The following is a 461373-nucleotide window of genomic DNA, read 5'->3' on the forward strand; positions in this document are numbered from 1 at the left end:
ACTGGCAAAAAAGTCCGATTCAATCACATGGGAAATAGATAATAATTGCTCTTCATCCAAATTCCATGCACCTTTCTCTTCAATGAGCAAGCCCATATTATCATCCTGCAATACAAGTATCGTGTGGAGGGGTAATAAATGTTTAAACGCCTCTTTTAATAGAAGCTGGTCTAAACTCTCCTTCATAGAGAATTGAATGATCCGGAATTCGCCGTCTATATTTGAAGGCATTGGTCCATTATTATATAAATAGGTGAACCATTCCATTGAGTTGGGAGAATCATTGATCGATCCGGATGGATTTATTATCTCTTTGAACAAGCAGTGCAATAACTCCGTTTCCTCTTGAGTGATCTCACTTCTAACAATGCCTATGTATTCATCTTCTGCTTCATTTGTAAACCAAATCTTTGTAGCTTCAAGATTGGTTGGATAATGGTTTTGGATTATGGCAGTAGGAAATTTTTTACGTAAATATGTAAACATGTCATCCCTCTTTGTTCATTATTATAGTGAAAAAGGTTATAATGTCTATTGTACTTAAATAGTTGGATTAATCAAAGTGTGCACGATTGCAATAAATCGCTAATTTTAATACTATTGAAGAATGAATAAATCATTATGGGGTGTCCTAAAATGGAATATACTAAAGAAGTTACCAATCGAATGAAACGCCTTGAAGGTCAAGTGCGCGGCGTGTTGAAAATGATGGAAGAAGAAAAACACTGTAAGGATGTTGTGACTCAATTATCTGCCGTACGTACTGCCGTTGATCGTACATTAGGTCTCATCGTTGCGAAAAACCTGGAAGCCTGCATTCGTGAATCGGAAGAAGAGGGCATCAATGCAGAAGATGCTATTCAAGAAGCCGTCAATATGCTTGTCAGAAGTCGATAAATACTAAAAGCTGCCGAAGGATAATGCTCCTTTTTGGCAGCTTTTTTGTTTTATTTGTCCAGCTCCAGCGCCTAGCCCCTCGAGGTCATAAGTCAGTCTTGCTAAAAAGGCCAAAAGCGCCTTTCCAGCAAGCCTGCCTTATGCTTGTCGGGGCTGAACGAGGCGCTTCCGCTTTTCTATTTGTCCAGCTCCGGTGGCTAGAGGCTCGAGGTCATAAGCCAAGAATGCCAAAAAGGCAAAGAGCAGCGCCTTTCCGGCATTCTTTTCTTATGCTTGTCGCCTCTGGGCAAGCCCCCTCCGCTTTTCTATTGTCCAGCTCCGGTGGCTAGAGGCTCGAGGTCATAAGCCAAGAATGCCAAAAAGGCAAAGGGCGCCTTTCTGGCATTCTCGTCTTATGCTTGTCGCCTCTGGGCAAGCCCCCTCCGCTTTTCTATTGTCCGGCTCCGGTGGCTAGAGGCTCGAGGTCATAAGCCGAGAATGCCAAAAAGGCAAAGGGCGCCTTTCTGGCATTCTCGTCTTATGCTTGTCGCCTCTGGGCAAGCCCCCTCCGCTTTTCTATTTCGGTGGTTCTTCATGATCCGTGATTTCGATTGCTTCTTCGATGTTGGTTGTGTTTTCCCTCATGTGGACGGACCCCCCGGACATGCCTTCGTTGATAAAACGGTCCACATCGAGAAATACTTTTTCTTTTCCTTCATAATTGGTATCTGGAAGGAATTGATCATCTTTTTTCATGCTCATCAGCCTCCTTACTTTAGTTTTGGAAAGGAAGCTGAAGTTATACATGAAGGCTCATTAATTCTCTATTTCAGGTGAATTATGTACGTTCCATCAATCATAAACGTGGAACAGCATCAGCTCATGAAGCTGCTTCTTAAGGGTGTCTTCCTTATCGGGCGGTGGAGTTGCTCCAGTCCATTCAATTTTACCGTCTTTATGGTAATTCCCTTGAAATTTTGTCCCGCTGAAGTAAAAGGAAAACGTCCAGCCGGGAAGCTGTTTATTTTCGAACATGCTTTTATATTGAAAATGTTGAATCATTTTTCATCACCTCCACTATTATTGTAAACGTTTTAATACATGCTGTGTAGGTGTGGGTGTTAAATGTATCATAAATGGAATTCTCCTCTAATAGAATTTACTGAAGAGATAGAGGAGGGGCGAAGAATGAATTCGTTTATTCGTGATTTGCAAAAGGCGATCAGTGATGAATGGACAGCCTATTATTTCTATAAAGAATTAAAAGGGCGGACGAATAATCCATTATATGTAGAGTTTATCGAACATGCCAAGAAGGATGAAAAGGTGCATTATGAAATGTTCCAATACCTCCATTATTTATTAACGGGAGAATATTACGAGCATAAGAAAGAGAAGGTGGGGTTTACCACTTTTAAAGAAGGAGTCCTGCTTGCACTGAAGGATGAGCTTGAGGCTGCAGAATTCTACAGGGACATGCTGCTGGAGATTCCGAATCAACAAGCCTATAAGCCCCTATTTATTGCCATGACTGATGAAATGGAACATGCTACAAGATTTTCTACGATTTATAATTCATTACGGTAAGAATGACAAAGGTTGAACCACCTGGATTCAACCTTCACTATTTTTAGCACTGAGTGTGAGGAATGTGCGGACAAGCTGTTTTCGCCGTTTGTTTTCAATTTCTTCTTCATCAAAGCTCATGGGCTTTGAATTGATTTCAAATAATACAAATCCCCCTTGTTCCCGTGGAGCTAAGTCGATGGAGAACTCTCCAACATAGCCAAAGGATTTAGCAAGCTCTTCCCCACATGTTTGAACGATCCTTGAGATTTCCTTTTTCGTATGAACGTCTGCGACTTCTTTAAGAGAAATGATCTTCCCACCGGTAGGTACATGAGTGGTGACTTCCTGTCGTTGTGACATACGGACACCAATGCCTATTAAACGAAAATCCTCCCCCGTGTGAAGGACTAATATTCGGAAGTCATAGCGATGATCATGCAATGTTTTACAGTCAACGGCTTCCTGTATGATCCACTGGTTACTATTAAACCATTCGCTGTATGATTGAAACAGGCGGGATACGTTTAAGAACCTCTCCATTTTTTTTATGCTTTTGCAGAGAATACGTCCATTGTCATCGATTTCGATGAGTCTGATTCCTTTTCCTTGCGAAGCGAGAGAGTGTTTCACATATATTTTTTTATGTGACGTAAGAAAGTTGGTAAAGGACTCTTCATTTGTGACAAGCTCAGTTTGCGGCAGGTACGGATCGAGTTCACGACTTTTGGACAGAAGCTCGTATATTTTCCATTTGTTAAAGAAATGAGGGTTGAAGAAAGGAATTTTATGTTCCTTAATAAAATGGAGAAGCTTCTGATAGGCCTGATTTTGCTCAGCATGCCTCGAGGGAACGCGATTATAAATGACGTTTGGTACAGGAAATAGGCATTTCACCCATTTGTTTAATGGCTGATTGTACATGATCCCGGAAATGGAATCACCGAAAACATCTTGAGGAGAGAAGACAAAACAGACTCCACCTGCCTGTTCAACGTCCAGCTGAATCGATCTAAACAATTCAAAATTCCCCTTGTATTTATTCTTTTCCTCCTTACTTGCTACGATTCCGATCAGGGGAATCGCCGGAATGTTCTTCTGATGAGGCGAGATGGTGAATTGATAGCAATCTTTTGAATTCTGAGAAGAAAGAAGAAAGGAATTCTTCGCAAATTTATAGGTCTTTATGGATTCTTCCACATGAAAAAAGGTTTTCTTCTCCCGATTATAAAGGATGTTCATGGAAGCATTTCCTCAGGGTGATTCAAGCTTTGCTGAGTGAGAAAGATCCCGAATGATAAGGCAAGTTTTCTTGTTAATAAATCAAAGCTCTTCAAATGGGGATGGGAAAAAATAGACCTTCCCGGCTTAGAGTTTGCTTCGAACATCCAAATTCGATGATTTTCGTCCACTCCGAAGTCAAAACCGATTTCTCCTATAAATCCTTCCAGATTTCGTTCGATGGCATGTGATAGTGTTAAAGCTGCGTCCTTTAGTGCACCTTCAATAACTTCTCGGACTGCTTCATCCGGAAACAGCTCCGATAAAATTTTCACTTCTCCACCGTTATTTGCATGGGTGGTCACACTTCCTGATCCTGCCACTTTTCCGGCCATTGCACTTACTTGCCATTCTCCGTCCCCACCTTTATTCGTATGAACCCGGAAGTCGATCGGCCGGTTATTTTCCTGCAACAGAGAAATTCCCTGCTGAACGATAAAAGTGTCAAGATTTCGATTCTTAAAGACCGTATTGACAAGTTGCTCCAAGGACTTAAATTTCAGTAAGCGATTTTTACGATCTTCATCTCTGAACCGGCAATAATATTCATCGGATGAGCGATTATACGTAATCTTGTGGATGCCATTGCCGAGACTGCCGTTTTTCGGTTTAAGATAAATATGATGATAGGTGGCAAGCATTCTTTCCATTTCATCAAATGATTGAAATGAATGTGTTTCCGGAAGCAGGTGCTGGACTGAAGAATCGTTTTCCAGTCGTTCAAACAAATCAAGTTTATTAAAGAAACCTGGATTGTACCAGGGAATACCGTATTCCCTCTGTAGCCTTTCTTTGATGCTCTGGTACGTTTTATGCTTTTCACTGCGGCGGTTCGGTAGCCTGTCATAGATAACATTTGGAAAAGGAATCTCCTCGATTTCCCAACCTTCTCCAAAGTGAAAATATCCCTTTACGAGTCCGTTCTCCCAATTAATATGACGCTCTCCAAACACGAAGGGAATGACTCCAAGGGATGATTGAACAGATAAGAGCTTTTTGAAGAAATAAGAGCGCTCACCAATCGGGCTTAAGCTAAAACTTGTGAATCCTGAGGTGAATATGCCAATGAGCACTCCTGCATATAAACAATCCTCTTTACAAAAGAGAGAAAGGGACTTTACTTTCGAAGGAAGATGTAACTTCCCGGCTAAACCAGAGCTAATGCCAATCACGTTACGTCCATTCGGATGACGCTTACATTCCGCGGATTGCCTTGCAGTTCCAAGGATTACTGTATGAGGGAATTTTTTTTCCTCCAGCTTGAAACCAGAGGGGAGGTATAGAAGACATTCTTCATCTTGGAATTGTTCTATTTTATACGTTTTAAGCATTAGAAATCACCTCGTCTTAAGGATGTTAGTGATTGTGATGCCAAGAACTCACAATAATCTAATGGAGCTTTGTATAAGGATGGCAGTTTCTCAGGTCCAAGTGCATCTACTACTTTATGTCCCGGCTTAGAATTCATATCGAGAATCCACAGTGATTGATCCTCACCAATAATAATATCAACCCCGATTTCAAACAGAGCTGAAAAATGTTCTTCAAGTAGTAAAGGCATTTCTTCCATAATGTCAGTGAGTTCTTCTTCAATATTGTCCCAAGAAGAATCGTGAAGAGTCATCCAATCACTATATGATTTATATGAAGCTCCTCGACTGATATTGGTCAGAATTGCCAGCTGTTCCCCTACACGGATCGCCCGCTGAAATTCTCTCCATTCTCCATTAGCGTTTTTATTCAAAAGAATGCGCAGATCAAAAGGTGCATTCTCATTCGTCAGATTGAGAATCCGCTTTTGGCAAATGAACGTATGCTGCAGAAGGATTCGGTTAACCCACTTGATAAAGATCTCTTTCCTTTGGAAGGATTGTTCCCTGATCCCTTCCTTTTTCGTTGTTCGAACGACTATGCCCCCCTGGCTTTCAACAAGATGATAAATGGCAAATCCATGAGCCCCATCCACTGGTTTGATCATTATATCTTTATGTTCAGTAAGTAGATTTAATAAATGTTTTCCGTCGGTCACAAGATACGTTTCGGGAATGTAAGGGGAGATTGGGGTCTTTTTAAGTTTTTCGTAAAGATGCCATTTGTTTGGTAACCCATAACCGAGAAATCGAATGTGTCTCTGGTTCTTTAACCACTGAACAACGGCCTTTGCCTGCTGGGATTGTATATCCTTTAGATAATAGGTACGGTCGTAGATATATTCCGGAATTTCAAAGGCTTCATTTTCCCATGATTGTGTTTCTTTATTGAAATAAAATCCATCCACCGTTTCGTTTAAAGGAGAGATTCCTTTGGGGGAGAACAGATAAAGATCAATCGGATAAGAAAGGGATTGTTTCGCTATTCCAAGAAAGTAGCTGTTTGTTATTTGCGGTGTAAGGGTCATAATGCCCAATGATTGGTTCATCGTTTTAATCCTCCTTGTTCATCCATTTTGTGAAACTATATTCATAGAATGCTTTAACCGAAGGACGAATCCGGTCGTTTTCCAAGTATGTTCGTTTAGAGGGTTTGGAATTGACTTCAATCAGCCAGGGCTTCCCGCTTTCATCGATGCCGACATCAATGCCAAGCTCGGCGAAATGCCCTTCAACCGTGTCAGAAAGGAGTCGGGCAGAAGACGTACATAACACCTTCATATCATTTAGAATCCCAACACTTCTCTGGGGGGGAAAAAGAGATTGAAGGATTGGAAGAGGTTTTGCGATTCGTCCTCCCTGATCGACATTCGCCACGAATTGATCATGAGAAGCAATCCGGGCGACAGAAGAAACGATTTCCCAGTGTCCCTTTCCATTCAAGTGACAAAGAAACCGAAAATCTAATGGCTGATCTTCCACTGTAAGAAATGGAATGGTTTCCTGAACCAAATAAGAAGAAGGGTTGCACCAGGATCGAATTTGCCTATAGAGTGCAGAGTAGGTTGAGAAAGAAAGTGGACTCTGTGATGTGAATGAATTTTGGTGCATGAAAAAATCATTCTCTCTTTTTTGGATACGCATGATGTAGCGTCCCCTGCTACCGTTTACCCCCTTAACGAAAACATCCTTATATAAGGAAAGCATTTCCTCCAATGAATCGAATCCCTCCACGGTTTTGGGCAGGTGATGGGCGAGTGACGGTCCATCTTTCAGCGCATTGTAAACCTCGTCTTTAGATAGAAACCCAGAATTGAAAACGAGAATGTCCCGTTCTTCAGATTGAGTGAGGGCTTTTTCAAAGGAAGGAGTCTTTTCTACCTTTCTTGAATGACATCGATTGTAAATGATGTTAGGAGCAGGAAGTGTTTTAAGCTCCCAGTCTTGATCAAGAAATACAACCCCTTCAGAGAGGTCTCCAACAAAAGAAGAGAGCGGAATAAGATAAAAGAATCCACCTTTTCGTTGAAACCAGCTCTGACACTCTGTAAAATATTCTTTTAAAGAGTGTGAATGTAATGTATTCAAAGAAAATTGGTTGATTAGTAGGGCCACAACCGGTCCCAGATGGATGATGCTATGCCTTGAATCGATGGATATCCATATGTTTTCCAGATTCGGTATGGAAGAGAATAATGAATCGCTTGTTTCTAACATAATCTGTAAAGAATCGGATGGATATTCCCTGCATGTGACGTCTAGAGAAGAGTTTCCACATTTCAGTATCATGTTCCGTTCAAAAGGATATCGATTCATCATCTGTTTCGGTATATACAAGTGATGATGATCATGATGATGTATATGCGAACTAAATGAACATTTTATCTTCATCAGGCATTCCCCGTTTGCATAACCCGTAAGAATGATTCTATAATGATTTATTGGGCTAATGTTGATATAGCATTCTATGTAAAGCAAGGCAAAATGTTCAAACAAGACAGGTAGAAAAGGAAGGTGCAATCATGCTGGATGCTTTCATCCTAATACTGTTCATGGTGTTGATTGGAGCCCTCATTGGAGGAGTCACCAATTCATTAGCCATAAAAATGTTATTCAGACCTTATAGGGCTTACTATATCGGGAAATTTAAAGTACCATTCACACCAGGGTTGATCCCAAAACGCCGTGGAGAATTGGCGGAACAACTTGGGAAAATGGTGGTCGATCATTTAATCACGCCTGAAAGTCTTCAGAAAAAAGTGATGAATGAAGATTTTCAAAGGGATGTAACCCACTGGCTAGGGGAAGAATTACAACCTGTCTTCACTTCGGACAAAACGGTGAATGAGTGGCTGGATATCCTGCAAATCCCTGTATCCTCCGATCGTCTTAATGAATGGCTTGATGAGTGGGTAGCTGAAAAGATGAAAGATACGAAAGCAGCATACACCTCTAAAAGGCTGGAAGAGGCTCTACCTGAAAAGTGGCAGGAAAAAGTTGAAGAGAGTATTCCGAAGCTTGTTGACTTTATCGCAAACCGTGCGGAAACTTATTTCACAAGCCCAGAAGGAAAAATGAAAGTGAAGATCATGATCGACGATTTCCTGAAAGAAAGAGGCATGCTCGGAAACATGCTCGGAATGTTCCTCGGCAACACGTCTGTTGCGGATAAAGTACAGCCTGAAATCGTAAAGTTCATCAAGCATGAAGGAACCCAGGAAATCCTTTTCAATCTGCTGACAAAAGAATGGTCCAAACTGAAACAAATGAAGCTTGATGAATTCATCGATCGATTACCTGAAGAAGACTTGATTAAAACCGTCCAGGCATCCCTGGTCAAACTAGTCAACATCGAAGGACACCTATCCAAGCCGCTAAGAAACTTTCTCGAGACTCATAAGGATTCCATCTTCAATAACCAGCTGCCAAAATGGGTGGATAGAGGGACGGACCTCTTATCGAAGAAGATTCCAAACCTGATGGAGAAGATGCACTTGCAGCATATTGTGCAGGAACAGGTTGAATCTTTTTCAGTTGGAAGATTGGAAGAATTGGTTCTCGGCATTTCCCGTCGTGAATTCAAGATGATTACTTACTTAGGGGCATTACTTGGAGGAGTGATTGGAATCGTTCAAGGGGTCATAGCCCTCTTTATCTCTTAATTCAGCAGGGCCAAAGGGTCCTTCCTAGAATTTCACTCTAAAGTTTGTTATAGTGGTGTAGGAAACATAGAGTGAAATTATAGGAGGTACGTATTTTGGCTATTAACTTATACGATCAAGCGAACGAATTGGAAAGTGCTTTACGTCAAAGCGATGAATTTCTACAACTGAAGAAGATGTATGACGAAGTAAACAATGACGAATCTGCTAACAAGATGTTTGAAAACTTCAGAAACATTCAAATGAATCTTCAACAAAAACAAATGAGCGGTGAAGAAATCTCTCAAGAAGAAGTAGAGCAAGCTCAAAAAACAGCTCAACTTGTTCAACAACACGAAGTAATTGCAAAGCTTATGGAAGCTGAGCAACGCATGAGCATGGTCATCAATGACTTGAACAAGGTCATCATGAAGCCGCTTGAAGAACTTTACGGTTCAATGCAGAAATAATATGGGAACAACAAGGACTGACTTCCAGTACGGGGTTAGTCCTTTTTTTGTGGATATAGCAGTGGAACAGAAAGATACACTCCAACAAGAACTTTCATCTAGTTGATGAGTTCTACCAGCAACTCGCTATAATTTGCGAATTGCTCCCACCCCCTTGTCATATTTGTCTCTCCTCCTTCATAAAAGTAAAGAAAGGGAGTAGACAACATATAGGGGGGACACCGATGATGATCTATAGAATGCTAGCGTTAAATATTGATGGAACGATTGTAAATGATAACGGAAAAATTGCGAGGGAAACAAAGGATGCAATTGAGTACGTTCAAGATAAAGGTGTAACGGTCACATTGGTAACTAGCAGGAGCTTTGCTTCAGCTAAGAAAGTAGCCAAGGCCCTTAAACTCAAAACCCCGCTCGTCACACATAGTGGGTCCTACATCGCTGGTGAGCTTGAAAAACCGATGTATGTAAAAAAGATTGCCGAGGACATTACGTATGAAATTGCTCAATTCCTTGAAGGTTTCTCAAGTCAAGTAGCTCTATCCCATGAAAAGAGGTCAATCATTGGCAAAGCCAATTCCCAGGCAAGGGAGATGGCAAAAGTCTCTTGGCAAAGAGAGTCGAAATTACTTTATAGTAAGCAGTTTGTGGATCGTGTGAGTGATCATCTTTTGGAGAATCCAATGTCGGTTCCGAAGATATCGGTTGTCATGGAGCATCGTGAAGATGTGTGGGACGTCGTCGCTTCTCTAAAAGGCATGTATGAAGAAGTGGACGCCATTCCGACATCCGACTATAAACTTGATATCGTGCCAAGGGGCGTATCTAAGCTTCGAGGGTTAATGTATTTATCTGAACGCCTTGGAGTGAAAAAGGATCAAATCGTGATGGTTGGATCGGGGCCGGATGACATCGACTCCTTGGAATGCTGTGGTCTTGGAGTAGCTATGGGAGACGCGCCTAGACAGGTGAGAGATGCAGCGAACTGGATTACACGGAGCCAAAGCGAAAAAGGCATCCCATACTTTGTAACAGAGCTATTCCGTAAGCAGCACCCAATTCCATTCCTGAAAAAAATGAACATCATTAAATCATAAACCAATACACCCCGCTTTTCTATTGGAAAGCGGGGTGTTGTATTTATTTCAAAGGGACTCCCTGCCATTGACCATTCCCACCCCATTCTGTACACTTATAAAAGCTTATTAGATTTGGTGAAAGGTGATTAGAACGTGAATGTTTTGATAAAAGGAATCGAGGATGAGCGTTTTGAGCGCCCCCTGCGATTGATTGCTAATTTATTTTTTGAAGAATCCGTGATTCACTTTGGCTCTTGTGATGACATGGATCTTCAAGTCAAAATAGAACTTACAATAGAAGAAAAGATAGAAGCAAAAGCTGTGTTGATAAAACCGACTTCTGATGAATTATACACTGCGACCTATGAACGAGGCTGGACTTCATATGAAAATGAAAAAGAACGCTTCAAACAGCTGAAAACTGCAGTATCTCATGTATATCTGAATGTTCTTCAAGATCTTACAGGAATCAGGCAAAAGTGGGGGATCTTAACAGGGATCCGTCCTACCAAGCTTTTACATAAGCAGACACAGCTTGGGATACCCCAAGAGGCGATTCATGCGAAATTGAAAGAGGAATACCTTATTACCGATGAAAAGATTCAGCTGATGCAAAACATCGTGGACCGGCAGCTTTCGGTTGTTCCGGATCTCTATGATCTCCAGCATGAAGTGAGCATCTATATCGGAATCCCGTTTTGTCCTACCAAATGTGCGTATTGTACTTTTCCTGCATACGCGATTCTCGGTAAACAAGGTCGGGTAGATTCCTTCCTGGCCGGGCTTCACTATGAAATCCAGGAAATGGGACGCTGGCTCAAAGAGAATAACGTCAAGATTACGACGATTTACTATGGCGGAGGGACACCTACTTCCATCACGGCAGAAGAAATGGATGCCCTATATGAAGAAATGTATCGATCATTCCCAGATGTGGACGCGGTAAGGGAAGTGACGGTAGAAGCAGGAAGACCGGATACGATTTCCCCAGATAAACTGGAGGTACTAAAGAAATGGAATATCGATCGCATTTCCATCAACCCTCAGTCGTATACACAAGAAACATTAAAAGCAATCGGCCGTCATCACACCGTGGAAGAAACCATCGATAAATTTCATTTATCCCGGAACATGGGAATGAACAACATCAACATGGATCTCATTATCGGACTTCCAGGTGAAGAGCTTCCAGAGCTTCAGCATTCATTGGATGAGACCGAGAAGCTTATGCCGGAATCGTTGACCGTCCACACACTGTCCTTCAAGCGGGCGTCTGAAATGACGAAGAATAAAGACAAGTATAAAGTGGCAGACCGGGTGGAAATCGGGAAGATGATGGACCTTGCCGAAGAGTGGACAAAGGCACACGGCTATGATCCCTATTACTTATATCGTCAGAAGAACATTCTGGGTAACCTCGAGAATGTCGGCTATGCTCTCCCGGGGCAGGATAGCCTCTATAACATCATGATCATGGAAGAGGTCCAAACCATCATTGGCATCGGCTGTGGCGCTGCGAGTAAATTCATCGATCCGAAGACCGGAAAGATCACGCACTTTGCCAATCCGAAAGAACCAAACGCCTACAACCTGGGATTCAAAGAATATACCGATAAGAAGATCAAGATCCTCAATGGTTTATTTTCATAAGCCTCTTTTTGCGAAGTTTGTTGATCTATAACATAAGATCTGCCTGGGCTCTGTCAAATTAGTAAGTGCTGGATGGTGAGGGGAACTGCTCCGCTTGCAGCTAGCGTTCGGCCGAGCCTCCTCAGCTTAGCCGAACGGGGTCTCGGCACGCCCGTACTTCCGCAGGAGTCTACACAGTTCCCCTCACCATCTATAAAAAAATTTCGAGACAGAGCTTAAAAGTAACAAAACTATCTAAAGAATACGGACTATCGCTTCTTTACAAGAAGTTATTTACCGTGGGAGCATTGTTGATTCACTTGAAAGATTGTTCAATGATCCATCAATTTAGGTGAAATCTTCTTTTATTCCTTTGTAGATTCTTTGTTTTGTGGAGGAACTCTCAACATACCTAGAATAGGAGCATTTTTTGTTTTTCTATCTATACTTGTAAGCAGTATTAATGTAGTAGCACAGAGTGGATTGTAGCGGAAGGCAAGAGCCTGGAGCGAAAAGGAACGGTCTATGTTTTCACACTTGCACTCATTCATAAAAGGCTGTACTGTCTGTGTGTAAATAGCAACAATGTTTACGAAAAGAGCTTTTTATAAAAACAAGCTGTTCAGAGAACTTCTGGACGGCTTTTTCTTTATTTCTAAGGACGTGTTGATATATGTGCAATTATCGGAATTTTTCAACAATACTTAAAGGATTACTTCTGAAAAGGTCGAATTAGTAAGGTAGACATAGAAATCAGACAATACTTTTGAAAACGTTACCAAAATTGAGGGGAGAGATCGAATATGATGCAAACACCTCTGCTTCTGACACAAATGATAGAAAGAGCCGAAAAGTATTTTCCTAACAAAGAGATTGTTTCACGCACTGAGTCCGGAATAAGCCGATTCACGTATAAACAGTGGGGAGAAAGAACACGAAGACTTGCAAGCAGCCTATCAAAACTCGGGATTGAAGAAGGGGATAAGGTCGGGACCCTTGCCTGGAACCATCATCGACATCTTGAATCCTATTTTGCAATTCCTTGTAGCGGGGCTGTCCTACATACGATCAATATTCGCTTATCACCCCAGCACATCGTATATATCATCAATCATGCCAAGGACCGGGTATTGCTCATCGATTCAGACATCGTACCGCTCATCGAAAAGATCAAAGACCAGATACCGACGGTCAAAGCCTTCATTGTAATGACTGATGGTGACTTGCCGGAAACCACTTTGGAACCGGTTTATCATTATGAGAGATTGCTGGAGGAAGGCGATCCTTCTTTCCAATTCCGGACAGACATTGATGAGAATGCTCCTGCCGGGATGTGTTACACCTCAGCCACAACCGGAAATCCTAAAGGGGTCATTTATTCTCATCGCGGAATCGTCCTGCATGCCATGGCGCTGGGGCTTGCTGATACCACTGGTGTCTGTGAAAGAGACGTTGCACTGCCGGTCGTACCGATGTTCCATGTAAACGCATGGGGACTTCCGTTTGCCTCTGTATGGTTCGGGACGAAGCAGGTTCTGCCTGGACCATATTTCACTCCAGGATTGCTGGCTCAGTTAATGCAGGATGAGAAGGTAACAATCTCTGCAGGGGTCCCGACCATTTGGCTTGGTTTGCTCAATGAATTAGAGAAAAATGAATATGATCTCTCCAGCCTTCGTTCCGTTCTATGCGGGGGTTCTGCAGCACCTAAAGGAATGATCAGGACCTTTGAAGAGAAATTCGGTATTCCGTTCATGCATGCATATGGAATGACGGAAACAAGTCCGCTTGCCGTGATAGCTGCATCGAAAAGCTATCATGATGATCTTTCCACTGAAGAAAAGCTTGATTTGAAAGCAAAGCAAGGGTTACTCGTCCCTGGATTAGACATGAAAATCGTCGGGAAAGACGGAGAAGTGGCTTGGGATGGAAAGGAAATGGGAGAGCTTGCCCTGAGAGGTCCATGGATTGCTTCTGAATACTATGAAGATGAAAGAACAGAGGAAGCATTCCGTGATGGCTGGCTGTATACAGGTGATGTCGTCACCATCGATGAAGAGGGCTACATTAAAATCGTGGACCGCACAAAGGACTTGATCAAATCAGGTGGAGAATGGATTTCTTCTGTAGACATTGAAAATGCTCTCATGGCACATGAACATATATTCGAAGCAGCGGTAGTTGCGGTTCCCCATGAAGAATGGCAGGAACGCCCGATCGCTTGTGTGGTGTTAAAAGACTCAGGAAAAGGAAATGTGTCCAAAGAAGAAATCATGGACTTTCTGAAACCACAGTTTGCCAAATGGTGGCTGCCGGATGAAATCCTGTTCCTTGATGAGATACCCAAAACGTCTGTAGGGAAATTTTTAAAGAGAGCCTTGAGGGATCAAGTGCAGGATAGAATGAAACAAATATAACTCGTAAGAGAGGTCGTTCCGAAGTCGACCTCTCCTTTGAATTATTGTACTATTCAAAATAATAATTCCTATAAATAGGATATTACGCTATGCTAGAAGAAAGGGGAGGGATTTTTTTGACAGTGTCAAATCAATACGAAACAGTAAAATTACAAAAAGAAGGTAAGGTGGCAAGGCTACAGCTGAACCGTCCTCAATCACTGAATGCGTTGGATGCAGGGCTTATGGGAGAGCTCCTGGCTGCGTTAAAAGAAGTGAAAAATGACCCATCTATTTCTTTATTGGTCCTGACAGGAGAAGGAAAGGGGTTTTCTTCCGGAGGAGATATTAAGTCGATGCTTTCCTTAAGCGGAGAGGAACAGTTCTCAGGTATTATGGATACCATCAGTGAACTGGTGATGACTCTGTATACCATGCCTAAGATTGTTCTAACAGGCATACATGGGGCTGCTGCAGGTCTTGGTTTCAGTCTGGCGCTTTGCTCGGACTATATTTTGTGTGAAGAAGACAGCAAGCTTGCCATGAACTTTATCGGCATCGCACTGATTCCGGATGGTGGAAGTCATTTTCTTCTGCAGGAGCGCCTGGGTACACATAAAGCTAAACGATTGATTTGGAACGGTAAAGTATTGGAAGGGCAAGAGGCCCTTATGAAGGGACTTGTAGACGAAGCGATTCCATCCGGGAAATTGGAAGAAGGCATAGAGCGCTATACAAAACAAGTATTAAGTGCACCGACGAAAGCGATGATGAAAACGAAAGAAGTATATGTCACATTAAACAAAGACAGACTACAACGTGCGCTTGAACTGGAAAAAGAAGGGCAATGGCTCATGCGTCAAACCTCGGATCACCAGGAAGGCATCCGTGCATTTGTGGAGAAAAGACGACCTGAATTTAAGGGAGAATAATAGTTAAAGAGAACTAACCTGAAGGGTTGGTTCTTTTTTTCGTTATACATTCATCCTTTTAATTAAAAAATGCATTACAAGCCACTGGAAGTGACCCGCAATGCAGGATGTATACCTTACACATGAAACAACAATAGTTTCCCAAGAGGAGAAGTACAGCGATGCGTATGCTCGGAATACCCCTTTTCTTCTAACATGGATTCACCCATTTTCTTTGCGTCGCTGTCTGATGAAGCTTCGAATGATTCATCCAGAATCTTTTTTCCGTCTTTTTCAAAAACCGTTAATTTGTAAACTTTCATTGTGATATACCCCTTTGTATAGTATTCATGTACTCTTTTATTTTTTCATATTATCATTTTTTAGGAAAGTCCCAATAGTTTGATAAATAAAAAAGCTGGGAAATGAAACCTTTTTTGTATAAAATCGTAGAGTACTAGAGAGAAAAAAGATGCTTGTTTAAAAGTATAGGAGGGGAATGCTGAAATGAGTTTGAGTATACAACAGGTAACCAAAAGGTTTGGACAATTTACAGCAGTTGATCAGCTGTCACTGGATATCCCACCGGGGGAAATGTTTGGATTCCTTGGCGCGAATGGGGCAGGGAAGACGACGACATTTCGAATGGTGTTAGGGTTATTAGATGCGTCGGAAGGGCAGATTACGTGGAAAGGGAAGAGGATCGATTATTCCACAAGTCCGGAAATTGGATATCTGCCTGAAGAAAGAGGATTATATCCGAAAATGAAGGTGAACGATCAGATTGTCTATCTGGCGCGTCTTCGTGGTATGGAGAAAAAGACCATCCTGAAAGAACTGGATTACTGGCTGGAACGATTCAATGTTCCTCAGAACGTGAACAAGAAAGTAGAAGAACTTTCAAAAGGAAATCAGCAAAAAATTCAGTTTATCGCATCGGTTATCCATAAGCCGAGTTTACTGATTCTCGACGAACCGTTCAGCGGCCTGGATCCGGTAAATGTTGAACTGTTAAAGGATGCGGTCCGGGAAATCAAGAATAATGGAACCACAATCGTCTTCTCCAGTCACCGTATGGAGCATGTGGAGGAGCTCTGTGAAAGCCTATGCATCATGCATAAAGGGCGTCCCGTAGTGCATGGCGGCTTGAAGGAAATCAAGCGTTCCTTCGGGAAGAAGAATGTGGTCATCCACTCAGATTTTGATCTTCTATATCTAAAGGATATGAAAGGCGTGACGAAGCTGAAAGAAACAACGGAAGGGGTTCTTCTTCAGGTCGAGTCTGAGGCTGATGCCCAAAATGTATTTCATGACGTTGTTCAAAAGGGATTCCTTCGTAAGTTCGAATTAGAAGAACCTTCCCTGAACGATATTTTCATAGAAAAGGTGGGAACTTCTTATGAATAATTTCTTCTTGATCCTTAGTCAGTCCTATTTTTCAAAGCTTAAGGCAAAATCTTTTATCATTTCCACCGTCATCATTGCCGCTGCCCTTGTATTACTGGCCAATTTTGACAGTATCATTTCGAACTTCAGTGATGATGACACGAGTAAAATAGCGGTTCAGGACGAAACGGGCAACCTGTATGATCCGCTAGTGCAGCAGCTGAAGATTATGAATAGCGAGATCGAGCTGGAACCTGCCACCCAATCGATGGAAGAAATCGAAAAGAATATAGAATCTGAAGAATTAAAAGGATTACTCATTTTGAGTGAAAGCGATGAAGGTCTTCCGCAAGCACTGTATAAATCCAATTCATTATCAGATTCCAATGTGAGCGGGGAATTACAAGTCGCCCTGCAAAATGTGAAGTCTTCACTGGCTGCAAGTAAATTAGAGCTTTCAGGTGATGAACTGGCACTGTTAAGCGGTCCTGTTGCTTTTGAAAAGGAAGCCCTTATTGAAGGAGCCAAGTCTGAGGAAGAATTGAGTCAGGCTAGGGGTATAGTATATGTTCTATTATTCTTTATTTATTTCTCCGTCATTGCTTACGCCAACATGACGGCCATGGAAGTCGCCACAGAAAAAAGCTCGAGGGTAATGGAAATCCTAATATCCAGTGTGTCTCCGGTTAAACAAATGTTTGCCAAGATCATTGGAATCGGCCTTGCAGGATTAACACAGTTAGCCGTAATCCTGGCAGTGGGCTATTTTACAATGATTCAAAAGAAGGATGAACTGGTAGGGGATTTCTTTGAAGGATTCGGATTTGAATCTTTATCAGTAGGTGTCATTATCTATGCGGTAATCTTCTTTTTATTAGGGTATTTCCTGTATGCCACCCTGGCTGCATTACTGGGATCTCTTGTCAGTAGAATTGAAGATGTACAGCAGATGATCATGCCGATGACCTTCCTGATCATGATTGGATTCTTCATCTCCATGTTCGGTCTTGGAAATCCGGAATCCAGTTTTGTCACGATCACTTCGTATATCCCGTTCTTTACACCGATGGTTATGTTCCTTCGTGTAGGGATGCTGAATCTTCCAGTGTATGAACCCGTCATAGGAATTGTGGTCCTCCTTGTGACGATTATTATTCTTGGAGTATTTGGGGCAAGGGTGTATCGCGGAGGAGTGCTCCTATACGGAAAATCTAATTCATATAAAGATATTAAAAAAGCAATCGATATCACATCGAAAAAATAATAGGTAAGAGAAGGCTGTCTCCGTCGTCAGGGGCAGCCTTTCTCTATGAATCGCGTGAAATGTTGAATATATACTGAAATTATCGCCGGTTTTAGGATATAATGAAAGAATATAAGAACGTATATTCGTAGTGCAGGGAGGGAACTTCATGGGGAAGATTCGGTTTTTTCATGTAGCAGATCTACATCTTGATAGTCCTTTTATCGGACTAAAACATTTACCGAAAGAAGTGTTCGAACGAATACATAATAGTACCTTTGCCTCTTTTGAAAAAGTGGTAAGGGAAGCGATTCATAGACAAATTGACTTCATGATCATCAGCGGGGATCTGTTTGACGAAGAAGATCGCAGCATTCGTGCGCAGGCGAAATTATTGAAGCAATTCAAGCTGTTACATTCAAACAACATTCCTGTATACGTTGTTCACGGGAATCATGATCATCTTGGAAGCTTTCGATTAGAGCTCGATATGCCGGATAACATACATATTTTCAACACAGAAACAGAAGCGAAACAGCTTACTGTGAAGAATGGTACAACTGTGGATATAGTCGGATTCAGCTATGGTACAAGACATATCCAGGATAGAAGGATTGCTGATTATCCCAAACGTTCCGTTGACCGCTATACGATAGGGATCCTCCATGGAAGCGAAGGAAGTGTACATTCTTCACATGAAACGTACGCTCCTTTCGCAGTAAGGGAACTATTGGAGAAGAATTATCACTACTGGGCTTTGGGGCATATCCATGAGCGGCAGATTCTGTACGAAGAGCCCTACATCGTGTATCCAGGTAATATCCAGGGAAGACATCGAAAAGAAACAGGTGAAAAAGGATGCTATGAAGTGGTGCTTGATCATCACCATACAGAATTAACATTTATCCCGACTCACGACTTGATGTGGAAGACATGCACCGTATCCCTTCAGGGTGTTCAGCGCTTTGGGGAAATCTTTCAGCGTATCCAGCAGGCGCTGGAATCTCTTGAAAAAGGGGATGTGTTAATTGAGGTGATCTTGACGGATGATGAATCACTCCCTCAAGACATGGCTGGCAAAATAGAAAATGGTGATCTACTGGAAGCATTGCAGTCAGAATACGAGAGTCACCGGGGGTTGAAGTGGATTCATTCAATACGATGGAATCATATACAAGCAAGTCGTGGAATGGAACAGGATCCATTCAAACAGGAAGTAATGGAGACTCTGGAAAACATGGGTGAAGAAGAATGGAAGGATGCCCTGGCAGAACTGTTTGAGCACCCTTCTATTTACCGCTTTCTGGATCCCTTAAAGGAAGAAGAGAAGAAATCTTTAATAGAAGAAACAGAGCATTTGTTACAAAATAAAGGCTGATCGTGGAGGTGAATGGGGTGAAACTGCTCGAACTTCATATTTATGGATACGGAAAAATAGAAAACAAGCACTATACGATGGGTGACCTTCAATTATTCTATGGGGAAAACGAAGCTGGTAAATCAACGATTATGTCGTTCATACATAGCATTTTGTTCGGGTTTCCGACGAAGCAGCAATCCCTTCTCAGGTATGAACCGAAATCTACTACAGAGTATGGCGGGAGAATCCTTTGCAGCATGGAAGGACAAGGACTCCTCACTATCGAGCGGGTTAAAGGGAAGGCCACGGGGGACGTGACCGTTCAATTCGAGGACGGAAGAACAGAAGGAGAAGAAACCCTTCAACAACTGCTCGGAAATATGGACAGGACAACTTACCAAAACATATTCTCATTCAACCTCGAAGGCCTGCAAAACATTCAGCGCCTCAAAAAAGATGAACTGAACCGCTACCTATTCTCTGCAGGCTCTACAGGGACGGACCTCCTGTTACAGATGGAACAGAATTGGCAGAAAGAAAGGGAACAGCTGTTTAAGAAATCGGGAAGAAAGCCGATGATCAACGCAGTGCTGACACAATTAAAGCACCTTGAAAAACAAGTAAAGGAAGGAAAAGAAAAAAATGATCAATACCGTCCTCTCATAGCAAAGCAAAAATCGTTAGAAACCCGGATTTCATCCTTAGAGACCGAAAAGGCATCTCTTGCTGAAAAGAAAGAGAACCTGATTTCAGTTAATGAAAACTGGGATACACTCACTAGCTTCAAAAGAGTGGAGGAGAGGCTTAGCCAATTGGAAACAATTGAGTTTCCTGCAAAAGGATTAGAGCGTTTAAACGAACTTAAAACGGAAGAAAGACAAGTGTCGGCATATCTTGAAACCTTGGTGACGAAACAAGAAAATCTGCATGATAAATTAGAATCAGAAGTGATTGATCCTTCCCTGGTTGAAGACCTTCCTTTTATAGAAAAGATATTGTCTCAACAGTCTTTTTATATGAAATGGAAAGAAGAAAGCAGTGAACGGAGCAGAGAACTAAAAGCGGTGCGTAGTAAGATCAACGATACGATCCGTGAATTGGGATTAACAATAGAGATGGAGGACATCCCGGCCCTGGATACTAGCTTAATGATGTCTGACCGTATTCAAACCGCATTGGATCAGCAATCAAAGCTCCTTCATGAACGGGAAAGCTTCCAGAAGCATCACGAACAGGAAGAAGAAGAACTTCACAACATCGAAAGGAAGTGTGATAGCTTAGAAGATCGGCTGATGGAAGAAGATGAGTATCAAGAATTGCAAAGATCGGTGAAAATTGAATCTTCCCGGCAAGCTTCACGGGACCAGGCACATTGGATGAACCTGCAAGTGAAAGAGGCAGAACTACGTTTCAGCAGAAAAAAGTCCTCCTTCTCCCGGCAGCTCCTCTTAATAGGTGCAGCACTCCTTCTTTTATTGGGAATTGGGTCATGGGCAATAGTGATTGGTAATGGACTTTTTGTCGGAATCAGCTTGCTTCTTCTCATTGTAGTGGGTGCATCGGGAGTGCAGGCGAGGGGGAATCTGCGAGAAGAAACCAGCATCCTTCAACAAACTAAAGCAAGGGCAAAAGAGTTACAGCCGGAAGGTCAAATGGAGTTTCACTCTCTGGATAGGGCTGAGCAAAGCCTAAAGCAACAAGTGGAGTTGAGGAACGAGTGGAAGCAGCGGATTCTTTCATTAGAAGAGCAACAGGTAAAACTTCAGAAGCTCCATGAAAAGCAGAAGGAAGTAGAGAAAGAAATTGTTTCAGAAGAACAAAGATTATCCGGTCTGAAATCAGAGCTCTGTCTACCTTCTGATTTTCACTGGAAGTGGCTCCGTGATGCGTTTGTCAAAATGAAAGAGATCGTTTCGAATTATGAGTCTTATATCCACCTTAAAGAAGAACAAGACTATGTCGTCCAAAAATTGAATGAGTACAGGGATCATTGTCAGGAATGGTTCCACCGCCATTCTCTCACGTTTACTACAGTGGAAGAGGCTGTAATTAAACTGAAGGGAATCATGCAGGACATTGAAAAGAAGACCCTCACATTAAATAGCATCCAGTCAGAGCTCGAGCCTCTTTCTTTTGAGATAGAGAAGCTAAGAATTGAAGGTGGAAAGGTCCGTGAAGAGGTTGAAACCCTTCTTCAATCTGCAGGGTGCATGGAAGAAACAGAATTTCGTGAAAAGGCACTTCACGCCGAAGAGAGAATCGACCTATCGGTACAATATAATGGAATGAAAACGAGGCTGACCGAACGAACACTCAATACGTTTCTTCGGTTTGTTACTCAGGAAGATAGTAGAAAAGAATTAAAAAGGGTATCGAATCGAATCGAAGAGCTTTCAACTGAGCTCTCTGCTCATCAAAAAGAGCTCGCTTCCATTTCGTATGAAATAAAAGTGCTGGAGGAAGGAAAGAGCTACTCCACAATCCTTCAGGAGTTTCAAAGCAAAAGGGCTGAGCTTCAAGAACTTGCGTATGACTGGTCCAAATTTACCTTAGCACAAGCGGCCTTAAGGAAAACAATGGATCTTTACCAGAAATCTAAGATGCCTAAAGTGATGGAGCTTGCAGAAGAGAATTTTAGAGAACTGACTGAAGGGCACTATCTAAGGATTTTCTTACGAGATGATGAGATGATCAGGGTAGAGCGGAAGGACGGTGCGGTTTTCCATGCGGTAGAACTCAGTCAAGGAACGAAAGAACAGTTATACATCTCAATTCGCTTTGCCCTCATTCAATCTTTCCGGGACAAGTACCCATTGCCAGTACTGATCGACGATGGAGTAGTCAACTTTGACCTGGACAGAACGAACGCATTTCTAAAGCTGTTGAGGAAAATGTCTGTGAACCACCAGACTCTGTTCTTTACCTGTCATCCTCATATAAGAGATGAGTTTACCGAGGATAAAATAATCGTATTAAAGCGAATGGAAAAGGAATCCATTCATAATGCATGATTTTTTACAGAATTTAATTGGCAATAATTTCTCAGATTCGTTACAATACTACAAGGAGTTTGTTTGCACGAGCACGGGAATGAAATGAGAGTCAGAAAGAAGGAACACATAGTATGGCAAAAACAATAGGGTCCAAACGAAATCGGGGACCACTGGCACTACTAAGCTTTAACTTATTTATCGTCATGGTTGGAATCGGGCTGGTCATCCCCATTCTTCCTTTTTATGTAGAAAAATTCAACGCCAATGCTCAAACACTTGGAGCGTTGGTGGCAGTATTTGCTTTTATGCAGTTTTTATTTGCTCCTATTTGGGGAAGGTTATCCGATCGGATAGGGAGGAAGCCATTAATCACCATCGGTTTGGTTGGCTTTGCCATAGCTGAATTCATTTTCGCCTTCGCTGTAGGATTATGGATGCTATTTCTGTCCAGGATCTTAGCAGGCGTTTTCGGCTCAGCATTAATGCCTACTGCAATGGCATATGTATCGGATGTAACGGATGAGGACAATCGGGGTCAAGGGATGGGGATACTTGGTGCTGCCATGGGTCTTGGAATCGTCATCGGGCCTGGAATCGGAGGATGGCTGGCAGAAATCAACCTCTCCTATCCATTTATCTTTGCCGGGATCGCCGCCTCTATTGCAGCTATCGTCTCGGTCATCATATTACCGGAATCCTATCCAAAGGAAAAAAGAACCTTTGACCCAAATGAAAAACGTGAAAACCGCTTCGTGGTCATGAAGAATGCGGTGATGAGTCCTGTCGGGTTTCTGTTGGTACTCGTATTCATCATGAGCTTCGGATTGGCGAATTTCCAATCGATTTTCAGCTACTATGCGCTAGAACGATATGGATATGGTCCACAGGAAGTCGGGATCATCATTTTGATCATTGGTATCATCGGTACCGTTGTTCAAGGAGTGGGAGTGGGAAGGGCGACGAAGATCTTCGGTGAGGAAAAAGTAGTAACCGGCTCTTTGCTCCTCAGTGCACTGGGATTTGTCATCATGACATTTGCCACCGACTTTGTAGGGGTCTTGATCACAACCGCCGTTTTCTTTGTCGGAAACTCGATGCTCCGTCCATCGTTGAATTCCCTCATTTCAAAACTGGCAGGAGAACGTCAAGGGACGGTCATGGGGCTGAATAACTCGTTTCTCAGTCTTGGTAACGTCGCTGGACCATTGCTTGCCGGGACACTGTTTGAGTGGAATATACATATCCCCTACTTCTTCGGAGCATTCATTATGCTCGTAGGACTGGTAGCGACGAAAGTTTGGATTAGCAAGAAACAAAAAAGAGCATTGGTGAATTAGGCTTCAGAACCGTCTCCGGGTGGGGGCGGTTTTTTTGTTGTGAGAAGAGAGAGGGACGGACCTCTGGAATTTGATTATTGTTTGACCCCTATCTCTCTCCAACCCTTTCCACACCTGTACTCTATCGAAATATGGTATACTGAAACTACTAATATAGTTGGACGGAGGAGAAGAGATGTCTGGGATTACACAATTTAACGTCGGAGAAACAATCGAATTACCCCTTTTAATTAAACAAATGACCAAAGGTACGACAAATACAGGGAAGCCTTTTTTAACCCTGATACTGCAAGATAAGAGTGGAAATATGGAAGCTAAGCTTTGGGATGCTTCTGAGCAGGATGAGAAGGCATATCAACCTGAAACAATCGTGCAGGTTGTTGGAGACATACATAGTTATCGTGGAAAGAGTCAGCTCAAGATCAAGCAGATTCGCCCGGCTTCCCCGGCAGATGGTTATGCCATTTCGGACTTCCTGGAAACGGCACCGGTGAGCATTGATGAAATGACGAGTAAGATCACTCAGTATATTTTTGAAATGAGAAATCCAAATATTCAACGCATCACAAGACACTTGATTAAAAAATATCAGAAGCCATTCCTGGAATATCCGGCTGCTACCAAGAACCATCATGAATTCGTGTCTGGCCTTGCGTATCATGTTGTATCGATGCTTGACCTCTCGAAAGCCATTGCAGGACTGTACCCATCCTTGGATTCAGATCTATTGTACGCTGGAGTCATTCTTCATGATTTAGGCAAAGTCATTGAGCTTTCAGGTCCAACATCAACTACGTATACGATTGAAGGGAATCTGATCGGTCATATTTCGATTATGGTGAACGAGATTGGAAAAGCTGCAGATGAGCTTGGAATTGAAGGGGAAGAAGTGATGATCCTTCAACATCTCGTATTGAGTCATCACGGAAAAGCGGAATGGGGAAGTCCTAAACCGCCGCTTATTCGTGAAGCTGAAATCCTGCATTATATTGATAATGTGGATGCTAAGATGAATATGCTGGATCGTGCATTGGAACGGGTGAAACCGGGGGAGTATACAGAAAGAGTATTTGCCCTTGATAATCGTTCATTCTATAAACCGACTTTTCATAAATAGATAACCTCTTAGACCCCGGATAATGAAACGGGGTCTTTTTAGTAGAATAAAAGGGTAAATCTAGTTATGTTTTATCTCTTCCCTACATATAGTGTGAATAAAGAGGACAAACCTATAAGGAGATGAAGCAAATGACACTACCTATTTGGATGTACTTGGTTGTAGCAGGGATTTTCGGGAGTGCCTTTATGACGATTAAATCAGCTAAGGAAGAAAAGAATATGGAAGATGAGTGGATAGAGAAGGAGGGAGAAGTCTACATTCATCGAATGGAAGAGGAGAAGGAGCGGAGACGTCAACTAACGTCTTGATCATAGAGAATAAAAAGGACTGACGGAATGGATCCGTCAGTCCTTTTTGTTCTACTCTTCGGCAGGTGCCGGAGCTTCTTCTCCTTCAGGTACAGCAGGAGCTTCTCCGCCTTCAGGTGCAGCCGCAGGGTTCAGCACTTGATCAAATGCCTTTTTAAGATCTTTATCTTTAATATTTAAGTCAGCTTTTTCAATTTCAGCTTTCATCGCTTCCTGGATTTTTTGAGGATCCACTTTTGAAAGCTTCAGTTCTTTTTCGATTTCCTTTTTCATCTCGTCAAAGGATTTCTTTTCTTTTTTATCTGTCACTTCAATGATGTGATAGCCATATTCTGTTTTGATAGGCTCACTCACTTTGCCTTTTTCTAATGTGTCCAGAGCTTTAGAGAATTCCGGTACGAAGTTTTGACGACCAGCATTGTCTACCCAGCCTAAGCTTCCGCCATTTTCAGCAGAACCAGGATCTTTTGAATATTCTTTTGCAAGTTCTTCAAACTTTCCACCATCAGCTAATTTTTGTTTCACTTCTTTAGCTGTTTTTTCATCATCTACAAGAATGTGACGAACTTGAATGTCAGGCTTCCATGTCTCGTAGTATTCCTTTACTTCTTCTTCAGTGACTTTCACGTCGGAGATCGCAGCTTTTTCTTGAAGTAATTGAAGCTTTAAGTATTCTTTAAACGATTTTTCATCAAGATTATATTGTTGTAAGAACATCTCGAATTGAGGTCCCAATTGGTCTTTGGCTTCATTCAGCTTTTCGTCAACTTCCTCTTTCGACACGTCATACTTTTCTTCAAGTACTTTCGTGTAAACCAATTCTTGAAGGGCTTGTTCCATTTGTGGAGTGAATTTTTGCTTCATTGATTTGTAAAGTTCATCTTTTGTTACGTCTCCAGCTTTTGTTGTTGCAACAACGTCACTGTTTCCCTCAGCACCGTCTCCGCTGCATCCTGCAAGTCCAACGACTCCCGCAGCCAATGATACTGAAATGATCCATTTTTTCATGGTGACCAACTCCTACAATATTTGATGGCTTGTCAAATTTCTACAAAACATACTATAACACACTTTTTCCATGAAAAAAAATATTTTCCATATTAATCTTCAGAAAAATGGGCATTTTACACACCCATTTCCTAGGTACTTTCATATGATAAGAGCGAAGAGAGAAAAGGAGGTAATAAATATGAGCTGTGGATACAATTCCGGATTCGCGTTAATCGTAGTGCTGTTCATCTTATTAATCATCGTTGGTGCCGCATATATTTGCTAAAAAAAACTAAATTTATGACATTAGCCTAAAACAAATGGCAGCTAACTTGAATAAGATAAATTAGCGCTTCAAAGGAGGTGGAAAGTTATGGGTAATGCATACGGCGGAGGTTTCGCGTTAATCGTAGTACTGTTCATCCTGTTAATCATTGTGGGTGCAGCATGGCTATAATTTTAGCCTCAGGGTTTAAAGTTATCGGATAAAGACTGTAGAGGGGGCAATACCTTAAGAAAGGCGGCCCCTTTTGCTTTATTCATATTTAAGTGGCTTTTTCATACATGAAAGGAGGAAGCGCAGATGTCAGGTGCTTACGGCGGAGGATTTGCGTTAATCGTTGTTCTATTCATTTTGTTAATCATCATTGGTGCAGCATACGTTTGCTAATTTGAATATATGAAAAAAGCAGATCCGGATTTTTCCGGGTCTGCTTTTTGTTTGTCGCCACTGAGCGAGCCGCCTCCGCTTTTCTGATTGTCCAGCTCCAGGGCTTAGAGGCTCGAGGTCATAAGTCAAATCTGCGAAAAAGGCAAAAAAACGCCGTTCCGGAGATTCGTCTTATGCTTGTCGCCTCTAGGCAAAGCCCTTCCGCTTTTCTGATTGTCCAGCTCCAGCGGCTAGCCCCTCGAGGTCATAACTGGGAAATCCTCAAAGGCAAAGAGCGCCTTCAGGGATTTCCCAGTTATGCTTGTCGGGGCTGACCAAGCCGCCTCCGCTTTTCTACTTGTCCAGCTCCAGCGGCTAGAGGCTCGAGGTCATAAGTTAAACCTACCAAAAAGGCAAAGAGCACCTTTCCGGTAGGTTTAACTTATGCTTGTCGCCTCTGAACGAGCCGCCTCCGCTTTTCTTTTATGTAAATAATATCTCTATATAAGAAGAGACCAGTAATATGGTGATTAGGATATTGATGGTTCTAAACACCTTTGGTTGGCGTTCTTCAGGTATTTCTTTTTGTAAACATAATGCGTTTGTCATTTTATTTATATAGAATAAGATGAAAACAGCAAACACTAAAAACATGGAGATCATCCAAACCCCTCCCCGTTATCTCCTTTAAGCTATACATTACCAAATAATTTCTCTAATTGGTAGCGAGAGTATTGCATTAATCATGCAAATAAGACTTTTTGCATTCTTTTCTACATATCATCCAAGTGCAAGCAGGAATTTTCAATCAGTAAATGAAGAATCTTCGTGATAACACCTGAAAAAAGCAGAAGGATGATTTCTTCCATCGAGTGTATGTTTCAATGGCCATCCATCATCCTTACTGATAAATCAATATTTCGTATCCATCATCATTCTCTTCGATTAATGCATTCTTTGGTGAGTCCATCAGTTGCTTTGCATATATAAAGTCAATGGCGCAGATTCCTGAATGAAATGCAAGCAGCATTGTAAAGTAATGAGAGTAATGCGGGAAGTGGATGCATCCGTATAGCAAAATCCCGTTCAATACAAAGAATGGTGCCACCAAGGCAAGCATGTAACGGTATTTTGAGATTGGTTGATCCACTCGCAAAGAAACGATCGGTAAAAGAAATAGTTTCCGATTACATTTACACTTCATTTTTTTCACAAAAGGAAGTATCGGTACAATGTGAAAAAATTTATGCAACGGATAGATACTCAACATTCCTATGAAGAAAACAAGGAAATGGTTATCATAGAACGCACTTGGAAATAGTAAGTTAATTGGTACGTATATTAATGAGAATACCATCATCATGATGATGGATGAAAGTAAAAAGACTCGATAAAATCCGAATTGTTTTTCCAGATTGATTGTTTTCCAGCAATGCATAAAAAAATCGCCTCCATTAGACGAATAAATCATAGTTAAGTGCCTAACATACTTTATTACGATTGTCGGAAAAAATCAATACATTTCAGGCTGATTTTTTCATATTTTTTAGAAGAACTTTTTGGGAAAGGTATGTTATAGTTTTGTACAATGAGAGTATGAGAATTTTTTTCAATAATTGAAGGGTGATTATGATGAATGATGTAGTGAAACGTATAGAGAAACTCGAGTATTATCAGCGGTTAATGGCGGAGATGATTCCCGAAAATGGTTATCCATTTCATCGGCTGATCATTCGTAAGGGGTTGTCGGAGAGGGAAGTGAAGGAGTTCTTTAGCACTTGTGATAGGTTGAGCATGAAACTTCAAAAGCAAAAAGCGGAAGGATTCGTGTACAATACTCCGCTTTTCAAAGAATTTGAAGAACAGCTTCATTCAAAGCTGAAGGTTCATGAAGTGGTTGATAGCTGTTTAGCTCAAGACATTTATCCAGCTTTGATGAAACAGTTAAAGAAGAGCTTGTAGATCAAGCCAGTTCTTCTTCATCTTGAAATAATTCTCCCAGTTTTCCATTATCATCAGAAAAATCATTCTCAATGTTATGAAACGATTTTTCAAATATCTCCATAAAATCATTTCCATATATATTTCGCACGACGGTCATCATTTCAATCATTTCAGGGAACTTTCCATATAATTCCCGTAATGGGGAAACTCCCTGGAAGATTGAGTGACTCTCAGGCTTATAGTTCTTCATAAGCTCAAGAAGTATATTTTCCCCTTTAGCCGTCAATTGAATATAGGTGTTCCGTTTATCGTTCTCCCGTTTAGAAAACTGTAGTAATTCCCGTTCTTCTAATTTCTTGGAGAAGTTAAATGCAGTCGAAACGTGCATAACACCAAACTTGGCTACGTCTGAAATGGAAGCACCCTTTAAATGATACGCAATCCAGAGAATATGATGTTCGTTGATATTTAAGTCGTATGGCTTGATCCATTGCTGCCAGTCCTTTTCTATGGCCTTCCACAGAGCTTTACTAAGCTGAGCCATCCTTTGACTGAAGAGCATAGCCTCTTTCAAAGTAAATTCTCTTTCCTTCATCTCATTCACCCACTTTGCTAGAAAATCTTTTTAAAACTAAGTAGTACCAAAATGACTTACTAAAACAACTATCACAAAAAAGAAAGCGCTTATATTTTATTATGCCAATAAAGTAATAATTAATAAAGGTTAAATTGACAAAATTTTTCGAAGTATATAATTTTTGATTGGGACGTACTGTGAAAATCAGAGGTTGATGGGTGGATGGATACTGTAATGACGGGATTTGTGGATGAAATCATTATATTGAAAGAAAAGAATGGGGATAATAATTTTTTTTGAAAACATGTTTCTCCAGTATCGATATAATCCCTATTCAAACAAAAAAACCCACAGCCTTCCACCACCATTAGTGAAAAAGAACTGCGGGGATCTGGTTATTGATTAGGTGTATTTGCTGAGTTAATCGATTTTTCCAAGTCTTCAATGGTTCTTTGGATGGATTGGATTTCTTCCTGAAGTCGACGGTTATTTGGCTCTGTTGAAGCCTGCCATTGTTTGAATGAAGCTTGAAGATCTTTAGAAAGCTGCATGACCGTTTCTTTTCCTTCCTGAGACAGGGTTCCGATGGATTCTTTCAATTCTCCAATATTCACCTTCATCTCGTCGATTACTCCAGTCCAGTCATCTTTCTTGTCTTTGATTTGTGCCCGGATTTCTTTCCCTGATGAAGGAGACGTGAGAAGGGATGCTACTCCTCCGACCACTCCACCGATTAAAAGCCCGTATGCAAGAGATTTTTTGTTCACTATGATCACCTCGTTCTTCTATTTCTATAATACTCTATTTCTACAATCAACATGTATTCTCCTTTTCCCTTTTAAAACAGATTAAAACAAGTCAATTCATAACTTTCATATTTGCAGCATAAAAATAAAGGTAAGAGGTGGAGTAAAGGAGGGGTTCTAATCGATGGACGGGGTAATCTTTGGTTTCTTTGCTCTCTGTGCAGTATTATTTCTAAGTATGGTGTATAATTTCATTTCCATTCAAAGGCCTGGTATGTATCCTCCTAAGAATATATTAAAAAAGCGTGCTGCCATAATGGGGTCCGGTGGGGTGATCACCTTCTTGATTGGAGTACTCTTATGGGTTGCAGTCAAGTAATATATAGAAAAAGCCCTCCGTTCATGTTGCGATAGCACAATGAATGGAGGGCTTTACTATGATTAAATTAGGATAGCTGTTCTGATGTGACAGCTTCTCGAATGGTTGAACGTTTTAATATCCCGTTAATGATTGGATAAACCACAAACATTGCCCCGGCGTTAACTAGTGTAGCTGGAAGTACGACTGCCGCAAATAGAGCAAAGAAAGCTCCAGGCAGACCGACAATAACATAAGCCGAAAGTAAGAATATACTTCCTGATACGAGCGTACCAACTGCTGTTAGAACAGAAGCTCCTACAAGTGAACGAGCGATTTTTTTAGTAGCCAGGAAAAGTCCGTAAAAAACGAATGCCGTGATCGGTTTATCAATCAGGTTAGGTAAAAATCCTCCAGGGAACTGTGTTGTCAGACCTGAAATGACTCCAGTTAATAAACCTAAAAGTAATACGTTTTTCTTGGCTGGAAATAATATAATGCCAAGAAACATCATCGTCAGCATCATGTCCGGCTTCATTCCTAAGAAAATTCCCGGGATCACTGTGTGCAGGACGGCTCCGATCCCTACTAATAATGACAGGGATACAAGTGTTTTTGTATTCATTTCTCATCTCTCCTCAACTAAACTATACTATTTGCTTCTCCTAATGTGCACTGTTGCCATTAGCGAAAAGATAGGTACATTATAACATACAGAGTATTGTTGTCAAAGATTAATTATTCTGAAAAAAGCCTGATCCCCTTTAACTTCTGGGATCAGGCTCGATTATTATGAAAGATGCTGTGCAATGGATTCAGCTATTCCTTTCAGGTCTTCTTGAGTGTAATCATCATTATGTGTCTTCCATACGGCTCCGAAGCCATCTCCATGGCCATAGCGGGGAATGAAGTGCATGTGAAAATGGAATACAGATTGTCCTGCTTCTTCACCTGCATTGCTTAACAGGTTCATTCCAACAGGGTTAAACTCGGCCTTGATACTGTCAGCAATCTTAGGTGCAACAGAGAAGAGGTGGCTTGCCAGATCAGGAGTCAGCTCATAGATGTTTTCTTTATGTACTTTGGGAATAAGTAATGTATGGCCTTTCGTCACTTGGCTAATATCAAGGAAAGCAAGGACATGCTCATCCTCGTACACTTTCATTGCAGGGATTTCACCGTCGATAATCTTGCAAAAAATACAGTCACTCAATGTTTACTCCACCTTTTTTGTAATGGCATTTTTATGTATTTTATCATGAAAGAGAAAATAAATGAAGAAGAGACAGGAACGATTTTCCTGCCTCTCTTCTTGAAGGGGTAATACTATAAAGATTTATATGTCAGGCTTCATTCTCTTTGATAAACACCTCATTCGCTAGTAGCTTCTGTAGTGATACATTCTTAAGTTAGAATGAAAATTGTTCAATGCGACCATCCCCTTATCTTTTCGCTATTTAAGCAATTCAGACAATAGAAACTGTTAGCCGTCTTGGACAAACACCTCATTTGCTATAAGGATGATATGTGTAAACCATTAGAAACATGAATGACTTTGTGCAATGTGACCATCCCCTTATCTCCTAAGCTTAATAAGCTAATAAAGTAAGTTGATTCAGTCAAAGTGTGCTTTAACAAACACCTCATTTATCAATTTTTTGAACAAATGAATATGGTGAGTGTGTCATTCACTATAGAAGACGACAATCCTTACAGTCGCAAACAATAGTGAAATTGGTTAGCTGGTCTTTAACAACCATCCCCTTTTTCTTATTGCTGGCCCCTTCAAATATTATGATGTGCAAATCGAGTATTGTTATGAATGTTAAAATGTGGAATGAGAAATTGGATTAACAATGCCTTTACCATGAAATTTTGATAAAATAGAGAAAACCATGTAGAAGAGAAAGGACGTTGCTGCTCGTGTCATTACTAGAAATCAAACACCTGGTTGGCGGATATACCCGAAAACCGGTATTAAAGGATATATCATTTTCCATACATTCAAATGAAATTGTCGGATTAATCGGCCTGAACGGAGCAGGGAAAAGTACGACTATCAAGCATATAATCGGTCTAATGGAAGCAAAGCAAGGAGAAGTGTCCATTAATGGTCATACCTTGAAGAGTGATGCCGATCAGTATCGAAAGCAGTTTTCATACATACCGGAAACACCGATTCTTTATGATGAGCTTACCCTTGAAGAGCATTTAAAGCTGACGGCCATGGCTTACGGCTTATCAGAGTCTGAGTATAAAGGAAGAATTGATAAACTGTTGAAGGCCTTTCGTATGGAGAAGAAGATGAGCTGGTTTCCTGCACACTTTTCAAAAGGGATGAAACAAAAGGTGATGATCATGTGCGCTTTTCTGATTCAGCCCAGTCTCTATATCATTGACGAGCCTTTTGTTGGATTAGATCCACTCGGGATTCAGTCACTGCTTGACTGGATGCAGGAGATGAAGCAAAACGGTGCCGGAATACTGATGTCGACGCATATTTTAGCAACTGCAGAAAGATATTGTGACTCTTTCATCATCCTTCATGAAGGGAAAATTCGTGCAAAAGGAACGCTTCAGGAGCTGCGGAAGGAATTTTCCATGGCGGGTGCAACATTAGATGATATTTATATCCAGCTGACAAAGGAAGAATCCCATGATGAATAAGGTGGAAAGTATTTGGAAGAAACGAATTGTAGAGTATAATCAGGAGCTTCAAAAGTATTTGAAATACATGTTTAACGATCATTTACTATTCGTCCTGATTTTTGCACTGGGAGGAGCAGCGTATACATATAATCAGTGGGTAAAAACCCTGGATCCAGCTTTCCCTGCACCACTCATCATGGCGGTGATCCTGGGCTTATTATTGGCATGGAGTCCCGTCTATACGTTCTTAAGAGAAGCGGACGCCGTGTTTCTTTTACCGTTAGAGGGGCGTTTATCGAGCTATTTCACCAAATGCATCTGGATGAGTTTCATGTTTCAATCATACATTCAACTGCTCGTACTGGCTGCACTCATGCCAATGTATGTAGCCGTATCCGGTAGCAGCTTTGGAAGCTTCTTTCCGTTACTTGGCTTTGTATTAGCATTAAAGATATGGAATCTATATGTACGCTGGTTCATGCTGCGCTTTCAGGAAAAGGAAGCTCATTGGACCGACAGCTTTTTGCGGTTTTTATTAAGCGGTTCTCTCCTATTCTTAGTGCTATCGGGCGCTGAATTCTGGATGGTCATCGTTGTTGCCTTCATCATGCTCGGGTATGCGTTGTACTTTTTTCAATCAACAAAAGGTAAAAATCTTAAGTGGGATCTGTTAATCAATCTGGAGCAGCAGCGGATGCTGATCTTTTATCGAATCGCCAATATGTTCACGGATGTGCCTAAGCTGAAAGGGAAGGTGCACCGGAGGAAATGGCTTGATGGACTTGTGCGAACGCCTTTCTCTCAAGCATCGACCTATCGATATTTGTATCTTCGGTCTTTGGTGAGAACAAGTGAATATTCGGGTCTTTACATTCGGTTAACCTTGATCGGAATGCTGCTAATTTATTCGAATTCTTCTTTTATCTTCAGTATTTTGACGGCATTAGTGTTTCTTTACTTAACAGCTTTTCAGCTGATCCCTTTGTTTAAACGGTTTGATTATAAAATCTGGGTTCTCATTTATCCTGTATCAAGGGAATTAAAGAAGTCTTCTTTTCAAAAAATCATAAATCAGGCAATGGTGATCCAGGCGGTTGTGTTTTCACTGCCTCTATTTTTAAAGGGTGCATGGATAGAAGGGTTGATTACGCTACTGGTCGGATTGGCATTTTCACTTCTATTCAGTCAGTTCTACTTAGTGCAGCGATTGAAGAAGATGGATGAAACATTATTTTAGTGAAACGATCCGGCAGGAAGAAACGTATAGATTGAGTAAATAGAAAAAAAGGATGGTGGTTCAGTGTGAACCATGAAAGAGAAGAGCTTGATTCCTGGAAACGTAAATTCAGTAGAAAATCTTCCATCTTCCAAAGGGTTTCTAAACAAGCTCAAACAAAAGTGAACCAATGGATCCCTGAGAAAGCACATAAAGTGGTAACGGAAAGCATCAAGAAGATGGTGGAAGTAACGTTAAAGGGAAGCGAGTGGGTACCCCTTCAGCACGGCTCTGTGAAGTCTTCACTGAAGGAAAGAGAAGCGCTGATGAAGGAACGTATGGAATTTTACCGGAAAGCGGCTACGATTGAAGGAGCAGGAACTGGTGCAGGTGGAATCTTTCTCGGTTTGGCAGATTTTCCGTTGCTTTTATCAATTAAAATGAAATTTCTAAGCGAATGCTCTGCCATTCACGGCTATGATACAAAACAATATGAGGAACGCCTGTTTCTGCTTTATGTCTTTCAGCTTGCATTCTCCAGTGATTCTCATAAAAAACATGTCCTCGACATCATCGAAAACTGGGATGTGGAAAAAGAAAAATTGAAGGGATTGGACTGGCGAACTTTCCAGCAGGAGTATCGGGATTACATTGATTTCGTGAAATTGTTTCAACTCATTCCCGGGGTAGGGGCTGTGGTGGGAGCCTATGCAAACTATCAACTTCTTGATCAATTGGGTGAAGTGGCAAAATATGCTTATCGGATTCGGTACTTTCATGATTTAGAATAGTAGGAGTGAGGAGAGGTCGACGTTATGGTCGATCTTTTTTTTGAGGGATATTGGCAGGGAAACGGAATACAAACGCATCTTTTTATTTCCTCTGAATATTCAGGTATAGTTAGAAAGTACGTAATCATTATTATAGTGAGGTGTGAAATAGATGAACAAACGCAAGAAAGGATTGAAAGTGTTAGGACTTATTCTATTCTCATTCTTCTTCTTTTTAGCAGGGGTGTTTCACTTTATTGAAGCTCAAGGATTCGCCAAAATGATCCCTGAATTCATACCTCTAAGGGAAGAAATCGTGTATATTACGGGAATGATCGAGTTTATATTGGCAGTACTTCTGCTCATTCCAAAGACTCGTGAAAAAGCAGGGATTATCACTGCGATTTATTTAGTTCTCATCTTCCCCGCAAATATTTATGCGGCCATTAAAGAAATTCCTGCTCCAGGGAAAGAGGAAGCGAATGTAGTACTGCTTTGGGTGAGGTTATTGTTTCAACCGCTTTTGATCTGGTGGGTATTGGTGGTAAGTAAGATTGAAAAAAATCATCGCTTTTATTAAGAGTAAAGGATCAGGCCTTATGGGACCTGATCCTTTATTATGAGTTATTTTGTCACCGTCTCTGAGACAGAATGTCTTTCTTGGTATTGAATGGTAGCAGACGCCAGTGATTTAGCGGCTATCAGGAGAGCCTTTTCGTTAATATCAAACTTGGGATGATGGTGGGGAAAGGCAACTTCAACATTTTCCGGTTTGGCTCCCGTAAAAAAGAAGGTACCCTTTATATGTTCTAAGTAATGAGAGAAATCTTCCCCGCCCATTTGTATTTCAATTTCCTCCACACTATGAACTTCATCAATTGTATCAACACTTTGAATCAACAAATCCGTTTCCCCTGCGTGATTCACGACAGCAGGATATCCGCGTTCATAAACATATTCATACTCACAACGGGCTGAAAGACATGCACCTTTCAGAATCTGTTCGATTTCTTCTTCAATAAAATCTCTCACCTCAGGATTGAATGTACGGACTGTCCCAATGAGTTTAGCGGAATCGGCAATCACATTAAATGCGTTATCTGCCATAAACGAACCAATTGTTACGACGGCAGGATGAATAGGATTCACTCTTCTGCTGACAATTTGCTGAAGTTCGGAAACGACCTGAGCCCCGATCACGATGGAATCCTTCGTTTTATGAGGTTGTGCCCCGTGACCGCCGGACCCCTTGATGACGATTTCAAATCTATCAGCAGCAGCCATGATTGGACCTGTCCGATATAGAATTTTTCCGAGAGGTTCACTTGACCATAAATGAGTTCCGAAAATAACATCCACTCCATCCAGGCAGCCCGCTTCAATCATGGGTTTCGCTCCACCTGGTGCATATTCTTCAGCATGCTGATGAATAAGAACCACTGTACCTGAAAGCTTACCACGCATTTCATGCAGGGTTTTACCCAATACTAACAGTGTTGCTGTATGACCGTCATGGCCACATGCATGCATAACGCCTGGAACGGTGGACCGATATTCCACATCCTTTTCATCCTGGATGGGGAGGGCGTCAAAGTCTGCACGAAGTGCCACTGTTTTTCCCGGCAGGGCTCCCTCGATTCTTGCTACTACCCCATTGCCACCCACTTGTTCCAGGATCGGAACCCCGATTTTCTTGTAGTAATCAGCAATGTATGCAGCTGTATTTTTCTCTTGGAAGGAAAGTTCGGGATGTTGATGGAGAAATCTTCTAATCTCAACCATTTCTATCCAACGTTCTTCTAGTTTCTGATATAATTCATTCAGCAAGTGCACAACCTCCTAATATTTGATGAATATTACGAATATTATAACACTAAATATTGAGAGGGAAGTGGGTAATTAGAGTGAAATTCAAGGAGGATCAAGATGAAGAAGTTTCAATACATAACGGCCATCATTTCATTTGTACTGTTTATGACAATCGCACATTTTATTTTTTATGAGATGGAGATTTTAGGTGATGAGTACCTCTTGTCCAACATGAGCAACCTTCACTTAATAGAATTGTTTTCCGTAATAGGTACTGAATTAGTGATTGGGATCGCATCCATCGCCCTTATTTTATACCTTTGGTGGGTCAAGAAGGACTTTGTTGGAATCATCACCGTTGTTGTCCTGGTAGCCGGGAGTAACGTTCTGAATAAAACAATCAAAGGTTTGATGGAAAGAGATAGACCTCCATTTTCACATGGCGAGGAAGGGTTCAGCTTTCCTAGCGGCCATGCCATGGTGGGACTTGTCTTCTTACTCGTCATTGCATACTTCATAAGCAGAGAGATCACTTCTACTGGAATGAAAGTGAGCCTCTATATCCTGGCAATCCTCCTTTCCCTGCTGACAGGTCTCAGCAGAATAGTGGAACAGGCTCACTATCCATCAGACGTCGCAGCCGGATACCTACTTGGATACTCCTTTTTCATACTGTGCATCTTTCTCTATGAGAAGCGGCCAAAACAAGAAAAATAGAGGGACGGACCTTGTTTCAAGGTCCGTCCCTCACTATGTTCAAATCAAAAACATCGCCACGATTGTTGTAGCTATTAATCCGATGACGACAGGAAGCATGTTACGCCGTGCGAGTTCGAATGGATCGACTCCACAGATGGCAGCAGCCGGGATGAGGGCCCATGGGACGAGTGTTCCACCGCCGACCCAGATGGCTGCGACTTGCCCGAGGGCGGTCAGGGTTGCAACACCTGACCCAATGCTATCTGCGAATAGATTGGCTACGGAACCTGCTAGGGAGATACCGGAAAAGCCGGATCCATCAAGACCCGTGATCGCTCCAACGGTTGTTAGGGTGATCGCCCCCACTGCTGTAGACAGGGGAACGACGGCAGCCAGTGATGCCCCGAGGTCGTTGACGATTCCTTGAGAGGCTGAAGGAAGGAAGTCGCCGATAATCGTTTGAAACCCTGAATCTCCCAAGTAAAAGAAAGCGGCGATCGGAATCACGGGACCAAACACTTTAAATCCAAACTGAAAGCCATCAATCATGAAGCTCGTCGTTTTCTCCAATCCCTTTCCTTTATAGGCAGCCAATGAAATCAAGAGAAGAATGATGATGGATGTTCCACCGATCAGTGCCGTTGCATCTCCCCCTTGTAGATCAAATAGGACCATAGCGGTAATATCAAGGGCAAATAAAATAGGGATAAGGATGGCAATTGTTCGTTTCCATCGTGTAGATAACAGATTAGTTGACTCCTCCGGATCCTTATCAATAGATGCAATGGCGCTTGAATCCACTTTTAGGATTCCATTTTTCATATCTCGTTTAAGAAATAGAAAAGCGGTGACAGTTGTGACGACGCCCATCACAATAATAAGGGGGATACTTGCAGAAATAACATCTGAGACAGGTATTCCTGCTGCGTCGGCCGTTAACTTCGGAGCTGCCTGAATGACAAAGTCACCTGAAAGGGCGATACCGTGACCGAATAGGTTCATGGCCATGGCGATTCCAAGAGCGGGTAATCCGACTCTAAGGGCGACTGGTACTAACACGGCACCCAGGAGGGCTACTGCAGGCGAAGGCCAGAAAAACCAAGATATAAACATCATCACAAGACCGATTGTCCAGTATGCAAGGGCCGGTGTCCGGATGAACTTTGTAAACGGGCGGATCATGACATCGTTAATACCGGTAGTAGTCAGTCCTTTACTCATTGCTACGATAATGGAAATCACGAGAATGGTAGATAACAATTCCGTAATGGCAAAGATAAAGCTATTAAATATACTACTAATCGATCCGCTTAACGATCCTGTTGCCACCAGGGCAATACTGAAGATTCCCAGGATACATACAATCGTGGTGTCTTTCCGGAAAATCATGAATAGGATGATGAATCCTATGAAAGCTAAATAAATCCAATGAAGAGCCGTTAAATCAATCCCCATTAGAAAAAACCTCCTCTAAATCGTTCCTCAAACTTTAGGCATATGCCCTGATCTGTACTATAGATTATGAAAAAAGTGATAAGGTGTGATTTAGGTTAGAAACATTTTTTCCGTCTCGAGACCGAGGCAGAATCATGCCGATGCTCCTCTATACACGAGTGAAAACAATCTATAATGAATGTAGTAACAGGAATTTATTCATTTATAGCGAAACTAATAGTAGATGTGAAGGTGGTGCTGGTATGAGGTATAGGGGAAGAAAACAATGGTTTTTCTCGTTCCTGTTGATGGCGATAGGATTGTTGTTATTACTATTGAATATTGGTGTCATTTCCTTGGAAATAACGCAGATATTTGTCAATATCATTCCAATTTTGTTTGTGCTCCTTGGCGTGAAGTGGACGGTAGACAGTTTTTTGAAGGGAAGCTTTGGGAAGTTACTGTTTGGACTGTTCAGTATGGTTTTAGGGGGACTCATTATACTGGATGGGTATGATGTAGTGGATTTTGACTATGGAAGCTGGTGGAAACTATGGCCTCTCTTTATAATTGCTATTGCCATTAATAGAGTGGGAAGAAATAAACCCATCAAGATTAGCATAAGCAATGAATCACCAAATAAAGAGGAAGCATCGCAAATAGGATTTGAAAATCAGCCGTTTGGGGAGAAAATCCTTCAAAAAAAGAATAAAATGAACAAAGGTTTCATTGTCGGGGATATACGTTTTTCCGAGCCTAACTGGCCACTGGAATCAATGAATCTTTACAATGCCATTGGAGATTACTATTTTGACTTCAGTAAAGCCTTTATACCAGAAGGGGAAACGCCAATTGATATCAGTGGCTGGATAGGTGATGTAAAGATGATCATTCCAGAAAACCTACCAGTGGAGATCACCTTGAAAGTACAGGTAGGAGATATTAAATTATTTGACCAGAAGTCCGCGGATCTTCGTTCAGAGCTATATTACCGTTCACCTGAATACGAGCTTGCAAGCAAAAAAATCAAACTGAATGTTAATGTGAAAATAGGATCGATTCGAATCAGCCGAGTGTGATCGGAGACGATTTATCCGATAAAAGGAGGTTAGAACATGGAAAAGTCTTCAAACATTCGCAATTGGATCTTTAAAAGCTTTTTCATGATGTCCACCATGGCTGTCTTGCTTTTCTTTATATCCATGCAAGTCTATCTGTACTTATCTAATAGTCCAGGCATCACTCTTAAAGTATCACTCTATTTAACCATTTGGCTGGCAAGCATTCTTCTATTATTAAGCATTTATTTCGGATTTCGTACTGGATATACATTTAAAAGAAGAATTGATGATATTTCCACCTTTGTAACGTTGCTAAGAAGTGGGAAGTTTTCAGCAAGGGTGGACCGATACGAACACGACGAGCTTGGAATCTTATCGGATGAGTTGAATCAGCTTGCTGTGTTCATTCAAGAACAGGTGAAATCATTGCAGAGATTAGCTGATGAAAAATCCGAGCTTGCCGATCAAGCTCACCAGGCAGCTGTAATGGAAGAGCGGCAAAGACTTGCGCGGGATCTTCATGATTCAGTCAGTCAGCAATTATTCGCGTTGAATATGCTTTCTTCTGCCGCCCAAAAAAGCATGGACACAGATCCTGAAAAGGTCGGGACGATTGTAACACAAGTGGCTGAAATTGCTGGGAAAGCGCAAGGTGAGATGAGGGCTCTCCTTCTTCATTTACGACCAATCGATTTAAAAGGTGAAGGTCTTTGTGAAGCGTTAACCATATTAATTAGAGAATTAAAGGAAAAAACTCAGATTGAAATCGAAGCAAGCCTCGATGGGATTGAGAATCTTTCAAAGGGGACTGAAACCCATATGTTCAGGATTATTCAGGAGAGCCTTTCCAATATCCTGCGTCACTCAGAAGCAACGAAAGTGAAGATTGTGACGGAGAAAAAGGATGGTTATGTCTCACTGTACATAAGTGACAATGGAAGAGGTTTTAACCTGAGAGAAAACAAGATGACATCGTACGGACTTCAGACGATGAGAGAGCGTGCCGAGGAAATCGGGGGATTGTTTCAAATTCGTTCAAAAGAGAAAGAAGGAACGTATATTGACCTGCGGATTCCAGTCTAAACCAAAGGGGGAAATCAGGTGGATAAGGTAAAGGTGATGATTGTAGATGATCACGAAATGGTTAGATTAGGAATAAAAACCTATTTGCTTACAGAGGATCGGATCGAATTCCTAGGGGAAGCGAAAAGCGGTAATGAAGCGGCTCAGCTTGCGAAGCTGTATATGCCCGATGTGATTCTGATGGATTTATTAATGGAGAATGGGAATGGTATCGAAGCCACAAAGAAGATCTTAACCTTCCATCCACAATGTAAAATCATTATACTTACAAGCTACTATGATGATGAAAAAGTGTTTCCTGCCATTGAAGCAGGAGCTCATAGTTATTTGTTGAAAACGGCAAGTGCCGAAGAAGTGACATCGGCTATTTATAAAGCGATGAAGGGGGAGTCCGTCATTGCCTCAAAAGTAGCGGATAAAATGATGAACCGCTTCCGCCCTCAGGAAGTATTGCCTCATGAAGAGCTGACGTCGAGAGAAATGGATGTATTGAAATGCCTGGGAGAAGGGATGACGAATCAGGAAATTTCTGAAGAACTTTTCATAGGGATAAAAACTGTTAAGACTCATGTAAGCAATATCCTGAGTAAGCTCGGAGTGGCCGATCGTACCCAGGCAGCGATATATGCGAATCGGAATGGGATATTATACAGTAATAATACGAAAAAATAGGCAGACTTTCACTAAAAATAACGCAAAGGGGCTTAGTCAAAGGGAATGGTATCACTCCCCTTGACTAAGCCCCTTTTGCGGGAACAGAAAAGTTACTTAGAAAGTAACAGGTTTGCTAAATTTGAATCGTGAAGATAGTATGGTTTCTGTTGAAGAGATGGTGGCGAATTCATGATGAAGATTAGCCAGCGACAGACCGTGAACAATTTCAGCAGAAAATAAAGAACCATCATACGAATACGTTTCGAAGCATGCTGTGGCATCAAAAGGAACAGTCACATCATAACCTAAGTTCTGTGCCATGCGAACCGTAGTGGATACACAGTGATTCGTCGTAAATCCCATCACTACAAGGTATTTGAACTTTTCCCTCTTTAAATATAAATCCAGGTCCGTATCGATAAAGGCGCTGTTGACATGCTTAATGATTTGCTTTTCGTTTCGTAAAGGGCGGAATTCGTCTATAAAATCGAAACCTGAGCAGCTTGAATGCAGTTGTGATTCCATATCATTGGAAGAATGCTGTACATGAACGACCGGACATGACTTCTCTCTCCAGGCGCGAAGAAGCTGAAAGGCGTTTTCTTCCATACCAGGATTATTTCGCTTTCCCCATGAAGGATGACTAAATGCCTTTTGAAAGTCAATCAGAAGCAAACACGTTTGACTCATTGGTACTCAACTCCTTTCATATAAGGTGTGTTGTAAATAAATGCAAAGTAAATATCTATGCCAATACGATAAAGTATACTGTTAATAATTTGTAATTATGTATGTACACTTTAAGTGTAATTGTTAAGTTTGGGGGACCGGCGAGTAGTTGTCATTCAGGAAAATAAAAAGCTGCCTCGGATCGGGCAGCTTATGTATTACTCTTGACCTGTTACATGATATTCACTTACATAGGAAGCGCGGGGGAAAATATCCTTCTTATTATCAATTCCTTCTTCCGTCCCGCGCTTTTCATGTGCTTTTTTGTATTGCTCTGACTCCTGCCAGGCAATGAAGTTTCTCTCGTCTTCCCATTGTGTCATAATCACATATGTATCCGATTCTAATGGACGAAGAACACGTATGGCCGTAAAGCCCGGAACTTCTTCGATCAGTCCTGCCCGATTTTTAAAGCGGTACTCAAATAGCGGACGGCCTTCATCTGTAACCGGAATATTATTGAACACTACATACCCTTCATTTACAAGCTCACCAGATTGATCGACGATTTCATATTTGCGTGGGGATTCAAAGACACTTTCTCCAGTTGTCTCATGAAGCAGCATGGCATCTTTCCCTTGCAATAAGATCATTTTTTCATCTGTATGCCGATTCATTAATTTTTGCAGAAATTCATGCGTTCCCGTTGTTATATACACCTTCATCCAAATCACCTCAATTAATTTGTTATCTCTATTATACTCTTCCCTAATCCTTTGCTCATGTAACATGGTTTCTGGATATTTTTTCATCCCCTTTGAAAATCGGCAAATTTATGACATTTTCCCTTGATAACTATACAATTCTCATTAAAACGTCTATAGTTTAAAAGGGTTACAATTCGTACGGTCATATTAATTCGAAAAGGATCTGTCTAGGGCTCTGTCAATCAATGTGCGCTGGATGGTGAGGGGAACTGCTCCGCTTGCAGCTAGCGTTCGGCCGAGCCTCCTCAGCGTAGCCGAACGGGGTCTCGGCATGCCCAAAATCCGCCGGAGTCTACGCAGTTCCCCTTACCATCAATATGAGACTTTTCGTGACAGAGCTGAAAGGTGACAAAAACGAGCTAATAGAAACTAGAATTTCTTGTTCTTAAATGGAAATGGACCACGGCTCTCTTAATAAGAGATTGCATTCTAAAAGTTAGTATTTTTATTTTTATAAAAAACCTCATACTGAGAAAGTTGATTGGAGCGGAAGGTGCTCGACTCCTGCGGGGAAAGCGGGACAGGTGAGACCCCGCAGGCGAAGCCGAGGATGCTCACCGCCCGCCCCGCGGAAAGCGAGCATCTGTAGCGGAAATCAACTACTACTATCTTCTTTAAAATCACCAAACTTTACGAAAGAACCGATTGAAAATAGTACAATTTTAGAATCTACTCAAATTAGTATACAATGGAATAATGGAGTTACATAGAAAGGTGGACGAACAAAGGTATGAAACAAATGAATGATACATTTTTACGAGCAGCAAAGGGAGAGAAGACGGACTATACTCCGGTTTGGTATATGAGACAAGCTGGGCGTTCACAACCTGAATACCGCAAAATCAAAGAGAAGTATTCTCTGTTTGAAATTACACACCAACCTGAGCTTTGCGCATATGTGACAAGGCTGCCGGTGGAACAATATGATGTCGATGCAGCGATCCTATATAAAGACATTATGTCACCACTTCCTTCTATAGGAGTGGATGTAGAAATCAAATCAGGAATCGGCCCCGTGATCGATAACCCGATTCGTACGACAGCGGATGTTGAAAAGCTTGGAGAAATCGATCCCGAAAATGATGTTCCTTACGTATTAGATACCATTAAATTATTGACTGTTGAGCAATTGTCCGTGCCGTTGATCGGTTTTGCAGGTGCACCTTTTACAATGGCAAGCTACATGATTGAAGGCGGCCCATCGAAAAACTATAATAAAACAAAAGCGTTCATGTATGCAGAGCCACAAGCCTGGTTTGCTTTAATGGATAAACTGGCAGTTATGACAGTGACGTATGCGAAAGCTCAAATCAAAGCAGGTGCGTCTGCTTTTCAAATTTTCGACTCATGGGTCGGGGCATTGAATATACAAGATTATCGTACATTTATTAAGCCGGTCATGGAGAAGATCTTTACAGAATTGAAGGAAGAGAACGTACCATTGATCATGTTTGGTGTTGGTGCAAGTCACTTGGCGAATGAATGGCATGACCTTCCTCTTGATGTAGTCGGATTAGATTGGCGCCTGCCGATTAATGAAGCAAGAGCAAGAGGCATTTCCAAAACGGTAATGGGAAATCTGGATCCTGCGATTCTGTTAGCTCCTTGGGAAGTGATCGAAGAAAGAGCCAAAGAGATCCTTGATCAGGGAATGGAGCTTCCTTCCCACATCTTTAACTTAGGACACGGGGTATTCCCGCAAGTTAATCCGGACACATTAAAGCGTCTGGCAGCTTTCGTACATGATTACAGTGCCAGGTAGAGCACATTCATACGTGTGCAACCATGGATTCATATGAAGAAACATGGCACAATAATGGAATGTATGATACTGATAATGAGGTGAAATGGTATGACAAAGAAGAAAATGGGTCTATTGGTGATGGCCTATGGAACTCCATATAAAGAAGAAGATTTGGAACGCTACTATACTCACATCCGACATGGAAGAGCTCCCTCTGCTGAACTGCTGGAAGACCTCCGAGGGCGCTATGAAGCCATTGGTGGGATTTCTCCACTGGCAAAAATCACCCTGGATCAAGCGAAGAGTCTTGAAGAACATTTAAACAGCATTCAGGATGACATGGAGTTTAAAATGTATCTTGGTCTGAAGCATATCGAACCTTTCGTGGAAGATGCTGTTGAACAGATGCATAAAGACGGCATTCAAGAAGCCGTTTCGATTGTACTTGCCCCTCATTTTTCGACGTTCAGTGTTAAATCCTACAATGGACGCGCGAAGGAAACAGCAGAAAAGCTGGGCGGGCCTCACATTACATCCGTTGAAAGCTGGTATGATGAGCCTAAATTCATTCAGTATTGGATTGACAGAGTGAAGGAAACCTATGCAAGCATGTCGGAAGAAGAGCGTAGCAATGCTGTCCTGATCGTATCTGCTCACAGCCTGCCCGAACGCATCCTGCAATCAGGCGATCCATATCCAATGCAATTAGAGGAAACAGCTAAGATGATTGCAGATGGCGCAGGGGTGAAGGAATATGCAGTAGGCTGGCAAAGTGAAGGAAACACTCCTGATCCATGGTTAGGTCCTGACGTTCAGGATTTAACCCGTGACCTTTATAAAGAAAATGGATACAAGACATTCGTCTATACGCCTGTAGGCTTCGTATCCGATCATCTTGAAGTTCTATATGACAACGATTATGAATGTAAAGTTGTAACAGATGATATTGGAGCTTCGTACTATCGTCCGGAAATGCCGAATGCCAAACCTGAATTCATCGATGCAATGGCAGATGTCGTGTTAAAACACCTTAAATAATTTCTCGTTTTTGGCTGAAACAAAGGAAGGACTGAAGCATATGAGTTCACTCTCACCGCTTTAGTCCTTCTCTATTGTTCAATAAGATATATTGTTAAAGAAGGCGATGAACGTGTTGGGACAACAAAATAAAAGAGTCGTGATCATAGGTGGAGGGATCACCGGATTAACGACTGCGTACTACCTGCAACAGGAAATAAAAGATAAATACCTTCCCATCGAGGTGAAGCTTGTGGAAGCAACCCATCGACTCGGCGGAAAAGTGCATACCTTGAAAAGGGACGGGTATGTGATCGAAAAGGGACCGGATTCATGTTTAGCCAGCAAACCTGAAGTTTCCCGCTTAGCGGAACGGCTGGGCATCGAGGACACACTCATTCGGAACCGTAAAGGCACCTCCTATGTGATAGCGGGCGGTGATCTGTACCCTATACCCGGGGGATCCCTCGTAGGTATTCCAACCCAAATCGCTCCCTTCATTACGACCAGTCTGTTCTCGTTGACTGGTAAAATGAGGGCTGCCGCTGATTTCGTTCTTCCCCGATCACAGGAAATGGAAGACCAGTCATTGGGTAAATTCTTTCGACGAAGAATGGGGGATGAAGTTGTTGACCATTTAATTGAACCTCTCTTAACAGGCATCTTTGCCGGGGATATCGATCAATTAAGCCTAATGTCAACCTTCCCGCAACTGTATGAATTAGAACAAAAACATCGTAGTTTAATAGCAGGCATTAAAAAGAGAGGCCAATCTGTAAACTCGAATGAAAAAGGGAACTTCCTGACATTTACAGGAGGACTTCAATCTCTGATCGATGCCATGGAATCAGGATTGAACCCGTATACTGTATACAAGAGCATGAAAGTAACCAGCATAGAAAAAGAAGACAGCAATGTTTACACGATTACCTTCGCAAACGGAGAGCAGTTGGAAGCCGACAGCGTAATCGTCACCACACCTCATCATGTAGTACAATCCATGTTTCCCACGTATCCTTTTTTAACCTTTTTAAAAGAAATGCCGGCTACATCCGTGGCAACCGTAGCAATGGGGTTCGCACAAGATGCCATCAAAAAAGACATCGCCGGCACGGAATTCCTTGTATCAAGAAACAGTGACTATTCCTTGACGGCGGGAACCTGGACCCATAAAAAATGGCCACACACTGCCCCGGAAGGAAAGGCACTATTGCGATGTTACCTGGGTAAATCCGGTGACGAAACCATCGTCGATTTATCTGATGATGAAATTGAGCAGATTGTCCTTGAAGATCTGAGCAAGATCATGGATATAGAGGGTGAACCTGAGTTTACAATCGTGTCCCGTTATAAGAACTCCATGCCTCAATATACAGTAGGCCACAGGGAACGGATCCAGGGTATGTATGAACAAGCTGAAGCAAGTCTGCCTGGATTATTTATCGCCGGGAGTTCTTATGAAGGAGTAAGTATTCCTGACTGTATCGTACAGGGGGAAAAGGCTGTATCGAAAGTAATGGAGTATCTGGAATAGGATACGTGAGACCGCCAGGGTTGGCGGTCTTTTTGATTCTAAAAAGATTGGGGAACTAATAGTGGATTTTTCTTCAAGCTGAACCACCGTAAAGACACCTCCTGCAGACAACAGGAGGTGCATCACTCACTTCACAACCCGATACCTGGAATGCTGCAGCATCCAATTCTGAGGAAATGCAGATCCCAAAACCCAGTAACTTAAACCTCGCAGTCTATACTCATCCACCGTTTTCTGTTTGGCGAGCATGCTTCGTGCGTCTTCAAACCAGACTTCATGCTTTTGGCCGGTTTCATCCCAATAGGTGAAATAAGGGGATTGATAAACGTCGTTGTATTGAATCCTTACACCATATTTGCTTGCGAGATCAAGAGCTCCTTGAGGGGAGACCGTTTTGGCGAAGGTTCCGTCGACCCATGGAACTTTCCAGTCCCGTCCGTAGAGGGGTGCGCCCATCATGATTTTGTTTCTCGGGATGACGGTAACGGCGTAATCAAGTACTTTCTTCACTTCATTGATCGGGGCAATCGCCCAGGGTTTGCCGCCTGCCCATCCCCATTCGTATGTCATGAGTACTACAAAGTCGACAATTTCTCCGTGTGCTTTATAGTCATGGGCTTCATATAAAAGTCCTTTTTGATCACCTTTAATTTTAGGTGCAAGGGCCGTCGACACAGAGTATCCTTTAGGTTTTAGTGCTGCAACGGTTCTTCTTAAGAAAGTATTATAATTTTCCCGGTCCTCGGGGAAAACATATTCGAAATCAAAATTTAAACCTTTATAGCCCTTCGACTCCATTTTCTTTAAGATGGATGAGATTAAGGTGTTTTGCAGAGTTTCACTTCTTAGAATGGTGGCGACAAGATCAGAGTCGAATTTTCCACCTGTAAAATTTGTGAGAACCAGTAAAGGGTCGACGTTTTGGCTGTATGAGGCTGAAATAAGAGCACGATCATTTAACTCAGTGACCGAACCGTCTTTTGTAATGGAATACGTAAAGGGAGTCAGGTAGGTGAAATAGCTGCCCAAACCGTTCACTTCTGCTACTCCTTCACTGTCTGTCCGGGTAATATAGGCATTTACTTCCGTCGTGAGTTTCGTGTTTGGAATCCTGATTTGCTGGTTTGGATAAATGAGAGAGGGATTCGCAATAGAATTGGCATTTAATACTTCCTGCAATGGGACTTTATAGTTATAGGACATGGTATAGAGAGATTCACCTGACTTTACTCTATGAATAAAGGAAGGCATAACGATCAATTGACCGACGAATAGCATGGCAGGATCGGAAATCTGATTGTAATCGATCAATTCTTTTAAACTTATATTGTACTTTTGGCTAATGCTATACAAAGTGTCCCCTGATTGCACGATGTATTCTTTTAAAGGTTCCGGAATGAGAAGACTTTGTCCAATCACGAGAATATTTGGGTTTTTTAATTGATTTCCGTAAGAAATTTGATTGACTTCGACGCCATATCTCTGTGCGATCGACCAGAGAGAATCCCCGCTTTTGACAACATAAATATTCATAAGACACCTCCTAACAAACCTTATCTTTATAGCCTATTCAGAAGGGCTTATTCTATATGAAAGATGAATGGTATACTAAAAGAAAAAATCACTTGTGTATTGGCAAGTGATGTGATAAATTTAATAATGTTAACAAAGTGACTAAATTACAAATTTGGTCAAATGGTCAAATTGAGGGGTGTGTTCATGGCGATCGATCGAAAGAAACAGGTTCTGGAGGCTGCGACAAATTCGTTTTCATTGTTTGGGTATAAAGCCACGACGATGGATCAAGTGGCAAAATTAGCGAATGTGGGAAAAGGAACGATTTATACGTTTTTTAAAAATAAGGAAGAATTGTTTGATGAAATTGTATCATCGTTAATCATTGAAATGAAACGGGAAGCGGAAGAAGTGATTGATCCGCAGGAAACCTTCTCAGAAAATGTTCATCGTGCATTGTTCCGCATGCTTGAATTCAGGAAAGAGCATAAGCTGACCATCAAGCTTTATCAAGAAGCCAGGGAAATGGGAACTCCTGCTGTATCAGAAGTCATTGATCGCATGGAGGAAGTGGTCATCGAATTCTTGAGTCAACGAATTGAAAAAGCGATTGCCTCAGAAGCGATTAAGCCATGTAATCCTGAAATGACCGCCTTTGTTATGTTGAAGATGTACGTTTCACTTATTTTCGATTGGGAACGGGCACATGGTCCACTTGATAAAGATGAAATTGCCAATCTCTTTGAACTATATTTAATTCAAGGGTTATCGAAACGATAGTCCTTCATTTTTGGCAAAGAATGACTAAATGAATAAAATAGTCATTTATTTTTCGCACTGAAATGACTATTTGAACTAATCGGTCAATAATTCAAAATCAAAAAATAATTGGAGGAAAAACATGAAGAATTCATTTGTAGGTTCAGAATTCAAAGCGATTTTCAAAAATAAGAAACTTCTCATCCCGATTCTCGCCGTTCTTTTCATCCCTGTTTTGTACAGTGGTATGTTCTTATGGGCATTTTGGGATCCATATGAACAGTTGTCAGACTTACCTGTGGCTGTTGTAAACAGCGACAACGGAGCAGAGTTTGACGGGAAGGAATTGCATATTGGTGATGACCTAGTAGATAAATTGAAGGAAAGCGATCAATTCGACTTTCATTTTATCGATAAAGAAGAAGGCTACAAAAATTTAGAAAAGCAGGATTATTACATGCTCGTTGAGATCCCGGAGGATTTCTCTGAAAACGGAACTACATTATTAGAAGATAATCCTAAAAAACTTTCTCTGAAATATGTACCGAACGAAAGCTTTAACTTCCTGTCCGCTCAAATCGGTGATACAGCGATGAAAGAAATCAAAGCAAGCCTTTCGAAGTCAGTTTCTGAAACATACGCTGAGACCATGTTTGATAAAATTAAAGAAATGGGAGATGGCTACCAGACAGCCAGTGACAAAGCTGGCGAAATCAATAATGGGGCTATCGATTTATCTCAAGGTGCCAATAAGTTAAAGGATAATTTAGCCGTTTTAGCCGAAAAGAATGTTGAGATGAATGACGGTGTGGCGAAAACTCGTGCAGGTGCCGCTGAACTTGCCGAGGGTTCTAAAGAATTATCCGACGGTGTCGGCGTCATGAATGATAAATCACAACAATTGTATGAAGGAACAAAGGATGTCCAATCAGGGATTGATGCACTTGCAGCTGGAATCGATAAAAGTAAGGCTGGTTTAGAGCAGGTGGATGCAGGTCTAAATAGCGCAGTGGACAATACAGCTAAACTGCACGCCGGATCACAAAACCTGGCAGAAAAAATCGGTGCTCTCCAGGGTGGAGTGGATAGTGCCAAAGCAGGAGCACAAGCCATTGGAGCAGGGGCGACAAAGCTTGAAGAACAACTGGCACCATTTATGGGAAGCCTTCCAGAAGAAAAACAGAATGAGTTACAGGCTGCAATCGATCAGATTAAGCAGGGGGCAACCGGTCTTCAAACAGGTACCGGGGCACTGAGTACGGGTGCATCCGAGCTTCAAAAAGGAGCGAATTCTCTTGCTAGAGGAATAGGGGAATTAAATAAAGGTCAAATGAAACTACAAGGTGGAATCGACCAGCTTGTATCCGGCTCAGCCCAGCTTGATCAAGGATCCAATCAGCTTCAAGCAGGTCAGGGTGAAATTGTAAAAAACTTTGGCATATTAAATGATAAGCTTGGTGAAGTATACCAAGGAACAGTAAGTGTTGCTTCAGGAGCAAATGAATTAAGTACAGGTCTTAACAGAGTATACAATGGTTCCACTCAATTAACAGACGGGTCTAAGAAACTTGCAGATGGGTCAACAGAATTAGCAGAAGGCTCAACGAAACTGTCAGATGGAACGACGGAATATGAAACGAAATTAAAAGACGCGGCCAAAGAAGCCAATAGCGTCAAAGCAAATGGTGATACGTACGATATGATGGCTGCCCCGGTAGATGTGAAAAATGAGAAAATCAATCATGTTCCAAACTATGGAACTGGTTTTGCTCCTTATTTCTTATCTCTCGGATTATTTGTCGGAGCACTATTAATTTCAATTGTGTATCCATTGAAAGAACCAGCAAATCGTCCATCAAGTGGGATGAGCTGGTTCATGGGTAAATTCACTGTTCTTACAGCAGTAGGGATCATTCAATCATTGATTGCAGCAGGCATTTTGCTGTTGGGGTTAGGTCTTGAAGTGGAAAGTGTACCATTATTCTTACTTTCTACGATCATTACGAGTCTTACATTCCTTGCCCTCATCCAAATGCTTGTAACGATTTTAGGTGATCCAGGACGCTTTGTAGCGATTATCATATTAATCCTTCAATTAACTACAAGTGCAGGGACATTCCCATTAGAATTAATCCCGACTGCTCTGCAGCCGATCAGTGCATTGTTACCAATGACATACTCAGTGGCAGCATTTAAAGCAGTCATTTCAAGCGGGGACTTTGCCTTCATGTGGCAGAACCTCTTCATCCTGCTGGGATACTTCGTTGTGTTTGTCGCAATGACGTCTGTATTCTTTGTAGGGCTGTTCAAGAAACAATATACAAAAACTGTAGAAGCTTAAGGGAAAAAAAGGGAGATGTCACACACATTTCCCTTTTTTTCTTCATAAAATGGACAAACCATCCGTAAGCATGAGAGTGTATACTAATTGTTGAGAAGTACATAATGGTGAGACACTTAAAAAAGAAGAATGTTTAAAGGAGAGTTTTGGATGAAGAAGGTAAGCTTGTTTGTTTTGGTAGGCTTTCTCGCATTGTTTATCGCAGCATGTGGTAATTCAAATGAAGATAACGGAGCAAAAGAAGATGAGAAATTGGAAGCGATTGAAGCAAAGTTAGACGTGCCTGAAAAAGGAGAAAAAGGTGAAACCGTTTCTCTTTCGACTAAAGTCACTCAAGGTGATGAGAACGTCGAGGACGCTGATGAAGTGAAATACGAGATTTGGAAAAATGGTCATAAAGAAGAAAGTGAAATGATCGAAGCTAAGCATGATAAAGGCGGAGTATACAAAGCTGAAAAGACGTTTGAAGAAGACGGCATGTATACTGTGCAAGTCCATGTAACAGCCCGTGATATGCACACCATGCCAAAAGCTGAAATTCCGATTGGCGAAGTAGAGGCAGAGGAACATGGAGAGGAAAGCGAAGACGGTCACCACGGTCATCACGAAAGTTCTGTTTCCATTCATCTTATGAAGCCTGATGTGATTAAAATGAATGAAGAAGCAGAAATGAACGTTCATGTGGAAAATGAAGAAGCGGCACTGGAAAAAGCAGAAGTGCGTCTGGAAATTTATAAAGAAGGTCAAGAGAAACATGAGTGGGTCGACCTAACAGAAGATGAAGCAGGTAAGTATAATGGTTCGTATGCTTTCCCGGAAGAGGGTACATACAATGTACAGGTTCACGTGACCAAAGGTGAGGAAATTCACGAACACACAATGCAAACAGTGAAAGTACAATAAACATAAAAAGGATGCTCTTCACTTTGAAGAGCATCCTTTTTATTACCCCTTATTCTTCATTATCAATACTCGTAATCAGTCGTACATTTCTCGCAATAAATGCCGTAGCATTCATGCTGTTCCTCAATTGTATCTCCACATTGTGCACAAGACTTAGGCGGCAAATTTCGAAAGAACTCCACAATATTTTTTACCATGTTAATCACCCTCCGTAAATTTTTTCACCCATCAATTGTTTGTGTTATATAACTGATGTGTTAATTTATTTTATTGTATTATAACAGTATGTATTTCGTCAACGATTAATTCAAAAATAGGCGAAAAAAATGAAAAAATAGGCACAATGAAGTATAGTAGGGGTACATACTAAAGTGAAAGGCGATGTTCAAAAATGAAGCTAACCGTTATTGGACAATGGGGCGGCTATCCGAAAGCAGGAGAAGCGAGCACCGGGTATTTACTTGAGCATAATGGCTTCAAACTGCTTATTGACTGTGGCAGTGGTGTACTGTCCCATCTGCAACATCACGTAGAGGCTACCGATTTAGATGCGGTCCTTCTGTCCCACTATCATCCAGATCATGTAGCAGATATAGGTGTACTACAACACGCTTTATTGATTCAATACTTCCTGGGGAAAAATAAAGGTACATTACCTGTGTATGCCCATAAAGAAGATCAACGGGGGTACGATACGATTACATATAAAGATTTAATGAAAGCCCATGAATATAAGGAAGATACATCATTATCGATTGGCCCTTTCACGGTAACATTTGTGAAGAACAGACACCCTGCGCCGTGCTATGGAATGAGAATCGAAGCAGACGGCAAATCGTTGTTCTACACAGCAGACTCGGCTTTCAAAGAGTCATTTGTTTCATTTGGGAAAGACGCAGATGTACTGCTCTGTGAATGCAATTTCTATGGAGGGATGGATGCCTCGAACGCTGGTCACATGACGAGTCTCGACGCCGGAAATCTTGCTCAAAAAACCAATGCAAGAAAGCTCATACTGACGCATTTACCGCATTTCGGTGAACTGGAGTCCTTGGTAACAGAAGCGAAAACCATGTATAACGGCGAGGTACTGTTAGCGAAAAAAGATATGAAAGTAGATATTTAGGGGGAAAAAGGATGTTATTTATCGATAATAAAGGGATCACGGATCCGAGGGTCAATCTTGCTATTGAAGAATATGCACTGAAGAACTTAGATATTAATGAAAGCTATTTATTATTTTATATAAATGAACCTTCCATCATTATCGGGAAGAACCAAAATACGATCGAAGAGATTAATACAGACTATGTGGAGAAGCAAGGTCTTCATGTCGTTCGCCGCCTTTCTGGTGGGGGAGCGGTCTATCACGACTTAGGAAACCTGAACTTCAGCTTTATCACGAAGGATGACGGAGAGAGCTTCCACAACTTCAAAAAATTCACTGAGCCTGTTGTAACAGCCCTTCATAAGCTGGGGGTGAAGGCGGAACTTAGCGGACGTAACGATATTATCGCAGAAGGCAGAAAGATTTCCGGAAACGCCCAGTTCTCCACTAAGGGTCGGATGTTCAGCCACGGAACGCTGCTGTTCGATTCCGAAATGGAAAACGTCGTATCAGCTCTACGGGTGAAAAAGGACAAGATTGAATCAAAAGGGATCAAGTCGATCCGAAGCCGTGTGGCCAATATTTCTGAATTTCTGTCAGAAAAAATGACCATCGAACAATTCCGTTCAACCCTTCTGGATTATATTTTCGACGGAAGCGACGTAGAAGAATATGTCCTGACGGAAGAAGACTGGAAGAACATCCAAGAGCTTTCAAAAGAACGCTATCAGAACTGGGATTGGAACTACGGTAAATCACCGAAATTCAATCTCCAACATTCTCACCGCTTCCCGGTCGGATCCATTGACGTCCGTCTGGAAGTGAACAAAGGGAAAATCGATAACTGTAAAATTTTTGGTGATTTCTTCGGAGTCGGGAATGTAGAAGACATTGAAGAAAAACTAACAGGCACACGCTATGAACGAAAAGACATTGCCGGAGCTTTAGAGGGCGTTGATATTCAACACTATTTCGGGAATGTGACGAAGGATGAATTTGTGGATTTGGTGTATTAACGATTAATAACTCTCCTTTAATGAGGAGGGTTATTTTTTTGTTTGAAAAATACCGCAAAAAATATCAGATTTTTTAAAAAATTTCGTAAATATTTCACATTATGAAATTATCATAAGTTTTATCTTTTATAAAGCTATAGTATGGAGTCAGATTAAGAAATGAGGAGGTGGCATGTAAAATGGATATTCGTGATTTAAGAAATTGTTTTGGTAAGTTTGCCACGGGAGTAACTGTTGTTACGTGGAGAGGTGATAACAATCAGAATCATGGCATTACGGTAAATTCGTTTACGTCTGTTTCTTTGGATCCTCCATTAGTATTGGTATCTATTGATAAAAAAGCCAAAGCCTACGAAAGAATGAAAGAAAAGCCTTTTGTTATTAATATATTGGCGGCTGGTCAGGAAGCTGTGGCCTGGCAATTTGCCGGAAAAGAACAACAAGGATTGCAAATCGAATGGGAAGATACCGAATGTGGTCCACTTATTAAAGGTTCATTAGCTACAATTGAATGCAGCCCCTGGAAGGAATATGAAGGCGGAGACCATGTTCTATTTGTTGGTGAAGTTCAAAATTACCATTACGAAGAAGGTAATAGTTTAGTCTTTTTCCAAGGTAAGTTCTTAGAAACAAATTCAATCGACAACTACGTAAAAAAATAGTAGTAAAGGGGGATGTTAAAATGACAATTCGTACTGGTGCCCAGTATATAGAAGGTTTGAAATCTCGACAACCAGAAGTTTGGCTAGGAGGAAAGAAAGTAGAGGACGTTTATGAGGAAGAAGTATTCCGCCGGCCAATCCATGAAATTGCAAATCTCTACGATATTCAAAATGATCCAAAATACAAAGAGGAAATCACCTACATATGTGAAGAAGCAGGTGAGCGATATTCCCACGCATTTAAAGTCCCTAAATCATATGAAGATTTAAAAGCGAGAAGCAAGCTTTTTGAAGTTTGGGCTAAAGCAACCTTTGGGCTTATGGGAAGAACACCGGATTTTCTTAATGTAACGATTACTGCAATGGCCAGCAATAAGTGGTTTCTGGAACAATACAATCCGGAATGGGCAAAGAATATGGTGAACTACTACGAATATATTCGGGCCAACGACTTATTCTTGACTCATGCCATCATTAATCCTCAAAATGACCGCAGCAAAACCTCTCATGAACAGGAAAAGGAGTTTACACATCTAGGGGTTGTTGAAGAAAGACCTGATGGTTTTATCGTAAGAGGAGCCAAGATGTTGGCTACACTTGCTCCAATAACAGATGAAGTGATCATTTATTCCTTCCCAGGGTTTCAGCCGGGCGATGAAAAGCATGCCATCGCATTTGCTTTGCCTATAGACACACCTGGTCTGCGAATTGTTTGTAGGGAGCCGATGCAAGATGGAAGACGATCTGTATTAGACCATCCACTCGCTTCCAGATATGAAGAAATGGATGCATTACTTGTCTTTAATGATGTATTTGTTCCAAGTGACCGTATTTTTATCAATCAGAATATTGAAGCTGCCAATCTATTATATCCGAAGACTGGAATTGGCCAGCAGCCTGCTCATCAATCAGGGGTAAGAGGATTGGTAAAACTGCAATTTGCTTCTGAAGTAGCAGCAAGAGTGGCAGATTCCATTGGTGTGGACGGATATTTAAACGTTCAAACACAATTAGGGGAGCTTATGCAGTCTGTTGAAGCAGTACGCGCACTATTAAGAGTGGCAGAATACGAATTTGAAACGACGTCAAGCGGAGAAGTGAGACCTGCCGGTACACCTCTTGAGACCATTCGTGGGATGTTGCCTAAGCTCTATCCACGCGCCATTGAGGTGATGCAAACTGTCGGTGCTGGTGGATTGTTGATGTCACCTACATTTGCTGATTTTGAACAGCCTGAACTTCGGGAGGATGTTCAGAAATATTATGTAGGACGTGAAGGGGTAACGTCAGAAGAACGGGTTCAACTATTTAAACTTGCATGGGATCTATGTGGTGAAGCATTTGGACAGAGGCTACTGCAATATGAGCGTTATTATTCAGGTGATCCTCTAAGAAGACTGGGTCGTTTCTATGCAGGGTTTAAACGGAATCACTCTTTTGAAATGGTTGATGAGGCATTAAAAGGCTCAAAAGACCTTCAAGGACAACCGACCTCGTAAATGTAAGCGCTTTATTTTAATTTGTTGCAAGCAGGTAATTCAACAAGATTTGTCAAAGTTCTTAAATTGGTGCTAACGGCCAATAGTAGGATGAGGGGGATAATAAGTGATTTCTTCTGTGAAAAAGATTTCCAAAATTCTGAATTGATTTACCAATGACGAACCGGCATTAGGCAATAATGAAATTGCCGAAAGACTAAGAATGAATCCAAGTACTGTCCATCATTTAGTGCGGACCCTTTGTGAAGAGGGAATGCTTATTCAAGATAGCCGGAAAAAATACCGATTAGGCTGGAAGCTATTAGAATGGAGCAATCACGTTATGTATCAACAGGATATTTATAGTGAGGCGACTCCATTTTGTGAAAGTCTCATACGAAAGTTTCACGGTACGGTCCATATTGGTATGTTCGATTCAGGAGAAGTTCGATTCGTGTTAAAAGTGAAATCAAAAACATCACTTCCAGTACCCACTTATGTCGGGGCAACGAAACCGGCTTATTGTACGAGTACGGGAAAAATTTTGTTGGCTTATAACCCTTCGCTGATTAAACCTACGATTGCCAAGGGACTTTTACAGCGTGCACCTAATACAATTACCTGTATTTCAAAATTAAAAGAAGAATTAAAGCAAATAAAAGCCCAGGGGTTTGCGATTAGCAATAATGAGAATGAACTGGGGCTATATGGTATAGCGGCGCCTATTCGATCATATACGGGCCAAACGATCGCTGCGCTTAATATGGTTGGACCAATCACATATATGAATGGCAGCAATCGTAATGAAATGATTAGAAATGTGGTAAATACAGCTGAAAAAATTTCAAAAGATATCGGTTATATAAGCAGTGTATTGTGACACCTACAATCATTCAGGAGGTTATGAAATGACTACTCAATCAAAATCATTCTTAAAAACAAGAGTTCTGGATTTATTGAAAACAATTGAAGAAAACAAAGATTTATTGAAACCGCCAGTGAACAATAAAGTGCTTTGGGAAGACTCTGAATTTATTGCCATGTTACTTGGAGGTCCCAATAAACGTCGTGATTTCCATGTAGATCCATCTGATGAATTCTTCTATCAAATTAAAGGCAATGCATATGTAGAGTGCATTAATGATGAAGGAAAACGTGAAGTGGTAACTGTAGGGGAAGGCGAAATATTTATGCTGCCGGCAAATGTACCCCACTCTCCTCATAGAGTTGCAGATTCCTATGGAATTGTTTTAGAAAGAAAAAGGGACCAGGGAGAACTTGAAAGCTTTGTATGGTTCTGTGATAAATGTGACCATGAAATGCACCGGGCCACTGTTCAACTGACAAATATTGAAACACAGGTGAAAGAAGCGATAGAACATTTTAATTCAAGTGAAGATCTGCGCATATGTGAAAAGTGTGGGTATAAAATGCCGCCTGAAGCTGAGGAATGGAAATGAGAGTAGATTTTCATACCCATATCATTCCGAAAGACCTCCCGGATTTTGCTGAAAAATATGGAGGGAAGTGGCCGGTCCTCCATCAAACTTGTGCGTGTGGAGCAAATATTTTAGTAGAAGGTAAGATATTTAGAGAAGTGACAGATCAAGTATGGAGTCCTGAAAAGAGAATACAGGATATGGATAGAGAAGGTGTAGACATTCAGGTGCTTTCTCCCATTCCCGTCACGTTCTCTTACTGGGCAAATAAGGATGCTGCACTTGAAATGGCACGGATTCAAAATGACTTTATTTCAAAAACCGTTCATGAGCATCCCTCCCGTTTTGTAGGTTTAGGGACTGTTCCCATGCAGGATGCAGCAACTGCAGTAGCTGAAATTGATCGTTGCATAAATGAATTAAATTTATACGGAATTGAGATAGGTACAAATGTAAATGGCGAAAATTTAGATGCACCTGAATTCCTCGAGTTTTTCGAGATGGCCGAGAGATGGAATGTGCCTTTATTCATTCATCCGTGGGAGACGATGGCTAAGGATCGAACACCGCGACATAACTTTATGTATACCATCGGAATGCCGAGTGAGACAGCTCTTGCCGCTGCCAGTCTTGTTTGGAGCGGTGTGATAGAGAAATTTCCTAATTTAAAAATTTGTTTTGCCCATGGTGGAGGGTCGTTCCCGTACATTTTACCAAGACTGGATCAAGGGTGGAAGGTATGGCCGCAATTACGATTAACAACGCATCCACCAAGTCATTATGTGAAGAATTTCTATTTTGACTCCTTAAACTATGATTCTTTAAATGTGAACTATCTAATTGATCGATTTGGTCATGAGAAAGTAATGATGGGGTCAGATTATCCATTTTTATTAAGAGAGATTCCACCAGGGAGAGTAATAGATGGAATGAATGAATTAACAGACGTTCAAAGACGAATGATGTTAGGTGAAAATGCGTTGAGATTCTTAAATATAAAGGAGTTAAAATCTGACTATGGAACAAAAACTAATGACACCAGAGGAGAAACTTCAAAGTCTCGGACTTAAGCTTTCTCCTGTACGCCCTGTTGTAGGGAATTATGTTAGTAGAGTTCGTGTTGGCAACCTGATTTTCACTTCTGGTCAAGGAGTCGATGAGTATCATGGAAAGATTGGCACTGACTTTGATGTACAGGAAGGTTATCTGGCTGCCCGTCAATCCATGATGAATCTATTAAACGTGTTGAAGGATGAACTTGGAGAACTTTCTAGAGTGAAGAGAATCGTGAAAATATTAGGATTTGTCAATTGTACAGAGAAATTTACGGATCAGCCAAAAGTAATGAATGGTGCGTCTGATTTATTAGTAGAGGTTTTTGGTGAAAAAGGTAAGCACGCCAGGTCAGCTGTGGGGATGGCACAATTGCCTGGAGGAACAGCCATTGAAATTGAAATGATTGTAGAAATTGAAGACCCATTAACATAAATGAAATGAAAAAAGGTGACAAGCATGTCACCTTTTTTCAAAAATAATAACGTGTGAATAGTAGCAGGGGGGACTTTCAATGCATTTAAAAGAAAAATCCAATCAGAAAGTTAGACCAATAGATTGCAGACATTTCATTAATGGTGAATATAGAGATTCATTTGATATGAAAACATTCGAAAATATGAATCCAGCTACAGAGGAGATAATTGGAAGGGTATCGGAAGGCGGGAAGAAGGAAGTAGATGAAGCTGTAAAAGCAGCGAAAACCGCTTTAAAGGGACCTTGGAAAACCTTCACTTCAAGCCAACGTTCTGTCGTTTTAAGACGTATTGGCGACCTGATTCTTGAACGTAAAGAAGAATTGGCTGCACTTGAATCCATGGATACCGGGAAACCTTATCAAATGGCACTTGAAATCGATATTCCAAGAGCTGCCTATAACTTCCATTTCTTTGCAGACTACCTGACCTCTATGGGAACAGAGGCATATCAGCAAGATCAACAAGCCCTTCATTACTCCATTCGCCGGCCGGTTGGCGTAGTGGGCATGATCAATCCTTGGAATCTGCCATTATTACTTCTTACATGGAAGATGGCACCTTGCCTTGCAGCTGGAAATACAGCAGTTATGAAGCCTGCTGAGCAGACTCCCATGACAGCTACGGTACTGGCAGAAATATGTAAAGAAGCAGGAGTACCAGACGGGGTAGTGAATCTTGTTCATGGTTTTGGACCTGGCTCAGCAGGGGCTGCCATTACCGAACATCCTGACGTTGATGCGGTTACGTTCACGGGGGAAACCAAGACAGGAACCGCGATCATGAAAGCCGCTGCCCCATCTTTAAAGAAACTATCATATGAACTTGGTGGGAAAAATCCTAACATCATTTTTGCAGATTCCGACCTGGATGAAGTGATTGATACGACACTTAAATCAAGTTTTATGAATCAAGGGGAAGTATGTCTGTGTGGTTCCAGAATTTATGTTGAAAGTTCGGTATATGAATCCTTTTTAGAGAAGTTCGTTGCCAGAACAAAAGAGCTCACTGTAGGTGATCCATTCCGGGATGAAACCAAAGTTGGCGCAGTAATAAGTAAAGAACACTATGATCGAGTGTTGGGCTACATACAATCGGCGAGAGATGAAGGCGGAACCATCCTTGCAGGGGGAAGTCGACTCCAGGAAGAAGACAAAGGGTATTTTATCATGCCGACGATCATTGTTGGTCTTGATAAAGATGCAACATGTGTTCGTGAAGAAATATTTGGACCTGTTGTGACGGTAATTCCTTTTGAAACGGAAGAAGAAGTCATTGAACAAGCAAACGATACTCATTATGGATTAGGGACGACGATTTGGACAAATGATTTACGAAGAGCCCATCGGGTAGCTCACCAAATAGAAGCAGGAATCATTTGGGTGAACACCTGGTATTTGCGAGATCTGCGCACTCCATTTGGAGGTATGAAACAAAGCGGTATAGGCAGAGAGGGAGGCATGCATAGTTTCGAATTTTATAGTGAGCTTTCCAATATCACGATTAAATTATAGGAAGGGTGGGCTGTTCATGTTAGAGAAAACGATGAGTGAAGAGATCAAGAGCTTTTCAAATCAACTTATAGAAGCTGAGAGAAATAGAGTGGGGAGTAAACCTTTAACAGAATTAAAACCGTCCATCACCATTCATGAAGCCTATCACATCCAACTGAAAACGATCGCCAGGAAAGTCGAAACGGGCGCAACCATAGTGGGCAAAAAAATTGGTCTCACATCCATCGCCATGCAGGAACTACTTGGTGTCGACGAACCGGATTATGGACACCTCCTTGATGAAATGGCGATTGAGAACAATGGAACAGTGTTGAAGCCTCAAGTTCTTCAACCCAGAGTGGAGGGGGAAATCGCCTTTGTCCTTAAAGAAGAATTACGAGGTCCTAACGTAACTGCAGAAGATGTATTGAAGGCTACGGATTATGTATTACCTGCATTAGAAATTGTTGATAGCAGAATTACAGATTGGAAGATTAAATTACAAGATACGATTGCCGATAATGCTTCAACAGGATTATTTGTATTAGGAGATCGACCTGTTTCAATAGAGGACGTCAATTTAAAAGAAGTAGGGATGAACTTCTATCGTAATGGTGAACTGATGAATACTGGGAAGGGTTCAGCAGCACTGGGAGATCCGGCATATTGTGTAGCGTGGCTTGCCAATAAACTTCATGAGTTTAATTTGACTCTGGAACCTGGGGAGTTGATCTTATCAGGAGCTTTATCAGCAGCTGTATACGCAAACCCCGGTGATGAGTTCTCTGCCGTATTTGATGGTCTGGGAAAGGTTTCATGTACTTTTGAAAGGTAAGGAGGAAAAGAAATGAAAACGAAAGTTGCCATAATCGGGTCTGGGAATATAGGTACAGATTTAATGAAGAAATTGCTGCGATCAGATGTATTGGAATTAACGGCAATGATTGGTATTGACTCTAATTCAGAAGGGTTAAGAATGGCAAAGGAACATGGTCTTTCAACATTTTCAAATGGGTTGGATGGGTTCTTGGAAAAATATGAATTAGCAGATGTATTATTTGATGCAACATCTGCGAAAGCCCATCATCATCATGCTGAAATATTAAAAAAACTCGGTAAGAAAGTGATTGATCTTACACCTGCTGCCATCGGTCCCTTTGTTGTTCCACCTGTAAATTTACACGAGCATTTACATGAACAAAATGTAAATATGATCACTTGTGGAGGGCAAGCGACCATTCCCATCGTGCACAGTATAAATTCAGTAGCTGAAGTGGAGTATGCAGAAATTGTAGCCACAATTTCCAGTAGAAGTGCCGGTCCGGGCACAAGAGCTAATATTGATGAATTTACAGTAACAACAGCCAAAGGTCTTGAAGTGATTGGAGGAGCTGAAAATGGAAAAGCGATTATCATTCTTAATCCAGCTGAACCTCCAATCTTAATGAGGGACACGGTTTATTGTTTGTTAAAAGGAAATGTGATTCAAAAAGAGATTACTCAATCAATCAAAAACATGGTAAAGAGGGTGAGTGAATATGTTCCTGGATACCGCCTTCGAACAGATCCTATTTTTGAAGACAATAAAGTGACGGTTTTCCTTGAAGTTGAGGGCTCAGGTGACTACTTACCGAGTTATGCCGGAAACCTGGATATCATGACTTCGTCTGCAGTGAAAGTAGGGGAAGAACTAGCTAAATATGTAATGACTCAGCAGGCATAATACTTTACCTAGAGTAAATGCGAAAGGAGAATGAGTGTGCCAAATCGGGATATTACTGTGACAGAGGTAGCTTTAAGAGACGGTAGTCATGCTATCGGTCACAGCTATACAGTGGATCAAGTAATAAATGTAGCAAAAGCCTTAGATGAAGCGAATATTCCTTATATTGAAGTCTCCCATGGAGATGGATTAGGGGGTTCCTCCCTACAATACGGGCTTTCAAAAACAAATGAATTTGATTTGATTTCAGCTGCTGTTTCGGTATGCAGACAAGCAAAGATAGGGGTTCTGCTCTTACCGGGAATAGGAACGGTTAATGAATTGAAAAAGGCAGAGCAAGCAGGTGCAAGGCTCGCTCGTATTGCTACCCATGTGACAGAAGCTGATGTGTCAAAGCAACATATCCAAACGGCAAAGGAATTGGGTATGGAAACGGTAGGTTTCTTGATGATGGCTCACATGGCACCCATGGAAAAATTGATACAGCAGGCGAAATTAATGGAAAGCTATGGAGCGGATACCATTTATATTGTAGATTCTGCAGGGGCCATGCTTCCTCATGAAGTAAGGGAAAGAGTGAAAGCATTAAAGCAAAGCGTCCATTCAAATATAGGATTTCATGCCCATAATAATCTCTCTCTGGCGATGGCCAATACACTTGCAGCAATAGAAGAAGGAGCAACCTGGGTCGATGGGAGTGTCCGGTGTTTAGGTGCAGGTGCTGGAAATACCCAAACAGAAGTCTTGATCTCGATACTGGATCGCATGAACATTGAGACTGGAATTGATCATTATAAAATGATGGATTTGGCAGAGGATATTGTAGCTCCCATATTAGAAAATCCACAAGAAATTACAAAAGGGAGTTTAATTCTCGGTTATGCAGGTGTCTATTCGAGTTTCTTACTTCATGCCCAAAAAGCGGCCAGGAAATTCAATGTAGATCCAAGAGATATCTTAGTGGAATTAGGTAGAAGGGGTGTCGTAGGAGGACAAGAAGATATGATTGTCGACGTCGCCAGCGAATTATCAAAGAAAGCTACTGTAAGGTAGAAAGGAGCCAAAAATGGAGACTAAAACGCAGAACTTAAAAGAATTAGCGAAAAACATTGATTTTCATCAGATAAAAGGAATTGAGATGGATAAGATAACACTGGCTTATCCCAACTTAACGGTCGAAGAATCCTATGAAATTCAGAAATTATGGGAACAATGTGCCCTTCAAAGGGGAGATCATAAAATTGGATGGAAAATGGGTTTAACGAGTGTCGCTAAACAACAATCGGTTGGTGTGAATGAACCAATTTATGGGAGACTAACTCAATCAATGGAGGTCAATCAAAATTCTCTCTCTCTTCAAGGGTTGATTCATCCGAGAGTCGAGCCGGAAATTGCATTTGTAATGAAGAAAGATTTAAAGGGAAGCCGCTTATCACCTCGGGATGTTTGGAGTGCTACAGAATTTATCATGCCTGCAGTTGAGGTTATTGATAGCCGATATAAGAATTTCTCTTTCACGTTAGTGGATGTAGTGGCAGATAATGCCTCTTCATCTCGCTTTATGCTGAGTGATCAAGCATATTCCCCTTTCAACTATTCACTTAAAAATCTGGAAGTTTCCATGTTTAGAAATGGAGAGAAAGTTCAATCTGGTCTTGGTTCTGCTGTTTTAGGGCACCCTGTCAAATCCATTATTGAATTAGCCAAAATGTTGGATCGAGATGGCCTGGGAATTGAAGCAGGCATGGTTATTTTAACGGGAGGATTGACCGAAGCGATCAATATTTATGACGGTGACTCTTTGAAGGTTGATTTTGGTCCCCTTGGATACATTGATTTTAATGTGTGTAATGGGAAGGATGAATAAGGGTGCCGATTGCTCATCTTCATATTCTCGAAGGCAGGAGTCCCGAAGTGAAAGAAGAGCTTGTAAAATCTCTGACTCTTTCAATTTGTGAATGTTTAGAAACAAAGCCTGAACAAGTAAGAATTTTAATAAATGAAGTTCCAAAGGGGAATTGGGCAGTTGGTGGGACGTTGAAAGAATAGGAAGTATTTGTGGACATTATTTATTGGAGGTGCTAATGGTGCAAACACTTCATGGTCAGTCATTAACATTGCCTCAGTCGATTATAACAATTGGGGCATTTGACGGTGTACACAAGGGACATCAATCTGTGATTACTCATGTCGTACATGAAAGCAGAAAAAGAGGTATACCAAGCGTAGTGTATACTTTTGATCCACCTCCTCGTGCTTATTTCAAAGGTGCTAAAATACTTACCACATTGGATGAGAAGTTGGAACGTATTGAGTCTCTGGGTGTAGATTATGCCGTGATAGCCAGTTTCAATAAAGAGTACCTAAAACAATCCTCTTCCCAATTTATAAACACTCTAATGAGTTTCCACCCGGAAGAAATATTTGTTGGGAACGATTTTAGATTTGGTAATGGCAGAGAAGGCAATGTGGAAACTCTCAGGCATTTTTTTAAAGTAAACACATTGAATCCTGTTTGTTGCGAGCAAGGAACAGTAATTTCCTCAACTAGAATCAGAAAGCTTATCGAGCAAGGGAAAAATTTCGAAGCTAGTAATCTGTTAGGATTACACTTGCAACTATAGAGAGTGCATTCATTGGATTTTCAATAATTGAAAACGCTTTAATAATGAATGAGGGGGAAATGAAAGTGAAAAGTTTGAAAAAATGGGGATTAAATTTGTTGAGTCTTCTTCTTGTATTAGGTGTATTGAGTGCTTGCGGTTCTGGAGAATCAGAAAAAAGCAGTGGATCTGAAGATAATAAGGGCAAAACTTATAACTTTAAATTAGCTCATATTACTCCACCGAGTCACATGTGGCATAAGGGGGCAGAAAAATTTAAAGAAGAGCTCGAAAAGAGATCAGAAGGGCGTATGAAAGTAGAAATTTATCCATCGAGTCAGTTAGGAACGGAAGCAGATATGGTAGAACAAATCGCTGCCGGCTCAGTTGATTTTGGTCTGATAACAGCTGCATATATGAGCTCAAGGGAACCTTCATTTGCTGCGTGGTTCACTCCTTATGCGTTTGAAGATTTAAATGCGGCAAATGAAGCAAGAGATTCAGAGGTAGCAAAAAATATTCTCAATACGATAGATAAGCAAGGTTTAGTTGGTCTGGACTATTTATTCGCCGGCCAACGAGTGATGTTGTTTAAAGATAAAGAAGTGAAGAACCCATCAGATATGGAGGGGCTAAAACTGCGTGTTACACCTAGTCCGCCAATGCAGGATTTCTATCAATTCTCTGGTGCTTCTACTGAGGGACTTCCATTACCGGAAGTATATTCTGCCGTTCAAACAGGCGTGATTGATGGAATGGACATGGACTTGGATGCAGCTATCACCAATAAATATCATGAAGTAGTTAAATATGGAGCGGTGACTAATCACATGGTTTGGCCAGCAGTGGCGATGATGAATAAAGGAACATTTGAAGGACTGTCTGAAGAAGACCAACAACTTGTCCGTGAATCCATGGCGGCAGCCGCAGATTTCGCAGCAACTACAAGAGCTGGACAAGAAGAAGAATTTAAACAAACCTTAAAAGACGAAGGTATGAAAATCTACGAACTAGATTCTGATGTATTTAAAGAACAGATGTAGCAGTTTGATGAGAAATATGGTCCGACAGATCCACTTATTCAAGAGTTTATTGATACCTTCCGTAAATAATAGATTAGCAATAGGGGGTCAAAATCATGAAAGCGATAAGTAACGGCATTTCTTCTATAGAAAAGATACTGTCAATGATCCTGATGTTTTCGATGGCCGTTATCGTAACGTTAGCAGTCGGTTTTCGTTATATCCTTAATTCCCCATTATCATGGGCAGGAGAAGTGTCTATATTTCTCCTGATCTGGATTAGTTTTATAGGAGGGAGCTTGGGGCTGAAGTATAAGTCCCAGGCCTCCGTCACAATCGTATTAGAATATGTCTCTTCAAAAGTTAAAAGGATCATACTTATTTTAGGGCATATGATTATGCTCGTTTTTCTCGTTCTCTTAATCTATTACAGTATTAGTTGGATTTTGTCACCTAGTGTGGCATATCAAAAATCCACAGCCATGTTAATACCAATGTGGATTCCTTATTCAGCAGTACCATTGGGTCTTTCATTTGCAGGGATCCATGTATTATCTAACCTATTTGATTTGGTAAAGGAGGGGAAGTAATTGACAATATTAGTGGTCTTTTGTTTCTTTATACTCCTCTTTATGTCAGTACCTATCTCCCTTGTACTGGGAATCACAACCGTTCTCTATTTTCTAGTAGTAGGAAACGTAACACTGTTGTCCTCTACACCCATGAGACTATACTCGGGTTTAGATAATTTTGGTTTATTGGCCATTCCTTTATTTATGCTGGCTGGAGAGTTAATGAATGGTGGCGGTATCACCACAAGGTTAGTAAAGTTTGCAAGAGTCTTAATCGGTCATGTTAGAGGTGGACTCGCGTATGTGACGATTATTGCTAACATGTTTTTAGCTTCCATACTGGGTTCAGCTAATGCTCAGGCTGCCATGATGAGTAAAGTCATGGTTCCTGAAATGGAAAAAGAAGGATACGATAGAGAGTTTTCGTCAGCATTAACATTAGCCTCTTCCATAGTAGCTCCAATCATACCGCCCAGCATGATCTTTATCATCTATGGAACTCTATCTGGTACTTCCATTGGCGGTTTGTTCATGGCCGGAATCATTCCGGGTATCATGTATGGAATAGGTTTTATCAGCTTAATCGCCTTCCTTGGATATAAATATAATTTTAAGAAGTCGACCAGAGCTTCTGCGAAAGAAATTATGACGAGTTCATTAAGTGTTCTCCCGGCATTACTTGTTCCATTCATTATTATATTTGGAATATTAAGTGGAGCATTTACAGCTACGGAATCTGCTGCCATCGCCTCGCTGGTAGCCTTTATTGTAGGAATGCTTTTCTATAGGGAATTAAAGTGGAGAAAAATCCCCGGTATTTTAGTGAATACAGTGACCGCAACAGCAACGGTTACTTTTTTAATTGCAATGGCCAATATCTTTGGCTGGATGATAGCATTTGAACAAATCCCACAAGCGATCGTAACTCAAATGACATCCTTATCAGATAACCCATTTATTTTTCTGTTACTGGTGAATATACTACTGCTATTACTGGGTGCGGTACTGGATGGAATAGCGGCCTTAATCATATTAGTACCTGTTTTTATGCCTCTGATCACGGCATTTGAAATCGATCCGATTCATTTTGGTGTCATCATTTGTATTAATCTCACCATAGGTCTTCTCACACCTCCTGTAGGAACAGGGTTATTCATTGTATCCTCGATCGCAGATGTGAAATTTGAAAGACTGGTAAAGGCTACCATGCCATTTCTCATGATGGGGATATTCATCTTATTTATCATTACCTATTGGGAAGGGGCTGTGATGTGGATTCCAAATAAGCTTGGACTATGAATACCATGATTAGAATAGTATAAGAGGGCAGTTTTCTAATAAATAGAGCTGCTCTCTTTTTTAAGTTTATAGGAAAATTCCCTCATTAAAATATAATTCCAAATATTTATGTGAAAATATGAATATTTATTCTATGATTATACTATTACATAATTTGGAGGTACATCAATGAAGCAAAAGATTATTGCAGGAATTGCCAGTTTTACACTACTAACTACTACGCCGAACGTTTTAGCAGAATCTCCTCAAACGACGATTCAAAGCACTCAACTCGATGAGAAAGAGAAAAGTTTATTTAATAGTGAGCACTATGACTTTGTGAAGTACTCTGAAATTCAAGGTAAGCTTGAGAAAATCGCACAGGAAAGCAACCGTGTGACGGTCGAGAAGAGTGATGTAAAGTCAGCGGCCGGTCATGATATGTATGTGGTGACTGTATCGGATGCGAAAGCAAAAGGGAAGTATGGTCATTATAAAGGTCTGCGTAAGAAAATGATCAAGTCGCCAGAGAAAGCACAGGACTTTATTGATAAGCATCCTGATCTTAAGATTCCTGTCATGATCAATGCATCCATTCACGGAACAGAATTTGTCGGAACAGACGCAGCTCTGCAATTAATCGAACGCTTTGCGACAGAGGATGATGAGCAGACAAAAGGAATTCTCGAGGATCATATCCTGATCTTCAATGTGATAGCAAATCCGGATGGGCGTATTGATGCTACACGTTTCAATGGAAATGGAATCGACCTCAACCGTGATTTCATCACTCAATCCCAGCCTGAAACAGAGCATATGGTTGACCTGATCACAGAATGGAACCCAATGGTTTTCCTTGATCTGCATGGTTATGTGAAAGGCTACGGAGGACCGACGAAACCAGGTCTTATTGAGCCCTGTACGCCGCCTCATAATCCAAACTATGAATATGATCTGTATTCTAAATGGGCATTGAATCAAGCGGAAGCAATGGAATCAAATATTGTATCAAATAAAGGAAACTATGATAATACTCATACTGAATCGTCAAAAGTAGATTATCAGAATATGGAAGGGACTTATATACCCCAACGTGATGATGCGGCCGGATGGGATGATTATCCGCCGATCTTCACACCAATGTATGCTATGTACCACGGGGCATACGGATACACTCTTGAAGCGCCGACCAACGATTGGGATGGGGTTCAATGGACATATGATGCCGTGATGGGTGCGCTTGGTTATGCGAGCGAAAACAAAGTGGATATGGTGAAAGATCAGATCGAAGTCTTTAAACGCGGTGTACAGTTCGACCACCCGTTCCATAAGGAAGGCCATTTCCCATCTGCCTATATTCTGCCAAATGATGAGCAGGATCAAACGGCTACTGTGAAAGCCGTTCGGCATCTTCAAGATAATGATATTGTCGTAGAAGAAGCTCAGAAGGATTTCACGTTTGATGGTGTGACGTATCCGAAAGGAACGTATATCGTCCCGATGGATCAAGCAAAAGCGGGCCTTGCGAACACGATGCTTTGGGACGGGGAAGACATTACAGAGGACACACCAAGTATGTACGATATCTCTGCCTGGAATCTGCCTGAACTATGGGGTTTCGATGCAGTGGAAGTAAGCAGTGACACAGAACTGAATGTAAAATCGAAACAGGTAAGGGCACTGAATGAAAGTGGAGAAATTATCGGGGACGGAGCTTATGCGATCCCGAATACCTCCGCGAGATCGATTGCGATTGCCAATCAATTATTAAATAGCGGACACACTCTTCATCGAGGAGAAGATGGAACATTGTATGCAGGTGCCGATGCCAGAGCTGAACTGACCGACCTGGTGAAAGATTCTGCCGTCACGATTTCTACCCAATCTGTTCCTGTTGGGGCGAAAGAAATTACGTCCCGGCATGTGACCCTCTTAAAAGATGGAGGAATGAATAAAGCTCAATCCCATTCTGGCACGAAGCTGGCACTTGACCGTCTTGGCTTCACAGTGGAAGAAAAGACCCCCGGACAGGTAGCAGAAGAGGGTCTGGATTCTACAGATGTGTTTATTTATAACGGCAGATTGAATCTCATTTCCTATCAAAATAGTGTGGCCAATTCGGAATTTGGATTGAAGGATGCAGCACAATATGAAGCATTTAAAACGAATGTGGAAGGTTTTGTAGCAGATGGCGGTCAATATCTTGCCATCGGTGCCGGTGCATCCCAGGCTACGACAAAACTTGGGTTAAGTGATGTGAAAGTGGAAACAGGCGGCTCCAACAGTAATGGAATCGTCCAATTATCTCACACGGATCCTACTTACACAGCTGGTTACGAGACAGAAGACCTTGGGTTTGTTTATCAACCGACATGGTACACAAACACAGGAAGTGCAGACATTCTATCAAGCTATCAGAATAGCAGTGACTTCTTCCTGGCCGGACATTGGAAAGGCAGTGAAGAGGCACAAGGAAAGCCAGTGATCGTGAAGGATGAGAATGTACTATTAATCGGACTCGAACCAACTTTCCGGGATCATACGGATTATCTGTTCAGACTCGTTTCCAATGCGATTTTTGCACAATAAGAAAATGGAAGAGCCGTCCAAATTGGGCGGCTTTTTTTCTACAAGATACTTGTATTAATACTATTCTTTATATAGAATATATTTTGAATACTTTTAATAGTTTGATGAATGACCATTCATTCAGTTTATCTGAAAAGGGGAGGGATACAATTGAATATCGCAACACGGTTAGACCAAATCGCTCAAGAGAAAGCAGATAAAACAGCTTATCATTTCTTAAATACCTCCAGTACATACGGGGAATTAAATGCAGCTGTATCGAAATTTGCAAGCGGCTTAGAGCAATTGGGTCTGAAAAAAGGGGATCACATCGCGCTTGTATTAGGGAATTCACCACATTTCGTCATTGGATTATATGGTGCACTACGAATGGGGTTAAAGGTGATACCGATCAATCCGATCTACACACCGGATGAAATTGGCTACATTCTGAAAAATGGTGACGTGAAGACAATAGTCACACTTGATTTGCTTGTACCATTAATCGAAAAGATGCAGCATCTTTTATCTGATGTGGAGCATTTCATCCTTTGTGAATCAGGGGATGAACGAGCGAAGGATATCGATTTAGAGAAAATTTCACTTGCATACCCTAAAATGAAATCGTTTACAAGTGTTCTTGGAAAAGGTGATCCTGGGTTTAAGGGAGAGGAAGTGGATGAAAATGAAGTAGCCATCATCCTTTACACTTCAGGAACGACTGGGAAACCAAAAGGCGCCATGCTGACGCACATAAATATTTATTCCAATGCAACAGATGTCGGCAGCTATTTACGGATGAATGAAGACGACACCGTCATTACAGCTCTGCCTATGTTTCACGTCTTCTGTTTGACAGTGGTCTTGAATGCGCCTTTGATGACAGGAGCGACCCTTTTAATCGTTCCGCGATTCAGTCCTAAAGCCATTTTCGATCTATCGAGAACCTATGAGCCAACCGTATTTGCCGGCGTACCAACCATGTACAACTTCCTGTTCCAGTATCCTGAAGGAAACCCAGAAGATTTATCATCTCTCCGTCTCTGTATTTCAGGTGGTGCTTCCTTACCGGTAGCACTCTTGAAAAACTTTGAAAAGAAATTCAACGTCATGATTTCTGAAGGCTACGGCTTATCGGAAGCTTCGCCTGTAACATGCTTCAACCCGCTGGATCGACCAAGAAAGCCGGGTTCAATCGGAACATCGATCATGAATCTGGAGAACAAAGTCGTCGATGAATTGGGAGTAGAAGTTCCAGTCGGACAAGTCGGCGAACTGATTGTCAAAGGCCCGAATGTCATGAAGGGCTATTACAATATGGAAGAAGAAACAGCGGCAACGATCCGTGACGGCTGGTTATACACTGGCGATCTCGCCCGGATGGATGAAGAAGGCTACTTTTATATTGTCGATCGTAAAAAAGAGCTGATTATTGTGGGAGGATACAACGTCTATCCGCGTGAAGTAGAGGAAGTGCTATACAATCACCCTGGAATTGTAGAAGCAGCGGTCATCGGTGTCCCACATCCCGAACTGGGTGAAGCCGTCAGCAGCTATGTTGTGAAAAGTGAACCATCCTTAACGGAACAGGACGTACTCGAGTATTGTAAAGAGCATCTTGCCAAGTACAAGCTGCCAGCATCGATCGAGTTCATTGATGAGCTGCCGAAGAATACTACAGGGAAAATTTTAAGAAGAGCACTGAAAGAACAGGTGCTTCAATCATAAAAAAAGAAGATGTTCAGTAGATCACTGAGCATCTTTTTATGTTTACTTCATCGCTTTACTTGCCTGCAACAGCTTTGATTCACCTTTCTCCCACGTTTCAACCTGCTCGATTGCCTGCTCAGGTGTGAACCCCTGGCCAACCAGTACACCTGACAAGATGAATTCCTGGAAGAGATGGGTAAGGTTAATACCTTCTTCCACTTCAGACAGGGCGCGGGTTACAAGTGGTTGAATATATTCAACCCATTGATCGGGAAGGCTTTTCGTATCACGGTAATATTGATGAAGCCAGTCAATTTCATTTGGATGATGATTCGCATAAGCGTGTTGTGGAACATAAGGGTTTTGATTGTAAGGATAATACAAGATAAACACAGCTCCTTCATGGGTAGATGTCACGTTTAGTCTATGCACCTAATCGGGATATGTTCAGCCCAATCAAAAAATGAAAGGGTTTTCTCGGTTTGTGTCGAATCATACATAAGGAGGAAACACTTTAAAAAGGGGAGAACAAACATGGAATCGATTTTACTACAACAAAAAGGCAACGTCGCCACCGTCACCATCAACCGACCGGAGGCAATGAATGCCTTTAACTACGATACACTGAACGAACTTCAGCAGGTAGTCGAAGCACTCCGCATCAACCCGGACGTCAGAGTCGTCATATTCACAGGAAGCGGAGAAAAAGCCTTCTCGGTTGGAGCCGATCTCAAAGAACGCAAAACTCTAACCGAACAGCAAGTCATCCGCAACGTTTACAAAATCGGCGAAGTCTTCCAATCCGTCGCCACCCTCCCTCAACCAACTATCGCCGCCATGAACGGCTACGCATTCGGCGGAGGAATGGAGCTGGCACTGGCATGCGATTTCAGAATCGCTGTATCAGAGACCACAATGGGACTGACCGAAACAAGCCTTGCCATCATCCCGGGGGCAGGTGGAACTCAGCGCCTTCCAAGATTAGTAGGAGAATCCAAAGCACTGGAGCTTATTCTGACAGCTAAACGATTGACTTCAGAAGAAGCGTTGGATATCGGACTCGTTACAAGGGTAGTAGAAAAAGAGAATTTCTTGGGTGAAGTCCATGCATTTGTGGAACCTATGCTGTCTAATGGTCCTATTGCCCTTCAGCAAGCTAAGTTCGCCGTGAAGAATGGTATGAATGTAGACCTTCAGACCGGATTACAGATTGAGAGAAAAGCATATGAGATTACAATTCCTACGGAAGATCGTGTGGAGGCACTGTTGGCGTTTAGTCAAAAGCGGAAGCCGGATTTTAATGGTAAATAAGTGGGCTAGTCCATAATCGGGGGCAGTTACAAAATTCCAAAGACCAAATTTCTCAAGTATATCATAGAGAAATTTGGTCTTTTTATGTTACAAGTTCTTAGATAAATGATTACACCCCAAGCCTTACATTAAGATAGTCCCTAAGCCGTTAGAGAGAATATTTATTTAATGGTAATTTTATGTAAATAGTATGTGGGATCCAAAGACGGGTTTGTAAGGGGGAGTTCAGGTTTTGAGAGAAGTACTGGTAGCATTATGCTTGTTTTGCCACATCATTTTTTCTTTTCAATTCCATGCAAGGTCAGAGAGTAATAATCAAGTGGAACTTTTAGACAAGTTTATGATTGAATCGATGGAGGAATATGGGATTCCCGGAGCTTCTTTAGTGATTATTAAAGATGGAAAGCTTATGTTTCAACAAAGTTGGGGGGAACAAAGGAAAGGGACTCCTGTCACGAAGGATACGGTGTTTACGATAGGTTCTATCAGCAAGCCTTTAACTAGCCTTGCAATCATGAGGTTGGTGGATGATAAGAAGGTTGAACTTGATCAGGAGATTGACTGGTATTTGCCTGCCTTTCATTACAATAAAAATGGATATGATAAGAACATCACCGTTAGGAACCTATTAACACATTCGAGTGGAATCAGTTCTTATGATGGGTTGAAAATTGCAGATCGTAATCTGCGAGGACAAAATGCAATAGATGTTGCGGTTCAAAAGCTGAATAATGTTCATTTGAATAATGAGCCGGGGGAAGTGCATCAATACAGCGCTGCGAATTATTTACTTTTAGGAAAAATCATAGAGAACGTCACAAACCAATCATTTTCGGAATTTATGGAAGATGAGATATACAGTGAGATTGGGATGGATCGGACCGTATCGAATTTCGAAGGAGCTAAAGTATTGGGTTATCAGCCCGGTTATCAATCATGGTTTGGAATGCCCATGAAAAGTAAAGGATTTTTTGATGATGGTGGGGCCCCATATGGTTACATGGCCTCTACAACGGATGATATGTCAAAGTTTATTGAATTTATGCTGGACGGTGGTGAGATCTTATCTAATGATTCATTCGATACTTATACTTCACCCCATCATCACAGAAAGGAAGATATGTATTATGGACTGGGCTGGAGAATCTCCACTGAGGTTGATAATTCTTATTATTTTCACGGCGGTGAAACACCTGATTCCCGGGCTGAATTATTCATAAACCCCGAACAAGACTATGGATTTATCCTTCTCACAAACAAAAACAACTTCTCTGAAGTCCTTTCAACAGTTTGGATGAGGGAAGGAATCAAGATGATTGTGGAAGAGGGGAAGTCCCCGGAAGTGCAGCAGTTGAATCATCACAAGCAATGGAGCACTTTAATAGTAACTCTTTTTCTTCTACTATTATCAACCTGGAACTTAAATCGACTAATAAAGAAAACCCATATTAAGTCGAAGGTATGGATATTCATTGGAGTGCTATCTATACTGTTATCAATTATTATGATTCCACTTATAATCTATCTGTTCAACTCACCTTGGAATACAATCAGTCTATATGCACCTGTTACCGCTATTTTCATCAAGGTTTTAGTTGGCATACTGGCAACATATGGAGTTCTTTTGTTATTGGTAGTTTATTTCAAAAAAAGTTAAGATGGCATTTATGATATATTCTTTGCAATTAAACAAGATAATGTTATTTCATTTGATGAAGAATTGCTTCAAATTCTCAGGTGCTCGAATGATAATACAAGAAAGCAGAACATAGTAGCAACTAAAAAACGATAAAACAAACAAATGAAAATCTTCATATATACCAGGAGGTTCCAACTCGGAGCCTCTTTTTCATAGGTCCTTTTTAAAAACCAAAAATCATGTAAAATAAAATAAAGAATCATATTAAAAAACACTGGAGTGACTCCTGTGAAAAAGAAACAGCTTAAACTAAGTACCATCATCATTCTCTTTGTGTGTATTGTTGTCCTGGTATCACTTGTGATAACCGACTTGCTTATTTCCAGGACGATCAATGACAACATTGAGTCTAATATTGAAGAAAAGGCGAAAATCGTTTCCCGGACCGTCGCTCATTCCACGATTGTAAAGAGCGGTTTAGAAGGAGAAAGTGTAGATCGAATTCAAGAATACACCCAAGATATCCAGAAGTCAGCAGAGGTTCTGTTTGTAGTGGTCATGGATATGGAAGGGATACGTAAATCTCACCCTGATCCCGATCGCATCGGCAAGCATTTTGTCGGCGGGGACGAGAAAGATGTACTCCAAGGGAAGGAAACATTGTCTATTTCAGAAGGGACTTTGGGCAAATCCGTCAGGGCATTTTCTCCTGTATTTAACAATGAAAATCAACAGATAGGGGCTGTCGCAGTAGGGATTTCCCTGGGTAGCGTGGAGGAAGCATTGGACCGGAGTCACCGGAATATTTTAGTGGGATCCATGATCGGGATTATTGTTGGAATCATTGGGGCGATTGTTATAGCCAGATACATAAAGAAAATTTTATTCGGGTTGGAGCCGATTACGATTGCGAAAATCTTGGAAGAGCGGAATACGATGCTCCAATCGGTACATGAGGGGGTGGTGGCAGTCAATAAAGATACGACCGTCTCATTAGTGAATAAATCTGCCCTGAAAATATTTAATAAAGCGGGACTAAGCTCGGATCCGATTGGAATGCCCATCAAAGAATACATGCCACACACCAGGTTGGAAAGAGTCATCGCAACGGGGAAACCTGAGCTTGACGAGGAGCAAACGATCAATGGAGTATCGATCCTGGTAAACCGTGTTCCGTTAATCGTCAATGATGAAGTAGTCGGAGCAATCTCTACCTTCCGTGATAAAACGGAAGTGAATCAATTAGCAGAGCAGTTAACGGGTGTCAAATCGTATGCGGAAGCGCTCCGGGCCCAGTCGCATGAATTTATGAATAAGATGCATGTGATTCTCGGATTGGTGAAGATGAAGGATTACAATCATTTAAATCGCTACGTGAAAGAGCTTGTTTCCTTACGGGTCGATGAAGTGAGCACGGTGACGTCGAAAGTGAAGGATCCTGCATTGGCTGGTTTTATCATGGGGAAACTGAGCTATGCGAGGGAACAGAACGTTGCATTGACCATTGAATGTCACGACTTTGTCCCGGAACCCAAAGATCCTACTGTTACACATGAACTGATTACCGTGATCGGAAACCTATTGGATAATAGTATTGAAGCAACGACAAATAGTGATGAAAAAGAAGTGCTGATGGAGTTATTCTATCAGGACGAGCAACTTGAAATGGTCGTGACAGATACAGGAGAAGGAATGGTGGATGGAATGGTAGAGGATATCTTCACCAAAGGATACTCTTCTAAAGGGGATGGAAGAGGATACGGTCTCTTCTTAGTGAAAGAAAGTCTCCGTAATCTGAATGGCAACCTGCACGTTGAATCAAAGGTAGGATCTGGAACGACAATGATTGTTCAAGTTTCATATAAGGAGGGGAAAAAAGGTGATTAATGTATTGATCGTGGAAGATGATCCGATGGTGGCCAGGTTTAATCAAAGGTATCTGGAAGAGATAAAAGGGTTTCATATAATCGGTATTTCGAATTCAATTGAAGATGCCATGGTGAAAGTAAATGAGTATAAGATTGACCTGGTATTATTGGATGTTTATATGCCTGGGAAACGAAACGGGATGGACTTGTTAGAGCAAATACGGAAGGAACAGCGGGAGACAGATGTCATACTTATCACAGCGGCATCAGAAGTCGATAATATCCAGAGTGCCCTTCGCATGGGGGTAGTGGACTATTTGATCAAGCCTTTTGAATTTAAACGGTTTAAAAAAGCATTGACGACTTATCGGGAGAGTAATCGTATGCTTCAGAAGCAATCTACCATCGATCAGAGCGAACTGGATTTACTTTTACTTAGGGAAGTACAAGCCGGGGAGAAGTCACCCCTCCCTAAAGGATTGACGAGCAGTACATTATTGTCTATCTACGATGAGATTATGAGTTTTGAAGAACAGTCGTTTTCAACAGATGATATTGCAGACGTAACGTCGATTTCACGGGTGTCGATCAGAAAGTACCTCAGGTTTCTGAAAGATATCGGCGTGGTGGATGAGACCCTGATCTATGGTATTGGAAGGCCGGTCTATCAATATACATGGAACAAATTGAATAGCACACGAATTCAAACCTATTTGTAAGCAGCCCATCCGGCTGCTTTTTTTAATTTCAAAAGTCAAACAATAGTTTTATAACCTATGAAAAGATAAAGCGTTTTCATATGATGGGTATACATTGTAAGCGATTACGTTAGGAGCGATTGGATGACTCGAAAAAATTTAAAGGAAGAAGCATTATCCATACATGAATCCCATGCAGGGAAAATTGAAGTGGTGAGTAAGATTGATATTTCATCTGAAGAAGATCTTAGTCTTGTTTATACACCGGGTGTCGCCGATGTATGTAAGACGATAGCCGAGGATCCCCGACAAGCCAATACGCTGACATCGAAAGGAAACATGGTGGCCATCGTCACAGATGGTACAGCTGTATTGGGTCTTGGTGATATCGGTCCCGAAGCCGCGATCCCGGTCATGGAAGGGAAAAGTATGTTGTTTAAGAAGTTCGCCGGTATAGATGCCTTCCCCCTTAGTCTGGATACGAAGGATGTAGATGAAATCGTCACGATCATTAAGGCCTTGTCTCCTTCTTTTGGAGGGATTAATCTGGAGGACATTTCAGCACCGCGCTGCTTTGAAATTGAAAAACGGTTAAAGAAAGAGTTGGATATTCCGGTTTTCCATGATGACCAGCATGGTACGGCCATTGTCGTCCTGGGCGCATTAGTCAATGCGCTGAAGGTCGTAAACAAATCATATAAGAAAGTAAAAATTGTCATCAATGGGGCGGGGGCAGCTGGAATCGCGATTGCGGAACTCCTTTTATTTGCTGGTTATGAAGATATTACTCTCGTAAGTTTAGAAGGAGTCCTGTGCAAGGGGGAGAAATGGATGAATGCTACCCAAGAGGATATTACTTTACGCACAAACCTTTTAGGGGTGCGGGGTGAATTATCTGATGCGATAAAAGGGGCCGATGTATTTATCGGTGTATCGGGACCCGGAGCCCTCAAGAAAGAGTATATTAAAATGATGAATGAGCAGCCGATTGTGTTTGCCATGGCCAACCCCATACCTGAAATTTATCCGGAGGAAGCATTGGAAGCAGGTGCATCGATAGTAGGGACTGGGAGGTCGGATTATCCGAACCAGGTCAATAATCTTCTCGCTTTCCCCGGGATATTCAGGGGAGCTCTGGATGCGAAAGCAAAGGACATCACAATGCAAATGAAAGTAGCTGCTTCCTATGCCATAGCCGATGTGGTCAGTTCTTCTGAATTAAACCCTCAATATATTATTCCGAATGCGCTTGATCCCCGTGTGGAAGAAAAAGTCGGGGAGTCCGTGCGGAAGATTGCATGTAAAAAAAGCAAAGCAAACAGTTCAGTTTCATAATTATTAATACGACAAAGGGGATGAACAAGTTGGGACAAGCAGCATCAACACTTTCATATAAGAATGAGAAAACAAAAGAGAATGTGACGCTTACGAAAGATCGATCGCTTCAGATTTTCAACATGCCGATCCTTTGGTTCCTGGTCTTTACGGGCATCACGCTTGCAAGCTTGTATACGGAGAACCTTCCAGGGGGCATGATCGGAAGTCTCCTCGTCATGATGGTCCTCGGTGAATTATTCGGATGGATAGGAGATCGTACGCCAATCGTGAAGACGTTCCTCGGCGGAGGTGCTATCATTGCGATCTTTGGATCTGCTTTTATGGTTTATGCAGGTTTACTTCCGGAAGCCACCGTCACGTCCATGACTGACTTCATGAAATCAGGCGGATTTTTGAATTTCTATATTGCTGCATTAATCACTGGAAGTATCTTAGGAATGAATTCAAAGGTATTGGTTAAAGTGGGACTTCGCTATTTCCTACCGATCTTCGGGGCGGTAGCCGGAGCCGTGATAGTAGCGGGAATCTTTGGATCTCTTGTCGGATTTACCCTTCAAGAAGCCATCCTCGTCATTACCATGCCGATCATGGGTGGTGGAATGGGAGCGGGAGCCGTTCCCATGAGCCAAATCTATTCTGAGATGATGGGGAATGATCCGAGCTATTATATTTCAATGCTCGTGCCGGCACTGGCATTAGGGAATGTATTTGCCATCATTTTAGCATCGATTCTCGATATTATCGGAAAGAAAGTACCTTCCCTCAGTGGAAACGGTCAGCTTATGAAAGGTTTTACCTACGAAAAAACAAAGCAGAAGTATAATATTGAAAAGATGGGGGTAGGCTTACTCGCTGCCCTGACATTCTTCACGGTTGGAACATTGCTGGGATCTGTCCTTCCCCTTCATCCATACGCCATCATGATCATTCTTGTGGCCGCAGCGAAGATTTCAAACATGATCCCTCAAAACGTCGTAGAGGGAGCCAGTCAGTGGTATCAATTTGTAGCAAGCAATTGGACGTTCGCTTTATTATTCGGGATCGGTGTCGCGTACACCGACTTAGATACCGTTCTTGCAGCGTTGACGCTTCAATATATCTTGACCGTATTCGGAGTCGTTTTAGGAGCGATCCTCGGTGCGGCGATCCTTGGGAAAGTCGTTGGATTTTACCCGATTGAAGCAGCGATCACAGCGGGATTATGCATGGCGAATATGGGAGGAACAGGGGATGTTGCCGTGTTGTCAGCATCGAAACGAATGGAGCTTATGCCTTTCGCTCAAATCTCTTCCCGATTAGGCGGCGCATTGATCCTGTTGTTGGCCGGATTAATTATCCCGCTGTTGTAAATATGGTACACTTAGGCTTGACTCTTGTAGTCAAGCCTATCTTTCATTTTAATAGATTGTGGTGACGTAAATGGACGTAATATTAATTGTACTGCCTGCATTACTCGTCTTTGCCGTTGGATATATCGGCCAAAAGAAACTTGGTTTCGAGATCAATTCGATTTCGAAGATGGCCATTTACTTAATGTATCCATTTCTTGCATTCAAGACCTTTTACGAGAATGAATTGAATATGGATTATCTTTATATTTTTCTCTTTTGTATCGCGCTTTGTGTGATTTTGATTGTATCTATTAAAATAGTGGCTAAGTTTAGAAACTATTCAAAACCGAAAGTGTCGGCCATGATATTATCCGGGGTATTCATGAATAGCGGCAACTATGGAGTACCGATCATCCTATTTGCTTTCGGTGAGCTCGGTTTTCGCTATGCGGTCATTATGATGGTGATACAGTCATTTCTTATGAATACAATCGGCCTCTATTATGCTGTCAGTGGCAGTGATAAAAAGAGGGAAACGAGGGAAATTTGGATGAAGATCGTCAAGATGCCGATTCTGCATGGTGCTTTTCTTGGATTGGGCTTTCAATTGTTGCATCTTGATGTGCCGGTATTTATGAGTCAGACCATTGATCTGATTTCCCAGGCAACGATTCCTACGATTATGGTGGTGTTAGGGATGCAATTAGCCACATTGGGAGGGAAGAAGGTGGAAAGAGGCGCCCTTTCCTTTATTGTGATCATGAGAATGGTAGCTTCACCCATCATAGCTCTGGTCGTCGTTTCTTTCCTGCCTATTTCTACCATGTTGGGATCGATTCTCATTATTTTGGCAAGCATGCCGACTGCTGCTAATACTACGATGTTTTCATTGCAGTTCAATACAGAACCTGATTTAGTGTCGACAAGTACACTTGTCACTACACTTATGAGCATTGTGACGATTCCTATCATGTTAGCTCTTGTATCCTTATAGAAGCGTAGCTGCTTGAGATTCTCAAGTAGCTTTTTTAAATAGAAGAAAGTAAGTGGAAGTCTATCTTTTTGACAACAGCCTTCGAATCTATTACTATTGTAAAATAAATTCCAACCAATTCAATAAGATTAAGGAGGATTATGCATGGCGGGCTATGTTCAACCGATTAATGAACAAAAGGGTCCAGAGAAAGCGAGTACCGAATTGAACCCCCCACAGACTTCTTTAGTGGCAGGCGGTTTAATCGTTACAGTGATTCTTGGGCTATATTTACTCTTTACACAAGAAATTGCCCAAACCGTGTTATTGGTTCTGGGGCTGTTGTTAGGATATACATTATTTCATGCAAGATTCGGCTTCACCTCTGCCTTCCGCAGAGTGATGTCTGTAGGGAACGGGCAGGCATTGCGGGCACATATGGTGATGCTTGCCGTTGCCGTAACGTTATTTGCTCCGATTCTAGCGACAGGGTTTACATTCTTTGGCGGAGAAGCGGCAGGCTATGTATCACCAGTTGGGGTAAGTTTACTGGTAGGTGCCTTCCTGTTTGGAATTGGGATGCAGCTTGGAGGAGGTTGTGCTTCAGGTACGCTATACGCAATCGGCGGCGGCCGCTCCGTTATGTTTATCACATTGCTATTCTTTATTGTCGGTGCCACAGTAGGAGCCTATCATCTTCCATTTTGGACAGAGGAAATGCCGTCCTTTAAACCTATTTCATTAGCAACTTCTACCGGATTAGGTTATTTTGGGGCGTGGGTCATTTCGATCTTATTCTTTGGCTTCATTGCGTGGATTACACTGCGGGTCGAGAAGAAGAAAAAACCGCCCCGCATGGCGACACTTCCAACATCAAAGGGATGGAAACGAATCTTCCGTGGATCTTGGCCCCTTATCGCAGCAGCGATTGTATTGGCTGTGTTAAATGCCCTCACTCTCATGACACGGGGGAATCCTTGGGGAATCACTTCTGCCTTTGCTCTATGGGGATCAAAGGTTGCCGGAATGTTCGGGGTCGACGTGGCGAGCTGGGGCTACTGGACAGGAGCCAATTCTGAAGCTCTTCAAGCATCGATCTTTGCTGATTCCACAACGGTATTAAACTTTGGCGTCATCCTTGGAGCATTCCTTGCATCTGCTGCAGGTGGCCTGTTCCGTTTTAATAAAATCACTGGGAAAAATGCCATGGCGTCCGTCATTGGTGGACTGCTGATGGGGTACGGTGCCCGTTTGGCATTCGGATGTAACATTGGTGCTTACTTCGGAGGGATTGCTTCCTTCAGTCTTCACGGTTATATTTGGGGAATTCTTGCCCTTGGAGGTACGTTCCTGGCACTTTATCTTCGTCCGATGTTCGGATTGTCTGTGCCGAAACCAAAGGATACATTTTGCTAGATGGATAGTTTGAAAAATCCTGCATGTAGTTACACATGCAGGATTTTTTTGGGATTATTCACCGCCATAATAAATAACCATCTGGCACACAGTTGTTTCTCCTGAATCATTTACATATTCATGCCCGGAGTCTGCGGCAAAACGAATCGAACTTCCTTCTGTCAGCAGGTAGGTTTCTTCGCCAATCTTAAGAGAAAGTTTCCCTGACAGTACCGTGATGTATTCCTCCACACCCTTCGTATGTCCTTCATTTCGATACGAGCAGCCCGGTTTCATTTCAACCCGGTAGCTTTCCCATTTTTTTAGGGGATCGAAAGGAAAGATGGGATAAACGATGTAGTTTCCGTTATCTTCAAGAACAGGCTGAACGTCTTGATAATGAATGATGGATATTTGATTGCTTGGCTTCTCAATCAGTGAAGAGAAGGATACCTTCAAGCCATTGGCGATCTTCCATAGAATCGCGACCGTCGGATTCGAATCACCACGTTCAATCTGACCGATCATCGCCTTGCTTACACCGGTGCGCTCTGCCATCTGCTCAAGGCTGAAGCCGCGCTCCCTGCGAATCTTTCGTATATTATCTCCAATTTGAATCGGGAAATTTTCCATGTTAAAAACTCCTCTTGTATACTATAACGTCTATATGTATAATATAATAAATTAACGAAAAATTAAAATAGTAAATTACTTCTATTATAAAGGATGTGAGAGGATGGAGGCACTGCTTTCTACGAAAAAAGTGAGTGATTTTCGCCTGGGGTTGCAGGGAGGACTCAGCATTGCCATTGGATACATGCCTGTTGCATTAACCTTTGGGTTATTGGCACGGACAACCGGCCTCACGGTCACGGAAACGGTACTGATGAGCATGCTCGTGTTTGCAGGGGCTGCCCAATACATATCACTGAGTCTGATTGCGGTTGGTACAGGTATTATTGAGATCATTCTTACAACGTTCATCGTAAACATCCGTCACTTCCTGATGTCGGCTTCTTTAAGTGAAAAGCTCGAGGAGGACCGTTTGTTTAAGAAGCTTTTTTATGCGTTTGGGATTACGGATGAAACCTTCACGGTAATCAGCGTCAAAGATGACAAGGTAAGAACGGGTTTTGCCGTCGGGGTGATGCTCATTTCATACGGGAGCTGGGTCGTGAACTCTGGTGTAGGCTATTTCATCGGGGAAATCCTTCCCGAATTTTTACAAGCGAGCATGACAATCGCTCTATATGCCATGTTTGTGGGACTTCTCGTTCCTTCTATGAAAAAAAGTGTGAAGGTAACGTTTTTAGCCGTAGTAGCCGGTGCGTTGAATAGCATCCTGCTTTTCACGACAAACCTTTCAAACGGCTGGTCGATTGTACTTGCTACCCTCGTTTCAGCCGTGATTGTGGAATTGGTGGTCATGATGAAGGGGGGAACGAGATCGAATGAATAGCGCGATTGTTTTGATGATCATCGGTATGGCGGTTGTCACGTATATTCCCAGAATGCTTCCTTTCCTCGTATTCAAAGGGAAAGAATTGCCTCCTTTCCTTCAAGGTGTATTAAAGAATGTTCCCTTCGCCGTATTGGGCGCTTTAATTTTCCCAAGCATTTTGTTGATTCAAGAGGGAAACCTTATGTTTGGAGTAGTAGGAACGGCAGCTGCATTTCTCATTGCCTTTCTGGGTGCCAACGTCATCCTTGTGGTGATTGGTGCGATTTCTGTTCTGTCTTTGTATTCGGTATTCTTGATGTAAGCCGCGACTCGGGTCGTGGCTTTTTTTGTTGGCTGGAAAGGAGCGGAGTGATGCTGAGGTATGTTGAATGTTGAAGAATGGCAGATAAATCTTTATAATGGCAGATAAAATTTTATTTTGGCAGATATAATGAAAATACGGCAGATAATTTTATTATATGGCACGTATATCCCCAGAGTGGCATATAAACGATTTTTCACATCAAGCCCGGCACTTTCACTGGCGTGTGTTTAGGTTCTAAATCTTTGGACAGGGTATTACATATAGTAATGAAGACGAGAAGGGAGGAAAAATGTTGGCTAAAAAATGGGCACTTCGTTCGATACTGGCTTATTTGCTATTAGGCTTATTTCTATATGTGTATTTATTCTTCTTGGCGGATTCTACTTTGCCTGACATGTACAAAGGAAGCAGTGCTGATCCGGCAACCTTTATGAATGGTAAAGAAATCATGCTGAGTGAGGATTTCTCGAAAATCAAGAATCTCCTGTTTTTCTTATCCACTCCTTACGAATGGTTGTTTTATTTCCTGATCCTGATACTCGGGGTCTCGCGTGTGTTTGAGAAGTGGGCGAGGGGAACGGTGAAAAATGGTTTCCTCCAAACGGCCATTTATTTGTTCTGGTTATCGATCGCTTCGTTCCTGGCGATTTTTCCACTGCAGTACATTTCGCATAGTATTTCGAAGAGCTATAATATTTCCACCCAGACGTTCTCCATGTGGATGAAGGATGAGATCACGGATTTCTGGGTGAATTACCTCCTCATGTTCATCATTGTATCGGTGTTATATGGATTGATGAAACGATTCAGGCAGCGCTGGTGGTTAGCGGCCTGGGCATTGTCGGTACCCTTTACGATTTTCATGATGTTCGTGCAGCCGGTTTTGATCGACCCGCTATATAACGACTTCTATCCACTGAAGGATAAAGCGTTAGAGGAACAAATCCTGACTCTTGCGGACAAGGCAAACATTCCAACGGACCACGTATTCGAAGTCGACATGTCGGAGAAAACGAACTCACTCAATGCTTATGTAACCGGAGTCGGATCCAATTCCCGAATCGTTCTCTGGGATACGACACTTGAAAAATTAACGGACAGGGAAATCCTGTTTGTGATGGCCCATGAAATGGCTCACTATGTGGAGAAGCACATCTATATCGGCATTGCCATATACCTGTTCCTATCCTTCTTTGGGTTATTCCTGACGGCCAAGCTGATGAGAGGCATCGTCGCCAATCATAAGGAGGACATGAAAGTATCGAGCGTGTCGAACTTGAGCTCATTACCTCTGTTCTTAATGATCACCTCCATGCTTCTGTTCACTGTCAGTCCCCTTAGCAACTGGATCTCCCGCTACCAGGAAACGAGGGCTGACCGATATGCAATAGAAATGACGGGCGACAAAGAAGCCGCCATCTCATCTTTCCAAAAGTTATCGAAGGTGGGATTATCTCAGGTCAATCCGCCTTTACTTGTGAAGGTTTTCCGTTACGGTCATCCGACGATGCTTGAGCGATTGACGATGCTTGAGGAGTATGAAAAGGAGAAAGATACAGAGTAAAGGAATGAAACTGACGAGATAAGTATTGGTACACCTTATACAGATTGAGAGTAAGTGAATGACAGGAAGGACGACTTGTGAAGGGAAGCGAGTCGTTTTTTTTGTCTATTTTTTACTTTTATTTTCTTTATTCCAAATTTTAGTGTGCAACCCTTATGGATGTGGTAAAATAAGGAATTAAATAATTGTAATTTTCTGTTTATTAAAACAGGCAGGGGGATGGGGAAAATCAAAAATCATAAAGTTTGGTTATTGTTTATTCGTTTTTTATTTACCGTTTTAGCGTTAATCGGCCTACCTTTTTTGAGTTATCTTGAAACTGGTCGCCCGATGATGGAGTGGTCTTTGATTATTGGGATATTAGTTACCCTGATCATTATCTATGTGAATGGAGACGGCTATTTTTACAAAAAGGGGCAGCATTTGATCAAAGAAAATAAGAAAAGGTTTTATCATTCGATCTCTTTTTGGACAGCTTTCGTTTATACCGTCGTGGCATTATACCTTACGATTAAAATTTATGGGAATTTACTACATTAGATTTTCCTAGAATTGATTACAACATGCGATTAATAAACCGCCATACTGAAAAAAGCCCGGTCTCTTAAGAGACTAGGCTTTTTCTCTTTTATTAATAATCAGGTTCTTCGCTTTCTCTGTCATATAGGCGAAAATCACATCTTTATGATGCAGTCCTGAGTTGGTTAGTTGAGTTTCCAGCCATTCTGTCGTTTTTCCAAGAAGCTTCAGGTTCCGCGTTTGGATTTTACCATCCACAATCACTGAAATCGGCAATCCTTCGTCATCGATTTTAAGGTCGAGATGCTGGACGGTAACAGGGGTGTTTTCCACCTTTGGAATGACGCTCACTTCACCGATTGGTTCGAGCATGGCGTAGTCCACATCTGAAATTTTCGGGTAACCTTGAGAGCGTAGAATGGAGGTTAATTGGATCAGGGAGATCTTGGATTTCTCCAGATTATCCTCTAATATCTCCCCATTTTTAATCAGTAAGGTAGGCTCTCCCAAGAAGAAGCGATTCCCCCATTGACTTAGGGTCAGGAATGAGAACAGTACATGAAGCCCTACTAAAATGACGAGAGCAGCGATGGTTGGCCAGAATTCCGTGGAGATCAGTGGTTCAGAGGCAATGGTGCCAACGATAATAATTGCCACTAGATCATAGGGAGTCATTTGTACAATTGTGGATTTTCCCATCAGTCGCATAGCGGCAATGGTAATTAAGTAGAGGACAAGTACTTTTATTAGCAGGATCATCATATTCGCTCCAAAGTGTATAGGTTAGCTTTAGGATTTACTATTTAAATTGAAGTCATGCATGAAATGGAGGGACCAATGGCCCGTCCATTAAAAAAGGAATAGCTGACTCATGTATAGAGTCAGCTATTATTTATCATCCGTAACTTAGGTTCAGTTCGTTTAATTCTTTTGATAATTTCATGAACAGAGGTTTATTTTTTTTATCCAGGGCGGCGTCAATGTCTGTTAGGAGTTTTGTCTTGCGCGTCATCAGAATGCTTTCATGCAGCACCATGTCGATATAGATCTCCATCACACTTCTCTCAGCGGCTTTCTTACGGGTCATGGCAGAAGCTTTCATCATTTCGGTATAGGACTTTTTGTTTTCCATATACGGTCACCCCTGAATTCTTTTTATTAGTATATGGGGTAAGTAGTAAAAATTCAACCAAAAAATTAAATATTCTGATAATTTTTTACCCTTAACGGAGTGGCGTGTGATTAATTTCAGAATTTTTAAAAATATGCGAGACAACCCTCGAAATTTATGGTATTATTTTGGTGAAAAATGTAAATGGAGGCGATGAAATGAGAGAAAAATCTCGAATTATAGAAGAATATGAAGTGAATCCCCATACGATGATCCTGCAGCCAATTGAGTACGGTGCCAGGACATTTACCAAAATCATAGAGGTAGATGACGTACTAATCTCCCCATTTAAACCGTTCGATATTTTAAAGAAGAGCTGTGAATTCTTTGGTTCCTCTTATGAAGGAAGAAAAGAAGGCACCAAAAGACTTACGGGTATCATCTACAAAGCTCCTATCATGGTGAATCCTCAGATGTCCATTTATCTATTTCCAACCTCTTCTCCTGTCAAGCAAGAATGCGCCTGGATTTCCCATTCACATGTTCGCGGGTATGAACGATCGACAAATGGAACAACACGGGTCTTTCTTCAAAACAATGAGTCCTGCATGGTTCCCATTTCTTACAGTTCCTTTGAAAATCAAATGCTTCGTACTTCGGACTTGCGTATCGCCTATACACAGCGTGTCGCAGAAATGGAAAGTAAATATAATACGAAGGTTCAAACCGAAATGAGTAATATCAAAACGTTTTACCTTAATCGAAATATCAAAACAAACGATGCGTGAGATGAATCACGCTTCTTTTGTTGTATCTGTTTTCGATTCAAGGAATCGACGATACAAATAATGTCTCATTAAATCCTCCACACGGTTTCGAAGGCGCGGATTAAAGTAATTATGGTGCTCCTCATAACCCTTATACAGAAACATATACATCGTAAAGGCATCATCTGATTGAATTCGCTCAACCTTCATCTTATTGGTCCTCATGTACTTTTTGACATGAGCAAGTTCTCCTTGGATGACCTTCATCGTTTCCTCAATCATTTCTAAATACGGTCGTTTTAATTTAAACGGGCTGCTGTCTACGATTTGCAGATCACGATTCAAAATCGTCAACACCATCGGTAAATATATGGCCTGTTCTAATATGTTCCTGTCATTCTCCGGGATCCTTGTCATATGAAAAGACTCCTTTTCACTTTAATGTAGAACAAATGTTCGTATTTTCATTTTACGTGGAATTCGATTTACTTTCAATAGCGAAAGTTGTAGAATTTGAATTTGTTTCTATTATGAAGGGCAGATCGGATTTTTATCCATAAAGGAAAAAGTATTTCTGCCGTCGAAATAATAAAGACAATAGAAGAAAGGAAGGTGCCGGAACATGAATAAAGGAATCGAAATCCAGGATCTCTATGAGTTAAGGGCTGTATCAGATCCAAGATTGTCCCCAAGTGGAGATGAAGCCGTTTATGTCAAAACCTACATGTGTGAAGAAAAGAATGAGTATTTCTCAACCTTACATAGCATCCGTCTGCAAGATAAGACCACTCGCCAATGGACTTTCGGAGAACAAAAGATTTCAACCCCCAGGTGGTCACCAGATGGTAGGAAAATCGCCTTTGTCTCGAATCGCTCCGGTGTGAATCAACTCTACCTCTTCCACCGGGATGGAGGGGAAGCAGAACAGCTGACAGATTATCAAAAAGGCGTTTCAAATCCAGTCTGGTCTCCATGCGGTGAGAAAATTTCAGTCTCGCTCCGACTTGAAAAAGGGGAGACGTTTGAAACCAAGGAAGGCGAAGAAGAGAAATTAAAGCCATACGTTGCGACTGGCATGAAATATAAAAGTGATGACCGGGGATTCGATGACAACTGCTACTCGCAAATAGCAGTGGTGGACGTGGCGTCGAAAAAAATAAGAAGAGTCACGGATGATGTCCATGATTACACTCTTCACTCCTGGTCGCCAGATGGACAGCACATTGCATTTTCTGTAGACAGAACAGAAGACAAGGATTTCTCATTCCAGTCTGATTTGTATATTTTCAACCTTGAAATGAATGAATACAAAAAGGTTAATAAAGAAACGGGTTACTACGGAGGTGCCGCCTGGTCTCCTGACGGAAAGCATCTTGCCTATATGGGGCATGGACGTGAATATGAGAATGCGACACATAATAAGGTGTGGCTGCATCACATTGAAACTGGACATTCCATTTGCCTGACAGAAGGCATGGACCTGCCAATAGGAGACTATCTTAATAGCGACAGCATCCAAGGTTCATCACAAACGGGGATACTATGGTCAAATGATTATGAAAGCTTCTACTTCCTGGCATCTGATGCAGGGAACACAGTCCTTTACTACGCACACATTGATGGGGCGATATACCCTGCACTGCTGCAGGAAGAACAGCATATATACGGTTTTGACTTCGATTCAACTCGACAGGTGATGCTGATTGCCATGAGCAAACCGACCGAACCCGGTGAATTATATACTCTTCATGTTCCTAGTGGTGAGCTGACGGAAATAACTAGTCTGAACGGGGAGCTGCTGGGGAATCGTGAATTGTCTTCTCCACAATCGTTTATGTACACTGGTGCAAAAGACTGGCCTGTACAAGGCTGGATCATGAAGCCAGTCGGTTATGAGGAAGGAAAGAAGTATCCACTCATCGTCGAAATACACGGTGGCCCCCACACCATGTATGGGAACACGTTCTTTCACGAATTCCAAGTGTTGGCAAGCAAAGGATATGCTGTTTTATATGTGAATCCAAGAGGAAGCCATGGCTACGGGCAAGAATTCGTGGATGCCGTAAGAGGTGATTACGGCGGCGGGGATTACGAGGATATCATGTCAGCAGTCGAGTATGCCCTGGAGGAATTTCCGTTTATTGATGAAACCCGCTTAGGTGTGACCGGTGGAAGCTACGGAGGATTCATGACCAACTGGATCATCGGCCATAGCGACAAGTTTAAAGCGGCGGCCACCCAGCGCTCCATCAGCAATTGGATCAGTTTTTACGGAGTGAGTGATATCGGCTACTACTTCTCAGAATGGCAAATTCAAAGCGATCTTGGCGACATTGAAACCCTTTGGAAGCGTTCACCCCTTGCGTATGTGAAGAGTATGAACACACCCCTATTAATACTTCACAGCGAAAAGGACTACCGTTGTCCGATTGAGCAGGCGGAACAACTATTTATCGCCTTGAAACGTGAGAAGAAAGATGTGAGATTTGTGCGTTTCCCGGAATCCAATCACAATCTGTCCAGGACTGGAAAACCCTCTTTGAGGGAAGCGAGATTACAAGAGATTGTGGATTGGTTTGGGGAGCATTTATAGAGGTGCGAGCTGTCATTCCTGGATGGGGATGGCAGCTTTTTGTTAGAGCGCACTAGTCAATTTCAAAACAAAGTCTATTACACAACCCACCGCAAAAAATACCCATCCTAGCACGTTTACATCCCCACCCAATAGGCAAGGTTATAATAATAAAACCAACAATAGACAACAATGTGGAAATCCTGATACGGTGTGATATGATGAAAATAGTAAGTAACGATATAATGAAATGAGTTTATTTGTTCATGGTCGTTTAAGGGGAAACATATAATATGGATATAAATAAGATTAAAGACTGGTTTACGCTTGAGAATATGATGGACCTGATTCAGCAGTATCGCTCATTTGGACCGATTCCAGGGATCCTGCTTCCGCTGTTGGAAGCATTTCTTCCATTCCTGCCCCTGGTCGTGTTTGTGACGGCCAATGCGAATGCCTTCGGGCTATGGTGGGGATTCCTGTTTTCATGGATTGGCGCTACGCTTGGTGCACTTATTGTGTTTCTGCTGGTAAGAAGATATGGGGAAACACGATTCTTTCGCTTCCTAAGAAAGAACCGCCAAGTAAAGCGATTGACGAAGTGGGTAGACAAGCATGGGTTTGGCCCGTTGTTCATCCTTTTATGCTTCCCATTTACACCGTCTGCCTTGGTGAATGTGGTGGCGGGATTGTCGTCGATCAGCATCGCTCAGTATATGCTCGCGGTGGTTACGGGGAAAATGGTGATGATTTTCACCATAAGCTTTATCGGATATGATATTATATCATTAGTAAGGCAACCAATACGTACTGTAATCGTTGCAGCCATTATTTTTGTCCTATGGTTTGTAGGGAAACGAATTGAGATACATTTGAATAAGAAAATGGAAGTAGACCAACGAATTGAACGGAAAAAGCAGGAGGAATCAAATTGAGAGAAGAGGTAAAAAGAGAAGGACTCGAATGGATTAAAGCCTTGGGGATTGGATTGATCATCTTTATTATCATTCGAACCTTTCTCTTCTCCAACTATGTAGTCGAAGGTGAATCGATGATGCCGACACTACAGGATGGGAATAAACTTGTTGTGAATAAAATCGGTTATCATATTGGAGACTTGGATCGCTTTGATGTTGTTGTCTTTCATGCGAATGAGAACGAAGATTATGTGAAACGAATCATTGGACTGCCCGGTGATAAGGTCGTTTATAAAGATGATAAATTATATGTTAACGGAGAGTACTATCCTGAACCTTATTTAGAAAAATTCAAGCAGGAGTACATCGGCAACAAGCTGACTGGAGACTTTACCCTTGAAGAAATCACGGATGAGCAAACGGTTCCCGAAGGAAAAGTATTCGTTCTTGGAGACAATCGTCGGGGAAGCATGGATAGTCGCTACTTCGGGTTTATAGACAGGGAACAGATTGTGGGAAAAGTGGATCTTCGTTACTGGCCTATCAACGAATGGGATATACAATTCAGGAATTAAAGATATGGAAATGCTGTTCAATACATGAACAGCATTCTTTTTTTTGCGAAAGATTCTTCGAGCTTCCGGACTGTTGAAAGGATGCTACTTCGAAAAGTGATGCTTTAAGCTCTTTGAATAAGGAAAGGATCAAATCCATTTTGGGGATCTGATCCTTTCTATGTTGATGGGTATTTAAATTGCAGAATTCGATAAAATACGGGATGTGCCTGTCACTTTGATCCCCCTCATAAACGCTTCAACAAACTCCTCATCCCACTGTGTCCCTTTGCCTTCTTCCAAAATGGAGAGGGCTTTTTCGAGAGGCATTCCTTTTCGATAAGGGCGATCAGAGGTCATAGCGTCAAAGGCATCAGCGACAGCGATCAATCGTCCGAACACGGGAATATCGTCTCCTTTTAATTGATCGGGATATCCCCGGCCGTCCACCCGCTCATGGTGGTGCTTGATGCCGGGTAAGATGGGCAGGAGTTCTTCTGTTAACTGAACCCCTTTTACAATTTCTTCGCCAATCACAGGGTGGAGTTTGATTTGATCAAACTCTTCAATTGTTAATTTCCCTTCTTTTAAAAGCACATTGTCCCGGATTCCTATCTTTCCAATGTCGTGAAGCAGGGCCGATTTGTTGAGTAAGTCGATGTCTTTAGAGGACCAGTTGCATTGTTTGGCAGTTAAAACAGAAAACTCCGCAACACGTTTAGAATGGCCGGCCGTATATGGGTCCCGTGCATCCAATGTACCTGCAACTACTGCGAAAAATTGATCAAGTAGCTGCTGGTTTTTCTGATCTCTCAGATTGATGGCCCCTACCATGTGGTTAAAGCCGGAAAATAAATGGGAAAATTCATCCGTGTATGTATTCACTACGGGTGAAACATGCCCCTCCTCGACTTTTTCAAAACGGGCTACCAGCTCTTTCACAGGTGCTTCGATGCTTTTGAAAATAAGGAGGGCTCCATAGAAAGCTAGAATCGTAATGATGAAAATCAGAGTCCCTGCCCATTTCCAGTAGTCTACTAAAAGCGTGGGGTCTGCAATTGATAAGCGAATCTGTGAAGCTAATGAAAAAAGCAGGATCGGAAACAGGGCAAGAAACAGGGAAGCTGCCAAGATTTTTCTTTTTAAACTGATAAATAGGGTGGACTGATTCGTTGGATCGACTCCGTATGTTTCAACTGTTTTCCGAATAAGGTCCACCTGCAGTGAATGACAAGCTCTAAAGGTTAAGAAAAATTCAATCAATGCATGAAGAATCGCCACTAAAAAGGCGCCGCACCAGGCATAAAAAATATAGGTGTACGGAATGGACAACCACCCTGCATTGATGCTGACAACCGTCAACAAAGTCGACGGAAGAGCCAGCCCCAGAAAGTGAGGGAGCATGATTCGTCTAACCGTTAAAAGTGGGAACCTTTCCGCTTGTTGATAGGCAGTTGAGAGAAGGTCCAGACTGAGTGTTGATACCTTCTTTTTATAGACGATCTTCATCGGACGAATATGCTTCTGATACACCAAAAATTCGCAGCTGAACATCGTGACGATTGAAAGGGAGATGATGCCTCCCATTGTGAGCAGTGCCTTTTCATTGAGGGCAAGGGTTTGAAAAATGAATACAGACCCGACACCAAAGACGGCTATGAAGCTTCCTAGAAGATAATTCTTAATGATTGTACGTTGAAATCGCTGATATACATTCAAGGATGAATCCTCCAATTCCCCTAACATTTAGTAGATTCATTATATAGGAAATTTGGAGTGGGGAACATGATGATTTATTACTTTCTTAGGAAAATCTAGTGGAGGGGCTGCCCGCACCAATTACGGAAAGAACGTCTCCCCCCCAACAGCAATCACAAACTCTATGATAATAGACTCATTTTCACGCTTTTACACAAAATTTACCCTATTTTGACAATATGTAATGTACGCTAAATGTATAGTCATATTTAGAGGAGGCGAAGCAATTTGAAGGTTGTAAACAAAAAGTTCATCAGCATTTTTTCAATTTTAATTATTTTTATGATTGCGTGTGGTCAAGTATCTCCAAGTCAAATGAGTGCAGCGGGAAATGGGACGTGGAGTTCGCCGTTCACTGTTGATCAGGCTTTATCCCATCAAGATGGTTCCACTCAGTCAGTGGAAGGGTATGTGGTCGGGCAGCCAACCTCTACGTCATCCGTTGTCACGAGTAACTTTCCAAACGATTACGCACTTGCCCTGGCGGATTCCCCGTCTGAATCCAATACGGATGAGATGGTTTATGTTCAAATTCCATCTTCCTACCGTTCAAACTTCGGATTGCAAAGTAACCCGGGTCTAATGGGTGGAAAAATCAAAGTGACGGGCAGTTTAACGGCCTATTTCTCTCATCCGGGAGTGAAGTCTACATCAGCATTTGAATCATTGGAAGATGGCGGGACTGATCCGACTGATCCTCCAACCGACCCAACCGATCCACCATCCTATGAAGAATATTACAACTCGGCTGAAGGGAAAACGGGCTCTCCTTTAAAAACAGCACTACATAACATCATTGATGATCATCAAACTCTTTCCTACGGCGATGTATGGGGAGCACTTCGAAATACAGACGAAGATCCGAACAACCCGGGTAACGTAATCCTCCTATACTCAGGCCGTTCCCAATCCAAAACGACAAACGGCGGTGGAGTCAACGACTGGAACAGGGAACACGTCTGGGCGAAATCCCACGGGGACTTTGGAACATCTCAAGGACCAGGGACGGACCTTCATCACTTGAGACCTACAGATGTAACCGTCAATTCTACAAGAAGTAATCTTGACTTTGATAATGGCGGGACTCAGCATGGTGAAGCACCAGGCAACTATTATGATGGGGATTCCTGGGAGCCCCGGGATGAAGTGAAAGGGGACGTCGCCCGTATGATTTTCTACATGGCGGTCCGCTATGAAGGGGACGGCGGGGAACTGGATTTAGAGATCAATAACAACGTGAACAATGGAAGTGCCCCTTATCACGGGAAAATGTCCGTTCTCCTTCAATGGAATGAACAGGATCCTGTGGATGAAAGGGAAATCAGACGCAACGATATCATCTTTGAACAATATCAAGGAAACCGAAATCCATTCATCGACCACCCTGAGTGGGCGGAAATGATCTGGTAAGTTGGATTGAGCCTGGAAGTTTCCGGGTTCTTTTTTTATTGAAAAATGAAGATGGATGGCGGGGAGGGGGGAGGGCACTCACGAAACTTTTTCAAGGACAATAAAGGAATCGGAGAGGGACGCCTCGAAATACATACGTCGAGGTGAAAATGACATGAAACGGTTATTGACGGGTACAAGAATTTATCTTTCCGGTTTTCAGGAGGAAGATGTTACGGCCATAAGGGAATGGAGTCAAAATGAAGAAATTCAGAGATTACTGGATGCTCTTCCCCATAAGCCGAAAGCAGAGGAAGATATTAAAAAATGGATGGGGGATCCAGGAGACAACGCCTATCGTTTTGCTATTCGTTTAAAGGACGATGGCAGGATCATTGGCTTTGTTGAATTGGACGGGATCCTATGGACGCACCGTGTCGGATGGGTCTCCATCTCAATAGGGGACGAACAGTCCTGGGGTAATGGATATGGCAAGGAAGCCATGAAATGTTTGTTGGCGTACGCTTTTCATGAGTTGAATTTATACCGAGTCCAATTAACGGTATTTTCATATAATGAGAGGGCCATGCGCTTATATGAGTCACTCGGATTCAAGAAAGAAGGAAGCTACCGTCAATTTTTACAAAGGGACGGAGATCGATACGACATGATCTTATACGGACTATTAGCGGAAGAATGGAAAGGTAATGTGAAAGAAGGATGATGGTGTCCTTCTTTTTTTTGACGTAGAAGGCATTTATTCCCTCATCCTCCACCTCCTCCGCTCCACATACAACAATCCTCCCATCCAGCCATGAAACAAAAAGCATCCCAGTAACAGAAACAACGATTGTACGTAGGTAAGCTGCATGATGACTAAGGGTGCTATGCTGGTTCCACCTAATAAAATAAAGGAGTACAGGCTGAGTGCCTGGCTTCGGTCATCTCCACTCATATCTCCGATTAAGGTAATGACGGTCGGAATCAACAATGAGATGGCGGAGATAAACAGGACTGAAGAAAGAACGATGAGGAAGGGTTCACTCAAGTGTACATAAATAAAAGCAATCAATACACTCGTAATGGAAATGGTTACTCCAATAAAAAGAGTTTTATAGGCTCCGATTGCTTCAAGAAGGCGACCGGTAAAGAGTGATAAGCTGACACCGATCAATCCGACTGCCCTTAGTAGAAAAAGCAGATTGGAATCACCCGTTAAGTACCGGGTCAAGCTGTCATAATAAGCAACAAAAGAGGCGAGGAGTGTGAAAACGATGCCGTAGCAATAAAGGAGTTCCTTTCTCAAAAGGAGTTTATAGATCGTGTTGACCTGGTGTTTGAAGGAAACGGCTCGGATGGATGTAGCGGGCAGAGTTTGTTTTCCCATTAAAAATAAAGAGGCGTACACCACTGCGAAAAAGAAGAATACTATCGTCCAGTTGCTATAGCGGGTGATTCCTTCACTGAGCAATTGGCCGAGGATGCCTGCGAACAGAAAACCGGAATTGATAAAAGCGAGAAGCAGCGTTCTCTTTCTTCCAGAAAACAAATCATACGTATAAGCAAAGGCGACAGGGGCAAAACTCCCCAAACAAAACCCTTGAATTCCCCGGGTGAAGAATAAACTCCAGAAATCACCTGCAATCCCCACCAAGCCTGTTGAAACAGCAGAGGCGAGCATTCCCCAAACGAGAATCTCTTTTTTTCCAACACGATCTGCGCTATTGGCAAAGGTTAGAAGACCACATGCGTAGAAAAAGATAAATGAGCTTCCAGCAATAACGACTTCACTTTGTGCTATGGAGAGGGAGGAAGCGATATTCCCGTAAATGGGAATGAACGTGTAAATATTACAAGCTACCATAATTGCCATCACAACAAGAACAGAAGCGATTCTGATAAAATATTGATTCATGAGCCATCACCTGCCTCTTTTACTGTATGCAGGTGTTCCAAATATTTTCAATAAAGATTGAGACGGGAAAGATTTGTTCGTGTGTACTATAATGAACCTATACAAAAATTCAACCTGCCTCATGGTTACAATAGATTAGTATAAGAAAGGGAGTGAGAAGATGGCTGTACGTTTTATTCTCGGGCGCTCTGGTACGGGGAAGACCCATCGCATATTAGATGAGATGAAGCAGAGCTTATTGAAAGAGCCGAATGGGGATCCCATCATCTATATCGTACCGGATCAGATGTCATTTATATCGGAATACGATCTTGTCAACACACCCGGATTAAATGGGATGATTCGTGGACAAGTGTTCAGTTTCACCCGGCTCGCGTGGAAGATTCTCCAGGAAACCGGCGGAATGAGCCGCTACCATCTATCCGATGTCGGCTTAAATATGATGATCAGGAAGATTATCGACGAAAATAAAGATCGCCTCCATATTTTCTCGAAGGCCGCGGATAAGCCTGGTTTCATTCATCATGTAGAATCCATGTTGACGGAATTCAAGCGTTATTGTATTTCGCCTAAGGATCTCGGGCAACTTGGAGGGGAAGATGAGCGGGATTCTAAGGTGTTGAAGGATAAGCTTCATGACCTTGAACTGATTTATGAGAAATTCGAGGAAAAGCTCCTAGGTAAATACATTGATTCAGAAGACTACTTTCAGCTGTTGGCTGATAATGTGAAAAACTCTGAGCTTCTTAGAGATGCAGAGATTTACATAGACGGCTTTCATAGCTTCACGCCCCAGGAATATCAGATAATCGATCAACTCATCCAGCATAGTAAGACAGTGACGGTCGCACTGACAACCGATCCGGAGCAGCAAATGGGCGCGATGAACGAGTTGAGCCTATATCGGATGACGAATGAAACATTCCATACTCTTCAGGATATAAGCTGTGCTGCGGGGAAGTCCATAGAAGAAGAGGTGTTAGTGAAGCGGATTCGCTATCACAATGACACGATGCTGCACCTCGAACGTCATTTTGAGGAACGGCCAACTGTTCCATGCGAAGAAGCAAAAGGATCCATTGAGTTTCTGGAAGCCTCTAATCGCCGTGCAGAGGTCGAAGGGATAGCAAGGGAAATCAGGAAGCTTGCCCGGGAAAAGGGATATCGCTACAAGGATATAGCGGTGCTGGTTCGAAACAGCCAGGACTACCGTGATAAGGTGGAAACGATTTTTCAAGATTATAGTATTCCATTTTTCCTTGATCAGAAGCGGACAATGTTAAATCACCCATTAATTGAGTTGATCCGCTCGACTCTGGAAATCATGAACACGAACTGGAGATATGAGCCTGTATTCCGGGCGGTGAAAACAGACCTGTTGTTTCCTTATCAAAAAAATCCAACCGATTTGCGGGAAAAAATGGACCGTTTGGAGAACTATGTGTTGGCATACGGGATCAAAGGAGATCGCTGGACGAAGAAAGATCGCTGGAAATATCGTCGCTTCCGTGGTCTTGAGCATGTGGACGCACCACAAACCGACCGTGAAAAGGAACTCGAGCATGAGATCAATGAGCTTCGTTTATTTATTTCTGCTCCTATCATCCGTCTCGGAAAACGATTGAAAAAGCAATCCACTGGACGGGAATTCTGTGAAACTCTCTATCTGTATCTGGAAGAGTTGGACATTCCGGCTAAGCTTGAACGTATGCGTATTGAAGCAGAAGAAAAAGGCGACTTGATTGCGGCAAGAGAGCATGATCAAGCGTGGTCAGCTGTAATGGACTTGCTTGATCAATATGTAGAAATGCTTGGTGATGAGGAAACGACGATGAAGAAATTCTCGTCGATCCTCGATGCAGGTATGGAAACGATGCAGTTCTCGTTAGTTCCCCCTGCCATTGATCAGGTCATTATTGCAGATCTTGAGAAATCAAGGCTCGGTGACATTAAAGCAGCCTTTATCATCGGAGTGAATGATGGGGTTCTTCCAGCGAAAATGAATGAAGACGGAGTCCTGTCAGATGAAGACCGCGAATCGTTGATCAATAGGGGCTTCAAGATAGCACCCAGTAACAGGACGAAGCTGTTGGACGAGGAGTTTGTAGCGTATAAAGCCTTTACGACCCCGAGTGAACGTTTATTTATAAGCTATCCGATTGCCAATGAAGAAGGAAAAGCGTTATTGCCATCCTCTTTCATCAAAAAGCTGAATGAAATGTTCCCGGATGCAAATACGAAGCTTCTTATTAATGAACCATCCGAGCTTTCTGAAGAAGAGCAGCTGCACTATGTTTGCCATCCCAATGTGACGATTTCTCATTTAACGTCGCAATTACAGTTAAAGAAGCGTGAATATCCAATCTATGATTTCTGGTGGGATGTGTATAACTTCTATGCAACGTCAAACGATTGGAAATGGCACTCACAGCATATTTTATCCAGTCTCTTCTACCAGAATCACGCGAAGCAGCTTTCTGAGGATACGAGCAGGGATCTGTATGGTGACCATATTTTAGCGAGTGTATCCCGAATGGAGCTGTTCCATAGTTGTCCGTTTTCTCATTTTGCCAGTCATGGGTTGAAGCTTAGAGAGCGGGATTTCTTTAAACTGGAGGCACCTGATATCGGGGAGATGTTCCATTCCGCTCTTAAATGGATATCAGAAGAAGTGGAGCGTCATGGTCTGACCTGGGCATCCTTATCAAAAGCCCAATGTCTCAAGCTTGCTAAAGAAGCTGTATTGATGCTGGCACCGAAGCTTCAGCACCAGATTCTGTTAAGCTCAAACCGCCATTATTATATCGCTCAGAAGCTTGAGCAAATCATAAGCCGTGCGAGCCTGATTCTAAGTGAGCATGCGAAGGCGAGTGGATTTATTCCTGTAGGGGTGGAGCTTGGGTTTGGACCTCATGCGACCCTGCCGCCGTTCCAGTTCCAGCTGAGAAATGGGACGAAAATGGAGCTTCAAGGAAGGATCGACCGGGTAGACAAAGCAGAGGATGCAAGTGGAGTTTACCTAAGGATCGTTGATTACAAATCGAGTGCGAGAGATTTGGATATGACGGAAGTGTACTATGGATTAGCGCTTCAAATGCTGACGTATTTAGATATTGTGTTAATGAACTCTAAACAATTTGTCGGGAAGGAAGCAAAGCCTGCAGGCGTGCTCTATTTCCACGTTCATAACCCTATGATCAATAGTAAGAAAATCTTGACGATGGATCAGATTGAAAAGGAAATCTTCAAGAGTTTTAAGATGAAGGGACTCGTTCTGGGAGACTCTGACATCGTTCGGTTAATGGATCAAACGCTAGATACGGGGAACTCAGATATCATCTCTGCCGGGATCAAGAAGGATGGATCATTATCCTCCCGTTCAAAAGCAGCTTCAACGGAAGACTTTCACTATATGCGTCAGCATGTGAGAAAGCTATATGAAGCGTCAGGGAACCGGATTGTGTCAGGTGAGACCGATATTACTCCTTACAAGCTGAAGGACCGTACACCATGTCAGTTCTGTTCGTTCCGTTCCGTTTGTCAATTCGACCAATCACTTGAAGAAAACGAGTACAGAGTGCTTCCAACGGCAAAACCAGAAGATCTATTAAGGAAAGTGAGAGAGGAGGTTGAGTCCAATGAGTAAAGGTACGATACCGGCAAAGCCTGATCATGTTACATGGACGGATGATCAGTGGAAGGCGATTTGGGCAAAAGGTCAGGACATACTCGTAGCAGCTGCTGCAGGATCAGGGAAGACTGCAGTTCTTGTAGAGAGGATCATTCAGAAAATCCTCTCTGAAGAAGACAGAATGGATGTAGATGAACTATTGGTAGTAACCTTTACGAATGCATCTGCCGCAGAGATGAGGCATCGGATCGGGCAGGCATTGGAAAAGGCGATTGATGAGGATCCTCATTCCCATCATTTAAGAAAGCAGCTGAGCTTACTGAACCGAGCTTCCATTTCGACTCTTCACTCTTTTTGCCTTGAAGTGATTCGTAAATATTATTATCTAATCGACATTGACCCGGGTTTTCGGATTGCCGATGAAACAGAAGGGGATCTGCTGCGTGATGAAGTGCTTGATGAGCTGTTTGAAGAGGAATACGGAAAAAAACATAATCATGATTTCTTTACACTGGTAGATACATTTACCAATGATAGAAGTGACGGGGCTCTTCAGGATATGATCCGTAAACTGTATGACTTTTCACGTTCCCATCCGAACCCGGACGATTGGCTGAGAGGGTTGGAAGAGATGTATGACATCCAAGAAGGTGTAGAGATCGATCACCTTCCTTTCATTCAGCCGCTCCTTACCGATATTCGCTTACAGCTTCATGGGGCGAAAAGCTTGTTTCAGCGTGCATTGGATCTGTCTCGGGTTCCTGGAGGTCCGGGCCCAAGAGCTGAAAACTTTCTAAGTGATATAGAGATTGTCGAGAGCCTTGAAGAAAGCCTGCACATATCATGGAATGCTTTGTATGAAACGATTCAAACCTTACCTTTTATAAAGTTAAAAGCTTGTCGAGGGGATGACTATAACAAGGATATCGTTGATGAAGCGAAAAAGCTTCGGGATCAAGGGAAGAAAACGTTAGAAAAACTGCAGGAAGATTTTTTCTCTAGAAGACCGGAATCATTCATTGAGGATATGAAGAAGATGAGAGCAGTGATTCACACCCTGGCAGAAGTGGTGGTGGAATTCGGCAAGCGTTTCAGACAAGTGAAAGAAGAAAAGGGACTCGTTGACTTTGCGGATTTAGAGCATTTTTGTCTCGATATTTTAAGATCTCCTGCTTCAGATGCTTTACTTCCTTCAGAAGCTGCAAAGCAATATAAAAAGAAATTCAAAGAAGTACTGGTCGATGAATATCAGGATACGAATATGGTTCAGGAATCGATTCTTCTTCTCATTACTGAAGAACGTGAAGAAGTAGGGAACCGTTTTATGGTAGGAGATGTAAAGCAATCCATCTATCGCTTCCGATTGGCAGAACCGAATTTGTTTTTAGGAAAGTATACCCGCTTTCTTCCTGTAAGCGGAGAAGCAGGATGGAAGATCGATCTATCTCAAAACTTCAGAAGCCGGAAAGAGGTATTGGAGGGAACCAACTTTTTATTCAAGCAAATAATGGGGTCCTCGGTTGGTGAGATGGAATATAACCGTGAAGCGGAGCTTGTGAAGGGGGCTCCTTACCCGGAGGAGAAAGAGTACCCGATCGAAGTAGCGATCATCAATCAGGAATCAGAGGAAGCTAGTTGGGATGAAGAGGAGTTGTCCATTTTTGATGAGGGTGATATTGAGAAATCCGTACTTGAAGCCCGCTACATGGCGAGTAAAGTGAAGGCCATGATTGAAGAGCGTACACCGATCTATGATGCCAAAACGAAGACCGAGCGCCCGATTCAGTACAAGGATATTGTGATATTGCTTCGTTCCATGCCTTGGGCGGCAGAAATTATGGAAGAATTCAAACGGCAAGGAATTCCGATTTATGCAAATCTGTCTACTGGTTATTTTGAAGCAACCGAGATCGCGATTATGCTTTCACTGCTGAAAGTGATTGACAATCCGTATCAGGATATCCCCCTGGCATCGGTTCTTCGTTCACCGGTTGTGGGGCTGGACGAGCAGGGTCTTGCAAGCATTAGGATTCATTCGAGAGCGGGAACGTATTACGAAGCCTTGAAGAAATTTGCAAGTGAAAAACCAAGTAACGCACGGGAAGAAGAAACGTTTGAAAAGGTTAAAGTGTTTCTTTATCACCTTCAAAACTGGCGAACGAAGGCTAGACAAGGATCGGTTACGGAGCTGATTTGGCAATTGTACCGGGACACCCGATTCTATGATTATGTCGGAGGAATGGCCGGGGGGAAACAGCGTCAGGCAAACCTTCGGGCACTATACGACCGTGCCCGCCAATACGAATCAACGTCCTTCAGAGGATTATTCCGCTTCCTTCGTTTCATTGATCGGATGAGGGAAAGAGGTGATGACCTCGGGGTAGCGAGAGCTCTCAGTGAACAGGAGGATGTGGTCCGCTTAATGACGATTCACTCCAGTAAAGGCCTTGAGTTCCCGGTTGTATTTGTCGCTGGTACGTCGAAGCAATTCAATCTCATGGATTTGAACGCGTCCTATCTATTAGATAAAGATCTGGGTTTTGCTACAAAGTATACAGACCCAGGGAAGCGAATCAGTTATCCATCCCTTCCCCAGCTGGCATTTAAGAGGAAGAAGCGCATGGAGTCCATCTCAGAGGAAATGCGGGTGCTCTATGTGGCGTTAACCCGTGCAAAAGAGAAACTATTCTTAGTGGGAACCGTGAAAAGCTTAGAGAAGTCCCTTAAGAAATGGCGGGGTGCTTTAGGTCAGACAGAATGGTTGTTATCTGACTATGACCGGGCAGGGGCCAGTTCTTATCTTGATTGGATAGGTCCGTCCCTCATGAGACACCCCAGTTGTGGAGAGCTTAGTGAAGATGCGGACTTAGGAGGAAGTGGGATCGATGAAGAGATTCTAAAGCATCCGTCTTGCTTTCATATCACGACGATTCATAAGACTGAGCTGGGTGCAGAAGAAGATGAGTCATTGAGTGAAGAAGACAATTGGAAAGAACAAGTGAAGACCGGTGGAGAAGTGGATATAGAGTCCATTCATAAAGAAGAGGTATTGCACCGATTGTCGTGGAAGTATCCACATCTGAGTGCCACAAACCTTCGCTCTAAGCAATCGGTTTCTGAGCTGAAGCGAATGGTGGAAATAAGGGATGAAGCCTCCAGTATCGATATTTTGCGGCGCCATCAGAAGCCTGTGTACAATCGTCCGCAATTCATGCAGTCTAAAGAGCTGTCTCCTGCTGAAAGAGGAACAGCCATGCACACAGTCATGCAGCATATTTCTCTTGGGGATGGTGTACCTTCAGAAGAAGATGTAAAAGAGTTGCTATCGACGTTAGTTCATAAAGAAATCCTGACGGAAGAACAGGAAAGAGCAATCTCGTTAGACAACATCGTTGGATTCTTCCAAAGCGACCTTGGGAAACGTTTGGTTCAGGCAGCGAATATCCAACGGGAAATCCCATTCAGCATGAGTGTCCCTCTGAGTGAAATATCGGAATCAGGAGAGGGTTCCCCGGAAGAAACAATTCTCGTTCAAGGGGTCATTGACTGTGTATTCCGGGATGAATCGGGAATTGTGATGTTGGATTACAAAACGGATGGCATCCATGATCGATATAAGGATGGTTTTAGAGAAGCAAGACCGATACTGGAAGAGCGTTATAGAGTGCAAATTGAATTATATACCCGTGCATTGGAATCGATTTGGAAAGAAACGGTGTCAGAAAAGTATCTTTACTTTTTTGATGGAGGGCATGTGTTGGAACTATAAAGAAGAACCACTTTGAAGCACTTGTCTTCAAAGTGGTTTTTTAAAGTGATAAAAATAGGGAATATCTATACTAAGTACATACAGGAAGGGCATGAGATGAGTAAAAAAACGATTGGTACATGTGAATTATGCTCTCGTCAGAATGTAGAAACCAAGATCCATCATCTGACACCTAAAGAGGTGGGGGGAACCTTCCTTCCCACAGCACAACTTTGTATACCGTGTCATGAACAAATTCACTCCCTCTATACAAATGATGAATTGGGAGTAAGATTGAACACCATCGAAAACTTGAGGGGGGATGAAAAGATTCATAAGTTCATTAAGTGGATCCGAAAGCAGCCCTCCACTAAATTGGTGAAGACAAAGAAGAGTATAGAACGTCGAAAGAAACGATAATGAATCAAAAAAACAAAAAGCCGCATAAGGGCTTTTTGTTTTTTAATTATTTCCAGTGATTGGTTGATCCACGACATTGCAATCAAATGTGGTACTTACGCTGAAGACATTATAACTTAACTGAAATGGTCCAGTATTAAAGCCGCCGGCACCACCGAAAGTCTTGGAAGCTGACTTAGGTGAAATAATGGCCGTATCTCCAAACTGAACATTTCCTCCACCAACGTTAAGAATAGCGACAGGACCTACTAAAGCGGGCATAATCAACATCCTCTTTTTATTTGTCTATAATGTTAGCCTATGTGAACTTATGGGGAAGGTTCTTCGTTCATCCGTGTACAGAAAAAAACACCACGAATCAATTTGGTTCATCGATCGTTTCAAATGTTTGGGGAGTGTCATCTTCCTTATTTTCCAATTGCCGGATATTTTTCACCCTTGCTTCCATATACACATTGCAGGTATTCCCTACATGAATAATGGAAGAGGAGGAGGTCGCTCGAATATACATGTTGTCGACCTTGATGGGGCAAAGATTGAGGCGGCTTACCCGAATGTCGGGATTGATAGCAGGAAGGTCGATCGGATTTTGGAAAACGTCTGAATCGAAGCTTCCCTCACTCGTCAGAAAGAATTCTTTTTCACGTTGCACCGCATAAGCCATTGAGCGAGCGCAAATATTTTGAGAATCACCAATTTGATAAACCGAACTAAAGGCCAGAGTGATACCATCAAGCTTGTTTACGAAGGAATATCGTTTCATCAATAAATCATCCTTTAGGGGTAAGAGGGACAAATGGACCGATGATCAGGGACTCAGGGGGGGTGTCGAATGCAGAGGCCAATTGAATGATATCTGCATCTCCAACAAGCACGAGGGAAGAACTCGCCACCCCTGCAATTTCAATATTTCCAACCGATAGTTCACGATTGATGACCTGGAGGTTCATTGTTCTTCATTCCTTCCATATTATTTGGGATTTGTGACATAAAGGAGAAAAGGGCCGTTTCAATATCCTTTTTGATTTTGCTGATGATTTTCCGTTCCCATTCACCTTCTTGTTGTTTTGAGTCAATATAGGGGATGTTCTGTAAATAGAAATCGATTCTTTGTGGCATCTGGTTTAAGAGATCCTGCTGAATCATCTCGTAATAAGATGGATCCAGAGACCGCTGAAATTGCATTTCATTATCCTGAATAAGACTTGGTAATTCTGAATCGATATACGCCTTGATTTCTGCAGTGATTCTTTCTTTATAGGGCTTGATGTCCTTTATTGATTTGACATCGACATTTTGGTCGACGGCCAGATCCTCTATCGTTTCTTTTAAGTTATTTGGGTTCAATCCAATATTCAGGGTGCCATCAAGAGATTCCACTTTAAGCTGATCAAATTTGTATTCGATTCTTTCAACATTGATTTTAGGTGCATCCCTTAGAGTTATTACTTCTTGTGACAGCTCATTTACTTTATTTTCCAACGCGACAATTTTCGTGTTCAACATCTCGATATACTGATAGAGTTGTTGGGGGGTCATATAGTAATTGTTCATACTGCCACCTCTTTCTTTTGTCGCGATTTAGTTTACCTTGGCGATTGCAGTGGAACGAGGGGAGTTATAGAAGGAGGCGGTTTCCCATTTCCGTTTTTTTCCGCCTCTGGAGCAGGCTCCGTGTAGCCCCCTGTATTATATAAGAAGTCATTTGTTGTGATTTGACCGCATGTTCCGATCTGAAAGATGGAGGAATTGGACATTCCCCCGATTTTAATAAATTGAATCTGTATGGATTGTTGAACATAATAATTCGTCATTCGGCATCACACTCATAGGTTAAAGTTTATTCCTTGGTCCATTCCATCATCGTCCACGGTATAGGTCAAGGAGCTTTCATTGTAGACTGAAATCCCCTTTCCAGTTATGAACGAACCTGCCCCTGCGAAAGTCTTGGCTGTGGAAATCGGACTAATGTTAAATACATCTCCTATATGGAAGACGGCACTTGAACCGACGCTAACGACTTGAGCAATTCCTACGATTGCGGGCATATCAACTCACACCTTTAAGACAAAATTAATTATTGTTATTCTATGTGAGAGAAATGAATAGGTGATAATCGCCTAATTTCATATTTAGAGTTAAAATGAAACAGAGAATACTTTATCGGAGGAACTGTACATGAACACGTTATCGCCAACTGAGCATTCAGAACGTATTGTAAGTCTTGATGTGATCCGGGGTTTTTCATTGCTCGGGATCTTTATCATCAACATGATTTCCTTTCATTCCCCATTTCTGTATCTTGATCCGTATTCCTGGTGGAAAACACCTGAAGATGTCGCCTTGTATCCATGGATCGATGTATTGGTCCAAGCAAGCTTCTATCCTCTATTTGCCATGATGTTTGGATATGGTTTGGGCATTCAGCAGCAAAGAGCCACTGCTAAAGGAACGTCTTTCTATCTATTTGGAGTCAGAAGGCTTCTTATCTTATTAGTGATTGGCTCCATTCATGCTTTCCTTATTTGGTCGGGAGATATCTTAATTAACTATGCCGCATTCGGGCTGCTGCTGCTCGTATTTATGAGGCTGTCTGGAAAGGGATTATTGTGGTTAGGGGGATTATTATTTCTGCTGCCTCAATTATTTTTCAGTATACTGCTGGTATTAATGACATTCGCAGATCCGACTGGCGTAACGCAGTTCACTGATATCCAGTCGCTGCAAAATTCTGTTGCGGCTTATGCATCCGGAAGTTTCAGCAGTATTATGGAGCAGCGTTTTCAGGACTGGTATGCGGTGAATTCACCAGGCAACCTCATATTCTTATTACTTTCTATCTTACCAATGATGATGATTGGGGCAGGGGCTAGTAAACTGCAACTCTTGGAAAAGGTAAGAGATTATAAGAAGACATGGATTATAATAGGAAGCTGTACTTTGGCGATTGGGATTTTCATTAAAACAATGCCATTATTCATCCAGTCCAATTTTGCATATGCATACATTCAAGACTTTTTGGGAGGTCCGTTCTTATCAGTATCTTATGCAATAATCCTTTCATTATTATTGTTGAATGAAAAAATCATGAAAGGGAGCAAGCCTTTAGCCTCAGTAGGGAAAATGTCCTTGACGAACTACCTTCTGCAATCGATCGTCGGCACACTGATATTCTATTCGTATGGATTTGGACTCTATGGAGAAGTGACGTTAACGACGGGGACTATGCTGGCAGTTGGGATTTATGTCATTCAAGTCATCCTATCAGAGATTTGGTTATCCAAGTTTAAATACGGTCCTGTTGAGAAGCTGTGGCGTGTATTAAGCTATGGAAGAAGCACTGTGGTGAAAAAAGGAGAGTTATAGTTTATCAATCAAACGAAGGGGATGTGTAAGGGATGAAATTTGTTAGCTATCAGGTTGGAGATAGACAGACGTATGGTGTCGAACGAGATGCCAGAATTATAGAGTTAGCAGGTTTGCACGGCTTGCCTCAGGATTTACTTGGTGGGATAGAACAGGGGGAAGGCTTTTTTCAAAAGGTGAAAAATGTTCTTCAGGACGATTCGGTTGAACCCCCCACTTATTCGCATGATGAGATAAAGTGGCTTTCACCTCTTCCAAAAGTGAAGAGGAATATTATGTGTGTGGGTAAAAATTATCGTGATCATGCCATCGAAATGGGCAGCGAACAGGATATCCCGAAAGACATCATGATCTTCACTAAAGCCACCAATACCGTAATCGGTCATGGTGAAACGGTGCTGCACCATGGTGAAGTGACCGAGGAGCTTGATTATGAAGGAGAGCTTGCTGTCGTGATTGGCAAGAGAGGGAAAGGGGTTTCCCCGGAAGACGCCTTGGATTACGTATTTGGATACACGATACTCAATGATATAACTGCCAGGGATCTGCAGAAGAAGCATGGCCAATTTTTTATCGGTAAGAGCCTTGATACAACATGTCCGATCGGTCCGTATCTTGTCACGAAGGATGATATAGCCGACCCGCAGAATCTGGAAATCAAGACGAGGGTAAATGGTGAAACCCGTCAGTCTTCGAACACAAGTGAAATGATATTCAACATTCCCACCATCATTTCTACATTATCAAAGGGTATGACTCTTGAGCCTGGTGATATCATTGCTACCGGGACCCCTGCTGGAGTTGGAAAAGGCTTCAAGCCCCCGCTTTTCCTGAAGAAGGGTGACAGAGTGGAAATCGAAATTGAATCTCTCGGAATTTTGACAAATCAGTTACAGGCCTAGTTAAAATTTCTGTTGGAGTTAAGACTATGGTAATATTATGAACGTAAACTATCTACATGTAGGAGGTTCATTATGTTTGATAATACACATGCCCATATTACAACTTGGGTGATTGCGATTATTCTTTTCTTTGTAGCGGTTGGCTTACATAATGCAGGAAAGAAAAAAGGCATGAAAGTTGTACATATGATCTTAAGGTTATTCTACCTGCTCATCATTTTAACGGGTGCCCTATTATTCTGGAAGCATCAAGGGATTAATCCTGCCCTATATGGCATTAAAGGATTGGTTGGGATCTGGGTCATCGGGATGTTCGAGATGGTCTTGGTTCGCATGAATAAAGGCAAGAGTACGAAGGTGTTCTGGATTCAATTGCTCATCGCTTTAATCATTGTTCTTTATTTGGGATTACGTTTGCCTCTGGGCTTGAATTTCCTTGGATAGAGAGTAATAGAAAAAAAAGCAAATGTATGTCGGATACCGACAGGCATTTGCTTTTTTCTATTTAGGTTCATGAATGGATTAAATATTAAAACTTTCAATCACAATTCGTCTCCCCGTACTTAATGTGAATTCAAAGCGGTCCCGCTTCTTTTTGTAATAGGTGAAGTGGTGCTGGACAGCACATACTTCTACACCGTTATCGAAGGTGATGAAGTTAACTCCTTCTTTAATCTTTTGATTTCCAAGGAAAACCAGGTGGTTATGGCAAAAGATACTATCATAAATAGAATAACCCAGATTGTTTAAGGCCGTTGTAAACTGATGAAAAGCATCATCAGAAATCTCTCCCATTAAATTCTCCAACGAATACAATATATTCTTCTTTATTTGAATTCGATCGCCATTCTCGATTCTTAATCGTTCATACGGTGTGACAATGATTCCATCTTCCAACAAAATACCTGCAAGCCAGTCGCCATCTCTATATACTTTCAATTCATGATTGAGGTAAAATTCGAGCTCAGACTCTTCCTCGGCATCAATTTCGAAAAAGTACCATGTATCATCTTCGAAAAGAGCAGTGCCTTCGGAATAGGACCTTTTTTGGGATCTTAAAATGTTTGATCGAAATGTGTTGCTCAAGTGAATATCCCTCCTTAACTACATTTCTTGTCATAATTATCATATTTCATTCATGTGAAAATTGATTGAGACAATTAACCATTTCCTGCCCGGAGCATAGAATAATTTATGTGTCCGTGAGCCCAGTTTGTTTGATTAGAAAGTGAGGATGATCACCATGTGCGGAATTACAGGTTGGATTCATTATAAACGAGATTTGTCTGATCAAAAAGAAGTAGTGGAAAAAATGGCAGAAACCCTTTCTAAAAGAGGGCCAGATGAAACGAATGTATGGATTGATCACCATGTTGCGTTTGGTCATAAACGATTGATAGTAGTAGATCCTGCAGGAGGAAGGCAGCCTATGAGCATTCAGCATAACGGGCGCCTTTTCACCATCTGCTACAATGGAGAACTTTACAATACAGAAGATTTGAGAAAAGTACTTATTTCAAAGGGTTATACCTTCAGAGGACATTCTGATACGGAGGTCCTGTTAACGTCTTATATAGAGTGGCGTGAAGATTGTGTCCATCACCTAAATGGGATTTTTGCCTTTGCTGTATGGGACAGTGAAAAGGAGCATGTATTTATAGGCAGGGACCGAATGGGCGTAAAGCCTTTATTTTATTTTGAAAAGGAAGAAGGAATCCTCTTCGGTTCCGAACTCAAAGCGTTACTGGCCCACCCTGATGTTTTACCCCAGGTGGATCATCAGGGATTGGCGGAAGTATTGGGACTGGGACCATCCCGTACGCCTGGTAATGGAGTGTTTAAAGGAGTGAAAGAGCTCCGTCCTGCTCATGCTTTGATATTCTCCAAAGATGGCTTGAAAATATGGAGATACTGGAATGTGAAGAGCGAGGAGCATACAGACTCTTTTAGTGAAACAGTGTCAAAGGTGCGCTTCCTTTTGACTGATGCCATCGAGAGGCAGCTAGTTTCCGATGTGCCGCTTTGTACGTTCTTATCAGGCGGACTCGATTCCAGTGCGATTACAGCGGTGGCTGCGAACAGCTATAAAAAAGAAGGAAAAGGGAAACTCCACACCTATTCCATTGATTATGAAGAAAACGAACAATACTTTAAAGCGAATGATTTTCAGCCTAATTCCGATGCGCCATGGATAGAAGAGATGACTTCGGAATTCGATACTGAGCACCATCGCTGTGTCATCAGCCAGCAGCAATTGAAGGACTATTTGACAGAAGCAGTTCATGTAAGAGACTTACCGGGAATGGCGGACGTTGATTCATCCCTACTATGGTTCTGTCGCGAAATTAAACAGGACTTCACGGTGGGGTTATCGGGAGAATGTGCGGATGAAATATTCGGGGGTTACCCTTGGTTTCACCGACCTGAAGATTTCGATCGCAGAGGATTTCCTTGGATGCGATCCACGGCTGAGCGTCAAGGCCTTCTGAAAGAAGAATGGAGTAAGAAATTAAACCTGGAAGAATATGTGCTGGAGCAATATGATCGCACAGTGGCAGAAACCCCATTATTAGAAGGGGAAAGTGAAGTTGAATCGAAAAGAAGGCAATTATTCTATCTGAATTTACTTTGGTTCATGACGACATTGTTAGATCGTAAAGATCGGATGAGTATGGGTGCAAGCTTGGAGGTCCGTGTGCCATTTGCTGATCATAGACTCGTAGAATACGTCTGGAATATTCCATGGGAGATGAAAATGCACGATGGAAGAGAAAAAGGCATTCTTCGAAAGGCTCTTGAAGGAGTATTGCCTGACGAAGTCCTTTATCGTAAAAAAAGTCCGTATCCCAAGACCCACCACCCCGAGTACACGAAGCTTGTCAGTGAATGGTTGAAAGAAATACTCGAAGACAAATCAAGTGTTCTTTATGAATTATTCGATGAAGAAAAATTGAAAGAAATCGTTTCAACAGGCGGATCGGCCTTTCAGGTACCGTGGTACGGCCAACTCATGACCGGCCCCCAGTTACTTGCCCACCTGGCCCAGATTCATGTTTGGTTTAAGGATTATAATGTAGAGATTGTGGAATAGTAGGCGTACGAAAAAGGTGAGCTCCTTATATGAAAGGAGCTCACCTTTTTGTTGTGATCTTCCGTCGGTAATCTATCCTGGTAATTACGAAGAATTAAGAGACAGGTACAAACATAGATTTAAAGTAATAATGAAGAGAAAGGGAGGCATAGTAAAAGGAAAGGAACCTTTTGCATGCCTCTTTTCTATTGGTAAAAGGTCCAAATCCTAACATGAGAGTTGAAAAACTGTAAGCCTATTTTGGGTGTTCATTTTATGGGAGACAAGCCCCTTATTAATGATGAAAAAATTAAATCTAAAAAAATAGTGTTTAAACTTTGTTTCTACTGGGAAAGAGTTGTATAATCATATGTATAACTATTGTATAATGATTGTACAAATAAAAATACATTGGAGGCTATAACAATGGCCAAGAAAATGATCGTCATAGGCGCTGGTCCAGGTGGCTTAGCAGCGGCAATGCTGCTGGCCGGCAAGGGATATGATGTGGAAGTATATGAGAAGCAAACATTTGTTGGCGGACGGAACGGTGCTGTCACCATGGACGGGTATACGTTCGATATTGGCCCCACGTTCTTGAGTATGCCGGAAATTGCTGAGGAATTATTCGAGGCGGCAGGAAGGAATCTTCATGACTATGTGGATTTACAAGAGCTCTCCATGATGTACGAACTTATATTTAAAGATAAAAGGGTCCAGATGTTCAAAGACCCGGAGTTGCTTTCTGAAGAAATCGAGCGTCATTATCCAGGGAATGCAGAAGGATATACTCGTTTTATGAATGATACACGTAAAAAAATGGAACGGTTAAAACCAATTCTTCAAAGTCCGATGGATCGATATTATCAATATATCAGCTGGAAGGTTTTGAGAGCCCTTCCCCAATTATCATTGGGAAAATCACTTTATAGTGTGTTAAGTGATTATTTCACCAATCATGAATTGCGGTTAGCCTTTACCTTTCAATCGAAATATTTAGGAATGTCACCATGGGAGTGTCCGGGAGCATTCTCGATTCTGTCCTTCATGGAGCATGAATATGGCATATTTCACCCGATCGGCGGGGTAAATCAGCTATCGAAAGCCATGGCCAAAGTAGTGACGGAGCATGGTGGTTCCATCCATTTGGGTCGCGGGGTCAAAAAATTGTGGATTGAGGATCGAAATGTGGTGAAGGGAATCATTACAGAAGATGGAGAACAGGTTTCCGCAGATGAAGTCATCATTAATGGAGATTTCGCTCATGTGATGAGTAACCTTGTGGAAGATGGGGTTCTCAAGAAATACAGTAAAGAAAAACTGAAGAAGAAGAAGTATTCCTGCTCGACCTTCATGATCTATCTTGGAATCGATAAACAATTTGATCTTCCTCATCACAGCATCCTGTTTGCAGAGGACTATAAGAAAAATGTGGAGGAAATAACGGAGTCGTTTACACTTCCCGAAGATCCCTCCATTTATATTCAGAATGCTTCTGTGACAGATAAAACGCTTGCTCCTCCAGGACATTCCACTTTATATATCCTTGCTCCCGTTCCGAATAATGTAAGCGGGATCGATTGGACAGAGAATGAACAAATGTTCCGTAATCTCGTTCTGGATGCAGTTGAAAGCAAAACGAACTTAAAGAACATTCGGGAACATATCCAGGTTGAAAAAATCATCTCGCCTCATCATTGGGAGGAAGACTTCAATATTTATCAAGGTGCGACCTTTAATCTCGGTCACCAATTAACTCAAATGATGGCACTCAGACCTCATAATAAATTTGAAGAGCTTGAAAACTGCTGGCTGGTCGGGGGAGGAACCCATCCGGGAAGCGGGTTGCCTACAATATTAGAATCAGCACGGATTACAACGAATATGCTGCTGAACGAAGATCCGTCCTATTCCTTTACTAAAGACCAAACAATGGGGGAAGCATTATGAAAACGGCGGTTGTTGGATCTGGTATAGGAGGGTTGATATCGGGACTGTTACTTACAAAAGATGGTCATGAAGTTACCGTTTATGAAAAGGAGTCAACCATTGGTGGGCGGCTTGCCTTTGTTCAAGAAGGTGAATACAAAATTGATAAAGGACCGACCATCGTGCTCCTGCCTGAAATGCTGCTTTCCATTCTCTCAGAAGCAGGAATAAATACAGACGAAATTGAATTCGTCCGTTGTGATCCTTTGTATAATGTTCATTTTGCAGACGGTCAAACGTATAAAAAATATGCTGATATGGATAAGCAATACGAAGAAATCAAGCAGCAGTTTCCTGGGGATGAAGATGGGTTTCTGAAATTCATGGAAGATATGGATGAACGATTTAAGATCGGTAAGCCTCAATTTCTTGAATCCTCATTTTTAAAAACAAAAGACTATCTGAACCGGGAAACGATTGCCTCACTGATTAAGTTAAAAGCATATCGAAATGTGATGGGGAATTTAAGGCATTATTTTAAACATGAAAAACTCCAAACCGCTTACGGGCTTCAGACCTTATATATTGGCGGGAATCCCTATACGACTCCGGCGATTTATAGTTTAGTATCTTATAGCGAGCATAAACATGGGATCTACTATATAAAAGGTGGTTATGCCAGTCTTTTGGATCATGTGCAGCTGGCATGTGAACGAAATGGTGTAAACATCAAGACATCTTCACCTGTCACAGAAATCGAGACTACTGGGGATAAAGCGACTCACATCGTCCTCGGAAATCGTAGAGAAGAAATAGATGCAGTGATCATCAATGGTGATTTTCCTACGGCAACAAAACTAGTAAAGAAGAATGAGTCTAAACCTTACAAGCCTTCATCTGGTTGCGTGCTAATGTATATGGGCGTGGATGGAAAGTTTGAAGAAAAGGAAATGCACCAATTTTATTTAAATGAATATTTCTCTGACAATATGGAGGATATTTTCAAAAATAAGAGAATTCCTAAGGAACCTTCATTTTACGTATTTAATCCGTCTAAGGTTGATTCATCCTTGGCACCTGAAGGGAACAGTGTCCTATACGTCCTAATCCCTGTTCCGGTTTCCGAGAAATTGGACTGGGAGGAAGCTTCAGAATTTCTTTCCACTTACGTATTGGATACAATGGAGAAAAGGGGCTTCGAAGAGTTAAGAAAACGAATTAAGTGGATGAAAGTCAGGACACCAGAAGAGGCAAAACAAGAAGGGTTATATTCAGGGGGAAGCTTCGGTATTGCACCCAGTTTAGGTCAATCAGGCCCGTTTAGGCCACAGGTACAACCGTTTGCAGAAAAGAATATCTTTGCTGTGGGAGCATCCATCCATCCTGGTGGGGGAGTACCCATCGTCATGCAGGGGGCAAAACTCGTAGCTGAAACCTTCAAAGAACATTATAAAACGGAGTTGGAAAGGAAGGATGTGACCTTACATGAACAAGATCTTGGAAGCATACGATCATTGTGAGAATATCATTAAACTTCACTCAAAGACATTTTACAGAGCATTCTCCCTGTTACCAAAGGACCAAAAGAAAGCTGTATGGGCAGTATACGCATTCTGTCGCAGAGTGGATGATATCGTAGACGAGGGGACGAAACCTTCTGAGCAATTACTGCAATTCGAAATGGAATTCGAATCGTTTTTAACAGGTTCTTTTAATGAAGAAGAACTTATATGGGTAGCCTTGGACGATGTATTTAATCATTTCAATATGGACATCGGAGCTTTTCGGGATATGATTAAAGGGCAACGAATGGATTTGAACGGGAGAATTTATGTGACGATGGATGATGTACTGGACTATTCTTATCACGTTGCGAGCACTGTAGGGTTAATGCTTCTTCCTATTCTTGCTCCCGGGAAAGAACATCAATTAAGGGAAGATGGTATCTACTTAGGTTATGCCATGCAGCTTACCAATATATTAAGAGATATCGGCGAAGACCTGGAAAGAGGGAGGCTATATATCCCGCAGGATTTATTAGTTAAATATGAATATACCGTAGCAGAATTCATGGATCATAGAAATAATGCTGCATTCCAGTCCATATGGGAAGAAATGGCCAGGATTGCAGAACACTATTATGAGAAAGCTTTCCGTACAATGAATCTTTATCCTTTGTATTCAAGGACTCCGGTAAAGGGTGCGGCATTATTATATCAAGCCATCCTGGGTGAGGTAAGAAGTAATCACTATAATGTTTTTTCCAAGAAACATTTCGTATCAAATGATATAAAAGAAAGAATCATTTCAACCATTTCGTAAATAAGCCCGTATGGAAGCTTTAGTTGAAAGCTTTCCATATGAGCTTATTTTTGTTGAAGGCAGAAAAAAGAGCCGCTCTTGGCAGCTCCCAATCTGATTATATTGTGTTTCGCTGATTCATGGTTTCACTCACTTCACCTGTACCAATCGAATTTAATCGATCAACTAAATCAGATCCAAAAGGAGAAGAGGAAGAAACATTTGATTCTAATACAGTATCCTTTAATTCATAAGCATTCGACCCATGCTCTGTAAAGTCCAGTCCTGAAAGTTCTTCTTCACGTGAAACGCGAATACTTGCCACTCTCGTTACGATGAACAGGAACCCTCCGACAGTGACGGAGGTCCAGGCAATAACGGCTAACACGCCCAGGGCTTGGGTGGCTACTAAAGAAACGCCCCCGCCATAGAACAAACCGTTCGAAACATCAAACAATCCAACAGCTACCGTACCCCAGACCCCGCAAATTCCATGTACTGCAATGGCACCCACAGGATCATCGACTTTAAGTTTAGAGTCAATTACGGTTACGGCTTCGACAAGGATCACTCCTGCAATAAGTCCGATAATGAGTGAGCCCGCGAGAGATACATTGGCACAGCCGGCGGTTATACCGACAAGTCCGCCCAAAGCTCCGTTTAACGTCAGGGAAGGATCGATTCGTTTAAATCTTACTAGTGTATAGAAAGCTGATGATAGAATGGCAGCAGATGCTGAGAATAAAGTTGTTGTAATGACGTGAGGTACAAGCGTGGGATCAGCGGCCAAGCTGCTGCCTCCATTGAATCCAAACCAGCCGAACCAAAGGATGAATACCCCAAGGGCACCGATCGGGATATTATGACCAGGAATGACATTCACTTTACCTTTATTGTATTTGCCGATACGTGCTCCAAGGAAGAGTACCGTAATGAAGGCTCCGACAGCACCTGTTAAATGAACGACAGTAGATCCGGCGAAATCAACGAATCCAAGCTCAGAAAGCCATCCGCCTCCCCAAATCCAATGTCCGACAATCGGATAAATGATTCCAGTCATTGCAATGGTTAACATAATATAACTTTTAAGCTTCATTCGTTCAGCTACAGCACCTGAAATGATCGTTGCACAAGTGGCGGCGAACACGGATTGGAATAGGAAGAAGCCGATATCTTCACGCCCTGAAAGGAAAAAGCTATCGGTACCGATGATGCCACCTGACGTTCCTCCAAACATAAAACCAAACCCAACAATGAAAAACAGAACAGAAGCGATGGCAACAGTTAAGAAGTTTTTCATCAGGATATTAAGAGAGTTCTTGGCCCGGGTAAATCCGGTCTCGACCATGGCGAATCCAGCGTGCATGAAAAACACAAGGACTGCAGCGATCATGACCCATAGGGAGTCAACGGATGCCTGAACAGATTCTGCGGTAGGGGCAGCAGCGAAAGCAGTAGTGCTCACAAACAGTGACAGAAGCAACAGAACAGAAATTTTTTTAATCAATGGTATCCCTCCAAAATTGGTTTGGTAAAGCGGCTTAGTGATTGAGTTAAGAATGAAGTGATCTATAAAACGGCTTTTTTTCCTCGTTCACCAGTGCGGATGCGAATGACATCTTCGACCGGATAGATGAAAATCTTTCCGTCTCCTACGGTATCGGTACTGCAGTGCTCAACAATGAGGTCAATGATGTCTTCAACCTGACCATCGTCGACGATCATTTCCACTTTTACACGGGGGACTAACTGCAGTTCGAATTTATTCCCTCTGAAAATCCCTTGCTTTCCTTTCTGTTTTCCACAGCCAGCTGCTTCTGATACGGTTAGCCCGCTGAATCCACGAAGGCATAACGCTTCTCGCAGTGACAAGAATGCTTCTGCACGAATAATCGCTTCTCCTTTTTTCATTGTTTTTTCCTCCTTTTGTTTTTTGTTCTTTCAATCTTGGATAAATCGATTCTATGATGTTAGGTTTTATGACATGAATAAGTTATATTATTTATCATATTCAGAAAATAACAAAAGTTCAAGTATTAATTTATCATGTAAGCGTTTTTATGTAAAAAAACTTAACATGCGAAGGTGGAGGCGTTTTCATTTGGAGTGAAAAAGAGTCAGCTCAATTGGTGAGCTGACTCTTTTTAAAAGGAGGGATGGTTGCTGCGATCATATTGACTTGCATCGAGGTTCAGAACCATCTAAAAGAAGGTCCGTCCCTCTAAATTGTACTTTTATTACTTTGAACAAATCGTTTGTGGATCCATATTTTGGATTGCCAGCGCTTGAGCATGATGACACCACGGAGCCATTCGTCGGCAATGAAGGAGATCCAGATCCCGATAAGTCCGAGCCCGAACCAGATTCCGAGTATATAGGAGAGCGTAACGCTTACTCCCCACATGGATAAGATCCCCATATAAACTGGGAAGCGCACATCGCCTGTTGCCCTTAGTGCGTTTATGACGACAAGGTTAAAGCTTCTGCCCGGTTCTAAAATGATGGTCAAGTAGATTAATGTTTTTCCAAGAGAAATGATTTCTTCGTTATTTGTAAATATTCGCAGCAAAGGCTCCGCTGCTATAGAAAAAATTCCGGCCATAATAAGAGAGATGAAGATAGCAATCTTTAAACTTTTCAAACACCGTTCATAGGCACTGTCAAATTGTTTCGCTCCTATCATATGACCAATGATAATTTGAGTTCCCTGACTGATCGCTACACTGAATAAAAAGATAAACATCATCAGGTTTTGTGCATACACCTTGGTGGTCAATGCGTTTGTTCCGATACTTGCAATGAAATACGTAATGACCATTTGTGAACCATTATATGACAAATGTTCTCCTGCAGAGGGAATTCCGATGCGCAATAAATTTTTCACATGAGAAATAGGTAAATGAAATAACCTCTTAATTGGAAGGGCATTGGGAATTCGTTTGCTAATCACGATGATGCTCACGATAAATCCGATAAGCCTCGAAGCAATCGTGGAAATCGCTACCCCTTCCACCCCTAAAACAGGAACGCCAAATGGGCCAAAGATAAATAAATAGTTTCCGATCACATTGATGATATTCATTCCGATCGTAATGTACATGGCGTCTTTCGTGTAGCCGTAGCTCCTCATGATGGAACCGGCTGTCATGATCAATGCCTGGATGAAGGCGAATCCTCCAACGATCTTTAAATAAGAAGATGCTTCATTCATCAGCGATCGGGGAAGATCCATTGAAAGCAGGATCGGTTCACTGAAAAACACAAGGGCGAGACTCAGGAAGAGTCCGAACCCTAAGTTAACGGCAATGGAAACGATGGATACTTCTCCGGCCAATCGGTCCTCCCGGGCTCCCAGATGCTGAGCAACAAGAATCGCAGTACCTGTTGCGACAAATCCAAACATGACAATTATGAGAGAGAGAATTTGGTTGGAAACCCCGACGGCTGCGACAGAGTCATCTGAGTACTGACTGAGCATTAATGTATCGGCATTTCCCATCAGCATATGAAGAAAGATTTCAATGAAAATCGGCCAAGTCAAGGCGAAGAGGGTCATGTTTTTTTGATTCTTGCTCATAGATTTTCTCCTTTAGCTGGCCAGGGAAAGGCACCTGGTCATTCTGATCGATTTAAATAGATAAGGGGACTAACCGTTAAGGTGTAGTCCCACTTTTCACGAACTAATCTTTATTAAAATTTCAGGATGGCAAATCCATACCCTTCAAGTGCCACTTCAATGGAATCTGCTTCAGCGGCAAAATCTTCACCACTCCACAGATTCGTGATTTTCTTTCCTTTTAATTCAAAAGGAAGGGAGTAGGTGGTCGATTCTTCACTACAGTTCAAGAGGACAAAAATGGTTTCTTCTCCATCTGATTTAGTGAAGGAAAGGCATTGTTCATGAAGGTCTCCTGGTAAGAATGTCAAATTACCTTCATTGCTTAACAGTGGATACTCCTTGCGAAGGGAGATATGCTTCTGAATATGACTGAACAGTTCTTCGTTATGTCGTTCTTTTTCCCAAGGGAAGCACTTACGGCACCCTGGGTCCTGTTCACCAGTCAGGCCGATTTCATCTCCATAGTAAATACAAGGTGTGCCTGTGAAAGTGAGCATGAACGTGTAAATTTGTTTAGCGCGTCGGATATCTTCGCCGCACTCTGTTAATACACGCGGTGTATCGTGACTTCCGACAAGGTTGAAATTCACTTCATTTACGTTCTTAGGATACATATGAACAACAGAGGTCATATTTTCTGCAAATTGTGATGCGGATATCGTTTGCTTGGCAAATAGATTCAATAGATTTGTCGTGAAAGGGTAGTTCATAACCGCATCGAATTGATCTCCCCGTAACCAGGGCATTGAATCGTGCCAAATTTCTCCTAAAATATATAGATCCGGCTTTATATTCTTCACTTCTTTGCGGAATTCACGCCAGAAGTGATGATCGACCTCATTTGCAACATCCAGACGCCATCCATCGATATCAAATTCCTCTATCCAGTATCGGCCAACCTCTAATAGATAATTGCGGACATCTTCATTTTCAGTATTTAATTTCGGCATGGAAGGTTCGAATGCAAAAGTGTCATAATTAGGCGGCTTACTTTCTATATCCAAAGGAAATTCGTTTACATGGAACCATTCTTTATAAGGGGAGTCCTCACCGTTCTTAAGTACATCTTGAAACTGGTCAAAATAGAAGCCGCTATGATTAAAGACAGCATCCAGCATGACTTTCATTTCATTATCATGACAGACCTTGATTAATTCCTTCAATGTTTCTTTCGTCCCAAACTGAGGGTCGATCTCGAAATAATCAATCGTGTCGTATTTATGATTGGAATGCGCTTTAAAGATGGGGGTAAAATAGATCCCGGAGATCCCAAGCTCTTTTAGATAAGGAACGTTCTGGATCACACCTTCTAAATCCCCTCCGAAGAAATTGATTGGAGTGGGGTCTGTACTATTCCAAGCCAGTGTTCCTTCAGGATCATTCTCCGTATTTCCATTTGCAAATCGCTCCGGGAAGATTTGATACCATACTGTATCCTTCACCCAAGCCGGTGCCTGAAATACATCGATAGTATTCAAGAACGGGAAGCAGAAGTAATCCCCGATATCAGTTGAAGGAGTGTCATTAAATCCTTTTTCTCCATAAAAGACTTCTTCCGTTCCGTCATGGAGAAGAAAACCGTAACGAAGGCGTCTGAAAGGAGGGGAGATGGGAGCAAACCAATAATCGAACAGGCGATCGGTTCCGGTTAATACCATCTCCTCACGATCGTATATCCATTTTCCTTCTTCCCATTGATAAGGATCTCCGTGCAGGAGTGTGACGTTTTCTACATCATTCTTCTTCGTTCGAATCCTTATGTGTAACTCGTTTTCAGTGCAAGCGTATGCATAGTTATCTTTTGGTCTATGATAAATGGCTTCCAGTAGCATCGTAGGTCCTCCTCATTTTCATTTCATTTAAAGAGTATTCTAAAGCAACAATGTTGTCAATAAGGGGACTTCAATCTAGTGAAGCGTTTTCTTTTCTCTCTGGCAAACATAAAAAATTTTCAAAAAAGTATTGTCAAAGTAGATTTACTTTGTATAATAAGAGATAGGTTGTGCAATCGTTTTCACAAAGAGTGTAAGCGATATCTTTAGAGATTAAGTCATAGTATGTGCAAACGTTTGTTCAGTCTAACCGAAAGCTCATTTTTTACCATACTTAGGAGGGGTCGAGATGAAAAAAGCGCTATCATTATTGATGGTAATCATGCTTGTACTAGGGGCGTTGGCTGCTTGTGGTCCTAATCGTGAAGAAGGATCAGGAAACAAAGACAGCGGAGAGAAAAAAGCTGACGATGCAAACAAACCTGAAAAACTGGTTGTCTGGGAAGATCAAGAGAAAACTGGATGGCTGGATGAAGTAGGTGCTAAGTTCGAAGAAGAAACTGGCATCAAAGTTGAAGTGAAAGAAGTCGAAATGGCTACTAAGATGAAAGAACAATTACGTTTAGACGGTCCTGCTGGAACTGGTCCAGACGTTTTAACATTACCACATGACCAAATCGGTGAGCTTGCTCTTGCTGGTCATATCGCTGCTTTAGAAGTTGAAGGGGACATTGAAGAGCGTTTCACTGAGTCTTCCATGACAGCGGAGAGCTATGATGGAAAACTATATGGTCTTCCAAAGTCCTCTGAAACGCCGGTATTCGTATATAACAAAGCGTTAATGGAAGAAGCTCCAAAAACAATGGATGAAGTGTACACATTCTCTAAAGACTTCACAAAAGATGGAAACTACGGTTTCTTAGCTCTTTGGGATAACTTCTACTTCGCTCATGCACCGATCGGTGGATTCGGCGGATATGTATTTGCTGAAAATGATGGCGCATTAGATGCGAAAGATCTTGGTTTAAACAATGAAGGCGCTGTAGAAGGTACGGAATATATTCAAAAATGGTACACAGAAGGTTTATTCCCTAAAGGTATCGTTGGTGAAAATGGTGGATCTGCAATGGACGGTCTGTTTGGTGAAGGGAAAGTTGCTTCTGTCATGAATGGACCATGGTCTTTCCAAGGATACAAAGATGCTGGAATCGATATTGGTGTATCTGCTATGCCTAAACTTCCAAACGGAGAGCCAATGAAAACATTCATGGGTGTTAAAGGATGGCACGTATCAGGCTACTCTGAAAATAAAGAGTGGGCTCAAAAATTCATCGAATTCATCACTCAAGATGAATATGCGAAATTACGTTTTGAACAAACTCAAGAAGTTCCAACAAACCAAGGGTTGATCGACGATCCTGCAATAGCAGAAAACCCAGGAGCTAAAGCGGTTGCTGAGCAATCTCAATATGCGGTTCCAATGCCAAACATTCCTGAAATGGGAGAAGTTTGGGGACCAATGGCTGACTCACTCCAAACCGTCGTGACAGGCAAGCAAGATCCTAAAGCGGCTCTTGATGCAGCTGTAAAGCAAATTCAAGAAAACATTGATGCCAATCACTCAAACTAATGAATAAACATAGCGGTACCTTCTCTTCTTGAGAGGTACTGCTATCCTTTTAAAGACCAATTCAAGGGCTTTTTAAGGAAATAATGAATTCTTTTCTTAAAAAGCTCTTGAAGCTTATCAAAATTGTGAACGTAGAAAGGGGAATATAGGATGGAGCAACAATCCTATCAAGCAAAACATAGAAAAACAGCACTGGCCCTTTCCCTAATCCCTGGATTAGGTCAGATGTATCATAGACAGTTTCTAAAGGGCGGATTCTTCCTGATCATGACTGCCGCTTTTATCCTTGTCTTTAGAGATTTGATCGGTTACGGATTATGGGGGATTACAACGCTTGGGACAGACATCTCATACGGAGATCATTCCATTTTCTTAATGGTATACGGAATCCTGGCAATCATCGTATCAATCTTCGGAATCGGATTCTACTTGTTTAATCTTCGGGACGCATATAAAAACGGAGAAAAGAGAGACAGAGGAGAGAAGCTAAGTACGATTCGGGAACAATACCGAAATTTAATAGACAATGGCTTTCCTTATCTCATAATGTCTCCTGGATTCTTATTACTCGTATTCGTAGTCATCTTCCCGATCATATTTGTTATCTTACTGGCGTTTACAAACTATGATTTGTATCACTCACCGCCGGCTAAATTAGTCGACTGGATAGGGATTCAAAACTTTGTTGATATTTTCAAGATTGATATATGGAGAGAAACATTCATTACCGTATTAGCCTGGACACTTGTTTGGACATTCGGTGCCACAACGCTTCAAGTTGCCCTGGGTGTATTCCTTGCCATCCTGGTCAATCAAAAAGATTTAAAAGGAAAAGCAATCATCCGTACCGTGTTCATCTTACCTTGGGCAATCCCGGCTTTTGTTTCCATCCTGGTTTTCGCAGGTATGTTCAATGAATCTTTCGGAACGATTAACCGGGATATCCTAGGATTCTTCGGCATTGAAGGTTTACCATGGATGACGGAGCCGATGTATACACGAATTGCCCTGATTGGTATTCAAGCCTGGTTAGGCTTCCCATTCATCTTTGCCATGACGACAGGGGTACTTCAATCGATTCCTGACGAGCTTTATGAAGCAGCAACGGTGGACGGGGCATCAGCTTTCCAGAAATTCAAGAACATTACGTTGCCACTCGTTCTTTTTGCGACGGCACCAATCATCATTACGCAATACACATTTAACTTTAATAACTTTAACGTTATTTACTTGTTCAATGGCGGAGGACCTGCCCTGACAGGACAAAATGCAGGTGGAACTGACATTCTGATTTCATGGATCTACAGTCTGACTATGACATCCGCACAGTATTCGAAAGCAGCTGCCATCACATTATTATTATCCATTATCGTCATTACAGTAGCGATCTGGCAGTTCAAGAGAACGAAATCATTCCAAGAAGAGGATATGATGTAATATGAATATGAAGAGACAGAAACTCATACGTTTAACACTTTCATACGCAGCCATCGGAATCATGTTTGCCATCATTCTTTACCCGGTTGCATGGATCATCGGATCTTCATTTAACCCAGGTCAAAGTTTATCCGGTTCATCCATCATCCCAAAGAATGCAACATTGGCACATTATAAAGAACTATTCGATCTGGAACAAAGTAATTATATGCTTTGGTACTGGAACTCGTTAAAAGTAAGTTTATCTACCATGGCACTTACGGTATTACTGGTCAGTTTAACGGCTTACTCTTTCTCGCGTTACCGTTTCGCAGGTCGCAAAAATGGATTGATGACATTCCTGATACTGCAAATGATTCCTAACTTTGCTGCCTTAATCGCGATTTTCGTTTTGGCTTTGTTAACAGATTTATTGGATACTCATATTGGATTGATCCTTGTATACGTTGGTGGACAAATCCCAATGAATACATGGTTAATGAAAGGGTATCTGGATACGATTCCTAAAGAGCTTGATGAATCAGCCAAAATGGATGGAGCTGGACATTTGCGTATTTTCTTCCAGATCGTCATGCCCCTTGCGAAACCGATCATTGCGGTTGTAGCACTGTTTTCGTTCATTGCACCATTCGCAGACTTTATCATTGCCAGTATCCTACTGCGTTCAGAAAAAATGTACACATTGCCGGTTGCCCTTTATGATATGGTAGCGAAACAATTCGGAGCAGAATTTACAACATTCGCTGCAGGTTCTGTCCTGATTGCAGTACCAATAGCCCTATTATTCCTGTTCTTCCAGAAATACTTCGTTTCAGGATTGACGGCAGGGGGTACAAAAGGATAATCTTATAGGCGTTACTAACAGTTTTAGGAGGAGCGGAGATGAAAAGAAGAGTATTATCTCTCATTTTAGTCCCGTTTCTTCTTTTTTACGCCCTTCCGGTAGGTGCAGTTGAAAAAGAAGAACGAAAATGGCAGGATGAGACCATTTATTTTCTAATGGTCGATCGCTTTAATAACGGGGATACGAGCAATGATAAGAATGTGGATGCCAAAGACCCTAAAGCCTATCAAGGCGGGGACTTTCAAGGTGTGATTGATAAGCTGGATTATATTAAGGATATGGGATTTACCGCCATCTGGCTGACCCCGGTCTTTGATAACCAGCCACTTGGCTATCACGGGTATTGGATTACAGATTTCTATAAGACAGAAGAACATTTCGGATCAATCGATACGTTTAAAAAACTTGTAGATGAGGCACACAAACGTGATATGAAAGTGATGCTGGACTTCGTTGTAAACCATGTCGGACCCGAGCACCCTTGGGTGAATGATCCTGAAAAATCGGACTGGTTTCATGAAAATCAGCCGATGAACTTCGATAATGAAGAAAGTCTACAAAATGCGTGGTTATATGATCTTCCCGATTTAAATACAGAAAATCCCGAAGTGAAAAACTACTTATTTGACGCCGCGAAATGGTGGATTGAAGAAACAGATGTTGACGGATACCGACTGGATACTGTTCGTCACGTACCACAAGAATTCTGGAGTGAATTTAGCGAAGAAGTTAAGTCAGTCAAAGAAGACTTCTATCTACTTGGTGAGGTGTTCGATCGCGACCCCCAGAAGATAGCGAAGTATAATGATGTAGGAATTGATGGTTTTGTTAACTTTCCTCAAGCAGAAGAGATGCGTTCTGTATTCCAAAAACCGGATACATCGATGGATCGCCTATTTAGCTTCTGGAAATACAACGAAACGTACTATGACGATCCTTACTTAATGGGGACTTTTATCGATAACCATGATATGGAGCGTTTTACGAGACTGCTTGTTCAAGAGAAGCTCTTCCCGGGTACCAGGTGGAAGCTCGCTCTAACGTATATGTATACGACTCCAGGGATACCGATCGTTTATTATGGTTCTGAAATAGCCGTAGATGGTGGGAATGACCCGGATAATCGACGTTTTATGAACTTTAGGGCTGATGAAGAATTGATTGATTACATCACTCAATTAGGGAAGCTTCGTCAAGATTACCCCGCCCTTACTAGAGGGACGATAGAACCCATCTATGAAAAAGACGGTATGGGAATATTTAAGCGTACGTACGGGGATCAAACGCTCGTGATCGCCATAAATAACACAAGTGAATCTCAAAAGGTTCAATTGAGTGAAGATGAATTAGCAGAAAATAGTGAGCTGAAAGGATTATTAACCGCAGACCTGGTACGTATTGATAAAGATGGAAATTATACGATCATAGTCGATCGTGAAGAATCAGAGGTTTATTCCCTTAAACAGAAGAGCGGATTGAATTATCCTTACCTACTGGCACTCGGCACTGTGTATGTCCTCTTCTTACTCTTTATTTATCTTGTATGGAAGCGTGGAAGGAAGAAAAAACAGTCATGATTTGATGCGGGGCTCAGTCTATGAGCCCTGCAATTCCTGATTTTTAAGAATAATGAAATGGAAGCGTTTTAATGATTGTGAAATAGAATAAAGCAGCCCTCTACACCTAAGAGGGTACGATTTTAAAGAGGGGGTGGAATGAATGGCGGTCACCATCAAGGATGTTGCAAAGCTTGCAAACGTAGCTCCATCTACGGTCTCACGTGTTATTGCAAACAATCCAAGAATCAGCGAGAAAACAAAGCAAAAAGTTAGAGAAGCGATGGAACAATTAGGATATCATCCTAACTTCATAGCAAGGAGCTTGGCAAATCAATCTACTCAAGTGTTGGGGCTTGTATTACCAGGTTCAGCTAGTACTTTCTCACAAAACCCTTTCTTTCCGACAGTTTTAAGAGGACTAAGTGAAGGTGCTCAGGAGAAACAATATGCCCTTCAAATGTCTACAGGTCAATCTGAAGAAGAAATCTATGAAGGCGTCGTCCAAATGGTGCAAGGGGGAAGAGTGGACGGTATCATCCTTCTTTACTCAAAAGTGGAAGATAAAGTGATGAACTACTTAAAAGATCGTGGTTTTCCATTTGTCGTCGTAGGGAAGCCTTATAAATATTGTGAAGAGATCACTCATGTGGATAATGACAACTACCGGGCTACGAAGGAAGTAACCGATTATCTCCTGGAGCTTGGTCATGAATGCATCGGCTTTATAGGTGGAGACCTCAACCTCGTGGTAACCGTTGAGCGTTTATTAGGTTATGAAAAGGCTTTGCGTAATGCCGGTATAGATATGAAGGATGAATACATCATTCATGAAGAATTTCTTCGTGAAGGAGGTCGTGAAGCCATTAATGAACTGATGCAATTAGACGCTCCTCCAACGGCTCTGGTAGTGGCCGATGATTTAATGGCATTAGGGGTACTGAACACACTGGATGAAATGGGCATCCGTGTTCCTGAAGACATATCCATTGTGAGCTTCAACAATGTATTGCTGGCTGAAATGTCCCGTCCTCCGCTCACGTCTGTGGATATCAACATATTCAATCTGGGAAATGAGGCAGCCAAAAGCCTGATCCAAAAGATTGAGAACCCGAAAGAACCGATCAAGAGAATCATCGTGCCTCATCAGCTCGTTACAAGATGCTCTTGCAGTGAACGAAAAGAGACATCATAATAAAAAGCGACTGAAACATTGGAAACTCCACTTATTGGAGAATCAAATGCTTCAGTCGCTTTCGTTTTATCCGTTAATAACCGTTCCGCCATTAATATGAATCATCTGTCCTGATACGTAGCTTGAATCTTCGCTTGCCAGGTATACGTAAGCAGGTCCTAATTCATATGGTTGACCAGCACGTCCAAGTGGAGTATTCGCTCCAAACTGAGATACCTTTTGAGAGCTGAAAGTGGAAGGAATCAACGGGGTCCATATCGGGCCAGGTGCCACGCCGTTAACCCTGATTCCATCGGATGCAATGTTTTCTGCAAGGGATCGGGTGAAACTGACAATGGCCCCTTTAGTAGAAGAGTAATCAATCAATTCCTTATTACCTTTATAAGCTGTAATAGAAGCCGTATTGATAATGGAAGCTCCTTTTTTAAGATGAGGCAAAGCTGCTCTTGTTAAGTAGAACATAGAGAATACATTCGTTTTGAATGTACGCTCCAACTGCTCGTCACTTATGTCCGCAAGCCCTGCCTGAGGATGCTGTTCGGCAGCGTTATTCACCAGGATATCAAGCTTGCCGAATTCAGAAATCGTTTTGTTCACGATGTCTTTACAAAACGTCGAGCTTCCAATATCACCTGACAGCAGGATGCATCGTACACCTTCAGCTTCTACTAATTCCTTCGTTTTATTCGCATCTTCATGTTCTTCTAAATAAGATATCGCGACATGGGCGCCTTCCCTGGCATAATACCATGCGACCGATCGTCCAATCCCGCTGTCCCCTCCGGTAATGAGTGCGACCTTCCCGTCCAGCTTTCCACTACCCTTATAATTTTGATCCGTATGAATCGGTTGGGGGTTCATCTCATCCACTGTGCCGGGCTGATGATCCTGGTGCTGAGGGGGGAACGTTTGCTTCTGATTTTGTTGTTGTGACAATGAAAACACTCCTTTGATGATTTAGGTTATCTTAGGATAGTGTTTACCCGAAAAAAATAATTATTAACGTGTTTGTTTTGGGAGATTTAGCAAGATTATCTTTTCGATTTGTCGTGTGATGCAGCAATTATTTCAATTTGGGACGAAGGCATTTGATGTTTAATAGAGCTTTGATTGAAGGAAATCCAGCCGTTTTTGAGGAGAATCCGGCGAAAATCAGTGAAAAATCAGCCGTTTACACAAAAAAAACCAGCCGACTAACATATTTATCCAATATCGAAGTGCATACTCATACAAAATACAGGCTCCTTTAAGAGAAGCCTGCCTGCATATATTTCTAATCCATTAATCCGGCACCTTTATATCCAATCATATTCAACAAACCTTTTGGAGAAGAGAAGGGAGGTGCATAGCATGTTTCAAGTTCCTGGAGATCGATAATGGTCAGGCCGCCGTAAATGGCTGTTGCAAGAACGTCGATTTGCTTATCGACTCCTTCTCCGCCCACAACATTTCCTCCAAAGATCTTTCCAGTTTCGGGACAAAAATGGACTCTCACATACACATCATGAGCACCGGGATAGTAGCCGGCATGTGACTTTCCTTCGTGCACGGAGGTTCTATACGAATAGCCCTTTTCATTTAATTCCTTCTCACCTAATCCGGTGGATGCAATGGAAAGGTCAAAAACCTTCGCAATTGCAGTACCAAGCATCCCCTTAAAAGGTACTGGGCTTCCTGATAGGTGTCTTGCAATAATGTAAGCTTGTCGATGTGCAGGCCATGCAAGGGGAACCTGTTTTGGGGTCCCGTCAATAAGGTCGATGGACTCTACCACATCTCCGACTGCATAAATGGAGGGGTCGTCTGTTTGCATAAACTTATTACTGACGACACCACCAGACTCTCCTATTGATAAATCGGCTTCCTTAGCAAGAAGATTATTGGGCTTTACACCTACCGAAAGAAGAATAAAGTCTGACTGAAACGTTTCTCCGCTCTCCAGTTTCAGGGTATTTTCTGACAGTACCTCTTTCAGTCCATCATTCGTGTACAACTTAACACCTTGCTCTGTTATATGCTCTTGCAGTTTGAGGGCAGTCTCCTCATCGATTACACTGATCACATGTTCCGATCTTTCAACGAGGTTGACTTTCATCCCTAAATGAGTGAAGTTCTCGGACATTTCGACTCCTATGTACCCCCCGCCGATAATGGTACAGACTTTTGGCTTTGAGGTTTCAACGAATTGCTTGATCCTGTCCATATCTTCAACGGTTCTGAGATGGAAAGCCGGAATTATATCAAGACCCGGGATGTCAGGGATAAAGGGGGAAGCCCCTGTTGCGAGCACGAGGTAATCATATGTTTCTTCGTAATCCTGGTTTTTGTCATGATCCCTTACAAGTAAAGAATTTTTAACACGATCAATTTTTAGCGCCTCATGATGCATGCGGACATCGATGTTTTTTTTCGTATGTAATTTTTCAGGTGTGGCTGCAAAAAGACTTTCACGGTCTTTAATGACTTCACCCAGGTAATAAGGCATTCCGCATGCCCCGTATGAAAGATAGGATGTCTTTTCAAGAAGAATAATCTCTATTTCACTATCCAGTTTTCTAATTTGTGATGCAGTGGTGGCACCGCCGCCGACTGCCCCAATAATGATGACTTTTTTCTTCATGTTTTTCCTCCTAATTGAAAGAAGTCTAATGGATATATTGTACCCATTAGACTTCTTTGAAAAACTGGATTATCGGAAGTTTACGTACTGTACATCGATTGAAAGATCCGCCTCACGGATCGCAGCGATGATTTTTTGAAGATCATCCTTGCTTTTTCCAGTGACCCGTACTTGATCATCCTGCACCTGACTCTTCACTTTTACACCGGAGTTTTTGATGATGGTATTGATTTTTTTTGCATTTTCTTTATCGATTCCCTGAACGAGCTTCGCACGCTGACGAACGGTTCCGCCGGATGCCCCTTCAAGCTTGCTGTAGTCAAGGTTCTTAACAGGAACATTACGCTTGATGAGTTTGCTTAGAAGAACATCCTTTAACTGATTCATTTTAAATTCATCATCAGATACGAGAACGATTTCCTCTCCATCTAATTTAATGTCACTCTTACTTCCTTTAAAGTCGTAACGTGTTTGAACTTCCTTCAACGCAATTTGAATCGCATTACTCACTTCAGACATATCCACTTTCGAAACAATATCAAATGAACTCTCTTTTGCCATATGTAACCCCTCCATGTTTTTCTTTCTCTTCATTATAGACAACCTTTGATGGTGCATACAACTTCTATGAATGCATCGGGGGGATTTTTAGAAAAAATAAAAAGCACCAGCTCTATAAAGAACTGGCACTTTTTCGTATCCAAGAGCCGGAAACTGCCCAAGGCAATCCTTACAAATGATCCGTCTTCTTAGAAAACTGATTCTTCCCTGCTTTACGATTTACTTCTTTAATCTTATTTTTTTCCTGGCGCAGGGCATTGTTGTCTCTGGCCTTTTTTTCGTTATCAGATGTATGTGGCATAGTGATTCTCCCTTCGAGTATATTCTTCTCTCATAGTATGAGGAAGAAGAGGGGAGTTTATGAATGATCGTTTAAGAAAAATATGGCTAAGGTGCCTGTGCCTGTATGAGAACCTATGGCACATCCAATAATACTGATATATACATCTTTCGGTGAGAACTTTTCTTGAATGAGCTTCTTCATTTCAAGAGCAAGTTCTTCGTCGTCTCCGTGGCTGATGGCGATCACTTGATTGGAGAGGTCTTCACCCCGTTCTTCCATCAAGTCGAGAATTCGTTTGAGAAGCTTCTTTTTCCCACGCAATTTTTCAATCGGGACAAGCTTTCCATCTTCTACATGCAGGAGAGGCTTGATGTTTAGCAATCCTCCAAGAAAAGCTGATGCTTTTGATACTCTTCCGCCTTTTGCCAGGTATTCAAGGTCTTCTACAGTGAATAGGTGTTCCATATGCTCTGAGTGGAAACGGGAGGCTTCGATAATTTCTTCTTTACTCCCACCATTCTGAAGCAGTTCAGCAGCCTTCATTACAACTAATCCGTAGCCAAGTGAAGCGCACTTTGAATCGATAATGGTCAAATCAAGAGCGGGGTGCTCCCCTTTCACCTGATCGCGAATCATCACAGCCGTTTGGTAAGTTCCTGACAATTGTGAGGAAAAGGCAATGTAGATACCGGATTGATTCGATTCTGCAAGCTCTGTGAACTTCTTCATGAAAAAGTCCGGTGATACTTGAGACGTTTTTGGCATATGTCCTTCCCTTATTTTGTTGAATACGGTTTTCGGCTCGATGGTTACCAGGTCCTCGTAATCCCGACCATCAATATGTACTTTCAGTGGCAGCAGTTCTATGTTGTGTTCGTTGAAATATGCAGCAGGAAGATCGCTTGCACTATCAGCAAATAATTTTACTGTCATCCTAATCATCCTTTGGTTATTCTATATAGCTTTAGTCTAGCTATATTTCATTCAAATAACAATCCATAGAGTATGATTTTAAGGTAAAAAGTATCATTATCTTCTTAAAGGATGAATATCGAGATGAGTTTAGTTAAGATGTATTGTGGAACATAGAAAATAACAACTAGATGTGGGAGGTCTGTCAATGTCGAGAGATCATGTTCAGTTAGAAGCGAAGAAGTTTTTCGTAGTGTTAATAGGGGCAGTACTGGGTGCCATTGCGATGAATTTTTTCCTGATACCGGCAAATGTTTATGCAAGTGGTTTTACAGGATTGGCTCAGTTATTGTCCAGTGTGTTAAAAGAATTTGCACCATTCAACATATCTACAGGTATTTTATTATTTATTTTAAATATTCCTGTGACCATACTCGGGTGGCTTAAAGTTGGCCGTTCCTTTACTGTGTATAGCTTCATTTCTGTATTTCTGACGTCCTTATTCCTGGAAGTGATCCCTGTGATTAAATTATCACCTGATATTCTTCTAAACGCCGTCTTTGGCGGGGTCATTGCCGCGGTGGGAGTTGGAATCACGTTAAAATGGGGTGCATCTACGGGTGGGATGGACATTATCGCCATGATTCTTTCCAGAATGAAAGATAAGCCTGTCGGGTCCTATTTCTTCCTGATGAATGCGGTCATCATTACTTCTGCAGGATTTCTTTACGGGTGGGAAAAAGCATTGTATACGTTAGTAACGTTGTATGCTTCAACACGTGTCATTGATTCCATCCATACACGCCATGAAAAACTCACAGCAATGATTGTGACAAAGAAATCCAGTGAATTAAGAGAAGCCATACATTCAAAGCTTGTCAGGGGTATCACCACTCTGCCTGCAAAAGGAGCTTTTTCCGGTGAAGATAAGGAAATGCTGATCATTGTCATTTCGCGCTATGAACTTTACGAGCTTGAACATACCATTAAAGATGTAGATCCCAACGCATTTACCAATATCGTGCAAACGACTGGGATATTCGGATTTTTTAGAAAAGATTAGATTCTTAATATTAACAAATACTAGAGGTGAACTTGAATAGAAAGGGGTATCACCTTGAAGGCATTTGTTTATATACTTATTAGTTCTTTCATGCTCATTAGTGTACCTTCTCCAATGAAAGCAGAGAAGGCACCTCTGATCTTTTCTGTACAATCTTATCCGGGGGAAGAAGGATCTCAGATCAGGCTCGTTATTTATAATAATAGTGAAGGGGATAAAAAGATCACTTTCCCTACTAGTCAGATGTTTGACTTTACAATTAAAAACAAAGAGGGCAAAGTAGTCTATCGGTACAGTCAGGGGAAATCGTTTCTTCAGGCGTTTCAAACCCTTACGTTGAAAAAGGGTGAAACGAAGATTTGGAAAGAAACATGGGATTATAAGCATGAAGGAAAGCGTGTCGCAAAAGGGCAATATACGATTGAAGCACTGCTGATGGGAGAGGACATGAGTGGATTTGATCATCCTTTGCGGGCTGAGGATTCATTCACGGTTCCGGATGAAAACCCGTCCTTTAGAGGTGTAAAGGTACTTGAGGTGAAAGGGCGTGTTTCCATCAATGGACAAGCCCGGGTATCAGATGGCAGTTTTTATTATTCTGTGGAGGACGGACATAGAGTGCTTCTAAAAGAAACATTATTCAAGGTTAATAAAGAAGCACCAAACTGGACTGATTTTTCTATCATTCTCCCTGAGCTATCAGGCAGTGCTGAGAAGGTCTTTATAAGTCTTTATGAAAGGGATAAAGGGGATGGGAAGATTCTTCACAGATATGTCATCTCCATTCCATGAAAAAACGAGGGTTGTCCATTTTGGACAACCCTCGTTTTTTCATTATGACAGGCGGTTTAACTCATCTTGAAGAGCATGAAGCTGCTTTTGTTCTTCGACATTTGAGTTAGCGTAAGCAGATGACAACGCGTTTTTCGCTTTATCAATGGACAATTGAGCGTTTTCTCCCGTACTGCATGCTTGTTGGGCAGAATGAACCGCGTTACGGGCCTGTTGGAATAATGGATTACTCATTACTCCATTCCCCCTAGCCCTTCGCCATGTGAAGCAAGCTTTTTAGCTTCTGCCTCAGCATACGTCAGATGGTACGGAATACGTTCATCATGTTTTGTTACAGCGATTTTACCTTGTTGTACAAATCGTTTCGATTTATTTCTACCCATCACTACCACCCCTTTTGCAAGTTGGAACGCATGATGCGCTCCTTTTTAGTATGGCTAAAGCGGTGGTGGATTACAGTAAGAAGATATATCCACAGCTTCCAAAAACGTTTATGGATTAAAGATTAAAACGTTTTTGCAGGTAGCGTCCGATCCCGTCGTCTTCATTCGAAAATGTCACTTCATTGGCAATATCTTTAAGGGGATCAATGGCATTCCCCATGGCAACTCCAGTGCCTGCATATTCAAGCATTTCAAGATCGTTATCTTCATCTCCGAATGCAATGATCCGTTCCTGCGGAATATTTAAAGATGAAGCAACTCGTTCAATTCCGACAGCTTTATTCAATCCTGACTTAACGATTTCGATGATGTGCCACGGTGCAGCCCAGCGGCGGTGGTCAATCAATTCTGCATGAACATCATCCAGGTGTGCACGAATTTCCGGAACATCTTCTTCTTCAGCGTGAATGAGCATGGAGGTAGGATGATCAGAAAGTACATTTCGGATGTCTCCAGTTGAGATCGCTGGATTACCCATCATGAATACATCTATGATCTTTTCATCATGATAGTGCAGATACACATCATCCATCACTTCGGCAACAATGTTGCGGTATTTAAAATCGTCACATGCATCGATGATTTGTTTCGCCACCTTTAAATCCATTGGCTCGTGATACAATCCCCATGAATCGTCATTAGGATGATGCACGAATGCACCGTTGAAATTCACTATCGGAGTAGATAGCTTTAATTGTTGATAATACAATTCACTTGCACGATAAGGCCTGCCTGTGGCAATCATCACCTCGTGTCCTTTCATGCGTGCTTTTTTTATAATATCGTGAGTTTTTGATGAGATTTTCTTCTCATCCGTTAATAGTGTTCCGTCTAAATCCAGAACAATCAAATGTTTTTCTTGTGCGTTCATGAATACAAATCCCCAATCTTATTGGTATTAAGGCAATTGTAGCGCCAGACATTGAATTTTGTCTACCGCAGCTTCATATCATTTAAAAAATGTTTACAAACGCTTACGAATTAAATATTATACATACTACCAAATCTAGGATATCATAGTAAAGTGAAATGCATTCAGGAGGGAGAGACCACACATGATATTAGTTGACAAATCAACCATTCAAAACATTCCATTTCTTCACCTTGTAAAAGAAGAGTATATAGATAAGCAAGTCCCGGTATGCTTTTTTATCCACGGGTTTACAAGTGCCAAGGAGCATAATTTACATTACGCCTATTATCTTGCTGAAAAAGGATTTAGAGTGATTCTTCCCGATTGTTTAGAGCATGGAGAACGGTCGACAGGCAAATCAGAACATCAATTAGGACAAGTATTCTGGAAAATCGTCTTAAATACGATTCATGAATTATCAATTATGAAAAGTCATTTTGAAGAAAAAGGATTGCTCGCCCGTAATGGTGTCGGAGTTGCAGGTACCTCAATGGGTGGTATCGTCACACTTGGAGCGTTGACTCAATATGATTGGATCTCTTCTGCCGTCTCGCTTATGGGGAATCCTACATATGTGAAGTTTGCTCAAGCCCAGTTGTCCCAAGTTGAATCATTAGGATATGAACTTCCATTCAGCGAAGAAGAAATAGAAAACATGTTAAGTGAACTGGCTCATTATGACTTAAGTCTTCAGCCTGAAAAACTCAGCGGCAGACCATTGATGTTCTGGCACGGAAAAAGGGACAAAGTCGTTCCATTCAACCTGACACACGAATTCTACCAAAGCATCCTGCCATACTATGAATCCCAGGAAGATAACCTGTTATTTATAGAAGATGATAAAGCCGATCATAAAGTAACGAGAGAAGGCGTGTTAAAGCTTGTTGAGTGGTTCGAGAAGCATTTATCAGCCTAACCTTTTGTCTTACGCCTGTTTATTTGTTAAGATGAGTACTGAATATAGATATGAAACAAGCACATATTGTAAAGGAGTGTTAACATGGATCAGGATCTTAAAGATAATTTGATGGGTGCACTGGAACAAGTGGTTGACCCTGAATTAGGAATAGACATTGTCAATTTAGGTCTGGTATATGATGTAGATCTGGATGAAGAAGGTAAAGCAACGGTTACTATGACACTTACCTCAATGGGATGCCCGCTGGCTGGTACCATCGTCGATCAAGTGAAAACAGCCCTAAGTGACATCCCTGAAGTCAAGGAAACAGAAGTAGACATCGTCTGGAATCCGCCATGGAGCAAAGACAACATGTCCCGCTATGCTAAAATTGCATTGGGGATTAGGTAACACGAAAAGCGGAGGCGGCTTGGTCAGACCCGACAAGCATAAGGCGAGCCTGCCGGAAAGGCGTTTTTTGCCTTTTTGGCAGGCTTGACTTATGACCTCGAGGGTCTAGCCGCCGGAGCTGGACAAGAAGAAAAGCGGAGGCGGCTGGTTTGGCCCGACATGCACAATAGGAAAACCCCATAAGGCGTTCTTTGCCTTATGGGATTTTTTTGTGAGAGTGGGGATTTCCGTTCGTATAGGAAAGTAGAAATTCGAAGGCGAAATTTGTCGTTTTTTGGAGAACGGTCGATATATTGAAAATACGGTTGATAAAATGAAATATCGGTTGATAAATTTGAATAACGGCCGATAAAATCAAATAAAAGTCGATAAATCCTAATGACGGTCGATAAAATAAACCCAAACTCCAAACCACCGACCCACAAAACCCCTCAAAACAAAAAAAGCCGAAAACACAGTATCCAATACTGCATTCCCAGCTTTTTCATCAATCAATCCTACATATCGAAACCGGACAGTTCTCACAATCGATTTCATCTTTGAGAAAATTCAAATCAAGTATCGTGATATATCCTTTTTCCCATACCAGGACATTTTCTTTCTTCAATTCACTCAGTAACCGATTCACGACTTCCCTGGAGGAACCACAGAAATTGGCCAACTCCTGATTGGTTAACGGAAAATCAATCAGTATGCCATTTTCAACGGGTTTTCCATAGCTGTTGGACATACGGATCAGTGTAGAATAGAGTGCACCTTTTTTTCCATGAAGAACGAGGTCACGAAACTTCGTTTGATTTTGCTGATTTTGTATTTGAATCCATTTTAACCATTGGATGGTGAGGCTGTTATCACCCGAAAGCTTTTCTTCAAAGACTTCTTTGGGGAGTACATAGGTCTCTGTATTTTCAAGGATCTTTGCACTGAGCATATAGTAAGCTTCTTTCGTAAATAACGTTAACTCCCCGATCACATCGTCACTTGAACATATGCGTAATGACAACTCCCTGCCATCAGGAATCACCTTGCTGATCTGAATCCGACCGCTTTTGATTAAGTATAACTCGTGAGCAGGTTTCCCTTCTTGAAACAGGAAAGTTCCTTTCTTTACGGTTTTTACCTTATTTTTCTCGAAAAATAATTGTTTAATCCCGGAAGGAACTCCTAGATTTTCACTCATGGGATCACATCATTTCCATCGTAATGTCTTATACTTAAAGCTTACCAAAGGAAACAGACAGATAGAAGGAATTTAAGAGAAAAATAATACAGCAGCTCCGACAACGGCACAGTAAATGGCAAAATATTTCAGGTTTCCTTTAGCCATAATATTCATGAACCACTTTAATGAGAAGTATGAAGCAATAAGTGACGCAATGAACGCGACTAAGTAAGGAATGGCCATTGAAGCAAGGTTTGGATCCTTAATCAAATCACTTATGCCGAATACCATAACCCCGACACTTACTGGAATATAGAGCAGGAAAGAGAAACGTAAAGCCGTTTCAGCTTTCATCCCGCTTGCCATTGCCGCAACAATGGTTGCACCTGAACGACTGATTCCAGGAATAAGGGCTACTGCCTGTGCAAGTCCGATAATGATAGCGTCTTTCACATTTAAGTCGCCATCATTTTTTCTTCCTCGAAGGTTACGGATCAACCATAGAGCAATACCTGTAATAATAAGCGTAATTCCTACTGTGATTACAAATGTTAAATGGTCCTCTATCACGTCACCGAATAATACACCGATCACACCGGCAGGGATCGTACCAATCAATAAGTAAACAATGAAATGAAAATCACGTTTCGTTTCAGGTGTTTTATGTTTGAAATAGCCTAAGCCATTGACGATCAGGCGCATGATATCTTCACGGTAAATAATGAGTACAGCCACTAATGAAGCCGTATTAACCAGCATTTCAAATGTTAGGGTAGCATCATTGATTCCAAGGAAATGCTGGGCTAATAGTAAATGTCCACTCGATGAAATCGGGATTGGTTCAGTAAATCCTTGAAAAATCCCTAAAAATAAGTATTTCATAATCAGATAAAAATCCATTGTGTTTCCTCCAACCTTTTTTTCTCCACAGTTTTTAATTTAACACCATAAAGGGAAAGACTGTAAAGCCTTTTTCCAAATGTTAACCGAACCGTAACTTGTTTATCATATAAAGCATTCTGATATCCTTCATCTGGCATGCATGAATGCTCGTCCTTGTAGAAAAATAGTAAGGAAGCATCGCTTCGAAAAGGAGGGGTAAGAATGGGCCAGTCACGACAGTTCAAAGCTGGGGAAAAAGCACCTAATAATGGAGAATATATCGAAATTGGTGAAACAGGAAGTATGGTGAAAAATCCGCAGAAACTACGGTTAAATGCGGGGGATCGATTTCCTGAAAACTCCAACCATAATCGTCTATGGACGTATATGAGAAAACCTTAACCCCATAAAGGAACAAGGATGCCGTGTCGACAGCTCACCTTATCAATGATGGTGACTCTCAGAGGTACTCCTTGTTCCTTTTCTTTTCCTTTTTCCACCGGAAGATATATAATAGAAGAAAAGGTCAATAAAGGTCAAAATACGAGGTGAAACACGATGAATTTTGATAATATGACTCAAAGCATTCAAGAAGGTTTGGTTTTGGCGGGAGAGACCGCAAAAGAAAAGCTACATACAGATATCAGCCTTTTTCATTTATGGAAATCACTCCTCGGTTCAGAAGACAGTTTTCTCCGTACGATCTATGAACGTGCAGGAGTAGAAGCAGAGGACTTAAAGAAGTGGGTTGATACCAAGTTAAACAATATCCCTTCTGTAGAGGGAGATGGGCTGCAGTATGGCCGATTTTTCGCAAGGGATATCCATCAGCTCATGCAAGATAGTGATTCATTAAAGACTAAATGGGAAGATGACTATATCTCGATCGAACATCTGGCACTTGGATTATTCCAGCAAAAGAACCACCCGATTACGACATACTTAACAAACCATAATGTAACAGAAAAGGCATTAAAGGAGATCATTGTAAAGATCAGAGGAGGGAGCAAGGTGACGACACAGAATCCTGAAGTGAAATATGAAGCGTTGAAGAGGTATGGAAGGGATCTTGTTGCGGAGGTGAAATCGGGAAGAATAGATCCAGTCATAGGCAGGGACAGTGAAATCCGCCACGTGATTCGGATCCTTTCCCGTAAAACGAAAAATAATCCTGTCCTTATAGGAGAGCCTGGAGTCGGAAAAACAGCCATCGTTGAAGGACTTGCACAGCGGATAGTCAGCAAAGATGTCCCGGAAGGCTTGAAGGATAAAACCATTTTCGAATTAGATATGAGCTCTTTAGTTGCAGGTGCCAAGTTCAGGGGTGAATTTGAGGAACGCTTGAAGGCTGTATTGCAGGAAGTGAAAAAGAGTGAGGGACGCATTCTTCTGTTCATTGATGAGCTCCATACGATTGTTGGAGCAGGGAAAACGGAAGGAGCCATGGATGCGGGAAATATCCTAAAGCCTATGCTTGCGAGGGGAGAACTTCATTGCATAGGTGCTACCACTCTCAATGAATACCGCAAGTACATTGAAAAGGATCCGGCTCTGGAAAGACGTTTTCAGCAGGTACTCGTTCAGGAACCAAATGTGGAAGATACGATATCTATTCTAAGAGGCTTAAAGGAACGATTCGAAATTCATCATGGAGTAAATATTCATGACCGCGCCATTGTAGCAGCTTCAAGACTTTCCGATCGCTATATATCCGACCGTTTCTTGCCGGACAAAGCAATAGACTTAATCGATGAGGCATGTGCGATGATCCGGACTGAAATTGACTCAATGCCATCAGAATTGGATGAAGTGACGCGTAAAGTGATGCAGCTGGAAATTGAAGAAGCAGCTTTAAATAAGGAAAAGGATCCTGCCAGTCTTGAACGCTTGGATCGAATCCGTGAAGATTTAAGTAATCTGAAGGAAAAAGCGAATAGGATGAAGTTAAAATGGCAACAGGAGAAAGAAAGCATCAGGGTCGTACAGGAGAAGCGGGAAGAACTGGAGAAGCTCAGGCGCTTACTTGAAGAAGCAGAAAGTGATTATGATCTGAATAAAGCTGCTGAACTTCGTCACGGCAGGATTCCCGCTATGGAAAAAGAACTTGTTTCAGTTGAGCAGGAGATGATGAAAGAGCAGGAAGGACGCTTGCTGCGTGAAGAAGTGACGGAGGAAGAAGTGGCAAATATTGTAGCAAGATGGACAGGGATTCCGGTCACTAAGCTTGTAGAAGGTGAACGAGAGAAGCTGTTGAAACTTGATCGCACACTGCATGAAAGGGTGATCGGGCAGGATGAGGCTGTTCAATTAGTGAGTGACGCTGTTATACGGGCGAGAGCAGGGATTAAAGATCCTAATCGTCCGATAGGTTCATTCATTTTCCTAGGTCCTACGGGAGTAGGAAAGACAGAGCTTGGGAAGACGCTTGCTCATACGTTGTTTGATAGTGAGGAGCAGATAATCCGAATTGATATGTCGGAATATATGGAGAAGCATGCCGTTTCACGTTTGATCGGTGCACCTCCGGGATATGTAGGATATGAAGAAGGCGGTCAGCTTACAGAAGCCATTAGACGAAAACCATATTCGGTTATCCTGCTTGATGAAATTGAAAAAGCTCATCCGGAAGTATTCAATATTCTTCTGCAAATGCTCGATGATGGGAGGATAACCGATTCTCAAGGAAGGACGGTTGATTGTAAGAACACGGTGATCATTATGACCTCTAACATCGGATCATCGCATCTTCTCGAACGAAATAAGGGGGAAGAGGAAATTGATCCGGAAACGAAGAACCTGGTCATGAGCCAGCTTCGTTCCTCTTTCAGACCGGAGTTCCTAAACAGGGTCGACGACATTATTCTCTTTAAGCCATTGAGCATTGAGAATATAAAAGGGATCATCGATAAGCTGGTGGAAGATTTGCAAAAACGAGTGGAAGAACAGCATATCTCATTGTCATTAACGGATAATGCAAAAGAATTTATAGCACAGTCCGCTTATGATCCGGTTTATGGTGCACGCCCTTTAAAAAGGTACTTGCAGAGAGAAGTCGAGACCAAACTGGCAAGAGAACTGATAGCAGGAAATATCAGATCAAACGAAACCATCATCATCGACATAGGGGAAAATGGTTTATCGATCATGAAGGATAAATAAAAAAAGCAGCCGGATTAGGCTGCTTCTTTTAGTGCTTTTCAACTGGCTCGTTTGGAATAACAAGCGTGATAAGGAATACTAATACGGTTACACAAACCGATATAATCAATCCTGTTTCAAAGTGAAAAGCAGTTCCATTCATTGAACTTACAACGTAAGTTAACATTTCAGTCAGAGCAAATGCCCAGAAAAACATCCAGAAAAATCTCACGTCAAGTCACCTCATTCCTATGTAATCAACTAATAGATTATTAGAGTGTTCTAACCAATTTCAATCTTTTTTATCTTACCACAGGTTCATAAATTAATAAATGACTAATCTGTGAAATGTAAACCTTATCATATACCGGTAAAAATCTTTAGGGATACTCTGTTTTTTAACTAAATTTGCAAATATCAAAGGTTCTTTGGGCTATCTCCCTTACCAATGTTGTCTCCTTACATAAACTATAATGACTTACTATGTAAAAGGAGAAATTCTAATGTATCAGCGATTGTTTCAATTAGAGCAAGAGTGGTGCATGATTCATTATCCTGAACGCCCAAATGGATTCGCTGTAATGGTAATAGGAGATTCCCATCATTATGTAGACGATAAGAGCAGCTTTTGGGTTCAACATGAGGCACGCTACAGATGGATTCAAGAACTGACCGCCAAAGGATACATTGTGTATTATAGTAATCTTTACGGAGCGAATTGGGGTAGCAATCAAGCCGTGCAGTTAGCCAAACGACTTTATCAGCATGTGAAACGAAATGAGATCATTAATGGAAAGATTCATATATTGGCTGAAGGAATGGGGGCTTTAGTATTGAAAAACCTCTATCCTAAAATGGAGCAGGACATTAGAAGTGCAGTTATGCTTGCGCCTTGCGTGTCTTTATATGACCATCTGGAACAAGAGAAGGAACAGAAATTCTTTTATAAAAAGGTAATAAAAGAACTCTCACACACGTTTCGATTGAAAGAGGAGGAGTGCGAATCCTTCATCAGTCAACAATCGAAGGACTACGAAGTATTTAAAAACATCTCGATTCCCCTTTACATTGTTCAATCAACGACTCTTAATCGTTATAAAAATCAATTCACTCTCATAAAAGATATATATACGGAGCGTTTAGAAAAAGGTACATCAACGGATTTGTTCTTTGTACTCCCAGAAAAACGTGCTTCTCTGGGAAGGAAGTTTGCTTCATACTTTTCTTTACATGAGAAAGAGTTATAACAAACACATTGGAGTGATTGACTTGAATCATGCATTCGTTTTTGCCGCTCAACAGTTTTTGGGATTTGAGCTTTGTGATGCCCTTCTTGAGAATGGATGGACCGTAACGGCAGTGGATGAAGCCAAAGAAACAGAGGATAAGTGGTTAGGAATTGGAAGGAACTCAAACATTCAATATGTTCCTTATGAAGACTGGGATAAGGAAGTACAATCAGGATGCAGCGTGTTCCTTCCATTCTATGATCAGGTAAGAGAAGATAAAGTAAGTTATTTGTCAGAAGTAGAAGGGCTGTTGTCAAAAATTGAACAACCCCTATCGATCATTCGAATTTATTCCAATATGGACAGAGATCAAAAATGCAAAGAAGGAACCGTATTCTACCTTCCGACTCTGTACGGAATTCACCAGCCGGCAGAATTTCTGTTCGCTCAACTATTAAATGGAGAAGATGGTGACTCTCCATACATTGATGATCCAAGTGGAGCGATCTATGTAAAGGACGCTGCCCGTTCTATAATCAAGCATTCATCCAATACAGAAGAAATATATAAGGTGAAAGCACTCTCAAATCAAAGCTGGAATGAAGCCTTATCGTATGTAACGAAGAAGTCTTTTACTCCCGTCAGAATGGATGCTGAACCAAATGGAAAAGAGCTTATTGTCAAGCCGACCAAGTCTCATGAATCGGTCATAAAAGAACAATTAAGAGGCATTCATTTGCATGAAATTCAGGAATAAGAAAACTTTCTCTTTCCTTGTGGATAGGGATGAGGGTAAAATAAATATGATGTAATAATTTGCTATTGATTCTTTTTTATAGATGCTGCACGGGCTTTAAAGGAGTTGCTGCACATGAGTAAGAAATTTTACACCATTTTCATGATTGTATTACTTATTGGAATAAGTGGTTGTTCAACAGGAGACAGCGCTGAAATAGAAAAAGTTGGTTTACTGGTTCCGGAAACCGTAAACGATGGAGTATGGGGAACGAAAGGTTACAAAGGATTATTGAAAATTCAATCCGATTACAATGCAGACGTTTTCTATAAAGAGAGCATAAAGAATGATACATCAATTAAACAAGCGGTAAAAGAGTATAGTGATGATAATGTTACCTTAGTGTTTGGCCACGGTAGTGAATATTCCGGGATATTTAATACCCTTTCCGGTGATTATCCCAACATGCATTTTGTAAGCTTCAATGGGAATGCCACAGAGGAGAATACAACAAGTCTACAATTTAAGGGCTATGCAATGGGCTTCTTCGGAGGCATGACAGCAGCTTATCAATCCAATACGAATATAGTCGGGGTGATTGCTGCTTTTGAATGGCAACCCGAGGTTCAAGGGTTTATAGATGGAGTCAAATACCAACATAGTGAAACGGAGCTCATTGTCGAGTACACCAATCACTGGAATGATCAAGATATCGCCTTCGAAAAGTTGGAGGGATTAATGAATCAACGGGTCGATGTTGTATATCCTGCAGGTGACGGCTATAATGTAGCTGTAATTGAAAAGCTGAAGGAAAAGGGTCTCTATGCCATTGGCTATGTCTCGGATCAATCTGATTTAGGGGAATCCACGGTTTTAACGAGTACTGTGCAGCATGCAGATAAGCTGTATAGCGTCGTTGCGGAAAGATTCGCGAATGACGAACTCGATTCTGGAAACCTCGAATTTGATTTTGAAGACGGAGTCATTTCCATGGGTAAATATAGTCCCGTCATTCCAGAAGATTTTCAATCTGAGATGAAGCAACATGTTCAAACCTACATCGAAACAGGCAAATTGCCGAACGGAAAGGAATCGAAGCAATGAATCAAGACAAAACGATGGAATTCATGCAGATTGCCATGAAGTACTTCCCACAAGCAAAAGAGCAACTGGATCAAGCGGGTGTTGAGTTCACTCCCGAAATGCTGCAACCATTCATGACGCTCTTTACACAAGTCATGAGTGAAGCCTATGAATTAGGCAAACAAGATGCCTTACATAAAGAGTAAGTGTACAGTAAAACGGTTCATTGAATTTTTCAATGAACCGTTTTTTTTATTTTATATTCCATTGCTTTAATAATGGACTGATTTTCTTATAGAGTGGTTTTAAGTCATCGATGGAATTCATCATGGAATGAATGCCATCGAGTAATGATCCTTCTTCATTGCTGCCTTCACGCTTCTCCTGAGAAGGAGCCTCTTCTTTTTTACGGGTCCTTCCTCCGTACATCATCCTATCAAATGGATGCAGCTTCTTTTCTTCAGACATATTCTCACCCCCTCTACCTACTATGTAACCTATGAAAAGGAGGGTTGTACGAGTATAGTCAAACGCGTAGAAGAAAGGGAAAAGAAAAAATAATTGCAGAAAGTAGAAATCTTCGATAAAATTAGTACCAAGTCATAACAATTGATAATAAACTTAAGTATAAAAGAAAAAAATATAAAATAAGAAAGTAGGGAATGCCGGTATGAATACAGGAATTATTGGAATTGGGCGTTACCTTCCTGAGAAAATCGTAACCAATGCGGATCTTGAGAAAATGGTGGATACATCTGACGAATGGATTCGTACGAGAACGGGCATTGAAGAACGAAGAATAGCAGATAATGAAACAGACACATCAGACATGGCGTTTGAAGCAGCAAAATCGGCCATTGCTGATGCAGATATTACAGCAGAGGAAATTGATCTGATCCTTGTGGCTACGGTCACCCCTGATAGACCATTCCCATCTGTAGCTTGCTTACTTCAAGAAAGATTAGGAGCAAAAAGAGCGGCGGCGATGGATGTAAGTGCGGCATGTGCCGGATTTATGTATGGTATGATTACGGCAAAGCAGTTTATCGACAATGGTGCGTATAAGCATGTACTCGTTGTAGGAGTTGAAAAGTTATCCAAAGTCACGGATTGGGATGACCGGAATACAGCTGTACTGTTCGGGGACGCAGCAGGTGCTGCCGTACTTGGGCCAGTTCCGGATGGCAAAGGAATACTTGCCTTTGAATTAGGTGCAGACGGATCGGGTGCAAAGCACTTGTACCAGGAAGAAAACATCATCATGAATGGACGCGAAGTTTTTAAATTTGCCGTTCGTCAAATGGGTGAATCGAGTGTGAACGTGATTGAAAAAGCAGGATTAAAGAAAGAAGATGTTGATTTCTTAATTCCGCACCAAGCCAATATCCGTATTATGGAAGCGGCAAGGCAACGATTGGAATTGCCGATTGAAAAGATGTCTAAAACTGTAAATAAATACGGTAATACTTCAGCAGCTTCTATCCCTGTTTCTTTAGTGGAAGATTTAGAAGCAGGAAGAGTGAAAGAAAACGATGTAGTCGTCATGGTAGGATTCGGCGGCGGTTTAACCTGGGGCGCCATTATCATGCGCTGGGGCAAATAAATAGAACTCTCTTCTATAACTTGCAGACAAAGGAGATGGAATAAATGAACAAGAAACGTGTTGTTGTAACAGGATTGGGAAGTGTTACCCCGTTAGGTAATGATGTTGAATCAACGTGGGCAAATATTTTAGCAGGGAAAACGGGTGTAGGTCCGTTAACGCGCTTAAATGCAGACGATTATCCAGCCAAAGTGGCAGCTGAATTGAAAGATTTCAATATCGAGGATTTCGGTGTCGAGAAAAAGGAAGCGAGAAAGATGGATCGCTTCACTCATTATGCGATTGCAGCATCGTTAATGGCTGTCAAAGATTCCAAGCTCGCCATTACAGACGAAAATGCTCACCGTGTCGGTGTGTGGATCGGTTCGGGTATCGGTGGGATGGAAACATTCGAACAGCAGTATGAAACCTTCCAAAAGCGGGGGTATCGCAGAGTAAGTCCGTTCTTCGTTCCAATGATCATTCCTGATATGGCTGCTGGACAAGTTTCCATCATGCTGGGAGCAAAGGGCTTTAACTCCTGTACAGTCACTGCATGTGCGACAGGGACGAATTCGATTGGAGATGCATTTAAAGTCATCCAGCGGGGAGATGCGGATGTCATGGTTTCAGGTGGGGCAGAAGCACCGATTACAAAGATGTCAGTAGCGGGCTTCTGTGCAAACACAGCTTTATCGACCAATACAGATCCTGAAAAAGCTTCAAGACCATTCGATGCAAACCGTGACGGATTTGTCATGGGAGAAGGAGCAGGTGTGATTGTTCTGGAAGAACTTGAGCATGCACTGAAACGCGGAGCGCCGATCTATGCTGAAATCGTAGGCTATGGTTGTACGGGGGATGCGTATCATATCACAGCTCCTGCACCGGCTGGAGAAGGTGGAGCGAGAGCAATGAAAATGGCTTTGGAAGACGGTGGAGTCCTTCCTGAGCAAATGGATTACATCAATGCTCACGGAACAAGCACCCCTTATAATGACAAATACGAAACGATGGCAGTAAAAGAAGTATTCGGGGAGCATGCCTATAAATTAGCCATGAGCTCAACGAAATCCATGACAGGTCATCTTCTGGGAGCAGCAGGAGGAGTGGAAGCGATTTTCACAGTACTCGCGATGAAAGACAGCGTGTTGCCTCCGACAATCAATATAGAAACACCAGATCCAGATTGTGATCTTGATTATGTAGCGAACGAAGCTAGAAAACAGGAAGTGAATGTGGCGATGAGTAACTCATTAGGTTTCGGTGGCCATAATGCTACGATCGTCTTTAAAAAATATAGCAACTAATATATGAACGAGCCTGCTAACACGCGTTAGCAGGCTCGTTTTTTGTTGTGAACCCTCCTCCCTTTACATATACATGATAAAAAGCCGGGAAAGAGGGATGAAGGTGACCGTTGCTCCTACTGATGGGTGGCTTGAAGACTCCATTCATAAGCCTTTAGAGCTTTTAAAGAATACAATTAACGGAAAAGACGATCAAAAATCATTTTATCAATACCTCATGAGGCATGGAATGTACAAATCATCACATCATGCCGAAGATATTTTCGAAAAGATGAAAGAACAAAACATATGGGAACGTTTTTCCCTTTATGAAAAAAAGTATAAACGAAAATGGAATGGTCCAAATGTTCCGATATACTTATTCCCCGTGCAGGAAAAGAGAGGCATGTTCCAATCGTCAATGAAAAAGTCAGGTGTATGCTTTAAAGACGAGATTTTCTTTTTTATTACAGAACAGGATGATACGAAAGAGTACGAAGCTCTCTTCGTTCATGAATACCATCACTGTGTCAGAATGAAATTACTAAACAAAAAAAACATACAATATACCTTATTGGATTCAATCATTTTTGAAGGACTGGCAGAACATGCCGTTAAAGAGTACTGTGGAGATAAATACTCAGCTTCCTGGACAAAAGCATATGAAGAAAAAGAAATGTCACGTTATTTCGAGAAATGGATTCAGCCTAATTTGGATGTAACAAGAAGCAGTCCCCTTCACGATCACTTACTCCTTGGTAAGAAATCATATCCTAACATGCTGGGTTATGCTGCTGGTTATTACCTGGTTGAAAATTATTTGAAGAAGAATGATGCATCTACCATTGCCCTAATAGGAAAAGCATCATCAACTTTCTTACCATAGAAGAATGGATTATCAGATCATCAGGTATTTTCTAAAATACCAGACAGGGATGAAATTAGGAGCCTAATTTCGTCATATCTTCCATCTACCCTCATAAACTATAGTAAGAATGGACGAGCTAAATCTCTAAATGCGAGGATAGAGGCGGAAGGTATGGTGTTTCGAATGTTTGTATTATTTATCGGGTTTGGACTGGCTGTTTCGGGAGGAGTGAGTTTAATTATTTATTTAAACCTTCTCACCACGGGAATGACTTTTTCAGACTATATTCTTTTCGTATCCACCCGAGTCGAATGCTATTTATTTCTCCTAGGGATTCTTATCATCACGCTCTCGATCTATATCCCTCGAAGGAAAAATAATCACTATCTATAAAACCCTTGTTGAATAGGAATAAATTTACACCGATTTGCCTATACTGATTGACAAATAAGATTGTAGCAAAGCGAGGGGTCAATCATGTTATATCTTCATGATGTATGGGTAAATTGGTTCGAAGGCGAAGAAAATGGCTACAATGTCTGTCATTTTCACGAATGGAGAAAAGAGGACGTTATTGAGTTATTGGATCAAGTTCCTCTCATTAAAGTGGACACTGTTCTATTTCATTACATCGAGAATGATTTATCAGAGTTACCTCAACAACTGCTTAATAATGTCTATCAAAAAGCTTACTTGCGAAAAAACCATGAACGAATTCAACTGGACTATTGCTTCATTGTCACAGATGGGACAGGAATACTCGCAGTGGATACGATTGGGTATACCGTTCCAATCAGAAAAAGTAGGCTCATCCCAAGACAGGAACAGCTCGTCTATGAAATGGTGGAAAGTCATGAAACGGTGCAATATTCCATTCAGCCTGAGGTAAAGAGAGAGGATTCCTATCACATTCTCTCACCAAGTCCTTATATGATGAGTGGACTGACAAGAAAAGAAAGGCAGTTGAAACAATTATTATTTATGGCGCTGGATCAGCTTCACAGCTCAAACAACACGGCTGAAATCCGCTACTGGTACACTGAATGGGCTCCACAGCGATACCGGACCATCCAGGAATTGGACTTTGAGGAAATTTGGCAAATGTTATACGAAGAAACGCAGTTTGGCTGGTCGGACAAGCACCTGACCCTATGCGAGAACTTAATCAAGGGACAACCCTTCTTCGAAAAACTGTGGGAAGTGGAGAATCGTCCTAAGGTAAATTGATGGGTGGATGAAAACCCCAAGTCTATGACGGGCTTGGGGTTTTTTGTATAGAGTAAAGGAGGGAGGGGATGGTAATCGGTCCCAATAAAAAAGCCCAGAGCCTCATACTGCAAGCTCTGAGCAACATTGCTATTTTCTCTTTCTCTCTTTACGCCCGAGTCCCATGGCCTTTTCCATTTTCTTCAGCATTTTGTTTGCTGCAAAATTAGCTTTTTCTGCCCCGCGATCGAGTATATCATCCAGTTCTTCAGAATCAATCAATTCATAGTACCGGTCCTGCACGGGCTTAAAGGCGTTGACGACCACTTGAGCTAAGTCTCCTTTAAAGTCTCCATAGCCCTTACCTTGATACCTTTGTTCAAGTTTTTCTATTGAACTGCCTTCAAGAATCGAATAGATGGATAGGAGATTTGATACTCCTGGTTTGTTTTCTTTATCGTATTTAACGATTCCTTCTGAATCCGTAACAGCACTTTTGATTTTCTTTTCAATCTGCTTCGGATCGTCGAGGAGTGTAATAAATGATTTCTGGTTAACATCGGACTTACTCATTTTCTTCAAAGGATCCTGAAGGGACATAACACGGGCTCCGACTTTAGGAATCCGGACTTCAGGAACCGTAAAGATGTTGTTGTATTTATTATTAAAGCGCTCTGCAAGATTTCTCGTTAATTCCAAATGCTGTTTCTGATCTTCTCCCACAGGGACTAAATCTGTACCATATAGAAGAATATCGGCTGCCATTAATGGTGGGTAAGTCAACAAGCCTGCAGAAACGGCTTCTTTCCCATGTGATTTATCTTTGAATTGTGTCATTCTTTCAAGTTCACCAATATACGTCACACATTGCAAGATCCATCCTGCCTGTGCATGAGCCGGAACCTCCGATTGAATGAATAATGTTGATTTTTCAGGGTCGATACCACATGCAATATAAAGCGCAGCAAGACTGCGAATGTTTTTGCGAAGCGTCATTTTATCCTGCGCTACCGTGATTGCATGTTGATCCACTACACAGAAATAACAATTGTATTCTTCCTGCAGCTCAGTGAACTGCTTCATGGCCCCGATGTAATTCCCAAGCGTAATCGTACCGCTCGGTTGAATGCCGCTAAAGATTGTTTGCATCATATTTCCTCCTGTTTTACACAAAATAAAAACCCACCCGTCCTATTGAAGATAGGGACGAATGGGATGATTTCCGCGGTGCCACCCTAAGTACTCAGATGAGTCAGCTTAGTCCATGACGAGCATGGAACCCCTTTAACGTGAGGTAAATCCGTTATATGCTACTTCATTCACAAATAAAGCTCAGAAGTCCATTCCCTTTCCCATGAATACTTGTTTTCACCATCCACAAGCTCTCTATAAATCATAAAGAAAAGTACTACTCTTCATCTACGCTTTTTACTCTCATTTATATATTTTTATTATATGAAAAATCAAAGGGTAATTCAAGTGTACAGCAGATAGGATAAGGCGATAGAAAGAAGCAGGGTGATGGAGCCGACTATCAGTACTGACCTTGTAATGGAAAAAGATCGCTTGACTCCGTATTCTTCATGGGCTCCCTTAGTCTCGTCCAGATCGTCAAACTGGGAAATGTACTTCCCTAGTTTTGTGCTGTTTCGGAATCTCTTAAGGGCATACACGATGCCGTTGAAAAATCCCTTTTCAAATATATACAAGAGGGAGCCTGCGGCAACATACGTTATTCCGATAATAAACAAGCTATCTATAGTAGAGAGAAGCGGATTTTTCCCCTGAAATATAGCAGTGACGATGGCGATAATGAAAAACAGCAGTGTAAGTATGTAGAAAAAATTTATTCGTTTCATAGTTCTCCTTAAAATGTTTTTATCAAAAGTATACATGAAGCCCTTAAGGGAATTCAATCATTCATATATATTCAAACAATCATGAGTTGTATGGGCAGGGAGTACATAAATCCGCGTAAAGTGTACACGCTTGAAACTGCAGCAATATTATTAAAATACGAATAGAATAAAGTATGTATTCTATTTTTTATATTTAGTCTTGTATATTAATATTTATAACAGATATAAACCTTATAATTGAAAACGGACCCCAATAACACCATTACTTTCAATGCTGAGAAATTTACATTTGTAACAATTGTAATGGGACAAACTCTCTAAAATGTTCAACTAAAACCCTTTAATACCAACGTTTTGGCGCCTATATACCTACTAATCTGATAATTTTGCAAAAAAACTGTTAAATTCATATTGCAATAATTTCTCTATCATGTATAATAAGTAACAAATCTTCTGAAAATTAGAAGATAAATAAATATGAGATTTACGAGGAGGTCAATTTCAAGATGAAGAAAAAGTTTTCATTCTTGCTAGTTCTTCTTCTGGCTCTAAGTACTTTCTTAGCTGCATGTGGCGGCGACAAGAAAACTGAGGGCAATGAAGGAGCATCTGGCGAAGGCGGCGAGTCTGCTGAAAAGAAAGAACAGGTACTTAATTTAATTGAGAGTTCTGAGATCCCATCAATGGACTCTACTCTAGCAACTGACGCTGTTTCATTCAACGTAATGAACAACGTATTCGAAGGTCTTTACCGCTTAGGTGAAAAAGATGAGCCTGTACTTGGTATGGCTGCAGAAGAGCCACAAGTAAGTGAAGATGGTAAAACGTACACGTTCAAAATCCGTGATGCGAAATGGTCAAACGGAGATGCAGTTACTGCGAACGACTTCGTTTACGCTTGGCAAAAAGCTTTAAACCCTGACACTGGTGCAGAGTATGCGTACATCATGTACGATATCAAAAACGCTGCTAAAGTTAATGCTGGCGAAGTTCCAGTTGAAGAATTAGGTGTTAAAGCGGTTGATGAAAAAACATTAGAAGTTCAGCTTGAAACAGCTGTTCCATACTTCAAAGCTTTACTTTCTTTCGCAACTTTCTATCCTCAAAACCAAAAGTTCGTGGAAGAACAAGGCGATAAATTCGGTCTTGAAGCCGACACTGCAATTTACAATGGTCCATTCACTCTTTCTGAGTGGAAGCATGAGCAAAGCTTCAAATTAACTAAGAACGACGGTTACTGGGATGCAGAAACTGTTAAGCTAAAAGAAGTTAACTTTAACATCGTTAAAGATACTGCTACAGGTGTAAACCTTTATGAAACAAACAAAGCTGATGTTGCTGGTCTTTCTGCTGAATTTGTTGACAAATACAAATCAGATGAAAACTTTAAAACAAGAGCTGAAACTTCAGTATTCTTCCTTCGTTTAAATCAAGGAAATGAAATAATGGCAAATGTAAATGCGCGTAAAGCAATTGACGCTGCATATGACAAGCAAGGTATGGTAGACGTACTTCTTAACAACGGATCTATCCCTGCGTACTATTTAGTACCAAAAGACTTCGTATCTGGTCCAGATGGTGCTGAATATCGTGAAACAGTTGGTGACTTTGGTGGATTCGATCCTGAAAAAGCTAAAGAACACTGGGCTAAGGCGAAAGAAGAGTTAGGAAAAGATTCTATTGAATTAGAATTATTAAACTATGACTCTGACAACTCTAAGAAAATTGGTGAGTTCTTAAAAGAGCAACTAGAACAAAATCTAGAAGGTTTGACAGTTTCTATCAAAGCGCAACCATTCAAGCAAAAGCTTGAGTTAGAATCAAAAGGTCAATACGACTTCTCATTCGCTGGATGGGGTCCTGACTATCCAGATCCAATGACATTTGTTGATATGTTCGTAACTGATGGTGCTCATAACCAAATGGGTTATTCTAATCCAGAGTATGACAAGTTAATCGAACAAGCTAAAGGTGAGCTTCTTGATGATTTAGATGCACGTTGGCAAGCAATGGTTGACGCAGAAAAGATTCTTTTCGAAGATCAAGCGATCAGCCCTATGTACCAATCTGGTGTTTCTTATCTAGAGCGTCCATATGTGAAAAATATCTTACGTCATTCATTTGGTGCTGATAATTCTTACAAATGGGCTTCAATTGAGTAGAACTTAAACTCAGTGAACAACCTTCAAAGGGAGAGTATATGCATGTGCATATGCTCTCCTTTTCCAGTGAATGTCGGAAATTATCAAAAAAGTTAAAAAACATTGAAAATTTGTCGAAAATCGATATAATTAATAATGTAGAAAATAGACTAAAAAAAGGGGGGCTAAAGAATGGTCAGATATACAATTCAACGTATCGTCTATATGATCATCACTTTGCTTATCATTGCAACCGCCACTTTCTTTCTGATGAAGCTCCTGCCTGGATCTCCACTACAAAATACAGAGAGACTGACTCCGGAACAACAACAAATCATCCTGGATAAATACGGTCTGAATGACCCACTGCCAGAACAATATGTGAACTATATGGTGGGTCTAGCCAAAGGTGATTTAGGGTTGTCCTTCCAATACGATAATCGTCCTGTAACGCAAATAGTTGGAGATCGTATTGGTCCTTCCGCACTTCTTGGATTCCAAGCTATGGTATTAGGTACATTTTTAGGGCTCCTTGTGGGTATTATCGCTGCAATTAAACATAACACGTGGTTAGATTATGGTTCCACATTTGTGGCTGTATTAGGAATATCCATACCTTCTTTCGTGTTCGCGGCCCTGTTACAGTATTATGTAGGTGTAAAGCTTGAATGGCTTCCAGTAGCATTATGGGGAGAATATAAGCACACGATTCTACCTACACTAGCACTTACAGTTGGCGTTGTAGCAACGATTGCTCGTTTTATGCGTACAGAAATGCTTGAAATATTAAACTCTGATTATATTTTACTAGCAAAGGCCAAAGGTATTTCCAAGACTGGAACAATTGTAAAGCATGCCGTAAGAAACGCTATGATACCTATTGTAACTATTTTGGGACCAATGACAGTAGCAGTAATGACTGGTTCTTTAGTTGTCGAACGGATTTTTGCTGTTCCGGGTCTTGGGGAACAATTCGTACTTTCTATTAACACAAATGATTACACGGTTATTATGGGTATTACCCTGTTCTTCAGTGCTTTATTCATTGGCGTTATTTTCTTGGTAGATATTCTATACGGTATCATTGATCCGCGTATTCGTTTAGCTGGAGGGAAGAAATAATGGAAGCAAATAAAAAGAAATTAGAGCAACTAAGTCCAGAACTCTTCCAACCTCAAAAGGCTAGTGGAGACGAGTCGGAAAAAATATCGAGACCAAGTTTGAATTTTTGGCAGGATTCATGGATTCGTTTGCGTAAGAATAAAGGTGCTATTGTAGGAATAATAATAACTGCCATCATCGTATTCTTCGCTATTTTTGGACCTGGTATGAATGACTACAAATTTAGCGATCAAAATATTCGTCATGCAAAGCTACCCCCTAAAATTGAAGCGCTTTCAGGAATTAGTTGGCTTCCATTTGATGGAAAAGACGCTGGTGGTTTCGATGTTTATGAAGCGAGAAAGATTGAGGAAAGTTACTGGTTCGGTACCGATGACTTAGGTCGTGACCTATGGACTCGAACTTGGAATGGTACTCGTGTATCCCTTTACATTGGTATTCTAGCAGCCATCATCGATTTCATAATCGGTATCTCTTATGGCGGAATTTCTGCTTATTATGGTGGAAGAGTCGACGATATTATGCAACGTATCATTGAAATTCTAGTTGGGATTCCAAATTTAATTGTGGTTATTCTCTTTATCCTGATCTTTGAGCCAGGTATCTTCTCGATTACTATGGCTATGGTAATAACCGGATGGACCGGAATGGCACGTATAGTGCGTGGACAAGTATTACAATTGAAGAATCAGGAATTTGTACTTGCTTCCCGTACTTTAGGAGCAAGCAGCAATCGTTTAATCTTTAAACACTTGCTTCCAAATGTAATGGGACCTGTTATCATCACTACAATGTTTACAGTTCCTGCTGCGATTTACACAGAGGCATTCTTAAGCTTTATCGGATTGGGGATCGCTCCTCCAAGAGCTTCCCTTGGGTCATTGGTTAATGATGGGTACAGATCGATTCAATCATTTCCACATATGATGCTGGTTCCATCAGCCGTCATTTCATTAGTCATTCTAAGTTTCAACTTAATGGCCGATGGTTTGCGTGATGCACTAGATCCGAAAATGCGTAAGTAATGGAAGGGAGATTATGAATATGTCAAAAATTTTAGAAGTGAAAGATCTACACGTCTCCTTCAATACGCATGGAGGAGAAGTTCAGGCTGTCCGAGGTGTAGATTTCCATTTAGATAAAGGTGAAACACTAGCCATCGTAGGTGAATCCGGTTCCGGTAAATCAGTAACGACGAAAGCGATCATGAGATTGATCCCGAACCCGCCAGGCTTCATCAAAGGTGGAGAAATGTTATTTGAAGGTAAAGATTTAGCGAAATTGCCGGAAAAGGACATGCAGAAAATCCGTGGGAAAGATATCTCTATGATTTTCCAGGATCCGATGACGTCCCTGAACCCTACAATGACAATTGGTAAACAAATCATGGAACCACTGGTAAAGCATCAGAATATGAGCAAAAATGATGCGAAAAAACGTGCCGTTGAGTTACTTAAACTTGTTGGTCTGCCTAGCCCGGAAACTCGCTTTAAACAATATCCTCATCAATTCTCGGGTGGTCAGCGACAGCGTGTGGTTATCGCTATCGCTCTTGCTTGTAATCCGAAGATTCTGATTGCCGATGAGCCGACGACGGCATTGGATGTTACCATCCAGGCTCAGATTCTTGAACTGATGAAAGATTTACAAACGAAGATAGAAACTTCCATCATTTTCATCACTCACGATCTTGGAGTTGTTGCGAACGTAGCTGATCGTGTAGCCGTTATGTATGGAGGACAAATTGTTGAAACAGGTACAGTGGATGAAATTTTCTACGATCCACGCCATCCTTATACGTGGGGATTGATCGGTTCCATGCCGACTACAGATACTGAAGGTGAACAGGAACTGGTTGCCATACCTGGGACTCCACCGGATTTATTGAATCCACCTAAAGGAGATGCATTTGCACTTCGCAGTGAGTATGCATTGAAAGTGGATTTTGAACAAGAGCCGCCATATTATCAGGTTTCCGATACTCATTATGTAAAGTCCTGGTTATTGCATCCTAGTGCTCCAAGAGTAGAGCCGCCTGAAATCGTTAAATTAAGACATAGACAAATGCCTTCTAATTATAAAGAGCCGGTACTTGTTGAGGGGGTTCGTTCATAATGGCAGAAAAATTATTGGAAATTAAGAATTTAAAGCAGTACTTTAACCCGGGAAAACCGAATATGGTGAAAGCTGTCGATGATATCAGCTTTGATATTTATAAAGGGGAAACTCTTGGTCTGGTTGGTGAATCAGGTTGCGGTAAATCAACGACTGGTCGGACAATCATTCGTTTGTATGATGCTACAGATGGCCAGGTTCTCTTTAATGGTGAGGACGTTCATGGTAAAAAGTCACGTTCACAATTAAAGAAATTCAACCGTAAGATGCAAATGATCTTCCAGGATCCATACGCAAGTTTGAATCCTCGTATGAAGGTTGCGGATATTATTGCTGAAGGTATCGACATTCATGGACTTGCTTCTTCCAAAGAAGAACGTCTAAAGAGAGTTCATGATTTGCTTGAAACGGTTGGTTTGAATAAAGAACATGCCGGACGTTATCCACATGAATTCTCCGGTGGTCAAAGACAGCGTATCGGGATTGCCCGTGCCTTGGCAGTAGATCCGGACTTCATCATTGCCGATGAGCCAATTTCGGCTCTTGATGTTTCGATTCAGGCTCAAGTAGTGAATCTTATGCAAGAGCTTCAGAAAGAGAAAGGGTTAACGTACTTATTCATCGCCCATGATCTTTCCATGGTAAAATACATCAGTGATCGCATCGGGGTGATGTATTTTGGTAAGTTAGTCGAGTTGGCACCAAGTGATGCCCTTTACAAGAACCCGCTACATCCGTATACGCAATCTCTATTATCAGCGATTCCGTTACCGGATCCAGAGTATGAGCGCACACGCCGAAGAAAAGAATATAATCCTTCTGTTCACAATTATACAGAGGATGATAATCTTGAAATGCGTGAAGTGGCACCTGGCCATTTCGTGTTTTGCTCAGAGAAAGAGTTTGCACAGTATAAAGCTCAGTACAAAAGCTAAACATCTTACAAAAGCTCCCTTTAATGAGGGGAGCTTTTTTTATTGAAGGATCCGCATAAAGCTTGTTATATTCTTTTTTAACAAGAAAATCATACTATACAATGAAGATATTTAATTTCCTTGGAAATTTCGACAGATTAGGAGTAATACCCCTTTTCTTTCAAGTTATTTCCTTGTTAGAATAGGATGAGGTGTTACATATTTTACTAGATAGCTTATTTAATAGAGGAGAGGTTTATTTTGAAATGGAGTAAGGTAGCGACATCCTTATGTTTAGTCACAATGTGCGTATTGCCGTTCCAAGCGAGTGCTGAAGGAGAAAGGATGGGTGCCCACGAGAAGAGGAGTCTTTCTTTAAGTAAGAAAGAAATTGCAAGTCCCGCCCCAAGATTTGCATATGATTCCGGCTTTGAATTTGAATACCCTGATGCAGTCAGAGGGGTTTATGTGACGGGTCACTCTGCTGGTGGAGCGAAATTTGACAGCTTAACGAAACTAATGGACGATACGGATCTCAATGCCATGGTTATTGATATTAAAGATGATCACGGATATGTTACATACGAACCCGAAGAATCTTCTCCATACGCTAAAGTAGGTCAGCCTTATATCAAAGATCCTCAAGCGATCTTAAAGACACTTGAAGAAAAACAGATTTACCCGATCGCAAGAATTGTGGTATTCAAAGATACGATTTTGGCGAATGAGAAACCCGAGCTTTCCTTTAAAGATGGAAATCAGGTATGGAAAAATGGCAGAGGTGAATCCTTTGTGAACCCATTCCTGAAAGAAGTGTGGGATTATAATGTTGGAATTGCAATCGAAGCCGCCAAAATGGGATTCCAGGAAATCCAGTTTGATTATGTTCGATTCCCTGAAGGCTTTGAAAAACGCGATGATGAACTCCAATATAACGGTGGTGAATATGCGGAGCAAGACTCAAATAATGTACAAAAGCGTGTGCAGGCCGTTACAGACTTTGTAGAGTACGCACATGGAAAACTTGAGCCATATGGAGTTAAGGTTTCTGTGGACATTTTCGGGTATACAGCAACGCTTCCAGAGGCACCTGGGATTGGACAGAACTTCTCAAAGATATCTGAAAACGTCGATGTGATTTCTTCCATGATTTATCCAAGTCACTGGACTCCATACTTTGGAATTGCAAAGCCCGATTTACAACCTTATGAATTGGTATCTGAATATGCTAAGCTTGAAAATTCTAAGTTAGCAGAATTAGAAAACCCGCCTATTTCAAGGCCATGGCTGCAGGATTTCACTGCTTCCTGGTTAGGAAGTGGAAACTATAAAGCGTACGGAAAAGCAGAAGTGGAAGCGCAGATTAAGGCATTGAATGATCAAGGGATTAAAGAATTCCTTTTATGGGATGCTGGTAATACGTATACAGAAGGTGTGGATTATACACCTTGATCGAGAAGACCGACCTGGGAAGTTCCAGGCCGGTCTTTTCTTATTGGCGCTTTTCGATTTGAAAAAAAACTCAAACATTGTTATCATTAAAGTATTGGTAAGATTAACCGCTTTCAACCACATTACCCTCTTCATAGGTATATCAAGCCTGTGATTCCGTATTTATTATCCCACGGATGAGACTAACATCTAACATAAACATTTTTTTTCTGAGAAAAATAATTGTATCCCGTTAGTCAATGTCACCCAAAATTCTTTTAAAGGAGTAGATCCATGCATTGGTATGAAAAGTTAAATCAGTATTTCCCGGTAGAGGAAATGAAATCAAAAGAACATCTTGAGTCATTACTCAAAGAAAGAAGCGACATCTATCATAAAGATGAAGGGCAGTACCACGTACTTATGTATGCCGAACTTGATGATTTTATCTTTATCGATTATCTTTTTGTCTCAAAGGATGCTCGCGGACAAGGATTAGGTCATAAACTGCTCGAGAAGTTAAAAGAAAAGAACAAAGCGATTATTCTAGAAGTAGAGCCGGTTGATTATGATGACACTGACACTGAAAAGCGCTTAAAGTTCTACAAGCGTGAAGGATTCGAACATGCTGTCAGTATCGGATATGCACGTCGGTCTCTCGCTACAAATGAAATCAATGAGATGGAAATCCTTTATTGGGCTCCAAATAACGAATCAGAAGATCTGATCTTCAATTCCATGAAGAAAACATATGAATTAATCCACACTTATAATGATAAGAAGTTTTATGGTGCGTCTTACCAGCCGGTTGAAGAAGTCTTGAAAAAAGACAAAGACCGTGATGGCGATGTACTGAAAAATCTCTAAGCCAAAACAACCTTATTGTCCATTCGCAATAAGGTTTTCTAAATGAAAAAATGAAAATGTTTTATATCATGTTTAGGCTCTTTTTGAACCGGGTAAAGCCATAGTAGAAAGAGATCATATAGCGTATGTTAAACCTATGTATAGGAAATTTGACAAATTGGTTAAAACTATGTTCAAGGGACAGTAATTCATGTATAATACATAATAGAGATTTCTTATTTAAACTTATTTTAATTAACAGTCTATGTTTAAAATGAAATACTCTATATTATAAAAAAATCCTTAAGGGAGTGTGAATGATTCGTGGTTACATTATTCACTTCACCTAGTTGTACATCTTGTCGTAAGGCAAAAGCTTGGTTAGAAGAGCATGAGATTCCATATACAGAGCGTAACGTATTTTCTGAGCCATTAAGCATTGATGAAATAAAGGAAATCCTGCGTATGACTGAGGATGGAACGGATGAAATCATTTCAACGCGTTCTAAGACATTCCAAAAGCTTAATGTAGATTTAGAAACTTTACCACTTCAAGAACTGTTCGAGCTTATTCAGAAAAATCCTGGTCTTTTAAGACGTCCAATCATCTTGGATGAGAAACGTCTTCAGGTAGGATACAATGAAGATGAAATCAGACGTTTCTTACCTAGAAAGGTTCGTACGTTCCAGCTTCTCGAAGCTCAAAGAATGGTAAACTAAAGTATTCTTACATTCTCATCATATTATCAATGTTTGAGAATATATAAGGAAAAAGGGGCTGACCCTTTAAGGAACGTTGCGTATCCTTTCGGGTCAACCCTTTTTATATTAGTATAAGTATTAACACTTGAATTTTCTGCAAATATTCGCTAAAATGTCAAAAACACGTTAAATAGTGGGATTAGTGAAGGAAAAAATGGGTGTTATTTTTATTCCATTTTCAGTGTTTATATCATAAAATAGAAGTACAAGGTACAAACTAACCTAAATGTATCTTCTATCTTCACCAGCAATCGAGCAAAATTGCTCAGAGGGTGTAGTCCCTTCACCAACATCATGCAAGAAGGGAGAGGTGTTAAATGGAAATCGAACGCATTAATGAAAATACGGTCAAGTTCTATATATCCTACGGGGATATAGAAGATCGCGGCTTTGACCGCGAGGAGATCTGGTATAATCGTGAACGAAGTGAAGAACTCTTCTGGGAAATGATGGATGAAGTTCATCAAGAAGAAGATTTCGGAATTGAAGGACCGCTATGGATTCAAGTTCAAGCGTTAGATAAAGGGCTTGAAGTACTGGTTACAAGAGCTCAGGTTTCAAAGGATGGTCAGCGATTTGAGTTGCCTATCCCAGAGGATAAGCTCAAGGAACTTCCTGTAGATGAACGGATAGAGGAGCTTCTGGATCAGCATTTCCAAATCAAGCAGGATCAAGATGGGGAAGCAGAAGTGGCACTGGATTTCACTTTGAAGTTCAATGATTTCGAAGATGCGATTTCTTTATCCCATCGGATGAAAGAAATGCCTTTAGATCATTTGGAAACAAAGCTGCTTGCATTCGAAAATAGATATTTTATTTACGTTAAATTTTCAGAAGAGCACTTCTCGGAAGAAGATATCGACAATATGTTAAGTATACTACTTGAATATGCGGATGAGTCACGAATGACCGTTCATCGCCTAGAAGAGTATGGAAAAGTAGTCATTAATGAACATGTGTTTGGGACATTAAGTGAACACTTTTCTTAAGGATCATACCGGTTTCATTTAGAAATCGGTATTTTTTTATTTAGCTCATTAAGCCAGTGGAAGGTGTTAGAGGTATGAAAAATACAGTGAGAGTCCTCTTATTTATTGCTGTCCTCGTGTTAAGTTATATTTTTTATTTTGATCAGTACCTTTCAGGAATGGTCAAATATATTAGTCTGGTTTTTACATTCTCTGTCATTGTGATAGGATTTCTTATCTTCTTTGAGAATCGCCATCCCACTCAAACATTAACATGGTTAGTTGTTTTAGGTGCTTTTCCATTCCTTGGCTTTATCTTCTATTTATTGTTTGGCCGAAACTACCGGAAAGAGAAAATGTATAAGAAGAAGTACATATTGGACAAGGAAACCTACAATAAATTTGAGCCTGGCCCTAAGGAAATGAACGCTGAAATGTTCGGTTTGTTTCAAGAAAAACACTTTCAGCTTGCTCAGCGAATAGGAAACAGTGCCATTTCCTTTTCCAGTGAAACGAAGCTTTTAACCAATGGTAACGAGACATTCGGGGAAATCCTGAGGTGGTTAAAAACTGCCAAGCATCACATTCATATGGAATATTATATTGTCCGTCATGATGATATTGGCAATCAGATTAAAGATATCCTTATTGAACGAGCCAATAATGGTGTGAAAATTCGCTTTCTTTATGACGCGGTTGGGGCATGGCAATTATCTAAGGATTATATTGCTGAATTAAAAGACGCAGGGATTGAAGTGGTTCCGTTTGGTCCAGTCAAAATCCCTGTTCTCAATAATAAGTTTAACTTCCGAAATCATCGCAAGATCATCGTCATTGATGGAAGTATTGGATTTGTTGGGGGACTTAATATTGGCGATGAATACTTAGGGAAAAATCCACATTTTGGTTTCTGGAGGGATACCCACTTATTTGTAAGGGGGGAAGCGGTTCGAACCTTGCAGCTCATTTTTCTTCAAGATTGGTATTATATGACGAATGACGATTTCTTGACTCCAGGGTATTTAAGCCCTGATCCATTGGAAAATGCAAACGATGGTGGAGTTCAAATGATTGCAGGAGGACCTGATAATGAGTTGAGCGTATTGAAGAATATATTCTTCTCGATGATCACTTCTGCAAGAAAAAGCGTTTGGGTTGCATCACCATATTTCATACCGGATGAAGATATTTTTTCAGCACTTAAAATTGCTGCATTGAGTGGTGTGGATGTAAGGCTTTTGGTTCCCCATAAGCCTGATAAACGAATTGTATTTCACGCTTCACGATCTTATTTCCCCGATCTTCTCGAAGCAGGAGCCCGAATCTTTGAATATCAAAAGGGCTTTATGCATAGTAAGATCGTCATAGTCGATGAAGAAATGGCATCGATCGGGACATCTAATATGGATATGAGAAGTTTTCATTTAAACTTTGAAGTTAATGCATTCTTATATAAAACAGAAAGTACCGACTCTCTAGTGAAGGAATATTTACATGATTTAGAGGATGCAGAGGAACTGCAGCTGGAAGAGTTTCAAAAGAGACATCTTGGCTACCGGTTATTGGAATCCACTTCACGCTTAATGTCACCTCTATTATAAGAATAAGCCTTCAAGTGATTTTTTGCTTGGAGGTTTTTTTTGAAGGATTTTCACGAATATTGGCGAATAATTATTGAAGGAGGTGTTCTATGTTAACAGCTTTATTAGGAGAAAAAGTATTTTCAACCATTCATTACACAAGAGAGGAATTAAAGAATCTGCGACGTAAGCGTAATATATTTCTCTGTCCTCATTGTTCATCCGAATTGAACCTTCGCATCGGAAACCAAAACGTCCCACATTTTGCTCATCAGTCCCAGTTCCTTTGTGAGCTTGGAAAGCAGCATGAGTCACCCCGACATTTGCTTACTAAACAACTGCTATATGAAAGGTTAAGAAAGCATTTTTCGGAGGTAAAGGTTGAATATTATGTAAAAGAGATTCAGCAAATCGCTGATGTATATGTAAAAACGGATACGAAAAAAATTGCCATTGAGATTCAATGCTCTTCCATTCCCATCCCCGACATCCTTTCCAGAACTCGTGGATATCAAAGTCAAAACATCACTCCATTCTGGATGCTTACCCAACCAGTGACAGAAAAACAAAAGGGATTACTGCAATTACCGTCATTTCAGCAATCATTTATCCGGTATTCACCCCATTTGCACCATTTTCTTCTCCATTTTTCTCCTGAAGATAGAAGCTTTACAATATTTACTCATCTCATACCTGTTTCAGTCTCAGCTTTTATTAGTGCAGCGCCTGTCAGGATCCCTATCGAGCAATTCACTCTTCCTTTGTCCATCCCACATCCTACAGTCAATCACCCATATTTATTAAAAAACTGGAATCAATTCCGAATGAAGTGGATCTATAACAAACTTCATTACAATAAAGCGAAAGACGATTTATTTTTACGGGAAGTGTATAGAGAAGGGGATACATTTTTATATTTACCTTTATTTGTTGGAATGCCAGTGTTTCCTCATGGAATCCATTTTAAGAATCATGCGATCGAGTGGCAATACTATTTGTGGAAGGATTGTATGAAGAAAGATACATTTTTTTCAGAGGAAAAAGTAGTTGAGGTTCTAAAAAGAAGGATGGATAGAGGATATTTAGAATTCCGTACGCTTCCTTTTGTATGTGGGGACCAGCTGCTAAAGGAAATAGTAAAGAGCTATTTGTCTCTCTTGAATGATATGCAGGTAGTCAGAAGGATGGACGGTGGGCAATATCAGCTCTCTCGGCCGTGGAATTGTCCTGACAACTGTTCGGGCTTCGAAAAGCATCAGCATGATTTTTTTCCTAAATGGAAGCATATATTAAAAAAGGTCTAACAAAGATTGTTTTGTTGCAGGAAAATCTTAGATAAGAGAGAATGTAACTATAAGGAATTTTCTGTAGATTTAAGAATGGAGGATGTATATGTCTAAAGATACAGCTACGAAAAGTCTGCCTGGCAGGAAAGAGGTAGAGGAGAAGTTAACGTGGAGATTGGAAGATATTTTTGAAAGTGATGAAGCCTGGGAAAAAGAGTACAAAGCAATTAAAGAGTTAACGGGTAAGGCAGACGAGTTTAAAGGAACTTTAGGAGAGAGTGCAGATCAGCTTTATAAAGCATTTGCCTTCCAGGATGAAATTATGGAACGTATGGGTAGGGTTTATACATATTCTCATATGCGCTATGACCAGGACACAACCAATTCATACTATCAAGGACTCGATGACCGTGCCAAAAGTCTTTATACACAGTTAGGGAGTAAATTTGCCTACTTAGTACCTGAAGTTCTCTCGATTGAGGAAAGTAAGCTTCAAGGATTTCTTGACGAAAAGGAAGAGTTGAAGAAATACAAGCATGCTTTAGAAGAAATTAATCTCCAGCGTCCACATGTTCTATCAGCGGAGGAAGAAGCATTACTTGCTCAAGCTTCCGAAGTGTTCAGTGCGGCTAGTAACACGTTTGGTATGCTGAACAATGCAGACTTGGAGTTTCCGAGCATTAAAGATGAAAACGGGGAAGAAGTGGACATCACACATGGCCGTTTCATTCGTTTCCTGGAGAGCAGTGATCGACGAGTACGGGAAGAAGCGTTTAAAAAAGTGTATGAAACATACGGCAAATTTGAAAATACGTTTGCCTCTACATTAAGTGGAGCAGTGAAGAAAGATAACTTCGTCGCAAACGTAAGACATTATGATTCTGCAAGACATGCGGCATTATCAAATAACAATATTCCTGAACAGGTGTATGATAACCTGGTTGATACAGTCAATAAGAACCTTCATTTGCTGCAGCGCTATGTAAAGCTTCGAAAGAAAGTATTAGGCTTGGATGAAGTTCATATGTATGACTTATATACACCGTTAGTGAAGGAAGTCAAGATGGACATCAGCTATGATGAAGCACAGAACATGATCCTGGATGGCTTAAAGCCTTTAGGGGAAGAATATGCCAATGTCCTGAAAGAAGGCTTTGATAACCGTTGGGTGGATGTTGTCGAGAATAAAGGAAAAAGAAGTGGTGCATACTCTTCAGGAGCATACGGCACCAACCCTTATATCCTCATGAACTGGCAGGATAATGTGAACAATCTATTTACACTGGCTCATGAATTCGGACATAGTGTTCACAGCTATTATACACGCAGTGCTCAGCCGTACACGTACGGACATTACTCCATCTTTGTTGCCGAGGTGGCTTCTACATGTAATGAAGCTCTCTTGAATGATTATCTATTAAATACTATTGATGACGAGAAAAAACGTCTGTACCTATTAAATCATTACCTGGAAGGATTCAGAGGAACCGTTTTCCGTCAAACCATGTTTGCAGAATTTGAACACCTCATTCATAAGAAAGCTCAAGAAGGAGACGCCCTGACTTCTGAATTCTTAACGAAAGAGTATTATGAATTGAATAAGAAGTATTTCGGAGAAGACATCTCGATTGATGAAGAGATTGGATTGGAATGGGCTCGAATTCCTCACTTCTACTACAATTACTATGTTTATCAATATGCAACCGGCTTCTCGGCTGCGACCGCTCTCAGTCAGCAAATCCTTGAAGAAGGAGAACCGGCCGTAGAACGCTACATCGATTTCCTGAAAGCGGGGAGCTCTGATTATCCGATTGAAGTTTTGAAAAAAGCAGGAGTGGATGTGACAACCTCCAAGCCGGTGGAAGATGCATGCAAAGTCTTTGAAGAAAAGTTGAATGAAATGGAAGAACTGCTTGAAAAATTACAGTAATTAGAGATCAGGTGCCTACTGGTTAAAAAATAAACTCCCCTTAGAGATGAATATATTCTAAGGGGGTTTTTATTTGGGGGGAGTTTTCGAAAGAAGGTCCCTCCCTCATTTCATTGATTTGAATCCTTTGAAGCGGTTGCGGTTTCCTAGGGAGTGGAAGAAGAGCAGGAGTGAGAGAAAGAGGATCGGGGATGTAATATAGACCGGAACAAGGCGCATGAGTCCGAGGATGTTTATGAAGAAGCTGATCATGATTAACAGCAGGAGGATTCCGTATTTTATTTTTAGTGCCATATCATTTCCCTCCGGTGATAAGTTGTCTTATACACATGTATATGAAGGAGGGGAGGGGAACATGAATGGTTTTTGACAATATTGTGAAATACCATACAAACAACTTGCCAATACAAGTGGATGCGTGATATATTATCAGTGTGAAGTTGATCACAAGCAAACATATACCCCTTTGTTTGACCGTGAAAAATTTCTCCCATCCCCTTTGTTCGTATTGAAAAACCGATGTTGGAAACAACATCGGCTTTTCTTGTTTATTGGCTTATTTTAATATATCGGAATAATTAATGACTTATATATTTCCAAAAAGTTCCGTGTTTTGCAGGAAGCCTCTTTACTTTTTGCTGAAGTGTCCATTTCTTCATTTGCTTTTCTACTTCTTCAATGGATAAATCATAGACAACGGCTATTTCCTTCGATGCCACTACACGATAATATTTCATGAATACTTCCAGCGGAGGCAATGGTTGCTTATCAGGTTTCTCTCCAAGCATTTCTTCAATAATATGAACATACACCTCGTAGGAATACAATCCCGTGATCTTTAAGCCTTCGTCTTCAATATTTTCATTAAAGAAGACCAATGTAGGAATTTCTTCTACTTCCATCTCAGATGTGATCTTTACATCACACTGAAATGCTTTGGACGCAGATGATGAATTGATGTCGTTCATAAATTCGCTCAAATCAAGCTTGGCTGCTTGAGCACATTCCATGAGTACCTCGATATTGGAAATGTCCTGTTTCTGTAAGAATAATCTTTCCTGTAAAAATCTTAGAAACCGGATACCCGAATGTTTTCCTTGAAGCTCGGCAGCTTTAATGGCGAAAGAAGCAAGATAAGGTGAATCAATTGGATTATCTATCCATAAGCTTCCGTCGCACGACATTCCCGAACGGCTGGCTGTTTTATCCCATTGCTGTGCTAAATCTTCCTTCTTACGTTTGGTCGCTATGTTTAAAGATGCAAGCTGGCCGCTCAAAATGTAACGTATACGAAAGTATTGTCCGTATTCAATGTGCAATTTCTTTAAGATTGGTTCAAGAGCCCAGCATTCCGGGCAAAGAGGGTCAACAAACATATATATTTCCAGAGGTTTCTTATCATGTCCACACCCTTTAAGGTGATGCCAGCTATTTGTTCTAGTCAATGCTATTACCCTTTGAAGTTTCTGTATTCACCATATGATGGGCGGTTAATACGAGTCTGTGAAAAAAGTCATCTCTTACTGGACCCTCTAGATTGACTTCATCCATTGCCTCATGCATACAGCTTAACCAAGCCTTTGCCCGTTCCTCCGTGATGGGAAATGGCAGATGTCTTGCGCGGAGCATGGGGTGACCATGCTCCTCTGTGTAAAGCGCAGGACCACCTAAATATTGAGTTAGAAATTGTTTTTGTTTGCGAGCTGTTTCGGTTAAATCATCAGGGAATATTGGTGCTAACTCGGGATGATTCGCTACTTTATTATAAAAAGCTTCAACGAGCATGGAGAGTTTCTTTTCGCCGATAAGATTATAAGGCATTTGTGGTTTCTCGACCATAAGAATGACTCCTTTTTACTTAGATTGTATGTTTATTCTAGCAAGCATTTATTTATATCTCAAACAAATCGCCTTACATCAACTTATTATTCCTAAATTAGTGTTGCCTTTTTTCTGATGTCTATCCCGATTTCAGGAACCTTATGGGGGATGGTGAAGATAGGTTTAAGAGGAGGTAGGTCTATCAGACTGTAGCTTTTGTCGTGAGTCTTGATAGGAAAATACATAAAAAAGGCTGACCAAAAGTGGTCAGCCTGCTTATCATGCAAAATAGCGGTCGGTCACTTTTTTTACATAAGCAGTGGTTTCTTTAAACGGTGGGATCCCGTTGTATTTATCGACATTTCCGGGACCTGCGTTATAGGCTGCGAGAGCCAGTTTAACGTCCCCATTGTACTTATCGAGCATCTGCTTTAAGTATTTGGTTCCGGCGAATACGTTTTCTTCCGCATCAAAGATGTTGTTTACGCCAAGCCCCCTTGCAGTACTGGGCATGAGCTGCATTAACCCGGATGCACCCGCATGGCTGACTGCATTAGGGTTGAAGTTGGACTCAATATGAATGACCGCTTGAATCAGTTTTGTGGGAATACCATAGTGGTCCGCCGCTCTGGAGATGATTTCATCAATCTCCCCGGGAGCATTCAGGTTCGGTTTGTTCAAAGCGGAAAGTCCAAGAGGAGGTGGTGAAAGAGAGAATGGTGTTTTGGTTTCCAATGCCTCTTTAACTGCCCCTAATGTTTGGTTCATATTTAAATGTGTCTGGTTAGTGTGAAGTGCCTGATTTAATAGTTGTTGAAAGAGATCAGTGGACATGTCAGTGTTTTGCTGAACAGAAGATACTGAACCCAAGCTGTTTAGAGCTTGCAACTCCATCATCGTTCTCAACTGCTGAACATTCATGAGTATAACTCCTCTTCTGAAAGACTTTATTCATATACTATATCGGTAATCGTCAATCCTTTTTTAATTTTTCCAGGTAAAAACGTTTGATTTTATTATCCGTTTCCCGAAGTGGGATGTTTAGTTCCTCCAGTAAGTTCAGGAATATAGCTTCACCTGATTTGCGCTCTTTCACTTCATATTCGAGCTCATAATCTACCATTTGTAAATATGAACTCTTATCGAAGACCAGGAGCCCTTCTATATAGTCGATTTCAGCCCGGTTTGTCGTCAGCGTGCCGAAATAATGAAGGGACCCAGTGGGGATTTGAAGGGAATCCAGAACATCTTTGACTTCTCCTTCAGGAAATGCCCCTTGATGTAAAAGTGATTCAGACTCTTCCTTTGTTAACTTTTGGTTCGTTTCTAGTAGATCCTCTTCTAAAGGGGTTTTTAAGGTCAGCGTATAAGTCCCGTTCCTCTCCCGGATTCTTAAGGCTGATTGTATACTCTTTAATTGATAGTCCGAAGTATCAATATAGTGATTGTCTTGAGATGAGAAATCCTCATCTTTTATATGAAAATGTGAGATTAATCGCGTAAATTCATCTTCTGTTACTAAATTTTTGAATTCTATTTCAATTTCCTGAGCCATAACAAGCATCCTTTCCTTGCATACTTCTTCTATTATCTCTTTAATAAAAGAGAACTTCAATGTTTAGATGAAATGGTTGTCTTATGTTAAAATGATACTGATTGTTTAATGGAAGGATGAAGAAAAGCATGAGGAAAATAGTTCAATTTAAACACACCACATATGAAAACGGTACATTATACTTACATACCGACCAAGCAGAGCTCCTGCAAGGGACAACGGCAGCTGGTCAAATTATTGCAGACTCCGATCGCTATGCATTTGTATACTTAGCAGAAAATGAAGAGGAATATGTTTACTTATACCTTGAAGAGTCGATCTGGGATGAATTGAAAATAGCACTTCAAGAAAAGAGTGCAGTCATTGCGAAAAGCCATGATTATTCTTTGGAGTTAGATCAATTCACTGAAGAGCTCGATTATCTTGTGTCCAATATAGAAGGAAATGGGAACTATGGTGACGAAATGGTTAAAAAGGTAGAGAGCGTATTTCTTGATAAGTAGTCACGTGACGTAAAGAGGTGAGGAGAATGAATCACTGGGAACAATTTTTAGCTCCCTACAAGCAAGCGGTTGATGAATTGAAGATTAAGCTTAAAGGGATGAGGGGAGAATATGAACTTCATAACACACATTCTCCCATTGAATTTGTGACTGGAAGAGTGAAGCCGATCGCGAGTATTCTTGATAAAGCAAATCAAAAAGGGATCAAGCTATCGAATATTGAAACAGAAATGCAAGATATCGCCGGTCTCAGGATGATGTGTCAATTCGTGGAGGATATTCATGTGGTAGTGGAAAAGCTTCGTGGACGGAATGACTTTACTATTATAGAAGAAAGAGATTACGTGACCCATAAGAAACAAAGCGGGTATCGTTCCTATCATATTGTCATTGATTATCCGGTTCAAACGATTTACGGAGAAAAAAACATTCTGGTAGAAATCCAAATCCGGACACTTTCGATGAATTTTTGGGCTACGATCGAGCATTCTTTGAATTATAAGTACAGTGGACAGATTCCCGAGCAAGTTCGTCTTCGCATTCAAAGCGCTGCTGAAGCAGCATTCAGACTGGATGAAGAAATGAGCTTGATCCGTGAAGAAATTCAGGAAGCCCAAGTCATATTTACTAATAAAAAGGAAAAGGATCAACGGGGGAAAAGCTCTTAACCAAATCAGCAGTGACTTGAAGGGGGTACACGAATGAAGTTCGCGATTACATCAAAAGGTGATTCGAAGTCCAATACATTAATGCACAAAATGAGGACCTACCTCCAAGATTTTAATTTAACCTATGATGATGATCAACCGGATATCGTCATATCCGTTGGAGGAGATGGGACGCTGCTTTATGCATTTCATCGCTACAGATCCCGCTTAGATAAGACAGCGTTTGTTGGTGTACATACAGGACATCTCGGCTTTTATGCCGATTGGGTGCCGGAAGAAATCGAAAAGCTCGTAATCGCTATAGCGAAGACACCTTATCAAATTATCGAATACCCATTATTAGAAACGATCATCCGCTATCAGCATGGTGGGAAAGAAACCCGTTACTTAGCGTTAAACGAATCGACGGTCAAAAGCGTCGAAGGAACCCTGGTCATGGACGTGGAAATCAGGGGCCAGCATTTTGAACGATTTAGAGGAGATGGACTCTGCTTATCGACTCCATCAGGTAGTACGGCTTACAATAAAGCGCTTGGCGGGGCAATCATACACCCGTCTCTTCCAGCTATTCAATTTGCGGAGATGGCTTCCATCAATAATCGTGTATTTCGTACCATCGGATCACCTTTGATTTTACCTGCGCATCATACATGCATGCTAAAGCCTGTGAATGGACCAGATTTTCTGGTCACCATCGATCATCTATCTCTTCTTCATAAAGATGTGAAGAGTATTCAATATCGTGTCGCTGATGAGAAAATCCGTTTTGCCCGCTTTCGTCCGTTTCCGTTTTGGAAGAGGGTGCATGATTCTTTTGTGGCGGATGAATGACTTAAGGCTGGGAAGTGTACGATGAAATTTTATACAATGAAATGGGTTATCCCTTCTTCCTATGACGGGAAACTGATGAGAGAGTTTCTAATCGATCAGCAGATCTCAAAGCGTACACTGACTGCTGTGAAATTTGATGGAGGCACTATAACCGTTAATGGAAAAGAAGAAAATGTCCGATATCACCTTGTAGAAGGGGATATTCTTGAGATGAGGTTCCCTGAAGAAAAAGGGAGTGACTCATTAGTTGCTGAAGAGATTCCATTGTCGATCATATATGAGGATGGGGATGTTCTCGTAGTAGATAAACCATGGGGTATGAAATCCATTCCTACTAAGAATGAGCCGACAGGAAGTCTCGCCAATGCCATAGCAGGTTATTATGAGAGGGTAGGTATTTGTTCAGCTGTCCATATCGTTACTCGATTAGATAAGGATACATCGGGGCTTGTTCTAATAGCAAGACACCGCCACGTTCATCATTTATTCAGCCTTCAGCAGAAGGGGCGGGAAATTAAGAGAACGTATGAAGCATTTGCAGAAGGTGGGTTGGACTCGGACATTGGTACGATCGAAGAGCCTATCGGCCGGAAACCGGATAGTATCATTGAAAGAGAAGTGCGGCAGGATGGCCGGTATGCCCTGACACACTATAGAGTAAAAAAGCGGTTCCAGGATTTCACTCATATTGAATTGAGATTGGAAACAGGGAGAACCCACCAAATCAGGGTTCACATGTCATTTATCGGACACCCACTGGCAGGGGATGATTTGTATGGAGGCAGTGTGGCATTGATAGGAAGGCAGGCACTGCATTGTAAGAATCTGTCTTTTTTTCATCCTGTTAAAAAAGAATGGGTGTATTTGGAGGCTGTGATGCCTCGGGATATGCGGATTTTGCTTGAAAGACAATGAGATAAAGAGATTCTTTTCGGTTGACCTGAAAAGAATCTCTATTTTTTTGTGGAGCGGGAACAAGCACTATCACACCTTATTCAAACTCCCGAAACTTCTCCTCCACAAAAGGCATGCTCGACCCCACACTCACCACTTCGATCTCAGGGTATCGCAAAGCTGTCAACTTCCCGCCAAACACAGCTCCTGTATCAATATTCGCAGTCTTATTAATGATTCGGGCCTCTTTTACCGGGGTGTGGCCATACACGATCCACGCGTCACCTTTATAATCCGAAGCCCAATCTTTTCTGACCGGCGTACCGTCTTCATTCTTCTCACTTGTGATGTCACCGTACAGAACAAAAGTTTTCACCCGATTACTCTGCTTTCCGATCAGCTCTTCTTTAATACCCGCATGGGCAATGATTAGCTTTCCGTCATCCAACACGTGATATAAAGGAGACTGTTCATACAAAGTGATAAACATATCCCGGTATCGGTCTCTTTCAATCCGGGGAATGGCACTCAATTCCGCTACTGTCGTTTCTAGCCCGTGCAGGATCTTCACATTATTCCCCAGGAAGTAGCGATAGAGTTTATTACAATGGTTTCCAGGGACATAGTAAAGACATCCCTTTTCAAACAGATTAAAGACCGTTGAAATGGTCTGAAGCGAGTGGTGACCACGGTCAGTTAAATCCCCTACAAAGCCGAGCAGTCTTCCATGTGGATTGACGGGGAGACCGGATGTCCAATCGTAGCCTAACTTTTTTGTTAATTCTTTGAACTCTTCATAACAGCCGTGAATGTCTCCGATTATATCTATTTTCATAGGATACCTACTTTCCTGTGGCATTTTTCTTTTCTTTTCGGTTATTTTATGCCATATTAATGATTCAGTCTTTCATATCGAGCGGATGTTTATTCATATTTTAATATACCTTCCGTACATAACCAAAACCATATTAGAGATGGTTATCATTTCATAAGAGACATTCGTCATAAGATTTGCTAGTATTATTACGACTATATACAATTCAAGTTAAGAAGGAGGGTGTATATGATGTCTGAAGTAACCCAGGATCAATCAAAAGATAGAGATAGACAAGAAAAAGAAATGTATGATGAAGACCTTCTCATTAGAGCCCTTCAAGAAGAAGATCTGGATTTATTTCGCTCAGAATTCGTCCATTTACACTCTTATGACCAAGCAAAGTTCTTTTCGAAAATAGATGAAGCCCTGCGAAGCCGCCTGTATCATTACCTGTCTCCGGAAGAGATGGCGGAGCTTTTTGAAAGTCTGGATATAGATGAAGAGGATTATCAGGATATATTAGCTGAGATGAATCCAACTTATGCCGCTGAAATGCTATCGAATATGTATGCCGATGACGCGGTGGATGTCTTAAATGAGCTGGATAAGGACCAGGTAGTTAGTTATTTAACGATCATGGATGATGAATCAGCTAAAGAAATAAAAGAATTATTGCATTATGAAGAGTATACAGCCGGTAGTATCATGACTACTGAATTTGTAGCCATTTCCAAGAATCAGACCGTCCGATCGGCCATGTATATATTAAAAAACGAAGCCCCTAATGCTGAAACGATTTACTACATTTATGTAGTGGATGATGATAAAAAGCTTGTGGGGGTAATCTCCCTAAGAGATCTCATCATCAGCCATGATGATGTGATGATAGGCGAAATTATGAGTGATCGTGTCATGTCTGTAGGCGTCAGCGAAGATCAGGAGGCAGTCGCTAGACAAATGAAAGATTATGACTTTCTCGCTTTGCCTGTTGTTGATTTCCAACATCACTTACTGGGGATCATTACCGTCGATGACATTATGGACGTTATGGAAGAAGAAGCATCTGATGACTATTCAAAGTTGGCTGGTATCGCCGATTTGGATTCCATCGACCGAAGTCCATTTAATGCAGCGAAGAAGCGTCTGCCATGGCTGATTGCATTACTGTTTCTAGGGATGTTCACCGCAAGCCTTATCGGGAGATTTGAAGACACGTTAGATAAAGTTGCGATTCTTGCCGTGTTTATCCCCTTGATCGCCGGAATGGCAGGTAATACTGGAACTCAGGCCCTTGCTGTTGCCGTTAGGGGGATTGCAACCGGTGACCTGGAAAAGGAAAACAAGATGTCCCTTGTCATCCGTGAAGCGGGAACCGGACTTATAACTGGTACTACATGCGGGATAGTCGTCAGCATCGTGGTATATGTATGGAAAGGTGAATTCTTCCTGGGGGTGCTCGTTGGGATCTCCGTGTTGGTGTCATTATTTGTTGCAACGCTCGCTGGTACATTAGTACCGTTACTTATGCACAAACTAAAAGTGGATCCAGCTGTCGCTTCCGGTCCTTTTATTACGACGATAAATGATATTATCAGTATTTTAATTTATTTTGGTTTAGCGACATTGTTTATGAATTATTTAATATAGAGAGAAGAGAGAGGGGGAGGTATAGATGGAACAGCATGCGTCCGTTACATCATTGGTTATTGTCATTCTTGTAGCTTTTTTAACTCCCATATTGCTGCATAAATTCAAATTAAATTTCATCCCTGTAGTCATCGCGGAAATCATTATGGGATTAATAATAGGTAAGAGCGGATTTGATATCGTTCACCAGGATATGTGGTTGGAAACACTGTCTACACTTGGATTTATTTTCCTTATGTTCTTGAGTGGACTGGAAATTGATTTCACTGCATTTTCAGGAGGAAAGAAGAAAAAAGAACTGCTACCTAATGGAAAAGAAGAACCGAACCGTCTGAAGGTAGCGACTTTTATTTTTATCGGGATATTTTTTGTTTCACTTGGCCTGTCTTATCTGTTCGTCTTATTCGGGCTCATTGATAATGCATTCTTAATGACCCTTATTATTTCCACCATTTCACTTGGTGTCGTGGTTCCTACACTTAAGGAAGCACATATCATGAAAAGCGCAATCGGGCAGATCATCCTGCTTGTGGCGGTTATTGCAGATCTTGTGACGATGATTTTACTGGCTGTATTCGTGTCACTTTACGGTGAAGGTCATGGAAATATGTGGCTTCTCCTTATCCTGTTCGGTGTTGGAGTACTCTTATACTTCCTGGCTAAGAGATTGAAGAACAATTCCTTCATCAAGAGCTTGTCGACAGGTACCGTTCAAATCGGGACACGAGCAGTCTTTACATTGATCATTCTTCTTGTAGCTGTATCTGAAACCGTTGGGGCTGAAAACATTCTAGGTGCATTCCTTGCAGGTGTACTGGTATCATTATTGGCACCAAATCAGGAAATGGTTCATAAGCTGGATTCCTTTGGTTACGGATTTTTAATCCCGATCTTCTTCGTGATGGTAGGAGTTGAATTGGATCTGGGATCACTGCTTAGCGATAAAAAGATGCTTCTGTTGATTCCATTACTTCTGCTTGCTTTCCTAGTTTCGAAAATCATCCCGGTTTACTTATTAAAGTATTGGTATGATACGAAAACAACGATTGCATCAGCATTTTTACTTACATCAACGTTATCACTTGTCATTGCAGCTGCGAAAATCGCTGAGAGAATGGAAATCATCACAGCGCAGATGAGTGGTACGCTCATATTAGTAGCGGTGATCACGTGTATCATCACGCCAATATTCTTCAAAAAGCTTTTCCCAAGGGAAAGCGCAAAGGAGAAAAAGCTCAAGATTACATTCCTGGGAGCGAATCAACTTACGATGCCGGTTTCAAGGGAACTTCATTCATCCCTTTATGAACCAGTCTTGTATCATACAAAACAAGATAAGTCTGATCGTAATATTGCTGATTCTCTGTTTACCATCAATGAAATTGACAATTACGAGTTAGACACGCTCGAAGAGAACAACATCTTTGATTCTGACATCATTGTGATATCAACCGGTGATGAAGAAATCAATGCAACACTTGCCGTTACCGCTAAAGAATATGGCGTGAATCGTGTCATTGTAAGGGTTGAGAGTCCTGACTTACATGAGACACTGCGAGAACAGGATATTGAAGTATATTCCGTGTTCCTGTCAACGAAAGCATTACTGCGTGCGCTCATTGAGTCACCGTCTGTCATGAATATCCTTACGAACCAAGAGACATCGCTTTATGAGATTCGCATGCTGAACAGTCAGTTTGAAGGCATGACCCTTCGTAAATTTCCGTTTACAGGAGATGTTATCTTCGTACGGATCTTTAGAGGAAAAGATTCCATTGTTCCTCACGGAGATACAGAACTCCACATGAACGACCGCTTGATCGTAACCGGTTCAAAAGAATATGTAGATGAACTAAAACGCGAACTTGAATTCTGTGAGTATTGCTAAGAACTAATCAACTTCCCAAGAAATTATTCTTGGGAAGTTTTTTTGGCTCTTTTCGTATAGTTTGTTGCTATTGTAGAGGGGAAAGTAATAGTTGCATTCCGCTCCAGGATGCTCGCTTTCCGCGGGGCTGGCGGTGAGCCTCTTCGGCTGCGCCTCCGGGGTCTCACCTGTCCAGCTACGGGGCTTAGGGGCTCGAGGTCATAAGCCAAGTCTGCCAAAAAGGCAAAGAGCGCCTTTCCGGCAGACTCGTCTTATGCTTGTCGCCCCTGGGCAAAGCCCCTCCGCTTTTCGTCCTGTCCAGCAATTCCCGCAGGAGTCGAGCATCCTGCAGCGAGGATCAACTTTCTGAGCATGTATCCTTAATGGGAAATAATAACAACAAGAATTTTAGCAAACAATCTCATTTAAGGTAAGTAGAGATTGATTTTCCTTTTAAGGAAGAAGAAATATTTCTTCTTGTTGCATTGTTTTCTTGCACACCTTGAAGCTCTGTCATGAAAATTCTGTTAAAGATGGTGAGGGGAACTGCGTAGACTCCTGCGGATTTTGGGCGTGCCGAGACCCCGTTCGGCTAAGCTGAGGAGGCTCGGCAGTACGCTAGCTGCAAGCGAAGCGGTTCCCCTCACCATCCAGCACACACTGGTTGACAGAGCCCTGGCAGATTCTATGGTAGAAAACAACAATCTTTGCGAAAAGAGAATATTTTTTAGAGGAGTTTACACTCTTACCACTAATATCTAATAAGAGAGAAATACTAAAGGGAGGCATGAAAATGTGGGAATCAAAAGTAATTGAAATCAGAGATAGGCTGAAAGGAAGCTTCATGGAGGTACCAGTTGAGAAGCTGAATGAAAAGCCTTCGCCAGAGGAATGGAGCATAGCACAAATTGTTCTTCACCTGGCAGGAGCTGAAAAAAGATTTTTAACATTGGCTCTCGAGTCAGCGGAAAATCAATCAGGAACATGTAAAAATAGAGCTGATTTATCCGTATTCGATGATCCATCTAGAAAACTGAAGGCACCAATCGAACCAACTTCTGAGTTTCAAAAAAAGGAAAATTTAATTCTAGCATTAGATGAATCCCGGTCATTCACTATACGCTTCCTGGAATCATACACAGAAAAAGGTTTGAAAAGTCGATCCATGAACCATCATCGATTTGGAGATATGCCCATATGGCAAGTGTTAGAGCTTCTCGGTAAACATGAACAAAGGCATTTAGTTCAAATCGAAGAAGTAAAAAGGCGAATCCTGTAGGAATTCTTCTTTTCTTTTATGGTGTATTACTGTAGAATTAGTATCAGGTACTAATAACATGTATAAAATAGGAGGATTACAATGACTCTTTCATTAAAAGGTAAAACATATGTCGTTATGGGAGTTGCGAATAAACGCAGTATAGCGTGGGGGATTGCCCGTTCCTTACATCAATCAGGTGCACGTTTGATCTTTACATATGCAGGCGAGCGTTTTGAAAAAGGGGTTAGCGATCTTGCCGGGACTTTGGAAGGTGGGGAAGATTCATTAGTGTTGCCTTGTGATGTAACAAGTGATGAAGACATCGAAAAATGCTTTGCAACGATTAAGGAAGAAGTCGGAGTGATTCACGGACTTGCCCACTGTATCGCTTTTGCCAATAAAGAGGAGCTTGCTGGTGATTACATGAACACAACAAGAGACGGGTTCCTTCTGGCTCACAATATCAGCTCATACTCCTTGACAGCAGTTGCTAAAGTAGCGAAGGATCTTATGACTGAAGGTGGAAGCATCGTTTCCATGACATACCTTGGTGGTGAGAGAGTGATGCAAAACTACAACGTTATGGGTGTAGCAAAAGCATCTCTTGAAGCGAGTGTGAAATATCTTGCCAGCGATCTTGGAAAGCACGGCATTCGTGTGAACGCGATCTCTGCAGGACCGATCCGCACCCTGTCTGCTAAAGGTGTAGGTGACTTCAACAGCATACTGAAAGAAATCGAAGAGCGTGCTCCGCTCCGCCGCAATACAACACAAGAAGAAGTCGGTGATACAGCTGTATTCCTTTTTAGTGATTATTCAAGAGGGATTACAGGTGAGAACCTGCATGTAGACTCCGGTTATCATGTATTAGGTTGAAATATAGACATACGGAACCCTGGCTGCAGAAACCTTTCTGCAGCCAGGGTTCTTTTGTTATGTAGAGATAGTATTTATCTATGCTAATAAGAAACTCATAGGCGGTTCCTGCATACATATAAATGTAGAATGTAAGGAGGGATAGGTTTGAATAGACAGAAAAAGCCACTATTATATATACATCAACCCAGATTAAATGATGTGAAAAGCAGCATGCAGGAAGTCTATAGAGGTTCGCCAAGTATCGTTCAACCAGAAAGAGAAGAAAGAAACACGCAGTCAATCGAAATGAAAAGGAACAGCGCTGAGTTGATTGAAGCTGCTCCATTAGGGAGGTTAAAACAGCCTGAGTACCATACGATTGTGAAAAGGGAACCGAAAGAGGTTCGGTCCATTATAAAAGAGACTACTAATAGTGAAGAAGCAAATCAACGTGAATCAGGACTCGTACATTCACATGACGGTTACTTTAAACCACTTACTCCTTTTAAAGATCTGGATATGGATGGGAAAATTGAATATATGCAGAAGAGTATAATGGGGAGAGCCCCATTTCCATGTGCCTTTCAAACAGAAGAAGGGGTGTATCGTGGCGTATTAACCAGTGCCGATAGCGCATCCATAGATATAAAAACGTTTCAAGGTGAAGAAGTCACTTTAAAAAGAAATTCTATAAAGGCGATCAAAATCATTGGATTGAAATAAAAGAAGCCAGCCGGAATTTCCGACTGGCTTTTTATACTCGTTGCTGATTAGTCACAAACTCCTTCTACTCTTACATCATCGATACATTGAATAGCGCAGAAGCAATCCAGATCAACTGTGATACAATCTCCAGTCAATTCGTAAATGAAGTTATTGTTTAACCCCATTAATTCGTCTTCTGATTCTACGTCTTCGCCTGTAACATGAACTTTCTTCAGTACTTGAAGTGTAGCACAGCAGTCGTCAAATACATTCTTCACACGGAAGTAAGGTGTTTTCCAGCAATAATGTTTAGGGTGAACCTTGAATAGGTCTCCTTTTTTATTATAAAGTTTGAAAACACGAGTATTTGGTGCATTTCCAACTGGACTTACCAAAGATCCTAATGGCTCAAGAAAACAATCATTTTTACAATCAAAACAGTCTTGATCTGCTGCATCTTGAACATCTTTAATAGCTCGAACAGCAAGGCATACACAACCGCGGTCTCTTGCACCTGCAATGTCATCTTTTCTGTAATTACCGCAACCCATAAGAATTTTCCTCCTTAAATAATTTTCACTACACTAATAACATATTGTAGAAGAGGAAATTGGGTAACGGACAAATGCCCCTTTTGACTAAATTGGGCGGGATATAGTTTATATAAGGAGTGGGAATATGGATATACTTGACATAATAATATTGGGAATTGCTGTGTTTAGAATGACTCACCTCATCGTGTTTGATAAAATAACAGAATTCTTAAGGTCTCCTTTTTTTGATGAAGTACCTGAAATGTCAGAAGATGGGGTGGAAGAAATTTTCCTTTTACCGAAACAAGATGGAATTAAAGGGTTTATAGGGGAGCTATTATCATGTTATTGGTGTACAGGTATTTGGGTAGCTGTTTTCCTATATGCAGGAAATCTTTTTTTTCCACAATTTTTCATCCCGCTTATCACAGTATTGGCAGTTGCTGGAATTGCTTCCATATTAGAGGCGGCTGTACAAAGTTGGATAAGAGAGTAGCTCAATAGGTAATTAGTGGAAACAAGCTTGCACTATCGCACATATAATGGTCGTAAGGGGAATGGTAAAGGAGGGCGATCATTATGAAGTATTCTTCTGTAAATACCAAGAAACCAACAAATTCTCCCATCAAGAAAAAAGGGTGCGGTTGTGGATCAAAAGTGAAGAAAGGATAGGCTGCTCAAAATGGGCAGTCTTTTTTTTTTCATAAAATCTGACTTTATGAAAAAAATAAAGCATGAGTACAAATAAAAGAGGGATATGTCATGAACAAAAAACGGATCATCGTTCCACTAACTTTACTCGTCCTGATAGGGTGCACGAATAAGGAAGATGGAAACGACAGCAAGATTGCGCTAATGAAGAAAACCGATCCACCACCCATTGAATTAGTGGATAACCCAGAAACAGACAGTTATGGTCATGCCATTAAACGGGAAATCTCCAAAATGAAAGAGCTTTATGATGTAGCGGTCATACAAGGAAAAGATGAAACGCTCGTGGTATATAAAGTGAAGCATCTGCAAAGGTTTCATATGAAGAAGATCGAAAAGAAGATGGATCATTATTTAGAAGATAAATATCCGGATGAAGACTTTATATTGTCCAGTGATTACAAGATATTTCTTGAAACCATCCGTTTAAAGGAAAAGCTAAAGAGGGGTTCGATTTCAAAGAAAGATGCGGAAAAGAAGTTCCAGGATATTGTGAAGCTTCAAAAGGAAAAGACGTAGGAGGAATGTTTTGTGGGGAAATCACCAAAAACGCCCGAACAGAAAAAATACGAACTGTTGGAAAAACAATATGAAACAAAGAGGCCACTACTTAAAAATGTACTAAAGGCTTTCTTTGTGGGGGGATTCTTCTGCTTGATCGGTCAGGCCATTACGTATGTATTTATTTATTTCTTTAATTTCACTGAGCAGACGGCAGGAAATCCTACTGTTGCCACTATGGTATTTATATCAATGCTTCTCACGGGCTTTGGCGTGTATGATCATATCGGTCAATTCGCAGGAGCGGGTAGTGCTGTCCCTGTGACCGGGTTTGGAAACTCAGTTATATCAGCAGCCATCGAACATAAAACGGAAGGGTATGTCTTGGGGGTAGGCGGTAATATATTCAAGCTTGCTGGTTCGGTTATTGTATTCGGAGTATTTTCAGCCTTTGTCGTGGCATTAATCAAGACAATCTTAATTCAATTGGGGGTGATTTAATGCTTCAGGGTTCAAGGTCATGGGTATTTCCTACACATCCGGCCATCTTGTCTACCGGTGTCGTTGGCGGTCCATTTGAAAAAAAAGGGAACTTAGCTTCCGACTTTGATCAGTTTTACGATGACCTTTGGATGGGACAGGCCACATATGAAAAAGCCAATCGGACTCTCATTGAAGATGCGGTTCAAATTGCGTTGGAAAAACAGTCACTTCAAAAAAGCGATGTACAGTTTTTCTTAACGGGTGATCTGATTAATCAAATCACCCCATCAAGCTTTGCCGCCAGGACCAATGGAATCCCATACTTCGGATTATTCGGAGCATGCTCAACGTCGATGGAGGGTTTGGCATTATCTGCATTCTTGGTTAACTATCATGGAGCTCAGCATGTGGTGACAGGAGCATCCAGCCATAATTCCGCAACTGAGAGACAATTCCGGTACCCGACTGAGTACGGGGGGCAAAAGCCTCCAACAGCTCAGTGGACTGTAACAGGTGCAGGTTTTGCAGTAATTGGTGAAGGAAAGTCTGTTACAACCCCTACACCGAGAGTAACCTCTGCAACCATCGGCAAGGTGATGGATATGGGATTGAAAGATCCTTTTAACATGGGAGGAGCCATGGCACCAGCTGCTGCTGATACGATTGCAGGTCATTTTCAAGATCTGGGGAGAGATCCTTCTTATTACGATTTGATCATCACAGGTGATCTGGCTAAAATTGGCAGGCATACAGCTGTTGAAATGCTGAAAGAAAAGGGGTACAACTTCTCAGATCATCAGTTTAAAGATTGCGGATTATTGATTTATGGAGAAAATCAGCCTGTTCAATCCGGAGCGAGCGGCCCAGGCTGTTCTGCTACAGTCCTGTACGGTCACCTATTAAATGAAATGAAAAAAGGAACATATAAACGCATCTTGGTTGTGGCGACGGGAGCCTTGTTATCACCATTGACATTTCAGCAAGGAGAAACAATTCCTTGTATTGCTCATGCGGTATCCATCGAATATATGTAAATGAAAGGAGGAAACGAAGTGTTAGCGATGTTTTTTTGGGCTTTTACAATAGGCGGGATCATTTGTGTGATTGGTCAATTACTGTTTGATGTTGCTAAATTAACTCCAGCCCATACACTAAGCTTACTGGTTGTGGCAGGGGCGGTCTTTTCAGGGTTTGGATTGTACGAGCCTCTCATTGATTTTGCCGGTGCAGGAGCGACCATTCCCATCACAAGTTTCGGTAACGCCCTGGTCAATGGTGCCATGCAGGAATCACAGGAACATGGGATAGTGGGAGTCCTTACCGGGATGTTTGAAGTCACAAGCTCAGGGATCTCGTCGGCGATCATATTCGGTTTTATTGGGGCACTCCTTTTCAAACCAAAAGGATGATAGAGGTGAAGAACGATGCCTGAATACTTAGAGGTGGCGTTACGCAGTATATTTATCTTACTTTCCTTATTTGCAATAACCAAGTTACTTGGGAAGAAGCAGTTATCTAAATTGTCATTTTTTGAATACATTACAGGGATCACGGTTGGGAGCATTGCAGGGACACTTTCCATGGATCTGGGCCTCCCTTTAAGTGAAGGACTGATGAGCATCTTTTTATGGTTTTCCTTTCCACTCATTTTCTCCTTTCTTTCTCTTAAGAGCGTTCGATTTAGACGATTCGCCGAGGGAAAGCCGACAGTTTTCATAAAGGATGGAAATATTGATGAGAAGGCTTTAAAGAAGGAACAGTATTCCGTCGATGAACTGCTTGAGCAATTGAGAAAGAAAGACGTTTTCAGAGCTGCAGATGTGGAATTCGCGTCATTGGATACCAACGGAGATCTAAGTGTTCTGCTCAAAAGAGAAAAAAGGCCGCTTGTTCGAGAAGATGTATTTAAGATCTCACAAATGTCCACTCCTCCACAAGCAGTCATTTCAGATGGGGAAATAGATGAAGAGGCTCTGCGAGAAGTAGGATTTCCCCTGCCCTGGTTACAAAAAGAACTGGCCAAAAGACAATTGCAAGTTGAATCCATTTTTCTTGCCCAACTTGACCGTGAAGGAAACCTGACATTCGACCTGTACAATTGGACAAACACACAATAAATTCTCCAAAAGCCCATACGTAATGATCTCTCTATACATATGTTATAAGAGACTAAAGGTAAAAGAGAGGTGAAATTATATGTATGGATATGGATACGGTGGCTGTGGATATGGCGGCGGCGGTTATGGCTCAACATTTGTATTGATCGTTGTGCTTTTCATTCTCTTGATTATCGTTGGAGCAAGCTTCTGTTAGAAAGGGGTACAAAAGGCAGAATCCTCATTAGAGAGATTTTGTCTTTTTGTTTTTACGCTCTTTTCACAATGATTGTTGATTTTACATATGGTCTGCTCGGGCTCTGTCAATCAGAGAGTGCTGGATGGTGAGGGGAACTGCTTCGCTTACAGCTAGCGTTCGGCCGAGCCTCCTCAGCTTAGCCGAACGGGGTCTCGGCACGACCGTACTTCCGCAGGAGTCTGCGCAGTTCCCCTCACCATCTTTCATAGATTTTTTGTGACAGAGTTAAAAAGTGTCATAAAACAAGCTAAATCCACGTTAGGTAATAACGATAAACATTTACTAATTAACTAATTTTTGACCTATCATAATAAGGTTAAATTTGTGCTCCTTTGTAGGTAGTTTGTTTTTTGAACAAACGCTAACATAATCACTATAGGAGCTTTTTTTGTATTTGTCTATCCGTTATTAGGAAGACAAAATTAGAAGCACAGAGTGGATTGTAGCGGAAGGCAATTGACTCCTGCGGGAAATAGAGGCTCGACTTCCTACCCGCGAAAAGGAACGGTCACGTTTTCACACTACCACTAATTCAAGTTCACTTTTTTTGCAAGATATGCAATGCCATTGGGTGAGACCCCAATGAGGCTGCTCATCGGCCTTACTTTCTCTGTGTAGTATAGCAACAAGATTAACGAAAGAGAGCTATTTTTTTAATAGTGAATCTAAATTACAGAATAACATGTAAAACCTTCAGAAAAATCAATTCATAATCACGCTCCTGGGTTTTTAACATATGATGCTTATAGTTAAAAGGAGGCGTGATGGAAATGAATAATAACTTTTTTAAGAATTTAGAGAAGAAGACAGGCGTAAACATGAACGAAGTGTTAGAGCTTGCGAACTCATTACAAAATGCAAACTTCAAAGATGAAGCAACCGTTAGAAGCGTCATAAAACGAGTATCTAAAATTGCCAATAAACCAGTAAACAAGGAAATGGAAAATAAGATTGTACAGTCGATTGTGAACGATGGAAAGCAATTAGACTTTGGAACCATCTCTAATATGTTAAACAAGGGGAAGAAATAAAAGTTATAAAAAATAAAGGAGAATGGACATAAAGGTGTGTTCCAACACGTACTTTATGTTAATTCTCCTATTTTCTAGGGTGGAAAAGTGATTAGACTTTCATCCAGAAATGGTACATATATCAACAAAATAGATACAGCCCTTAGAATCTATAAAGCCTAAATAAAGTTTAAGGATCAACCCCATATGGGTAACTAATACCAAGGAGGTAAAGAAAATGGGATACATTGCTCCAATTCCTCACCATCAGTATAAACAGTATCAGGAACGAGAAATAAAAGTTGAAAAACATCCGTTTACCTTTTTCCCCGTGCAAGCTGTAAAGCCCATGAAAAATAATACTCAAGCAAATACTGAAGAAGCAGAATCGTCCTATCATGTACTTCAATCAAATCAACGCAAAACTTCATATGAAGCACTCTCTAAACCATCCGTCCCAACAACATTATTAGCGCGGTTAACAGGAAAAGGAAAGCACTTTAACGAATATGTATAAAGAAGTTTTAGGGGCTTTTTTAGGTTGATGATCCCAAAAGGAGCATTCTTTATGGGATCTTTTAATTAACTGCGGATATCGGGTCCCTTACATATTTGGAGGTAATGACTTGAAATTACAAAACCTTTCCGAGCATTGCTATGCATTTACAGGGAGCGTTACCATTGGATACTGCATTAAAGAAGGAAAGGGCCTTCTTATTGACAGTGGTTTGGATGATTCTTCCATGAAGAAAGTGATCAAAATCTTATCGAATGAAGGGCTGCCCTTGGATTTTTGTGTCATCACCCACGCCCACGCAGATCATTTTGGAGGAGCTCACTTCCTGAAGAAAAAACAAGGGACTTCATTGTTTGCTCCAAAACTTGAAAAAGCGATCATTGAGAATTCGATCCTGGAACCGATATATCTATTTAATGGAGCTAATCCCATAAATGATTTGAGAAATAAGTTTCTTGAAGGACAATCAGTGGTCATTGATGATGTGTTGAAGATTGGTGAGAATAGTATTGGTCCTTTCACTTTTGAAGTAATTGACTTACCGGGTCATTCATATGGTCAGGTAGGTCTGCTTGTTGATGATGTTTTATACGCGGCGGACAGTTATTTTGGCAGGGATACGTTGGAAAAGCATGTCATCCCGTTTATCATCGATGCGGATCAAACACTGGATTCATTAGAAAAACTCCTTCACATACCATGCAAAGGAGCGATTCCGGGACACGGGGATTATGAAGAAAACTTTGTGAAAACAGTTCAGGAGAATATCGATCTTCATGAAGAACGTATGAATTCTCTTCTGACATTAGTAAATGAAAGTAAAGAAGGCTTTGCTTTTGAAAAGATCATGAAAGAGTATTTGAATCTACACAAAATAACTGTATCAAATGTAGGGCAATGGCTTTTGTTCAGAACTTCGGTAACAGCTTATCTTACAAGTCTTGAACGAAAAAAACTCTTATCGTTCACGATCAGTAACAATGAACTCATCATTAAGCCCCACTAATAACCTTGTACTAAAAGGCTTTCTCCTTCTTCCCATTCAGCATACATAACGTCCTTTGAGGAGAGGAAGCCTTGTTTTTTTATTTCGCTTAAAAGCCAATCCTCCCTTTGTTCGGCAAGCTTTAAATTATCGTAAACGATTTCTCCATCCACAATTAAAGAAAGAGGAAGGGAAGCATTTTTTGCAGGTATATTAAGGTCTTGACGCTGTACGATTTCATAAAGCGGTTTTCTAATCACACTCAGCGTACCGTCAGACTCCAAAAGGGCAAATTCACATTCCCTTACTGAGAAAATATCTTTTGCACGAAGTAGATGCTGCAGTTGATTCAGATCTAAATGATTTTTCTTCAGCTCATCGAAGTTGATCTTCCCTTTATTGATGACTAAGGCAGGTGTACCTTCCAACATATGTCGAAACCTTCTGGATTTCTGGGTGAAATACTCTGTGAAAAAGATCAAACTCCCCCAAATAAAAATGGCAGCAAGGATTGGAAGTACAGTGATCTTTCCATCATAAAGGGAGTTCCCTACAAGTTCACCAAGAATTAATGCTGAAATGAAATCAAAGGCAGATATTTGAGTGATTTGAGTTTTACCGAGTATTTTTGTAAGAATCAATAAGGCAAAATATCCTACGATTAACTCGATGGCAATTGACGTGATTCCCATGAGGATCCCCCTTCCCATACACTTTCCCATTATCGACGAGTTGATATTGTAATATACTTCTTAATATGAATTGCAGGAAACAAAAAAGGAACAAGTAATTAAGCAGTTCTGCTTAATTACTTGTTCCTTTTAGATATCCTTCTTCATTGTTTTATGAGGGATTCCTGCGTCCAGAAATTCATCAGATGTAACTTTGTAGCCTAAGCCTTCATAAAAAGGGATTGCATATGTCTGTGCATTTAACTTTAATAGGGATAAGTTCTCTTGCTTCGCATATTTTTCAATGGCAAGCATGATTTCACGTCCGGCTCCTTTTCCCCTGACGGATTCTAAAACGCATATTCTTTCAACTTTCCCAAGTCCATCAAGAATACGGAAACGGCCTGCACCTACAGCATGTTTTTGGTCGTAAAGAACAAAATGAGTGGAATCATTTTCGAATTCATCGATTTCTTCTTGGAGCGGAACCTTTTGTTCTTCCACAAACACTGTCTTTCTTATGTTGAATACCTCTTGGATCTGATCTTCTGTTTTTGCAACTTCGACTTTCAACTCTTACTCTTCCTTTCCTAAACGGAAGGTTTCGTAAACTGTCCAAGAGCCGTTTTCTAATTGATACAACAAGTGAAATCGGTCGATGGTTTCTTCATGATCGATTCCAAGCATACGCAATGATCCGAAAATATCGGAGTGTTCATCATTTGAAAGCTTTTGTGCGACAGTTATGTGAGGAACGAAAGCGAATTCCGGCTCGTCACCCATGAAGTTTTGACTATGCATGTCATCGTGTAAACCTTGCAGTTCAGGAGTGGAGTTCACCTTGAAATAGATTACATTGTTCACAGGCTGAAAAGAACTTACTTTGTACACTTTTAAATTGAAGGGATCGTATTTCTTTGAAATAACATTTAATTTATTAGCGATATCCTTGATTTGATCATCATCTGCACTAAATACATTCTTTAAAGTCAAATGTGGTGGAACCAATGCATAATGAGGATCATAACGTTTCCTATAAGAGTTTGCGATATCTTGCAGCTTTTTCGATGGGAAAATGACTATACCATAATTCATTTTCTTCAATCCTCCTCTATTTAACTATCTTTGTATTATGTATAGTATAGCAAATTTTTCAAAAATTTAATATAGGGCGAACGGATAGGATCTCCATTTATCAAAGTGATTCGATAGCTCCCTGCATTCATTTAAGGAGAGGCAAGGGCGGTCCCTTGCCTATTCGGGGTTTAGTTAAACATCATCTTCAAAGCACGTCTCAAATCGGGTTGCCAATGTTTCCATGTATGATCTCCGTCGAACTCATCGTAAAAGGAAGAGAATCTTTTTTGATCGAATGTCTCGTGAAGCTTACGGTTTGGCTTTAAGAAGTCTTTTACTTTGCCGTCCGTCGTTTTTACCTCTGTTTCCTGTTTACCGATGATATGGTAAATGCTTAACAAATGAGGTTGTGAGAAGTTTTCTACGGCTTCCAACACTTTCTCGTTCACGAAAGGTGACTGCAGAAGAACCTTGCCAAATGTATTTGGGTATTTTAATGCAGTCATCAATGAGACTGTGGCTCCTAATGAATCACCAACCAGGGCACGTCCCATTCCCATATGATAAGTTGGGTAATGCTCGTCCAGATATGGGACCAACTCGTGTGCTAAAAAGCGAATGTAAGCATCATTTTCTTCACCATGTGGATGGTATTTTCTTCTCCGGTCCTCAACATCTTTATATGGAACTCCCACGATAATCATGTTTTCTATTTCCCTATTTTCGAGAAGTTCATCAGCCAGTCGAGGTATTCTTCCTAGCTGGAAGTAGTCCTTACCATCCTGGGTGATCAGTAGAGAATATTTATAGAGGGGAGAAAAAGTAGCTGGCAGGTATACGAGCATCTTAATCTCTTCATTCAGTTCTTTACTAAAGAGGTTTAATTCGGTTACAGTTCCTCTTGCGGTTGTCATGACGATAGCCTCCTATAATCAGTGTGAACGTTTACAGAAAGATTGTATCATATTCTTCTCGATAATTCCCTAAAGCGGATTGCAATACGAAAATTCAAAAGAATGATATAATTCATGTAAGTTTTTGGACAGTCCAGAAAGGGGTATCTCAATGAATAAATCTGTACATTCAAGGGATGTAACGAAAGCTGCATTACAGAGGCTGAAAGATAGAGGCGTATCTATAGAAGATATTGCTGAAATCGTCTATGAAATGCAGTATCCATATAATCATGAGTTAAATATGGAAGATTGTATCGAAAGTGTGAAGAAAGTGTTGTTAAAAAGAGAGATTCAGCATGCGATTCTTGTAGGGGTAGAACTGGATCAACTTGCTGAAGAGAAGAAGCTTTCCGAACCACTTCAATCGATTGTAGAAACAGATGAAGGGTTGTTTGGAGTAGATGAGACCATTGCTTTAGGTGCAGCATTAGGATATGGAAGCATCGCTGTTACAACTTTTGGTCATTTGGATAAAAATAAAATCGGTATCATCCGTGACCTGGATACGAAGAACGGGAAGGGTGTTCATACCTTTTTAGATGATATCGTCGCAAGTATTGCGGCAAATGCTTCTTCGAGAATTGCACATAGCCTACGGGACCGTGAAGAAAATATTTCAGAGGAAGATAAGATGAAATTTGAGGATGAGGAATTGATTGGATAGCTCATTATCTGATATATAACAGGTGGACTGAAGATGAATAATTCCTCTTCAGTCTTTTTACTGTGGACAAACATGCGTCGGGGAAGAAAAAATGATTGGGGTAATGTAACCGCTTTATACATTTTGTATACATTTGTAAAATAATTGACATGACAAGAACAAGCCGTACAACAGATTTAAATCAGTGTGTAATGGATCTAGAATGGTTTTTTTATAAAAATTGTTAAAATTTTATGTATTTGATTTGACAAGATTGTTACAGACTGTGTTACAATTATTTCGGTAAAGTAGAAATTTAATAGGGGGAATTAGAATATGAAAAAACGCAGTTTTTATCTAAGCACTGCACTACTTCTAGTTCTATCTGTCATTCTTGCTGCATGTGGCGGCGGATCAGGTGGAGGATCATCTGAGGGTGAAGGTAACAAAGAGGTTGACTTCATTGGGATTGCTACAGGTGGAACAGGGGGTACATATTACCCGTTAGGCGGAACATTCGCTAAGATCATTGAAGACGAAACAGGAATCAAATCCTCTGCTTCTACTTCAGGGGCATCGGCTGAAAATATGGCGGCCATTAAAGATGGTAAAACTGAAATCGCTTTTACACAAACCGATATCGCATCTTATGCATCTGAAGGAACTGAAATGTTCAGCGATAATAAAGTAGAAAACGCAAGAGGAATTGCCACACTATATCCTGAAACGATTCAAATCGTTACAACAAAGGATTCTGGTATCAAGTCCGTTGAAGATCTGAAAGGGAAAGTTGTTTCTGTCGGTGAAGCAGGCTCTGGAACTTTACTGAACGCGAAGCAAATCCTGGAGGTTCACGGAATTGCGCTAGAAGATTTAGAAGCACGTAATCTATCATTTGACGATTCAACTACTGGTATCCAGGATGGAACAATCGATGCGGCTTTCATTACTTCAGGTACTCCAACCGGAGCGGTTGAAGGATTGGCAGCAACGGAAGATATCACAATCGTTCCGGTTGAATCCGGTAAAATCAGTGAACTGATCGAGAAATATCCATACTACTCTGAGGATGAAATTCCTTCAGGGACGTATAGTAAAGTCGATGAGGCAGTTACAACCGTTGCGGTTCGTGCAATGCTAGTAACAAATGCTGATATTTCCGAAGATGTAATCTATGATGTTACAAAAGCCATCTTTGAAAATACAGATGCAATCACTCATGCTAAAGGTGAGTTAATCAAGGCTGAAGATGGACTAAAAGGTATGGGAATTGAATTACATCCTGGTGCGAAGAAATACTTTGATGAAAAAGGCGTTTCAATGGAATAGATCCACACCAGCAGATGGACGAAGGGATAGGCCGCGTAAAACGGTCTATTCTTTTGTTTTGGTATAGGCAAAAAAAATGTTAAGTACAGCAGCAATAAATGGAATGGTGGGGACTTTGTTATGAAGAAAATTTCATTCATAGGAACAATTCTCATTATTCTTGTTCTGTTATTCATCATCTTTATTCCCTTTCAAACATACCTGGTAATCGAGCCGAGGAGTACTGAAGGTGATCCTGTCCTTTTCAGACTTCCTGAAAATCATACATTTTCGGTTCGTTACACTCATTCTATTCATCTCTCAGAAGTAGAAGAGTTTTACCGCCAATCTACAAACCAAATTCAACAGACAAAATTGCTTTATGAGGATACTGCAATTGGTATGCCTGCAAATGCAGAAGGTAATGAAACCTTCGAGAGGACAGAAGAAGGAAAGTACTTAATTTCAAATATGAATAAAGTGTTTCCATACATTGATATTCGAATCGGACAAGTGGTTGCCAATCATCGACTCATATTGGGTGATAAAGTCTATCCTTTAGCTGATTATTTCGATAAAGGGTCTGTCGTTCGAATGCATTTAAAGAAACAAACACTATATGATCAGTGGAAAGGAGTGACCGTTGTTGGGAAAAGATAAAGAATTTGAATCATTAACCTCTGAACAACAACAAGAATTATTAGAAAAATATGATCCTGAATCATCAACGAGAAAGCTGCACCATGGAATGTTTAAATGGGTGATCTTCTATGGTCTATTAGCATTTTCATTATTTCAATTAGTCGCATCGATCTTTCAATTCATCCCTAGACAATTATTATTATCGATTCATTTAGGGTTTGCTTTGTCACTTGTCTTTCTTCTTTTTCCTGCCAGGAAAAAGAATCTGCGAAAAGATAAAGTGGCATGGTATGACGTCGTTCTCTCTGTCATATCTGTAGGAATTGGTGCATACTGGCCGATTATGCAAGATGACATTGTCAGCAGGGTCGGTATTATGACATCACTTGATTTTTATGTTGGTTTTGCTGCGATGATCTTAGTATTGGAGGCAACCCGTCGTGCAGTCGGTTTCCCCATCACGATTATCGCATCTGCTTTCATTCTCTATATGTATTATGGTCGATTGATGCCTGGATTCCTTGCGCACAGGGGATATGATTGGGACGATATCGTGAAGACGATGTTCTTTACCAGCGAAGGGATCCTTGGCACGCCACTATATGTTTCAGCAACCTTCATCTTCCTATTCTTATTATTCGGGGCCTTCCTCGTTAAAACAGGCGTAGGGCAATATTTTAATGATTTAGCTGTTGCCATTGCCGGTAAACGCACTGGTGGTCCTGCTAAGGTTGCAATCTTCTCGAGTGCCCTGCAAGGAACGATCAGCGGGAGCTCCGTTGCAAACGTTGTAACATCTGGTTCCTTTACCATTCCAATGATGAAAAAGCTTGGCTATCGTAAAGAGTTTGCAGGTGGAGTAGAGGCAGCGGCCTCAACGGGTGGTCAGTTAATGCCGCCAATCATGGGAGCTGCAGCATTCTTAATGGTTGAATTCATTGGAGGCATCTCATACTGGGATATCGCAAAGGCTGCCACCATTCCTGCTCTTTTGTATTTTACAGGAATTTGGATTATGACTCATTTTGAAGCGAAGCGAATCGGTCTTCGCGGTCTTTCGGACGAAGAGATGCCTAATCGTAAAGAAGTTTTAAAGAAAATCTACTTATTAATGCCGATTCTTACAGTCATTATTTTATTAGTGAGCGGTATGAGTGTTATGCGTGCAGCACTTTGGTCAATTGTTGCTACGGTCGTGATTAGCGCGATTCGAAAAGAGACAAGGATTGGCTTTAAAGATGCAGTTGACGCACTCGTAGACGGTGCACGTACTGCGCTTTCCGTAGCGGTAGCAACTGCGGCTGCAGGGATGATTGTCGGCGTAGTGACAAAAACGGGGTTAGGGCTGACACTTGCGAATGGGTTAGTTGATCTTGCTGCTGATCTAACAAATTCATCAGAAGGTAAACTAATCCTGACTCTGGTATTTACGATGATTGCATCGATTGTGCTAGGTATGGGATCACCGACAACGGCCAACTACGTAATCACGTCCACAATCGCTGCACCGGCGATCATCTTGTTAGGTGCACCTGAGTTAGCGGCTCACTTATTTGTCTTTTATTTTGGTATCATTGCAGATATCACGCCGCCGGTGGCCCTTGCAGCATTTGCCGCCGCCGGGGTGTCAGGGGGAGAGCCAATACGGACCGGTGTCAATTCTGCTAAATTAGCGATTGCAGCCTTTATTATTCCGTATATGTTCGTCCTGTCACCTGAGTTGCTGATGATTGATACAACCATTCCGAGATTATTATGGGTTGTCTTTACGGCAATAACCGGAATGATGGCCATAGGGGCAGGAATGATTGGGTATTGGTACAGAAGAGTGTATGTGATTGAACGTTTCCTTTGTGTAGCAGCCGGTTTAATGCTGATCTATCCGGAGGGAAGCACAGACATCATTGGTTTAGTATTATTTGCTGTTATGCTTGCGTTACAATTCTTCATTAAAAGAGAAGACAAAACACCAAAGAAAGCAACAGCATAAAAAAAATACGTGAGGCTGACCCTTTACCAGGTCAGCCTCACGTATTTTAGTTTCCAATTAGGATATGGTTCGTTTCTTATAAGGAAGAAGAGGATAAGCGGCCAAAATATCATGTAGTCTGAATCTGCGGAAATCTTTTCGTAGAAAGCAATAGGCCAGAATAAAATCCCCATCAATTTTTTTAACGATGATTTTTCTTTTCGTACAAATGGATTCAGGAGTCATATAGATAATTTCAATGGGGCGTTGGTCCATGAATGAGCGCTGTAATACCGTATTCATTTGTGGGCTCCTCTCCAGGAAGTGTACTCACAGTATATGCGAACAAATGTTCCTTTATACATGAATTCCCAGAATATAAATGAATAGAACAAAAAAATGATTGACATTTTTCTCATCATGACTATAATTTAATATATACCTTCCATCGCGACTTGTTAGCTCAGTGGGAGAGCACTTCCTTGACAGGGAAGGGGTCGTGGGTTCGAATCCCTCACAGGTCATACATAAAGAAAGCCTGCATCTTATTTAAAAGATGCAGGCTTTCTTCTTCTTTAATATGTAAATCAATCTTTATAAAGGATTCTCAAAGTTACACGGCCTGCGCCGACTTGTCCTTCAAAGTAAAAAGGACTCTGTTGGAGATCATGTAAGAGTCCTTGCCAAAATCATATTAAGATATGATCACTTCTTTTAGTTGATTTCTAATTCTTCCTCAAAATAAAACGTGCCAGGATGTTCCTTTACGATGTATGAGTATCGTTTCATATTTTTTACGTATTGCCATTTCAATATTGTCACTGTTTCGCCAGTTTCCTTTATCGTAACCATTGCGCCATTACTAAACCGATTTTTTGTGGATTTCATTGGGCACTCCCTTTCATATTCTCTCATTATACCATAGTTTACCCTTCATTTTAGAGTCCCATTAGTGATAAATCTCGATAAATATAATGGTAGCGCTTTAACGTGCATGAAGGTAGTAATGGTTAGTCATATCCAAAGACCATTTGATGGGGGAAGGTTATGTCAGAGGTCTGACTTTCAAAACTTCTCGTTGAAGAACTTGCTTATTTGTTTCATTACTGTTATTCTATAGAAGAATTATTTTTGTCCGGTATACGAGGGAAGAACAAGATTTGATTTTTCACCTGATATCGCAAGAATAGTAATACATTGTGTGTAAAGCACTTTAGGAGGCAACAAACATGGAAAATGGTAAAGTAAAATGGTTTAACGCAGAAAAAGGTTTCGGATTCATCGAAGTAGAAGGTGGAGACGACGTATTCGTACACTTCTCAGCGATCCAAGGTGAAGGTTTCAAATCTCTTGACGAAGGTCAAGAAGTATCTTTCGACGTTGAACAAGGTGCTCGTGGACCACAAGCAGCTAACGTACGTAAAGCATAATCTAACTTTACAACTCCAAAAACAGACTCATTCGTGAGTCTGTTTTTTTATGGAGATATTTAAGTAACCGGTGACATATTGAGAAATTTAAGGACGTCTTTCCAATATGTCTCAATTAAATCGGCCGCTATAAAAAGCAGCCTTCACATTCTCCAAAATTTATTTTCCTAAATCCTTCTTCGTCACTTCACTGCGGATATTGAGTTCTTTCGAGAATTCAGTATCGCCTTTTTTATTGTTTGGGTATTTGTTCTTTCGTTCACGATTATCATTTTTATTAGTCAACGTTGTTCCTCCCATTTGTAAGTAGTCAGTACATTCTTATTCTTAACCTGTGAATCATCCTTATCCTTGGTAAGAAAGGGAAAGACACACACTTGGTGAGATATTTCCGCCTTGAAAGACTGGAATCATAATATCACCGTACATTCCTTTTTCCACCCATGATATAGTGAAGAAGCGGTAAATGATCAAAGGGAAATGGGAGAGAGTAGATGAAACAAATGTATGAAAAAGTCATTGAGTTTAGGGATGAACGAAATTGGGATGCCAATCATAATGAAAAGGATCTTGCCATTTCTATTTCATTAGAGGCAAATGAACTCCTGGAAAATTTCCAATGGAAAACAAGCCGGGAAGCAGTGGAAGCGACACGTCAAAATATTAAAGAAGAAATGGCTGATGTCCTGATTTATTTAGTCCAGCTGGCTGATAAAATGGATATCGACTTAGAAAAGGAAGTATATGAGAAGTTGGAAAAGAATGCACTGAAGTATCCGAAGTAATGATTGGGGACGGATCTCCTGAAAAGGTCCGTCCCTTTTTACAATTATATTTTCTTAATGGAAATCGCGTCACGCATTTTTTTCAGGGAAGATTTGGATAGATCTTTTCTCTTCATCATGGTGTTAACGTAGAGGGCATCGACAATACTAAGCTGACTGATTCTTGAAGCAAGTGCTTCAGATCGATATTCGGTTTCTTGAGAAACTGTAAATAGAGGAATGTCGACCCCGATGCTTAAAGGTGATTTGGCAAAGTGAGTAATGGCGATGGTCGTTACCCGATTTTTCTTCGCTACGTCCAATACTTCCAATAAATCTTTGTTCGATCCTGAATGAGAGATAAAGACGATTACATCAGCATCGGTCAATTGTGAAGCGGAGATCAGCTGCATATGGGAATCGTTGTACGCAGTAGTGGTCATGCCTGTTCTGAGGAACTTATGATGCGCATCCATGGCAACAAACCCCGATCCACCCGTACCATAAAATTCTATTCTTCTGGCACTTATCATCCCTCGAATAGCTTTCGTAAACATTTCCTCGTTCAGCATGCTTAAAGAATCCTCTAATGTCCTGATATTGGACCTGAACACTTTTTGGGCAATAACACCTTCAGAGTCCTCTTCATTGATTGTTTCATGAATATCTTTTATAGGTGTCACCAGGTCGGATGCAAGGGAAATCTTCATTGCCTGGTAGCCTTTAAAGCCCAGGCGTTTACAGAAACGGAAGACTGTAGCATCTGCAACGTTCAGTTCTTCTGCTACACCACTGATAGTGGAGTGGATAATTTTTTCTGGATTAGCAATAATAAAATCTGCAATCATCTTTTCTTTTTCACTGAATTGAGAGTAATAGGAACGGATACGAGGTAAACAATGCTGTACTTTATCCTCTTTCATGCAGGGGAAACCTCCTCTAAGCGAAATCTTCATGAAAATAATTTTAACCTACTTCATGAAATAAAAAAATATTATTTCATAAAATTCCACCACGGAAAATTATTTCGTATTATAATATATACGGTGAAAATATTATTACCCGAAGTGAAAGGAATGATAAATATATGAATAAACAACAAATAGGAGTAGCTGGTGTCGGAGTGATGGGGAAGAGTCTGGCTTTGAATTTCGAAAGCAGAGGCTATTCCGTTTCCATTTATGATGTGTCTGATGAGAAGGTAAGAGAAGTACTTGAAGAGCATCCAGATAAAAAAATGGTCGGTACTCACGATGTAAAAGAGTTTGTCCAGTCATTAGAAACACCACGAAAAATATTGATAATGGTTCCAGCCGGTAATATTACCGATAAAGCGATTGAATCATTGCTTCCTCATTTAGATCAGGGAGATATTCTAATTGATGGAGGAAACACATACTTTGAAGATACGGTTCGCCGTAATAAGGAACTTGGTGAAAAAGGAATCAACTTCATCGGTGCAGGTGTCTCAGGTGGAGAAGAAGGCGCTTTATACGGTCCTGCTATCATGCCGAGCGGTCAGAAGGAAGCATACGATTTAGTCGAGCCTTTCCTGACAGCAATTGCGGCAAAGGTAAAAGGCGATGCATGCAGTACATATATCGGTCCGGACGGATCTGGCCATTATGTGAAAATGGTCCATAATGGAATTGAGTACAGTGATATGCAGCTTATCTGTGAAGCGTATTATCTTATGAAAAATGTATTGGGTTTAAGCGCAACAGAGCTACATGAGATATTTAAAGAATGGAACGCCGGGGAGCTAGACAGCTACCTGATTGAAATCACGGCGGATATTTTCACAAAGGTGGATGAAGAAACAGGAAAACCCCTTGTTGACGTAATCCTGGATACAGCAGGGCAGAAAGGAACAGGGAAATGGACGAGTATTTCTGCACTGGAGTTAGGTGTACCATTATCGATCATTACTGAATCTGTATTTGCCCGTTTCATCTCTGCCATGAAGGAAGAAAGAGTGAAGGCAAGTAAAATCTTAAGAGGACCAAGAAATAAGGAGTTCTCCGGTAACAAAGAAGAGTTTATCGAAATGATTCGCAAGGCGTTATATTTAAGCAAAATTTGCTCATATGCACAGGGTTTCGCCCAGCTCCAATCTGCTTCCGATGAATATAACTGGAACCTGAAGCCCGGCGAAATTTCCATGATCTTCAGAGGTGGGTGCATCATCCGTGCAGGCTTCCTGGAAGAAATCAAGAAAGCCTATGATCGTGAACCGGGATTGACGAATTTACTACTGGATCCATATTTCAAGGAAATCGTTGAAAACTATCAGGAGGAAGCGAGAGAAGTGGTGGCTACAGCCATTAAGTTAGGTATCCCTGTACCAGGTCTTGCGAGTGCTTTAGCGTATTATGACAGCTATCGCTCAGAGTCACTTCCTGCCAACCTCCTTCAAGCCCAACGTGATTACTTTGGTGCTCATACGTATCAGCGTGTGGATAAAGAAGGAACATTCCATACAGATTGGTTATCTAAATAAGAAGAACGAAAGCCCTGTGGGAATCCCACAGGGCTTTCGATTACCTTATTATTCTTTGCTTGATGAGTCATCTTTCGTATGATGCTTATTTTTCTCGTCCCGCTGCTCTTTTTTTAAGTCATCGAGGGGAATTGGATCCACATTTTGTTCACTTTCATGCTGATCGAGAATGCCGTCATGATCTTTATTGATTTGTTCAGGGTTGTCATTGGTCCTCTTCGTCATTTTCCATCATCCTCCCTTAATAATTCGTTGTTATACCATACCCTTTGTGAGCAGAGAAAAACATCTGGGGAATGGAACATAAGAAAGCCACCTATCTGCAGGTGGCTTTCTTTGATGGAGCTTTAGATTTTAATATCAACTTTAGCATTTTTCTTTAAATCTTCTACATGTTGCACAAGTTTTTCTTGTTTTTTCTGTTGTTCTAACTGAGTCTTGATTTGAGGTTTAACTTCTTCAAATTTTGGTGCTTCTTTTGATTCGCCCTGACCTTGCTGACTTGCGTACTGATCGTAAAATTTCTTCATTTCATCTTCAGAGACTTGTTCTACTTTGATTTCTTTCTCAACGTAGTTTGTGTATTTGATGTTTTCAGCGATTTGAGTTTTTAACTCATCCATCGTGAATCCGGCTTTTTTCATTGCGTCTTCAAACTTCTTGTCATCGCCGTACTGCTTTTTAACTTCTTCCAGTTGTTTATTGATTTCATCTTCTGATGCCTTATATCCTTTTTCATCAGCTTGCTGCATAAGAAGTGTTTGTCCAACCAGGCTATCAATTGTTTGTTCCTTGATTTTCTTTGCTGCATCTTTACTTGTTGGGTCTTGACCCATTTGTTGATATTGCATTTGTGATTGAGTCAATACGTTATTGAAATCTTCACCTTTAATTTTTTCGTCGTTTACAATGGCAACGATCTTGTCTTTTTCAATCTTTTGCTCATCCATTTTCTTCTGCATTTCTTCCATTTGCTTCGCTTGCTCTTCCTGAGCCTGTCCATCGCTTTTTTCTTCTGTTTTCGCTTTATCGTCAGCTTGTTTTTGGCTCTCCTCGTTCGAACCGCAAGCGGCTAGTCCAATCGTTAATAAAGCTAATAGTAAAGTCGTAAATATTTTTTTCATAATAGACTCCTTTCAGAAGTAAGGTGTGATTTCAAAAAAATCACTTAATGCGCATTTTAAAGGAAAAGCCCGTAAAAAGAAAGTATTTAAACCAAAAAGTATAGATTGTAATGAGGTTGAAATACAGTGAATTACCAATATGGTCCCTTTTTCACTATTATGTATACGGTTACATTCGACTATCAACTGCCGGACAGAAATGATAATGTAAAAAGACTTTCAACTGGTTTCTAAAAAAAGAGGCTGTTTAAATCGAGATCTTTTCCTCCATTTAAACAGCCTATAAAAAATATTGGGGACCAAAGAATACTGTCAAACAACCTTCTATTTGAATTATAGAGAGTGGCTCCATTTTCTTCAACTAACATTTAGGGAGGTGTCGGCTGACTAGTGTCCTTTTGAAGGCAGTATTCAATATTCTTCTTGTCTTTTCATGAAAAATAATAATTATAAGCATATTTCAAAGGAAGGGTTTTCCTTCCTTTCGTTCAACATGTTACATCTCTTGACTTTAAGAGGGGAATAGAGTGATACTATTAGAAGATTTCACCTTCTAAACAAAGTGAATAGTTTCACTTGTAAATTCGTTTTTAATCGTTTATGATGATACAGAACACAACATTTTGTGTTCTGTTTAATTATTTAAACTATATATTGATTATAACCTGTGAATAGGGTGTCTGAATGGACTTAAAAGGGAATCCGGTGTGACTCCGGAGCTGTCCCCGCAACTGTAAGTGCTGACGAAATAAGGAACTGCCACTGTCATATACGATGGGAAGGCCTTAGAGTAGGGCGAAGCACGAGTCAGGAGACCTGCCTTGTTTATCACGTGTTATCTTCTTCGGGAATTGGGAGGATAAAGCGAGGATTGGAATAGGCCCTTTAGTCTATTCATATATCTTTCGTACATAAAGCCCATCCGATTAATAGGATGGGCTTTTTTTGAATCCTTCCCACACTGTATAAATTTGGGAGGAATGATGATGTCAATCGTATCACAGGATCAAAGGATCACAATGGAAGCAAAAGCGGTTCTTACAAATCTCCACAGTCGCTTTCCACAACTTCATTTTAAAGAATTCGATGAAAAGACTTTTAAGTATACAGAGGGTCAATCTGAATTGAGCAAAGAAAAGCTTTATCATTTCATGATCCTCACTGCAGTTGAACGTATCTCTGCCCATGAACCTGATTGGACGTATGTGGCAGCAGAATTATATTTAATGAAACTCTATCGTACGATCGCTTATTCAAGGGGAGTGGAAGAAAGCCTGTTGTACAGTTCCCTTTATGAATTAATACAAGAATTGACGGAAAGGAAACTATATACGCCAGCACTATTGGAATCATATAGCAAAGATGAAATTGACTCTTTGGGGAGGATCATGGATTCATCTAAAGACCATCTGTTTACGTACATAGGGATCGTCACATTATCAGAGCGGTATTTAACTAAATCCCATGATGGTGAAATCCTTGAATTACCTCAGGAACGATTTCTGATCATCGCCATGACACTCTTTATGAACGAACCCCGTGATAAGCGACTGTCGCTTATTGAAGAAGCTTATTGGGCCCTGTCTAATTTGTATATGACGGTAGCAACTCCTACGTTTGCTAACGCCGGCAAAAGCCATGGTCAGTTATCCAGCTGCTTTATTGATACGGTAGCCGATGATTTAAGAAGTATTTATGACAGTAATACAGATGTTTCCACACTAAGTAAAAACGGTGGCGGTCTCGGTATTTATCTGGGGAAGGTCCGGAGCAGGGGAAGTAATATCAAAGGCTTCAAGGGAGTAAGTTCAGGTGTTATTCCATGGATGAAGCAATTAAATAACACAGCAGTATCCGTTGATCAATTAGGTCAACGTCAAGGAGCGATAGCTGTTTATTTGGATATATGGCATAAGGATATTTTTCCTTTTCTTGATACACGCTTAAATAATGGTGATGAAAGGCAGCGAACTCATGATCTTTTCACTGGAGTCAGCTTACCGGATTTATTCATGGAACAAGTGGAAAAGAGAGGGGATTGGTATCTATTTGATCCTCATGAAGTGAGGATGGTCATGGGATATTCCCTGGAAGATTTCTTTGATGAGCGTGAAGGAGAAGGTTCGTTCAGAGATAAGTATTGGGAGTGTGTAGAATGTCCCGGCCTTTCCAGGGAAGAGGTTCCGGCGATTGAAATTTTCAAGAGGATCATGATTTCCCAGCTCGAAACGGGAACGCCCTACATGTTTTACCGCGATACTGTCAATCGGCTAAATGCCAATGGGCATAAGGGAATGATTTACTGTAGTAATTTATGTACGGAAATCTCCCAGAATATGAGTGCGACGGTCATGGAAGAAGAGGTCATAAAGGACGGGAAAATCATTACCTATAAATCTCCCGGGGATTATGTCGTCTGTAATCTGGCATCTGTTTCTTTAGCCAAAACGATCATGGATGATGAGCTGGAAAGGGTCGTGTCCATAGGAGTGAGATTGCTTGATAATGTCATTGATATTAATAAACTTCCAGTCCTGCAAGCCCAACTGACAAACATGCGCTATAGAGGGATTGGATTAGGAACCTTTGGATGGCATCATCTCCTTGCATTGAAAGGTTTGAAATGGGAGAGCGATGAAGCAGTTGATTATTGTGATTCACTGTACGAGGATGTTGCTTATTACACGATCAAAGCCAGTCATGAATTAGCGGAAGAAAAGGGCTCCTATCCATATTACAGCGGCTCAGACTGGTCGACTGGAGAGTATTTTTCAAAGAAAGGATATTCCGGACCGAGATGGGATTCACTCAGGGATGATGTCTCTTCAGGAGGAATCAGAAACGGATATTTAATGGCCGTTGCGCCCAATTCATCCACTTCAATCATAGCCGGTTCTACAGCAAGTATTGATCCTTTATTCAGATTAGAGTACTCGGAAGAAAAGAAAGACTATAAGATTCCTGTTACAGCACCTGATTTATCACCAAAGACGACCTGGTATTACAAAACGGCTTATAACGTAGATCAACACTGGAGTATTAAACAGAATGAGAAAAGACAGCGACATATAGATCAAGGAATATCTTTTAACTTGTATGTGCGGAATGATATCAAGGCGATAGAGTTGCTGTCTCTTCATTTAGATGCATGGAAGTCAGGATTGAAAACGACTTACTATGTGAGATCGACATCAGTTTCAAATTTCGATGAATGTGAAAGCTGCCATAGCTGACTGGGAGGAAGATGATAACATGAATGGATTAAAGCAGCGAATCTTAATAGATTCTGAGGCACCAAATAAATCTACTGGAATTGTAAATGGACAAAGTTCGAATATATTAAACTGGGATGATGTCAGGTTCTCTTGGGCCTATCCAAAGTATAAGAGAATGCTGGGGAATTTCTGGACGCCTTTTGAGATCAATATGGCAAAGGATATCAAGCAGTTTCCTACTCTTTCATCAAGTGAGCAGGAGTCCTTTTTGAAAATTATCGGCTTACTGGCTCTCCTTGATAGTGTGCAGACAGATTACGCCGGTAAAGTGGCTGACTACCTGACGGATTCCAGCCTCAATGCATTGATGATCATTTTGGCACAGCAGGAGGTCGTCCATAACCACTCGTACAGTTACGTATTATCCAGTATCGTGTCAAAAAAGAAGCAGGATGAAGTGTTTGATTTCTGGAAGAACGATCCTATCTTGAAGAAACGGAACGAATTTATAACGAATGGATATAAAGGATTTGTAGAATCCCCCACCATTGAGAATCTTTTAAAGTCAATCATCTATGATGTCATTCTGGAAGGGTTGTTCTTTTACTCCGGTTTTGCCTTCTTCTACAATCTGGCCAGAAATCAAAAGATGGTGGCGACATCGACGATGATTAATTATATCAATCGGGATGAACAGCTGCATGTCGGCTTGTTTGAAAAAATATATAAAGAAGTCCTTAATGAGAATCCGGCTTATCAAACGGATGAGCTCCGTGACTTTGGACAAGCTGCTTTCAAACAGGCAGCTATCCTTGAAATAGAGTGGGGAAGGGACATCATCGGATCTCAAGTTGAAGGGTTGTTAATGAGCGACCTTGAAGATTATATTAAATTCATGGCGAATAAAAGAGCCAAACAGCTGGGGTTTGAAGAACCATTCGAAGGATTTAGGACCAACCCATTAAAATGGATCATCGCCTATCAGGAAGTGGATAGAGGAAAGACCGATTTCTTTGAACAGAAATCAAGGCAATATACGAAGACATCGGATGCTAATGGGTTTGATGAGCTGTAAAAATGAGGGCTGTGGTCCTTTTGGTCAGAGATCAGATCTCTCTAGTCGTAATAAGCAAGTTCGTCGTAATATTTTACGCTGGTGCATTTTTCTTTAAAAGCGGTTATTATTATCAGAATTTATACAACTGCATTAAAATCAACCCATAAGAAAAGCGAGTCATCATGACTCGCTTTTTGACTTATTTCTTCTCAATAAAAGGACCATAACCTCTTCTCTTATGTTGAACGGCGACCCATTTAACCGTTGTGAATTCTTCAAGAGCCCATTCGCCATTGAAGCGGCCAAGGCCAGAATCCTTTTCACCTCCGAATGGCATATGCGGCTCATCATTCACAGGTTCATCATTAATATGAATCATCCCGGTCTTTACTTGGTGGGCCAAATTAGTCGCTCTCTCTATGGAGGAAGAGTGTACAGCTCCACTTAGGCCGTATGGATGTTCATTGGCCAAGCGGATCGCCTCATCGTCATCTTCAAACGGGATGATGGCTGCTACAGGTCCGAAGATTTCATTTTTTGCAATTGGCATTGAGTTGGTCACATGAGTCATTACGGTAGGGTGCAATAAATTTTTATCAGCTTTGCCTCCTAATACAACTTCCGCGCCTTGTTCCTTGCTGTCTTCAATATCCTTCAGAATGCGATCTACTTGATTTTCATCAATTAAGGGTCCGATATGGGTCGTTTTATCTGAAGGGTCTCCTGTATTTAGTTCTTTTACACGAGATACAAAAGCTTCCACAAATTTATCGTACATCCCTTTATGAACCATGATTCGATTAATGGACATGCAAATTTGTCCTTGATGATAAAATTTTCCGAAAAGGGCTGCTTCAACTGCCTGATCTAGATCTGCATCATCAAGTACGATAAAGACGTTGTTTCCGCCTAACTCAAGAGCAGTCTTCTTCAGGTTCTTTCCTGCGAGAGCCCCTATTCCACGTCCCACTTCAGTCGAACCGGTAAAGGAAATCAACCTGGGAATCGGGTGAGCAACGATATCATCACCAATTTCTGATCCCTTTCCGACGACTACATTTAACAATCCCTTCGGCAGTCCGGCTTCTTCAAAGATACTTGCAAATAATAGACCTCCTGTCACGGGAGTGTGTGTAGCTGGTTTAACAACGACACCGTTTCCGGTAGCTATAGCCGTTGCAATTGATCGTACAGCTAAGTGGAAGGGGAAGTTCCAGGGACTGATTACTCCCACAACTCCAAGCGGTTCTCTATAGACACGGTTTTCTTTGCCGGGCACTTGAGAAGGAAGGATTCTCCCTTCCATCCTGTAAGGGTAGGTTGCCGCTTCCTTCATACTATTAATGGAGACCTTCACTTCGCCTGCCGCTTTCATGTAAGTGCTGCCAGACTCTTTAATGAGCCAATCAATGATCAATTCCTGATTGTTTTCAACAACTCGAACGGCTTTTTCCATCACTTCTCTTTTTACTTGAGGAAGTTCCTTCGCCCAGCTTTCTTGAGCTTGTTGTGCTGATTTATAAGCAGAGTCGAGATCCTCTTTACTGGCAGCTTTAATGGAACCAAGTTCTATATTATTGAATGGGTTTTTATTAGGAATCATATTCTCACTGCTTCCTTTTACCCATTCTCCATTAATAAATAATTTATCAAATTGTGTATTCATGATTAGTCCTCCTCATTATTCAGTGTTCACTCTATTGTTTACACTCTGTAGAAAGTACTTAAACAAGAAGCAGAGAGTTTGAGATCCCATTACCAATAATATGAAATTATATGTTTAACTCTCCCAGTGGTGGGAATATACATACTAGATTGAATGAGAGGAGAGGTTCTACATGGCAAATCATTCTACAGAAGAAAAAATGGAGTCCAAGGTGGACAAAACGTTAGATAATATGTCCCAGGACAAAAAAGAGGATATATTATCTAACTTTGATCATTTCAAACAATACTTAGGTAATAAAGTTTCCTTGGCTGATAAGTTAGGGATGAATGAAGAGCAGCAGGCAAAGGCAGCCCAGAAGGTTGGGGATTATCTTGCGGCTCATGAGGAACCGAAGAATAGGGAAGAAAAGTTATTACATGAATTATGGAAAGCGGGCAACAAGGAAGAGCAGCATATGCTTGCCCATATGTTAGTGAAGCTTGTTCACGCTGAATCCTAAAAAAATCGGGCATCTTTAGTGGATGCCCTTTGCTTATGCCTTTTTTACATATGTATTTCCGGGTCTACCTTTACCGTCACATTCCCTTTGATGGCACGGGTGATCATGCAAGACTGCTCTGCTTTCACCAACAATTTCTTCGTAAGGGTTATGTCTTTTTCAGTAGTGGAGGGACCCAATGTCAGCACAGGGCGGTGAATGATTTCTTTATATGTAATGATCCCTTTTTCAACCTCCACAATCCCTTCAGATGTCATCGATAAATCCGTTTTCTCAATATGACTTCGTTCAAGCATCGCTGCCAGGGTGATGATGTAACACGTAGCTGCTGCTCCAAGAAGCATTTCATCAGGGTTTGTTCCTATTCCAGGCCCATCCATTTCAGTTGGAATGGATATTTTCGTATGAAAATTTTCCGAGCTTAAAGTACCTGTATCATTTCGCAACCCCGGCCAATCAGTAGATATATGAAAAGAGTGTCTAGCCATTCAAATAAACCTCCTAACAAGCATGGTAAGGTTATTGTATCCACTTTTTAATGTGATGGCAAAAAAAAAGACCCTACAGAGTAGAGTCTTTCGAATTAGCATGGATTATGCTTTAGTAACGTTAGCAGCTTGGTCGCCACGGTTTCCTTGAACGATTTCGAAAGAAACTTTTTGACCTTCTTCTAAAGTTTTGAATCCTTCGCCTTGAATAGCTGAGAAGTGTACGAACACGTCGTCTCCACCTTCGCGCTCGATGAATCCGAAACCTTTTTCTGCGTTAAACCATTTAACTGTACCTTCTAACATAATGTTACCTCCTCGTGTGTTCTCCACACAATTGTATTACTATTCTTGCTCATGTAACTTCAAGGCGAAAAGCTTTAAAAACTTTGTCTATCCTTCCATTCCGAACAAAAATAATTCTCTTACATAATATCAGGTAACCATTTAAAAGGCAACCCTTATAAATGAAGGAATTAAAAATAGGCAGAAAAATGTGTTAATTTCACTTTTACTATATGAGCCTCACAAAAAAATACATAATGCAAAGGGTTTACAGGTTCGTACGGACATTCCACAATTCAGGAAAGAACCGATGATCCAGTACCTTTTTTAAATAGCCAACGCCGCTTGATCCTCCCGTCCCCATTTTATGACCGATGATCCGTTCCACGGTTTTCATATGTCTGAAGCGCCATTGCTGAAGCCAATCCTCAATATCGATCAATTTTTCCGCTAATTCGTATAAATCCCAATACTGATCGGGATGCTTATAGACTTCTGTCCATGCATCCAAAACAGACTGATCTTCCGTGTAAGGCTTCTTATAATCCCGATTAAGTACATCTTCATGAATGGGTAACCCTGCATTTGCTAGGGCAAGGATAGAAACATCATATAGGGAAGGGGCTTCGTGTGCCTCTTCAAGCTGGACTAATAACTCTGGATCCTTCTTGTAAATCTCCAATACATGTTTCGTTTTGTAGCCAAGGGCAAATTCGATCATTCTATATTGGTAGGATTGAAATCCTGAGGCTTGTCCCAGGCTGTCCCTGAATTGAACGTATTCTGATGGTGTAAGTGTGGAGAGTACATCCCAGGCATGAATGATTTGTGATTGAATCTTTGAAACACGTGCCAACATTTTAAATGCAGGAGAAAGCTCACCTTTTTGGATGGAAGTGATACTGGCTTTGATTTCATGCAGAATCAATTTCATCCATAACTCGCTTACTTGATGAATGATAATGAATAACATTTCATCATGATGACCGGATAAACGTTTCTGACTATGGAGTAGTGTATCCAGGCCAAGATATTCACCATAGGTCATTTTATTAATAAAGTCGGTGTATACATCTTCATTCCCCATTTTTTCCTTGTTATTTTCCATTTCAATTCTCCCTTTCCTTTCGTCTGCTTCATACAGTGATGCAAGAAATTTTCTTTCTACTATTGATTCTTGAATGGGAGGGAGAAATCCTTTATTAGTTTCGTGAATATTGCATGTTGTTTTTGAATTATCTTGTCTATTTGTCCAATAATGGCAGTCTTTCAGAATGAATTTATTGCTGACGCGGGAAATTATGTTAATATAAGAACAATTTATAGTGCATGTGGGGTGAATGACATGGAAAAGATTAATCTTTCTTCTCATTTATTTTTACGCAGGTTAAAGAAAGAAGATTGGAAGGACGTTCATACTTATGCGTCCCAAGAAACTGTTTCTCGGTATCAGGCATGGGGCCCGAATTCGGAAGTGGAAACATTAGCATATGTGGAAGATGTGCTGAAAGCTGAAAAGGTGATTCCACAAACAAGGTATGTTCAAGCCTTGGTCGATGAGGAAACCGGTCGTGTGATTGGTGCAGGAGAAATTATAATCAAAAGCTTCGTTCACCAGTCTGGAGAAATTGGATATGTTTTACATCCTGATTACTGGGGGAAGGGAATAGGAACTCTCATAGGAAATGCATTAGTGGAGAGGGGGTTTTCAGAGTTGAATTTGCATAAAATCTCAGCGACATGTGACCCTCAAAATATTCCCTCTCAGAAAGTGTTAACAAAAATCGGTATGACGTTAGAAGGAAGAATCCGTCATGCTTTGAAAATGAAAAATGGGTGGAGAGACTCCCTGCTTTTTGGTTTATTAAAGGATGAGTGGAGAAAAAGGAGTGTAGAATGAGGGTTAGAAAGGAAATATGATAATGCAAAGCTGTTCAAAAATGATTGAATTGTGCATGAAAGGGGAAAATAAGAATATCTTTTCCTATTTAGGAGTTTAAAACCATGAATATCTTACATCATTCAAAGAATGTGACAGTTCGGTTTTTTAAGGAACGTTTCTTCGATCATTCTGCACAGTTGGCGTATTATTTATTGTTATCGATCTTTCCGTTTTTAATTTTTGTTTTTTCGTTGATTAGTTATCTGCCCATTTCGGAAACAAATGTGTTGCTACTGATTAAGCCTTTTGCACCTGATAAGTCGTACGCCATCATTCAAAATAATATAGATCGTATTCTGTATGACCAACGGGGGGATGTGTTGTCCATTTCCATCTTCTTTACCTTCTGGCTTTCTTCAATGGCTGTACAGTCAATGGTGAGATCATTGAATAAAGCGTATAAAATCGAGAGGAAGAAACCCTTTCTGGTTGCGTTATTGTATGATCTATTATTGACAGTCGGTTTTATGTTCCTTATTTCATTTTCTCTTATTGTACCAGTGGTTGAGGAATATATCCGTCATGCAAGGTTCGCTGAAGGGAAGATTAACGGAGAATGGAGTCAAGCATGGGTTATTGGAAAATGGGGTTTAAGTTCGATTTTTATGTTTATACTCTTCCTGTTTCTGTATATGGTTGTTCCAAGTAAACGAATTTCTTTCCTACATGTCATTCCCGGTGCACTATTCGCGACCTTTGGCTGGCAAGGGGTTTCCTGGTTATATGGTACCTATGTTAAATTGAATGACTATTCTCAGTTTTATGGTCAGCTGGGCAGCGTCATTACGTTAGTTGTATGGTTTTACATTTCCTCCACGATATTATTGATTGGTGGATTATTGAACGGGAGTGCAGCTGAGAAGAAGGTGAAATAGGAAAACCGCTTGGCTTAATGCCCAGCAGCGGTTTTCCTATTTCTATTACGTTTGGTTTTCTTCCCTCATCATTAATACAAGCTTTTTCGAAATGGCAAGTAAGACGAAGCCAAGGATAATGGCGGTGGCACCGATGACAGCGAAGATTTCTAAATATCCCAGTGTGGCTGTCAGGGAGGCTAACTGTCCGGCAAGAAGACTTGCCACCCCTATGGCAGCCATCCAAACACCCATCAGCAAGGATGCGATTTTAACAGGTGCTACTTTACTGACCAGAGACAAACCGACAGGCGATAAGAAGAGTTCTCCCAGAGTGTGGAGAAGGTAAGTAAAGACGATAAACAGTAAGTTTGCCTTTATGGTGATATTCTGTTCATCCGAACCCGTTTGCATGACTGCGGGAATGAGGATCATAAATCCGAGTCCGAGGAGAATCATTCCGATTCCCATTTTTGTCGTCATGTTCAGGTCCCCTCTATTTGATCTTGAAAGCTTTAACCAGACACTTGATAGAATAGGTGCCAGAATTACAATGAACAAGGGGTTAACAGATTGGAACCAGGCGACAGGTATTGTGTAGCCGAACACTTCTCGATCGATGAAGTTTTTCGTGTACAGAGTGAACGAGCTTCCTGCCTGTTCAAAGCCAGCCCAGAAGAAAACGACAAAGCAGGCTAGGATTAGAATGGCTCTTGTCCGCTGCTTTTCTTTCTTCGTCAGAGGAACATTCTGGTTCTCGTTCGCTTCTTCTGCCAATGCTTTATTGGGCCTTAATCCAACGTTTCCGAGATACTTATTATTTAATGTGCTAAAGATGATTTGTCCAGTAACCATTCCGATGGAGGATGCAAGGAAAGCCCATTTAAATCCATAGTGCATCGTACCATCCGCAAGTGTTTTCAGAAATAAATCCTCTGCGAGGAACCCTGCAATAAGCGGTGCGAATAATGCTCCCAAGTTAATTCCCATATAAAAGATCGTAAAGGCTGCATCCTTTCGTTTATCATGTCGTGGATAGAGCTCACCAACCAGGGTTGAGATATTCGGTTTGAAGAATCCATTTCCGATTACCAGAAGGGCTAATCCTGCATATAGCCCAGTTTGGGAGTGAGTAAGGAAGATTAAAAAATCCCCGCATGCCATTGTGATGCCCCCGATGGTAATCGCTCTTCTCAAACCTATATAGCGGTCTGTCATCCACCCTCCGAATATTGGTGTGAAATATACACTTCCTGTATAAATTCCATAAATGGATAATGCCTTGGCAGGATCCACACCCAATCCCCCGCTTACAAATGCAGTTGTTAGATAGAGGACGAGAAGAGCCCTCATGCCATAGTAACTGTACCGTTCCCATAATTCTGTGAAGAATAAGAGATATAACCCTTTCGGATGTTTCTTACCTTGAGGTAAATTGTCCAGTGTTGAAGAGTTCACTATATCACTCCTGTTTCTTTGATGTTTTTTAATGTGTATTGATTAGTGGCTACAGTAAACTTCCTACAAATCCATTCATAGTATTCCCGTTCCCTTCATAGGCATGTACAAAAAGGGGCGGTGGAAAATATGGGGGGTAATGGTTGTTTATATTGTGGTCACCCGGATCTGACGGAAAGTGAAATATTCTTGAGAGAAGAATATGGTGATGGACTTACGATTTTGCCTCATGGACAAAAGGTTAAGGGGAATATTGGCTTTTACTGCTGTGAGAACTGTGGGTATATTCATCCGTTTCAAAAAGAGAAAAGAAAGAAGTTTGAAAGAGAAGCGATTAAAAAATCTAAGCGTATTAGGTGGAATATTCGGTAAACAACATTTGTAGTAAGCTTCCAATTGACGGTATAATACGATAAGGGAGGGAGTCAATTGAATACATATCCAAATACGAAGAAAACACTTGAAATAATTAAGGAGCTTGTTGAAATTCCAAGTCCTTCAGGAAACACTAATAAGATAATGAATTTTGTTGAGGATTATCTATCAGACTTAGATGTAGAAATGAAAAGAAACCGAAAAGGTGCACTGATCATTACGCTGCCTGGCGAAGATACAGGAAGGCATCGTATGCTGACGGCCCATGTGGATGCCCTTGGTGCCATGGTCAAGGAAATCAAGGGGGATGGACGTTTGCGTTTATCCATGATAGGTGGATTCAGATGGAATGCAGTCGAAGGGGAGTATTGTCAGATCGAAACCTCTTTAGGCAGAACTTACAGTGGAACCATTCTCATGCATCAAACATCCGTACATGTATACAAAAATGCGGGTGAGGCGAAAAGGGACGAAACAAATATAGAAGTCCGCATTGATGAAAAAGTCCAAAATGCAAAGGAAGTAAGGGAACTTGGCATAGAGGTTGGTGACTTTGTTTCCTTTGATCCGCGCGCTGAAATTACAGAAAGCGGGTTTATTAAGTCCCGCCACTTAGATGATAAGGCAAGTGTGGGTATGCTACTACGCTTAATTCACCAAATCAAATCAGAAGGAATCACACTTCCTTATACGACCCACTTCTTAATATCCAATAACGAAGAAATAGGATATGGGGGGAATTCCAATATTCCTGAAGAAACCATTGAATATCTGGCGGTGGATATGGGAGCAATCGGTGATGGACAATCAACGGATGAATACACCGTTTCTATTTGTGCGAAGGACTCGAGTGGACCCTATCATTACGAATTGCGTAAACACTTAGTCTCATTAGCTGAAGAAAACGGGATCGAATATAAGGTCGATATTTATCCTTACTATGGTTCCGATGCATCAGCCGCGATCCGTGCAGGCTTTGACATCGTTCATGGACTGATCGGTGCGGGCATCGATGCTTCTCATGCATATGAGCGAACGCATGAATCCTCGATCCTCAATACGGAAAAATTACTTTGGCACTATGTTCAATCAAAGATGGTTGTGGAGTAAAGTGAAGTCTTTGGTCACCCTGATTATTGGTGTGATCAAAGACTTTTTTGTTTTAGCCATCGTGAATGGGGGTATGGTGACATTTGTGTGAGAAAAGTTTGTTTTGATTATAGGAGGTATTTCTCTTATCAAAGCGAAGATGATAAGATAAAATAGATACAATATTAATACAAAAGAGGTAAGCAAATGATTACATATAATCTATTAGACAGCATTAAATTAAAAACCATTTACGGTGAATTGCCTTCAGAAATAAACGAAATTCATGTCGATTCCAGAAAAGTGACAGAAGGAAGCATGTTTGTGTGTACAAGAGGCTACACAGTGGATGGACATGATTATGCACATATGGCCGTTGAAAAAGGAGCCACCCTGATCATAGCAGAAAAACAATTAGACATCGATTTAAATAAAGCAGCATTAGTCGTAGTTAAAGACTCATTCAAAGCCTTGTCTCAATTATCCAATAAGTATTATGATTACCCTTCCAAGAAGTTAACGGTTTTCGGCGTAACGGGAACCAATGGTAAGACTACAGTGAGTAACCTGATCCACTCCATTCTGAAAAATGACAGCCGGAGTTCTGCATTATCCGGTACAATCGGCTTTAATTTAGATGGAGAGTTACTCCCGAGTGAAAACACAACCTGTGACAACTTAACGAACCAGCAGATGCTGCAAAGAGCGATAAATCGTGATATTCAGAATTTCACCCTTGAAGTATCCTCACACGGACTCGCGTTGGGTAGGCTTTGGGGAATCGACTTTGATGTGGTGGCTTTCACCAACTTAAGTCATGATCATTTGGATTATCACGGAACGATGGAACACTATGGCTATGCCAAAGGATTATTGTTTTCTCAACTAGGTCAGGACCTTCAAGAACCAAAATACGCTGTTCTAAATGCAGATGACGAATGGTATGAGCGCTACAGCTATATGACTCCTCATGAAGTGATCAGCTATGGACTTGAAGGGCACGCAGACTTCAAAGCAGAAAATGTAGAATATTTTAATGATCTAACAAAGTTTACACTTGTATCTCCTCAAGGAAGCTTTGAGGTAGAAATGAAGTTATTAGGGAAGTTCAATGTTTACAATGTACTGACAGCCATGGCATGTTTGTATGCGAAGGGGATGGAAGTATCCAGACTAGTGGAAATTGTACGCGATCTCCCACCTGTAAGTGGGAGAATGGAGAAGGTTGAAATGGAAGCACCTCTATCCGTTTACATCGATTATGCACATACGCCTGATGCAATCGAAAATGCCATTCAATCCGTCCTGCCGTTTAAAGAAAACAAGATCATTTTCCTCGTTGGTACAGGAGGAAATCGTGATAAGACAAAACGTCCTACGATGGCAGAAAAGGCATCACTAGCAGACTATGTGATTTTAACAACAGACGACCCGCGATATGAAGAATACGATAGCATTCTAAAAGATCTTGAAAAAGGAATGCAGCATGAACAATACGCTTTAATCGGGGATCGCGCCGAAGCGGTTAAGCATGCAGTGGAGGTAAGTGAACCGGGGGATATCATCATCTTTGCCGGTAAAGGTCATGAGGATTATCAAATCATCGAAAATACGAAATATCCTCATAGTGACAAGAATATTGCGATAGAAGAAAGCAAGTTGAAGTACGGTGTAACTGAATAATTTTCTACGGAGTAACAGACCAATATGAATGATGTTGGTCTGTTTTTTTATATGTACATAGACGGCTTTCATAAACTTTGGTAAATTTAAACTATATATTAAATGATGAGAGAATGAAGCTTATGAGATTTTCGTTGTACTTGAATGATTACGAAACTGAGAAGTTGTTTTCTACTTTGAGGTGGCTATTTGTTGTGATAGCTACTCTCATATTTTACGTACCGCCCTTTTCTGATAATATCACTACCAATAAAACGTTCTTTCCCTATTTATTAGTATCCGGGGTCATCTATATGCTTGTGACTCAAATTGCACTTATTCGGGCAAGGGATGATAAAAAAAGTCTCCAATTCATCTTAAAAGCCGGGATAATATTCGATTTCCTGGCATTGATCTGGCTGATGTATTTATCAGAAGGGATACATAGTCCGCTTTATCCAATTTCCATATTGTTTGTCATGCATGCAACCATTTATTGGAGAACCAAAGGGGCCCTCATTTCTCTTGCAGTATTTAGTCTTGCATACCTTTTGATGGGAATCTTGACCGTCAACTTAACAGATTTCCAACATTATTTCACTCTTTCTTTAAATTTGTTTTTCCTTTGGATCATTGGCCTTTTCGGTGCTCTGATCATGCTCCGTGAGCGAGCTCATTATGCGCAAAAAGAAGCCTATCATCATCTCGCACATAGAGATTATTTATCTGGCTTGTTCAATCAACTATCGTTTCAGGAGAAGTTTAAACGGAAAGTGGATGCGAATGAATCTTTCACCTTACTCCTTGGTGACATCGATGATTTCAAAAAGGTGAATGATGATTACGGGCATTTAACCGGGGATGAAGTGATTCGAAAGGTTGGGGAAGTATTTCGTACTATCACGGAGCCCTATAAGGGACAGGCATTTCGATATGGAGGGGAAGAATTTGTCATCTTACTGCCTCAAATGGATGACCATGTTATCCACCTGTTTTTAAAGGACTTGTATTACCGCTTGGAGGCTCTAACGCCTATTGCGATTTCCATGAGTTTTGGCCAGGCTGAAACAACGGAAGCCAATGACCCGGAAAAGCTAATCGCACTTGCCGATCAAAGGCTTTATGTAGCTAAGAAAGCGGGAAAGGGAAGGACCTGCCTTGCAAATGATGAGCTTTACATTCCATCAGCAGTCTATAGATGAAAAGAAGCTGTCCACATGTGGACAGCTTCCTTTATAATCATATATATTATACGAACATACCAGCAATTGCCGCACTTAGTAACGAAGCGAGTGCACCGGCAATGACGGCTTTTAATCCTAAGCGGGCGATATCTCCTCTGCGGTCAGGGGCAAGGTTACCAAGTCCACCAAGTAAAATACCTAATGAAGAAAGGTTGGCAAATCCGCATAGTGCGAAGGAGATGATAGCTACCGCTTTATCCGATAAGTTCCCGATTTCAGGAGCAAACGCGGAATAAGCAACGAATTCGTTGATGACAAGCTTTTGTCCAATGAAGTTTCCGGCGATGACTGCCTCACTCCAAGGTACTCCAATAGCAAAAGCAAGTGGAGCAAAGGCGTAACCAAGGATAAGTTCCAGTGAAAGGCTGTCCATACCGAACAAGCCGCCTACTAAGCCAAGCAATCCGTTGATCATCGCGACAAGTGCGATAAAGGCCAGTAGCATTGCACCGATATTTAAAGCTAATTGAAGCCCGACGCTGGCCCCTTTAGCCGCTGCATCGATGACATTTGCAGAATCAGAATCCGCTTCCATATCAAGCTCTTTTGGTTCTGGTGTATTATCTGTCTCAGGTACAAATAATTTTGCCAACACAAGTCCTGCAGGAGCAGCCATGAAGCTTGCTGCCAGTAAGTATTCCAAAGGAACCCCTAATAAGGAATATCCGACTAATACAGACCCTGCAACAGAAGCAAGTCCACCCGTCATGACTGCGAAAAGTTCCGATTCAGTCATTCTGGATAGATAAGGTCTTACTACTAACGGAGCCTCAGTTTGGCCGACGAAAATATTCGCTGCTGCAGAAAGCGACTCCGCCTTTCTTGTTCCTAACAGCTTTGCCAGTCCGCCACCTAAAATTTTGATGAAAAATTGCATGATTTTAAGATAGTAAAGGACTGAAATTAAAGCTGAAAAGAAAATAACGACAGGAAGGACATTAAACGCAAAAATAAACGCTATATTGGATTCTTCCGTATAAAGTCCTCCAAAAAGGAAGGTGATCCCTTCATTTGAATAATTGATAATAGCGTTTACAACTTGAGTCAATCCTTTTAGAGAATTCTGACCCCAAGAAGTTTCTAACACGATAAAAGCGAAAAATAACTGTATAGCTAGTCCTCCAAGGACGGTTCTGAAATTAATACGCTTTTTGTTCGTAGAAAATGCAAAAGCAATTCCCAGAACGACAATAATACCCATGATACCCCATAAATATTGCACTTCTTTCACCTCTTCGAAATTTAAGTTTGTAACTTGATGCTTTCGGTTTTTTATTTTACAATTCTTTCAGACGTCTGACAACCTACAATTACACGATTTTCTTAAAGTTGTACGGACAACATCGTCATTAGTATGCGCCAATAAAGCGTTTTCATGAAAGGGGATACACATTTTGAAGATCAGAAAAAATTTTTTGGAAGGCATGGAACAAAAAGTATATATCTATGAAAACAAGAAGGATGAGTTCATATTGATTGCAGTCCCGGATATTCAATGGTCTTATTCTTTCACCTATGATGAAGATAATATACAAACTAAAATACTGGAATCATTACAGGGAAGGGTTTCAAAAGAAACAGCAGGAACATTAAGTTCCCGGATTGTTCAATGGACAAGTGAAATGTAAGTGTCCTTAAAGCCATTTTGATGAATACTGTATGGGCGTGATAGTGAAAATGCAAAATTCATACCAATAGGAAATGATGTGTGAAACATCCCTGATTTACTAAGGTATTGATTCTTTGTTGCATTGTCACTTTAGAACGAATATGATGAGAAAGTGAGAATGACGAGAAAGGATTTTATGAATGAAAATTGACTTTATACAGGAAGTTCAGTCAAGACGGACTTTCGCTATTATTTCCCACCCGGATGCCGGGAAAACAACATTAACTGAGCAGCTTCTTCTCTTTGGAGGGGCGATTCGGGCAGCTGGGACTGTAAAAGGTAAGAAATCAGGAAAGTTCGCTACATCTGATTGGATGGAAATTGAGAAGCAGAGAGGGATTTCAGTCACTTCTTCTGTTATGGCTTTCGACTATGATGATTATCGGGTGAATATCCTGGATACACCTGGTCACCAGGACTTTTCTGAAGATACTTATAGAACATTGATGGCTGTTGATAGTGCGGTTATGATCATTGATTCAGCCAAAGGGATTGAAGCACAAACCTTAAAGCTTTTCAAAGTTTGCCGAATGAGAGGCATACCGATCTTCACATTCATTAATAAGCTCGATCGTCAAGGCCGTGAACCATTGGAATTATTGGAAGAGCTTGAAGAAGTACTTGGAATTCAATCTTATCCGATGAATTGGCCGATAGGAATGGGGAAAGAATTCTTAGGTATCTATGATCGCTTCCATAATCGAATTGAGCAATTCCGCGTGGAGGATGAAGATCGTTTCATTCCTTTAAACGATGAAGGTGAAATCGAGGGAGAACACCCACTGAAGGAAAGCAACCTATATGATCAGACCCTTGAAGATGTGTTGCTTCTGAACGAAGCGGGAAACCAGTTTTCACGTGAGAGAATAGCGAATGGAGAGCTTTCTCCCGTTTTCTTCGGTAGTGCATTGACGAATTTCGGTGTTCAAACGTTTCTTGAAACGTATTTACAATTTGCACCATCTCCTCAGCCAAGGAATTCCGACGCAGGAGAAATTGAGCCGACGGCAGAGGAGTTCTCTGGTTTCGTGTTCAAGATTCAAGCCAATATGAATCCAGCTCACCGTGACCGGATTGCATTTCTCCGCATTTGTTCTGGGCAATTCGAAAGAGGGATGACGGTTAATCTTTCCCGCACAGGTAAATCGATTAAGCTTGCTCAATCCACACAATTTCTTGCAGACGATCGAAGCACTGTAAACGAAGCAGTAAGTGGGGATATTATCGGGGTTTATGACACGGGTACGTATCAAATAGGTGATACGCTTGTTCAAGGAAAGCAGAGCTTCCAATATGAAAAGCTCCCTCAATTTACACCTGAACTTTTTGTTCGTGTTACAGCTAAGAACGTAATGAAACAGAAGCATTTTCAAAAAGGGATTCTTCAACTGGTTCAAGAAGGGGCCATCCAATACTATAAGACCCGCACGGAAGATATTATACTTGGTGCAGTCGGACAGCTACAGTTTGAAGTATTCGAGCACAGAATGAAAAATGAGTATAATGTTGATGTGAAAATGGAACCGATTGGATCAAAAATAGCCAGATGGATTGAAAATGAAGAAGATGTTAAGGAAACAATGTCAAGCTCTCGAAGCATGCTGGTGAAAGACCGTCATGATAACCTGGTATTCTTGTTTGAAAATGATTTTGCCATGAGATGGTTCAATGATAAAAATCCGGATATTCGATTATATAGTTTGATGTAAAGATCGTGAACACCCCTCAAGGATTGGACTTGGAGGGGTGTTTTTTTGTAGTCGGAATGGAGGGTGTCATCTGGATATAATTGAACTTTTTACCATTATTAAGTGAATTTATCCTAGAATATATGTATATTAGTAGCATTGTTTAGGTGAAAAGTCTTAGTATATACATATAGGTAAAATTTTAATAATAAAGGGAGATAGTGGAGAATGAACATATCGTGTGCAAATTGTGCAGTAACCATGGAGTATCATGATGCAGGGTACTTTTTCTTACATAATGATCATCATCATACCTTGCCGTTGAAGGGATATTCTTCGCAATTAGAAGATGGTACATATGTTTTTCCATATGAAAATCTGAATGTACTATATGAAAAGCTTGTTAGAGAAGAGAAATTTTTGGAAGAGGGTGGATGGACGTGCAGCATTAATTGTATCGACCATCCGGGTTCATTCATGGAAGTAGGCAAATTCATATTGTTAATGAAACATAGAGAGATGGTAGAGATGATTCAGGATGGGGAATTCATCAGTCACCTTCAGCCGATCATTGATTTAAGCGACTATAGTCTCTTGGGTTATGAATCTCTTTTACGGACAGCTGAACAATCAAAAAAGATTAATCCGGGAAAATTATTTGAAATTGCCGCCATAACAGGCTTTCATTCCATGTTAGACCAGAAAGCAAGGAAATCAGCGATTGAATGCCGTGTAGGTCAGGTGAAACCCGGTTTTAAAAGTTTCATTAATTTCCTTCCTTCTACGATTTATAATCCTGAATTTTGTTTACGCCATACCTTTCAAATCGTGAACGAATTAGGTTTAAATCCTGAGGATCTTGTATTCGAAGTGGTGGAGACAGAGAAAATTGGGGATGTGGAGCATTTAAAATCCGTCCTTGATGTATATAAGCGTGAAGGAATGAAAGTGGCGCTTGATGATGTTGGTTCCGGTTTTGCCACTGTCGAAATGCTGACTCTCCTTAAGCCAGACTATGTGAAAATTGACCGTTCTTTTATCAATCATTGTGATAGCGTTCCAGAGAACCAGGAGTTCTTACATAAGGTCATGAAGATTGCAACGGAGTTGAACATCCTTGTATTAGCAGAAGGGATTGAGAGGAAAGAAGAATTGCTATTCTGTAAAAAAATCGGTGTTCATTATGCACAAGGCTACTTCATAGGAAAGCCGGCTCTTGAAGCAAAAGAACCATTTGTCCAATCCCTGTTTGTATAGCCGAAATGACCTCTCTTCTTACAAAGAGGGGTATTTTTTAATGAAAATCATTGACATATTTCAATACGATGATAAAATACTACTATAATTACTTTAGTGCTTAAAAGCGTTTAAGAGCGAAAGAGGATAATGTCCTTGCGAGCTCTTAGCGATTAGATTAAATATTTTTGTCTTGAGCAACGCAGTAGGAAATAAGTGGACAGCAATCAGAGACTGGGCGGCAGGTGAGAGCCCAGGTCCATTATTTCTGAATTACATTGCTTATAAATCCTCTAAGTAAATGAGGCTTTATCCAGGGACAAACCTTTATGAAGTGGGAATAAACTACCTGTCAACTATTCATGAATAGTAGTGAATGAATAGTGGGAATGTATGACAATAGGTTTATTCCAATTAGGGTGGTAACGCGGAGAACTCTTCGTCCCTATTCGGGATGGAGAGTTCTTTTTGTTGTTCTTTCTGTTCCAATTCATCAATTTCAACTTAGAGAAGGAAGTGTTACTATGTTAAACATCCAAAGCGTAAACAAACCAAACGTTATAGAAGCATCAGTGATATTGATCGCTGTACTGGGGATTATCAGTGGCAGTATTATTGGGCTCGAATCAGTCCCCCATATTCCTATCATCATATCGCTCTTCTTTTTGATGGTGTATGGGCTTAGTCGTAAAGTGAAATTCAAAGAGATTGAACAAGGGATGATTGTTGGGGCACAAGGTGGATTAGGAGCAATATTACTCTTTTTCTTTATTGGTCTTCTTGTGAGCAGTTGGTTACTCAGTGGAACCATTCCCACTTTGATGTTTTATGGATTTGAATTTGTATCACCCAATCATTTTTATGCGATTGCCTTTTTGCTTACTTCCTTGAGCGGCATCGTGATTGGAAGTTCATTGACGACGGCGGCTACCATAGGGGTGGCACTTATCGGAATCGGTGAGGCGATGGGACTGTCCATGAGTATCACAGCAGGCGCGATTGTTTCAGGAGCTTTTTTTGGAGATAAGATGTCGCCATTATCAGACACAACGAACCTTGCTTCCTCTATTGTGAAAGTAGATTTATTTACTCATATTCGTAATATGGCCTGGACAACTGTCCCTGCATTCATTATTACACTCATCGTTTTTGGATTTTTATCACCGGAAACAAGCGATGTCAATTTAACACAGCTGAAATCGTTACAGGATGGCTTGGATCAAACAGGTCTGATTCATTGGTACAGTCTTGTTCCTGTATTATTACTAATTGTTCTCATCGTATTTAAGACCCCTGCACTCCTAACGCTTGCGATCAATATAGTTGCCTCAATCGGCCTTTCGTTCTTACATGGATCTTTGAAGCTGAATGAACTTTTTCAGGTGTTATTTTCGGGATTTGAATCCAAAACAGGGGTGGAATCCATCGACTCACTTTTAACTAGAGGAGGAGTGAACAGCATGATGTTTACGATTTCACTTGTCATTCTCTCTTTAAGCCTCGGTGGATTATTATTTAAACTTGGTATTATTCCTGTATTGCTTAATAAAGTTTCAACGATCCTTCAATCAGGAAGAAGAACGATTCTTTCAACGGCTCTATCGGCCATTGGTATAAATCTGGTTGTAGGGGAGCAGTATCTGTCCATCCTATTAACGGGAGAAGCCTTTCAATCCCAATATAAGAAGCTTGGATTACATCCCAAAAACTTATCACGTACGTTAGAAGATGCTGGGACGGTCATTAACCCGTTAGTACCATGGAGTGTATGTGGTATATTCTTAACTGATGTATTAGGTGTCGCCACAGTAGAGTATTTACCGTTTGCAATCTTTTGTCTCATATCTCCCGTCATAACGATTCTTTATGGATTTACCGGCTGGACCATTGAAAAAGAACAAACTGAATCTAATCCAGTTATATCAAATTAATATTTAATAAGAAGCTCCTTTTTTGTAAAGTTTGTTGTTTTAAAACATTAGTTTTGCTTGGGCTCTGTCAATATGAGTGTGAGTTGGATGGTGAGGGGAACTGCTCCGCTTGCAACTCCCCTCACCATTTTATGGATATATGTGACAGAGCCAAATGGTTAAAAAAAAACAAGGTAATTCCCAAGTGGGTAATACCGGAGTTATTTTTTTGCTCCTTTTAATCCCAAAAGGGAGCCAAAATGTAGAAGCACAGAGTGGATTGTAGCGGAAGGCACTTGACTCCTGCGGGAATAGCTGGACAGGTGAGACCCCGGAGGCGCAGCCGAAAAGGCTCACGGCCCAGCCCCGCGGAAGCAAGTGCCAGGAGCGGAAAGGAACGGTCCCTATTTCTTCCTACAATCAACAATGAGATAGCGACAAACTTTACACAAAGAGCCTGTATGAAAATAATGAGGACTGTCCTGGTCATTCATCGAATTTTTTTCTAAAAGATGAATTATCCAGAGGGCAGTCCTTTTCGTGTGATTTCAACATAATTTGGGAAATGATGATTGTAAAAATATCCGCCTATTGAAATCACTGAAAAATGAAAAAGGGGAAGAACCATCATCATGAGTGGATTCTTTAATAGCAACACACCTTCTTGGACCATGAATACTTCTATTGTTAACAGGAAAAGGATGGTCAACAGTGCATATTGCTTATCCTTATTTCTAAAGAAGATAACCAGTGCATAAAAGTAGGTGGTAAACCAAATGTACATTGCATTTCCTGCAATCAAGTCCCGTGTAGGATTAGAGAAATGATGCAATGGGAGGATATATAGTTCCAAAAGGGATGAAAGAATCCAGGCAAATGAAAGGGAGACGGTTGATAGTGCAAAAAACAAGGTAATGAACAGTACATAGTGATTAGGAGTATTTTCAAGCAGCTTCCACCACACTTTAGACAGCATGACAGAAAGGATTAAGAAAAATGATGTGTAATACGATTGCCACCAATGGTGTTCGTAAAAATTTGAATAGGTGAACCATGTTTCTATGAGAAAGAATAAACCAATGATCAAGGCAATCCTGGTTGATCTTAAATGATAGACAACAATATACGTCAGCGCGATTGGCACTGAAAAGGCCTGGGAACTAATCGATCCCAACACACTGTCATTGTAATTATTCGATAAAATATGGGGATGATACGTATAGCTGTTAAATAATACAAAGATGATATATTCGAATACATAAGCTAAACCGGAAATGAAAAGCCAAAATAATAAAATCCGAGCAGATATATGACGGTTCTTAACGACAATTATGACCAACAGGATAATGCTGATAAGACTAAGGGATACAAATGGAACCCAATTCGCCATGCTAATGCTCCTAACGTTTCAGTATAAAAATAGTGTTTACAGATTAGGTGTAATTATTTATCAAGGTGATTAATTTGTGAACATTTTCTCTAGTAGAAGCTTTAATATTGAAGGATTTTCCTGAAGAGACTATAGTTAACATTAACTGCTTCCGATCCGTAGTGAACAATATAGATATAGAAAGGGGAGCGTCCGTTTGAAAATCAGTGATTTTTCCATACGCCGTCCTGTATTCACCATTGTCACAATGCTACTCATTCTTATTCTTGGAGGGGTGTCCCTCCTCCGAATACCTTTAAAGCTCATTCCTGATCTAAACCCTCCAGTTGGGGTCGTCGTAACCAATTATCCGGGCGCCAGTCCTGAAGAAGTAGTGGAAAAGTTGACAAAGCCACTCGAGGAAAGCTTGTCAACTTTACCAGGAATGAAAAATATCCAATCTACTTCCAGGGAAGGTTCAAACTTCATTCTCCTTGAATTTTCATGGACAACTTCCATTGATGAGATAGAAAATGATGTTCTTCAAAGAATCGATCAAACTCCACTTCCAGATGGGGCGGATAATCCAAGGTTTCTCAAGTTTGATCCTGCCCAATTCCCAATCATTCAATTCTCATTACGTGAAGAGGGGAAGGAAAGCAATTTAAAGACGTTATCCGAGAATTTGAAATTGGAATTAACCCGGGTTGAAGGAGTGGCCAATGTAAACGTTTCTGGTTCACTCAAGGATGAAGTGGTCATTGAATTAAATCAACAAGCGCTGAAAGATAATCGTCTAAGTCAATCTGACGTTATTAACACGATCAGAGCAAATAATGTAACATCACCTGGGGATACCATAGAAACTGATGGACAAACCTTAACCACCCGGGTTATGAGTGAATTACAGTCCGTTGAAGAAATGGAAAAATTGGTGCTTCAAGTGAACCCTCAAAATGGTAAGAAGATTACCCTTGGGGAAGTGGCGGCTGTTGAGAAGAAGCAGCAGGACACGAATACGATCACTCGTGCCAATCAGGAATCTGCCATCCTCTTTAGTGTGTTACAACAATCCGACGCAAACACGGCTTCTGTTTCAAAAGCATTCCAAGATGAGCTGGATCGTCTACTTCAACAAGACCAATACAAATCAATCAAAGCAGACATTCTCTTTGATCAGGGGGACTACATTACCCAAGCGATAGGTAATATTGCAAACTCCCTAATCATTGGCGGGGCTTTTGCCATGCTTGTTCTATTCCTATTCTTAAAGAATGTAAAGAGTCCGTTAATCATTGGTGTGGCGATTCCATACTCTGTCATCGTTACATTTGTCTTAATGTTCTTTGCTGATTTCGCTTTGAATATTATGACTCTCGGAGCACTTGCCCTTGGAATTGGAATGCTTGTGGATAATGCCATTGTTGTAATTGAAAATATTTATCGGCATCTTTCTCTTGGAAAAACACCAAGAGAGGCTGCGAGTGTCGGAGCCAAAGAAGTGGGTGGAGCCATTACGGCATCTACTTTAACAACAGTTGCAGTGTTTTTACCTGTTGTCTTTATTTCAGGTTTGCTCGGTGAATTGTTTACCGAATTTGCCCTGACCATTTCTTTTAGCTTATTAGCATCGCTCGTTGTAGCCTTAACGGTCATCCCGATGTTAGCAAGCAGATTATTGAAGAAGCCTAAAGGAAATCTCGAAGCGAAGCGCAGGCGCTCAAAAAGCAGAAAAACATTTGCCAGGTCTGTCAAGTGGGCTCTTCGTCACCGATTCATCGTCCTGTTTATTACGGCTCTCACTCTGGTCGCAGGCGGTTTCGGCTTAACGACAGTAGGAACACAGTTTTTACCTCCAACGGATGAAGGGTTTTTCAATATGAGAGTCGAATTAGATAATGGAGCATCCGTGGAAGAGACGAATAAAGTTGTAAATGCAATTGAAGATAGGCTGGAAAAGGAGAAAGATGTTGATGTTTTTGTAAGCCTGGTCGGTACAACTCAGGAAGAGTCCTTTAGAGGAAGTTCAAAAGGGAATATTGCTGAAGTGTATGTAAAAATGAAGCCTTTGGATGATCGTGGGAGATCCATATTCACTTTTGCAGATGAAGTAAAACCTGAGATAGAAAAAGCTGCGAAAAAGGTAAATGATTCATCGGAAGTTTCTTTTAACCTTCAGTCAACATCAGGTTCCAGCCCTCAAACCCTGACGTTCAATTTAAGAGATACAGATCCAAAACGATTGGATCAATCTGTCGATGCATTATTCAATTCTTTGAAGGGTATGAAAAACGTATCAGAAGTGACGACGGATCAAATGGAAACGGTCAAAGAAGTCCAAATGAAAGTGAACCGTGACAAAGCTCTCGAACAAGGGTTGGCACCAGCTCAGATAGGCACCCTTGTACAGGATGTAACACGAGGTGTATTGGCGACACAAATGGTTACAGAGACGTCTGATGTCATAAATGTCCTCGTACAATATGACCGTAATATTACTGAGAATCTGGACTCTCTGAAAAAACTACTTATTCCTAACGGACAAGGAAAGTATATTCAATTAAATTCTGTAGTGGATTTTTCGATAGAAGATGGTCCTGTCAGTATACAAAGGATCGATCAGCAGCACGCGGTTCAATTCACTATGAAGTATTCATCGTCCACCAATCTCGGGGCAATCTCGAAAGCTGTGGATGAGAAGATAGAATCCTTGGAACTTCCGAATGAGACTTTGGTTTCCTTCAGTGGTGACAGGGAGTTGCTTGAAGACTCCATTGACGATATGGCACTTGCACTTGGACTCGCGATTGTACTTGTCTATATGGTCATGGCTGCACAGTTTGAATCATTTAAGTATCCATTCGTCATTATGTTTACAGTGCCGCTCATGGTCATCGGGGTCGCAATAGCGCTGGCGGTAACTCAAACACCTATAAGCATTTCAGCGATTATAGGTGTCATTGTCCTGGCAGGCATAGTTGTAAACAATGCGATTGTGATCGTCGATTACATCAACCAGCGTAAAGAATCAGGAATCAATAGCTTTGATAGTATTGTTGAAGCAGTTCAGGATCGGGCACGGCCGATATTAATGACCGCATTGACCACTATACTTGGCTTGTTACCTCTTGCCCTTGGACTCGGGGAAGGTACTGAGATCAATCAGCCGATGGGTATAGCCGTAATTGGTGGGTTAATAAGCAGTACACTGTTGACGATTTATGTCATTCCGATTGTATATAGCTTTTTTGATAAAGAAACGAGAAGAATGAAGAGAAATCGTGAAGCATACGGTAATAAAGAATAGTCAAATTTAAACGAGCTAACCTTATAGCTAAGTAGTCACCTCCTTAAATCGAGCAGGTACCTTACTGCAGGTTAGCTTTTTTACCCATTTTGAAAGAAGTCCTTGGCGGGGGTGAAGCGATATGAAGAAAGGGATATATTTAATCACGGGTTTTCCAGGTTTTTTAAGTCGTAATATTGTGGAAGAATTAATTAGTCAAGAGAAGGCATCATCGATTTACTTGCTTCATTTAGACACTATAACTAAAGAAGCAGAGGAATTAGCCGGGAAGCTTGCAGGAAACAAAGGAACCGATCTCATTTTAGTGAAAGGAGATATTACACAACCTGATCTTGGAATGTCAGAAGAGAAAATAGGTGAAATACGCGAAACAGTGGAGTATGTCTGGCACTTGGCTGCCATCTATGATCTTGCCGTCCCTGAAAATCTTGCATATAAAGTAAACGTCGAGGGAACAAGCCATGTTAATAGTTTCTGTAAAACACTTCACCGATTAAAGAGATATGTCTATTTCTCTACTGCGTTTGTAGCCGGTACACGTAAAGGGGAAGTTTATGAGAAGGAGCTTGTATATCCGGACAGCTTTAATAATTTCTACGAACAGACAAAGTATGAAGCAGAGGTATACGTTGCGGAACTGAAGGAAATCCTGCCGATTACGATCATCCGTCCCGGTATCGTTAAAGGAAGTTCCAAGACGGGTGAGACAGTTAAGTTTGATGGTCCGTATTTTATTATGAATATGTTTAAACGATTATCGTTTTTACCTTGGATACCCTTTCTGGGAGAAGGTGATGCCTTCATCAATATCGTACCCGTCGAATATGTCGTCCGAGCTTCTATATACCTCGGCCACGCAGGGATCGGAAAAGGGAAAACCTATCATCTTACCGATCCACACCCAGTGACGGTAAAGGAAGTGTATGAACAGATTCTATGGCATATGTACAAGAAACAGCCGCGGGGAAGGGTTCCCCTTTCTCTTTCCAATTGGGCACTGGGCTTTCGGTTTGTACGCAGATATTTAAAGGTTGAACGTGAAGCACTTGACTATTTTACACTTGAAGGAAGGTTCAATTGTCAATATGCCCAAGAAGACTTGAGAGGGTCCCATATTCAATGCCCTACCCTCTCAAGCCAAATTGAAAAAATGGTCGAATTTTATCTTGAACATTATTCTAACGAAAAATTACATGTGAAGATTAATTAAGGATGTTTTCATGAAAATTGTTAGATAGTGTCTTAATCCTCGTAATAATTGGGAGGGAAATGGTAAAAATAATGGGAGAAGCATCAATAGGAGGATTCTCGAGATGTCATTTTCCCTTACGCAAGATCCGACCCGGTACATACATCCTTTAATTCATTCACTTCATCGCCAATTGCTGGGATGCCCATGAAAACTTCTATTACAAAATTAGAAGGAATTCTATGGAGCATTGCTCTTCCTGGTTTTCCGCAATTATTGGTTGGACTTTGGTTTAAGGGAACTTTATTTGTGCTTCTTGAGATTATCATCAATGTCCAAAGTAATTTCAATCAAGGGATCATGTATAGTTTTTTAGGGGAAACCCATAAAGCAGCTTCTGTAATCGATTATCAATGGTTGATGTTTTATCCTTGTCTTTATATGTTTGCCATGTGGGATGCTTATAAGCTTGCTCAAACAAAGGAAGAACCTTATATATTTTTACCTTTTGTCATGTCTGCTTATATGGTGACCGTTGGCTTGATGTACTCTCCGAAGGTATATTTATTTGGTGAATTTATCGGACCTGTCTTTTTGCCGATGTTGTTTGTGATTCCAGGAGTGGTACTTGGGCTGATCATTCGATCAATCCTAATCCGGATCCACTAAGTTTTATCTCTTTACGAAACGTCATTCATGAGGTAAGATATGGCTATACAACTTAAACGTTTTCTACCTGTCAAAGGGGAGTAGCTATAGGTGACATACCTAAACAAAGTCGTCAGTTCATGGATTATTCCATCGGCTTTGTTGGCATAATGATTATGCTCAGCAAGACCTTTGCCTTATTTAGGCAAGGGTCTTTTTATTTTATAAAAATCCTTGCCTATTGGAAAACTAACTGTGTAAATAGGAGGGACTTACATTAATGGATGCTTCAATGTTATTGGAATATGGTTGGGTACTGCTCATCCTTGTCGGTCTTGAAGGAATTCTGGCTGCTGATAATGCAGTTGTTATGGCGGTCATGGTTAAACATCTGCCGGTAGAACAAAGAAAGAAAGCACTCTTTTATGGTCTGTTAGGAGCATTTGTATTTAGATTTGCTGCACTATTTCTCATCTCGTTCTTAGTGAATGTATGGCAGGTGCAAGCCATCGGGGCAATCTATTTATTCTATGTGTCGATTCATCATTTTGTTAAAAAGAGGAAAGACACGGGAATTGTTGAGTCAGAGTCAAACAAGGGCTCAGGTTTCTGGACGACGGTATTGAAGGTGGAGCTTGCAGACATCGCCTTTGCAGTTGACTCCATGTTAGCTGCCGTAGCTTTAGCGGTTACTTTGCAGCCAACCGGATGGTTTGATGTCGGTGGAATTGACGGTGGTCAGTTTATCGTCATGTTCCTTGGTGGAATCATCGGCCTGGTGATCATGCGATTTGCTGCAACATGGTTTGTGAAGCTATTGGAGAAATATCCTACATTGGAATCAGCGGCGTTTTTAATCGTCGGTTGGGTAGGGGTTAAGCTTGCTGTGTTTACGCTTGCTCATCCAGATGTGGCGATCCTGGATCACCATTTCCCTGAATCAAAGCCATGGAAGCTCGTCTTCTGGACCGTTTTAATCCTTTTATCAGTTGGAGGATATTTATTATCCAGAAAGAAAGCAAAGCAAGAAGAAATCAAAGAAGAAGCCAGAGCAAAAGCGGAATAATGATAAATGTAAAGCTAACGTGTGAATTCACACGTTAGCTTTTTTGATTTGTTAATTCTGACAGTATTTTAACTCCCCATCATCTTTTAATTTTTATATTAACCCCCTCAAAATAAGAATTCATAACGTAACTCCTTTAATAAGGCGATCGATCGGCCAAACAATAAATTGACTTCGGAGGTGTACATATGACGATATATAAATGAAAACAATCTTTGCTGTCTTAATTGCGGTATCTGAACAGGTTTAAATACTACCTTTATATCTTTTGGTGGAACTCCTCCTCTCTATTATCTTTTAAATTTAACTTCTAATGAGTATAATAGTGTGCAGGATGGAGTGAGATTGATGCTAAATGTATTACTATTTTTGATAGCCAAAAAGAAAAAAACTTTAGAGAATATGGCGATTCAAATACAAAACGGGGATGAGCAATTACTGAACGAAGTCCTCGAAGACTATAAACCATTCGTTAAAAAGACGGTATCTTCAGTCTGTAAACGATATATCTATGAAAATGATGATGAATTTAGCATCGGTCTTATCGCGTTTCATGACGCTATCTTAAAATATAATCATCAGCGAGGGTCATCCATCATCAGTTTTTCTGAAGTGATCATCAAACGGAAAGTAATTGATTATATCAGAAAAAACGGGAAGTATCAGGATGTAAGCATCGACAAGAGTCTGGTTGAGGACGATGAAGAGACCCCAAATTTAACTATCGAGCAAATCGTCTCTGTTGATGAATATGGAAAACAGCAAGAGGGTAAGAAGAGGCGGGAAGAGATCATCTCTTTCCAAGAACATCTTTCTCAATTCAAATTATCCTTCAATGAGCTGGTCGAACAATCACCTAAGCATGAAGATGCCAGACTGAATGCCATTGACATTGCTAAAACGGTAGTGAATTCCATAGAATTATTGGACTACCTCCTTGAAAAAAAACGATTACCCATAAAAAAATTAGAGAAACAGGTAAACGTTAGTAGAAAAACTATTGAGAGAAATAGAAAATATATTATTGCCATTACTCTTATTCTTATAGGAGATTATGTGTATTTACGGGATTACTTAAAAGGGCGGTTAGAGATATGAAAAAAGGGATCATTATGGAAATCAAGAGTGATATCCTCGTTATGATGACGTCAGAAGGGGAATTTCTGACTGGAAGAAAGCAGCCCAATCAAAAGTATGATATTGGGGAGGAGATACCATTTTTTCCAATGCGTAACGAACCTGCTTCGGCCAAACGATTTGTTAAATGGAATTGGAAAGTGTCAACTGCATTATTAACATCTATAATCGTCATTCTCACCCTATTTTCAAGTGCATTTTTACAGAGTAATCAGGCATATGCCTATGTGTCTGTCGATATCAATCCAAGTATGGAATTGACATTGAATGAAAAACAACAGGTGATAAAGATTACACCTTACAATCAAGATGCCAAATTGCTTCTAGAAGAGTTGGATGGCTGGGGAAACATGGATGTAAGTGAAGTGACAGAGGAAATCTTCTTCTTATGTGAAGAAATGGGATTTTTAAAGGAGAATCAAAATGTTCTCATCACCTCTTCATTTATTGAGGATTCAAATGATCAGCGGGAAGATGATTTTGTTGCTGAAATAAATAAGTTTGTTCAAGAATATAGCACAGATCACAACATGAACATCACCGTGAAAGAAACATCGCAGGAAATGAGAGAAGAAGCTTCTGATAAAGGAATGACTGCAGGGTCCTTATTACGGGAAACTGAAAAAGCTGAAACACCTAAATCCCTCGAGGATACAAAAAGAGAGAAAAAAGACGAAGACGTCCTCAATGAGGGAATAAAGAAAGAGAAGAGTTCTAGGGTTGAGAATCAAAAGGTGGAATTACCTTCTGTGGAGAAGAAGCAGAAACCAGAGGGTACTGAGAATCTTCAAAAAAATGATAAAAACCATTCAAATCAAAAAAAGGACCCAGAAAAGCCTGTGCAGACTGAACGGAAAAATAATACTTCTGATTATCAGCATCGGGACTCCAATGGTCATTCTAATCGTGATAAAGACAATTATAGAGGAAATGCAAAATGGCATAATCCTAAAAATAGTAAAGAAGAAAATGAAAGAGATCAAGACAGAAAAGAAGAAAAGAAACGAAATCATAACGATTGGAATGAAGAAAAGAAACGAGATCATCAAGACAGGAAAGATGAAAAGAAAAGGGATCACCAAGAACGAAAAGATAACAGAAACTATAAAGATGATTAAAAAAAAGCGGCCCATTTGCAAAAATGGGTCGTTCTCAATTATAAGGGGTAGCTGGTGAATCCAGCTACCCAAGCCAATATTATTTAGTTTGTTGTCCGGAAAGTTGAGATTGAGCTTGTTTAACGAGTCGTTTTGTAATTTCTCCTCCAACGGATCCGTTAGAGCGAGCTACTGTATCTGATCCAAGTGTCACACCAAACTCTTGAGCGATTTCATATTTCACTTGATCAAGGTATTGTTCAACACCAGGAACGAGTAATTTATTACTGCTTCTAGCCATGGTTGTTTCCTCCTTAGTAGTAGACTTGAAACAATGATGTTTCTGTAGTACTATTATTTGTCTTATTTCTTCGAACATGAATGGTAATATTTCGCCGAAATTGTATAGTTTGTATGAGGATGGAATGGATCAGTCATACTTGGTGGTTTAAGCTGCTTTTGTTAAAGAAAGAATAAACATATAGGAAATTATCCATTTTTCCTTTCATTCTTTGTACATATTCATTAAGATAGAGAAGGAAATAACCTTGAAAGGGAAATACATATATGTGGTATAAACTTAGATTAAATTTAAATAAATTGACACCAGCTCAAGTCATTGTGTCCTTCTATCTTATCGCTGTAACAGTGGCAACGATTCTTTTGAGTTTACCATTTGCCCATAAACCGGGGGCGGAGTGGAGTTTCATTGATGCTATTTTCACTTCTGTTAGTGCTGTAAGTGTCACCGGTTTAACCGTTGTAAGTACGGCGGATACGTTTAACACAGCAGGAATTTTCTTATTGATATTTGTTTTGCAGTTCGGTGGAATTGGTATCATGACTCTGGGAACTTTTTTCTGGCTTTTAGTAGGTAAGAAAATAGGCTTGAAAGAACGGCGGTTGATCATGACGGATCAAAATCAAACCAATCTGTCCGGTCTTGTTCACCTATTAAAACAAATTTTATTGCTTATCATTGTAATTGAATTGGTGGGGGCATTTATTTTAGGGGTATATTTCCTGAGCTACTATCCAAGCTGGCAGGAAGCATTTATACAAGGGCTCTTTGCCTCAGTGAGTGCTACTACTAACGCGGGCTTTGATATAACCGGTCAGTCACTTATCCCATTTAAAGATGACTATTTTGTTCAATTTATTACTATTATATTGCTCACTCTGGGGGCAATTGGATTTCCTGTCTTGATCGAGACAAAAGACTATTTAATGAACAAGCAAAGAAGCAAGCATCATTTTTCATTATTCACAAAAATTACAACGATCACATTCGCCATATTATTAATTTCCGGTACCTTAGTTATATGGTTGTTCGAATACGATCATTTTTTTGCAGGCATGGCTTGGCATGAATCATTCTTTTATTCACTCTTTCAATCATCATCGACGAGGAGTGGTGGTCTTGCAACCATGAATGTAGCTGAGTTTTCAACTCCTACGTTGCTGGTTTTGAGTGCGCTAATGTTTATTGGGGCATCTCCCAGCTCAGTGGGTGGTGGAATCAGAACAACAACATTTGCCCTGAATATCTTGTTCTTATTTCACTTTGCCAGAGGAAATCAAACGATCAAGGTTTTTAGACGAGAAGTACACGAACAGGATATCATTAAATCGTTAGTCGTTACGATGGTAGCGGTTCTTATGTGTTTTGTGTCAGTCGTTATCTTAACGATTACAGAAGATCACAGTCTTATTGAAATAATCTTTGAAGTTGCTTCTGCCTTTGGAACAACAGGTTTATCTTTAGGGATTACATCAGATCTATCATCTATAGGGAAATGCGTTATCATTGCCTTGATGTTTATCGGTCGTGTCGGAATTCTATCCTTCCTGTTTATGATAGGAGGAAAAGAGAAAACCACCAAATATCATTATCCTAAAGAAAGAGTTATCATTGGATAGATAAAAAAACGATGCTAAATCCGCATCGTTTTTTATTTGAGTACAGAATAGGGAACATCGAAATAGATCCATAGGAAGAAAATGATGGGGAGGGATACGATCCATCCTATAATTGGATTTTTATGATGGATGATGAGAACGGTTAACATCATGATATTAAATAGGATGTCCCAGCCAAAATGCCAGCCATTGTGATAAGTCATCATTCCAAAGATATGAGAAAGGCCTTCAGTCACTCCGTAAATGCACGTCCACAACATAACCCAGATTACTTTTCCCCGGAAAGTCGAAGGCAATCTGCCGATAAAGATCGCAATGGTTGCCGTGTATTGCACAACCATTTTACTCAATGAGATGATCGTATGATTCAGGTTGATGTGGTCTCCTAATGCGGTAACCGTTTGGAACTGCCACATTGAATAGTCGTATAAAAGATACTGGGAGAGTAGATCTCCAATAATAAAAAACAATAATGTTGGATAATAGCTGTAAAAATCTTTCCAATTCCCGAATTTCCATCCAAGTAGAGCATAACAAAGTAAGAAGGCAAGTATCATTGCATATCCTCATTTAGCATTTTTACTTAGTTTCTGGTTAAATGCTTCATTTATTCAGACTTTTTCTTCTAGTATTGGAATACCTTTCGCAGTGGAAATCATATGTCTTTTGGAATGGAAAGAGAACCGAGTGGGGAAAGTAAGGTTACAAAGGAGATGAGATACATTATGAAAAGAAAAGCCCAATATAATGCTGCTGAAAAGAATAATCAAACACCTTTAAAGAATAAGCAAGAGGCAGAATTCTCCGCTGAATTCACTCAAGGAGAAGATCCTGCTAAGGGAAAGAATAGAAACTCTTCAAAAGGTATGAAGGGTAGAAGCTGATGAAGGATAAAAAACAATCATTTCGTGAAGAGTTTGGTCAGGAATTTGGAGATGTTAATGCAGCCAAGATTCTGGAAGTGACACAAAAACAGCCGAAAGCAAAAAATGACAAGAAAAAATGTTAAGCGATCCGCTTAACATTTTCTCTTGTCTATAGTGAAACAGATTGTCGGCCAAACTCAAATACGGTAGATTGACCTGTGGCAGGTTCAAAGTAAGCTAAAACATACTGATCTTGTCCATCCTTCGACTGAATGGTTTCAAGGAGTGTATGCTTATACAATTCCTTTTCATTTAAGTTTAGCCGAGCGAAAGCTTCACCTGCTATGGTTGGTTGTGCCAGCAAGGATTGGTAAATAGCAGACCTTTCTTCTTTCGTCAGTTCATGTGTCCACCAAGGCTTTCTTGGTTTGTACTTCTGATTCTCTAAATAATCCAGTTTCATTAGGCCTTCAATAATCGACATGTTGTAGCTTGTCTCAGTATATAAAAACTCATGCAGTCTTTTAAACAAATCCTCCAGTTGATGTCCGATTCTTGACCAACCACGGTTTTCCCAGTAGGAACCGAATAGTTGGAAGAAATCAAATGGTGTTTCAAAGCATTCGGTCACCAGATATTCAATCGTCCTATCCATACGATGATCGTTCCAATACTTTTCTAATACATCTTCAACCTGTTTGATTCTAACGATATCATCAAAGGATAATACATTGTTCCCGAGGATCTCATAGGGTGAATGGTCCATGTACGTATATTGATGGTCGTTGGCACGAATCCTTAAGCCCGTTCCGCGAAGCATCTTCAGAAATCCTAATTGAAGTTCCTCTGGTCGCAGTTCAAATACATCATTGAAAGTTTTCCGGAATGAATTGTAATCCTCTTCAGGCAGACCGGCAATCAAATCCAGATGCTGATCGATCTTTCCTCCATCCTTGACCATCGTAACGGTTCTTGTCAGTTTGGAGTAATTTTGTTTTCTCATCACAAGATCATTCGTTTCGTCATTTGTTGATTGGATTCCAATCTCAAAGCGAAATAATCCTGCTGGGGCATTTTCGTTCAGAAATTCAATGACTTCCGGTCTCATGATGTCTGCTGTGATTTCAAATTGAAAGACAGTTCCAGGCAAATGTTCGTCGATTAGGAATTGAAACATTTCCATGGCATAGCTTCGGCTGATATTGAACGTACGATCCACAAATTTAATTGTTTTTGCGCCATTTTTCATTAAGAATCGAATGTCATCTTTTACCTTTTCTCTGTCAAAGTAACGTACACCTACTTCGATTGAAGAAAGGCAGAATTGACAACGGAATGGACAACCTCTGCTTGTCTCTATATACGTAACCCTTTTACCCAATTGAGGCAGGTCTTCTTGAAAGCGGAATGGTGAGGGGACTTCTCTTAAATCTATTTTATTCTGCTGAGGCTTGATGACCGGTTTTCCATCTGCTAAGTAAGCCACTCCATGGACCTCAGAAAAGTCCCTATCACCATTCAGTTCATCCAATAACTGCTTAAAGGATTCTTCCCCTTCACCGATAACGATAAAGTCAACGTCTTCCAACCGCTCCAGCCAATAGGGAACATCATATGTGACTTCTGGTCCCCCCAAGACGATGGTTACTTCAGGCAGGATTTTTCGAAGGATCTTGATCACTTTGATCGTCTCTTCGATATTCCAAATGTAACAGCTGAATCCTATAATATCAGGTTTTTTCGAGAACAAGTCACTAGCGATGTTAAGGGTGGGATCCTTAATGGTGTATTCAGCCAATTCTATCTCATGTTCAGGCTCTGCAAAGGCCTTAAGACAACGAATGGCCAGATTGGTGTGAATATATTTTGCATTTAACGTACTTAAAACGACTTTCTTCATAAATAAGCTCCTTTTATACTAAGCTCACCTGATGGACCACGTGAACCATTGTAAACCATATTTTCCAACATATACGAGTTGTTCGTACGTCTAATCCAAACCGTACTGATTATCATTTTATCTAAGGAAGAGAGAAAGCTCAATGTTTGTATAGAATGAATTTAAATTTATTGTAAGTATTAGAAGGATTTTAAGGAAAAGTTACGAATAGTATAATAAAATAAATAGTTTTTTGAAAATTGTGTAGAAGATGATCAATATATACTTTAAGAGAATAGGTGCTCATGAAAAGGGACTGACCCGTGTCTGTTATTGGGTCAGCCCTTTCTAGTGAGGTTTATCTTGTTTTCATTTCTCTTTTTGAAAGAAGTTTCTGGAGTTTGGTTGATTTAAACTCCACTATCGGTTGCGTTATGCTTGTGAAAAACTTTGTCGAGAAAATCATTGTCAGCACCCATGATACACCAAGTAAGATTAATAAACTCGTAGTGGGATCAATTGTATCCTTCAGCTGGCTTTCCCGGAATAAACGGATAAGAAAGCCGTGCAGCAAGTATACATATAGCGTATTTTTGCCCCATTTAGTGAAGAACCTTCTCTTAGTAGGGACAAAGGTAAAGAAGCTAAAGATCATCACAACGTTCAGCATGTAAACAAACGCCCTGACAGCTAAACTTATGGCGTTGTTCCCTTCGAAGTCTCCATAGGGCTTAGAGCCAAGTAACCATTTATCGGAGAATTCAGGGATGAAATACATTCCTAAAAATACGAGAATAAATAAAGTACCTGCCACTATACGTGCTTTACTCGTTTTAAAATATTCGAAGTGCTCCTTCTCCAAATAATAGCCCATCAGGAAAATCGGAAAGAAAACAAATGTTCTGGACAGGCTAAGATAGTTTGAAATCACATCAGCAAATCCTACAAGCAGCCCAATGGAGAAAGCGATTGTCAATCCGATGCCGGGCTTGAACTTAAACCACTTGATGAAAACATACAATAATGCGTTCCAACAGAATAAGCTGATGAGGAACCATAATGACCAGTGTGGATTAAGGGGATCGACTTCAAATGTTGATTTTTGATAAAGAAAATAGTAATACACCGTGTAGATCAATTGAAACACAATGTAAGGAAGTATTAATTTTTTCGCCAGTTTCTGAATATATCCTTTTTTATAAAATCCTTTTGCGAAAAACCCTGCCACAAGAATAAAGGCTGGCATGTGGAAGGTGTAAATCGTTTTGTACAAAGAAAGGATAAATGGATCGCTTTCTATATAGGACCGGATCAAATGTCCAAATACAACCAGGAAGATCAAAATGAATTTGGCATTGTCGAAGTAATAGTCACGCTGTTTCATATCTTCACCATCTCTTAGAATAGATTTATCCTAATTCATTCTTACCCTAGGATACAATGAGTAAAACATGAATTTCACTGTTAATTATCACCAAAAGCATGGGAAGCTATGCGAACTCTATAATGACCTGAGCCAATAGTCGTCTTTTAAAATAGTAAGGGGATGAGGAAATGACTAATAGTAGTAAATTGCAGAAAGAGCTGAATAAGGAAGAATGTCATCCCGTCGATAGGGAAATTTGCTTAGCATCACCCATGCCGATGTTCGTGATCAATAAAGAGTTGAAAATTGTCTTTGCAAATGGAGAAGCATGTGAAACACTGCAGACTACGAAAGAAAGGGTTGTAGGCACACTGTTCAGTAACTTCTTTTCTTCTGTTCCGGCCCCGATTGTAGCTCATTATAAGGAAGTTATGGAAACCGGAAAGAACCTTGAAGATGAAACCTTAATGAATGTTAATGATAAGAAAATCATCCATATTGAATTATTGCTTAAAAAATCGACCATTTCTCCTAATGCCTATTTGTACTTCAAAGATGTAACGGCACTAAAGGAAAAAGAGCGGAAAGACCATATGAATGTCCATTTATTATCGAATATTTTTCAAAATGCATCAGAAGGAATCGTTCTATTTGATATTGAAGGAAATATTAACGACGTGAATCAGGCGTTCAGTTCACAAGTCGGATTGGAAAAGGATGAAATCACAAACAGGAACATAAGCTCATTTATCCCTGAAAGTGCGCATTATAAGGTTGAAAAGATAAAAGAACTGATTTCTCAAAACAAAAAAGCCCGTGGGGAAATTCCAATAAAAAAATCACACAGCATTTCAATTGTGGAATTTACGACAAGTCCGTATGTGCATCATAAGCTACATATGGCTATTCTTAGGGATGTGACCGAGAAGAGGCAGATGGAAATACAATTAAAACGAAACGAAGAGTTGTTCAAAGGTTTATTTGAAGAAGCGATTGATGCAATCGTGCTATGGGATCAAGATGGCAGAGTACTTAAAGCGAACTCTTCTGCCCTGAAGATCTTTGAATGCTCCCTTTCAGAGCTTCTTTCGAAGAAGATACGTGACTTTGTATATCCTCTTGAAAGCCAAAAGTTTGATTTAGTCATGGAACAGTTAAACAGGAGCGGTGCAGTAAGGGATGAAGTGCTGTTTCTAATGCCAAACAATCAGTTGAAGCATTTGGAATTCACTTCTAAACTTCATTCCGTTGATGGGTATAACATGACGATCTTCCGGAATGTCAGTGAGCGTTATCAAATGGAAAAAGAACTACGGGAAAGCGAGGAGAGGTTCAGGAAGATTTTCGAAGGTTCACTGGACGGCCTGATTCTTACCAATCATAATTATGTTGTCGTAGACGCAAATCCTGAAGTGAGTAGGATCATTGGTATCGAGAAAGATCACTTAATCGGTAAAGATGTACGTGAAATATTGAATATAGAACCCGGTGAAGAATCATATGATGAATACTTACAACAATTGAAAGAAGATGGGCAGGCGACGTTTTTACAAACGTTGACTTCTCAAAGGGAGAAGGTCCAATACATTGAGCTTTCATCCAAGTACAATTTACTCTCTAATTTAAATTTAACGATCATTCGTGACATTACAGAACAGATTGAAATGCAGGAGCAGTTGAGAAAGTCAGATACATTGAGTGTAGTTGGGGAGCTTGCTGCAGGGATTGCACATGAAATCAGAAATCCAATGACCGCCCTTAAAGGCTTTATTCAATTGTTGGAAAATAGTGTGGGTCAAGATCATGAGATGTATTTTAATGTGATTACTTCTGAGTTTCAGCGAATTGAATCCATCATTACAGAGTTCCTCGTATTGGCAAAGCCACAAGCGATTCAATATCAAGAAACGAATTTAATCAGGATCATGAAAGATACCGTTGAACTACTAAGCGCTCAGGCAGTCATGCACAATGTACAGTACGAGGAGAGTTACCAAGCGGATCTCCCAACCATCATAGCAGAGCCAAATCAGTTGAAGCAGGTATTCATAAATGTCATCAAGAATGCGATTGAAGTCATGACGGACGGTGGATTCATTTCCATCCGGATCCAAGAGACGGATGATGAAATGATTCACATTCGCATAAAAGACCAGGGTGGCGGGATTTCAAAGGATAAGATTAAAAAGCTTGGTGAACCTTTTTACACAACGAAGGAACGGGGAACTGGACTTGGTTTGATGGTAAGCTTTAAAATAATTAAAGAGCATAAAGGAAGCGTTCAGGTTGAGAGTATCGTCGGGGAAGGGACCATCTTCCACATTTATCTCCCTAAATCGTAAAGGAGTCCTGGATAATGTCATATGATTCTATTGTAATGAAGAGTCCGATTGGAATGTTAGAACTTCAAGCGGATCAGAGCCATCTAATTTTGGTGCAATTTTTAGAAAATGATTCACGAGCGGATTTTCACACCGAGAATCCAATATTACTAAGAGCACAAGAACAGATCACAGAATTCTTTAAGGGGGAGAGAACAGAATTTGATCTCCCCCTGAAGATAGAGGGAACGTCTTTTCAGAAGGACGTATGGAACACCCTGCAACAGATTCCGTTTGGTGAAACCAGGTCATATCAGGATGTTGCCGAAGCGATTCAAAGACCTAAAGCTGTCAGGGCAGTAGGGCAAGCGAATAAAGCCAACCGATTCCCCATCATCATTCCATGTCACCGTGTCATTGGAAAGAATAAAACACTTACAGGCTATGCCGGTAAGCAGGTGGATAAGAAAGAAACCTTATTGTTATTAGAAAAATAGAATGAATAACAGGCATTCTCCCTAGGGAGGATGCCTGTTTTTTAAAATTACTGATTGATTCCTTTATCTATTTAGATTATCATCTAATTAGATAGTAATCTAATTAGAGAGGAGGAGACATGTTGCAATTAAGTAAACAGGTGGCTTTCCATAAAACGATGGGGGATCCGACGCGGATAAAAATTGTCTATTTGCTGGCATCAGAAAGCTTGCATGTAGGAGCAATTGCGGGAAAACTTGGACTCACCGCCCCGACAATATCCCACCACCTAACGAAACTCAAAGAGTGCAATCTTGTTTATTCACGAAGAGAGAAGAACACTGTTTACTACTATTTGAATAAAAAAGTCCTGAGTCATCATGGAAATGTCCTTCATCAGTTTGCTCAGGGAGAGGAAGGGGAAAGTGTGATGTCAGAGAATTTATTGAAAGAAAAACAAAAGGTGATGAATAATTTCCTGGAGAAGAATGGACGGATTAAAACGATTCCTTCTCAACAAAAGAAGAAATTATTTATTTTGGAACATATGGTGGAAGGATTAAAGGTGGGAGAAAAATATAAGGAAAAAGATTTGAATGAATATATTCAGCAATTCCATGAAGACTTTGCGACCTTAAGAAGAGAATTTATCATTCATCAGTTCATGTACCGGGAAAATAGCATTTATGAAGTGAATCCGAGGGAAATGTGGGCGTCGACAAAGTTATTTGTGGAATAATGTGAAAGCCAAAAGAAGAGCAGGAGGAAGTTCTTCTTTTGGCTATTATTTAATACCTATGGTTTGTTGAATACTTTCTTCGAAGCGAGGGTACAGGACACCTTTTTCCGTGATGATGCCGGTAATCAGTTCATGAGAAGTAACATCGAATGCAGGGTTATAAACAGGAACGTTTCCTGGCGCAATCAACGTCCCGCCGAGCGTTGTAATCTCCTCCCGGTTTCGCTCTTCAATGGGAATATCATTTCCATTGGAGCTGGATAAATCGAAAGTGGAAGAAGGAGCTGCGACATAAAAAGGTATATTGAAATGTTTACACAAAATGGCAAGCATGGACGTTCCGATTTTATTTGCAGTATCCCCGTTGGCAGAAATCCGGTCAGCCCCGACAATCACGGCTTCTATACCTTTTTCTTTCATGGTATGGGCAGCCATGCTATCTGTGATGAGAGTGACATTTACTCCTGATTGCTGTAACTCCCAAGTTGTCAGGCGGGCTCCTTGCAGAACGGGCCTTGTCTCACAAGCATAAACCTGAAACGCTTTTCCTTTTTCTCTTCCTAAATGAAAAGGTGCCAATGCGGTACCGTATTTACTCGTTGCAATGGACCCGGCATTACAGATGGTCATAACGACTTGTTTATCCTTCAATACACTCAAACCATTTTCTCCTATAAGACGGCAGACTGCCTCGTCTTCTGCATGAAGCTGGATGGCAGCATGGAGTAAGTTGGTTTTAGCTTCATTAACTGAAGAAACATTCTCTAACACCTTTTCTAAATGGTTCAAAGCCCAAACCAGGTTGACTGCTGTAGGGCGTGAATCTGCGAGATATTTTTTGTCACGTTGAAACAGGTCGATAAATTCCTCTAGCGTTTTTACTTCATACTGACATGCAGACTGGGCTAAGCCGTAAGCAGCCGTGATGCCAATGGCAGGTGCACCTCTCACTTTTAGTGTGATAATCGCATCATAATAGTCTTCAATGGTCGTCAGTTTAATGTACTCCACTATGTTAGGCAGTTTTTGTTGGTTAAGGATCAATAAATAATCTTCATGCCACTCTAGTGAAGTTGGTATGGTCAATGTTTGTGTCATGATAAACTCCTTTTGGTTATTCAGAATGGGATTTTAATATGGACAGAAGCTTTTCAATTGAAAAGATCTGTTTTCGTTTTATTATCAGTTCCTTACCGAGTGTCAAGCAGGTCCGCTTTGCCTGTAATCTTCGTGCTTTATCCGGTATGCCATCCAGATCTTCTACATGAGCGAGGCCGATCGTTCTTCTGATGCATTCGCATCCTGCAAAACCGATGCTGTCTTGAAAGCTCTTCTCCAATACAAATTCAAGGTAGCCATTCACTTTCGTGTAGGCGTCTCCGCTTTCCTTCCAATGCTTGGAGAACGCAGTGGAGAAGACGTTCCAGGTATTCTCAATGTGATAGAGAATCGTTTCCTTCTTTTCAGGTTTTGAAATGGCCAGGAAAATAAGGTTGGCAATGAACTGTCCAATATCAAAGCCAATCGGTCCATAAAAGGCAAACTCGGGATCAATTACTTTCGTTTGATTCTTATCTACAAAGATGCTTCCCGTATGAAGATCTCCATGAAGAAGTGCTTCTCCTTCAGTAAGAAAGCTCTTTTTCAATTTGGCCACTTCAAGCTTCAAGGTGAAATCATCCCATAGATGTTGGACATCCTGGGAAAGCTCTTCTTCAAAATCGTTGGTTTCACTGTTGAAAAAAGGGTCCGTGAATACTAGGTCCTCAGTGATTTTACACAACTCAGGATTTGAAAATTCTTTCACGTACTCCTTTTTCTTAAAAGGATGAAGGGCATAATCAGAGGTGAAATATAAGGTATTAGCTAAAAATGTTCCAATGTCATGGGAGAGCCTGGGATACACTTCTCCTTTGATAAGGCCTGCCCGGGCAATGGTCAGTGCACTCAAGTCTTCCATGACTGTAATCGCAAGTGTCGGATCAGAGTAGTACACTTCAGGAACGAGGTCCCCTACAAATGATTGCTGAAGCTTAAGGGCACTCGCTTCTATTCTTGCCCGTTCGATTGTCAACGGCCAGCTTTCGCCTACAACCTTCGCATATGGAAGGGCTTGTTTGATGATGATTCCTTTTCCTGTTTCCTGTTCTAATACTCGAAAGACCAGATTTAAATTCCCGTCTCCAATTTCTTCACACGTTAAGAGAGTGCCGTCCTCAAAAATTCGTAAGCCAATCGCCAGTGCAATTGCCGCCTGTTCAGTTAGTGGTTGATATGCATTGAGTTTCGTAATTGCCATCATCGTTCCTCCTTATAGTACAGACTTATGAAAGACTGTGTTGTGGAGGCTTTTCCGTGGCATAAGAAAAGCCTCTTTCATGTTCGAAAGAGGCTTGAAGAAGGTATCTTCGTCGCCTCTTATCTCTCAGAAAGACTATCTTTCTGTTGGAATTAGCACCGTGCCTTACTGGATCATTCAATCCGGCGCATGCTGCGCCCCGTTATACAACGGTATTATGGTCGGTTGCTGGGCTTCATAGGGCCAAATCCCTCAGCCAGCTCTTGATAAGAGTTGCGTTAACTATTTAATTAAACTTTCAGAATGTTTCATTTGATTTGAATAGTACCATCGAAGTATTTTCCATGTCAACGTTTTTTTGAAAAATAACCTTTTTAATAAAAATCCGGTCTTCGATCCTGGAATATCGGAATTTTATTTCGGACCTTTTCTACTTCCTGTAAATTGATTTCAGCTGTAACCAATTCTTCCGCTTGCGATCCTTTTGAAAGAACTTCTCCCCATGGATCAATGATGAGGGAACAACCGCCGAATTCATTGTTCGGGTCACTTCCCACCCGGTTGCAGGCAATCACGAAGCATTGGTTTTCAATCGCTCTTGCCTTTAAGAGGGTCTGCCAATGATCAATTCGTGCTGCCGGCCACTCTGCTACGACAAAAACAACCTTGGCACCTAAAAGAACTTGTTTTCTGAACCATTCCGGGAAACGGATGTCGTAACAAATCAATCCGGCCATTTCTGTGTCTTGAAGGGTGAAGATGCCATCTTCATGCCCAGGAAGTAAATAATGATGTTCATCCATTAATTTAAACAAGTGAAGCTTCGAATACTTTTTCACCAACTCGCCTTTTGAATTCGTAACTAGGAGTGTATTGGACACCCCCTCCTGGGATTTCTGCGCAACAGAACCACCTACAATGTGAATGGAATATTTCTTCGATAGTGCAGAAAGGAAGGAGGTAGAGTCTTTTGCTCCTTCATCAGCGATTTCATCCATTCTCGTAAGGTCATATCCAGTCGTCCACAGCTCAGGAAGCACAACGGTATTACAGCCGTCGTCACTTGCTTTTTTAACCCATTCTTCTACTTTTTGCTTGTTTTTTTCGGGATTCCCGAACACAATATCAATTTGTGCAAGACCTATCTTTTGAATCATTTCTTTCACCTCATTAATGACTTTTTGGAATTTATTCCTTTACATTCTTTATTTTCCGTTATATCATTTGTGACTAGAATTTGAAAGTAATTAATTTTCAAAAAAATGTAGTAGGTGAGCAAATGAAAACCTTTAGTAAAGCAAAGCGATTAGATTTATTACCTGAACAATTTTTCGCATCCCTCGCCAAAACAGTGAATGCTGTGGTCAAAGAGGGACATGATGTCATTAATTTGGGCCAGGGAAATCCGGATCAACCGACTCCTCAACATATTGTGGAAAAACTGACAGAAGCCGCAGCTTCGCCGTCCAATCATAAGTATCCTCCATTTCGTGGCTTATCGTCCTTTAAAGAGGCGATCTCTGCTTTCTACCTTCGTGAATATGGTGTGGAATTAGATCCGGAAACAGAGATCGCTGTGCTGTTCGGAGGAAAGGCGGGGTTAGTTGAAATCCCTCAATGTTTATTGAATCCTGGTGATGGGGTATTGGTGCCCGATCCCGGTTATCCCGATTATTTATCAGGGGTAGCATTGGCAGGTGCACGTATGATTAAAATGCCTCTACGTGAGGAGAATGGCTTTCTGCCTGATTATAGTGAACACTCCCGTAATGAGCTGGAAAATGCAAAGTTGATGTTTCTGAACTACCCGAATAATCCTACTGGAGCGACTGCCACAAAATCATTCTTTGAAGAAACAGTCACTCTTGCCAATCAGCATGATATTTGTGTTGTACATGATTTTGCCTATGGAGCGATAGGGTTTGATGGAAATAAGCCAATAAGTTTCTTGGAAACAGATGGAGCAAAGGATGTGGGGATTGAGATATATACATTATCGAAAACGTATAATATGGCTGGCTGGAGAGTGGGGTTTGCTGTAGGGAATAAGAGTGTCATAGAAGCGATCAACCTCCTTCAAGACCACTTATACGTGAGTCTGTTCGGTGCTATTCAAGAAGCGGCTGCCACAGCCCTTTTAAGTTCCCAGGAATGTGTGCATGCACTGGTAGCAACATACGAAGAAAGAAGAAAACTATTAATCTCCGGACTTCAGGAAATAGGGTGGGACGTAAAAGCTCCACAAGGTTCCTTCTTCGCCTGGCTGAAAGTACCTGAGGGGTTCACCTCTGTAGAGTTCTCTACTTATTTACTTGAAGAAATCAAAGTCGCTGTAGCCCCGGGGGTAGGTTTTGGTGAATTCGGTGAAGGGTATGTGCGCGTAGGACTATTAACCACAAATGAGCGGATAAAAGAAGCGATTTCACGTATAGAAAATTTAGAATTATTCCACAAAAGGGATTGACAGAAGGTGAAATTGGTGCAATAATCCAACTGAAATAATGAATAATGAAATTCTTATCAAGAGCAGGCGGAGGGACCAGCCCTATGAAGCCCGGCAACCGACTTATTCAAGCACGGTGCTAATTCTTGCAGCTATTAAGCTGACAGATAAGAAAGAGCGAAATTATCAAACCTCTTCTTATTTGGAAGAGGTTCTTTGTTTGCCCAGGCCTATGAAATCAACTTGCGGCTAAGAATAGCATTTTCAAAAGGAGGAAGGACAACAATGAGTGAAGTGATAGCCACATATGAAATAAAAGGAAAGAGTGGTTCGTTCGATAAAAAGGCAGAGGGGATCGCCCTGGGATTGACGGTCGGTTCATGGACGGACTTACCGCTCCTGGAACAGGATCAATTGCGCAAGTACAAGGGGAGGGTCGTTTCCGTGAAGGAGTGGGAAGAGGAAGATGGCCCCAGAGGCAAGGTTCAAATTGGCTATCCCGGTCATAATTATTCAAATGATATCCCAGCTATCCTTACTACGGTATTCGGCAAGCTTTCCCTGGATGGTGAAGTGAAATTAGTAGATGTAGAGTTTTCCAGTGACTTAAAAAAAGCCTATCCTGGACCACGGTTTGGAATAGAAGGAATCAGGAAGCTAACGGGTGTACAAGACAGACCCTTGTTAATGAGCATCTTTAAAGGTGTAATCGGAAGGGACCTTCCCTACCTTGAAACCCAATTAAGGGCACAGGCTCTTGGGGGAGTTGACGTAGTAAAAGACGATGAAATTCTCTTTGATAATTCACTGACTCCTTTCACTGAGAGGATCAATATCGGGAAAAGAGTGTTACACGAGCTGTTTGAAGAGACAGGTAAGAAAACGATGTATGCTGTAAACCTGACTGGAAGGACTTCAGAATTACGTGATAAAGCAAGAAAAGCACGTGATCTAGGAGCCCATGCCCTTTTATTCAATGTATTTTCTTACGGGCTGGATGTTCTACAGGAATTAAGGGAGGACCCTGAGATCAGGCTGCCGATTATGGCCCATCCTGCATTCGCAGGTGCTGTTGCTTCATCTCCTGCATATGGTGTGAGCTATTCTTTATGGTTAGGGAAATTCCTGCGAATGGCCGGAGCTGATTTTTCTTTATTTCCATCTCCATACGGAAGTGTCGCACTAGAGAAAAGCAAAGCTCTATCCGTAAGCCATGAGTTAACGAAGGATGACGACCATCTAAGAAGAGTATTGCCCGTGCCGTCAGCAGGCATTCATCCTGCGCTTGTCCCGCTTTTGATGAAGGATTTTGGTGTAGATTGTGTCATTAATGCAGGTGGTGGCATCCACGGTCACCCAGATGGGGCAATTGGAGGGGGAAAGGCATTCGTCCAAGCAATTGATGCAGTTTTAAGAGATGAGTCCCTGACTGATGCTTCAGATTCCCATGATGAGCTTCGTAAAGCACTATCCCTATGGGGAGAGGAGGTAAAGGTATAATGACGCGTCCGATCATTTTCTGTGATTTTGATGGAACAATTACAGAAACGGATAATATCATTTCGTTGATGAAAACCTTTGCTCCTCCAGAATGGGAACCTGTCAAAGACGACATCTTAAATAAGTCGTTGTCCATTAAAGAAGGAGTCAGCAAGCTGTTTTCACTCATTCCTTCATCACAGAAAGAGGAAATGATTCAGTATCTATTAGACACAGCAGTCATACGTAAAGGGTTTAAGGAATTTGTAGATTATACAAAGGAACAGGAGATTCCTTTGTATATCGTTAGCGGTGGAATTGACTTTTTTGTTCATCCTTTACTAAAAGAATTTGGGCCTTTTAATGGGGTTTATTGTAATGAAGCAAGCTTTAACGACTCAACCATAGTGATTCATTGGCCACATCCATGTGATGATCACTGTGAAAGTAAAGGTTGTGGATGCTGCAAGCCTTCCATCTTGAGGATGTTGTCTTTAACAGAAGATACGGAGGTCATTGTGATAGGGGATTCTGTCACAGATATCGAAATGGCAAAGCTTGGAGATACTGTGATCGCCAGAGATTATTTGGCACATACATGCGAAGAAAAAGGAATCCCCTATCATCCGTTTGAATCCTTTCACGATTGCATGGAAGTCATTAAAAAAGGAGTGAAAATATGAATTCCTATCAATCTCAATGGGAAGAACTCGCTGATATCAAAAGGGAACTGGCAGAAAGGGATTGGTTTATGGGAACGAGCGGGAATCTTGCCATACGAGTGAATTCTATACCTGCTGCGTTCCTGGTTACGGCAAGTGGAAAGGATAAAAGGAAGCAAACCAATGAAGATTTCCTGCTCGTAAATGCTCACGGTGAGGCCATCGAGGATACTACTGCACGACCATCGGCCGAAACATTGCTGCACAGTCATGTTTTCACAGAAAGCACAGCAGGATGCAGCTTACATGTCCATACTGTGGCGAATAATGTAATCAGTGAACTGTATGGGGATGAAGGTGTCGTCACATTTAGAAACCAAGAATTAATAAAAGCGTGGGATAAATGGGAGGAAGATGATTCTTTATCCATTCCAATCATTCGTAATCATGCACATATCCCGACGCTTGCCCGGGAGTTTCAATCCTTTATTAAAGAAGACAAAGGGGCGGTGCTCATTCGCAACCACGGTATAACGGTATGGGGAAGAACCGGTTTTGAAGCTAAGAAACTATTGGAAGCTTGTGAGTTTTTATTTCAATATCAACTCACTCTTTTATCTTTAACGAATTCGAGACCAATTACTAAAGGAGGAGTCAGATTATGACGACAATTAAAATTCAAGGGAAAAACCAAGTCATTGACAACCAAGAAGAAGTAGTGAAGTATTTAAGTGAACAAGGAGTCATTTATGAACATTGGAATATCGAAAAGCTCGTAGAAGGTCTAAGGGACCAATATGCTTTAACCGAAGAGGATAAAGCGGAAATTCTGTCTACTTTTAAAGATGAAATAGAGGATATTTCAGAGAGAAGAGGATATCAGGCTTGGGATGTGATCTCCCTTTCCGAGCGCACACCAAATCTTGAAGAGCTTTTAAGGAATTTTCAACAGGAGCATCATCACACTGATGATGAAGTCCGTTTTATTGTAAACGGCCATGGAGTATTTGTCATTCAAGGAAGTAATGGTGATTTCTTTGAAGTGCATCTAAACCCGGGTGACTTAATTTCAGTCCCTGAAAACATCCGCCATTATTTTACATTAAGCGAAGATAAGCAAGTAGTTGCCGTCCGTATTTTCGTCACGCAGGAGGGATGGGTACCAATCTATTAAAATATTTTTCAGGATAGACAAAGAGTAGAATCGATTGTCTATCCTTTTGTTTTTATCAGGGGAGATATTTGACGGAAAATGTCTAATTAAGAAACATTACTAGTTATTTTGTCTTGTTTTGCGAATCTATTTACTTTTCTGATAATACTTGCGATAATGCTCAAGTAACGATTTAACTTAATAAAGGCTAGGAGCTAAAAAGGAGTTTATTAGAAATGGGTCGTCTACTAAAACAGAAGTGGTTATTAATGAGAATTAATCAAAAACGTTCAGAAATGATTGGGTTGGGAGAGAGTTTAGGATTATGTGCAGCGGAGACAATCAAATGCAGTCAGCAATTAGATCAGCTTTTGAACGACTATGAAAAGTGCACAAATAAGATTGTATCAATAACCCTCCAAGAAACATCAAACGAATTTGGGCAATACATTAAGAACTTATTAAAACGAACTGCTTCTTGAGACTATTCATCAAGTTCTTCCCTCACCATTAAAGGTTTATCAGAAAAAACAAATCTGCAACAAAATCCACACTTATATCAAAACAATCAACTTAATTTGTCGTTATTTAATAAACGAGGGACGGTGCGCAATATGCAAACCGTCCTTCGTTTATTGTATACTGAGGGGTCTATCGTATTTGACAATAACAGCTTTTATTTGTATAATATTTTGAAACTGAGATATTTAATTTTTAAAGGAATGAATGCCATGATCGAACCTCAGGATACAAAACAATCATTAAAGCTTTTCATTGTCTTGTCAAGAGCTTTCAAAGCCTTAAATGAAGAGATAAATAAAAACATTCAGGAGAACGGTTTGAATCCTACTGAATTTGCCGTCCTGGAGCTTCTTTATCATAAGGGAGATCAGCCTTTGCAACAAATTGGCGGTAAGATTCTATTAGCTTCCGGCAGCATAACGTACGTGGTGGATAAGCTTGAACAAAAGGGCTACCTGAAGCGCAATGCTTGTCCCAAGGACCGTCGTGTTACGTATGCTCAAATAACAGAAAGCGGCAGAAAGTTAATTGATGAGATATTCCCCAATCACGAAAATCGGATTCATGAACTGATGTCAGCTCTATCTCCTGATGAGAAGAAAGAAACGATAGAAATGCTGAAGAAATTAGGATTATCGATTAAAGACTTGTCGTACTGAGTCGATCTTCCTGTACCCCGTCTTTCACGAGACGGGGCTTTTATTTTGTATAAAAGCACGTCTCTTCTCTATCGATTCCATTATTTCTATTTCTTGAAATTCGATATTACAATAAACAGGAGATTTTCTATCATAAGTCGAATTACTATAATCGGGATTATATTAAGAGGAGGCACTAGTATGAAGTTTGATCAGTTTACATATGAAAGGCCAAATTTAGAAGAGATTAAACCTGTTTTTCAACAATTACTTGATAAATTCAAGTCTGCATCCAATGTTCAAAAACAGGTGGAAGCCATGAAGGAACTGAATGATATACGTTTGAACATCGATACCATGCAAAATATTTGCTATATCCGGCATTCAATCGATACCAATGATGAGTTTTACAAAAAAGAGCAGGATCATATCGATGAAATGATGCCTGAGGTTCACGGGATGGTGACGGAATATTACAAAGAACTCGTAAACTCTCCTTATCGTAAAGAAGTAGAAGAAAAGTGGGGAAAGCAGCTATTCGCTCTGGCAGAAAGCGAAATGAAGACTTTTTCTCCTGACATCGTGACTCTACTACAGAAGGAAAATAAGTTATCTTCTCAATATACAAAACTGATGGCGTCTGCCAAGATTCCATTTGAGGGGGAAGAAAGAACATTGGCTCAGATGGGCCCATTCACACAATCTGTCAATCGGGAAACAAGAAGAGAGGCCGCTCAAGCGACCGTTGCTTTCTTTGAAGAGAATCAAGAAGAATTAGATCGTCTATTTGATGAGTTAGTCAAGGTGCGTCACACGATTGCTACTACTCTAGGGTATAAGAACTTTGTTGAACTCGGTTACTATCGCATGACGAGAACAGATTATACGCCTGATATGGTAAAGGTTTTCCGCGATCAAGTGAAGAAGCATATCGTTCCTCTGGCTACTGAACTTAAAGAAAGACAAGAAAAGCGCATCGGGATAGATTCAATGAAGTTTTATGACGAAGGCTTTAAGTTCACTTCCGGCAATGCGGTTCCTAAGGGAAGTCCTCAGTGGATCATTGATAATGGCAAAAAGATGTACGAAGAACTGTCTCATGAAACAAAGGAATTCTTTGATTTCATGATTGAGCATGATCTCATGGATCTGGAAGCGAAGAAAGGAAAAGCTGGAGGAGGTTACTGCACGTACATTGCAAACCATGAGTCTCCATACATTTTCTCGAACTTCAATGGAACCTCAGGGGATATCGATGTTTTGACCCATGAAGCAGGTCATGCGTTCCAGGTATACTCCAGCAGAGGGTTCGATATCCCGGAATATATTTGGCCAACGTATGAAGCGTGTGAAATTCATTCCATGAGCATGGAGTTCTTCACGTGGCCGTGGATGAATTATTTCTTCGAAGAGGATACAGACAAGTATCAATTTTCCCATTTAAGTGAAGCACTGCAATTTCTTCCTTACGGTGTGGCAGTTGATGAGTTCCAGCATTTTGTGTATGAGAACCCTGAAGCTTCCCCGTCTGAACGGAATGCCGCATGGAGAAAAATTGAAATGGAATACCTTCCCCATAAGGACTACGATCATATTTCGTATTTAGAAAATGGGGGATTCTGGCAGCGCCAATCCCATATTTATAATTCTCCATTCTATTATATCGATTATACATTGGCTCAAATTTGCGCATTCCAATTCTGGAAGAAAATGAATCTTAATCGTGAGGAAGCGTGGAATGACTATGTTGACCTTTGTAAACTCGGGGGAAGCCTTTCATTCACAGGGCTTGTAGAAGCAGCCAAGCTCGATTCTCCGTTCCAGGAGGGGACAGTGGAGAAAGTCATTGAACCGATAAGACAATGGTTAAATGGAATAGATGATCAATCTTTATAAAGTAATAGGGCAGCCGTATTTTTATGGCTGCCTCTTTTGTTTGGGTTCTTATACAATTCCGGAAGAATTATGTTCTTTTGCTTCTGATTTTCTCTGCTTGTACATATGGTGAAGTAGAAGGTTGTCAGAGGTGATGGTATGAAAAAATTAGCTGGGTCGTTTCAAATCGCTGCAGTATATGTTGGTACCGTTATAGGAGCCGGATTTGCAACGGGAAGGGAAATTGTAGAGTTTTTCACCCGGTTTGGCTTTGTCGGGTTTATTGCGATTTTATTAAGCGGGTACTTATTTATTACAATGGGAACGAAGATTATGCTTAAGTCCCATGATATCAAAGCAAAGTCCTTTGAAGAATTTAATGAATATCTATTTGGAAAATGGTTTTCTAAGTTTATGAATATCGTCATGATGATTATGCTGATTGGGGTTTCCGCGGTAATGCTTTCAGGAGCGGGGGCTGTTTTTCAAGAGCAGCTTTTGCTACCCAAGCAATTAGGGATACTGCTGACGATCGGACTTGGATTCATCACGATGATGGTTGGGATCAAAGGGCTTTTTGCAGTCAATACGTTCGTTGTTCCTCTTATGATTGTCTTTAATCTTTTCTTGATGGTTTATTCTGTTCGAAACGCAGCTTTTTTAGAAGCATTTCTTATGATACCGCATGCAGAGGATGGGTGGAAATCCGTAGTAGCGCCATTTTCATACGTGGCCTTTAATCTGGCCATGGCTCAGGCTGTGCTCGTTCCCGTTGCCGGAGAAGTGAAAGACCGGGAGACCATTAAGTATGGAGGATATCTTGGTGGTTTTTTCCTTACACTGATCCTTATTTCAAGTCATATAACTTTAGTCTTGATCCCGGATGTGACACAATACCAAATTCCAATGGCTGTGGTGATGAAATCCTTTGTAGCCGGCTTTTATATTATTTATATCATCATCATTTATGGTGAGATCTTCACATCGGTGATAGGGGGGGTATTTGGTCTGGAGAAACAATTAACGAATTACTGGAAGGGCTCTTCGTTAATGACTTTTACGGGTATCTTTTTGGTGATTTATTCGTTAAGCTTTTTTGAATACAGTGAACTTTTATCGTACTTATACCCTCTTTTTGGGTATATGAGCTTATTATTCATCATTCTTCTTTGGATGAAACCCAATAAATAATCACCTAGGTGAGAGTAAAATGCGGTTCTGCTGCTCATGTTAATAGAGACAAATGAAAAAGGAGTGGCGAACATGACGCAATCAAAACACGAAAAAGAAAGACAGTGGAATGTAAGAAAGCAGGAACAGCATCCTCATGGCAAAGTTTCATCCTTCAAAGAGCTTTCAGAAGGAAAAAAAGAAAAAGAATAAGAAAAAACGGATGCTTCGCTTCGGGCATCCGTTTTTTCTTGGTTCCAATCACTCTTCTTTCTTATGATGGTAAGAGTCGCTTGTCTTATATTGTTCGGGGAAATATTTATTTCTCACTTCATCCTTATCCCAATTTGTTTGCATGCAAGCAGCAGCCAGTTCATCCAGATGCCTCATGATGTACTGCATATCGAGATTTTGGAGGCTGTCGTAATCGATTCCTTCCAGTATGTAGTCTTTAAATGTCCACACCATACGCTTCGTTTCTTCACTATTATTTTCCCCTATCATTCTCAGAGAACGCAGAATTTCGGCAATTATGGATATGTCCTGCTTTCCGTAATGTCTCAACTGGTAAAAGCTCTTGTATAGATAATCACCAAAGGTCGGCTGTTCCAAAATAATTCGAACATTGTTTTCTTCATCTGATAAATATGAGCTTGGAAGCTTGTGTTTAGCAAGCTTAGATAGAATGATCCCGATTTCTTCTATGCAGTTTTTTGCCGTGTTAGGGTCATTAATGGCGGGGGAAATGGCTCTTAAGGCTATTTCAACCAGCTTTCTTATCCCTAGTTCAATGTCTTCCATGGGCTCTTTATCAGGCCCAAAAACGAGGTATTCCAAGTAATCTTCTACATCTATGTCTTTATTCGTCGTCCATGCTGTCATGACAGGGGTACCTTGAAGTAAGTATTCACCAGGTGTTTTCACCATGCGGATAACTGCTTCATCACTAGCAGCTTTAGTGAGCATTCCTTCAATATTAATCTGTTGTAAGTACCCCGATTGTTCACTATATACCAAAATAGGCTCCGTATCTTCAAAGAGCGCCTCATTAAAGGTTGAAGGCTGTTCATTAATGGCATTCTTTCTATATAAATAACTATTATCGATTTTTTGATTCGTTTTGATTGTTATATTATGTATTAAATTACTTACCTTCACCCAATTTGAAACATGATGAACAAAGTAGACAAAAACAAATAAACAAATAATCGCTACTATACCGGCAAAGGCCGAAGAAATATATAATTTTTGTCCGGACTCGTCCTGAAGGAGAACCAATAAAGTGATACAGTACACCACACCTGACACAAAAATGGCTAGAACCCGTTGAGTAGGACGATCATTAATGAAGTTCTGAAGGGTCCTTGGTGAATATTGGGATAAAAAGGTGGTTAACACGACCATAATCGTTGAAAAGGTAATCGTGGTCATGGTCATGATCGAAGAAGCTATCGTACTGATGATGGTCATGGATAAATCAAAATTGGAAAACAGTACCTTAGGGAACAAAGGATAATCATGCTGACTCAACCACCAATCAAAATAGAAGGTGATGAGAGCAAGAACTAATGAGATGAGTGAAAATAAAAATGGTACAAACCAAAAACTTTTCCTGGCTTTGTTAATAATGTGAATATTTAAATTCATGATGGGGTCCACCTTGCGCTACAGTATGCTATAAGAGTATCCTTAATGGCATTTCCGTAAACCTTTCTCTTGTTTAAGAGTTCAATTTAATAGGCACTTTTCGTAAACACAGTAGTTATTTACAAACAGTTTTGTCTTTTGTATGAGTTGTAATGTGAAAACATGGACCGTTCCTTTCCGCTCCAGGCACAAGATTCTCCGGGGAGGAAGTCGAGCCTCCTCGGGCTTTGCCCTGAGGGGTCTCGACCTTTCCTCTATTTCCCGCAGGAGTCAAGTGCCTTCCGCTACAATCCACTCTGTGCTACTACATTCTACATGCCTATCAGATTAGATAGAAAAAAACAAAAAAGCTTCTATTGTTTGTCCATGCAGGCAGCATCGAGCACAAAGGAATAAGTAACAAAATATTTATCGCAATGCTGTCTATATTTGTAGAAAGTCTTTTTTCCTTCACAGTAAATAATCTTTTGTAAAAAGAGGGGTGGTCCTTTTTCTAAGATTGTTTTGTCACCGAAGCAGTTCCCTCACCATCCAGCACATAATGATTGATAGAGCCGAGGAAGACCTTTTGTTTAAAAACATCAATCATTGCAAAAAAAGCCATATAAAAAGGTGGAGTTTCGTTCTCCACCTGTTAGAAAATCATACTATGCTTCAATTATTTTATAGTTTTTATGATTAACGACTGTTTTTTCTTCAAGTTCAAGGTCCCGATAATTTTTCATATACGTTAGATCAACGATAACCGAGTTTTCATTTACTTTCTCTACAATGCCTTTTAAACCTTCTCTAAATTCAATCACATTTCCAATTTCTGCTTTTTTCATCAGAGGTCGCCCCTTTTTGCCAAAATTCTACAAACAATTACTAATATTTTGACGTAAACTCAAGAAAAGGTAAAGAGTTTTCTAAAAATTTCATCAAAAAAAATTATTCTTGAGGTTTACATCCTTTTAAACCTACAATAGAGTCATTCAGGATGGAGGTTTGGATATGAGTGAAACAGAAATTCTTGAACAACTACAATTATTGCGTACAAGAGAAGTGGAAGAAATAAGAGTGATGAAAGAAGACTTTCTCACCTTTCGATCTGTGCTCGTTATACAAGAGGATTTTAAACAGTTTCGTGGAGTGGCTCAGCATGGCGGTAATATTCTTTATCACTATTTAGATACACCACGAAGTTAGAAGAAGCGGGGGTGAGATCCCCCGTTTTTTTCTGGTTCATATCCAATATATGTAGCACTATGGTTATTTAGAATGTATTGCCAAGGTAGAAGGTAAGGCCGGTGGAAACCATTACCTGATGAAATTCAGTATATTCGTTGTTATCTTAGTGAGGAGCGCTAATTAGGAGGTAGAAATATGATTAAGAAAAGCTTACTAGTGGGGATTGCAGCACTTTCGATTGTTTCATTCTCTACTCAAACTATTGCAGCTAAGGGAGTTCACATTGTAGAAAATGGTGAGTCTCTTTGGGATATAGGTAAGGAGAAATCTGTATCTGTCCTTCAACTAAAAAAAGTGAACGATTTGAAATCGAATGAAATTCATCCAGGTCAAACTTTAGCAATACCAGAAAATGAAGTAACGAATGAAGATCGTGAGTTACTTGCAAAACTGGTTCATGCAGAAGCTAAAGGAGAGCCATATGCTGGTAAAGTGGCTGTGGCAACCGTTGTTTTAAACCGAGTGGATTCCACTGAATTCCCTGGCTCTATTAAAGAAGTAATCTACCAGGTAGCAAACGGTCATTATGCCTTTTCACCCGTTCAAAACGGGGAAATCAACCAAGCGCCTTCTCAGGAATCGAGAGACGCGGTTCAAGAGGCTTTGGCTTTCAGAGGTCAGGGACAAGGTTCCCTCTTCTTCTATAATCCAGTCACATCTACAAGCGATTGGATTACCAATAGAGACACATTGCTAACCATTGGAAAACACCGCTTCGCAAAATAATCATTACGCAGGATTTCATATAATATCAAAATAGCGTTCTGATACTTTTTACTTTTCTCTACGTGAAATTAATAGTAAAATAGAGTAAAGAAAAAGAGGTGATGTTGGTGAATGGGACCATTGTGACTCGAATTGAAACGGTAAGATGGAAGATGATACAGTCAGGCGTCCGTTTTGGACTCAGCAGTCCAGCCACCATTCAACTTAGTAAAGAGCTGGATGCTTTAATCAATATTCATCAGCGTAATGATATTAATAAAACGACAAAAAATAAGATAGTACAATAAATAAAAGGATTAATCTTGGAATGTCCCGGCATTTCCAAAGGTTAATCCTTTTCTATTGTCTGGGAGAGGGTTTTAGGCAATGGGGAAGGGGTATGCTTATTAGGGAGAATGAACAGTGAATCGCGAATGGAAATATTTAGATAAAGGGAGATGACAAGATTGAAAGATAAAATTGTTTGCATAACAGGAGGAGCGAATGGGATCGGTAAAACGCTTGTTGAAGAATTTGCAAAGCAAGGCGCAGTTGTTGAATTTATGGACATGGATGTGAATCAAGGGGAGGGATTATCCCTGCAACTCAATTCAGAAGGTTATTCAACACGGTTTCATGAAGTGAATGTGGGAGTATATCAACAGGTAAAAGATGTCTTTTCAAAGATAAAAGAAGATCATGGCGTGGTGGACGTACTTATTAATAATGCAGGTGTTACGAAGTTCATTTCCTTTTGGGAGATGGACCATGAAGAATGGGACAGCATTCTATCGTCAAACTTAAGTAGCGTCTACTATTGCAGTAGGGAAGGGGCCGCTTTAATGAAGAACCGGGGTGGTTGCATTATTAATATGGCTTCTACCAGAGCTTCAATGTCAGAACCGGATACGGAAGCCTACTCTGCAACAAAAGGAGGCATTGTGAGTTTGACTCATTCAATGGCCGTCACACTGAGTGATGTGGGCATACGGGTGAATTCAATAAGTCCGGGGTGGATTCAAACAGAAGATTATGATTCATTACGGGACAGGGACCATGACCAGCATCCTTCGGGCAGAGTCGGAAAACCCGAAGACATAGCAAGGGCGTGCTTGTTTCTCGCTCATCCTGATAATGATTTCATTACAGGAGAAAACCTAGTGGTGGATGGTGGAATGACAAGGAAGATGATCTATGAGCATTAAAATGATCCAGATTGATCAAGGGATTTTCCTAGCTCATGCTTCACACTCTCTTTCTCTTTGTAAACAACTGTAATCTGGTAAAAAAGAGCCTATCACACACCAACACGGTGAAAGTGGTCGGCTTTTTGTATGAAAAGGGATAATTTAACAACGAATTATGATAGAATTAGAAAAGTTATATTTTTCTGAAATTCAATTAATATTGTTGAATGTAAAGAGGGGGAAAAAGATGAATCCATTAGATTCAATAAAAAGAGAAATGAACAAAGTGCTAGTGGGGAAAGACAAAGAGATAGACCTATTAATGATTGCATTACTTCAAGAAGGGCATGTTCTGTTGGAAAGTGTGCCCGGTACAGGCAAAACACTGCTAGCCAAAACATTCAGTCATTGTATTGATGGGGCATTTAAAAGAATTCAATTCACTCCTGACGTGTTACCGAGTGATGTAACAGGAATACAATTTTTTAATCCAAAAACACAAGAATTCGAATTAAGAACGGGACCGGTTGTCACGAACGTCTTACTGGCTGATGAAATTAACAGGGCGACCCCGAGAACACAGGCAAGCTTACTGGAAGTCATGGAAGAAAAGCAAATCACCATAGACGGGCAAACCGTCTTATTAGTGCCCCCATTTATAGTGGTGGCCACGCAGAATCCTATAGAATCTCAGCAAGGGACATTTCCACTGCCTGCTGCACAGCTGGACAGGTTTTTATTGAAGATTCCGTTTACATATCCTGATTTTGAAGAAGAGAGAATGATCTTAACCCGATTTAAAATAAATTATCCTTTAAGTGAAGTCAAAAAAGTGGTTACATTATCTGAAATACAGGAAATGGCAAATCAAGTGAAACAAGTACATGCTGACTCAGATATAGAGACATATATTTTACAGATGACAAGGGGGACGCGGGAGCACGAATGGATTGAGACTGGTGCGAGTCCAAGAGCAAGTTTGGCATTGCTAAAAGCATCTCAGGGACAGGCGTTTATCGAAGGGCGAGATTTTATTCGCCCTCAGGATGTAATGCAGGTAGCTCCCTATGTATTGCAACACAGGGTCCAATTAACAGCAGAAGCCTCATTGACAAAAACGAATGAAGAAGTAATGAAGCAATTAGTAGAGATGGTAAATCTTCCGGTTGAAACGAGGTAGTGGATGTGGATTGGAGACGTGAAATCATAGAAGATCCTTATAATTCATTGAGTGAAATTCTTCTCATTATTGCCGTAGGAGCATGCTTTATCTTTCAATTGTATACAGGACTTTCCGTTTTCCTCTTCTGTTTACTATATTTCAGGGCTCATAAATGGTATTTAGAGAAAATTGGGATGGGGATCAACCTTGTAAATAAGTCAAAACGAGTGAGGCTTCATTGTCAAGAGGAGGGGTACTGGGATTTCCATATTGAAAATCAGGGGCTTCCGGTTTGGGGAGCCACTCTGAAACTATCCTTTAAAGATATTGTTGTGCCGACTTCTCATCCTTATGATTCCTATCATGGAAACATGATTGAAGTGTCGATTCCGTTCTCCATGGAAAAAGGAGTGAAAGGTATGGTCCGATTACCGATTAAGGGCAGACGAAGAGGTCTTTGTCGTTTATCGAAAATACAACTGGTCATTCCCCATCTGTTTGGAAGTGGAAAGGTGATCATGGATTTACAGAAGCCAGTCCCATCGACAATGATTGTTTTTCCGTCTCCTTCTCAAGTGAGACTTCTGAAAAACAGGGACTCGAATCGAAATGGGGAGTTATCTTCCCCTCACTCCCTATTCTTCGATGTTTTTCAGCCCATAGGTACCAGAGAATATGTTACTGGCGATCGCTTTCAAGATATTAACTGGAAGGCTTCTGCGAAAACCGGTCAGTTGCAAACAAAAGTATATACACCATCCATAAAGAAAGAGTGGATGATTGCTATTAATCTCTCAGATCGTTATTCCATTACCGGGCAGTTAGAGTCCATTATTAAACACACAGCTTATTTGATGCATCTCGCTGTAGAGAAAAATATTTCGTTTTCCTTGGTGTTAAATTCTAGAAGTCAGGGAATCACGCCTTATTATTACCTACCTACAGGAACAGGTAGAACGCATCAGCAAAAAGGATTGGAAATGTTGTCCACTTTATCGACGGATGAGTTCACCGTTCCATTTCATATCGTTTTACAGCACCTTCATATAAGGCAGCTTGTTCCGTCTGTCCTTATTGTAGGGGGATTGATGAACTCCAGGGGAAAAGAACGGTTGGTGAAGATTTCCATGAAAGAAACAGAAATCTTCACGTTGAAATCTGATGAAGAAGAAGGAGTTGTAACAATATGGAATCAAACATCGAAAATTCCTTCTTAACAAAATATTATCAGAGGCTAATCGTTAAGCTGGTATTGATGCTGGTCATAGACTTATTATTCTCTCTATTAGTCGTAACTCTTTTCGTGTCAAGAGAGACTTTCCTCGGGAGTTATCTGCCGGTTGTCAGCCTTGTGCCAGTTTGCTTATTCCCTTGCATCATCATGTTTGTGAGGAGGGGACAAATACATCAAATTATTTTATATGGTCTTTTGTCTGCGCTACTTGTATTGGGAATCTTCATCTTTTCAGTATCCTGGTGGCTTTTTTCAATAATATTGTTGTATCTCCATTGGCGATTTGTTACCCATTTTCAGGGTGACGAGAATAATATTGACCTTAATAGCGGTGTGGTGCTGGCATTCATTTTTTTCTCCGCAGTATCTTTAATATTCAATTTAGTGAATGATTTGGGCAATGAGACTGTCATTTACTTTCTGCTCCTTACCCTGCTGTCTTCCATTGCAATAGGTACGGCAATTCAAAGAAAGATGAGTCATTCCTCTTCACAATCTGGTATGTACAAGCAGTTGTTAAAGCCTTTAGTTATCTTGCTAGGTGTTATCTTCACTGCAGCAGGGCTGTCTTTCTTCATTCCATTCGTGAGGACGGGTTTCTATTGGGTTGTGGAAAAGGTTTTTTGGGTCATTTCATTTTTAGTTGATCCAATCTTTCATCTGTTAGTCAAATTAAAAGATTGGGTAATGAGCCTCATTTCAAGTGATACCTTGGAGGGAATGGGGATGAAGCTTGATAAGACAGATTTGAAGTCAATTCAGCAAAATGCCTTTTATGAAGGCATTACAATACCATGGTTAAAGGTAGTTTTGATTGGGGTTTTTCTTATAATCGTAATCAGCTATTTATTGAAAAAGAGGCAGATCACGATGGAAACGAATGATGTTGAGGATTCTATCTCACTTTTGACAACATTTACATCAAATCATAACGAGGAAAGAAAACAACCTATAAAAGCTGATTATTCTGATGCAAGCAACACCATCCGAAAGTCAATGAAGACTTTAGAAATAGAAGCTTCTTCGGTTAATTTGGGTAGAAATTCCAATGAAAATGTTCGTTCATGGTTTATGAGAATGAGGATTGTTGAAGGGGAGGAATTTTTTTCCCTTTATGAAAAGGTCAGGTACGGAATGAAAGATCCAAGTCAAGATGATGTCGATTACTTCACTAGTCAAATAAAGGTCCATATTGCTGAAATAAAAGATAGGAAAGATTATTAAAAGAAGCTAGTGCAGGCATGAGTGGTCCCCCTGTCCTAGCTCTTTTAAATTTTTTCCTATAGGGTATGATACATGTGAGGAGGAGTCGACTATGTTATTTGAATTAAAGGATGTGCACTTTAAAGATATTTTACATATTCAGGAGATGGACATTTCTGGACACAAGACTACCTGCTTGGTGGGTGAAAGCGGTGCAGGAAAATCTACTCTTCTAAAATTGCTGAATAAAATGAATATACCAGATGAAGGAAAGGTCTATTATAACGAGACTCCCTTACAAGAAATTGACTCTGTAAAACTTCGAAGAGAAGTAGTGATGATTTCACAAACCCCCTTATTGTTCGGGGATACGGTAGAAGATAATTTGCAGAAGGGTCTTATGTTTTCAGAAAAGCCCCTTGCAAGTCGTGATGAGCTCATGAAGACGCTGGAAATCGTAAAGCTGGATAAACCCTTGGATGGGCTTGCTGAACGGTTATCAGGAGGGGAAAGACAGCGCATGTCCCTTGGCAGGGTGTTATTAATGAAGCCACCTGTCTATTTATTGGACGAGCCTACGTCTGCTCTTGATGAGGAAACGGAAATCGAAGTGATGAAAAGCTTTATCGAAACTGCCAAAGACCATGGAGGAACCATCATCATGGTCACTCATTCGACCAACATTGCCGAGCAATATGGTGAAGAAATCATTACCATATCAAAATAAAAGAAGGAGAGAGTATGATTGGAAAAAGGCATTATTGATATAGAGTTGTGGAGATTTATCGCAGCATACGTCTTCGTTCTTCTATTGTTAGTTATTGTGAAATGGAGAGGGATTTCCAGGGAGAAGCAGATTATCCTGGCCTCTTTTAGAATGACCATTCAGCTAATTATCGCAGGATACATACTGACCTATATTTTTGACAATCCAAGTCCGTGGCTTACGTTAGCTATCATTTTGATCATGGAAGCCTTCGCCATCAGGAATATTTTTAAGCAGGTTAAATATGAAATGGATAAGAAACTGAAAGGGATTGCGGCTTTTTCTTTATTAATTGGAACTCTCATTAGCTTATTCTACTTTAATATGGTTGTGATCCATTTCTCCCCTTGGTACGAACCGAGATATTTCATACCCATTGCCGGAATGATAGTGGGGAATTCAATGACGGGCATCACATTGGGGATCAATACTCTATTAGGGGGATTAAAGGATCAAAGAGAAACGGTAGAAGGTGCCCTCATGCTCGGAGCAACCCCTAAAGCAGCCTCCAAGAAATATGTAGATAATGCCTTTGATGCAGCGATTCTTCCCACACTTAATAATATGTTAGGGATGGGCATCATCTTTTTATCTGGAATGATGACAGGGCAGATCCTGTCGGGGATTAGTCCATTAGTAGCCATCGAGTATCAGATTGCCATACTTTTAGGCATAATTGGGAGTGTAGCCTTAACAGTCATCAGCTTTATATTATTAGGATATAGGCAATTATTTACGAGAGATGCCCAATTAAATGTATAAATACCATATAGCACTTCTGTTCTAATCTAGTTTTCACCTGCATATGATAGAGAAAGAATGGCAGGGAAAGGGAGAGTGTTATATGAATTACCAAACAGAACAGGCCCTAAGAGTGAAAAGTTTAGCAATGGATGTCATAGAAGAACTAATGAAAGAGGATGGTAAGCATGAGGTGCAGGAATTAAAACAACTCTCAGAATTATTCTCCCGGTGCATATGTGACTTAGTAAACGTATATACAAACACCTCTGAAGATCATGAAATGACACTGAAAGGCACGGTCATAAAGGCAAAAATCGGTTATAATATCATGAAAGCAAAATCTGAAGCGGTAGAAAGAGAATAGTATCATGTTGACTAAACTGGCTCATACTAAAGATTCCCTCTCAAACATTGGGGGAATTTAAAGAGTCAGTTTTTTTGATAAATAAACATGAAATTTTACATAAATAGGTTCATAACAGTGGCAAATTTATGAAATACTAAAAAAATCAAGCTTTACAATTGTGTATATCTTCATTGCATGCTATTCTTTTTTATTGAACAGCTTTATAGTAGGAATGGATTATTTACTAGAAATAGTTGACGTATTCTACATAATCCATTACTTTAATGAAGCAACCAAAAACAAGATAAATTAAGGAGTCGATTTACATGGCACAAAAAACATTTACAGTTACAGCTGAAACAGGAATTCACGCTCGTCCGGCAACTCTACTAGTTCAAACGGCAAGCAAATTCGACAGCGATGTACATCTAGAATACAAAGAAAAGAAAGTAAACTTGAAATCAATTATGGGTGTTATGTCTTTAGGTGTTGGTAAAGGTGCAGAGATCACAATTATTACTGAAGGTAGCGACGAAGAAGAAGCGTTAAACAGCTTACAAGAAACATTGAACAAAGAAGGATTAGCTGAGTAATGTCCAGTCTTTTAAAAGGAATTGCGGCATCAAATGGTATCGCCATTGCGAAAGCGTATCGCTTAGTTGAACCCGACCTTAGCTTTGAAAAGAAAAACGTAGACAATGCTGAACAGGAAGTATCACGCTTCCAGGAAGCCATTGCAACGTCCAAGTCAGAGCTTGAAGCGATTCGTGATAAAGCAAGAGTTGATTTAGGTGAAGATAAAGCTCAAATATTTGAAGCGCATCTTCTTGTCCTAAGCGATCCAGAACTACTGACACCAATCGAAGACAAAGTGAAATCCGAAAATGTAAACGCTGAATTCGCCCTTAAAGAAACAGCGGATATGTTTGTATCCATGTTTGAATCCATGGACAATGAGTACATGAAAGAACGTGCTGCGGATATCCGTGACGTGACAAAACGTGTCCTTTCACACCTGTTGGGCGTACAGATTGCGAACCCAAGCATGGTGACAGAAGAAGTGATTGTGATTGCAGAGGATCTAACACCTTCTGATACGGCACAATTAAACCGTGAATTTGTTAAAGGATTCACAACAGATATCGGTGGAAGAACATCTCACTCGGCCATTATGGCCCGTTCGATGGAGATTCCAGCTGTAGTGGGAACGAAATCCATTACTTCCTCTGTTGAAAATGGTGACATGATCATCGTTGACGGATTAAATGGAGAAGTACATATTAATCCGACTCCTGAAGTCATCGAAGAGTATAAGAAAGAGCATGCCCGATATGAAGAACAAAAAGCTGAATGGGCGAAGCTTGTCGATGAACCAACGGTATCCAAGGATGGGGAGCATGTTGAACTTGCTGCTAACATTGGGACACCTAAGGATCTTGAAGGGGTGAAGAATCACGGCGGAGAAGGTGTAGGTCTGTACCGTACAGAATTCCTATATATGGGTCGTGACGAATTACCGTCTGAAGACGAGCAATATGAAGCTTATAAGGCTGTATTAGAAGGTATGGAAGGGAAACCTGTAGTGGTTCGTACCCTTGACATCGGTGGAGATAAAGAGCTTCCTTACTTAAATCTGCCAAAAGAAATGAATCCATTCCTGGGATATCGTGCAATCCGACTTTGTCTGGACGAACAGGATATCTTCCGTACTCAGCTTAGAGCGTTATTAAAGGCCAGCCCATTCGGAAATCTGAAAATCATGTTCCCGATGATTTCAAATCTTCAAGAGTTCAGAGAAGCGAAAGCCATCCTTGAAGAAGAGAAAAAAGCTCTTCTTGAGAATGGTACAAACGTAGCTGATCATATTGAAGTAGGAATCATGGTAGAAATTCCATCGACTGCTGTAATGGCGGATGTTTTTGCAAAGGAAGTAGATTTCTTCTCTATCGGAACCAATGATCTGATTCAGTACACAATGGCTGCCGACCGCATGAATGAGCGGGTTTCCTACTTATATCAACCGTATAACCCTGCCATTTTACGTCTAGTTAAAATGGTGATTGATGCGGCTCATAAAGAAGGCAAATGGGCAGGTATGTGTGGTGAAATGGCCGGAGATGAGATTGCAGTGCCGATCCTTCTGGGATTAGGTTTGGATGAGTTCTCTATGAGTGCTACATCGATCTTACGCGCGCGTTCTCAAATCCGTCAGTTGAATCGTGCTGAAATGAAAGAACTGGCAGAGCAAGCACTACAATTAGACACCAATGATGCTGTCATTTCTGCTGTGAAAAAAGCGACATCAATGGAATAAATTTAGGTTTAGATGGTGGGAATGAGGGTATTATATCTGTGAAGAATAAGGCACACCCTTTGGGCCTTTTTATTCTCATTTCCCCCTTTCTTGTGGATTGAAGGAACGTATTGTTCTTTCAATCCCTTTTTTATTTTTCAGGGAGTACATTTTTTGCAAAATGCGCTAGAACTTTTAAAAGGATTTTTCCATTCCATTAAAATCCCATAGTCACATGATTCTTCATCCTCCAGGTACCCTTTTACCGCTTTTAATGGAGTGCGTCCTGTTTGCAGAAGAAACGTAATGACGGGATCCTTGAATTCTCCACTCGTTAATTTCTGTATATAATCATCAATCCTAAAATCTTTGGCCACTTTATGATAGGTAGGGATCCGACCGCCGCCAAGTAAGCGATCCAATTTTAAATGAACCACAATCTCAAACATGGCATTCATCAAGACTTTTCCAAGTTTAAATCCCCTATAATCAGGGTCGATACATAGATCTACCACGTATAATGTATTTCCATTCTCATTGTGAGTCCGGATATATCCATCATCGGTTATGTCTTCCCACGTATGATGGGGCTCTAACGGATCAAAGTCGACGATTAAGCTTGTCATACTTCCCGCTAACTTCCCGTCAACTTCCACACACATGGCCCCAAGGGGGAAATGAGACAAATGATGTGCGAGTTGGTCTTTATTCCACCACAATTCTGATGGGAAGGGAGGTGGGAATGCTCTTTTTTGAACGGATATCATGTCGTCGAAATCATCCTTGGAATAATTTCTGATAACAGCTTTATAAATTTGATCGTTTCTGAAAACATACTGTTCTTTCATATACATGTCAGAACCTCACTCCTCAGAATTTACTTGTTTATTATACGTTATGAAAGCGCTTTTTTAAAGTGTTTTACTGAAATAACTTTTCTTCTGAAAAAAACTGAATTTTTTTCAGAAGGTCGGTTTATCATTCTGGAAAGCGGGTATTCTATAATTAAGCATGAAATTGGAGATTAATTTCTCACTAACACCCCCTTTTCCTTTTTTTGAACCAACTCAGTTAACTGAGTTGGTTCTTTTTTTTTGCTCTTTTTATGCCGGCAGTTGATTCGTATAGTGAAAAAGAAGAAAGCGAATAATAATCCTATGCTGATCCATTGAAGGTTAAGCATGATCAATAAAAGGGGTGTAAAAGCAATGGCGAAACGTACAAAAAAGAATGATCCACAACAGAAGAACAAAAAAGGGTTCGATTCTTCTAAAATCAATGCTGAATTTGCCCACGAAATCGGAAGTGCGGCAACAAACAAAATACACAAAGACAAAGCCAAAAAAGAAAAAGTATCTAAAAATAACGGTGAATATAAAGGGTAAACATGAAGAGGGACGGACCTTGCATAGCAAGGTCCGTCCCTCTCGTCAGGTTTGGATGAAGGATTGGATACGGTCAAGCCCTTCTGTAAGTTGTTCCATGGAGCAGGCGTAGGATAGCCGGAAGTATCCTTCGCCGAACTTGGAAAAAGCATCTCCAGGAACGACAGCCACCTTTTTCTCTTGGGCAAGTGCCAACGAGAAATCAAAGGAACTCAAAAGAATCCTATCTGGTATTTTGACGAAAAAGTAGAAGGCTCCGTCGGGTTTGACGATTCCTTTAAATCCCATCTCAATTAATCGGTTGTATACATAGTCCCTTCGTATTTTATATTCTTTCTTCATATCTGCCGCATCATCTTTCCCGACTGTAAGAGCTTCATAGGCAGCTTTCTGGGATACTGAAGAAGCACAGGAAACATTGTACTGATGAACCTTTATAAGATGCTTGGAAATCGATTCTGGAGCGAATACCAGCCCGATTCTCCAGCCGGTCATACTATGTGATTTAGAAAGGCCATTGACGACGATGGTTTGTTCTCTTAAATATTCGGCAATGGAATAATGCGAATCATCGAAGGTAAGCTCGCTATAAATCTCATCAGCCAATACAAAGACATTTCTATTTCTAAGCAAGTCGGCAATCTCTTTCAATTCTGCTTTGGATAGGGTTACTCCTGTTGGATTGGATGGATAAGGCAATATGACACATTTTGTAGAAGGAGTTAAGCTCTCCTCAATAAGAGCTGCATCCAACTTAAAACCATTTTGTGTGATATCAATATGTACGGGATTAGCACCGCAAAGTCTAATGATCGGTTCATAGCCTGGATAAACGGGTCCCGGGATAAGGCAGTCATCCCCTTCGCATAGGATTGTACGAAGGATCACATCGATCCCCTGAGAAGCGCCATTTGTGACTATGACCTCATTGACAGGGTTATAATGTACATTATATTTTTCTTTTACATATGAAGCCGCAGCTTCTCGTAATTCGAGAAATCCTGCATTATGGGTATAGGAGGTGAAATCATCATCAATGGCAGCTTTACCCGCATCTTTGACATGTTGTGGGGTAGGGAAATCCGGCTGACCGATTGTCAGGGAAATGATGTCGTCTATGTCTGCCACCATATTAAAAAATTTTCTAATACCGGATATCTGGATGTCTTTGATCCGGGGGTTAATATACTGTTCCAATACGTACACCTACTTTAATAATTTGATTCATATTTTATCATTAATTCCAGCTTTTACGTAATGATTTTGTTTGAATAATGAAGAAAAAGGGAAAGTTTAAAAAATAAATAAATGTCAGTTAGGGAGAGCCATATGATTCGTACGAGTATTATTATGGAAAATGGGGAAATTGAACAGAATGTTCCCTTATCCAGAATAAAAGAAAAAGGTGTTAAATGGTATTGGGTGGATTTTTCAGAACCGACCAGCAAGGATATCCGGTTACTTAAGCTGTATTTTCGATTCCATCCACTTGCGATAGAGGATTGCCTGGACGATTTCAGCCAGCGGGCTAAGCTCGATTTTTATGACCAATACATATTTGTCCTTCTGCACGCCATTAATCAGAAATCGCTGGATTCCCACGAAGTAAATATGTTTGTGAACGCAAGTTTTATCGTTACCTTCCATAAACAACCTGTAAGGGAATTAAATAATGTATGGGAAAAAGTTCAGCAAGAAGGGGATCAGCTCAGTCCTTTTAAGATCATGCATGGAATTGTTGACCGGTTAGTGGACGATTATTTTCCCCTTGTATATGGTATTGAAGATCGTCTCAATAAAATAGAAGATAACACGAATGAAGATGCGGATAGTGATCTGATGGATGAATTATTCGATATCCGTCATGATATGTCAAAGCTAAGAAGAACCCTCGTTCCCATGAGGGATTTATTATACCGTATCAGCAATTCTGGCAGATTGAATGCACTCAAAGAAGAGCAGCTCTATTTTAATGATGTGTACGATCATTTAATTAAGCTTGTCGAGATGCTTGAATCGTATCGTGAATTTTCATCAGATATCCGGGATAATTATTTATCCATTAATTCAGATAAAATGAATAATATCATGATGACTTTAACCGTCATTACGACGATATTTATGCCTCTTACATTTATTGCGGGTCTGTATGGGATGAACTTTGTCTATATGCCGGAACTCGATGAGCGAAGCGGATACTTTATCGTTCTTGGGGTTATGGGTATCATAGCACTGATCATGTTTGGTTTCTTTATGAAAATAGGCTGGCTCAGATTCAGCACAAAAAAACGGAGAAAACGAAGAAGGCTCCTTCGTTTAAAATAATTATGCTGAAAAAGCAGTGATTCCATAGTGGAGTTCTGCTTTTTTATCTGGGTATCATACAAATGATCGGCGGTCGTCACGATAGAGATAATTTTCCGATGAAATTCCCGTAAACGGTAGATTTTTTTGAAAAAAAACGTTATATTGGTTGAGGACTAAAGAAGAAGAACTGGGATTATTGATAAGTCTCGAGAGGTTCTAGCACAACCCTCTATAAAAAACTAAGGAAAACGGCATCCTTAGGTGTCGTTATTTTTTGTTAATGACGGCTTTAAAGCCAATGTTATAGGGTAACACAGAATCTCTTTCTTCTTTTCATGGCAAAAGGCCTGTAGAAGAGAAAGGAGAACCTTTTATGAACACAGAGAAAGCGTTAGTCGTATTCAGCGGAGGTCAAGATAGTACAACGTGTTTATTTTGGGCAAAGAAAGCATTTAAAGAAGTAGAAGCGGTGACATTTAACTATGGTCAGAGGCATGTAGCAGAGCTTGATTGTGCAAAAGAGATTGCAGAGGATCTGAAAGTCCCTCACCATGTATTAGATATGAGCTTATTAAATCAACTGGCACCAAGTGCTTTAACAAGGGCAGATGAAGAAATCACTCACCAGGAAGGTGAATTACCATCTACATTCGTTCCAGGAAGGAATCTGTTATTCCTGTCATTTGCAGGCATACTCGCCAAGCAAATCGGAGCGAGGCATATTGTAACAGGTGTATGTGAAACGGATTTCAGCGGATATCCCGATTGCCGGGATATATTTGTCAAATCCTTGAATGTTTCCCTTAATCTATCCATGGATGATCAGTTTGTGATCCATACTCCACTAATGTGGATCAATAAAGCACAAACATGGGAAATGGCAGATGATTTAGGTGCTTTCCGTTATGTACAGGAAAATACACTCACTTGCTATAATGGGATAAAAGGCAGCGGGTGCGGTGAGTGTCCTGCCTGTGAGCTTAGACAAAAAGGCCTGAAAGAATATAAAAGTGCAAAACAAGGGGGAGAGTGAAGATGATACAACAAATCTACCCGACTCCTGACCACACTTATGAATTTGAATTAAATAAAGATATGCATTTTGCCGCAGCCCATTATATTCCACATGCAGATGCAGGAAGCTGTCAGGATATCCATGGTCATACGTACTTTGCCAATATTACTATCGGCGGGGATCAGCTTGATGATTCCGGGTTTCTTATTAATTTCCAACACATCAAAAAGCTGATTCATAAGCGCTTTGATCATAAGGTCATGAACGAAGATGAATTGTTTTCTGCAGAGAACGGCAATATGTTCCCGACCACTGAAGTTGTAGCGAAAGTGATGTGGGAAATCATTCAGGCTCATTTAGATACTTTGCCTCACCAACCTAAGTGCCTTCAAGTATTTTTAAGAGAAACACCTACAAGTTACGTCATTTACAGACCAAAGGGGAGAAAATCATGAAGAAAATCCCCGTTTTAGAAGTATTTGGTCCAACCATTCAGGGTGAAGGTATGGTCATTGGTCAAAAGACAATGTTTGTCCGAACTGCGGGATGTGATTATAGTTGTTCATGGTGTGATTCTGCATTTTCGTGGGATGGATCTGCGAAAGAGGATATTCAGCTTATGACGGCTGAAGAAGTATGGAACAGGCTAAAAGAAGTCGGTGGAAATAAGTTCTCTCATGTAACCATTTCCGGTGGTAATCCTGCACTGTTGGCTCATTTGAAGGAGTTTATCGAGATCTTAAAGGAGAATGGCATAGGGTCGGCTTTAGAGACTCAAGGAAGCCGCTGGCAGGATTGGTTCTATGATATAGATGACCTGACACTTTCTCCAAAGCCTCCAAGTTCGAAAATGGAAACGGACTTTGAGAAGTTGGATTTCATCGTTCACCGATTGATTCAAAATGGCTCACAATTCAGCTTAAAAGTTGTAGTGTTTGATGATAAAGATTTGGAATACGCCACAAAGATTCATAAACACTATCCTGACGTTCCATTTTATATTCAGACAGGTAACCCTTCTGTTTCCGAAGAAGATACACCAAAGCTTTTGTCAAATTTATTATTGGATTATGAAGCGCTCATTGAAAAGATTTGTGAGAAGGAAGAACTTAATCATGTGCGTGTGCTCCCACAGCTGCATACTTTAGTATGGGGCAACAAGCGCGGAGTATAATTGAAAAAGCGATTGAAGGGATGCCTTCAATCGCTTTTTCTTTTATTTCTGAGGGTTTTCCCGGTTCTCCTGATTTATTCTCCTTTGTCCTTCGATATAAGAGAGTTCATCGGGTTCATCTATTCCATCAGCATTCTTCCCAATGGCAATAATGGGAAGATTGTTTTGTGAGGGTAGTATGTGGGCACTTATTTCGTCAAAGTCTGGCAGGATCTGGTTCTCTAAGTCCCTTCGATCGGTCATATAAACACCTCCTCCCCTTAGTATGTATAAGGATCCGCTTTCTATTACCAATTCGGTTATTGCATAGAAAATGAGGGTTAAAAAAGTCTGCTTCTTAAAAGGATCTGACGACTTTTTTCATGATTACCTGTAAACATGTTTCTCAAATGTTCGATATAAGAAGAGTAAGGCAAATACTCATGTTTGTATGGAAGGACGAAAATAATTGAATCAATCAAACAGTATTCTTCTTGAAAGCGGGACCAATGAACTTGAAATTGTTGAATTCGAAGTTCATCACAATAAATTTGGTATCAATGTGATTAAAGTGAAGGAGATTATCCAACCAACTCCTGTCATCCCTATTCCCCATTCTCATCCTCACGTGAAAGGACTCATTCAATTGAGGGGAGAGGTACTTCCAGTAATCGATATGGCAAGGGTACTGGGAGTGGAAGAAGAGGAAACATCCAATTCAAAGTACATTGTTGCAGAGTTTAATCAACAGAAAGTAATTTTTCATGTACATAACGTTACTCAAATTCATCGCATTTCCTGGAATCAAATAGAGAAGCCTTCAGACATGTATTCTGGTGTCCATTCAGGAATAATAGGTGTCATCAAGCGAAACGAATCAATGATATTGTTACTGGATTTTGAGAGTATCATGCTGGAAATCAATCCTGATACAGGGATCCGTGTAGAACAAGTGAAGAAGTTAGGACCAAGGCAGAGAAGGAATAAGAAAATTGTTGCTGCTGAGGATTCCCCTTTACTACGCAAGCTTTTGAATGATACGTTGAGTGAAGCAGGATATGAAGAAGTTGAGTTTTTTGAGAATGGAGCCGATGCATTCAATTATCTGGAATCACTTGTTGAGGGAAATCATGATATTCAACAGTCAGTTCAGCTTGTCATTACAGATATTGAAATGCCGCAAATGGACGGACATCATTTAACCAAAAGAATCAAAAGTCATTCCAAGCTCAACAACCTCCCAGTCATCATTTTTTCTTCACTGATTACAAATGATTTAAAACATAAAGGTGAGATGGTCGGAGCAGAAGATCAAATCAGTAAACCCGAAATTGCTGATCTGATTTTAAAAATTGATCAACATATATTGTAGACTCAATGACGTCGAGGATAATCATAAAGGGTTCAGACGTTTGTCTGAACCCTTTATGACATATATGCGTTAATCCGCTAAAATCATTGAGTATTAAAAGAAGCTATCGCCCAATTTTTTAAAAACAGGTTTTTGATAACTGCTCTTCCCGGGTTTACGTGGCTGTTCATTACGATCAGACATCCCTGTATAATGTTCTAAAATCCCTTTAGCCTGCTGAAGTCCCATTTTACATTTAGGATTTCTTAACGATTGATCAAGTGAACCCAGATGAGGTAATTCCTTGAAATCTTCCTTTGTTGGAGGGATATGAAAGGTATAATCTCCGCAGTCAATCAATACATCAGATTGTTGTTGACTATTCTTTGGGTTGTTGGAAAAGTGAAGTCCAACTTTCTTCGCCTTACCTTCCCGGATCATTTTCATTAAGGCTCTTTTTTTTAATGAATATAAGTATTTTGGGTTACCTGCTGTTTTCGCATGACGATTCACAGTGAAAATAGCTTGAGAGAGGGTGATTACGGATGTGGAAGAAGGGGTAGATTTACTAGTATTCCTCAAGTTATTGGCTCCTTTCCATTGTATTAATCTCCATTATACCTCCTTTTTATGGGATTGGAAAGGTACGGGGGGGAGTTTCTTGTTGAAAGTTAGTAATATTTTGTCAGGTCTATTTCTATAGTCGGAGGAATTATAGTGTTACCTTAAGTGGATAAGACGGGGTACCCAGAACTCAAAAAGCTGTTGAGTGTAAACATCATAAAGGCTCTACCTAAAGAATATAACCCTTATATTTTCAGGTGAGCCTTTTTGTCTATCTTTGGGGGTATATATTAATATTCTCTGTAAAGTTGTACGGTGAAGATTGGATATTGTTTCCACCATAGGGTTGTTGGTAAGCAGGGTAAGGATACCCTCCGTAAGGCGGATAAGGTGGATAGCAAGCAGGACCGTAGCAAGGTCTGTTGAAAAGGAATGGACTAATGGCCAACCCAGCTAACCCACCTGCTATAAATGGTAATCCAAAGAATGGGAAGAAGCGCTGATCTCTTCCTCTAAACTGTGGATTATTGTGATATGGGTAATATGCGTGTTGATACATATACAATAAACCTCCTCTCTCTATTCACATTAGTGTATGGTTCACATTCGAACTGCGCGCCTGTCTCACCTACAATAGGCAGACGAATGGAGTGGGGTGTAGGTATTAATTCATATGAAATAAAGAAAATAACGAATATTCTTATAAGAATGTAGGAAATTCTTGGATTAACTAGTAAAATATAAGGAGGATGCATTATGTGGAAAATGACAGAAGGCTAAAAGGATGACGAATCCATGAACTGGACTACTATTATAGACACCAACGGTCAAGATCAACAGGTCCTTGACACTGTATTGAAAGAACTTATTTTAGATCATATACATGATATGATTTTTATTATGAAGGTTGAAGAAGGACCTTCTTTCAGGTACCTATACATAAATGAATCAGCCAAAAGGTATACATCCATTCAGCATGGTGATATGGGGCGCTTATTGGAGGAAGTGGTTTCATTCGAGATGGCTACTGACTTACAGGAGAAATACACACAACTAGTTCAAAAGGGTGAGAGCGTTACCTATCAGGATACTTTTTTTCATACGAATGGAAATCAGGTTGTGAACGAATCCATACTGACACCCATCAAGGATGGATATGGAAAAGTAGAGTACGTTGTTTCCATTACGAGGGATATAACTTCGTCCATTCTGGAGAAGAAGAAATTAGTGAAAGCGAAAGAACGCTATAAATCCATTATCGAGCATAATCTGGATGCCATATTCATTCTCGACGGACAAGGTGTCATCAAGGAATCTAACGGAGCAGGCTGCTCGTTAACAGGCTATTCAAAAGAAAACTTAGTAAATATGAAAATCTATGACTTATTTCATTCTCAAAATGAGAATCTTTTGACAGAATCACTAATTCAAACATTATTGGGAACTCCTTCTACGATTGATTATAGTCTTCTTCTTAACGAAGCAGGAGAGGAGAAAATAACCCAGCTGAAAATGGTTCCCATCGTTGTAAAAGAAAAGTGTGACGGCTGTTACATTATTGTGAAGGATATAACCAAGCATCATGAACAGAATGAAATGATCCATTATATGGCTCTGCATGATCAATTAACTGGTCTTTGGAACAGGAAAGCACTGGATGATCATGTACCTTTGATTATTCATAATATGGAAGAAAGAGGTATAGAGCTCTCGCTTTTATACCTAGATCTAGATCGGTTTAAATTTGTAAATGATACGCTTGGTTTAAAGGGAGGAGACCGGTTTCTCAAAAAAATCACAGAGCGCTTGGTAACCCTTACGAACGAAGAATGTTTATTATACCGACAAGGAGGGGATGAATTTATTTTTCTGTTGAAGAATTGTGGTTTTGAAGATACCAAGACGAAAGCGAAGGAAATATTGGCACTGTTCATAGACCCTTTCACTATAGATGAACAGGAATTTTACATCTCTCCTTCGGTTGGAATCAGCCGTTATCCTGCAGATGGATATGATTCTAATTCACTCATCCAAAAAGCTGCTCAAGCACTCTTTGAAGTAAAAGAAAAAGGAAGAGCCCATTATCGTTTTTACCAAACGCATATGAAATCAAGTTTTCCGAATTATATCATTATGGAAGCACATTTAAGAAGAGCGATAGAGAAGGGGGAGCTGTATGTCCACTATCAGCCACAGGTAAACTTAGCTACAGGTACAATTGATAGCTTCGAAGCATTAGTCCGTTGGAACAACCGTAAATTTGGGTTTGTATCCCCTGCACAGTTCATTCCGTTGGCAGAAGAAACGGGCTTGATTCATCAAATCGGTGAATGGGTACTGGAGCAAGTGTGTATGCAGCTGCAAAAGTGGCTAACCAAAGGATATAAGACTGTACGTGTGGCCGTCAACATTTCTCCAAAGCAATTTCTTCAGGAGCAATTAGTAGACACCATTGATTTCTATTTATCAACGTATAATCTTCCCGCTTCCTGCATAGAAATTGAAATTACGGAGGGAGCCATGCAAGATACTCAACAAACATTAAAAATGCTGAGAAAGCTTAAAGATCTTGGTGTGTACATTTCTGTGGATGATTTTGGAACAGGATACTCCTCTCTACACTATTTGAAACGATTCCCCATTGACATACTGAAGATCGATCAATCGTTTGTGAAAGAGATTGGAATGAATCAGAAGGATTCTGCCATAACGACCACCATCATCCATCTTGCACATAGCCTGGGTCTTGAGGTGATTGCAGAAGGTGTAGAAAGAGAGGGACAAGTTGACTTTCTTAAAGAGGCGAACTGCCAAAAAGCTCAAGGTTATTTCTTTAGTAAACCGATCTGCCCGAAGGAAATCGAGCAGCAGCAATTCGTTCTTATGTAACGTTCTAGCCCCGACTTCTTGAGTCAGCCTTGATGATACGTTTTATTTTCATTCTTTTTCATTTACGTCTGGCAAAAGCGATGAAATGTTTGACAGAGTAGTTCCTATGACTTATTTTAAAGTGAGGAGAGTAAAAGATTCATAGACAGGCATATAAGGGTTGAAATCCATGTGAATCAAAGTTCCGAATGCTTTATAAAGGAGAGGGATTTATGAAAAAGACAAAGCGTATGGAAATCCTATTTCTCCCTACCGATAGAGGAACGATTAAAGCATATATCTATGGCTTTAAATCTCCTCGGTCTTTAGGTCAGGTAGTCGTTTCATATAATAATGTTTCTGTTGAAGCAAAAGGATATAAGAGAAATAAGACCATTATTAAAGCGCTGACACAATTACACGATACCATTATTAATAATCCGGAAAGCTGATTTTAAGACTGATTTTTAAGAAGAAGGTATTTTCTTAAAAATCAGTCTTTTTTTATATTTAAAATGGTAGCAATGCATCACTATGTGATAAAATTATGAGTGAACATTCATTCATGAATAAGGGGGAGATACATATGGGAGAACAACAAGTTGTAATTGTAACAGGCGGATCGAATGGTATGGGGAAATATATGGCGAAGCACTTTGTAGAGTCTGGCGCAAGCGTCGTAGTAACAGGGAGAAATGAAGAAAGACTACAATCGGTGAAAGATGAGTTTTCAGCTCTTGATGGAAAGATTGAAGTCTTTCAAATGGATGTCAGGGAACAGGAACACGTAAAGGCCATGGTTGAATTTACGGCTGAGAAGTTCGGCAAAATCGATGTACTCATAAACAATGCGGCAGGGAATTTTATTTGTCCGGCGGAAAAACTCACGCCTAATGGCTGGAAATCTGTTATTGATATCGTTCTAAATGGAACGTTCCTGTGCTCACATACTGTAGGGAATTATTGGATTGAGAACAATCAAAAGGGGTCAATCATTAATATGGTTGCCACGTACGCTTGGAATGCAGGTGCAGGTGTGGCTCATTCTGCCGCTGCCAAAGCAGGAGTCTTATCGTTAACCCGCACACTTGCCGTCGAATGGGGCCATAAATACGGTATTCGTACAAATGCAATCGCACCTGGACCAATTGAAAGAACCGGTGGGGCCGAGAAGCTTTGGATATCTGATGAGGCAGCGAAAAGAACGATTGATAGTGTCCCGCTAAAACGTTTAGGAACTCCGGAAGAGATTGCGGACCTTGCTTACTTTATTGCGTCAGACAAAGCAGCGTATATAAACGGAGAGTGCATCACAATGGACGGGGGCCAATGGCTGAATCAATTTCCGTTCTAAGATAAGATAAAATAGGAACGAAATATATATGGCTTTCCCGCATATGTCCAAATGGCAGTGCAGGGAAAGCTTTTTGTTTATGTCTTTTCGATTCCACTGTATAGTTGTGTTATAATTATGCAAAAAAAAGAGTAATGGTGGGGGAGTGCCCATGGACGCATTAGAAGTGTTAACCAATATAGAAAAAGTGATTCCGTACTTTCAACCAATTTTCAGTGCGGATGAACATAAAATCATCGGTTACGAAGTATTAGGTAGAATGGAAGTCGATGAAGGGGTCATTGAGAGTCTCGGACCGTTCTTTGGAGATGAAGAGATACCGGATGAATATAAAATAGATGTGGATGAACGAGTAACCAGACTGGCTCTAAGTAAGTTTTTAAGTGAAAAGCAAGAGGGATATATCTTTTTAAACCGTGATGCAAGGCTTTTGATGCTTGACCACGGGGAATCCTTTCTGGAATTACTTCAAGACTACGAAAAAAAGGGTTTGGATTTGAACCGGACGGTAATTGAGCTGTCTGAAAAAACGTTCGTCGGGGACTTCGATCAGCTTGTTCATTTGCTTCTGTATTACAAAACATATGGAATTAAGATCGCGATTGATAACGTGGGCGGAAACAGCGGTCAGTTGGATCGGCTATCTCAATTCTCACCTGATATATTGAAGGTGGATTTATACCAACTGAGAAATGATGCGGGGAATAAAGTCTATAAAGATATATTATACAGTTTGTCAATGCTTGCGAGAAAGATTGGTGCTTCCCTCTTGTTTGAGAATATTGAAATCAACTTTCAACTGCAGTTTGCCTGGTTGAACGGGGGCCGATATTATCAAGGGTATTACCTGCAGCACCCGTCAGACTCATTTTTGAAGCCGGATATCCTCAAAGAAAAATTGAAGGAAAAATGTCAGGACTATATTCGATATGAGAAGAAGCATCTTGAAGCAGGGTATGAATTCGCAGACGTCCTACATAAAGAAATCAGTCAAAAGCTGCTGATGATAAAAAAACAAAGTACTGAGTTCGATGACATACTCTTTGAGTTGGGGAAGTATTTTACCGACAAATGCTTCCGTTTATACATTTGTGATGAGAATGGCTTCCAAGTGACTAGTAACGTAGTGAAAACAGATCAAAAGTGGCAGATTGAACCAAGGTACAAAGGAAAGAACTGGAGCTGGCGCCCGTATTTTCTGGAAAATATCATTCGAATGAGAATCAACAAGAAAGGATTATTATCGGACATATACAGCGATATTGATTCAGGAGAATCCATCCGTACCTATTCATTTCCATTTGGCAATGGATTATATTTATTTATGGATCTTTCGTATGAATTTTTATTTGAGGAGGATGGTTTGATCTTTTAATTAGGCTTTTCGAAAAGATTTTTTATAATCATATGCTCTTCTTGGGCTCTGTCAATTAGTGTATGCTGGATGGTGAGGTGAACTGCTCCGCTTTCCGCGGACGTTCGGCCGAGCCTCCTCAGCTTCGATTCCGGGGTCTCGGCACGCCCGTACTTCCGCAGGAGTCTACACAGTTCCCCTCACCATCTTTAAGAAATTTTTAGTGACAGAGCTAAAAGGTGTCTATAATCAATCTAGCTATAGCTAGAACACAGAGTATTGATTTTTCCTCAAAAGGAAATCAACATCTCCTCATCATAAAATTTTGTTATTATTTTATTCCTTATAAAAAAATATAATTAGGTCGCATCTCTTATTACTATGATCTTGGTTTGGATACATCTGGGTGTAGATTTAGGATGCGATTCCCATTTATCCAATGGAGTCTCCACTAAAACCGTGGCTAACTGTTTAATTTAAAGCTTTATAATTGTAATTTAGAATAGGGCAATCAATCTTTGGTGGGAAATAACAATAAACATTCACTAAAAACAGATTTTTGAGCTCCTTTGTAGATAGTTGAACAAACGCTCAACATATCTACAATAGGAATTTTTTGTGCTTGTCTATACGTCAATAGGCTTTCAGAATATAGAAGCACAGAGTGGATTGTAGCGGAAGGCACTTGACTCCTGCGGGAGATAGAGGAAAGGTCGAGACCCCGCAGAAGCCCGAGGAGGCTCGACTTCCTCCCCGGGGAATCTTGTGCCTGGAGCGGAAAGGAACGGTTTCTGTTTTCACCCTACCACTCCTGATGGATTAACTTTTTGGGGAAGTGTGTAAAGGCTACCAAAGCCCTTCTGTTTTTCTTGATGTCCAGCTGCAGGGCTTAGAGGCTCGAGGTCATAAGCCAAAGCTGACAAAAAGGCAAAATGCGCCTTTCTGTCAGCTTCGTCTTATGCTTGTCGCCTCTGGTCAAAGCCCTTCCGCTTTTCTTGATGTCCAGCTATAGGGCTTAGAGGCTCGAGGTCATAAGCCAAATCTGACAAAAAGGCAAAATACGCCTTTCTGTCAGCTTCGTCATATGCTTGTCGCCTCTGGCAAAGCCCTTCCGCTTTTCTTGTATAGCGTTTTCCTATTGGGACAAATTATTCTTAAGGACATTTTGTAAGGAGGGGCTATGATGAGTATATATATGATCGTGCTTTCCCTGATTGTCATAGGGATAGCAGGTTATTCGTTGGTGTATACCTTTAAACTGGCTGGGCAGGAAAAGCGGCTGAAGGGTGAATATGATACAGATATACCGGATGTTGTGAAGGAGCATCCTTATATTCGGAATCCAATTTTCTTGTCTATCTTAATTGCCACCATTCTCATTACATTGTTTATAATATATTGGTCCATTCGCTATTTATCATAATCAAAAGGGTGCCGCATGAATCATGCGGCACCCTTTTTGGTTAAATGTACCATTGATTTTCGTGTTTGACTGTCAATAATAGGGGGAATTTTACAACCAAACCAAAATATATGTCAGTCCTTGTTAGGATTTAACGAACAAATGATAACCAATCGACAATTTTCCATTGCTACAATAATTTCAACTAGTTTTTTAAGGGAGGGAAAGCAAATGGAAATGAAAAAATTATGGCTATTATTACTTATTGTAGGGCTCGTTACAGCGGCATGTGGGCAAGTCAGTCAAACACAGGCATCAGAATTTACTGAAGATAACGCATTAACTCTTGTGGAAGATGCCTTTCGTACCCAAGTATCATTAAGTGAAAAACCACAAACGAAGAAACAGATTAATGACAAGCTGTCACAGTATTTCACAAAGGACCTAGCAGTAAGCTTTATAAAGGAAAATGTTTATGAAGTTGAAGGCGGTTATATCACATTTGGATCGGACTTCGCACCACACTATATTCCATTTTTTAAGTATGATGAGTCGACTAACGTAAAATACATAGATGGAAAGTGGTACGTGTGGGAAGAACGTAAAAATGAGGAAGAAGGTCCTGTTTCCCAGGTTTCAGGTATAGAAGCTGTCGTATTAAGTGAAGAAGAAGGTACGTGGAAGGTTTCATCCATTACCTACGAGTTACCAGAAAAAATTCAATCCCAATAATACAAGAAAAGTTGGCCGGGAAAAGTGAATCGGCCAACTTTTTTTGGTGGAAAGCCTAAAGTTTATTTGTTTAATGCTGAGGTTAGGGCTTCTAGATTGAATCCTGAAATCACTTCAGAGTCCACGATGATTGTCGGAGTGGAATAAGACTTCAGCTCTTTTACCAAATAATCTCTTGCTTGTTCATCTTCTTTGATATTGATTTCTTTAAATTCAACATTGTGTTCTTTCAAATACATTTTGACCACTTCACAGGGTGGGCATTCTGGTTGAGTGTATAATGTGACTTTTTTCATGATGATTTTTCTCCTTTGCTTTGCCTTACGAAATAATCTACGATTCCCATTGCTGATACGTTCGTATCCAGAGTTACTAATTTGAAAATCGGGTTATCTGAATCAACGCCCTTTTGCACCATTGTACTCTTTGTGAGTTCAAAGAGTACAGCAAATATCGCTTTTACGTTCTCTTCCCCTGTTCTTTTGGAAGAGAAATGTTCCATACTTTTTTCCATGAAAAGATCAAGCCATCTTTCTACTTCCCCTAATGCAAATGATACTTCTTCAGTGACACCGTAGTGCCCAAAATACAAGCGATCGAGCTGCAGGCCCTTATACATGCGTAAGGAATCCTTCATGTTTTCAGGGCTAAATTGGTTGGGGGAAGTAGAAGGGATATAGAAGTGCTTTGACCCCACCGTATACTGGATGCCGCATGTGTCCCCGGTGAACATCCCATTTGACACTGAATCAAAGATACTTAAATGGTGATTTGCATGACCAGGGGTGTGGTAAAACGTTAATGTACAGTTTTCGCTCAGTTTCAGTTTTTCTTCATGCTCCATCACAATCATCCGGTCTTCCGGAATTGGCACTATCGGGTGGAAAAGATCATCGAATTTCTCTCCATATACCGCTCTTGCTCCTCGGATCAAGCGTGCAGGGTCTGAAAGGTGACGACGTCCTTTCGGGTGTACGATGACCTTTGCATTTGGGCATTCCTTCAGGAAAAGACCTGCACCTCCTGCATGATCCAGGTGTATATGAGTTAAAATTATGTATTGAATATCTTCAAGATTAATGTTTAACTTAGAGAGACCTTTTTTTAGATGAGGTATAGAAGGACTGGCAGATGTTTCGACAATGGTAAGGGACTCTTCGTTTATAATATAACTTCCTGTACGTTCCTTTAGTGATAAATCCATTAGATCAACTAACGATATTCGGGAATCTATACGATAAATACTCATCGGATCCATCCTTTCGGGGAGAATATATTTCTACCCTTTCATTATAAAGGAATTTATGTAGAAAAAGGACAAAACATTAGATTTCACAGGATAGAATCTGGTACAATGCAAAAGCTATGACCAAGAATTAGAACAGGAAAGGAGAGACCGATTATGTCTCAGCTTCTTGGAATTATACAAAGATTAAAATCATTACAAGAACAAGGTGAACAAGGGGAAACTCAACAACGATTTTTCGAATACAATGGAAAGAAAATTTGTGAGGTAAAGTACTTACCAAAACAAGATACATTCGAAATTGAAGTCATGAATGAAAAAGGAAACAGTTTTCCTTTTGATAACATAGACATTACAGCGATTGAAATTTTTGAACTTCTACAAGAAGCTCAACAAGATTAATGTACTAAAAAGGTAACCATTCGGTTATCTTTTTTAGTCTTCAAACCAAACGTCAAAACATACATTTTTCTTCCAATATGTTAATATAAATAGTGTCTGATTCTTTTGTTTATAGATCGGTCGCAAATTCTTACTTTTAAAAATGAGGGGTTATACATGATTTCATTGAGTAGCAAGGAGTTATTAGAAACGAATATTAAAGATTTCATTATTCCTTCTGAGAAGGTGGCTCATGTTCAAGTGGGGAATTCCTTGGAACATGCGTTACTATTACTCACTAAGAGTGGTTACTCAGCCATCCCTGTGCTTGATCCGACATTTCGTTTTCAGGGCTTAATCAGTTCCAGTTTAATCACAGATTCCATTCTTGGTCTTGAACGCTTTGAGTTTGAACAACTTGAAGCAAAGAAGGTAGAGGAAGTCATGACAACTGAATTTCCCAGCGTCTCCTTAGAAACAGATTTTAAGAAAGCACTTGAGCTTTTAGTGGATCATCCATTCTTGTGTGTGGTTTCTGATGATGGGTACTTTGAAGGGATCATGACAAGGAGAGTTGTGTTAAAGCAACTTCAACGACAACTGTTTAAAAGGGACTAAACCCTTCATGACGGTTACATAACGGTAAGATCATATAGGATGGCATAATTGTCATCCTCTTTATTTTGTTTATTGATGACGATACAAAGGAGAACAAGATGAGCAGTTTAGGATTGGGTTCAATAAAAAGGACAAAAAAACCGCTTGTATTGATAGCTGTGATGCTGGCTATGTTCATGGGGGCCATTGAAGCAACGATCGTCTCTACCGCCATGCCTGCCATCGTGGGTGATCTTGGTGGCTTCTCTCTGTATAGTTGGGTGTTTTCAGCTTATCTATTAATGAATGCCATTACCGTTCTTATCTACGGTAAACTATCTGATTTATTTGGCAGGAAACCGGTTATCTCAATCGGGATCATGATTTTTCTCATTGGGTCCGCTTTATGCGGATTTGCCCAATCAATGGAGCAATTGATTCTATTCCGATTCATCCAGGGACTTGGTGCGGGAGCGGTATTGCCTATGGCCACTACGATTGTGGGAGATATTTATTCAAAGGAAGAACGTGCCAAAATACAAGGGTATTTATCAAGTGTTTGGGGGATTTCTGCCATTAGCGGACCTCTCGTTGGGGGATTGTTGGTTGAATATGCGAGTTGGAGGTACGTGTTTTGGGTCAATATTCCACTCGGCTTATTATCGATTGTCGTCCTGTGGCTGTACTTACACGAGAACATTGAAAAGAAAAAACCGGTTATCGACTATGGTGGTGCGTTTCTATTAGTTGTAACCCTCTCATCTTTAATGTATCTACTGGTCGAGGGAGGTGTACACCTCCCTTGGGGGTCCTGGCAGGCGATATTTCTGATCACCCTTTTCATCTTGGGGTTTGTTGTGTTTATTTATCACGAACGACGAACGGCACAACCGATGATGCCTTTTGATCTATGGAAGGTACGTTCCATTTTGGTCGCCAATATCGTTTCACTAACAACAGGCGTTATGTTAATCGGCATCTCAAGCTTCCTCCCTGCTTTTGTACAAGGTGTCATGGAGAGGAGTGCAACTGTGGCCGGTTTTACATTGACGGCCATGTCTGTTGGCTGGCCGATTTCGGCTACAATCGCGGGACGCTTATTATTAAAGATCGGATACTTTAAAACATCCTTGATGGGGGGAATATCCCTTATAGCAGGTGGAACTATCTTTGTCTTGATGGATCCATCATACGGTCCATTATGGCCGGCAATTGGATCATTCTTTGTAGGGGTAGGGATGGGGCTGAGCTCTACATCCTTTATCGTTTCCATTCAGTCTACTGTCGAGTGGCAGGTCAGAGGGATTGCGACTGCCACCAATATGTTCATGAGGAATTTAGGTACGACAATAGGAGCTGCGCTATTGGGAGGAATTTTAAACAGCCGCCTGCAGAGATACTTAGAAGAAAGCGGTAATGATTATTCCATCAATGATGTGAATATGCTCTTGAATCAACAAGAGAGGGAGCAATTGTCTTCCGGTATGCTCGAGCTGTTACAAAATTCACTTACAGGTTCATTGCAATCTGTTTATCTAGTCGTTTTACTTTTCGCTCTGTTTAGCTTTATCGGCATTTTATTTCTACCCAGAGACCAATTGCTAAAAAAATAGATTTTTCCCCAGCTGTAATATAAGAATGAGAGTAAGCACGTTTAATAAAATTTGTACATGTTTCGTAGAAAGTTTGGCTGCTACCCTTACTGCCACTTGAGCCCCGATTAGTGCACCAAGTGCAAAAGGGATGGCAGCTCCCCATTCTACGTGGCCGTTATGGAAATAGACGGTGAATGCTCCTAAGCAGCTTACAAAAGTCTGAAATCTGGTGAGAGCTACCGATTTTAAAAATGAAAGCCCGTGTAACAGATGAGTGTACATGAGCATGGTTGCCTGCCCTGGCCCGAACAATCCGTCATACGTGCTGATTAAGTACAAAAATCCATAAACCCGAAATTGCTTCGGGTTCACATTCCTGGGCTTGAATCCTTTTATGATACTTAGAAAAAGGGCGAATAACAGAAAGAAGAAGGCCATCCATTCGAGCAAAGATGGAGATATTTTATCCGAGAAAAATGCCCCGGTCAACCCGCCAAGAAGAGCAATAGGAAGAATAGGTAAACATTCTTTCCATGTAACCTTTCGATCTTTTATTAAATGAATAAAGCTTGAAAAAGAACTCATAATATTTGAAAATTTGGCCGTGGCGATGGCTGTATGAATGGGTAAACCAAGTAAAAGCATCACGGGCATACCAATCAATCCCCCGCTTCCTGCCAGAGTTCCAATGAGTGCTACCACCAAGCCGGTGAAAAAGAGAATCACTTCCATTTTCAGGCACCTCCCAATGTTTCTACTATCAGTCTATTCCATTCTTGATAATAATGAAATTTTATATTAATTAAGATATAATATAAGAAAAACTTATGAAGGTGAAAATGATGGCGTTCTCAGAATATCAATTACTGCACGTACTGGCTCAGGAAATGAACATGCGTAAAGCAGCAGAACGGCTATTTGTATCACAGCCGGCACTGTCACAAAGACTCCAGACGATTGAAAAGGAATGGGGGACCAGATTATTTCTTCGCTCTCAAAAAGGTCTGGCCCTAACTCCTGCAGGAGAGCTTGTGGTGAAGTTGGCTGAAGAAATGCTGCTGAAGGAAGAAAGTGTGAAGGAAAGAATTCAAGCATTGGAGTTCGAGGTTCATGGAACCTTGAAGATTGCATGTGCCTCGATTGTAGGTCAGAATTGGCTTCCTAAAGTACTTAAAAGGTTTGTGGAAACCTATCCTCATGCCAAAATCTCATTAATGACAGGATGGAGCAGTGAAATTCTTAAAGCGATTTATGAAAATGAAGTACATATCGGGATTATTCGTGGCACTCCCGATTGGAAGGGCCCCAAACACCATCTCTTTCAAGATACACTGTATTTAGTCGATAGAGAAATTCAATCGATTGAAGAAGTCATGAAAACTGATCGACCGTTTATCCAATTTAAAAGTGACTCGAATTATTATCAGGAAATTCAGGACTGGTGGCATCGGCAATTCCAGACAACACCGAAGCGAACCATTGTAGTAGATCAAATTGAAACATGTAAGCAGATGACATTAAACGGAATCGGCTACGCCATTTTACCTGCAATCACATTAGACGGGATGGAAGAAGACATTTATAAAATCCCTTTAATTGATGAACATGATTCCCTTATACACAGGGACACTTGGTTACTGGGGTATGAGTCCGCCTTTCAATTAAGACAAGTAGAAGCATTTGTTGAAGTTGTAAACGAATTCATTCATGAAAACTCATAGTTTTGACGTTTAGGGTTGTCTTACATCCTTTAATTTGATAAAGTAATTCAAGAAACAAATTCTGAATTTATACATAATTACGGAGGGTATTCTTATGAAAATGATGGACGCAAACGAAATTATTTCTTTTATTCAAAATAGTACCAAGTCAACCCCTGTGAAGGTTTATGTGAAAGGTGACATAGAGGGAATCGACTTTGGTTCATCTTCCCAAACCTTCCTTCAAGGAAATTCCGGTGTCGTATTCGGAGAGTGGAGCGAGCTTTCTACTATTCTTGAAGAAAATAAAGATAAAATCGAAGACTACGTATTAGAAAATGATCGCCGTAATTCTGCGATTCCTCTTCTTGACTTAAAAGGGGTTAAAGCGCGTATTGAGCCAGGCGCCATCATTCGAGATCAAGTGGAAATCGGTGACAATGCGGTCATTATGATGGGTGCAATGATCAATATCGGTTCTGTAGTAGGTGCAGGAACGATGATCGATATGAATGTTGTACTTGGTGGACGTGCTACAGTAGGGAAGAATTGTCATATTGGAGCGGGTGCGGTGCTTGCCGGGGTAATTGAGCCGCCATCTGCAAAACCCGTCGTCATCGAAGACGATGTAGTCATTGGCGCCAATGCCGTTGTCCTTGAAGGTGTAACAGTCGGAAAAGGATCTGTCGTTGCAGCTGGAGCGATTGTCGTGGATGATGTAGCTCCATACACGGTTGTGGCAGGTACACCCGCAAAGAAATTGAAAGACATTGATGAAAAGACAAAATCTAAGACTGAAATAAAACAAGAATTACGTCAACTGTAATCATTTCAACAATAGCATGATCAAGGAGAGAACGGACGGTGGCGTCTGTTCTTTTCTTGTAAGCTCTCATTTTCGCTACCTATCCATCTATTATTCATGTAAGGAGGATACTCATGTCTACTTTAGACTTTAAGTCGATCAGGAGAGATCTCCATCAAATTCCTGAACTTGGGTTTCAAGAGTTTAAAACACAGCAATATCTATTAAATTATGTTTCAAGCCTGCCTGCTGACCGATTAGAGATTAAGACCTGGAGAACAGGGCTCTTCATTAAGGTTCATGGCACAAATCCTACAAGAATGATTGGCTACCGCGGGGACATTGATGGCCTGCCGATCTCGGAAGAAACAGGATTGGATTTTCCTTCATCACATGAAGGAAGGATGCATGCCTGCGGCCATGACTTTCATATGTCGATTGAACTGGGGGTTTTAACTCATTTCGTTCACCACCCTATAGAAGATGATCTTCTGTTCATATTTCAACCCGCAGAGGAGGGACCAGGTGGAGCGAAGCCAATGCTTGAAAGTGAAATCATGAAAGAATGGACGCCGGATTGTATATTCGCACTTCACATTGCACCAGAATATGAAGTGGGGACGGTGGCTGTTAAAGAGGGTCTGCTTTTTGCCAATACGTCTGAGTTATTTATTGATTTTAAAGGGAAAGGCGGCCATGCTGCCTATCCTCATCACACCAAGGATATGATCGTCGTGGCCTCTTCCTTTGTCACACAAATCCAGTCGATCGTTTCAAGGAATGTCGACCCATTAGACAGTGCGGTCATCACCGTCGGAAAAATGGAAAGTGGGACGGTGCAAAATATCATCGCTGAAACAGCCAGATTGGAAGGTACCATCCGTACCCTTTCAGCCGGGTCGATGGAAAGTGTAAAAAAACGGCTGGAAGCGTTAATCGATGGTATGAAAATCAGTTATGATTGTGATATTCAGGTGGATTATGGCAGCATGTATCGCCAGGTCTATAATGATCCGGAGTGGACAAATCATTTCATTTCTTTCCTCCAAAAAACGAATCGGAACCTCGTAATCTGTAAAGAAGCTATGACGGGTGAAGACTTTGGTTATATGCTTGAGGAAATACCAGGCTTTATGTTTTGGCTTGGTGTGAATTCTCAATATGGACTGCATCATTCTAAATTAAACCCTGATGAAGAAGCGATAGACTTTGCCATCTCCCTTCTCACAGATTATATTGGCGAATTAAAATAATGAGTATGAATCACGGAACGTTATCTACGGATATCGTTCCGTGATTTTTTTTGTCAATACAAGAAAAATTAACATAAATTTCTAAAATGGTCTTGCTAAGAGTTAAGAATAGTGTAAAATTACACTTAAGGTAGATGGAGAATGAGGAAAAAGATAAAAATAATAGAAACTTTTCCCATGATGATTTCGTCTATCTTGTAGAGAGAAAGAAAGAGGGGAATGCATGTGAAAAGATGGACGAAAGCAATATTTGTGATGACATTAGGGTTCTTGATATTTCTTTTCATGGAAGATATAACACTCGCACAAGCGCAAATTAAAATTTCAGTGGAAGAAGGAATCGATGGAAAAGTGAAGGAGGGAAGAGGTTTCCCCCTTAAAGTAACCGTCGAAAATACAGGTTCTGATTTCAAGGGAGATCTATTGTTTGACTATGCTCCTTCCTATCAGACTGGAGGGGCAAGAGCGTTATCCATAGATGTGCCAGCAAATTCAAAACGTACATACACATTATCCATTCCAGGATTCAATGATGAAATCAGGCATAATTCCAATCAGGAAACCATTCATTTGTTCCAAGGATCTTGGGAAAAAGGAAAAGAAATAAAATTTAAAGGCGATAAACGATTAACTCCTAATTTCATCTATAGCAATTATACAGCCATCGGTTTATTGAGTGAAAATCCTGACCGTTTGAAGGGAATTAAAGGGGCTAACATGGGAGGGAATCAGGTAGAGGCGTTAACGCTCACAAAGGAAAATATTCCTGAAGAGAAGAGCGGATTTCAAATGCTTGATTATCTTATCATTGACCAATTCAATATTTCAGAACTTAGCCAGGATCAACAAAGCGCGTTAAAAAGCTGGGTTGAGACAGGTGGTGTTTTATTTATAGGAGGGGCTCCTCATTTAAAGGATACTCTAGGATCTGCAGCTGATATGGCTCCTCTTACGTTCGGGGAAGAATCGACACTCTCCGACACTTCCACCTTTAATGTGAAGAAGAATATAGAGGCTTCCTTTAACTCATTAGCAATCTATAAAGGGACTGTTAAACCAGAATCGGATGTTCTGGTTGAGCAAGACGGGATCCCATTGGTCGTGAAAAGTTCCGAAGGCTTAGGAGAAGTGTGGCAGACGGCATTCTCATTGGGTGACCCTGTATTAAATGCATGGGAAAGCTATGACGAATGGTTTGCAAATGTCCTTTCTAAAACAGAGCCATACTTTTTACTTGGCCAGTCCAACGGAGATCAAAGTTTCCTGGAGAGGATTTATTATGAAGTAGCTGACAGCAATGAGCTCTTTCCGACTACCAATTTTAAAGTAAGTACTCTAGTCATCATTCTCATCATTTATTTGATTGTCCTTGTACCTCTGCTGTATTTCTTATTAAGAAAAGTGGATAAGCGTGAACAAGCATGGTGGATCATTCCTGCCATCTCTGTCCTCGTTTCCTCAGGCATCTTTATCACCGGAGCTAAAGATAGAATCTCGAAGCCACATTTGAATCAAATGAGTGTCTTAAAAGTCGAGGAAGATAAGAGCGTACACGGAATTTCAGCATTTAGCGCGTTATCAAACTCCGGGGGAGACTATGGTTTTGTTTCAGATAAGCATAATTTAGAAATCACACCTGCAATAGTAAGGAATAGTGCGGGGGGAGTGAATCAGTATAAGTTTGCAGTTGAAGAGATGACGAAGGATAATCGATTCATTACCTTTCGGGATGTAGAATACTGGTCCACGAGGACATTACTCGGTACCAGCGAAAAGGAAGAAGTAGGAAGGTTTATACCGGAATTAGTGTTAGAGGATCAGACCTTATCCGGTACAATTCAAAATGATTTTCCATATGATTTTACAGATGTATATATTTGGTCAGGGTCCAGAATGTATCGTCTGGGAGATATGAAAGCCGGGGATATCCTCGAAGTTGATAAAAAGCTTTCAACGAATTATTTATCTTCTCCTATTGGTGTGACCCCGAATATGTCAGGGCTATTACCGAATCAGCAAAATATTAAGCAGCAAAAGAAAGAACGGTTGGAAAACTTCGCATCCCAAATGATTTCTGCGGATAATGACAATAACTCCCCGGTCATTTTTGGATATACAAATGCGGAGATATTCCATATGAAGATTAAGAACAAAGAATCCAAGTCTGAAAATTTCTCATTACTCTATCAACATTTTCCTTCACTTGGAAATTATAAGGGTGCTATTACACTTAGGAATGAACAGCTTGATTTGGATGTATTGCCTGTTAACGGACAGGTGATTGAGCATTACTCACATAATGGTGCAGATGAGATGGGACTCGAAGATGGGACATATGAGCTATCCATCCACCTCCCTAATCAAATTGAATTATCGAAGGTTACGCTTCATTCTTTAAATATGACTCTTCACACAGGAGGAGTGCTTCAGTTTTCTCTGGTCAATCCCAAAACAGATGAACGCATGGTGCTTTCTGAATCTTCAACGAACTCAATCGAAGTAAAAGAAAAATTGAATAACTATATAAATGACAATGGGGAAATCGTTTTCGAGTTTGAAAAACGATCTCAAGGCGATCCGTTTGTTCGTCTCCCTGATATTGTGTTGAAAGGAGAGGTCCGACCATGATCGAGATTCAGAACTTATCTAAACGCTATGGGTCGTTCCCGGCCCTTGATAATCTGAGCTTATCCATTGAAAAGGGAACCGTATTTGGCTTTGTTGGTCAAAATGGAGCAGGGAAATCTACGACATTTTCCATTTTGGCTACTCTCTTAGCTCCTACTGAAGGAACGGCTACAGTGAACGGATTCAATATCAGTAAAGATCCCAAATTGGTCAGAAGGCAAATCGGCTATATGCCTGACTTCTTTGGAGTGTATGATCAATTAAAAGCTGACGAGTATCTGGACTTTTATGGTGCAAGCTATAAAATTCCTGCAGAGCAAAGAAAGAAACTCATTCCCCAATTGTTGGAACTGGTGAATCTATCTCATAAAAAAGATTCCTATGTTGACCTTTTATCCAGGGGGATGAAACAGCGTCTTTGTTTAGCAAGGTGCCTCATCCACGATCCGGAAGTGCTGATACTCGATGAACCGGCATCAGGGCTTGATCCGAGGGCCAGGATCGAAATGAGGGAAATTCTTAAAGAATTAAAGAAAATGGGGAAAACGATTTTAATTTCCTCCCATATCCTTCCGGAGCTTGCGGAAATGTGTGATGAGATTGGCGTGATTGATAATGGGAAACTCGTAGCTCATGGTTCTGTTCAGGATATTCAATTTCAACTGCAGGCCGATAAACTGATTGTCGTGAAGGTAAGGGGAATGGTGGAGAGTGCGGTTGCATTCTTTGAAGACGACCCCTTTGTTTCAAAGGTTGAGGTGGATGAGGAGAATAGAACGTTTCAATTCCTTTATAAAGGAGAAGAAACGGAGCAAATAGAGCTTTTGAAAAAAGCTGTTTTAAACGACATCCAGATCGTGAGTTTCAAAGAGACTGAAACGAATTTAGAAGATGTCTTTATGGAGATCACGAAAGGAGTGACACTTACATGAAGCAGTTACTCATCAACCCTATGTTAAATAAAGAATTTAAACTTCGCTTTCGTTCGTTTAAAGCATTTATCGGGATGCTATGCTACTTGATTGCCGTAGGAATTGTCGTGATCGGTTTCATCTATATGCAAACGCGATTTTCAAATACTGGTTATTTTCGTCCCGAAGAAAGCCGTGTGATGTTTATGATTCTCTCATTCTTACAGCTTGCTCTCGTATTATTTATTACACCCGGGTTAACAGGCGGTGTCATCAGTGGAGAAAGAGAGAAACAAACTTTAAGCATGTTGTTGACGACGGAGCAAAGCTCAATGAGTATAATCCTGAGTAAACTGGTATCGTCCGTTTCTTATTTGTTATTACTCGTTGTATCAAGTTTGCCTCTATACAGCTTTGTTTTCTTGTTCGGGGGAGTTTCCCCAACGGATTTACTTTTTGTGTTCGGATACAGTTTGTTTCTGGTTTTTGCATTTGGTTCCGTCGGAGTTTTATATTCAACGATTATTCGAAAGACAATCGTGTCCATGGTCACAACCTATGCAACGGTTCTGTTTCTTGCAGGGGGAACGTTATTCCTCTTCATGCTTTCAATGGCAATCGGGAACGGTCCTTACCAGAATCAGACCAATCCTGCACCGTATCTAATCGCCATGTTTAATCCGGGGATCGTCATGATGGGGCATTTTGAACCAATGGCGATTGAAGAAATATACACCCGCAGCGGGATTACGTTTCCTTTATGGATTTCATTCCTGATCATTTACACTGTTCTTGCAGTGATTTCCCTGTCCCTCAGTATCATGAAGCTACGACCAAGCATGAAGGTGAAGAGCGCTAAATAAAGGGTGAGAAGATGGAACATACTCAACAATTTCTTCAATTGCTTCAGGATATAAGGAAAAGGCTCTGGATCAATCAATTATGGTATTACATTCAGCTCCTGCTTGTTTGTGCAGGAGTCTTTGTTCTAGGCATCGTTTCGATAGCAGCGTTAGTTGTAATCCCGTATTGGGAAAGAATCCTATGGGGAGGTTGCGCCTCTACTTTCATTGGTGTTGCGATTTTGTTTTATAGAAGAAGGGCCTCCTTGAAGGATAGTGCCTTAGCTTATGATAGGTTCGTGGACGACAATCGTGTAACTGCCGCTTATAGTAGCCTTCACAGTGGCCATGCCCTATCCTCCTTGGTTGTGAATGATGCATTGAATAAGATGAAAAGCGCTCATCCGGAAGTATTGAAATATAGAAAGAAAAGAATTAAGCCTTCATTCCTGATATCAAGCGGAATTCTTATGCTTTTATCCTTCCTGATTGTCACACAATGGAATACCTCATTTCAGGAAGCGAATCGGATTGAGAAAGAAAAAGAGATCATTGCGGAGTCAAATAAAAGAATAGCAGAACAGGCGAAAAAGAAAGAGAATGCTTCTATTAAAGAAAAACTGTTGAAAAAAAATGAAGAGCTCGAGAATGTAAAGGAAGCGGCCAAACGATATGATGAAATACTCAAAAAAGTGAAAGAGCTCGAATTTCAGAAGAAATCAATAGAAAAACAGAATGAAAAGCTGCAGGAAGTGAAGAAAAAGATAGCAGATATAAATGTAGAGAATGTAAACAAAGCGCTTCAAGAAAAAAATAGCGATAAACTCCAGCGAGCTTTTAATCAGATGACAAAAGCACAAAGAGATCAGCTATTAATGGCTTTGAAATCACAGGATATTGACTCCTTGGAAGAATTATCAGAATTGATGAAAGAGTCGGATAGCGCAGAAGAACAATTAGATCAACTTGCTAAACTTCAAGATGAACTTCAAAATGAAGCCGATCTCTTAAAGAATGCAATCGGAAAGAGTGATACAACAGGTTCAGATCCATTGGCGCAGAATTCCGGTAAAGCGCCATCTAACCAGGCAAACAGTAAGTCACTGGGGAATCAGGCTCCTTCATCATCTGCAAATGGAAATCATCCAGGCAACAGTGCTGCAAATTCATCTGGCCAGGGAGGGAATGGAAACGGTGCAGGAAATGGAAACGTTTCCTCCCCTCTAGCAGGAAACGGAGCCGGCAACGGGCAAGGATCCAGAGAGATGCTTTCTGTCCCGGAAGAAATCGAAGGGCAGAACCATATTGAACGGGATACAGGCAAATTAGGCGAGGGTGAACAGGGAGAGCGGTTTGAAAGCAATGGACCGGTACAAAAGGGAACCCTTCGTCCATATGAAGAAGTGTATCAGGATTACTATTCTTCTTACCGGAAGTCGTCAGATCGATCCACGATCCCTAAAGATTTAGAGAATATCGTGCAATCTTATTTCAGTGAAATTGATCCAGGGGAGTTGGCAGAGTGAACTTAGAGGATAAAGAACATCAATTTAAAAATGCATCTTTGAAGATAAAAGAAGTGAAGCAAGAGATTCAGCGCTTTATCGTAGGGCAGGAGGAAATTGTAGAGGGGGTGATTTGGTCCATCCTTGCGGGAGGTCATACTCTCTTGGAAGGTTTACCCGGATTAGGGAAAACGATGTTGGTGCGTACCCTGGCGGATGTTATGGACCTTAGCTTTTCACGAATTCAATTTACCCCGGATCTAATGCCTACAGACATCACTGGAACAATGGTCATGAAACAAAGCCGGGACGATCAACATCCATTTGTTTTCCATCAAGGTCCTTTGTTTCATCACTTAGTGTTAGCGGATGAAATCAACCGTTCGACCCCCAAGACGCAAAGTGCCCTTCTTGAGGCAATGGCAGAGAATACAGTCACGGTGGTAGGCGAAACGATGACATTGGAGAAGCCCTTCTTTGTCTTGGCCACTCAGAATCCTATTGATCTTGAAGGAACGTATCCTTTACCTGAAGCCCAAGTGGATCGGTTCATGTGTAAAATCTTGGTTTCCTATCCTACTAAATCAGAGTTGAAACAAATTATCCAGCGTACAACAGGAACCGAAGACATCGTTCTTGAGAAAAGGCTGAATCAAGCTGAACTATTAAGCATACAGGACCTGGTGAAAGAAATCATAGTCACGGATGAAATGATTGACTTTGCCATTGACCTTATTGATGCAACACACCCTAAAAGTGAAAGAACAACGGAAAGAATCAAACAATATGTTGAATTTGGGAGTGGACCAAGGGGGCTTCAAAATGTCATTCTTATGTCCAAAGCCAGAGCGTTGACACAAGGAAGGTACCATGTTTCCATTGGAGATCTGAAAAAGGTGGCTCCTCTCGTATTGCGGCACCGTATGATCCTGAATTTTGAAGGAGAAGCCATGAATGTTGGAACGGATGAGCTCATCCTTGAAATGATCGATTTCGTTCAAAAAGGTGAAAGTCGGTGAAAACGCTTTGGCACAGCCAGTTTCTAGCTCAATTGAAAAGGCACAGGATCACGGGTAAACAATTAAAGAGCGGTCATCATAAAGGTTCCCGTCTCGCAATCCATCATGGGAGTTCCCTGGAATTTTCTGATTATCAAATGTATGAACTTGGGGATGATGTAAGGCAAATCGACTGGAATGTGTATGCCAGAACGGAAAAGGTATATATCAAAAGGTATCTGGATGAAAGAGAAATAAAGGTTCATATTTACCTAGATTGCTCGAACTCCATGTTAATAGAAAATAGAAAGTGGAAGAGAGCGAAAGAATTAGCTGGAGCACTGTCATTTTTAGCTCTTTCAAATGATGATCGGATTTCATTGCATTGCATGGGAGTTCATCACCAAAAGTGCTTTATGAAAAAAGGGGCACGGGACGCAAAAGCGATTCTGCATGACATTCAAGAGCTGTCCTTAGACCGTACAGGGGAAGATGGAATCTCCTTTTTTGAGCAAGTAGGAAAAGGGGTACGAAAAAAAAGCTCCGTATCCTTTATTCTTTCTGATGGACTCGAATCGCTCTCATTGATAGAGGAAGCACTCAGAAAACTTTCTATTAGAAGAGAAATGGTTTATTTTATCCAACTCCTCGATGAAGAAGAGCTAACGCCATCCTATCAAGGTGATGTCAAATTATTAGATAGTGAAAAACGCAAGGAAACGAATGTATCAATAAGTCCGAGGATGGTGGAGCTCTATCAGGAGCGATTACTTAATCACAACAAAGAGATTGAAGCATTATGCAATAAATGGGGGTTTGGTTATACACAAACAAGTTGCCTGCCGCCATTAAACGAAATATTCTTTAAGGATTTGAAAGAAAATGGATGGATCCGCTGAGGTGATATGATGGGAATAGGGAATCCAATCTTTTTTTTATTTTCTTTTTTTATAGCCGCCGTTATTTTAATGTATTTCTTTCGAAAACAATACAGAGATCAAGTAGTTCCTTCTAATTTACTATGGGAAGAGGTAATGAAGGAATGGCAAGCTTCTCCATGGTTTCATAGATTACAGAAAAATCTCTTACTCCTTTTACAAGTACTGATCCTTCTCTTCTTAATGATCGCCATGGTAAAGCCTTACACATTTAACGAAATGGCCAAAAAAGATCATCTAGTCATTTTACTGGACACCTCTGCCTCAATGAACGCAGTGGTGAACAATCGATCTCACTTTGAAGAAGCAAAGGAAGACATTCAATCATTGGTTGAAGGAACTGATGGAAAAGTAACCTTATTGGGAGTGGGGAAATCTGTAACCACCATTGTCTCGGAAGAAACAAACGACCGGGTTGTTCTCAATGGTTTAAAGAATCTACCATTATCTAATGACAACGAAGATATGGAAAAAGCGATTCACCTTGGAGAGGCATTGGCAATCGGGTCGGAATCAATCATACATATCTTCTCAGACTCAATGGAAAAAGATGATTTTACAGAAGAACATACAAGTCCTATTCAGGTACATAATCTTTTGACTAATCCTGTAAATGTTTCTCTTACAAGTTTCGGAGTTGAACGGTTAGGATCTTCTTATCAAGGAGTCGCTGTGATCGAAAATCAAATTGAGGTATCACGAAAGGGTCACCTCACCATTTACGATGAAAAGAATGAGATCTCTTCAGTGGAACTGACATTGGATCCAGGAGAGGAAACCGTTGTTCCATTATCTGACCTTTCCCATAGCCCAATCTATAAGGCGGTAATCGATTTTAATGATGATTACATGGAAGATAACAGCCTTTCAAGTATTCAGGCTGCTTCAAAACCAGCCATTCATGTCATAGGGGAAATTAACCCTTTCTTATTAAAAGGGTTTCAATCCATCGGAGTCGACGTGAAAACCATTGAAGAGGATCAAATGGAGCCTGGGGATGAAATCATATTGACCTCAAAGGAGAAGTGGCAGCAATTATCTGTCGGCAGCCCTGCCATGATCGTTCCGGCACGATTAAAAGAATCTACTCCGTTGACACATGGGATTAAAGCAACGAATGAAGATCCCCTATTAAAACATGTTGACCTGGAAAAAGTGTATGTGGATAAAGTGAGTTCCATCCAAATAAAGAATCTCCAATCAGTTGCCACAGGTGATTCCATTCCTCTCATCCAGAAGGGAGAAGTGAATGGTCAGAAGCTTGTCCTGTTAAATTTGCACCTCAACGAATCAGATTTCCCATTACATCCCGGATTTCCGATCTTTCTTTATAATTCTTATCAATTTTTATCAGAGAATCACGGGTTTTTGGGATATTATCAACCGGGTGAAGAAAGGACATTACCTCTTTCGGGAGATAAATGGGATATATACTCGACTGAAGGTGAGTTTGTAAAAGAATGGAATGGGGAGGGAGTGTTCAAGGCACCTGAATTCCCTGGTGTATATCAGGCTATACGAGATGGTGACATGAAATATTTCAGTGTCGTACTTGATGATCGGGAAAAGCAATTATCAGAAGGGTCTTCCTTTTCCCTTGAACCCACTAAAGGAATGAAAAACGAGGAATCAAAGAGCATTCCCCAAGCCCTTACTGAGTGGTTTCTAATCTTGGCAATCCTTTTATTATTTATCGAATGGGAGGTGTACAGACGTGGGAATCGAATTTAAAGAAATTCTTTGGTTATGGTTGATGATTCCCCTTGGATTTGTACTCTTCCTATTTGCCAAACGGGGATTGAAGAGGAAGGAAGAAAAGCTCGTCTTCATATTACGGGGATGCGGGATGGGTCTCTTGATCATTGCCCTTGCTAACCCGCTTATTTTGCTGCCGGATAAAGGGCGGTCGGTACTCATTCTAGCTGACCGTTCTGCATCTGTGTCGGAACAAGAGAATCACATCCTGAATCTGATCAATCAAGCATCCCGAACCAAGGTGGAACATGATGGATACGGAATCGTAGCCTTTGGAGAAAGCTCGGAAATTGAACGGTCAATTTCACCGGAAAGAAATGACATCGATCAGTTTGCAGGAGAGATCAACGAGGGAGAAACGAACCTCGAAGAAGGACTGGAATATGCATCGAATCTCCTTACCCGTGGAGGAAGAATTGTTGCCATCACAGATGGTAAGGAAACGATTGGGGCTGGGGGAAATGTCATACCACTACTAAAGGGTAAAGGGATCGAAGTGGATTGGATTCCACTTTCACCGGATACGCAAGAAGACGTGGCAGTAACAAATGTTACGTCGCCCTCCATTCAATATGAAGGAGAAGAAACAGTCATAACCGTTAACGCGTACAGCACAACTAAAAAAGAGATAGAGATGCGCATATCCTTAAATGATCGGTCAATCATTAAGGAAATTGTACAAGTGCAAGAAGGAAACAATGAATTTCAGTTCAAGCATGTCGTAGGTGAATCGGGTTTATTGGTGTATAAGGCAGAGGCGTTTACTGAAGGGGATGGAAGCAAAGAAAATAATACCCTATACAATCTTGCCCGTTCAGAAGGTCCAGCCAAAGTACTCCTGGTGGAAAGCCCTTCTGGAGAAAGTCCATTAACCCCATTACTGAAGTCAGCAGGGTTTAGCGTTGATTCATACAAACCTGAGCAGTTACCTGGAAAGCTGACTTCCTATCTGGAATATCAGACGATTCTCTTTGATAATGTATCTGCTACAAGCATTCCTGAGAAAAAAATGCTCCTTATGGAGAAAAGCGTGAAAGAATTTGGACGAGGATTTATTATGTTTGGCGGAAGCGAAAGTTTTGCTCTTGGAGGATATTTTAAAACGCCTATCGAAAAATTACTGCCCGTCGATATGGATGTGAAAGGCAAAAAAGAGCTTCCGTCTCTTGGTCTAATCATTGTGCTCGACCGCTCAGGCAGTATGAATGGTCAGAAGATTGCCCTTGCAAAAGAAGCTGCTGCGAGAACCGTCTCTTTACTTAGAGATAAAGATACGCTGGGAGTCATTGCATTTGACGATCGACCATGGGAAATCGTGGAGACGAAACCACTTTCTGATCGCAAAAAAGTAGAAGAGCAAATACGCTCCATTTCACCTGGTGGCGGAACAGAAATCTTGTCCTCCTTACAACAAGCATATAAGAGTTTAGAAGATTTGCCTTTAAAAAGAAAACATATCATTCTTTTAACGGATGGACAATCTGCGACGTCAGGCAGTTACCAGTCACTTGTTGAGGATGGTCACGATAAACAAATCACGTTATCCACCGTCTCAATCGGTGAAGGAGCAGATCGAGGTCTATTAAATGATTTGTCACAATGGGGAAAAGGTCGATTTTATGATGTTGTCGACGCCAGTGTGATACCGAGTATCTTAACAAGGGAGACAGTCATTACTACAAGGACCTATATTGAAGACAATCCATTTTATCCAGCGATTTCTTCGTCTAACTGGGAAACGTTATTTACAGAAGGCATTCCGCAAATGAATGCCTATATTGCCACTAGTCCAAAAGGCACTTCTCAAGTTGAGATGAAGAGTGAAAAGAATGATCCTATTTTGGCAACCTGGAGATATGGTCTGGGGAGGACATTTGCATTTACGACTGATACAACTGGAAAATGGACAGGGGATTTCGTCAGGTGGAAAGGATGGCCAACGTTCGTCAATCAGCTTGTTACACGTTCGTTTCCTGATATTCGATCCAACCCGTACACCATCGATGTGGAAGACGATCGGGGACATACTCAGTTAAAGCTTTCATCATCTGCGGGAGATGTCTCGCAACTTGAGGTAACGGCACTTGATGAAAGTGGAAAAGAGATTCCTGCAACGACGAGAATCAAGTCTCCGGGAGACTATGAAGTCGAATTTGAGAGCAGGTTATCACCTGGACTATATCATATGAATATCTCCAAGGCAGGTGAAGAGAGTGGAAGCTCATACCAAACAGGCTTTTCGGTTCCATATTCGAAAGAATACACCTACAAGGGGGGAACCCGAACACTGGAAGAGATAGTAGAAGCAACGGGAGGGAAGAGATATTCGTCCCCTAAAGAAGTCTTTCGAGAGTTCAACAACAAATCATCCAGAGAGCAATCAATCCGTTCACTCCTTATTAGTATGGGCTTTCTACTATTCTTTAGTGAAATTGCAATAAGAAGGTTTGGATTAGGTCCTATAATGGGAGTTTTTAATAAGCTTAAAAGGAAGATACCCGTTTCCGTTCCTAAAGAACAACCAACTTTTGAACAACTTGGCAGCAAAGTGAAACAGAACCGCGAGTGGAATGAGTGGGAGAAACCTACAAGCAGCAAGCAGACTATGCCTAAAGTTTCTGAGAAAAAGGGGCCGACAAACAAATCCAAGGTTAAACAGGATCCTCAAGAAGCTAAGGATGATGATCGCCTTCAGCGTCTACTGAATGCCAAAAGGAGAAAAGACAAATAAAAAGAGAAGGCCGGTGCCTTCTCTTTTCACTTTCATTAGCTTTCTTTCTTCTCAATATAAACCTGATGAGGGTAAGGAATTTCAATTCCATTTTGGTCAAGAGCTTCTTTTAGAGCTTTACGAAGCTTCCGTTCCACTCCCCATTGCTCCATGTTTTTCGTTTTGCATAGCACTCTCAGTACTACATCTGAAGCGCCGAGTGTCTGAACACCTAACACATTTGGTCCATCTACAATATTGTCATCTTCTTGAGCGATCGTATCACAAACCTGCTGAAGCACGACCATCGCTTTGTCAATGTCATCATCATATGAGATCCCGATATCAACAAGTGCTCTCATATTTCCACGGGAATGATTGCTGACACTCGTTATTTCTCTATTTGGCACATAATGCAGAGTACCGTCGAACCCACGAATATGCGTCGTACGTAAACCAACCTCTTCTACAATCCCTGAGAAATTTCCAGTCGACACGTAATCCCCTACATCCACTTGCTTTTCCAATAGAATAAAGAATCCAGTCACTACATCACTTACTAAGCCTTGAGCCCCAAAGCCGACTGCAAGGCCAACAATTCCTGCTCCGGCGAGAATAGCCGTCACCTGGATACCGAAGATTTGTAAAATCGTGACAAAGAAAACAAAAATCAGGATGTATCCAATTATATTTTTTGAAAGACTTTGCAGTGTTTGGGCGCGACCTTCAGAAACATCATTTCTCTTTCTGTACTTATCAAAGACTCTCTCAACCACTTTGTTAGCTGCACCTTTCACGATAATGAAAGCAATCCAAATCGCTATTATCTGTAAGGCGCCAATTCCGATCGTCACCAATAGACCGCCCCAATTAAAATTCGAAAGTCGGTCACTTAAAGCACTAAGACCAAGTATGTAATTCAATCCAAAACATCCTTCCTTTTAAATAATGACCATTCTAGTATACACAATTCACCATAGGACATGTCAAAGAGTATATAAAAAAGCATATTGTTTTATTCCCCAGTTGAGAAATGGTAAACTTTATGTAGATGTTTATTCAAGCAGAAAAGTGAGTAAACTTCTACATAATAGGGAAAACCAAGTAAGGGATATTGTCAATAAATTATAATGATTTTAATATTAAATTGATTATAATTTAACATTGACTTAAAAAAACTAATCCTATATAATGAAACTTGTGATTCAAAAAGGACAGGCTGTCACGTCTTCCTTTTTCAGGTAAAATATTTCATTAAAAACTCATTGGAGGGATTCAATCATGGCAGAACGCATGGTAGGCAAACAAGCTCCACGTTTTGAAATGGACGCTGTATTGCCAAACAAAGAATTCGGTAAAGTGTCACTGGAAGAAAATATGAAAAACGATAAGTGGACAGTATTGTTCTTCTACCCAATGGATTTCACTTTCGTTTGTCCAACTGAAATTACAGCAATGTCAGACCGCTACGATGAGTTCGAAGATTTAGATGCAGAAGTTATCGGTGTCTCTACAGACACTATTCATACCCACTTAGCTTGGATCAACACTGACCGTAAGGAAAATGGTCTTGGTGAGCTAAGATACCCATTAGCTGCAGATACAAACCACAGTGTATCCAGCGAATACGGAGTCCTAATCGAAGATGAAGGTATTGCTCTTCGCGGACTATACATCATCAACCCAGAAGGGGAACTGCAATATCAAGTAGTATTCCACAACAATATCGGCCGAGACGTTGAAGAAACTCTACGTGTTCTTCAAGCACTTCAAACTGGCGGACTTTGCCCGGCAAACTGGAAGCCAGGTCAAAAAACTTTATAATCAAAATGAATAAAGGCCTAACCGTTTGTTAGGCCTTTTTCTTATCATGTTTATTTTTTCAGGAGTAGTACAAATCTATCCTGTGAACAATAGAAATAAGATCGAGACAAATTAAGGGAGGCCATATTAATGAAGCTTCGTGAACCGATGCCGGAATTAAACGGTGCTACAGAATGGTTAAATGGAGAAGTAACAAAGGGAGAGCTGGTAGGAGAAAAGCCGACACTTATTCACTTCTGGTCCATCTCATGTCACCTTTGTAAGGAAGCGATGCCACAAGTAAATGAATTTCGAGATCAATACAGCGATAAGCTGAATGTTATGGCTGTCCATATGCCACGCTCCGAGGATGATTTGAACCTGGATGAAATAAAGAAGGTAGCAGCTGAGCACGATATCACACAGCCAATCTTCGTAGACAGTGAGCATAAACTGACAGATGCATTCGAAAATCAATATGTCCCGGCTTACTATGTATTTGATAAAGACGGGAACCTTCGTCACTTCCAAGCGGGCGGAAGCGGAATGAAAATGCTTGAAAAGCGCGTCAATCGTGTACTCGATGAAATGAAAAAAAGCGAATAAGTTCAAACGAAATATGTGGGAATAGATCGGTCAAAAGACCGATCTATTTTTTTGGATTCATTTTTACAATTAATATGAATAATAAGACTAGAAGGATAATTCATAAAAAAGTAAAAAATTCTAAAAAAGGGTAGATAAATATTTCGAAAGCCGATATATTTATTAGTACGTTCTTTTTTTATGTAACGTTAAAGGGGGAGAAATTATGGATACATTCAAAAAATTGAAAGCCTTTTATTTGCCCTATAAAAGGCATTTTATCATTTCAATGATTTTCTTGATTTTTGTTACAGTGATCACTGTAGTCTATCCAATGATCCTGCAAATCACGATTGATGATGTGATTCTGCAAGGGAACTATCAGTGGATTCCGTATTTAGCATTTGGATTTATCGGCATTATGATCGTGAAAGGCGTTGCCACATTTATTCAGCAATACCATGGGGATCTATTCGGGATAACCTCGGTTTATCGGCTGAGAAACGAACTGTATGAAAAGCTTCAATTCCTTCCATTCAGTTACTACGATAACGCCAAAACAGGGGATCTGATGTCCCGTTTGACGGCAGATGTAGAAGCATTTCGTTTCTTTCTATCCTTTGGTTTTTCCGAACTGCTTCGCTTTTTCCTTTTAGTAACGGTAAGCTTTGGTGTTATGTTTTATTATTCGCCTCAACTGACATTCGTCACCCTCGTTTCGTTACCGTTTCTGGCAATTGCCGTATACAAATTTGATAAAGCGGTTCACCCTGCTTTCAGGGGTATCCGCAAATCATTCGGAAAACTGAATACGAATGTGCAAGAAAATATTTCAGGAATCAATACAGTAAAATCATTATCGAGAGAAGACCATCAAATTAACAAATTCAACCAATCAAATGGTGATTACAAAGATAAATACCTTTTCACCTCGGACATCTGGGCAAAGTACTTTCCTTTAATGGAGTTTCTGGGGAATGTAAGTGTGGTGACACTCCTCGCTTACGGTGGTTATCTTGTGATGAATGGCAACCTTCAACCAGGAGAGCTTGTCGCGTTTTACAGTTTAGTGTGGTACATTATCTGGCCGATCATGAATCTTGGATTTACGATTAACCTGTTTTCACAATCGAAAGCATCAGGGGAACGTTTACTCGAAATTCTTGAAGTGGACGAAGAGATAAAAGATCATCAAGGTGTTCTTCACGTCGATCGAATGAATGGAGAAGTAGAGTTTAAGCATGTGTCCCTGAATTATACCGTTCATGATGAAGCAGCCCTCGAGGATATTACCTTTAAGGCTGAACCCGGAAAAGTCATCGGTCTGATCGGAGGTACCGGCTCTGGTAAAACGAGTATCACCCAGCTTATCACTCGTTTCTATGAACCCGAAGAGGGAGAAATCCTCATCGATGGAAGGGATCTGAAAGATTACTCTTTAAAATCACTTCGAAAAAATATCGGTTTCGTCCTTCAGGAATCTTTCTTATTCTCTTCGACCATCAAGGCGAATATATCGTATGGACGACCGGAAGCAACAATGGAAGATATCATGGAAGCAGCAAAACGGGCACAAGCCCATGATTTTATTTCAGAATTGCCCGATGGCTACGACACAAGGCTCGGTGAAAGAGGTTTAGGTCTTTCAGGTGGTCAAAAGCAGCGGATTGCCATAGCCCGTGCGATTTGTACAGACCCATCGATCCTGATCCTCGATGACGCAACAAGCGCCGTAGACATGGAAACTGAATTCAGGATTCAAAAAGCGCTAAAAGAAGTCATGTCGGATCGAACGACCTTTATTATTGCCCATCGGATTTCATCCCTCAAGCATGCAGATGAAATACTCGTACTGGAAAACGGGAAAGTCGTCGAGAGGGGAGTTCATGACTTCCTACTGAAAAATAACGGGCCGTATCAACGAATCTATGATATCCAATACAAAGACCAGAAAAAAATATTACAAACTCAGGAAGGGTAGGTGAGTGGATTTGAGTCAGAAAAACAAAGTGAACAAAAGCGTATTAAGCAGATTCCATTACTCTACAGATCAAGTGATCGATAAGCCGTTTAACTGGGAGCAGCTCTACCGGTTATTAACGTATTTAAAGCCCTATTCTAAAAAACTCCTGCCCTTATCCATCATTACCGTTCTGATCACAACAGCAGTTCGATTGATCGTACCTATTCTGATTGGGGTATACACATTAGACAAAGCCATCAGGCAGAAGGATTCCAATTTACTATTTACACTAGTTGGAATTATCGCAGGACTCTATGTATTGAATTACGTTGCAAATGTGCTCAGGATCAGGTGGATGAATCAGCTGGGGCAAGGAGTTATCTATGATTTAAGAAAGCACTTATTCAGCCATGTTCAATGGCTATCCCATCGCTTCTTTGATCAGAGGTCAGCCGGTTCCATCCTGGTTCGAATCATGAATGACATTAACTCCCTTCAGGAACTATTTACAAACGGAGTTATTAATCTCTTAATGGATATCATCCTACTCATTGGAATCATCGTCATTCTCTTTACATTAAGTCCTGAATTAACACTTGCCGTCATGGTCATTCTGCCAATCATGTTTTTTATCTCAACCAGCTTACGAAAAAACATCCGCAGATCCTGGCAAATGGTACGACTCAAGCAATCGAAGCTGAATTCCCATCTGAATGAAAGCATTCAAGGGATCCGTGTCACTCAATCATTCACTCAAGAAAAAGAAAACATGGCCTTCTTCGATGGGGTAAACACGGAAAACTTCGATAGCTGGAGAACAGCCACAAAGAAAAATGCCATGTTCCGCCCGCTGGTAGAACTGACAAACGCAATCGGGACAGCTGTCCTCATATGGTACGGTGCCCATCTCATCCAAGGCGGCTCACTGGAACTGGGGGAATTTGTTTCATTCGCCTTCTACCTGGGGATGTTCTGGGAACCCATTTCAAGGCTCGGGCAAGTTTACAATCAACTACTGATCGGAATGGCTTCATCCGAGCGTATCTTCGAATTCCTCGATGAACAACCGATTGTAAATGAAAAAACGAATGCAGTGAACCTGACTGACATCAAAGGAAGAATACAGTTTGAGAATGTAGAATTCTCATACGATGACAAACGAAAAGCACTCCAAAACATCAATCTTGAAATGAAAGCAGGCCAGACCGTCGCGTTAGTCGGCCATACCGGATCTGGTAAAACTACGATCGCCAACCTGATCAGCCGTTTTTACGATCCGACGAATGGTGAAGTGAAAATTGATGGGGTAAACCTGAGGGATGCATCGGTTTCAAGCTTACGAAGTCAAATCAGCATCGTTCTGCAGGATACATTCATCTTCTCGGGAACAATCATGGATAACATCCGATTCGGGCGCTCTGATGCAACGGACGAAGAGGTTAAGAATGCCGCCGAAGCAATCGGAGCCAATGAGTTCATCGAGAAGCTTTCCAATGGATACGAGACCGAAGTGGAAGAACGGGGTAATGTTTTATCCGTTGGTGAAAGACAATTACTGTCATTCGCCCGAGCACTATTGGCGAACCCTCGAATCATCATATTGGATGAAGCGACAGCATCCATTGATACAGAAACAGAAGTCAAAATTCAAAAAGCATTGAAACGTCTATTGAACGGTCGGACCGCCATCATCATTGCCCACCGCCTATCTACGATCCGTGAATCGGACAATATCTTTGTTCTTGAAAATGGAAGAATCAAAGAATCCGGCAACCACGATGAGCTGATGGAGCAGCAGGGTGATTATTATGATCTGGTTAAATCGCAGTTCAGGATGTTGGATGCGATGTAAGTTTGGAGGAGCCCCGCACTGGTGTGTGCGGGGTTTTTTTGTTGTGATTGTGGTAGGGGAGTGGAGCGGGGGGTGTTGCGGAATTTGTCAGAATTTGCAGAACGGTCGGTATCGGAAAATAAGGTTGATATAATGAAAAAACGGTTGATAAATTCAAATTTCGGTTGATAAAACAAAATAACGGTTGATAAATCTCTATAACGGTCGATAAAAAATCATTACTGAAATTTTTCCAATAATAAAGGGAATTCTTGTTTGAAAGTAGAATACTATTAGTACCAAATTCGAAAGGAATGATAATTTGATCATTAAAGTAAGAGAAATCCCCCTAACTATCCTCTATTTTGAAGCCTTGTTAAGGAGGCTACCCGGAGAATCCCGCCTCAGATCCAAGATTGAAGAATACTTGCTTAAAGCTTGGGCAGGTTACCATGGAGAGTGTAAAGTAGACCGACAATTGAGTACAATCGATGATGAACACATGCTCGTCCATAACGATCTATGTATACCAATGGGAGAGAGTTTCTTTCAAATTGATACTCTTATTTTCACTAGAAATTTTATATTGATTTTAGAAATAAAAAATATAGCGGGATCCATGGAATACTGAACTCAATTTGAACAATTTTCCCGTACTCTTAATGGAGAAGTAACAGGCTTTCCCAATCCCCTCTCTCAAGCGAATAGATATAAGATACACCTCACACAATGGCTCCAAAAGAAAAAACTCCCTATTATCCCAATTGAATTTTTAGTTGTATTCACAAACTCTTCTTCATTAATATCTACCACTAGTCAGAGTAAGGATACTTTAGGTAGGGCTATCAGAATAGAGAATCTCGTTGCAAAACTTCTTACCATTCAACATAGCTGCTCTAATTCGAATTCAATTCTTGAAATGAAGGAAATTAAAAAAATTTCCAATTCCCTAATGAAGGAGAATGCTCCATATTCTAACTTTAACCAACAGCATGAAGGGATCATACGCGGTGTTATGTGTAGCCGCTGCGAGAGATTCAATATGGTACGTAACATGAGGTCTTGGTACTGTCCTGATTGTGGAGAATTTGACCGGAATGCTCACCAACAGGCTATTTATGATTACTTACTACTTGTAAACCCGAATATAACCAACAAACAAGCAAGAGAGTTCTTAGGTGTTGAATCCTCCAGAGTGGCCTATCATCTCCTAAATAACATGGACCTTTCTTCAAAAGGTAAAGGAAAAGGTCGAATCTACTCTCTCCCAAAAAACCTCAGCCATCAGTAAACTCTAGTAAAATTAAGCCCCATCCTCCCCAAGCAACATCATTGCCAACCACCCCAAAAACCTCTAAAATATAAGACAAATCAATGTTTGTGAAAAACGTCACAAAATATTCATGTTCAACATATCACAAACTCATTTTCAGGTTTTATAATGAACAATAAGTGATAAACAGTAGAAAAGAGTTGTTTACGATAGTAAGTAGATCAGTAGGGGGAGTATAGAATGGTATTAGATGGTGTGATTTTGAGTAGAATGCTCACTTCGACAACCCTTGCATTCCATATTATTTTTGCGACGATTGGGGTAGGGGTGCCGATTATGATTTCCATTGCGGAGTTTATGGGAATCAAACGAAATGATCCTCATTATCTTTTGCTTGCCAGAAGGTGGGCAAGAGGTTTTACAATTACGGTTGCGGTGGGGGTTGTAACGGGTACAGCCATAGGGCTGCAGCTGTCCTTATTGTGGCCTTCGTTTATGCAGGTTGCCGGACAAGTGATTGCACTGCCATTATTTATGGAAACATTTGCGTTTTTCTTTGAGGCTATCTTTTTAGGAATCTATCTTTATACTTGGGACCGTTTCAAGAATAAATGGATTCATTGGCTGTTGACGATTCCGGTTATGATTGGTTCTTCGGCTTCAGCGCTGTTCATTACAACTGTGAATGCGTTTATGAATACTCCTCAAGGATTTGAATTAGAGAATGGGAAAGCGATTAATATCGATCCGATTGCTGCGATGCTGAATCCTGCGACGCCTACGAAAGTGTTTCACGTATTGACAACTGCCTATTTAACATCGGCATTAGTGTTGGCGGCGATTACGGCATTTGCGATTCTTCGTAAGAGAGGCGGGGAGTATCATAAGAAAGCGCTGCGTTTAACGATGGTTTCTGCTTTGATTTTCGCTTTTGCCACTGCTTTGGCAGGGGACTTATCGGCTAAATTTCTTGCCGAGTATCAGCCTGAGAAGCTTGCAGCAGCGGAATGGCATTTTGAAACGGAAGAGAATGCTGACCTGATCGTATTCGGAACGCTGGATGAAAATAATGAGGTCCATAATGAGATCCGTTTACCTGGATTCTTAAGCTTTCTGGCCGGGAGTTCTTTTGAGACAGAGGTTATAGGTCTGAATGAATTTCCTGAAGATGAGCGGCCCCCTTTATGGGTTCACTATATGTTTGACCTGATGGTATCAATTGGGTTTTACAGTATCTTTATTTCATCGGCATTTATTCTATTCTGGAAGTGGAAGAAGCGGAATGAATGGAATAAGCCGCTTCTATGGGGAATTGTTGCGAGTGGACCACTTGCGATGCTGGCGATTGAATTCGGTTGGATTTATGCCGAGGTGGGTCGACAGCCATGGATTATGAGAGGGTATATGAAAGTGGCGGATGCGGCAACGAAAGCCGATGGAGTAGGCTTGACGTTTGCATTGTTTGTTGGCCTCTATATCCTTCTTGGCGTGATATGTGTGGTTGTACTGATAAAAATGTTTAAAAACAAGCCTGCAGAGGCGGAATTAGAACAACGTTTTCCAAAGAAAGCGAGTTAAGCAGATATATAAATACTTCTTCTTTTCAGGTGGCCTGAGAAGAAGGGGCTTGAAGCTTTAAGGGAGGAATGGGTATGAGTTTGGAAGTTGTGGGGATTACCGTATTGTGGATTTTCCTTTATGGTTATCTGATAGTAGCTTCGATTGATTTTGGAGCCGGCTTCTTCGCCTTTTATGGAAGAATGAAAGGCAAGGAGCATACCTTGAACGTGTTGATCAGCAGATACCTTTCTCCGGTATGGGAAGTAACCAACGTCTTTTTTGTCTTCTTCTTTGTGGGCCTAGTCGGATTCTTTCCTGACACAGCCTATTATTATGGAACGGCATTATTACTTCCGGGAAGTATCGCCATCATTTTATTAGCCATAAGAGGAAGTTTCTATGCATTCGGAAATTACGGGTCAAAGGACAATATCGTGTACCTGTTCTTATATGGGGCGACCGGGTTATTAATTCCTGCTTCCTTATCCACGGCATTAACGATTTCAGAAGGTGGATTTCTAGAAGAGAAGGGAGATAAGGTCATCTTCCTCGCCAAGGAGCTTTTTACCAGCCCCTATTCGTGGAGTGTAGTGGCCCTTTCCATTGTATCCGTGTTGTTTATCAGTGCGACATTTCTAACCTATTATGCCAACCGTGCAGGAGATATGGATTCCAGGGAGGAATTAAGAACGTTTTCCCTGTTTTGGAGTGCGCCTACGATTCTGGCAAGTTTAGTAGTGTTTGTATCATTGAGAGAGCATAATGCAGAGCATTTTGAGAAGGCGATTGATATTTGGTGGATGTTTGGGTTGTCACTTCTTTGCTTCTTTGGTGCATCGCTAATGATTTATATGCGGAAAAATTTTGGAACGGCATTCATATTGGTTATGATGCAGTTCTTCTTTGCCTTTTTTGGCTATGGTGCTTCGCATTTACCTTATATACTAAAACCATTTATTACGATAGAAACCAGTGTGACCAATCCAACGATGGGAATGGCCCTGGTCATCGTCTTTATAGCAGGCTTGCTATTATTGATTCCATCTTTATATCTGTTAATGAGGCTGTTTTTATTTGATGCAGATTATGTTAAAGGAAAGAAGTGATTAATTTTCAAACCTTTCTAAATTTAATACAAGAAACAACAGGGAGAAATTTCATTTTCTCCTTTTTTTTATGCTAAAATAAAGGATATAGAAAGTGCGGGGGGATGTATGGTGAAAAAAGAGTTTGTGGTTGTCGGATTGGGACGATTTGGGGGCAGTATTGTCCGTTCATTATCAGATCAAGGCATGGAGGTTATGGCGATTGATCAGGATGAAGACAAAGTAAATGAATTCTCTTCCATTGCCTCTCATGCGGTAGTGGCAGATGCAACGGACGAATCCGTTTTAAAAAGCCTGGGAATAAGAAATTTCGATCACGTCATTGTGGCAATTGGAGACGATATCCAATCGAGTATCTTAACCACCTTGATGATGAAAGAAATCGGGGTTAAAAAAATTACCGTTAAGGCTCAAAATGATTATCATGAAAAAGTATTGCGGAAAATAGGTGCGAACCAAGTCGTTCATCCAGAACGTGATATGGGAAGAAGGATTGCTCATAATATCGTTTCGAATAATGTATTGGATTATCTGGAGTTGTCGGATGAACACTCCATCGTAGAGATTGTGGCGAATGAAAATCTGAGTGGGAATTCATTAATTGATCTGGATATCCGTGCTCAATTTGGAATCAATATCGTGGCGATAAAGAGACAAAAGGATATTATTGTGTCTCCCCAAGCAGATGAACAAATTCGTGAAGGCGATATTCTGATTGTAATCGGTGCAGATACAGATATTAACCGTTTTGAAAAGAAGGTATTATAATAATAAAAAAGAGGCTGGCCCATATCGGGTCAGCCTCTTTTTTGATTGATCAGACTTCCATGATGATTGGTAAAATCATCGGACGTCGTTTTGTTTTTTCGTATAAGAATGGAGCAAGTGTATCTGTGATTTCATTCTTGATTTCTGACCATTGTGATGTTCTTCTTTCAAGAACCTTGTTCAAGTGTTTAGAAATAAGCGTTTGTGCTTCATTAATAAGGTCACCTGATTCACGCATGTATACGAAACCTCTTGAAATAAGGTCCGGACCGGAAGCAATTTTGAAATCCTTCATGTCGATGCTTACAACGACGATGACCAATCCTTCTTCTGAAAGGATGCGGCGATCACGAAGGACGATATTACCGATATCACCAATACCGCTTCCATCGATATAGACGTTTCCAGAAGGGATTTTTCCAGCTACCTGTGCTGAGTCATTGCTTAGTGCAAGGACTTCACCATTGTCCATTATGAAGCAGTTTTCAGGCTGTACGCCACAATCTACACCCAGCTGAGCGTGCATCTTCTGCATGCGGAATTCACCATGTATCGGCATAAAGAAGGTTGGGTTCATCAGGCGGAGCATTAACTTCATTTCTTGTTGTCCACCATGACCAGATGTATGGATATCACTTAATGGTCCATGAATCACTTCTGCTCCAGCACGATATAATAGGTTGATTGTACGGTTTACACTGATCGTATTTCCAGGAATCGGTGAAGAAGAGAATACAACGGTATCTCCAGGCTGGATCTGAATCTGACGGTGAGTACCGTTTGCAATTCTTGATAATGCAGCCATTGGTTCACCTTGGGAACCTGTACATAATATCGCCACTTCGTTCGCAGGTAAACGATTAATTTGGTTATGTTCAATGAAAGTATCTTTAGGAGCGTTAATATATCCTAATTCTTGACCGATTGTAATGGCCGCTTCCATGCTTCTTCCGAAAACAGCGACTTTTCTATTATGAAAGACAGCTGCTTCCACCACTTGTTGAAGACGGTGAATATTAGAAGCAAAAGTAGCGAATATAACACGACCGTCCACTTTGCGGAAAATGTCATTGATGCTTTCTCCGACCTTACGTTCCGACATTGTGAAGTTTGGAACTTCAGCGTTCGTACTATCAGATAGAAGACAAAGAACGCCTTCTTTTCCGATTTCAGCCATTTTGGTTAAGTTCGCGGGCTCACCGACCGGCGTGAAATCAAATTTAAAGTCACCTGTGTGAACAACATTACCAGGTGGTGTTTTCACAACAATCCCGTATGAATCCGGAATACTGTGAGTCGTTCTGAAGAAGGTTACGGACGTTTTGCGGAATTTAATGATGTCATCTTCTTGGATGACATTGAGTTTCGCATTTCTTAATAGACCGTGCTCTTCAAGCTTGTTTTTAATAAGTCCCAATGCGAGCTTCCCGCCGTATATCGGGATGTTTAATTCGCGCAGTAGATAGGGGATTCCACCAATATGGTCTTCGTGTCCGTGTGTCACGAAAAGGCCTTTGATTTTATCCGCATTCTTCACGAGATACGTATAGTCAGGGATTACGTAATCGATACCGAGGAGTTCGTCTTCAGGGAACTTGATTCCTGCATCGATCAAGATGATTTCGTCTTGGAATTGTACGCCGTATGTGTTTTTACCGATTTCACCTAAACCGCCAAGGGCAAATACTGCGGTTTGGTCATTCTTGACAAATTTCATTGATTATTGCTCCAACTCGAAAGAATGATGGTTTTCTTCATACTCTAAAAAAGCGCCCTCTAGCTTTTGTACGAATTCAATATTATACGGTTTGTCTTTTAATTTCAGACGTACTTCACGTTCTGAATCTGCTTTCATGTAAAGAGATTGAGTGCATTCGCGAACAGGCACTTCTGCTTTACTTTCTTGATAAAATACTTTAAAAATCATGTCTTTTCTCTCTCCTTATCCGTTTTCAAAAAATCTAACTTTCATCTATGATAAAAAAGTTATCAACTAACATAACATAAGCGGCGCCTATGCACCTATTGGCATATAACCAGTCTCCGGTTGAGGGATATGGTTTGACGAATAGGGCTTGACGCTGGAGCTGGACATTAGAGGGCTAGCTTCCCTTCTAATAGGTATAGGTATAGGTATACCATTATGGTCTGAACAGTTACTATGTTCATATATGGCTCATTTACGCCCTGTGGTAAAAAAACGATTGGTAAAGGAATCATTTCCTTAACACAGGGCGACCTTTCGATATGACAGAAAGGCTGGTGAAATCTATCTTTCACGAGAATTTACCATAGAGGACGGTCCTCACTCTAACTCTTCTAAATGAACCTATCATTTAAGTAGGGATGAATCATCTTGTTTATGTATGCTATAAATTATAAAGGATTCTTTCGTGTAAATAAAGTTTTTGAGAGAATCCTTCATTAAATCATTACAAAAATAGAGAAGAGGGACTGAACCAATGGAGACAAAAAGCTCACTAGTGGCATCAGTCCCTTATTATTTGTGTAAACGTATGACAGTATAGCCGAATTGCATATTTTTTAATAGTGTAACTGCTTAAGTTCGTTCGGCAGCATGAAATACTATGCAATCGTTTTTTTTCTAAGCAATTCTTTCCACTGTTTTAAAAGCTTCTTTCTGAGCTTTTTTAACATGGTGGATCACTCCTTATCAATAGTTTACCGAGATTTTCCTTTGAAGTAAAGGGAAGATAATACCGAAGTCTCTGTTGTCTTACTTATATTGTACGGAATTTATTGAATCTCTTACATGGTTAAGTTTGGTAAATGAGAGCGTCTGTGCTCATTCATTGACATTTATGCCACAAAGGATTACTTTAAACAACGGGTAAAACAGATGATCGATTACGTATGAAAAGGAGATTGGATATGTCTAAAATAGTTTTCTTCGATATAGATGGTACACTGCTTGACCACGATAAGAAGCTGCCTCAAGCAACGAAAGAAGCCATCCAAACATTACAATCCAACGGTACTTATGTAGCAATTGCAACTGGCAGGGCTCCATTCATGTATGAGAGCCTGAGGGAAGAATTAGGAATCGAGTCCTTTGTTTCCTTTAATGGGCAGTATGTGGTTTTTGAAAATGAGGTAATCTACACAAATCCATTAAGAATCCAGACATTAGAAGAGTTGCTTGAGGATGCTTACACGAAGGAACATCCGGTGGTTCACTTGAATCATCAAACGATGAAGTCAAACCAGAAGCACCATAAATATATTGAAGAGAGTATGGGAAGTTTAAAATTTCCACATCCAGATTATGCCCCGGATTTTTATAAGGATAGAGATATTTATCAATCCTTGTTATTTTGTACAAAGGAAGATGAGAGCTTTTACAGGGAGAAATACAGTGACTTCACGTTCATACGCTGGCATCAATTTTCCATGGATATCCTGCCAAAAGGAGGATCGAAAGCAGAAGGCATCAAAAAGATGATCGCAAAGCTCGGCTTTAAAATGGAAGATGTATTTGCGTTTGGAGACGGATTAAATGATATTGAAATGATTCAATCCGTTGGTACCGGTGTTGCCATGGGGAATGCCGTGCAAGAAGTACAAAGACATGCAGATTTGATCACGAAACACGTCGATGACGATGGAATATATCATGGCTTGAAGGAACTTGAATTAATATAATGAATAACAAAAAAGACTTCTTCTGATAACGTGAAGAAGTCTTTTTCTATTATCTTTCAATGGCAATCGCATCCGGAATCGGCTCGAATGGGTTCTTCGGATTGATATGGTCGTAGAACATAATCCCATTCAAATGGTCGATTTCGTGTTGGAACACAATGGATGGCAGGCCCTTTAAACGCAGCTTCACTTCGTTTCCATCCACATCCCAGCCCTTTACCGTCACTCTGGCATAGCGTGGAACAAATCCTGGTACATTTCTGTCAACCGATAAGCACCCTTCACCGGATGTTAAATAAGCTTTCTCGATTGAGTGGCTGATAATTTTAGGGTTGAATAAAGCATAGCTGTATAGTTTCCCTTGATTGTCTGTCACATTGACAGCTAACATCCGCTTGGAAATATTGATTTGAGGTGCAGCAAGGCCAATCCCGGGTCTGAGCCCATACTTATTTGCAGTTTCAGGATTTTGGCTGTTTACTACATACTCCAATAAGCTTCTTAATGTTTCCTGGTCTTCTTTTGATGGCGGTATAGCCACTGCCTTTGCCACCATTGTTAATGTAGGATGCCCCTCACGGATGATGTCATTCATCGTAATCATTGATTTTCCTCCTCAGGTACGGTAGAGATATGGATGTAAAGGCGTAACATGTCTTTACAGGACACTTACAGACAAGACCTTTTATCAATTGTATCTCTACTTTATTCATTAAAATTATCTATTATGTATGATAATAGTCTATCATTTCACTCCGGAAAAGTTAATGAATGAGATTTATTATAAGGTGGAATACTCACAGCGTAAATGACATATTTATTTTAATAGGAAGATTAGTCTAATCGACATTTTTTTCCACAGTTGTAAATCCCTATTGTCAAATGTTGTAGACATAGATATAGTAGAAGGTGGTAAATAGTTAAGGGGGATCTAGTTGTGTCGAAATTTCGTTTTGCTTTCATTTTAGGAGCCGCTATCTTTGTATTAATGGGCTGTGTCGGTGGTTCTTCACCCGAAGAGAATATGTATAATGTTCTTGAAGAAACAGTATCTAAAGAAGGTCAATATGTTGAAGTTCAAAAACCTCTTCAAGAATTAGAAGAAAAAGAAAAAGAGATTTATACTAAGATAATGGATCTTGGGATGAAAGAGTTTGACCAAATTGTAAAGCTTTCCGATGAAGCTCTGGACAACATCAAAAAAAGAAAAGAATACATCGATAAAGAACGTATGTCCATGAGTGAGGCCGAGGAAGAGTTTGCGAAAGCAGACGAATATGTTGATAAGTTAGAAAGTCAGGATCTTAAAAAGGAAGCAATAAAGCTGAAAGAAACGATGGAAGAACGTTATCAGCTTCATGAAAAGCTAACATCTTCTTATCTGGATGCGCTATCTCTGGATAAAGAACTTTATAATATGTTCAAAAAGAAAGAGCTTACAATGGAAGAGCTCGAAAAACAAATCTCCTCTATTAATGACCAATATGAAAAAATAGTGAATTATAATGAGGACTATAACAAAAAGACAGAAGAATTCAATAACATGAAACAAACATTTTATTCGAGCGCCGGTCTTGATGTAAAAGAATCAGAATAAAGAAGGATAAAAAGTGATAGACGAGAAAAACTTCCTCGACTATCACTTTTTTTGTCTTTGTACGCAAAAATAATTATCAAAATTCGTTGTAGGTCACAAGATAATCACTTGGTATAGGAGATTAGTGGCATCCTTACTCTATAACAGATAAAGTTGTTACAGGTGTTTATATATAACAGGGTTTGTGTAAGTATTGATACAGTTTTGAAAAGAATTGGTAGAAAAAAATTTCGGGCTCACTTGGAAACAAGAATTTATAATACTTTGTCGTTGACTTCCTGAATTTCTATATTGTAAACTAGTAAAGGTATTCATGGATTGTATTAGTCGATGTGACATTGTGACTGATACAGATAAGCTCGAATGTAATTTCGGGTTTTCTTTCTTGGTATTTGTGGAAAACTAGTAATAGTGTGTGTATCCGCAAGTATTGTGGTAGGTCATACTGAATTTGGGTAATCTAAACTTTGTATGTAAAAAAACCAAAATAAATGTATAAAGAAAGGATAGGTGACTTCGATGGCTTCTAAATCAAAGAAGGCACAATTCGATGCAGTTAAGACGCTCGAACAAATTGAAGACAAGTTTGAAATGTTCCAAATTTTGAACGAAGAAGGCGAAGTAGTAAACGAAGACGCAATGCCGGAGATCTCTGATGAGGATCTTCAGGAATTAATGCGTCGTATGGTTTATACTCGTATTCTTGATCAAAGATCAATCTCCCTGAACCGTCAAGGACGTTTAGGTTTCTATGCACCAACAGCTGGACAGGAGGCATCACAAATTGCTTCCCACTTTGCTTTAGAGAAGGAAGATTGGATCCTGCCTGGATATCGTGATGTTCCACAAATCGTTTGGCACGGACTTCCGTTAGCTCAAGCATTCTTATTCTCACGTGGACACTTTAAAGGAAACCAGCCTCCAGAAGGAGTGAATGTATTATCACCACAGATCATCATCGGTGCTCAATACATCCAAACTGCCGGGGTGGCATTAGGTCTTAAGAAACGTGGTAAGAAAGCTGTTGCCGTTACATATACAGGTGACGGTGGATCTTCACAAGGTGATTTCTACGAAGGAATTAACTTTGCAGGTGCGTACGCAGCTCCAGCGATTTTCGTTGTTCAAAACAACCAGTTCGCAATCTCGACACCACGTGATAAGCAAACTGCCGGCCGTACAATTGCTCAAAAAGCGGTTGCTGCTGGTATCCCTGGTATATTAGTGGATGGAATGGATCCATTAGCAGTGTATTCAGTCACATTAGAGGCTCGTAATCGTGCTGTAAATGGTGAAGGTCCTTCACTGATCGAAACACTTTGCTACCGTTATGGACCTCATACAATGGCTGGTGATGATCCAACTCGCTACCGTACTTCAGAAATGGATACTGATTGGGAAAAGAAAGATCCATTGGTGCGCTTCCGTAAATTCTTAGAAGCTAAAGGATTATGGAGTGAAGAGAAAGAAAATGAAGTGATCGAAGAAGCGAAGGAAGATATCAAACAAGCTATTAAAGAAGCAGATGGAACTCCTAAACAAAAAGTTACTGATTTCATTAACAATATGTATGAAGAGCTTCCTTACAACCTGAAAGAACAATTAGAAATCTACAAAGAAAAGGAGTCGAAATAAGCCATGGCGCAAATGACAATGATTCAAGCGATCACTGATGCACTGCGCACAGAACTACGCAACAACGAAGACGTTTTAGTTTTTGGTGAGGACGTAGGTCTAAACGGTGGTGTATTCCGTGCAACGGAAGGACTTCAGAAAGAATTCGGTGAAGACCGTGTATTCGATACTCCACTAGCAGAATCAGGAATCGGTGGTTTAGCAATCGGTTTAGCATTAGAAGGTTACCGTCCAGTACCTGAAATCCAATTCTTTGGTTTCGTTTATGAAGTAATGGACTCAGTAAGTGGACAAATGGCGCGTATGCGTTACCGTTCAGGTGGAACGTATACTTCTCCAATCACAATCCGTTCCCCATTCGGTGGTGGAGTACATACTCCAGAACTACATGCGGACAGCTTGGAAGGATTGATGGCTCAGCAACCTGGTCTGAAAGTTGTTATTCCATCAACACCTTATGACGCAAAAGGTTTATTAATTTCATCTATCCGTGATAATGACCCTGTCATTTTCTTGGAGCACATGAAATTATACCGTTCATTCCGTCAAGAGGTTCCAGAAGAGGAATACACAATCGAACTTGGAAAAGCGGATGTGAAACGTGAAGGTACAGACCTTTCCATCATCACTTACGGAGCTATGGTACACGAATCCTTAAAAGCGGCTGAAGAGCTTGAAAAAGAAGGCCATTCTGTTGAAGTAATCGATTTACGTACAGTTAGCCCACTGGATATCGACACAATCATGGCATCTGTTGAAAAAACGAACCGTGCCATTGTTGTTCAAGAGGCTCAAAAACAAGCCGGTATTGCAGCGAACGTTGTTGCTGAGATCAATGACCGTGCAATTCTTAGCCTTGAAGCTCCGGTACTTCGAGTAGCGGCGCCAGATACAGTGTACTCTTTCTCCCAAGCGGAGCCAATCTGGTTACCGAATCACAAAGATGTTCTTGAAACGGCGAAAAAAGTACTTAACTTTTAATGGGTGAGGAGCATTCATGCTCCCCCTTAATATTCAAGTGAAAACAGAAGGGCATTCCACCCTTCTCTTTTCCAATTATAGATATAAGAAAATTAGACAGATATAAGTTTTACATTCATCTATTTTTAATCATTATTCAATACAGGAGGTAGAGTCCATGTCATTCGAATTCAAATTACCAGACATTGGTGAAGGTATTCATGAAGGTGAAATCGTAAAATGGTTTGTTAAGCCTGGCGATAAAGTTGAAGAAGACGATGTACTATGTGAAGTCCAAAATGATAAAGCAGTAGTAGAAATTCCATCTCCGGTAGCAGGAACAGTTGAAGAGCTTCTTGTTGACGAAGGTACTGTAGCAGTTGTAGGTGATACACTGATTAAGTTCGATGCACCTGGTTACGAAGATCTTCAGTTCAAAGGTGACGATGGGGAGAAGAAAGAAGCTCCTAAAGCTGACGAGAAAACAGAAGGTCAAGTTCAAGGAACAGCGGAACAAGGTCAAGATGTCAAGAAAGATGCATCACCAGAAGCTGTTGAAGAGAAATCTGAAGGTGTGAATCAAAGTGCTGCTGACGCAGAAGTTGATCCTAATAAGCGTGTCATCGCTATGCCTTCCGTTCGTAAGTATGCGAGAGAAAACGGTGTGGAGATTCGCCAAGTATCCGGTTCTGGTAAAAACGGACGTGTCGTTAAAGAAGATATCGATGCTTTCTTAAACGGAGATTCTAAGCCGGCTGAAACTGCTGAAGAAGCGAAAGCAGAAGAAAAAGCACCAGAAGCTGATTCTAAAGCGGCTGCACCTAAAGCTCCAGAAGGTGAATACCCTGAAACTCGCGAGAAAATGAGTGGTATGCGTAAAGCAATTGCGAAAGCAATGGTAAACTCTAAACATACAGCACCTCACGTAACATTAATGGATGAAATCGATGTAACGAAACTTTGGGCCCACCGCAAGAAGTTCAAAGAAGTTGCAGCTGAAAAAGGTATTAAATTAACATTCTTACCTTACATCGTTAAAGCATTAACAAGTGCCTTACGTGAATACCCGGCACTAAACACATCCATTGATGATTCAACGAGCGAAATCGTTCAAAAACATTATTACAACATTGGTATCGCTGCAGATACTGACAAAGGTCTATTAGTACCTGTTGTGAAAAATGCTGATCGTAAATCTATGTTCTCAATTTCTAATGAAATTAACGAACTAGCTGGAAAAGCTCGTGATGGTAAACTTTCTGGTGATGAAATGAAAGGCGCTTCATGCACGATCACGAATATTGGTTCTGCCGGTGGACAATGGTTTACTCCGGTAATCAACCACCCAGAGGTTGCAATCCTTGGAGTTGGACGTATTGCAGAAAAACCTGTAGTTAAAAATGGTGAAATTGTAGCAGCACCTGTGTTAGCATTATCATTGAGCTTCGATCACCGTATGATCGACGGAGCTACTGCTCAACATGCACTTAACCATATCAAGCGTTTGTTGAACGATCCAGAATTATTATTAATGGAGGCGTAATACAATGGTAGTAGGAGATTTCCCAATTGAAACAGATACGATAGTTGTCGGATCAGGTCCTGGAGGATATGTAGCTGCAATCCGTGCAGCACAACTTGGACAAAAAGTAACGATCATTGAAAAAGAAAATTTAGGTGGAGTATGCTTAAACGTTGGTTGTATCCCATCTAAAGCTTTGATCACAGCGGGTCACCGTTTTCACAATGCTCAACACTCTGATGACATGGGCATTGTTGCTGAAAACGTAAAAGTGAACTTTGATAAGGTTCAAGAGTGGAAAGCTGGCGTTGTTAAGAAATTAACTGGTGGTGTTGAAGGTCTCCTTAAAGGAAACAAAGCAGAAATCGTTCGCGGTGAAGCTTACCTTGTAGATGCTAATACACTTCGTGTGATGGACGATAACTCTGCTCAAACATACAAGTTCAAGAACTTGATTCTTGCAACAGGTTCACGCCCAATTGAAATCCCTAGCTTCAAGTTCTCTAAACGCGTACTTGATTCTACAGGTGCCCTTGCATTGGAAGAAATCCCAAGCAAGCTTGTTGTTATCGGTGGAGGTTACATCGGAACTGAGCTTGGTACTGCGTATGCAAATCTTGGATCTCAAGTAACAATCTTAGAAGGTGCTGACGATATTCTTAGCGGATTCGAAAAGCAAATGACAGCAATTGTGAAAAAAGATCTTAAGAAAAAAGGTGTAGAGGTCGTTACCAAGGCGATGGCTAAAGGCGTTGAAGAAAGTGACAGCGGCGTTGTCGTTAAATATGAAGTAAAAGGCGAAGAAAAATCTGTTGAAGCTGATTACGTTCTAGTAACGGTAGGCCGCCGCCCGAATACGGATGAAATCGGTCTTGAAGAAGTTGGAATCGAGATGACAGACCGCGGAGTTGTCAAAATTGATAAGCAATGCCGCACAAACATCCCGAACATTTTCGCGATCGGTGATATCGTAGATGGACCACCACTTGCTCACAAAGCTTCTTACGAAGGTAAGATTGCTGCTGAAGTCATCTCTGGTGAACCAGCAGAAATCGACTACCTTGGTATTCCAGCTGTGTGCTTCACAGATCCGGAATTAGCTACAGTAGGTTATTCTGAAGCTCAGGCGAAAGAAGAAGGCATCGAAGTAATCGCTGCTAAATTCCCATTCGCCGCTAATGGCCGTGCATTGGCACTGAATGCTACAGATGGTTTCATGAAGCTTGTAACTCGTAAAGAAGATGGTTTAATTATCGGAGCACAAATCGTTGGTGCAGGAGCATCAGACATGATTGCTGAACTTGGACTGGCTATTGAATCCGGTATGACAGCTGAAGATGTTGCAATGACTATTCATGCTCACCCAACACTAGGTGAGATTTCCATGGAAGCAGCAGAAGTTGCTATGGGTAGCCCGATTCACATCGTAAAATAATGTAAGTTAATCAAGGAGTATCCCGATTTGCCGGGATACTCCTTTTACTATTTAGTACTATTAAAAAAAGGGATTGAAGCGTTTTTTGCTTCAATCCCTTTTTTTATTCCCGAAATTTATTGATCCCAACTTTCGATTGCGCTTGAAACGGGTTTTATTATGTCTTCTTTAGTAATATCGCCTTCCACTTTACATATGACCTGATTGTTTTCTACCACAACGATTGCTGGAGAAGTCGGGGGAGAATCTGCTATTTTATTTGGTGCTTCGGTATTGAGGCTCACTACCTTTAAACGTTTAAGGCTATCAGGGTACTGTTTTTTCAGCTCAATGATTGCATCGTAGTAGGGTATTTCTTTAGAAACGTTTCGTTCATCGGTAAAAAAGATAACCTGTTTTTCTATAAACTGATCTTCTGCTAAAACAACTTTGTTGGAAGAAATATAATCACATGAAGTCAAAAGCAACATCGTGGAAATGATTAGTATTGCTAAAGCGAGTATATGTTTCATACATCATCCTCTTTTCTTAAACGATGCTATGAACTTTGAATTTGTAAATAAATGACTTTTGTACTGATCTTCAGTCACATTTTATCATATGAAAAATCATAAAAGGGTCAAGTCATTGAAATGTTACATAATTGAAAAGACATACATAATGAAAGTAATCATAAAAGAATATACTATATTAATACGATGATTGAAGGCTGCTCTACGCCTTTATTAAATAATCATAAGGTTTCAATCCAAGAATAGGGGTAAATAAAAAGAAGGAAGTTTAAAATAAATCATTCAAAGGATGTAATGAACATGAAATCGTATATTGCTTTTTTGGTTCAAATGATTTTATGGAGTGTTTTCTATATAGCTGAATGGATGTCTGATAAGGATCATTTAGAATATAAGTGGATCATGTTTGTTATATTTTTTTACTTGGCGTTTATTGCTGCGAAGAAAATCGTTCAGTCAAGGAAGCTGACCTTATTTATAACTTCATTCAGTTTAACGTGCTTTTTTGCCTTCAAAGTAGTATTTGAAAATTTAATGGAAATATTTTAATTCTTTCCCAGATTTACTAAAGAATATGTTAAAATATTCAAAGTGAATACGGAAAGGTGATAGACATGAAAAAGATTTTAGCATCTGGCTTAACTCTACTACTATTAACAGCATGCTCGAGTGAACCAACAACCATTAAAGAAGAAACCAAAAAGCCTGATCAGTCTGTAGTGGACAAAGAGAGCGATAAGACAAGTGATGGTGCCGCTTCACAAGAAAGCGATAATGAACAAGAAGAAAAAGCTGAGCCGTCAGAAGAGGCGGTTCAATCAAAGGACTATATGATCAATGAAAATAACTGGAGCATTAATCCTATAGGAGATGCGAATCCCAAAGTGGTTCTCCTTACGATCGATGATGCACCGGATCAACATGCTCTACAAATGGCAAATGATCTCAAAGCACTGAATGCTCCTGCTATCTTCTTTGTAAATGGTCATTTTCTTGATACACCAGAAGAAAAAGAGACTTTAAAAAAGATTCATGATATGGGATTTGCGATTGGTAATCACACATACAGTCACAGCAGTCTTAAAGAAATCTCTCCTGAAAAGCAAAAAGAAGAAATTGTGTCACTAAATGATCTTATTGAATCCATCATTGGAGAACGACCAAAATTCTTCAGGGCTCCATTTGGTCAGAATACTGACTATAGCCGACAAATTGCAGCAGAAGAAAAGATGTCACTAATGAACTGGACATACGGATATGATTGGGAAAAGCAATATCAGAACAAAGAAGCAATCACCGATATTATGGTTAACAGCCCTTACCTGAATGATGGGGCAAACCTGCTCATGCATGATCGCACATGGACGAGCGAGGGTTTATCTGATATTGTAAAGGGCCTGCGGGATAAGGGATATGAAACCTTGGATCCAAATAGAATAAAGACCGTTGAATAATGTAAAAAAAGCTGCGTGAAAGAAGCCTTTCTTTCACGCAGCTTTTTTATTTGTTCTTCCTCACACAAAGTTCAGTGTATAAACCTACATAAAAATCAGGCATGTTATTGAAAACACTTACATATAGTTTAATGTTTAATAGTATGATTGATTAAGAGAATAAAAAGTTAAATATGTTATACAAATTAGGCTTGATATTTTAAATGTGTTATATTATTATAGAAACAGATAAGATAAAGCGTTTACAAAAAAACATCGTGAAGGAGAGGAAAAAAGATGGGAACAATTGTATGTCAATCATGCCTTAACACTATCGATCACTACGAGGATGAGAAGGTTTCTGTTTTATTCTCTAACTGCTGTGATTGCAACGACGACAAAGAATTAGACGACTGAAACCTGCAAAGGGGTGCAGGGAGTGAAAATGTCTTAAAGGGGTTCTTATAAATAAAAGGATGAAGAAGGGTGGGGCCTTCTTCATCCTTTTTTGTTTATCTTATCGCTCTATGCTCTTTAATGACTCTCAAGTGACGTAAATCATAATCTTCAGGGCCTTGTACTGGCAGACCTGCTTCTATATTGGTTTTAATATAATTGATGTTTTCCTTGGTGATGATTTCACCAGGGATGAAAATCGGAATTCCTGGAGGATAGACCATAATGAATTCAGCGATTGTTCTTCCGACAGACGCATCAATTGGAATGACCTCGGTATCTGCGTAAAAAGCATCTCTGGGAGTAATGGAAAGAACAGGTATGTCAGGCAGCATAACCTTAACTGGTGTCATATCTCCATGTTTTTTAAGACTTTTCACCAGCTCTTTTAAAGCCATGACCAATTGATCCCCCTCCACATTAGTGTCACCAGGAGTGATGATGCAAAGGATGTTATAAAGGTCAGACATTTCAACCTCAATATTATGGGCTTCCCGTAGCCACTTCTCTGCATCGAATCCACTTATTCCTAAATCTTTCACAGACACAATCAACTTTGTTGGATCGTAGGCATAGGTGGCTTTCGTTCCAAGGATTTCTTCACCTACACAGTATAAACCGTCAATTTCGTTGATCTGCCTTCTGATTTCCTGTGACAGTTCAATCGTCCTGGTGATGAGCTCGCGACCTTCAGTGGCCAGCCGTTTTCTTGCAACATCGAGGGAAGCCAGTAATAAGTAGGAAGTCGAGGTAGTCGTCAACATACTTAAAATGGTTTGCACCCGTTTCGATGAAACAAGTCCTTCTTTCATATTAAGGACAGAGCTCTGAGTCATAGAACCGCCAAGTTTGTGTACGCTGGTAGCCGCCAAATCAGCACCTGCCTGCATTGCTGAAAGGGGGAGCTCGTCATGGAAATGTATATGAACGCCATGAGCTTCATCCACAAGTACTGGAACGTTATATGAGTGAGCGATTTCTACAATCTTTTTGAGATCTGCAGAAATCCCGAAATAAGTTGGATTGATGACCAGAACACCCTTGGCATCCGGATTTTGTTCCAATGCTTTTGCTACTGCATCTGTTGTGATTCCGTGAGAGATTCCCAGGTCTTCATCAATGTCCGGGTGGATAAAGATCGGTGTGGCTCCTGAGAATACAATGGCAGACATAACGGATTTATGAACGTTCCTGGGAACGATGATTTTATCTCCGGGCCCACATACACTCATGACCATTGTCATGATGGCACCACTCGTTCCTTGAACAGAGAAGAAAGTATGATCGGCACCAAAAGCTTCGGCTGCAAGGTTCTGGGCTTTTTTTATCATTCCCTTAGGCTGATGTAAATCATCTAAAGGGCCGATGTTAATCAAATCAATGGAAAGGGCATTTTCTCCGATAAAATCCTTAAACTCAGGATCCATACCTGCACCTTTTTTATGACCGGGAATGTGAAATTGGACGGGATTTTTTTTACTATGTTCAATTAAGCCGGAAAATAACGGCGTTTCATTCTGAGACAATTCATTCAACACCTCTTTATATTCTTTATAGCATATTTAATAGCCATGCTAAAGTTATTATTATATAGGATTTTGCTCATGATTTCATAATTTTTCTTACTACATTTTCAACAAACAAATGAATTATAGCACTTAAGAAAATCTTTGCATAGTGGCACGTGCCCATCCATCGTTATTTTATTTTTACCGCCATTTATTATCTATTATTGTCTTTCAGTAACTCTTTTTTATTATGGTCCCATCAAGAAAAGGATTTTCCCTGCTTTATCGAGAATAGTTCAGTGAATGGAGGGATTCAATTGAATTGGAAAACGAGGGTAACAGAGTTATTAAACATTCAATATCCAATAATACAAGGTGGACTGGCACATCTTGCATATGCAGAACTGGCTGCGGCTGTGTCGAATGCGGGTGGTCTTGGTCAGATCACCGCCATGTCTTTAGCCAATCCTGATCAGTTACGAGAAGAAATCCTGAAGGTAAGGTCTTTAACGGATAAACCGTTCGGGGTGAACTTTGCCATCGGTCAACATGGACGCCTCTTTAGCGAGTTTGTTGACGTTGCCATTGAAGAGAAAGTTCCGGTCGTTTCCGTTACAGGAGGGAACCCGACTCCCCTGTTTCAACAACTCCAGGGAAAAGACATAGTTAAGCTTGTATTGGTCGCCTCGAAAAGACAGGCAATCAAAGCGGAAGAGCTCGGTGCGGATGCAGTGATGGTTGTTGGTCAAGAAGGAGGAGGTCACCTGGGGAAAGATGATATTGGTACATTCGTCCTGATTCCCGGAGTGGTGGATGCCGTTTCCATTCCGGTCATTGCTTCCGGAGGCGTAGGGGACGGAAGGGGATTGATGGCTGCTCTCAGCTTCGGTGCAGAGGGAGTTGAAATGGGCACGAGATTTATTGCTACAAAGGAATGTGTACATGCTTCTGAAGTTTATAAGCGTACCTTGATTGAAGGGGATGAGAATGGTACAGTAGTCATCAAACGATCTTTAGGGGCACCGGCAAGGGCCATTTCAAACTCGTGGACCAAACAGATACTGGATGCTGAAACATCGAACGCTGGCTATGAAGGATTAAAAGCATACATAAGCGGTGAAGCCAATAAACGTTACATTTACGATGGGGAAGTAGACTCAGGGTTTGCGTGGGCAGGACAAGTGATGGGATTGATCAATGACATCCCATCGGTTAAGGATCTCATTCAACGAATGATCTCACAAGCAGAGGGCATCCGGAAGAAATGGAATTAATACATCATCATTCAAGGAGTTGTTGTAAACAATGGAATATCAATATCCTTTTGATATAGACTGGTCAACAGAAGAAGTCATCGATGTTGTCGCCTTTTTCGAAGCAATCGAGAAAGCTTATGAAAAAGGTGTCTCCAGAGATGACCTTATGAATCGTTACAAGCGTTTTAAAGAAATCGTCCCTGGTAAAGCAGATGAAAAGAGAATTTGCAATGAATTTGAAGAATCCAGTGGCTATTCATCCTATCGTGTCGTAAAGAAGATGAAGGAGCTTCAGGACGCTGACAAAATTTCAATGAACTAAAACTAAAAGGACGACTGCCATTTTCGGCAGTCGTTCTTTCTGCATTTTTCCCAACCGTTATTTGGTTTAGTTCATTTTATAAAGGGGTAAAAGTGTTTCAAAGGCACTGTTAACTTCCTGGATAAATTCATCACCATTCAGCTTAACAGCTGTATCCCGGTCCAGATGAAGTCCGCAAAGAAGCTCAGCTTTTTTGACATTCTGTACTCTTTCACTTAAAGCGATGAATTCATCTTGTGACATGGAAGAAAAAGGGGAAGCGTCTGGCTTTGTATGATCTCCAGACCAAACAAAGTGACCAGGAATCAATGATCTTATCTTATCTGCATTTTCTTCAACTTTTTTACCGAATTCAACTTTATTTGGAGCTTCATAGATCATAGCGAACCAGACAAAAACATGGGTTTCCCATAACCCTATCTGAAAGTGTGGATGTTTTTTATAACCACGTTTGTTGTTCGCGAACGCAACCCAGGTATCATCAGGAGGGTTAACCGATCGACGTGCATGTTTAGCCACATGGTAAAACATCTCCGTTCCTGTTAATGCGCTTAAAGTGGGTGCGAAATGATCGCCTAAATAATCAAGTTTAGGTCTGATCTGTTCTTGAATGGCAGTCATTCGATCTTCTAACCCATTAATCGAGAAAACTTGGAAATCTTCTTGTTTGAAACCATTAAATTTCATGTTGTATCCTCCTTATAACCACCAATATCTTAACATAATGAGGTACAAGCTTGTAGTGAAGTGATTTATCTATGGGTGACTGCACATTTTAGTTACAAGATTGGATGATACTTCATAACATGTAGTAAATATTATCAGAACAATCAGATAAATCGAAAACTCGGAAGGGGTGTATGGCCATGAAACAAGTAATGAACACTTCTAAAAAACGTGATGTCCAACAGCAAAGAATGAATGTATTAAGACTTGAAATGGATTATGAACTAGCTGTATTGTTCGAAGCAATTCAAATGAAGAATAAAGAAACCCAGACCAAGTCCAAACAGAAACTCATGAGTATTCGGGAAGAACTAATGAAAATGAAGGCCTTATAAAGCTTTAATCCTTTCAGGTGGGTATAAAGTATACTGTCAAAAATTCGACTATTGGACGGCGAGCTCATAGGCATAGAGAGTTCGCTTTTTTGTGGTTAAAAATAACCCCGAATTTAAACAATCTAAACTTACGATGAACGATAAGGTAAATAACTTGAAACTGCCTCTAATTTCCATTAAGCTATTTAGCTATAGAAGAAGTTCATTGGGGCTCTTGTTTATAGAGGGAGTTTAAGTCGGATCTAATGAAAACGACCATATTAGTAATTAATAAGAAGATTTTGTTACGCAAATTGGAGGCTAATAATCAATGACAAATTGGACGGAATTAGATCAAAATGTAAGAACGTGGATACAGGAAGCCGGAGAAAGAATTCGTCAATCATTCAAGACAGAGTTGAATATAAAAACGAAGTCGAATCGAAATGATTTGGTAACCGATATGGATGAAGCAACAGAGCATTTCTTTACTGAAAATATCCGTAATACGTACCCGGATCATCAAATCCTCGGTGAAGAAGGGTATGGCGATGACTTTAAGGAGCTATCAGGTATCACGTGGATAATCGACCCGATCGATGGAACGATGAATTTTGTTCATCAACAACGAAATTTTGCCATTTCTATCGGCATCTATGATGGAGAAGAAGGTAAATTAGGATACATATATGATGTCGTCCATGATGAGCTGTATTTTGCAAATAAAGGAAACGGAGCTTATATGAATGATGTGAAGCTGCCGGAGCTTGAACCAGTACCGGTTCAGGATGCCATTGTAGCTTTAAATGCACTTTGGGTGACTGAGAATAAACGGATTGACCGAACAATCCTTGCACCACTCGTGAAAGATGTAAGGGGAACACGTTCCTACGGATCAGCTGCCATTGAATTGGCTTATGTCGCTTCAGGTAGATTGGATGCTTACTTAACAATGCGCCTGGCTCCATGGGATTTCGCAGCTGGGAAAATCATGATTGAAGAGGTTGGGGGAATTGTAACTGACCTGAATGGGGATCCTCTGAACCCGTTGAATAAAAGTTCGCTGTTTGTAGGAAAACCCGGGCTGCACCAAACCATCTTGACTGACTATCTAAAACGAAAGATATAAAGAAGGGAGACGGGCAATTTCATTGCTTCGTCCCCCCTTTTTAATCTACAATCGCCCTTCATCACGGTATTTCTTCTTTGTCTTGAAACCGAATCCCATCACAATAAATAGAAAAATGAAGCTTAAAATAGCAAGAAGGATGCTTTGTAAACTGATGGAAACTGCGATTCCCATAAGAGAAACAGCAGCTAATATAGAAAATAATACAAAAATCCATTTAATATTCCCCAAGATAAAACCTCCAAAAAATCATTTTCTTCATTAGATAAAAACCATGATTGCTCTTCCAATTAAATTTTACCTATCAATTCGCTAATGTGCAATGACTAGAGCATACAAATAAGCATAACGATGTGATTGAAGTTATTATGGAAACTTTTAGTGGGAAGAAAAGGCTTTATGAAATATTTATTAGGGCTTTTTTAAATGCTGTGATATAATGGTCTAGTTGAACTGAAATATATTATCTTTAATAGTATAAAGAAATCCAATATTCAGGAGTGGAAATATGAAATTAAGAAATGACCTTAGAAATATTGCTATTATTGCTCACGTTGACCACGGGAAAACGACATTAGTAGACGAGCTTTTAAAGCAATCTGGAATCTTCCGCGAAAATGAAACAGTTTCTGAACGCGCGATGGATTCAAATGATTTGGAAAGAGAACGCGGTATTACGATCTTAGCGAAAAATACAGCGATTCAATATAAAGATTCTCGTATCAACATTCTTGATACACCAGGACATGCTGACTTTGGTGGAGAAGTTGAACGTATCATGAAAATGGTAGATGGTGTTTTACTAGTGGTAGATGCGTATGAAGGCTGTATGCCTCAGACTCGCTTCGTTCTTAAGAAAGCACTTGAGCAAAACCTTACACCTATCGTAGTTGTAAATAAAATTGACAAGCCTTCAGCACGTCCGGAAGAAGTAATCGATGAAGTTCTGGAATTATTCATTGAACTGGATGCAAATGATGAACAGCTTGAATTCCCCGTTGTCTATGCTTCAGCTATCAACGGTACAGCAAGTATAGATCCAGATCCGGAAAAACAAGATGAAAACATGCAGTGTTTATATGACTCAATCATTGAGCACATTCCTGCACCAGTAGACAACTCTGAAGATCCACTACAATTCCAAGTTGCATTACTCGATTACAATGATTACGTTGGTCGAATCGGAATCGGACGTGTGTTCAGAGGGACAATGAAGGTTGGCCAACAGGTAGCATTAATGAAGCTTGACGGCTCTGTTAAACAATTCCGTGTTACAAAGATCTTCGGTTTCTTCGGATTAAAACGTGAAGAAATCCAAGAAGCAAAAGCGGGTGATTTAATCGCTGTTTCCGGAATGGAAGATATTAATGTTGGTGAAACGGTTTGTCCTGTTGAACATCAGGATCAACTTCCCGTTCTTCGTATTGACGAGCCTACACTTCAAATGACTTTCCTAGTGAACAACAGTCCATTTGCAGGTAGAGAAGGTAAATTTGTTACTTCAAGAAAAATCGAAGAACGTTTATTGGCTCAGCTTCAAACGGATGTAAGTTTACGTGTTGAACCAACAGATTCACCTGATGCATGGACGGTTTCAGGTCGTGGAGAGCTTCACCTTTCCATCCTGATTGAAAACATGCGTCGTGAAGGTTACGAATTACAGGTATCTAAACCACAGGTTATCATTAAAGAAGTCGATGGCGTGAAGAGTGAGCCTGTAGAACGTGTTCAAATTGATATTCCTGAAGAATATATGGGTGGAGTCATTGAATCACTTGGTCAACGTAAAGGCGAAATGCTGGATATGGTAAACAACGGTAATGGACAGGTCCGTTTAATGTTTATGGTTCCTGCACGTGGATTAATCGGTTATTCAACGGAGTTTATGACTCTTACTCGCGGATATGGAATCATTAACCACACATTCGACAGCTATCAGCCTCTGCAAAAAGGTCGCGTTGGCGGACGTCGTCAAGGTGTACTTGTTTCGATGGAAACAGGGAAAGCTTCTCAATACGGAATCATGCAAGTGGAAGATCGCGGTATTATCTTCGTTGAATCCGGTACAGAAATTTATGGTGGAATGATCGTTGGGGAACATACAAGAGAAAATGATATTACCGTTAATATCACAAAGCTTAAACAAGCGACAAACGTTCGTTCGGCTAACAAGGATCAAACTGTAACCATTAAAAAGGCAAGAATCATGACTTTAGAAGAATCTCTTGAATATCTAAACGATGATGAGTATTGTGAGGTAACTCCTGAATCGATCCGTCTTCGTAAGAAGATTCTTGATAAGAATGAACGTGAAAGAGCAGAAAAGAAGAGCAAGGTGTCTCAATAAACTAAGTGAGGGGGAGTAGGAAATGGATGTAACTGAGCGTTTGTCCTTTTTCGCATCCCTTTATCGTGTTGACCAGAACGCGGAAATGGGGATGTGGCTGCTTTATATAACCATAGTAGGGCTCTCAATCTTAGTGTATAAGCTCGGTTTTGCGAAGAAGCTGCCCGTAATGAAATCAATATTGATTTATTCTTTTCTTATTCTGGGATGCACCATATTAACCTTTCTCGGTATCTTTTTACCAGTAGCAGAAGGGTTAGTCGTTGCAGCTCTTATCTTAGTAATATATAAGATTCGTCTAACGAACGAAAAGAAAAAAGGCACCTTTTAAGCTGAAAAAAGCTGCAGTCTCTTATGAATGAGACTGCAGCTTTTTTTGTTATGTGGATCAACCCCGTACAGAAGATAGAATATATAGCGGAGGTAAGGACAGAGCGTATAGAAGATGTCCTGCTGTCCATAAGATAATTGCCTCACCATACAGTAAACCGGGTACATCTTTAATTGCCAGGTGCGAAAGAGGGAAATACAGGAACACAGTCGGGATTGTTAGCACAAGGGAGAGGACCCAGGAGCCCTTACCAGAAACGTTCAGCCTTTCCATCAAGTACACGAACAAGACCCCGATCACACATGAAATAACCAAGTGGAACAAAAACTCGATCCATTCAGGAAAGTTTGTTTCACCGAACACAGGGATGAAATCCACATTCAATAACAAGACGTATACCTTGATGCCTGTCAAAATCTGCATCCATTTTAGAAATAATCCTAATAGGGTACCGGAAGCAAGGCCAATAATAGTTCCTGAACAGATTTGTTTAAAAGTCATCTTCTACTTGAGGGGAACGGTAAAATCTGAAGTTCCCACTCGACACACGTTCTTCCGTCTTTTCTTTAATACGATCATGACACTTTTCACACATATACGTATGAATGGGCCGGTTACGCAATTTCTTCGCTTGTAAGGAATAATCATCAATATTTTCTATCACTTCACATAGAGCACATTTTACTCTCATACATTACACCTCAATTTGTTCTAATCATAAGTCTAGTCTTTTTAGTATATCATGTAGTATAGTCAAACGCTTTATTTAACTTTCCTGTATGCTTTTAACAATAGAATTTGGTATAGTATAATCAAGGTGGATCACGAATGAAATGAAGCACTAACAGAGAAAAAATGAGTCTGCATAAGGGGGGATTGTATGGCTAACCAAGTGGAACCCAGCTTGATTCCTGCACTTTTTGAAGAACTTCAATCAGAAAAATTTGTTACACTCGCGACAATCGATCACCAAACGCATGGACCTAATGTGAGTGCGATCTCTTGGATTTATGCAAAGGATGAACACACATTGTTATTTGCTGTTGATCAACGGTCCAGGATTGTAGAAAATATTAAGAACAATCCACTTGCCGTTGTGAATTTAATTGCAAATGAATCAACCTATTCCATAAGCGGAAAAGCAGGGGTGCGAGAGGAAAAACTCGTAGGAGTGCCTTTAAAGCTGACGCTTGTTAAACTTGCTATTGATGAAGTAAGAGATGTCATGTTCTATGGATCGAAAATATCTTCAGAACCTGCCTATGAGAAGACATATGATAAGACGGCCGCAGACCGTTTGGACCGTCAAGTAATTGAAGCCATGAAAAAAGCTTAGTACCCTAAGCTTTTTCATGGCTTTTTCTCATCTTTTAATTGATCACAGCATTATTCAATCTTATCATACGTTTGATTTTCTTGTTTTTCCTTTAGTTGTTTCTCTTTCGTGTTGTTCATTTTCTTTTTTGGTTCATTCGGAGCATTTTCAGGGTCTGCTTGCTTTAACGATCGAGGGATTTCAGGCATAAGTCTGCCTGATATATCAGCCAATTCATTCATGATTCCCTGGACCGGCTCGCCCCGTTGAATGTCTTTGCTGATTTCGTTCAAACGTGCATAAAGGTCCGGGTCAGCGATGACAACGGCTTCTGCACCGTAAGGGTCTTTTTGAAGCGCTTCTGCTACAGAATATTTGATTGAACCGACTTGTGAACGCTCAATGTCGGAATCGATATCGATTCCAACAAATGCATATTTTCCAAAGACTACGGCTGTTGCGTCTTTTACATCTGGTACACTCGTCGTCAGGTCAACTAAATGCCGAGAAATTTGCTGTCCTGATTTTCGTTCAACATGCTGGATGTTGCTATCCTGAACAGTGATCGGTTTATTGTTGTTACTGTTTGAATCATTATCATACCCGACCTCATCCTTGTTGGCGCATGCACCAAGAATGATGGTTACCATAAGTAGAGAGATGAGCTTAAACATGTGAATACCTCCCGATTTAGAATCAATATCTTTTCTTATTGTGTAATTTTCTTCTATCTTTATACGTTTATTCATATATTTTAAGAAACGGGCCGTCCTATTTGAGTAGCTGGGAATAACCGGATCAACATTGGCTACATACAATAGTAATAAGAAATCAGGAGCAGGAGGCATCGATTTGAATAAAATTTATGTATTAGATACCAATGTCTTATTACAAGATCCACAAGCCATCTTTTCGTTTCAAGATAATGAGGTGGTTATACCTGCAGTCGTTTTAGAAGAAGTGGACTCCAAAAAGCGTTATATGGATGAAATCGGAAGAAACGCTAGACATGTATCGAAACTGATAGATAATTTACGGCAACAAGGAAAACTTCATGAAAAAATCCCTCTATATACGGGAGGATCACTAAGAATTGAACTAAATCACCGCTCATTTCAGCAACTTCAGGAAATTTTTTTAGAAAAAACAAATGATAACAGGATTATTGCCGTGGCTAAAAACTTATCTCTCGAAGAAGAAGAGAAAAAGGATGGAAAATCGGTCATACTAGTTAGTAAAGACACCCTCGTACGGGTAAAGGCTGATGCGTTGGGATTACAGGCAGAGGATTTCCTGAGTGACCGGGTCATAGAGGTAAACGATATTTACACAGGTTTTATTGAACTTTACACCGAGAGAGAGTTACTCGACAAATTTTATGATAAAGGGGAACTGACCCTTACTGATATAACGAAACAACGATTTTATTCTCATCAATTCCTCATAATGAAGGATGCTCTTGGAAGCTCTGCTTCTGCACTTGGAATGGTGGATGCATCCGGACTGAAAGTGAAGAAGCTGGTATATGATCAAGAGCATATGTGGGGAATCAAGGCCCGCAATGTTCAGCAAACAATGGCAACTGAACTGTTACTAAGAGATGATATTTCGTTGGTAACCATGATAGGAAAAGCCGGGACAGGAAAAACCCTGCTCGCACTGGCGGCAGGTCTTCTTCAGACAGAGGACTTCAATAAATTCAATAAATTGCTCGTTGCGCGTCCAATTGTCCCGGTAGGGAAGGATATAGGTTATCTCCCAGGGGAAAAACAAGAAAAGCTCAGACCTTGGATGCAGCCCATTTTCGATAACCTCGAATACCTATTCAATACGAAAAAACCTGGTGAGCTGGATGATATCCTCGCGGGTATGGGCTCAATTGAAGTGGAAGCTTTAACATATATAAGGGGTAGAAGTATTCCAGATCAATATATCATCATTGATGAAGCCCAGAACTTAACGAAACATGAAGTGAAAACGATCTTAACCAGGGTGGGAGAGCGAAGTAAAATCGTTTTGATGGGAGATCCAGCTCAGATTGATCATCCATACCTGGATGAATACAATAACGGCTTAACGTATGTGGTAGAAAAATTTAAAGATCAAAAACTGGCCGGACATGTTAAACTCATGAAAGGTGAAAGATCGGGTCTTGCTCAACTTGCTGCTGATCTTCTTTGATACTGCCGAAACACAATAGTAACGTATGAAAAAACCGGTTCAGAGGTTCCTGAACCGGTTTTTTTTTCGAAATTGCGCTTGTTGATGTACTTATTCTACTCGAAAGGCTCTAACATCGGTAATGGGGGTATCTCTATTTGATCCGTCTTTGTAGTAGATATGAACGGGGCCATTTTCCTTTAGTGGCTTTCCGGCTTTTGAGAACCCGATAAGCAATTGATCTGCTTGTGCAAGATCCATGCGATATTCATCCGTTTCTGTTTCAACCACAAGAGATGCAGCATTCTCAAGAGGTTCTGCATTTGTAAGGAAAGGGGCAAACGGAATAGCGAAAGACCCGTTTAAAATCTTTTCCTTTTCATATTTTTTCTCTGTCTTAAGTGTAGGGGGATAGGTTGCACCTTCCTGAATTTCCCGTGACCAATGCTTGGATACGGCTTTTGTATATTCTTCCAATTCGTCAATCGTCTCATTCTTTTCATCAAAATATGTAGTCAAATCCACTTTTCGATCATCGAATATCCAAACGCCGGAATCCAGAGTTATCGTGAATTTCACTTTACCTTTTATCGGTACTATGCTTTCCAATTGAGACTCCTCCTCTCGCTGATAGATTCAGTATATCTGTTATTTAAACGTTTGTCACACAAAGCTGAAAGCATTTTCAACGTTTTCAATTGGTGAAAGTAGGGAAACTAAAGGTAGGACTAAAGGAGCTGATACGATAGTGATTAGAACTCAGGAGTTGTTGGAAGAATTAGTGGGAAAAGCAAGACCTTTTGCAGCTGAAGGAAAAGTTGCAGATTATATACCTGCACTGAAGGACCAAAACCCAAGTGATTTGGCAATAAGTATATATACTTTGGAAAACCATTCTTGTTATGCAGGAGATCATTTAAAGAAGTTCACATTGCAAAGTATATCGAAAGTCATCACTCTTGCTCTTGTCTTAATGGACTACGGGGAGGAACATGTCTTCTCGAAGGTTGGCATGGAGCCTACTGGTGATCCTTTTAATTCCATAGCGAAACTCGAAACACATAAGCCCTCCAAACCCCTAAATCCGATGATCAACGCAGGTGCACTCGCAGTCACGAATATGATCAAAGGAAACACAGGAATGGAAAAGTGGGGACGATTAATAGAGTTCATCAATCATATGACCGGGGAAACCGTATCATATAATGAAGATGTGGCTTATTCAGAGCTTCAAACAGCTAATTTAAACAGGTCGCTTTGTTATTTTATGAAGCAGCACGGTGTGATTACCGGAAATGTCGAAGATTTACTCGTTCTCTATACAAAACAATGTGCGGTGGAGATGAGCTGTGTCGACCTTGCTAAGATGGGGGCAGTTTTTGCCAATGATGGCGTTGACCCTGAAAGCGGGCGCGAAATTATTACGAGAGATGTTGCGAGAATTTGTAAAACGTTCATGGTGACTTGCGGGATGTATAATACTTCTGGAGAATTTGCCATTAAGGTTGGTATTCCGGCGAAAAGTGGGGTGTCAGGTGGTATCATGGGTGCTGTTCCCGGGAAGTGTGGAATCGGGATCTTTGGTCCTGCACTTGATAACGTCGGGAATAGCAGTGCAGGACTAAAGCTACTTGAAATGCTCAGTGATGAATATTCCTGGAGTATATTTTAACGAAGGATCACGCCCATAAGGGTATGTTTTATTAGCGAGTTCCGGATAGGCATTTTGTATAAGAATTTTCATGAGGAACACTCCGATATAATAATTCGAATTTCTGTCATAGAATCCCGGGGAATACACTTATTTTTCTTGCAATTTCTCTGATTTAACGATAAAATTTTAAGACAGGAAAGCTATTTGTTCGGAATGGGGGGATCACTGTGGCGTCAGAAATGACAATTAATCATCGAGAAAAAGCCTATGAACTGCTAAAGGCCGACGCAGAAAAGATTTTACAACTTATTAAAGTACAAATGGATAATTTAACGATGCCCCAATGTCCTCTTTATGAGGAAGTATTGGATACCCAAATGTTCGGATTATCTCGTGAAATAGAATTTGCGGTCCGTTTAGGATTAGTAGATGATCAAGATGGAAAAGAGCTGATTGATTCTTTGGAAAGACAACTTTCTGCCCTTCATGAAGCATCTACAAAAAAGTAAAATAGTCATGACAACTCAAACAATACATGGATCTGTTGTTTGAGTTTTTTTGTTAAAGAATCTGACTGGTTGGGATTAATTTAAATGATATAAGAGAAAAAGGATTGAAATGTCATGATTAAAAAAATAGCAAAGTCCTATGATTATTCATTAATCGCTGTATATGTATTCCTTTGTCTTTTTGGTCTGGTAATGATTTATAGTGCGAGTATGGTCATGGCTGTAGAACGATTTGGTTGGGAAAGTGACCATTTCTATAAAAGACAGATGATCAATATTCTCATCGGTTTCTTTGCCTTTACGATAGCAGCATGGTTTCCTTACAAAGCATTCCAAGTGGGGAAAATAATCAAGGGACTCATGTTTATCGTTATCGGATTATTAATCGGGGTACATATTTTCGGTTATGAAGTAAACAACGCAAAAAGCTGGATTAATTTAGGTTTCATGCCCATTCAGCCATCGGAGTTCGCCAAGCTTGCAGTCATTATTTATCTTGGCTCTGTATACTCCAAGAAACAGGCATACATAGATGATTTTAATAAGGGCCTTGCCCCGCCATTACTATTTTTAGGTTTTATATGTTTTTTAGTCTTTTTAGAGCCTGACTTTGGTACGGCGGCTATCATTTTCGCCATCGGAGCAATCGTCATTTCCTGCTCAGGGATCAGTTTTAAAACCTTCTTCAAACTGACAGGTTTGGGAGCAGGTCTGTTGATCGTACTCTCACCGGTCATATACCTGGCAAGGGGCTTTATTTTTACGAGAGAAAGACTTAGCAGGATTGAAGCGTATTTATCACCGTTTAAATATGCCCAAGGGGAAGGGTACCACTTGGTGAACTCATACCTTGCTATTGGCTCTGGAGGGGTAAAAGGGCTTGGATTAGGTCAAAGTGTTCAAAAACTGGGTTATCTCCCTGAACCACAAACGGATTTCATTATGGCTATCATTGCTGAAGAATTAGGTGTATTCGGTGTAAGCTTTGTCATACTCGGACTCTCTTATATCGTGCTTCGGGGCATATATACGGGAGTTAAATGCCAGGACCCGTTTGGAACGATGCTGGCCATCGGAATATCCAGTATGATTGGTATTCAAGCCTTCATTAATTTAGGAGGGGTATCCGGATTAATCCCGATTACAGGTGTACCACTTCCATTTATCAGCTATGGAGGATCATCACTATTAGTGCTGTCTTTGTCGATGGGTGTCCTTGTGAATGTGTCGATGTTTGTAAAATATGAAGAAAAATATAAAATAAAGAAGGAAAATGGCTACCCTTCGGAGAATATGGATAATAGCAAAAAAATATATGGCGTAAAAATGTAGGTCACTTTGATAGAGTATCTAAAACTCTAAGTCTAGGGTCTGCCCCCTAAGATACTTCTTGATTATCTTTCGGGTCAGCCCTTTTTTCATAGACTGCTTTACAGAGATTTTCAATCATGAATAGCCTAAAGGAGAGAGTGTATTGAAGAAAATCAAAAAAGTATTAGTAGCAAATCGCGGTGAAATTGCCATCCGTGTGTTTCGTGCATGTACGGAGCTTAATATTAGAACCGTCGCCATTTACAGTAAGGAAGATTCGGGAGCATATCATCGATATAAAGCAGATGAGGCCTACCTGACAGGAGAAGGAAAGAAACCAATTGATGCTTATTTAGATATAGAGGGGATCATTCGGATCGCAAAGAACGCCGATGTCGATGCCATCCATCCCGGTTACGGTTTTTTGTCCGAAAATATTCATTTTGCCAGACGTTGTGAAGAAGAGGGGATTACCTTCATAGGTCCTCATTCAGAGCACTTAAATATGTTCGGTGACAAAGTAAAGGCGCGTCATCAGGCACAATTAGCCAATATTCCGGTTATTCCGGGAACAGATGGACCTGTAGAAACGCTAGAAGAAGTCATTAGCTTCGGGAAGGACCATGGATTCCCGATCATCATCAAAGCTTCATTAGGTGGCGGAGGACGTGGAATGCGTATCGTCCGTAACCTGGAAAGCTTAAAGGAAGCATACGAGCGCGCTAAATCTGAAGCGAAAGCAGCATTTGGTAATGATGAAATATATGTTGAGAAATTTGTTGAGAATCCTAAACATATAGAAGTTCAAATTCTTGGGGACGAAGACGGCAACATTATTCACTTATATGAACGCGATTGTTCCATCCAGAGACGTCACCAGAAAGTAGTTGAAATAGCACCATCCGTATCCTTGAGTGATCAGTTGAGAGAGGATATTTGTGATGCAGCCGTCCGGTTGATGGATAATGTAAAGTATGTGAATGCAGGTACGGTTGAGTTCCTGGTTGCAAATGAGCAGTTCTATTTCATCGAGGTAAATCCTCGTGTTCAGGTAGAGCATACGATTACGGAAATGGTTACCGGAGTGGATATTGTCCAATCGCAATTAATGATTGCCGAAGGTCATGCACTACATAGCAGTAAGCTTGGCATACCTGTTCAAGAAGAAATCCGGACAAATGGGTTTGCCATTCAGTCCCGTGTGACAACAGAAGATCCATTGAACAACTTTATGCCTGACACAGGGAAGATCATGGCTTACCGTTCAGGCGGGGGATTCGGGGTTCGATTGGATGCAGGTAACGGGTTCCAGGGGGCCGTCATTACACCATACTATGATTCCCTTCTTGTAAAACTGTCCACCTGGGCTTTGACATTTGAACAAGCTGCATCCAAAATGGTCAGAAATCTTCAAGAATTTAGAATACGTGGAATCAAGACGAATATTCCTTTCCTTGAAAATGTCGTTAAGCATGAAAACTTTATAACGGGTAAGTATGATACATCCTTTATTGATACAACCCCTGAACTGTTTATTTTTCCGAAACGAAAAGACCGTGGTACGAAGATGCTTTCTTATATCGGAAATGTAACCGTGAATGGTTTTCCTGGAATCGAGAAGAAGAAAAAGCCTGTATTCTCTAAGCCTAGGATTCCTGCTATTGACTTGAAACAAGACTTTAAGCCTGGGACAAAGCAAATTTTAGATCAACATGGTGCTGAAGGTTTGGTTAATTGGGTCAAGGAACAAAATTCAGTGCTCCTGACTGATACAACTTTCCGGGATGCGCACCAATCATTATTGGCTACGCGTGTCAGAACAAACGACCTGAAGCAAATTGCACATCCGACATCTCACCTGCTTCCTGATATGTTCTCCTATGAAATGTGGGGAGGGGCAACGTTTGATGTAGCCTATCGTTTTCTAAAGGAAGATCCCTGGAATCGATTATTAACTATGAGAGAGGACATTCCCAATGTTCTATTCCAAATGCTGCTGAGGGCATCAAATGCCGTTGGATATAAGAACTATCCTGATAATGTCATAAAAGAATTTGTTGAGAAATCAGCATTCGCAGGTATTGACGTCTTCCGGATATTTGACAGTTTAAACTGGGTCAAGGGTATGGAAGTAGCCATTGATGCGGTAAGACAAAGCGGGAAAATCGCCGAGGCAGCCATTTGTTATACAGGTGACATTGAAGATTCTACCCGGACCAAATATAGTATTGATTACTATAAGAATCTGGCAAAAGAGTTAGAAGCAAGCGGGGCGCATATATTAGCGATTAAAGACATGGCGGGGCTCTTAAAACCACAGGCAGCCTACCGACTTATTTCAGAACTGAAAGATACGGTAAGTCTGCCTATCCACCTACACACCCATGATACAAGTGGAAACGGTATTTACACATACGCAAGAGCCGTTGAAGCAGGTGTGGATATTGTCGACACAGCCCTTAGCACGATGTCTGGATTAACATCTCAACCAAGTGCCAATACACTTTACTACGCATTGAAAGGAACTGAAAGGGAACCTAATGTAGATATTAACTCATTGGAGACTCTTTCCCACTATTGGGAAGACGTTCGAAAATATTATACAGACTTTGAAAGTGGGATGATGTCTCCTCATTCAGAGGTTTACAAGCACGAAATGCCCGGGGGACAATATAGTAATCTTCAGCAGCAGGCAAAAGCTGTAGGACTCGGGCATCGATGGGAAGAAGTCAAAGAAATGTATGCAAGGGTCAACCACCTCTTTGGGGATATCGTAAAGGTTACTCCTTCATCAAAAGTTGTCGGGGATATGGCGTTGTTCATGGTGCAGAATGATTTGTCGGAGAAAGATGTAATCGAAAAAGGGGAAAAGATTGACTTCCCTGATTCAGTGGTGGAATTATTCGAAGGGTATTTGGGTCAGCCTCATGGAGGATTCCCGAAAGACTTACAAAGCGTGATTCTGAAAGGGCGCACTCCATTAACCGTTCGACCTGGGGAGCTCCTTGATGATGTGGACTTCACAGCACTCAAAGAAAAACTCTTCGAAGAACTGCAACGCCCTGTCACTAGTTTCGATGCTCTTGGATATGCTCTATATCCTAAAGTGTTTATGGAATACGCACATACAATGGATCAATTTGGTGATATTTCCACTCTCGATACGCCTACTTTCTTATTCGGAATGAGACTTGGTGAAGAGATTGAGGTTGAAATTGAAACCGGGAAAACACTTATTGTCAAGCTGGTTTCCATTGGCCAGGCTCAGGCAGATGGTACACGGATCGTCTACTTTGAACTGAATGGTCAGCCGCGTGAAATTGTGATAAAAGATGAAAGCATTAAATCGACAGTGGCAGCCAAGATGAAGGCTGACGCAAAAAATGAGACTCATATTGGTGCTTCCATGCCTGGAACCGTGATTAAGGTAATTGCTGAAAAAGGAGAGGCGGTAGAAAAAGGGGATCACTTAATGATCACCGAAGCCATGAAAATGGAAACGACCGTTCAAGCTCCGTTTGCAGGGGTAGTGAAAGATATCTATGTGCAAAATGGTGATGCCATTAGCCCTGGTGACCTATTAATAGAAGTTCAAAAAGCATAAACAAAAAAGGATTCCGGTTATGACCGGAATCCTTTTTTTGTTATGCCTTCAGCTTACTTCTTGAGATGAGCAGGATAAAGTAACAGAGTAGTCCAAATAGACAAGAGATGATCAAAGCGTGCAATAAAGCTATACCTAAGTTTAATCTTGTGAACACAACGAGTGCTCCGGACATGACTTGAAGGGATACCAGCGTAAATGCGATGATCCATCCCCAATAAATAACCTTTTGGTGCTTATGCTCTTTGATCGCAATATATGTGATATAAGCAATCCATAAGAAAATGAGTCCTGCTGCTGTCCGATGACCCATTTGAATCCACTCATACAGATTGGATGGGAGACCCGGAGAAGAGTTAACACATAAAGGCCAATCTTTACACACCAAGCTCGAATCCGTGTGTCTGACTAAAGCACCGGTATAAACAACAATATAGCTATATAAAGTGACTCCTATTGTATGGAATCTCATTCGTTTATTAATGACCAATGAGTTGGCATCAAATTTCTGATCGACTTCAAAAATCAGAAGTGTTAACAATAGAATTGAAGCAAAAGATATAAGGGAAATCCCGAAATGCAGTGCAAGTACGAAGTCTGATTGACCCCAGAGTACAGCGGCAGCTCCGATTAGACCTTGTAACACTAAGAAAAAGAAAGAGAGTGCAGCAAGGAATTTTGTTTCACGCTTATAACCAATCGCTCTCCATGACCATATCGATAATGCCAATACTAATAATCCTACACCACCGGAGACAACCCGGTGTGCCAATTCTATGACAAGCTCGAATGTTATATCGCTTGGAATCAATTGTCCGTTACATAATGGCCAAGATCGTCCGCAGCCCATACCAGATTCGGTCTTTGTAACGAGGGCTCCTCCCAATAGAACAAATAACATACCAAGAGTGGTGAGAACGGCAAGCCACTTTAATCCTTTGTGGACACCTTTATTATGCAATCTATTCACCTTCTTAATTAATAGACTCTACACACTTTCTAATTTATAAATATAGTAGAAAAATATATATGCCCCTACGATAATACATAAAAGGTCAGTAAAACTCAACCGATAAAATGTTACAGAATTATGAGCATGATAATTATTTATATGAAGAGAATAACTATTAGTAGATAATGACTAATTTGCAGAAAAACAAAATCTGTAAGCGCTTAGCTTTGTTTTATGGTATGATGGGTTTAAAATGTTTGTAGAAATATGAAGAAACGTCTGCGTTTTTCTTTCTTCACAATTTCTTCACAATATTGTCTAATTCTCCCCCAAAAAGGAAAAAATATATGGTTTAATATAATATTGATAGCATATATACTATTTCTTATCTGTGCATGAATTATCAGACGGATATAGAAATAGTGAATCATTTCCTATATAGTAAGAGGTGGCAACTGGCCTCTGGCTTTTTATAGAGAGGAGGAAGAGAATGTCTAGTCGAATGATGACTAACGCTCAAGAAGCAGATTTGACAACCTCAACTGCTTGGAAGGACTTTTTAGCACTAATCAAAATTGGTATCGTTAATTCAAACTTAATTACAACCTTTACAGGTATGTGGTTAGCTTTTTACTTTACTAATACACACTTTCTAAATTCTCTTGATACGATGTTCCTGACGTTGATAGGTTCTTCCCTAATTATCGCGGGTTCCTGCTCCATAAATAATGTGTATGATCGAGACATCGATCCTCTGATGGAACGTACGAAGGGACGCCCTACCGTAACAGGTAAGATCAATGCACCTAAAGCTTTGTCTTTGGGATTAATTATGATTGCAGTGGGAATCATAATGTTATTTATGACTACCGTCACTGCAGGTGTGATAGGAATCATTGGGGTATTTAGTTACGTTGTATTATATACAATGTGGTCTAAGAGGAAATACGTAAGCAACACAATTGTAGGGAGTATCTCAGGTGCAGTCCCGCCGTTAATCGGTTGGTCAGCTGTAGACGCAAATCTGGATATCATCGCATGGGTTCTGTTCCTAATGATGTTTATCTGGCAACCCCCTCATTTCTACGCTTTAGCGATGAAGAGAGTGGAAGAATACAGAGCAGCGAATATACCGATGCTCCCCGTAGTAAAGGGATTTGCTACAACAAAGCACCATATCGTTGCTTGGGTTGCAGCATTACTGCCTCTGCCATTCTTCTTGATGGATTTAGGAATGTTTTTCTTTATCCTTGCAACAGCCTTTAATATTGGCTGGCTGGCACTGGGACTCGCAGGTTACAAAATGAAAGATGATATTAAGTGGTCAAAACTTATGTTTGTCTATTCACTAAATTATTTAACTATCTTGTTCGTGGCGATGGTTATCGTTACTGTACTATAAGATTAGTGGGAATTCTTTCTGATAAGAAATCCAAATAGATATTTTTTATGAGTCCTTGTTTTATTCAAAAGTATATTACATGAAAGAGGGGTTTGATTAAGCTATGAAAGCAAGGCTATCTAAGTGGCGCTTATTCTCAATTGTAGCAATGTTAGCGCTAGTTCTTTCTGGTTGTGGAGAGCCATTTCTCTCCACATTACAGCCAGCTGGTGAAGTAGCACAGTCACAATATGATTTAATGATACTGTCTACATTAATAATGGTATTGGTAATCATTGTAGTAGTCATCGTCTATATGGTGGCAATCATTCGTTTCCGTAGAAAAAAGGGAGATACTACTATCCCGAAACAAGTTGAAGGTAGTCACACACTTGAAATCGTGTGGACAGTAATACCAATAATCCTTCTTCTTATCCTGGCTGTTCCAACCGTAACGTCTACTTTCGAATTAGCTGATACAAAGGCTATGGACAAAAAGGACGCAGATGGTAATCGCGAAGCTTTAGTTATAAATGTTCGCGCTAATCTTTACTGGTGGGAATTTGAGTATGAGGATGAAAAAATCATCACTTCACAGGATTTAGTTGTACCAACCGATCAAAGGGTTTACTTCAATGTTACGGCTTCTGATGTTAAACACTCTTTCTGGATTCCAGCAGCTGGAGGAAAGATTGATACAAACGTCGACAACGTAAACACATTCTTCCTTGAATTTGATGCAGAAAAGTCTAAAGAAGCAGGCGGATTATTCTACGGAAAATGTGCTGAGCTATGTGGACCTTCTCATGCTTTAATGGACTTTAAAGTAAAAGCGCTTCCTAAGGACGAGTTTACGGCATGGGTAGAAGATATGAAAAATGCAGGAGAACCTAAACCATCTTCTGATTTAGCTCAACAAGGACAAGAAATCTTCAACCAAAAATGCTTAAGCTGTCACGCAGTATCACCTCAGGATGGACGTCCGGAATCAGCTCGTCTTGCTCCGAACTTAGCAAACTTTGGTGAGCGTACTCGAATCGCAGGTATTCTGGATCACAATGAAGAAGAACTGAAAAATTGGCTGGTTGACCCTGAGCAGTACAAACCAGGTAACAAAATGACAGGTACATATGGTAACCTGCAGGAAGACGAACTCGATGCCCTTGCAGAATATCTGATGGGATTAAAAGTTCAAGATTAATTGGGGATTAGTTAAAGGGAGGTTTAATCGTGAGTAGCTATGCACAGAAAAAAGGCTTCGGCGCGACTGTTTGGGACTATTTAACAACAGTAGACCATAAAAAGATCGCCATCCTTTACCTTATGGCTGGAGGATTCTTCTTCTTAGTCGGTGGATTAGAAGCTCTTATCATTCGTATACAGCTTGCTGTTCCTAACAATGACTTTGTTAGTGCTGGCTTATACAACGAAGTTTTAACAATGCACGGTACAACGATGATTTTCTTAGCGGCCATGCCGTTAATATTCGCATTCATGAATGCGGTTGTACCTTTACAAATCGGTGCTCGTGACGTTGCATTTCCTTTTCTGAATTCATTAGGTTTTTGGTTATTCTTCGCAGGTGGAGTATTCCTTAACCTTTCATGGTTCTTAGGCGGAGCACCGGATGCGGGGTGGACTTCATATGCTTCACTCTCAATGGCATCTAAAGGACATGGGATTGATTTCTATGTACTGGGGCTACAGATTTCAGGTGCAGGTACATTAATAGGTGGGATCAACTTCCTTGTAACCATCATTAATATGCGTGCTCCAGGTATGACATACATGCGTATGCCTCTATTTACATGGACAGTATTTGTTACCTCGGCACTTATATTATTCGCGTTCCCTGCTTTAACGGTAGGATTATTCTTAATGTTATTTGATCGTATGTTCGGATCGAATTTCTTTGATGTAGCGAATGGCGGTAACACCATTATTTGGGAGCATTTCTTCTGGATTTTTGGTCACCCTGAGGTATACATCCTTGTATTGCCTGCTTTCGGAATTTTCTCTGAGATCATTCCACACTTCTCTAGAAAACGTTTATTCGGTTACTCATCCATGGTATTTGCGACCGTACTTATCGGTTTCTTAGGATTCATGGTTTGGGCTCACCATATGTTTACAGTAGGTCTTGGACCAATCGCAAATGCAATCTTCGCCGTTGCGACAATGGCCATTGCCGTTCCAACGGGTATCAAAATCTTTAACTGGCTCCTTACGATGTGGGGAGGAAGCATCAGCTTCACTACTCCAATGCTCTACGCAGTAGCGTTTATCCCTACTTTCGTAGCAGGTGGAGTAACCGGAATTATGAACGCAGCTGCAACAGCTGACTATCAGTTCCATGATACGTATTTCGTTGTTGCCCATTTCCACTACGTTATCGTTGGTGGGGTAGTATTTGCCCTGTTGGCAGGTACTCACTATTACTGGCCAAAAATGTTCGGTACAATGTTAAACGATTTCTTAGGGAAAATCGCTTTCTGGTTATTCTTTATCGGATTCCACTTAACATTCTTTATTCAGCATTTCCTTGGTTTAATGGGTATGCCTCGTCGTATTTGGAAGTTCTTGCCTGGTCAAGGATTAGAAACAGGAAACTTAATCTCCTCTATTGGAGCAGGCTTCATGGGAGTCGCAGTTATCGTACTTCTTGTTAACGTCATCATGACTCAAGTTAAAGGGGTTAAGGTTTCTAATGACCCATGGGGAGACGGACGTACCATTGAATGGGCGATTCCATCACCACCACCATTCTATAACTTTAAGCAAACTCCGCTTATCCGTGGCTTAGATGCTTATTGGTTAGAAAAAATGGAAGGTAAAAAAGATCTAACACCGGCAGAACCAATCGGAGATATCCATATGCCGAATAACTCGATACTACCGGTAATCATTTCACTTGGGCTATTCATAGCAGCATTTGGTGCTATGTATCATCCGGATGGAGATAAAGCTTGGGCAATCCCAGTTCTCGTAATTGGAATGCTTATCACACTAGGTGCAATGTTCTTCCGTTCTGTAATTGATGATCATGGATATCATGTTCATAAAGAAGATTTAATGGATGATGATAAAGGGGGTAAGGCATAATGCATGCCGAAGAAAAATTCACGCCAAAGACCTGGCCGGCCTCCCCTGAAAAGGCAACCCTTGAGGGGAAAAACAAGTTTATGGGCTTTTGGTTTTTCCTTGGTGGAGAAACGGTTCTTTTCGGATCTCTTTTCGCAACATATTTAGCGCTTAAAGACAAAGTTCCTAGTGACAGTCATGCACTTGCTGCTGACATCTTTGATTTACCACTTGCATTTATTGCAACTATGTTACTTCTAACAAGTTCTCTTACAAGTGTTTATGCAATGTACCATATGAAGAACTATAACTTCCAACGCATGCAGGCTTGGTTATTAGTCACGGTTCTTCTAGGTGCAGCTTTCCTTGCATTAGAGATTTATGAGTTTAATCATTACGTACACGAATACGGGCATACTTTTACTAGTAGTGCATTTGGTTCAGCCTTCTACACACTAGTTGGATTCCACGGAGGACACGTAGCTTTCGGTCTTTTATGGATTGTAAGTTTAATGCTTCGAAACGCTAAACGTGGTTTGAACCTTTACAATGCTCCAAAGTTCTATTTAGCTTCTCTATACTGGCACTTTATCGACGTTGTATGGGTATTTATCTTTACAGTAGTATACTTAATGGGAATGGTGGGATAAACTGATGGCGAATCAACAATCAAATTCAGGTAACCCAAGTGTAGATTACGAATATCGTCGTAAGAAAAATGCAGAAGACATGAGAATGCAGGTTACTTCCTTCATGTTAATGATTTTCTTAACATTAGTGGCGTTCATTGCAGTGGCTGGAGATTTTGATAAGTACTTTATTGTACCTTTTATCCTCTTACTTGCAGTGGTTCAACTAATTTTTCAACTTTATTACTTCATGCATATGAGTCATAAAGGTCATGAAGCTCCTGCATTATTCCTGTATTCTGGTGCACTTGTTGCATTTATCACAGTGTTAGCATTTGTAACGATTGTATGGATCTAAATTAAAAAAGTCAGCCGGATGGCTGGCTTTTTTTGTTGGGCTGGAGTTCATATGTGCTTGTCGGGCCTGGTCAAGCCGCTTCCGCTTTTCATTGTCCAGCTACGGGGCTTAGAGGCTCGAGGTCATAAGTCAAACATACCAAAAAGGCAAAGAGCGCCTTTCAGGGATGCTCGTCTTATGCTTGTCGCCTCTGTGCAAAGCCCCTCCGCTTTTCATTGTCCAGCTCCAGCGGCTAGGCCCTCGAGGTCATAAGTCAAACATACCAAAAAGGCAAAGGGGCGCCTTTCCGGTATGTTCGTCTTATGCTTGTCGGGCCTGTTCAAGCCGCTTGCGCTTTTCTAATTGTCAAGAACTTGTCATTACCTTCCGTTGAAGTGGGGGAGGGTTGTCAGTATAATGGGGATAGGTGTTAAATGTGAAATGAGGTGAGCAAATGCCTTTGGGTATTTTTGGTTTTATGGCTTTATGGAGCCCGTTTTTTTTATTGGCTTTAGTATTTATTACGGTCGTATATTTCTTGATCACTGTCAAATGGAGAGACAGTTTTAAAGAAAATGAAAAATTGACCATCAAAGAAGCCACTTATTTTATTCTGGCAATGGTTCTACTATATGGAATTAAGGGTTCGCCGGTAGAAATCATGAGCACAATATTATTTTCTGCTCACATGGCACAAATGGCGTTACTATATTTAGTGGTCACTCCACTGCTCATATTGGGAATTCCTAAATGGGTCTGGAAAGCTGCAGTTGAATTACCGGTGGTTAAGCAAGTATTTAAATTTATGACAAAACCATTGATCTCTTTACTATCTTTCAATATCATCTTTTCGATTTATCATATCCCTTTAGTGTTTGATAATGTCAGAACTGATGCCACTCTTCACGGTTTGGCAACCGTTATTCTATTCTTATTATCTTTATTTATGTGGTGGCCATTACTAAATCCAGTGGATGACGATATTGACTTAAGCGGGCTCAAGCGTATTGGATATATTCTTGGGAGTGCAGTGTTATTGACTCCTGCATGCGGTTTGATCATTTTTGCCGAGAATCCTTTATATGCCCCTTATTATGATCCACAGGAGTTCCTTAAAGCGTTGGCACTATGTGTACCTGTGAACACTCTGGAAGGATTGACGCTGACTGGGCCGGAGTTATTTACCGATATGTCTACACAAAATGATCAACAGCTTGGCGGAGTGATCATGAAGATTGTTCAGGAGATTGTATTTGGAGTTATGCTGTTCAACTTGTTTTTTCAATGGTATCGCAATGATCAGGAGAAACAAGAAAAGCTATCCTATGATCCTGTTGATCCTAAATTGACAGAACAGTAACGTTTGAAGGGATGATGAACGTCATTCCTCTGATTACATAGCATATTATCTTTAGAAAAGAGAGGAACAGAGATGGGTTTACCTATTTTACCTACCATTAGTACCACCTTTATCGTATTAAGTGCAGTCACAGTTGCGATTGGCTGGTGGCAGATTAAACAGAGAAGGATTGAGCAACATCAGAAAACCATGACTCTTGCAGGTATTTTTGCGCTTATCTTTTTCATCATTTATATGAGCAGAACGATCTTTGTTGGGAACACGTCCTTTGGAGGTCCCGATAGCATCAAGATTTATTATACGATTTTTCTAGTATTCCATATAACTTTGGCCACAACCGGGGCAGTATTTGGTCTTATGAGCTTGTGGACGGGCTATAAAGATCGTTTAGCGAGGCACCGTAAGCTGGGACCGATTACGAGTTTTATCTGGTTCTTTACAGCTATTACAGGAGTCGCTGTGTATCTGCTCCTTTATGTATTCTATAAAGGCGGAGAAACAACTTCTGTCATTCGGGCAATACTCGGATATTAAAGAAAACCTATTATGTGAAGAATCACATAATAGGTTTTTTCTTTTGATTAGGCTCTTTTCTAAAGGCTCGTGGCTATCTCAGAGAAGAAAGTAGTAATTGATTTCCGCTACAGGATGCTCGCTTTCCGCGGGGCTGGCGGTGAGCCTCCTCGGCTGTGCCTCCGGGGTCTCACCTGTCCAGCTATTCCCGCAGGAGTCGATCATCCTGCAGCGAGCATCAACTTTCTAAGCATGTATTTTTAATAGAAATAAATAAAATCAAAAGCATTTAGCAAACAATTTTTTTTTGGGGTGAGTAGAATTAATGTCCTATTGAAGAAGAATTCTTTCTTCTAATTAGTTTGTTTTTTAATACCTTTAGCTCTGTCACGAAAAACTTTTAAAGATGGTGAGGGGAACTGCGTAGACTCCTGCGGAAGTACGGTCGTGCCGAGACCCCGGAAGCGAAGCAGTTCCCCTCACCATCAAGCACATATTAATAGACAGAGCTTAAGCAGTCCTATTGTTAAAAACAACAATCTTTGAGAGAACTAAAGGGAATGGTAGAAGCACCGTCGAATGTAGAAATAGTAGAAGGGAGCAGATAGAGCATGATTACAAAATTAAACCACGGTCAGTTTGAAGAATCCTTACAGTTATCAGAATATGCTTTTCAATATGAAGTACCAAGTGAAGACAGAGAGAGACGCCTTCAACAAACTAAAGATCATACTGTGTATGGAATATATGAAGAAGGGAACTTAGCTGCAAAGCTTCATTTGATCCCGCTCCAAGTACACCTGGGTAAACATGTGTATCCGATGGGAGGTATTGCCGGAGTCGCCACCTATCCGGAGTTCAGAAGAAGGGGGTATGTGCGTCAATTAATGGATCATTCATTACAGAAGATGAAGGAGGATGGCACAGTCCTATCCATGCTTCATCCTTTTTCTATTGATTTCTATCGGAAATTTGGATGGGAAGTATTTGCATCTTTCCACAAGGTACAGCTTGAGAAGAAGAACCTTGTACCATTAAAGCCTTACAATGGACTAATCAGGAGATTTAAGAAGGATACATATCCTATTGAATTGGAATCGATTTATGATCGCTATGCGGAGCAGCATAATGGGATGTTGATACGTTCAAAAAAATGGTGGAGGGATAGGAGCATCACCGATCTGTGGATAGCGATATATTATAACGATACAGGGGAAGCAACCGGGTACCTTACTTATGAAGTGAAAAAGGAAAAAATGAAGGTTGAAGAGTTTGTTCCTCTTACAAGTGATGCAAGAATTGGTTTATGGAACTTCATTTGTCAGCATGACTCAATGGTTAATGAAGCTGAACTTATATTGAACCCCTTTGAAGTGTTACCCTATATGCTGAAGAACCCAAGAATTAAAGTAGAGAAGCACCCATATTTCATGGCAAGAATCGTCGATGTTGAAAACTTCCTGAAGAGATATGTAAAAGAGATCGACTTTCAGTATCAACTTAAATTCTCCTTGTCGGATTCGACAGTCGCTTGGAATAACAGCACTTTTATTCTTAATAAAAATGAAGTGGTTGTTGGTGAAAAGATTGAGGCACCGATTTCGCTGGACATCAAAGATTTCACAGCATTAATCTTTGGAGTGCATACCCCTGAGGAACTGCTCCAAATGGGAAAACTTCAGGCTGGGGAGGAGGATTTTCATAAGCTCCAAGCCTTGTCCCAAGGAAATCATCCCTTCTTTTACGATTTCTTTTAAGAGAAAATAAAGTATAAAAGACCAATTCCCTGGCGTTCGGGAATTGGTCTATTTTCATAACTTGAAATTCGTTTTTATTATACCAGCCTCTTTAGCCGAATTAAACACGATAAGGATGAGCGGCCCGATAATAAAGCCCAATACACCAAAGAGTTTTAGCCCTAGATACATGGCGATTAATGTAGCGAGCGGGGATAAACCAATATGGGTTCCCATTACTTTAGGCTCAACCGTTCTCCTTATGATAAGAAGAATGGCTGCCAACACTGCTAGTTGAGTTCCTAATGCGATATTTCCCGTCAGCAGATGGAAAATAGACCAGGGTGCCAAAACAACGATTGATCCTATCAAAGGAATAAAATCAATCACCCATATGATAATCGACATCACGATCGCAACTTCTGGAGAAATGAATAGAAGTCCAATTAAGGAAACGACAAAGATGATGATACTCACCAGGAATTGCGCTTTAAAGAATCCAAAAATAACATAGGTGAGTCGGGAAGTCATAAACGCCACTTTCTCTGCTGTTCTTTCAGTCAGGTGTCCATAAATGGATTTCTTAATTCGAGGTAAGTCCAACATGAAAAGAAAGAGAGCAATTAAGTAAACGAGAAAACTCACTAAATAATTGGGAATATAAGATAAAAACACACTTATCTTTTCAATATTGACAGAGTTAAGAATCTTCGTCTTTCCACTATTTAAGAAATTTTGTACGTCTTCACTGAAGCTTCTCACTAGTTCATCAGGAAGATCCTCAGTCGCATTCAACAGGCGATCCTCGTAATCAAGCCAAATGTCGCTTAATTGGTTTACATATTTCGGGGCATCTTCTATCAGCTTGATACCTTCACCAACGACTTTTGTAGTAACGAAAAACGAGGATACGCTTATAAGAAGCAGGAACAGTATAAAAACAGAAAGTACCGCCATCCGACGTTTTGCAGAGAAACGATTTTGTATAAAGCTAACGGCAGGCTCCAGGAAAAGTGCTGTTATAATCGCAGTAATCAAGGGGACTGAAACAGGTAATATAAAAAAAGCAACTATAGCAAGTATTAAGATGATAAGTGTGATGATTAAAACTTTTTTCGTGAAAAACTTGGACAATGGTGTACCCCTTTCTAACAGAAACCTATTACTATCATTATATGAGAGAATGAGAAGAATGAACAGTAGGAAGAAAGTGAAATTCAGAAGGTTTTACATCTAAAAGGGCCCTTAGTGGAGTTTGGATTGATCCTGATTGGATAATACAGAAAAGACTGTCTAAAGAAAGACAGTCTTTTCAAAACTGATATTACCAGGCAAAGTTCGTTGCTTCTTTTTTGACGTCTGCAATAAGTTTTTCACAAGAAGTGACCAGATGTTTAGGGAATTCTTCACCTTCACCGTATTCTATACCGTGTGGATAATAATGCTTTCCTAATAATGGAGTCATTAGTTGAATAACGGCGTCATGCTTTCCGATATCTCCCTCAACAGCAAGACCTTGGATTCGTAAATAGAAAATACCTTCTCTGATTTCAAATTTACGATCGTACGTCACTCTTTCATAATCCCATTGACCTGCACGAACAAGTCCATGAGATTCCATGATCTCGTCTAATCGGTTCAAGTCCACTTTTAAGCTTTCAAATTCAGTTCCTTCAAAACGCATAAAAATTCCCTCCTATATTGTCCGGCATGAGGACTTTCGAGCCCTGATGCTTTTCGTATGGTAGAAGCATTTATATCGGTGTATGTACAATGATACTAAATGCGGTATTTCTCATTCTTAATAATAGTGGAAAAACCTTTATCTTGCAATGTCTTCAATCATTTGAATTTGTCATTTTTAAAAAAATGAATATCCTGGAGGAGAATGAGAAAAATATAGGAAGTAATTCGGAACGTATGAGGAGGATCCAAATGACGAAAATCAGGGATATGATGACAAATGATATTGAAACTTGTTCGTTACTGGACAATGTGTATGAGGTTGCCTTAAAAATGAAAGAACACAATGTAGGATCCATTCCCATCGTGGATGGTGATAAGATTGTGGGAATGATGACAGACAGGGATATCGTCCTCCGCTGTATTGCTGAAAAACATCCTGCTTCTTCAAAAGTAGAAGATATCATGAGTAAACACTTAATAACGGTAGGACCTGACACCGAAGCACAAGAAGCGGCCCATATCATGGCTGAGCATCAGGTACGAAGGCTCCCGGTGGTCGAGGGAGATCGATTGATCGGTATGATATCTTTAGGTGATTTTGCTATAAGGGAGTCTCTGGGCAGACAGGCCTACGTTGCGTTAGAAAATATATCAGAATCAAACTTTAGAAATAAACCGTTTTAAACTTGGGGAGATGATCCATATAGGATCATCTCTATTCTATTTGGTTTTAGAAACCTTTACCCACCTGAGATTCATTTGTTTTAGAAGGGATGAAAATATGCTATCCTTTATACTAGACTGAAGTTTTAGAATCATAAACAATGGTATAATAATTCTAGTATTTGTGGCATATCCTGATAGAGAAAGTAGAGAGGAGGGAAATTTCTGAGAACCGTTTTGCGTATTTTGATCATTCTTGTCATTATTTTATTTATTGGTATTTATCAAGGTCAAAAACAAGAAAATGAGCCTCTTAAAGGACCAGAAACCCAAACTCTTAAAGAAGACAACGAAAACCAATTAAATCAATCAATCGAAGCTCCAGGGGAACGACCTGCATCAGGTTTATCCACTTGGATTGGCAAAGATACAAAAAAGGTAACTGAAGCTTTTGGAGAACCAGAGAGGGTTGAACCAAGCTCTTACGGGTATGAATGGTGGATCTACCCGATATCGGATAAACAGTACATACAAATGGGCGTCACTAATCATAAAGTTGTTACGTTGTTTGCCATTGGGAATCAGGTGGATGTGGCCCCTTATAAATTGGGACAACGTTTAGAAGACATTTACCGTTTTACAATTGTGGATTCCGAAATCGTTGTAAATGACGAATCAGGTGCTTATCAGTTTGAATTAAATGAAGAAGACCTGAATACCAGGCTTCTTGTAACCCTTGGAGATATTTATGCCCAGCTTTATCTGGACAAATTCACTGGAAGGCTTACGAGCATCCGCTTTCTTGATAGTCAAACATTGATCGAGATGCATCCATATGAAATGATGTATCGAGGGGAATTGGCTGAGGAACAAGAGCCAAGCGAGGACGAATGGGATAAAGTGAATAGTGCGAGCGAACAGCAGATCTTTGATATTACAAATGTGATCAGACATCAATTCGAAGCAGATAAACTAAAATGGGATGAAGAAACGGCAATGGTAGCAAGAGGGCATAGTCAAGAAATGTATGAAGAAGATTATTTCTCACATGATTCACCAACTTTCGGCAACTTATCCGAGCGTCTGGAAAGTGAAAATGTTAAGTTCAAGACTGCAGGGGAAAACATCGCTTCCCAGTACACGGACGCTCCAGAAGCCGTACATGGCTGGCTGAATTCGGAAGGCCATCGAAAGATCCTACTGGAACAACAATTCACCCATCTTGGCGTAGGTGTTTATAAAAGGTACTACACACAAAACTTTATAGAGAAATTTGAAGAAAAAGAATAAAAAGGTTGATTCCCTGAGACGTATGGGGAATCAACCTTTTCTTTTTGAAAAAAAGTCTATCGTTTCTTTTTGAAAATAAAAAACGAGCCGGTAGAATGAGCAACAATCTTCCCGTCTGAACTGATAACTTTCCCGTCCACTACAATGGTCTTGCTTCCCTGATGAACGACAGTAGCATGAGCAGTTAAACGATCCCCTATACCTGGTGCCAAGTAATGTACGTTTAAATTTGTCGTTACAGCTCCATATCCTTCAGGCAGCACCATATTGGCTAATGTGCCCATAGCGGAGTCCACTAATGTAGCGGTTACTCCGCCATGAACGATCTGCAGTGAGTTATGCGTAACGGGCGTAATAGGAATGCTTATTTCGAAATTCCCGTCTTTCACTTCGCGCTCCATAGCAAATATTCCGCCTATGATTGATCCATTTTCATTGTCTTTCTTACGTTTAACTCCTTCGAGAAGCTGTTTCAAGATTAGAAGATCCTCATCCGATGCTCCTGAAAGACATTCATCTAACAACTCTTGTACATGCTCTTTCATCTTCATACATCCTTTTCTTTATTCACAGCCAAAACATTCATTGGAAACTGTAAAATCAACGTTAATATACATGTAAATATTACTACAAAAAGGAATGTATCACCATTCTTTTGAATCCTTCATAAAGTGTAGTAGGTAGATGCCTGTAATGGAGGTGTTCATAAAATGGGTAAATCACTACACCCTAAGGTAAAAGAGTTTAAAGGATTTGTGAGAAAGCATCCGAAAATTGTGAAAGATGTCCGGAATGGGGATGCCAATTGGCAGGATCTCTTTGAAGACTGGTACTTACTGGGGGAAGATGATACAAGGTGGGATAAGTATAAAGACGAAGCTGCGAAAGAATCAAGCCCAACTAACCAAGGAAGTAAAAGCGGGTGGATGGATCAGGTTGGAGATATGGTGAAAAAAATGGACGCTAATCAATTGCAACAGCATATTAACAGCTTAAGTGAAGCCTTGGGAGCAGTACAAGGAGTACTTAGTCAATTTCAGTCAAATAATAATAGGGGATCAGGGACAACAACCAAAACTGAAACACCACCCAAACCCTCCCATCCATTTTCATTCCGGAAAGATTAGGAGGCTGACTAAAGGTGCGAGCAGACATTATTGAGTATATTTATGCCAAGGATGATTTGAAATTATTTTTAAGAGATCAGCCACAGTGGTATCGTACACTTTCTCGAAATCCCAATGAATTAGAGAAATTCGAAATTGCGTCGATTAACCATTTTCAAAAAACGATTCCTCATCGAGTACAAAAATTCTCAAACGGAGTCCAAATGGCCTCCATGATGATCAGTATGTTCCAATCAATGAATAGTGCCGATAGTTAAGGCACTATTTTTTTGTGTGAAAGCCATAATAATTTTGAGTAAAAAGTGAAACGGTTGGGCAAGGCTATTAGTAAGGAGTGGTGTACACGATGAAGAAAATCATTTTTCTATCCATTGCGTTACTTATGTTTTTAAGCGGCTGTAAGGAAAAAATGCCTGAACCGGAAAGCTTTGCGTTTACTAAAAAAGTTGAAGCTGCGAAGTCTGAGGAAAAACCTCTTTCCATCAAACATATGGTACAAGGAAGTCAAGTGTATATTGAATGTATCGTTCCAAATGTAACATTCACATCAGAAAAAAACGGAGCGAAAAAAGGAAAGATCGTCGTTCGTTCAAATACCGGCAATTTGTATAAGGAGTATCATACAGCTGCCTTTGTTGTAAAAGGATTACCAAAAGGTGTTCATCTTCTCAACGTTGAAATAGTAGGGACGAATAACAAATCGTTAGGGATGAAAAAGCAGTTTTATGTGACGATTCAATAATCATTGAATTTTAAAGTCCGTCGTAAAAATATTTTTTTCGGCGGTATTTTCCTTGGCTACAGCATTCGAAAAAGTGGGGCAACTCCAAAAAATTCATTTTGCATATTCGCTTCCTTACGTGAAACGTGTTAAAATATCGTTACGGAGGTGAGCGTTATGCTTGCTACTATAGAAAGAATGGAAATATTGGATTCAGCTGACGAATTATCTCAGTGGATTTTAGAATCTGATGTGGCAGAAAATTATCGTAAGTCTTTATATAAACTTCGTAACAATTCTGACACTCAACGAAAAGTACAAACCTTTTCGCGAATGAAAGAAAGTTACGAAGAAGTTCAACGCTTCGGACGTTACCACCCGGACTACAAAACCATCATGAAAGAAATCCGTGAAGTGAAAAGAGAAATGGACCTTGATGAGAATGTAGCGGAGTTCAGAAGGGTGGAAAACGAGCTGCAAGATCTCCTTGATCAAGTGAGCCTGCTAATCGGACATTCCGTGTCTAAAAATGTAAAGGTTCCTTCAGGGAATCCTTTTTTCTCAAGCGGAGGATCATGCGGGGGAGGCTGTGGTTCTGGCGGAAGCTGCGGTTGTTCAGCCTAATCAAATGAAAAGAAGAGCGGACGAAGTGTCTGCTCTTCTTTTCATTTTGTGAAGGTTCATCCTTATCCGTTACTGTTTTAACCGAACACAATCCACACAGAGGTTTCCACAGCAAAACATTTTTTCCTGGGGGACATAGAACCTGTGACGATATACATACAATGGTTTTTCTTCCCTGAAATAAATTGTATCAGAATGCAGTCTCTTGCCCCGCATCGCCCTAGCTGACCATTTTTTAATGGAATACTCAATGTCAGTTTTCTCTTTATCGGATCTTATATAAATAAATGGTATGCCTGCACTCCATTTCACATGCGCATCTTCAATTCCTTCCTCTCTTCGAAGTTGATCGATAAAAAAGTCCCAAATCATATTCAAATCCATTGTGACCCTCCGTTCTCTACTTCATTATGTAGTATTCACTGTACGCTCTGTTTAATGAAAGTTCGCACCATTACGTATTGCTTACCGCCACATTATTATGCTAGACTTATAAAAAAGTGATTCCTAGAGGGGAAACTATATGTTAACAGAGAGACAAGGTTTAGTTGTTTGGTTACATAGTTTGAAGCATGCCAAGTCCCTGAGGCGATTTGGGAATGTTCACTATGTTTCGAAGAAAATGAAATATGTTGTACTTTATTGTAATCAGGATGAAATCGACACGGTAATGGAAAGAATTGCTGCCTATTCCTACGTGAAAAAGGTAGATCCTTCTCATAAGCCATTTATAAAGTCTGTTTTTGAAAATTCCCGTCCGGATAAGGCAAAGGAATATGATTACAAAATGGGATTTTAATGTTTGCTGCCAAAGAGTGTTGTTTTGGCAGCTTTTTTCTTAAGGGTGATACACCTCCGTTACAAAAAGCTGCACGATTAACATCCTTTATTGTAAAGGCAGTATATAATGATTTAATCGCAGTATCGCGATCAGATGCTGATAGTACAATGCTTTCTCCGGATACAGAGTGGAGGGTTTCACATCCATTTGGATGATGACCCTGTCTAATTCCTTAGCTGTCTCTTCAAAAAGGGAGTAGCGCTGGTTTGGTGTGATATTCGGATTTGGGATTCCTTCCCGGCAAACATAAATGGCTTGGAATTTCCCTTGTTCTGTAGGTTTCATCACAAGAGCCATGGATGATACAGCCCGGTTATTAACAATAGTATGAAATGCCATCATATGCTGTAATCGTTCTTTATTTGCTTTAGCAAGCTCCATTAGTTCATAAATATCTGAATATCCTTCTCCTAATTCAATAAAACGTTGAATCATTCATTCAATCTCCTTTTCTTACCGAGTTTATCAATTCCTTATTATTTCAAACATATAGTGATAAGTAAAGATTCAAAATTACTTATAGGGGTGATCGTGGTGGTATGGTTATTTCTATTTATCGTCCTGGGATTATCATGTTTGTATGTTATTGGCGGGAGACACGATACGAAAGAAATTGAATTAATGAATTGTGATTCTTTTATCGTGACAGCAATATTGTCTACACTGGCGGTTCACGGAATTCTATCTCTGGCAGAGGAGGTTGAATGGCAAAACTTTACTCTTCAAGATTTACAAGAAACTCTTATAAGCAATGGATTGCTGGATAAAAGTGAATGGGATGAAATGCTTGCAGATCATTTAAACCAAGCTTCCTTTCCCGCCGACAGTAAAGACCTGGATTTTGGTTAAATGATTGGAAATAATCGAAAAATATTCCACCAATAGCTGCCGGAATCTGCTATTCTTTAAGTAACAGACGGAGTTAAGGAGTAAAGTATGAAACGCATCCTATTTACATTTGGTCTAGTAATGATTTTGATTAGTTCCAGCATTCTTTTCTTTCAATGGATGGGATTCACAACAGAAAGTGCAGAAGAGCCTGGGGCTGTAAAGGTAGATCAATCTTATTCCATCACACATGAAGGAAACTCATTTTTTGTGACACAAACCATTCATTTCTTATCAACAATCCCTAAACAAATAACCATTCAATGGCCAAGTGATGCCAGCGATTTTTCATGTGTAAATGACAGAGGGGATGAGTGTTTAACGAAAGAAAATGGAGAATTCCAATTAAGTAATCTCTATAAAGACCTTAAGGAGATCACGATTACCTATACATTCGAGCAGCCGACTAAAAAAGAAAGTATGTTAGTGAAAGATTGGCACCCTGTTCTATCTTCTATCGAAACATTAAATACAGATATTCACATAACAGAAAAAAGTTTGAGGACTGGAAAATGGGTAGCAGGATATAAATCTTCCAGCCATAAAAAAAAGAATTATATCGATTATTATTCTTTCAACGGTCGGGGTGAGCCTTCCGCATTATATTTCACTGAAGATCCGTTAGTGGAGAAAGCTTCATCTACAGTGAGAATGTTGTACGACAGGACCGATATAAAAGAGGATAGGGCAGTCCAACCAGGTTCCTTTGAAGGGTTTGTAACCGTCATCATCACGGACAAAATAGAGCCCTATGTATCTCCATATTTGATTGTAAGGAACACAACTGAAAAGGAAATGCTCAATGAACTGAAAGGGAGCTTACTGTATCAACAGTATTTTTCCACTGATGAAGAGGCTTGGCTTAAGGAATTCATCGTTAGCATCCTATTAAAAAAACAACCGCACACATCAAAATCTGCATGGGCTTATAAAGAAGTAATGGAAGGGCTGACCTCTTCCCAATTGGATACTTTTAAACGGAAAATGGAAGAGGACAAGACCAAATCGGTTGATGCAACAAAATTAGATGTGATTTTAGGAAAAGTTACAGGCTTTGACTCTACATTTTTTACTGAAAGTGTAAAAGGAAAAAGGAATATCCCTATGATTCTTAATAGCGATGATCCTGTACTCATCAACAAAAAAACACATAACCTTTCTTATATTTCTTATAGACAAAAAGAACTTATTGAATTTCCACAAGCAGTAAAGGCTTTGGGACTGGACATTAAAGAGATAAAGCCAAACGTATTCTTTACATCGTTAAATGGAAATACATTCAGGTTTTATGTGAATGAAGATTATTTTATTTATAATGAAGAAAATTACGGCTTATTAACGAATCCAATCCAAACGGTTGGGGGTTCCATTTATATGGATGTTCACTGGTTCGAGAAATTGTTCAAGGTAGAAGTGATGAATAAGGAAGTTTCCACTAGAGATGATGAAAGAACGTAAAAAGCCCTGCAGAACTTTCTGCAGGGTCCTTCTATATCCATTTCTGGAAAGAAGGCAAAGGGAGAGGAGAAACCGGAGGAAGAACTTATGGGGAATCGTAAGTCTTCTCCGCGGTTGGCAACAACATCAGTTAGGATGCTGTTACTTCCATTATCACCTATCAAAATGATTTTATACATGTTTTGGAACAATTTCAGTATGTAGCGATATCTGTCGAGATATGATAGGATAGTGAAGAAAAAATACATATATGGTGGATGATTATGAGAGTAATATCAGGTACGTTAAAAGGTAGACCGTTGAAAGCTGTTCCAGGCAGTGGGACACGGCCGACAACAGATAAGGTGAAAGAGTCTATATTTAATATGTTAGGCCCCTATTTTGAAGGGGGTACAGGATTGGATTTATTTGCAGGAAGCGGCGGACTCGGAATAGAAGCCCTGAGTCGTGGACTCCATTCTGTGATTTTCGTGGACCGTGATGCAAAAGCATTTCAAACCATTAAGGCAAACCTCCAGGATTGTGACCTGGCGGAGAAAAGCGAAGTGTACAGGAACGAAGCAACGAGGGCGTTAAAGGCAATTTTAAAAAGAGAGATAACCTTTGATTATATCTTCCTGGACCCTCCTTATAAACAGCAGAAGCTTCAACAACTCCTGGAATTCATCGACGAGCACAACCTTCTAAATGAAAGCGGTTACGTCATGTGTGAACATGGTTCGGAAATTACATTGGGAGATAGAGTCGGGGGCATGGAGAAAGTAAGGGAAGAAACGTATGGAATCATAAGGATTTCCATTTTTTCAAGGTGACTGAAGGTAGAAACGATAAATAGCCAGGGGGTATTATAATGACGAGCATTGCAGTTTGTCCGGGTAGTTTTGATCCCATTACATATGGACATTTAGATATTATTACACGGGGTGCGAAAGTTTTTGATCAAATTTATGTGGTGGTCTTAAATAACTCTTCTAAAAAACCACTATTCTCTGTAGAGGAAAGAATTGAATTGATTCGTGAAGTTACCGGGGACATTCCTAATGTGGTTGTCGATTCTTTTCAAGGACTCTTAGTTGATTACGCAAAAAAAGTGAATGCGAAAGCAATCATTAGAGGGTTGCGTGCGGTATCAGACTTTGAATATGAAATGCAGATTACGTCAATGAACAGGGTTTTAGAAGATGATATCGAGACGTTCTTCATTATGACGAATAATCAATATTCTTTCTTGAGCTCGAGTATAGTAAAAGAAGTGGCTAAGTATGGAGGCAACATATCTGAATTAGTGCCGAAACGAGTGGAAGAATCGTTAAAGGAAAAATATAATGAATTAAATAAGCCCCAATAATGAATACAGGGTTGATCCAAGTGTGCAGACTTTACATTTCTCATTTTGTGAGAAGTATATTGTCGTAGGCAATGGGATCAACCCATTCTTTATTTTTATGCTTGTCTTCTTACATATAATACGATATAGAGAATCAAACTGAATATCGTGATCACTGGACCTGCTGTCTTAAACCAATACAGTATTTCCGTCCAGAATGCATTATTTTTCATTGCGAATACAGGTATGGCATTGGAGAGCTGCTCATCGGAAAATCTCTCGTATATCGGTTTCCAAATGATGATGGTCGTGACGGAAGCGGCTATTCCGTGAATAAATCGGGCATAGAAGAAGGGCTTGAACCGAATGTCGGTTTCTGCCAATATGCTCGCAACTTGTGCTTGGACACTGAACCCGCTGAACCCCAATATAAAACTTGTAATAATGGCTTGCTGAAGCAGAGTAGCTTCATTTACTCCACTTGTCAGCTTGCCGCCTAACGTGATTTCAAACAAGCCTGAAATAAATGGAATGCTTAATTGCTCTGGTAATTGGAGCAGAATAAATAGAGTTGACAACCCTTCTGCAACAAAGGTCGTAATATGCAGATGATAAAGCATTTTATTAATGACCGAAAATAGGATAATGAAACCACCGATCATCAGTAAGGTTTGAATGGAAGAGGTGACAGCATCTCCTAAGAGTTTCCCTATAGGGCGCTTATCTTGCAGTCTTGTGTGATGAAGAGCAGAAAAGGCTTCACGAATGATAAAGCCTTTTTTTCCGGATGACTGATTTCTCAATTCTTCCTTATCTTTTCCACCATAGAATCTCATGACGACACCTACACAGATGTTTCCAATATAATGAGCGGCAGCTAAAACAATTCCGAGGGTAGCATTCTGAAAGAACCCAACCGACACAGCTCCAAATATGAATAAAGGATTGGAAGAGTTCGTGAAGGAAACAAGACGTTCCGCTTCCAATTTCGTGATTTGTTCTTCCTGCCTCAGACGGGCCGTCAGTTTGGCTCCAGATGGAAATCCTGATGCCATTCCCATTGCCCACACAAATCCTCCGACTCCAGGGACCCGGAATAATGGCCGCATCAAGGGTTCCAGCATGACCCCGATAAATCTGACTACACCAAAACCAATCAACATTTCAGACACGATGAAAAATGGCAATAACGAGGGGAAAACGATCTCCCACCACATATCTAATCCCCGAATGGAGGCCTCAAGAGATTCTCCCGGCATTATGATGAGAGATGCCGCAAATATAGTCACGCTCATCGATAAAGCCAAGGTTTTGATTTTCGATTTGAACAACCGGACTTCCCCCTCTTATGAAATTAGTTCCTTCTATATCAATTCCTTGTGAATTGGGAAAAGAATGATAAAATGGGATTAATTCAACTTGTCCTCATATTATTCAATATACTCATACATAATTGAAATAGACCATATGATGAAATGTACCGATAACTCGGCAAAAGGGGGAAGGGCATGGACAGACCCAAGATTGGATTAGCCCTCGGCTCGGGTGGGGCAAGAGGATTTGCGCATTTAGGGGTGTTAAAGGCATTTGATGATGCAAAGATACCTATAGATATGATTGCAGGCAGCAGTATGGGTGCTCTTGTGGGCTGTTTTTATGGGGTAGGGCATAAGATGGAAGACCTCTACAAGCTTTCCACAACCTTCAGAAGAAAATACTATTTAGACTTTACCGTTCCGAAGATGGGCTTTATTTCGGGTAAAAGGATAAAAGAATTCATTCAGCTTTTTACACATAATAAAAATATTGAAGATTTAAAAATTCCCATAAGTGTCGTTGCCACAGATATTACAAATGGTGAAAAAGTGGTGTTTACTACCGGCCCTATCTCAAGTGCGGTCCGGGCAAGTATTGCGATCCCGGGTATATTTGTGCCTGAAAGAATAAACGGCCGCTTACTCGTGGACGGAGGAGTCATTGACCGGGTACCTGTTTCGGTTGTAAAAGAGATGGGTGCTGACATTGTCATTGGAGTCGATGTATCTCATGTGAAAAGGAATGCTGAAATCACAACGATTTATGATGTGATTATGCAAAGCATCGATATCCTTCAATTAGAAATCGTCGCACATCGTGAATTTGCATCTGACTTTATGATCAGACCCCATGTACAAATGTATAGCACCAGAGCCTTTAAGAATATTGATGAAATTATCGATATGGGGGAGGAAGAGGCGAAGAAGGTTATTCCTTCTATACAGAAAGCTTTAGATGATTGGAAGGAGTAATGAGCATGAAAACGAAAACATTAATCAGAACCTTAGTCATCATGACCATTATCATGGTTGCTACATCCTTTTATTATCTTCCCTTCTATGTAACGAAGCCGGGAGGAGCCCATGAACTGGATCCGATCGTAGAAGTGAAGAATGGCTATGAGGACGAAGGTGAATTAATGCTTACAACCGTCAGGATGGGAAGAGCAAATATCTATGCCTATCTTATGGCAAGCTTAAAAAAATACGAATATATCTTTCCGGTTGAGGAAATTAGAAGCCCACATGAAAGTGACGAGGAGTATAATCTTCGTCAACTGCACCTAATGGCTGACTCTCAAAACCATGCCATTGAAGTGGCCTTTAAAAAAGCGGGTAAATTCTATAAATACACCTATAAAGGTATATATGTATTAAATATTTACCCATCTATGCCGGCAGAAGAAGTGTTAATGCCTGGTGATCGCATTACAGCCGTTGATGGGAATACAATTCAATCATCAGAGGAATTCATTGAATATGTGAGCAAGAAAAAAAGTGGGGATAGTGTGAAGATTACCTACGTTCGGGATAAGGAAGAAATGGTGGAAACGATTTCCTTGGAGGCTTTCCCTGATATGCCCGATAAAGTAGGTCTGGGAATTACGCTAAGTGACGATAAAGAAATCAAAACCGACCCGCCGGTGAAACTGGATACTGAAGAGATTGGTGGCCCTTCCGCAGGATTGATGTTTAGCTTGGAGATTTATAATCAACTAACGAAGGATGACATTACGAAGGGTCATTCTATTGCGGGGACCGGGACGATTTCCGAAAGCGGGGAAGTTGGACGCATTGGCGGTATAGAGCAGAAGGTCATTGCTGCTGACAAAGCAGGTGCAGAATATTTCCTTGCTCCACATGAAAACGTTACAAAAGAAATGAAAGAAAAGTATCCTGAACTTGAATCGAACTATACTGCTGCCAAAAGAACAGCTGAAGACATTGGTACTGATATGAAAGTAATACCAGTGAAAAGCTTTGATGAAGCATTAGCATTTTTACAAACATTAGCCAAATAGTCAAAGAGGCTGTCTTAGGTCAGCCTCTTTCTATTTGGCTCTTTTCGTAAAGTTTGTTGCTATTGTAGAGGAGAAAGTAATAGTTGATTTCCGCTCCAGGATGCTCGCTTTCCGCTGGGCTGGCGGTGAGCCTCCTCGGCTGCGCCTCCGGGGTCTCACCTGTCCAGCTATTCCCGCAGGAGTCGAGCATCCTGCAGCGAGGATCAACTTTCTGAGCATGAATCCTTAATGGAAAACAATTAAAACAAGAATTTTAGCAAACAATTTCATTTAAGGTAAGTAGAGATTGAATTTCCTTTTAAGGAAGAAGAATTATTTTTTTCTAGTTACACTGTTTTCTTACACACTTTGAAGCTCTGTCATGAAAATACTGTTAAAGATGGTGAGGGGAACTGCGCAGACTCCGGCGGATTTTGGGCGTGCCGAGACCCCGTTCGGCTAAGCTGAGGAGGCTCGGCCGAACGCTAGCTGCAAGCGGAGCAGTTCCCTCACCATCTAGCACACGCTAATTGACAGAGCCTTGCAGTGAGAAAAGAGCGTTCTATTTTATATGATCACAGGCGGTTGGGACCATTCCTGATGAAGCAATTTTTTTCGGGCTGCGGCATTTTTTAATCCTAATGAAAATATTTCAGCTGCTCTGACATCTAATTCTATCTCGCTTTGATTAGCACTTGAAAGTTTACTGATTAAAGGCAAGGGCATTTCTTTTTTCTTAGAATGGATAAATTCCCTTCCCGTTTTATTCATTCCAAGCAGGCGGATATAGCTGGGAGAGATGTGTCTGGAACGCATTTCTTCCTTGCGGGTATTCGTTAGAATGTGAAGGAGCATTCGTTGAAGGCGTGTCCATGTATAGCGCTTTGTTTTAAGCTTCGTCATGAATTCTTCAAAAGAAGTCGAGGTTTTAACACACTCCATCATCCGATTTTCTATCCCTTCTTCTATTTCATATATATCCTTCAGTTCCTCTCTGGACGATGAAAGAAGCTTATACTGTAGAATCGTCCAATAATTTTCCCAACGATGGAATCCCCCATACTCTAGTTGATACTGAGTTAACTGAGAAACGGATGTCGACGGGAGAAAAGAATCAATCTTATGATCACCTTCGCTGCTGAATATACTTTTCCTTATGCTTGTCGCACTTGCAATTGAAGGAGAAGAGAAGTGTTGATCATGGTACCCGGCAGCTTCCCTTGTAATGGTGTACGCTTTTAGTGTCGAGTGAATCTGGTTTCTCGCTTCCATATAATGAAACCCCAGTATATTATTCGGCTTACTTAAATCGATAACGGAGTCTCCGTTCCCTAATGTTTGGAATGCTTTAGCAAGAGCGGAAGGATAACTCATGCCATCCTGGATAAACCTGCTTATATATGTATTGTATCGCTCCCGGTTTGCTTCAATGAACAGAACCGTTTTCTCGAAAGTATCAATATCCCCATCCTCACTGCCAAAACAAAAACTCTCACAGCCTATGGAATCAAGGAGTGAAATGGCTCCCCTCGAAAAAATTTCAGCATGCTGAGTGGCAAAACAATAGGGAAGTTCAATCACGACGTCAACCCCTGCTTCTAGAGCCATTCTGGTTCGGGCCCATTTAGATACCAGTGCAGGCTCTCCACGCTGCAGAAAATGCCCACTCATAACCGCAACCACTACATCAGCACCAGATGCTATTCTCGTTTCCCTTAAATGATGTAAATGACCATTATGAAAGGGATTGTACTCTACTACTACTCCTGTTGCTTTCATGAAATTCACCACATCCTTTCTAAGTCAGAATTATCTCCTATATAGATCATTATATAAGGAAATGATTTAGATTCTCTCCTTTTATAACATAATCATAACTAATATTATAAAATATTTGAAAGTCCTTATATTTAAACGTTATAATTACAACACTATGGTTGTTAAGAGTGTAAAGAAAAAATATTGACAAACGGTATTATGAAAGCTATAATTACCTTTGTTGCCTTGAGGTGATTACATTGAAATGGTCAATAATACAATTACAAAAATTTAGAGACAAGGGACTTTCCATTGACGAAACGATTAATTTGGATGAATTGAAAGAAATCGATCCCCAAATTATAGAAGTCTCACCTATTCGAGTGTCCGGAAAGGCAGATATCGGTTCAAACCGCGTCACTTTCCATCTCCATATAGAAGGGAAGTTAGTTTTACCTTGCTCAAGAACCCTTGTGGATGTTGATTTACCAGTTGACATTCAAACGATTGAAACGTATCTTCTAAATGAAGCTGATTATGATCAGTATGAGGAAGAGGAAGTACATCGTATTCAAGGTGATGTTATTGATTTAAAACCTGCTATTAGAGAATTACTATTACTTGAGATTCCGATGCAAGTAATCAGTGATGAAGCGAGAGAACAAGATGAGATGCCTTCCGGTAAGAACTGGGAAGTACTAACGGAAGAACAAGCTTATCAAGTCGAGCAAGAGGAAGAGAAGAAAGTTGATCCTCGTCTCGCTGACTTAGCAAAACTTCTTGATCAAAACAAGAAATCTTAAAAGCGAAGTACCAGTTCGACTGGCTTCATAATGAGTATTAATCTCTTTTAAGGAGGTGGGAAGAATGGCAGTACCTTTTAGAAGAACATCTAAAACAGCAAAAAGACAACGTCGTACACACTTCAAACTACGTGTACCTGGTATGGTAGCATGCCCAAACTGTGGTGAAATGAAACTAGCACACCGTGTTTGTAAAGAGTGCGGAACGTATAAAGGTAAAGAAGTTGTAAACAAATAATATTGTTTACACCCGAAAAAAGCGTGAAAGAGGCCATGGCTCTTCACGCTTTTTTTATTGTCATTTTTAAAAAATATCTGTTCATCCCATACATAAAACCATACACTATAAGTAAGACAGGAGGGGTCTGAAAGTGGGAGACTACATCATACATATGAACAAAGAAGGAATACTGCAATTTATCATCAACCGCCCCGAGAAACGGAATGCAGTTAGTTATGAAATTATGGAGGGGCTTGAAAAAGCTTTAAACGAGTGTATGTATAATGATCACGTGAAAGCGCTCCTAATAACGGGAAGTGGTGATCGTGCATTTTGTGCCGGAGGGGATTTAACTCAATTTCATAATCTTAAGACAGAGAGTGAAAGTTATGAAATGCTCAGTAAAATGGGGGGACTCCTCACGAGGCTTGCCTTTCTCCCAAAGCCCACGATCGCCTTCATCAATGGGACGGCAATTGGCGGCGGATGTGAAATCGCAACGGCATGTGACTTTAGAATTGCTAAAAGAACTGCGAAAATGGGGTTCGTTCAAGGGAATCTTGCCATCACCACTGGCTGGGGAGGGGGAACCTTGCTTCTTGAGAGGATTTCAGTGTCAAATGCGCTTTTACTCCTGATGACAGCCAGGGTAGAAGAAGCAGAATTCCTTCATGATATAGGGTTCGTAGATGAGTTAGTTGATGACATTATGCCGACCCATGAAATACCCCTCATTAAAATGATCTCATTAAAATCAGAAGGGGTATTGAAGGCATATAAGCAGCAGCTGCTTGAGAGATGGGATAAAAAAAGAGTAGAAGAGAATATCATGAAGGAAATAAGACAATGTGCTAAGCTCTGGGCGAGTGATGAACACCACGAAGCTGTGGACGAATTTCTAAAGAAATAGGCGAAACATAACAAAAAGGAACAGGGAACTCCCTGTTTCTTTTTGTGTGCTTAAAAAAACAGTGGTGCAGATTCTATCTTCTCTAGTAAGAGCATATGTATGGATAAACTGGATCTTACAGGGGGGATGGAAATGTCTTCGAATAGACAGGATGCATGGAGTCAAGATGAAGATGTGTTGTTAGCGGAAGTGGTATTACGTCATATACGAGAGGGCGGTACCCAGCTTCAGGCATTTGAAGAGGTAGGAAGAAAACTATCAAGAACATCAGCAGCTTGTGGCTTTCGCTGGAACTCATTTGTTCGTAAACAATATAAATCTGGAATCGAACTGGCTAAAAAACAAAGAAAGCAGTCTAAGAAATATTCTCCTATCGTTAAGGTAAACGAGGAAAAGCAAGAAGTGCCGAAACTACAGGTTGAGAGTTCCTCGGAGCTTGAATCCCCGGAAGCGTTTTCAATGGGAAGCATGATAAATTATCTTCAAAAAGCAGAGGAAGCTGTTCGGAATGGAGAAAAAGTAAGGAATGAAAATACTCAGCTGCATGGACAAATCTCTCTATTGAAAGAGAAGCTTCAAGAGGTTGAAGAGGAGTTGAAAGAATACGAAGCAAAATTTAATCTCCTCGAAGAAGATCATAAATCATTATTAGCTATTTTTGAAAAAGCAAGGAAAATGGCTCTATTGCAAGGAAATGAAGACAAGGTTAAGTTTCAAATGGATAAAAACGGAAACCTTCAGCGGTTAAATAAATGAAGAGAAAAAGGGCTGACTAAAGAATATCTTTAGCCAGCCTATTTTAATTACTTGTGATTAGGGTGGTTAGTATGCTTGTCGCCTCTGGACGAGCCGCCTCCGCTTTAGTTTTCATYCAGCTACGGCGGCTAGAGGCTCGAGGTCATAAGTCAAACCAGCCAAAAAGGCAAAGAACGCCTTTCCGGCTGGTTCGCCTTATGCTTGTCGCCTCTGGRCRAGCCGCCTCCGCTTTAGTCATTAACTAATTTTCTGTTCTTTAACCCCTTCAGGGAACCATACGTATGGATTTTCGCCTAAATCTCTTTCCACTTCGTATGTTACGGCTTCGAAGCCCATTTTCTCCCAGAATCCCTGTGATTTGATACGGGAATTTGTTTTAATAGGTAAACCAAAGCTTTTTGCGAATTCTACCAGCATTTTTCCATAGCTTTTGTATTGATATTTTGGTAATACTTCAAGCTTCCATAGCTCCAAGTAATTTTGGGGAGGATCGAAGTACTGATCAAATCGGGCATTGCGCTGGTACAAACTCATTCTGGCAACCAGCGTATCACCAAAGTAAATTCCATAAAATGGTGATTCACTATCGTTTTCAATGATGTTTGCTTGTAAGTCTTCTAGCATGGATAATTCCTGTACACCATATTCTTTAAATTTCTTAAACTCTTCGAGAGTTTTATAGTTTACTTTTAATTTCTCCACTTTCACTGCCATCGTATGACCTCCTAAAATGCTGAAAAATAAATCTGGAAAACATGATAATCATGTATCCGTTTGCAGTTGATCGTGTGATCAAGCAAGTATTTATTATCATTATATAACAAATAAACAAAAAATTCTGCACTTAATTAAGAAAACGTTTACAATAAAGAAGAAGGAATTCGACGATTTTTGTAGAATTCGTAATATGAACAGATGTGTTCTATAAAGAAAGGGGAGAGATTGTGCAGAAGATTCTAATTGCAAATAGGGGAGAAATTGCTTCAAGAATAATTAAAACCTGTAAACAATTAAACATTCAAACAGTCGCGGTTTATTCCGATGCAGATCAGGATATGCCCTTTGTTAAAGAAGCGGATATTGCTCACCGCATAGGTGAATCACAAGTGAACCGCTCATACCTGGTAGTGGACAATATACTCGAAGTTGCGAAAAAGGAAAAAGTGGATGGGATCCATCCCGGATACGGTCTCCTATCAGAAAATGCGGACTTTGCCAGAAGAGTTGCAGAAGAAGGTATCACCTTTATTGGACCTGCTCATGATATCATCGAAAAGATGGGTGACAAGGTAGAGGCTAGAAGGGTTATGCAAGATGCGTCCGTACCAGTCGTGCCTGGAAGTGATGGAGGAGTGGAATCCCTTGATGCTGCCAAGAGTGTAGCAAATGAAATCGGTTATCCTGTTATGTTGAAAGCCAGCGGTGGCGGCGGAGGGATCGGTATGATTCGCTGTGAAAATGAGCAAGCGCTCGTTCAAAGCTTCGATTCTACTAAAAACCGGGCTAAAGCCTATTTTGGGAAAGAGGAAGTCTTTCTCGAGATATGTATTGAAAATGCGAGACACGTTGAAGTACAAATCTTTGGAGATCATCATGGAAATTTGGTGCATCTTTTTGAACGTAATTGCTCAGTGCAAAGAAGAAACCAAAAAGTGATAGAAGAATCACCTTCCCCAGGCCTTTCTCAAGAAACGAAGGAGAAAATGTTCGCATCTGCCATCCAAGCTGGTAAAGCAGTTAACTATACGAATGCTGGAACGGTGGAGTTCATCGTTGATGATGAGGAGAATTTTTATTTTCTGGAAATGAATACAAGACTTCAAGTGGAACATCCGGTCACTGAAACCATCACAGGATTGGATTTAGTGAAGTGGCAGCTTTTGGTAGCTTCTGGTGAGCCTCTTCCTCTATGCAAACAGGAGGAAATCCATGTAAGCGGTCACGCAATTGAGTTCAGGGTATATGCTGAGGATCCAAAGACTTTTTATCCTTCTCCAGGTCAGCTAACGACCTTACGATGGGGTAAAGGGGATGATGTTCGAATAGATAGCGGTTATGAAGAAGGGAATAAAGTCACTCCTTTCTATGATCCGATGATTTCTAAATGCATCATCAAAGGAGATGACCGTGAGGACGCGATACATAAAGCCAAGGTCTTCTTTGAAGGGGTAACCATTGAAGGAGTTAAAACAAATGTCACTCTCTTCAAGGATATCATTGAAGTTAGAGGCTTTATTGAAGGAACTTATACAACGAAATGGCTTCAGGACTTTTTAAAGGCCAACCAAACGTAAGAACAATAAATGCAGGACATCATGCTAGTATCTATATAGAATTCAACTAAAAGAGAACAAACTGGAGGAATCAATCATGAAGGAAATTACATCATCAATGGCAGGAACGGTTTTAAATGTACTGGTAGAACAAGGTGGGGAAGTGTCTGTTGGAGATACTGTCTTAATGCTTGAATCGATGAAAATGGAAATTCCTGTTGAAGCTGAAACGGGAGGTAAGGTTTCTGAAATTAAAGTGAATGTAGGAGATTTTGTCAATGAAGGGGATGTATTACTCGTTATTGAAGGTTAACTCGAGTATGCAGACATTAAGTCAGAGATGGTGTGTTCATCTCTGACTTGTTTACGCATTTACATAAAACGACGGAGGGGATATTATGTCGACATCTAAAACGATCATCAACACTCTCGAACAAACGAGAGAAAGGATTACTTCGGGTGGACAGCCTAAATATCATGAGAAATTGAAAGAACAGAAAAAGATGTTTGTTCGTGATCGACTTCAACAATTATTTGATAATGGGGATTATCAAGAAGATGGTATGTTTGCAAACAATAAGGCTGAAGATCTGCCTGCGGACGGAGTCGTAACGGCAATTGGAAAGGTTGGAGGCCAGACTGTTTGTGTTATGGCCAATGATTCCACAGTTAAAGCAGGATCATGGGGAGCGAGAACGGTAGAGAAAATCATTCGGATACAAGAAACCGCGCTGAATTTAAAAGTGCCAATCTATTATTTAGTAGATTCAGCCGGAGCTCGTATTACCGATCAGTTGGATATGTTCCCTAATCGACGTGGGGCAGGTAAGATCTTTCACAATCAAGTGAAAATGTCAGGAATGGTTCCGCAAATTTGTGTTCTTTTTGGTCCTTCAGCAGCTGGTGGAGCGTATATCCCTGCTTTCTGTGACATAGTGATCATGGTTGATGGAAATGCATCTATGTATCTTGGTTCTCCTCGAATGGCAGAGAAAGTGATCGGTGAAAAAGTAACGCTTGAAGAAATGGGTGGTGCAAGAATGCACTGCACTGTCAGTGGATGTGGAGATCTTCTTGCGGCATCTGAAGAGGAAGCGATTGAAGAAGCGAAGAGATATTTAAGCTATTTCCCAGCGAATTATCAGCACAAGCCTGCCGTTAAGGAAGGTCTCGCTCCTAAGCATGAGAAGCTGTTAGAAGACATTATCCCGGAACATCAAAATGCACCTTTTAATATGTACGATTGCATCGATACATTAATTGATGAAGGAAGTTTCTTTGAATTGAAAAAACTTTTCGCTCCTGAATTAATCACTGGCTTCGGGCGCATGGATGGTAAAGTGGTCGGGATCATTGCCAATCAGCCTAAGGTAAAGGGAGGAGTCCTTTTCCATGATTCTGCGGACAAGGGAGCGAAATTCATACAGTTATGTGATGCCTTCCATATTCCGTTGTTATTCCTGGCTGATGTGCCCGGGTTTATGATAGGGACAAAAGTGGAGAGAGCCGGGATCATTCGACATGGAGCAAAGTTGATAGCTGCCATGAGTTCTGCAACGGTTACGAAGATATCTGTCATTGTAAGAAAAGCATACGGTGCCGGTCTATATGCAATGGCAGGTCCAGCTTTTGATCCGGATGTTTGTATTGCCCTTCCTACAGCCCAAATTGCTGTAATGGGACCTGAAGCAGCCGTAAATGCGGTTTATTCAAATAAGATACAAGCTATCGAAGATCCAAAAGAGAGAATTCAATATGTTCAAGAAAAACAGAAGGAATATAAAGAACATATCGATATTTATAAATTGGCATCGGAATTAATTGTAGATGAAATTACAGCACCAAATGAGTTGCGTTCTGTATTAATTCAACGTTATAAACTTTATGAAACCAAAGATGTTCAATTTAGTGAAAGAAAACATCCCGTATACCCTGTTTAAATAAATGTTAGGTATGGCTCGTTCCTTTGGGACGGGTCTTTTCTTTCGAGTAAAGGATGCTTCTTTTAGCCTATGGTTTTCTAGTTGCCGAAAATTTGGTAAACTATTCTTAAAAACATGTACGAGTAAGGAGTCAATATGAAAATAGGAATCGTTGGAGGAGGAGCAGTTGGGCTATTATTTGCGGGTTATTTGGGCCAAAAGTTTGATGTCACACTTATTGTAAGGAGAGAGGCGCAGGTTCAGAGCCTGTTAATGAACGGAATAACTGTACATAAAGGAGGTTCTTCATTCACAACGCGAGTCCACTCAGATCTTCTTACAGAAGTTCCCATCAAGTTTGACTTCGTCATTGTGGCAGTGAAGGAATATGATTTGAAACCTCTTGAAAATGTGTTGGTACTGATGGATATGAACCAACCCCTATTATTTCTTCAGAATGGGATTGGGCATTTGGATTGGGTGAAATCCTTGCCCCACCACAATATACTGGCGGGTTCCGTAGAGCATGGCGCTCTGAAAGAAAACGACCACGAACTCCATCATTTGGGAGAAGCAAAGACAAATCTTGCATTAATTAAAGGAGAATGGGGAGTTGTAGAAGAATTAGTATCACAGAGTATTCCTTCTTTTCCATTTTTATTAAAACAAGAATTTGAGGAAATGCTCCTAACTAAGTTATTCGTCAATGTACTCATTAACCCCCTGACGGCTTTGGCACGGGTAAGGAACGGAAAGCTGGTTGAAAACCCGCATCTGCATCAATTACAGAGGGACTTATTCCAAGAACTGCTTCTCCTATTTCCTCATATGGAAAGGATTGTTTCCTTTGAAGGGGTGGAGGAAGTTTGCAAAAATACATACCAAAATAGGTCTTCCATGCTAAAAGACATAGAAGCTGTAAGGAAAACAGAAATAGAGTCTATATTAGGCGTTCTTCTGGAAAAAGCACAAAAAGAACACCATTTTGTACCCACCATGAATGTAGTATACAGATTAGTTAAAGGAATTGAAAGAGAAGGTCTGGGGGGATAAAATGGCTTCGATTTTTTCGACCATCATTGCCATATTTGTATTAATCCCATTTTTGGGGTATTTCATCAGTTTCATTCTAGCGAAAGAGATCATGAAGAACCATAGGAAAGCCGTCCATCTGGCCATAGATGTAACAACCTTTCTATTAATCGTCTCGGTTCACTTCATTGTCATCGCCATTTGGCAAACCTCTTACCTATGGCTGATCTTCCTTATCATTTGCTCCATTGGAGTCCTATTTGCCATCATGTATTGGAAAGCAAAGGGGGAAATTCACTACCCTAAGGTGCTGAGAGGTTTCTGGCGACTGAACTTTCTCTTATTCTTTACGGCTTACATAACATTAATGATCACTGGACTGATCCTCCGCATTCTTGATTTGTATTAGTAAAAACAACAGGCAAGTTTTTTCCTTTTCTTAATGTAGAATGATATACTCATCGTTAGGATATAAAGAGCTAGAAAAGGAGTCATTCAAATGGAAGTGGAAAGCTTAAACATTCCAGCAATAAATAAGTTCGCCTCTCAATATTTAAAACAAGAAGAGCCAGTCACTTCTTTTTTTCACTATAACGTAAACAGTTCTTCCGTCTATTCTGATCGGATGAAAGATTTAGCTTCTCGTCAGTTTGAGAGAGAGGATCTTGCAGAATGTATATCTTCATATATGGAGTCACTGCCGTCATCTGAAAAGGTAGAAGAATCGTTGGGGAAATTGAGAAACGATGCCGTAACTGTCATCGCTGGGCAACAGGCCGGTCTAATGACTGGTCCACTCTACACGATACATAAAATCATTTCGGTCATTCAACTAGCCAGGCAACAGGAAGCCGAACTAAAGCATCCTGTTGTACCTGTTTTTTGGATTGCGGGTGAAGATCACGATTATCAAGAAGTGAATCATATATACGTAGAAAAAGGATCAAAGCTTGAAAAGGTCGGATATCCGGAGAGAGTAGTAAAAAAGAAAATGACCTCTCATATTACGTATAATAAAACAGTAATGAAGAAATGGCTCCATGACATATTAGTGATGCTGGGAGAAACAGAACATACAAATCAGTTGTCATCTGATCTTACTAAAATGATTGAAGAAGAAGAGGATATTGTTCGCTTCTTTGCCCATATTGTAATGAGCTTATTCAAAGATTTCGGATTATTGGTCATCGATTCTGCATATCCACTATTGAGGAAACTAGAATCAAGACATTTTCACCATTTGATAGAAAACAGTCAGTCCATCACAGATAAGGTGCTTGAGCAACAAGAAGAAATCCGGAACAATGGGTATGGAACTCAATTGGATATTTCCCCTATAGCCGCCAATCTCTTTATCCAACTTCAGGATGAACGTGCTTTGTTAGAAAGAGAAGGGAATAAGTTCTTTGAGAAGAATAGAGGTAAAGCATATTCCAGTCTTGAATTGCTATCCATACTGGATGAAAGTCCAGAATCATTCAGTAATAATGTTGTCACCAGACCCATGATGCAAGAATGGTTATTTCCAACACTCGCATTTGTGGCCGGCCCTGGCGAAATTGCCTATTGGGGTGAATTGAAAAAAGCCTTTGAATATGTGGACTTGAAGATGCCTCCGGTTGTCCCGAGGTTAAATATAACAATAGTGGAACGAGAAATAGAGAAGAGAATCCAAGATCTTCAATTGACTCTGCATGGAGTGATTACAGAAGGAGTTTCTACGTCTCGTAATGCATTTTGGAAATCCCTCGAGCGCCCGGATTTAGAGTTTGAAATGAAGGAAATCCAGGAAGAACTGCAGCGTAAATATGAAAAGATTCGCGAAAAGGCAGTCAGTATTGATCAAGGATTACATCCGATCATTGATAAGAATCTTGAATTCCATCTGAGTCAATTCGATTATCTGCGCAACAAAGTGGACAAAGCCTTGAAGGATAAGAATTCATTAACCTTTAATCAATTCATGAAGGTGGAAAACAGCATCAGACCAAATGAAGGGCCGCAGGAAAGAACGTGGAATGTCCTTTATTTCTTAAACAAATACGGACCTGATTTTGTAAAAGACCTGACACTTCTTGAATTCACATTCGATGGGACTCACAAAGTGATATATATCTAATTGAAGGCTCGTATAGCATTAATGGTCTCGACAAGTAAAAAAATAAAAGGACTTAATTCGCTTTATATTGCGAATTAGGTCCTTTTTACGTTGTATAAAGACAAATTTCACCTGTGAAAAATTGTCTGGAAAAGAGAGAAAAACACTAATGAAAAATAGAGGAAATATTTTGCAAGTAAAGAATTTAGAAAAGAGTGGAGAAAAGTGGGGGGATGTGGTACATTTGTGTTAGAAAGTGGGGGCAGTGCATATGTTCATGGGCGAATATCAACATAACATTGATAATAAAGGCCGTTTAATCGTACCTGCCAAGTTCCGTGATCACCTCGGAGATTCATTTGTCATTACCCGAGGGTTGGATCAATGTTTATTTGGTTATCCCATGGATGAGTGGCGAGCTCTTGAAGACAAGCTCAAAGCCCTACCACTGACAAAGAAAGATGCCCGTGCCTTCACTCGATTCTTCTTCTCTGGAGCAACTGAGAGCGAATTAGATAAGACAGGCAGGGTGAATATTCCTGCTACACTTGTGAATTATGCACAATTAGATAAAGAATGCATTATTTTAGGAGTTTCCAATCGAATTGAGATTTGGAGTAAATCATTATGGGAAGACTATTTCACACAGTCTGAAGATTCATTTGCTGAGCTTGCAGAGAATATGGTAGGGTTTGATATTTAACCCTCCACAATACGTTCGATTGGAAAGGTGAATTCAACATGTTTAAACATACAACCGTATTATTAAAAGAAACGGTGGATGGCCTGAATATTAAAGAAGATGGAGTCTATGTAGATTGTACTCTCGGTGGAGCAGGGCACAGCGAGTATCTTGTGAGAAAGTTATCACCGGAGGGTCATCTGTATTGCTTCGACCAGGATGAAACAGCCATCAACCACGCAAAAGAAAAGCTTTCATCCTATCAGGATAGAGTTACATTCGTTCAATCTAATTTCCGAAATCTAAAGGAAGAACTTGAACAACTTGGAGTACATAGTGTGGATGGGATTTTATACGACCTGGGTGTGTCATCGCCTCAACTGGATACTCCGGAAAGAGGGTTCAGTTATCACCATGATGCCCCACTCGACATGAGAATGGACTTGCAAGGTGAAGTTACTGCTCATGATGTGGTTAATCATTGGTCGTTTGAAGATTTAGTTCGGATTTTTTATCGATATGGAGAAGAAAAGTTCTCTAAGCAAATAGCGAGAAAAATTGAAGCGGCACGTGAATTGAAGGCGATTGAAACAACGGGTGAACTTGTCGAGCTCATCAAGGATGGTATCCCTGCACCTGCAAGACGAAAAGGCGGTCATCCTGCTAAGAGAGTCTTCCAAGCCATACGGATTGCCGTGAATGATGAATTGGGAGCCTTTGAAGATTCACTTGAACAAGCGATAGGGCTTCTTCATAAGGGGGGAAGGGTGAGCGTGATTACTTTCCATTCCCTGGAAGACCGCATTTGCAAAACGATGTTCAAGGAGAAGGCATCAGGACCTGACCTGCCTCCAGGATTACCGATTATTCCTGAAGGGTATGAAGCAGAACTGAAGCTTGTAACAAGAAAACCGATCCTGCCTAGTGATGACGAATTAGAAGAAAATAATCGCGCTAGGTCAGCTAAATTAAGAATCGCAGAAAAAAATATATAAATAGAAGGAAACAGGAGGGAGAATATTGAGTAACTTAGCCAGAAAGTACGAGCAGCAAAAAGTTGAGAAAACCAATCAATCCGTTCATGCCAAGCCCAAGCGCCTTAGTGATGAGAGAAGATCCGTCATCACACCGGGGGAAAAAATCCTTGTTGCCATTTTCGCAGCTGTATTTTGCTTCTTAGCGGTTCAGATTGTGACAACACAAGCTGCCATCTATGATGTGAATAAAGAAGTCCAGCACGTTGAATCAACCATTGAAAAACAGGAAAAGTCAAATAATGATCTTAAACTTCAAGTTAGTGAGCTTAGTACGTATGAGCGTATTCTTGAAAAAGCAAAAGAGCTTGGACTTAACTTGAAAGAAAAGAACGTTAAGGTTGTTGAACAATAATGAAAAAAAGACCAAGCATGAACATAGGGGCAGCCATCCTTTTCGGGATTTTCGGCTTGCTCTTTTTTGTATTAATGGTTCGCTTTGTCACGATTCAGGTCACTGGGGAAGCTGAAGGTAAGGTCCTGGCATCACAAGCGGCAAAAAAATATATAAAAAGTCACATTTTAGAAGCTCACAGGGGTACAATTTTTGACGGGAAAGGTGAAGTCATTGCCGAGGATACTTCAGCTTATACACTCGTGGCCATTTTAGATCCGAGCATCACGAGTGATCCGAAGAAGCCCAAGCATGTGACAGATCCTGAGAAAACGGCAAAGGCCCTGGCTCCATATCTTGAGTTGAAAGAAAGCGAAATATATGACCGTCTCAATCAGGATGGGGCGTATCAGGTGGAATTTGGATCTGCTGGTAGAGACCTGTCTCATCAAATGATGCTCGAGATTAAAGAAGAAAACATACCTGGAATCACATTCAGGAAGGAAGCAAAGCGATTTTATCCTAATGGCTCATTCGCACCTCACCTTATTGGTTTTGCACAAAAAACCACTGGGGATAATGGTGATTCCAAAACAGTAGGGAAAATGGGTGTGGAAGCAAGCTTTGATGATGTGTTAAGCGGCAAGGACGGCTCGGTGGAATATAAGAGTGATGTTTGGGGATATTTATTGCCAAATGCAGATGAGCATGTAACATCACCACAAGATGGAAATGATATTTACCTAACAATCGACAAGAAAGTTCAAACATTCTTAGAAGAAGCCATGAATGAAGTGCAAAAGAAATATAAACCAAAGAAAATGTTTGCGATCGTATCAGACCCAAAAACTGGAAAGATACTAGCGATGTCACAAAGACCAACTTTTCACCCTGATACGAGAGAAGGTTTACTTGACAATTGGACAAACTTCATAGTGGAGGAAACGATTGAGCCTGGTTCGACTATGAAAGCTTTTTCATTGGCTGCCGCTGTAAATGAAGGGAAGTTTAACCCGAATGAAGCCTATGAATCTGGTAAATATTATGTTGATAATGTTCCTAATCCTATCAGGGACCATAATGGTGGAGAAGGCTGGGGAACGATTTCTTATTTAGAAGGCGTCCAAAGATCTTCCAATGTAGCATTTGCGAATTTATTGGACAAAATAGGTTTTAAAAAGTTCGAAGGATATTTAAATAGTTTTGGATTTGGTGAACCAACAGGTGTGGGATTACCACATGAAGCTTCTGGATCTATTCTTTATCATTACCCAATTGAAAAATACACCACGATTTTTGGGCAAGGTACAACCGTTACCCCGCTTCAAATGATTCAAGCCGAGTCGGCAATTGCGAACGACGGAAAAATGATGCAGCCCTATGTTATCTCAAAGATTGTAGATCCAAATACAAAGAAAGTGGTTGAGGAAACAAAACCAAAAGTTGCTGGAAATCCGATTACGAAAGAGTCGGCCGAAAAGGTACGGGAATACTTAGAATCAACTGTAACTTCCGAGGAAGGCACAGGGACCCGTTTTGCCATTGAGGGTTATAGCGTTGCAGGTAAATCAGGCACTGCGCAAATCCCTGATCCTGAAACAGGAAGGTATATGTACGGTAAAGAAAATTATCTATTTTCCTTCATGGGTATGGCTCCGGCTGATGACCCTCAGTTAATCGTCTATGTGGGTATTCAACAACCCGAATTAGAACCGACTGAAATAGGTTCGGATCCTGTAGCAGCTGTTTTCAATCCTGTCATGCAAAATAGCTTGAAATACTTAAATATTAAACCTCAGGAAAAAGTGAGTTTGAAAAAACATTCTCTTCCTGATACGAAAGAAATGAGTGTGGAAGAAGCTAAAAAAGAGCTCGAAAAAGCAGGGGCTTCACCCGTTGTTGTTGGAAATGGCTCGAGCGTTATCAAGCAACTGCCCCAAGCTGGAAGTAGGATTCTTGAAGGGGAAAGAGTTGTAATCAAAACCGATGGAGACATCACGATTCCGGATATGAAGGGATGGTCTGTAAGGGATGTCTTTAAGGTTGCAAATCTTGCAGGACTGAAGATCAATATGGTTGGAAATGGCTATGCTGTCAGTCAAAATATTCAACCGGGGGTTCCTGTGGTAAAAGGAGAGCCTCTAGTGGTTAACTTTAGTACTCCGGAAGAACAAGTACAGCAAGGTGAAGATGAGAATACGGAAGAACCACCATTGAATTAAATAAACAGGGCTGACTTATGTATGTGACTCACTCGAGAGCACCTGGATCGATTTCTTTGAACCGATTTAGGTATGAGTGCCATTCACATCGAAGTCGCCCTTTTCTTATGGAACCAACCGATTAAATTGACGTAAATGATAACACCTTCCTCATCCTTTCATGGATTTCGAACATACCCAAATAAGTCCAAGCATATAATGGAACGAGCCATAGAAGGGGAGGTTCCATTAGTGAAAAGAGTATCCAATGTAACGGTAAGGAAAAGGTTAGCAGTAGCGCTTGTAGTAGGAGTCCTGATTTTCTCCATTATTGATATAAGGCTGGGGTATGTTCAGTTTTTTAAAGGGGACTGGCTTACAGGTTTAGCAAAGGACTCCTGGAGTCGAAATATCCCATTTCAACCGGAGAGAGGGAAAATAGTAGACCGTAATGGGGTAGAACTAGCTGGAAATCAAAGTGCCCCGACGATATTTGTTGTTCCGAGACAAATCACTGATCCTAAAGGGACGGCGGATAAACTGGCAGCTGTTCTTAATATTTCAGTAGAATCTGCATATAAATATGTTACACAGAGAGACAGTATGGTGTTGATTAAAGAAGCGAGAAAGCTTTCGTATGAAAAAGCGAAAGAGGTCAGGGACCTGAATCTAAAAGGGGTTTACTTAGGCGAAGATTCTAAACGTTATTATCCATACGGCAGTTATTTATCCCATGTTCTTGGCTTCGCGGGAATTGATAATCAGGGCCTTATGGGACTTGAACTTTCATATGATGAGGAGCTTAGTGGGGATAAAGGATATGTGAAATTTTTCTCCGACGCAAAAGGGAAGCGAATGCCTGATATGGCAGATGATTTTGAAAAACCGGAAAACGGCCTTGATTTAAAGCTTACGATTGATACGAAAGTCCAGACCATCGTGGAGCGTGAATTGGATATTGCTCAAGCGACATACAACCCTGATGGAATCATCGCCATTGCCATGAATCCTAAGAATGGGGAGATATTGGCGATGTCAAGCAGGCCGACTTTTGACCCGGCGAATTTCCGGAATGTACCACAGGAAATCTATAACCGGAATTTACCGATTTGGAGCACCTATGAACCCGGTTCCACGTTTAAGATCATTACTCTTGCTGCAGCGTTGGAGGAAAATAAGGTGGATCTTTATAAAGAAAAATTCCATGATCCCGGTCATGTTGAAGTTGCCGGATCCACCCTTCATTGTTGGAAGAGGGGAGGACATGGAACCCAAACATTTTTGGAAGTGGTCCAAAATTCATGTAATCCGGGGTTTGTCGAGTTAGGTGAGAGATTAGGGAAAGAAAAACTATTCAGCTATATTAATGATTTTGGTTTTGGACAAAAGACCGGTATTGATCTTCAAGGAGAGGGGAAGGGGATTCTCTTTAATATTGACCGGGTCGGTCCTGTAGAACAAGCTACGACAGCCTTTGGCCAGGGAGTTGCGGTCACGCCGATTCAACAGGTAGCGGCTGTATCAGCAGCGGTAAATGGAGGAATACTGTATCAACCGTATATAGCTAAGGAGTTGATTGACCCTTCAACTGGAGAAGTAGTGATGAGAAAGACACCTCAAATGAAGAAGAGGGTCATTTCAGAAGAAACATCAAAACAGATTCGTGAAGCATTGGAAAGTGTTGTAGCGAAAGGGAGCGGTAAGAAAGCTTTTGTAGATGGTTATCGAGTAGGCGGGAAAACGGGAACCGCTCAAAAAGCAAAGGATGGTAAATACTTAGAAAACAATCACATCGTATCCTTTATGGGAATTGCACCTGCGGATGACCCTGAAATTGTCGTGTACGTGGCTGTTGATAACCCGAAAGGCACCATTCAATTCGGTGGAGTCGTAGCAGCCCCTATTGGAGGTAGTATCATAGGCGATAGTTTAGAAGCAATGGGAGTGCCAAAACGTAAAGGTCAAATTGAGAAAGAGATGACGTGGACCGATATCCCATTGATTGAAACCCCTGACTTAGTTGGATTATCGAAAAAAGAGTTACAAGAACAGTTAGTAAATCTTGATCTGGATGTAAGCGGAAGTGGAGACAAAGTGGTTAGTCAATCTCCCGATCCGGGCGTGAAGATCAAGCAAGGTTCAAAGGTGAGGGTCTATCTTTCGGAATGATTTAAGGGAAGAAGTCAACATGATTGTGTATTTGTGATATACTTTTTATTTATGCCGGGGGCTTTATATCCGTAAGGAGAAGCCCCGTTTTTCTTTAAATAGTGTGGCAGTCTGCCATTTTTTCATAATCATAACGAACTAAGTTAAAAGGTTTATAGCTTTCATACGCATTTTTTTGTAAAATATAAAAAGGTTGCTTTCTACCTGTGAGGAGTTGAAAAGATGAGATTGCACACTTTGCTGGAAGTACTGCCGTTTTTCTCAGTAGAGGGTGAAGGGAATCCAGCTATTTCAAACATCGCTAATCACCATAAGAAAGTTAAAAATGGTGATCTATTCATCTGTATTAACGGATTAGAGGTTGATAGCCATTCACTCGCCCCACTGGCAGAGAAGAACGGTGCAGCTGCGATCCTCGCTGAGAGGAGCATAGAAGCAAACGTGCCGGTTATTATCGTTCCGGATACGAAGAAAGCAATGGCCATTCTTGCCGATTACTTTTATAAGCAGCCATCCCATCAGCTTTTGTTGATAGGTGTGACAGGCACTAATGGGAAAACCACTACCACCCATCTGATTGACCAGGTGCTTACACAATGTGGAATGAAAACCGGTTTAATCGGTACAATGCACATAAAAGTGGGGGATGAGTTACAAGTAAGTCATAATACGACTCCTGACAGCTTAACGCTCCAACAAACGTTTAAACAGTTTTGTGATAAAGGGGTACGAAGTGCGATCATGGAAGTCTCTTCACATGCGTTACATCAGGGCCGGGTTCACGGCTGTGACTATGATATTGCCGTGTTCACAAACCTGACTCAGGATCATCTGGATTATCATAAGTCCATGGACAATTACCGAAATGCAAAAGGCTTATTGTTTTCCCAATTAGGGAATACTTATTTTAAGAAATCTCCTAAATACGCCATCATTAATAAAGACGATGAAGCAGCTGATTTTTTTATCAGAGCAACGGCCGCACATGTATTTACATATGGTCTGTCTCCTTCTGCTGACTTCTATGCCAGAGATATTGTCCTGAAAGCAACAGAGTCCGCTTTTACTCTCGTTTCACCATTTGGAGAACGAGAGGTGGTATTAAAATTTGCTGGGCAATTTAATGTATATAACGCTTTGGCTGCGATTGCAACAGCTAGTGCAGCAGGTATACCCATCGAGGACAGTGCAAGAAGCCTGGAGAGGGCACATGGAGTAAGGGGACGGTTTGAAACAATCTCTGAAGGCCAGCCCTTCTCGGTCATCGTTGATTATGCACACACTCCAGATGGTCTGAAAAATGTATTAGAAACCATACAGTCGATTACCAAGGGGAAAGTTATTGTGGTGGTCGGGTGTGGAGGAGACCGTGATAAGATTAAACGGCCAATAATGGCAGAGATTGCCTGTGAATATGGGGACTTTGCTATCTTCACCTCTGATAACCCAAGAACGGAGGATCCTGATAGTATTCTCAAGGATATGGAATCTGGGGTGGTCGGCAAACAATATCATCTGATAGTTGATAGGAAAGAAGCAATTAAAAAGGCTTTGAGCCTTGCCAAACCTGACGATTTTGTCCTGATCGCGGGGAAAGGTCATGAAACCTATCAAATTATAGGAAACAACGTATACGATTTCGATGACCGCCAAGTGGCCAGACAAATCATAAAGGGGATGTAAGAATGCTCTTTTATGATGATGTAAAGAAATTATTTCCTGAAACATCTGGAATACATCTACCAGGCTTGGCGTTTCTAGTAGTTTCAAATTCAACTAGTATGGGAATGGAGAAGGGACTATATGTCCCTTTTGGTGGTGAAATAAACCTTTTAGAAAGTATTGATTTAGGAGCGATTGCATCACTTTGGCCTAAGAATAAAGAAGTACCTTCATTTGTTCCAAACCACTTTCCATTATTTATGGTTGAAGATGTTTATAAAGCTTACATTGACTTACTAGAGGATTACACACAAAATTACAATCAAGAAAAGTGGGAAATTATGACGAAGTTTATTTTTAACAGCGAATCTGAACGAAATCAAACAACAGACGTAACATTGAACGATCCCAATAACGGAAAGGGAGGGGAATAATGATGATGGAACAGGTGATCTTTTTTACAATCATTATGGCATTTCTCATAACAGTATTGCTTGCCCCTATTTTTATCCCTTTCCTGAGAAGATTGAAGTTTGGGCAGAGTATTCGTGATGAAGGCCCTCAGTCTCACCAAAAAAAGACAGGCACACCTACAATGGGTGGGATTGTGTTCCTACTCTCCATCGTGATTACTACATTTGTAATGACTGGTAAATATTCAGAGCCTGGTCCTGAAACCTATTTAATGATCCTTGTGACGGTCGGTTTTGGGTTGCTAGGCTTCCTTGATGACTTTATCAAAGTCGTAATGAAGAGGAACTTGGGACTCACATCCAAGCAAAAGCTATTAGGTCAGATTGTCATTTCAGTCATTTTTTATCTCATCTTTAAGCAAAATGACTTTCCGACTACAGTATCGATCCCGTTAACGGATTTTTCATTTGAATTAGGTTGGTTTTATTGTTTATTCATTATTTTTTGGCTTGTAGGATTTTCAAATGCTGTCAATTTAACGGATGGTTTAGATGGATTGGTATCAGGAACGAGCGCCATTGCTTTTGGTGCACTAGCTGTATTAGCCTGGAATCAATCCCAGTATGATGTCGCGATCTTCGGAGTGGCAGTAGTCGGGGCGGTACTCGGATTCTTAGTATTCAATGCCCATCCGGCTAAAGTATTTATGGGAGATACAGGGTCATTAGCATTAGGTGGAGCGATCGCGACGATTGCCATTTTAACCAAATTGGAAATCATCTTAATTCTTATTGGTGGGGTATTTGTCATCGAGACACTATCCGTCATTCTGCAGGTCGCATCATTTAAGACGACAGGGAAGCGAATATTTAAAATGAGCCCATTGCACCACCATTATGAGTTAGTCGGTTGGTCTGAGTGGCGTGTTGTTGTAACCTTTTGGACCGTCGGTTTGCTATTTGCCGTTTTAGGAATCTATATTGAGGTGTGGTTATAATTGAAGAAGATAACGAAGTTCAAACATAAAAAAGTTCTAGTATTAGGTTTAGCAAAAAGTGGGGTAAGTGCTGCCTCTCTTCTACATAAGTTAGAAGCATTTGTAACAGTGAACGATCAAAAGCCATTGGCTGAAAACCCGGAAGCTCAGGGGCTTCTTCAGGAAGGTATAAAAGTGATATGCGGAAGTCATCCCATCGAACTACTTGATGAAGGTTTTCAGTATGTGATAAAGAATCCTGGAATACCCTATCACAACCCATTAATTAAGAAAGCAATTGAAAATAACATACCCGTTTTGACAGAAGTTGAGCTTGCATATTTAATTTCTGAGGCAGAATTGATTGGGATTACAGGAACAAATGGAAAAACCACGACGACGACACTTCTGTTTGAAATGCTTGAAGAGGCCGGCCAAAAGCCTCTTATTGCAGGAAATATCGGAACGGTCGCTTCTGAAGTAGCCCAGGAAGCTAAAGAAAATGAAAAAATGGTAGTTGAGCTCTCCTCTTTCCAGCTGATGGGTATTGAAGAATTCGCTCCTCATATTGCCATCATTACGAATTTATATGATGCACATCTGGATTACCATGGAAACCTGGATGAATATTGGAAGGCGAAATCCAATATTACTAAAAATCAAACAAAACATGATTATCTCATCTTAAATGCTGATCAAGAGCATGTTATAGATTCAGTCTCCTTTACAAAAGCGCAATTGATTCCATTTTCAACGAAGAAAGAAGTAGCGGAAGGGGCCTATATTAAAAACGGGGCGGTCTATTTCAAAGATGAGTTGATCGTCGAAGTTGATTCAATTGTATTACCGGGTGCACATAACCTGGAAAATATCCTTTGTGCGATTGCAGCGTGTAAACTCTATGGGGTGCCAAATGAAAGTATTAAGAAAGTCCTTGGCACCTTTACAGGAGTAAAGCATAGAACGCAATTTGTCCGCGAAGTGAAGGGTGTAAAGTTTTATAATGATTCGAAAGCAACGAATAGCCTGGCAACGAAAAGTGCTCTTCATGCGTTTGAGGGTCCTACGATCCTGCTTGCTGGAGGCTTGGACCGTGGAAATGATTTCGACGACCTGATTCCATACTTGAAGAATGTAAAAACGTTGATCACCTTTGGGGAAACGTCTGAGAAGTTTATGAAAACAGGGGAAAAGGCAGGGATACAATCCATTATTCCTGTCGATAATGTTGAAAAGGCAGTTCCTGTTGCTTTTGAACATGCCGAAGAAGGAGATGTTGTTTTACTATCCCCGGCATGTGCAAGTTGGGATCAATATCGAACTTTTGAAGAACGTGGTGACATTTTTATTGAAGCGGTGCATAAGCTTTAATAAGGGCTTGTCCATGAAGAGCATCCGTACTTTTACAACCAGTATACCAATCCAAGATAAGTAGTTTTCTTGCTCGAACGGCTCAAAATTTGTCTATTCGAGGTGTTTAAGATTGCCTTTAAAAAAATCGACTCCCGATTTTATCCTCATTATGGTTACACTCACTTTACTTGCGATTGGACTGATTATGGTATACAGCGCAAGCGCTGTATGGGCTGACTACAAATTCGATGACTCCTTTTTCTTTGCCAAAAGGCAAGTGCTCTTTGCGGGCGTAGGGTTATTCGCTATGTTTTTCATCATGAATGTTGAGTATTGGACCTGGAAAAATTGGGCGAAAATCATCATCATCATTTGCTTCGTGCTTCTTGTACTGGTGTTAATCCCGGGTATCGGTGTCCTAAGAAATGGTTCCAGGAGCTGGATAGGAGTAGGGGCTTTTTCCATTCAGCCTTCAGAATTTATGAAACTTGCCATGATTGCGTTTCTCTCAAAGTATTTATCGGAAAACCAAAAGTATATTACTTCCTTTAGAAAAGGAGTCCTGCCGGCGCTTCTCTTAGTGTTCGCTGCTTTTGGGATGATAATGCTACAACCGGATCTGGGTACCGGTACTGTGATGGTCGGTACTTCAGTAGTGATGATCTTTATTGCAGGGGCGAGGGTCATGCATTTTGTCGGTCTTGGGATGATTGGATTAGTTGGATTCATTGGACTTGTTATATCTGCACCTTATCGCATTGCACGGATAACGTCCTTTTTAGACCCATGGCAGGATCCATTGAATAGTGGCTTCCAAATCATTCAGTCCCTATATGCAATCGGTCCGGGAGGCTTGTTTGGATTGGGACTGGGACAAAGCAGGCAGAAATTCTTCTATTTGCCCGAACCTCAAAATGATTTTATTTTTGCGATTTTAGCAGAAGAGCTCGGTTTTATCGGGGGAACTCTAGTCCTGCTTCTGTTTTCTTTGATATTATGGAGAGGAATCAGAATTGCTCTGGGGGCTCCTGACCTATTCGGAAGCTTTCTGGCATTAGGGATCGTTTCAATGATTGCGATCCAAGTGATGATCAACGTTGGGGTCGTAACCGGCCTCATGCCGGTCACGGGCATCACACTCCCCTTTCTCAGCTACGGGGGATCATCATTGACCCTCATGCTAATGGCAGTAGGAGTGCTGTTGAATATTAGCCGCTATACGAGACGGTAATGACTTAACAAAGAGACTGACTGTGAAACAGCTCGGAAGAAGTGAATGATAAAAGCCTGATAGTCAGGAACTCATCATTCATGTCCTCCTCTGTTTTTATGGTCAGTCTCTTTTTGAGTTAAAGAAAAAAACGCTGAAATTCCTTGTTTTTATTGAAATAACAATAGGATATTCATTGGTGAGATGTTACAATTAATTACATATACGTAATGCATTATGATCAGACCTTTTCAAAATAAAGGAGAGTTTATTACTTTTGTTAACCAAATCTTTTACAATTCAATGACATACCTTCATTATGTGGAAATTGGTGTTTAAAATAGAGTGCAAGGGTGTAATAAATAGGATGGCTTCTTTCTGAAAAAGGATGGATGTACATATACGAAAAGTTGTATGGACAATATATCTTAGGAAATGCTGGATTATTTTGATCAGGGACCTGATAACAGATTCCCGAGTATCCATCCTTCTACTCTACCAAAATGGTTTCTCGTTCAACATTATGTCATATGGCAGAAAATAACGTTCTGTTCCTCTTTTAACATTTGCTGCCTTCCTATAGAATGTAAGGTATCCCAATGTAAAGAGTACTTTCATTATAAGACGTGGTGAGAATTTTCTTATTCATGACTTAATGAATACAAAGTGAAATTGAGGAGAACGAAATGAAAAAAGAAAATGTTGTTTCCCTTGAAGATCGTATTCCTAAATTAAAACAACACCGAAAAAAGAAAGCGAATCGCAGACTGCTGTTTTTACTTTCTTTGTTCTTACTCATGATTCTATCGGTGGTTTACTTTCAATCACCTTTAAGTCATGTGAAAGAAGTGGTGGTTCATGGGAATGAGCTTGTTTCAAATGAGGCGGTTCTTCAGAAAAGTGGAATTGACAACGGCATGAATTTGTGGAGTGTAAACAAAGATAAAACCGTGGAACAATTAAAGGAGCTTCCTGAAGTAAAAGATGCAACGGTAAAAATGTCCTTTCCGAATTCCTATGAAATACGCATCAAAGAATACGATAAAAAGGCATATCTATCGAAAGATAATAAATTCTTTGTCATATTAGAGAATGGGAACGTTCTGGATAAAGGTACTGAATCAATACCCGTTGATGCTCCTTTACTAAGAGGTTTCGAGGAAGATAAGGTCTTAGTGAAAATGGTAGAAGAATTAGGGGAGCTTCCGAAAGAAGTTCAGCACCTCATATCTGAGATTAACCTGGTTCCAAAGAAAACAGATCAATACCACTTGACCCTATTCATGAATGATGGATTTGAAGTCAGTGCCACCATCCGGACCTTTTCAGAGAAAATGGTGCATTACCCCTCTATTGTCAGTCAATTGGATCCTTCAGTAAAAGGTGTCATTGACTTAGAGGTAGGTTCTTATTTCAGAGCATATGAAACGGAAGGTGAACAAAGCGATGAAGAGGATGAGGGTGAGAGGTAAGCATGTAATCCTCTCTCTTGTATGTCTGGTTTTAGGTTTCATCCTTGCTTTTTCGTATAGTCTAGCTAACACAGAACAAGCGGAACTTGGGAATCGAACGAATGGTCAGTGGAAACAGGAAGAAGCATTAAGAGATCAAATCCTTGAGTATCAGCAGAATAATAACAATCTGCAAGAAGAACTCTATGAGAAACAGGAAAAGGTCGTCAACATGGAGAAGGAATTCTCTAAAGAGAAACAAATATATTTTAACCTGGCAGAAGATGCGGAGAAGTATCGAATGTACCTGGGCAAAACGAAAGTGAAAGGGCCTGGGATAAGCGTAACGTTATCAGACGCTGACTACGATTCCAATGAGGAAAACGCCAATAATTATATCGTTCATGAACACCATGTCTTTAAGGTGATCAATGAATTATACATTGCGGGTGCTTCTGTCGTAGCGATAAATGGACAAAGGCTGAAGCATGATTCATACATACTGTGTAACGGTCCCGTTATTCAAATTGATGGAATCGAATATCCCGCTCCGTTTGAAATTACCGCTATCGGAGATCCGGAAGTACTCTCATCAGCCATGAATATCACGGGTGGTGTTAAAGACCAGCTTGTAAATGATAATATCATTTTTAAATTGGAAAAAAAGAATGCGGTAATTTTAGAACCAAGCATTAGTGAATCATAAGATTGGATTGTCCACTGGATTATTCGGGCTGTTACCAAGTAAGGGTTAGATGTGAAAGTAAGGTGCAATGAATGGACAACAAATTAAAAATTAGTTTTACCATTATTACGATTATTATTGGGTTTATGATTGCTATACAGTTCCAAACAGTCAAAGAACCTGTTGTCCGGGATACACGAGATATTTGGGAACTACGAAATGCGTTATTAAAAGAAAAAGAAGTCAATTCCAATCTTTATGCAGAAATGCGTGCAGTTGAAGCAAAGTTGGAACAATATAAGACAGAACAACAGTCGAGTCCAGAACGCGCGTTGAAACAAACGTTAGAGGAATTGAAAACAGAAGCAGGTCTGACTGAGAAAACAGGACCTGGTGTTATTTTAACGATTGAACCTGCCATGGAAGAAATCCTCCTTGGTGAAAAAGTTCAAAATATATCACCGGAACTGTTGGAAAGACTGGTAAATGAACTGAATCGATATGATGCAATGGATATCTCCATTGATGGTCATCGCTTAATCAATACCTCGGTCATTCGTGATATTAATGGAGAAACCAAGGTGGATGGATATTCAATTGAAAAAATACCATTTGAAGTGAGAGTATTAACCAAAGACCTGGACTCTGCAAAAGGGTTGTATAACCGAATGCAGGTATCACAGTCTGTTGAGGACTTCTTTATCGATAATCTTCGAGTCTCAATTTCAAAGCCTTTAGAAAAAGTGGTGGTTCCACCATATGAAGATACCATCCGGGTCCGTTTAATGGAACCGGTGAAGGAAAGAGGAGGGAACGGGTAATATGTGGCTTCCCCTTTTAGGGTTGCTGGTAGGGGTCGTATTGGGGCTTCTTACAGATATTAGAATTCCAGATGAGTACTCGAATTATTTATCGATCGCCGTCCTGGCAGCATTGGATACATTATTTGGCGGCATACGTGCCCACCTCCAAAATATTTATGATGATAAGGTCTTTGTTTCTGGATTCTTTTTTAATATTTTACTAGCAGCAAGTTTAGCTTTTCTAGGCGTACATCTTGGTGTAGACTTATATCTGGCGGCTGTATTTGCTTTTGGAGTGAGATTATTCCAGAACATTGCAGTGATTAGACGAATACTTATTAGCAATTGGTCAAATAATCAAGAAAAAAGAGAAAAAAATTAGAATATTAAAAGGGAATCGTTTTTGTTACGACGAATATCTTAATTAAGATATACTTAGAATAGTGTTTTTCTAGGGTTGTTGTTCCAAATAAACATTCTTTAAGGAGGTGCCATAGAGTGAACAGCAATGAAATTTACGTTAGCCTAGACATCGGTACATCCACAGTAAAAGTAATCATTGGTGAAATGACAAATGATTCCTTAAACATTATCGGTGTAGGAAATGTGAACTCAGAAGGAATCAGAAAAGGTTCCATCGTAGATATAGACGAAACTGTTCATACAATTAAGAAAGCAGTTGAACAAGCGGAAAGGATGGTTGGTTTATCTATAAGCCAGGTCATCGTGGGTATTACCGGCAACCATGTGTCGCTTCAATCTTGTCATGGTGTAGTGGCAGTATCAAGTGATAATCGGGAAATCGGCGATGAAGATGTTCTAAGAGTGATGGATGCAGCCCAGGTTGTTTCTATTCCTCCAGAAAGAGAAATCATCAATGTAATCCCAAGACAATTCATTGTTGATGGATTGGACGAGATTACAGATCCCCGAGGTATGATTGGTGTTCGATTGGAAATGGAAGGCACCATCATTACGGGATCTAAGACGATTTTACATAATACTCTCCGTTGTGTAGAAAAGGCAGGCCTTGAAATTGTCGATATCGTTCTTCAACCTCTTGCAGCTGGTTCAGTTGCTTTGTCAAAGGATGAGAAGAACCTGGGTGCTGCGTTGATCGATATTGGCGGCGGCTCTACAACAATAGCGGTTTTTGAGCAAGGTCACCTTAAAGCTACAACTGTCCTGCCTGTAGGGGGAGAACATATTACTAAAGATTTATCGATTGGTTTAAGAACCTCAACGGACGATGCAGAGAAAATCAAAACAAAATATGGACATGCTTATTATGACCATGCATCAGAAGATGAAGTGTTCAGCGTGCCAATTATTGGTAGTGATCAACACCAGCAATTTAATCAATTAGAAATTTCTGATATCATAGAAGCAAGGCTGGAAGAGATATTAGACCTCATTAGCCATGAGCTGAAACGAATGGGAATCAGGGACCTGCCAGGTGGATATGTATTAACTGGTGGTGTAGCAAATCTTCCAGGTGTGTTAGAATTAGCACAAATCGTTTTCCAAAATCGTGTACGGGTGGCAATTCCTGATTATATTGGAGTTAGGGAACCTCAGTATACGACTGCAGTAGGTTTGATTAAATACGCTCAAAAGAATGCTAGATTACAAGGAAGATCAGTTAGTGCAGAACCAGTGCCTGTTGAGGCTGCTGAGAAGCGACAATCGAAACCAGCCAATAAAAAGCCAAAGCCTGCGAAGGTAAAAGAAGAAGAACATGAAGATGAAAAGGCCATGTCAAAAGTGAAAAAGTTCTTTGGATACTTCTTTGAATAAATAAAGGAATCCATAGATTCGACGAGTTAGGAGGATTTGTCATGTTGGAGTTTGATACAAATTTAGATTCTTTAGCGACAATAAAAGTTATCGGTGTCGGTGGTGGTGGTAACAACGCTGTAAACCGCATGATCGAGCATGGTGTACAGGGTGTTGAATTTATCGCTGTAAATACAGATGCGCAAGCTTTGAATCTATCAAAAGCTGAAATAAAAATGCAAATCGGTGGTAAATTAACCAGAGGATTAGGAGCAGGTGCCAATCCGGAAGTGGGGAAAAAAGCTGCCGAAGAAAGTAAAGAACAGATCGAAGAAGCTTTAAGAGGAGCAGATATGGTCTTCGTTACAGCTGGAATGGGTGGAGGAACTGGAACTGGTGCAGCTCCGGTAATCGCTCAAATTGCCCGAGAAATCGGAGCATTAACGGTTGGTGTAGTTACACGGCCTTTCACCTTTGAAGGAAGAAAGCGTTCAAATCAAGCAAGCGGTGGTATCGCTGCAATGAAAGAAGGAGTAGATACCCTTATCGTAATTCCAAACGACCGTCTGCTTGAGATCGTAGATAAGAGCACACCAATGCTTGAAGCATTCCGAGAAGCAGATAACGTATTAAGACAAGGTGTTCAAGGTATCTCAGATCTGATCGCAACTCCTGGTCTTATTAACCTTGACTTTGCCGACGTAAAGACAATCATGTCTAACAAAGGTTCAGCACTCATGGGCATAGGTGCTGCTTCTGGTGAGAATCGTGCGACGGAAGCCGCAAAAAAAGCCGTTTCAAGTCCATTACTTGAGACATCCATTGATGGAGCTCAAGGTGTACTGATGAACATTACAGGTGGTACATCTTTAAGTCTATATGAAGTACAAGAAGCTGCAGACATTGTAGCATCTGCTTCAGATCAAGAAGTAAACATGATTTTCGGTTCCGTAATTAATGAAGATTTAAAAGATGATATCGTCGTAACCGTTATTGCAACAGGGTTTAATGAAGAGGTGATTCAACCTCCAAAACAAACTCGACCAACATTTGGTGGAATGAAACCAAATCAAAGTCCAAATCCAAGCCAATCTATCAAGCGCGAACAACCTAAACGCGAAGAGCCTCAACACCAAGAGCCGGTGAGAACCTCTTCCAATCAAAATCAGGGAGCGGAAGAAACACTGGATATCCCAACCTTCCTTCGCAACCGTAACCGCCGCCGATAATAGCTTGTCCGTAAGAAAAGTAAAACAGCCCCAAAGGCATTTATGCCTTTGGGGCTGTTTTTTTCTCTAATCCATCCAATCACCAATCCGCTTCACAAAGCTATTTTTATACCTCGAATCGGGAATAAATTTAGTGACATATTTCGTTATAATCTCTGAAAAGTTTTCCTTTGAAGCATACAAAAAATGACAACCTTTTAAAGGGTATGTACGATATACTTCTGATAAGTCATTCCTATCTCGAAATTTAAATAGCTGTAACTGGGTGAAGTTTCAAAAGGAGGGTAGAGATTGACCTTATATCTGGATGTCATCTGGTTGTTAAATCTGTTGGTAGACTTTTTCTTATTATGGTTAACAGGGATCATCTTAAAAAGACAATATGCCCTATGGAGAATTGGACTTGGCAGTTTGATAGGATCGATCATTATTCTCCTTGCCTTTTCACCTTATGCAACTCTTATAGGAAACCCTCTTATGAAATTATTATTTTCAATGATCATGGTGTACTCAGCTTTTGGGTATAGAAGATTGCGCTATTACTTATCCAATCTTCTTATGTTCTATTTTGTTACCTTTTTTACAGGTGGGATATTAATTGGGACTCATTATTTTATAAGTTTCGACCCTGGTACAGAATCCTCCATGTTGCTTGCAAGCATCCGTGGTTTTGGAGATCCGATAAGCTGGGTATTTGTTATGCTCGCCCTGCCTCTTGCCTGGTATTTTTCTAAGGGCAGAGTGGATAGCATTGAGCAAGTGAAGATTCAGTATGATCAGCTTCTGACAGTAAGCATAAAAATTGAAGATTTTCAATGTACCGTAAATGGTCTTGTTGACAGTGGTAACCAACTTCAAGACCCCATATCCAAAAGTCCGGTCATGATACTATCCATCGCTGAGATAGAGGGGGTAATTCCAGAAGAAGTGAGGGCACTATGCCACGATATTGATGAAATCTTCTCCGGAGAAAAAAATATCGACACTCGCTGGTCTGACCGGATGAGAATTGTACCCGCCCAATCGGTGGGTAGAAAAAGTCAACTTCTAGCCGCTATAAAACCTGATTCTCTCATTCTAAAAGATCATGAATCAGAATGGGCGATCCCGAATGGACTGATCGCCTTCAGAGAGGATTCCCTCTCAGCAGATGGGAATTTTCAAGCGATCGTTCATCCAAAAATGGCTTCGCGAAAGCCGGTACTTAACGTTTCTTAAATCAATTATTACTACTATACTCACAATTTAAAGAAATAGAAGGGGGAGCAACAATGAAAAAATTCAAATTTAAATTTTTATACTATTGGTACAAACTGTTAATCAAACTTGGACTGAAAACAGATGAAATTTACTACATAGGTGGTAGTGAAGCACTTCCCCCTCCACTGACGAAAGAGGAGGAAGAAGTATTACTCAATAAATTGCCTAAAGGTGATAAAGCTGCCCGTTCTTTGTTGATTGAACGAAACTTGAGGTTAGTCGTATATATCGCCAGGAAGTTTGAAAATACAGGAATTAATATTGAAGACCTGATCAGCATCGGTACGATTGGCTTGATAAAAGCAGTAAACACATTCAATCCAGAGAAAAAAATCAAGTTAGCTACGTATGCTTCCAGGTGTATAGAAAATGAAATTCTTATGTACTTAAGAAGAAACAATAAAATTCGTTCTGAAGTTTCGTTTGATGAACCACTCAATATTGATTGGGACGGAAATGAATTACTATTATCGGACGTCCTTGGAACAGATGAAGATATTATAACAAAAGACCTTGAAGCGACCGTAGACAAAAAACTGCTCTTTAACGCTCTTCACCAGCTTTCTGATCGTGAAAAGCAAATCATGGAGCTCCGTTTTGGACTAATGGGAGAAGAAGAAAAAACCCAAAAGGATGTAGCGGATATGCTTGGAATTTCCCAGTCTTATATCTCCCGTTTAGAAAAGAGGATTATTAAGCGTCTAAAAAAGGAATTTAATAAAATGGTATAACCTGATAAAAACTGACCTTTTCTATAGAAAAGGTCAGTTTTTTTTGTTTAAAACCATTTTAAATTTTTTTATATGAATTTGTCCAGATATCTTAAGGGGTTTGAAGAATATGAAACATTACTTGCCAGAATGGAATGCATATTTTTCCTCTCCAAGGAAATACTGAATTTTGTACAGCAGCTCCTACAAGGAGGGGAAAGAATGACACGTAATAAAGTCGAGATTTGTGGTGTAGATACTTCCAAATTACCAGTTCTCAAAAATGATGAAATGAGAGTACTATTCAAGCAAATGCAAGCGGGCGACATTACCGCAAGAGAAAAACTTGTAAATGGGAATTTGCGCCTCGTCTTAAGTGTAATTCAACGCTTTAATAACCGTGGTGAGTATGTTGATGATTTATTTCAAGTAGGGTGTATCGGATTAATGAAATCCATCGATAATTTTGATTTAGGTCAAAACGTTCGATTCTCTACATACGCGGTTCCGATGATCATTGGGGAAATCCGAAGGTATTTAAGAGACAATAACCCAATCAGGGTATCTCGCTCACTACGAGATATTGCGTACAAAGCTCTGCAAGTAAGGGAAAAATTGATGGGGGAAACATCCAGGGAACCGACAGCAGAAGAAATTGCGAAAGTTCTTGATGTATCCCACGAAGAAATCGTATTTGCATTGGATGCCATCCAAGATCCCGTATCTCTGTTTGAACCTATATACAATGATGGGGGAGACCCAATATTTGTGATGGATCAACTAAGCGACGAAAAGAACCGTGATTTCCATTGGATTGAAGAAATTGCCCTTCAAGAAGGGATGAGACGATTGAATGATCGTGAAAAACTCATTATCAGCAAACGCTTCTTTCAAGGGAAAACTCAAATGGAAGTGGCTGACGAGATCGGCATCTCACAAGCACAAGTATCAAGACTGGAAAAAGCAGCAATCAAACAAATGAACAAAAATATTCAATAAGTAAAGAAAAGCGGAGGCGGTTTGATCAGCCCCGAAAAGCACAATAGGAAACCCCCAAAAGGCGCTTTTTGCCTTATGGGGGTTTCCTATTGTGACCTCGAGGGGCTAGCCGCCGGAGCTGGACAAWCGAAAAGCGGAAGGGCTTTGCCCAGAGGCGACAAGCATAAGGCGAATCATCCGGAAAGGCGTTCTTTGCCTTTTTGGATGGTTTGACTTATGACCTCGAGCCTCTAAGTCCTGTAGCTGGACAAACGAAAAGCGGAAGGGCTTTGCCCAGAGGCGACAAGCATAAGGCGAATCATCCGGAAAGGCGTTCTTTGCCTTTTTGGATGGTTTGACTTATGACCTCGAGCCTCTAAGYCCTGTAGCTGGACAAAAGAAAAGAAAAGCGGATCTCCTTCGGGTAGGTCTGCCTTTTTTTTTGTTGCATACACTATTATTAACTACTTGAATTGGGTGAATGAACAGTCTTTGAATATATGGTACACAATGAAAAACAACAAGAAGAGAGGGTGAAAACAGATGGTACGTATATCTGAATTTCAGGTGAAAGATGTTGTGAGTATATCTGACGGACGGAAATTAGGGAATATAGGGGATATAGAAATTAACCTGGATACTGGAAGAATTGAGGCCATTGTCATCGGTGGTGGAGGGAAGATATTGGGTTTCTTCGGAAAAGATGAAGATATTGTGATTCCTTGGAGCAGCATTGTAAAAATAGGGGAAGATGTTATTCTGGTCAGATATAAAGAAAGTCATTATATTCAAGGTCAACTGCAGGAACCGAAACAAGCCCCCGATACATGACGAATCTTCAGGGAATATGGTACACTTAATAAAAACGAAGGAGATTCAACGTGTCAAAGGAGCCTTTCAATAGAGAAACAGAATCTTATTATTCTATAAATACATGGACGAAAAGTAATCCTCGACTAGTTGCAGGGATCACAACAAGATGGGGTGGTGTCAGTACCGGACCATTTCACTCTTTCAATATGGGATTGCACGTGGGAGACGATGAATCTTCAGTGATTCAAAATCGTCAATTACTTGCTTCCAGTTTGATGATGCCAGTTGAATCATGGGCGGCTGCTGAGCAAACCCATGGAAACAACATTCATACAGTAGGAAAAGTAGACATGGGAAAAGGTGCAGAGCACTATCATACCAGCATTAAAGAAACTGATGGCTTTATTGCTCGGAATGAGAATATTCTATTGACGATGTGTTATGCGGATTGTGTACCTCTCTATTTCCTGGATAAAGATTCGGGTACAATCGGATTGGCCCATGCCGGATGGAAAGGTACTGTTTTACAAATAGGGCCCAAAATGGTCGATGCTTTTATGGAGAAAGGTGCCTCCATGTCTTCCCTGGAGGTTGTGATCGGGCCATCCATATGTAAGAATTGCTATGTAGTTGATGACTATGTGATCAATAAAGTGAAAAAAACACTAGAAGATGAAAACAACTTACCCTATAATTTAAAGGAAGAGGGACAATATTACCTCGATTTAAAGAAATTGAATGAACAGCTTTTAGTGCAAGCTGGTTTAAATGCTGAACAAATCCACACTTCTAGTTATTGTTCATCCTGTCACAATGAGTTTTTCTCATACAGAAGAGATGGTGGTAAAACAGGAAGAATCATGAGCTTCATTGGCTGGAAGGAGAAAAAAAATGAAGGTATCTGAAAAACTTAAAATCATCCAGAAAAATATTGAAAACGCATGTGAAAGCAGTGGAAGAAATCCTGAAGCCGTACATGTTGTAGCGGTCACTAAATACGTTTCAATTGAGAGAGCCGAAGAAGCTGTTGAAGCCGGCCTCATGCACTTAGGTGAGAACCGTGACGAAGGAATGCTCTCAAAGTGGGATGTTCTACAGGACAAACCCCAGTGGCATTTTATTGGTTCTCTGCAAACTAGAAAAGTAAAAAACATCATTGATAAAGTATCATACATACATTCTCTGGATCGTCTGTCATTAGCCAAAGAAATTCATAAAAGAGCGGACAAGCCTGTGTCCTGTTTTGTTCAAGTGAATGTTTCGGGAGAAGATTCTAAACATGGGTTATCACCTCAAGAGGTAAAAGAATTTATTGTGAGTCTAAAAGACTTCACAAATATTAAAGTCGTAGGATTAATGACGATGGCTCCACATACGGACGATGAACCATTCTTAAGGACTTGTTTTAGACACTTGAAAACAATCCAGGAAGAAGTCATCTCTTTAAACCTCCCATATGCCCCTTGTTCAGAATTATCAATGGGGATGAGCAATGATTACATGATTGCAATCGAAGAGGGAGCTACGTTTATTCGTATTGGAACTGCATTAGTTGGAAATGACTGAGAGGGGATGAATACAAATGGGTATCAAGTCAAAGTTTAAAACGTTCTTTTTGTTGGATGAAGATGAATATGATTATGAAGAAGAAAAGTTTGAAGAAGAATATGAGGAGAAAAAGCCCATGAAGTCGCAGCTTTCAAATTCGAAACAAAATGTTGTAAGTCTTCAAAGTGTTCAAAAATCTTCTAAGATGATTCTGGTTGAGCCAAGAGTATATGCCGAAGCTCAAGAGATTGCTGATCATTTAAAGAATAGACGCTCTGTACTGGTAAACTTACAGCGGATTCAACATGATCAAGCGAAACGCATTGTCGACTTTTTAAGTGGAACTGTGTACGCAATTGGAGGCGACATTCAGCGTGTAGGAGATAATATTTTTCTTTGTACGCCTGATAATGTGGAAGTGAGCGGAAATATCTCAGAGTTCTTGAAAGAAGAAGATCTATCAGATTCGAGGTGGTAATGTAAATTATGGTGTTGCTTTATGAGATTTTATCGAACCTTATTCAAATTTACTCCTGGGCTTTAATCATTTATATATTAATGTCCTGGTTTCCAAATGCAAGGGAATCGGCAATTGGTCAGTTCTTATCAAGAATATGCGAACCGTATTTAGAGCCGTTCAGACGTTTCGTTCCTTCAATCGGGATGATTGATATTTCACCAATCGTGGCATTCATTGTGTTGAACTTGGCGCAATCTGGGTTATACCAATTATTTAGATGGCTTATATAATTGAGAATCAGGATATCAAATTTCCTTTAAAGAACTGAAACCGGATTGAACAGTTTCAGTTCTTTTATTTTGGGTAAATCACATAGGGGGTGAGCATGTGTCTTCAATTTATCAACATTTCAGGCAGGATGAGAAAGAGTTTGTTGATGCTGTACTGGAGTGGAAACTGGCGGTGGAAAATCAATATTCAGCCAAACGAACGGACTTTTTGGATCCAAGACAACAGTATATTGTCGAGTCGATTATCGGAAACAACGACGAAATTCTTTTCTCCTTTTACCCTGAGAATACGGAGAGGAAGAGAGCATTATTATATCCTTCTTATTTTCAACCTGAGGAAGAAGATTTTGGTATTAAGTTATTTGAAATACAGTACCCGTCCAAGTTTGTTACAATAGAGCATAGACAGGTATTAGGGACTCTCATGTCATTAGGGTTGAGACGGGAAAAATTCGGTGACATTCTATCTGAGGACGATACCATTCAACTCATGCTCGCAGATGAGATTTCTGAATACGTCAGGATGGAACTCACACAAATAGGCAAAGCGAAGATTTCCATGAAGGATATTCCAATGAAGGATCGAATCGAGAGCAAGGAAGAATGGATGGAAAAAGTGACTACTGTAAGCTCCCTGCGGTTAGATGTCGTTCTCGCAGCAATCTATAATGATTCCCGTCAAAAATCTCAAACATTGATTAAAAGCAATCATGTAAAAGTCAATTGGAAAACGGTCGAGAATGCCTCCTTTGAAGTAGAAGCTGGGGATGTAATTTCAGCAAGAGGATATGGTAGAAGTAAGTTATTGTCCATTGAAGGAAGAACAAAAAGGGATAAATGGCGAATTTCTGTTGGAATACTGAAATAATTTAAGAAAATTAAAGGAATTCTCCCACATACTGTCGAAATTTTAGTTATAATAAATATGTAATTCACCAAGTACTGGAGGTGGCTCCCATGCCTTTAACGCCATTAGACATACATAATAAAGAATTTAGTCGTGGCTTTCGTGGTTATGATGAGGACGAGGTTAATGAATTTTTAGATCAAATTATTAAGGATTATGAAATTCTTATCCGAGAGAAGAAGGAAACGGAAGAACGTTTAAACTCCTTGAATGAACGTTTAGGCCATTTTACAAACATCGAGGAAACGTTAAACAAGTCAATCGTCATCGCTCAAGAAGCAGGGGAAGAAGTTAAGCGTAATGCAATGAAAGAATCGAAGCTGATCATTAAGGAAGCCGAAAAGAATGCTGATCGCATCGTTAATGAATCATTATCTAAAGCCCGTAAGATTGCCATCGAGATTGAAGAGCTCAAGAAGCAGTCAAAGGTGTTCCGGACTCGTTTCAAAATGTTAATCGAAGCTCAGCTTGATTTACTTGATACAAATGATTGGGATCAATTAATGGAATTTGATCTGGACGCAACAGATTTAAAAACTTTAAAAGAAGAAGAGACATTGTCTTGACGAAAAGCGCAATACTTTCATATAATTGAACAACAATCTAAATTGCCATAATGAAGGCTAAGACAGGGACAGTACGTTTCTTATGATATTTCCTTTATAGCGAGTCGGGGACGGTGTAAGCCCGACAAGGAACAAAGGTACGGAAAATCACCCTCGAGCTCCATTCATGAAATTCACTTCTGGAGAGTAATGAATAGCGTCTTGTTCACGTTACGAATCAAAACGAGTGAAGATCGGTTTCGATCTTTATGAGGGTGGTACCGCGGGAAAAGCTTTCTCGTCCCTTTACAGGGATGAGGAAGCTTTTTTTGTTTCCAAAAGGGATAGCCTGATTAAGAATTGCAGGTTTTAGAAAAGATGGCAATTAAGAGAAACGTTTAGGAGGAAGATTTCATGGAGTATAAAGATACATTATTGATGCCGAAGACGGAATTTCCGATGAGAGGAAATTTACCAAAACGAGAACCGGATACACAGAATAAATGGGAAGAAATGGATATTTATCAAAAAGTGCAGGAGAGAACGAATGATCGTCCATTATTTGTTCTTCACGATGGACCTCCATATGCCAATGGAAATATTCATATGGGTCACGCATTAAATAAAATTCTTAAGGACTTTATCGTCCGCTATAAATCCATGAGTGGATTCCATGCACCATATGTTCCAGGCTGGGACACTCATGGTTTACCGATTGAGCAGGCGTTAACGAACAAAGGCGTGAAGCGTAAAGAAATGACTATCGCTGAGTTCCGTAAATTGTGTGAAGAATATGCTTATGAGCAAGTTGATAACCAACGCACTCAGTTCAAACAATTAGGGGTCCGTGGTGATTGGGATAATCCATATATCACCTTAAAGCCTGAGTACGAAGCTCAACAGATTAAAGTGTTTGGTGATATGGCGAAGAAAGGCTATATCTATAAAGGTAAAAAGCCAGTGTACTGGTCTCCTTCAAGTGAATCAGCCTTAGCAGAAGCAGAGATCGAGTATCAGGATAAGCGTTCTCCTTCCATCTACGTTGGTTTCGCCGTTACAGAAGGTAAGGGTGTTCTTGAAGAAGGGACTCAATTAGTCATCTGGACGACAACTCCTTGGACGATTCCTGCCAACCTGGGAATTGCCGTGCATGAAGATTTAAGCTATGTCGTTGTCAATGTGAAAGAAAGCAGCTATGTAGTAGCAGAAGATTTATTGGAAGAAGTTGCGAAGAATCTGGAATGGGAAGATTACTCAGTATTCAATAAGGTTAAAGGTGCGGAGCTTGAGCATATCGTGGCAAAACATCCATTATATGATCGGGATTCACTTGTTGTCCTAGGCGAACATGTTACAACTGAATCTGGTACAGGGTGTGTTCATACTGCACCAGGACACGGGGAAGATGACTTCCTGGTAGGAAAGAAATATGGTTTGGATGTGTTATGTCCAGTAGACGATAAAGGAGTAATGACCTCAGAAGCACCTGGATTTGAAGGCTTGTTCTATGATAAAGCCAATAAGCCGATTACCGAAAAGTTACAGGAAACAGGAGCATTATTAAAGCTTAACTTTATCACTCACTCCTATCCACATGATTGGCGTACGAAAAAGCCTGTTATCTTTAGAGCGACGGCACAATGGTTTGCGTCAATCGATAAATTCCGTAAAGAATTGCTGGAAGCTGTCAATGAAACGAAATGGGTCCCAACTTGGGGGGAAACACGCCTTTACAATATGGTCAGAGACCGTGGAGACTGGTGTATTTCAAGACAACGTGCATGGGGAGTGCCGATCCCGGTATTTTATGCTGAAAATGGCCAGGAAATCATTACAGATGAAACAATCGACCATGTATCGAAGCTCTTCCGTGAACATGGATCAAACATCTGGTTTGAAAAAGAAGCGAAGGATCTTCTACCTGAAGGATTTACCCATGAAGGAAGTCCGAATGGGAAGTTCACAAAAGAACAGGATATCATGGACGTCTGGTTTGATTCAGGTTCCTCACATCAAGCGGTACTTGAAGAAAGAAATGACCTCGAGCGTCCTGCAGACCTTTATTTAGAGGGATCTGACCAATATCGCGGATGGTTTAACTCTTCTTTGACTACAAGTGTAGCAGTGACGGGTAAAGCTCCATATAAAGGCGTGTTAAGTCATGGATTTGCTCTTGATGGGGACGGAAGAAAAATGAGTAAATCATTAGGGAACGTAGTCGTTCCTGAAAAAGTGATGAAGCAGCTTGGAGCCGATATCCTTCGCCTTTGGGTTGCATCGGTTGATTATCAAGCGGATGTACGTGTATCAGATCCAATCTTGAAGCAAGTGGCTGAAGTGTATCGTAAAATCCGTAATACGTACCGTTTCTTATTAGGAAATCTTTCTGACTTTGATCCAAGTACCAATGCGGTATCCTTCGATCAATTAAGAGAAGTGGATCAATTCATGCTTGTAAAGCTGAATGATCTTGTGAAAAATGTGAGAAATTCATACGACAAATATGAGTTTGCAAGCATCTATCACGCTGTAAATAATTTCTGTACGCTTGATTTAAGTTCATTCTATTTAGACTTTTCGAAGGATGTTTTATATATTGAGTCAGAAAATCATGAAGAGCGTCGTGCCATTCAAACTGTGTTATATGAATCCCTGGTTGCTCTTACGAAACTGATGTCTCCAATCCTTTCTCATACAGCTGATGAAGTGTGGGCTCATATCCCTGGAGTAGAGGGAGAAAGTGTTCAACTTACTGATATGCCTGAAGTGCAAGAGTTAAGAAACTCTGATGAGTTGAAGAAGAAATGGAATGCTTTCCTTGAGTTAAGAGATGATGTATTAAAGGGTCTTGAAGAAGCTCGCAATCAGAAGATGATTGGGAAATCATTAACGGCTAAAGTGACTCTATACGTGAATGATGAAACGAAAGCTTTACTCGGTTCCATTAAGGAAGACTTAAAACAATTGTTCATCGTGTCCGCCTTTGAAATCGGTGGATCATTGAGCGAAGCACCTGAACATGCATTAAGTCTTGGTGAAAACAATATTGTCGTCGAAAAAGCCGAGGGTGAAACATGTGACCGCTGTTGGGTTGTCACAACCACAGTGGGTGAGGATAAGGATCATCCGACGCTTTGCACACGCTGTGCATCAGTAGTGAAAGAAAGCTATTCTCACCTGACATAATACCGAAAGGCTGACCCGCATTTTATGTGGGTCAGCCTTTTTTATTTGTCTTTTTCTAATTCCAAAATTGCTATATCTTGCAACACAATTTTCAGGTGTGTTTCCCCCATACTATAAATGGAGGGATCAAAGATGACATATGACCGATACACATCCATTGTTCAAGAGCTGACAACATCGTTGCAAGAGCTGGAGGCAAGTAGATCTCAACATCCTTTAATTCAGCAGTATATTGATGATGAAATTACCGAAGTAAAACAAGCCCTAAATCGTGTTAGAGATAATCAATACGGGTATTGTGAAATGAGTGGAGAAGAAATCCCCTTTGATTTCATAAAGATGAACCCGACCTGCTCAACGCTTCATGATGCATTGGAGTGGAGACGATTTGGAAAGATCTCATCTTATTCCTGAGTGCTAAGCGCGGGTTTCATCGTTCTCATTTAGTTTAAGTGTCTTTATTTCCCCTTTTATGCTAAAATGCAAAGGTAATCATTTTACGATGTTCGGAGGTTGCCTTTGTGTTTTATTATTTATTGGCTTTGGTTGTGATTGGACTAGATCAATTAACAAAATGGTTGGTTGTGAAACGAATGACAGAAGGAGAAAGTATAAAGATTATAGACAATTTTTTATATCTTACTTCTCATCGAAATCAAGGTGCAGCATGGGGAATACTTCAAGGGCAAATGTGGTTTTTTTACATTATTACAGTAGTAGTGATTGTAGGTATCGTGTATTATATGCAAGTCCATGCAAAAGGGCATTCTTTATTTAGTTTAAGTTTAGCCTTTATGCTTGGTGGAGCTATTGGAAACTTTATTGACCGTGTCTTTCGGAAAGAAGTGGTTGATTTCTTAAATACATACATCTTTTCCTATGATTTTCCGATCTTTAATATTGCCGATGCAGCATTAACCATTGGAGTAGCATTGTTACTAATTTACATGTATTTAGACGAACGAAAAGCAAAGAAGGAGAACAAAAATGGAAGTAATTCAGCACAACATACAGCAGGAAGACCAGGGAGAACGAATTGATAAAGTCGTAAGTCAGTTGAACAAGGAATGGTCCCGTTCACAGGTTCAACAATGGATAAAAGAAGGTCATATTAAAGTTAATGGTGAGGCAGTCAAACCTAATTTCAAATGTCCAGCGGATGCAGTAATCGAGGTTTCGATCCCGGAACCCGAAGAGTTGGATGTAGAGCCGGAAGACCTCAATCTTGACATTGCCTATGAAGATGGGGATGTCATTGTTGTAAACAAGCCAAAGGGAATGGTGGTTCACCCTGCACCTGGGCATTATTCAGGGACAATGGTGAATGGATTGATGTTTCACTGTAAGGATTTATCCGGCATTAATGGAGTTCTAAGACCAGGGATCGTCCATCGTATAGATAAGGACACTTCAGGCTTACTGATGGTGGCGAAAAATGATATGGCTCACGAGCATTTGGTTAATCAGCTTGTAGCAAAGTCCGTAACAAGAAAATATACGGCCATTGTACATGGCCTGATTCCCCATGAATACGGCACCATTGATGCTCCGATCGGAAGGGACCCTAAAGATCGCCAAAGTATGGCTGTAGTGGATAACGGCAAACAAGCGGTGACACACTTCAGAGTGTTGGATCGATATAAAGATTTCACATTAGTCGAATGTGAATTGGAGACGGGTCGAACGCATCAAATCCGTGTGCACATGAAGTATATCGGCTTCCCGCTTGCGGGGGATCCAAAGTATGGACCACGAAAGACATTGAGCATTGAAGGACAGGCCCTTCACGCGGGTGTGTTAGGTTTTGTCCATCCTAGAACAGAAGAGTATATGGAATTCCACACGGAGTTACCTCACGAGTTCACTAAACTTGTGAAGCATCTTGAAAATAATCGTTGACAAATTTCGACTGTACCTATATGATTTAGTTAATTGAATAAGTAACCTTTAATACGGTCCCGTGAGGCTGAGAAGGAGCATGTACGACCAAATCATTTTGGCGTGCAATCAGATTACAACGATAAGTGTGCCCTCTCATCCATCCGGTGAGAGGGATTTTTTATTTTATTGAAACGAGGTGGCGTAAATGACTAAAAAAGCTACGGTTCTGGATCAACCCGCCATTCGAAGGGCACTGACAAGAATCGCCCATGAAATCATCGAGCGTAACAAAGGAATTGAAGATTGTATTCTGGTTGGTATTAAAACAAGAGGCATTTACATCGCTAATCGATTAGCCGAGCGAATTCATGATATTGAAGGTGAGCAAATTCCCGTAGGGGAAATAGACATCACTCTATACCGGGATGACTTATCAAAGAAAACAGAGGATCATGAACCAGAGGTCAAAGGTTCTGACCTGCCTGTTGATATTACGAACAAGAAAGTAATCCTGGTAGACGATGTATTATTCACAGGAAGAACGGTCCGGGCTGGTTTGGACGCATTAATGGATCTCGGACGACCAAGTCAAATTCAACTTGCAGTGCTGGTGGACCGGGGACATAGAGAATTACCGATAAGGGCTGACTTTGTCGGAAAGAATATTCCTACATCAAGCTCCGAAAAAATCATGGTTGCCTTAACCGAGGTCGATCAGGAAGATATCGTTGCAATTCACGAAAAAGAATGACGTAAGTCCTTTTAAGAGTGGTCCCGTGAGGCTGACAAAGGATGGGAATGAAGGTAGAAACAGGCCTTCTTGTACCCTCTTTGTGCCCTCTTTAGGACAAAGAGGGTTTTTTTATGGGGAAATTTGGGTATTAGAGGAGGAAACATAAATGAATCAAAATCATCAAGTTGTGTTAGACGTAGAAGAAGTGCCGAAGTTAGGAAAATGGATCACATTGAGTATACAGCATCTATTCGCCATGTTTGGGGCTACGGTATTGGTTCCATTCCTGGTAGGGCTAAGCCCTGGGGTTGCCCTTATCTCAAGTGGATTAGGAACACTTGCTTACCTCTTGATCACAAGAGGAAGAATCCCTGCTTATTTAGGATCATCCTTCGCATTCATCGCACCTATTCTTGCTGCAAAAAGTTTTGGAGGTCCTGAGGCTGCCATGATGGGAAGCTTTCTCGCCGGAATAGTGTACGGAATCGTAGCATTGCTCATCTCGAAACTGGGGCTGAAATGGCTTGTACGGATTCTTCCGCCGATAGTTGTAGGACCTGTGATTATGGTTATTGGATTAGGACTGGCAGGAACGGCTGTTAATATGGCCATGTACGAAAATCCTGGAGCAGATGAATTGGTTTACAGCAACACACACTTCATGGTAGCTCTTGCCACTCTGGCCATTACGGTGATTTGCTCGATATACTTTAAAGGCTTTCTCGGTATGGTGCCGATTTTAGCCGGAATCGTTGGAGGGTATATCATAGCGGTTTTTGCGGGATTAGTGAACTTCCAAAAGGTGTTGGATGCTCCGCTCTTACAAATGCCGGATTTCTTTATCCCATTCATTGACTACACACCAAGCTTCTCTTGGGAAATCGTGTCCATCATGGTACCAGTTGCCCTCGTAACCTTGGCAGAGCATACTGGAGACCAGATGGTTCTAAGTAAAGTAGTTGGACGGAACTTCATTGAAAAGCCAGGTCTTCACCGCTCCATTCTTGGGGATGGGGTAGCAACGGTGATTGCATCCTTTCTCGGTGGACCACCTAATACAACGTATGGTGAAAACATTGGAGTATTAGCCATAACACGTGTATTCAGCGTATTCGTCATCGGAGGAGCCGCGGTTCTTGCCATCATGTTCGGGTTTATCGGGAAGATAACAGCCTTGATTGGATCGATTCCATCAGCCGTCATGGGCGGAGTTTCCATCCTTCTGTTCGGAATCATCGCATCTAGCGGACTGCGCATGCTGATTGATAACAAAGTAGACCTGGGAAACAAGCGAAACCTGGTAATTTCCTCAGTGATCCTGGTGATCGGGGTAGGTGGGGCATTCGTGAAGGTCAACGAGCAGGTATCCTTATCAGGAATGGCGCTTGCGGCAATTGTCGGAGTTTTCCTTAACCTTGTCTTACCAGGCAGAGAAGAAAGCGAAGGGGAAAACAACTTATTCGAAGAAGAAAATGCTTAACAAGATGTTGCATAGAAGCACCTTTTAACATGGTCCAGAGAGTCTAGGAAGGGTGAATTTGAACAAGTCAGGCACGTGGGATTTTTCGCACTGTCCCTGTTGGCATGTTCAAAAACACCCTGTCAGAAAATTGACAGGGTGTTTTTTTGAAAGAAGAGAAGAAAGGGTTGTCCCATGATGAAGAACTTGTTGACAATGAATGATTTATCAAAAGAGGAAATCATTGAAATATTAGATGCGGCTGAACGCTTTAAAGAAGGAGAAACATGGAGGGAAGGCTCCAATAGATATGTAGCCAATCTTTTCTTCGAGGCAAGTACCCGGACGAAATGCAGTTTTGAAATGGCGGAAAGGAAGCTTGGACTCGAGGTCATCCCATTTGAATCACAGACTTCAAGTGTACAAAAGGGAGAAAGCTTGTATGACACGGTGAAAACATTAGAAAGCATCGGTGTTGAAACCGTAGTCATCCGACACTCCATTGAACGATACTTCGATGAACTTGAACCACTTAATTTAAGCGTCATCAACGGAGGCGATGGCTGTGGTAATCATCCTACTCAATGCCTTTTGGACCTGCTGACCATTCGCCAGGAATTTGGAGGGTTTGAAGGACTGAAGGTATCCATCATTGGAGACATTGCCCATAGCCGAGTGGCAAGATCCAATGCAGAAGCGTTAACAAAGCTGGGATCAGAAGTGATGTTCTCTGGACCAAGGGAATGGTTCCCATCACAGGATCGACATCAATATATGCCGATAGATAACTGTATAGCAGACTCTGATGTGGTCATGTTACTTAGAATCCAACATGAGCGCCACGATAGTACCTCATGCTTAACGAAAGAAGAATACCATGAAAGCTTTGGTTTGACGGAAAGTCGAAAAGCACGAATGAAACCAACCGGTATCATTCTTCATCCGGCACCGGTCAACCGTGGAGTTGAAATTGCAGATTCATTGGTGGAATGTGATCAATCAAGAATCTTTAAGCAGATGGAAAATGGAGTATTCGTCAGAATGGCTGTTTTAAAGAGAGCACTTGAAATCAACTAATTAGGGGGAATTTGAAATGAATTGGTTAATTCGAAATGCACGTATTCTATCTAAAAATGGTGATCTTGAGATAGTGGATGTAAAGGTGGAGAATCAGAAAATCATCGAGATGGGAACAGATCTCAAACGTACCGATCACCAGGAATTTCAAGCAGATGGGTTATTGATTTCCCCAGGATTTGTTGATCTTCATGTCCATTTAAGAGAACCGGGGGGAGAACACAAAGAATCAATCGAAACGGGAACAAAAGCTGCTGCCAAGGGTGGATTCACGACCATCGCTGCAATGCCTAATACAAGACCCGTACCTGACTCAGTAGAAAATCTGCAAGCCCTTAACAAAAAAATCTCTGAAACATCCAGTGTTCGGGTGTTACCTTATGCAGCCATCACAGAGAGACAAATTGGGAAAACCCTTAATGATTTACCTTCCTTAAAGGAAAATGGGGCATTTGCCTTCACAGATGACGGGGTAGGGGTGCAATCGGCTGGCATGATGTTTGAGGCCATGAAGAAGGCAGCCGGCATCAATGCATCCATAGTGGCCCACTGTGAAGAGAATACACTGATTTATGGAGGAGCGGTCCATGATGGAACATTCTCCAAAGAGCATGACCTGAATGGGATACCTTCTATCTGTGAGGCAGTACATATATCCCGGGATGTGCTGCTGGCAGAAGCAGCAGGCGTGCATTATCACGTATGTCATATCTCAACGAAAGAGTCAGTAAGAGTGGTCCGCGATGCTAAAAAGGCCGGGATCAATGTGACAGCTGAGGTAACACCACACCATCTTCTCTTATGCGAAGAAGATATTCCGGGACTTGATCCGAATTTCAAGATGAACCCGCCTCTTAGAAGCAAAGAAGATCAGCGAGCGTTAATAGAAGGGTTGCTCGATGGAACCATCGACTTTATCGCGACGGATCATGCACCTCATACTGAAGCAGAGAAATCAGAAGGGATGCAGCTCGCTCCTTTCGGAATAGTTGGATTGGAAACAGCCTTTCCGTTACTCTACACACACTTTGTAGAGAAGGGAATCTTTACGTTAAAGCAGCTAATTGATTGGATGACGATTAAACCAAGCAAAGCCTTTAACCTTCCGTTTGGACTACTAGAAGTAGGAGGAGAAGCTGATTTCACGCTTATAGATATACATGAACAAAAAGTGATTGATCCAGCTGGGTTTTTATCAAAAGGAAAAAACACTCCATTTAAAGGGTGGGAGTGTAAAGGCTTCCCGAAAGCCACTTTTTATCAGGGATCTCTTGTATGGAATGAAGGAGGAAACAAACAATGAAAAGACAACTCATTTTAGATGATGGAACAGTATTCGTAGGAGAAGGCTTTGGAGCGAACAAAGAAACGATTGGAGAAGTGGTATTCAACACAAGTATGACAGGGTATCAGGAAATTCTATCAGACCCATCATACTGTGGCCAGCTTGTCACTTTAACCTATCCCCTCGTAGGGAACTATGGAATCAATCGCGACGATTTTGAGTCCATCACTCCAGCTATCAAAGCATTCATTGTAAGAGAAGTTGCAGATTTTCCTTCTAACTGGAGAAATGAATCAACATTGGATGAATTATTAAAAGTAAAAGGAATTCCAGGAATTTCTGATATCGATACAAGAAAGTTAACAAGGATCATCAGACAGCATGGGGCAATGAAAGGCATCATTTGTTCAGCAGAGTTGGATCCGAAAGAAATGCTTGAGAAATTGCATGATACTGCACTTAGAACCGACCAAGTCATGCAGGTTTCAACGAAAACAGCATATGCCAGTCCGGGAAGAGGATATCGTGTCGTGTTAATGGATTTTGGGATGAAGCACGGAATCCTGAGAGAATTAAACAAGCGTGATTGTGACGTGATTGTGGTTCCTTATCATACATCAGCGGAAGAGATTCGTCGCTTGCAGCCTGACGGGATCATGCTCTCAAATGGACCGGGGGATCCGAAAGATGTACCGGAAGCGATAGAAACGGTTAAAGAGCTCCTGGGGGAAATTCCTCTCTTCGGAATTTGTTTAGGGCATCAATTATTTGCTCTCGCATGTGGAGGCGATTCCTTCAAAATGAAATTTGGTCACAGAGGAGGCAACCATCCAGTCAAAGACTTGAAAACTGGAAAAGTAGCACTGACTTCCCAGAACCACGGTTATGCTGTAGATGAAAAGTCGTTGGCAGGAACTAGGCTTCAAGTTACTCACATGGCCATAAATGATGGAACAGTAGAAGGTTTAAAGCATTTAGATTTCCCTGCCTTCACGGTTCAGTACCACCCGGAAGCATCTCCTGGACCTGAGGATTCAAATTACTTATTCGATGATTTTTTACAACTTATGAAGGAAGAGAAAAGAAAGGAGCTTCAACATGCCTAAACGTACAGACATTAAAAGCATCTTAGTTATCGGGAGCGGACCAATCATCATAGGACAGGCGGCAGAATTCGATTACGCGGGGACTCAAGCGTGCATCGCCTTAAAAGAGGAAGGGTACCGTGTCATCCTCGTCAATTCAAACCCTGCTACGATTATGACCGACGCTGAAATGGCAGATAAAGTGTATATCGAACCACTGACACTGGAGTTTGTCAGTAGAATCATTCGTAAAGAACGTCCGGATGCGGTTCTTCCTACATTAGGTGGTCAAACAGGATTAAACCTGGCTGTTGAACTCGCTAAATCAGGAGTGTTAGAAGAATGTGGAGTGGAAATTCTCGGAACGAAGCTCTCGGCAATCGAGAAGGCAGAAGATCGTGACCTATTTAGAAATTTAATGAATGAACTCGGAGAACCGGTTCCAGAGAGCGAAATCATCCGAACGGTGGATGAAGCGTTTCATTTCGTAGAAAGCGTCGGTTTCCCAGTAATCGTAAGACCAGCCTATACACTGGGTGGGACCGGCGGAGGGATCTGTCACAATGAAGAAGAACTAATTGAAATTGTAACATCAGGCCTGAAGTACAGCCCGGTAACTCAATGTCTACTGGAAAAAAGTATCGCAGGATTTAAAGAGATTGAATACGAGGTTATGAGGGATGCAGCGGATAATGCCATCGTGGTGTGTAATATGGAGAACATCGACCCGGTGGGAATCCATACGGGAGATTCCATCGTCGTAGCTCCAAGTCAAACACTAAGTGACCGGGAGTATCAGATGCTTCGTAATACAAGCTTAAAGATCATCCGCGCATTAGGGATCGAAGGGGGCTGTAACGTCCAGCTTGCCCTTGACCCGGACAGCTTCCAGTATTACATCATCGAAGTGAATCCAAGGGTGAGCCGTTCCTCTGCACTTGCATCAAAAGCAACGGGGTATCCAATTGCCAAGCTTGCAGCAAAAATTGCAGTAGGACTTACCCTGGATGAAATGATGAATCCTGTAACAGGCAAAACATATGCATCATTCGAACCTGCACTGGACTATGTAGTGACGAAAATCCCAAGATGGCCGTTTGATAAATTTGAAGCTGCCAAGCGTAATCTGGGTACACAAATGAAAGCAACCGGTGAAGTAATGGCGATTGGCCGAACGTTCGAAGAGTCACTTCTTAAAGCGATTCGTTCCCTCGAAAGCAATACGTATCATATGGAGTTAAGTGATGCTGAGCAATTTACAGACGAGTGGATCGAGAAGAGAATCCGCAAAGCAGGAGATGAACGACTCTTCTATATCGGGGAAGCACTTAGAAGAGGAGTGACGATTGAAACCATTCATGATTGGAGCAAAATCGATCTTTTCTTCCTGTATAAAATGAATAGAATCGTAGAATTCGAGAAGGAATTAACCTTACATCCCTTCAATCTTGAGCTGGGTCAAAAAGCAAAGCGAATGGGCTTTTCAGACATTACCATTGCCAAGCTATGGAATAGTACAGAAGCTGAATTGTATAGCTGGAGAAAAGAAAATGATTTAACACCTGTCTACAAAATGGTAGATACGTGTGCGGCTGAGTTTGAATCAGAAACTCCTTACTTCTATGGAACCTATGAGGATGAGAATGAATCCAGGGTCACATCAAGGGAAAGTGTCATCGTTCTTGGGTCAGGACCGATCAGGATCGGTCAGGGAGTAGAATTTGATTACGCAACCGTTCACTCTGTCTGGGCCATTAAAGAAGCGGGGTATGAAGCGATCATTGTAAATAACAATCCAGAAACGGTTTCGACCGATTTCAGCATCTCCGATAAATTATACTTTGAACCTCTCACGGTAGAGGATGTCATGCACATCATTGATCTTGAAAAGCCTAAGGGAGTTGTCGTGCAATTTGGTGGGCAAACCGCGATCAATCTGGCAGATGAGCTGGTGAGAAGAGGAGTCACGATTCTCGGTACATCCCTTGAAGATTTAGATCGTGCAGAAAACAGGGATAAATTCGAACACACTCTGAACGAACTTGGCATTCCTCAACCTGAAGGAAAGACAGCGGTATCAGTTGAAGGAGCCATTTCCATTGCTGAACACATCGGATACCCGGTGCTGGTCAGACCGTCTTACGTCCTTGGTGGAAGAGCTATGGAAATTGTTTACCGAGAAGAAGAGCTGCTTCAATACATGAAGAATGCAGTAAAGGTCAACCCGCAGCATCCGGTTTTAATCGACCGTTACCTGATCGGAAAAGAAATAGAAGTGGATGCCATTTCTGACGGAGTGGACGTAGTCGTACCTGGAATCATGGAGCATATCGAACGGGCTGGGGTTCACTCCGGAGATTCCATCGCGGTGTATCCTCCACAGCAGTTGACAGAGGAACAAAAACAAACCATTGTCGATTACACGACACGACTCGCAAAAGGGTTAAATATTGTTGGGTTACTGAATATCCAATATGTGATCTCCAAAGGTGAAGTATTTGTTCTGGAAGTGAATCCACGCTCCAGCCGTACTGTGCCATTCATCAGTAAAATCACCAATGTACCAATGGCGAATATTGCAACCAAGTCCATCCTTGGAATCTCCCTGAAGGATCAAGGATATAAATCAGGACTAATACCTGAAAAACATGGTGTCTATGTGAAGGTTCCTGTATTCTCCTTTGCCAAGCTAAGACGGGTCGACATCACTTTAGGGCCTGAGATGAAATCAACAGGTGAGGTAATGGGGAAAGACCTTACACTGGAAAAAGCCCTCTACAAAGGAATGGTTGCAGCAGGAATGCAAATGAAAGAATATGGATCTGTACTTATGACCGTAGCAGATAAAGACAAAGACGAAGCGGTTCTCCTGGCGAAACGATTTATCGATATCGGGTATCAAATCCTTGCAACAAAAGGTACGGCCGAGCACCTGACAAAAGCAAATATTGCCGTACGTGAAGTGGATAAAATCGGATCCAGCGGACCAACCCTGTTGGATATCATCCAAAGTGGAGAAACACAGCTGGTCATCAATACCTTGACAAAAGGAAAACAACCTGCCCGGGACGGATTTAGAATCCGTAGGGAATCAGTAGAAAACGGCATCCCATGTCTTACATCACTCGATACAGCAGAAGCCATCCTGCGAGTGATTGAATCCATGACATTCTCTGCTGAGGCTCTTCCATCACAACCGAAAACGAGAGAGGCGGTTTTTCAATGATCGTAAATGAAAAGATGGTGGTGCTTTCTCATGAAAGAATAGCTGAAAACATCTTTGAATTAGTTCTACAAGGAGAATTGGTGAGAGAGATCAAAGCTCCCGGACAATTTGTCCATATTAAAGTGGGTACGGGAATAGACCCTTTACTGAGGAGGCCGATTTCCATCGCTTCCCATAACCATGAAGAACTCACCATGACATTGATCTACCGAGCTGAAGGAAAAGGGACGACAATTCTTTCACAAGCGAAAAATGGTGAAATAATAGATGTTTTAGGACCTCTTGGAAATGGGTTCTCAGTGGATAGTGACAGCAGGACCGCTCTATTAGTAGGTGGGGGAATTGGAGTTCCTCCCCTCTATGGTCTTTCTAAAAAGCTGGTTGAAAATGGTTGGATTGTGAAGCACATCCTTGGTTTTCAAACTGAATCCGTGAGCTTTTATGTGAACAAGTTCAGAGAATTGGGGGAAACCTTTGTCGCTACAGTGGATGGAACGCTCGGAACTTCCGGGTATGTAACAGATGTCATTCATAATGAATCTCCGAATTTTGATGTGTTCTACTCATGTGGTCCGACACCTATGCTGAAAGCACTTCAATCCCAATTGGGTGACAGACGCGGATTCATTTCTTTAGAAGAGCGAATGGGATGCGGAATTGGCGCTTGCTTCGCTTGTGTTTGTCACAAACAGGATGATCCACAAGGGTCAAGCTACGTTAAGGTTTGCAGTGACGGACCTGTATTTCCAGTAGGGGTGGTGCTTTTATGAAATCATTAAACATAGAATTACCGGGATTATCATTAAAAAACCCGGTCATGCCGGCATCAGGCTGCTTTGGATTTGGTCGTGAATACAGTCAATTCTATGATTTAAGCGAGCTCGGGGCTATCATGATTAAAGCGACGACAGAAGAAGCTCGTTTTGGAAATCCGACTCCACGCGTTGCAGAGACGAATGCTGGAATGCTGAACGCGATAGGATTACAAAATCCCGGACTCACAGGGGTGATGGAAAACGAACTTCCATGGCTTTCCAAGTACGATGTACCGATCATTGCAAATGTGGCTGGTTCCCAAATGGAGGATTACGTGGAGGTGGCAAGAGTCATCTCAACCGCAGAAAACGTTAAGGCCATTGAATTGAATATCTCCTGCCCAAATGTAAAAACGGGGGGAATAGCCTTTGGTACCATCCCCGAAGTGGCAAAAGAATTGACCGAGAGAGTAAAAGAGGTCACCCAGGTCCCTCTTTATGTAAAGCTATCACCGAATGTCTCCAATATTGTAGAAATGGCCAAGGCTGTCGAAGCAGGGGGAGCAGATGGTCTGACGATGATCAATACACTCCTCGGGATGAGACTGGATATAAAGACTGGAAAACCGATCCTGGCAAATAAAACAGGGGGATTATCCGGCCCAGCCATTAAACCGGTTGCGATCCGTATGATTTATGAAGTAAGTCAACAGGTGGATCTTCCGATTATCGGAATGGGGGGCATACAAACTGCTGAGGATGTCATTGAATATTTTTACGCAGGGGCAAGTGCCATCGCCGTCGGAACAGCAAACTTCGTGGATCCATTCGTGTGTCAACGGATCATTAAAGATTTACCGCCATTACTTGATGAACTGGGAGTGGAGCATATATCCCAACTGACCGGAAGGAGCTGGGGGAAGCATGAATCAAAAGCCGTTTATAGCTCTTGATTTCCCAACGTGGGAGAAGACATCAATCTTTTTAGGTCAATTTTCAGAGAGTTTAAATGTAAAAGTCGGCATGGAGCTGTACCTTCAAAATGGACCGGTTATCATCGAAAAGATCTTAAATAAAAATCATCGTATTTTCCTGGACTTGAAGCTACATGACATTCCCAATACAGTATACGGCGCCATGAAGGGACTTGCCGGGTTCGACCTTGATATGATCAATGTGCATGCTGCAGGCGGAAGTTTAATGATGGAAAAGGCATTGGAAGGTTTACACGCCGGCACTCCAGCCAATCATTCACGCACAAAACTGATTGCCGTCACCCAGTTAACCTCAACAACGGAAGAACAAATGCAGGAAGAGCAACTAATACCTAAAACGATCAACGAATCTGTTTTACATTATGCCAACCTGGCCAAAATGGCGGGTCTTGATGGAGTGGTATGTTCTCCTCACGAATCTTCTCTTATAAAAGAACATTGTGGTGAAGATTTTATTCGGGTCACTCCTGGGATCAGGTTACCAAAAGATCAAAAAGGAGACCAAAAAAGAGTCACCACACCACGTATGGCAAAAGAAATGGGATCTTCTTTCATTGTTGTAGGAAGAAGTATTACTGGAGCAAGTAACCCGGTCGAAGCATATGAACGAATTGTACATGAATGGGAGGGCCTCTAAATGAAACAAGAAATCGCCAAAAAATTATTAGACATCGAAGCCGTATTCTTAAACCCGTCGGAGCCTTTTACATGGTCATCAGGAATCAAGTCCCCGATCTATTGTGATAATCGACTGACCTTATCTTATCCTGCTGTGCGGGATGAAATATCTACGGGTCTTGTCGAGATTATTAAAAAGCAGTTCCCCGATGTGGAAGTCATTGCAGGGACTGCAACAGCTGGAATTCCGCACGCTGCATGGGTAAGTGAAAAACTAAACCTGCCAATGTGTTATGTTCGCTCGAAAGCGAAAGCTCACGGAAAAGGAAAGCAAATTGAAGGGAAAGCTGCTCCTGGTCAAAAAGTGGTCGTAGTTGAAGACCTCATCTCGACAGGCGGAAGCTGTATCACAGCTGTGAACGCCTTAAGAGAAGCGGGCTGCGACGTATTAGGGGTGGCTGCCATTTTTACTTACGAGTTAGAAAAAGGGAAAAGCATGCTTGAAGATCACGACATTATGGCATATGCTCTATCCGATTACTCAAGCTTATTGGATGTAGCACTTCAAAACTCGATCATTCGGGAAGAAGAACTGGAACAATTGAAGCTTTGGAGTGAAAATCCGGAGAAATGGGGCAGTTAAGGTGGAAAGCAACTCTTTTGAGAGTTGCTTTTAGTTTTTTTATGAGGGAAAAACAAAAGCACTCCCACCCTTTTTCAGACTGGAAGTGCTTCTTTAATAAAAATCAATTCTTCAGCGAACGGACCAAATCCAAATCAGGTGTCACATACACCGTTTGCTGTCCTTCGTAAATGACAAAGCCGGGCTTGGCTCCTTTTGGTTTCTTTACCTGTTTGACTTCAGTGAAATCAACAGGCACCGAGCTTGATTCCCTTGCTTTACTAAAGTAGGCAGCAATTTTAGCTGCTTCCTTAATCGTCTCCTCGGAAGGATCCGGACTCTTGATTACAACGTGTGAACCTGGAATATCTTTCGTATGAAGCCATATATCCTCTTTACCTGCGACTTTATTGGTTAAATAATCATTTTGTTTATTGTTTTTTCCGACCAAGATTTGTGTGCCGTCGCTGGAAGTGTAGTTTTCCAGAACAGGTTTCACATGGGCCTTTTTCTTTTTAGTTTGTTTACGGACCCTCAGGTAGCCTTCTTCTTCCAGTTCTTCTCTTATTTCTTCAACGTCTTTTGTTGATGCCGATTCTAATTGTTGAAGTAATTGTTCTAAGTAGACAATCTCTTCGTCGGCTTTTTCAATTTGCTCATGAACGATTTTTACTGCATTCTTTGCTTTTTGATAGCGTGAAAAATAGTTTTGGGCATTTTCTGATGGAGACTTTTGCGGGTTGAGGGGGATCATGACACTTTCCCCGTTTTCATCATAATAATTTACCACGCTAACCACAGTCATTCCTCGTTCAACCGCATATAAATTAGACGTAAGGAGTTCACCAAGCAATTGATACCGATCTGCCTGCTGGGCATCCTCCAGCGTCTTTTTTAATTTTTCAATTTTATTTACATTTTTATCCCGTTCGTTTCGGATGAATCGTTCCAAGTCGTTTCCTTGTTGCTTCACCCGGTCCCGTGCAGCCTTCTGATAGAAGAAACGGTCCAATAATTCACTTAACGAAGGAAAGGTTTGTTTCTCTCCTTGCAGATGTTCAATACCCATCCAGTAAAACGTTTCTTTCTCGCCGCCAATGAGGGTTGGTGTAGTGTCATTCGATTTAGCATACTGAATCAATTTTAAGAATGATTCAGAAATCGTAGACTGGTTACCAATTCCTGCACGGTGAACAACCTCTTTTGCATAAAGAGGAGAAATGCCTGCAAAAGCTTGGACAATCTGCTTATCCAGTTTTCCGGAGTTAAAGTCCAGTGCTCTAAGAACATCTTCACTGGTAGCATTAAGTGGATTTTTTTTATCTTGTTGTGGTGGTAAAACATACGTATGACCAGGCAAAACAGTACGGTGTGTATTCATACTTGGTGAAATATGTTTGATACTATCCAGAATCATATTTCGTTCTTTATCAACTAAAATGATGTTACTATGGCGTCCCATGACTTCGATGATTAATTGTTTGTACGAAATATCGCCGATTTCATTTCTGCCCTTCACTTCAATTATGATCATCCGATCCAGTTCAACCTGTTTGATCCCCTCTACAATATACCCTTCCAGATGCTTTCGTAGGAGCATACAGAACATGGGTGGGACAGAAGGATTTTCATAGTTTTCTTTTGTTATTTGTACCCTTGAATAACTGGGATGGGCGGATAATAGAAGTTTGTGATTTTTTCCATTCGCCCGGATGATCATGATGATTTCATTTTTGTAAGGTTGATGTATTTTATTAATGCGTCCGTGCAATAAGTTCTCATTCAATTCTTTCGTCATGCTTCTAGTAAATAATCCATCAAATGACATTTATAACATCCTTTGCTTTATACGATTTCGGGGTATTTTAAATCTGCCAGGTTTGATCTTGGTATCTCTGTATCAAATGTAACCGATTTTACCCCTCTCACAGGTAAAATGCAAAACATACGTAAATCATATCATTTTTTAGGACGAGTCTGAATAAGAATGCTATGAGAAGGACAACTTTTCGTATCGTAGGAGGAGAGTGACATGGTTGCATGAAATTTCATGAGATGAGACAAGAGGACATAGAGCAGTCATTAAATACCAATTATCAAGAGGGTCTTTCAACTGATGATGTAGCAAAGAGACGGAAACAATTTGGGTACAATCAATTGGAGGAAGCTGAGAAGCAGTCAGCTTTGTTACTATTTTTCAGTCAATTTAAGGACTTTATGGTTCTTGTGTTATTGGCAGCCACACTTATTTCAGGATTACTGGGAGAATACATCGATGCGATTGCCATCATAGCCATTGTGTTAATAAACGGTTTTTTAGGTTTTTTTCAAGAGCGTAAAGCAGAGAGGTCCCTGCAGGCTTTAAAGGAACTTTCAGCACCTCAGGTATCGGTGTTGAGAGATGGCAAGTGGGTGAAAGTTGTTTCTAAAGAGGTCATTATCGGTGATATCATCCGCTTTGGAAGCGGGGATCGGATCGGGGCAGATGTACGCCTCATTGAAACGAACAATCTGGAAATAGAAGAATCTGCTTTAACAGGGGAATCTCTACCTGTAACAAAATCGACGAACCCCGTCAATGGTGAAAACATGAGTCTCGGAGACTTAGAGAATATGGCTTTTATGGGGACGATGGTAACTAGGGGTAATGGTATTGGTGTTGTGACTTCGATCGGAATGAAGACAGCCATGGGACAAATTGCTGATATGATTCAAAAGGCTGAAACGATGATAACCCCACTTCAAAGAAAACTTGAAGAGTTAGGGAAAATACTGATTTCCGTTGCCCTTGTGTTGACAGCATTGGTCGTGGGAATCGGTGTTATCCAAGGGCACGATATGTACACAATGTTCTTAGCGGGGGTTTCTTTGGCAGTTGCCGCCATTCCAGAAGGTCTACCTGCCATTGTAACCGTTGCCCTTTCCCTCGGCGTTCAGCGAATGATCAAGAAGAAAGCGATTGTACGAAAGCTGCCGGCTGTTGAAACATTAGGTTGTGCATCAGTTATTTGCTCAGATAAAACAGGAACTCTGACTCAAAACAAAATGACGGTGACACATCTTTGGAGTGGAGGCAGAACGTGGACGGTAACAGGGACCGGGTATGAACCGGATGGCCAATTTTACAGCGGAGACCAAAGGGTAACACCTCACAGTGAAAATGCCCTTCAACAATTATTAACCTTTGGTATGCTATGCAATCATGCGGAACTCGTAACACGAGAAGAAAACTTTGTAGTTGATGGGGATCCTACAGAAGGGGCTCTTCTTGTGGCGGGGTTGAAAGCTGGTTTGAGCCGGGAATCTCTGCAGAAGAAGTTTACGATTGTAAAAGAATTCCCCTTTGATTCTACAAGAAAGATGATGAGTATCATCGTTGTCGATCAAAACGGGAAACATTTCTCTGTAACGAAAGGTGCTCCCGACGTTTTAGTCGGCAAGAGCGAATCCATCTTGTGGGAAGGAAGACTTCAATATAAATCAGCTGAAATATTCCAAAAAGTAGAAGAGGCAATCAGTGAAATGTCGTCCAATGCTCTTCGAAACATTGCGATTGCTTATAAACCCCTCAATGAAAGATCCACCGAAGGGATTAAGGAAAGTGACATTGAAGAAGGGGTGACCTTCATTGGCTTACAAGGTATGATTGATCCTCCAAGACCTGAAGTGAAGCAGGCAGTGAAAGAGTGTCGGGCAGCCGGCATTAAGACGGTGATGATTACAGGGGATCATATTCTAACGGCTAAAGCGATTGCCAGGCAGCTAGGAATCTTAAAAAACAAAGATCGCGTTCTGGATGGAAAAGCATTGAATCAAATGGAAGTTCATGAACTGGAAGAAATCGTGGAAGAGGTTTCTGTTTTTGCACGTGTTTCTCCTGAGCATAAATTAAAAATCGTCAAAGCCCTTCAAAACAGGGGGCATGTGGTGGCGATGACCGGGGATGGTGTAAATGATGCTCCGGCAATAAAATCTTCGGATATTGGTGTAGCCATGGGAATTACCGGGACAGATGTATCTAAGGAATCTTCCTCACTTGTCCTTTTGGATGATAACTTTGCAACGATTAAATCAGCCATCCAGGAAGGCAGAAACATCTATGAAAATATCAGGAAGTTTATTCGGTACCTGCTGGCATCGAATGTAGGGGAAATTCTCGTCATGCTATTTGCCATGATCCTGGCCCTCCCACTTCCATTGGTGCCGATACAGATTCTTTGGGTGAACCTTGTGACAGATGGACTTCCTGCCATGGCACTTGGTCTGGATAAGCCGGAAGATGATGTAATGAAGAGGAAACCAAGGCATCCAAAAGAAGGCGTATTTGCCAGAGGATTAGGCTGGAAGGTAGTTTCAAGGGGCTTCTTAATCGGGGGTGTCACTCTACTAGCCTTCATGTTGTCGTATAAGACTCACCCCGATCACTTGGCATATGCCCAAACCGTTGCCTTTGCTACATTGGTAATGGCACAGCTCATTCATGTGTTTGACTGTCGAAGTGAAGTTTCTGTATTTTCAAGAAATCCCTTCGGAAATATGTATCTTGTGTGGGCCGTATTATCTTCACTCGTATTGATGCTTCTCGTGATTTACATCCCATCCTTGCAGCCGATCTTCCATACAGTACCAATCGTGTTAAAGGACTGGTTCTTAATCATTGGTTTAAGCTCGGTTCCAACGTTTTTACTGGCAGGGTCATTTTTTGCAAGAAAAAAACAGTGAAATGTGGTATAATCCAAAAGGTAATAGAGAATAACCTCTATTACCTTTTTTATATAGTGAGAGTGCAAGCATGAAATCAGTTGATCTACATACGAATATCGTCAAAAGATTGGATGTGATCGTAATGGTTGTCAGTATGACAGGCTTTGGAAGAAGCAAGGTAGACTCTGAACAACATACAGTAACGGTTGAAATGAAATCCGTTAATCACAGGTTTAGTGAATGTTTCATAAGGATGCCCCGACAATTAATGAAACTTGAGGATAAAATTAAAAAACAAGTATCCCAGTCCGTTAAGAGAGGGAAAGTTGATATTTTCATCACCATTACGGGCGATGGCTTAGTACATAAAAATCTACATATTGACTGGAAGCTCATTCAAGATTATTATCAGTTAGTAAATAAAGTGAAAGAAACCTTCTCCCTAAAAGATGAACTGCAATTATCCCACCTCTTAAACAGAGAAGAATTTGTGATCATCGAAGAAATGGAAGAGGAAAACGAAGAGCTTGAGCAGTTGGTGTTAAAAGCTGTAGAACAAGCGGCGAATGACCTTAAAATAATGCGTGAAAAAGAAGGAGAGCTCCTCAAGAAAGATTTTCTCACTCATCTCAATCATTTTAAGACCCAAATTGGAGAACTTACCGATCATGCTCCTAAAGTTGTCGATCAGTATAGAGAACGGTTAAGAAAAAGGATTCTTGAATACAATGAAACTTCCTTCGATGAAAGCCGTTTGCTTACTGAGGTTGCCATTTTTGCTGATAAATCGGATATTACCGAGGAACTGACGAGATTAGAAAGTCATATTCAGTACTTTGATTCCTCATTGAACGGTGAAGGACCTGTAGGCAGGAAGCTGGATTTCATGATTCAGGAAATGAACCGGGAAGTGAACACGATTGGTTCGAAAGCAAACGATTCCTTCATTGCCACGATTGTTGTGGAACTGAAATCAACACTGGAGAAACTAAGGGAACAAGTGCAAAATGTAGAATAAGAAGTTTAGTTTCCTGTCATTCCGGCGAAACTAAACTATTGATTAGGAGGAGCGTTATGTCGATTAAGCTCATCAATATAGGATTTGGGAATATTGTTTCAGCTAACCGGATCATCTCAATTGTAAGTCCCGAATCAGCACCGATCAAACGCCTGATTCAAGATGCAAGAGACCGGGGGACACTCGTTGATGCTACATACGGAAGAAGAACAAGGGCGGTTATTATTACGGATAGCGATCACGTTATTCTTTCAGCTGTTCAACCCGAAACCGTTGCTCATCGTTTAACTGATAAAGAGGATCTAGTAGAAGAAGGGCAGGGTAAATAAATGAAAGAAAAAGGATTGCTGATCGTTCTTTCCGGACCTTCAGGTGTAGGAAAAGGAACCGTTCGTAAAGCGATTTTTTCCCAAGAAGATACAAAGTTTGAATATTCCATCTCCATGACCACTCGTAATCCCCGTGAAGGAGAAGTGGATGGTGTAGATTATTTCTTTAAATCAAGAGAAGAGTTTGAAGTACTTATAGAGCAAGGGAAACTGCTGGAGTATGCAGAGTTCGTTGGAAACTATTATGGCACTCCTGTTGATTACGTTCGAGAAACACTTGATGCAGGAAGAGATGTTTTCCTTGAAATTGAAGTACAAGGTGCACAGCAGGTCAGGGATAAATTCCCTGAAGGTTTATTCATCTTCCTGGCACCCCCCAGTCTTTCTGAACTTCAGAATCGCCTCGTAACCAGAGGAACCGAAACGGATGATTTGATCCAGGGTAGAATGAATACTGCAAGAAAAGAAATTGAAATGATGAATCTGTATGATTACATTGTTGAAAATGATCATATTGAACATGCGGTAGGCAAGATTAAATCCATTGTTCAAGCAGAACACTGCAAACGGGAAAGAGTGCAACAACGATACTTAAATATGCTGGAGGTTGAATAAATGTTAAACCCATCCATTGATTCATTAATGAAGAAGATCGATTCTAAATATTCGTTAGTCAGTATTGCTGCTAAGAGAGCAAGAAACCTGCAAGATACCGGTGATTACCGTTTGAACCAATATGAGTCTCATAAGTATGTAGGAAAGGCACTTGAAGAAATTCAGGCCGGTCAATTATCTATGAAAGAAAGAGATGCCAAAGCGGTTTATTCTGATGAATAAGCGTCATCATGCTTAATGAAAAACTCTAGGGGGTTGACTCGAAAGATTACATGATCTTTCGGGACAACCCTATTTTCTTTTTCTATCAATATCCTTCATAATAAAGGAAGGATAAAGAGTAATGGGGGAAAGCAGAATGATCAAGGGGAAAAAAATACTGTTATGTGTATCTGGTGGAATCGCTGTATATAAAGCGGCTGCTTTAACGAGCAAGCTTGTCCAAAACGGTGCAGAAGTGAAGGTCATCATGACTGAATCAGCACGAAAATTTGTAGCTCCACTTACTTTTCAGGCATTATCCCGTCATGATGTATACTGGGATACCTTTGATGAAAAGGATTCGTCGAAGATTGCTCATATCGACTTAGCTGACTGGGCAGATCTTGTATTGGTTGCACCAGCCACTGCCAACATCATAGGGAAGCTTGCGAACGGAATTGCAGATGACATGATTTCAACAACCATTTTGGCAACGACAGCGAAAGTATGGATTGCCCCAGCAATGAATGTACATATGTATGATCACCCGGCGGTGAAGCGGAATATTGAGACCCTTTTTGAGTTTGGATACCGATTTGTCGAACCGAGTGAAGGATATCTGGCTTGTGGATACGTTGGTAAAGGAAGATTAGAAGAACCTGAGAAAGTAGTGGAACTGGTTGATCGCTATTTTTCCACTCGTGATAGCGAAAGGAAGATTTTACAGGGGATAAAAGTCGTCATAACTGCCGGACCGACAAGAGAAATGGTCGATCCCGTTCGATTCTTTTCCAATCGCTCAACAGGGAAGATGGGCTACGCCCTTGCAGAGGCGGCTGTGTCTCTTGGGGCGGAGGTCGTCTTGATTTCCGGACCGTCTCAATTACCCGTTCCAAGTGGCATTGAATTTGTCTCCGTAACAAGTGCTGAAGAGATGTACAATGCTGTGCATGAAGCGTTTCCAACAGCGGATATCGTCGTGAAGAGCGCTGCAGTCGCTGATTATCGTCCGAAAGAAACCTTCGAGGATAAGTTGAAGAAAAAAGAGGGTAATCTCGTGATTGAATTTGAACGTACAAAGGATATATTAATGAGTCTTGGTGAGCGCAAGAAACATCAATATCTAATCGGATTTGCGGCCGAAACATCTAACGTTTACGAGTATGCGAAAGCAAAGCTTGAGAAAAAGCGTGCAAATATGATAGTTGCAAATAATGTAAAAGAAACAGGTTCAGGGTTCGGAACGGACACGAACAAAGTATCGATTGTAACAAGCGAAGGTAACATTCTAGAGCTGCCATTATTATCAAAGGTAGAGGTAGCGAAAGAAATCTATAAAGAAGCGATCCGGCAGATGAAGAAGGGTTCCTCGCATGAACGTAGCTAGTGTCATCGTAGATGTTCCTGCCATGCAGACGGATCGAACCTACGACTATCGTATTCCGGCTGAATGGAGAGGCAGCATCATTCCCGGCATGAGAGTCATCGTTCCTTTTGGACCAAGGAAAATTCAAGGCTTTGTCATTGAATTAAAGGAAAAAGGCGAAGTCTCTAAACTAAAATCGATTGTTGAGCCGATGGACCTTGTACCGGTCCTGAATAAGGAACTACTAACATTGGGGAACTGGCTTACAGAGAAGACCCTATGCTTTAAAATCTCAGCATTTCAAGCGATGCTTCCGGCTGCCATGAAAGCAAAATATGAAAAATTCTTCCAAATCGAGGGGGGGAAGAGTCCGGGTGAACTTCATCTTTCGCTCCAGCATTTCTTTCAGAATGGAAGGGAAGTGTCCTGGAAAGCAATCGAGGAAAACGGACTGCTCCCTCTCGTTCATAAAGAGGTAAAACAAGGTTCGGTTGAAGTGATATACAGAGTGAAAGCGAAGGGGAATAAGAAAACGGTTCGAAAACTGTATCTTAATGTAACCGAAGGTGATTTAGAAGAAGTGAAGAACAGTCTGCCTCCTCAAGCAAGTAAGCAGAAACAAATCATAGAATACATGAATGACGCTGTTCCTGGAGGGGACGGGATCCTTGCCGCAACCCTCCTTGAAGAGATGGGGACTACTTCGTCTACGGTTAAATCGTTAGTCAATAAAGGGGTTCTGGTAGAGAAAAATGTTGAAATGTATCGTGATCCCTTTGAAAACAGGACGTTCGAGAAGACCTCGCCTCTTTCGTTAACGGCTCAACAGGACCAGGCGATCAGTCCTATACTGAACACCATTGATGAAGAAAAACATCACACATTCCTTCTTTACGGAGTGACAGGGAGTGGTAAAACGGAAATTTATCTTCAATCCATTCAACGGGTCTTGCAAGAAGGTAAGGAAGCGATTGTATTAGTCCCTGAAATCTCCCTCACTCCCCAAATGGTTCACAGGTTCAAGGGCCGGTTCGGAAATGATGTAGCTGTTCTCCATAGCGGTTTGTCAGTTGGTGAAAAGTATGATGAATGGAGAAAGATCCAGCGGAAGGAAGTAAAAGTGGTGGTTGGTGCCCGTTCTGCTGTTTTTGCTCCTTTTGAAAATATCGGGATCATCATTATTGATGAAGAGCATGAGACAAGTTACAAGCAAGAAGAAAATCCTCGTTATCATGCCAGGGACGTGGCCATTTATAGAGGGGAATACCATCAATGCCCTGTCATTTTGGGAAGCGCAACACCCTCTTTAGAATCCTTTGCTCGAGCATCAAAAGGTGTGTATAGGCTCCTCACGCTGGATAAACGGATGAATGATGGACCACTCCCTTCCGTTGATATTGTTGATATGAGAGAGGAACTGAGGAAGGGGAACCGTTCCATGTTCTCAACTGAACTTTTCGAAAAGCTTCAGGATCGAATTGAGAAAGGGGAACAAACCGTTCTATTCCTTAATAGAAGAGGACATTCATCATTCATCATGTGCAGAGATTGCGGCTTTGTCCTTCAATGTCCAAACTGTGATATCTCTTTAACCTATCACCGCTTTTCAAACGGCATGAAATGTCATTACTGCGGCTACGAAGAAGGAGTTCCCACTACTTGCCCTGAGTGTACGGGTGAGCATATCCGTTATTTCGGGACAGGAACTCAAAAAGTGGAGGAAGAATTGACGAAACTTATCCCCGAGGCTCGAATCATTCGCATGGATGTGGACACAACCACCCGAAAAGGGTCACACGAAAAGCTATTGACAGCCTTTGGAGAGGGAAAAGCAGATATACTTCTTGGTACACAAATGATTGCCAAGGGTCTGGATTTTCCGAATATCACTCTCGTCGGGGTCCTCAGTGCGGATACGATGCTTCATCTGCCTGACTTCAGGGCTGCAGAGAAGACCTTTCAATTGCTCACTCAAGTAAGCGGACGTGCAGGCAGGCACACTCTGCCGGGAGAAGTAGTGATTCAAACGTATACGCCGGAGCACTATTCAATCGAGTTAGCGTCTAATCATGATTACAACCGTTTCTATCAACAGGAAATGATGATGAGGAAAATGGGCTCCTATCCTCCCTTTTACTACATCTCTCTCGTCACACTAAGTCATGAAGATTTAATGAAAGTTGTGGATATTGCAGAGAAGATGACGAAATATATCCGTTCAAAGCTATCCGAAACAACGATCATTCTTGGACCCGTGGCGTCACCGATCCCCAGGATAAAGAATAGATATCGGTATCAATGTTTGATAAAATACAAGCGGGAACCAAATCTTGGTACTACGTTGAAAACAGTATTAGATCAATACCAACAGCAATATGCGTCTCAAGGGTTAACAATCTCCATAGATGTGAACCCTTATATGATGATGTAACTATATTTTTTACGGAAAAATGGAGGAGACTTATGGCAATACTTCCAATTGTAATGCACCCTGATCCAATCTTAGAAAAAGAATGTGAAAAGGTAACGGCATTTGATAAGAAATTAAAAAAATTATTGGCAAATATGTATGACACAATGCTTGAAGCGGATGGTGTTGGTCTTGCAGCTCCTCAAGTAGGAGTCGACCTTCAGGTAGCAGTGGTGGATATCGGGGATGATACCGGTACGATCGAGCTTATCAATCCGGAAATCATCGAGGCGGACGGATCTCAAACCGACCTTGAAGGGTGCCTGAGCTTCCCGGGGTTATATGGGGAAGTGACCCGTCCTTATTCCATCACGGTCCGAACGTTTGACAGAAAAGGAAGAATGATTGAATTTCAAGCCCAGGACTTTTTAGCCCGAGCGATTCAACACGAAATTGATCATCTTCACGGTGTTCTATTTACCACAAAGGTAGAAAAATATGTGACAGAAGAAGAATTAGAAGGGTATGAAGCTTAATGACGAAAGTAATTTTTATGGGAACACCTGACTTCTCCGTTCCTGTTCTTCAATCTTTATTAGACGAAAACTATGATGTGACTGCGGTCGTGACACAGCCCGATCGCCCAGTGGGGAGAAAAAGGATCCTAACGCCTCCACCTGTAAAGGTAGCAGCTGAAAAGAACGGGATACCAGTCTATCAACCAGAGAAAATTAAGGATGAAGATGAGTTAAACAAAGTGCTTGCATTAGAACCTGACCTTATCGTAACGGCCGCTTTCGGACAAATTCTTCCCAACAGATTACTGGAAGCCCCTCAGTATGGATGCATCAATGTTCACGCCTCTTTACTTCCTGAACTTAGAGGGGGAGCACCTATTCATTATTCCATTCTCCAAGGGAAAGAGAAAACGGGCATCACCATCATGTATATGGTCGAAAAGCTTGATGCAGGGGACATTATTAGTCAAGTGGAAGTGGATATTGAAGAACGTGACCATGTCGGAACCCTTCATGATAAATTAAGCGTTGCAGGTGCAGCATTGCTCATTGAAACGGTGCCCAAATTATTGGCAGGTGACATAGCCCCGGTAAAGCAGGATGATTCAAAAGCGACGTTTGCACGAAACATCAAACGAGAACAAGAAAAAATTGACTGGACGAAAGGTGGGGAAGAAATTTACAACCATATTAGAGGACTTCACCCTTGGCCCGTTGCGTACACCACATTAGAAAATTCCGTGATTAAAGTCTGGTGGGGAGAAAAAGTCAGCGGAACTTCTGCTGCTCCTGGAGAAATCATGAAAATTGAAGAAGATGGATTCGTTGTTTCTACAGGCACTTCAATAGCAATAAAAATAACTGATTTACAGCCTTCTGGGAAAAAGCGAATGAGTGCAAAGGATTATCTGCGTGGAGCAGGGTCTCACCTGAAAGCAGGAATGATGTTAGGAGAAAATAATGAGTAAAAAAAATAAGACCGTCCGTGAAGCAGCACTTGATGTCATTGAAGCAGTAGAAAAAAATCAATCGTATAGTAATTTATTACTCAATTCTGTGATTGAAAAAAATCAGCTGCCAAGTAAGGATATTGGCTTATTAACGGAGCTGACATATGGAACCATTCAACGGAAAATGACGTTGGATTTCTATTTAGCTCCATTTCTTAAAGGGAAGTTGGATGAGTGGGTTCGTCATCTATTGCGTTTATCCCTCTATCAGCTTGTGTACTTAGATCGAATTCCTGACCGTGCTGTTTTCTTTGAAGCTGTAGAAATAGCTAAGAAGAGAGGACATAAAGGCATTTCAGGTTTGGTGAATGGTGTCTTGCGTTCTGTTCAAAGGAAAGGTCTTCCTTCCCTTGACACTATTAAAGATCCAATCGAGCGGGTGGCCATAGAAACGAGTCATCCTTATTGGCTTGTGAAGAGATGGGAAGAGCAATTTGGCCTGGAGAAAACGAAAGAAATGTGTGAAACCAATTTAATCGCACCAAATCAAACGGCACGGGTGAATACAACAAAAATCACTCGAGAAGAGCTTATCCAACTCTTGACTGGCAACGGTAATGAAGTGAGAGAAAGCCCGATTGTTCCGGAAGCGATCCAGTCACTTCGAGGGAATCTTGCAAAAACAGAGGAATATCGTAACGGACAATTCACCATCCAGGATGAAAGCTCCATGCTTGTCTCCTATGCTTTAAAGCTTGAACAGGGGATGAAAGTGTTAGATGCATGCGCAGCACCAGGGGGGAAAACGACTCACATAGCCGAAAAACTATCAGGAACCGGAGAAGTTCATGCATTGGACTTACACAAGCACAAGGTCAAATTGATTGACGTAAATGCATCTCGGCTCGGATTAAATAATATAAAGACTGCAACCCTTGATAGTCGAAATGCAGGAGAGAAGTTTGAAAAAGAGAGCTTCGATCGTATCCTGGTGGATGCCCCATGTTCTGGATTAGGTGTATTAAGAAGAAAACCGGATATAAAATATGCTAAAAAAGAATCGGATCTTCTATCACTGCAAAAGATTCAGCTGGACATCCTTTCAGCCGTTGCACCATTGTTAAAAAAAGATGGATTATTAGTTTATAGCACTTGTACTGTGGATCAAAATGAGAATGAAGGGACTGTGTCGGCTTTCTTAAGTGATCATCCAGAATTTGATCCTCAAGCATTAGATGAACTTCCGGATTCCATCACACCGTTTATTAAAGAAAATCAGTTACAAGTATTTCCTCAGGATTTTGGAGGGGATGGATTCTTTATTTCGTGCTTTAGAAAAAAATAAGTCGAAAATGCTCAAATGTCGAAAGTAAAGCAGGAAAATTCACCAGAAAAGTCGTAAAAGTACAATAGCCCTTAATGAATCTTTGATTATCCATTACTTTGTAATCATATATTTATTTCTTCAAAAGTGATAAAAGCTGAAGATATTTTCTCTTTTCATTATCAACCTATTCAGCTCCAATTAAGAACGAATGGTAAGCTGGACACATTTAACGAAGATAATCAAAGTGGATTCATTTTTTTGAACTAAAGTTGCACCCTACAATGAGTTTAAGGAGCTACTTGAAACAGGTGCAGAAGAAGAGACGAGGTGACATAAGTGAAAACTGTATATTTTACGGACAAAGGGAAAGTGCGTCAACTAAATGAAGATTGTGCCGGCGTATTCGTGAATCATCATGGAGATCATTTAGCTGTTGTAGCAGATGGAATGGGCGGCCACAGAGCTGGAGACGTTGCCAGCGAGCTTACCATCTCCATGTTAAAGGACTTATGGGAGAAAACAGAGAAATTTCACACCGCTGATGAAGCCGAAAATTGGTTAAAATCAACTATTAACGAAGTAAACAAAGAAGTATATACTTATTCTCAATCCAATTCGGAGTGTGAAGGGATGGGCACGACTCTCGTAGGAGCCATTTGCACCTCCTTGTTTGCTACCATTGTCAATATTGGTGACAGCAGAGGATATATACTGAACGAAAATGGTTTTCATCAGTTAACAGAAGACCATACACTTGTGAATGAATTAGTCAGAAGCGGTGAAATTTCTAAAGAAGATGCAGAGCATCATCCAAGAAAAAACGTGATACTTAGAGCGATAGGTACAGAAGCTTCAATTACTATGGATATTAAAACGATAATGTTTGAAGAAGAAGACGTTATTTTATTGTGTTCAGACGGTCTTTCCAATAAAGTCTCCCAAAAAGAAATGAAAGAGATATTGGTTCAGGACCACTCCCTGGAGAATAAAGGAGAGTCGCTTGTTCATTTAGCTAATGAATATGGCGGTGAAGATAATATTACCGTAGTAATTGTAGAATTTGCCGCTGAAACGGAAAGCGGGTGATAACATGATGGAAGGAAAGCGCATCAGTGGGCGTTACAGAATCATTAAACTAATCGGCGGCGGAGGAATGGCCAACGTTTATTTAGCTCACGATGTGATTTTGGATCGTGAAGTGGCTATTAAAATGCTCCGGATCGATTTTGCCAATGAAGAGGAATTCATTAAACGATTCCAACGGGAAGCTCAATCTGCTACCAGCTTGACTCATCCGAACATTGTGAGTATATACGATGTAGGAGAAGAAGATGATCTATACTATATTGTCATGGAATATGTCCATGGTATGACCTTAAAGCAATACATACAGCAACATTCACCAGTTCGTGTAGACAAATCGATCGATATTATGAAGCAGTTAACCTTAGCGATGTCTCATGCCCATCAGAATCATATTGTACACCGGGATATTAAACCCCATAATATCCTTCTTGATGAAGAAGGAAATGTGAAGATAACGGATTTCGGGATCGCGATGGCTCTTAGTGCCACTTCGATCACCCAGACCAATTCAGTCCTGGGATCGGTCCACTACCTTTCTCCTGAACAGGCAAGGGGCGGAATGGCTACGAAGAAATCTGATATTTATTCACTGGGGATCGTCATGTTTGAATTGTTAACCGGCAGACTGCCTTTCTCTGGAGAATCAGCGGTTTCGATTGCCTTAAAGCATTTGCAATCGGAAACACCATCTTTAAAAAGGTGGAATCCTGATATTCCCCAGAGCGTTGAAAATATCGTATTAAAAGCAACGGCCAAGGATCCATTTAGACGGTACGAGAGCCTGGAGGAAATGGATGAAGACCTGTTTTCAGCGCTTGATCCCGATCGGATGAATGAGCCTAAATTTGCCGTTCCCCTTGATGATGAAGCAACAAAAGCGATTCCTGTCATTACTGATCAGAAGGCGTATTCGAATCTTGATGATACGATTGTTCACCATCAGGCAGACACAGACAAACTTCAAACGAAGCCGACTCCTCCAGTCCAAGAGGGTAAGAAGAAAGGCAAGAAGAAAAACAAGAAGGGTGATCCGAAGAAAAAGGGTAAAAAGAAGTGGCCGATCTTTATTATAAGTTTGTTCTTTTTGCTCATTCTCTTAGGAGTTGCTGCTGTTACTTTCGTTCCTGAGCTGCTGGGGCCAAAGGAAATCCAGGTGCCGGATGTGGTTGAAAAAGATCAAACTGAAGCCATTTCCACCATCGTTTCAGAGGGGTTTGTTGTCGGAGAAACAAAAAAACAACCCCATGAATCGATTCCTGAAGGTTTTGTAATCAAGACAAACCCAAAGGCAGGGCGGATGGCGAATGAAGGATCGGCTATAGATATCTATGTTAGTACAGGTAAAGAAAAAGTTGGAGTAGAGGACTATGTAGGAAAGAATTTTGAAGAAGTATCCTCTGAACTTGAAGAAAAAGGTTTCACGGTAGAGAAAGAAGAAGAGTTCAATGAATCCGAACCAGCTGGAACGATCACCGACCAGGATCCATCTCCTGGAGTAGAGGTCGTGGCAGAAGATACGACGATTACCTTTACAGTGAGTAAGGGAACAGAGAAGTTTGATTTGGAAAACTTGGAAAATTTTGATCAGACTGCACTTGATAAATATGAAGCTTCGAATGGAATAAATATCATTGTACAGGGTGAAGAATTTTCAGATGAGGTTGAAGAAGGTAGGGTGATTTCTCATAAGCCCGTTGCAAGTACTCCGATCAGTAAGGGTGAGGATGTTTACGTTATTATGTCAAAGGGTCCTGAGCCGCCGAAGGAAGTACCGACTAAGGAGACTACTGAGGAAGTGACCATCCCTTATACCAAGGACAATGGAGAACCTCAAGTAGTGGAAATTTTTATTGAGGACAAGAATAGAAAGATTGAAGAAAGTGACGAACTAATCAGTATTTATGAGGATACGACGGTTACTATGAAGTTCACATTGGAAGAAGGAACTGTAGGGGAATATCGAATTCTCGTTGATGAAAAAGAGTATAAAACAGGTACTGTCGAGTATCCTAAAGAAGAATAATGACAATTGACAAAGGGCTGTACCCGGGTTTTTAATGGACCTGACGGGACAGTCCTCTTGTTTTCCTTTATAATGATAGAGAATCATGATACATAATATAGAGGGCTAATCTATTTTTCATAAATGTTTTTGAATAGGAGGTTTCGAATGCCTGAAGGAAAAATCGTTAAAGCATTAAGTGGATTTTACTATGTGCTTTCAGAAGGAAGCGTTACACAATGTCGGGGCAGAGGTAATTTCCGCATAAATAAAATAACACCACTGGTGGGTGATTATGTTGAATTTCAAGCGGAGAACAAAACGGATGGATACATTCTAAAGGTCAATGACCGTAAGAATGAGTTAGTGCGTCCCCCGATTGCAAATGTCGACCAGGCGATATTGGTATTCTCGGCAAGCGAACCGGATTTTAGTCCGGCTTTACTTGACCGCTTTCTTGTGTTGGTTGAGAGTAAAGAAATCGAACCGCTTATTTGTGTAACCAAGATGGACTTACTTACATCTGATCAAACAAACAAGATTGAACGATATGTGAAGGATTACCGCTCATTCGGTTATGAAGTCCTGATGACCTCTTCGAAAACCGAGCATGGAGTAGAGGAGCTGACTCCGTATTTACGTGATAAAATTTCTGTCTTTGCAGGACAGTCCGGAGTAGGAAAATCGTCCTTGCTGAATGCCTTGAAACCTGAACTTGAGTTAAAGACGGCTATGATCTCATCCCACTTAGGCCGGGGGAAACATACGACTCGCCATGTGGAACTGATTGATATTGAAGATGGGTTAGTGGCGGATACCCCCGGGTTTAGTTCACTGGAGTTTTCTGAGCTTGAAATAGAAGAGCTGCCACAATGCTTCCCTGAAATGGTTGAAGTATCTGACGACTGTAAATTTAGGGGGTGCCTTCATATCAACGAGCCGAAATGTGCCGTTAAAGCTGCCGTGGAAGCAGGCGAAATCCCTAATTACCGTTATGATCACTATTTAACGTTCCACAAAGAAATAAAAGATAGAAAGCCGAGGTACTAAATATGAAAATCGCACCTTCCATTCTGTCTGCAAATTTTGCAGAGTTAGGGAATGAAATTAAAGATGTTGAAAAAGGGGGAGCGGACTATATCCACGTGGATGTGATGGATGGTCACTTCGTACCGAATATCACGCTGGGGCCAATGATCGTGAAAGCGATTCGCCCGTTAACCTCATTACCACTGGACGTACACCTAATGATTGAAAATCCAAGTCAATATATCGAAGCTTTTGCAGATGCGGGAGCTGACTATATTACCGTCCATGTAGAAGCAGACCCCCATTTGCACAGAACGATTCAGATGATCAAAAGTAAAGGTGTAAAAGCGGGAGTCGTCCTAAATCCTGGGACGTCTGCTGAGTCCATCAAGCCAATTTTGCAAGATGTCGATATGGTTCTGCTTATGACTGTGAACCCTGGCTTCGGTGGTCAATCATTCATCCCGTCGGTCGTCCCGAAAATCAAACAGATTCGTGAATGGGCAAATGATATCAATCCTACCCTTGAAATAGAGGTGGACGGGGGCATTAACCCTGAAACGGCAGCCATTTGTGCTGAAGCAGGAGCAGATGTGTTTGTAGCAGGTTCTGCCATCTATAACCGCAGTGATAGAAGGGCAGCAATCGAAGAATTAAAGAGATCTCTTGTATAAGAGACGACAGGCTGATCCTATGGGGTCAGTCTATTTTTATAAATGGGAGTGGAGAATATGGAAATCAATATCGTTGCCGGCGGACCAGAAAGATACATCCCTGAATTGAACTCATATTCGGGTGATGAGGCAAACTGGATTGGTGTGGACCGTGGGGTCTACACGTTACTCGAACAAAAAATAGAACCGCATGTCGCTTTTGGAGATTTTGATTCTGTGAACGAGAAAGAGTGGGAGCTGATCCAACAAAAAGTGAAGGAAGTCAATCGTTTTAAGCCTGAAAAGGACGAGACGGATCTGGAGCTTGCCCTGAACTGGGCGATTGATCAGAATCCTGTCAAAATCAACATTTTTGGAGCGACCGGTGGACGGCTTGATCATTTTATGGGCAACCTTCAATTATTAATGATTCCGAGGCTTTTAGATACGGACATCAAGGTAGAAATCATTGATGTTCAAAATCGGTTATACCTAGCCGAATCTGGAGTTCATTCCGTTGAAAAAAGCCCGGAATTACAGTATATTTCATTCGTCCCGGTAACCGAAAGTGTCGAAGGAATCACCCTCACCGGCTTTAAATATCCATTAAATAATCGGAATATTTCAAGAGGTTCCACACTATGTATTAGTAATGAACTTATACAATCATCTGGTACTTTTTCCTTTTCAAATGGCATATTAATGGTGATAAGAAGCAGTGATTAAAGCTTCTAAAAACCAGGTAGAAAAGAAGACGTACTTAACTGAGACTGCTTGAATAGACTAAACTGTTGTCAAGCGAAACATTACGTTCTTTAGATTGTGGGGAGGGACTAAAAATGCGCTTTTATACAATTAAATTACCAAAATTCCTGGGTGGACTTGTGAGGGCGATGTTAGGAACGTTTAAAAAAGAATAAATGGCTTGTTGGAGGTGGCTAGAATGCCATCTTCTTTTTGTTTTCTGTTGATTCGTCTTATGCTTCTCGGGGCTGACCAAGCCGCCTCCGCTTTTCTGCGATGTCCAGCTCCAGGGGCTTGAGGCTCGAGGCTCGAGGTCATAAGTTAAATTGACCAAAAAGGCAAAGAGCGCTTTTCCGGTCAATTCATCTTATGCTTGTCGGGCCAACCAAGCCGCCTTCGCTTTTCGGGGTGTAAAGTATTTTTTCTTGAAAGGTTTTAATTGTAGTATTGCATTATGGAAAGTTGTGTGATAAATTATTAAAGTATCTTTATGATAATAAGCGAAATGTGGAACTGAAATTAACTTCAGCTTCTTGTTAGTGAGGAGGGAATATATTATGGCAAAACAATGCGTAGTAACAGGCCGTAAAGCTAGCTCAGGTAACGCTCGCTCTCACGCAATGAATGCGAACAAGCGTACTTGGGGTGCAAACCTGCAAAAAGTTCGAATTCTTGTAGACGGAAAGCCTAAGAAAGTATGGGTTTCTGCAAGAGCGTTGAAATCTGGTAAAGTTGAACGCGTATAATACTTAAAACGAGAAGACGTCTAGTTGCTAGGCGTCTTTTTTCTATCTTCTGGCGGTAGAGGTGGGGCAAAGTGATCTCCCGGTTACTAGAAAATCAGGACATATCTTGATTAAGTATCTGGAACATGGACAATCCTTTCTCGTAAAGACGATTATCATCACTCACTTCACCTGAAGTATAAATGATTAATCTTTGCATATTAAGGAAAAAATAGAAAGTATGACCCAACAAATCACGTAGAGATAATAGTTTAGCTTTCAAAAACAGTATACTTATAGTAAAATGTTTTTAGCCAAGCATGTAATTAAAGGGGGAAAACATTCCATGTCCATCGAATTAAAAACGCAGTACGGACAAATTGATATTACGAATGATGTCATTGCAATGATTGCTGGAGGTGCAGCGGTGGATTGCTACGGAATTGTTGGAATGGCTTCAAAGAACCAAATTAAAGACGGTTTCACAGATATCTTACGTAAAGAAAATTTCACTCGCGGAGTGATCGTTCGTCAAGATGAAGAGGAAGTACATATTGATATGTATATTATTGTGAGTTATGGTACAAAAATTTCTGAGATTGCCCATAATGTACAATCCAAGGTTAAATATACTCTTGATAAGACCGTCGGCTTGGCGGTAGATTCAGTAAATATTTTTGTGCAGGGGGTTCGTGTCACGAACCCGTAGTGAGGAGGAAGATTCGTGTCGATTACATCTTTGGAAGGAAAACGTTTTGCTGAAATGGTGATACAAGGTGCCACCCAATTATCTGCCCATGCGCAGCTGGTTGACGCGCTGAACGTTTTTCCTGTTCCTGATGGTGATACTGGAACAAATATGAACTTATCCATGACTTCTGGTGCGAAGGAAGTTCAAAACCATATTCAAGGTCATATTGGAAATGTGGCTGCTGCTCTTTCAAAAGGGTTGTTGATGGGAGCAAGAGGTAACTCAGGTGTTATCTTATCCCAATTGTTCAGAGGCTTTGGTAAAGCAATTGAAGGGAAAGAATCCTTATCAAGTGCAGAATTTGCCAATGCACTTCAAACAGGTGTAGAAACAGCTTATAAAGCGGTTATGAAACCTGTTGAAGGAACGATTCTAACGGTTGCGAAAGATGCTGCGAGAAAAGGTGTTTCTGTAGCTGAAACAGAAAATGATTTCGTAAAGCTTATGCAGGCAATCGTCGATGAGGCTCAGGCTTCGTTAAATCGTACACCTGATTTACTTCCTGTTCTAAAAGAAGTGGGAGTGGTTGATAGTGGTGGTCAAGGGCTACTATTTGTATATGAAGGATTTTTAGCTGAGCTAAAGGGAGAAAAGGTTTCAAATCAAGCTTCGTTACCGTCCATGAATGATCTCGTGAGTGCTGAGCATCATAAAACAGCTCAAGATTTCATGAGTACGGAGGATATTGAATTTGGCTATTGCACTGAATTCATGGTTAGATTTGAACAGGACAAACAGTCATTTGATGAAGAAGATTTCCGTCAGGATTTAAGCGGATTCGGTGATTCCCTGCTTGTCATAAGTGACGATGAATTAGCAAAAGTACATATCCATTCTGAACAACCGGGTGATGTATTGACGTATGGTCATAGATACGGAAGTCTCATCAATATCAAGATTGAAAACATGAGACAGCAGCACAGCAGCATCGTTGGTGAAACAAAGCCAGTAAAAGCTCAGACTCCTGCTGCACCAAAAGAAGTTGACTTTGCCATTGTTACGGTTGCTATGGGTGAAGGGATTTCCGACTTGTTCAAAAGCATCGGCGCTACGGCTGTGATCGAAGGTGGTCAAACGATGAATCCAAGTACGGAGGATATCGTGAAAGCTGTTGAAGAAGTGAATGCCAAGAAAGTCATTATCATGCCGAATAACAAAAACATTATTATGGCAGCAGATCAAGCGGCAGAAGTCCTTGAAATGGAAGTAGCTGTTGTCCCAACGAAGACAGTACCTCAAGGAATGGCTGCATTACTTGCTTTTAATCCATCAGCCTCTGTTGAAGACAACAAACAGTTAATGACAGAAGCTTCAAAGCAGGTCAAAACGGGTCAAATCACGTTTGCTGTAAGAGATACGAATATTGATGGTGTGGCGATTGCGAAAGATGACTTTATGGGAATCGCAGAAGGTAAGATTGTTATTTCTGATCATGACCGTCAAAAGTCGGCGCAAAGCTTATTAGAGAAAATGCTGGATGAGGACTCCGAAATTTTAACCATCCTATATGGTGAAGATGTATCAGAAGAGGACGTGCATTCATTAAAAGAGTATGTAGAAGAGCATTATGAAGATGTAGAAGTGGAAGTTCATAATGGTAAACAACCACTTTACTCCTATATATTCTCAGTTGAATAAGGAATAAAGGAAGGGGGGACAGCTCTATATGGAGTTTGTCCCCTTCAATTATGTTAGAATGGATGTATAGTTTGGATGTTAAGTGAGGGGGAAAAGTCATGAAATACAAAAGTGTATTTGATATTATCGGTCCTGTTATGATTGGTCCATCAAGTTCACATACGGCTGGTGCTGCCAGAATAGGAAGATTGGCGAGAAACTTGTTTCGCAGGGAACCGAAATGGGCGACGATATCCTTTTATGGATCATTTGCAAAAACGTACAAGGGTCATGGAACAGACGTAGCCATTGTAGGTGGAATCCTCGATTATGATACATATGATGAACGAATTATCGAATCAATCAATGTAGCAAAGAAAAAAGGAATAAAGATCAAGTTTCAAGAGGAAGATGCCATCACGGATCATCCGAATACGGCTCGAATCCGGATGGGAGATGACAAAGGAGAAATCGAATTAGTGGGTATCTCCATTGGTGGAGGGAAAGTTGAAATTATCGAACTTAACGGATTTGAACTCAAACTGTCAGGTCACCACCCTGCCATTCTGGTCGTTCATGACGACCGATTTGGGGCGATTGCATCTGTATCCAATGTCATTGCCAAACACCAATTGAACATCGGGCATATGGATGTTTCGCGAAAAGAAAAGGGTCAGATGGCATTGATGACAATAGAAGTGGATCAGCCGATTGATGAAGCTGTCATCAATGAATTAACGTCACTGCCCAATATTACTCAAGTTACGCGGATTTCCGATTAAACAATTACTATAATGATAGCGTTTACATTCATGCGAGGAGGTCATTTTAAATGTTTCGAAATGTAGCAGAGTTAGTAGAACTTGCTGAAAGTCAAAATAAGAAAATTTCTGATATTATGATTGAACAGGAAATTGAATTTACAGGAAAATCATTTGATGAAGTATACAGTCAAATGGAGAGAAACCTTGAAGTGATGGAACAGGCTGTAGCCAGAGGGCTGGAAGGTGTGAAATCACATTCAGGTTTAACAGGCGGGGATGCTGTGCTTTTACAAAAGTATATTGAAAAAGGCAACTCACTTTGTGGGGACACCATCCTGGATGCAGTAAGTAAAGCGGTAGCAACCAATGAAGTGAATGCTGCAATGGGGACGATTTGTGCGACGCCAACTGCAGGATCTGCAGGAGTTGTTCCGGGAACGTTGTTCGCTGTTAAAAATAAGCTGAATCCTACTAAAGATGAAATGATCCGCTTCTTGTTTGCGTCTGGAGCATTTGGGTTTGTTGTAGCGAATAACGCTTCCATCTCAGGTGCAGCGGGTGGATGTCAGGCTGAGGTTGGATCTGCCAGTGGAATGGCTGCAGCAGCTATAGTTGAAATGGCCGGGGGAACTCCCAGCCAATCCGCTGAAGCCATGGCGATTACCTTAAAGAATATGTTAGGGCTTGTGTGTGACCCGGTTGCGGGACTCGTTGAGGTACCCTGTGTGAAGCGGAATGCAATGGGAGCGGCCAATGCGATGGTTGCAGCGGATATGGCACTTGCAGGCATAACGAGTCGTATTCCGTGTGATGAAGTGATTGACGCCATGTACAAAATCGGTCAAACAATGCCGGTGGCTCTCCGTGAGACGGCTCAAGGAGGATTGGCTGCCACCCCTACAGGCAGGGAGCTTGAAGCGAAAATCTTTGGGGTTTCCCTGAATAAACGTGAAGAATCATAATGAAGGACTAACGATCCAGGACATCAAGGGGATTGGTGAAGAAACAGCTGTACAGCTGAATGCAATGGGGATTTATTCTGTTCTGGATTTGTTAGAATACCTGCCTTACAGGTACGAGGATTACAGGCTTCGAGACTTGGAGGAAGTCGCCCATGATGAGCGTGTCACAGTGGAAGGGAAGGTCCATTCAGAGCCTGCACTGATGTATTATGGGAGAAAAAAATCCCGTTTAACCCTGAGGATATTGGTTGGTAGAAATTTAGTTCAGGCCGTTTTTTTTAATCAGCCGTATTTAAAGAAGAAAATAAACCTTCACGATACGGTGACGGTGACAGGGAAATGGGATAAGAATAGGCAAATCATAACGGTTCAGTATTTTCAGTCGGGCCCACATGGGAAACAGGGGGACTTTGAACCTGTTTATTCATTAAAAGGCTCTATTAAAAACAACACACTTAGAAAATTCATTAAAAAGGCTTTTCAGGACTACAGATATTTGTTGACGGAAAACCTGCCTTATCATCTAATGGAAAAATATAAGCTGTCAAGTCGCAAGGATGCTCTTTATCATCTTCATTTTCCAGATTCCACTGAAGAAATGAAGCAGGCAAGAAGACGATTTGTGTATGAAGAGTTCTTGTTGTTTCAACTGAAAATGCAGGCTCTTAGAAAATTTGAAAGAGAACATTCGTCTGGCGTGCAGCAGCATTATGATTTAGATAAGGTCAAAGCATTTATTGACTCTTTGCCGTTTCCTTTAACTGATGCACAAAAGCGCGTGGTAAATGAAATTTCAGCGGATATGAAGTCCCCTTATCGCATGAATCGCCTTTTACAAGGTGACGTTGGTTCGGGGAAGACCGTCGTATCGGCAATTGCATTATACTCCAGTGTAACTGCAGGATATCAAGGGGCTTTAATGGTTCCTACAGAGATTCTGGCAGAACAGCATGCAAACTCTTTGAGTGAATTGTTGGAACCAGTTGGCCTTTCTGTTGCCCTGTTAACAAGTTCGGTAAAAGGAAAAAGAAGACGGCTTTTATTAGAAAAATTAAAAGACGGAGAAATTGATATTCTTATTGGAACACATGCACTTATTCAGGAGGATGTTCAATTCAAGCATCTGGGGCTCGTTGTAACCGATGAACAGCATCGCTTTGGGGTAAATCAAAGACGTGTACTAAGGGAAAAAGGGGAAAGTCCTGATGTATTGTTTATGACAGCGACTCCGATTCCACGGACTCTTGCCATTACGGTCTTTGGTGAAATGGATGTAAGTATAATCGACCAAATGCCGGCAGGAAGAAAGGCGATTGAAACTTATTGGGCTAAAGCGGATATGCTATCAAGGGTGCTTTCGTTTATGGACAAGGAGTTAGATCAGGGCAGGCAGGCCTATGTGATATGTCCTCTGATTGAAGAGTCGGACAAACTGGATGTTCAAAATGCGATAGATGTTTACAATCAATTGCTGCACTACTTTGAAGGACGTTACAACGTCGGATTGATGCATGGGAGGCTTCACCCCGATGAAAAGGATGAAGTGATGAGGGAATTCAGTGCAAATCATCTTCAAGTGCTTGTATCCACCACGGTTGTCGAAGTGGGTGTGAATGTTCCTAACGCTACTTTAATGCTGATATATGATGCCGAGCGCTTTGGGTTATCTCAACTTCATCAGTTAAGGGGAAGGGTTGGACGCGGCGAACATCAATCCTATTGCATTCTTCTTGCCGAACCGAAAACCGAGGTTGGAAAAGAACGAATGAAGATCATGACGGAAACCAATGATGGATTTGTTCTGAGTGAAAAAGATCTTGAACTAAGGGGTCCGGGAGATTTCTTTGGAAGAAAGCAGAGTGGTCTTCCTGAGTTTAAAGTGGCAGATATGGTGCATGATTATCGTGCGTTGGAAGTTGCTAGAGATGATGCTGCAGGCTTAATTCAATCCGATCATTTTTGGAAGGATCCCGAATATGAACCGCTCAGGGAGTATTTATCCGGATCGGGGATATTAGAGGGTGAAAAGCTAGACTAGACAGGCAGATTGTGAGATTATTTCTTGCAATCTGCTTTTTTTGATTATATACTACTATTAGTACCTAGTACTAATACTGGACGGTGTTGATATTGAGACTTTCAAAGAAGGAAAGACAGGGGAACCTTACAGACACGATAAAGGAAAATCCTTTTATAACAGATGAAGAATTAGCAGAACGTTTTCGAGTGAGTGTGCAGACAATCAGGTTGGATCGTATGGAATTATCGATCCCTGAACTTCGTGAACGGATTAAATATGTCGCAGAGAAATCTTTTGAAGATGAAGTGAAATCATTGCCTATTGAAGAGATTATTGGAGAAATTATTGATATAGAGTTAGATCATAGTGCGATTTCCATTTTTGATGTAAAACAAGAGCATGTTTTTGTGAGGAATGGGATAGCAAGGGGGCATCATTTATTTGCTCAAGCGAACTCTCTTGCTGTTGCCGTAATTAATGATGATCTAGCGTTAACAGCCAAGTCAACGATCCGATTTACCCGACCTGTTAAGGAAGGTGAGCGTGTTGTTGCGAAAGCGAAAGTGATACATATGAAGGATCAAAAGGATCGAACAACTGTAGAAGTTCAAAGTGTAGTCGGTGGCGAACTCGTTTTCACAGGTGAATTTGAGATGTATCGCTCTAAAAAATCTGCAAAGGATGAAGCGTAGATGAAGTTAGCCGTAGATGCAATGGGCGGAGATCATGCTCCTAAAGAAATAGTTCTTGGTGTGAAACGGGCATTAAGTGAATTCAATGATATAGAAGTGCTCTTATACGGAGATGAAAATCAAATAAAACAGTACATCACACCAGTCGATCGATTGACAATCGTTCATACGGATGAAGTGATCGAGGCAACAGACGAACCTGTTAGAGCCGTTAAACGCAAGAAGAATGCATCGATGGTTCTGATGGCGCAAGCGGTTAATAATGGAGAAGCGGATGCGTGTATTTCAGCAGGGAATACAGGTGCGCTTATGACCGCGGGATTGTTCATTGTAGGCAGAATTGATGGAATTGAAAGACCTGCCTTGGCACCTACGCTTCCAACACTGGATGGTAAGGGGTTTCTTATGCTCGATTTAGGAGCAAATGTCGATGCCAAGCCAGAACATCTGTTGCAATATGCAATCATGGGGAGCATATATGCCGAGAAAGTAAGAGGGATCAACAATCCTCGCGTAGGCTTATTAAACATAGGGACCGAAGATAAAAAAGGGAATGAATTAACCAAGAGGACATTCCAATTATTAAAGGACGCTCCTATTCATTTTATTGGAAATGTGGAGTCCAGGGACTTACTTGAAGGACCTGCGGATGTCGTCGTTACCGATGGGTTTACCGGGAATATGGTGTTGAAGACGATTGAGGGAACGGCTCTTTCTGTTTTCTCTATGCTTAAAAAGACGTTCACAGCTTCAACAAAAAATAAATTGGCTGCAGGATTAGTGAAAAATGATTTAAAGCAAATGAAAAATATGCTTGATTATACAGAGTATGGAGGCGCGGGATTATTTGGTCTGAAGGCACCGGTGATTAAAGCCCATGGCTCATCAAATGAGGTTGCCCTATATAATGCCATGAGACAAGCCAGGGAAATGGTGAAACACAATGTCTCCAATACGATTAAAGATGCTATCAAGGGGAGTGAAGAATAACATGAGTAAAATTGCATTCATTTTTCCCGGACAAGGTTCTCAAACTGTTGGGATGGGAAAAGAATTAGCTGACAAATACCCTGAAGTACAAGCGTATTTCGCTAAAGCGGATGAAAGATTGGAATCGGAATTAACAAGTGTTATATTTGATGGACCGCAAGAAGAACTTACTCAAACGACAAATGCTCAGCCAGCTTTATTAACAACGAGCATCGCGATTCTGGATCGTTTAAGAAAAGAAGGTATAACAGCAGATTATACGGCCGGACATAGCTTAGGTGAATATTCCGCCCTGGTAGCTGCAGGTGCCCTCCGCTTTGAAGATGCGGTGTATGCTGTTCGTAAAAGAGGGGAATTCATGGAAGAAGCGGTTCCAAGTGGAGAAGGCACGATGGCTGCTGTTCTGGGAATGGCAAGAGAGCCACTAAAAGAGATTACCGATCTTGTAACGGAAGACGGACATCCGGTAGGGCTGGCAAACTTAAATTGTCCTGGTCAAATTGTGATATCAGGTACGGTGAAAGGAGTGGAACTTGCTTCAGAGAAAGCCAAAGAAGCTGGAGCGAAGAGGGTCATTCCACTTCAAGTGAGTGGTCCATTCCACTCTCAATTAATGAAACCTGCTGCAGATCAATTTGTTTCAATTTTGGATTCAATTACGATTGAAGATGCAGCTGTTCCGGTCATTGCGAATGTGACGGCAGAACCTGTGACCAATCGTGAAGAAATCAAGCGTTTATTAATCGAACAATTATACTCACCTGTTCAGTGGGAAGATACTGTCGGGAAATTGCTTGAATTAGATGTGGATACGTTCATTGAAGTTGGACCCGGTAAAGTACTTTCAGGCTTAGTGAAGAAAGTGAATAGACGGGTGAAAACGTATGCTGTTCAAGACGAAGCCTCGTTGGAACAAACCATCCAAGCGTTAAAGGAGGAAGGCTAAATGAATTTAGAAGGAAAAGTTGCCCTTGTAACGGGAGCATCCCGGGGAATCGGGAGGGAGATTGCTCTTGAGCTTGCCCGTGAAGGCTGTAATATAGCCGTCAACTATTCTGGTAGTGAAGCGAAGGCTAATGAAGTCGTCGATGAGATTAAAGGTTTAGGCCGGGAAGCCATTGCCGTACAATGTAATGTCTCAGATAGTGATGCTGTTCAAGCAATGGTGAAGGAAACGATTGGCCAATTCGGTTCAGTGGATATTCTAGTTAATAATGCTGGAATCACGAGGGATAATTTATTAATGAGAATGAAAGAAGCAGAATGGGATGATGTCATTAACATCAATCTTAAAGGCGTTTTCCTTTGCACCAAGGCAGTTACACGCCAAATGATGAAGCAAAGAAGCGGTCGAATCATCAATATTTCTTCAATTGTCGGTGTGAGCGGAAACCCTGGACAGGCAAACTATGTGGCAGCTAAATCCGGTGTGATAGGTTTAACGAAAACAACAGCCAGAGAATTGGCACCCCGGGGCATCACGGTGAATGCAATCGCTCCTGGTTTCATTTCCACGGATATGACGGATCAGCTTCCGGAAGACGTACGTAATGAAATGTTAAAGCAAATTCCTTTAAGCCGCTTTGGAGGTCCTCAGGATATTGCGAAGGTGGTAACGTTCGTTGCATCTGAATCTGCTTCTTATATGACAGGGCAGACTCTTCATATCGATGGCGGGATGGTCATGTAACACAAAAAATAATAATTTATTAATTGTTTTCGTGGATACTCTTTTCATTAGAGGTCAAAATGCTCTATAATACTTGAGGGGAGGTGACAAAAATGGCAGAAGTATTAGATCGTGTAACAAAAATTATCGTAGATCGTCTAGGTGTTGATGAATCTCAAGTAACTCTTGAAGCTTCTTTCAAAGAAGATCTAGGAGCTGACTCCCTTGATGTAGTTGAGCTGGTTATGGAACTTGAAGATGAATTTGACATGGAAATCTCTGACGATGATGCTGAAAAAATCGGCACAGTAGGTGATGCTGTGAACTACATAAAAGCAAAAGCTTAATCGTTAGATTGAATTAAAAGATAAGCGCATGCTGATCTTTCATTCAATACCATTTGAAACTTGGTAGAGGTCTCACTTCTACCAAGTTTATTTGTGTTCTAACGTGCGCAAGAAACTTTTTGCGTAATTGCTTTTTTTAGCATAAACTTGATAAGTAGAAAAAAGAGAACATATAGAGCAAGGTGGAGTGCCTTATGCGGAAGCAAAGTAGAAACAAAGGAATATCCAGACATAAAAATGATAGTAAGTTTAAAACGTTTCAAGATGAAATCGGAATTCAATTTAATGATGAAAAACTACTTAAACAAGCTTTTACTCATTCATCCTATGTGAATGAGCATCGTCGTAAGCCTTATGAAGACAACGAACGTTTAGAATTTCTTGGGGATGCCGTTTTGGAATTAACGGTTTCTCAATTCTTATTCAAGAAGTATCCAATGATGAGCGAGGGTGAACTTACGAAATTAAGGGCTGCCATAGTATGTGAGCCTTCCCTGGTTAAGTTCTCGATTGAAATGAATTTCGGTGAACTCATCTTACTTGGTAAAGGTGAAGAAATGACAGGCGGTCGGGAAAGACCAGCATTACTCGCGGATGTCTTCGAGGCGTTTATCGGAGCGGTATATTTGGATCAAGGGTTAGAAACAGTGATTTCAATCCTTGAAAAAGTTGTCTATCCAAAAATTAACGTCGGTGCTTTTTCTCATGTGATGGATTATAAGAGTCAGTTACAAGAGCTGGTACAACGAGGAAGTGCAGGGATGATTGAATACAGCATCCTTGAAGAGAGCGGGCCAGCCCATAACAGGCAGTTTATTTCCCGGGTCAGTTTAAATGACGAAGAATTAGGCATAGGAAAAGGACGATCTAAGAAGGAAGCTGAACAACAAGCCGCACAAAAGGCTCTTGAGAAGCTAAAACAAAAGCTAGACGCTAAATAGGGGGAAAGAAGATGTTCCTCAAACAACTAGAAGTAATGGGGTTTAAATCTTTTGCAGAAAGAATATCCGTGGAATTTGTCCCGGGTGTTACAGCTGTTGTGGGACCAAACGGCAGTGGGAAGAGCAATATTATAGACGCGATTCGCTGGGTACTGGGTGAGCAATCAGCGAAAAGTCTTCGCGGATCAAAAATGGAAGATGTTATATTTGCCGGTAGTGATTCAAGAAAAGCCCTTAACATAGCAGAGGTAACTCTTGTCTTGGATAATGAAGACGGTACCCTTCCAATCGATTACAGTGAAATCAGTGTTACAAGACGAGTGTTTCGCTCCGGAGATAGTGAGTATTTACTTAATAAACAACCTTGTCGATTGAAAGACATCATCGAATTATTTATGGATTCAGGTTTAGGGAAAGAAGCGTTCTCTATTATCAGTCAAGGGAAAGTGGAGGAAATCCTAAATAGTAAGCCTGAAGAACGAAGAACCATCTTTGAAGAGGCTGCCGGGGTATTAAAGTATAAAACACGTAAGAAAAAGGCGGAGAATAAGTTATTTGAAACACAGGAAAATCTTAATCGTGTGAATGACATTCTTCATGAGTTGGAAGGGCAGGTGGAACCCCTTAAAATTCAAGCTTCGATGGCACGTGATTATTTGGAGAAAAAAGAAGAGTTGGAGAAGTTCGAGGTCGCATTGACGGTCTATGATATTGAGGATTTACATAAGCAGTGGGAAAAGCTTAGTGAAGAATTTGAACATCATGGAAAAGAGGAACTGGCACTTTCCGCGCGTATACAAAAGAAGGAAGCCGTTCTGACCCAAACCCGTGATAAAATTGCGGCTCTTGATGAATCGATCTCAAATCTTCAGGAAGTGCTCCTGGCTACAAGTGAAGAATTGGAGAAACTCGAGGGTAGGAAACAAGTATTAGTGGAACGGAAGAAAAATTCGTCTTCCAACGAAACTCAATTAAAGCAATCGATAGAAGAAGCAGAAGAACAAATTCAACAACTGACTTCTGAAAAAGAAAAAGCAGAGATGGAATTCAAGTCTATCGATTCAGACGTTAAGGAACTTAAAGAGCTGCTCATTACGAAACAGAATCAATTTAAACATTATAATGAAAATATTGAAGATGTAATAGAATCTTTCAAAAGTGATTACATTGAGAAACTGAATCAGCAGGCGTCAGCCAAAAATGAAATTCAGTACCTTGAGCAGCAGCTGGAGCAGCAATCCAATCGAAGCGGCCGATTAGAAGCAGAAAATGAAAAGTATGTAATTCAGCGTGATGAATTGCATCAGAGTCACAAAGAACTTTCGAAAATGCTGCAGCAGCAAAAAGAGGTAATCGATGAGCACATATTCTTCTATCGTGAAGAACAGCAAAAGCTTGAGTCAGTGAAGGCTAAATATGAAAAGCAAGAAAAGACCCTATATCAAGCCTTCCAATTCCTGCAACAGGCGAAATCCCGGAAAGAAATGCTTGAGGAAATGGAAGATGACTATACAGGTTTCTTCCAGGGTGTGAAAGAAGTACTTAAGGAACGTGACGGTCAGTTAACCGGGGTCCAAGGAGCGGTTGCGGAACTGATAACAGTACCTAAATCATATGAAACGGCTATGGAGACAGCTTTGGCGGCTTCCATGCAGCATATCGTGGTCGATACAGAAGAAGATGGCCGAAAAGCCATTGCTTTCTTAAAGAAGAATCAATACGGCCGTGCTACTTTCTTGCCGATGAACGTGATCAAAGGGAAATCGATCCCTGACAGTCAAAAAAATATGCTGAAGGGTCATTCTTCTTTTATAGGAGTTGGAACTGATCTTCTTAATTATGATGAGCGCTTTCAAATGGTGATTTCTAACCTGGTTGGCAATGTGATCATCACGAAGGATTTAAAGGGAGCAAATGAAATCGCAAAGCTTATACAATATCGTTACCGTCTAGTAACCCTGGACGGAGACGTGGTGAATCCCGGTGGATCCATGTCCGGTGGTACCGTGAAGCAGAAGAAAAATTCGCTTCTCTCCAGAAAAGGTGAGCTTGAAGAAATGAAAGAAAAGCTTACAACGATGGAAAGCCAGACTGAACAGCTTCAATCTCAAGTGAAATCACTGAAAGAAGAAAGCAGCTTCAGAGAGAAGAAGCTGGAAGAAATGAGAGTGAAAGGAGAGCGTTTGCGACTTAAGGAGCAAGAACTTCTTTCCCAACTGCGTGAAAATGAATTATCCCAGCAGAACCTGGATGAAAGGCTTTCCCTATATGATTTGGAGAAAAAAGACTTTACATCGGTTAAAGAGAAGCATGATTCAAGAACGAAGGAATTAAGAGCGTCTCTGGATGAAATTGGAGAAGATATTAAAAGGCTCGATCAAAAGATTAGCGAGCTTACTCTCCAAAAAAATAGTGAACGAACGTCCAAGGATGCTTTATTGAATGAAATCAGTGATATAAAAGCAAACCTCGCCGCACGAAACGAGCAATTGGTTAACAGTCGTAATCAATTAATTCGTGTGCAGGAAACGATCGTCGATACAAACAAGCGGAAGGCGACTTTACAAGATGATTTGGAGTGGCTGCAGACTGAAATGAAGGATAATTTTTCAGGAGAAGAGCAGCTTGGGATGAAGGCTGAAGAGTGTTCGATTCAAAAATCAGAAACTTCAAATTTGATTACTATACGACGGGAAGAGCGCTTAAATCTTCAACATGCGGTTGAAGACGAGGAGCTTGAGTTGAAAGAATTAAAGCGTCAGCATAAAGGTTTGGTAGGAGCATTAAGGGACGAGGAAGTGAAAATCAATCGTCTGGATGTTGAACTGGAAAATCGACTTGATCATTTACGCGATGAGTATATGCTTTCGTTTGAAGCGGCTAAGTCAGACTACCCCTTAACGATTGAGGTCGAAGAAGCGAGAAAGAAAGTGAAACTTGTGAAATTGGCCTTGGAAGAACTGGGAACCGTAAATCTCGGTGCCATTGATGAGTATGAACGAGTGAAGGAAAGATACGAATTTTTAGTAGAGCAGAAGAATGATCTGACGGAAGCGAAGGACACTCTTTACCTGGTCATCAATGAGATGGACACAGAAATGATCAAACGCTTTGATCAAACCTTCACGGCTATTCAAGTGGAATTCGAAGGGGTATTTAGAGCATTGTTTGGAGGGGGAAGAGCGCAGTTGAAGCTGACGGACCCATCTGATCTCCTTCATACGGGGGTTGATATTGTAGCCCAGCCCCCAGGGAAGAAGCTGCAGAACCTTGGGCTGATGTCCGGGGGAGAACGAGCCTTAACGGCCATTGCCCTGCTATTTTCAATCCTCAAGATCAGGCCTGTACCATTCTGTATACTGGATGAGGTAGAGGCAGCTCTTGATGAAGCAAATGTACAGAGGTTCAGTCAATATTTAAAGAAATTCAGTGACGAAACACAATTCATCGTCATTACCCATCGTAAAGGAACAATGGAAGAAGCCCATGTTCTGTACGGTGTAACGATGCAGGAATCTGGTGTGTCCAAGTTAGTATCAGTCAGACTGCAAGAAACAAAGGAATTGATAGAAACTTAATGAGTGGGGTGTGAAAGGTTGAGTTTTTTTAAGAAGCTTAAAGATAAATTTACACAATCGAGTGACAACGTATCAGAGAAATTTAAAGATGGACTAAGTAAAACAAGAAATAACTTTACAACAAAGGTCAATGACCTGGTTGCGAGATACCGCAAAGTGGATGAAGATTTCTTTGAAGAGCTGGAAGAAATCCTGATCGGAGCGGATGTTGGGTTTGATACGGTCATGGAACTGATAGACGAACTAAAGCTAGAAGTGAAGCGAAAGAATATTCAAGACACTGAAGATGTTCAATCAGTCATTTCAGAGAAGCTTGTTGAAATCTACCAAGGAGATCGTGATGAGGACAACAGCCTGAACATTCAGGATGATCAGCTGACGGTTTTGCTGTTTGTCGGAGTGAATGGCGTTGGAAAGACGACGACCATTGGGAAGATGGCTCATATGTTCAAGGAACAAGGTAAGAACGTGGTACTTGCGGCAGGTGATACATTCCGTGCAGGCGCAATCGAACAGCTTGAAGTATGGGGGGAACGTGTAGGAGTTCCAGTCATTAAACAAGCGGCAGGAAGCGACCCGGCAGCGGTTATGTTTGATGCAGTTCAATCAGCAAAAGCAAAAAAAGCGGATATTCTTATTTGTGATACAGCAGGAAGATTACAAAATAAAGTGAATCTGATGAAAGAGCTTGAAAAAGTGAAGCGGGTGATAGAAAGAGAAGTTCCAGGAGCTCCTCATGAAGTTTTACTTGTACTCGACGCGACCACAGGTCAAAATGCCATGGTGCAAGCTAAAACCTTTAAAGAAGCAACGAATGTTTCAGGGATCGTCCTGACGAAGCTGGACGGTACAGCAAAAGGTGGTATTGTCCTTGCGATCAGAAACGAACTTGATATCCCTGTGAAATATGTAGGTCTGGGAGAGAAGATGGACGACCTCCAGCCGTTCGATGCTGAAAAGTATGTATACGGCTTATTCTCTAACCTGGTTGATAAAGAAGAAGAATAGATTTAAGAATCGATAGGGTAGCCTCATGGACGACTTTATAAAGTCGTATTGCAGGTTACTCTTCTTTTGTATGGATACTTAAGGATTTTCTCTATGAAAAATCCTTAAGTATCCTTGACAAACACCCGTAAACGCTGTATTCTTCATATGTAAAGGTTTTTCACTTAACAAGGAGGGATATCCGTGCTGGAGAAAACGACCAGAATGAATTATCTCTACGATTTTTATCAATCTTTGTTAACTCCTAAGCAGAGAAGCTATATGTCCCTTTATTATTTGGATGATTTCTCTTTAGGAGAAATCGCTGAAGAGTATAATGTTAGTCGACAAGCAGTGTATGATAACATTAAACGAACAGAGGCCATGATCGAGGAGTACGAAGAAAAGCTTTTATTATTTAAAAAATTTCAAGAACGCAACGAGATTCTTGAACAACTCAGGCAAAAAATAGGAGAATCATCAATTGATTCTGCTTATTGTTTAAAACTCATTGATGATCTTGAAATATTGGATTAGGAGGCGGCATGAATGGCATTTGAAGGATTAGCCGACCGACTGCAAGGTACAATACAAAAAATCCGTGGAAAAGGAAAGATTTCAGAAGCGGATGTTAAAGAGATGATGCGTGAAGTTCGTCTTGCTCTTTTGGAAGCGGACGTTAATTTTAAAGTGGTGAAGCAATTCGTCAAGAAAGTAAGTGAACGGGCTGTCGGACAAGAAGTCATGAAGAGTCTTACACCGGGACAACAGGTCATTAAGGTTGTTCAGGAAGAGCTTACAAATCTGATGGGTGGCGAACAAAGTCAGATTGCCGTCGCTAAACGTCCCCCAACTGTCATTATGATGGTTGGTTTACAAGGTGCAGGTAAAACGACGACCACTGGAAAGCTTGCGAACCTGCTTCGAAAGAAACATAACCGCAAACCACTATTAGTGGCTGCTGATATTTACCGTCCCGCTGCCATCAAGCAGTTAGAAACCATCGGGAAACAATTAAGCCTGCCTGTGTTTTCACTGGGAGATCAGGTGAGTCCTGTTGAGATTGCGAAAAAGGCCATCGAAAAGGCAAAAGAAGAACATCACGATTATGTTCTGATTGATACAGCAGGCCGACTTCACATTGATGAAAACCTGATGGGAGAGCTAAAAGAAATTAAAGAACTCTCAAATCCAGATGAGATATTCCTCGTAGTGGATGCCATGACAGGTCAAGATGCGGTTAATGTTGCGCAAAGCTTTAATGAAGACCTTGGCATAACGGGTGTTGTGCTGACAAAACTTGATGGTGATACACGAGGCGGGGCCGCACTATCAATCCGTTCCGTCACTGAAAAAC

The 461373-nt window shown here is 40.8% G+C and carries 461 protein-coding genes, 1 tRNA gene, 1 pseudogene, 5 riboswitches and 2 other annotated features (2 of these 470 only partly in view); of the genes and pseudogenes, 347 read left to right on the top strand and 116 right to left on the bottom strand.

Features of this window, described 5'->3' with window-relative positions; translation table 11 throughout:
• Positions 1–486: the 5' portion of a PucR family transcriptional regulator gene (locus FZC88_RS00635; RefSeq protein WP_148968324.1), read on the bottom strand. Its footprint begins 429 nt before the window's first position; only the first 486 of its 915 coding nucleotides appear in the window; its start codon is at positions 484–486; its stop codon lies off the left edge, out of view.
• Positions 487–636: 150 nt separating this feature from the next.
• Here FZC88_RS00635 and FZC88_RS00640 point away from each other — a divergent pair, with 150 nt between their 5' ends.
• On the top strand, positions 637–897 hold the full coding sequence (locus FZC88_RS00640) for a metal-sensitive transcriptional regulator (RefSeq protein WP_148968325.1): 261 nt from the start codon (positions 637–639) through the stop codon (positions 895–897).
• 555 nt (positions 898–1452) lie between these two features.
• On the opposite strand, the gene FZC88_RS00645 is transcribed toward FZC88_RS00640, so the two are convergent.
• Positions 1453–1632 (bottom strand): hypothetical protein, encoded by a 180-nt coding sequence (locus FZC88_RS00645; protein ID WP_148968326.1) that lies wholly within the window; start codon positions 1630–1632, stop codon positions 1453–1455.
• 96 nt (positions 1633–1728) lie between these two features.
• Positions 1729–1938 (bottom strand): YheE family protein, encoded by a 210-nt coding sequence (locus FZC88_RS00650; protein ID WP_148968327.1) that lies wholly within the window; start codon positions 1936–1938, stop codon positions 1729–1731.
• Positions 1939–2064: 126 nt separating this feature from the next.
• Here FZC88_RS00650 and FZC88_RS00655 point away from each other — a divergent pair, with 126 nt between their 5' ends.
• Complete coding sequence (locus FZC88_RS00655; RefSeq protein ID WP_148968328.1) at positions 2065–2463, top strand: ferritin-like domain-containing protein; 399 nt, start codon at positions 2065–2067, stop codon at positions 2461–2463.
• Positions 2464–2490: 27 nt separating this feature from the next.
• On the opposite strand, the gene FZC88_RS00660 is transcribed toward FZC88_RS00655, so the two are convergent.
• From FZC88_RS00660 to FZC88_RS00675, 4 genes are read right to left on the bottom strand one after another with little or no spacing between them, the layout of a single operon-like run.
• Complete coding sequence (locus FZC88_RS00660; protein ID WP_148993295.1) at positions 2491–3684, bottom strand: YheC/YheD family endospore coat-associated protein; 1194 nt, start codon at positions 3682–3684, stop codon at positions 2491–2493.
• Entirely contained in the window at positions 3681–5054 is a 1374-nt protein-coding gene (locus FZC88_RS00665; RefSeq protein WP_148993296.1) for a YheC/YheD family endospore coat-associated protein, read from the bottom strand. The genes FZC88_RS00660 and FZC88_RS00665 overlap by 4 nt, the downstream gene beginning before the upstream one ends.
• On the bottom strand, positions 5054–6142 hold the full coding sequence (locus FZC88_RS00670; protein WP_148993297.1) for a YheC/YheD family endospore coat-associated protein: 1089 nt from the start codon (positions 6140–6142) through the stop codon (positions 5054–5056). The genes FZC88_RS00665 and FZC88_RS00670 overlap by 1 nt, the downstream gene beginning before the upstream one ends.
• A gap of 4 nt (positions 6143–6146) precedes the next feature.
• Positions 6147–7484: a YheC/YheD family endospore coat-associated protein gene (locus tag FZC88_RS00675; RefSeq protein ID WP_148993298.1), complete on the bottom strand. Its 1338-nt coding sequence runs from the start codon at positions 7482–7484 to the stop codon at positions 6147–6149.
• Between the two features lie 131 nt (positions 7485–7615).
• Between FZC88_RS00675 and FZC88_RS00680 the strand changes: the two genes are divergently transcribed.
• The 6 genes from FZC88_RS00680 (at position 7616) to FZC88_RS00705 (ending at position 15240) form a co-directional block, all read left to right on the top strand.
• The gene (locus FZC88_RS00680) at positions 7616–8755 is read left to right on the top strand and encodes a DUF445 domain-containing protein (RefSeq protein WP_148993299.1); all 1140 of its coding nucleotides are present in this window, start codon (positions 7616–7618) and stop codon (positions 8753–8755) included.
• Positions 8756–8850: 95 nt separating this feature from the next.
• Positions 8851–9204, top strand: a complete 354-nt coding sequence (locus tag FZC88_RS00685; RefSeq protein ID WP_148968334.1) for a YlbF/YmcA family competence regulator — start codon at positions 8851–8853, stop codon at positions 9202–9204.
• A 224-nt stretch (positions 9205–9428) separates the two neighbouring features.
• Positions 9429–10301 carry an HAD-IIB family hydrolase gene (locus tag FZC88_RS00690; RefSeq protein ID WP_315632784.1) on the top strand — a complete coding sequence of 291 codons (873 nt, stop codon included), beginning with the start codon at positions 9429–9431 and terminating at the stop codon, positions 10299–10301.
• A 135-nt stretch (positions 10302–10436) separates the two neighbouring features.
• Positions 10437–11933 carry a coproporphyrinogen III oxidase gene (locus FZC88_RS00695; RefSeq protein WP_148993300.1) on the top strand — a complete coding sequence of 499 codons (1497 nt, stop codon included), beginning with the start codon at positions 10437–10439 and terminating at the stop codon, positions 11931–11933.
• A 782-nt stretch (positions 11934–12715) separates the two neighbouring features.
• Positions 12716–14329 carry a long-chain fatty acid--CoA ligase gene (locus tag FZC88_RS00700; protein WP_148993301.1) on the top strand — a complete coding sequence of 538 codons (1614 nt, stop codon included), beginning with the start codon at positions 12716–12718 and terminating at the stop codon, positions 14327–14329.
• 116 nt (positions 14330–14445) lie between these two features.
• On the top strand, positions 14446–15240 hold the full coding sequence (locus tag FZC88_RS00705; protein WP_148993302.1) for an enoyl-CoA hydratase: 795 nt from the start codon (positions 14446–14448) through the stop codon (positions 15238–15240).
• Between the two features lie 116 nt (positions 15241–15356).
• Here FZC88_RS00705 and FZC88_RS00710 read toward each other — a convergent pair whose 3' ends face one another.
• Complete coding sequence (locus FZC88_RS00710) at positions 15357–15542, bottom strand: YhzD family protein (RefSeq protein WP_148993303.1); 186 nt, start codon at positions 15540–15542, stop codon at positions 15357–15359.
• Between the two features lie 184 nt (positions 15543–15726).
• Between FZC88_RS00710 and FZC88_RS00715 the strand changes: the two genes are divergently transcribed.
• From FZC88_RS00715 to FZC88_RS00745, 7 genes are all read left to right on the top strand, one after another.
• A complete protein-coding gene (locus FZC88_RS00715; RefSeq protein ID WP_148993304.1) occupies positions 15727–16626 on the top strand; it encodes an ABC transporter ATP-binding protein in 900 nt (299 codons plus the stop codon).
• Positions 16619–17869 (top strand): ABC transporter permease, encoded by a 1251-nt coding sequence (locus FZC88_RS00720; RefSeq protein WP_148993305.1) that lies wholly within the window; start codon positions 16619–16621, stop codon positions 17867–17869. The genes FZC88_RS00715 and FZC88_RS00720 overlap by 8 nt, the downstream gene beginning before the upstream one ends.
• Before the next feature lie 148 nt (positions 17870–18017).
• On the top strand, positions 18018–19226 hold the full coding sequence (locus FZC88_RS00725; RefSeq protein ID WP_148993306.1) for a metallophosphoesterase family protein: 1209 nt from the start codon (positions 18018–18020) through the stop codon (positions 19224–19226).
• A 17-nt stretch (positions 19227–19243) separates the two neighbouring features.
• The gene (locus FZC88_RS00730) at positions 19244–22219 is read left to right on the top strand and encodes an ATP-binding protein (protein ID WP_187443471.1); all 2976 of its coding nucleotides are present in this window, start codon (positions 19244–19246) and stop codon (positions 22217–22219) included.
• Between the two features lie 113 nt (positions 22220–22332).
• The gene (locus FZC88_RS00735) at positions 22333–23538 is read left to right on the top strand and encodes an MFS transporter (RefSeq protein ID WP_148993308.1); all 1206 of its coding nucleotides are present in this window, start codon (positions 22333–22335) and stop codon (positions 23536–23538) included.
• A 175-nt stretch (positions 23539–23713) separates the two neighbouring features.
• Positions 23714–24655, top strand: coding sequence for a 3'-5' exoribonuclease YhaM (gene yhaM / locus FZC88_RS00740; RefSeq protein WP_148968344.1), 942 nt, complete (start codon positions 23714–23716; stop codon positions 24653–24655).
• Positions 24656–24786: 131 nt separating this feature from the next.
• Positions 24787–24966, top strand: a complete 180-nt coding sequence (locus FZC88_RS00745) for a sporulation YhaL family protein (protein WP_113971257.1) — start codon at positions 24787–24789, stop codon at positions 24964–24966.
• 51 nt (positions 24967–25017) lie between these two features.
• On the opposite strand, the gene FZC88_RS00750 is transcribed toward FZC88_RS00745, so the two are convergent.
• Complete coding sequence (locus FZC88_RS00750) at positions 25018–25974, bottom strand: peptidylprolyl isomerase (RefSeq protein ID WP_148993309.1); 957 nt, start codon at positions 25972–25974, stop codon at positions 25018–25020.
• Between the two features lie 181 nt (positions 25975–26155).
• On the opposite strand from FZC88_RS00750, the gene FZC88_RS00755 reads away from it, so the two are divergent.
• The 3 genes from FZC88_RS00755 (at position 26156) to FZC88_RS00765 (ending at position 26626) form a co-directional block, all read left to right on the top strand.
• On the top strand, positions 26156–26242 hold the full coding sequence (locus FZC88_RS00755; protein ID WP_044337791.1) for a YjcZ family sporulation protein: 87 nt from the start codon (positions 26156–26158) through the stop codon (positions 26240–26242).
• Between the two features lie 87 nt (positions 26243–26329).
• Entirely contained in the window at positions 26330–26413 is an 84-nt protein-coding gene (locus FZC88_RS00760; protein WP_032089274.1) for a YjcZ family sporulation protein, read from the top strand.
• 126 nt (positions 26414–26539) lie between these two features.
• On the top strand, positions 26540–26626 hold the full coding sequence (locus FZC88_RS00765; RefSeq protein ID WP_082051156.1) for a YjcZ family sporulation protein: 87 nt from the start codon (positions 26540–26542) through the stop codon (positions 26624–26626).
• A 462-nt stretch (positions 26627–27088) separates the two neighbouring features.
• Here the strand turns inward: FZC88_RS00765 and FZC88_RS00770 are convergent, their stop codons facing one another.
• Positions 27089–27268, bottom strand: a complete 180-nt coding sequence (locus tag FZC88_RS00770) for a hypothetical protein (RefSeq protein ID WP_034763303.1) — start codon at positions 27266–27268, stop codon at positions 27089–27091.
• Between the two features lie 238 nt (positions 27269–27506).
• Positions 27507–28043 (bottom strand): DUF3267 domain-containing protein, encoded by a 537-nt coding sequence (locus FZC88_RS00775; protein ID WP_148993310.1) that lies wholly within the window; start codon positions 28041–28043, stop codon positions 27507–27509.
• A gap of 194 nt (positions 28044–28237) precedes the next feature.
• Between FZC88_RS00775 and FZC88_RS00780 the strand changes: the two genes are divergently transcribed.
• Positions 28238–28567, top strand: a complete 330-nt coding sequence (locus FZC88_RS00780; protein WP_148994244.1) for a DUF1878 family protein — start codon at positions 28238–28240, stop codon at positions 28565–28567.
• Between the two features lies 1 nt (position 28568).
• On the opposite strand, the gene FZC88_RS00785 is transcribed toward FZC88_RS00780, so the two are convergent.
• Together FZC88_RS00785 and FZC88_RS00790 are read right to left on the bottom strand one after the other, a co-directional pair.
• Positions 28569–29144 (bottom strand): HTH-type transcriptional regulator Hpr, encoded by a 576-nt coding sequence (locus tag FZC88_RS00785; protein WP_113971262.1) that lies wholly within the window; start codon positions 29142–29144, stop codon positions 28569–28571.
• 377 nt (positions 29145–29521) lie between these two features.
• On the bottom strand, positions 29522–29893 hold the full coding sequence (locus FZC88_RS00790) for a YtxH domain-containing protein (protein WP_187443325.1): 372 nt from the start codon (positions 29891–29893) through the stop codon (positions 29522–29524).
• 163 nt (positions 29894–30056) lie between these two features.
• Here FZC88_RS00790 and FZC88_RS00795 point away from each other — a divergent pair, with 163 nt between their 5' ends.
• Positions 30057–30251: a membrane protein YhzF gene (locus FZC88_RS00795; RefSeq protein ID WP_148968349.1), complete on the top strand. Its 195-nt coding sequence runs from the start codon at positions 30057–30059 to the stop codon at positions 30249–30251.
• 67 nt (positions 30252–30318) lie between these two features.
• On the opposite strand, the gene FZC88_RS00800 is transcribed toward FZC88_RS00795, so the two are convergent.
• Both FZC88_RS00800 and FZC88_RS00805 read right to left on the bottom strand, forming a co-directional pair.
• Positions 30319–30855 (bottom strand): tryptophan transporter, encoded by a 537-nt coding sequence (locus tag FZC88_RS00800; protein ID WP_148968350.1) that lies wholly within the window; start codon positions 30853–30855, stop codon positions 30319–30321.
• 165 nt (positions 30856–31020) lie between these two features.
• Positions 31021–31443 (bottom strand): HIT family protein, encoded by a 423-nt coding sequence (locus FZC88_RS00805; RefSeq protein ID WP_148968351.1) that lies wholly within the window; start codon positions 31441–31443, stop codon positions 31021–31023.
• A 710-nt stretch (positions 31444–32153) separates the two neighbouring features.
• Here FZC88_RS00805 and FZC88_RS00810 point away from each other — a divergent pair.
• From FZC88_RS00810 to FZC88_RS00825, 4 genes are all read left to right on the top strand, one after another.
• Entirely contained in the window at positions 32154–32897 is a 744-nt protein-coding gene (locus FZC88_RS00810) for an ABC transporter ATP-binding protein (protein WP_148993311.1), read from the top strand.
• Entirely contained in the window at positions 32887–34116 is a 1230-nt protein-coding gene (locus FZC88_RS00815) for an ABC transporter permease (protein ID WP_262371580.1), read from the top strand. The genes FZC88_RS00810 and FZC88_RS00815 overlap by 11 nt, the downstream gene beginning before the upstream one ends.
• Positions 34117–34181: 65 nt before the next feature.
• Positions 34182–34886: an EcsC family protein gene (locus tag FZC88_RS00820; protein WP_148993312.1), complete on the top strand. Its 705-nt coding sequence runs from the start codon at positions 34182–34184 to the stop codon at positions 34884–34886.
• Positions 34887–35037: 151 nt separating this feature from the next.
• Positions 35038–35445, top strand: coding sequence for a DoxX family protein (locus FZC88_RS00825; protein ID WP_148993313.1), 408 nt, complete (start codon positions 35038–35040; stop codon positions 35443–35445).
• 44 nt (positions 35446–35489) lie between these two features.
• Here the strand turns inward: FZC88_RS00825 and FZC88_RS00830 are convergent, their stop codons facing one another.
• Positions 35490–36692: a M20 family metallopeptidase gene (locus FZC88_RS00830; protein WP_148993314.1), complete on the bottom strand. Its 1203-nt coding sequence runs from the start codon at positions 36690–36692 to the stop codon at positions 35490–35492.
• Positions 36693–36791: 99 nt separating this feature from the next.
• On the opposite strand from FZC88_RS00830, the gene FZC88_RS00835 reads away from it, so the two are divergent.
• Entirely contained in the window at positions 36792–37391 is a 600-nt protein-coding gene (locus FZC88_RS00835; RefSeq protein WP_148993315.1) for a phosphatase PAP2 family protein, read from the top strand.
• A gap of 39 nt (positions 37392–37430) precedes the next feature.
• Here the strand turns inward: FZC88_RS00835 and FZC88_RS00840 are convergent, their stop codons facing one another.
• Positions 37431–38828: a hypothetical protein gene (locus tag FZC88_RS00840; protein WP_148993316.1), complete on the bottom strand. Its 1398-nt coding sequence runs from the start codon at positions 38826–38828 to the stop codon at positions 37431–37433.
• A gap of 242 nt (positions 38829–39070) precedes the next feature.
• On the opposite strand from FZC88_RS00840, the gene liaF reads away from it, so the two are divergent.
• The 3 genes from liaF to FZC88_RS00855 are packed head-to-tail and all read left to right on the top strand — an operon-like array spanning position 39071 to position 41623.
• Complete coding sequence (liaF, locus tag FZC88_RS00845; protein WP_187443472.1) at positions 39071–39886, top strand: cell wall-active antibiotics response protein LiaF; 816 nt, start codon at positions 39071–39073, stop codon at positions 39884–39886.
• A gap of 36 nt (positions 39887–39922) precedes the next feature.
• A complete protein-coding gene (locus FZC88_RS00850; protein ID WP_262371584.1) occupies positions 39923–40951 on the top strand; it encodes a sensor histidine kinase in 1029 nt (342 codons plus the stop codon).
• 36 nt (positions 40952–40987) lie between these two features.
• Positions 40988–41623 carry a response regulator transcription factor gene (locus FZC88_RS00855; protein ID WP_148994247.1) on the top strand — a complete coding sequence of 212 codons (636 nt, stop codon included), beginning with the start codon at positions 40988–40990 and terminating at the stop codon, positions 41621–41623.
• 96 nt (positions 41624–41719) lie between these two features.
• Here FZC88_RS00855 and FZC88_RS00860 read toward each other — a convergent pair whose 3' ends face one another.
• Complete coding sequence (locus FZC88_RS00860; RefSeq protein ID WP_148993318.1) at positions 41720–42295, bottom strand: cysteine hydrolase family protein; 576 nt, start codon at positions 42293–42295, stop codon at positions 41720–41722.
• Between the two features lie 197 nt (positions 42296–42492).
• Positions 42493–42999 carry an antibiotic biosynthesis monooxygenase family protein gene (locus FZC88_RS00865; RefSeq protein WP_148994248.1) on the bottom strand — a complete coding sequence of 169 codons (507 nt, stop codon included), beginning with the start codon at positions 42997–42999 and terminating at the stop codon, positions 42493–42495.
• Positions 43000–43771: 772 nt separating this feature from the next.
• Between FZC88_RS00865 and hemE the strand changes: the two genes are divergently transcribed.
• The 3 genes from hemE (at position 43772) to hemY (ending at position 47336) form a co-directional block, all read left to right on the top strand.
• On the top strand, positions 43772–44803 hold the full coding sequence (hemE, locus tag FZC88_RS00870) for a uroporphyrinogen decarboxylase (RefSeq protein ID WP_148993319.1): 1032 nt from the start codon (positions 43772–43774) through the stop codon (positions 44801–44803).
• A 90-nt stretch (positions 44804–44893) separates the two neighbouring features.
• Entirely contained in the window at positions 44894–45823 is a 930-nt protein-coding gene (hemH, locus tag FZC88_RS00875; RefSeq protein ID WP_148993320.1) for a ferrochelatase, read from the top strand.
• 115 nt (positions 45824–45938) lie between these two features.
• Complete coding sequence (gene hemY, locus FZC88_RS00880) at positions 45939–47336, top strand: protoporphyrinogen oxidase (RefSeq protein ID WP_148994249.1); 1398 nt, start codon at positions 45939–45941, stop codon at positions 47334–47336.
• Positions 47337–47462: 126 nt separating this feature from the next.
• On the opposite strand, the gene FZC88_RS00885 is transcribed toward hemY, so the two are convergent.
• Complete coding sequence (locus FZC88_RS00885) at positions 47463–48869, bottom strand: LysM peptidoglycan-binding domain-containing protein (protein WP_148993321.1); 1407 nt, start codon at positions 48867–48869, stop codon at positions 47463–47465.
• Positions 48870–49055: 186 nt separating this feature from the next.
• Between FZC88_RS00885 and FZC88_RS00890 the strand changes: the two genes are divergently transcribed.
• The 3 genes from FZC88_RS00890 (at position 49056) to FZC88_RS00900 (ending at position 52854) form a co-directional block, all read left to right on the top strand.
• The gene (locus FZC88_RS00890; protein WP_148968364.1) at positions 49056–49631 is read left to right on the top strand and encodes a TetR/AcrR family transcriptional regulator; all 576 of its coding nucleotides are present in this window, start codon (positions 49056–49058) and stop codon (positions 49629–49631) included.
• 121 nt (positions 49632–49752) lie between these two features.
• On the top strand, positions 49753–51951 hold the full coding sequence (locus tag FZC88_RS00895; protein ID WP_148993322.1) for a YhgE/Pip domain-containing protein: 2199 nt from the start codon (positions 49753–49755) through the stop codon (positions 51949–51951).
• A 150-nt stretch (positions 51952–52101) separates the two neighbouring features.
• Positions 52102–52854, top strand: coding sequence for a FixH family protein (locus tag FZC88_RS00900; RefSeq protein ID WP_148993323.1), 753 nt, complete (start codon positions 52102–52104; stop codon positions 52852–52854).
• A 62-nt stretch (positions 52855–52916) separates the two neighbouring features.
• Here the strand turns inward: FZC88_RS00900 and yhfH are convergent, their stop codons facing one another.
• Positions 52917–53051, bottom strand: coding sequence for a protein YhfH (gene yhfH / locus FZC88_RS00905; protein ID WP_079533738.1), 135 nt, complete (start codon positions 53049–53051; stop codon positions 52917–52919).
• Between the two features lie 194 nt (positions 53052–53245).
• Here yhfH and FZC88_RS00910 point away from each other — a divergent pair, with 194 nt between their 5' ends.
• The 20 genes and pseudogenes from FZC88_RS00910 to FZC88_RS01005 all read left to right on the top strand — a co-directional run bounded on the left by FZC88_RS00910 (position 53246) and on the right by FZC88_RS01005 (position 73073).
• Positions 53246–53980, top strand: coding sequence for an MBL fold metallo-hydrolase (locus FZC88_RS00910; protein WP_148993324.1), 735 nt, complete (start codon positions 53246–53248; stop codon positions 53978–53980).
• Between the two features lie 11 nt (positions 53981–53991).
• A complete protein-coding gene (locus FZC88_RS00915) occupies positions 53992–54978 on the top strand; it encodes a lipoate--protein ligase (protein ID WP_148993325.1) in 987 nt (328 codons plus the stop codon).
• A 179-nt stretch (positions 54979–55157) separates the two neighbouring features.
• Positions 55158–55640: a flavin reductase family protein gene (locus FZC88_RS00920; protein WP_148993326.1), complete on the top strand. Its 483-nt coding sequence runs from the start codon at positions 55158–55160 to the stop codon at positions 55638–55640.
• A gap of 20 nt (positions 55641–55660) precedes the next feature.
• Positions 55661–57139: a 4-hydroxyphenylacetate 3-hydroxylase family protein gene (locus FZC88_RS00925; RefSeq protein WP_148993327.1), complete on the top strand. Its 1479-nt coding sequence runs from the start codon at positions 55661–55663 to the stop codon at positions 57137–57139.
• Positions 57140–57245: 106 nt separating this feature from the next.
• Positions 57246–57998, top strand: a pseudogene (locus tag FZC88_RS00930) (IclR family transcriptional regulator).
• Positions 57999–58026: 28 nt separating this feature from the next.
• Complete coding sequence (locus FZC88_RS00935; RefSeq protein ID WP_148968372.1) at positions 58027–58578, top strand: 3-hydroxyanthranilate 3,4-dioxygenase; 552 nt, start codon at positions 58027–58029, stop codon at positions 58576–58578.
• A complete protein-coding gene (locus FZC88_RS00940; RefSeq protein WP_148993328.1) occupies positions 58569–59627 on the top strand; it encodes an amidohydrolase family protein in 1059 nt (352 codons plus the stop codon). Before FZC88_RS00935 ends, FZC88_RS00940 begins: the two co-directional genes overlap by 10 nt.
• Positions 59575–60045: a RidA family protein gene (locus FZC88_RS00945; RefSeq protein ID WP_148968374.1), complete on the top strand. Its 471-nt coding sequence runs from the start codon at positions 59575–59577 to the stop codon at positions 60043–60045. Before FZC88_RS00940 ends, FZC88_RS00945 begins: the two co-directional genes overlap by 53 nt.
• Before the next feature lie 79 nt (positions 60046–60124).
• Positions 60125–61600, top strand: coding sequence for an aldehyde dehydrogenase (locus tag FZC88_RS00950; RefSeq protein ID WP_148993329.1), 1476 nt, complete (start codon positions 60125–60127; stop codon positions 61598–61600).
• Between the two features lie 31 nt (positions 61601–61631).
• Positions 61632–62414: a 2-keto-4-pentenoate hydratase gene (locus FZC88_RS00955; protein WP_148994250.1), complete on the top strand. Its 783-nt coding sequence runs from the start codon at positions 61632–61634 to the stop codon at positions 62412–62414.
• Between the two features lie 12 nt (positions 62415–62426).
• Positions 62427–63302 (top strand): acetaldehyde dehydrogenase (acetylating), encoded by an 876-nt coding sequence (locus tag FZC88_RS00960; RefSeq protein ID WP_148993330.1) that lies wholly within the window; start codon positions 62427–62429, stop codon positions 63300–63302.
• A gap of 36 nt (positions 63303–63338) precedes the next feature.
• Positions 63339–64355 (top strand): 4-hydroxy-2-oxovalerate aldolase, encoded by a 1017-nt coding sequence (dmpG, locus tag FZC88_RS00965; protein WP_262371587.1) that lies wholly within the window; start codon positions 63339–63341, stop codon positions 64353–64355.
• A 13-nt stretch (positions 64356–64368) separates the two neighbouring features.
• Positions 64369–65169 (top strand): 2-keto-4-pentenoate hydratase, encoded by an 801-nt coding sequence (locus tag FZC88_RS00970; protein WP_222928926.1) that lies wholly within the window; start codon positions 64369–64371, stop codon positions 65167–65169.
• A 2-nt stretch (positions 65170–65171) separates the two neighbouring features.
• Positions 65172–65351, top strand: coding sequence for a tautomerase family protein (locus FZC88_RS00975; protein ID WP_148968378.1), 180 nt, complete (start codon positions 65172–65174; stop codon positions 65349–65351).
• Positions 65352–65386: 35 nt separating this feature from the next.
• Positions 65387–65926: an FAD synthetase family protein gene (locus tag FZC88_RS00980; protein WP_148993332.1), complete on the top strand. Its 540-nt coding sequence runs from the start codon at positions 65387–65389 to the stop codon at positions 65924–65926.
• 59 nt (positions 65927–65985) lie between these two features.
• Entirely contained in the window at positions 65986–66948 is a 963-nt protein-coding gene (locus FZC88_RS00985) for a TRAP transporter substrate-binding protein (protein WP_262371589.1), read from the top strand.
• A gap of 95 nt (positions 66949–67043) precedes the next feature.
• Complete coding sequence (locus FZC88_RS00990; protein WP_148968381.1) at positions 67044–67517, top strand: TRAP transporter small permease; 474 nt, start codon at positions 67044–67046, stop codon at positions 67515–67517.
• Positions 67518–68798, top strand: coding sequence for a TRAP transporter large permease (locus FZC88_RS00995; RefSeq protein ID WP_148968382.1), 1281 nt, complete (start codon positions 67518–67520; stop codon positions 68796–68798).
• Positions 68799–68966: 168 nt separating this feature from the next.
• Positions 68967–71366 carry a M14 family zinc carboxypeptidase gene (locus FZC88_RS01000; RefSeq protein WP_148993333.1) on the top strand — a complete coding sequence of 800 codons (2400 nt, stop codon included), beginning with the start codon at positions 68967–68969 and terminating at the stop codon, positions 71364–71366.
• A gap of 150 nt (positions 71367–71516) precedes the next feature.
• On the top strand, positions 71517–73073 hold the full coding sequence (locus FZC88_RS01005; RefSeq protein ID WP_148993334.1) for a fatty acid--CoA ligase family protein: 1557 nt from the start codon (positions 71517–71519) through the stop codon (positions 73071–73073).
• Positions 73074–73115: 42 nt separating this feature from the next.
• Here FZC88_RS01005 and FZC88_RS24190 read toward each other — a convergent pair whose 3' ends face one another.
• A complete protein-coding gene (locus tag FZC88_RS24190) occupies positions 73116–73472 on the bottom strand; it encodes a hypothetical protein (RefSeq protein WP_222928653.1) in 357 nt (118 codons plus the stop codon).
• Between the two features lie 117 nt (positions 73473–73589).
• On the opposite strand from FZC88_RS24190, the gene FZC88_RS01015 reads away from it, so the two are divergent.
• The 8 genes from FZC88_RS01015 (at position 73590) to FZC88_RS01050 (ending at position 83629) form a co-directional block, all read left to right on the top strand.
• Positions 73590–74366 carry an enoyl-CoA hydratase-related protein gene (locus tag FZC88_RS01015; RefSeq protein WP_148993335.1) on the top strand — a complete coding sequence of 259 codons (777 nt, stop codon included), beginning with the start codon at positions 73590–73592 and terminating at the stop codon, positions 74364–74366.
• A 232-nt stretch (positions 74367–74598) separates the two neighbouring features.
• A complete protein-coding gene (locus tag FZC88_RS01020) occupies positions 74599–76023 on the top strand; it encodes a serine hydrolase domain-containing protein (RefSeq protein WP_148993336.1) in 1425 nt (474 codons plus the stop codon).
• Between the two features lie 270 nt (positions 76024–76293).
• Positions 76294–77892, top strand: coding sequence for a DcuS/MalK family sensor histidine kinase (gene dcuS, locus FZC88_RS01025; protein WP_148993337.1), 1599 nt, complete (start codon positions 76294–76296; stop codon positions 77890–77892).
• A complete protein-coding gene (locus FZC88_RS01030) occupies positions 77885–78592 on the top strand; it encodes a response regulator (protein WP_148993338.1) in 708 nt (235 codons plus the stop codon). The genes dcuS and FZC88_RS01030 overlap by 8 nt, the downstream gene beginning before the upstream one ends.
• A 123-nt stretch (positions 78593–78715) precedes the next feature.
• Positions 78716–79906 (top strand): NAD(P)-dependent malic enzyme, encoded by a 1191-nt coding sequence (locus FZC88_RS01035; protein WP_148993339.1) that lies wholly within the window; start codon positions 78716–78718, stop codon positions 79904–79906.
• 29 nt (positions 79907–79935) lie between these two features.
• Entirely contained in the window at positions 79936–81258 is a 1323-nt protein-coding gene (locus FZC88_RS01040) for a 2-hydroxycarboxylate transporter family protein (RefSeq protein ID WP_282138138.1), read from the top strand.
• Between the two features lie 70 nt (positions 81259–81328).
• Positions 81329–82234 carry an AEC family transporter gene (locus FZC88_RS01045; RefSeq protein ID WP_148993341.1) on the top strand — a complete coding sequence of 302 codons (906 nt, stop codon included), beginning with the start codon at positions 81329–81331 and terminating at the stop codon, positions 82232–82234.
• A 144-nt stretch (positions 82235–82378) separates the two neighbouring features.
• Entirely contained in the window at positions 82379–83629 is a 1251-nt protein-coding gene (locus FZC88_RS01050; protein WP_148993342.1) for a YeeE/YedE family protein, read from the top strand.
• Between the two features lie 54 nt (positions 83630–83683).
• Here the strand turns inward: FZC88_RS01050 and FZC88_RS01055 are convergent, their stop codons facing one another.
• A complete protein-coding gene (locus FZC88_RS01055; RefSeq protein ID WP_148993343.1) occupies positions 83684–84241 on the bottom strand; it encodes a helix-turn-helix domain-containing protein in 558 nt (185 codons plus the stop codon).
• Between the two features lie 103 nt (positions 84242–84344).
• Here FZC88_RS01055 and FZC88_RS01060 point away from each other — a divergent pair, with 103 nt between their 5' ends.
• The 4 genes from FZC88_RS01060 to FZC88_RS01075 all read left to right on the top strand — a co-directional run bounded on the left by FZC88_RS01060 (position 84345) and on the right by FZC88_RS01075 (position 87478).
• A complete protein-coding gene (locus FZC88_RS01060; protein ID WP_148993344.1) occupies positions 84345–85067 on the top strand; it encodes an AzlC family ABC transporter permease in 723 nt (240 codons plus the stop codon).
• Positions 85060–85371 carry an AzlD domain-containing protein gene (locus FZC88_RS01065; protein ID WP_148993345.1) on the top strand — a complete coding sequence of 104 codons (312 nt, stop codon included), beginning with the start codon at positions 85060–85062 and terminating at the stop codon, positions 85369–85371. The genes FZC88_RS01060 and FZC88_RS01065 overlap by 8 nt, the downstream gene beginning before the upstream one ends.
• A gap of 295 nt (positions 85372–85666) precedes the next feature.
• Positions 85667–86938 (top strand): M48 family metallopeptidase, encoded by a 1272-nt coding sequence (locus tag FZC88_RS01070; RefSeq protein ID WP_187443474.1) that lies wholly within the window; start codon positions 85667–85669, stop codon positions 86936–86938.
• A 219-nt stretch (positions 86939–87157) separates the two neighbouring features.
• Positions 87158–87478, top strand: coding sequence for a hypothetical protein (locus FZC88_RS01075; RefSeq protein WP_148993347.1), 321 nt, complete (start codon positions 87158–87160; stop codon positions 87476–87478).
• 72 nt (positions 87479–87550) lie between these two features.
• On the opposite strand, the gene FZC88_RS01080 is transcribed toward FZC88_RS01075, so the two are convergent.
• Together FZC88_RS01080 and FZC88_RS01085 are read right to left on the bottom strand one after the other, a co-directional pair.
• Entirely contained in the window at positions 87551–88216 is a 666-nt protein-coding gene (locus FZC88_RS01080) for a DUF421 domain-containing protein (RefSeq protein ID WP_148968806.1), read from the bottom strand.
• Between the two features lie 136 nt (positions 88217–88352).
• Positions 88353–88589, bottom strand: a complete 237-nt coding sequence (locus FZC88_RS01085; RefSeq protein ID WP_148968397.1) for an IDEAL domain-containing protein — start codon at positions 88587–88589, stop codon at positions 88353–88355.
• Positions 88590–88786: 197 nt separating this feature from the next.
• On the opposite strand from FZC88_RS01085, the gene FZC88_RS01090 reads away from it, so the two are divergent.
• Positions 88787–89356: a competence protein ComK gene (locus FZC88_RS01090; protein ID WP_148993348.1), complete on the top strand. Its 570-nt coding sequence runs from the start codon at positions 88787–88789 to the stop codon at positions 89354–89356.
• A 6-nt stretch (positions 89357–89362) separates the two neighbouring features.
• Here FZC88_RS01090 and FZC88_RS01095 read toward each other — a convergent pair whose 3' ends face one another.
• Complete coding sequence (locus tag FZC88_RS01095) at positions 89363–89752, bottom strand: YhjD family protein (protein WP_148968399.1); 390 nt, start codon at positions 89750–89752, stop codon at positions 89363–89365.
• A 205-nt stretch (positions 89753–89957) separates the two neighbouring features.
• On the opposite strand from FZC88_RS01095, the gene FZC88_RS01100 reads away from it, so the two are divergent.
• From FZC88_RS01100 to lepB, 3 genes are all read left to right on the top strand, one after another.
• Entirely contained in the window at positions 89958–91928 is a 1971-nt protein-coding gene (locus FZC88_RS01100) for a S9 family peptidase (RefSeq protein ID WP_148993349.1), read from the top strand.
• A 272-nt stretch (positions 91929–92200) separates the two neighbouring features.
• Entirely contained in the window at positions 92201–92842 is a 642-nt protein-coding gene (locus FZC88_RS01105; protein ID WP_113969901.1) for a TVP38/TMEM64 family protein, read from the top strand.
• Positions 92839–93399 carry a signal peptidase I gene (gene lepB / locus FZC88_RS01110; protein WP_148993350.1) on the top strand — a complete coding sequence of 187 codons (561 nt, stop codon included), beginning with the start codon at positions 92839–92841 and terminating at the stop codon, positions 93397–93399. The genes FZC88_RS01105 and lepB overlap by 4 nt, the downstream gene beginning before the upstream one ends.
• 174 nt (positions 93400–93573) lie before the next feature.
• Here the strand turns inward: lepB and FZC88_RS01115 are convergent, their stop codons facing one another.
• The gene (locus FZC88_RS01115) at positions 93574–95097 is read right to left on the bottom strand and encodes an HD-GYP domain-containing protein (RefSeq protein ID WP_148993351.1); all 1524 of its coding nucleotides are present in this window, start codon (positions 95095–95097) and stop codon (positions 93574–93576) included.
• 267 nt (positions 95098–95364) lie between these two features.
• Between FZC88_RS01115 and FZC88_RS01120 the strand changes: the two genes are divergently transcribed.
• Together FZC88_RS01120 and FZC88_RS01125 are read left to right on the top strand one after the other, a co-directional pair.
• Entirely contained in the window at positions 95365–96546 is a 1182-nt protein-coding gene (locus FZC88_RS01120) for an endonuclease (RefSeq protein ID WP_397541162.1), read from the top strand.
• Positions 96547–96700: 154 nt separating this feature from the next.
• Entirely contained in the window at positions 96701–97249 is a 549-nt protein-coding gene (locus FZC88_RS01125) for a GNAT family N-acetyltransferase (RefSeq protein ID WP_148993352.1), read from the top strand.
• 33 nt (positions 97250–97282) lie between these two features.
• Here the strand turns inward: FZC88_RS01125 and FZC88_RS01130 are convergent, their stop codons facing one another.
• Positions 97283–98440, bottom strand: a complete 1158-nt coding sequence (locus tag FZC88_RS01130) for an MFS transporter (protein WP_148993353.1) — start codon at positions 98438–98440, stop codon at positions 97283–97285.
• Positions 98441–98600: 160 nt separating this feature from the next.
• Here FZC88_RS01130 and addB point away from each other — a divergent pair, with 160 nt between their 5' ends.
• The 3 genes from addB (at position 98601) to FZC88_RS01145 (ending at position 106239) form a co-directional block, all read left to right on the top strand.
• Complete coding sequence (addB, locus tag FZC88_RS01135) at positions 98601–102086, top strand: helicase-exonuclease AddAB subunit AddB (protein WP_148993354.1); 3486 nt, start codon at positions 98601–98603, stop codon at positions 102084–102086.
• Positions 102079–105840, top strand: coding sequence for a helicase-exonuclease AddAB subunit AddA (gene addA, locus FZC88_RS01140; protein ID WP_148993355.1), 3762 nt, complete (start codon positions 102079–102081; stop codon positions 105838–105840). The genes addB and addA overlap by 8 nt, the downstream gene beginning before the upstream one ends.
• A 96-nt stretch (positions 105841–105936) precedes the next feature.
• Positions 105937–106239, top strand: coding sequence for an HNH endonuclease (locus FZC88_RS01145; RefSeq protein WP_148993356.1), 303 nt, complete (start codon positions 105937–105939; stop codon positions 106237–106239).
• A 42-nt stretch (positions 106240–106281) separates the two neighbouring features.
• On the opposite strand, the gene FZC88_RS01150 is transcribed toward FZC88_RS01145, so the two are convergent.
• From FZC88_RS01150 to FZC88_RS01175, 6 genes are all read right to left on the bottom strand, one after another.
• Positions 106282–106500, bottom strand: coding sequence for a spore germination protein (locus tag FZC88_RS01150; RefSeq protein ID WP_044337736.1), 219 nt, complete (start codon positions 106498–106500; stop codon positions 106282–106284).
• 97 nt (positions 106501–106597) lie between these two features.
• Entirely contained in the window at positions 106598–107002 is a 405-nt protein-coding gene (locus FZC88_RS01155; RefSeq protein ID WP_148968419.1) for a spore germination protein GerPE, read from the bottom strand.
• 7 nt (positions 107003–107009) lie between these two features.
• Positions 107010–107189, bottom strand: coding sequence for a spore gernimation protein GerPD (locus tag FZC88_RS01160; RefSeq protein ID WP_148968420.1), 180 nt, complete (start codon positions 107187–107189; stop codon positions 107010–107012).
• Entirely contained in the window at positions 107164–107793 is a 630-nt protein-coding gene (gene gerPC / locus FZC88_RS01165) for a spore germination protein GerPC (protein ID WP_148993357.1), read from the bottom strand. The genes FZC88_RS01160 and gerPC overlap by 26 nt, the downstream gene beginning before the upstream one ends.
• A gap of 32 nt (positions 107794–107825) precedes the next feature.
• Positions 107826–108053: a spore germination protein GerPB gene (locus FZC88_RS01170; protein WP_148993358.1), complete on the bottom strand. Its 228-nt coding sequence runs from the start codon at positions 108051–108053 to the stop codon at positions 107826–107828.
• A gap of 12 nt (positions 108054–108065) precedes the next feature.
• Positions 108066–108287 carry a spore germination protein gene (locus FZC88_RS01175; protein WP_138777268.1) on the bottom strand — a complete coding sequence of 74 codons (222 nt, stop codon included), beginning with the start codon at positions 108285–108287 and terminating at the stop codon, positions 108066–108068.
• 130 nt (positions 108288–108417) lie between these two features.
• On the opposite strand from FZC88_RS01175, the gene FZC88_RS01180 reads away from it, so the two are divergent.
• From FZC88_RS01180 to FZC88_RS01190, 3 genes are all read left to right on the top strand, one after another.
• Positions 108418–109605, top strand: a complete 1188-nt coding sequence (locus FZC88_RS01180) for a DUF418 domain-containing protein (protein ID WP_148993359.1) — start codon at positions 108418–108420, stop codon at positions 109603–109605.
• A gap of 32 nt (positions 109606–109637) precedes the next feature.
• Positions 109638–110507 carry a fumarylacetoacetate hydrolase family protein gene (locus FZC88_RS01185; protein ID WP_148993360.1) on the top strand — a complete coding sequence of 290 codons (870 nt, stop codon included), beginning with the start codon at positions 109638–109640 and terminating at the stop codon, positions 110505–110507.
• Positions 110508–110579: 72 nt separating this feature from the next.
• Positions 110580–110951, top strand: a complete 372-nt coding sequence (locus FZC88_RS01190) for a YisL family protein (RefSeq protein WP_148968425.1) — start codon at positions 110580–110582, stop codon at positions 110949–110951.
• A gap of 78 nt (positions 110952–111029) precedes the next feature.
• Here FZC88_RS01190 and FZC88_RS01195 read toward each other — a convergent pair whose 3' ends face one another.
• Positions 111030–111593, bottom strand: coding sequence for a DUF2777 family protein (locus tag FZC88_RS01195; protein ID WP_148993361.1), 564 nt, complete (start codon positions 111591–111593; stop codon positions 111030–111032).
• A gap of 148 nt (positions 111594–111741) precedes the next feature.
• Between FZC88_RS01195 and asnB the strand changes: the two genes are divergently transcribed.
• The 4 genes from asnB to FZC88_RS01215 all read left to right on the top strand — a co-directional run bounded on the left by asnB (position 111742) and on the right by FZC88_RS01215 (position 117828).
• Complete coding sequence (gene asnB / locus FZC88_RS01200) at positions 111742–113598, top strand: asparagine synthase (glutamine-hydrolyzing) (protein ID WP_148993362.1); 1857 nt, start codon at positions 111742–111744, stop codon at positions 113596–113598.
• 405 nt (positions 113599–114003) lie between these two features.
• The gene (locus FZC88_RS01205) at positions 114004–115527 is read left to right on the top strand and encodes a phytoene desaturase family protein (RefSeq protein ID WP_148993363.1); all 1524 of its coding nucleotides are present in this window, start codon (positions 114004–114006) and stop codon (positions 115525–115527) included.
• Entirely contained in the window at positions 115524–117026 is a 1503-nt protein-coding gene (locus FZC88_RS01210) for a phytoene desaturase family protein (protein ID WP_148993364.1), read from the top strand. The genes FZC88_RS01205 and FZC88_RS01210 overlap by 4 nt, the downstream gene beginning before the upstream one ends.
• On the top strand, positions 116992–117828 hold the full coding sequence (locus FZC88_RS01215) for a phytoene/squalene synthase family protein (RefSeq protein ID WP_148993365.1): 837 nt from the start codon (positions 116992–116994) through the stop codon (positions 117826–117828). Before FZC88_RS01210 ends, FZC88_RS01215 begins: the two co-directional genes overlap by 35 nt.
• A 97-nt stretch (positions 117829–117925) precedes the next feature.
• Here the strand turns inward: FZC88_RS01215 and FZC88_RS01220 are convergent, their stop codons facing one another.
• The 4 genes from FZC88_RS01220 to FZC88_RS01235 form a co-directional block, all read right to left on the bottom strand.
• Positions 117926–119314 (bottom strand): ammonium transporter, encoded by a 1389-nt coding sequence (locus FZC88_RS01220; RefSeq protein WP_148968431.1) that lies wholly within the window; start codon positions 119312–119314, stop codon positions 117926–117928.
• Between the two features lie 62 nt (positions 119315–119376).
• On the bottom strand, positions 119377–119718 hold the full coding sequence (locus FZC88_RS01225) for a P-II family nitrogen regulator (protein WP_148993366.1): 342 nt from the start codon (positions 119716–119718) through the stop codon (positions 119377–119379).
• A gap of 310 nt (positions 119719–120028) precedes the next feature.
• The gene (locus FZC88_RS01230) at positions 120029–121384 is read right to left on the bottom strand and encodes an MATE family efflux transporter (RefSeq protein WP_148993367.1); all 1356 of its coding nucleotides are present in this window, start codon (positions 121382–121384) and stop codon (positions 120029–120031) included.
• A gap of 113 nt (positions 121385–121497) precedes the next feature.
• Positions 121498–123258 carry an alpha-glycosidase gene (locus tag FZC88_RS01235; protein ID WP_148993368.1) on the bottom strand — a complete coding sequence of 587 codons (1761 nt, stop codon included), beginning with the start codon at positions 123256–123258 and terminating at the stop codon, positions 121498–121500.
• 289 nt (positions 123259–123547) lie between these two features.
• On the opposite strand from FZC88_RS01235, the gene FZC88_RS01240 reads away from it, so the two are divergent.
• The 5 genes from FZC88_RS01240 (at position 123548) to FZC88_RS01260 (ending at position 129860) form a co-directional block, all read left to right on the top strand.
• Positions 123548–124828 (top strand): extracellular solute-binding protein, encoded by a 1281-nt coding sequence (locus tag FZC88_RS01240; RefSeq protein WP_148993369.1) that lies wholly within the window; start codon positions 123548–123550, stop codon positions 124826–124828.
• Positions 124829–124978: 150 nt separating this feature from the next.
• Entirely contained in the window at positions 124979–126265 is a 1287-nt protein-coding gene (locus FZC88_RS01245; protein ID WP_148993370.1) for a carbohydrate ABC transporter permease, read from the top strand.
• 1 nt (position 126266) lies between these two features.
• Positions 126267–127109 (top strand): sugar ABC transporter permease, encoded by an 843-nt coding sequence (locus tag FZC88_RS01250; protein WP_148993371.1) that lies wholly within the window; start codon positions 126267–126269, stop codon positions 127107–127109.
• Positions 127110–127147: 38 nt separating this feature from the next.
• Positions 127148–128686 carry an alpha-amylase family glycosyl hydrolase gene (locus tag FZC88_RS01255; protein WP_148993372.1) on the top strand — a complete coding sequence of 513 codons (1539 nt, stop codon included), beginning with the start codon at positions 127148–127150 and terminating at the stop codon, positions 128684–128686.
• A 142-nt stretch (positions 128687–128828) separates the two neighbouring features.
• Entirely contained in the window at positions 128829–129860 is a 1032-nt protein-coding gene (locus FZC88_RS01260; RefSeq protein WP_148993373.1) for a LacI family DNA-binding transcriptional regulator, read from the top strand.
• 66 nt (positions 129861–129926) lie between these two features.
• Here FZC88_RS01260 and FZC88_RS01265 read toward each other — a convergent pair whose 3' ends face one another.
• Positions 129927–130796, bottom strand: coding sequence for an SDR family oxidoreductase (locus tag FZC88_RS01265; protein ID WP_148993374.1), 870 nt, complete (start codon positions 130794–130796; stop codon positions 129927–129929).
• Between the two features lie 155 nt (positions 130797–130951).
• On the opposite strand from FZC88_RS01265, the gene FZC88_RS23800 reads away from it, so the two are divergent.
• Positions 130952–131110 carry a hypothetical protein gene (locus FZC88_RS23800; RefSeq protein WP_187443475.1) on the top strand — a complete coding sequence of 53 codons (159 nt, stop codon included), beginning with the start codon at positions 130952–130954 and terminating at the stop codon, positions 131108–131110.
• Positions 131111–131133: 23 nt separating this feature from the next.
• Here FZC88_RS23800 and FZC88_RS01270 read toward each other — a convergent pair whose 3' ends face one another.
• The 4 genes from FZC88_RS01270 to FZC88_RS01285 all read right to left on the bottom strand — a co-directional run bounded on the left by FZC88_RS01270 (position 131134) and on the right by FZC88_RS01285 (position 134257).
• The gene (locus FZC88_RS01270) at positions 131134–132480 is read right to left on the bottom strand and encodes a CoA-disulfide reductase (protein ID WP_148993375.1); all 1347 of its coding nucleotides are present in this window, start codon (positions 132478–132480) and stop codon (positions 131134–131136) included.
• Positions 132481–132549: 69 nt separating this feature from the next.
• A complete protein-coding gene (locus tag FZC88_RS01275; protein ID WP_044337711.1) occupies positions 132550–133041 on the bottom strand; it encodes a YajQ family cyclic di-GMP-binding protein in 492 nt (163 codons plus the stop codon).
• A 169-nt stretch (positions 133042–133210) separates the two neighbouring features.
• Positions 133211–133342, bottom strand: a complete 132-nt coding sequence (locus FZC88_RS01280; protein ID WP_148968441.1) for a DUF3941 domain-containing protein — start codon at positions 133340–133342, stop codon at positions 133211–133213.
• 57 nt (positions 133343–133399) lie between these two features.
• Positions 133400–134257: a DegV family protein gene (locus FZC88_RS01285; protein WP_148993376.1), complete on the bottom strand. Its 858-nt coding sequence runs from the start codon at positions 134255–134257 to the stop codon at positions 133400–133402.
• 187 nt (positions 134258–134444) lie between these two features.
• Here FZC88_RS01285 and FZC88_RS01290 point away from each other — a divergent pair, with 187 nt between their 5' ends.
• Both FZC88_RS01290 and FZC88_RS01295 read left to right on the top strand, forming a co-directional pair.
• Positions 134445–135299, top strand: a complete 855-nt coding sequence (locus tag FZC88_RS01290; RefSeq protein WP_148993377.1) for a YitT family protein — start codon at positions 134445–134447, stop codon at positions 135297–135299.
• 54 nt (positions 135300–135353) lie between these two features.
• Positions 135354–136091 carry a BsuPI-related putative proteinase inhibitor gene (locus tag FZC88_RS01295; RefSeq protein WP_148993378.1) on the top strand — a complete coding sequence of 246 codons (738 nt, stop codon included), beginning with the start codon at positions 135354–135356 and terminating at the stop codon, positions 136089–136091.
• A gap of 42 nt (positions 136092–136133) precedes the next feature.
• Here the strand turns inward: FZC88_RS01295 and FZC88_RS01300 are convergent, their stop codons facing one another.
• The 3 genes from FZC88_RS01300 to FZC88_RS01305 form a co-directional block, all read right to left on the bottom strand.
• On the bottom strand, positions 136134–136325 hold the full coding sequence (locus tag FZC88_RS01300; RefSeq protein ID WP_148993379.1) for a DUF3813 domain-containing protein: 192 nt from the start codon (positions 136323–136325) through the stop codon (positions 136134–136136).
• Entirely contained in the window at positions 136325–136474 is a 150-nt protein-coding gene (locus FZC88_RS23805; protein ID WP_187443328.1) for a hypothetical protein, read from the bottom strand. Before FZC88_RS23805 ends, FZC88_RS01300 begins: the two co-directional genes overlap by 1 nt.
• A gap of 115 nt (positions 136475–136589) precedes the next feature.
• Entirely contained in the window at positions 136590–137405 is an 816-nt protein-coding gene (locus FZC88_RS01305; protein ID WP_148993380.1) for a Cof-type HAD-IIB family hydrolase, read from the bottom strand.
• Between the two features lie 184 nt (positions 137406–137589).
• Between FZC88_RS01305 and FZC88_RS01310 the strand changes: the two genes are divergently transcribed.
• Both FZC88_RS01310 and FZC88_RS01315 read left to right on the top strand, forming a co-directional pair.
• Positions 137590–138363 carry a prolyl oligopeptidase family serine peptidase gene (locus tag FZC88_RS01310; protein ID WP_148993381.1) on the top strand — a complete coding sequence of 258 codons (774 nt, stop codon included), beginning with the start codon at positions 137590–137592 and terminating at the stop codon, positions 138361–138363.
• Positions 138364–138447: 84 nt separating this feature from the next.
• Complete coding sequence (locus tag FZC88_RS01315; RefSeq protein ID WP_044337705.1) at positions 138448–138756, top strand: metal-sulfur cluster assembly factor; 309 nt, start codon at positions 138448–138450, stop codon at positions 138754–138756.
• A 487-nt stretch (positions 138757–139243) separates the two neighbouring features.
• Here FZC88_RS01315 and FZC88_RS01320 read toward each other — a convergent pair whose 3' ends face one another.
• Positions 139244–139936 carry a Crp/Fnr family transcriptional regulator gene (locus FZC88_RS01320; RefSeq protein ID WP_148993382.1) on the bottom strand — a complete coding sequence of 231 codons (693 nt, stop codon included), beginning with the start codon at positions 139934–139936 and terminating at the stop codon, positions 139244–139246.
• 72 nt (positions 139937–140008) lie between these two features.
• A complete protein-coding gene (locus tag FZC88_RS01325) occupies positions 140009–140818 on the bottom strand; it encodes an undecaprenyl-diphosphate phosphatase (RefSeq protein ID WP_148993383.1) in 810 nt (269 codons plus the stop codon).
• Positions 140819–141022: 204 nt separating this feature from the next.
• On the opposite strand from FZC88_RS01325, the gene FZC88_RS01330 reads away from it, so the two are divergent.
• Both FZC88_RS01330 and clpB read left to right on the top strand, forming a co-directional pair.
• On the top strand, positions 141023–141202 hold the full coding sequence (locus FZC88_RS01330; protein ID WP_113969938.1) for a YjzC family protein: 180 nt from the start codon (positions 141023–141025) through the stop codon (positions 141200–141202).
• A gap of 156 nt (positions 141203–141358) precedes the next feature.
• The gene (gene clpB, locus FZC88_RS01335; RefSeq protein ID WP_148993384.1) at positions 141359–143959 is read left to right on the top strand and encodes an ATP-dependent chaperone ClpB; all 2601 of its coding nucleotides are present in this window, start codon (positions 141359–141361) and stop codon (positions 143957–143959) included.
• Between the two features lie 28 nt (positions 143960–143987).
• Here clpB and FZC88_RS01340 read toward each other — a convergent pair whose 3' ends face one another.
• Complete coding sequence (locus FZC88_RS01340; protein ID WP_148968450.1) at positions 143988–144170, bottom strand: DUF2929 family protein; 183 nt, start codon at positions 144168–144170, stop codon at positions 143988–143990.
• A 271-nt stretch (positions 144171–144441) separates the two neighbouring features.
• Between FZC88_RS01340 and FZC88_RS01345 the strand changes: the two genes are divergently transcribed.
• From FZC88_RS01345 to FZC88_RS01360, 4 genes are all read left to right on the top strand, one after another.
• Complete coding sequence (locus FZC88_RS01345) at positions 144442–145185, top strand: hydrolase (protein WP_148993385.1); 744 nt, start codon at positions 144442–144444, stop codon at positions 145183–145185.
• 22 nt (positions 145186–145207) lie between these two features.
• On the top strand, positions 145208–145924 hold the full coding sequence (locus FZC88_RS01350) for a hypothetical protein (RefSeq protein ID WP_148993386.1): 717 nt from the start codon (positions 145208–145210) through the stop codon (positions 145922–145924).
• Positions 145925–146038: 114 nt separating this feature from the next.
• Positions 146039–147007, top strand: a complete 969-nt coding sequence (locus tag FZC88_RS01355; protein WP_148993387.1) for a BMP family ABC transporter substrate-binding protein — start codon at positions 146039–146041, stop codon at positions 147005–147007.
• Complete coding sequence (locus FZC88_RS01360) at positions 147004–147192, top strand: ComZ family protein (protein ID WP_148968454.1); 189 nt, start codon at positions 147004–147006, stop codon at positions 147190–147192. Before FZC88_RS01355 ends, FZC88_RS01360 begins: the two co-directional genes overlap by 4 nt.
• A gap of 46 nt (positions 147193–147238) precedes the next feature.
• Here the strand turns inward: FZC88_RS01360 and FZC88_RS01365 are convergent, their stop codons facing one another.
• The gene (locus FZC88_RS01365; RefSeq protein WP_148993388.1) at positions 147239–147454 is read right to left on the bottom strand and encodes a hypothetical protein; all 216 of its coding nucleotides are present in this window, start codon (positions 147452–147454) and stop codon (positions 147239–147241) included.
• Between the two features lie 202 nt (positions 147455–147656).
• Here FZC88_RS01365 and FZC88_RS01370 point away from each other — a divergent pair, with 202 nt between their 5' ends.
• The 5 genes from FZC88_RS01370 to FZC88_RS01390 all read left to right on the top strand — a co-directional run bounded on the left by FZC88_RS01370 (position 147657) and on the right by FZC88_RS01390 (position 151952).
• Positions 147657–148589 (top strand): beta-ketoacyl-ACP synthase III, encoded by a 933-nt coding sequence (locus FZC88_RS01370; protein ID WP_148993389.1) that lies wholly within the window; start codon positions 147657–147659, stop codon positions 148587–148589.
• A 44-nt stretch (positions 148590–148633) separates the two neighbouring features.
• Entirely contained in the window at positions 148634–149878 is a 1245-nt protein-coding gene (gene fabF / locus FZC88_RS01375; RefSeq protein ID WP_148993390.1) for a beta-ketoacyl-ACP synthase II, read from the top strand.
• Between the two features lie 97 nt (positions 149879–149975).
• Positions 149976–150743 carry a DUF2268 domain-containing putative Zn-dependent protease gene (locus tag FZC88_RS01380; protein WP_187443476.1) on the top strand — a complete coding sequence of 256 codons (768 nt, stop codon included), beginning with the start codon at positions 149976–149978 and terminating at the stop codon, positions 150741–150743.
• Positions 150744–150908: 165 nt separating this feature from the next.
• Positions 150909–151118, top strand: a complete 210-nt coding sequence (locus FZC88_RS24785; RefSeq protein ID WP_430313385.1) for a YuzI family membrane protein — start codon at positions 150909–150911, stop codon at positions 151116–151118.
• Positions 151119–151202: 84 nt separating this feature from the next.
• A complete protein-coding gene (locus FZC88_RS01390) occupies positions 151203–151952 on the top strand; it encodes a YjbA family protein (RefSeq protein ID WP_148993392.1) in 750 nt (249 codons plus the stop codon).
• A 129-nt stretch (positions 151953–152081) separates the two neighbouring features.
• Here the strand turns inward: FZC88_RS01390 and trpS are convergent, their stop codons facing one another.
• Positions 152082–153083, bottom strand: a complete 1002-nt coding sequence (gene trpS / locus FZC88_RS01395) for a tryptophan--tRNA ligase (protein WP_148993393.1) — start codon at positions 153081–153083, stop codon at positions 152082–152084.
• Positions 153084–153130: 47 nt separating this feature from the next.
• Positions 153131–153362, bottom strand: a binding site (T-box leader).
• A gap of 44 nt (positions 153363–153406) precedes the next feature.
• Positions 153407–153790: a DUF3899 domain-containing protein gene (locus FZC88_RS01400; protein WP_187443477.1), complete on the bottom strand. Its 384-nt coding sequence runs from the start codon at positions 153788–153790 to the stop codon at positions 153407–153409.
• A gap of 506 nt (positions 153791–154296) precedes the next feature.
• On the opposite strand from FZC88_RS01400, the gene FZC88_RS01405 reads away from it, so the two are divergent.
• From FZC88_RS01405 to pepF, 12 genes are all read left to right on the top strand, one after another.
• Positions 154297–155952 (top strand): peptide ABC transporter substrate-binding protein, encoded by a 1656-nt coding sequence (locus FZC88_RS01405; protein WP_148993395.1) that lies wholly within the window; start codon positions 154297–154299, stop codon positions 155950–155952.
• A gap of 171 nt (positions 155953–156123) precedes the next feature.
• Positions 156124–157053: an oligopeptide ABC transporter permease gene (gene opp3b, locus FZC88_RS01410; protein ID WP_148993396.1), complete on the top strand. Its 930-nt coding sequence runs from the start codon at positions 156124–156126 to the stop codon at positions 157051–157053.
• Entirely contained in the window at positions 157053–158078 is a 1026-nt protein-coding gene (gene opp3C / locus FZC88_RS01415; RefSeq protein WP_148993397.1) for an oligopeptide ABC transporter permease, read from the top strand. The genes opp3b and opp3C overlap by 1 nt, the downstream gene beginning before the upstream one ends.
• A 19-nt stretch (positions 158079–158097) precedes the next feature.
• The gene (locus FZC88_RS01420) at positions 158098–159168 is read left to right on the top strand and encodes an ABC transporter ATP-binding protein (protein ID WP_397540999.1); all 1071 of its coding nucleotides are present in this window, start codon (positions 158098–158100) and stop codon (positions 159166–159168) included.
• Positions 159168–160103: an ABC transporter ATP-binding protein gene (locus FZC88_RS01425; protein WP_148968467.1), complete on the top strand. Its 936-nt coding sequence runs from the start codon at positions 159168–159170 to the stop codon at positions 160101–160103. Before FZC88_RS01420 ends, FZC88_RS01425 begins: the two co-directional genes overlap by 1 nt.
• Positions 160104–160385: 282 nt before the next feature.
• Positions 160386–161534, top strand: coding sequence for a putative glycoside hydrolase (locus FZC88_RS01430; RefSeq protein WP_148994253.1), 1149 nt, complete (start codon positions 160386–160388; stop codon positions 161532–161534).
• A gap of 273 nt (positions 161535–161807) precedes the next feature.
• Positions 161808–162380 carry a GNAT family N-acetyltransferase gene (locus FZC88_RS01435; protein WP_113969958.1) on the top strand — a complete coding sequence of 191 codons (573 nt, stop codon included), beginning with the start codon at positions 161808–161810 and terminating at the stop codon, positions 162378–162380.
• 303 nt (positions 162381–162683) lie between these two features.
• Positions 162684–163079: a transcriptional regulator SpxA gene (gene spxA, locus FZC88_RS01440; RefSeq protein WP_032089161.1), complete on the top strand. Its 396-nt coding sequence runs from the start codon at positions 162684–162686 to the stop codon at positions 163077–163079.
• A gap of 359 nt (positions 163080–163438) precedes the next feature.
• Positions 163439–164110, top strand: a complete 672-nt coding sequence (gene mecA / locus FZC88_RS01445; protein ID WP_148993398.1) for an adaptor protein MecA — start codon at positions 163439–163441, stop codon at positions 164108–164110.
• A gap of 74 nt (positions 164111–164184) precedes the next feature.
• The gene (gene cls, locus FZC88_RS01450) at positions 164185–165690 is read left to right on the top strand and encodes a cardiolipin synthase (protein ID WP_148993399.1); all 1506 of its coding nucleotides are present in this window, start codon (positions 164185–164187) and stop codon (positions 165688–165690) included.
• A gap of 89 nt (positions 165691–165779) precedes the next feature.
• Positions 165780–166973: a competence protein CoiA gene (locus FZC88_RS01455; RefSeq protein ID WP_148993400.1), complete on the top strand. Its 1194-nt coding sequence runs from the start codon at positions 165780–165782 to the stop codon at positions 166971–166973.
• Positions 166974–167061: 88 nt separating this feature from the next.
• Entirely contained in the window at positions 167062–168885 is a 1824-nt protein-coding gene (gene pepF, locus FZC88_RS01460) for an oligoendopeptidase F (RefSeq protein WP_148993401.1), read from the top strand.
• 105 nt (positions 168886–168990) lie between these two features.
• Here pepF and FZC88_RS01465 read toward each other — a convergent pair whose 3' ends face one another.
• The 5 genes from FZC88_RS01465 to FZC88_RS01485 form a co-directional block, all read right to left on the bottom strand.
• Positions 168991–169179, bottom strand: a complete 189-nt coding sequence (locus tag FZC88_RS01465; RefSeq protein ID WP_148968472.1) for a hypothetical protein — start codon at positions 169177–169179, stop codon at positions 168991–168993.
• A 284-nt stretch (positions 169180–169463) separates the two neighbouring features.
• Positions 169464–170330 carry a ClpXP adapter SpxH family protein gene (locus tag FZC88_RS01470; protein ID WP_262371599.1) on the bottom strand — a complete coding sequence of 289 codons (867 nt, stop codon included), beginning with the start codon at positions 170328–170330 and terminating at the stop codon, positions 169464–169466.
• A complete protein-coding gene (locus FZC88_RS01475) occupies positions 170323–170724 on the bottom strand; it encodes a globin domain-containing protein (RefSeq protein WP_148968473.1) in 402 nt (133 codons plus the stop codon). The genes FZC88_RS01470 and FZC88_RS01475 overlap by 8 nt, the downstream gene beginning before the upstream one ends.
• Before the next feature lie 261 nt (positions 170725–170985).
• Positions 170986–171627, bottom strand: a complete 642-nt coding sequence (locus FZC88_RS01480; RefSeq protein ID WP_148993402.1) for a lytic transglycosylase domain-containing protein — start codon at positions 171625–171627, stop codon at positions 170986–170988.
• A 52-nt stretch (positions 171628–171679) separates the two neighbouring features.
• On the bottom strand, positions 171680–172261 hold the full coding sequence (locus FZC88_RS01485) for a CYTH domain-containing protein (protein WP_148993403.1): 582 nt from the start codon (positions 172259–172261) through the stop codon (positions 171680–171682).
• Positions 172262–172389: 128 nt separating this feature from the next.
• On the opposite strand from FZC88_RS01485, the gene FZC88_RS01490 reads away from it, so the two are divergent.
• From FZC88_RS01490 to FZC88_RS01505, 4 genes are read left to right on the top strand one after another with little or no spacing between them, the layout of a single operon-like run.
• Positions 172390–172764 carry a UPF0738 family protein gene (locus FZC88_RS01490; protein ID WP_148993404.1) on the top strand — a complete coding sequence of 125 codons (375 nt, stop codon included), beginning with the start codon at positions 172390–172392 and terminating at the stop codon, positions 172762–172764.
• A 26-nt stretch (positions 172765–172790) separates the two neighbouring features.
• A complete protein-coding gene (gene yjbM / locus FZC88_RS01495) occupies positions 172791–173432 on the top strand; it encodes a GTP diphosphokinase (protein WP_148993405.1) in 642 nt (213 codons plus the stop codon).
• A gap of 33 nt (positions 173433–173465) precedes the next feature.
• Positions 173466–174263: an NAD kinase gene (locus tag FZC88_RS01500; protein ID WP_034763479.1), complete on the top strand. Its 798-nt coding sequence runs from the start codon at positions 173466–173468 to the stop codon at positions 174261–174263.
• Positions 174264–174284: 21 nt separating this feature from the next.
• Entirely contained in the window at positions 174285–175178 is an 894-nt protein-coding gene (locus FZC88_RS01505; RefSeq protein WP_148993406.1) for an RluA family pseudouridine synthase, read from the top strand.
• A gap of 76 nt (positions 175179–175254) precedes the next feature.
• Here FZC88_RS01505 and prpE read toward each other — a convergent pair whose 3' ends face one another.
• Positions 175255–175992 (bottom strand): bis(5'-nucleosyl)-tetraphosphatase PrpE, encoded by a 738-nt coding sequence (gene prpE / locus FZC88_RS01510; protein WP_148993407.1) that lies wholly within the window; start codon positions 175990–175992, stop codon positions 175255–175257.
• A 285-nt stretch (positions 175993–176277) separates the two neighbouring features.
• On the opposite strand from prpE, the gene mgtE reads away from it, so the two are divergent.
• From mgtE to FZC88_RS01535, 5 genes are all read left to right on the top strand, one after another.
• Entirely contained in the window at positions 176278–177621 is a 1344-nt protein-coding gene (gene mgtE / locus FZC88_RS01515; protein WP_148994255.1) for a magnesium transporter, read from the top strand.
• Between the two features lie 25 nt (positions 177622–177646).
• Positions 177647–179509, top strand: coding sequence for a monovalent cation:proton antiporter family protein (locus FZC88_RS01520; RefSeq protein WP_148993408.1), 1863 nt, complete (start codon positions 177647–177649; stop codon positions 179507–179509).
• 772 nt (positions 179510–180281) lie between these two features.
• Positions 180282–180767, top strand: a complete 486-nt coding sequence (locus FZC88_RS01525) for a DinB family protein (RefSeq protein ID WP_187443479.1) — start codon at positions 180282–180284, stop codon at positions 180765–180767.
• 81 nt (positions 180768–180848) lie between these two features.
• Positions 180849–181625 (top strand): enoyl-ACP reductase FabI, encoded by a 777-nt coding sequence (fabI, locus tag FZC88_RS01530; protein WP_148968482.1) that lies wholly within the window; start codon positions 180849–180851, stop codon positions 181623–181625.
• A gap of 147 nt (positions 181626–181772) precedes the next feature.
• On the top strand, positions 181773–182330 hold the full coding sequence (locus FZC88_RS01535; RefSeq protein WP_187443480.1) for a CotO family spore coat protein: 558 nt from the start codon (positions 181773–181775) through the stop codon (positions 182328–182330).
• Positions 182331–182377: 47 nt separating this feature from the next.
• Here FZC88_RS01535 and FZC88_RS01540 read toward each other — a convergent pair whose 3' ends face one another.
• On the bottom strand, positions 182378–182863 hold the full coding sequence (locus FZC88_RS01540) for a CotY/CotZ family spore coat protein (protein WP_148968484.1): 486 nt from the start codon (positions 182861–182863) through the stop codon (positions 182378–182380).
• Positions 182864–182990: 127 nt separating this feature from the next.
• Between FZC88_RS01540 and FZC88_RS01545 the strand changes: the two genes are divergently transcribed.
• The 10 genes from FZC88_RS01545 (at position 182991) to FZC88_RS01590 (ending at position 189428) form a co-directional block, all read left to right on the top strand.
• A complete protein-coding gene (locus tag FZC88_RS01545; protein ID WP_148993411.1) occupies positions 182991–183341 on the top strand; it encodes a DUF1360 domain-containing protein in 351 nt (116 codons plus the stop codon).
• 266 nt (positions 183342–183607) lie between these two features.
• Positions 183608–184075, top strand: a complete 468-nt coding sequence (locus FZC88_RS01550; RefSeq protein ID WP_148993412.1) for a sporulation protein — start codon at positions 183608–183610, stop codon at positions 184073–184075.
• Between the two features lie 12 nt (positions 184076–184087).
• Entirely contained in the window at positions 184088–184558 is a 471-nt protein-coding gene (gene spoVAC / locus FZC88_RS01555; RefSeq protein WP_148993413.1) for a stage V sporulation protein AC, read from the top strand.
• On the top strand, positions 184558–185574 hold the full coding sequence (gene spoVAD, locus FZC88_RS01560) for a stage V sporulation protein AD (RefSeq protein ID WP_148993414.1): 1017 nt from the start codon (positions 184558–184560) through the stop codon (positions 185572–185574). Before spoVAC ends, spoVAD begins: the two co-directional genes overlap by 1 nt.
• A gap of 18 nt (positions 185575–185592) precedes the next feature.
• On the top strand, positions 185593–185949 hold the full coding sequence (spoVAE, locus tag FZC88_RS01565; protein ID WP_044337663.1) for a stage V sporulation protein AE: 357 nt from the start codon (positions 185593–185595) through the stop codon (positions 185947–185949).
• A gap of 15 nt (positions 185950–185964) precedes the next feature.
• Positions 185965–186657, top strand: coding sequence for a DUF421 domain-containing protein (locus tag FZC88_RS01570; protein WP_148993415.1), 693 nt, complete (start codon positions 185965–185967; stop codon positions 186655–186657).
• Positions 186658–186736: 79 nt separating this feature from the next.
• Positions 186737–186853, top strand: a complete 117-nt coding sequence (locus FZC88_RS01575) for a YjcZ family sporulation protein (protein WP_082051146.1) — start codon at positions 186737–186739, stop codon at positions 186851–186853.
• A gap of 812 nt (positions 186854–187665) precedes the next feature.
• A complete protein-coding gene (gene spoVIF, locus FZC88_RS01580) occupies positions 187666–187926 on the top strand; it encodes a sporulation-specific transcription regulator SpoVIF (RefSeq protein WP_113970022.1) in 261 nt (86 codons plus the stop codon).
• Between the two features lie 217 nt (positions 187927–188143).
• A complete protein-coding gene (locus FZC88_RS01585; protein WP_148993416.1) occupies positions 188144–188422 on the top strand; it encodes a hypothetical protein in 279 nt (92 codons plus the stop codon).
• Between the two features lie 109 nt (positions 188423–188531).
• Positions 188532–189428 carry an MBL fold metallo-hydrolase gene (locus FZC88_RS01590; RefSeq protein WP_148993417.1) on the top strand — a complete coding sequence of 299 codons (897 nt, stop codon included), beginning with the start codon at positions 188532–188534 and terminating at the stop codon, positions 189426–189428.
• Here FZC88_RS01590 and FZC88_RS01595 read toward each other — a convergent pair.
• The 4 genes from FZC88_RS01595 to FZC88_RS01610 all read right to left on the bottom strand — a co-directional run bounded on the left by FZC88_RS01595 (position 189425) and on the right by FZC88_RS01610 (position 192069).
• Positions 189425–190099, bottom strand: coding sequence for a DUF421 domain-containing protein (locus FZC88_RS01595; RefSeq protein WP_148993418.1), 675 nt, complete (start codon positions 190097–190099; stop codon positions 189425–189427). The genes FZC88_RS01590 and FZC88_RS01595 overlap by 4 nt on opposite strands.
• Before the next feature lie 129 nt (positions 190100–190228).
• Positions 190229–190651: a GNAT family N-acetyltransferase gene (locus tag FZC88_RS01600; protein WP_148993419.1), complete on the bottom strand. Its 423-nt coding sequence runs from the start codon at positions 190649–190651 to the stop codon at positions 190229–190231.
• A gap of 3 nt (positions 190652–190654) precedes the next feature.
• Positions 190655–191173: a YjcG family protein gene (locus FZC88_RS01605; RefSeq protein WP_148968494.1), complete on the bottom strand. Its 519-nt coding sequence runs from the start codon at positions 191171–191173 to the stop codon at positions 190655–190657.
• A 170-nt stretch (positions 191174–191343) separates the two neighbouring features.
• Positions 191344–192069 (bottom strand): alpha/beta hydrolase, encoded by a 726-nt coding sequence (locus FZC88_RS01610; RefSeq protein ID WP_148968495.1) that lies wholly within the window; start codon positions 192067–192069, stop codon positions 191344–191346.
• A gap of 151 nt (positions 192070–192220) precedes the next feature.
• Between FZC88_RS01610 and FZC88_RS01615 the strand changes: the two genes are divergently transcribed.
• The 4 genes from FZC88_RS01615 to FZC88_RS01630 all read left to right on the top strand — a co-directional run bounded on the left by FZC88_RS01615 (position 192221) and on the right by FZC88_RS01630 (position 196694).
• The gene (locus FZC88_RS01615; protein ID WP_148993420.1) at positions 192221–192775 is read left to right on the top strand and encodes a phosphatidylglycerophosphatase A family protein; all 555 of its coding nucleotides are present in this window, start codon (positions 192221–192223) and stop codon (positions 192773–192775) included.
• 315 nt (positions 192776–193090) lie between these two features.
• Positions 193091–194083, top strand: coding sequence for a TAXI family TRAP transporter solute-binding subunit (locus tag FZC88_RS01620; protein WP_148968497.1), 993 nt, complete (start codon positions 193091–193093; stop codon positions 194081–194083).
• Positions 194084–194203: 120 nt separating this feature from the next.
• Positions 194204–194722 carry a DUF1850 domain-containing protein gene (locus tag FZC88_RS01625; protein WP_148968498.1) on the top strand — a complete coding sequence of 173 codons (519 nt, stop codon included), beginning with the start codon at positions 194204–194206 and terminating at the stop codon, positions 194720–194722.
• The gene (locus tag FZC88_RS01630; protein WP_148993421.1) at positions 194709–196694 is read left to right on the top strand and encodes a TRAP transporter permease; all 1986 of its coding nucleotides are present in this window, start codon (positions 194709–194711) and stop codon (positions 196692–196694) included. Before FZC88_RS01625 ends, FZC88_RS01630 begins: the two co-directional genes overlap by 14 nt.
• Positions 196695–196751: 57 nt before the next feature.
• Here the strand turns inward: FZC88_RS01630 and FZC88_RS01635 are convergent, their stop codons facing one another.
• The gene (locus FZC88_RS01635; protein ID WP_148993422.1) at positions 196752–196976 is read right to left on the bottom strand and encodes a WYL domain-containing protein; all 225 of its coding nucleotides are present in this window, start codon (positions 196974–196976) and stop codon (positions 196752–196754) included.
• Positions 196977–197125: 149 nt separating this feature from the next.
• Here FZC88_RS01635 and FZC88_RS01640 point away from each other — a divergent pair.
• A tRNA-Val gene (locus FZC88_RS01640) sits at positions 197126–197197 on the top strand.
• A gap of 190 nt (positions 197198–197387) precedes the next feature.
• Here the strand turns inward: FZC88_RS01640 and FZC88_RS23810 are convergent.
• Positions 197388–197561: a hypothetical protein gene (locus tag FZC88_RS23810; protein WP_187443481.1), complete on the bottom strand. Its 174-nt coding sequence runs from the start codon at positions 197559–197561 to the stop codon at positions 197388–197390.
• A gap of 341 nt (positions 197562–197902) precedes the next feature.
• On the opposite strand from FZC88_RS23810, the gene FZC88_RS01645 reads away from it, so the two are divergent.
• Positions 197903–198103 (top strand): cold-shock protein, encoded by a 201-nt coding sequence (locus FZC88_RS01645; RefSeq protein WP_034763533.1) that lies wholly within the window; start codon positions 197903–197905, stop codon positions 198101–198103.
• 159 nt (positions 198104–198262) lie between these two features.
• Here the strand turns inward: FZC88_RS01645 and FZC88_RS24290 are convergent, their stop codons facing one another.
• Positions 198263–198388, bottom strand: coding sequence for a hypothetical protein (locus FZC88_RS24290; protein WP_262371602.1), 126 nt, complete (start codon positions 198386–198388; stop codon positions 198263–198265).
• A 209-nt stretch (positions 198389–198597) separates the two neighbouring features.
• Here FZC88_RS24290 and FZC88_RS01650 point away from each other — a divergent pair, with 209 nt between their 5' ends.
• Positions 198598–198888: a nucleotide pyrophosphohydrolase gene (locus tag FZC88_RS01650; RefSeq protein WP_148993423.1), complete on the top strand. Its 291-nt coding sequence runs from the start codon at positions 198598–198600 to the stop codon at positions 198886–198888.
• Positions 198889–198932: 44 nt separating this feature from the next.
• On the opposite strand, the gene FZC88_RS01655 is transcribed toward FZC88_RS01650, so the two are convergent.
• On the bottom strand, positions 198933–199790 hold the full coding sequence (locus FZC88_RS01655) for a MurR/RpiR family transcriptional regulator (RefSeq protein ID WP_148993424.1): 858 nt from the start codon (positions 199788–199790) through the stop codon (positions 198933–198935).
• Positions 199791–199954: 164 nt separating this feature from the next.
• Between FZC88_RS01655 and gndA the strand changes: the two genes are divergently transcribed.
• Complete coding sequence (gndA, locus tag FZC88_RS01660) at positions 199955–201367, top strand: NADP-dependent phosphogluconate dehydrogenase (RefSeq protein WP_148968502.1); 1413 nt, start codon at positions 199955–199957, stop codon at positions 201365–201367.
• A gap of 48 nt (positions 201368–201415) precedes the next feature.
• Here the strand turns inward: gndA and FZC88_RS23815 are convergent, their stop codons facing one another.
• Complete coding sequence (locus FZC88_RS23815) at positions 201416–201592, bottom strand: hypothetical protein (protein ID WP_187443482.1); 177 nt, start codon at positions 201590–201592, stop codon at positions 201416–201418.
• 122 nt (positions 201593–201714) lie between these two features.
• A complete protein-coding gene (locus tag FZC88_RS01665; RefSeq protein ID WP_148993425.1) occupies positions 201715–202491 on the bottom strand; it encodes a SurA N-terminal domain-containing protein in 777 nt (258 codons plus the stop codon).
• 657 nt (positions 202492–203148) lie between these two features.
• Positions 203149–203329, top strand: a riboswitch (cobalamin riboswitch).
• 181 nt (positions 203330–203510) lie between these two features.
• Between FZC88_RS01665 and FZC88_RS01670 the strand changes: the two genes are divergently transcribed.
• Both FZC88_RS01670 and FZC88_RS01675 read left to right on the top strand, forming a co-directional pair.
• Positions 203511–205724, top strand: coding sequence for a ribonucleoside-diphosphate reductase subunit alpha (locus FZC88_RS01670; protein ID WP_397541171.1), 2214 nt, complete (start codon positions 203511–203513; stop codon positions 205722–205724).
• 19 nt (positions 205725–205743) lie between these two features.
• Positions 205744–206781, top strand: a complete 1038-nt coding sequence (locus FZC88_RS01675) for a ribonucleotide-diphosphate reductase subunit beta (RefSeq protein WP_148993427.1) — start codon at positions 205744–205746, stop codon at positions 206779–206781.
• Positions 206782–206962: 181 nt separating this feature from the next.
• Here FZC88_RS01675 and FZC88_RS01680 read toward each other — a convergent pair whose 3' ends face one another.
• Positions 206963–208429 (bottom strand): aldehyde dehydrogenase family protein, encoded by a 1467-nt coding sequence (locus FZC88_RS01680; protein ID WP_148993428.1) that lies wholly within the window; start codon positions 208427–208429, stop codon positions 206963–206965.
• A gap of 172 nt (positions 208430–208601) precedes the next feature.
• On the opposite strand from FZC88_RS01680, the gene FZC88_RS01685 reads away from it, so the two are divergent.
• Complete coding sequence (locus FZC88_RS01685) at positions 208602–208931, top strand: DUF3243 domain-containing protein (RefSeq protein WP_148968507.1); 330 nt, start codon at positions 208602–208604, stop codon at positions 208929–208931.
• Between the two features lie 44 nt (positions 208932–208975).
• Here the strand turns inward: FZC88_RS01685 and FZC88_RS01690 are convergent, their stop codons facing one another.
• The 3 genes from FZC88_RS01690 to kynA all read right to left on the bottom strand — a co-directional run bounded on the left by FZC88_RS01690 (position 208976) and on the right by kynA (position 210812).
• Positions 208976–209419 carry an SACOL1771 family peroxiredoxin gene (locus tag FZC88_RS01690; RefSeq protein ID WP_148968508.1) on the bottom strand — a complete coding sequence of 148 codons (444 nt, stop codon included), beginning with the start codon at positions 209417–209419 and terminating at the stop codon, positions 208976–208978.
• 105 nt (positions 209420–209524) lie between these two features.
• Positions 209525–209725, bottom strand: coding sequence for a cold-shock protein (locus tag FZC88_RS01695; RefSeq protein ID WP_034763568.1), 201 nt, complete (start codon positions 209723–209725; stop codon positions 209525–209527).
• 247 nt (positions 209726–209972) lie between these two features.
• Entirely contained in the window at positions 209973–210812 is an 840-nt protein-coding gene (gene kynA, locus FZC88_RS01700) for a tryptophan 2,3-dioxygenase (protein WP_148993429.1), read from the bottom strand.
• A 237-nt stretch (positions 210813–211049) separates the two neighbouring features.
• Here kynA and FZC88_RS01705 point away from each other — a divergent pair, with 237 nt between their 5' ends.
• Complete coding sequence (locus tag FZC88_RS01705) at positions 211050–211604, top strand: GNAT family N-acetyltransferase (protein WP_148993430.1); 555 nt, start codon at positions 211050–211052, stop codon at positions 211602–211604.
• A 104-nt stretch (positions 211605–211708) separates the two neighbouring features.
• Positions 211709–212521, top strand: coding sequence for a YihY/virulence factor BrkB family protein (locus tag FZC88_RS01710; RefSeq protein WP_148968511.1), 813 nt, complete (start codon positions 211709–211711; stop codon positions 212519–212521).
• 45 nt (positions 212522–212566) lie between these two features.
• On the opposite strand, the gene FZC88_RS01715 is transcribed toward FZC88_RS01710, so the two are convergent.
• Complete coding sequence (locus tag FZC88_RS01715) at positions 212567–213961, bottom strand: peptide MFS transporter (protein ID WP_148993431.1); 1395 nt, start codon at positions 213959–213961, stop codon at positions 212567–212569.
• A 126-nt stretch (positions 213962–214087) separates the two neighbouring features.
• On the opposite strand from FZC88_RS01715, the gene FZC88_RS01720 reads away from it, so the two are divergent.
• From FZC88_RS01720 to FZC88_RS01735, 4 genes are all read left to right on the top strand, one after another.
• Entirely contained in the window at positions 214088–214330 is a 243-nt protein-coding gene (locus FZC88_RS01720; RefSeq protein ID WP_148968513.1) for a hypothetical protein, read from the top strand.
• A gap of 57 nt (positions 214331–214387) precedes the next feature.
• Complete coding sequence (locus tag FZC88_RS01725) at positions 214388–215443, top strand: M42 family metallopeptidase (RefSeq protein ID WP_148993432.1); 1056 nt, start codon at positions 214388–214390, stop codon at positions 215441–215443.
• 186 nt (positions 215444–215629) lie between these two features.
• Positions 215630–217105: a UDP-N-acetylmuramoyl-L-alanyl-D-glutamate--2,6-diaminopimelate ligase gene (locus FZC88_RS01730; protein WP_148993433.1), complete on the top strand. Its 1476-nt coding sequence runs from the start codon at positions 215630–215632 to the stop codon at positions 217103–217105.
• Between the two features lie 194 nt (positions 217106–217299).
• Positions 217300–218286 (top strand): GGDEF domain-containing protein, encoded by a 987-nt coding sequence (locus FZC88_RS01735; RefSeq protein ID WP_187443483.1) that lies wholly within the window; start codon positions 217300–217302, stop codon positions 218284–218286.
• Positions 218287–218332: 46 nt separating this feature from the next.
• Here FZC88_RS01735 and FZC88_RS01740 read toward each other — a convergent pair whose 3' ends face one another.
• Positions 218333–219550, bottom strand: coding sequence for a NupC/NupG family nucleoside CNT transporter (locus FZC88_RS01740; RefSeq protein WP_148968517.1), 1218 nt, complete (start codon positions 219548–219550; stop codon positions 218333–218335).
• A 172-nt stretch (positions 219551–219722) separates the two neighbouring features.
• Here FZC88_RS01740 and FZC88_RS01745 point away from each other — a divergent pair, with 172 nt between their 5' ends.
• The 4 genes from FZC88_RS01745 (at position 219723) to nhaC (ending at position 224852) form a co-directional block, all read left to right on the top strand.
• A complete protein-coding gene (locus tag FZC88_RS01745; protein ID WP_148993435.1) occupies positions 219723–219956 on the top strand; it encodes a YueH family protein in 234 nt (77 codons plus the stop codon).
• Positions 219957–220137: 181 nt separating this feature from the next.
• On the top strand, positions 220138–221706 hold the full coding sequence (locus FZC88_RS01750; RefSeq protein ID WP_148968519.1) for a peptide chain release factor 3: 1569 nt from the start codon (positions 220138–220140) through the stop codon (positions 221704–221706).
• 207 nt (positions 221707–221913) lie between these two features.
• Positions 221914–222942, top strand: coding sequence for an EAL domain-containing protein (locus tag FZC88_RS01755; protein WP_148993436.1), 1029 nt, complete (start codon positions 221914–221916; stop codon positions 222940–222942).
• Positions 222943–223445: 503 nt separating this feature from the next.
• The gene (nhaC, locus tag FZC88_RS01760) at positions 223446–224852 is read left to right on the top strand and encodes a Na+/H+ antiporter NhaC (protein WP_148993437.1); all 1407 of its coding nucleotides are present in this window, start codon (positions 223446–223448) and stop codon (positions 224850–224852) included.
• Between the two features lie 496 nt (positions 224853–225348).
• Here nhaC and FZC88_RS01765 read toward each other — a convergent pair whose 3' ends face one another.
• A complete protein-coding gene (locus FZC88_RS01765) occupies positions 225349–226221 on the bottom strand; it encodes a hypothetical protein (RefSeq protein ID WP_148993438.1) in 873 nt (290 codons plus the stop codon).
• Between the two features lie 196 nt (positions 226222–226417).
• On the opposite strand from FZC88_RS01765, the gene FZC88_RS01770 reads away from it, so the two are divergent.
• The 6 genes from FZC88_RS01770 to FZC88_RS01795 all read left to right on the top strand — a co-directional run bounded on the left by FZC88_RS01770 (position 226418) and on the right by FZC88_RS01795 (position 234665).
• A complete protein-coding gene (locus tag FZC88_RS01770) occupies positions 226418–229507 on the top strand; it encodes an efflux RND transporter permease subunit (RefSeq protein WP_148993439.1) in 3090 nt (1029 codons plus the stop codon).
• A 121-nt stretch (positions 229508–229628) separates the two neighbouring features.
• Positions 229629–230717, top strand: coding sequence for an SDR family oxidoreductase (locus FZC88_RS01775; RefSeq protein WP_148993440.1), 1089 nt, complete (start codon positions 229629–229631; stop codon positions 230715–230717).
• 186 nt (positions 230718–230903) lie between these two features.
• Complete coding sequence (locus tag FZC88_RS01780) at positions 230904–231365, top strand: hypothetical protein (protein ID WP_148993441.1); 462 nt, start codon at positions 230904–230906, stop codon at positions 231363–231365.
• Between the two features lie 63 nt (positions 231366–231428).
• Positions 231429–231526, top strand: a riboswitch (yybP-ykoY riboswitch).
• A 98-nt stretch (positions 231527–231624) separates the two neighbouring features.
• Complete coding sequence (locus tag FZC88_RS01785) at positions 231625–232410, top strand: TerC family protein (RefSeq protein ID WP_148993442.1); 786 nt, start codon at positions 231625–231627, stop codon at positions 232408–232410.
• A gap of 348 nt (positions 232411–232758) precedes the next feature.
• Positions 232759–233508, top strand: coding sequence for an RNA polymerase sigma factor SigI (gene sigI, locus FZC88_RS01790; RefSeq protein ID WP_148993443.1), 750 nt, complete (start codon positions 232759–232761; stop codon positions 233506–233508).
• Positions 233505–234665, top strand: a complete 1161-nt coding sequence (locus FZC88_RS01795) for an anti-sigma-I factor RsgI family protein (RefSeq protein WP_148993444.1) — start codon at positions 233505–233507, stop codon at positions 234663–234665. The genes sigI and FZC88_RS01795 overlap by 4 nt, the downstream gene beginning before the upstream one ends.
• A 79-nt stretch (positions 234666–234744) precedes the next feature.
• Here the strand turns inward: FZC88_RS01795 and FZC88_RS01800 are convergent, their stop codons facing one another.
• Positions 234745–234945, bottom strand: coding sequence for an alpha/beta-type small acid-soluble spore protein (locus tag FZC88_RS01800; RefSeq protein WP_044337619.1), 201 nt, complete (start codon positions 234943–234945; stop codon positions 234745–234747).
• A gap of 266 nt (positions 234946–235211) precedes the next feature.
• On the opposite strand from FZC88_RS01800, the gene FZC88_RS01805 reads away from it, so the two are divergent.
• The gene (locus FZC88_RS01805; RefSeq protein ID WP_148993445.1) at positions 235212–236564 is read left to right on the top strand and encodes a TrkH family potassium uptake protein; all 1353 of its coding nucleotides are present in this window, start codon (positions 235212–235214) and stop codon (positions 236562–236564) included.
• Positions 236565–236596: 32 nt separating this feature from the next.
• On the opposite strand, the gene FZC88_RS01810 is transcribed toward FZC88_RS01805, so the two are convergent.
• Positions 236597–237121 (bottom strand): hypothetical protein, encoded by a 525-nt coding sequence (locus FZC88_RS01810; protein ID WP_148993446.1) that lies wholly within the window; start codon positions 237119–237121, stop codon positions 236597–236599.
• Between the two features lie 168 nt (positions 237122–237289).
• On the opposite strand from FZC88_RS01810, the gene FZC88_RS01815 reads away from it, so the two are divergent.
• Positions 237290–237448 carry a hypothetical protein gene (locus FZC88_RS01815; protein ID WP_187443543.1) on the top strand — a complete coding sequence of 53 codons (159 nt, stop codon included), beginning with the start codon at positions 237290–237292 and terminating at the stop codon, positions 237446–237448.
• Positions 237448–237573: a hypothetical protein gene (locus tag FZC88_RS24295; RefSeq protein ID WP_262371605.1), complete on the top strand. Its 126-nt coding sequence runs from the start codon at positions 237448–237450 to the stop codon at positions 237571–237573. The genes FZC88_RS01815 and FZC88_RS24295 overlap by 1 nt, the downstream gene beginning before the upstream one ends.
• A gap of 26 nt (positions 237574–237599) precedes the next feature.
• Here the strand turns inward: FZC88_RS24295 and FZC88_RS01820 are convergent, their stop codons facing one another.
• Both FZC88_RS01820 and FZC88_RS01825 read right to left on the bottom strand, forming a co-directional pair.
• On the bottom strand, positions 237600–239330 hold the full coding sequence (locus tag FZC88_RS01820) for a B12-binding domain-containing radical SAM protein (RefSeq protein WP_148993448.1): 1731 nt from the start codon (positions 239328–239330) through the stop codon (positions 237600–237602).
• Between the two features lie 337 nt (positions 239331–239667).
• Positions 239668–240693, bottom strand: a complete 1026-nt coding sequence (locus FZC88_RS01825; protein ID WP_148993449.1) for an acyltransferase family protein — start codon at positions 240691–240693, stop codon at positions 239668–239670.
• Between the two features lie 170 nt (positions 240694–240863).
• Between FZC88_RS01825 and FZC88_RS01830 the strand changes: the two genes are divergently transcribed.
• The 3 genes from FZC88_RS01830 to FZC88_RS01840 all read left to right on the top strand — a co-directional run bounded on the left by FZC88_RS01830 (position 240864) and on the right by FZC88_RS01840 (position 244212).
• The gene (locus FZC88_RS01830; protein WP_148993450.1) at positions 240864–243017 is read left to right on the top strand and encodes a PAS domain S-box protein; all 2154 of its coding nucleotides are present in this window, start codon (positions 240864–240866) and stop codon (positions 243015–243017) included.
• Between the two features lie 14 nt (positions 243018–243031).
• Positions 243032–243493 (top strand): methylated-DNA--[protein]-cysteine S-methyltransferase, encoded by a 462-nt coding sequence (locus FZC88_RS01835; protein ID WP_148993451.1) that lies wholly within the window; start codon positions 243032–243034, stop codon positions 243491–243493.
• Between the two features lie 122 nt (positions 243494–243615).
• On the top strand, positions 243616–244212 hold the full coding sequence (locus tag FZC88_RS01840; protein ID WP_148994256.1) for a DUF2087 domain-containing protein: 597 nt from the start codon (positions 243616–243618) through the stop codon (positions 244210–244212).
• Between the two features lie 45 nt (positions 244213–244257).
• On the opposite strand, the gene mtnA is transcribed toward FZC88_RS01840, so the two are convergent.
• The 3 genes from mtnA to FZC88_RS01855 form a co-directional block, all read right to left on the bottom strand.
• Entirely contained in the window at positions 244258–245310 is a 1053-nt protein-coding gene (gene mtnA, locus FZC88_RS01845; RefSeq protein WP_148993452.1) for an S-methyl-5-thioribose-1-phosphate isomerase, read from the bottom strand.
• A 16-nt stretch (positions 245311–245326) separates the two neighbouring features.
• Complete coding sequence (gene mtnK / locus FZC88_RS01850; RefSeq protein ID WP_148994257.1) at positions 245327–246511, bottom strand: S-methyl-5-thioribose kinase; 1185 nt, start codon at positions 246509–246511, stop codon at positions 245327–245329.
• A gap of 116 nt (positions 246512–246627) precedes the next feature.
• Positions 246628–246784, bottom strand: a riboswitch (SAM riboswitch).
• Between the two features lie 101 nt (positions 246785–246885).
• Complete coding sequence (locus tag FZC88_RS01855) at positions 246886–247668, bottom strand: carbon-nitrogen family hydrolase (RefSeq protein ID WP_148993453.1); 783 nt, start codon at positions 247666–247668, stop codon at positions 246886–246888.
• Between the two features lie 122 nt (positions 247669–247790).
• Here FZC88_RS01855 and FZC88_RS01860 point away from each other — a divergent pair, with 122 nt between their 5' ends.
• The 10 genes from FZC88_RS01860 to FZC88_RS24195 all read left to right on the top strand — a co-directional run bounded on the left by FZC88_RS01860 (position 247791) and on the right by FZC88_RS24195 (position 256666).
• On the top strand, positions 247791–248975 hold the full coding sequence (locus FZC88_RS01860; protein WP_148993454.1) for a pyridoxal phosphate-dependent aminotransferase: 1185 nt from the start codon (positions 247791–247793) through the stop codon (positions 248973–248975).
• A gap of 50 nt (positions 248976–249025) precedes the next feature.
• A riboswitch (SAM riboswitch) is annotated at positions 249026–249128 on the top strand.
• Between the two features lie 111 nt (positions 249129–249239).
• On the top strand, positions 249240–250454 hold the full coding sequence (locus FZC88_RS01865; protein ID WP_148993455.1) for a 2,3-diketo-5-methylthiopentyl-1-phosphate enolase: 1215 nt from the start codon (positions 249240–249242) through the stop codon (positions 250452–250454).
• Positions 250454–251116 (top strand): 2-hydroxy-3-keto-5-methylthiopentenyl-1-phosphate phosphatase, encoded by a 663-nt coding sequence (locus FZC88_RS01870; RefSeq protein WP_148993456.1) that lies wholly within the window; start codon positions 250454–250456, stop codon positions 251114–251116. The genes FZC88_RS01865 and FZC88_RS01870 overlap by 1 nt, the downstream gene beginning before the upstream one ends.
• Positions 251113–251760, top strand: coding sequence for a methylthioribulose 1-phosphate dehydratase (locus FZC88_RS01875; protein ID WP_148993457.1), 648 nt, complete (start codon positions 251113–251115; stop codon positions 251758–251760). Before FZC88_RS01870 ends, FZC88_RS01875 begins: the two co-directional genes overlap by 4 nt.
• Positions 251757–252269, top strand: coding sequence for a 1,2-dihydroxy-3-keto-5-methylthiopentene dioxygenase (locus tag FZC88_RS01880; protein ID WP_148993458.1), 513 nt, complete (start codon positions 251757–251759; stop codon positions 252267–252269). The genes FZC88_RS01875 and FZC88_RS01880 overlap by 4 nt, the downstream gene beginning before the upstream one ends.
• Positions 252270–252484: 215 nt before the next feature.
• Positions 252485–252730 carry an aspartyl-phosphate phosphatase Spo0E family protein gene (locus FZC88_RS01885; RefSeq protein ID WP_262371606.1) on the top strand — a complete coding sequence of 82 codons (246 nt, stop codon included), beginning with the start codon at positions 252485–252487 and terminating at the stop codon, positions 252728–252730.
• Between the two features lie 240 nt (positions 252731–252970).
• Positions 252971–253429 (top strand): MarR family winged helix-turn-helix transcriptional regulator, encoded by a 459-nt coding sequence (locus FZC88_RS01890; protein WP_148994259.1) that lies wholly within the window; start codon positions 252971–252973, stop codon positions 253427–253429.
• Between the two features lie 180 nt (positions 253430–253609).
• Complete coding sequence (locus FZC88_RS01895) at positions 253610–255304, top strand: M3 family oligoendopeptidase (RefSeq protein WP_148993459.1); 1695 nt, start codon at positions 253610–253612, stop codon at positions 255302–255304.
• 138 nt (positions 255305–255442) lie between these two features.
• The gene (locus FZC88_RS01900; RefSeq protein WP_148968544.1) at positions 255443–256474 is read left to right on the top strand and encodes a YkvI family membrane protein; all 1032 of its coding nucleotides are present in this window, start codon (positions 255443–255445) and stop codon (positions 256472–256474) included.
• 72 nt (positions 256475–256546) lie between these two features.
• Positions 256547–256666 carry a DUF6254 family protein gene (locus tag FZC88_RS24195; RefSeq protein ID WP_222928654.1) on the top strand — a complete coding sequence of 40 codons (120 nt, stop codon included), beginning with the start codon at positions 256547–256549 and terminating at the stop codon, positions 256664–256666.
• 48 nt (positions 256667–256714) lie between these two features.
• Here FZC88_RS24195 and FZC88_RS01905 read toward each other — a convergent pair whose 3' ends face one another.
• Together FZC88_RS01905 and FZC88_RS01910 are read right to left on the bottom strand one after the other, a co-directional pair.
• The gene (locus FZC88_RS01905; protein WP_148993460.1) at positions 256715–258100 is read right to left on the bottom strand and encodes a DUF2254 domain-containing protein; all 1386 of its coding nucleotides are present in this window, start codon (positions 258098–258100) and stop codon (positions 256715–256717) included.
• A 647-nt stretch (positions 258101–258747) separates the two neighbouring features.
• Positions 258748–258927, bottom strand: a complete 180-nt coding sequence (locus FZC88_RS01910; RefSeq protein WP_148968546.1) for a YkvS family protein — start codon at positions 258925–258927, stop codon at positions 258748–258750.
• Between the two features lie 166 nt (positions 258928–259093).
• Between FZC88_RS01910 and FZC88_RS01915 the strand changes: the two genes are divergently transcribed.
• The 12 genes from FZC88_RS01915 (at position 259094) to ptsP (ending at position 268991) form a co-directional block, all read left to right on the top strand.
• Positions 259094–259288: a hypothetical protein gene (locus FZC88_RS01915; RefSeq protein ID WP_148993461.1), complete on the top strand. Its 195-nt coding sequence runs from the start codon at positions 259094–259096 to the stop codon at positions 259286–259288.
• Positions 259289–259465: 177 nt separating this feature from the next.
• The gene (locus FZC88_RS01920; RefSeq protein WP_262371611.1) at positions 259466–260056 is read left to right on the top strand and encodes a cell wall hydrolase; all 591 of its coding nucleotides are present in this window, start codon (positions 259466–259468) and stop codon (positions 260054–260056) included.
• Between the two features lie 107 nt (positions 260057–260163).
• Complete coding sequence (locus tag FZC88_RS01925) at positions 260164–260343, top strand: aspartyl-phosphate phosphatase Spo0E family protein (protein ID WP_262371612.1); 180 nt, start codon at positions 260164–260166, stop codon at positions 260341–260343.
• A gap of 150 nt (positions 260344–260493) precedes the next feature.
• Positions 260494–261240: an SDR family NAD(P)-dependent oxidoreductase gene (locus tag FZC88_RS01930; protein ID WP_148993462.1), complete on the top strand. Its 747-nt coding sequence runs from the start codon at positions 260494–260496 to the stop codon at positions 261238–261240.
• A gap of 229 nt (positions 261241–261469) precedes the next feature.
• Entirely contained in the window at positions 261470–262402 is a 933-nt protein-coding gene (locus tag FZC88_RS01935) for an AAA family ATPase (RefSeq protein ID WP_148993463.1), read from the top strand.
• A 5-nt stretch (positions 262403–262407) separates the two neighbouring features.
• Positions 262408–263601, top strand: a complete 1194-nt coding sequence (locus FZC88_RS01940) for a DUF58 domain-containing protein (protein WP_148993464.1) — start codon at positions 262408–262410, stop codon at positions 263599–263601.
• On the top strand, positions 263571–264842 hold the full coding sequence (locus FZC88_RS01945) for a hypothetical protein (protein WP_148993465.1): 1272 nt from the start codon (positions 263571–263573) through the stop codon (positions 264840–264842). The genes FZC88_RS01940 and FZC88_RS01945 overlap by 31 nt, the downstream gene beginning before the upstream one ends.
• 91 nt (positions 264843–264933) lie before the next feature.
• Positions 264934–265548 (top strand): ABC transporter ATP-binding protein, encoded by a 615-nt coding sequence (locus FZC88_RS01950; protein ID WP_148993466.1) that lies wholly within the window; start codon positions 264934–264936, stop codon positions 265546–265548.
• Between the two features lie 18 nt (positions 265549–265566).
• Positions 265567–266349, top strand: coding sequence for an ABC transporter permease (locus FZC88_RS01955; RefSeq protein ID WP_148993467.1), 783 nt, complete (start codon positions 265567–265569; stop codon positions 266347–266349).
• An 82-nt stretch (positions 266350–266431) separates the two neighbouring features.
• Positions 266432–266695, top strand: coding sequence for a hypothetical protein (locus FZC88_RS01960; protein ID WP_148968555.1), 264 nt, complete (start codon positions 266432–266434; stop codon positions 266693–266695).
• A 308-nt stretch (positions 266696–267003) separates the two neighbouring features.
• Positions 267004–267270 (top strand): phosphocarrier protein HPr, encoded by a 267-nt coding sequence (locus tag FZC88_RS01965; protein WP_034756145.1) that lies wholly within the window; start codon positions 267004–267006, stop codon positions 267268–267270.
• Positions 267270–268991: a phosphoenolpyruvate--protein phosphotransferase gene (ptsP, locus tag FZC88_RS01970; protein ID WP_148968556.1), complete on the top strand. Its 1722-nt coding sequence runs from the start codon at positions 267270–267272 to the stop codon at positions 268989–268991. The genes FZC88_RS01965 and ptsP overlap by 1 nt, the downstream gene beginning before the upstream one ends.
• Positions 268992–269128: 137 nt before the next feature.
• On the opposite strand, the gene FZC88_RS01975 is transcribed toward ptsP, so the two are convergent.
• The gene (locus tag FZC88_RS01975; protein ID WP_148993468.1) at positions 269129–269824 is read right to left on the bottom strand and encodes a GNAT family N-acetyltransferase; all 696 of its coding nucleotides are present in this window, start codon (positions 269822–269824) and stop codon (positions 269129–269131) included.
• 354 nt (positions 269825–270178) lie between these two features.
• On the opposite strand from FZC88_RS01975, the gene FZC88_RS23820 reads away from it, so the two are divergent.
• Positions 270179–270355: a hypothetical protein gene (locus FZC88_RS23820; RefSeq protein ID WP_187443484.1), complete on the top strand. Its 177-nt coding sequence runs from the start codon at positions 270179–270181 to the stop codon at positions 270353–270355.
• 45 nt (positions 270356–270400) lie between these two features.
• Here FZC88_RS23820 and FZC88_RS01980 read toward each other — a convergent pair whose 3' ends face one another.
• Positions 270401–271552 (bottom strand): aminotransferase A, encoded by a 1152-nt coding sequence (locus tag FZC88_RS01980; protein ID WP_148993469.1) that lies wholly within the window; start codon positions 271550–271552, stop codon positions 270401–270403.
• A gap of 132 nt (positions 271553–271684) precedes the next feature.
• On the opposite strand from FZC88_RS01980, the gene corA reads away from it, so the two are divergent.
• The 4 genes from corA (at position 271685) to queE (ending at position 274851) form a co-directional block, all read left to right on the top strand.
• Positions 271685–272680, top strand: coding sequence for a magnesium/cobalt transporter CorA (gene corA, locus FZC88_RS01985; RefSeq protein ID WP_148993470.1), 996 nt, complete (start codon positions 271685–271687; stop codon positions 272678–272680).
• A 186-nt stretch (positions 272681–272866) separates the two neighbouring features.
• Positions 272867–272911: riboswitch (PreQ1 riboswitch) on the top strand.
• A 124-nt stretch (positions 272912–273035) separates the two neighbouring features.
• Complete coding sequence (queC, locus tag FZC88_RS01990; protein WP_148993471.1) at positions 273036–273695, top strand: 7-cyano-7-deazaguanine synthase QueC; 660 nt, start codon at positions 273036–273038, stop codon at positions 273693–273695.
• 2 nt (positions 273696–273697) lie between these two features.
• Positions 273698–274132: a 6-carboxytetrahydropterin synthase gene (locus tag FZC88_RS01995; RefSeq protein ID WP_148993472.1), complete on the top strand. Its 435-nt coding sequence runs from the start codon at positions 273698–273700 to the stop codon at positions 274130–274132.
• On the top strand, positions 274126–274851 hold the full coding sequence (queE, locus tag FZC88_RS02000) for a 7-carboxy-7-deazaguanine synthase QueE (RefSeq protein WP_262371786.1): 726 nt from the start codon (positions 274126–274128) through the stop codon (positions 274849–274851). The genes FZC88_RS01995 and queE overlap by 7 nt, the downstream gene beginning before the upstream one ends.
• Positions 274852–274893: 42 nt before the next feature.
• Here the strand turns inward: queE and FZC88_RS02005 are convergent, their stop codons facing one another.
• Positions 274894–275094 (bottom strand): hypothetical protein, encoded by a 201-nt coding sequence (locus FZC88_RS02005; RefSeq protein ID WP_148993474.1) that lies wholly within the window; start codon positions 275092–275094, stop codon positions 274894–274896.
• 205 nt (positions 275095–275299) lie between these two features.
• Here FZC88_RS02005 and FZC88_RS02010 point away from each other — a divergent pair, with 205 nt between their 5' ends.
• Entirely contained in the window at positions 275300–276202 is a 903-nt protein-coding gene (locus FZC88_RS02010; protein WP_148993475.1) for a chemotaxis protein, read from the top strand.
• Positions 276203–276295: 93 nt separating this feature from the next.
• Here the strand turns inward: FZC88_RS02010 and FZC88_RS02015 are convergent, their stop codons facing one another.
• Both FZC88_RS02015 and FZC88_RS02020 read right to left on the bottom strand, forming a co-directional pair.
• On the bottom strand, positions 276296–276763 hold the full coding sequence (locus tag FZC88_RS02015) for a YkyB family protein (protein ID WP_148993476.1): 468 nt from the start codon (positions 276761–276763) through the stop codon (positions 276296–276298).
• A gap of 253 nt (positions 276764–277016) precedes the next feature.
• Positions 277017–277304 carry a hypothetical protein gene (locus tag FZC88_RS02020; RefSeq protein WP_262371615.1) on the bottom strand — a complete coding sequence of 96 codons (288 nt, stop codon included), beginning with the start codon at positions 277302–277304 and terminating at the stop codon, positions 277017–277019.
• Between the two features lie 236 nt (positions 277305–277540).
• Here FZC88_RS02020 and FZC88_RS02025 point away from each other — a divergent pair, with 236 nt between their 5' ends.
• The 6 genes from FZC88_RS02025 to FZC88_RS02050 all read left to right on the top strand — a co-directional run bounded on the left by FZC88_RS02025 (position 277541) and on the right by FZC88_RS02050 (position 284455).
• A complete protein-coding gene (locus FZC88_RS02025) occupies positions 277541–279634 on the top strand; it encodes a sensor domain-containing protein (protein ID WP_148993477.1) in 2094 nt (697 codons plus the stop codon).
• A 212-nt stretch (positions 279635–279846) separates the two neighbouring features.
• Complete coding sequence (locus tag FZC88_RS02030; protein ID WP_148993478.1) at positions 279847–280065, top strand: hypothetical protein; 219 nt, start codon at positions 279847–279849, stop codon at positions 280063–280065.
• A gap of 134 nt (positions 280066–280199) precedes the next feature.
• Complete coding sequence (gene fadH, locus FZC88_RS02035; protein ID WP_148993479.1) at positions 280200–280967, top strand: 2,4-dienoyl-CoA reductase; 768 nt, start codon at positions 280200–280202, stop codon at positions 280965–280967.
• Between the two features lie 151 nt (positions 280968–281118).
• Positions 281119–282342, top strand: a complete 1224-nt coding sequence (locus FZC88_RS02040; protein ID WP_148993480.1) for an EAL domain-containing protein — start codon at positions 281119–281121, stop codon at positions 282340–282342.
• A 1162-nt stretch (positions 282343–283504) separates the two neighbouring features.
• A complete protein-coding gene (locus tag FZC88_RS02045) occupies positions 283505–283744 on the top strand; it encodes a hypothetical protein (protein WP_262371617.1) in 240 nt (79 codons plus the stop codon).
• Between the two features lie 210 nt (positions 283745–283954).
• A complete protein-coding gene (locus FZC88_RS02050; protein ID WP_187443485.1) occupies positions 283955–284455 on the top strand; it encodes a DUF3993 domain-containing protein in 501 nt (166 codons plus the stop codon).
• A gap of 62 nt (positions 284456–284517) precedes the next feature.
• Here FZC88_RS02050 and FZC88_RS02055 read toward each other — a convergent pair whose 3' ends face one another.
• The gene (locus tag FZC88_RS02055) at positions 284518–284751 is read right to left on the bottom strand and encodes a glutaredoxin domain-containing protein (RefSeq protein WP_148993482.1); all 234 of its coding nucleotides are present in this window, start codon (positions 284749–284751) and stop codon (positions 284518–284520) included.
• Complete coding sequence (locus FZC88_RS02060; protein WP_148993483.1) at positions 284748–285704, bottom strand: MBL fold metallo-hydrolase; 957 nt, start codon at positions 285702–285704, stop codon at positions 284748–284750. The genes FZC88_RS02055 and FZC88_RS02060 overlap by 4 nt, the downstream gene beginning before the upstream one ends.
• A 153-nt stretch (positions 285705–285857) precedes the next feature.
• Here FZC88_RS02060 and FZC88_RS02065 point away from each other — a divergent pair, with 153 nt between their 5' ends.
• The 3 genes from FZC88_RS02065 (at position 285858) to FZC88_RS02075 (ending at position 288292) form a co-directional block, all read left to right on the top strand.
• Positions 285858–286103 carry a YkuJ family protein gene (locus tag FZC88_RS02065; protein WP_034756109.1) on the top strand — a complete coding sequence of 82 codons (246 nt, stop codon included), beginning with the start codon at positions 285858–285860 and terminating at the stop codon, positions 286101–286103.
• 156 nt (positions 286104–286259) lie between these two features.
• Positions 286260–286700 (top strand): cyclic-di-AMP-binding protein CbpB, encoded by a 441-nt coding sequence (gene cbpB / locus FZC88_RS02070; RefSeq protein ID WP_148968573.1) that lies wholly within the window; start codon positions 286260–286262, stop codon positions 286698–286700.
• A 98-nt stretch (positions 286701–286798) separates the two neighbouring features.
• Complete coding sequence (locus tag FZC88_RS02075) at positions 286799–288292, top strand: MDR family MFS transporter (RefSeq protein WP_148993484.1); 1494 nt, start codon at positions 286799–286801, stop codon at positions 288290–288292.
• On the opposite strand, the gene FZC88_RS02080 is transcribed toward FZC88_RS02075, so the two are convergent.
• Complete coding sequence (locus tag FZC88_RS02080; protein ID WP_148993485.1) at positions 288281–289006, bottom strand: sulfite exporter TauE/SafE family protein; 726 nt, start codon at positions 289004–289006, stop codon at positions 288281–288283. The two genes, FZC88_RS02075 and FZC88_RS02080, sit on opposite strands and share 12 nt — an antisense overlap.
• 110 nt (positions 289007–289116) lie before the next feature.
• Here FZC88_RS02080 and FZC88_RS02085 point away from each other — a divergent pair, with 110 nt between their 5' ends.
• From FZC88_RS02085 to FZC88_RS02135, 11 genes are all read left to right on the top strand, one after another.
• Positions 289117–289995 (top strand): LysR family transcriptional regulator, encoded by an 879-nt coding sequence (locus FZC88_RS02085; RefSeq protein ID WP_148993486.1) that lies wholly within the window; start codon positions 289117–289119, stop codon positions 289993–289995.
• 94 nt (positions 289996–290089) lie between these two features.
• On the top strand, positions 290090–290800 hold the full coding sequence (gene dapD / locus FZC88_RS02090; RefSeq protein ID WP_148993487.1) for a 2,3,4,5-tetrahydropyridine-2,6-dicarboxylate N-acetyltransferase: 711 nt from the start codon (positions 290090–290092) through the stop codon (positions 290798–290800).
• Between the two features lie 113 nt (positions 290801–290913).
• Complete coding sequence (locus FZC88_RS02095) at positions 290914–292032, top strand: N-acetyldiaminopimelate deacetylase (RefSeq protein ID WP_148993488.1); 1119 nt, start codon at positions 290914–290916, stop codon at positions 292030–292032.
• A gap of 225 nt (positions 292033–292257) precedes the next feature.
• On the top strand, positions 292258–294660 hold the full coding sequence (locus FZC88_RS02100) for a hypothetical protein (RefSeq protein ID WP_148993489.1): 2403 nt from the start codon (positions 292258–292260) through the stop codon (positions 294658–294660).
• A complete protein-coding gene (locus tag FZC88_RS02105) occupies positions 294657–295592 on the top strand; it encodes an ABC transporter ATP-binding protein (protein WP_148993490.1) in 936 nt (311 codons plus the stop codon). The genes FZC88_RS02100 and FZC88_RS02105 overlap by 4 nt, the downstream gene beginning before the upstream one ends.
• A complete protein-coding gene (locus tag FZC88_RS02110) occupies positions 295589–296434 on the top strand; it encodes an ABC transporter permease (RefSeq protein WP_148968581.1) in 846 nt (281 codons plus the stop codon). Before FZC88_RS02105 ends, FZC88_RS02110 begins: the two co-directional genes overlap by 4 nt.
• An 11-nt stretch (positions 296435–296445) precedes the next feature.
• A complete protein-coding gene (locus FZC88_RS02115) occupies positions 296446–297939 on the top strand; it encodes a hypothetical protein (RefSeq protein ID WP_148993491.1) in 1494 nt (497 codons plus the stop codon).
• Entirely contained in the window at positions 297936–298937 is a 1002-nt protein-coding gene (locus FZC88_RS02120) for an AAA family ATPase (protein WP_148993492.1), read from the top strand. Before FZC88_RS02115 ends, FZC88_RS02120 begins: the two co-directional genes overlap by 4 nt.
• A complete protein-coding gene (locus FZC88_RS02125) occupies positions 298934–299815 on the top strand; it encodes a DUF58 domain-containing protein (RefSeq protein WP_148993493.1) in 882 nt (293 codons plus the stop codon). Before FZC88_RS02120 ends, FZC88_RS02125 begins: the two co-directional genes overlap by 4 nt.
• Positions 299816–299824: 9 nt before the next feature.
• Entirely contained in the window at positions 299825–301585 is a 1761-nt protein-coding gene (locus FZC88_RS02130) for a vWA domain-containing protein (RefSeq protein ID WP_187443486.1), read from the top strand.
• The gene (locus tag FZC88_RS02135) at positions 301569–304340 is read left to right on the top strand and encodes a VWA domain-containing protein (RefSeq protein WP_148993495.1); all 2772 of its coding nucleotides are present in this window, start codon (positions 301569–301571) and stop codon (positions 304338–304340) included. The genes FZC88_RS02130 and FZC88_RS02135 overlap by 17 nt, the downstream gene beginning before the upstream one ends.
• Positions 304341–304375: 35 nt before the next feature.
• Here FZC88_RS02135 and FZC88_RS02140 read toward each other — a convergent pair whose 3' ends face one another.
• Complete coding sequence (locus FZC88_RS02140) at positions 304376–305242, bottom strand: mechanosensitive ion channel family protein (RefSeq protein ID WP_148968587.1); 867 nt, start codon at positions 305240–305242, stop codon at positions 304376–304378.
• A gap of 358 nt (positions 305243–305600) precedes the next feature.
• On the opposite strand from FZC88_RS02140, the gene FZC88_RS02145 reads away from it, so the two are divergent.
• The 8 genes from FZC88_RS02145 to FZC88_RS02180 all read left to right on the top strand — a co-directional run bounded on the left by FZC88_RS02145 (position 305601) and on the right by FZC88_RS02180 (position 315208).
• Positions 305601–306143, top strand: a complete 543-nt coding sequence (locus FZC88_RS02145; protein ID WP_044337555.1) for a peroxiredoxin — start codon at positions 305601–305603, stop codon at positions 306141–306143.
• Between the two features lie 129 nt (positions 306144–306272).
• Complete coding sequence (locus FZC88_RS02150) at positions 306273–306728, top strand: TlpA family protein disulfide reductase (protein WP_148993496.1); 456 nt, start codon at positions 306273–306275, stop codon at positions 306726–306728.
• Between the two features lie 205 nt (positions 306729–306933).
• Positions 306934–308688: an ABC transporter ATP-binding protein gene (locus FZC88_RS02155; RefSeq protein WP_148993497.1), complete on the top strand. Its 1755-nt coding sequence runs from the start codon at positions 306934–306936 to the stop codon at positions 308686–308688.
• A gap of 4 nt (positions 308689–308692) precedes the next feature.
• Positions 308693–310522, top strand: coding sequence for an ABC transporter ATP-binding protein (locus FZC88_RS02160; protein ID WP_148993498.1), 1830 nt, complete (start codon positions 308693–308695; stop codon positions 310520–310522).
• A 406-nt stretch (positions 310523–310928) separates the two neighbouring features.
• Complete coding sequence (locus tag FZC88_RS24700; protein ID WP_397541172.1) at positions 310929–311132, top strand: nuclease-related domain-containing protein; 204 nt, start codon at positions 310929–310931, stop codon at positions 311130–311132.
• An 882-nt stretch (positions 311133–312014) separates the two neighbouring features.
• Positions 312015–313352, top strand: a complete 1338-nt coding sequence (locus tag FZC88_RS02170; RefSeq protein ID WP_148968592.1) for a cytochrome ubiquinol oxidase subunit I — start codon at positions 312015–312017, stop codon at positions 313350–313352.
• 74 nt (positions 313353–313426) lie between these two features.
• The gene (locus tag FZC88_RS02175; protein ID WP_148993499.1) at positions 313427–314440 is read left to right on the top strand and encodes a cytochrome d ubiquinol oxidase subunit II; all 1014 of its coding nucleotides are present in this window, start codon (positions 313427–313429) and stop codon (positions 314438–314440) included.
• Positions 314441–314551: 111 nt separating this feature from the next.
• Positions 314552–315208, top strand: coding sequence for a potassium channel family protein (locus FZC88_RS02180; RefSeq protein WP_148968818.1), 657 nt, complete (start codon positions 314552–314554; stop codon positions 315206–315208).
• Positions 315209–315257: 49 nt separating this feature from the next.
• Here the strand turns inward: FZC88_RS02180 and rnjA are convergent, their stop codons facing one another.
• Both rnjA and FZC88_RS02190 read right to left on the bottom strand, forming a co-directional pair.
• Positions 315258–316925, bottom strand: coding sequence for a ribonuclease J1 (gene rnjA, locus FZC88_RS02185; protein WP_148968594.1), 1668 nt, complete (start codon positions 316923–316925; stop codon positions 315258–315260).
• A gap of 3 nt (positions 316926–316928) precedes the next feature.
• Complete coding sequence (locus FZC88_RS02190) at positions 316929–317135, bottom strand: DNA-dependent RNA polymerase subunit epsilon (protein WP_148968595.1); 207 nt, start codon at positions 317133–317135, stop codon at positions 316929–316931.
• Positions 317136–318100: 965 nt separating this feature from the next.
• Between FZC88_RS02190 and FZC88_RS02195 the strand changes: the two genes are divergently transcribed.
• Positions 318101–318871 carry a Cof-type HAD-IIB family hydrolase gene (locus FZC88_RS02195; RefSeq protein WP_148993500.1) on the top strand — a complete coding sequence of 257 codons (771 nt, stop codon included), beginning with the start codon at positions 318101–318103 and terminating at the stop codon, positions 318869–318871.
• 49 nt (positions 318872–318920) lie between these two features.
• Here FZC88_RS02195 and def (FZC88_RS02200) read toward each other — a convergent pair whose 3' ends face one another.
• Positions 318921–319475 carry a peptide deformylase gene (gene def, locus FZC88_RS02200; protein ID WP_148993501.1) on the bottom strand — a complete coding sequence of 185 codons (555 nt, stop codon included), beginning with the start codon at positions 319473–319475 and terminating at the stop codon, positions 318921–318923.
• Positions 319476–319808: 333 nt separating this feature from the next.
• Between def (FZC88_RS02200) and FZC88_RS02205 the strand changes: the two genes are divergently transcribed.
• The 5 genes from FZC88_RS02205 (at position 319809) to lpdA (ending at position 326020) form a co-directional block, all read left to right on the top strand.
• Complete coding sequence (locus tag FZC88_RS02205; RefSeq protein ID WP_148993502.1) at positions 319809–320468, top strand: YkyA family protein; 660 nt, start codon at positions 319809–319811, stop codon at positions 320466–320468.
• Positions 320469–320987: 519 nt separating this feature from the next.
• Positions 320988–322103 carry a pyruvate dehydrogenase (acetyl-transferring) E1 component subunit alpha gene (gene pdhA, locus FZC88_RS02210; protein ID WP_148993503.1) on the top strand — a complete coding sequence of 372 codons (1116 nt, stop codon included), beginning with the start codon at positions 320988–320990 and terminating at the stop codon, positions 322101–322103.
• Positions 322104–322106: 3 nt separating this feature from the next.
• Entirely contained in the window at positions 322107–323084 is a 978-nt protein-coding gene (locus FZC88_RS02215; protein WP_044337544.1) for an alpha-ketoacid dehydrogenase subunit beta, read from the top strand.
• A gap of 157 nt (positions 323085–323241) precedes the next feature.
• Positions 323242–324606: a dihydrolipoamide acetyltransferase family protein gene (locus FZC88_RS02220; protein WP_148993504.1), complete on the top strand. Its 1365-nt coding sequence runs from the start codon at positions 323242–323244 to the stop codon at positions 324604–324606.
• Positions 324607–324610: 4 nt separating this feature from the next.
• Entirely contained in the window at positions 324611–326020 is a 1410-nt protein-coding gene (gene lpdA / locus FZC88_RS02225; protein ID WP_148968600.1) for a dihydrolipoyl dehydrogenase, read from the top strand.
• 116 nt (positions 326021–326136) lie between these two features.
• Here lpdA and FZC88_RS02230 read toward each other — a convergent pair whose 3' ends face one another.
• Positions 326137–326532: a hypothetical protein gene (locus FZC88_RS02230; RefSeq protein ID WP_148993505.1), complete on the bottom strand. Its 396-nt coding sequence runs from the start codon at positions 326530–326532 to the stop codon at positions 326137–326139.
• Between the two features lie 300 nt (positions 326533–326832).
• Between FZC88_RS02230 and FZC88_RS02235 the strand changes: the two genes are divergently transcribed.
• From FZC88_RS02235 to FZC88_RS02245, 3 genes are all read left to right on the top strand, one after another.
• Complete coding sequence (locus FZC88_RS02235; protein WP_148993506.1) at positions 326833–327081, top strand: hypothetical protein; 249 nt, start codon at positions 326833–326835, stop codon at positions 327079–327081.
• Between the two features lie 65 nt (positions 327082–327146).
• Complete coding sequence (locus tag FZC88_RS02240; RefSeq protein ID WP_148993507.1) at positions 327147–327986, top strand: polysaccharide deacetylase family protein; 840 nt, start codon at positions 327147–327149, stop codon at positions 327984–327986.
• A gap of 276 nt (positions 327987–328262) precedes the next feature.
• Complete coding sequence (locus FZC88_RS02245; protein ID WP_148968604.1) at positions 328263–328382, top strand: GapA-binding peptide SR1P; 120 nt, start codon at positions 328263–328265, stop codon at positions 328380–328382.
• Between the two features lie 95 nt (positions 328383–328477).
• Here the strand turns inward: FZC88_RS02245 and FZC88_RS02250 are convergent, their stop codons facing one another.
• Positions 328478–329947, bottom strand: coding sequence for an aminotransferase class I/II-fold pyridoxal phosphate-dependent enzyme (locus FZC88_RS02250; RefSeq protein WP_148993508.1), 1470 nt, complete (start codon positions 329945–329947; stop codon positions 328478–328480).
• A 299-nt stretch (positions 329948–330246) separates the two neighbouring features.
• On the opposite strand from FZC88_RS02250, the gene FZC88_RS02255 reads away from it, so the two are divergent.
• Together FZC88_RS02255 and FZC88_RS02260 are read left to right on the top strand one after the other, a co-directional pair.
• Positions 330247–331203: an NAD(P)H-dependent flavin oxidoreductase gene (locus tag FZC88_RS02255; protein WP_148993509.1), complete on the top strand. Its 957-nt coding sequence runs from the start codon at positions 330247–330249 to the stop codon at positions 331201–331203.
• Between the two features lie 31 nt (positions 331204–331234).
• Positions 331235–331507: a UPF0223 family protein gene (locus FZC88_RS02260; protein WP_148968607.1), complete on the top strand. Its 273-nt coding sequence runs from the start codon at positions 331235–331237 to the stop codon at positions 331505–331507.
• Positions 331508–331573: 66 nt separating this feature from the next.
• Here the strand turns inward: FZC88_RS02260 and FZC88_RS02265 are convergent, their stop codons facing one another.
• Positions 331574–332194, bottom strand: coding sequence for a YktB family protein (locus FZC88_RS02265; protein ID WP_148968608.1), 621 nt, complete (start codon positions 332192–332194; stop codon positions 331574–331576).
• A gap of 179 nt (positions 332195–332373) precedes the next feature.
• Between FZC88_RS02265 and FZC88_RS02270 the strand changes: the two genes are divergently transcribed.
• Both FZC88_RS02270 and FZC88_RS02275 read left to right on the top strand, forming a co-directional pair.
• Positions 332374–332568, top strand: coding sequence for a hypothetical protein (locus tag FZC88_RS02270; protein ID WP_113968360.1), 195 nt, complete (start codon positions 332374–332376; stop codon positions 332566–332568).
• 310 nt (positions 332569–332878) lie between these two features.
• Entirely contained in the window at positions 332879–333676 is a 798-nt protein-coding gene (locus FZC88_RS02275) for an inositol monophosphatase family protein (protein WP_148993510.1), read from the top strand.
• Between the two features lie 45 nt (positions 333677–333721).
• Here FZC88_RS02275 and FZC88_RS02280 read toward each other — a convergent pair whose 3' ends face one another.
• A complete protein-coding gene (locus FZC88_RS02280; RefSeq protein WP_148993511.1) occupies positions 333722–333907 on the bottom strand; it encodes a YlaF family protein in 186 nt (61 codons plus the stop codon).
• 277 nt (positions 333908–334184) lie between these two features.
• Here FZC88_RS02280 and typA point away from each other — a divergent pair, with 277 nt between their 5' ends.
• Together typA and FZC88_RS02290 are read left to right on the top strand one after the other, a co-directional pair.
• Entirely contained in the window at positions 334185–336023 is a 1839-nt protein-coding gene (gene typA / locus FZC88_RS02285) for a translational GTPase TypA (RefSeq protein ID WP_148968611.1), read from the top strand.
• 22 nt (positions 336024–336045) lie between these two features.
• Entirely contained in the window at positions 336046–336354 is a 309-nt protein-coding gene (locus FZC88_RS02290; RefSeq protein WP_148993512.1) for a YlaH-like family protein, read from the top strand.
• Positions 336355–336411: 57 nt separating this feature from the next.
• Here FZC88_RS02290 and FZC88_RS02295 read toward each other — a convergent pair whose 3' ends face one another.
• A complete protein-coding gene (locus FZC88_RS02295) occupies positions 336412–336855 on the bottom strand; it encodes a hypothetical protein (RefSeq protein WP_148993513.1) in 444 nt (147 codons plus the stop codon).
• Positions 336845–337045 (bottom strand): YlaI family protein, encoded by a 201-nt coding sequence (locus tag FZC88_RS02300; protein WP_148968613.1) that lies wholly within the window; start codon positions 337043–337045, stop codon positions 336845–336847. Before FZC88_RS02300 ends, FZC88_RS02295 begins: the two co-directional genes overlap by 11 nt.
• Before the next feature lie 189 nt (positions 337046–337234).
• Between FZC88_RS02300 and FZC88_RS02305 the strand changes: the two genes are divergently transcribed.
• Entirely contained in the window at positions 337235–337690 is a 456-nt protein-coding gene (locus FZC88_RS02305; RefSeq protein ID WP_148968614.1) for a pyridoxamine 5'-phosphate oxidase family protein, read from the top strand.
• Between the two features lie 50 nt (positions 337691–337740).
• Here the strand turns inward: FZC88_RS02305 and FZC88_RS02310 are convergent, their stop codons facing one another.
• Positions 337741–338343 (bottom strand): YhcN/YlaJ family sporulation lipoprotein, encoded by a 603-nt coding sequence (locus tag FZC88_RS02310; RefSeq protein WP_397541163.1) that lies wholly within the window; start codon positions 338341–338343, stop codon positions 337741–337743.
• A 178-nt stretch (positions 338344–338521) separates the two neighbouring features.
• On the opposite strand from FZC88_RS02310, the gene FZC88_RS02315 reads away from it, so the two are divergent.
• Positions 338522–339850, top strand: a complete 1329-nt coding sequence (locus FZC88_RS02315; protein WP_148968616.1) for a PhoH family protein — start codon at positions 338522–338524, stop codon at positions 339848–339850.
• A 90-nt stretch (positions 339851–339940) separates the two neighbouring features.
• Here FZC88_RS02315 and FZC88_RS02320 read toward each other — a convergent pair whose 3' ends face one another.
• Positions 339941–340438 carry a peptidyl-prolyl cis-trans isomerase gene (locus FZC88_RS02320; protein WP_148993515.1) on the bottom strand — a complete coding sequence of 166 codons (498 nt, stop codon included), beginning with the start codon at positions 340436–340438 and terminating at the stop codon, positions 339941–339943.
• Positions 340439–340574: 136 nt separating this feature from the next.
• Here FZC88_RS02320 and glsA point away from each other — a divergent pair, with 136 nt between their 5' ends.
• From glsA to pyc, 4 genes are all read left to right on the top strand, one after another.
• Entirely contained in the window at positions 340575–341501 is a 927-nt protein-coding gene (gene glsA, locus FZC88_RS02325) for a glutaminase A (protein ID WP_397541004.1), read from the top strand.
• 209 nt (positions 341502–341710) lie between these two features.
• Positions 341711–341992, top strand: a complete 282-nt coding sequence (locus FZC88_RS02330) for an Fpa/YlaN family protein (protein WP_113968349.1) — start codon at positions 341711–341713, stop codon at positions 341990–341992.
• Between the two features lie 114 nt (positions 341993–342106).
• Complete coding sequence (locus FZC88_RS02335; RefSeq protein ID WP_148993516.1) at positions 342107–343324, top strand: FtsW/RodA/SpoVE family cell cycle protein; 1218 nt, start codon at positions 342107–342109, stop codon at positions 343322–343324.
• 142 nt (positions 343325–343466) lie between these two features.
• Positions 343467–346907, top strand: coding sequence for a pyruvate carboxylase (gene pyc / locus FZC88_RS02340; RefSeq protein ID WP_148993517.1), 3441 nt, complete (start codon positions 343467–343469; stop codon positions 346905–346907).
• A 40-nt stretch (positions 346908–346947) separates the two neighbouring features.
• On the opposite strand, the gene FZC88_RS02345 is transcribed toward pyc, so the two are convergent.
• Positions 346948–347868, bottom strand: coding sequence for a COX15/CtaA family protein (locus FZC88_RS02345; RefSeq protein WP_262371621.1), 921 nt, complete (start codon positions 347866–347868; stop codon positions 346948–346950).
• 481 nt (positions 347869–348349) lie between these two features.
• On the opposite strand from FZC88_RS02345, the gene cyoE reads away from it, so the two are divergent.
• The 8 genes from cyoE (at position 348350) to FZC88_RS02385 (ending at position 356917) form a co-directional block, all read left to right on the top strand.
• Positions 348350–349261 carry a heme o synthase gene (cyoE, locus tag FZC88_RS02350; protein ID WP_148993518.1) on the top strand — a complete coding sequence of 304 codons (912 nt, stop codon included), beginning with the start codon at positions 348350–348352 and terminating at the stop codon, positions 349259–349261.
• Positions 349262–349364: 103 nt separating this feature from the next.
• Positions 349365–350441 carry a cytochrome c oxidase subunit II gene (coxB, locus tag FZC88_RS02355; protein WP_148993519.1) on the top strand — a complete coding sequence of 359 codons (1077 nt, stop codon included), beginning with the start codon at positions 349365–349367 and terminating at the stop codon, positions 350439–350441.
• 29 nt (positions 350442–350470) lie between these two features.
• Complete coding sequence (gene ctaD / locus FZC88_RS02360) at positions 350471–352342, top strand: cytochrome c oxidase subunit I (protein ID WP_148968622.1); 1872 nt, start codon at positions 350471–350473, stop codon at positions 352340–352342.
• A complete protein-coding gene (locus FZC88_RS02365) occupies positions 352342–352971 on the top strand; it encodes a cytochrome (ubi)quinol oxidase subunit III (protein WP_148993520.1) in 630 nt (209 codons plus the stop codon). The genes ctaD and FZC88_RS02365 overlap by 1 nt, the downstream gene beginning before the upstream one ends.
• A gap of 4 nt (positions 352972–352975) precedes the next feature.
• Positions 352976–353308 (top strand): cytochrome c oxidase subunit IVB, encoded by a 333-nt coding sequence (gene ctaF / locus FZC88_RS02370; protein WP_044337517.1) that lies wholly within the window; start codon positions 352976–352978, stop codon positions 353306–353308.
• Between the two features lie 433 nt (positions 353309–353741).
• A complete protein-coding gene (gene ctaG, locus FZC88_RS02375) occupies positions 353742–354647 on the top strand; it encodes a cytochrome c oxidase assembly factor CtaG (protein WP_148993521.1) in 906 nt (301 codons plus the stop codon).
• A 72-nt stretch (positions 354648–354719) separates the two neighbouring features.
• Positions 354720–355181: a DUF420 domain-containing protein gene (locus FZC88_RS02380; protein ID WP_148968624.1), complete on the top strand. Its 462-nt coding sequence runs from the start codon at positions 354720–354722 to the stop codon at positions 355179–355181.
• A gap of 590 nt (positions 355182–355771) precedes the next feature.
• On the top strand, positions 355772–356917 hold the full coding sequence (locus FZC88_RS02385; RefSeq protein ID WP_148993522.1) for a GNAT family N-acetyltransferase: 1146 nt from the start codon (positions 355772–355774) through the stop codon (positions 356915–356917).
• Between the two features lie 54 nt (positions 356918–356971).
• On the opposite strand, the gene ytvI is transcribed toward FZC88_RS02385, so the two are convergent.
• Together ytvI and FZC88_RS02395 are read right to left on the bottom strand one after the other, a co-directional pair.
• Positions 356972–358030 carry a sporulation integral membrane protein YtvI gene (gene ytvI / locus FZC88_RS02390; RefSeq protein WP_148993523.1) on the bottom strand — a complete coding sequence of 353 codons (1059 nt, stop codon included), beginning with the start codon at positions 358028–358030 and terminating at the stop codon, positions 356972–356974.
• A 190-nt stretch (positions 358031–358220) separates the two neighbouring features.
• The gene (locus tag FZC88_RS02395; RefSeq protein WP_148968627.1) at positions 358221–358580 is read right to left on the bottom strand and encodes a YugN family protein; all 360 of its coding nucleotides are present in this window, start codon (positions 358578–358580) and stop codon (positions 358221–358223) included.
• Positions 358581–358831: 251 nt separating this feature from the next.
• On the opposite strand from FZC88_RS02395, the gene FZC88_RS02400 reads away from it, so the two are divergent.
• Both FZC88_RS02400 and FZC88_RS02405 read left to right on the top strand, forming a co-directional pair.
• Positions 358832–359266 (top strand): CBS domain-containing protein, encoded by a 435-nt coding sequence (locus FZC88_RS02400; protein WP_148993524.1) that lies wholly within the window; start codon positions 358832–358834, stop codon positions 359264–359266.
• 216 nt (positions 359267–359482) lie between these two features.
• Entirely contained in the window at positions 359483–360535 is a 1053-nt protein-coding gene (locus tag FZC88_RS02405) for a CAP domain-containing protein (RefSeq protein WP_262371622.1), read from the top strand.
• Positions 360536–360591: 56 nt separating this feature from the next.
• Here FZC88_RS02405 and FZC88_RS02410 read toward each other — a convergent pair whose 3' ends face one another.
• Complete coding sequence (locus tag FZC88_RS02410) at positions 360592–361080, bottom strand: PaaI family thioesterase (RefSeq protein ID WP_148993526.1); 489 nt, start codon at positions 361078–361080, stop codon at positions 360592–360594.
• A 165-nt stretch (positions 361081–361245) separates the two neighbouring features.
• Between FZC88_RS02410 and FZC88_RS02415 the strand changes: the two genes are divergently transcribed.
• From FZC88_RS02415 to FZC88_RS02430, 4 genes are all read left to right on the top strand, one after another.
• Positions 361246–361662 (top strand): YlbD family protein, encoded by a 417-nt coding sequence (locus FZC88_RS02415; protein WP_148993527.1) that lies wholly within the window; start codon positions 361246–361248, stop codon positions 361660–361662.
• A gap of 14 nt (positions 361663–361676) precedes the next feature.
• Entirely contained in the window at positions 361677–361919 is a 243-nt protein-coding gene (locus tag FZC88_RS02420) for a YlbE-like family protein (protein ID WP_148993528.1), read from the top strand.
• 89 nt (positions 361920–362008) lie between these two features.
• Positions 362009–362404: a hypothetical protein gene (locus tag FZC88_RS02425; RefSeq protein ID WP_148968633.1), complete on the top strand. Its 396-nt coding sequence runs from the start codon at positions 362009–362011 to the stop codon at positions 362402–362404.
• Positions 362405–362560: 156 nt separating this feature from the next.
• A complete protein-coding gene (locus FZC88_RS02430; protein ID WP_148993529.1) occupies positions 362561–363007 on the top strand; it encodes a YlbF/YmcA family competence regulator in 447 nt (148 codons plus the stop codon).
• A gap of 69 nt (positions 363008–363076) precedes the next feature.
• Here the strand turns inward: FZC88_RS02430 and FZC88_RS02435 are convergent, their stop codons facing one another.
• Positions 363077–363391, bottom strand: a complete 315-nt coding sequence (locus FZC88_RS02435; RefSeq protein WP_148993530.1) for a hypothetical protein — start codon at positions 363389–363391, stop codon at positions 363077–363079.
• Between the two features lie 139 nt (positions 363392–363530).
• Between FZC88_RS02435 and FZC88_RS02440 the strand changes: the two genes are divergently transcribed.
• Complete coding sequence (locus tag FZC88_RS02440; protein ID WP_113968329.1) at positions 363531–363806, top strand: YlbG family protein; 276 nt, start codon at positions 363531–363533, stop codon at positions 363804–363806.
• A gap of 87 nt (positions 363807–363893) precedes the next feature.
• On the opposite strand, the gene FZC88_RS02445 is transcribed toward FZC88_RS02440, so the two are convergent.
• Entirely contained in the window at positions 363894–364283 is a 390-nt protein-coding gene (locus FZC88_RS02445; protein ID WP_148968637.1) for a DUF7147 family protein, read from the bottom strand.
• A 99-nt stretch (positions 364284–364382) separates the two neighbouring features.
• Here FZC88_RS02445 and FZC88_RS02450 point away from each other — a divergent pair, with 99 nt between their 5' ends.
• From FZC88_RS02450 to coaD, 4 genes are all read left to right on the top strand, one after another.
• The gene (locus tag FZC88_RS02450) at positions 364383–364697 is read left to right on the top strand and encodes a hypothetical protein (RefSeq protein WP_148993531.1); all 315 of its coding nucleotides are present in this window, start codon (positions 364383–364385) and stop codon (positions 364695–364697) included.
• A gap of 87 nt (positions 364698–364784) precedes the next feature.
• On the top strand, positions 364785–366194 hold the full coding sequence (locus tag FZC88_RS02455; RefSeq protein WP_148993532.1) for a hypothetical protein: 1410 nt from the start codon (positions 364785–364787) through the stop codon (positions 366192–366194).
• A 263-nt stretch (positions 366195–366457) separates the two neighbouring features.
• On the top strand, positions 366458–367006 hold the full coding sequence (gene rsmD, locus FZC88_RS02460; RefSeq protein ID WP_148993533.1) for a 16S rRNA (guanine(966)-N(2))-methyltransferase RsmD: 549 nt from the start codon (positions 366458–366460) through the stop codon (positions 367004–367006).
• A gap of 38 nt (positions 367007–367044) precedes the next feature.
• Positions 367045–367542 carry a pantetheine-phosphate adenylyltransferase gene (coaD, locus tag FZC88_RS02465; protein ID WP_148968641.1) on the top strand — a complete coding sequence of 166 codons (498 nt, stop codon included), beginning with the start codon at positions 367045–367047 and terminating at the stop codon, positions 367540–367542.
• A 95-nt stretch (positions 367543–367637) separates the two neighbouring features.
• Here the strand turns inward: coaD and ylbJ are convergent, their stop codons facing one another.
• Positions 367638–368852, bottom strand: coding sequence for a sporulation integral membrane protein YlbJ (gene ylbJ / locus FZC88_RS02470; protein WP_148993534.1), 1215 nt, complete (start codon positions 368850–368852; stop codon positions 367638–367640).
• A gap of 177 nt (positions 368853–369029) precedes the next feature.
• Here ylbJ and FZC88_RS02475 point away from each other — a divergent pair, with 177 nt between their 5' ends.
• A complete protein-coding gene (locus tag FZC88_RS02475) occupies positions 369030–369809 on the top strand; it encodes a patatin-like phospholipase family protein (protein WP_148993535.1) in 780 nt (259 codons plus the stop codon).
• Positions 369810–369814: 5 nt separating this feature from the next.
• On the top strand, positions 369815–370858 hold the full coding sequence (locus FZC88_RS02480; protein ID WP_148993536.1) for a SepM family pheromone-processing serine protease: 1044 nt from the start codon (positions 369815–369817) through the stop codon (positions 370856–370858).
• A gap of 546 nt (positions 370859–371404) precedes the next feature.
• Here the strand turns inward: FZC88_RS02480 and FZC88_RS02485 are convergent.
• Positions 371405–372616 carry a nucleotidyltransferase gene (locus tag FZC88_RS02485; protein ID WP_148993537.1) on the bottom strand — a complete coding sequence of 404 codons (1212 nt, stop codon included), beginning with the start codon at positions 372614–372616 and terminating at the stop codon, positions 371405–371407.
• Between the two features lie 239 nt (positions 372617–372855).
• On the opposite strand from FZC88_RS02485, the gene FZC88_RS02490 reads away from it, so the two are divergent.
• The 4 genes from FZC88_RS02490 (at position 372856) to FZC88_RS02505 (ending at position 375284) form a co-directional block, all read left to right on the top strand.
• Positions 372856–373398, top strand: a complete 543-nt coding sequence (locus FZC88_RS02490) for a YceD family protein (protein ID WP_148968646.1) — start codon at positions 372856–372858, stop codon at positions 373396–373398.
• Between the two features lie 64 nt (positions 373399–373462).
• The gene (gene rpmF, locus FZC88_RS02495) at positions 373463–373636 is read left to right on the top strand and encodes a 50S ribosomal protein L32 (RefSeq protein WP_044337494.1); all 174 of its coding nucleotides are present in this window, start codon (positions 373463–373465) and stop codon (positions 373634–373636) included.
• Between the two features lie 133 nt (positions 373637–373769).
• On the top strand, positions 373770–374528 hold the full coding sequence (locus FZC88_RS02500; protein ID WP_148993538.1) for an enoyl-CoA hydratase/isomerase family protein: 759 nt from the start codon (positions 373770–373772) through the stop codon (positions 374526–374528).
• A gap of 132 nt (positions 374529–374660) precedes the next feature.
• The gene (locus FZC88_RS02505) at positions 374661–375284 is read left to right on the top strand and encodes an RsfA family transcriptional regulator (RefSeq protein WP_148993539.1); all 624 of its coding nucleotides are present in this window, start codon (positions 374661–374663) and stop codon (positions 375282–375284) included.
• A 237-nt stretch (positions 375285–375521) separates the two neighbouring features.
• Here the strand turns inward: FZC88_RS02505 and FZC88_RS02510 are convergent, their stop codons facing one another.
• Positions 375522–375998, bottom strand: a complete 477-nt coding sequence (locus FZC88_RS02510; RefSeq protein WP_148968649.1) for an N-acetyltransferase — start codon at positions 375996–375998, stop codon at positions 375522–375524.
• 230 nt (positions 375999–376228) lie between these two features.
• Here FZC88_RS02510 and FZC88_RS02515 point away from each other — a divergent pair, with 230 nt between their 5' ends.
• From FZC88_RS02515 to pyrE, 46 genes are all read left to right on the top strand, one after another.
• The gene (locus tag FZC88_RS02515; protein WP_148993540.1) at positions 376229–377578 is read left to right on the top strand and encodes an acetyl-CoA carboxylase biotin carboxylase subunit; all 1350 of its coding nucleotides are present in this window, start codon (positions 376229–376231) and stop codon (positions 377576–377578) included.
• 76 nt (positions 377579–377654) lie between these two features.
• Positions 377655–377870, top strand: coding sequence for a biotin/lipoyl-binding carrier protein (locus FZC88_RS02520; protein ID WP_148968651.1), 216 nt, complete (start codon positions 377655–377657; stop codon positions 377868–377870).
• An 85-nt stretch (positions 377871–377955) separates the two neighbouring features.
• Entirely contained in the window at positions 377956–379497 is a 1542-nt protein-coding gene (locus FZC88_RS02525) for an acyl-CoA carboxylase subunit beta (RefSeq protein ID WP_148993541.1), read from the top strand.
• Between the two features lie 138 nt (positions 379498–379635).
• The gene (locus FZC88_RS02530) at positions 379636–380532 is read left to right on the top strand and encodes a 2-dehydropantoate 2-reductase (RefSeq protein WP_148993542.1); all 897 of its coding nucleotides are present in this window, start codon (positions 379636–379638) and stop codon (positions 380530–380532) included.
• Between the two features lies 1 nt (position 380533).
• The gene (locus FZC88_RS02535) at positions 380534–380920 is read left to right on the top strand and encodes a DUF3397 domain-containing protein (RefSeq protein WP_148968654.1); all 387 of its coding nucleotides are present in this window, start codon (positions 380534–380536) and stop codon (positions 380918–380920) included.
• Positions 380921–381010: 90 nt separating this feature from the next.
• Positions 381011–382630, top strand: a complete 1620-nt coding sequence (bshC, locus tag FZC88_RS02540; protein ID WP_148993543.1) for a bacillithiol biosynthesis cysteine-adding enzyme BshC — start codon at positions 381011–381013, stop codon at positions 382628–382630.
• A 250-nt stretch (positions 382631–382880) separates the two neighbouring features.
• Complete coding sequence (gene mraZ / locus FZC88_RS02545; protein ID WP_148968656.1) at positions 382881–383312, top strand: division/cell wall cluster transcriptional repressor MraZ; 432 nt, start codon at positions 382881–382883, stop codon at positions 383310–383312.
• Positions 383313–383350: 38 nt separating this feature from the next.
• Positions 383351–384286 (top strand): 16S rRNA (cytosine(1402)-N(4))-methyltransferase RsmH, encoded by a 936-nt coding sequence (rsmH, locus tag FZC88_RS02550; protein ID WP_148968657.1) that lies wholly within the window; start codon positions 383351–383353, stop codon positions 384284–384286.
• 25 nt (positions 384287–384311) lie between these two features.
• Positions 384312–384680, top strand: a complete 369-nt coding sequence (ftsL, locus tag FZC88_RS02555; RefSeq protein ID WP_148993544.1) for a cell division protein FtsL — start codon at positions 384312–384314, stop codon at positions 384678–384680.
• Complete coding sequence (locus FZC88_RS02560; RefSeq protein WP_148993545.1) at positions 384680–386881, top strand: penicillin-binding protein; 2202 nt, start codon at positions 384680–384682, stop codon at positions 386879–386881. Before ftsL ends, FZC88_RS02560 begins: the two co-directional genes overlap by 1 nt.
• Positions 386882–387112: 231 nt before the next feature.
• Entirely contained in the window at positions 387113–389029 is a 1917-nt protein-coding gene (locus FZC88_RS02565) for a stage V sporulation protein D (RefSeq protein ID WP_262371627.1), read from the top strand.
• Positions 389030–389251: 222 nt separating this feature from the next.
• On the top strand, positions 389252–390712 hold the full coding sequence (locus FZC88_RS02570; protein WP_148993547.1) for a UDP-N-acetylmuramoyl-L-alanyl-D-glutamate--2,6-diaminopimelate ligase: 1461 nt from the start codon (positions 389252–389254) through the stop codon (positions 390710–390712).
• Positions 390713–390714: 2 nt separating this feature from the next.
• Positions 390715–391125 carry a hypothetical protein gene (locus FZC88_RS02575; RefSeq protein ID WP_148968662.1) on the top strand — a complete coding sequence of 137 codons (411 nt, stop codon included), beginning with the start codon at positions 390715–390717 and terminating at the stop codon, positions 391123–391125.
• 2 nt (positions 391126–391127) lie between these two features.
• Entirely contained in the window at positions 391128–392102 is a 975-nt protein-coding gene (gene mraY, locus FZC88_RS02580) for a phospho-N-acetylmuramoyl-pentapeptide-transferase (protein WP_148994263.1), read from the top strand.
• A complete protein-coding gene (gene murD, locus FZC88_RS02585; RefSeq protein WP_148993548.1) occupies positions 392103–393452 on the top strand; it encodes a UDP-N-acetylmuramoyl-L-alanine--D-glutamate ligase in 1350 nt (449 codons plus the stop codon).
• A 112-nt stretch (positions 393453–393564) separates the two neighbouring features.
• A complete protein-coding gene (spoVE, locus tag FZC88_RS02590) occupies positions 393565–394665 on the top strand; it encodes a stage V sporulation protein E (RefSeq protein ID WP_148968664.1) in 1101 nt (366 codons plus the stop codon).
• Between the two features lie 665 nt (positions 394666–395330).
• A complete protein-coding gene (locus tag FZC88_RS02595; RefSeq protein ID WP_148993549.1) occupies positions 395331–396116 on the top strand; it encodes a cell division protein FtsQ/DivIB in 786 nt (261 codons plus the stop codon).
• Positions 396100–396801 (top strand): DUF881 domain-containing protein, encoded by a 702-nt coding sequence (locus FZC88_RS02600; RefSeq protein WP_262371787.1) that lies wholly within the window; start codon positions 396100–396102, stop codon positions 396799–396801. Before FZC88_RS02595 ends, FZC88_RS02600 begins: the two co-directional genes overlap by 17 nt.
• A gap of 71 nt (positions 396802–396872) precedes the next feature.
• A complete protein-coding gene (locus FZC88_RS02605) occupies positions 396873–397601 on the top strand; it encodes a DUF881 domain-containing protein (RefSeq protein ID WP_148993551.1) in 729 nt (242 codons plus the stop codon).
• Between the two features lies 1 nt (position 397602).
• Positions 397603–397965, top strand: coding sequence for a small basic family protein (locus FZC88_RS02610; protein WP_113968298.1), 363 nt, complete (start codon positions 397603–397605; stop codon positions 397963–397965).
• Positions 397966–398081: 116 nt separating this feature from the next.
• Positions 398082–399380, top strand: coding sequence for a cell division protein FtsA (ftsA, locus tag FZC88_RS02615; RefSeq protein WP_148968668.1), 1299 nt, complete (start codon positions 398082–398084; stop codon positions 399378–399380).
• 41 nt (positions 399381–399421) lie between these two features.
• Positions 399422–400588, top strand: coding sequence for a cell division protein FtsZ (gene ftsZ / locus FZC88_RS02620; protein ID WP_148968669.1), 1167 nt, complete (start codon positions 399422–399424; stop codon positions 400586–400588).
• A gap of 291 nt (positions 400589–400879) precedes the next feature.
• Entirely contained in the window at positions 400880–401806 is a 927-nt protein-coding gene (spoIIGA, locus tag FZC88_RS02625) for a sigma-E processing peptidase SpoIIGA (protein WP_148993552.1), read from the top strand.
• 53 nt (positions 401807–401859) lie between these two features.
• Complete coding sequence (gene sigE / locus FZC88_RS02630) at positions 401860–402579, top strand: RNA polymerase sporulation sigma factor SigE (protein ID WP_113968294.1); 720 nt, start codon at positions 401860–401862, stop codon at positions 402577–402579.
• Between the two features lie 129 nt (positions 402580–402708).
• Positions 402709–403557: an RNA polymerase sporulation sigma factor SigG gene (gene sigG, locus FZC88_RS02635; RefSeq protein WP_222928932.1), complete on the top strand. Its 849-nt coding sequence runs from the start codon at positions 402709–402711 to the stop codon at positions 403555–403557.
• Positions 403558–404079: 522 nt separating this feature from the next.
• Complete coding sequence (locus FZC88_RS02640; RefSeq protein ID WP_148968672.1) at positions 404080–404367, top strand: YlmC/YmxH family sporulation protein; 288 nt, start codon at positions 404080–404082, stop codon at positions 404365–404367.
• 50 nt (positions 404368–404417) lie between these two features.
• On the top strand, positions 404418–405254 hold the full coding sequence (pgeF, locus tag FZC88_RS02645; protein WP_148993553.1) for a peptidoglycan editing factor PgeF: 837 nt from the start codon (positions 404418–404420) through the stop codon (positions 405252–405254).
• A complete protein-coding gene (locus tag FZC88_RS02650) occupies positions 405241–405915 on the top strand; it encodes a YggS family pyridoxal phosphate-dependent enzyme (RefSeq protein ID WP_148993554.1) in 675 nt (224 codons plus the stop codon). The genes pgeF and FZC88_RS02650 overlap by 14 nt, the downstream gene beginning before the upstream one ends.
• Before the next feature lie 16 nt (positions 405916–405931).
• On the top strand, positions 405932–406375 hold the full coding sequence (locus FZC88_RS02655; RefSeq protein ID WP_113968289.1) for a cell division protein SepF: 444 nt from the start codon (positions 405932–405934) through the stop codon (positions 406373–406375).
• Between the two features lie 8 nt (positions 406376–406383).
• Positions 406384–406647, top strand: a complete 264-nt coding sequence (locus FZC88_RS02660) for a YggT family protein (protein WP_148968675.1) — start codon at positions 406384–406386, stop codon at positions 406645–406647.
• Between the two features lie 97 nt (positions 406648–406744).
• Complete coding sequence (locus FZC88_RS02665; protein WP_148993555.1) at positions 406745–407515, top strand: YlmH family RNA-binding protein; 771 nt, start codon at positions 406745–406747, stop codon at positions 407513–407515.
• An 89-nt stretch (positions 407516–407604) separates the two neighbouring features.
• Entirely contained in the window at positions 407605–408120 is a 516-nt protein-coding gene (locus tag FZC88_RS02670) for a DivIVA domain-containing protein (RefSeq protein ID WP_098350955.1), read from the top strand.
• 50 nt (positions 408121–408170) lie between these two features.
• Positions 408171–408408 (top strand) — a binding site (T-box leader).
• 105 nt (positions 408409–408513) lie between these two features.
• Entirely contained in the window at positions 408514–411285 is a 2772-nt protein-coding gene (gene ileS, locus FZC88_RS02675; protein ID WP_148993556.1) for an isoleucine--tRNA ligase, read from the top strand.
• 132 nt (positions 411286–411417) lie between these two features.
• Positions 411418–411699: a hypothetical protein gene (locus tag FZC88_RS02680; protein ID WP_148968678.1), complete on the top strand. Its 282-nt coding sequence runs from the start codon at positions 411418–411420 to the stop codon at positions 411697–411699.
• 107 nt (positions 411700–411806) lie between these two features.
• Positions 411807–412325, top strand: coding sequence for a signal peptidase II (gene lspA, locus FZC88_RS02685; protein WP_148968679.1), 519 nt, complete (start codon positions 411807–411809; stop codon positions 412323–412325).
• Positions 412273–413184 (top strand): RluA family pseudouridine synthase, encoded by a 912-nt coding sequence (locus FZC88_RS02690; protein ID WP_148993557.1) that lies wholly within the window; start codon positions 412273–412275, stop codon positions 413182–413184. Before lspA ends, FZC88_RS02690 begins: the two co-directional genes overlap by 53 nt.
• A 187-nt stretch (positions 413185–413371) precedes the next feature.
• Entirely contained in the window at positions 413372–413917 is a 546-nt protein-coding gene (pyrR, locus tag FZC88_RS02695; RefSeq protein WP_113968281.1) for a bifunctional pyr operon transcriptional regulator/uracil phosphoribosyltransferase PyrR, read from the top strand.
• Positions 413918–414065: 148 nt separating this feature from the next.
• Complete coding sequence (locus tag FZC88_RS02700; protein WP_148993558.1) at positions 414066–415379, top strand: uracil-xanthine permease family protein; 1314 nt, start codon at positions 414066–414068, stop codon at positions 415377–415379.
• Positions 415380–415556: 177 nt separating this feature from the next.
• Complete coding sequence (locus FZC88_RS02705; protein ID WP_148994264.1) at positions 415557–416435, top strand: aspartate carbamoyltransferase catalytic subunit; 879 nt, start codon at positions 415557–415559, stop codon at positions 416433–416435.
• A gap of 16 nt (positions 416436–416451) precedes the next feature.
• Positions 416452–417738, top strand: coding sequence for a dihydroorotase (locus tag FZC88_RS02710; protein ID WP_148993559.1), 1287 nt, complete (start codon positions 416452–416454; stop codon positions 417736–417738).
• On the top strand, positions 417735–418826 hold the full coding sequence (locus tag FZC88_RS02715; RefSeq protein ID WP_148993560.1) for a carbamoyl phosphate synthase small subunit: 1092 nt from the start codon (positions 417735–417737) through the stop codon (positions 418824–418826). The genes FZC88_RS02710 and FZC88_RS02715 overlap by 4 nt, the downstream gene beginning before the upstream one ends.
• A complete protein-coding gene (carB, locus tag FZC88_RS02720) occupies positions 418819–422031 on the top strand; it encodes a carbamoyl-phosphate synthase large subunit (RefSeq protein ID WP_148993561.1) in 3213 nt (1070 codons plus the stop codon). The genes FZC88_RS02715 and carB overlap by 8 nt, the downstream gene beginning before the upstream one ends.
• Positions 422028–422801 (top strand): dihydroorotate dehydrogenase electron transfer subunit, encoded by a 774-nt coding sequence (locus FZC88_RS02725; RefSeq protein WP_148993562.1) that lies wholly within the window; start codon positions 422028–422030, stop codon positions 422799–422801. The genes carB and FZC88_RS02725 overlap by 4 nt, the downstream gene beginning before the upstream one ends.
• Positions 422798–423739, top strand: a complete 942-nt coding sequence (locus FZC88_RS02730) for a dihydroorotate dehydrogenase (RefSeq protein WP_148993563.1) — start codon at positions 422798–422800, stop codon at positions 423737–423739. The genes FZC88_RS02725 and FZC88_RS02730 overlap by 4 nt, the downstream gene beginning before the upstream one ends.
• The gene (gene pyrF / locus FZC88_RS02735) at positions 423711–424418 is read left to right on the top strand and encodes an orotidine-5'-phosphate decarboxylase (RefSeq protein ID WP_148993564.1); all 708 of its coding nucleotides are present in this window, start codon (positions 423711–423713) and stop codon (positions 424416–424418) included. Before FZC88_RS02730 ends, pyrF begins: the two co-directional genes overlap by 29 nt.
• On the top strand, positions 424419–425042 hold the full coding sequence (gene pyrE, locus FZC88_RS02740) for an orotate phosphoribosyltransferase (protein WP_148993565.1): 624 nt from the start codon (positions 424419–424421) through the stop codon (positions 425040–425042).
• 103 nt (positions 425043–425145) lie between these two features.
• On the opposite strand, the gene FZC88_RS02745 is transcribed toward pyrE, so the two are convergent.
• The gene (locus FZC88_RS02745; RefSeq protein WP_148993566.1) at positions 425146–426849 is read right to left on the bottom strand and encodes an Rqc2 family fibronectin-binding protein; all 1704 of its coding nucleotides are present in this window, start codon (positions 426847–426849) and stop codon (positions 425146–425148) included.
• A 212-nt stretch (positions 426850–427061) separates the two neighbouring features.
• Between FZC88_RS02745 and FZC88_RS02750 the strand changes: the two genes are divergently transcribed.
• From FZC88_RS02750 to ffh, 32 genes are all read left to right on the top strand, one after another.
• Entirely contained in the window at positions 427062–429743 is a 2682-nt protein-coding gene (locus FZC88_RS02750; protein WP_148993567.1) for a cation-translocating P-type ATPase, read from the top strand.
• A gap of 124 nt (positions 429744–429867) precedes the next feature.
• Positions 429868–430743 carry a YicC/YloC family endoribonuclease gene (locus FZC88_RS02755; RefSeq protein ID WP_148994265.1) on the top strand — a complete coding sequence of 292 codons (876 nt, stop codon included), beginning with the start codon at positions 429868–429870 and terminating at the stop codon, positions 430741–430743.
• Positions 430744–430799: 56 nt separating this feature from the next.
• Complete coding sequence (gene remA, locus FZC88_RS02760; RefSeq protein ID WP_034755776.1) at positions 430800–431072, top strand: extracellular matrix/biofilm regulator RemA; 273 nt, start codon at positions 430800–430802, stop codon at positions 431070–431072.
• Positions 431073–431687: a guanylate kinase gene (gmk, locus tag FZC88_RS02765; RefSeq protein WP_148993568.1), complete on the top strand. Its 615-nt coding sequence runs from the start codon at positions 431073–431075 to the stop codon at positions 431685–431687.
• Complete coding sequence (gene rpoZ, locus FZC88_RS02770; protein WP_148968693.1) at positions 431688–431909, top strand: DNA-directed RNA polymerase subunit omega; 222 nt, start codon at positions 431688–431690, stop codon at positions 431907–431909. It abuts the gene before it with no gap.
• A 136-nt stretch (positions 431910–432045) separates the two neighbouring features.
• Complete coding sequence (gene coaBC, locus FZC88_RS02775; RefSeq protein ID WP_148993569.1) at positions 432046–433275, top strand: bifunctional phosphopantothenoylcysteine decarboxylase/phosphopantothenate--cysteine ligase CoaBC; 1230 nt, start codon at positions 432046–432048, stop codon at positions 433273–433275.
• Positions 433262–435685: a primosomal protein N' gene (priA, locus tag FZC88_RS02780; protein WP_148993570.1), complete on the top strand. Its 2424-nt coding sequence runs from the start codon at positions 433262–433264 to the stop codon at positions 435683–435685. The genes coaBC and priA overlap by 14 nt, the downstream gene beginning before the upstream one ends.
• 32 nt (positions 435686–435717) lie before the next feature.
• Positions 435718–436200 (top strand): peptide deformylase, encoded by a 483-nt coding sequence (gene def, locus FZC88_RS02785; protein ID WP_148993571.1) that lies wholly within the window; start codon positions 435718–435720, stop codon positions 436198–436200.
• A complete protein-coding gene (gene fmt, locus FZC88_RS02790) occupies positions 436200–437150 on the top strand; it encodes a methionyl-tRNA formyltransferase (RefSeq protein WP_148993572.1) in 951 nt (316 codons plus the stop codon). Before def (FZC88_RS02785) ends, fmt begins: the two co-directional genes overlap by 1 nt.
• Entirely contained in the window at positions 437143–438477 is a 1335-nt protein-coding gene (rsmB, locus tag FZC88_RS02795) for a 16S rRNA (cytosine(967)-C(5))-methyltransferase RsmB (protein ID WP_148993573.1), read from the top strand. The genes fmt and rsmB overlap by 8 nt, the downstream gene beginning before the upstream one ends.
• A 318-nt stretch (positions 438478–438795) precedes the next feature.
• A complete protein-coding gene (locus FZC88_RS02800; RefSeq protein ID WP_148993574.1) occupies positions 438796–439545 on the top strand; it encodes a Stp1/IreP family PP2C-type Ser/Thr phosphatase in 750 nt (249 codons plus the stop codon).
• 4 nt (positions 439546–439549) lie between these two features.
• Positions 439550–441568 carry a Stk1 family PASTA domain-containing Ser/Thr kinase gene (gene pknB / locus FZC88_RS02805; protein ID WP_148993575.1) on the top strand — a complete coding sequence of 673 codons (2019 nt, stop codon included), beginning with the start codon at positions 439550–439552 and terminating at the stop codon, positions 441566–441568.
• A 147-nt stretch (positions 441569–441715) separates the two neighbouring features.
• Positions 441716–442597: a ribosome small subunit-dependent GTPase A gene (gene rsgA, locus FZC88_RS02810; protein WP_148993576.1), complete on the top strand. Its 882-nt coding sequence runs from the start codon at positions 441716–441718 to the stop codon at positions 442595–442597.
• A 2-nt stretch (positions 442598–442599) separates the two neighbouring features.
• Positions 442600–443250: a ribulose-phosphate 3-epimerase gene (gene rpe, locus FZC88_RS02815; RefSeq protein ID WP_148993577.1), complete on the top strand. Its 651-nt coding sequence runs from the start codon at positions 442600–442602 to the stop codon at positions 443248–443250.
• 57 nt (positions 443251–443307) lie between these two features.
• Positions 443308–443955 (top strand): thiamine diphosphokinase, encoded by a 648-nt coding sequence (locus FZC88_RS02820; RefSeq protein ID WP_148993578.1) that lies wholly within the window; start codon positions 443308–443310, stop codon positions 443953–443955.
• A gap of 113 nt (positions 443956–444068) precedes the next feature.
• Positions 444069–444149: a stage V sporulation protein SpoVM gene (spoVM, locus tag FZC88_RS02825; RefSeq protein ID WP_032088878.1), complete on the top strand. Its 81-nt coding sequence runs from the start codon at positions 444069–444071 to the stop codon at positions 444147–444149.
• Between the two features lie 381 nt (positions 444150–444530).
• On the top strand, positions 444531–444719 hold the full coding sequence (rpmB, locus tag FZC88_RS02830; protein ID WP_034755741.1) for a 50S ribosomal protein L28: 189 nt from the start codon (positions 444531–444533) through the stop codon (positions 444717–444719).
• Between the two features lie 325 nt (positions 444720–445044).
• Positions 445045–445407: an Asp23/Gls24 family envelope stress response protein gene (locus tag FZC88_RS02835; RefSeq protein WP_034755738.1), complete on the top strand. Its 363-nt coding sequence runs from the start codon at positions 445045–445047 to the stop codon at positions 445405–445407.
• Between the two features lie 15 nt (positions 445408–445422).
• The gene (locus tag FZC88_RS02840) at positions 445423–447087 is read left to right on the top strand and encodes a DAK2 domain-containing protein (protein ID WP_148993579.1); all 1665 of its coding nucleotides are present in this window, start codon (positions 445423–445425) and stop codon (positions 447085–447087) included.
• A 98-nt stretch (positions 447088–447185) separates the two neighbouring features.
• On the top strand, positions 447186–447848 hold the full coding sequence (gene sdaAB / locus FZC88_RS02845; RefSeq protein ID WP_148968705.1) for an L-serine ammonia-lyase, iron-sulfur-dependent subunit beta: 663 nt from the start codon (positions 447186–447188) through the stop codon (positions 447846–447848).
• A gap of 50 nt (positions 447849–447898) precedes the next feature.
• Positions 447899–448792: an L-serine ammonia-lyase, iron-sulfur-dependent, subunit alpha gene (sdaAA, locus tag FZC88_RS02850; protein WP_148993580.1), complete on the top strand. Its 894-nt coding sequence runs from the start codon at positions 447899–447901 to the stop codon at positions 448790–448792.
• Positions 448779–450830 carry an ATP-dependent DNA helicase RecG gene (gene recG, locus FZC88_RS02855; RefSeq protein ID WP_148993581.1) on the top strand — a complete coding sequence of 684 codons (2052 nt, stop codon included), beginning with the start codon at positions 448779–448781 and terminating at the stop codon, positions 450828–450830. Before sdaAA ends, recG begins: the two co-directional genes overlap by 14 nt.
• Before the next feature lie 92 nt (positions 450831–450922).
• Positions 450923–451504: a transcription factor FapR gene (fapR, locus tag FZC88_RS02860; protein WP_148993582.1), complete on the top strand. Its 582-nt coding sequence runs from the start codon at positions 450923–450925 to the stop codon at positions 451502–451504.
• Positions 451505–452494, top strand: coding sequence for a phosphate acyltransferase PlsX (plsX, locus tag FZC88_RS02865; RefSeq protein WP_148993583.1), 990 nt, complete (start codon positions 451505–451507; stop codon positions 452492–452494).
• A gap of 1 nt (position 452495) precedes the next feature.
• Entirely contained in the window at positions 452496–453440 is a 945-nt protein-coding gene (gene fabD, locus FZC88_RS02870; protein ID WP_148993584.1) for an ACP S-malonyltransferase, read from the top strand.
• Positions 453441–454184 carry a 3-oxoacyl-[acyl-carrier-protein] reductase gene (fabG, locus tag FZC88_RS02875; RefSeq protein WP_148993585.1) on the top strand — a complete coding sequence of 248 codons (744 nt, stop codon included), beginning with the start codon at positions 453441–453443 and terminating at the stop codon, positions 454182–454184.
• Positions 454185–454276: 92 nt separating this feature from the next.
• Positions 454277–454510, top strand: a complete 234-nt coding sequence (acpP, locus tag FZC88_RS02880; RefSeq protein WP_113968250.1) for an acyl carrier protein — start codon at positions 454277–454279, stop codon at positions 454508–454510.
• A 194-nt stretch (positions 454511–454704) separates the two neighbouring features.
• A complete protein-coding gene (gene rnc, locus FZC88_RS02885) occupies positions 454705–455451 on the top strand; it encodes a ribonuclease III (protein ID WP_148993586.1) in 747 nt (248 codons plus the stop codon).
• A gap of 11 nt (positions 455452–455462) precedes the next feature.
• Positions 455463–459029, top strand: coding sequence for a chromosome segregation protein SMC (gene smc / locus FZC88_RS02890; protein ID WP_148993587.1), 3567 nt, complete (start codon positions 455463–455465; stop codon positions 459027–459029).
• An 18-nt stretch (positions 459030–459047) separates the two neighbouring features.
• Positions 459048–460037 (top strand): signal recognition particle-docking protein FtsY, encoded by a 990-nt coding sequence (gene ftsY, locus FZC88_RS02895; RefSeq protein WP_148993588.1) that lies wholly within the window; start codon positions 459048–459050, stop codon positions 460035–460037.
• A gap of 183 nt (positions 460038–460220) precedes the next feature.
• Positions 460221–460553 (top strand): putative DNA-binding protein, encoded by a 333-nt coding sequence (locus tag FZC88_RS02900; protein ID WP_148993589.1) that lies wholly within the window; start codon positions 460221–460223, stop codon positions 460551–460553.
• A 12-nt stretch (positions 460554–460565) separates the two neighbouring features.
• Positions 460566–461373, top strand: partial view of a signal recognition particle protein gene (gene ffh / locus FZC88_RS02905; protein ID WP_148993590.1) — the 5' portion only. 536 nt of this gene lie beyond the right edge of the window; only the first 808 of its 1344 coding nucleotides appear in the window; it begins with the start codon at positions 460566–460568; its stop codon lies beyond the right edge, outside the window.

The organism is Rossellomorea aquimaris (assembly GCF_008180865.1).
In the GTDB taxonomy this organism is placed as follows: Bacteria; Bacillota; Bacilli; order Bacillales; family Bacillaceae_B; genus Rossellomorea; species Rossellomorea yichunensis.

What these genes read in the sequence shown, in the direction of transcription:
- FZC88_RS00640 (WP_148968325.1), top strand. Translation starts at nt 637, where the DNA reads ATGGAATATACTAAAGAAGTTACCAATCGAATGAAACGCCTTGAAGGT.
- FZC88_RS00645 (WP_148968326.1), bottom strand. Translation starts at nt 1,632, where the DNA reads ATGAAAAAAGATGATCAATTCCTTCCAGATACCAATTATGAAGGAAAA.
- FZC88_RS00650 (WP_148968327.1), bottom strand. Translation starts at nt 1,938, where the DNA reads ATGATTCAACATTTTCAATATAAAAGCATGTTCGAAAATAAACAGCTT.
- FZC88_RS00655 (WP_148968328.1), top strand. Translation starts at nt 2,065, where the DNA reads ATGAATTCGTTTATTCGTGATTTGCAAAAGGCGATCAGTGATGAATGG.
- FZC88_RS00660 (WP_148993295.1), bottom strand. Translation starts at nt 3,684, where the DNA reads ATGAACATCCTTTATAATCGGGAGAAGAAAACCTTTTTTCATGTGGAA.
- FZC88_RS00665 (WP_148993296.1), bottom strand. Translation starts at nt 5,054, where the DNA reads ATGCTTAAAACGTATAAAATAGAACAATTCCAAGATGAAGAATGTCTT.
- FZC88_RS00670 (WP_148993297.1), bottom strand. Translation starts at nt 6,142, where the DNA reads ATGAACCAATCATTGGGCATTATGACCCTTACACCGCAAATAACAAAC.
- FZC88_RS00675 (WP_148993298.1), bottom strand. Translation starts at nt 7,484, where the DNA reads ATGAAGATAAAATGTTCATTTAGTTCGCATATACATCATCATGATCAT.
- FZC88_RS00680 (WP_148993299.1), top strand. Translation starts at nt 7,616, where the DNA reads ATGCTGGATGCTTTCATCCTAATACTGTTCATGGTGTTGATTGGAGCC.
- FZC88_RS00690 (WP_315632784.1), top strand. Translation starts at nt 9,429, where the DNA reads ATGATGATCTATAGAATGCTAGCGTTAAATATTGATGGAACGATTGTA.
- FZC88_RS00700 (WP_148993301.1), top strand. Translation starts at nt 12,716, where the DNA reads ATGATGCAAACACCTCTGCTTCTGACACAAATGATAGAAAGAGCCGAA.
- FZC88_RS00710 (WP_148993303.1), bottom strand. Translation starts at nt 15,542, where the DNA reads ATGAAAGTTTACAAATTAACGGTTTTTGAAAAAGACGGAAAAAAGATT.
- FZC88_RS00715 (WP_148993304.1), top strand. Translation starts at nt 15,727, where the DNA reads ATGAGTTTGAGTATACAACAGGTAACCAAAAGGTTTGGACAATTTACA.
- FZC88_RS00720 (WP_148993305.1), top strand. Translation starts at nt 16,619, where the DNA reads ATGAATAATTTCTTCTTGATCCTTAGTCAGTCCTATTTTTCAAAGCTT.
- FZC88_RS00725 (WP_148993306.1), top strand. Translation starts at nt 18,018, where the DNA reads ATGGGGAAGATTCGGTTTTTTCATGTAGCAGATCTACATCTTGATAGT.
- FZC88_RS00735 (WP_148993308.1), top strand. Translation starts at nt 22,333, where the DNA reads ATGGCAAAAACAATAGGGTCCAAACGAAATCGGGGACCACTGGCACTA.
- yhaM (WP_148968344.1), top strand. Translation starts at nt 23,714, where the DNA reads ATGTCTGGGATTACACAATTTAACGTCGGAGAAACAATCGAATTACCC.
- FZC88_RS00745 (WP_113971257.1), top strand. Translation starts at nt 24,787, where the DNA reads ATGACACTACCTATTTGGATGTACTTGGTTGTAGCAGGGATTTTCGGG.
- FZC88_RS00750 (WP_148993309.1), bottom strand. Translation starts at nt 25,974, where the DNA reads ATGAAAAAATGGATCATTTCAGTATCATTGGCTGCGGGAGTCGTTGGA.
- FZC88_RS00755 (WP_044337791.1), top strand. Translation starts at nt 26,156, where the DNA reads ATGAGCTGTGGATACAATTCCGGATTCGCGTTAATCGTAGTGCTGTTC.
- FZC88_RS00760 (WP_032089274.1), top strand. Translation starts at nt 26,330, where the DNA reads ATGGGTAATGCATACGGCGGAGGTTTCGCGTTAATCGTAGTACTGTTC.
- FZC88_RS00765 (WP_082051156.1), top strand. Translation starts at nt 26,540, where the DNA reads ATGTCAGGTGCTTACGGCGGAGGATTTGCGTTAATCGTTGTTCTATTC.
- FZC88_RS00770 (WP_034763303.1), bottom strand. Translation starts at nt 27,268, where the DNA reads ATGATCTCCATGTTTTTAGTGTTTGCTGTTTTCATCTTATTCTATATA.
- FZC88_RS00775 (WP_148993310.1), bottom strand. Translation starts at nt 28,043, where the DNA reads ATGCATTGCTGGAAAACAATCAATCTGGAAAAACAATTCGGATTTTAT.
- FZC88_RS00780 (WP_148994244.1), top strand. Translation starts at nt 28,238, where the DNA reads ATGAATGATGTAGTGAAACGTATAGAGAAACTCGAGTATTATCAGCGG.
- FZC88_RS00785 (WP_113971262.1), bottom strand. Translation starts at nt 29,144, where the DNA reads ATGAAGGAAAGAGAATTTACTTTGAAAGAGGCTATGCTCTTCAGTCAA.
- FZC88_RS00795 (WP_148968349.1), top strand. Translation starts at nt 30,057, where the DNA reads ATGGACGGGGTAATCTTTGGTTTCTTTGCTCTCTGTGCAGTATTATTT.
- FZC88_RS00800 (WP_148968350.1), bottom strand. Translation starts at nt 30,855, where the DNA reads ATGAATACAAAAACACTTGTATCCCTGTCATTATTAGTAGGGATCGGA.
- FZC88_RS00815 (WP_262371580.1), top strand. Translation starts at nt 32,887, where the DNA reads ATGATGAATAAGGTGGAAAGTATTTGGAAGAAACGAATTGTAGAGTAT.
- FZC88_RS00825 (WP_148993313.1), top strand. Translation starts at nt 35,038, where the DNA reads ATGAACAAACGCAAGAAAGGATTGAAAGTGTTAGGACTTATTCTATTC.
- FZC88_RS00835 (WP_148993315.1), top strand. Translation starts at nt 36,792, where the DNA reads ATGAAGAAGTTTCAATACATAACGGCCATCATTTCATTTGTACTGTTT.
- FZC88_RS00840 (WP_148993316.1), bottom strand. Translation starts at nt 38,828, where the DNA reads ATGGGGATTGATTTAACGGCTCTTCATTGGATTTATTTAGCTTTCATA.
- liaF (WP_187443472.1), top strand. Translation starts at nt 39,071, where the DNA reads ATGAGGTATAGGGGAAGAAAACAATGGTTTTTCTCGTTCCTGTTGATG.
- FZC88_RS00850 (WP_262371584.1), top strand. Translation starts at nt 39,923, where the DNA reads ATGGAAAAGTCTTCAAACATTCGCAATTGGATCTTTAAAAGCTTTTTC.
- FZC88_RS00855 (WP_148994247.1), top strand. Translation starts at nt 40,988, where the DNA reads ATGATTGTAGATGATCACGAAATGGTTAGATTAGGAATAAAAACCTAT.
- FZC88_RS00860 (WP_148993318.1), bottom strand. Translation starts at nt 42,295, where the DNA reads ATGAGTCAAACGTGTTTGCTTCTGATTGACTTTCAAAAGGCATTTAGT.
- FZC88_RS00865 (WP_148994248.1), bottom strand. Translation starts at nt 42,999, where the DNA reads ATGAAGGTGTATATAACAACGGGAACGCATGAATTTCTGCAAAAATTA.
- hemE (WP_148993319.1), top strand. Translation starts at nt 43,772, where the DNA reads ATGAAACAAATGAATGATACATTTTTACGAGCAGCAAAGGGAGAGAAG.
- hemH (WP_148993320.1), top strand. Translation starts at nt 44,894, where the DNA reads ATGACAAAGAAGAAAATGGGTCTATTGGTGATGGCCTATGGAACTCCA.
- FZC88_RS00885 (WP_148993321.1), bottom strand. Translation starts at nt 48,869, where the DNA reads ATGAATATTTATGTTGTCAAAAGCGGGGATTCTCTCTGGTCGATCGCA.
- FZC88_RS00890 (WP_148968364.1), top strand. Translation starts at nt 49,056, where the DNA reads ATGGCGATCGATCGAAAGAAACAGGTTCTGGAGGCTGCGACAAATTCG.
- FZC88_RS00895 (WP_148993322.1), top strand. Translation starts at nt 49,753, where the DNA reads ATGAAGAATTCATTTGTAGGTTCAGAATTCAAAGCGATTTTCAAAAAT.
- FZC88_RS00900 (WP_148993323.1), top strand. Translation starts at nt 52,102, where the DNA reads ATGAAGAAGGTAAGCTTGTTTGTTTTGGTAGGCTTTCTCGCATTGTTT.
- yhfH (WP_079533738.1), bottom strand. Translation starts at nt 53,051, where the DNA reads ATGGTAAAAAATATTGTGGAGTTCTTTCGAAATTTGCCGCCTAAGTCT.
- FZC88_RS00910 (WP_148993324.1), top strand. Translation starts at nt 53,246, where the DNA reads ATGAAGCTAACCGTTATTGGACAATGGGGCGGCTATCCGAAAGCAGGA.
- FZC88_RS00915 (WP_148993325.1), top strand. Translation starts at nt 53,992, where the DNA reads ATGTTATTTATCGATAATAAAGGGATCACGGATCCGAGGGTCAATCTT.
- FZC88_RS00920 (WP_148993326.1), top strand. Translation starts at nt 55,158, where the DNA reads ATGGATATTCGTGATTTAAGAAATTGTTTTGGTAAGTTTGCCACGGGA.
- FZC88_RS00925 (WP_148993327.1), top strand. Translation starts at nt 55,661, where the DNA reads ATGACAATTCGTACTGGTGCCCAGTATATAGAAGGTTTGAAATCTCGA.
- FZC88_RS00935 (WP_148968372.1), top strand. Translation starts at nt 58,027, where the DNA reads ATGACTACTCAATCAAAATCATTCTTAAAAACAAGAGTTCTGGATTTA.
- FZC88_RS00940 (WP_148993328.1), top strand. Translation starts at nt 58,569, where the DNA reads ATGGAAATGAGAGTAGATTTTCATACCCATATCATTCCGAAAGACCTC.
- FZC88_RS00945 (WP_148968374.1), top strand. Translation starts at nt 59,575, where the DNA reads ATGGAACAAAAACTAATGACACCAGAGGAGAAACTTCAAAGTCTCGGA.
- FZC88_RS00950 (WP_148993329.1), top strand. Translation starts at nt 60,125, where the DNA reads ATGCATTTAAAAGAAAAATCCAATCAGAAAGTTAGACCAATAGATTGC.
- FZC88_RS00955 (WP_148994250.1), top strand. Translation starts at nt 61,632, where the DNA reads ATGAGTGAAGAGATCAAGAGCTTTTCAAATCAACTTATAGAAGCTGAG.
- FZC88_RS00960 (WP_148993330.1), top strand. Translation starts at nt 62,427, where the DNA reads ATGAAAACGAAAGTTGCCATAATCGGGTCTGGGAATATAGGTACAGAT.
- FZC88_RS00970 (WP_222928926.1), top strand. Translation starts at nt 64,369, where the DNA reads ATGGAGACTAAAACGCAGAACTTAAAAGAATTAGCGAAAAACATTGAT.
- FZC88_RS00980 (WP_148993332.1), top strand. Translation starts at nt 65,387, where the DNA reads ATGGTGCAAACACTTCATGGTCAGTCATTAACATTGCCTCAGTCGATT.
- FZC88_RS00985 (WP_262371589.1), top strand. Translation starts at nt 65,986, where the DNA reads ATGAAAGTGAAAAGTTTGAAAAAATGGGGATTAAATTTGTTGAGTCTT.
- FZC88_RS00990 (WP_148968381.1), top strand. Translation starts at nt 67,044, where the DNA reads ATGAAAGCGATAAGTAACGGCATTTCTTCTATAGAAAAGATACTGTCA.
- FZC88_RS01000 (WP_148993333.1), top strand. Translation starts at nt 68,967, where the DNA reads ATGAAGCAAAAGATTATTGCAGGAATTGCCAGTTTTACACTACTAACT.
- FZC88_RS01015 (WP_148993335.1), top strand. Translation starts at nt 73,590, where the DNA reads ATGGAATCGATTTTACTACAACAAAAAGGCAACGTCGCCACCGTCACC.
- FZC88_RS01035 (WP_148993339.1), top strand. Translation starts at nt 78,716, where the DNA reads ATGACTCGAAAAAATTTAAAGGAAGAAGCATTATCCATACATGAATCC.
- FZC88_RS01045 (WP_148993341.1), top strand. Translation starts at nt 81,329, where the DNA reads ATGGACGTAATATTAATTGTACTGCCTGCATTACTCGTCTTTGCCGTT.
- FZC88_RS01050 (WP_148993342.1), top strand. Translation starts at nt 82,379, where the DNA reads ATGGCGGGCTATGTTCAACCGATTAATGAACAAAAGGGTCCAGAGAAA.
- FZC88_RS01055 (WP_148993343.1), bottom strand. Translation starts at nt 84,241, where the DNA reads ATGGAAAATTTCCCGATTCAAATTGGAGATAATATACGAAAGATTCGC.
- FZC88_RS01060 (WP_148993344.1), top strand. Translation starts at nt 84,345, where the DNA reads ATGGAGGCACTGCTTTCTACGAAAAAAGTGAGTGATTTTCGCCTGGGG.
- FZC88_RS01065 (WP_148993345.1), top strand. Translation starts at nt 85,060, where the DNA reads ATGAATAGCGCGATTGTTTTGATGATCATCGGTATGGCGGTTGTCACG.
- FZC88_RS01075 (WP_148993347.1), top strand. Translation starts at nt 87,158, where the DNA reads ATGGGGAAAATCAAAAATCATAAAGTTTGGTTATTGTTTATTCGTTTT.
- FZC88_RS01080 (WP_148968806.1), bottom strand. Translation starts at nt 88,216, where the DNA reads ATGATCCTGCTAATAAAAGTACTTGTCCTCTACTTAATTACCATTGCC.
- FZC88_RS01085 (WP_148968397.1), bottom strand. Translation starts at nt 88,589, where the DNA reads ATGGAAAACAAAAAGTCCTATACCGAAATGATGAAAGCTTCTGCCATG.
- FZC88_RS01090 (WP_148993348.1), top strand. Translation starts at nt 88,787, where the DNA reads ATGAGAGAAAAATCTCGAATTATAGAAGAATATGAAGTGAATCCCCAT.
- FZC88_RS01095 (WP_148968399.1), bottom strand. Translation starts at nt 89,752, where the DNA reads ATGACAAGGATCCCGGAGAATGACAGGAACATATTAGAACAGGCCATA.
- FZC88_RS01100 (WP_148993349.1), top strand. Translation starts at nt 89,958, where the DNA reads ATGAATAAAGGAATCGAAATCCAGGATCTCTATGAGTTAAGGGCTGTA.
- FZC88_RS01105 (WP_113969901.1), top strand. Translation starts at nt 92,201, where the DNA reads ATGGATATAAATAAGATTAAAGACTGGTTTACGCTTGAGAATATGATG.
- FZC88_RS01125 (WP_148993352.1), top strand. Translation starts at nt 96,701, where the DNA reads ATGAAACGGTTATTGACGGGTACAAGAATTTATCTTTCCGGTTTTCAG.
- FZC88_RS01130 (WP_148993353.1), bottom strand. Translation starts at nt 98,440, where the DNA reads ATGAATCAATATTTTATCAGAATCGCTTCTGTTCTTGTTGTGATGGCA.
- addB (WP_148993354.1), top strand. Translation starts at nt 98,601, where the DNA reads ATGGCTGTACGTTTTATTCTCGGGCGCTCTGGTACGGGGAAGACCCAT.
- addA (WP_148993355.1), top strand. Translation starts at nt 102,079, where the DNA reads ATGAGTAAAGGTACGATACCGGCAAAGCCTGATCATGTTACATGGACG.
- FZC88_RS01145 (WP_148993356.1), top strand. Translation starts at nt 105,937, where the DNA reads ATGAGTAAAAAAACGATTGGTACATGTGAATTATGCTCTCGTCAGAAT.
- FZC88_RS01150 (WP_044337736.1), bottom strand. Translation starts at nt 106,500, where the DNA reads ATGCCCGCTTTAGTAGGTCCTGTCGCTATTCTTAACGTTGGTGGAGGA.
- FZC88_RS01155 (WP_148968419.1), bottom strand. Translation starts at nt 107,002, where the DNA reads ATGAAACGATATTCCTTCGTAAACAAGCTTGATGGTATCACTCTGGCC.
- FZC88_RS01160 (WP_148968420.1), bottom strand. Translation starts at nt 107,189, where the DNA reads ATGAACCTCCAGGTCATCAATCGTGAACTATCGGTTGGAAATATTGAA.
- gerPC (WP_148993357.1), bottom strand. Translation starts at nt 107,793, where the DNA reads ATGAACAATTACTATATGACCCCCCAACAACTCTATCAGTATATCGAG.
- FZC88_RS01170 (WP_148993358.1), bottom strand. Translation starts at nt 108,053, where the DNA reads ATGACGAATTATTATGTTCAACAATCCATACAGATTCAATTTATTAAA.
- FZC88_RS01175 (WP_138777268.1), bottom strand. Translation starts at nt 108,287, where the DNA reads ATGCCCGCAATCGTAGGAATTGCTCAAGTCGTTAGCGTCGGTTCAAGT.
- FZC88_RS01180 (WP_148993359.1), top strand. Translation starts at nt 108,418, where the DNA reads ATGAACACGTTATCGCCAACTGAGCATTCAGAACGTATTGTAAGTCTT.
- FZC88_RS01185 (WP_148993360.1), top strand. Translation starts at nt 109,638, where the DNA reads ATGAAATTTGTTAGCTATCAGGTTGGAGATAGACAGACGTATGGTGTC.
- FZC88_RS01190 (WP_148968425.1), top strand. Translation starts at nt 110,580, where the DNA reads ATGTTTGATAATACACATGCCCATATTACAACTTGGGTGATTGCGATT.
- asnB (WP_148993362.1), top strand. Translation starts at nt 111,742, where the DNA reads ATGATCACCATGTGCGGAATTACAGGTTGGATTCATTATAAACGAGAT.
- FZC88_RS01205 (WP_148993363.1), top strand. Translation starts at nt 114,004, where the DNA reads ATGGCCAAGAAAATGATCGTCATAGGCGCTGGTCCAGGTGGCTTAGCA.
- FZC88_RS01210 (WP_148993364.1), top strand. Translation starts at nt 115,524, where the DNA reads ATGAAAACGGCGGTTGTTGGATCTGGTATAGGAGGGTTGATATCGGGA.
- FZC88_RS01215 (WP_148993365.1), top strand. Translation starts at nt 116,992, where the DNA reads ATGAACAAGATCTTGGAAGCATACGATCATTGTGAGAATATCATTAAA.
- FZC88_RS01225 (WP_148993366.1), bottom strand. Translation starts at nt 119,718, where the DNA reads ATGAAAAAAGGAGAAGCGATTATTCGTGCAGAAGCATTCTTGTCACTG.
- FZC88_RS01230 (WP_148993367.1), bottom strand. Translation starts at nt 121,384, where the DNA reads ATGAGCAAGAATCAAAAAAACATGACCCTCTTCGCCTTGACTTGGCCG.
- FZC88_RS01235 (WP_148993368.1), bottom strand. Translation starts at nt 123,258, where the DNA reads ATGCTACTGGAAGCCATTTATCATAGACCAAAAGATAACTATGCATAC.
- FZC88_RS01240 (WP_148993369.1), top strand. Translation starts at nt 123,548, where the DNA reads ATGAAAAAAGCGCTATCATTATTGATGGTAATCATGCTTGTACTAGGG.
- FZC88_RS01245 (WP_148993370.1), top strand. Translation starts at nt 124,979, where the DNA reads ATGGAGCAACAATCCTATCAAGCAAAACATAGAAAAACAGCACTGGCC.
- FZC88_RS01250 (WP_148993371.1), top strand. Translation starts at nt 126,267, where the DNA reads ATGAATATGAAGAGACAGAAACTCATACGTTTAACACTTTCATACGCA.
- FZC88_RS01255 (WP_148993372.1), top strand. Translation starts at nt 127,148, where the DNA reads ATGAAAAGAAGAGTATTATCTCTCATTTTAGTCCCGTTTCTTCTTTTT.
- FZC88_RS01260 (WP_148993373.1), top strand. Translation starts at nt 128,829, where the DNA reads ATGGCGGTCACCATCAAGGATGTTGCAAAGCTTGCAAACGTAGCTCCA.
- FZC88_RS23800 (WP_187443475.1), top strand. Translation starts at nt 130,952, where the DNA reads ATGTTTAATAGAGCTTTGATTGAAGGAAATCCAGCCGTTTTTGAGGAG.
- FZC88_RS01270 (WP_148993375.1), bottom strand. Translation starts at nt 132,480, where the DNA reads ATGAAGAAAAAAGTCATCATTATTGGGGCAGTCGGCGGCGGTGCCACC.
- FZC88_RS01275 (WP_044337711.1), bottom strand. Translation starts at nt 133,041, where the DNA reads ATGGCAAAAGAGAGTTCATTTGATATTGTTTCGAAAGTGGATATGTCT.
- FZC88_RS01280 (WP_148968441.1), bottom strand. Translation starts at nt 133,342, where the DNA reads ATGCCACATACATCTGATAACGAAAAAAAGGCCAGAGACAACAATGCC.
- FZC88_RS01285 (WP_148993376.1), bottom strand. Translation starts at nt 134,257, where the DNA reads ATGACAGTAAAATTATTTGCTGATAGTGCAAGCGATCTTCCTGCTGCA.
- FZC88_RS01290 (WP_148993377.1), top strand. Translation starts at nt 134,445, where the DNA reads ATGTCGAGAGATCATGTTCAGTTAGAAGCGAAGAAGTTTTTCGTAGTG.
- FZC88_RS01300 (WP_148993379.1), bottom strand. Translation starts at nt 136,325, where the DNA reads ATGAGTAATCCATTATTCCAACAGGCCCGTAACGCGGTTCATTCTGCC.
- FZC88_RS23805 (WP_187443328.1), bottom strand. Translation starts at nt 136,474, where the DNA reads ATGGGTAGAAATAAATCGAAACGATTTGTACAACAAGGTAAAATCGCT.
- FZC88_RS01305 (WP_148993380.1), bottom strand. Translation starts at nt 137,405, where the DNA reads ATGAACGCACAAGAAAAACATTTGATTGTTCTGGATTTAGACGGAACA.
- FZC88_RS01310 (WP_148993381.1), top strand. Translation starts at nt 137,590, where the DNA reads ATGATATTAGTTGACAAATCAACCATTCAAAACATTCCATTTCTTCAC.
- FZC88_RS01315 (WP_044337705.1), top strand. Translation starts at nt 138,448, where the DNA reads ATGGATCAGGATCTTAAAGATAATTTGATGGGTGCACTGGAACAAGTG.
- FZC88_RS01320 (WP_148993382.1), bottom strand. Translation starts at nt 139,936, where the DNA reads ATGAGTGAAAATCTAGGAGTTCCTTCCGGGATTAAACAATTATTTTTC.
- FZC88_RS01325 (WP_148993383.1), bottom strand. Translation starts at nt 140,818, where the DNA reads ATGGATTTTTATCTGATTATGAAATACTTATTTTTAGGGATTTTTCAA.
- FZC88_RS01330 (WP_113969938.1), top strand. Translation starts at nt 141,023, where the DNA reads ATGGGCCAGTCACGACAGTTCAAAGCTGGGGAAAAAGCACCTAATAAT.
- clpB (WP_148993384.1), top strand. Translation starts at nt 141,359, where the DNA reads ATGAATTTTGATAATATGACTCAAAGCATTCAAGAAGGTTTGGTTTTG.
- FZC88_RS01345 (WP_148993385.1), top strand. Translation starts at nt 144,442, where the DNA reads ATGTATCAGCGATTGTTTCAATTAGAGCAAGAGTGGTGCATGATTCAT.
- FZC88_RS01355 (WP_148993387.1), top strand. Translation starts at nt 146,039, where the DNA reads ATGAGTAAGAAATTTTACACCATTTTCATGATTGTATTACTTATTGGA.
- FZC88_RS01360 (WP_148968454.1), top strand. Translation starts at nt 147,004, where the DNA reads ATGAATCAAGACAAAACGATGGAATTCATGCAGATTGCCATGAAGTAC.
- FZC88_RS01365 (WP_148993388.1), bottom strand. Translation starts at nt 147,454, where the DNA reads ATGTCTGAAGAAAAGAAGCTGCATCCATTTGATAGGATGATGTACGGA.
- FZC88_RS01370 (WP_148993389.1), top strand. Translation starts at nt 147,657, where the DNA reads ATGAATACAGGAATTATTGGAATTGGGCGTTACCTTCCTGAGAAAATC.
- fabF (WP_148993390.1), top strand. Translation starts at nt 148,634, where the DNA reads ATGAACAAGAAACGTGTTGTTGTAACAGGATTGGGAAGTGTTACCCCG.
- FZC88_RS01380 (WP_187443476.1), top strand. Translation starts at nt 149,976, where the DNA reads ATGAAGGTGACCGTTGCTCCTACTGATGGGTGGCTTGAAGACTCCATT.
- FZC88_RS24785 (WP_430313385.1), top strand. Translation starts at nt 150,909, where the DNA reads ATGTTTGTATTATTTATCGGGTTTGGACTGGCTGTTTCGGGAGGAGTG.
- FZC88_RS01390 (WP_148993392.1), top strand. Translation starts at nt 151,203, where the DNA reads ATGTTATATCTTCATGATGTATGGGTAAATTGGTTCGAAGGCGAAGAA.
- trpS (WP_148993393.1), bottom strand. Translation starts at nt 153,083, where the DNA reads ATGATGCAAACAATCTTTAGCGGCATTCAACCGAGCGGTACGATTACG.
- FZC88_RS01400 (WP_187443477.1), bottom strand. Translation starts at nt 153,790, where the DNA reads ATGAAACGAATAAATTTTTTCTACATACTTACACTGCTGTTTTTCATT.
- FZC88_RS01405 (WP_148993395.1), top strand. Translation starts at nt 154,297, where the DNA reads ATGAAGAAAAAGTTTTCATTCTTGCTAGTTCTTCTTCTGGCTCTAAGT.
- opp3b (WP_148993396.1), top strand. Translation starts at nt 156,124, where the DNA reads ATGGTCAGATATACAATTCAACGTATCGTCTATATGATCATCACTTTG.
- opp3C (WP_148993397.1), top strand. Translation starts at nt 157,053, where the DNA reads ATGGAAGCAAATAAAAAGAAATTAGAGCAACTAAGTCCAGAACTCTTC.
- FZC88_RS01420 (WP_397540999.1), top strand. Translation starts at nt 158,098, where the DNA reads ATGTCAAAAATTTTAGAAGTGAAAGATCTACACGTCTCCTTCAATACG.
- FZC88_RS01425 (WP_148968467.1), top strand. Translation starts at nt 159,168, where the DNA reads ATGGCAGAAAAATTATTGGAAATTAAGAATTTAAAGCAGTACTTTAAC.
- FZC88_RS01430 (WP_148994253.1), top strand. Translation starts at nt 160,386, where the DNA reads ATGTGCGTATTGCCGTTCCAAGCGAGTGCTGAAGGAGAAAGGATGGGT.
- FZC88_RS01435 (WP_113969958.1), top strand. Translation starts at nt 161,808, where the DNA reads ATGCATTGGTATGAAAAGTTAAATCAGTATTTCCCGGTAGAGGAAATG.
- mecA (WP_148993398.1), top strand. Translation starts at nt 163,439, where the DNA reads ATGGAAATCGAACGCATTAATGAAAATACGGTCAAGTTCTATATATCC.
- cls (WP_148993399.1), top strand. Translation starts at nt 164,185, where the DNA reads ATGAAAAATACAGTGAGAGTCCTCTTATTTATTGCTGTCCTCGTGTTA.
- FZC88_RS01455 (WP_148993400.1), top strand. Translation starts at nt 165,780, where the DNA reads ATGTTAACAGCTTTATTAGGAGAAAAAGTATTTTCAACCATTCATTAC.
- pepF (WP_148993401.1), top strand. Translation starts at nt 167,062, where the DNA reads ATGTCTAAAGATACAGCTACGAAAAGTCTGCCTGGCAGGAAAGAGGTA.
- FZC88_RS01465 (WP_148968472.1), bottom strand. Translation starts at nt 169,179, where the DNA reads ATGGCACTAAAAATAAAATACGGAATCCTCCTGCTGTTAATCATGATC.
- FZC88_RS01475 (WP_148968473.1), bottom strand. Translation starts at nt 170,724, where the DNA reads ATGGTCGAGAAACCACAAATGCCTTATAATCTTATCGGCGAAAAGAAA.
- FZC88_RS01480 (WP_148993402.1), bottom strand. Translation starts at nt 171,627, where the DNA reads ATGAATGTTCAGCAGTTGAGAACGATGATGGAGTTGCAAGCTCTAAAC.
- FZC88_RS01485 (WP_148993403.1), bottom strand. Translation starts at nt 172,261, where the DNA reads ATGGCTCAGGAAATTGAAATAGAATTCAAAAATTTAGTAACAGAAGAT.
- FZC88_RS01490 (WP_148993404.1), top strand. Translation starts at nt 172,390, where the DNA reads ATGAGGAAAATAGTTCAATTTAAACACACCACATATGAAAACGGTACA.
- yjbM (WP_148993405.1), top strand. Translation starts at nt 172,791, where the DNA reads ATGAATCACTGGGAACAATTTTTAGCTCCCTACAAGCAAGCGGTTGAT.
- FZC88_RS01500 (WP_034763479.1), top strand. Translation starts at nt 173,466, where the DNA reads ATGAAGTTCGCGATTACATCAAAAGGTGATTCGAAGTCCAATACATTA.
- FZC88_RS01505 (WP_148993406.1), top strand. Translation starts at nt 174,285, where the DNA reads ATGAAATTTTATACAATGAAATGGGTTATCCCTTCTTCCTATGACGGG.
- prpE (WP_148993407.1), bottom strand. Translation starts at nt 175,992, where the DNA reads ATGAAAATAGATATAATCGGAGACATTCACGGCTGTTATGAAGAGTTC.
- mgtE (WP_148994255.1), top strand. Translation starts at nt 176,278, where the DNA reads ATGTATGATGAAGACCTTCTCATTAGAGCCCTTCAAGAAGAAGATCTG.
- FZC88_RS01520 (WP_148993408.1), top strand. Translation starts at nt 177,647, where the DNA reads ATGGAACAGCATGCGTCCGTTACATCATTGGTTATTGTCATTCTTGTA.
- FZC88_RS01525 (WP_187443479.1), top strand. Translation starts at nt 180,282, where the DNA reads ATGTGGGAATCAAAAGTAATTGAAATCAGAGATAGGCTGAAAGGAAGC.
- fabI (WP_148968482.1), top strand. Translation starts at nt 180,849, where the DNA reads ATGACTCTTTCATTAAAAGGTAAAACATATGTCGTTATGGGAGTTGCG.
- FZC88_RS01540 (WP_148968484.1), bottom strand. Translation starts at nt 182,863, where the DNA reads ATGGGTTGCGGTAATTACAGAAAAGATGACATTGCAGGTGCAAGAGAC.
- FZC88_RS01545 (WP_148993411.1), top strand. Translation starts at nt 182,991, where the DNA reads ATGGATATACTTGACATAATAATATTGGGAATTGCTGTGTTTAGAATG.
- FZC88_RS01550 (WP_148993412.1), top strand. Translation starts at nt 183,608, where the DNA reads ATGAACAAAAAACGGATCATCGTTCCACTAACTTTACTCGTCCTGATA.
- spoVAD (WP_148993414.1), top strand. Translation starts at nt 184,558, where the DNA reads ATGCTTCAGGGTTCAAGGTCATGGGTATTTCCTACACATCCGGCCATC.
- FZC88_RS01570 (WP_148993415.1), top strand. Translation starts at nt 185,965, where the DNA reads ATGCCTGAATACTTAGAGGTGGCGTTACGCAGTATATTTATCTTACTT.
- FZC88_RS01575 (WP_082051146.1), top strand. Translation starts at nt 186,737, where the DNA reads ATGTATGGATATGGATACGGTGGCTGTGGATATGGCGGCGGCGGTTAT.
- spoVIF (WP_113970022.1), top strand. Translation starts at nt 187,666, where the DNA reads ATGAATAATAACTTTTTTAAGAATTTAGAGAAGAAGACAGGCGTAAAC.
- FZC88_RS01585 (WP_148993416.1), top strand. Translation starts at nt 188,144, where the DNA reads ATGGGATACATTGCTCCAATTCCTCACCATCAGTATAAACAGTATCAG.
- FZC88_RS01595 (WP_148993418.1), bottom strand. Translation starts at nt 190,099, where the DNA reads ATGGGAATCACGTCAATTGCCATCGAGTTAATCGTAGGATATTTTGCC.
- FZC88_RS01605 (WP_148968494.1), bottom strand. Translation starts at nt 191,173, where the DNA reads ATGAATTATGGTATAGTCATTTTCCCATCGAAAAAGCTGCAAGATATC.
- FZC88_RS01610 (WP_148968495.1), bottom strand. Translation starts at nt 192,069, where the DNA reads ATGACAACCGCAAGAGGAACTGTAACCGAATTAAACCTCTTTAGTAAA.
- FZC88_RS01615 (WP_148993420.1), top strand. Translation starts at nt 192,221, where the DNA reads ATGAATAAATCTGTACATTCAAGGGATGTAACGAAAGCTGCATTACAG.
- FZC88_RS01620 (WP_148968497.1), top strand. Translation starts at nt 193,091, where the DNA reads ATGAAAAAACGCAGTTTTTATCTAAGCACTGCACTACTTCTAGTTCTA.
- FZC88_RS01625 (WP_148968498.1), top strand. Translation starts at nt 194,204, where the DNA reads ATGAAGAAAATTTCATTCATAGGAACAATTCTCATTATTCTTGTTCTG.
- FZC88_RS01635 (WP_148993422.1), bottom strand. Translation starts at nt 196,976, where the DNA reads ATGAATACGGTATTACAGCGCTCATTCATGGACCAACGCCCCATTGAA.
- FZC88_RS23810 (WP_187443481.1), bottom strand. Translation starts at nt 197,561, where the DNA reads ATGAAATCCACAAAAAATCGGTTTAGTAATGGCGCAATGGTTACGATA.
- FZC88_RS01645 (WP_034763533.1), top strand. Translation starts at nt 197,903, where the DNA reads ATGGAAAATGGTAAAGTAAAATGGTTTAACGCAGAAAAAGGTTTCGGA.
- FZC88_RS01650 (WP_148993423.1), top strand. Translation starts at nt 198,598, where the DNA reads ATGAAACAAATGTATGAAAAAGTCATTGAGTTTAGGGATGAACGAAAT.
- FZC88_RS01655 (WP_148993424.1), bottom strand. Translation starts at nt 199,790, where the DNA reads ATGAAAGAGGATAAAGTACAGCATTGTTTACCTCGTATCCGTTCCTAT.
- gndA (WP_148968502.1), top strand. Translation starts at nt 199,955, where the DNA reads ATGAATAAACAACAAATAGGAGTAGCTGGTGTCGGAGTGATGGGGAAG.
- FZC88_RS23815 (WP_187443482.1), bottom strand. Translation starts at nt 201,592, where the DNA reads ATGACGAAGAGGACCAATGACAACCCTGAACAAATCAATAAAGATCAT.
- FZC88_RS01665 (WP_148993425.1), bottom strand. Translation starts at nt 202,491, where the DNA reads ATGAAAAAAATATTTACGACTTTACTATTAGCTTTATTAACGATTGGA.
- FZC88_RS01670 (WP_397541171.1), top strand. Translation starts at nt 203,511, where the DNA reads ATGGAAGCAAAAGCGGTTCTTACAAATCTCCACAGTCGCTTTCCACAA.
- FZC88_RS01675 (WP_148993427.1), top strand. Translation starts at nt 205,744, where the DNA reads ATGAATGGATTAAAGCAGCGAATCTTAATAGATTCTGAGGCACCAAAT.
- FZC88_RS01680 (WP_148993428.1), bottom strand. Translation starts at nt 208,429, where the DNA reads ATGAATACACAATTTGATAAATTATTTATTAATGGAGAATGGGTAAAA.
- FZC88_RS01685 (WP_148968507.1), top strand. Translation starts at nt 208,602, where the DNA reads ATGGCAAATCATTCTACAGAAGAAAAAATGGAGTCCAAGGTGGACAAA.
- FZC88_RS01690 (WP_148968508.1), bottom strand. Translation starts at nt 209,419, where the DNA reads ATGGCTAGACACTCTTTTCATATATCTACTGATTGGCCGGGGTTGCGA.
- FZC88_RS01695 (WP_034763568.1), bottom strand. Translation starts at nt 209,725, where the DNA reads ATGTTAGAAGGTACAGTTAAATGGTTTAACGCAGAAAAAGGTTTCGGA.
- kynA (WP_148993429.1), bottom strand. Translation starts at nt 210,812, where the DNA reads ATGGAAAATAACAAGGAAAAAATGGGGAATGAAGATGTATACACCGAC.
- FZC88_RS01705 (WP_148993430.1), top strand. Translation starts at nt 211,050, where the DNA reads ATGGAAAAGATTAATCTTTCTTCTCATTTATTTTTACGCAGGTTAAAG.
- FZC88_RS01710 (WP_148968511.1), top strand. Translation starts at nt 211,709, where the DNA reads ATGAATATCTTACATCATTCAAAGAATGTGACAGTTCGGTTTTTTAAG.
- FZC88_RS01720 (WP_148968513.1), top strand. Translation starts at nt 214,088, where the DNA reads ATGGGGGGTAATGGTTGTTTATATTGTGGTCACCCGGATCTGACGGAA.
- FZC88_RS01730 (WP_148993433.1), top strand. Translation starts at nt 215,630, where the DNA reads ATGATTACATATAATCTATTAGACAGCATTAAATTAAAAACCATTTAC.
- FZC88_RS01750 (WP_148968519.1), top strand. Translation starts at nt 220,138, where the DNA reads ATGAAAATTGACTTTATACAGGAAGTTCAGTCAAGACGGACTTTCGCT.
- FZC88_RS01755 (WP_148993436.1), top strand. Translation starts at nt 221,914, where the DNA reads ATGAACATATCGTGTGCAAATTGTGCAGTAACCATGGAGTATCATGAT.
- nhaC (WP_148993437.1), top strand. Translation starts at nt 223,446, where the DNA reads ATGTTAAACATCCAAAGCGTAAACAAACCAAACGTTATAGAAGCATCA.
- FZC88_RS01765 (WP_148993438.1), bottom strand. Translation starts at nt 226,221, where the DNA reads ATGGCGAATTGGGTTCCATTTGTATCCCTTAGTCTTATCAGCATTATC.
- FZC88_RS01775 (WP_148993440.1), top strand. Translation starts at nt 229,629, where the DNA reads ATGAAGAAAGGGATATATTTAATCACGGGTTTTCCAGGTTTTTTAAGT.
- FZC88_RS01780 (WP_148993441.1), top strand. Translation starts at nt 230,904, where the DNA reads ATGAAAACTTCTATTACAAAATTAGAAGGAATTCTATGGAGCATTGCT.
- FZC88_RS01785 (WP_148993442.1), top strand. Translation starts at nt 231,625, where the DNA reads ATGGATGCTTCAATGTTATTGGAATATGGTTGGGTACTGCTCATCCTT.
- sigI (WP_148993443.1), top strand. Translation starts at nt 232,759, where the DNA reads ATGCTAAATGTATTACTATTTTTGATAGCCAAAAAGAAAAAAACTTTA.
- FZC88_RS01795 (WP_148993444.1), top strand. Translation starts at nt 233,505, where the DNA reads ATGAAAAAAGGGATCATTATGGAAATCAAGAGTGATATCCTCGTTATG.
- FZC88_RS01800 (WP_044337619.1), bottom strand. Translation starts at nt 234,945, where the DNA reads ATGGCTAGAAGCAGTAATAAATTACTCGTTCCTGGTGTTGAACAATAC.
- FZC88_RS01805 (WP_148993445.1), top strand. Translation starts at nt 235,212, where the DNA reads ATGTGGTATAAACTTAGATTAAATTTAAATAAATTGACACCAGCTCAA.
- FZC88_RS01810 (WP_148993446.1), bottom strand. Translation starts at nt 237,121, where the DNA reads ATGATACTTGCCTTCTTACTTTGTTATGCTCTACTTGGATGGAAATTC.
- FZC88_RS01815 (WP_187443543.1), top strand. Translation starts at nt 237,290, where the DNA reads ATGAAAAGAAAAGCCCAATATAATGCTGCTGAAAAGAATAATCAAACA.
- FZC88_RS24295 (WP_262371605.1), top strand. Translation starts at nt 237,448, where the DNA reads ATGAAGGATAAAAAACAATCATTTCGTGAAGAGTTTGGTCAGGAATTT.
- FZC88_RS01820 (WP_148993448.1), bottom strand. Translation starts at nt 239,330, where the DNA reads ATGAAGAAAGTCGTTTTAAGTACGTTAAATGCAAAATATATTCACACC.
- FZC88_RS01825 (WP_148993449.1), bottom strand. Translation starts at nt 240,693, where the DNA reads ATGAAACAGCGTGACTATTACTTCGACAATGCCAAATTCATTTTGATC.
- FZC88_RS01830 (WP_148993450.1), top strand. Translation starts at nt 240,864, where the DNA reads ATGACTAATAGTAGTAAATTGCAGAAAGAGCTGAATAAGGAAGAATGT.
- FZC88_RS01835 (WP_148993451.1), top strand. Translation starts at nt 243,032, where the DNA reads ATGTCATATGATTCTATTGTAATGAAGAGTCCGATTGGAATGTTAGAA.
- mtnA (WP_148993452.1), bottom strand. Translation starts at nt 245,310, where the DNA reads ATGACACAAACATTGACCATACCAACTTCACTAGAGTGGCATGAAGAT.
- mtnK (WP_148994257.1), bottom strand. Translation starts at nt 246,511, where the DNA reads ATGGCAATTACGAAACTCAATGCATATCAACCACTAACTGAACAGGCG.
- FZC88_RS01855 (WP_148993453.1), bottom strand. Translation starts at nt 247,668, where the DNA reads ATGATTCAAAAGATAGGTCTTGCACAAATTGATATTGTGTTCGGGAAT.
- FZC88_RS01860 (WP_148993454.1), top strand. Translation starts at nt 247,791, where the DNA reads ATGAAAACCTTTAGTAAAGCAAAGCGATTAGATTTATTACCTGAACAA.
- FZC88_RS01865 (WP_148993455.1), top strand. Translation starts at nt 249,240, where the DNA reads ATGAGTGAAGTGATAGCCACATATGAAATAAAAGGAAAGAGTGGTTCG.
- FZC88_RS01870 (WP_148993456.1), top strand. Translation starts at nt 250,454, where the DNA reads ATGACGCGTCCGATCATTTTCTGTGATTTTGATGGAACAATTACAGAA.
- FZC88_RS01875 (WP_148993457.1), top strand. Translation starts at nt 251,113, where the DNA reads ATGAATTCCTATCAATCTCAATGGGAAGAACTCGCTGATATCAAAAGG.
- FZC88_RS01880 (WP_148993458.1), top strand. Translation starts at nt 251,757, where the DNA reads ATGACGACAATTAAAATTCAAGGGAAAAACCAAGTCATTGACAACCAA.
- FZC88_RS01885 (WP_262371606.1), top strand. Translation starts at nt 252,485, where the DNA reads ATGGGTCGTCTACTAAAACAGAAGTGGTTATTAATGAGAATTAATCAA.
- FZC88_RS01890 (WP_148994259.1), top strand. Translation starts at nt 252,971, where the DNA reads ATGAATGCCATGATCGAACCTCAGGATACAAAACAATCATTAAAGCTT.
- FZC88_RS01895 (WP_148993459.1), top strand. Translation starts at nt 253,610, where the DNA reads ATGAAGTTTGATCAGTTTACATATGAAAGGCCAAATTTAGAAGAGATT.
- FZC88_RS01900 (WP_148968544.1), top strand. Translation starts at nt 255,443, where the DNA reads ATGAAAAAATTAGCTGGGTCGTTTCAAATCGCTGCAGTATATGTTGGT.
- FZC88_RS24195 (WP_222928654.1), top strand. Translation starts at nt 256,547, where the DNA reads ATGACGCAATCAAAACACGAAAAAGAAAGACAGTGGAATGTAAGAAAG.
- FZC88_RS01905 (WP_148993460.1), bottom strand. Translation starts at nt 258,100, where the DNA reads ATGAATTTAAATATTCACATTATTAACAAAGCCAGGAAAAGTTTTTGG.
- FZC88_RS01910 (WP_148968546.1), bottom strand. Translation starts at nt 258,927, where the DNA reads ATGAAAAAAGCAGAAATTGGAAATGTGATTGAATTTAGAGAAGGTTTA.
- FZC88_RS01915 (WP_148993461.1), top strand. Translation starts at nt 259,094, where the DNA reads ATGAGTGAAACAGAAATTCTTGAACAACTACAATTATTGCGTACAAGA.
- FZC88_RS01920 (WP_262371611.1), top strand. Translation starts at nt 259,466, where the DNA reads ATGATTAAGAAAAGCTTACTAGTGGGGATTGCAGCACTTTCGATTGTT.
- FZC88_RS01930 (WP_148993462.1), top strand. Translation starts at nt 260,494, where the DNA reads ATGACAAGATTGAAAGATAAAATTGTTTGCATAACAGGAGGAGCGAAT.
- FZC88_RS01935 (WP_148993463.1), top strand. Translation starts at nt 261,470, where the DNA reads ATGAATCCATTAGATTCAATAAAAAGAGAAATGAACAAAGTGCTAGTG.
- FZC88_RS01945 (WP_148993465.1), top strand. Translation starts at nt 263,571, where the DNA reads ATGGAATCAAACATCGAAAATTCCTTCTTAACAAAATATTATCAGAGG.
- FZC88_RS01950 (WP_148993466.1), top strand. Translation starts at nt 264,934, where the DNA reads ATGTTATTTGAATTAAAGGATGTGCACTTTAAAGATATTTTACATATT.
- FZC88_RS01960 (WP_148968555.1), top strand. Translation starts at nt 266,432, where the DNA reads ATGAATTACCAAACAGAACAGGCCCTAAGAGTGAAAAGTTTAGCAATG.
- FZC88_RS01965 (WP_034756145.1), top strand. Translation starts at nt 267,004, where the DNA reads ATGGCACAAAAAACATTTACAGTTACAGCTGAAACAGGAATTCACGCT.
- ptsP (WP_148968556.1), top strand. Translation starts at nt 267,270, where the DNA reads ATGTCCAGTCTTTTAAAAGGAATTGCGGCATCAAATGGTATCGCCATT.
- FZC88_RS01975 (WP_148993468.1), bottom strand. Translation starts at nt 269,824, where the DNA reads ATGTATATGAAAGAACAGTATGTTTTCAGAAACGATCAAATTTATAAA.
- FZC88_RS23820 (WP_187443484.1), top strand. Translation starts at nt 270,179, where the DNA reads ATGGCGAAACGTACAAAAAAGAATGATCCACAACAGAAGAACAAAAAA.
- corA (WP_148993470.1), top strand. Translation starts at nt 271,685, where the DNA reads ATGATTCGTACGAGTATTATTATGGAAAATGGGGAAATTGAACAGAAT.
- queC (WP_148993471.1), top strand. Translation starts at nt 273,036, where the DNA reads ATGAACACAGAGAAAGCGTTAGTCGTATTCAGCGGAGGTCAAGATAGT.
- FZC88_RS01995 (WP_148993472.1), top strand. Translation starts at nt 273,698, where the DNA reads ATGATACAACAAATCTACCCGACTCCTGACCACACTTATGAATTTGAA.
- FZC88_RS02005 (WP_148993474.1), bottom strand. Translation starts at nt 275,094, where the DNA reads ATGACCGATCGAAGGGACTTAGAGAACCAGATCCTGCCAGACTTTGAC.
- FZC88_RS02020 (WP_262371615.1), bottom strand. Translation starts at nt 277,304, where the DNA reads ATGTATCAACACGCATATTACCCATATCACAATAATCCACAGTTTAGA.
- FZC88_RS02025 (WP_148993477.1), top strand. Translation starts at nt 277,541, where the DNA reads ATGAACTGGACTACTATTATAGACACCAACGGTCAAGATCAACAGGTC.
- FZC88_RS02030 (WP_148993478.1), top strand. Translation starts at nt 279,847, where the DNA reads ATGAAAAAGACAAAGCGTATGGAAATCCTATTTCTCCCTACCGATAGA.
- fadH (WP_148993479.1), top strand. Translation starts at nt 280,200, where the DNA reads ATGGGAGAACAACAAGTTGTAATTGTAACAGGCGGATCGAATGGTATG.
- FZC88_RS02040 (WP_148993480.1), top strand. Translation starts at nt 281,119, where the DNA reads ATGGACGCATTAGAAGTGTTAACCAATATAGAAAAAGTGATTCCGTAC.
- FZC88_RS02045 (WP_262371617.1), top strand. Translation starts at nt 283,505, where the DNA reads ATGAGTATATATATGATCGTGCTTTCCCTGATTGTCATAGGGATAGCA.
- FZC88_RS02050 (WP_187443485.1), top strand. Translation starts at nt 283,955, where the DNA reads ATGGAAATGAAAAAATTATGGCTATTATTACTTATTGTAGGGCTCGTT.
- FZC88_RS02055 (WP_148993482.1), bottom strand. Translation starts at nt 284,751, where the DNA reads ATGAAAAAAGTCACATTATACACTCAACCAGAATGCCCACCCTGTGAA.
- FZC88_RS02060 (WP_148993483.1), bottom strand. Translation starts at nt 285,704, where the DNA reads ATGAGTATTTATCGTATAGATTCCCGAATATCGTTAGTTGATCTAATG.
- FZC88_RS02065 (WP_034756109.1), top strand. Translation starts at nt 285,858, where the DNA reads ATGTCTCAGCTTCTTGGAATTATACAAAGATTAAAATCATTACAAGAA.
- cbpB (WP_148968573.1), top strand. Translation starts at nt 286,260, where the DNA reads ATGATTTCATTGAGTAGCAAGGAGTTATTAGAAACGAATATTAAAGAT.
- FZC88_RS02075 (WP_148993484.1), top strand. Translation starts at nt 286,799, where the DNA reads ATGAGCAGTTTAGGATTGGGTTCAATAAAAAGGACAAAAAAACCGCTT.
- FZC88_RS02080 (WP_148993485.1), bottom strand. Translation starts at nt 289,006, where the DNA reads ATGGAAGTGATTCTCTTTTTCACCGGCTTGGTGGTAGCACTCATTGGA.
- FZC88_RS02085 (WP_148993486.1), top strand. Translation starts at nt 289,117, where the DNA reads ATGGCGTTCTCAGAATATCAATTACTGCACGTACTGGCTCAGGAAATG.
- dapD (WP_148993487.1), top strand. Translation starts at nt 290,090, where the DNA reads ATGAAAATGATGGACGCAAACGAAATTATTTCTTTTATTCAAAATAGT.
- FZC88_RS02095 (WP_148993488.1), top strand. Translation starts at nt 290,914, where the DNA reads ATGTCTACTTTAGACTTTAAGTCGATCAGGAGAGATCTCCATCAAATT.
- FZC88_RS02105 (WP_148993490.1), top strand. Translation starts at nt 294,657, where the DNA reads ATGATCGAGATTCAGAACTTATCTAAACGCTATGGGTCGTTCCCGGCC.
- FZC88_RS02110 (WP_148968581.1), top strand. Translation starts at nt 295,589, where the DNA reads ATGAAGCAGTTACTCATCAACCCTATGTTAAATAAAGAATTTAAACTT.
- FZC88_RS02115 (WP_148993491.1), top strand. Translation starts at nt 296,446, where the DNA reads ATGGAACATACTCAACAATTTCTTCAATTGCTTCAGGATATAAGGAAA.
- FZC88_RS02130 (WP_187443486.1), top strand. Translation starts at nt 299,825, where the DNA reads ATGGGAATAGGGAATCCAATCTTTTTTTTATTTTCTTTTTTTATAGCC.
- FZC88_RS02145 (WP_044337555.1), top strand. Translation starts at nt 305,601, where the DNA reads ATGGCAGAACGCATGGTAGGCAAACAAGCTCCACGTTTTGAAATGGAC.
- FZC88_RS02150 (WP_148993496.1), top strand. Translation starts at nt 306,273, where the DNA reads ATGAAGCTTCGTGAACCGATGCCGGAATTAAACGGTGCTACAGAATGG.
- FZC88_RS02155 (WP_148993497.1), top strand. Translation starts at nt 306,934, where the DNA reads ATGGATACATTCAAAAAATTGAAAGCCTTTTATTTGCCCTATAAAAGG.
- FZC88_RS02170 (WP_148968592.1), top strand. Translation starts at nt 312,015, where the DNA reads ATGGTATTAGATGGTGTGATTTTGAGTAGAATGCTCACTTCGACAACC.
- FZC88_RS02175 (WP_148993499.1), top strand. Translation starts at nt 313,427, where the DNA reads ATGAGTTTGGAAGTTGTGGGGATTACCGTATTGTGGATTTTCCTTTAT.
- rnjA (WP_148968594.1), bottom strand. Translation starts at nt 316,925, where the DNA reads ATGAAATTTGTCAAGAATGACCAAACCGCAGTATTTGCCCTTGGCGGT.
- FZC88_RS02190 (WP_148968595.1), bottom strand. Translation starts at nt 317,135, where the DNA reads ATGATTTTTAAAGTATTTTATCAAGAAAGTAAAGCAGAAGTGCCTGTT.
- FZC88_RS02195 (WP_148993500.1), top strand. Translation starts at nt 318,101, where the DNA reads ATGTCTAAAATAGTTTTCTTCGATATAGATGGTACACTGCTTGACCAC.
- def (WP_148993501.1), bottom strand. Translation starts at nt 319,475, where the DNA reads ATGATTACGATGAATGACATCATCCGTGAGGGGCATCCTACATTAACA.
- pdhA (WP_148993503.1), top strand. Translation starts at nt 320,988, where the DNA reads ATGGCTTCTAAATCAAAGAAGGCACAATTCGATGCAGTTAAGACGCTC.
- FZC88_RS02215 (WP_044337544.1), top strand. Translation starts at nt 322,107, where the DNA reads ATGGCGCAAATGACAATGATTCAAGCGATCACTGATGCACTGCGCACA.
- FZC88_RS02220 (WP_148993504.1), top strand. Translation starts at nt 323,242, where the DNA reads ATGTCATTCGAATTCAAATTACCAGACATTGGTGAAGGTATTCATGAA.
- lpdA (WP_148968600.1), top strand. Translation starts at nt 324,611, where the DNA reads ATGGTAGTAGGAGATTTCCCAATTGAAACAGATACGATAGTTGTCGGA.
- FZC88_RS02230 (WP_148993505.1), bottom strand. Translation starts at nt 326,532, where the DNA reads ATGAAACATATACTCGCTTTAGCAATACTAATCATTTCCACGATGTTG.
- FZC88_RS02235 (WP_148993506.1), top strand. Translation starts at nt 326,833, where the DNA reads ATGAAATCGTATATTGCTTTTTTGGTTCAAATGATTTTATGGAGTGTT.
- FZC88_RS02240 (WP_148993507.1), top strand. Translation starts at nt 327,147, where the DNA reads ATGAAAAAGATTTTAGCATCTGGCTTAACTCTACTACTATTAACAGCA.
- FZC88_RS02245 (WP_148968604.1), top strand. Translation starts at nt 328,263, where the DNA reads ATGGGAACAATTGTATGTCAATCATGCCTTAACACTATCGATCACTAC.
- FZC88_RS02260 (WP_148968607.1), top strand. Translation starts at nt 331,235, where the DNA reads ATGGAATATCAATATCCTTTTGATATAGACTGGTCAACAGAAGAAGTC.
- FZC88_RS02265 (WP_148968608.1), bottom strand. Translation starts at nt 332,194, where the DNA reads ATGAAATTTAATGGTTTCAAACAAGAAGATTTCCAAGTTTTCTCGATT.
- FZC88_RS02270 (WP_113968360.1), top strand. Translation starts at nt 332,374, where the DNA reads ATGAAACAAGTAATGAACACTTCTAAAAAACGTGATGTCCAACAGCAA.
- FZC88_RS02275 (WP_148993510.1), top strand. Translation starts at nt 332,879, where the DNA reads ATGACAAATTGGACGGAATTAGATCAAAATGTAAGAACGTGGATACAG.
- typA (WP_148968611.1), top strand. Translation starts at nt 334,185, where the DNA reads ATGAAATTAAGAAATGACCTTAGAAATATTGCTATTATTGCTCACGTT.
- FZC88_RS02290 (WP_148993512.1), top strand. Translation starts at nt 336,046, where the DNA reads ATGGATGTAACTGAGCGTTTGTCCTTTTTCGCATCCCTTTATCGTGTT.
- FZC88_RS02295 (WP_148993513.1), bottom strand. Translation starts at nt 336,855, where the DNA reads ATGACTTTTAAACAAATCTGTTCAGGAACTATTATTGGCCTTGCTTCC.
- FZC88_RS02300 (WP_148968613.1), bottom strand. Translation starts at nt 337,045, where the DNA reads ATGAGAGTAAAATGTGCTCTATGTGAAGTGATAGAAAATATTGATGAT.
- FZC88_RS02305 (WP_148968614.1), top strand. Translation starts at nt 337,235, where the DNA reads ATGGCTAACCAAGTGGAACCCAGCTTGATTCCTGCACTTTTTGAAGAA.
- FZC88_RS02310 (WP_397541163.1), bottom strand. Translation starts at nt 338,343, where the DNA reads ATGTTTAAGCTCATCTCTCTACTTATGGTAACCATCATTCTTGGTGCA.
- FZC88_RS02335 (WP_148993516.1), top strand. Translation starts at nt 342,107, where the DNA reads ATGATTAAAAAAATAGCAAAGTCCTATGATTATTCATTAATCGCTGTA.
- cyoE (WP_148993518.1), top strand. Translation starts at nt 348,350, where the DNA reads ATGTCTAGTCGAATGATGACTAACGCTCAAGAAGCAGATTTGACAACC.
- coxB (WP_148993519.1), top strand. Translation starts at nt 349,365, where the DNA reads ATGAAAGCAAGGCTATCTAAGTGGCGCTTATTCTCAATTGTAGCAATG.
- FZC88_RS02365 (WP_148993520.1), top strand. Translation starts at nt 352,342, where the DNA reads ATGCATGCCGAAGAAAAATTCACGCCAAAGACCTGGCCGGCCTCCCCT.
- ctaF (WP_044337517.1), top strand. Translation starts at nt 352,976, where the DNA reads ATGGCGAATCAACAATCAAATTCAGGTAACCCAAGTGTAGATTACGAA.
- ctaG (WP_148993521.1), top strand. Translation starts at nt 353,742, where the DNA reads ATGCCTTTGGGTATTTTTGGTTTTATGGCTTTATGGAGCCCGTTTTTT.
- FZC88_RS02380 (WP_148968624.1), top strand. Translation starts at nt 354,720, where the DNA reads ATGGGTTTACCTATTTTACCTACCATTAGTACCACCTTTATCGTATTA.
- FZC88_RS02385 (WP_148993522.1), top strand. Translation starts at nt 355,772, where the DNA reads ATGATTACAAAATTAAACCACGGTCAGTTTGAAGAATCCTTACAGTTA.
- FZC88_RS02395 (WP_148968627.1), bottom strand. Translation starts at nt 358,580, where the DNA reads ATGCGTTTTGAAGGAACTGAATTTGAAAGCTTAAAAGTGGACTTGAAC.
- FZC88_RS02400 (WP_148993524.1), top strand. Translation starts at nt 358,832, where the DNA reads ATGACGAAAATCAGGGATATGATGACAAATGATATTGAAACTTGTTCG.
- FZC88_RS02410 (WP_148993526.1), bottom strand. Translation starts at nt 361,080, where the DNA reads ATGAAAGAGCATGTACAAGAGTTGTTAGATGAATGTCTTTCAGGAGCA.
- FZC88_RS02415 (WP_148993527.1), top strand. Translation starts at nt 361,246, where the DNA reads ATGGGTAAATCACTACACCCTAAGGTAAAAGAGTTTAAAGGATTTGTG.
- FZC88_RS02425 (WP_148968633.1), top strand. Translation starts at nt 362,009, where the DNA reads ATGAAGAAAATCATTTTTCTATCCATTGCGTTACTTATGTTTTTAAGC.
- FZC88_RS02430 (WP_148993529.1), top strand. Translation starts at nt 362,561, where the DNA reads ATGCTTGCTACTATAGAAAGAATGGAAATATTGGATTCAGCTGACGAA.
- FZC88_RS02435 (WP_148993530.1), bottom strand. Translation starts at nt 363,391, where the DNA reads ATGGATTTGAATATGATTTGGGACTTTTTTATCGATCAACTTCGAAGA.
- FZC88_RS02440 (WP_113968329.1), top strand. Translation starts at nt 363,531, where the DNA reads ATGTTAACAGAGAGACAAGGTTTAGTTGTTTGGTTACATAGTTTGAAG.
- FZC88_RS02445 (WP_148968637.1), bottom strand. Translation starts at nt 364,283, where the DNA reads ATGATTCAACGTTTTATTGAATTAGGAGAAGGATATTCAGATATTTAT.
- FZC88_RS02455 (WP_148993532.1), top strand. Translation starts at nt 364,785, where the DNA reads ATGAAACGCATCCTATTTACATTTGGTCTAGTAATGATTTTGATTAGT.
- rsmD (WP_148993533.1), top strand. Translation starts at nt 366,458, where the DNA reads ATGAGAGTAATATCAGGTACGTTAAAAGGTAGACCGTTGAAAGCTGTT.
- coaD (WP_148968641.1), top strand. Translation starts at nt 367,045, where the DNA reads ATGACGAGCATTGCAGTTTGTCCGGGTAGTTTTGATCCCATTACATAT.
- FZC88_RS02475 (WP_148993535.1), top strand. Translation starts at nt 369,030, where the DNA reads ATGGACAGACCCAAGATTGGATTAGCCCTCGGCTCGGGTGGGGCAAGA.
- FZC88_RS02480 (WP_148993536.1), top strand. Translation starts at nt 369,815, where the DNA reads ATGAAAACGAAAACATTAATCAGAACCTTAGTCATCATGACCATTATC.
- FZC88_RS02485 (WP_148993537.1), bottom strand. Translation starts at nt 372,616, where the DNA reads ATGAAAGCAACAGGAGTAGTAGTAGAGTACAATCCCTTTCATAATGGT.
- rpmF (WP_044337494.1), top strand. Translation starts at nt 373,463, where the DNA reads ATGGCAGTACCTTTTAGAAGAACATCTAAAACAGCAAAAAGACAACGT.
- FZC88_RS02505 (WP_148993539.1), top strand. Translation starts at nt 374,661, where the DNA reads ATGTCTTCGAATAGACAGGATGCATGGAGTCAAGATGAAGATGTGTTG.
- FZC88_RS02510 (WP_148968649.1), bottom strand. Translation starts at nt 375,998, where the DNA reads ATGGCAGTGAAAGTGGAGAAATTAAAAGTAAACTATAAAACTCTCGAA.
- FZC88_RS02520 (WP_148968651.1), top strand. Translation starts at nt 377,655, where the DNA reads ATGAAGGAAATTACATCATCAATGGCAGGAACGGTTTTAAATGTACTG.
- FZC88_RS02525 (WP_148993541.1), top strand. Translation starts at nt 377,956, where the DNA reads ATGTCGACATCTAAAACGATCATCAACACTCTCGAACAAACGAGAGAA.
- FZC88_RS02530 (WP_148993542.1), top strand. Translation starts at nt 379,636, where the DNA reads ATGAAAATAGGAATCGTTGGAGGAGGAGCAGTTGGGCTATTATTTGCG.
- FZC88_RS02535 (WP_148968654.1), top strand. Translation starts at nt 380,534, where the DNA reads ATGGCTTCGATTTTTTCGACCATCATTGCCATATTTGTATTAATCCCA.
- bshC (WP_148993543.1), top strand. Translation starts at nt 381,011, where the DNA reads ATGGAAGTGGAAAGCTTAAACATTCCAGCAATAAATAAGTTCGCCTCT.
- mraZ (WP_148968656.1), top strand. Translation starts at nt 382,881, where the DNA reads ATGTTCATGGGCGAATATCAACATAACATTGATAATAAAGGCCGTTTA.
- rsmH (WP_148968657.1), top strand. Translation starts at nt 383,351, where the DNA reads ATGTTTAAACATACAACCGTATTATTAAAAGAAACGGTGGATGGCCTG.
- FZC88_RS02560 (WP_148993545.1), top strand. Translation starts at nt 384,680, where the DNA reads ATGAAAAAAAGACCAAGCATGAACATAGGGGCAGCCATCCTTTTCGGG.
- FZC88_RS02570 (WP_148993547.1), top strand. Translation starts at nt 389,252, where the DNA reads ATGAGATTGCACACTTTGCTGGAAGTACTGCCGTTTTTCTCAGTAGAG.
- FZC88_RS02575 (WP_148968662.1), top strand. Translation starts at nt 390,715, where the DNA reads ATGCTCTTTTATGATGATGTAAAGAAATTATTTCCTGAAACATCTGGA.
- mraY (WP_148994263.1), top strand. Translation starts at nt 391,128, where the DNA reads ATGATGGAACAGGTGATCTTTTTTACAATCATTATGGCATTTCTCATA.
- FZC88_RS02595 (WP_148993549.1), top strand. Translation starts at nt 395,331, where the DNA reads ATGAAAAAAGAAAATGTTGTTTCCCTTGAAGATCGTATTCCTAAATTA.
- FZC88_RS02600 (WP_262371787.1), top strand. Translation starts at nt 396,100, where the DNA reads ATGAGGGTGAGAGGTAAGCATGTAATCCTCTCTCTTGTATGTCTGGTT.
- FZC88_RS02605 (WP_148993551.1), top strand. Translation starts at nt 396,873, where the DNA reads ATGGACAACAAATTAAAAATTAGTTTTACCATTATTACGATTATTATT.
- FZC88_RS02610 (WP_113968298.1), top strand. Translation starts at nt 397,603, where the DNA reads ATGTGGCTTCCCCTTTTAGGGTTGCTGGTAGGGGTCGTATTGGGGCTT.
- ftsZ (WP_148968669.1), top strand. Translation starts at nt 399,422, where the DNA reads ATGTTGGAGTTTGATACAAATTTAGATTCTTTAGCGACAATAAAAGTT.
- sigE (WP_113968294.1), top strand. Translation starts at nt 401,860, where the DNA reads ATGAAAAAATTCAAATTTAAATTTTTATACTATTGGTACAAACTGTTA.
- sigG (WP_222928932.1), top strand. Translation starts at nt 402,709, where the DNA reads ATGGAATGCATATTTTTCCTCTCCAAGGAAATACTGAATTTTGTACAG.
- FZC88_RS02640 (WP_148968672.1), top strand. Translation starts at nt 404,080, where the DNA reads ATGGTACGTATATCTGAATTTCAGGTGAAAGATGTTGTGAGTATATCT.
- FZC88_RS02650 (WP_148993554.1), top strand. Translation starts at nt 405,241, where the DNA reads ATGAAGGTATCTGAAAAACTTAAAATCATCCAGAAAAATATTGAAAAC.
- FZC88_RS02655 (WP_113968289.1), top strand. Translation starts at nt 405,932, where the DNA reads ATGGGTATCAAGTCAAAGTTTAAAACGTTCTTTTTGTTGGATGAAGAT.
- FZC88_RS02660 (WP_148968675.1), top strand. Translation starts at nt 406,384, where the DNA reads ATGGTGTTGCTTTATGAGATTTTATCGAACCTTATTCAAATTTACTCC.
- FZC88_RS02670 (WP_098350955.1), top strand. Translation starts at nt 407,605, where the DNA reads ATGCCTTTAACGCCATTAGACATACATAATAAAGAATTTAGTCGTGGC.
- ileS (WP_148993556.1), top strand. Translation starts at nt 408,514, where the DNA reads ATGGAGTATAAAGATACATTATTGATGCCGAAGACGGAATTTCCGATG.
- FZC88_RS02680 (WP_148968678.1), top strand. Translation starts at nt 411,418, where the DNA reads ATGACATATGACCGATACACATCCATTGTTCAAGAGCTGACAACATCG.
- FZC88_RS02690 (WP_148993557.1), top strand. Translation starts at nt 412,273, where the DNA reads ATGGAAGTAATTCAGCACAACATACAGCAGGAAGACCAGGGAGAACGA.
- pyrR (WP_113968281.1), top strand. Translation starts at nt 413,372, where the DNA reads ATGACTAAAAAAGCTACGGTTCTGGATCAACCCGCCATTCGAAGGGCA.
- FZC88_RS02700 (WP_148993558.1), top strand. Translation starts at nt 414,066, where the DNA reads ATGAATCAAAATCATCAAGTTGTGTTAGACGTAGAAGAAGTGCCGAAG.
- FZC88_RS02705 (WP_148994264.1), top strand. Translation starts at nt 415,557, where the DNA reads ATGAAGAACTTGTTGACAATGAATGATTTATCAAAAGAGGAAATCATT.
- FZC88_RS02710 (WP_148993559.1), top strand. Translation starts at nt 416,452, where the DNA reads ATGAATTGGTTAATTCGAAATGCACGTATTCTATCTAAAAATGGTGAT.
- FZC88_RS02715 (WP_148993560.1), top strand. Translation starts at nt 417,735, where the DNA reads ATGAAAAGACAACTCATTTTAGATGATGGAACAGTATTCGTAGGAGAA.
- carB (WP_148993561.1), top strand. Translation starts at nt 418,819, where the DNA reads ATGCCTAAACGTACAGACATTAAAAGCATCTTAGTTATCGGGAGCGGA.
- FZC88_RS02725 (WP_148993562.1), top strand. Translation starts at nt 422,028, where the DNA reads ATGATCGTAAATGAAAAGATGGTGGTGCTTTCTCATGAAAGAATAGCT.
- FZC88_RS02730 (WP_148993563.1), top strand. Translation starts at nt 422,798, where the DNA reads ATGAAATCATTAAACATAGAATTACCGGGATTATCATTAAAAAACCCG.
- pyrF (WP_148993564.1), top strand. Translation starts at nt 423,711, where the DNA reads ATGAATCAAAAGCCGTTTATAGCTCTTGATTTCCCAACGTGGGAGAAG.
- pyrE (WP_148993565.1), top strand. Translation starts at nt 424,419, where the DNA reads ATGAAACAAGAAATCGCCAAAAAATTATTAGACATCGAAGCCGTATTC.
- FZC88_RS02745 (WP_148993566.1), bottom strand. Translation starts at nt 426,849, where the DNA reads ATGTCATTTGATGGATTATTTACTAGAAGCATGACGAAAGAATTGAAT.
- FZC88_RS02750 (WP_148993567.1), top strand. Translation starts at nt 427,062, where the DNA reads ATGAAATTTCATGAGATGAGACAAGAGGACATAGAGCAGTCATTAAAT.
- FZC88_RS02755 (WP_148994265.1), top strand. Translation starts at nt 429,868, where the DNA reads ATGGTTGTCAGTATGACAGGCTTTGGAAGAAGCAAGGTAGACTCTGAA.
- remA (WP_034755776.1), top strand. Translation starts at nt 430,800, where the DNA reads ATGTCGATTAAGCTCATCAATATAGGATTTGGGAATATTGTTTCAGCT.
- gmk (WP_148993568.1), top strand. Translation starts at nt 431,073, where the DNA reads ATGAAAGAAAAAGGATTGCTGATCGTTCTTTCCGGACCTTCAGGTGTA.
- rpoZ (WP_148968693.1), top strand. Translation starts at nt 431,688, where the DNA reads ATGTTAAACCCATCCATTGATTCATTAATGAAGAAGATCGATTCTAAA.
- coaBC (WP_148993569.1), top strand. Translation starts at nt 432,046, where the DNA reads ATGATCAAGGGGAAAAAAATACTGTTATGTGTATCTGGTGGAATCGCT.
- priA (WP_148993570.1), top strand. Translation starts at nt 433,262, where the DNA reads ATGAACGTAGCTAGTGTCATCGTAGATGTTCCTGCCATGCAGACGGAT.
- def (WP_148993571.1), top strand. Translation starts at nt 435,718, where the DNA reads ATGGCAATACTTCCAATTGTAATGCACCCTGATCCAATCTTAGAAAAA.
- fmt (WP_148993572.1), top strand. Translation starts at nt 436,200, where the DNA reads ATGACGAAAGTAATTTTTATGGGAACACCTGACTTCTCCGTTCCTGTT.
- rsmB (WP_148993573.1), top strand. Translation starts at nt 437,143, where the DNA reads ATGAGTAAAAAAAATAAGACCGTCCGTGAAGCAGCACTTGATGTCATT.
- pknB (WP_148993575.1), top strand. Translation starts at nt 439,550, where the DNA reads ATGATGGAAGGAAAGCGCATCAGTGGGCGTTACAGAATCATTAAACTA.
- rsgA (WP_148993576.1), top strand. Translation starts at nt 441,716, where the DNA reads ATGCCTGAAGGAAAAATCGTTAAAGCATTAAGTGGATTTTACTATGTG.
- rpe (WP_148993577.1), top strand. Translation starts at nt 442,600, where the DNA reads ATGAAAATCGCACCTTCCATTCTGTCTGCAAATTTTGCAGAGTTAGGG.
- FZC88_RS02820 (WP_148993578.1), top strand. Translation starts at nt 443,308, where the DNA reads ATGGAAATCAATATCGTTGCCGGCGGACCAGAAAGATACATCCCTGAA.
- spoVM (WP_032088878.1), top strand. Translation starts at nt 444,069, where the DNA reads ATGCGCTTTTATACAATTAAATTACCAAAATTCCTGGGTGGACTTGTG.
- rpmB (WP_034755741.1), top strand. Translation starts at nt 444,531, where the DNA reads ATGGCAAAACAATGCGTAGTAACAGGCCGTAAAGCTAGCTCAGGTAAC.
- FZC88_RS02835 (WP_034755738.1), top strand. Translation starts at nt 445,045, where the DNA reads ATGTCCATCGAATTAAAAACGCAGTACGGACAAATTGATATTACGAAT.
- sdaAB (WP_148968705.1), top strand. Translation starts at nt 447,186, where the DNA reads ATGAAATACAAAAGTGTATTTGATATTATCGGTCCTGTTATGATTGGT.
- sdaAA (WP_148993580.1), top strand. Translation starts at nt 447,899, where the DNA reads ATGTTTCGAAATGTAGCAGAGTTAGTAGAACTTGCTGAAAGTCAAAAT.
- plsX (WP_148993583.1), top strand. Translation starts at nt 451,505, where the DNA reads ATGAAGTTAGCCGTAGATGCAATGGGCGGAGATCATGCTCCTAAAGAA.
- fabD (WP_148993584.1), top strand. Translation starts at nt 452,496, where the DNA reads ATGAGTAAAATTGCATTCATTTTTCCCGGACAAGGTTCTCAAACTGTT.
- fabG (WP_148993585.1), top strand. Translation starts at nt 453,441, where the DNA reads ATGAATTTAGAAGGAAAAGTTGCCCTTGTAACGGGAGCATCCCGGGGA.
- acpP (WP_113968250.1), top strand. Translation starts at nt 454,277, where the DNA reads ATGGCAGAAGTATTAGATCGTGTAACAAAAATTATCGTAGATCGTCTA.
- rnc (WP_148993586.1), top strand. Translation starts at nt 454,705, where the DNA reads ATGCGGAAGCAAAGTAGAAACAAAGGAATATCCAGACATAAAAATGAT.
- smc (WP_148993587.1), top strand. Translation starts at nt 455,463, where the DNA reads ATGTTCCTCAAACAACTAGAAGTAATGGGGTTTAAATCTTTTGCAGAA.